Source organism: Kribbella ginsengisoli, from assembly GCF_039537185.1.
GTDB classification, from domain to species: Bacteria; Actinomycetota; Actinomycetes; order Propionibacteriales; family Kribbellaceae; genus Kribbella; species Kribbella koreensis.
The window spans coordinates 227355-581056 of sequence record NZ_BAABAA010000003.1 but is presented as its reverse complement, the minus strand read 5'-3'; the positions used below and the strand labels follow the sequence as shown (position 1 = coordinate 581056).

Annotated in this window: 328 protein-coding genes, 4 tRNA genes and 2 pseudogenes (1 of these 334 only partly in view); 193 read left to right on the top strand and 141 right to left on the bottom strand. The window is 67.8% G+C overall.

The features are described 5' to 3' along the window. Nucleotides 1–87: 87 nt before the first annotated feature. The 6 genes from ABD768_RS16400 to ABD768_RS16375 all read right to left on the bottom strand — a co-directional run bounded on the left by ABD768_RS16400 (nucleotide 88) and on the right by ABD768_RS16375 (nucleotide 5002). Nucleotides 88–837 (bottom strand): GntR family transcriptional regulator, encoded by a 750-nt coding sequence (locus ABD768_RS16400; RefSeq protein WP_344841406.1) that lies wholly within the window; start codon nucleotides 835–837, stop codon nucleotides 88–90. 175 nt (nucleotides 838–1012) lie between these two features. Continuing rightward, nucleotides 1013–1168 (bottom strand): hypothetical protein, encoded by a 156-nt coding sequence (locus ABD768_RS16395; RefSeq protein ID WP_343971126.1) that lies wholly within the window; start codon nucleotides 1166–1168, stop codon nucleotides 1013–1015. Nucleotides 1169–1286: 118 nt separating this feature from the next. Beyond that, complete coding sequence (locus tag ABD768_RS16390; protein ID WP_344841404.1) at nucleotides 1287–2447, bottom strand: NAD-dependent formate dehydrogenase; 1161 nt, start codon at nucleotides 2445–2447, stop codon at nucleotides 1287–1289. Nucleotides 2448–2551: 104 nt separating this feature from the next. Beyond that, the gene (locus ABD768_RS16385) at nucleotides 2552–3493 is read right to left on the bottom strand and encodes a LysR family transcriptional regulator (protein WP_343971131.1); all 942 of its coding nucleotides are present in this window, start codon (nucleotides 3491–3493) and stop codon (nucleotides 2552–2554) included. Between the two features lie 112 nt (nucleotides 3494–3605). Further along, complete coding sequence (locus tag ABD768_RS16380) at nucleotides 3606–4562, bottom strand: hypothetical protein (protein WP_344841402.1); 957 nt, start codon at nucleotides 4560–4562, stop codon at nucleotides 3606–3608. Nucleotides 4563–4618: 56 nt separating this feature from the next. Continuing rightward, complete coding sequence (locus tag ABD768_RS16375) at nucleotides 4619–5002, bottom strand: winged helix-turn-helix transcriptional regulator (protein ID WP_343971136.1); 384 nt, start codon at nucleotides 5000–5002, stop codon at nucleotides 4619–4621. An 87-nt stretch (nucleotides 5003–5089) separates the two neighbouring features. On the opposite strand from ABD768_RS16375, the gene ABD768_RS16370 reads away from it, so the two are divergent. Further along, nucleotides 5090–5479: a nuclear transport factor 2 family protein gene (locus ABD768_RS16370; protein WP_344841400.1), complete on the top strand. Its 390-nt coding sequence runs from the start codon at nucleotides 5090–5092 to the stop codon at nucleotides 5477–5479. 4 nt (nucleotides 5480–5483) lie between these two features. Here the strand turns inward: ABD768_RS16370 and ABD768_RS16365 are convergent, their stop codons facing one another. Together ABD768_RS16365 and ABD768_RS16360 are read right to left on the bottom strand one after the other, a co-directional pair. Continuing rightward, nucleotides 5484–6197: a YdcF family protein gene (locus tag ABD768_RS16365; RefSeq protein WP_344841398.1), complete on the bottom strand. Its 714-nt coding sequence runs from the start codon at nucleotides 6195–6197 to the stop codon at nucleotides 5484–5486. Between the two features lie 15 nt (nucleotides 6198–6212). Next, entirely contained in the window at nucleotides 6213–7139 is a 927-nt protein-coding gene (locus ABD768_RS16360; RefSeq protein WP_344841396.1) for an aldo/keto reductase, read from the bottom strand. A gap of 123 nt (nucleotides 7140–7262) precedes the next feature. Here ABD768_RS16360 and ABD768_RS16355 point away from each other — a divergent pair, with 123 nt between their 5' ends. The 5 genes from ABD768_RS16355 to ABD768_RS16335 are packed head-to-tail and all read left to right on the top strand — an operon-like array spanning nucleotide 7263 to nucleotide 12347. Continuing rightward, nucleotides 7263–7607: a hypothetical protein gene (locus ABD768_RS16355; protein WP_343971147.1), complete on the top strand. Its 345-nt coding sequence runs from the start codon at nucleotides 7263–7265 to the stop codon at nucleotides 7605–7607. A gap of 27 nt (nucleotides 7608–7634) precedes the next feature. Continuing rightward, nucleotides 7635–8969 carry a glycosyltransferase gene (locus ABD768_RS16350; protein WP_343971150.1) on the top strand — a complete coding sequence of 445 codons (1335 nt, stop codon included), beginning with the start codon at nucleotides 7635–7637 and terminating at the stop codon, nucleotides 8967–8969. After that, nucleotides 8969–10333, top strand: a complete 1365-nt coding sequence (locus ABD768_RS16345) for a hypothetical protein (RefSeq protein ID WP_344841395.1) — start codon at nucleotides 8969–8971, stop codon at nucleotides 10331–10333. The genes ABD768_RS16350 and ABD768_RS16345 overlap by 1 nt, the downstream gene beginning before the upstream one ends. Continuing rightward, a complete protein-coding gene (locus ABD768_RS16340; RefSeq protein ID WP_344841393.1) occupies nucleotides 10330–11043 on the top strand; it encodes a hypothetical protein in 714 nt (237 codons plus the stop codon). Before ABD768_RS16345 ends, ABD768_RS16340 begins: the two co-directional genes overlap by 4 nt. A 2-nt stretch (nucleotides 11044–11045) precedes the next feature. Continuing rightward, entirely contained in the window at nucleotides 11046–12347 is a 1302-nt protein-coding gene (locus ABD768_RS16335; RefSeq protein ID WP_344841391.1) for a hypothetical protein, read from the top strand. A 215-nt stretch (nucleotides 12348–12562) separates the two neighbouring features. On the opposite strand, the gene ABD768_RS16330 is transcribed toward ABD768_RS16335, so the two are convergent. Next, nucleotides 12563–13393 carry an alpha/beta fold hydrolase gene (locus ABD768_RS16330; RefSeq protein ID WP_344841389.1) on the bottom strand — a complete coding sequence of 277 codons (831 nt, stop codon included), beginning with the start codon at nucleotides 13391–13393 and terminating at the stop codon, nucleotides 12563–12565. Nucleotides 13394–13583: 190 nt separating this feature from the next. Here ABD768_RS16330 and ABD768_RS16325 point away from each other — a divergent pair, with 190 nt between their 5' ends. Further along, nucleotides 13584–13682: a DUF3418 domain-containing protein gene (locus ABD768_RS16325; RefSeq protein WP_344841387.1), complete on the top strand. Its 99-nt coding sequence runs from the start codon at nucleotides 13584–13586 to the stop codon at nucleotides 13680–13682. 10 nt (nucleotides 13683–13692) lie between these two features. Here ABD768_RS16325 and ABD768_RS16320 read toward each other — a convergent pair whose 3' ends face one another. Next, nucleotides 13693–14301: a TetR/AcrR family transcriptional regulator gene (locus tag ABD768_RS16320; protein WP_343971167.1), complete on the bottom strand. Its 609-nt coding sequence runs from the start codon at nucleotides 14299–14301 to the stop codon at nucleotides 13693–13695. Nucleotides 14302–14400: 99 nt separating this feature from the next. After that, nucleotides 14401–15216 carry an alpha/beta fold hydrolase gene (locus ABD768_RS16315; protein ID WP_344841386.1) on the bottom strand — a complete coding sequence of 272 codons (816 nt, stop codon included), beginning with the start codon at nucleotides 15214–15216 and terminating at the stop codon, nucleotides 14401–14403. A gap of 228 nt (nucleotides 15217–15444) precedes the next feature. Between ABD768_RS16315 and ABD768_RS16310 the strand changes: the two genes are divergently transcribed. After that, nucleotides 15445–18654 (top strand): ATP-binding protein, encoded by a 3210-nt coding sequence (locus ABD768_RS16310; protein ID WP_344841384.1) that lies wholly within the window; start codon nucleotides 15445–15447, stop codon nucleotides 18652–18654. Here the strand turns inward: ABD768_RS16310 and ABD768_RS43270 are convergent. The 3 genes from ABD768_RS43270 to ABD768_RS16300 all read right to left on the bottom strand — a co-directional run bounded on the left by ABD768_RS43270 (nucleotide 18640) and on the right by ABD768_RS16300 (nucleotide 19568). Further along, nucleotides 18640–18834: a hypothetical protein gene (locus ABD768_RS43270; protein ID WP_486327392.1), complete on the bottom strand. Its 195-nt coding sequence runs from the start codon at nucleotides 18832–18834 to the stop codon at nucleotides 18640–18642. The genes ABD768_RS16310 and ABD768_RS43270 overlap by 15 nt on opposite strands. Further along, nucleotides 18831–19145 (bottom strand): helix-turn-helix transcriptional regulator, encoded by a 315-nt coding sequence (locus tag ABD768_RS43265; RefSeq protein WP_486327391.1) that lies wholly within the window; start codon nucleotides 19143–19145, stop codon nucleotides 18831–18833. The genes ABD768_RS43270 and ABD768_RS43265 overlap by 4 nt, the downstream gene beginning before the upstream one ends. Before the next feature lie 346 nt (nucleotides 19146–19491). Further along, a tRNA-Arg gene (locus ABD768_RS16300) sits at nucleotides 19492–19568 on the bottom strand. Between the two features lie 194 nt (nucleotides 19569–19762). Here ABD768_RS16300 and ABD768_RS16295 point away from each other — a divergent pair. From ABD768_RS16295 to ABD768_RS16285, 3 genes are all read left to right on the top strand, one after another. After that, on the top strand, nucleotides 19763–21511 hold the full coding sequence (locus ABD768_RS16295; RefSeq protein ID WP_344841382.1) for a PrsW family intramembrane metalloprotease: 1749 nt from the start codon (nucleotides 19763–19765) through the stop codon (nucleotides 21509–21511). 90 nt (nucleotides 21512–21601) lie between these two features. Continuing rightward, nucleotides 21602–25729: a dynamin family protein gene (locus ABD768_RS16290; protein ID WP_344841380.1), complete on the top strand. Its 4128-nt coding sequence runs from the start codon at nucleotides 21602–21604 to the stop codon at nucleotides 25727–25729. Next, nucleotides 25726–27390, top strand: coding sequence for a GTPase (locus ABD768_RS16285; protein WP_343971184.1), 1665 nt, complete (start codon nucleotides 25726–25728; stop codon nucleotides 27388–27390). Before ABD768_RS16290 ends, ABD768_RS16285 begins: the two co-directional genes overlap by 4 nt. Nucleotides 27391–27505: 115 nt before the next feature. Here the strand turns inward: ABD768_RS16285 and ABD768_RS16280 are convergent, their stop codons facing one another. Further along, nucleotides 27506–28129 (bottom strand): SRPBCC family protein, encoded by a 624-nt coding sequence (locus ABD768_RS16280; RefSeq protein ID WP_344841378.1) that lies wholly within the window; start codon nucleotides 28127–28129, stop codon nucleotides 27506–27508. A gap of 177 nt (nucleotides 28130–28306) precedes the next feature. Here ABD768_RS16280 and ABD768_RS16275 point away from each other — a divergent pair, with 177 nt between their 5' ends. The 4 genes from ABD768_RS16275 to ettA all read left to right on the top strand — a co-directional run bounded on the left by ABD768_RS16275 (nucleotide 28307) and on the right by ettA (nucleotide 31839). Further along, the gene (locus tag ABD768_RS16275; RefSeq protein WP_343971190.1) at nucleotides 28307–28738 is read left to right on the top strand and encodes a single-stranded DNA-binding protein; all 432 of its coding nucleotides are present in this window, start codon (nucleotides 28307–28309) and stop codon (nucleotides 28736–28738) included. 53 nt (nucleotides 28739–28791) lie between these two features. After that, nucleotides 28792–29508 carry a Type 1 glutamine amidotransferase-like domain-containing protein gene (locus ABD768_RS16270; protein ID WP_344841375.1) on the top strand — a complete coding sequence of 239 codons (717 nt, stop codon included), beginning with the start codon at nucleotides 28792–28794 and terminating at the stop codon, nucleotides 29506–29508. Between the two features lie 72 nt (nucleotides 29509–29580). Continuing rightward, nucleotides 29581–29715: a hypothetical protein gene (locus ABD768_RS16265; protein WP_344841373.1), complete on the top strand. Its 135-nt coding sequence runs from the start codon at nucleotides 29581–29583 to the stop codon at nucleotides 29713–29715. Between the two features lie 441 nt (nucleotides 29716–30156). Continuing rightward, on the top strand, nucleotides 30157–31839 hold the full coding sequence (gene ettA, locus ABD768_RS16260) for an energy-dependent translational throttle protein EttA (RefSeq protein WP_343971197.1): 1683 nt from the start codon (nucleotides 30157–30159) through the stop codon (nucleotides 31837–31839). Nucleotides 31840–31995: 156 nt separating this feature from the next. Here the strand turns inward: ettA and ABD768_RS16255 are convergent, their stop codons facing one another. Continuing rightward, nucleotides 31996–32445 (bottom strand): MarR family winged helix-turn-helix transcriptional regulator, encoded by a 450-nt coding sequence (locus ABD768_RS16255; RefSeq protein WP_344841371.1) that lies wholly within the window; start codon nucleotides 32443–32445, stop codon nucleotides 31996–31998. A gap of 122 nt (nucleotides 32446–32567) precedes the next feature. On the opposite strand from ABD768_RS16255, the gene ABD768_RS16250 reads away from it, so the two are divergent. After that, on the top strand, nucleotides 32568–33929 hold the full coding sequence (locus tag ABD768_RS16250) for an FAD-dependent oxidoreductase (protein WP_344841370.1): 1362 nt from the start codon (nucleotides 32568–32570) through the stop codon (nucleotides 33927–33929). On the opposite strand, the gene ABD768_RS16245 is transcribed toward ABD768_RS16250, so the two are convergent. Both ABD768_RS16245 and ABD768_RS16240 read right to left on the bottom strand, forming a co-directional pair. Next, a complete protein-coding gene (locus ABD768_RS16245; RefSeq protein WP_344841419.1) occupies nucleotides 33910–34539 on the bottom strand; it encodes an SGNH/GDSL hydrolase family protein in 630 nt (209 codons plus the stop codon). The genes ABD768_RS16250 and ABD768_RS16245 overlap by 20 nt on opposite strands. Before the next feature lie 32 nt (nucleotides 34540–34571). Further along, nucleotides 34572–35030: a MarR family winged helix-turn-helix transcriptional regulator gene (locus ABD768_RS16240; protein ID WP_344841417.1), complete on the bottom strand. Its 459-nt coding sequence runs from the start codon at nucleotides 35028–35030 to the stop codon at nucleotides 34572–34574. Between the two features lie 139 nt (nucleotides 35031–35169). On the opposite strand from ABD768_RS16240, the gene ABD768_RS16235 reads away from it, so the two are divergent. After that, complete coding sequence (locus ABD768_RS16235; RefSeq protein WP_343971205.1) at nucleotides 35170–35724, top strand: YceI family protein; 555 nt, start codon at nucleotides 35170–35172, stop codon at nucleotides 35722–35724. 47 nt (nucleotides 35725–35771) lie between these two features. Here ABD768_RS16235 and ABD768_RS16230 read toward each other — a convergent pair whose 3' ends face one another. Further along, nucleotides 35772–36374, bottom strand: a complete 603-nt coding sequence (locus ABD768_RS16230) for a TetR/AcrR family transcriptional regulator (protein ID WP_343971208.1) — start codon at nucleotides 36372–36374, stop codon at nucleotides 35772–35774. Between the two features lie 104 nt (nucleotides 36375–36478). Between ABD768_RS16230 and ABD768_RS16225 the strand changes: the two genes are divergently transcribed. From ABD768_RS16225 to ABD768_RS16215, 3 genes are read left to right on the top strand one after another with little or no spacing between them, the layout of a single operon-like run. After that, a complete protein-coding gene (locus ABD768_RS16225) occupies nucleotides 36479–37624 on the top strand; it encodes an acyl-CoA dehydrogenase family protein (RefSeq protein WP_344841368.1) in 1146 nt (381 codons plus the stop codon). An 11-nt stretch (nucleotides 37625–37635) separates the two neighbouring features. Then, a complete protein-coding gene (locus ABD768_RS16220) occupies nucleotides 37636–38856 on the top strand; it encodes an acetyl-CoA C-acetyltransferase (protein ID WP_344841366.1) in 1221 nt (406 codons plus the stop codon). After that, nucleotides 38856–39611, top strand: a complete 756-nt coding sequence (locus ABD768_RS16215; RefSeq protein WP_343971217.1) for an SDR family oxidoreductase — start codon at nucleotides 38856–38858, stop codon at nucleotides 39609–39611. Before ABD768_RS16220 ends, ABD768_RS16215 begins: the two co-directional genes overlap by 1 nt. A gap of 6 nt (nucleotides 39612–39617) precedes the next feature. On the opposite strand, the gene ABD768_RS16210 is transcribed toward ABD768_RS16215, so the two are convergent. Next, entirely contained in the window at nucleotides 39618–40016 is a 399-nt protein-coding gene (locus ABD768_RS16210) for a (R)-mandelonitrile lyase (RefSeq protein ID WP_344841364.1), read from the bottom strand. A 3-nt stretch (nucleotides 40017–40019) separates the two neighbouring features. After that, nucleotides 40020–40886 (bottom strand): helix-turn-helix domain-containing protein, encoded by an 867-nt coding sequence (locus ABD768_RS16205; protein ID WP_344841362.1) that lies wholly within the window; start codon nucleotides 40884–40886, stop codon nucleotides 40020–40022. A gap of 124 nt (nucleotides 40887–41010) precedes the next feature. On the opposite strand from ABD768_RS16205, the gene ABD768_RS16200 reads away from it, so the two are divergent. Next, nucleotides 41011–42048, top strand: a complete 1038-nt coding sequence (locus ABD768_RS16200; protein WP_344841361.1) for a zinc-binding dehydrogenase — start codon at nucleotides 41011–41013, stop codon at nucleotides 42046–42048. Between the two features lie 101 nt (nucleotides 42049–42149). On the opposite strand, the gene ABD768_RS16195 is transcribed toward ABD768_RS16200, so the two are convergent. Beyond that, nucleotides 42150–42713, bottom strand: a complete 564-nt coding sequence (locus tag ABD768_RS16195) for a TIGR03086 family metal-binding protein (protein ID WP_344841359.1) — start codon at nucleotides 42711–42713, stop codon at nucleotides 42150–42152. Nucleotides 42714–42788: 75 nt separating this feature from the next. On the opposite strand from ABD768_RS16195, the gene ABD768_RS16190 reads away from it, so the two are divergent. Continuing rightward, the gene (locus tag ABD768_RS16190) at nucleotides 42789–43778 is read left to right on the top strand and encodes a helix-turn-helix transcriptional regulator (RefSeq protein ID WP_343971233.1); all 990 of its coding nucleotides are present in this window, start codon (nucleotides 42789–42791) and stop codon (nucleotides 43776–43778) included. On the opposite strand, the gene ABD768_RS16185 is transcribed toward ABD768_RS16190, so the two are convergent. The 6 genes from ABD768_RS16185 to ABD768_RS16160 form a co-directional block, all read right to left on the bottom strand. After that, entirely contained in the window at nucleotides 43731–44288 is a 558-nt protein-coding gene (locus ABD768_RS16185) for a hypothetical protein (RefSeq protein ID WP_344841358.1), read from the bottom strand. The two genes, ABD768_RS16190 and ABD768_RS16185, sit on opposite strands and share 48 nt — an antisense overlap. A 23-nt stretch (nucleotides 44289–44311) precedes the next feature. Next, nucleotides 44312–44719, bottom strand: a complete 408-nt coding sequence (locus ABD768_RS16180) for a hypothetical protein (RefSeq protein ID WP_344841357.1) — start codon at nucleotides 44717–44719, stop codon at nucleotides 44312–44314. A 156-nt stretch (nucleotides 44720–44875) separates the two neighbouring features. Next, nucleotides 44876–45592, bottom strand: a complete 717-nt coding sequence (locus tag ABD768_RS16175) for an ABC transporter permease (protein WP_343971241.1) — start codon at nucleotides 45590–45592, stop codon at nucleotides 44876–44878. Nucleotide 45593: 1 nt separating this feature from the next. Beyond that, on the bottom strand, nucleotides 45594–46508 hold the full coding sequence (locus tag ABD768_RS16170) for an ABC transporter ATP-binding protein (protein ID WP_344841356.1): 915 nt from the start codon (nucleotides 46506–46508) through the stop codon (nucleotides 45594–45596). Next, nucleotides 46505–47404 carry an ABC transporter permease gene (locus tag ABD768_RS16165; protein WP_343971247.1) on the bottom strand — a complete coding sequence of 300 codons (900 nt, stop codon included), beginning with the start codon at nucleotides 47402–47404 and terminating at the stop codon, nucleotides 46505–46507. The genes ABD768_RS16170 and ABD768_RS16165 overlap by 4 nt, the downstream gene beginning before the upstream one ends. Beyond that, on the bottom strand, nucleotides 47397–48296 hold the full coding sequence (locus ABD768_RS16160) for an ABC transporter ATP-binding protein (protein ID WP_344841354.1): 900 nt from the start codon (nucleotides 48294–48296) through the stop codon (nucleotides 47397–47399). The genes ABD768_RS16165 and ABD768_RS16160 overlap by 8 nt, the downstream gene beginning before the upstream one ends. A 129-nt stretch (nucleotides 48297–48425) precedes the next feature. Between ABD768_RS16160 and ABD768_RS16155 the strand changes: the two genes are divergently transcribed. Beyond that, complete coding sequence (locus tag ABD768_RS16155) at nucleotides 48426–49325, top strand: GNAT family N-acetyltransferase (protein ID WP_344841353.1); 900 nt, start codon at nucleotides 48426–48428, stop codon at nucleotides 49323–49325. Nucleotides 49326–49403: 78 nt separating this feature from the next. Further along, nucleotides 49404–50291: a GNAT family N-acetyltransferase gene (locus tag ABD768_RS16150; RefSeq protein ID WP_344841352.1), complete on the top strand. Its 888-nt coding sequence runs from the start codon at nucleotides 49404–49406 to the stop codon at nucleotides 50289–50291. Here ABD768_RS16150 and ABD768_RS16145 read toward each other — a convergent pair. Then, nucleotides 50288–50740, bottom strand: coding sequence for a MaoC family dehydratase (locus tag ABD768_RS16145; protein ID WP_344841351.1), 453 nt, complete (start codon nucleotides 50738–50740; stop codon nucleotides 50288–50290). The two genes, ABD768_RS16150 and ABD768_RS16145, sit on opposite strands and share 4 nt — an antisense overlap. Before the next feature lie 12 nt (nucleotides 50741–50752). Beyond that, nucleotides 50753–51508 carry a 3-oxoacyl-ACP reductase FabG gene (gene fabG / locus ABD768_RS16140; protein WP_344841349.1) on the bottom strand — a complete coding sequence of 252 codons (756 nt, stop codon included), beginning with the start codon at nucleotides 51506–51508 and terminating at the stop codon, nucleotides 50753–50755. Nucleotides 51509–51573: 65 nt separating this feature from the next. On the opposite strand from fabG, the gene ABD768_RS16135 reads away from it, so the two are divergent. The 5 genes from ABD768_RS16135 to ABD768_RS16115 all read left to right on the top strand — a co-directional run bounded on the left by ABD768_RS16135 (nucleotide 51574) and on the right by ABD768_RS16115 (nucleotide 54303). Beyond that, nucleotides 51574–52029, top strand: a complete 456-nt coding sequence (locus ABD768_RS16135) for an acyl-CoA thioesterase (protein WP_344841347.1) — start codon at nucleotides 51574–51576, stop codon at nucleotides 52027–52029. Beyond that, complete coding sequence (locus ABD768_RS16130; RefSeq protein WP_343971267.1) at nucleotides 52026–52445, top strand: acyl-CoA thioesterase; 420 nt, start codon at nucleotides 52026–52028, stop codon at nucleotides 52443–52445. The genes ABD768_RS16135 and ABD768_RS16130 overlap by 4 nt, the downstream gene beginning before the upstream one ends. Before the next feature lie 13 nt (nucleotides 52446–52458). Then, nucleotides 52459–52878: a globin gene (locus ABD768_RS16125; protein ID WP_343971270.1), complete on the top strand. Its 420-nt coding sequence runs from the start codon at nucleotides 52459–52461 to the stop codon at nucleotides 52876–52878. A 22-nt stretch (nucleotides 52879–52900) separates the two neighbouring features. Further along, entirely contained in the window at nucleotides 52901–53332 is a 432-nt protein-coding gene (locus tag ABD768_RS16120) for an OsmC family peroxiredoxin (RefSeq protein ID WP_328321092.1), read from the top strand. A 128-nt stretch (nucleotides 53333–53460) separates the two neighbouring features. Then, a complete protein-coding gene (locus ABD768_RS16115) occupies nucleotides 53461–54303 on the top strand; it encodes a hypothetical protein (protein ID WP_344841344.1) in 843 nt (280 codons plus the stop codon). A 54-nt stretch (nucleotides 54304–54357) separates the two neighbouring features. Here the strand turns inward: ABD768_RS16115 and ABD768_RS16110 are convergent, their stop codons facing one another. The 4 genes from ABD768_RS16110 to ABD768_RS16095 form a co-directional block, all read right to left on the bottom strand. After that, complete coding sequence (locus tag ABD768_RS16110) at nucleotides 54358–58395, bottom strand: glycoside hydrolase family 88 protein (RefSeq protein WP_344841342.1); 4038 nt, start codon at nucleotides 58393–58395, stop codon at nucleotides 54358–54360. Continuing rightward, the gene (locus tag ABD768_RS16105; RefSeq protein ID WP_344841340.1) at nucleotides 58392–61781 is read right to left on the bottom strand and encodes a CBM35 domain-containing protein; all 3390 of its coding nucleotides are present in this window, start codon (nucleotides 61779–61781) and stop codon (nucleotides 58392–58394) included. Before ABD768_RS16105 ends, ABD768_RS16110 begins: the two co-directional genes overlap by 4 nt. Nucleotides 61782–61916: 135 nt before the next feature. Next, nucleotides 61917–64082 (bottom strand): discoidin domain-containing protein, encoded by a 2166-nt coding sequence (locus tag ABD768_RS16100; RefSeq protein WP_344841338.1) that lies wholly within the window; start codon nucleotides 64080–64082, stop codon nucleotides 61917–61919. Between the two features lie 261 nt (nucleotides 64083–64343). Next, on the bottom strand, nucleotides 64344–65138 hold the full coding sequence (locus ABD768_RS16095) for a mechanosensitive ion channel family protein (protein ID WP_344841336.1): 795 nt from the start codon (nucleotides 65136–65138) through the stop codon (nucleotides 64344–64346). 104 nt (nucleotides 65139–65242) lie between these two features. Between ABD768_RS16095 and ABD768_RS16090 the strand changes: the two genes are divergently transcribed. Then, the gene (locus ABD768_RS16090) at nucleotides 65243–66370 is read left to right on the top strand and encodes a hypothetical protein (RefSeq protein ID WP_344841334.1); all 1128 of its coding nucleotides are present in this window, start codon (nucleotides 65243–65245) and stop codon (nucleotides 66368–66370) included. Next, nucleotides 66367–67305 carry an FAD-dependent oxidoreductase gene (locus tag ABD768_RS16085; protein WP_344841332.1) on the top strand — a complete coding sequence of 313 codons (939 nt, stop codon included), beginning with the start codon at nucleotides 66367–66369 and terminating at the stop codon, nucleotides 67303–67305. Before ABD768_RS16090 ends, ABD768_RS16085 begins: the two co-directional genes overlap by 4 nt. Here the strand turns inward: ABD768_RS16085 and ABD768_RS16080 are convergent. Next, complete coding sequence (locus ABD768_RS16080; RefSeq protein WP_344841329.1) at nucleotides 67289–68782, bottom strand: glycerophosphodiester phosphodiesterase; 1494 nt, start codon at nucleotides 68780–68782, stop codon at nucleotides 67289–67291. The two genes, ABD768_RS16085 and ABD768_RS16080, sit on opposite strands and share 17 nt — an antisense overlap. Nucleotides 68783–69027: 245 nt before the next feature. Here ABD768_RS16080 and malQ point away from each other — a divergent pair, with 245 nt between their 5' ends. From malQ to ABD768_RS16055, 5 genes are all read left to right on the top strand, one after another. Then, entirely contained in the window at nucleotides 69028–71145 is a 2118-nt protein-coding gene (gene malQ / locus ABD768_RS16075; RefSeq protein WP_343971301.1) for a 4-alpha-glucanotransferase, read from the top strand. Nucleotides 71146–71282: 137 nt separating this feature from the next. After that, nucleotides 71283–71924, top strand: a complete 642-nt coding sequence (locus tag ABD768_RS16070; RefSeq protein WP_343971304.1) for a lytic polysaccharide monooxygenase auxiliary activity family 9 protein — start codon at nucleotides 71283–71285, stop codon at nucleotides 71922–71924. A 155-nt stretch (nucleotides 71925–72079) separates the two neighbouring features. Beyond that, complete coding sequence (locus ABD768_RS16065; protein ID WP_343971307.1) at nucleotides 72080–72580, top strand: hypothetical protein; 501 nt, start codon at nucleotides 72080–72082, stop codon at nucleotides 72578–72580. A gap of 70 nt (nucleotides 72581–72650) precedes the next feature. Further along, nucleotides 72651–72929 (top strand): aa3-type cytochrome oxidase subunit CtaJ, encoded by a 279-nt coding sequence (ctaJ, locus tag ABD768_RS16060; RefSeq protein ID WP_344841326.1) that lies wholly within the window; start codon nucleotides 72651–72653, stop codon nucleotides 72927–72929. After that, nucleotides 72916–73314 carry a DUF5130 family protein gene (locus ABD768_RS16055; RefSeq protein WP_343971313.1) on the top strand — a complete coding sequence of 133 codons (399 nt, stop codon included), beginning with the start codon at nucleotides 72916–72918 and terminating at the stop codon, nucleotides 73312–73314. The genes ctaJ and ABD768_RS16055 overlap by 14 nt, the downstream gene beginning before the upstream one ends. Before the next feature lie 48 nt (nucleotides 73315–73362). On the opposite strand, the gene ABD768_RS16050 is transcribed toward ABD768_RS16055, so the two are convergent. The 3 genes from ABD768_RS16050 to pepN form a co-directional block, all read right to left on the bottom strand. Next, nucleotides 73363–74220: a hypothetical protein gene (locus ABD768_RS16050; RefSeq protein WP_344841324.1), complete on the bottom strand. Its 858-nt coding sequence runs from the start codon at nucleotides 74218–74220 to the stop codon at nucleotides 73363–73365. Nucleotides 74221–74421: 201 nt separating this feature from the next. Then, a complete protein-coding gene (locus ABD768_RS16045; protein WP_343971319.1) occupies nucleotides 74422–74964 on the bottom strand; it encodes a hypothetical protein in 543 nt (180 codons plus the stop codon). Next, nucleotides 74964–77537, bottom strand: coding sequence for an aminopeptidase N (pepN, locus tag ABD768_RS16040; protein ID WP_344841322.1), 2574 nt, complete (start codon nucleotides 77535–77537; stop codon nucleotides 74964–74966). Before pepN ends, ABD768_RS16045 begins: the two co-directional genes overlap by 1 nt. Before the next feature lie 225 nt (nucleotides 77538–77762). Here pepN and ABD768_RS16035 point away from each other — a divergent pair, with 225 nt between their 5' ends. The 5 genes from ABD768_RS16035 (at nucleotide 77763) to ABD768_RS16015 (ending at nucleotide 82248) form a co-directional block, all read left to right on the top strand. After that, the gene (locus ABD768_RS16035) at nucleotides 77763–78359 is read left to right on the top strand and encodes a mycothiol-dependent nitroreductase Rv2466c family protein (protein ID WP_343971324.1); all 597 of its coding nucleotides are present in this window, start codon (nucleotides 77763–77765) and stop codon (nucleotides 78357–78359) included. 94 nt (nucleotides 78360–78453) lie between these two features. Further along, nucleotides 78454–79488, top strand: a complete 1035-nt coding sequence (locus ABD768_RS16030; protein WP_344841320.1) for an SH3 domain-containing protein — start codon at nucleotides 78454–78456, stop codon at nucleotides 79486–79488. Nucleotides 79489–79508: 20 nt separating this feature from the next. Continuing rightward, complete coding sequence (locus ABD768_RS16025) at nucleotides 79509–79985, top strand: ribose-5-phosphate isomerase (RefSeq protein WP_343971330.1); 477 nt, start codon at nucleotides 79509–79511, stop codon at nucleotides 79983–79985. Nucleotides 79986–80129: 144 nt separating this feature from the next. Further along, on the top strand, nucleotides 80130–80969 hold the full coding sequence (locus ABD768_RS16020) for an Fpg/Nei family DNA glycosylase (RefSeq protein WP_344841317.1): 840 nt from the start codon (nucleotides 80130–80132) through the stop codon (nucleotides 80967–80969). A 91-nt stretch (nucleotides 80970–81060) separates the two neighbouring features. Further along, on the top strand, nucleotides 81061–82248 hold the full coding sequence (locus ABD768_RS16015; protein ID WP_343971336.1) for a PP2C family protein-serine/threonine phosphatase: 1188 nt from the start codon (nucleotides 81061–81063) through the stop codon (nucleotides 82246–82248). Here the strand turns inward: ABD768_RS16015 and ABD768_RS16010 are convergent. Next, the gene (locus tag ABD768_RS16010; protein WP_343971338.1) at nucleotides 82236–82652 is read right to left on the bottom strand and encodes a hypothetical protein; all 417 of its coding nucleotides are present in this window, start codon (nucleotides 82650–82652) and stop codon (nucleotides 82236–82238) included. The two genes, ABD768_RS16015 and ABD768_RS16010, sit on opposite strands and share 13 nt — an antisense overlap. A gap of 217 nt (nucleotides 82653–82869) precedes the next feature. On the opposite strand from ABD768_RS16010, the gene ABD768_RS16005 reads away from it, so the two are divergent. Together ABD768_RS16005 and ABD768_RS16000 are read left to right on the top strand one after the other, a co-directional pair. After that, nucleotides 82870–83046: a hypothetical protein gene (locus tag ABD768_RS16005; protein ID WP_343971341.1), complete on the top strand. Its 177-nt coding sequence runs from the start codon at nucleotides 82870–82872 to the stop codon at nucleotides 83044–83046. Between the two features lie 46 nt (nucleotides 83047–83092). Continuing rightward, nucleotides 83093–83545 carry a hypothetical protein gene (locus tag ABD768_RS16000; RefSeq protein ID WP_343971344.1) on the top strand — a complete coding sequence of 151 codons (453 nt, stop codon included), beginning with the start codon at nucleotides 83093–83095 and terminating at the stop codon, nucleotides 83543–83545. Here ABD768_RS16000 and ABD768_RS15995 read toward each other — a convergent pair. Further along, nucleotides 83542–84249 carry a carbon-nitrogen hydrolase family protein gene (locus tag ABD768_RS15995; RefSeq protein ID WP_344841315.1) on the bottom strand — a complete coding sequence of 236 codons (708 nt, stop codon included), beginning with the start codon at nucleotides 84247–84249 and terminating at the stop codon, nucleotides 83542–83544. The genes ABD768_RS16000 and ABD768_RS15995 overlap by 4 nt on opposite strands. Continuing rightward, on the bottom strand, nucleotides 84249–84695 hold the full coding sequence (locus ABD768_RS15990) for a MarR family winged helix-turn-helix transcriptional regulator (protein ID WP_344841314.1): 447 nt from the start codon (nucleotides 84693–84695) through the stop codon (nucleotides 84249–84251). The genes ABD768_RS15995 and ABD768_RS15990 overlap by 1 nt, the downstream gene beginning before the upstream one ends. A gap of 78 nt (nucleotides 84696–84773) precedes the next feature. Between ABD768_RS15990 and ABD768_RS15985 the strand changes: the two genes are divergently transcribed. The 4 genes from ABD768_RS15985 to ABD768_RS15970 all read left to right on the top strand — a co-directional run bounded on the left by ABD768_RS15985 (nucleotide 84774) and on the right by ABD768_RS15970 (nucleotide 87220). Continuing rightward, a complete protein-coding gene (locus ABD768_RS15985; protein WP_203591232.1) occupies nucleotides 84774–84950 on the top strand; it encodes a hypothetical protein in 177 nt (58 codons plus the stop codon). Between the two features lie 38 nt (nucleotides 84951–84988). Beyond that, nucleotides 84989–85435, top strand: coding sequence for a nitroreductase family deazaflavin-dependent oxidoreductase (locus ABD768_RS15980; protein WP_343971357.1), 447 nt, complete (start codon nucleotides 84989–84991; stop codon nucleotides 85433–85435). A 158-nt stretch (nucleotides 85436–85593) separates the two neighbouring features. Further along, entirely contained in the window at nucleotides 85594–86322 is a 729-nt protein-coding gene (locus ABD768_RS15975; RefSeq protein ID WP_328321152.1) for a CDP-alcohol phosphatidyltransferase family protein, read from the top strand. Nucleotide 86323: 1 nt separating this feature from the next. Then, nucleotides 86324–87220 (top strand): DMT family protein, encoded by an 897-nt coding sequence (locus ABD768_RS15970; protein WP_344841311.1) that lies wholly within the window; start codon nucleotides 86324–86326, stop codon nucleotides 87218–87220. On the opposite strand, the gene ABD768_RS15965 is transcribed toward ABD768_RS15970, so the two are convergent. Beyond that, nucleotides 87165–88361, bottom strand: a complete 1197-nt coding sequence (locus ABD768_RS15965) for an AAA family ATPase (protein WP_344841309.1) — start codon at nucleotides 88359–88361, stop codon at nucleotides 87165–87167. The genes ABD768_RS15970 and ABD768_RS15965 overlap by 56 nt on opposite strands. Before the next feature lie 144 nt (nucleotides 88362–88505). Between ABD768_RS15965 and ABD768_RS15960 the strand changes: the two genes are divergently transcribed. Beyond that, entirely contained in the window at nucleotides 88506–89450 is a 945-nt protein-coding gene (locus ABD768_RS15960; protein ID WP_344841307.1) for a Gfo/Idh/MocA family protein, read from the top strand. A gap of 9 nt (nucleotides 89451–89459) precedes the next feature. On the opposite strand, the gene ABD768_RS15955 is transcribed toward ABD768_RS15960, so the two are convergent. The 5 genes from ABD768_RS15955 to ABD768_RS15935 form a co-directional block, all read right to left on the bottom strand. After that, entirely contained in the window at nucleotides 89460–91502 is a 2043-nt protein-coding gene (locus ABD768_RS15955) for a golvesin C-terminal-like domain-containing protein (protein ID WP_344841305.1), read from the bottom strand. 155 nt (nucleotides 91503–91657) lie between these two features. Beyond that, nucleotides 91658–93526, bottom strand: coding sequence for an ABC transporter ATP-binding protein (locus ABD768_RS15950; protein WP_344841303.1), 1869 nt, complete (start codon nucleotides 93524–93526; stop codon nucleotides 91658–91660). Then, a complete protein-coding gene (locus ABD768_RS15945; RefSeq protein WP_343971874.1) occupies nucleotides 93523–95187 on the bottom strand; it encodes an ABC transporter ATP-binding protein in 1665 nt (554 codons plus the stop codon). The genes ABD768_RS15950 and ABD768_RS15945 overlap by 4 nt, the downstream gene beginning before the upstream one ends. Nucleotides 95188–95516: 329 nt before the next feature. Then, nucleotides 95517–98363, bottom strand: coding sequence for a hypothetical protein (locus tag ABD768_RS15940; protein WP_344841301.1), 2847 nt, complete (start codon nucleotides 98361–98363; stop codon nucleotides 95517–95519). A gap of 105 nt (nucleotides 98364–98468) precedes the next feature. Further along, nucleotides 98469–101249, bottom strand: coding sequence for a phage tail protein (locus ABD768_RS15935; RefSeq protein WP_344841299.1), 2781 nt, complete (start codon nucleotides 101247–101249; stop codon nucleotides 98469–98471). A 167-nt stretch (nucleotides 101250–101416) separates the two neighbouring features. Here ABD768_RS15935 and ABD768_RS15930 point away from each other — a divergent pair, with 167 nt between their 5' ends. The 7 genes from ABD768_RS15930 to ABD768_RS15900 all read left to right on the top strand — a co-directional run bounded on the left by ABD768_RS15930 (nucleotide 101417) and on the right by ABD768_RS15900 (nucleotide 108147). Further along, the gene (locus ABD768_RS15930; protein ID WP_343971381.1) at nucleotides 101417–102478 is read left to right on the top strand and encodes an AAA family ATPase; all 1062 of its coding nucleotides are present in this window, start codon (nucleotides 101417–101419) and stop codon (nucleotides 102476–102478) included. A 187-nt stretch (nucleotides 102479–102665) separates the two neighbouring features. Further along, entirely contained in the window at nucleotides 102666–104453 is a 1788-nt protein-coding gene (locus ABD768_RS15925; RefSeq protein WP_344841297.1) for a vWA domain-containing protein, read from the top strand. Between the two features lie 63 nt (nucleotides 104454–104516). Continuing rightward, nucleotides 104517–105695 (top strand): MFS transporter, encoded by a 1179-nt coding sequence (locus ABD768_RS15920; RefSeq protein ID WP_344841296.1) that lies wholly within the window; start codon nucleotides 104517–104519, stop codon nucleotides 105693–105695. Between the two features lie 8 nt (nucleotides 105696–105703). Next, the gene (locus tag ABD768_RS15915; protein WP_344841294.1) at nucleotides 105704–106009 is read left to right on the top strand and encodes a hypothetical protein; all 306 of its coding nucleotides are present in this window, start codon (nucleotides 105704–105706) and stop codon (nucleotides 106007–106009) included. A 91-nt stretch (nucleotides 106010–106100) separates the two neighbouring features. Continuing rightward, nucleotides 106101–106871: an MBL fold metallo-hydrolase gene (locus tag ABD768_RS15910; protein ID WP_344841292.1), complete on the top strand. Its 771-nt coding sequence runs from the start codon at nucleotides 106101–106103 to the stop codon at nucleotides 106869–106871. A gap of 42 nt (nucleotides 106872–106913) precedes the next feature. Continuing rightward, the gene (locus tag ABD768_RS15905) at nucleotides 106914–107315 is read left to right on the top strand and encodes an NUDIX domain-containing protein (protein ID WP_344841290.1); all 402 of its coding nucleotides are present in this window, start codon (nucleotides 106914–106916) and stop codon (nucleotides 107313–107315) included. A gap of 73 nt (nucleotides 107316–107388) precedes the next feature. Next, complete coding sequence (locus ABD768_RS15900) at nucleotides 107389–108147, top strand: hypothetical protein (RefSeq protein WP_344841288.1); 759 nt, start codon at nucleotides 107389–107391, stop codon at nucleotides 108145–108147. On the opposite strand, the gene ABD768_RS15895 is transcribed toward ABD768_RS15900, so the two are convergent. Continuing rightward, nucleotides 108147–108217, bottom strand: a tRNA-Gly gene (locus ABD768_RS15895). The two genes, ABD768_RS15900 and ABD768_RS15895, sit on opposite strands and share 1 nt — an antisense overlap. A gap of 134 nt (nucleotides 108218–108351) precedes the next feature. Between ABD768_RS15895 and ABD768_RS15890 the strand changes: the two genes are divergently transcribed. Both ABD768_RS15890 and tig read left to right on the top strand, forming a co-directional pair. Next, nucleotides 108352–108424: transfer RNA gene (locus ABD768_RS15890), tRNA-Pro, on the top strand. A 77-nt stretch (nucleotides 108425–108501) separates the two neighbouring features. Then, nucleotides 108502–109899: a trigger factor gene (gene tig / locus ABD768_RS15885; RefSeq protein ID WP_344841286.1), complete on the top strand. Its 1398-nt coding sequence runs from the start codon at nucleotides 108502–108504 to the stop codon at nucleotides 109897–109899. A gap of 117 nt (nucleotides 109900–110016) precedes the next feature. Here tig and ABD768_RS15880 read toward each other — a convergent pair whose 3' ends face one another. Then, complete coding sequence (locus tag ABD768_RS15880) at nucleotides 110017–110976, bottom strand: hypothetical protein (protein WP_344841285.1); 960 nt, start codon at nucleotides 110974–110976, stop codon at nucleotides 110017–110019. Between the two features lie 220 nt (nucleotides 110977–111196). Between ABD768_RS15880 and ABD768_RS15875 the strand changes: the two genes are divergently transcribed. The 6 genes and pseudogenes from ABD768_RS15875 to ABD768_RS15850 all read left to right on the top strand — a co-directional run bounded on the left by ABD768_RS15875 (nucleotide 111197) and on the right by ABD768_RS15850 (nucleotide 118698). Further along, nucleotides 111197–111820 (top strand): ATP-dependent Clp protease proteolytic subunit, encoded by a 624-nt coding sequence (locus ABD768_RS15875; protein WP_343971407.1) that lies wholly within the window; start codon nucleotides 111197–111199, stop codon nucleotides 111818–111820. A gap of 22 nt (nucleotides 111821–111842) precedes the next feature. Continuing rightward, nucleotides 111843–112460, top strand: a pseudogene (locus ABD768_RS15870) (ATP-dependent Clp protease proteolytic subunit); the annotation flags it as partial. 213 nt (nucleotides 112461–112673) lie between these two features. After that, nucleotides 112674–113969, top strand: coding sequence for an ATP-dependent Clp protease ATP-binding subunit ClpX (gene clpX, locus ABD768_RS15865; protein ID WP_343971410.1), 1296 nt, complete (start codon nucleotides 112674–112676; stop codon nucleotides 113967–113969). A 374-nt stretch (nucleotides 113970–114343) separates the two neighbouring features. Next, the gene (locus ABD768_RS15860; RefSeq protein ID WP_344841282.1) at nucleotides 114344–115771 is read left to right on the top strand and encodes an alpha/beta hydrolase; all 1428 of its coding nucleotides are present in this window, start codon (nucleotides 114344–114346) and stop codon (nucleotides 115769–115771) included. Between the two features lie 137 nt (nucleotides 115772–115908). Beyond that, nucleotides 115909–117447 carry an alkaline phosphatase D family protein gene (locus ABD768_RS15855; RefSeq protein ID WP_344841280.1) on the top strand — a complete coding sequence of 513 codons (1539 nt, stop codon included), beginning with the start codon at nucleotides 115909–115911 and terminating at the stop codon, nucleotides 117445–117447. Between the two features lie 12 nt (nucleotides 117448–117459). Continuing rightward, nucleotides 117460–118698: a hypothetical protein gene (locus tag ABD768_RS15850; RefSeq protein WP_344841278.1), complete on the top strand. Its 1239-nt coding sequence runs from the start codon at nucleotides 117460–117462 to the stop codon at nucleotides 118696–118698. A 49-nt stretch (nucleotides 118699–118747) separates the two neighbouring features. Here ABD768_RS15850 and ABD768_RS15845 read toward each other — a convergent pair whose 3' ends face one another. Next, nucleotides 118748–120049, bottom strand: coding sequence for a phosphodiester glycosidase family protein (locus tag ABD768_RS15845; RefSeq protein ID WP_344841277.1), 1302 nt, complete (start codon nucleotides 120047–120049; stop codon nucleotides 118748–118750). Between the two features lie 127 nt (nucleotides 120050–120176). Here ABD768_RS15845 and ABD768_RS15840 point away from each other — a divergent pair, with 127 nt between their 5' ends. Continuing rightward, a complete protein-coding gene (locus tag ABD768_RS15840; RefSeq protein ID WP_344841276.1) occupies nucleotides 120177–121100 on the top strand; it encodes an AEC family transporter in 924 nt (307 codons plus the stop codon). A 29-nt stretch (nucleotides 121101–121129) separates the two neighbouring features. On the opposite strand, the gene ABD768_RS15835 is transcribed toward ABD768_RS15840, so the two are convergent. Then, entirely contained in the window at nucleotides 121130–121654 is a 525-nt protein-coding gene (locus ABD768_RS15835; RefSeq protein WP_344841274.1) for a hypothetical protein, read from the bottom strand. Nucleotides 121655–122045: 391 nt separating this feature from the next. Between ABD768_RS15835 and ABD768_RS15830 the strand changes: the two genes are divergently transcribed. Next, on the top strand, nucleotides 122046–122489 hold the full coding sequence (locus ABD768_RS15830; protein WP_344841273.1) for a hypothetical protein: 444 nt from the start codon (nucleotides 122046–122048) through the stop codon (nucleotides 122487–122489). Between the two features lie 287 nt (nucleotides 122490–122776). Here the strand turns inward: ABD768_RS15830 and valS are convergent, their stop codons facing one another. Continuing rightward, on the bottom strand, nucleotides 122777–125317 hold the full coding sequence (valS, locus tag ABD768_RS15825; protein ID WP_344841271.1) for a valine--tRNA ligase: 2541 nt from the start codon (nucleotides 125315–125317) through the stop codon (nucleotides 122777–122779). A gap of 71 nt (nucleotides 125318–125388) precedes the next feature. Here valS and ABD768_RS15820 point away from each other — a divergent pair, with 71 nt between their 5' ends. The 9 genes from ABD768_RS15820 to ABD768_RS15780 all read left to right on the top strand — a co-directional run bounded on the left by ABD768_RS15820 (nucleotide 125389) and on the right by ABD768_RS15780 (nucleotide 134277). Then, nucleotides 125389–126750, top strand: a complete 1362-nt coding sequence (locus ABD768_RS15820; protein WP_344841269.1) for a bifunctional folylpolyglutamate synthase/dihydrofolate synthase — start codon at nucleotides 125389–125391, stop codon at nucleotides 126748–126750. Continuing rightward, nucleotides 126747–127079 carry a DUF4233 domain-containing protein gene (locus ABD768_RS15815; RefSeq protein ID WP_344841267.1) on the top strand — a complete coding sequence of 111 codons (333 nt, stop codon included), beginning with the start codon at nucleotides 126747–126749 and terminating at the stop codon, nucleotides 127077–127079. Before ABD768_RS15820 ends, ABD768_RS15815 begins: the two co-directional genes overlap by 4 nt. A 58-nt stretch (nucleotides 127080–127137) precedes the next feature. Beyond that, nucleotides 127138–127548, top strand: a complete 411-nt coding sequence (gene ndk / locus ABD768_RS15810) for a nucleoside-diphosphate kinase (RefSeq protein ID WP_343971440.1) — start codon at nucleotides 127138–127140, stop codon at nucleotides 127546–127548. A gap of 151 nt (nucleotides 127549–127699) precedes the next feature. Further along, nucleotides 127700–128725 carry a rod shape-determining protein gene (locus tag ABD768_RS15805; protein ID WP_164603246.1) on the top strand — a complete coding sequence of 342 codons (1026 nt, stop codon included), beginning with the start codon at nucleotides 127700–127702 and terminating at the stop codon, nucleotides 128723–128725. A 4-nt stretch (nucleotides 128726–128729) separates the two neighbouring features. Beyond that, on the top strand, nucleotides 128730–129656 hold the full coding sequence (gene mreC, locus ABD768_RS15800; protein ID WP_343971444.1) for a rod shape-determining protein MreC: 927 nt from the start codon (nucleotides 128730–128732) through the stop codon (nucleotides 129654–129656). Nucleotides 129657–129701: 45 nt separating this feature from the next. Continuing rightward, complete coding sequence (gene mreD, locus ABD768_RS15795) at nucleotides 129702–130235, top strand: rod shape-determining protein MreD (protein WP_344841265.1); 534 nt, start codon at nucleotides 129702–129704, stop codon at nucleotides 130233–130235. After that, the gene (gene mrdA / locus ABD768_RS15790) at nucleotides 130232–132289 is read left to right on the top strand and encodes a penicillin-binding protein 2 (protein WP_343971450.1); all 2058 of its coding nucleotides are present in this window, start codon (nucleotides 130232–130234) and stop codon (nucleotides 132287–132289) included. The genes mreD and mrdA overlap by 4 nt, the downstream gene beginning before the upstream one ends. Next, nucleotides 132286–133452 (top strand): rod shape-determining protein RodA, encoded by a 1167-nt coding sequence (gene rodA, locus ABD768_RS15785; RefSeq protein WP_344841262.1) that lies wholly within the window; start codon nucleotides 132286–132288, stop codon nucleotides 133450–133452. Before mrdA ends, rodA begins: the two co-directional genes overlap by 4 nt. 72 nt (nucleotides 133453–133524) lie before the next feature. Further along, the gene (locus ABD768_RS15780; protein WP_344841261.1) at nucleotides 133525–134277 is read left to right on the top strand and encodes a hypothetical protein; all 753 of its coding nucleotides are present in this window, start codon (nucleotides 133525–133527) and stop codon (nucleotides 134275–134277) included. Nucleotides 134278–134323: 46 nt separating this feature from the next. Here the strand turns inward: ABD768_RS15780 and ABD768_RS15775 are convergent, their stop codons facing one another. Together ABD768_RS15775 and ABD768_RS15770 are read right to left on the bottom strand one after the other, a co-directional pair. After that, nucleotides 134324–136702 carry a helix-turn-helix transcriptional regulator gene (locus tag ABD768_RS15775; RefSeq protein WP_344841260.1) on the bottom strand — a complete coding sequence of 793 codons (2379 nt, stop codon included), beginning with the start codon at nucleotides 136700–136702 and terminating at the stop codon, nucleotides 134324–134326. Nucleotides 136703–136955: 253 nt separating this feature from the next. Then, entirely contained in the window at nucleotides 136956–137414 is a 459-nt protein-coding gene (locus tag ABD768_RS15770; protein WP_344841258.1) for an Lrp/AsnC family transcriptional regulator, read from the bottom strand. A 79-nt stretch (nucleotides 137415–137493) separates the two neighbouring features. On the opposite strand from ABD768_RS15770, the gene ABD768_RS15765 reads away from it, so the two are divergent. Continuing rightward, nucleotides 137494–137904 carry a DUF2000 domain-containing protein gene (locus ABD768_RS15765; protein WP_344841257.1) on the top strand — a complete coding sequence of 137 codons (411 nt, stop codon included), beginning with the start codon at nucleotides 137494–137496 and terminating at the stop codon, nucleotides 137902–137904. A gap of 6 nt (nucleotides 137905–137910) precedes the next feature. On the opposite strand, the gene ABD768_RS15760 is transcribed toward ABD768_RS15765, so the two are convergent. Continuing rightward, nucleotides 137911–138876: an asparaginase gene (locus tag ABD768_RS15760; RefSeq protein WP_344841255.1), complete on the bottom strand. Its 966-nt coding sequence runs from the start codon at nucleotides 138874–138876 to the stop codon at nucleotides 137911–137913. Nucleotides 138877–138911: 35 nt separating this feature from the next. Here ABD768_RS15760 and pcaD point away from each other — a divergent pair, with 35 nt between their 5' ends. From pcaD to ABD768_RS15745, 3 genes are all read left to right on the top strand, one after another. Beyond that, nucleotides 138912–139670, top strand: coding sequence for a 3-oxoadipate enol-lactonase (pcaD, locus tag ABD768_RS15755; RefSeq protein ID WP_344841253.1), 759 nt, complete (start codon nucleotides 138912–138914; stop codon nucleotides 139668–139670). Between the two features lie 51 nt (nucleotides 139671–139721). Continuing rightward, the gene (locus ABD768_RS15750) at nucleotides 139722–141989 is read left to right on the top strand and encodes a KAP family P-loop NTPase fold protein (RefSeq protein WP_344841251.1); all 2268 of its coding nucleotides are present in this window, start codon (nucleotides 139722–139724) and stop codon (nucleotides 141987–141989) included. A gap of 120 nt (nucleotides 141990–142109) precedes the next feature. Continuing rightward, nucleotides 142110–144041: a TIGR03960 family B12-binding radical SAM protein gene (locus ABD768_RS15745; RefSeq protein ID WP_343971480.1), complete on the top strand. Its 1932-nt coding sequence runs from the start codon at nucleotides 142110–142112 to the stop codon at nucleotides 144039–144041. A gap of 21 nt (nucleotides 144042–144062) precedes the next feature. Here ABD768_RS15745 and ABD768_RS15740 read toward each other — a convergent pair whose 3' ends face one another. The 5 genes from ABD768_RS15740 to ABD768_RS15720 all read right to left on the bottom strand — a co-directional run bounded on the left by ABD768_RS15740 (nucleotide 144063) and on the right by ABD768_RS15720 (nucleotide 149729). Continuing rightward, a complete protein-coding gene (locus tag ABD768_RS15740) occupies nucleotides 144063–144491 on the bottom strand; it encodes an SEL1-like repeat protein (RefSeq protein ID WP_343971483.1) in 429 nt (142 codons plus the stop codon). A 121-nt stretch (nucleotides 144492–144612) separates the two neighbouring features. Next, a complete protein-coding gene (locus ABD768_RS15735) occupies nucleotides 144613–145992 on the bottom strand; it encodes an HAD-IA family hydrolase (RefSeq protein ID WP_344841248.1) in 1380 nt (459 codons plus the stop codon). After that, the gene (locus ABD768_RS15730) at nucleotides 145989–147335 is read right to left on the bottom strand and encodes a M28 family metallopeptidase (RefSeq protein ID WP_344841246.1); all 1347 of its coding nucleotides are present in this window, start codon (nucleotides 147333–147335) and stop codon (nucleotides 145989–145991) included. Before ABD768_RS15730 ends, ABD768_RS15735 begins: the two co-directional genes overlap by 4 nt. A 1-nt stretch (nucleotide 147336) precedes the next feature. Continuing rightward, on the bottom strand, nucleotides 147337–147567 hold the full coding sequence (locus ABD768_RS15725) for a hypothetical protein (RefSeq protein ID WP_343971492.1): 231 nt from the start codon (nucleotides 147565–147567) through the stop codon (nucleotides 147337–147339). 56 nt (nucleotides 147568–147623) lie between these two features. Further along, complete coding sequence (locus ABD768_RS15720; protein ID WP_344841244.1) at nucleotides 147624–149729, bottom strand: DUF8189 domain-containing protein; 2106 nt, start codon at nucleotides 149727–149729, stop codon at nucleotides 147624–147626. Nucleotides 149730–149902: 173 nt separating this feature from the next. On the opposite strand from ABD768_RS15720, the gene ABD768_RS15715 reads away from it, so the two are divergent. After that, nucleotides 149903–150442, top strand: coding sequence for a hypothetical protein (locus ABD768_RS15715; RefSeq protein ID WP_343971498.1), 540 nt, complete (start codon nucleotides 149903–149905; stop codon nucleotides 150440–150442). Here the strand turns inward: ABD768_RS15715 and ABD768_RS15710 are convergent. The 3 genes from ABD768_RS15710 to ABD768_RS15700 form a co-directional block, all read right to left on the bottom strand. After that, nucleotides 150439–151422, bottom strand: a complete 984-nt coding sequence (locus ABD768_RS15710) for a GNAT family N-acetyltransferase (RefSeq protein ID WP_344841242.1) — start codon at nucleotides 151420–151422, stop codon at nucleotides 150439–150441. The genes ABD768_RS15715 and ABD768_RS15710 overlap by 4 nt on opposite strands. Before the next feature lie 123 nt (nucleotides 151423–151545). Further along, nucleotides 151546–152424: a prephenate dehydratase gene (locus ABD768_RS15705; protein WP_343971502.1), complete on the bottom strand. Its 879-nt coding sequence runs from the start codon at nucleotides 152422–152424 to the stop codon at nucleotides 151546–151548. Between the two features lie 39 nt (nucleotides 152425–152463). Beyond that, entirely contained in the window at nucleotides 152464–153267 is an 804-nt protein-coding gene (locus ABD768_RS15700; RefSeq protein WP_343971504.1) for a lysophospholipid acyltransferase family protein, read from the bottom strand. 175 nt (nucleotides 153268–153442) lie between these two features. Between ABD768_RS15700 and ABD768_RS15695 the strand changes: the two genes are divergently transcribed. Next, on the top strand, nucleotides 153443–155794 hold the full coding sequence (locus ABD768_RS15695; protein WP_344841238.1) for a M64 family metallopeptidase: 2352 nt from the start codon (nucleotides 153443–153445) through the stop codon (nucleotides 155792–155794). Nucleotides 155795–155831: 37 nt separating this feature from the next. Beyond that, nucleotides 155832–156332, top strand: a complete 501-nt coding sequence (locus tag ABD768_RS15690; protein WP_344841236.1) for an anthrone oxygenase family protein — start codon at nucleotides 155832–155834, stop codon at nucleotides 156330–156332. A 6-nt stretch (nucleotides 156333–156338) separates the two neighbouring features. Here ABD768_RS15690 and ABD768_RS15685 read toward each other — a convergent pair whose 3' ends face one another. Beyond that, complete coding sequence (locus ABD768_RS15685) at nucleotides 156339–157232, bottom strand: quinone oxidoreductase family protein (protein WP_344841234.1); 894 nt, start codon at nucleotides 157230–157232, stop codon at nucleotides 156339–156341. Between the two features lie 167 nt (nucleotides 157233–157399). Here ABD768_RS15685 and ABD768_RS15680 point away from each other — a divergent pair, with 167 nt between their 5' ends. The 8 genes from ABD768_RS15680 (at nucleotide 157400) to ABD768_RS15645 (ending at nucleotide 167046) form a co-directional block, all read left to right on the top strand. Further along, nucleotides 157400–157723 carry an ArsR/SmtB family transcription factor gene (locus ABD768_RS15680; RefSeq protein WP_343971516.1) on the top strand — a complete coding sequence of 108 codons (324 nt, stop codon included), beginning with the start codon at nucleotides 157400–157402 and terminating at the stop codon, nucleotides 157721–157723. Between the two features lie 47 nt (nucleotides 157724–157770). Beyond that, nucleotides 157771–158598 carry a TIGR03936 family radical SAM-associated protein gene (locus ABD768_RS15675; protein WP_344841416.1) on the top strand — a complete coding sequence of 276 codons (828 nt, stop codon included), beginning with the start codon at nucleotides 157771–157773 and terminating at the stop codon, nucleotides 158596–158598. 146 nt (nucleotides 158599–158744) lie between these two features. Next, nucleotides 158745–161954: an Rne/Rng family ribonuclease gene (locus ABD768_RS15670; protein ID WP_344841233.1), complete on the top strand. Its 3210-nt coding sequence runs from the start codon at nucleotides 158745–158747 to the stop codon at nucleotides 161952–161954. 136 nt (nucleotides 161955–162090) lie between these two features. Continuing rightward, entirely contained in the window at nucleotides 162091–162408 is a 318-nt protein-coding gene (gene rplU / locus ABD768_RS15665) for a 50S ribosomal protein L21 (protein WP_328335202.1), read from the top strand. Nucleotides 162409–162420: 12 nt separating this feature from the next. Next, nucleotides 162421–162681 carry a 50S ribosomal protein L27 gene (gene rpmA, locus ABD768_RS15660; RefSeq protein WP_020388387.1) on the top strand — a complete coding sequence of 87 codons (261 nt, stop codon included), beginning with the start codon at nucleotides 162421–162423 and terminating at the stop codon, nucleotides 162679–162681. 122 nt (nucleotides 162682–162803) lie between these two features. After that, a complete protein-coding gene (gene obgE, locus ABD768_RS15655) occupies nucleotides 162804–164438 on the top strand; it encodes a GTPase ObgE (protein WP_425552098.1) in 1635 nt (544 codons plus the stop codon). Between the two features lie 50 nt (nucleotides 164439–164488). Further along, nucleotides 164489–165601 (top strand): glutamate 5-kinase, encoded by a 1113-nt coding sequence (gene proB / locus ABD768_RS15650; protein WP_344841232.1) that lies wholly within the window; start codon nucleotides 164489–164491, stop codon nucleotides 165599–165601. Between the two features lie 200 nt (nucleotides 165602–165801). Further along, on the top strand, nucleotides 165802–167046 hold the full coding sequence (locus ABD768_RS15645; RefSeq protein WP_344841231.1) for a glutamate-5-semialdehyde dehydrogenase: 1245 nt from the start codon (nucleotides 165802–165804) through the stop codon (nucleotides 167044–167046). On the opposite strand, the gene ABD768_RS15640 is transcribed toward ABD768_RS15645, so the two are convergent. Together ABD768_RS15640 and ABD768_RS15635 are read right to left on the bottom strand one after the other, a co-directional pair. Further along, nucleotides 167036–167722: a 4'-phosphopantetheinyl transferase family protein gene (locus ABD768_RS15640; RefSeq protein ID WP_343971529.1), complete on the bottom strand. Its 687-nt coding sequence runs from the start codon at nucleotides 167720–167722 to the stop codon at nucleotides 167036–167038. The two genes, ABD768_RS15645 and ABD768_RS15640, sit on opposite strands and share 11 nt — an antisense overlap. Beyond that, nucleotides 167719–168336: a PadR family transcriptional regulator gene (locus ABD768_RS15635; RefSeq protein WP_343971532.1), complete on the bottom strand. Its 618-nt coding sequence runs from the start codon at nucleotides 168334–168336 to the stop codon at nucleotides 167719–167721. The genes ABD768_RS15640 and ABD768_RS15635 overlap by 4 nt, the downstream gene beginning before the upstream one ends. A 66-nt stretch (nucleotides 168337–168402) precedes the next feature. Here ABD768_RS15635 and ABD768_RS15630 point away from each other — a divergent pair, with 66 nt between their 5' ends. Next, nucleotides 168403–169290, top strand: coding sequence for an alpha/beta fold hydrolase (locus ABD768_RS15630; RefSeq protein WP_344841229.1), 888 nt, complete (start codon nucleotides 168403–168405; stop codon nucleotides 169288–169290). On the opposite strand, the gene ABD768_RS15625 is transcribed toward ABD768_RS15630, so the two are convergent. Then, nucleotides 169283–170149, bottom strand: coding sequence for a winged helix-turn-helix transcriptional regulator (locus ABD768_RS15625; RefSeq protein ID WP_344841227.1), 867 nt, complete (start codon nucleotides 170147–170149; stop codon nucleotides 169283–169285). The genes ABD768_RS15630 and ABD768_RS15625 overlap by 8 nt on opposite strands. An 80-nt stretch (nucleotides 170150–170229) precedes the next feature. On the opposite strand from ABD768_RS15625, the gene ABD768_RS15620 reads away from it, so the two are divergent. After that, nucleotides 170230–171435 carry an MFS transporter gene (locus ABD768_RS15620; protein ID WP_344841225.1) on the top strand — a complete coding sequence of 402 codons (1206 nt, stop codon included), beginning with the start codon at nucleotides 170230–170232 and terminating at the stop codon, nucleotides 171433–171435. Here the strand turns inward: ABD768_RS15620 and ABD768_RS15615 are convergent. Then, a complete protein-coding gene (locus ABD768_RS15615; RefSeq protein WP_343971544.1) occupies nucleotides 171392–171844 on the bottom strand; it encodes an Lrp/AsnC family transcriptional regulator in 453 nt (150 codons plus the stop codon). The genes ABD768_RS15620 and ABD768_RS15615 overlap by 44 nt on opposite strands. A gap of 128 nt (nucleotides 171845–171972) precedes the next feature. Here ABD768_RS15615 and ABD768_RS15610 point away from each other — a divergent pair, with 128 nt between their 5' ends. The 6 genes from ABD768_RS15610 (at nucleotide 171973) to ABD768_RS15585 (ending at nucleotide 174600) form a co-directional block, all read left to right on the top strand. After that, nucleotides 171973–172101: a hypothetical protein gene (locus tag ABD768_RS15610; RefSeq protein ID WP_343971547.1), complete on the top strand. Its 129-nt coding sequence runs from the start codon at nucleotides 171973–171975 to the stop codon at nucleotides 172099–172101. Between the two features lie 79 nt (nucleotides 172102–172180). Next, entirely contained in the window at nucleotides 172181–172339 is a 159-nt protein-coding gene (locus ABD768_RS15605) for a hypothetical protein (protein ID WP_343971550.1), read from the top strand. 18 nt (nucleotides 172340–172357) lie between these two features. Next, nucleotides 172358–172975 (top strand): nicotinate-nucleotide adenylyltransferase, encoded by a 618-nt coding sequence (gene nadD / locus ABD768_RS15600; protein WP_343971553.1) that lies wholly within the window; start codon nucleotides 172358–172360, stop codon nucleotides 172973–172975. Between the two features lie 40 nt (nucleotides 172976–173015). Further along, complete coding sequence (rsfS, locus tag ABD768_RS15595; RefSeq protein ID WP_344841222.1) at nucleotides 173016–173456, top strand: ribosome silencing factor; 441 nt, start codon at nucleotides 173016–173018, stop codon at nucleotides 173454–173456. Beyond that, nucleotides 173453–174097, top strand: coding sequence for a histidine phosphatase family protein (locus ABD768_RS15590; RefSeq protein ID WP_344841221.1), 645 nt, complete (start codon nucleotides 173453–173455; stop codon nucleotides 174095–174097). Before rsfS ends, ABD768_RS15590 begins: the two co-directional genes overlap by 4 nt. 430 nt (nucleotides 174098–174527) lie before the next feature. Then, a tRNA-Ala gene (locus ABD768_RS15585) sits at nucleotides 174528–174600 on the top strand. Between the two features lie 71 nt (nucleotides 174601–174671). Here ABD768_RS15585 and ABD768_RS15580 read toward each other — a convergent pair. The 13 genes from ABD768_RS15580 to ABD768_RS15520 all read right to left on the bottom strand — a co-directional run bounded on the left by ABD768_RS15580 (nucleotide 174672) and on the right by ABD768_RS15520 (nucleotide 185517). Beyond that, nucleotides 174672–175859 (bottom strand): tyrosine-type recombinase/integrase, encoded by a 1188-nt coding sequence (locus ABD768_RS15580; protein ID WP_344841220.1) that lies wholly within the window; start codon nucleotides 175857–175859, stop codon nucleotides 174672–174674. Further along, nucleotides 175843–176076, bottom strand: a complete 234-nt coding sequence (locus tag ABD768_RS15575) for a helix-turn-helix domain-containing protein (RefSeq protein WP_344841218.1) — start codon at nucleotides 176074–176076, stop codon at nucleotides 175843–175845. Before ABD768_RS15575 ends, ABD768_RS15580 begins: the two co-directional genes overlap by 17 nt. Nucleotides 176077–176143: 67 nt before the next feature. After that, on the bottom strand, nucleotides 176144–177829 hold the full coding sequence (locus ABD768_RS15570; RefSeq protein WP_344841217.1) for a YfjI family protein: 1686 nt from the start codon (nucleotides 177827–177829) through the stop codon (nucleotides 176144–176146). Then, nucleotides 177826–178698 carry a bifunctional DNA primase/polymerase gene (locus ABD768_RS15565; RefSeq protein ID WP_344841215.1) on the bottom strand — a complete coding sequence of 291 codons (873 nt, stop codon included), beginning with the start codon at nucleotides 178696–178698 and terminating at the stop codon, nucleotides 177826–177828. The genes ABD768_RS15570 and ABD768_RS15565 overlap by 4 nt, the downstream gene beginning before the upstream one ends. 26 nt (nucleotides 178699–178724) lie before the next feature. Next, nucleotides 178725–179144, bottom strand: coding sequence for an RRQRL motif-containing zinc-binding protein (locus ABD768_RS15560; RefSeq protein WP_344841214.1), 420 nt, complete (start codon nucleotides 179142–179144; stop codon nucleotides 178725–178727). Between the two features lie 14 nt (nucleotides 179145–179158). Further along, complete coding sequence (locus tag ABD768_RS15555) at nucleotides 179159–179335, bottom strand: hypothetical protein (protein WP_344841212.1); 177 nt, start codon at nucleotides 179333–179335, stop codon at nucleotides 179159–179161. A 39-nt stretch (nucleotides 179336–179374) separates the two neighbouring features. Beyond that, complete coding sequence (locus ABD768_RS15550; RefSeq protein ID WP_344841211.1) at nucleotides 179375–179689, bottom strand: hypothetical protein; 315 nt, start codon at nucleotides 179687–179689, stop codon at nucleotides 179375–179377. Nucleotides 179690–179939: 250 nt separating this feature from the next. Beyond that, a complete protein-coding gene (locus tag ABD768_RS15545) occupies nucleotides 179940–182231 on the bottom strand; it encodes a cell division protein FtsK (RefSeq protein WP_344841210.1) in 2292 nt (763 codons plus the stop codon). 2 nt (nucleotides 182232–182233) lie between these two features. Then, entirely contained in the window at nucleotides 182234–182470 is a 237-nt protein-coding gene (locus ABD768_RS15540; RefSeq protein WP_344841208.1) for a hypothetical protein, read from the bottom strand. Nucleotides 182471–182517: 47 nt separating this feature from the next. Beyond that, nucleotides 182518–184071 (bottom strand): DNA cytosine methyltransferase, encoded by a 1554-nt coding sequence (locus ABD768_RS15535; RefSeq protein WP_344841206.1) that lies wholly within the window; start codon nucleotides 184069–184071, stop codon nucleotides 182518–182520. A gap of 11 nt (nucleotides 184072–184082) precedes the next feature. Beyond that, complete coding sequence (locus ABD768_RS15530) at nucleotides 184083–185030, bottom strand: hypothetical protein (protein ID WP_344841204.1); 948 nt, start codon at nucleotides 185028–185030, stop codon at nucleotides 184083–184085. Then, entirely contained in the window at nucleotides 185027–185272 is a 246-nt protein-coding gene (locus tag ABD768_RS15525) for a hypothetical protein (RefSeq protein WP_343971595.1), read from the bottom strand. The genes ABD768_RS15530 and ABD768_RS15525 overlap by 4 nt, the downstream gene beginning before the upstream one ends. Then, the gene (locus ABD768_RS15520) at nucleotides 185269–185517 is read right to left on the bottom strand and encodes a DUF6284 family protein (RefSeq protein WP_344841201.1); all 249 of its coding nucleotides are present in this window, start codon (nucleotides 185515–185517) and stop codon (nucleotides 185269–185271) included. Before ABD768_RS15520 ends, ABD768_RS15525 begins: the two co-directional genes overlap by 4 nt. Nucleotides 185518–186063: 546 nt before the next feature. Here ABD768_RS15520 and ABD768_RS15515 point away from each other — a divergent pair. The 5 genes from ABD768_RS15515 (at nucleotide 186064) to ABD768_RS15495 (ending at nucleotide 190851) form a co-directional block, all read left to right on the top strand. Further along, entirely contained in the window at nucleotides 186064–187257 is a 1194-nt protein-coding gene (locus ABD768_RS15515; protein ID WP_344841414.1) for a helix-turn-helix domain-containing protein, read from the top strand. After that, nucleotides 187254–187814 (top strand): flavoprotein, encoded by a 561-nt coding sequence (locus ABD768_RS15510; RefSeq protein WP_344841199.1) that lies wholly within the window; start codon nucleotides 187254–187256, stop codon nucleotides 187812–187814. The genes ABD768_RS15515 and ABD768_RS15510 overlap by 4 nt, the downstream gene beginning before the upstream one ends. Beyond that, nucleotides 187811–188545 (top strand): magnesium transporter CorA family protein, encoded by a 735-nt coding sequence (locus ABD768_RS15505; protein ID WP_344841198.1) that lies wholly within the window; start codon nucleotides 187811–187813, stop codon nucleotides 188543–188545. Before ABD768_RS15510 ends, ABD768_RS15505 begins: the two co-directional genes overlap by 4 nt. 364 nt (nucleotides 188546–188909) lie before the next feature. Further along, a complete protein-coding gene (locus ABD768_RS15500; protein ID WP_344841196.1) occupies nucleotides 188910–189380 on the top strand; it encodes a hypothetical protein in 471 nt (156 codons plus the stop codon). Nucleotides 189381–189429: 49 nt separating this feature from the next. Beyond that, nucleotides 189430–190851: a Fic family protein gene (locus ABD768_RS15495; RefSeq protein ID WP_344841194.1), complete on the top strand. Its 1422-nt coding sequence runs from the start codon at nucleotides 189430–189432 to the stop codon at nucleotides 190849–190851. Nucleotides 190852–191359: 508 nt separating this feature from the next. On the opposite strand, the gene ABD768_RS15490 is transcribed toward ABD768_RS15495, so the two are convergent. Both ABD768_RS15490 and ABD768_RS15485 read right to left on the bottom strand, forming a co-directional pair. Next, nucleotides 191360–191917 carry a hypothetical protein gene (locus ABD768_RS15490; RefSeq protein WP_344841192.1) on the bottom strand — a complete coding sequence of 186 codons (558 nt, stop codon included), beginning with the start codon at nucleotides 191915–191917 and terminating at the stop codon, nucleotides 191360–191362. 35 nt (nucleotides 191918–191952) lie between these two features. Beyond that, nucleotides 191953–192510, bottom strand: a complete 558-nt coding sequence (locus ABD768_RS15485; protein WP_344841190.1) for a hypothetical protein — start codon at nucleotides 192508–192510, stop codon at nucleotides 191953–191955. Nucleotides 192511–192773: 263 nt separating this feature from the next. On the opposite strand from ABD768_RS15485, the gene ABD768_RS15480 reads away from it, so the two are divergent. Beyond that, nucleotides 192774–192974: a hypothetical protein gene (locus tag ABD768_RS15480; protein WP_344841188.1), complete on the top strand. Its 201-nt coding sequence runs from the start codon at nucleotides 192774–192776 to the stop codon at nucleotides 192972–192974. Nucleotides 192975–193005: 31 nt separating this feature from the next. After that, complete coding sequence (locus tag ABD768_RS15475) at nucleotides 193006–193542, top strand: flavoprotein (RefSeq protein ID WP_344841187.1); 537 nt, start codon at nucleotides 193006–193008, stop codon at nucleotides 193540–193542. 35 nt (nucleotides 193543–193577) lie between these two features. On the opposite strand, the gene ABD768_RS15470 is transcribed toward ABD768_RS15475, so the two are convergent. Continuing rightward, nucleotides 193578–194453, bottom strand: a complete 876-nt coding sequence (locus ABD768_RS15470; protein ID WP_344841186.1) for an alpha/beta fold hydrolase — start codon at nucleotides 194451–194453, stop codon at nucleotides 193578–193580. Between the two features lie 259 nt (nucleotides 194454–194712). Between ABD768_RS15470 and ABD768_RS15465 the strand changes: the two genes are divergently transcribed. Continuing rightward, nucleotides 194713–195492 carry an SDR family NAD(P)-dependent oxidoreductase gene (locus ABD768_RS15465; RefSeq protein WP_344841185.1) on the top strand — a complete coding sequence of 260 codons (780 nt, stop codon included), beginning with the start codon at nucleotides 194713–194715 and terminating at the stop codon, nucleotides 195490–195492. A gap of 32 nt (nucleotides 195493–195524) precedes the next feature. On the opposite strand, the gene ABD768_RS15460 is transcribed toward ABD768_RS15465, so the two are convergent. Next, entirely contained in the window at nucleotides 195525–198305 is a 2781-nt protein-coding gene (locus tag ABD768_RS15460) for a helix-turn-helix transcriptional regulator (protein ID WP_344841183.1), read from the bottom strand. A 145-nt stretch (nucleotides 198306–198450) separates the two neighbouring features. On the opposite strand from ABD768_RS15460, the gene ABD768_RS15455 reads away from it, so the two are divergent. Next, nucleotides 198451–199353, top strand: coding sequence for an AraC family transcriptional regulator (locus ABD768_RS15455; protein WP_344841181.1), 903 nt, complete (start codon nucleotides 198451–198453; stop codon nucleotides 199351–199353). A gap of 85 nt (nucleotides 199354–199438) precedes the next feature. Here ABD768_RS15455 and ABD768_RS15450 read toward each other — a convergent pair whose 3' ends face one another. The 3 genes from ABD768_RS15450 to ABD768_RS15440 form a co-directional block, all read right to left on the bottom strand. Beyond that, entirely contained in the window at nucleotides 199439–200326 is an 888-nt protein-coding gene (locus ABD768_RS15450; RefSeq protein WP_344841179.1) for an alpha/beta fold hydrolase, read from the bottom strand. Nucleotides 200327–200371: 45 nt separating this feature from the next. Continuing rightward, nucleotides 200372–201190 (bottom strand): alpha/beta hydrolase, encoded by an 819-nt coding sequence (locus ABD768_RS15445; RefSeq protein WP_343971671.1) that lies wholly within the window; start codon nucleotides 201188–201190, stop codon nucleotides 200372–200374. Nucleotides 201191–201414: 224 nt separating this feature from the next. Next, a complete protein-coding gene (locus ABD768_RS15440; RefSeq protein WP_344841177.1) occupies nucleotides 201415–201960 on the bottom strand; it encodes a P-loop nucleotide/nucleoside kinase family protein in 546 nt (181 codons plus the stop codon). Nucleotides 201961–201988: 28 nt separating this feature from the next. Here ABD768_RS15440 and ABD768_RS15435 point away from each other — a divergent pair, with 28 nt between their 5' ends. Genes ABD768_RS15435 through ABD768_RS15425 form a run of 3 tightly spaced genes read left to right on the top strand, consistent with a single transcriptional unit; the run spans nucleotide 201989 to nucleotide 202886 of the window. Further along, nucleotides 201989–202372, top strand: a complete 384-nt coding sequence (locus tag ABD768_RS15435) for a limonene-1,2-epoxide hydrolase family protein (protein WP_344841176.1) — start codon at nucleotides 201989–201991, stop codon at nucleotides 202370–202372. Nucleotides 202373–202405: 33 nt separating this feature from the next. Next, nucleotides 202406–202570, top strand: coding sequence for a hypothetical protein (locus tag ABD768_RS15430; RefSeq protein ID WP_344841175.1), 165 nt, complete (start codon nucleotides 202406–202408; stop codon nucleotides 202568–202570). Next, nucleotides 202563–202886: an NUDIX hydrolase gene (locus tag ABD768_RS15425; protein ID WP_344841173.1), complete on the top strand. Its 324-nt coding sequence runs from the start codon at nucleotides 202563–202565 to the stop codon at nucleotides 202884–202886. The genes ABD768_RS15430 and ABD768_RS15425 overlap by 8 nt, the downstream gene beginning before the upstream one ends. On the opposite strand, the gene ABD768_RS15420 is transcribed toward ABD768_RS15425, so the two are convergent. Further along, nucleotides 202883–203272, bottom strand: a complete 390-nt coding sequence (locus tag ABD768_RS15420) for a hypothetical protein (protein ID WP_344841171.1) — start codon at nucleotides 203270–203272, stop codon at nucleotides 202883–202885. The genes ABD768_RS15425 and ABD768_RS15420 overlap by 4 nt on opposite strands. 151 nt (nucleotides 203273–203423) lie before the next feature. Here ABD768_RS15420 and ABD768_RS15415 point away from each other — a divergent pair, with 151 nt between their 5' ends. From ABD768_RS15415 to ABD768_RS15400, 4 genes are all read left to right on the top strand, one after another. Further along, nucleotides 203424–203897, top strand: coding sequence for a DUF402 domain-containing protein (locus tag ABD768_RS15415; protein WP_344841170.1), 474 nt, complete (start codon nucleotides 203424–203426; stop codon nucleotides 203895–203897). Then, a complete protein-coding gene (locus ABD768_RS15410; protein WP_344841168.1) occupies nucleotides 203894–204244 on the top strand; it encodes a DUF2200 domain-containing protein in 351 nt (116 codons plus the stop codon). The genes ABD768_RS15415 and ABD768_RS15410 overlap by 4 nt, the downstream gene beginning before the upstream one ends. Before the next feature lie 107 nt (nucleotides 204245–204351). Then, a complete protein-coding gene (locus tag ABD768_RS15405) occupies nucleotides 204352–205851 on the top strand; it encodes an FAD-dependent oxidoreductase (RefSeq protein ID WP_344841166.1) in 1500 nt (499 codons plus the stop codon). Next, the gene (locus tag ABD768_RS15400) at nucleotides 205848–206069 is read left to right on the top strand and encodes a hypothetical protein (RefSeq protein WP_344841164.1); all 222 of its coding nucleotides are present in this window, start codon (nucleotides 205848–205850) and stop codon (nucleotides 206067–206069) included. The genes ABD768_RS15405 and ABD768_RS15400 overlap by 4 nt, the downstream gene beginning before the upstream one ends. Nucleotides 206070–206118: 49 nt before the next feature. Here ABD768_RS15400 and ABD768_RS15395 read toward each other — a convergent pair whose 3' ends face one another. Continuing rightward, a complete protein-coding gene (locus tag ABD768_RS15395) occupies nucleotides 206119–209247 on the bottom strand; it encodes an ATP-binding protein (RefSeq protein WP_344841162.1) in 3129 nt (1042 codons plus the stop codon). Nucleotides 209248–209316: 69 nt separating this feature from the next. Next, nucleotides 209317–212016 (bottom strand): ATP-binding protein, encoded by a 2700-nt coding sequence (locus tag ABD768_RS15390; RefSeq protein ID WP_344841160.1) that lies wholly within the window; start codon nucleotides 212014–212016, stop codon nucleotides 209317–209319. A 172-nt stretch (nucleotides 212017–212188) separates the two neighbouring features. Between ABD768_RS15390 and ABD768_RS15385 the strand changes: the two genes are divergently transcribed. After that, nucleotides 212189–213205 carry a medium chain dehydrogenase/reductase family protein gene (locus ABD768_RS15385; protein WP_344841159.1) on the top strand — a complete coding sequence of 339 codons (1017 nt, stop codon included), beginning with the start codon at nucleotides 212189–212191 and terminating at the stop codon, nucleotides 213203–213205. 284 nt (nucleotides 213206–213489) lie between these two features. After that, nucleotides 213490–214194, top strand: coding sequence for a class I SAM-dependent methyltransferase (locus ABD768_RS15380; RefSeq protein ID WP_425558429.1), 705 nt, complete (start codon nucleotides 213490–213492; stop codon nucleotides 214192–214194). Between the two features lie 9 nt (nucleotides 214195–214203). Here ABD768_RS15380 and ABD768_RS15375 read toward each other — a convergent pair whose 3' ends face one another. Then, a complete protein-coding gene (locus ABD768_RS15375; protein WP_344841155.1) occupies nucleotides 214204–214656 on the bottom strand; it encodes an iron chaperone in 453 nt (150 codons plus the stop codon). A 140-nt stretch (nucleotides 214657–214796) separates the two neighbouring features. On the opposite strand from ABD768_RS15375, the gene ABD768_RS15370 reads away from it, so the two are divergent. The 8 genes from ABD768_RS15370 to ABD768_RS15335 all read left to right on the top strand — a co-directional run bounded on the left by ABD768_RS15370 (nucleotide 214797) and on the right by ABD768_RS15335 (nucleotide 221998). Next, complete coding sequence (locus tag ABD768_RS15370; protein ID WP_344841154.1) at nucleotides 214797–215240, top strand: SRPBCC family protein; 444 nt, start codon at nucleotides 214797–214799, stop codon at nucleotides 215238–215240. A 29-nt stretch (nucleotides 215241–215269) separates the two neighbouring features. Next, the gene (locus tag ABD768_RS15365) at nucleotides 215270–215776 is read left to right on the top strand and encodes an HAD domain-containing protein (RefSeq protein ID WP_344841152.1); all 507 of its coding nucleotides are present in this window, start codon (nucleotides 215270–215272) and stop codon (nucleotides 215774–215776) included. Nucleotides 215777–215804: 28 nt separating this feature from the next. Beyond that, entirely contained in the window at nucleotides 215805–216146 is a 342-nt protein-coding gene (locus ABD768_RS15360) for a VOC family protein (protein ID WP_344841150.1), read from the top strand. Nucleotides 216147–216252: 106 nt separating this feature from the next. Then, complete coding sequence (locus tag ABD768_RS15355; protein WP_344841148.1) at nucleotides 216253–218712, top strand: winged helix-turn-helix domain-containing protein; 2460 nt, start codon at nucleotides 216253–216255, stop codon at nucleotides 218710–218712. Nucleotides 218713–218777: 65 nt separating this feature from the next. After that, nucleotides 218778–218993, top strand: coding sequence for a hypothetical protein (locus ABD768_RS15350; protein ID WP_344841146.1), 216 nt, complete (start codon nucleotides 218778–218780; stop codon nucleotides 218991–218993). After that, nucleotides 218990–219697, top strand: coding sequence for a DUF4386 domain-containing protein (locus ABD768_RS15345; protein ID WP_344841144.1), 708 nt, complete (start codon nucleotides 218990–218992; stop codon nucleotides 219695–219697). The genes ABD768_RS15350 and ABD768_RS15345 overlap by 4 nt, the downstream gene beginning before the upstream one ends. 64 nt (nucleotides 219698–219761) lie before the next feature. Beyond that, entirely contained in the window at nucleotides 219762–221198 is a 1437-nt protein-coding gene (locus ABD768_RS15340; protein WP_344841141.1) for a GuaB1 family IMP dehydrogenase-related protein, read from the top strand. Between the two features lie 14 nt (nucleotides 221199–221212). Further along, nucleotides 221213–221998: an SGNH/GDSL hydrolase family protein gene (locus tag ABD768_RS15335; protein ID WP_344841139.1), complete on the top strand. Its 786-nt coding sequence runs from the start codon at nucleotides 221213–221215 to the stop codon at nucleotides 221996–221998. On the opposite strand, the gene ABD768_RS15330 is transcribed toward ABD768_RS15335, so the two are convergent. Then, on the bottom strand, nucleotides 221995–222621 hold the full coding sequence (locus ABD768_RS15330; RefSeq protein WP_344841137.1) for a formylglycine-generating enzyme family protein: 627 nt from the start codon (nucleotides 222619–222621) through the stop codon (nucleotides 221995–221997). The two genes, ABD768_RS15335 and ABD768_RS15330, sit on opposite strands and share 4 nt — an antisense overlap. Nucleotides 222622–222809: 188 nt before the next feature. On the opposite strand from ABD768_RS15330, the gene ABD768_RS15325 reads away from it, so the two are divergent. Beyond that, entirely contained in the window at nucleotides 222810–223217 is a 408-nt protein-coding gene (locus tag ABD768_RS15325; protein WP_344841135.1) for an NUDIX domain-containing protein, read from the top strand. A 42-nt stretch (nucleotides 223218–223259) separates the two neighbouring features. Here the strand turns inward: ABD768_RS15325 and ABD768_RS15320 are convergent, their stop codons facing one another. From ABD768_RS15320 to ABD768_RS15310, 3 genes are all read right to left on the bottom strand, one after another. Then, nucleotides 223260–225323 carry a PQQ-dependent sugar dehydrogenase gene (locus ABD768_RS15320; RefSeq protein WP_344841134.1) on the bottom strand — a complete coding sequence of 688 codons (2064 nt, stop codon included), beginning with the start codon at nucleotides 225321–225323 and terminating at the stop codon, nucleotides 223260–223262. A 152-nt stretch (nucleotides 225324–225475) separates the two neighbouring features. Beyond that, complete coding sequence (locus ABD768_RS15315; RefSeq protein ID WP_344841133.1) at nucleotides 225476–226498, bottom strand: NADPH:quinone reductase; 1023 nt, start codon at nucleotides 226496–226498, stop codon at nucleotides 225476–225478. 205 nt (nucleotides 226499–226703) lie between these two features. Further along, the gene (locus tag ABD768_RS15310; protein ID WP_344841131.1) at nucleotides 226704–226937 is read right to left on the bottom strand and encodes a DUF6458 family protein; all 234 of its coding nucleotides are present in this window, start codon (nucleotides 226935–226937) and stop codon (nucleotides 226704–226706) included. 341 nt (nucleotides 226938–227278) lie between these two features. Here ABD768_RS15310 and ABD768_RS15305 point away from each other — a divergent pair, with 341 nt between their 5' ends. After that, the gene (locus ABD768_RS15305) at nucleotides 227279–228262 is read left to right on the top strand and encodes a TerC/Alx family metal homeostasis membrane protein (RefSeq protein WP_343971745.1); all 984 of its coding nucleotides are present in this window, start codon (nucleotides 227279–227281) and stop codon (nucleotides 228260–228262) included. Here the strand turns inward: ABD768_RS15305 and ABD768_RS15300 are convergent. After that, nucleotides 228259–229539, bottom strand: a complete 1281-nt coding sequence (locus ABD768_RS15300; protein WP_344841128.1) for an MFS transporter — start codon at nucleotides 229537–229539, stop codon at nucleotides 228259–228261. The two genes, ABD768_RS15305 and ABD768_RS15300, sit on opposite strands and share 4 nt — an antisense overlap. A gap of 369 nt (nucleotides 229540–229908) precedes the next feature. Here ABD768_RS15300 and ABD768_RS15295 point away from each other — a divergent pair, with 369 nt between their 5' ends. The 7 genes from ABD768_RS15295 to ABD768_RS15265 all read left to right on the top strand — a co-directional run bounded on the left by ABD768_RS15295 (nucleotide 229909) and on the right by ABD768_RS15265 (nucleotide 239095). Beyond that, the gene (locus ABD768_RS15295) at nucleotides 229909–230817 is read left to right on the top strand and encodes a phosphotransferase enzyme family protein (RefSeq protein ID WP_344841127.1); all 909 of its coding nucleotides are present in this window, start codon (nucleotides 229909–229911) and stop codon (nucleotides 230815–230817) included. Between the two features lie 9 nt (nucleotides 230818–230826). Further along, the gene (locus ABD768_RS15290) at nucleotides 230827–231405 is read left to right on the top strand and encodes a GNAT family N-acetyltransferase (protein ID WP_344841124.1); all 579 of its coding nucleotides are present in this window, start codon (nucleotides 230827–230829) and stop codon (nucleotides 231403–231405) included. 224 nt (nucleotides 231406–231629) lie between these two features. Further along, nucleotides 231630–232625: a Gfo/Idh/MocA family protein gene (locus ABD768_RS15285; protein ID WP_344841122.1), complete on the top strand. Its 996-nt coding sequence runs from the start codon at nucleotides 231630–231632 to the stop codon at nucleotides 232623–232625. Nucleotides 232626–233022: 397 nt separating this feature from the next. After that, nucleotides 233023–234024: an ABC transporter permease gene (locus ABD768_RS15280; RefSeq protein WP_343971757.1), complete on the top strand. Its 1002-nt coding sequence runs from the start codon at nucleotides 233023–233025 to the stop codon at nucleotides 234022–234024. After that, complete coding sequence (locus ABD768_RS15275; RefSeq protein WP_343971760.1) at nucleotides 234021–234977, top strand: carbohydrate ABC transporter permease; 957 nt, start codon at nucleotides 234021–234023, stop codon at nucleotides 234975–234977. Before ABD768_RS15280 ends, ABD768_RS15275 begins: the two co-directional genes overlap by 4 nt. 28 nt (nucleotides 234978–235005) lie before the next feature. Further along, nucleotides 235006–236667 carry a type 2 periplasmic-binding domain-containing protein gene (locus tag ABD768_RS15270; RefSeq protein ID WP_343971763.1) on the top strand — a complete coding sequence of 554 codons (1662 nt, stop codon included), beginning with the start codon at nucleotides 235006–235008 and terminating at the stop codon, nucleotides 236665–236667. A 109-nt stretch (nucleotides 236668–236776) separates the two neighbouring features. Continuing rightward, a complete protein-coding gene (locus ABD768_RS15265; RefSeq protein WP_344841120.1) occupies nucleotides 236777–239095 on the top strand; it encodes a glycoside hydrolase family 95 protein in 2319 nt (772 codons plus the stop codon). Here ABD768_RS15265 and ABD768_RS15260 read toward each other — a convergent pair. Beyond that, entirely contained in the window at nucleotides 239085–239654 is a 570-nt protein-coding gene (locus tag ABD768_RS15260; protein ID WP_344841117.1) for a hypothetical protein, read from the bottom strand. The genes ABD768_RS15265 and ABD768_RS15260 overlap by 11 nt on opposite strands. A gap of 16 nt (nucleotides 239655–239670) precedes the next feature. Then, nucleotides 239671–240303: a hypothetical protein gene (locus ABD768_RS15255; RefSeq protein ID WP_344841116.1), complete on the bottom strand. Its 633-nt coding sequence runs from the start codon at nucleotides 240301–240303 to the stop codon at nucleotides 239671–239673. A 187-nt stretch (nucleotides 240304–240490) separates the two neighbouring features. Here ABD768_RS15255 and ABD768_RS15250 point away from each other — a divergent pair, with 187 nt between their 5' ends. The 3 genes from ABD768_RS15250 (at nucleotide 240491) to ABD768_RS15240 (ending at nucleotide 244136) form a co-directional block, all read left to right on the top strand. Continuing rightward, complete coding sequence (locus ABD768_RS15250) at nucleotides 240491–242419, top strand: sensor histidine kinase (RefSeq protein ID WP_344841115.1); 1929 nt, start codon at nucleotides 240491–240493, stop codon at nucleotides 242417–242419. Further along, nucleotides 242407–243045, top strand: coding sequence for a response regulator transcription factor (locus tag ABD768_RS15245; RefSeq protein WP_343971776.1), 639 nt, complete (start codon nucleotides 242407–242409; stop codon nucleotides 243043–243045). Before ABD768_RS15250 ends, ABD768_RS15245 begins: the two co-directional genes overlap by 13 nt. A gap of 68 nt (nucleotides 243046–243113) precedes the next feature. Then, the gene (locus tag ABD768_RS15240; RefSeq protein WP_344841113.1) at nucleotides 243114–244136 is read left to right on the top strand and encodes an ABC transporter substrate-binding protein; all 1023 of its coding nucleotides are present in this window, start codon (nucleotides 243114–243116) and stop codon (nucleotides 244134–244136) included. On the opposite strand, the gene ABD768_RS15235 is transcribed toward ABD768_RS15240, so the two are convergent. Then, on the bottom strand, nucleotides 244133–244582 hold the full coding sequence (locus ABD768_RS15235) for a carboxymuconolactone decarboxylase family protein (RefSeq protein WP_343971782.1): 450 nt from the start codon (nucleotides 244580–244582) through the stop codon (nucleotides 244133–244135). The genes ABD768_RS15240 and ABD768_RS15235 overlap by 4 nt on opposite strands. Before the next feature lie 26 nt (nucleotides 244583–244608). Beyond that, the gene (locus ABD768_RS15230; protein WP_343971809.1) at nucleotides 244609–245214 is read right to left on the bottom strand and encodes a hypothetical protein; all 606 of its coding nucleotides are present in this window, start codon (nucleotides 245212–245214) and stop codon (nucleotides 244609–244611) included. Between the two features lie 117 nt (nucleotides 245215–245331). On the opposite strand from ABD768_RS15230, the gene ABD768_RS15225 reads away from it, so the two are divergent. Continuing rightward, nucleotides 245332–245511: a DUF1508 domain-containing protein gene (locus tag ABD768_RS15225; protein ID WP_164600903.1), complete on the top strand. Its 180-nt coding sequence runs from the start codon at nucleotides 245332–245334 to the stop codon at nucleotides 245509–245511. Nucleotides 245512–245679: 168 nt separating this feature from the next. Next, the gene (locus ABD768_RS15220; RefSeq protein ID WP_344841110.1) at nucleotides 245680–246705 is read left to right on the top strand and encodes an endonuclease/exonuclease/phosphatase family protein; all 1026 of its coding nucleotides are present in this window, start codon (nucleotides 245680–245682) and stop codon (nucleotides 246703–246705) included. A gap of 153 nt (nucleotides 246706–246858) precedes the next feature. Here the strand turns inward: ABD768_RS15220 and ABD768_RS15215 are convergent, their stop codons facing one another. From ABD768_RS15215 to ABD768_RS15205, 3 genes are read right to left on the bottom strand one after another with little or no spacing between them, the layout of a single operon-like run. Continuing rightward, complete coding sequence (locus ABD768_RS15215; protein WP_344841108.1) at nucleotides 246859–247500, bottom strand: response regulator; 642 nt, start codon at nucleotides 247498–247500, stop codon at nucleotides 246859–246861. Further along, complete coding sequence (locus ABD768_RS15210; protein ID WP_344841106.1) at nucleotides 247493–248620, bottom strand: sensor histidine kinase; 1128 nt, start codon at nucleotides 248618–248620, stop codon at nucleotides 247493–247495. The genes ABD768_RS15215 and ABD768_RS15210 overlap by 8 nt, the downstream gene beginning before the upstream one ends. After that, nucleotides 248617–249111 carry a hypothetical protein gene (locus tag ABD768_RS15205; protein ID WP_344841104.1) on the bottom strand — a complete coding sequence of 165 codons (495 nt, stop codon included), beginning with the start codon at nucleotides 249109–249111 and terminating at the stop codon, nucleotides 248617–248619. Before ABD768_RS15205 ends, ABD768_RS15210 begins: the two co-directional genes overlap by 4 nt. A 168-nt stretch (nucleotides 249112–249279) precedes the next feature. On the opposite strand from ABD768_RS15205, the gene ABD768_RS15200 reads away from it, so the two are divergent. From ABD768_RS15200 to ABD768_RS15165, 8 genes are all read left to right on the top strand, one after another. After that, complete coding sequence (locus tag ABD768_RS15200) at nucleotides 249280–250962, top strand: sodium:solute symporter family protein (RefSeq protein WP_343971838.1); 1683 nt, start codon at nucleotides 249280–249282, stop codon at nucleotides 250960–250962. A 13-nt stretch (nucleotides 250963–250975) separates the two neighbouring features. Then, nucleotides 250976–251227: a hypothetical protein gene (locus ABD768_RS15195; RefSeq protein ID WP_343971840.1), complete on the top strand. Its 252-nt coding sequence runs from the start codon at nucleotides 250976–250978 to the stop codon at nucleotides 251225–251227. Nucleotides 251228–251328: 101 nt separating this feature from the next. After that, nucleotides 251329–252222 carry a hypothetical protein gene (locus tag ABD768_RS15190; RefSeq protein ID WP_344841103.1) on the top strand — a complete coding sequence of 298 codons (894 nt, stop codon included), beginning with the start codon at nucleotides 251329–251331 and terminating at the stop codon, nucleotides 252220–252222. Next, entirely contained in the window at nucleotides 252222–253997 is a 1776-nt protein-coding gene (locus ABD768_RS15185; RefSeq protein WP_344841102.1) for a GMC oxidoreductase, read from the top strand. Before ABD768_RS15190 ends, ABD768_RS15185 begins: the two co-directional genes overlap by 1 nt. 80 nt (nucleotides 253998–254077) lie before the next feature. Beyond that, the gene (locus ABD768_RS15180) at nucleotides 254078–255484 is read left to right on the top strand and encodes a CHRD domain-containing protein (protein ID WP_344841101.1); all 1407 of its coding nucleotides are present in this window, start codon (nucleotides 254078–254080) and stop codon (nucleotides 255482–255484) included. Between the two features lie 98 nt (nucleotides 255485–255582). Further along, nucleotides 255583–256350, top strand: coding sequence for a phytanoyl-CoA dioxygenase family protein (locus tag ABD768_RS15175; protein WP_344841100.1), 768 nt, complete (start codon nucleotides 255583–255585; stop codon nucleotides 256348–256350). Between the two features lie 37 nt (nucleotides 256351–256387). Beyond that, nucleotides 256388–256849, top strand: coding sequence for a DUF3592 domain-containing protein (locus ABD768_RS15170; RefSeq protein ID WP_343971850.1), 462 nt, complete (start codon nucleotides 256388–256390; stop codon nucleotides 256847–256849). Further along, nucleotides 256840–257748, top strand: coding sequence for an AraC family transcriptional regulator (locus tag ABD768_RS15165; protein ID WP_343971852.1), 909 nt, complete (start codon nucleotides 256840–256842; stop codon nucleotides 257746–257748). Before ABD768_RS15170 ends, ABD768_RS15165 begins: the two co-directional genes overlap by 10 nt. Nucleotides 257749–257754: 6 nt before the next feature. Here ABD768_RS15165 and ABD768_RS15160 read toward each other — a convergent pair whose 3' ends face one another. Continuing rightward, nucleotides 257755–258207 (bottom strand): DUF3574 domain-containing protein, encoded by a 453-nt coding sequence (locus ABD768_RS15160; protein WP_344841098.1) that lies wholly within the window; start codon nucleotides 258205–258207, stop codon nucleotides 257755–257757. Between the two features lie 225 nt (nucleotides 258208–258432). Here ABD768_RS15160 and leuS point away from each other — a divergent pair, with 225 nt between their 5' ends. The 4 genes from leuS (at nucleotide 258433) to ABD768_RS15140 (ending at nucleotide 264418) form a co-directional block, all read left to right on the top strand. After that, on the top strand, nucleotides 258433–260964 hold the full coding sequence (gene leuS, locus ABD768_RS15155) for a leucine--tRNA ligase (protein ID WP_425558425.1): 2532 nt from the start codon (nucleotides 258433–258435) through the stop codon (nucleotides 260962–260964). A 12-nt stretch (nucleotides 260965–260976) separates the two neighbouring features. Next, on the top strand, nucleotides 260977–261396 hold the full coding sequence (locus ABD768_RS15150; RefSeq protein ID WP_343971858.1) for a YjbQ family protein: 420 nt from the start codon (nucleotides 260977–260979) through the stop codon (nucleotides 261394–261396). A 96-nt stretch (nucleotides 261397–261492) separates the two neighbouring features. After that, complete coding sequence (locus ABD768_RS15145) at nucleotides 261493–261699, top strand: hypothetical protein (protein ID WP_343971860.1); 207 nt, start codon at nucleotides 261493–261495, stop codon at nucleotides 261697–261699. Nucleotides 261700–261907: 208 nt separating this feature from the next. Continuing rightward, entirely contained in the window at nucleotides 261908–264418 is a 2511-nt protein-coding gene (locus ABD768_RS15140) for an ATP-binding protein (protein ID WP_344841094.1), read from the top strand. Between the two features lie 798 nt (nucleotides 264419–265216). Here the strand turns inward: ABD768_RS15140 and ABD768_RS15135 are convergent. Then, complete coding sequence (locus tag ABD768_RS15135; RefSeq protein WP_344841093.1) at nucleotides 265217–265726, bottom strand: pyridoxamine 5'-phosphate oxidase family protein; 510 nt, start codon at nucleotides 265724–265726, stop codon at nucleotides 265217–265219. Nucleotides 265727–265778: 52 nt separating this feature from the next. Between ABD768_RS15135 and ABD768_RS15130 the strand changes: the two genes are divergently transcribed. The 6 genes from ABD768_RS15130 to holA all read left to right on the top strand — a co-directional run bounded on the left by ABD768_RS15130 (nucleotide 265779) and on the right by holA (nucleotide 275137). Next, nucleotides 265779–266621 carry a DegV family protein gene (locus ABD768_RS15130; protein ID WP_344841092.1) on the top strand — a complete coding sequence of 281 codons (843 nt, stop codon included), beginning with the start codon at nucleotides 265779–265781 and terminating at the stop codon, nucleotides 266619–266621. An 846-nt stretch (nucleotides 266622–267467) separates the two neighbouring features. Continuing rightward, on the top strand, nucleotides 267468–268736 hold the full coding sequence (locus ABD768_RS15125; RefSeq protein WP_344841090.1) for a VOC family protein: 1269 nt from the start codon (nucleotides 267468–267470) through the stop codon (nucleotides 268734–268736). Nucleotides 268737–268875: 139 nt separating this feature from the next. Next, nucleotides 268876–270597: an ICP22 family protein gene (locus ABD768_RS15120; RefSeq protein WP_344841089.1), complete on the top strand. Its 1722-nt coding sequence runs from the start codon at nucleotides 268876–268878 to the stop codon at nucleotides 270595–270597. Between the two features lie 65 nt (nucleotides 270598–270662). Next, complete coding sequence (locus ABD768_RS15115; protein WP_344841088.1) at nucleotides 270663–271577, top strand: ComEA family DNA-binding protein; 915 nt, start codon at nucleotides 270663–270665, stop codon at nucleotides 271575–271577. A gap of 385 nt (nucleotides 271578–271962) precedes the next feature. Then, entirely contained in the window at nucleotides 271963–274104 is a 2142-nt protein-coding gene (locus tag ABD768_RS15110) for a ComEC/Rec2 family competence protein (RefSeq protein WP_344841087.1), read from the top strand. A 40-nt stretch (nucleotides 274105–274144) separates the two neighbouring features. Next, on the top strand, nucleotides 274145–275137 hold the full coding sequence (holA, locus tag ABD768_RS15105) for a DNA polymerase III subunit delta (protein ID WP_343984180.1): 993 nt from the start codon (nucleotides 274145–274147) through the stop codon (nucleotides 275135–275137). Nucleotides 275138–275213: 76 nt separating this feature from the next. On the opposite strand, the gene rpsT is transcribed toward holA, so the two are convergent. From rpsT to ABD768_RS15075, 6 genes are all read right to left on the bottom strand, one after another. Beyond that, the gene (gene rpsT / locus ABD768_RS15100; RefSeq protein ID WP_328321396.1) at nucleotides 275214–275474 is read right to left on the bottom strand and encodes a 30S ribosomal protein S20; all 261 of its coding nucleotides are present in this window, start codon (nucleotides 275472–275474) and stop codon (nucleotides 275214–275216) included. A 158-nt stretch (nucleotides 275475–275632) separates the two neighbouring features. Beyond that, entirely contained in the window at nucleotides 275633–276085 is a 453-nt protein-coding gene (locus ABD768_RS15095) for an SRPBCC family protein (RefSeq protein ID WP_343984177.1), read from the bottom strand. A gap of 17 nt (nucleotides 276086–276102) precedes the next feature. Beyond that, nucleotides 276103–277350, bottom strand: a complete 1248-nt coding sequence (locus ABD768_RS15090; RefSeq protein WP_344841086.1) for a hypothetical protein — start codon at nucleotides 277348–277350, stop codon at nucleotides 276103–276105. Continuing rightward, on the bottom strand, nucleotides 277347–277886 hold the full coding sequence (locus ABD768_RS15085; RefSeq protein WP_343984173.1) for a SigE family RNA polymerase sigma factor: 540 nt from the start codon (nucleotides 277884–277886) through the stop codon (nucleotides 277347–277349). The genes ABD768_RS15090 and ABD768_RS15085 overlap by 4 nt, the downstream gene beginning before the upstream one ends. Nucleotides 277887–277959: 73 nt before the next feature. Beyond that, a complete protein-coding gene (locus ABD768_RS15080) occupies nucleotides 277960–279144 on the bottom strand; it encodes a WD40 repeat domain-containing protein (RefSeq protein WP_344841085.1) in 1185 nt (394 codons plus the stop codon). Further along, complete coding sequence (locus ABD768_RS15075) at nucleotides 279141–279680, bottom strand: RNA polymerase sigma factor (protein ID WP_344841084.1); 540 nt, start codon at nucleotides 279678–279680, stop codon at nucleotides 279141–279143. Before ABD768_RS15075 ends, ABD768_RS15080 begins: the two co-directional genes overlap by 4 nt. Before the next feature lie 156 nt (nucleotides 279681–279836). On the opposite strand from ABD768_RS15075, the gene lepA reads away from it, so the two are divergent. The 4 genes from lepA to ABD768_RS15055 are packed head-to-tail and all read left to right on the top strand — an operon-like array spanning nucleotide 279837 to nucleotide 284553. Continuing rightward, the gene (gene lepA / locus ABD768_RS15070; RefSeq protein ID WP_344841412.1) at nucleotides 279837–281723 is read left to right on the top strand and encodes a translation elongation factor 4; all 1887 of its coding nucleotides are present in this window, start codon (nucleotides 279837–279839) and stop codon (nucleotides 281721–281723) included. Next, a complete protein-coding gene (locus tag ABD768_RS15065; protein ID WP_344841083.1) occupies nucleotides 281723–282634 on the top strand; it encodes an aminoglycoside phosphotransferase family protein in 912 nt (303 codons plus the stop codon). The genes lepA and ABD768_RS15065 overlap by 1 nt, the downstream gene beginning before the upstream one ends. 42 nt (nucleotides 282635–282676) lie before the next feature. After that, the gene (locus ABD768_RS15060) at nucleotides 282677–283336 is read left to right on the top strand and encodes an MOSC domain-containing protein (RefSeq protein WP_344841082.1); all 660 of its coding nucleotides are present in this window, start codon (nucleotides 282677–282679) and stop codon (nucleotides 283334–283336) included. Continuing rightward, complete coding sequence (locus tag ABD768_RS15055) at nucleotides 283333–284553, top strand: MFS transporter (RefSeq protein WP_344841081.1); 1221 nt, start codon at nucleotides 283333–283335, stop codon at nucleotides 284551–284553. The genes ABD768_RS15060 and ABD768_RS15055 overlap by 4 nt, the downstream gene beginning before the upstream one ends. Here the strand turns inward: ABD768_RS15055 and ABD768_RS15050 are convergent. From ABD768_RS15050 to kduI, 4 genes are all read right to left on the bottom strand, one after another. After that, nucleotides 284550–287600, bottom strand: a complete 3051-nt coding sequence (locus ABD768_RS15050) for a glycosyl hydrolase 2 galactose-binding domain-containing protein (protein ID WP_344841080.1) — start codon at nucleotides 287598–287600, stop codon at nucleotides 284550–284552. The genes ABD768_RS15055 and ABD768_RS15050 overlap by 4 nt on opposite strands. Nucleotides 287601–287718: 118 nt before the next feature. Further along, nucleotides 287719–288483 (bottom strand): IclR family transcriptional regulator, encoded by a 765-nt coding sequence (locus tag ABD768_RS15045; protein WP_343984160.1) that lies wholly within the window; start codon nucleotides 288481–288483, stop codon nucleotides 287719–287721. A gap of 11 nt (nucleotides 288484–288494) precedes the next feature. Beyond that, entirely contained in the window at nucleotides 288495–289271 is a 777-nt protein-coding gene (locus ABD768_RS15040; RefSeq protein WP_343984158.1) for an SDR family oxidoreductase, read from the bottom strand. Further along, nucleotides 289268–290107: a 5-dehydro-4-deoxy-D-glucuronate isomerase gene (gene kduI, locus ABD768_RS15035; protein ID WP_344841079.1), complete on the bottom strand. Its 840-nt coding sequence runs from the start codon at nucleotides 290105–290107 to the stop codon at nucleotides 289268–289270. Before kduI ends, ABD768_RS15040 begins: the two co-directional genes overlap by 4 nt. A 169-nt stretch (nucleotides 290108–290276) precedes the next feature. Here kduI and ABD768_RS15030 point away from each other — a divergent pair, with 169 nt between their 5' ends. Next, nucleotides 290277–291791, top strand: a complete 1515-nt coding sequence (locus tag ABD768_RS15030; RefSeq protein WP_344841078.1) for a sodium:solute symporter family protein — start codon at nucleotides 290277–290279, stop codon at nucleotides 291789–291791. Nucleotides 291792–291858: 67 nt separating this feature from the next. Then, on the top strand, nucleotides 291859–292044 hold the full coding sequence (locus ABD768_RS15025; protein WP_132194310.1) for a tautomerase family protein: 186 nt from the start codon (nucleotides 291859–291861) through the stop codon (nucleotides 292042–292044). A gap of 152 nt (nucleotides 292045–292196) precedes the next feature. On the opposite strand, the gene add is transcribed toward ABD768_RS15025, so the two are convergent. After that, complete coding sequence (gene add / locus ABD768_RS15020; RefSeq protein WP_344841077.1) at nucleotides 292197–293168, bottom strand: adenosine deaminase; 972 nt, start codon at nucleotides 293166–293168, stop codon at nucleotides 292197–292199. Continuing rightward, on the bottom strand, nucleotides 293165–294328 hold the full coding sequence (locus tag ABD768_RS15015; RefSeq protein ID WP_344841076.1) for an adenosylhomocysteinase: 1164 nt from the start codon (nucleotides 294326–294328) through the stop codon (nucleotides 293165–293167). The genes add and ABD768_RS15015 overlap by 4 nt, the downstream gene beginning before the upstream one ends. 187 nt (nucleotides 294329–294515) lie before the next feature. On the opposite strand from ABD768_RS15015, the gene ABD768_RS15010 reads away from it, so the two are divergent. After that, nucleotides 294516–295544, top strand: coding sequence for an aspartate-semialdehyde dehydrogenase (locus ABD768_RS15010; protein WP_344841075.1), 1029 nt, complete (start codon nucleotides 294516–294518; stop codon nucleotides 295542–295544). Here the strand turns inward: ABD768_RS15010 and ABD768_RS15005 are convergent. Next, nucleotides 295541–296035, bottom strand: a complete 495-nt coding sequence (locus tag ABD768_RS15005) for a T6SS immunity protein Tdi1 domain-containing protein (protein WP_343984141.1) — start codon at nucleotides 296033–296035, stop codon at nucleotides 295541–295543. The genes ABD768_RS15010 and ABD768_RS15005 overlap by 4 nt on opposite strands. A 26-nt stretch (nucleotides 296036–296061) precedes the next feature. Further along, complete coding sequence (locus tag ABD768_RS15000; RefSeq protein WP_344841074.1) at nucleotides 296062–297687, bottom strand: peptide-N4-asparagine amidase; 1626 nt, start codon at nucleotides 297685–297687, stop codon at nucleotides 296062–296064. Between the two features lie 107 nt (nucleotides 297688–297794). Between ABD768_RS15000 and ABD768_RS14995 the strand changes: the two genes are divergently transcribed. Continuing rightward, nucleotides 297795–299633, top strand: coding sequence for an AMP-dependent synthetase/ligase (locus ABD768_RS14995; RefSeq protein WP_344841073.1), 1839 nt, complete (start codon nucleotides 297795–297797; stop codon nucleotides 299631–299633). Nucleotides 299634–300284: 651 nt separating this feature from the next. On the opposite strand, the gene ABD768_RS14990 is transcribed toward ABD768_RS14995, so the two are convergent. Then, a complete protein-coding gene (locus ABD768_RS14990; RefSeq protein ID WP_344841072.1) occupies nucleotides 300285–300836 on the bottom strand; it encodes an ImmA/IrrE family metallo-endopeptidase in 552 nt (183 codons plus the stop codon). Beyond that, complete coding sequence (locus ABD768_RS14985) at nucleotides 300833–301333, bottom strand: helix-turn-helix domain-containing protein (RefSeq protein ID WP_344841071.1); 501 nt, start codon at nucleotides 301331–301333, stop codon at nucleotides 300833–300835. Before ABD768_RS14985 ends, ABD768_RS14990 begins: the two co-directional genes overlap by 4 nt. 170 nt (nucleotides 301334–301503) lie before the next feature. On the opposite strand from ABD768_RS14985, the gene ABD768_RS14980 reads away from it, so the two are divergent. Genes ABD768_RS14980 through ABD768_RS14970 form a run of 3 tightly spaced genes read left to right on the top strand, consistent with a single transcriptional unit; the run spans nucleotide 301504 to nucleotide 303339 of the window. Next, entirely contained in the window at nucleotides 301504–301779 is a 276-nt protein-coding gene (locus ABD768_RS14980; RefSeq protein ID WP_344841070.1) for a multiubiquitin domain-containing protein, read from the top strand. Further along, on the top strand, nucleotides 301754–302950 hold the full coding sequence (locus ABD768_RS14975) for a ThiF family adenylyltransferase (RefSeq protein ID WP_344841069.1): 1197 nt from the start codon (nucleotides 301754–301756) through the stop codon (nucleotides 302948–302950). The genes ABD768_RS14980 and ABD768_RS14975 overlap by 26 nt, the downstream gene beginning before the upstream one ends. Beyond that, nucleotides 302947–303339 (top strand): ubiquitination-like system serine protease family protein, encoded by a 393-nt coding sequence (locus ABD768_RS14970; RefSeq protein WP_344841068.1) that lies wholly within the window; start codon nucleotides 302947–302949, stop codon nucleotides 303337–303339. The genes ABD768_RS14975 and ABD768_RS14970 overlap by 4 nt, the downstream gene beginning before the upstream one ends. A 309-nt stretch (nucleotides 303340–303648) precedes the next feature. Here ABD768_RS14970 and ABD768_RS14965 read toward each other — a convergent pair whose 3' ends face one another. Both ABD768_RS14965 and ABD768_RS14960 read right to left on the bottom strand, forming a co-directional pair. Further along, entirely contained in the window at nucleotides 303649–304182 is a 534-nt protein-coding gene (locus tag ABD768_RS14965; protein ID WP_344841067.1) for a flavoprotein, read from the bottom strand. Then, nucleotides 304179–305402 carry a helix-turn-helix domain-containing protein gene (locus ABD768_RS14960; protein ID WP_344841066.1) on the bottom strand — a complete coding sequence of 408 codons (1224 nt, stop codon included), beginning with the start codon at nucleotides 305400–305402 and terminating at the stop codon, nucleotides 304179–304181. Before ABD768_RS14960 ends, ABD768_RS14965 begins: the two co-directional genes overlap by 4 nt. A gap of 1286 nt (nucleotides 305403–306688) precedes the next feature. Here ABD768_RS14960 and ABD768_RS14955 point away from each other — a divergent pair. Beyond that, complete coding sequence (locus ABD768_RS14955) at nucleotides 306689–307042, top strand: cupin domain-containing protein (RefSeq protein ID WP_344841065.1); 354 nt, start codon at nucleotides 306689–306691, stop codon at nucleotides 307040–307042. A 65-nt stretch (nucleotides 307043–307107) separates the two neighbouring features. On the opposite strand, the gene ABD768_RS14950 is transcribed toward ABD768_RS14955, so the two are convergent. Further along, on the bottom strand, nucleotides 307108–310011 hold the full coding sequence (locus ABD768_RS14950; protein WP_344841064.1) for a M36 family metallopeptidase: 2904 nt from the start codon (nucleotides 310009–310011) through the stop codon (nucleotides 307108–307110). A gap of 582 nt (nucleotides 310012–310593) precedes the next feature. On the opposite strand from ABD768_RS14950, the gene ABD768_RS14945 reads away from it, so the two are divergent. After that, nucleotides 310594–311907 carry a helix-turn-helix transcriptional regulator gene (locus tag ABD768_RS14945; RefSeq protein ID WP_344841063.1) on the top strand — a complete coding sequence of 438 codons (1314 nt, stop codon included), beginning with the start codon at nucleotides 310594–310596 and terminating at the stop codon, nucleotides 311905–311907. A gap of 26 nt (nucleotides 311908–311933) precedes the next feature. Here the strand turns inward: ABD768_RS14945 and ABD768_RS14940 are convergent, their stop codons facing one another. Then, nucleotides 311934–313121: a chymotrypsin family serine protease gene (locus ABD768_RS14940; RefSeq protein WP_344841062.1), complete on the bottom strand. Its 1188-nt coding sequence runs from the start codon at nucleotides 313119–313121 to the stop codon at nucleotides 311934–311936. Nucleotides 313122–313420: 299 nt separating this feature from the next. Between ABD768_RS14940 and ABD768_RS14935 the strand changes: the two genes are divergently transcribed. Then, nucleotides 313421–314182 carry an isocitrate lyase/PEP mutase family protein gene (locus tag ABD768_RS14935; protein ID WP_343984129.1) on the top strand — a complete coding sequence of 254 codons (762 nt, stop codon included), beginning with the start codon at nucleotides 313421–313423 and terminating at the stop codon, nucleotides 314180–314182. A 5-nt stretch (nucleotides 314183–314187) separates the two neighbouring features. Here the strand turns inward: ABD768_RS14935 and ABD768_RS14930 are convergent, their stop codons facing one another. Further along, a complete protein-coding gene (locus ABD768_RS14930) occupies nucleotides 314188–315963 on the bottom strand; it encodes a cytochrome c biogenesis protein CcdA (RefSeq protein WP_343984127.1) in 1776 nt (591 codons plus the stop codon). Between the two features lie 203 nt (nucleotides 315964–316166). On the opposite strand from ABD768_RS14930, the gene ABD768_RS14925 reads away from it, so the two are divergent. Beyond that, nucleotides 316167–316835: a fasciclin domain-containing protein gene (locus ABD768_RS14925; protein ID WP_344841060.1), complete on the top strand. Its 669-nt coding sequence runs from the start codon at nucleotides 316167–316169 to the stop codon at nucleotides 316833–316835. Nucleotides 316836–317039: 204 nt separating this feature from the next. Beyond that, on the top strand, nucleotides 317040–317885 hold the full coding sequence (locus ABD768_RS14920) for an anti-sigma factor (protein WP_344841058.1): 846 nt from the start codon (nucleotides 317040–317042) through the stop codon (nucleotides 317883–317885). On the opposite strand, the gene ABD768_RS14915 is transcribed toward ABD768_RS14920, so the two are convergent. Beyond that, nucleotides 317856–318296, bottom strand: coding sequence for a MarR family winged helix-turn-helix transcriptional regulator (locus ABD768_RS14915; protein WP_344841056.1), 441 nt, complete (start codon nucleotides 318294–318296; stop codon nucleotides 317856–317858). The two genes, ABD768_RS14920 and ABD768_RS14915, sit on opposite strands and share 30 nt — an antisense overlap. Before the next feature lie 60 nt (nucleotides 318297–318356). On the opposite strand from ABD768_RS14915, the gene ABD768_RS14910 reads away from it, so the two are divergent. The 5 genes from ABD768_RS14910 to ABD768_RS14890 all read left to right on the top strand — a co-directional run bounded on the left by ABD768_RS14910 (nucleotide 318357) and on the right by ABD768_RS14890 (nucleotide 322919). Then, complete coding sequence (locus ABD768_RS14910) at nucleotides 318357–318728, top strand: VOC family protein (RefSeq protein ID WP_344841054.1); 372 nt, start codon at nucleotides 318357–318359, stop codon at nucleotides 318726–318728. Beyond that, entirely contained in the window at nucleotides 318728–319603 is an 876-nt protein-coding gene (locus ABD768_RS14905) for a DNA-3-methyladenine glycosylase family protein (RefSeq protein WP_344841052.1), read from the top strand. Before ABD768_RS14910 ends, ABD768_RS14905 begins: the two co-directional genes overlap by 1 nt. A 204-nt stretch (nucleotides 319604–319807) precedes the next feature. Further along, nucleotides 319808–321964: a CehA/McbA family metallohydrolase gene (locus ABD768_RS14900; RefSeq protein WP_344841050.1), complete on the top strand. Its 2157-nt coding sequence runs from the start codon at nucleotides 319808–319810 to the stop codon at nucleotides 321962–321964. Next, nucleotides 321964–322377 (top strand): hypothetical protein, encoded by a 414-nt coding sequence (locus ABD768_RS14895; RefSeq protein ID WP_344841048.1) that lies wholly within the window; start codon nucleotides 321964–321966, stop codon nucleotides 322375–322377. The genes ABD768_RS14900 and ABD768_RS14895 overlap by 1 nt, the downstream gene beginning before the upstream one ends. A gap of 101 nt (nucleotides 322378–322478) precedes the next feature. Next, nucleotides 322479–322919: a VOC family protein gene (locus ABD768_RS14890; protein WP_344841046.1), complete on the top strand. Its 441-nt coding sequence runs from the start codon at nucleotides 322479–322481 to the stop codon at nucleotides 322917–322919. Between the two features lies 1 nt (nucleotide 322920). Here ABD768_RS14890 and ABD768_RS14885 read toward each other — a convergent pair whose 3' ends face one another. After that, a complete protein-coding gene (locus ABD768_RS14885) occupies nucleotides 322921–323343 on the bottom strand; it encodes a PPOX class F420-dependent oxidoreductase (RefSeq protein ID WP_344841045.1) in 423 nt (140 codons plus the stop codon). A 116-nt stretch (nucleotides 323344–323459) separates the two neighbouring features. Between ABD768_RS14885 and ABD768_RS14880 the strand changes: the two genes are divergently transcribed. Beyond that, complete coding sequence (locus ABD768_RS14880; RefSeq protein WP_344841044.1) at nucleotides 323460–324353, top strand: LysR family transcriptional regulator; 894 nt, start codon at nucleotides 323460–323462, stop codon at nucleotides 324351–324353. 70 nt (nucleotides 324354–324423) lie between these two features. Here the strand turns inward: ABD768_RS14880 and ABD768_RS14875 are convergent, their stop codons facing one another. Further along, nucleotides 324424–324855, bottom strand: a complete 432-nt coding sequence (locus ABD768_RS14875) for a MarR family winged helix-turn-helix transcriptional regulator (RefSeq protein WP_344841043.1) — start codon at nucleotides 324853–324855, stop codon at nucleotides 324424–324426. A gap of 92 nt (nucleotides 324856–324947) precedes the next feature. Here ABD768_RS14875 and ABD768_RS14870 point away from each other — a divergent pair, with 92 nt between their 5' ends. Continuing rightward, complete coding sequence (locus tag ABD768_RS14870; RefSeq protein WP_344841042.1) at nucleotides 324948–325832, top strand: LLM class flavin-dependent oxidoreductase; 885 nt, start codon at nucleotides 324948–324950, stop codon at nucleotides 325830–325832. A gap of 257 nt (nucleotides 325833–326089) precedes the next feature. On the opposite strand, the gene ABD768_RS14865 is transcribed toward ABD768_RS14870, so the two are convergent. Next, on the bottom strand, nucleotides 326090–327439 hold the full coding sequence (locus tag ABD768_RS14865) for an NAD-dependent succinate-semialdehyde dehydrogenase (protein WP_344841041.1): 1350 nt from the start codon (nucleotides 327437–327439) through the stop codon (nucleotides 326090–326092). Further along, a complete protein-coding gene (gabT, locus tag ABD768_RS14860; RefSeq protein WP_344841039.1) occupies nucleotides 327436–328782 on the bottom strand; it encodes a 4-aminobutyrate--2-oxoglutarate transaminase in 1347 nt (448 codons plus the stop codon). The genes ABD768_RS14865 and gabT overlap by 4 nt, the downstream gene beginning before the upstream one ends. A gap of 85 nt (nucleotides 328783–328867) precedes the next feature. Here gabT and ABD768_RS14855 point away from each other — a divergent pair, with 85 nt between their 5' ends. Further along, nucleotides 328868–330340, top strand: a complete 1473-nt coding sequence (locus ABD768_RS14855; protein WP_344841037.1) for a PucR family transcriptional regulator — start codon at nucleotides 328868–328870, stop codon at nucleotides 330338–330340. Here the strand turns inward: ABD768_RS14855 and ABD768_RS14850 are convergent. Then, nucleotides 330322–331365, bottom strand: coding sequence for a hypothetical protein (locus tag ABD768_RS14850; RefSeq protein ID WP_344841035.1), 1044 nt, complete (start codon nucleotides 331363–331365; stop codon nucleotides 330322–330324). The two genes, ABD768_RS14855 and ABD768_RS14850, sit on opposite strands and share 19 nt — an antisense overlap. Before the next feature lie 182 nt (nucleotides 331366–331547). On the opposite strand from ABD768_RS14850, the pseudogene ABD768_RS14845 reads away from it, so the two are divergent. After that, nucleotides 331548–333218, top strand: a pseudogene (locus tag ABD768_RS14845) (cation:proton antiporter). On the opposite strand, the gene ABD768_RS14840 reads toward ABD768_RS14845, so the two are convergent. The 3 genes from ABD768_RS14840 to ABD768_RS14830 form a co-directional block, all read right to left on the bottom strand. Further along, a complete protein-coding gene (locus tag ABD768_RS14840) occupies nucleotides 333215–334075 on the bottom strand; it encodes an ABC transporter substrate-binding protein (protein ID WP_344841034.1) in 861 nt (286 codons plus the stop codon). The pseudogene ABD768_RS14845 and the gene ABD768_RS14840 sit on opposite strands and share 4 nt — an antisense overlap. A 79-nt stretch (nucleotides 334076–334154) precedes the next feature. After that, complete coding sequence (locus tag ABD768_RS14835) at nucleotides 334155–335408, bottom strand: ferredoxin reductase domain-containing protein (RefSeq protein WP_344841032.1); 1254 nt, start codon at nucleotides 335406–335408, stop codon at nucleotides 334155–334157. A 258-nt stretch (nucleotides 335409–335666) separates the two neighbouring features. Then, on the bottom strand, nucleotides 335667–337205 hold the full coding sequence (locus ABD768_RS14830) for a glycosyl hydrolase family 28 protein (RefSeq protein ID WP_344841031.1): 1539 nt from the start codon (nucleotides 337203–337205) through the stop codon (nucleotides 335667–335669). Nucleotides 337206–337480: 275 nt separating this feature from the next. Here ABD768_RS14830 and sigJ point away from each other — a divergent pair, with 275 nt between their 5' ends. The 6 genes from sigJ to ABD768_RS14800 all read left to right on the top strand — a co-directional run bounded on the left by sigJ (nucleotide 337481) and on the right by ABD768_RS14800 (nucleotide 343583). Beyond that, complete coding sequence (gene sigJ, locus ABD768_RS14825; RefSeq protein ID WP_344841029.1) at nucleotides 337481–338362, top strand: RNA polymerase sigma factor SigJ; 882 nt, start codon at nucleotides 337481–337483, stop codon at nucleotides 338360–338362. A 33-nt stretch (nucleotides 338363–338395) separates the two neighbouring features. Then, a complete protein-coding gene (locus ABD768_RS14820; protein WP_344841027.1) occupies nucleotides 338396–340342 on the top strand; it encodes a CYTH domain-containing protein in 1947 nt (648 codons plus the stop codon). Nucleotides 340343–340431: 89 nt separating this feature from the next. Then, nucleotides 340432–340836 carry an NAD(P)-binding protein gene (locus ABD768_RS14815; RefSeq protein WP_344841026.1) on the top strand — a complete coding sequence of 135 codons (405 nt, stop codon included), beginning with the start codon at nucleotides 340432–340434 and terminating at the stop codon, nucleotides 340834–340836. Beyond that, nucleotides 340799–341443 (top strand): hypothetical protein, encoded by a 645-nt coding sequence (locus ABD768_RS14810; RefSeq protein WP_344841024.1) that lies wholly within the window; start codon nucleotides 340799–340801, stop codon nucleotides 341441–341443. Before ABD768_RS14815 ends, ABD768_RS14810 begins: the two co-directional genes overlap by 38 nt. Before the next feature lie 152 nt (nucleotides 341444–341595). After that, a complete protein-coding gene (locus ABD768_RS14805; RefSeq protein ID WP_344841022.1) occupies nucleotides 341596–342591 on the top strand; it encodes a Gfo/Idh/MocA family protein in 996 nt (331 codons plus the stop codon). Next, the gene (locus tag ABD768_RS14800; RefSeq protein ID WP_344841021.1) at nucleotides 342591–343583 is read left to right on the top strand and encodes a Gfo/Idh/MocA family protein; all 993 of its coding nucleotides are present in this window, start codon (nucleotides 342591–342593) and stop codon (nucleotides 343581–343583) included. Before ABD768_RS14805 ends, ABD768_RS14800 begins: the two co-directional genes overlap by 1 nt. A gap of 52 nt (nucleotides 343584–343635) precedes the next feature. On the opposite strand, the gene ABD768_RS14795 is transcribed toward ABD768_RS14800, so the two are convergent. Genes ABD768_RS14795 through ABD768_RS14785 form a run of 3 tightly spaced genes read right to left on the bottom strand, consistent with a single transcriptional unit; the run spans nucleotide 343636 to nucleotide 345943 of the window. Next, on the bottom strand, nucleotides 343636–344034 hold the full coding sequence (locus ABD768_RS14795; protein WP_343984074.1) for an MAPEG family protein: 399 nt from the start codon (nucleotides 344032–344034) through the stop codon (nucleotides 343636–343638). Continuing rightward, nucleotides 344031–345002 (bottom strand): ATP-grasp domain-containing protein, encoded by a 972-nt coding sequence (locus ABD768_RS14790; protein ID WP_344841020.1) that lies wholly within the window; start codon nucleotides 345000–345002, stop codon nucleotides 344031–344033. The genes ABD768_RS14795 and ABD768_RS14790 overlap by 4 nt, the downstream gene beginning before the upstream one ends. Beyond that, nucleotides 344999–345943, bottom strand: coding sequence for a glutamate-cysteine ligase family protein (locus ABD768_RS14785; RefSeq protein WP_344841019.1), 945 nt, complete (start codon nucleotides 345941–345943; stop codon nucleotides 344999–345001). Before ABD768_RS14785 ends, ABD768_RS14790 begins: the two co-directional genes overlap by 4 nt. 56 nt (nucleotides 345944–345999) lie before the next feature. Here ABD768_RS14785 and ABD768_RS14780 point away from each other — a divergent pair, with 56 nt between their 5' ends. The 5 genes from ABD768_RS14780 to ABD768_RS14760 all read left to right on the top strand — a co-directional run bounded on the left by ABD768_RS14780 (nucleotide 346000) and on the right by ABD768_RS14760 (nucleotide 350757). Beyond that, nucleotides 346000–346488, top strand: coding sequence for a MarR family winged helix-turn-helix transcriptional regulator (locus ABD768_RS14780; RefSeq protein WP_343984068.1), 489 nt, complete (start codon nucleotides 346000–346002; stop codon nucleotides 346486–346488). A 96-nt stretch (nucleotides 346489–346584) separates the two neighbouring features. After that, complete coding sequence (locus tag ABD768_RS14775) at nucleotides 346585–347166, top strand: NAD-dependent epimerase/dehydratase family protein (protein WP_343984066.1); 582 nt, start codon at nucleotides 346585–346587, stop codon at nucleotides 347164–347166. Nucleotides 347167–347175: 9 nt separating this feature from the next. Beyond that, nucleotides 347176–348423: an MFS transporter gene (locus tag ABD768_RS14770; protein ID WP_344841017.1), complete on the top strand. Its 1248-nt coding sequence runs from the start codon at nucleotides 347176–347178 to the stop codon at nucleotides 348421–348423. A 91-nt stretch (nucleotides 348424–348514) separates the two neighbouring features. Then, on the top strand, nucleotides 348515–350434 hold the full coding sequence (locus tag ABD768_RS14765; protein WP_344841015.1) for a beta propeller lectin: 1920 nt from the start codon (nucleotides 348515–348517) through the stop codon (nucleotides 350432–350434). Nucleotides 350435–350460: 26 nt separating this feature from the next. Beyond that, complete coding sequence (locus ABD768_RS14760; RefSeq protein ID WP_343984060.1) at nucleotides 350461–350757, top strand: protease inhibitor I42 family protein; 297 nt, start codon at nucleotides 350461–350463, stop codon at nucleotides 350755–350757. Here ABD768_RS14760 and ABD768_RS14755 read toward each other — a convergent pair. Both ABD768_RS14755 and ABD768_RS14750 read right to left on the bottom strand, forming a co-directional pair. Continuing rightward, nucleotides 350746–351573 (bottom strand): PHP domain-containing protein, encoded by an 828-nt coding sequence (locus ABD768_RS14755; RefSeq protein WP_344841012.1) that lies wholly within the window; start codon nucleotides 351571–351573, stop codon nucleotides 350746–350748. The two genes, ABD768_RS14760 and ABD768_RS14755, sit on opposite strands and share 12 nt — an antisense overlap. A gap of 6 nt (nucleotides 351574–351579) precedes the next feature. Next, nucleotides 351580–351987, bottom strand: coding sequence for a MarR family winged helix-turn-helix transcriptional regulator (locus ABD768_RS14750; protein ID WP_343984056.1), 408 nt, complete (start codon nucleotides 351985–351987; stop codon nucleotides 351580–351582). Nucleotides 351988–352063: 76 nt separating this feature from the next. Here ABD768_RS14750 and ABD768_RS14745 point away from each other — a divergent pair, with 76 nt between their 5' ends. Together ABD768_RS14745 and ABD768_RS14740 are read left to right on the top strand one after the other, a co-directional pair. After that, on the top strand, nucleotides 352064–352990 hold the full coding sequence (locus ABD768_RS14745; RefSeq protein WP_344841010.1) for a zinc-binding alcohol dehydrogenase family protein: 927 nt from the start codon (nucleotides 352064–352066) through the stop codon (nucleotides 352988–352990). 10 nt (nucleotides 352991–353000) lie between these two features. After that, nucleotides 353001–353702, top strand: partial view of a GMC oxidoreductase gene (locus ABD768_RS14740; RefSeq protein ID WP_344841008.1) — the 5' portion only. Its footprint extends 1311 nt past the window's final position; 702 of the gene's 2013 nt are visible here — the first part of the coding sequence; its start codon is at nucleotides 353001–353003; its stop codon lies off the right edge, out of view.

Sequence of the window (353702 nt, the reverse complement as noted above, 5' to 3'; positions counted from 1 at the left end):
GCCGGGTGGGGGGAGCCGGGTGGGGTGGGCCGAGGGGCCCGGGTGGGGCGTCGGGTGGGGCGGGGTGGGGGGAGTCGGGTGGGGTGGTTAGGTGGTGCGGCGGCGGGGCTTTTTGTCGGGGGTGGGGGAGTCTTCGGCGGGGGTGCCGGTTTGGAGGTCGTGGTAGGCCTTGCGGGTGTGTTCGGTGTGTTCTCGCATGATCTGGGCGGCTTTGTCTTCGTCGCCGTCGGCGATTGCTTTGACCAGGCGGGTGTGTTCACGCCAGGAGGCCGCGCCGCGGACGGGGGCTACGGGGGTGTAGTACCAGCGGACCCGGCGGTCGACCTGGCCGGCGAAGTCGACCAGGAAGCGGTTGCCGGACATTTCGGTGATCAGGCTGTGGAGCTCGGCGTTGGTGCGGACGGTGCCGTCGATGTCGCCGGTCTCCTGCAGTTGGGCGCCGATCTTGCAGAGCTCTTTGAGCTTGGCGACGGCGTCCTTGTCGGGGTTGCGCGCGGCCAGTCGCGCGGACTCGGACTCGAGCGCGGCGCGGGCGGCCAGCAACTGGTCCACCTCGTCCTCAGCAGGTACATGCACCATCGCGCCGAAGCCAGGCCGCAGATCGACCCAACCCTCGTTGTTCAGCCGCTGCAGCGCCTCGCGGACTGGCTGGCGGGAGACGCCGAGCATGCCGGCCAGCTCCACCTCGACCAGGTGCCGGCCACGCTCCAGCGTGCCGTCGATGATCATCTCGGTGAGGGCCTCGTAGACCGACTCCCGCAGTGGCGTCGGCCGCTTGACGTGCCGGACGCCAGGGGAGTCGGAGTTGGCTTCCGGGCCCGCGCTGGTTGTCGTCATGAGGTCCTTCCCCGCCGGTGATGATGGAGATACAAGTGGCACTTGGTAGACAGTCTACCAAGTGCCACGGTCGATCGTCCTGCTCCCGGTGCTCCGGATCCTTGCATTCTGCCCCGCGGGGAGTCCGCCGCCGCGGTGGTGACGCGTGTGTCCGGAGCACCGATCGGGCTGGTCCTCAGGCGGCAGTGGTGACGCGCTCCTGCTCGCCGCTCTCGGTGTGCTGGTTGTGCTGGATTTCGACGTCGACGTCCAGCTCCTGCTGCTGCAGCTCCGGTGCATCCGGGAACTGCGGCCGGGCCGCCAGAGCGCCGAACCTACGGGTGAAGATCATGGTGCCCTCTCATCTGGGTTGGAATTCTGCCTTCTGTATACATTCAACCAGGTGTACCCGACGGTTATGCCCGCGTCTCACGTGATCCCGGTTACGTGCGACGTGATCCCGGTTACGTTCAGGACCTGGTGGAGTACGAGTGCGCGCCGGTACCGGCCAGCCGGCCGCCGTCGACGATCAGGTACTCGTCGCGGATCGGCGTACCGGCGAAGAAGGACTCGAGGATCTCGCGAGTGCCGGCGGCGTACCTGGTCTGAGCGGACAGGGACGAGCCGGAGATGTGCGGGGTCATTCCGTGGTGCGGCATGGTCCGCCACGGGTGGCCGGCCGGGGCGGGCTGCGGGTACCAGACGTCACCGGCGTACCCAGCGAGCCGACCGCTCTCCAAGGCGCGGACGATGGCGTCGCGGTCGGCGATCTTCGCGCGGGCGGTGTTGATCAGGTAGGTGCCGCGCTTCATCGTGCCGATCAGCTTGTCGTTGAACAGGCCCTCGGTCTCGGGGTGCAGCGGCGCGTTGACGGTGACGACGTCGCAGTACGGCACCATGCTGGCGGCGTCGGGGTGGAAGGTCAGGTTGAGTTCGCGCTCGATCGACTCGGGCAGACGGTGGCGGTCGGTGTAGTGCAGCTTGACGTCGAAGGGTGCGAGGCGGCGCAGTACCGCCGTACCGATGCGGCCGGCGGCGACCGTACCGACATGCATGCCTTCGAGATCGTACGAGCGGGCTACGCAGTCGGCGATGTCCCAGCCGCCGTCGAGGACGACCTGGTGGGACGGGAGGTAGTTGCGGACCAGGCCGAGGATCATCATCACCACGTGCTCGGCGACGCTGATGCTGTTGCAATAGGTGACCTCGGCAACGGTGATCTTGCCGGCGATCGCGGCGTCCAGGTCGACGTGGTCGGAGCCGATGCCGGCGGTGATCGCGAGTTTGAGGTTCGGCGCCTTGGCGATCCGCTCGGCGGTCAGGTACGCGGGCCAGAACGGCTGTGAGATGACCGCGTCGGCGTCGGGCAGTTCTTGGTCGAGTACCGAGTTCTCGCCTTCCTTGTCGGACGTGACGACGAGGGTGTGGCCCTGGCTCTCCAGGTACTCGCGAAGGCCGAGCTCGCCGGAGACGCTGCCGAGCAGGGCGCCCGGGGTGAAGTCGATCGCCTTCGGGGTCGGCGCGGTCTGGCCGCCCGGGTACGACGCGATGGCCGGGATGTCGTCGCGCGCGTAGGTGGTCGGATAGCCGTCCTTCGGGTCGTCGTACAGCACACACAAGACCTTGGCCATGATGGGCAACTCCTCAACGTCTGAAGGGGATTCGGTCCTTCAACAGTGCTTCTCGAGGGTGGCCGCGGTCCAAGACTTGCTTGCTATCCCGGGATAGGCGCGCGCTATCGGGTGAGCTGGCCACCCATCAGGTGGACGTCGAGGAGTTCGTCCAGTGCGGTGTGTACGCCGGCTTGGCGGGCGACGTCGAGGAGGGCGCGGGCGAGGACGGGTTCGGGGCTTCGTGCGGCGATCACCAGGCCGACGCGTGGGCCGTGGGCGGGGGATTTGAGCGGTACGACCTTCATGCCGGCGGGTACGCCGAACATGTGGAGCCAGGCGTGGGAGATGACGGTGCTCCAGTGGTTGCCGCGCAAGTGACTGTAGAGGCCGGAGACGGTGTCGCTCTCGATCGCGGGGGTGGCGGTGACGCCGTCGTCGGTGAAGTAGCCGTTCATGATCCGGCGGTTGCGCATCTGGGGTGAGAGCAGGCAGAGGGGTTGTTCGGAGACTTGGGCCCAGGTGGCGACGGGGAGTTCGGCGAGGTCGCTGGTTTCGGGGGTGAGGAGGAGGTAGCGCTCTTCGTACAGAGGTGTTTTGCGGACTTGGCCGAGGGTGTCGTCGTCGAGGTAGGTCATGGCGACGTCGAGTTCGAACTCGGCGAGTTTCTGGGTGATGTCGCGGGACGAGAGCGACTCGAGGGTGACGCGGGCCTGGGTGTGGCGGGCGCAGAACGGGGTGGTCAGGAGCGAGACGACGGGCATGGCGGTGGGGATGGCGCCGAGCCTGAGGGTGCCGGTGAGGCCGCCGCGCATGACGGACAGTTCGTGTCGCAGGGCGTCGCGTTCGGCCAGGATGCGCTGGGCCCAGAGCAGGACGCGTTCGCCTTCGGGGGTGAGGCCTTCGAAGCGGCGGCCGCGGCGGACGATCGGTACGTCGAGTTCTTGCTCGAGTTTGCGGATCGCGGCGGACAGCGACGGCTGCGAGACGTAGCAAGTGTCAGCCGCGCGGGCGAAGTGCCGCTCCCGGGCGAGCGCGACGAGGTACTCGAGCTGACGCAGCAACATCGTGCCTCAGCCCCGCTTCCGGCCGTAGGCAGCATACCGTTCGTCTGTATACATAATCCAACACTACGTGCTCAGTCGTGCCCCGGGAAGACGCGGCCGTCGCCGAATTCCTTCAGCTGAACGGCACCCAGCGGGCGCGCAGTACGCCGTCGGCATCGGGAAGCACGGCTTGGGCCAGCGGGCAGTAGCCGTCAGAGGTCGACGAGACGACAAGCGCCCCGACCGCCTCGCCGGGTATCACCAGGCCGGCGGCTTCCTCGACGCGTTCGGTGTGGATGGCTCCGGTGCGGTCTACCCAGATCAGTTCGCAGCCGAGTTCCATCAACGCCGCCTGCGCACGGACGGTGTCGAAATCAGTCGAGCAGTCCGGCCAGATCTCGACGATCGCCCGCGGCGCCAACTGCCGGCGTACGGCGTGGAGGTGGCCGGGTTCGACCCGATGCCACCGGACGCCGTTCCGAACGAAATGCTCCGCCAGCAGCACGGCTCCATGCCCCTCGGCGAGCGAGGCGACCTCGGCCCAGAAGGCGTCGTCGGCGGGCTGGGCCGGACCATCGTCGTCCAGGTCGTCGTAGGGAGACCGGTCGATCCGAACCGGGAACAGGCCGGCTTGCATGGTGACTTCCAGGGCGCGTTCGCAGTACGTCGTGCTGCCGATGTACAGGTATTGGTCATAGCCGACCTGGACGCAGAAGCGGTCCTCCACCTCGAGTTGGCACCACGCGCCATGATCGCGAAGCATCGCGCGAACCAAGGCGAGTCCCACCTCGATCGACACGACGGCGCCGTCGAAATAGTCACTCAGGTCGGGCGCGAACAGCCCCGCCAGACCGTGTCCCTCGATCGGAGGCTCGAGCCCGAAGGAGACGAAGGCGGGGATGTGTGGATCGCGGACGGTCAGTTCGGTGACACCGCTCTCGGCGGCGAACGAGGTGACTGCCGACAGATAGGCGCTTTCCTGGGGTCCGTGGTCGCTGGTCGTCACCTCGGCGCCGACGTACCGGCCCTGGTCGTCGCGGTCGGCTGGGTCGTACTTGGTGACCTGGTAGACGTACGGCAGATTCGGCATTTGCCGATGGTTGCAGGGCTTGTGAGTCGCCGCCTCTGGTTTTGCCGTCCGTTTCGTCAGCGGTCGTCGTAGGCGTCGCGGGCTGCCAGGACCTCGGGGATGTGTTCTTCGGCCCAGCGGCAGAGGGCGGTCAGGGGGCCTTGGAGGGTGCGGCCGAGGGGGGTCAGTTCGTATTCGACCCGCGGCGGGACTTCGGAGTACGAGCGCCTGGTCACCATGCCGTCGCGTTCGAGGTCGCGCAGGGTGTCGGTGAGGACCTTGCCGCTGATCCCGTCGAGGGCGGTGCGGATGTCGCCGAACCGCAGCGGGCCGTCGTCGAGCACGACCACGGTCATCGCGGTCCACTTGTTGGCGATCCGGGCCAGTGAGGTCCGCGACGGGCACTGGCTGGACAGCACGTCCCAGTTGCGTCCCGCCGGTGGAGCGTAAGTCTTCGGCATCAGGCCCCATTGGTTACGTTGAAGTTAATGGTCACCAATAGTAAGTATTGGCCACTGCAAGGGCAAACAACCGATCTGGAGGATCTCATGAGTGACCCGGTGGCAGTGGTCCAGCAGTACTTCGACGCGCTCGCGGCGAAGGATTTCGCGACGGTGGCGGGCTTCCTCGCCGACGACATCGTCTGGCACCAGCCCGGCGCCAACCAGTTCTCCGGCGTACGGAGCGGCGCGGGCGCCGTGAACGCGATGATCGGCGGGATGATGGAGATCAGCGAGGGCACCTTCGAGCTGTCCCTGACCGCACCCCCGATGCTCAACGGCGATCTCGTCGCCGCGCCCATCCACTTCACCGCCAAGCGCGCGGGCGCCGACCTGGCCCAGGACGGCGTCGACCTACTGAAGGTCACCAACGGCAAGATCGTCGAGGCCTGGCTCTTCTCCGCAGACCAACCAGCCGAAGACACCTTCTGGGGCTGACCCTTCAGCCACCCGCGGGCCGGATCAGTGCGGGGTACTGATCCGAAACCCTGCGGTATGCCTCTTCTACTGCGGCCGGCACGTCCACGTGGTCGATGAAGTCCCGACCGCGTGGACCGTACCCGTCCTCGTCGTCGCGGAGCCGCCGGATCTCGCCCAGAACCAACGACGCGAACCGCTCACGCTCCCAGATGACCGGCCCGCCGGCCGCGGCCGCGACGCCGTACGGGGTGATCGCCGGGATCACCGGGGCGAAGCTGATCAGCTGGGTGCCGGGGAGGTCGCGGAACGAGCGGACGAACGACGCGTGCGTCCGCCGCTGCATGGTCGGGTCCTGCACCAGCAGGATCCGCTGCGCCCGGTCGACGAACGGCCGGGTGAACTCCGCGTTCTCCCCACAGTTCGTCGACCGCTCCTCGACCTCGATCACGTCGGCCGGTACGCCGTACGCGCCCGTCAGCAGATCGCTGAAGATGTGTGATTCGGGCCGCAACACCTCCTGGCCGACTTTCGCCAGCAGATGCTGCGTCGAGTGCCCGATCCCACCGCTGACCACGATCCGCGGCACCAACCCATCCAGCCAAACCCGCGCAGCCACCTCCACCGACTCCAACACGGCGCTGCCCATCAGTACCAGCAGATCCGCGTCAACCGGCTCAGCAACATCCCGCCGGGCCAGGTAGCCGGCAATCAAGGTCAGCTCCGCGTCGAGGTCCACGGCGTCAAGTCTGGGCTAGTCGGAGGGGATGGCGTCGAGGGTGGCTAGGTCGGCGGGGGTGAGGTGGATGCGGCCGGCGGCGATGTTCTCGGCCAGGTGGATGGGGTTGCCGGTGCCGGGGATGGCCAGGACGTGGGGGCCTTTGGCCAGGGTCCAGGCGATCCGGATCTGGGCGGGGGTGGCGTCGTGGGCGCGGGCGATGGTGGCGACCGGGTCGGAGTGGGCTACTCCGCCTTGTTCGCGGCCGGTGGCGGTGACGGCGAAGAAGGGGACGAAGGCGATGCCCTGTGTGCCACAGACCTCCAGCATGGTGTCGTTGACGCGACCGAAGCCGACGCCGTAGCGGTTCTGTACTGCGACCACGGGCGCGATCTCCTGCGCCTGGGCAAGGTGCTCGAGCCGGACGTTGGACAGCCCGAGGTGCTTGATCAGACCAGCTGTCTGCAACTCGGCCAGTACGCCGTAATGCTCCGCGACCGAATCGAGCCCGGTCTGGCGGAGGTACACCAGGTCGAGCGTCTCGAGCCCGAGTTGGCGGAGATCGTGCTCGACCAGCGCGCGCAGCTGGTCCGGCCGGGCCAGTCCGTGCTCCGTCGGGCCGACCTTGGTGGCGATCGTGAGCTCGCCGGAGTACGGCGCGAGCGCCCGCCGGACCGCGTCGTTGGCCCACTCGAGGCTGTCGAAGCCGTGCTGCTCGCCGGCCCGGCCGACCGACGGATAGAAGCCGGCCGTGTCGAGGTGATCGACGCCGAGGGCAACGGCCTGGCGCAGCAGCTCGATCGCCTGCTCGGGGCTGCTGCCGAGGCGTTTGGTGCCGAAGCCGATCCGGTTGACGGCTTGCCCGCCGAGCCGCCAGACTCCGGCCTCGTTCGGGGACTTGCGCTCTGCTTCATCAGATGCTACGGTTGAGACGAGATCTGTGTTCACATCTGTTCTATGCATGTGGACAGAATAAGGCCCCGCTCGCTTCCGGTCTAGTGCCGTTTGCTTGCCAGGGCATATTTTTTTGGGCCGAGCGCCGGAAACCATGGTCTCGATCGCCCCTCTGCATGGGATTCTTCGGCAATGAATTCGGAGATGGTCGCGGCCGACCCGGGCCGCCACATGCTCAGTACTTATCGGCACGGCTGGGACGAGCAGGGGCAAGCCGTCCAGGCGCCGGTCGAGTTCCGGGAGCAGGCCGCTGGCTCGCGTGAGTCGCTACGGCCGCCGCAAGACGAGGACGCAGCTCGTACGGTCGAGTTGGGCGGTACCGAAGTACTGGTTGCCGCATCCCTGCTCCGGGAGCTCTCCGCGCGTCTGCGCGATGAGGCTGCCCGTGGCCTGATCAGCCCGGACGCCGAGCAGTTGGCGGCTGTGTCCGACGAGCTGGTCGAGCGCTTCTACACCGCCGCCGGCCTGCGCGGCTGATCGAGAACACCGGAGGAACGAAACAGCATGTCCGATCCCTTCGAGGGTCTACCGAACACCGGCCGTCCGTTGCGAGTACTGGCTCTCGCTGACAAGTGGTACGGCGGTGGGCCGTTCGCGGTGAACCGTGAGGTCGCCCAGTCGCTTGCCCGGATGGGCCACCAGGTCACCGCCCGCGTCACCACCCCGACCGACCTGCACCGGCTGGTCGACATCCAGGTGCTCAAGCCTGTCCCCGGTATCACCGACACCCGGGCGCAGTTGCTGCGCGCCGACGGTCTGCCGCCGGACATCGACGTGATCCTCGGCCACGGGCGGTTCTCCGGTGGCGCGGCGGGCTACCTGCGGGACAACTTCTACCCGAACGCCAAAGTCATCCACTTCATGCACGTCACGGCTGACCAGATGGACCGTGGCCGCGGCAACCCGCAGCAGTCCAACGAGCACACCATCACCGAGCGGGCGCTGGTCGAGCGGGCCGACCTGGTGGTCGGCGTCGGGCCGCTGCTGACAGAGGAGGGTCGCCGGCTGGCGCGGATGTGCGAGAAGCCGCCGCCGGTCGTCGAGCTGAAGCCCGGCATGGTGATGGAGTCCCCGGCCTTCCACGACCCGAACCAGCGGATCAAGAACCTGCTGGTGTTCACCCGGACCGACGACCCCCTGAAGGGCGCGGACATCGCGGCGCGGGCAGCGGCCGAGTTGCGGGCCCGGGGCCTGCAGGTCCAGCTGACGATGCTCGGCGCGCGGTCGGCTGAAGTAGCGGAGCAGGAACGGATGCTGTCCGACATCGCCGGGTTCCCGGTCCGGGTGCGCGCCTACACCAAGGATCTCGAGATCATGCGGGGCGAGATCCGGAGCGCGGACCTCGTCATGCACACGGCTCGCTGGGGCGACTACGAACTGGCCCCGCTGGAGGTGGCCGGCTACCGGGTGCCAGTGATCGTCGGCAACCACACAGGCGTCGGTATGGACCTCAGTGACCCGAACAGTGTGCCGCAGGGCATCGGCGACCCGGCAGTGGTCGACACCACCGGCCTGTCGCAGGACAAGTACCACCTCGCCTTCGCGGACAAGGCGGAGTGGCACCTGCGCAACCCGGAGGAGTCCAAGGCGTCGGCCGTCCGGCTGGGCGACTACTTCGAGCAGAACCGGAGCTGGGACCACGGCACCGCCGGGCTGGTGAGGGAGATGGACAAGCTCGGCATGATGCCGGAGCCGGAGCCCGGCCAGCCGATCAAGGGCCCGGCCGATATGAGCCGCTTCCTTGGTACCGGCGGTGCGGTCGACTTGTCGAAGGGTGATGGCGCTCGCGAGAAGCCGGCGACTGTCACCTCCATCAGCCGGCCGACCGTGGAGCGTTGATGGCGGGCAGACCCTGGGTGCTGGTCGACATCGACGGGGTGCTGAACCCGGAGAAGAACCAGGCCGAGCGGGGCTTCACGCCGTACCGGCTGAAGGGTGAGGAGTACCTGGTCTGGCTGCATCCCGAGCACGGGCGGATGCTGAACGAGCTGGATCGCGAAGGGCTGGTCGACCTGCGCTGGGGGACCACCTGGAACGACGCCGCCAACCGGATGGTCGGTCCGGCGATCGGGCTCGACCGGCGCTGGGAGTTCGTCAACATCGACCGGGCCGCGGCCGGGCCGGTGCGGTTCGGCCACAACTGGAAGGCGGTCAGCGTTCGGGAGGGGGTCGGCGATCAGGCCTTTGCCTGGTTGGACGACGCGATCACCGAGCCGGACCGGTTGTGGGCCGAGGACCGGGTGCTCGACGAGGGCATCCCGACGCTGCTGATGCCGATCGACCGGAATGTCGGGCTGCAGCCTGCGCATCTGGAGGAGGTGCGGCATTGGGCTCAGAGTGTCTCTGAGCCGTCGCCGGTGAGCGCCGGGCAGTTGCTGCGGCGTACGCCGGACCTGGCGGCGGACCCGGTGGCGGCGGGTCGGGCGGAGTGGCTGGCGCGGACGGTGGCGGCTCTGCCGGATACGGTTGCTGCTGGCAACGGTGTGGTGAGTCGTAGCGAGTTGGCGTTGTCCGTGTGGGATCGGACGGGGCATGCGGTCACTGCGGAGTACAAGGCGTCTCGCGGCGGTAGGCCCGTGGATGACTTTGTGCGGCAGTCTCTGCGCCGGTATGGCCGGGGCCAGGGGGATGCGGCGGTGGCATGGGCGGATAGGGCGGCCTTGCGGGCGTCTGCTCCGCATGCTGGGCATGTCCGGCCGGTGGGACCGCATGAGCACCGGCTGGTGTTGCCGGCTCAGCCGAGTCGGGAGCACGGGTACCAGGTGCAGGCATTGATCGACTCGGCTGCTGCGGTGATCGGGACGAATCCTGAGTGGCAGCGGGTGCAGAAGTCCGTCCAGGTCGGTGCGGACGGGCCGACGATGCTGGTCAATCTGCGGGCGGATCGGAAGACCACGTCGACCGGGTTGACCCTTGCCTTCGGCAACGCTGGGGCCGTCGAGCGACCGTACGAGGAGTTGCTGCGCGGTGGGCCGGAGGCTGCGCTGGAGGCTGTGCGGACGGCCACCGACTACGAGATCGAGCCGCTTCAGCAGGTCGTACGGGGCGCGCAGGCAGATGCGCAGGGGTTGCGGCTGTCGCCGTTGACTGACCCGGCGCTGCTGCCGCCTGGAGCCGCCCGGCCTGGAACTACAGTGCGAGCCGAGAACAGCCGCTGGACCGGTACGACCGGCCAGCAGAACACGACGAGGACGATGGAATGACTTTCGACCAGCCTGAGCGCAAGAGCCTGGCGCAGCAGTCCGTGGACGACTGGGAGGCGCTGCGCAGCGTGGGGGAGCTGTTCCCCGGAACCCCTCTGGCGGACAGCGCCTCGGAGCTGCCCGCCTGGCCGGAGAACCTGCAGGGCACGCCTGTGGTGCTCGCTGTTGGTGCCGCTGACTTGGTACTGCGTATCGCGGCGTCCACCGCGCGGGACCTCGCCCTGGTCGTCACCGAGGACGTCGCGGCGGCGCGCGCGGTACTGGACTCGCTGGGACGCGAGGACGTGAATGTGACTGCGGAGGCCTCAGCGGTTGCTGAAGTACCGGGTGAAGGCCAGGTGCGCTGGATCGGCGCGGGGCGGGACACCAGTGCACTCGCAAGTCTCATCGACTCGGAGGTCGTCGGCCGGCTGCGAGTTACGCAGCTGCAGGTTGACGGGGGAGCGGGACCGGTACTGGAGGCCGCGGCGGCTGGACGGTTGAAACTCGATCTTGTAAGCCCGAACCCGGACGATGGCGAGCTGGGGCCGGCAGTGGTCGTCGCTGGTGGGCTGGCGCTGCCGTTCGTCGACTTCAGGCAGGTACCGGTCGGGGTGGACGCGCTGGGACGGTTCCAGCCGCAGCAGGGCGGTGTCGTCCTGTGGTGGGGCGTGAGCACCGAGTCTGGGGCGTTGCAGGCCTGGCTCGACCGCGTCGACGGCGGTAGGTGACCGTGGCGATCGAACGAGAGCTCCCGCCGCTGGCGGCGATCAGCGATGCGTACGGGCTGAAGGACCAGGCCGACCGGGATGCGGTGGAGCGGATCTACAACGCGTTCCGGGCCCACCACGCGCGCTTCGTCACGTCGATCGCGCGGGACATGCTGCGCGACCTGCGCCGAGAGGTGGCGGCCAACCCGCACACCAGGGTGGTGTTCCTCGGCCGGGACGGCTACAGCCTGTCCGTGGCGACTCGGACGCTGGACCCCGAGTTCTTCTCGGCGCACTGCCATGACGCTGTCCTGTCCCGGGCGGTGGCGGAGGCCGCAGTACAGGACCTGGAACAGAACGGCGGCAAGTCCTTCCCGGAGATCAGCGGGTACCGGGAGAACACCGCCAGTGTGTCCGCAGAGGACGTTGCTGGGTCGTACCAGCAGCTCACCCGCTACCTGCGCGGTGCAGGCGTCCCGGTCGGTACGCCGGGCAGCCGGGTCGTGCTGATGGACAGCTGTCTCAAGGGGACCGTGCAGGAGTTGCTGTCGTCGGCGTACCCGGAGACGCACTTCGAGGGCCGGTACATGTTCTACGACGGCATCGCGTCGGATCCACACCCCGGGACGAAGCGGGGGTACGTGCTGCACCGTGACGAGGGCATCGGAGGCGGTATGAAGGAGCTGCCGCGTGATCCCGGGCTGACGTTCGGCAGCCTCGCCGCGATCCGCACGATCGAGAACTCCCTCCAGGGCCCGCTGAGCAGCCCCAAAGCCCTGGACGAGTCAGGGCCGGTCCAGCGTCGCCTCACCGAGGAGCAGGACCGCACCTTCGGCGTCAACCCGATCCTGGTCGACCCGCCGTACTTGAACCCGGTGGTCCGCGAGGCCTGCAAGGTAGCTGGCCTCCGAGCCGTCATGGACGCCGCAGCCGAAGTCCGCGACGGCGCTCCCCTCGACACCGCCGCCGTGCAGCAACAGTTCACCAACGACGTCCGAGCCTGGCTCACCCACGCCCCAGCCCAGGACCCCGAACTCAAGCTCCTCCTGGACAGCTTCGTCCACCGCGACGACCACCGAATGATCCGCCAGGTCGACAAAATGCTCCACGAAAGCACCCTGACCCCAGAAGCCCACCACCAGGTCTGGCAAAGCTTCGAGGTAGCCCAAACCCTCCAGGAAAAACAGGCCGTACTAGCCAACGTCCAAGCCATAACCCAACAAACCAAGCCGCCAACCGCTCAGACCGCCGCCACCGACACCTCAGCAGCCCAACACCCCGGCCGCACCACCCGCCACCCCAACCAGTCCTTCGAAGTCGGCTGACAGCCGGTGCCGGGCCGCCAGATCGATGCCTGACCAGCGGGTCCAGGAGGCGCGCCCGGCAGGATTCGAACCTGCGACCAACTTCAGTTCGCACCACGAATAGCCCCACGTCCGTGGCCCAGCCGGCCACGCCCGGCGCTAAGGCGGGGGTGGGAGCGCGCGTAGCGACGGCGGCTCGGACTCGGCACCTTCTCCCACCCGTGAGTTATCAGCGCTCATCGAGTGGTTTCACGTACCGCCCGCTCGATGAAGGAGACGGTCGTGTCCGGGTGTGAGACGAACACCATGTGGGAGGCGCCTTTGACCGTCTGTACCGTCGATCCCGCGCGCTTGGACATGTACCGCTGGGCCGCGGGCGGGATGATCTTGTCGGCGCCGCTGATCAGGGCATAGCTCCGGATCGTGTGCCACGCCTGCTCCCCCAGGATCGGCTCGGTGAGTGCCACGTTGGTGGCGGGGCGCTGGGTAATCGAGTAGAGCGCGGCGTCCTTGGCCGGCAGGTCGGGCGCGAAATTCGCACGGAACACAGCGGGATCGATGTAGAGATCGACCACTCCGTCCGGCAGCGGCACCGCCTTGAGGGACGCGTCCACCGTGCTGCCGGGGAACTTGTCGGTCAGCTGCGCCACAGTCTCTCCGGTCTCGGGGATGTACGCCGCCACGTAGACCAGCGCCTTGACGTTCTTGTTCCCGGTGGCGGCCGTGGACATGACGACCCCACCGTAGGAGTGGCCGACCAGCACGATCGGACCCTTGATGCTGTCGAGCAGGGCAGAGAGTTGCGCGGCGTCGGACGGGACCGCTCGCAGCGGGTTGGCCGCGGCGACGACCGGGTAACCGTCCTTCGTCAGCCGCTGGATCACCGCGTTGAAGCCGCTGCTGTCGGCGAACGCGCCGTGGACCAGGACGATCGTGGGCTTGTCCGCCGGAGCGTGGCCTCGGCCGCCCGGGCGGGCGTCGGCCGTCGTGACGGCGAGCATGCTGACGCACGCGGCAACAACTGCTACCGAGGCCCCGACGAGGGCCGTGAGTCTCTTGCTGATCATGATTGCGCTCCCTCTGGTCTAGTCCTGCATCCGGAGCCCGCTGGAGCCCCGGGGACGACGCTAGGGATCGCCAGTGGACGGGTTGTGGACGGACGCGGCGCGGTCGGTGTTCCCGATGGAGCCGTACTGGAGGAACGCCGGCGAGCCGATCAACTAGCTGTCCACTGGAACTGATCCGTCGCGCCGCTGGATGCTCGAGGAACTCCGGATCAGCCTGTTCGCGCAGACCCTCGGCACGCCGTACCCGGTCTCGGAGAAGCGGATCCGGAAGGCGCTGGCCGAGAGCTAGGCCTTCAGGATCACCGAAGGATCACCGACGCGACCCGCTCGGTGAGCCAGCGGGTCGTGCGTTCGGCACCCCAGCCGAACTCGTCCGCGGCGAGCGCGAACTGCGGGTACCGGAAGTGGAAGAAGATGACCTGGACGGCCTCGTCCACCGTGATCCCGTCGGCGAGGCCGCCGGCGTCCCGCATGCCGGTGACGATGTCCCGGAGCGCGTTCTGCTGGCGTTCGTCGGCCACCTCTAGGTACGCCTCCGCGACGGGCGAGGCGGCCGCGGCCCGGGTCACGATCTGGATGATGTCGCCGAACTCCGCGTAGATCGCGACGTACCCCCTCGCCAGCGCGTCCAGTTTGGCGTGTGCCGACTCGGCGGCCAGGCATTCGGCGATGGTGCTCGGTACCAGGTCGCTCGTGGTCCACAAGTCCATCAGCGCTCGGAGGAGGCCCTCCTTTCCGCCGCACTGCGCGTAGATCGTCGCCGGGGACACCCCGGCATCCCGGGCGATGCTCTCGACAGTGGTCTGCGAGTACCCGATCTGGCCGAACAACTTCCGTGCCGAGCGCAGGACCTCTCGCTTGGTCATGTCCGCGTACAGATCGCGCCGGGTCTGTCCGTTCTCTGGCACCCGCACCCACCTTCGATCTCCGACGATCCCGGCACCGCGCGAGCGCGGCCGGTTCCGCGGCGAATCTATCCGAGCGGGACCGGCGGCGCCGTGCTGCCCTCAGGACTCGACGAACTCGAGGATGTCCGCGTTGACGACGTCGGCGTTCGTGGTCGGGATGCCGTGCGGCCAGCCGGGGTAGGTCTTGAGCGTGCCGTTCGCGAGGATCTCGACGGCCCGCGGCGCGGTGCTGCGGTAGGGAACGATCTGGTCGTCGTCGCCTTGCATGACCAGGACCGGCACGCTGATCTTCTTCAGGTCGTCGGTGTAGTCCTCCTGGGCGAACGCGTCGACGCAGTCGAACTGGGCCTTCGCCGAGCCCATCATGCCCTGGCGCCACCAGTTCTCGATGACTGCCTCGTTCGGTTCGGCACCCGGCCGGTTGTACCCGTAGAAGGGCCCGGCGGCCACCTCACGGTAGAACGCCGACCGGTTCGTCGCGATGCCTTGCTTCAGACCCGCGAAGACCTCCGGCGGCTGGCCGTCAGGATTCGCATCGGTCAACTGCTGGGACGGTACGACGGAGCTGATCAGCACGAGCTTCGCCACGCGGCTCTCGCCGTGCCGCCCGAGGTAGCGCACCAGTTCGCCGCCGCCGGCCGAGTGCCCCACGAGCACGGCGTCGCGGAGATCGAGGTGGTCGAGGAGCGCCGCGAGGTCGTCGGCGTAGTGGTTCATGTCGTGGCCGTCGGACACCTGGGCGGACCGTCCGTGTCCCCGGCGGTCGTGCGCGATCACCCGGAAGCCATGGCCGAGGAAGAACAGCATCTGGTTGTCCCAGTCGTCGGCCGACAGCGGCCAGCCGTGACTGAACACGATCGGGCGGCCGGATCCCCAGTCCTTGTAGAACAGCTCCACCCCGTCGGGGGTCGTCATCGTTGCCATGGTGTTCTCGCCTTTCTCGTTCGAGGTGGTCCGCGGGCAGTCGCTCCGGGGCCGGGAGCGTGCACGCCACCGTCGACGGTAGGGAGCCGCAGTTGACGGTCAGTGGATTTGCAGTGGAATCGCTGGCTGGAGCGGGACTCCAGCCTCTAGAGTGCAACTTGACCGAAGCGCGTGAGGACAGATGCCGCGGCGGCCGGACCATCGACGAGGGGGCCGGACATGACGGAGACGCTCGTACCTCGAAGCGTCGACGGACAGCCTTGGGGTGACGTCGGCTCGCTGAGGCTGCAGGTGCTCGGGCCGCTGCGGGTCTGGCACGGCGGTGTCGAGGTCGATCCCGGTCCACGCCAGCAGACCTATCTGCTCGCGCTGTTGCTTGCGCACGTCGGGAGACCGATCGGCCCCGGCGAGCTGATCGAGCTGATCTGGGGCGGGAACGAGCCGGCCAGTGCACTGAACGTCATCCACAAGTACGTCGGTGCACTCCGCCGCCTCCTCGAGCCCGCCCTGCCACCGCGGCAACCAGGTGCCTACCTCGCGCGGAGCACCAACGGATATCTGTGTACCGCCGGCCCGGACGTCCTGGACCTCGCGCGCTTCCGGCAACTCGTCACCGCGGCTCGGGCGGCTGTCGACAACAGCCGCGAAGCAGCCGCGCTCGACCAGTACGCCGCCGCGCTGGAGCTGTGGAGCGGCCCGGCCGGAGGCGGCGCCGCGCACAACCCCGCCGCTGTCGCGATCTTCGCCGGACTCGACGACGAGTTCTTCGTTGCTTGTGTCGAGGCTGCGGAGCTCGCGATCTCGCTGAACCGGCCCCATCGGGTGCTGCCGGCCCTGCACCTCGCCTCAACCATGGCCGCTCTGAACGAACCGGTGCACGCCGGCCTGATCCGCTCATTGTGCGCCGCCGGGCAGCAGGCGGAGGCGCTGACGGCGTACGACGTGATCCGGCGCCGGCTCGCGGACGACCTCGGGATCGACCCCGGCGCGGCATTGCGTTCCGCCCAGCGGCAGGTACTCGAACAGACTGCCGGGCCCGCGCCGCCTTCTCCCCGGACCGCGCCGGCCGCCACCCTCAACGGCGAGTTGGTGGGCCGAGCCGAGGAGTTCGGCCTGCTCCGCAGCGCCGTCGAGCCGGCGCTCGCGGCCGGGACGGCTGTCGTCCTGCTCGAAGGCGAGCCCGGCATCGGCAAGACCCGTCTCCTTCAGGAGACCGCCCGGCACGCCCAGGATCGGGCCGCGCGCGTTGTCTGGGGGCATGGTCTCCAGGGCGGCGGCGCTCCCGCGATGTGGCCGTGGGTGGAGGTCGTCCGGAGTCTGCTCCAGAGCCGGTCGGCGACTCGTCGCGCGGAGTGGCTCAGCGGCGATCTGAGCCGCCTCACCGAGACTCGGGACCCCGCCGGATCAGCACCGGCCGTCCCGGATGACGGCGCCCAGTTCCGGCTGTTCGAAGAGGTCGTCGGGGTGATCTCCGAATCCGCAGCCGAGCATCCCCTGGTGATCGTCCTCGACGACCTCCACTGGGCGGATCCCGCGTCGTTGCACCTGTTCGACCATGTCGTCGCCCGGCTTCCCGCCGGTACTGCCGTGGTCGCGGCGCTGCGGAACCGGGACCCGTCGCTCGGCCTCGAGCTGGCCCGGACTCTTGCCGCCACGAGCCGGATCCGTGGCCATCGCCGGCTCCTCGTCGGACCGCTCGCCCAGTCGGGCGTTGCCGAGCTGATGCGCCGCGAGACGGGCGAGCTGCCCGCTGCGGAGGTCTCCCGTGCGGTGCATGCGCGAACCGCCGGCAATCCGTTCTTCGTCCAAGAGGTGGCGCGGCTCCTCGCCGACGGCAAGGCCGTCACCGAGGAGTCTGTGCTGCGCAGTGGTGTCCCGCTGACCGTCCGGGACGTGGTTCGCGACCGCATGGCCGCGCTGGACCCCGGCGCTCAGGAGCTTCTGCAGGCGGCCGCGCTCGCCGGCCGGAGTGTTGACCTGGTGCTGCTTGCACGGATCGCGACCGCGGACGTGGCGACCTGTCTCGAGCAGCTGGAACCGGTCCGCGACCTCGGTCTCGCCGGTCCCGCGCCGGGAGATCCCTTCAGTTACTGCTTCGCCCACGATCTCGTCCGCGAGGCAGTCTGCGAGACCGTCCCGCCCGGACGCGCCGCGTCGCTGCACCGAGCGATCGCCGACGCGATCGAGGCCGTCGGCTCGACGGACGACTCGCTCGCAGAGCGGGCGGCGCACCATCTGTGGGAGGCCGGTCCGTTCATCGACCCGGCCCGCACTGTCTCGGCCCTGCTTCGCGCCGGGGCGCGGGCGACCGCGAAGACCGCACTCCGGGACGCCGAGCGTCACCTCGTCCGCGCCGTCGAGCGCGCCCGCGGAGCGGCCCTGCCCGAGCTCGAACTGGAGGCGCTGTCCCGCTTGATCGCGGTCGCCGGGATGCGCTCCATGTACGGCACCGCGTCCGTCGACCTGCTGGAACGAGCGGAAACAGTGGCGAAGACACTCGGCCGGGAGCGTCAGGCCGCGAGCTTTCTGTTCTCCCGGTGGACCGCGCACGTGCAAGGCCTTGAGCACGAACGCAGCGGCATCCTGGCGGACCGCCTGCTGGAGCAGGGATCGACCTCCAGCGATCCGGTCGTCCGCAGCTACGGGGACGCCGCGTGGGGAATTCAGCAGTGGCACCTCGGGCGTCTCGGAGCGTCGTACCGCCACCTGACCGCGACGGCCTCCCAAGGGCTGCCTGGCGATCACGGCCCCGACCCGGTGTGGGACGGGCTCCGGCTGCTGATCGTGGCAACGCTGGCCGAGATCTCCGCGTACCACGGGAAGACCGCTCGCGCCCGGGCGGCCCTGGACGAGCTCGTCGCGGGCGCCGGGGACGATGCCTACGCGACCGCCGTCGCGACGTGCATGGCTGCCCGGGCCGCCTCGGTCGTCGGCGACCCGGACTGGGCGCTGCAGGTCGCGGACCGTGGGATCGCGGCGGATCCGCAGTTCTCGTTCGTCTTTCTCGGCACCTACCTCCGCCTGGCGCGATACTGGGCGCTGGCGATGACCGGTCGCGATCCTGGTACGGCCGCGGATGCGGCGGAGCGGCTGATCGTGGCCAACCTGACGAACCCCGTCCGATCCAGCGTCTCCACCTGGTACGCGCTCCTCGCGGAGATGCGGCTGGCAGCCGGTGACCCGGACGCCGCCGCCGTTGCGCTCGACCAGGCCGACACCTTCCGCGACCGCTACGGGCAGCGGTCCGCGGATGGCCTGCACCTGCTCGTCCGGGCTCAGCTGGCGAACAAGCTCGGCGACCGGGGCAGCGCCGTACGTCTGGCCGAGCAGGCACGGGTTGTGGCTGAGCGGCAGGAGGCGTACCTGTTCGTGCAGCGCGCCGAGCTGCTCCTCGGCGACCTCATCGATCGAGAGCTAGGAGTTCAGTAGGCGGCGGGCGTGCTCGTGGACGGCGGCTCGGAGTTCGGGTGGGTCGAGGATTTCGAACGGCCAGTAGATCCGGACCACACCGGAGACGAGCGGTCCCAGGTTGGCGGCGAAGCGGACCTCGCAGGTGGTGGCGTCGACTGCTTCGACCACGCCCTGGCTCGGCGGGATCAGCTTCTTCACCGTCTCAGCCGGGGCCTGGACGCGGACTCGGCCGACGATGTCCCACGGAGCGACTCCGGTGCCTTCGGCAACCAGCTCGACCGGGTCCGGGGGTTCTCGTAGCGGGAACCGGTCAGCTCCGGGAGGGTGATGCGGTCGACGCGGAACGTCCGCCAGGCCTGACGGTTGCTGGCGACCAGGTACCAGCGGCGGCCGGTGTGGACGATCCGCAACGGTTCGACGCTGCGCTCGGACTCGGTGCCGTCGTGGGTGCGGTACCGGAACCGGATGCCTTCGGTGTGCCGGCACCCCGCTGCGAGCGTGACGAGCACGCCGCCGTCGACCTGCGGCAGCTCGCCCTGCGGTAGCTGCGTGGTGTGGGCGCTGATCGCGTCGACCTACTGCGGATGCACCACCCGCGAAGGCATGGCGATCGCCCGCGCCAAAGGACAGCTCAAGGGCCGAGCGCCGAAGCTGTCAGCCGCCCGGCAGGCCCACCTGCTGAACTGCACACCGCCGGCGCCTAAGAGGGTCTCAACGAAGGATACGAACTGCTACAGACCTCGCTGACTCCAGACGACGGGAGTAGCTTCTAGTTCGCACCATGAATGGCCCCACGCGGGCGTTGTCATCACGGTCTGCATGTCGGCCAACTGCCGCCTGATCAGCGGGTTCAGGTGGCGCGCCCGGCAGGATTCGAACCTGCGACCAACGGATTAGAAGTCCGACGCTCTATCCAGCTGAGCTACGGGCGCTCGGCCGGATCGGTGTCCGGCACGGATCAGAGTCTCTCAGATGGTGGGCCGATCATGCTCGTGGGTTCCTCCGGCGGGGCGGGGACGGGTTACGGCCGCCGGGGCTACTGCGAAGTACAGGGTTGTCGTTCCATCCCGGTAACGCCGAGTGGCCGGTCCTGCCGTGTGGATGGCTCTACAACTAGGCTGCGTGCATGAGTTACCCCTCAGGAGGCCCGCCCGAGTCGCCGCAACCCGCGGTGGCGGCGGTCGGCGTGCCCGGCCCACCCGGCTCGCAGCAACCGGAGCCCAACCGGCTCGGGACCCACCCGGTGCCCGGCCAGCGGCGCAACCAGAGCATCCTGATCGGGGTCGTCGTCGCGGTCGCCTTCGCGATCGCCGGGCTGGGCATCTTCGCGATCGTGGCGAAGTCGACCGGCGCCAGCGGGTTCATGTGGGGTCTGGTCTTCGCGTTCATCCCGGTGGTACCGGTGATCGCCCTGTACCTGTGGCTGGACCGTTACGAGCCGGAGCCGGCCAAGTACATCCTGACCGCGCTGTGCTGGGGCGCCTTCATCGCGACCCTGGCCGCCATCTTCATCAACACCCAGGCGTCCGAGTGGCTGCACGAGACCGGCAGCGGTGGCAGCCGGGCCGCGGTCTTCGTGGCGCCGCCGGTGGAGGAGTTCGCCAAGGGCTCGATCATCGCGTTGCTGGCGCTGCTGCGGCGCAAGGAGTTCGACGGGATCATCGACGCGCTCGTCTACGCCGGCATGGTCGGCGTCGGCTTCGCCTTCACCGAGAACATCCTGTACTACGGCCGGCTGTTCCATCAGCTGTCCGAGGAGTCCGGCAGCGACGCCGGCCTGCGCGGGACCTTCTTCCTGTTCGTGTTCCGCGGTGGGATCTCGCCGTTCGCGCATCCACTCTTCACGTCGTTCACCGCGATCGGGATCGGGATCGCCGTGCGGCACCGCAGTACCGTCGTGCGGTATCTGGCGCCGATCGTCGGGTATCTAGCCGCGGTGCTGGCACACGCGTCCTGGAACGGTGGGGCGAGCCTGTCCGGTGGTGGCGGGTTCCTGATCGTGTACCTGTTCCTGATGTTCCCGATCTTCATCGCGATGTTCATCTTCGCGCTGGTGATGCGGTCGCGGGAGGGGCAGATGATCGCGTCCCGGCTGTACGACTACGTGCGGTTCGGCTGGCTGGCGCCGCAGGATGTGCCGCTGATCGCGACGCTGCGGGGGCGCAAGGCGCTCCGGCAGAACGCGAAGCGGTACGGACCGCAGGCGGCCGCCGCGGCCAAGGCGTTCCAGCAGACGGCGACGGAGCTGGCCTACCTGCGAGACAAGATCGTCCGCCAGGTGATCGGCCCGGACGCGCTGGTGACGGAGAAGGAGTTGCTGGACGAGCTCAGGGCCCGTCGGCCTAGCGTGCCGTTCCCGCCGATGCCGGCCTTTGCCCAGGCTGTCGTGCCGCAGTACCCGGTTGGAGCGCCGCAGGGGATGGCCGGTGGGCCGCAGTTCCCTGGGGGTGGGCCGCAGGGTCAGCCGTACCCGGGGAGTGGGCCGCAGGGCCAGCCGATGCCGGCAGGCGGGTCGCCGTACCCGGGTTCGCCGGGGCAGCCGTATCCGGCCGGTGGGGCGCAGTACCCGGGTGGCGGGCCGCAGAGCCCGGCGGGTGGGTCCCAGGGGGCGCCGTATCCGGGTGGTGGTCCGCAGGACCCGCAGTACCAGGGGAGTGCCCCGCAGGGGGCGCAGTACCCGGGTGGCGGGGCACAGGGGGCGCCGTACCCGGGAGGGCCTGGATATCCACCGGGACAGGCGGGTTATCCGCCGCCTCAGCCGGGGTATCCCTCCGGGCAACCCGGCTACTCAGCGGGCCAGCCCGGTTACCCACCGGGACCCCCTGGACCGTCCGGAACGCCGGGAGGATACGGTCCGTATCCACCGTCGCAGTGACTGCCACCCGTCCACGCCGCCAAACGGGGATGAAGATGACTTTGCTTCTGCGCTGTCCGACCGGGCACTCTGTGCTCGTGGGCGGTAGCCGTGGCTGACACCAGGCCAGCTGGTGAGGGTTCGGAGCGTTCGGGAGAGCCGAAGGTTCCGGCCCAGGATCAGCCTGTCTCCGAACTGGCCCGGCTGATCGCCGAATCCGATGCCAAAGGCAAAGGTTTCTGGCGCCGCCGCAAACGCAAGTCAGCCAGTACGCCGACCGCTGTGCCGACCCTCCAGACGGAGCCGGCCGCACCCTCTGTGGCGACCAAGCCCGCCGCTACGCCGACAGCCGGCCAGGCGACGGATGGCCAGGCGATGGGCGGCAAGCTGACGGGCGACGACGCATCCGAGGCCGAGAAGTCGACGGTCGAGAAGGCGACGAGCGCCGATCCTGTGGTGGCGACATCGACCGGGCAGCCTGCCGTCGAGACTTCCGCTGAGCCGGCAGCCGACCAGTCCGAGGCCGAGAAGCCTGCCGAGTCCGCCGCCGAGGCGACCGACGTGACTGCTGACGCGACCGCCGCCGACGCTGCTTCTCCCGCCGACGTGGACACCGCAGACAAGAACAAGGCAACGGAAGCCGAAGCGACGACCGATCCCACGGGTATCGACTCAACCGACGCCGAGGCAACTGACACCCAGGCAGCTGAGGTAGCTGACGCCCAGGCAGCAGGCGATCAGGTCGCCGATGCCCAGCCGGCCGACGGCGAGCAGCCGACCGATGCCGAGAAGGCGGGCGACGAGCAGGCTGCAGAGCAGTCGCCTACCGAGGTACCGGCCGCTGATGCGTCCAGCGCCTCGACCACCGAGGAATCAACCGATGGACACCCCGAGCCCGAATCCGTCACCCCGGCCAGCGCGGTGACCCTGACGGCAGAGGAAGAGGCGGCGCGCCCGAAGGTCGGCGTCGTCTACGAGCCGGACGAGTCGGCCGAGGGCTTCCCCCTCGAGTACGGCGACATCATCATCGGCCTCCCCAAGCAACCGGGCGCCTCTGAAGAGCCCACAGCCCTCCGCGACGAAGCAGACGCCGAACTAGAAGCCGTCTCCGCCGCTGAAGCCGAGGCCGAAGCCCAGGCAACAACCGAAGCCGCCACAACCCAGGCAACGGAACCAACAACCGAAGCTCCTGCCGACTCCGACTCCGAGCCGGCTACACCGCACGATGCGGAGCCGACTGCCGAGGCTTCACCTGGCTCCGACCCCGAGACGGCCGCACCGCAGGACGCCGACCCAACCGACGAGTCGGCGGCTGGGTCCGAGATCGAAGCTCCCACAGACTCCGATGCCGGCGCCGAGCACGATGCCACCGGCAACGCCGAAACAACTCCCGACGCCAGCGCCGAGGCCAACGCCGACGCCAGCGCCAGCGCCAGCGCTGAGCAGGGTGCTGACGGCAACGCCGAAACAGTTGCCGAAGCGGAGGCGGACGCCGAATCTGGCGCCGATGCTGGGTCGGCTGCTGCAGCTGCGGACTCCGATCCCGCCGGTGATGCTGAAGCGACGGCGGACGCGGAGGACGGCCCGGCCCCGGCCGCTGACGCCGAACAGACTGCAGAGACCGACTCGGCTGCACCTGCCGAGTCGGGCGAAGCGCAGGACGACGCACCCGGCCCAGGTGAAGTGCAGGGCGAGGCGCAGGACGACGCACCCGGCTCAGGTGAAGTACAGAGTGACGCATCGGGCGGGGCGCAGGATGGCGCATCGGTCGAGGCGGGTGGGGAGCAGGACGGCGTGGCTGCCGAGGAGGTGGCTGGAGGGGGAGAGGCAGCCGCAGCCGCAGCGGCGGAGGGTGGGTTGAGCGCGCCTGCGGAAGGCGAGTTGGCCCCGGACGCGGATGGCGAGAGTGCTGAAGCCGGCTCCGGTGACAGTGCAGCTGGGGCAGAGACAGACGTTGACGCCTCCGCGCCTGCGGAGGGTGAACCGACCGCAGTCACGGACGGCGAGAGTGCCGAGGGCGGCACCGACTCCGACGCGGACGCAGAGCCAGACACAGAGCCGGACTCCGACGTCAGCGAAGCGGACGCGGCGGATTCCTCGGCGGAGGGCGTGGAGCCTGCTGGGGATGCAGAGGCGGCGTCTGATGCCGAGCAGAGCGCTGAGGTCGAGTCGGCTGTGACCGCCGAAGACGGTGGCGTGCAGGCAGAGGATGCAGCGGGTGCTGAGGCGCCCACAGGTGCGGAGGCTGAGGCATCCGCGGCTGCGGTAGGTGGACTGACTGCGGTCGCGGACGACGGGAGTGCCGAGCGCGACTCCGACGGCAGTGCGCAGGGTGGTACCGACTCTGAGGCAAACGACTCCGCCGCGGGTGCTGTCGCCGACTCCGGTGCGGATGGCGCCGACTCCGGTGCGGATGGCGCCGACTCCGGTGCGGACAGCGCCGACCCCGGTGCGGATGCTGTCGACGGTGGCTCCGGTGCTGATGCTCCTGCGGAGGTTGTGCGGGAGAAGTCTGCTGAGGAGGTGGCTACTGAGCAGGCGGCTATGGCGTTGATTACGGCGTTGATGAAGCTGCGGGGCGCATTGGCCGCCAGTCGGTTGCCTATTGATGTGGTGGGGGCTGATGAGGCCCGCCAGCAGCAGAAGGCGATGTTGGATCAGCTGGACGACTACGTGCTGCCGCGCCTGGTGCAGCTCGAGGCGCCGGTGCTGGCGGTGGTTGGCGGGTCGACCGGGGCGGGCAAGTCGACGCTCGTCAACAGCATCATCGGGCAGGTCGTCAGCGAGCCCGGCGTACTGCGCCCAACAACCCGTTCCCCAGTACTGATCCACAACCCGGCCGACGCCGACTGGTTCACCAATGACCGCGTACTGCCCGATATGGCGCGCTCCAGCGGTGACAGCCCGGGCGGGATGGAGGACCCCGGGCAGATCCGCCTGGTCGCCGCCGACACCATCCCGCAGGGCCTGGCCATTCTCGACGCCCCCGACATCGACTCGGTCGTCGAGGCCAACCGTGACCTCGCCACCCAGTTGCTGGCGGCCGCCGACCTCTGGCTGTTCGTCACCACTGCTGCCCGGTACGCCGACGCGGTCCCGTGGGAGTTCCTGCAGAGCGCGTCAGACCGCAGTACTGCGGTAGCCGTCGTCCTCGACCGAGCCCCGTCCGACACGATCGACGACATCACCGGCCACCTGGCCCAGATGCTGCTCGAGCGTGGACTCGGCGACTCGCCGCTGTTCAGCATCAAGGAGACCGTTGTCGATGGCAACGGAATGCTGGCCAGCGAGGTCGTTGCCTCGATCAAGGACTGGCTGATCGACCTGGCCGCCGATGCCGAGGCGCGTTCAGGTGTTGTACGGCGTACGCTCCAAGGCGCCGTTACTGCGATGACCAAGAAGACCCCGGCCTTCGCCAAGGCGGTCAGGGCCCAGGCGGACACAGTCGTCGAGCTGCGGTCGACTGCGGAATCGGCGTACGACCAGGCTGTCCAGGACATCGCCAAGGCGACCACGGACGGCACCATGCTGCGCGGCGAGGTGCTGGCCCGCTGGCAGGAGTTCGTCGGCACGGGCGAGCTGCTCAAGGGCCTGCAGACCAACGTCGGCCGCCTGCGCGACAAGGTCCGTACTGCGGTAGTCGGCAACCCGCCGCCGACGCGTGACCTCAAGGACGCCATCGAGTCCGGCCTGGAGTCGTTGCTGCGTGAGCACGCCGCCGCCGGTGCTGAGCGCGCCGAGGCGGCCTGGCAGTCGTCGGCGCCTGGTCGCCAGTTGCTCGCGGCCGGCGACCCCGCGATGGGTGGGATGTCCGAGGAGTTCCCGGACGCGGCGGGTCGCGCGGTGCGGGAGTGGCAGGAGGGCGTGTTCGAGCTGATTCGCCAGGAGGGCGCCGACAAGCGCAGTACGGCGAAGATCCTTGCCTACGGCGAGAACGGCCTCGGCCTGGCCCTGATGATCTCCATCTTCGCCAGTACCGCGAGCGTCCCGACCGGCTCGAAGGCCGCGACGGGAGTCGGTACGGCCGTGGTCGGACAGCGGCTGCTGGATGCCGTCTTCGGCGAAGAGGCGGTTCGCGGGCTGGCCGCCAAGGCCCGGGACGATCTTGACGCTAGAGTTCATGCTTTGATGGATGCCGAATTCGCCCGCTACCTGGCTGTGCTCGACCAGCATCCGGTCGATCCCGATGCACCCAGGCAACTGACGGAGGCCGCGCGCGCGGTGGAGGACTGCACGTGACGGGAACTGTGGATACGGTCAAGGGCCTGACGCGAGGCGCTACCGATGTCCTGACGAAGATCGAGGCCGTCGAGGACGCTGCCGAGGCCGGCCGGGGACGGCTGGACCAGGTGGTCCTGAGTGAGGCGTCGCAGATCGTGGACCGGGCCAGCCAACGGCTCAGGATGTCCGGCGATCTGACAGTCGTGGCGCTGGCCGGTGCGACCGGTTCGGGCAAGTCGTCGCTGTTCAACGCGCTGACCGGGCTGGACCTGGCCGCGATCGGCACCCGGCGGCCGACCAGCTCGATGCCGCTGGCCTGTGTGTGGGGCGAGGAGCCGGCCGGCGAGCTGTTGAACTGGCTGGGCATCCCGCGCCGGCACCAGGTGCAGCACCGCAGCTCGCTCGAGGACGCGCACTCCGAGGACCTCGACGGGCTGGTCCTGCTCGACCTGCCTGACCACGATTCCACCGAGGTCGAGCACCGGCTCATCGTCGACCGGCTGGTCGAGCTGGTCGACGTACTGGTCTGGGTGGTCGATCCGCAGAAGTACGCCGATGCGGCGCTGCACAACCGGTACATCAAGCCGTTCGCGTCGCACTCGTCGGTGATGGTGTTCGCGCTGAACCACGCCGACAAGCTCACCGACGAGCAACGCGAGAGCTGCCTCGCCGACCTGACCCGGCTGCTCAAGTCGGACGGTCTGAAGAACCCGCAGCTTGTGGCGACATCTGCCATGAGCGGCGACGGGCTGGACGACCTGCGGGACCTGCTGGTCAAGCGAGTCAGCGCGAAGCGGGCTGCCCGCGAGCGACTCGCTGCCGACGTGGATCGCGTCGCAGACCGGATGGCCAGCCAGTGCGGCACGGCGAAGACCCCGGAGATCGCCCAAGCGGACATCACCGAGCTAGTGGATGCATTGTCGGACGCTAGCGGGCTACCTGTCGTTGTAGAGGCCGTGCGCCGGTCCTACTTGCAGCGGGCAACTGCTGCGACTGGATGGCCGGTCACCAAGTGGCTTGCTCGCTTCCGGCCGGATCCGTTGCGGCGTTTGCATCTGGACCAGGTTCCCCGCCAGCAAGGGAAGGCGCTGCGCAAGTCGGCCTCCAACGAGGTATCGATCGCACGGTCTACGTTGCCTGCGGCAACTCCAGTGCAGCGCGCCCGGATGGACACTGCCGTCCGGACGATCACCAACAAGGCCGCAGCCGGGTTGTCCCGCCCCTGGGCCGATTCAGTCCGTACTGCGATCCGCAAGCGCGAGGAGTCCCTCGGAGACGAGCTGGACCAGGCAGTGGCTCGTACGGACCTGGGCACCAACAACAATCCGGGCTGGTGGGCCGCGGCCCGGTTCCTGCAGTGGTTGCTGTTCCTGGTAGCGCTGGGTGGAGCTGTCTGGCTCGTACTGGCCGCCTTCCTCGATGGTGTGACGCTGCCGGAGTGGGAGGGCATCCCGTACGCGACGATGATGCTGGTCGGCGGAGCTGTCCTCGGAGTGGCTCTCTCGATCGCCTGCCGCCTCTTCGCGACCAGCGGCGCCAACCGCCGGGCTCGCCTGGTGGCCAAGGCGCTTCGTACGGAGCTGGAGAAGGTTGCCGACAGCCATGTCGTCGCACCGGCCCGCGAGGAGCTTGACGCCTACACCGTCTGCCGCGACAAGCTGGCCATCGCTCGCGGTTAGTCGGTGGTCTTGGGCTCGCAGCTGTCTGCTGCGGATGGCCTGGGCCGCCAAGACGGCGGCCAAGCGCGCTCTGGGTAGCTAGCTTGTGCGGTTGGCCGGCGTCTCGTAGTACGGGTCAGAGGTAGTCGTCTGCTGAGGAACCTGGGGCGAATTGGGCGGCTGAGGCCTCGGTGGCGGCGCGCAGTTCTTCCTCGGAGACCAGGCCGGAGTCGCGGAGTGCCTTGACCCAGGCGTGGATCGACGCCGTGTTGAACTCGATCACCTCGGGGGAGTTGGCCATCTCCTGCGGGTCGTGGTGCTCCTCGAGCTTGCCCTCGACGTACAGGGCGAGTCCGAGCAGGGCGCCGTCCCAGCCGGGGCCGACGTAGAGCGCTCCGCTGGCGCCGCCGAAGTCGGCGGGGACCGAGTGGTCCATCTGGAGCTCGGTGGAGTCACCGTCCTGGCTCAGGCTGATCTCGACCAGGCTGGCCGGGCCGCCGAAGCTGACCTTGAACCGCTTCGGTGGTTCGCATTCGAGGATCTCGCCGCCGGCGTTGCCTTCCAGCTGGAAGCTGCCGCCGACCTTCAGCTCGCCGGTGATCGGCATCATCCAGCGGCGGATCCGGTCCGGGTCGGTCAGCGCGTCCCAGACGTCCTCGACCTCTGCCTGATAGCTACGCCGCAGCGTCACGCGGACCTCTTCGCCGGTCTGGCTCACCTGGCGCTGGATCGCGGCGATGTGCTCGAGGATGTCGATCACGGGGGTTCCCTCTCGGTGGTTGTCGTCTTCGGCTGCACCAGAGTGCCGGGTTCGGCTTATATAAGTCAAGACTGAAATATAGTTTTCCCCAGGCTGGAAAGTCGTTCCCGGAATCGGGGCGTGGGCGGGCACCTTCTCTGGTGACAGCACAGATGCGACCTCAGGAAGGCGGAGGACATGAGCTTCAGCGAGACCTATGTGGCGGTGCAGGGGTGGATCGGCAGCGACATCCGGTACCGGGAGGTGTCGGAGGGGGTGCCGGTGGTGACGTTCCGGCTGGCCACCACGCCGCGCCAGTTCGATCGGGGTACTGGTGGCTGGGTCGACCGGCCGACGAACTGGTTCACCGTCGAGTGCTGGCGCGCACTCGCGACGAACGTCAAGCAGTCGATGGAGCGCGGTCATCCGGTGGTGGTGAGCGGCCGCTTCCGCACGAACGAGTGGCAGGACGAGGAAGGTGCGCCGAGATCGAAACTGGTCCTCGAAGCCTTCGGCGTCGGCCACGACCTCTCCAGGGGCACGGCCACCTTCGTCAAAACCCCACCACGGGCCCAACTCCAGGAGCCGCCTCTCCTCGACGAGGAAATGCCCGAGCCCCAAGCCGCCTAGTAGACAAAGATGTGGTGACGTCGTAGTCGCTCTGGAACCCGAGGGGAATCTCGATGGTGGATGCACAGATCCTGGCGATGGGTGGTGGCGGCTTCTCGATGGAGCCCGACAACCCCTTGCTCGACGACTACTTGCTCTCGCTCGCGCCGGCGGGCCGCAAGCCACGGGTCTGTTTCGTGCCGACGGCCAGCGGTGATTCCGACGGCTACAGCGAGAAGTTCCTCGCCGCCTTCGGCCCGGACCGGGCCGAAGCGACCGTGCTGTCCCTCTTCAATCGCACCGTCACCGACCTCGACGCGTTCGTCCTGGAGCAGGACATCATCTACGTCGGCGGCGGGAACACCGCGAACCTCCTGGCGGTCTGGCGGGTCCACGGCCTCGACGTCGCCCTCACGAAGGCCTACCGAGAAGGCGTGATCCTCGCCGGAATCAGCGCCGGCATGAACTGCTGGTTCGAAGCCTCCGTGACCGACTCCTTCAACTCAAACGGCCTAGCCCCACTACCCGACGGACTAGGCCTGCTCCCCGGCAGCGCCTGCCCCCACTACGACGGCGAGCCCCTCCGCCGCGGCACTTACCGAGCCCTCATCCAATCCGGCTTCCCCACCGGCTACGCAGCCGAAGACGGCGCAGCCCTCCACTTCACCAACGGCGACCTGACGGCCGTAGTAACCTCCCGCCCCCAAGCCACCGCCTACAAACTCACCCCAGGCCCCACGACCCCCACAGAACAACCCCTACCAACCACCTACCTGGGCACTCCTGAGTAGCCCACCCATCCCACCACCAACTCGCGAGGCGAACGCTCCGAGTACCAGCGGTTTCGGCGGATCGGAGTAGTCATGAGCCCGACGCACCCCAAGTCGCCCCTACCCGGCGTACCGGCGTACCGGCGTACCGGCGTACGGGCGAATCCGAGCACCCGCATGCCGGAGTTGCTGTTGTGCCTAGCGTGCCCGTGGGACCGAAATGCCTGAGTTTGCGGTGGCGGGCCGCGAATCACCTGAACCGGGCGCCGCTCACCCGCGATCGATCGATGCTGCTGAATCGCGTGCGTTTGGGCGGCACCTGCTCGGCGGTCGTCTCAAACCGCAGCAACCTGCAGTCCATCTCCGGCAAACGCCAGTGAGTCCGCTCCTCCGGCGTGCGTCGCTGCCGCGCCAATCGTCGTATCGGTGGGGGAGATCCAGCTCACAGTCCACCCGCCGTTCTCCAATCCTCACTGACTCCTTCACTGCGGCGCATGTGAGCACCCGACCGTCCGAGCACCTGACCGTTCGAGCATGCGAGCAGGCGAGCACGCGGCGTTCGAGCACGCGGGCAGCGAAGTACCTGCGAACGCCGGAGTGCCTCGTGCTGGTGCGGGGTGGGTGGTGGCGATTGGGGGTGGGTGGGGGTTGGGACATAGGCTCTGGGGTATGGCGGAATTCATCTATACCCTTCGCAACGTCCGGAAGGCGCATGGGGACAAGGTCGTGCTCGACGATGTCACCCTGAACTTTCTGACCGGGGCGAAGATCGGCGTGGTCGGGCCGAACGGTACCGGCAAGTCCTCGTTGTTCAAGATCATGGCGGGGCTGGATCAGCCCAACAACGGTGAGGGGCGGCTGGCCGAGGGCGCGACGGTGGGGATCCTGTTGCAGGAGCCGCCGTTGACCGAGGGCAAGACCGTGCTCGAGAACGTCGAGGAAGGGGTCGGCGACACCAAGAAGAAGCTCGACCGCTTCAACGAGATCTCCGCGGAGCTGGCCGACCCGGACGCCGACTACGACACGCTGCTGACCGAGATGGGCGACCTGCAGACCGAGCTCGACCACCGCAACGCGTGGGACGTCGACGCTCAGCTGGAGCAGGCGATGGACGCGCTGCGCTGTCCGCCACCGGACGCGCTCGTCGACAACCTGTCCGGTGGTGAGCGCCGCCGGGTAGCGCTGTGCAAGCTGCTGCTGCAGGCGCCCGACCTGCTGCTGCTCGACGAGCCCACCAACCACCTGGACGCCGAGTCGGTGCTGTGGCTCGAGCAGCACCTGCAGAAGTACGCGGGCGCCGTCCTGGCGATCACCCACGACCGGTACTTCCTGGACAACGTGGCCGAGTGGATCCTCGAGCTCGACCGCGGCAAGACCTACGGGTACGAGGGCAACTACTCGAAGTACCTGGAGACCAAGCAGCAGCGGCTGGTCGTCGAGGGCCAGAAGGACGCGAAGCGGGCGAAGATCCTGGAGCGCGAGCTCGAGTGGGTCCGGTCGAACGCGAAGGCCCGGCAGACCAAGAGCAAGTCCCGGCTGGCTCGGTACGAGGAGCTCGCGGCCGAGGCCGAGCGCTCCAAGCCGCGCGACATCGACGAGATCAACATCCCGGCGGGTCCGCGCCTGGGCAGCACGGTGCTGGAGGCCGACAAGCTGGTGAAGGGGTTCGGCGATCGCGTTCTGATCAACGGGCTGAGCTTCTCGCTGCCCCGGGCCGGCATCGTCGGCGTCGTCGGCCCGAACGGTGTCGGCAAGTCGACGCTGTTCCGGATGATCGTCGGCGAGGAAACGCCCGACAACGGCAGCCTCAAGCTCGGTGAGACGGTCCGGATCTCGTACGTCGACCAGTCGCGCGGCGGTCTGGACCCGAAGAAGACGGTCTGGCAGCAGGTCTCCGACGAGCTCGACTACATCAAGGTCGCGAACTTCGAGATGCCGAGCCGCGCGTACGTCGCGTCGTTCGGGTTCAAGGGGCCGGACCAGCAGAAGCCGACCGGCGTACTGTCCGGCGGTGAGCGCAACCGGCTGAACCTGGCGCTGACGCTGAAGATGGGCGGCAACCTGCTGCTGCTCGACGAGCCGACCAACGACCTGGACGTCGAGACGCTGCAGTCGCTCGAGGACGCGCTGCTCGAGTTCCCGGGTTGTGCCGTGGTGATCTCCCACGACCGGTGGTTCCTCGACCGCGTCGCGACCCACATCCTCGCCTGGGAAGGTACTGACGAGGACCCGTCGAAGTGGTTCTGGTTCGAGGGCAACTTCGCGGCCTACGAGGCGAACAAGGTCGACCGCCTCGGCGCGGAGGCGGCTCGCCCGCACCGCGTCACCTACCGCAAGCTCACCCGCGACTGACAGCAGAAGACACAGAAAGGCTCGTCCGGCAGGCGCCGGGCGGGCCTTTCTCTTTGTCAGTGGGTGTTGGGGCGGGCCAGTTCCAGGGCGGCGGTGCGAACCGTAGTACCGGAGCCTGATTTCCTGGCGGGCCGTGGTGCCAGGTACTACCCGCGGCTAGGCGATGTCGATCGGCTGCTGGTTGGCGATCGAGTCGCGGAAGAAGTCGGAGATCACCCGCAGGTCGGCGTCGGAGCGGCTGGCCAGGACCTCGTGCATGCGGCGGCCCTGTTCGGCGTACAGGGGAGCGAGCTTTTCCTGGATCGCGTCGAAGGACGGGGTGACCAGGACCTTGCGGCGGTCGTTGGGGTCGGGCTCGCGGGTGATCAGGCCGATGCCCTCCAAGCGGTCGATCACGCCGGTGACCGTACCGGAGGTGAGGCCGGTGTGTTCGGACAGTTGCCGTGGGGTCAGCGGGCCGTACGACTGCAGCAGAGTCATGAACTGGGAGTCGCTGCCGCCCAGGCCGACCTTGGCCGACACGGCGTGGTTGAACAGGATCACGTCCGCGATGAAGCGGACCATCCGCTCCTGCAGCTCGGCGGCCAGCTCTTCCCGGGTACTCATCACAGACCTCCACGACGACGGGCTTGCATTTCTCTCGGATCTCCAAGATACTCGGCTTATCGAGATACTTGAAGAGCCGAGATACTTGTAGATCCGAGACAATCGTAGTGGAGGCGGGACCGATGAAGGTGTTGGTGATCGGTGGCGGGACCGGCGGGCTGGCGCTCGCCCACGGGCTGAAGCGGGCCGGCATCGAGGTGCGCGTGTTCGAGCGGGACGTCCTGCGGACCGACGGGCTGCACGGCTACCGGGTCGGGATCGACCCCGACGGCAGCCGGGCGCTCAGCGTGTTGCTGCCCAAGGAACTGTTCGCCACGTTCGTCGCGACGAAGGCGCGCGATCCCAGGTACTTCAACATGGTCACCGAGGACCTCAAGGAGGTTCTCTCGATGGAGCTGCCGCCGGCCACCGACCCGATCGAGAGCGAGAAGTCGATCAGCCGGATGACGCTGCGGCAGGTGCTGCTGACCGGGCTGGACGACGTGGTCGAGTTCGGCAAGGAGTTCGTCCGGTTCGAGCAGCAGGGTGAGGCTGTCACGGCGTACTTCGCCGACGGCTCGTCCGAGACCGGTGACCTGCTGGTCGCCGCCGACGGTTCGGGCTCCCGGGTACGCCGGCAGTACCTGCCGCAGGCGAAGACCGAGCCGACCGGGATCATCGCGCTGGCCGGCAAGCTGCCGATCACCGAGGAGAGCGCGAAACTCGTCTCGCCCAAGGTGTTCGAGGGCATCACGATGCTGCAGGCGCCGCACGGATTCGGCTGCATCCTGCACGTGATGGAGTTCCAGTGGGACCGTGACGGCAACGTCAAGGAGGGGATCGGCGGCAACACCGAGGATCTGATCCGCCGCTGGCCGGGACTGCAGTTCGACAACACCCGCGACTACATCAACTGGGGTCTGTGGGCAGCCGCCGACAAGCTGCCGGCCACCGTCATGGACCTTCGCGGCCAGGAGTTGGTCGACGTCGCGCTGGCGGTGACGCCGGGCTGGAGTCCGAAGCTGCGGCGGCTGTTCGAGCTGACCGATCCGGGGACGTGCTTCCCGGTGAACATCTGGACGTCGGTCCCGCTGGATGCCTGGCCGACGACCAACGTGACGCTGCTGGGTGACGCGATCCACACGATGACGCCGGGGCGTGGGGTCGGCGCCAACACCGCGCTTCGCGATGCGCTGCAGCTGTGCAAGAAGCTCATTGACGTCAGGGACGGACGAAGCGGGCTGATCGAGGCGGTCGCGGACTACGAGAAGGCGATGATCGAGTACGGCTTCGACGCGGTACTGAAGTCACGGGCTCAGATGACGTCGGCCGACCCGATGCACAAGCCGGTGATCGGCCGGGTGGCGCTGGCGGGCATGCGGACGGTGATGCGCGTCATCAACCACCTACCGCCGCTGAAGCGCCGGATGCAGCAGTCGATGATGGCCTACCGCGGCGCCGACCGCGATGAGGCCGCCTTCGAGATCACGCCGCCGGTGAAGTGATCGCGGCGATCCAGGCGTCGGCGAGCACTCGCTGGCCGGCGTACGTCGGATGGATGCCGTCCCAGATCCAGTGCTCGGCGGGCGCACGCAGTACTGCGCTGTCGAAGGCGGCCTGGTTGGGCACGAGGACGGCGTCGAAGGAGGCGGCCAGCTCTCGTACGATCTCGGCTCGTTGCCTCACAGCAGACGCCCAATCGGCGTGGAGCCCGGGATCCGGGCTGGTCGGCAGGTAGAACGGCTCGCCCAGCACCAAGCGCACGTCCGGCAGCGCGACGCGGGTCCGGTCCAGCAACAACCGGTACTCCGCTGCGAAAGCGGAACCGTCGACGTCGTCCGACTTGCCGCCGAGCAGCGCGTCGACGTCGTTGACCCCGACGAGGATGCTGAGCACGTCCGGGCGCAGGTCGATCGCGTCCTGCTGCCAGCGGGCGGCGAGATCGGCCAGTGTGTCTCCGCTCACGCCCCGGTTGACGAAACGCCAGCCGCGCTCGGGCAGCGCGGCGGCCGCTGCCGAGGCGATCAGGAACGGGTACGAGTGGCCGAGGATGTGGTTCGGGTCCTCGGTGGATCCGCGGCCCCCGTGGGTGATCGAGTCGCCCTGGAAGACGATCTGAGCACCCGTCGGGAAGCCGAGATCAGCGGTCAGCGCTGGCCGATGTGTTCGGAGACGGCGTCGAAGACGCGGCCGAGGGCGGCGAAGTCCTCGGGGGAGACGAGGTCGACGAGGTTCTCCCGGACGCCCTCCACGTGGTACGGCGCGGCGTGCTCCAGGAGGGAGAAGCCGGCGTCGGTCAGCTCGGCCCAGACGCCGCGCTTGTCGCTCTTGCACGAGGTGCGGCGGACCAGTTCGGCTGCCTCCAGGCGGCCGACCGTGTGGGTCAGGCGGGAGCGGCTCTGGTGCAGCCGGTCGGCCAGTTCGGCCATCCGGAGGCGGCGCTCTGGCGCCTCGGAGAGCCGGACCAGAATCTCGTAGTCGTTGATGCCCAGGCCGAACTGTCGGAGATCGTCGTCGAGTTTGGCCATCAGGCGTGCAGTGCCCAGCAGGTAGGCGCGCCACGCCACCTGCTGCTCGGAGTCAAGCCACCGGGTCCCAGTCGTCATCGTCACCGGATCAGTGTACCGGGAATGTAGTTGACTTTTAAATAGTTCATATCTACTGTCGACGTCGTTGGTTGAAGTTTTAACGAACCTCGACTGCGACGCCCCCATAGCTCCCCGGTTTGTGAAAGGACCCCCACAGATGAGCACCGCCACCACCACGATTCCCGGCCTCGTGTCCGGAACCTACGCCCTCGACGTCGCGCACTCCGAGATCGGCTTCACCGTCCGGCACCTGATGACCAAGGTCCGCGGCACCTTCCAGGAGTTCTCCGGCGACATCATCGTCAAGGACTCGATCGAGGAGTCGACGACCACCGTCGCCGTCGAGCTGGCCTCGGTGCACACCCGGAGCGAGCAGCGCGACGGTCACCTGCGCTCCGGTGACTTCTTCGACGCCGAGAACAGCCCGAAGATGACCTTCGTCAGCACCGGCATCAAGCCCGAGGGCGACGACTACATCCTGGCCGGCGAGCTGACCATCAAGGACGTCACCAAGCCGATCGAGTTCGCCGTCGAGTTCCTCGGCGTGGACCAGAACGCCTACGGTCAGACCATCATCGGCTTCGAGGGCTCGACCTCGATCAGCCGCAAGGACTGGGGTATCGACTTCAACGTCCCGCTGGAGGGCGGCAAGCTCCTCATCGGCGACAAGGTCGACATCCACCTCGACGTACAGGCCGCTCTGCAGGTCTGATCTTCGTAGACGAAGCCCCGCACCTCTTCTGAGGGAGCGGGGCTTTTCTATGCCTGGACCATGCGGAGGGCGAGGTCGGCGTACGTTGCGCCGAGAGCCTCCGGTGAAGGGCGGCGGGTGGGGTCGTACCAGCGGGCTACGTCTATGGAGAGGGAGAGGACTGCCAGCGTGGTGCCGGGGAGGTCGGGGACCGTGAAGGTGCCGTTGCTCACGCCGTCGGCGAGGACCTTTTCGATCAGGGACGAGATGGCTCGGCGGATGGTGGCTACCTCGGTGAAGTGTTCGGGGGAGAGGGCCGCCAACTCGTACTGGACCACGCGGGCGATGGTGTGGTGTTCGGCGTGCCAGGCGGTGAAGGCGGCCACCATGGCGCGGAGGCGGTCCGCGGGGGTGTCGGCGGTGTCGGCCGCGGTCAGGATCTCCAGCGCGGCGCGGTGACCGTACAGGCTGATCTCGAAGAGCAGGCGTTCCTTCGAGGGGTAGTGCACGTAGAGCGCTGCCGGTGACATGTCGGCCCGGGAGGCGATGTCGCGGGTGGTGGTGGCCTGGAAGCCACGCTCGGCGAACGCCTCGATGGCGCCGGTGAGCAGGCGGCGGGCGGCGGCGGGCTGGACGTGCTCCCACGCGAGGGGGCTGGTGACTGCGGACACGTTGACACCATGCCCTAAGTTCGCGAAGCTAAGCAAGCGCTTAGCCATCAGGTGGCGACAGCGCCGACGCAGCGTGATCACGCGGACATCTCGGGAGGACAGCGATGGAACGGATCATCTTCAACGAGGACCACCACGCCTTCCGGGCCAGTGCCAAGGAGTACTGCGACCGCTCGCTGGTGCCGCGGATGGAGCAGTTCCTCGAGGAGAAGACGATCGAGCGGGCCGCCTGGCTGGAGGCCGGCAAGCAGGGCTTCCTCGGCCTCGACGTACCGGAGGAGTACGGCGGCTCGTCAGTCGGCGACTACCGGTTCAACCAGGTGTTCGCCGAGGAGGTCTCGAAGGTCTCCGCCTCGCTGTCGAGCTGTTTCGGCATCCACTACGACTGTGCCGCGCCGTACTTCGTCGACCTCGGCACCGAGGAGCAGAAGCAGCGCTGGCTGCCGAAGTTCTGCTCCGGCGAGTACATCGCCGCGATCGGGATGACCGAGCCGTCCGGCGGCTCCGACCTGGCCGCGCTGAAGACGACCGCGAAGAAGGCCGACGGCGGCTGGGTGCTGAACGGGTCGAAGACCTTCATCACCAACGGCGACATGGCCGACCTCGTCATCGTCGCCGCCCGGACCACCCCCGAGAAGGGCGCGAAGGGCATCACGCTGTTCGTGGTCGAGGAGGGCATGACGGGGTTCGCCCGCGGCCGCAAGCTCGACAAGGTCGGGCAGACCGAGTCCGGCACGTCGGAGCTGTTCTTCGAGGACCTGTTCGTCCCGGACGAGAACGTGCTCGGCGAGCTCGACCGTGGCTTCATCCACATGATGGAGCGGCTGGCCCAGGAGCGGATCGGCGCCGCGGTGTCCAACATCGCGCACGCGACCCAGATCCTGGACGAGACGATCGAGTACGTGAAGCAGCGCAAGGCGTTCGGCCAGCCGGTCGGCTCGTTCCAGTACAACAAGTTCCTGATCGCCGAGCTCGTCACCAAGGCCGAGGTGACCCAGGCCTACGTCGACAACGCGGTGGTCGCGCACGACGAGGACCGGCTGTCGGCTGTGGACGCAGCCAAGGCGAAGTGGTGGAGTGCACAGGTACAGAACGAGATCCTCGACGCCTGCGTCCAGCTGCACGGCGGCTACGGCTACATGAACGAGTACCGGGTCGCCCGCGCCTGGCGGGACGCGCGCGTCACCAAGATCTGGGCCGGCTCGAACGAGATCATGAAGGAACTCATCGGCCGCGATCTGGGCCTCTGAAAGGAATCGGTATGCCTGAAGCAGTCATCGTCTCCACCGCGCGGTCGCCGATCGGCCGGGCCAACAAGGGGTCGCTGACCTCGATCCGGCCGGACGATCTGGCCGTCCAGATGATCAAGGCGGCCGTCGACAAGGCCGGCCTGACCGGGGACCAGATCGAGGACCTGATGCTCGGGTGCGCCGAGCCGCACGACGAGCACGGCGGCAACATGGCCCGCCGGGTCGCCGTCCAGCTGGGCTGGGACAACACGCCCGCGACGACGATCAACCGGTTCTGCGCGTCGTCGACGCAGACCGCGCGGATGGCCTTCCACGCGATCAAGTCCGGCGAGGGCGACATCTTCGTCAGCGCCGGGGTCGAGTGCGTCTCGCGGTACAAGAACTTCGGCTCGGCCGGGGTCGGCGACCCGAGCTCGTTCAACGAGGTCTTCGCGGACGCCGTCCAGCGCACGGTCAAGTACGCCGAGACCAACGAGACCTGGCACGACCCGCGCGAGGACGGGCTGATCCCGGACGTCTACATCTCGATGGGGCAGACCGCGGAGAACGTCGCGACGCTGCGCGGGATCAGCCGGGAAGACCAGGACGCGTTCGGCGTACGGTCGCAGAACCTGGCCGAGAAGGCGATCAACAACGGCTTCTTCGAGCGCGAGATCGTCCCGGTGACGCTGCCCGACGGCACGGTGGTCAGTGCGGACGACGGTCCGCGGGCCGGTACGACGCTGGAGAAGGTCAGCCAGCTCAAGCCGGTGTTCCGTCCGGACGGTACGGTCACCGCCGGCAACTGCTGCCCGCTGAACGACGGCGCCGCGGCCGTGGTGATCATGAGCGACACCAAGGCGCGCGAGCTCGGCCTGACCCCGCTGGCCCGGATCGTCTCGACCGGCGTGAGCGGCTTGTCGCCGGAGATCATGGGCCTCGGCCCGGTCGACGCGACCAAGCAGGCGCTGGCCCGGGCCGGGATGAGCATCGGCGACATCGATCTGGTCGAGATCAACGAGGCGTTCGCCGTCCAGGTGATCGGCTCGGCGCGTGAGCTCGGTATCGACGAGGACCGGCTGAACGTGCACGGCGGCGCGATCGCGCTCGGCCACCCGTTCGGCTCGACCGGCGCGCGGATCATGACCACGCTGGTCAACGGCCTGCAGTTCGAGGACAAGCAGTTCGGCCTGGAGACGATGTGCGTCGGCGGCGGGCAGGGCATGGCTGTGATCCTGGAGCGCCTGAGCTGATGACGCTGAAAGGCAAGACGGCGATCGTCACCGGTGCCTCCCGCGGCATCGGGCTGGCGATCGCCAAGCGGCTGGTGGCCGACGGTGCCCATGTGATCATCACGGGGCGCAAGCAGGAGGCGCTGGACGAGGCGATCGCCGGCCTGGGCGGTCGCGACAACGCGATGGCGGTCGCCGGCAACGCGGCCGATCCGGCTCACCGCGCGAGTGTGGTGGCGGCGGCGGTCGCGACGTACGGATCGGTCGATCTGCTGGTCAACAACACCGGTATCAACCCGATCTACGGCTCGCTGCTCGACGTGGACAGCGCGGTCGCGGCCAAGATGGTCGACACCAACGTGCTGGCGACCATCGCCTGGGTCAAGGCGTGCAGCGATGCGTGGATGCGCGCTCACGGCGGCTCGGTCGTCAACCTGTCCTCGGTGGCCGGCTTGTCGCCGTCACCGGGCATCGGCTGGTACGGCGCCACGAAGGCGATGCTGTCGCGCGTGACGGCAGAGCTGGCGGTGGAGCTCGCCCCGGCGATCCGGGTCAACGCGGTCGCCCCCGCCGTGGTGAAGACCCGATTCGCCGGCGCTCTCTACGAAGGCCGCGAGGAGAAGGTCGCCGCGGCGTACCCGCTGAAGCGCCTGGGCACGCCCGAGGACGTCGCGTCCCTGGTGTGGTTCCTGCTCTCCGACGAAGCCTCCTGGATCACCGGCCAGACCATCACCATCGACGGCGGCCTGACCCTCAACGGCGGCATCACCGGCTGACCGGTACTACGAGACGCCGTACTCCGCGTCCGTGACGTGCTCGCCCCACTCGGACTCGGGCACGTCCGGCTCGCCGGCCTCCCAGATGGCCGTATGGACCATGAAGTTGTCCGGTGATCCACCGTGCCAGTGCCACTCGCCGGGCGGCGTGTAGATCACGTCGCCCGGGCGGATCGTGGTGACCTCGCCACCGCGGGCCTGGATGAGCCCGACCCCGTCGGTGACGTGCAGCGTCTGGCCCTGCGCGTGCCTGTGCCAGGCCGTCCGGGCGCCCGGAGCGAAGCGGACGGTGTTGACCCGCACGCGGGACGGCTCCTCGCCGCGGATGATCACGTCGAACCAGACATCGCCGGTGAACATCTCGGCCGGTCCCTTGGTGCTCGGCGTGCTGGGTAGCAGGTGCACTGACTACTCCTTGCTGTGGGCAACTGATTCGGTGGCGGCCCAGCTCGCGAGCAGCGTCAGGGCATCCGCGGTGGGGGTGCCCGGTGCGGCTGTGTAGACGAGCATGGTCAGGCCGGGGGAGGAGGGGAACTCCATGGCCTCGAAGTCGAGGTCCAGGAGGCCTACGACGGGGTGATGGAGTTGCTTCTTGCCGGTGCGGTGGAAGCGGACGTTGTGGGTCGCCCAGCGGGTGCGGAAGTCCTCGCTGCGGGTGGAGAGTTCGCCGATCAGCTCGGTGAGCGCCTTGTCGTGTGGGTTGCTGCCGGCGTGGCTGCGCAGGATCGCGGCGATGTCGTCGGCTGTTCTGTCCCAGTGCGGGAAGAAGTCCTTGGATGCGGGGTCCAGGTAGACGAAGCGGGCGGTGTTCGCCGGGCGGTGCGGGTCGGCGAGCATCGGGGCGTACAAGGCCGACGCCATCTGGTTGGCGGCCAGCATGTCGTGGCGGTCGTTGCGGACCCAGGCCGGTGCGTCGGTGATCGCGTCGAGGATCTGTTGGATGGCCGGCTTCACGGCTTGCGTAGTACTGCGGCGGCGCCGGGCCGGGGTTGCTGTGCTCTGCCGGGCCAAGGCGAACAGGTGGGACTGTTCGGCCTCGTCGAGTTGCAGTGCCCGGGCTACTGACTCCAGCACGCTCTCGGAGGCTCCGCTGAGGTTCCCGCGTTCCAGGCGGATGTAGTAGTCCACGGACACTCCGGCGAGCAGGGCGACCTCCTCCCGGCGCAGTCCCTTCACCCGGCGGTTGCCTCCGTACGCGGGTAGCCCGGCGCGCTCAGGGGTGATCCGCGCACGCCGGGAGCTGAGAAACTCGCGGATCTCGGCTCTGTGGTCCATGCCTCCACGCTACGTCGCTGTTCGGGTCTGAAGGAGGTACTGCCGTTACCTGGAACGACAGACACTGCCGGGTCGGAGTGCGAGCGCCTTCACTGGGGACATCCAAGCCAGTTGAGAGGAAGCTATGCGAGCGACATACCTGTACGGCGCCGGCGACGTCCGAGTGATCGACGTACCGGACCCGGTCATCCAGCAGCCCACCGACGCGGTACTGCGGGTCATCCGCTCCTGCGTTTGCGGGAGCGATCTCCACCCGTACCACGGTGCGCCCGTCCCGCCTGGCGGCAAGCCGATGGGCCACGAGTTCATCGGAGTCGTCGAGGAGATCGGTAGTGAGGTGGCGACCGTCAAGCGCGGTGATGTGGTCATCACCCCGTTCGCCTGGTCGGACGGGACCTGCGACTTCTGCCGCGAAGGACTCCAGACATCCTGCCGGCATGGCGGGTTCTGGGGCAGCAACGGCATCGGTGGCGGCCAGGCCGAGGCGGTCCGCGTACCGCTGGCGGACGGAACGCTGGTGAAGGTACCGGTTGGCGAGGACTCCGAGTTGCTGCCGTCGCTGCTCACGCTGTCGGATGTCTACGGCACGGGCTACCACGCGGCGGTGAAGGGTGGCGTCAGCGAGCGCACGGCGGTGACCGTGATCGGCGACGGCGCAGTCGGTCTGCTGGCAGTGCTTTCGGCCAAGCAGTTGGGAGCGTCGAGGATTGTGTTGATGGGGCGGCACAAGGAGCGTACGGAGCTTGGGGTCGAGTTCGGCGCTACGGATGTTGTTGCCGAGCGGGGTGACGAGGGTGTCGCGAAGGTCCGCGAGCTGACCGGCGGCGACGGCACCCACGTGGTGATCGACGCGGTCGGCTTCCGCGAGGCCTACGACCAGGCGCTCGGCATCGTCAGGCCAGGCGGCGTGATCAGCCGGGTCGGCGTTCCGCAGTACGCCGACGCGCCCGCGAGCTTCGCCGGCTTCTTCGTCCCCAACATCACCCTCACCGGCGGCGCCGCCCCCGCTCGCGCCTACATCGAACGGCTGCTCCCGGACGTACTGGCCGGCAAAGTTGCCCCCGGCAAGGTCTTCGATAAGACCGTCACCCTGGAAGACATCCCGGCCGGCTACCGCGCGATGCACGAGCGGACGGCACTGAAGGTACTCGTCCGCCCGTGATCGCCAGGCTGGTCCGGCCAGGCTGGTCCGGCCACGCTGGTCCGGCCACGCCGGTTCGGTCAGGCCGGTTCGGTCAGGCCGGTTTGATCAGGCCGGTTTGATCAGGGCTGGCGGCCTTGCCAGGCGGCTAGGCGGTCGTAGGGGGAGGCGTCTTCGGGGACCTCGACCACCGGGCCGAACGGGATGTGGCCGCCTCGGGGTGTGGCGGGGAGGAACTGCTGGGAGAGGGGGAGGCAGTAGGTGGCGATGGTGTCGTCCAGTAGGTCGGTGCGGCCGGTGGCCTTGGCGAGGTCCCAGGCGTGGGTGGCCAGTTCGCTTGTGTAGGAGGCGATTGCGGCGGCGCCGGGGATGGTTCCCCACGGCACTGTGCAGGTCATGGTGAGGACAGCGGGGTTGGAGAGCGTTTCGTCGGCGGCGGTGCGGCGCTCCTTCCAGGTGGCGGGGAAGTCCTTCACACCGGGTGTCACGGTCGGGATCGACAGCGGGTTGTTGCCGGTCAGCGCGAGGTCGATCCGGGCGATGACGGTCATCAGGTGGCCGAGCAGCGTCTCGACGTCGTACTCCGGGCAGGGCGTCGGCAGGGCCAGGTCGTCGGCGCCGATGGTGTCGATCATCGCCTGGGTCTGGTCCAGAGCGCGGGCGAGCATCGGGCGTGGGTCGGTCACGGTTCCTCCAGTGATTGCGTTGTCGGAACCACTCTCGCCGGGTAAGTACGACATCTTCTGTCGTATATTCGAGAAGTGCGAGCTGACCGGTTGCTGCAGATCATCCTGCTGCTGCAGCGCCATCCCCGGTTGAGCGCGCGGGAGCTGTCCGAGCGGCTGGAGGTGTCGACCCGGACGGTGATGCGCGACATGGAGGCGTTGTCGGCTGCCGGCGTACCGGTCTACACGGAGCGCGGGCGCAACGGCGGTTGTGTGTTGCTGCCGGGCTATCGGGCCGATGTGAGCGGGCTGACTCCGCGGGAGGCGCAGGCGTTGTTTGCCTGGAGCGGTAGGGCGTCTCTGTCGCAGGAGCTCGGCCTGCATGACGCACTGCAGTCTGCGATGGGCAAGCTGTCCTCCACGCTTCCGCTGCAGTTGCAGGACGACGCAGAGGCTCTGTCCGACGCCATAGTCGTCGACCGGCGCCGGTGGTTCGCCGATGCCGAGGACACCGGTGCACTGCCTGTACTACGCCAGGCCGTGGTCACCCGTCGTCGGGTAGCCATCCGCTACGCCTCAGCCAGCGAGGGCCGGTCGGTACGCCGTACCGTCGACCCCTGGGGCCTCGTCGAACAGGCGGGACGCTGGTACTTGGTGGCAGCCCATCGCGGGGTCGCGCGGATGTACAGGGTGTCGCGGGTCGAGCAGGTGGACGTACTGGACGTAGCAGCGGTTAGGCCGGAAAACCTCGACCTGCAAGAGGAATGGGACCGCCTGCGGTCAGGCCTGGAGCGGACGCTGCCGGCCAAAGGAGTGTATGTACTACTCCGGGTGCGGCCGGATCGGGCGGAGCAGGTCAGACGGATCTCCGCGCCGATGCTGGCCCGGGGTGAGCGCGTGCACGACGTACCAGCCGAGGATGACGAGTGGCCGCGACTGTCGATGCGCTTCCGCATCCGCGAGGCCGCCTGCGGCATCCTGCTCGGCTTCGGTGATGTCGTGGAGGTACTCGAACCAAGCGACCTCCGCGACGAACTCCTACGCCTGGCGGAAGCCGTCGTCGAGGTCTACAGCGCGGGTACCTGAGAAGCGTTGCCGTACGAAGATCCTGCCGTCGGCGTCCTCGTCCTCGTTGCGCCACTGGAAGCTCGTCGCGGTGATGTCGGTGAAGATCCACCGAGTCTTGGCCAGGTCCGAGTCGCGGGCCTCGAGCGTGATGCTGCCCGGCCCGGCATGCCCGATGAAGGTCTTCACCAGCGCAGCGCGAGGCCCCATCCAGGTCGACCGGAATGCGTCCAGCTCAGGATCGTAGATCCGGATGCTGAGCCCCCATTCACCGTCCTCCGGCGAGGTGCGAACCGCTCGGCTCGGCGTGATCCAGATGTCAGCTACCGCGCTGCCATCCAGAGCCCATGCGAAATGCCATTCACCCTTGGTCTCGCGGGTCAGCTGCCCCTCGTCGTCGTACCAGCTGACATCCAGATCCCAGCTACCGATCAACGGCGCGTACGGCCGGAAGGCCTGCTCGAACTCCGGTCGCGGTGACTCGGAGACGAACAGGCCGGCCAGCATCGAAGCCGGTGACACTGCCGTCATGCCCGGCACGTTACAACATCAGATCAGGAGGGGAAGACCCGCTGCGAGACGAGGAACTTCTCGACACCGCTGTGCAGGTCAACGGCCATCAGGCTCACTCGGACCGAGGCCGCGCCGCCGATGACGTCGGCAGGCAGGTTGGTGGTCGCCAGGACGTTACCGTCACAGGCAATGTTGGAATCATCGACCGAATCGGGGCTGAGCTGGTGGCCGGCCGGATTGAGTGCCTGAACCCGGATGAAGCGACAGTCGGTCAAGCTCACCGACTTGACCGTACCGTCGGTTGCCACTCCGCGATTGAAGAAGGTCACGGTGCCCACCGCGTAAGTGTTTCCGTACCTCACGTCGAACGGAGCCGTCGGATACGCGGTGGTTGCCGCCTGGCTGGCAAGCGGGGCGGCCAGGCAGGCCAACCCGGCCGCGACAGCCACTCCAGCGGAAACAGACCTTCTGATCATTGTTGAAACCCTTCGTCGTCGCACTCGGATGTCCAGCGGTCACAGCCTGCAGCAGCGAAAGGCCAGGACAGAAGCCTTTTGCAGCAACGTGCAACGAGGATCCGGCGAAGCGGGGAAAGGGTTACGGTTTCACTCGGCGGTCGAGAGGATCAGGCTGCGGAGGCGGGTGATCGCGAGGGTTAGGCCGATGACGGTGACGGCCAGCAGGAGGATGGTGGCGAGGGGGAGTTTGACGGCGGAGTCGACGTCGGGGTGGTCGGTGAGTTTGTTGATGACGGCCAGGGACCACTGCTGGACGCTCAGGGTTTTGGCGCCGTCGACGTACTGGCCCATCACGCCTTCCCAGAGCAGGGCGTAGATCAGGCCGATGGTGACCGCGTTGCCCGAGATCACCGACAGGGCGAGGAAGATGGCGGTGTAGGCGATTCCGGCGACCAGGGAACCGATGCCGAAGGCAACGGCTGTCTGGATGTCGTGGACGTCCAGGATCAGGCCGGCGACGAACATCGGCACGGCACCGAGCACGAAGATCACCGCGATCGCGACCAGGGCCTTGGTCAGGATGATCGTGGAGCGCTTGATCGGCTTGCTCAGCAGGTAGACGATCGAGCCGTCGTCGATCTCCGACGACAGCGCGCCGGTCGCCGCGATCAGTGAGACCAGCGGCACGATCACCGCGAGGCCGAACAGCTGCAGCAGGCTGATGCTGAAGTCGGACGAATCGTCCAGCGTCAGCGCCAACAGCACGCACAGGGCCAGCAGAACGCCGGGCAGGATGAACAGCAGCAGGCCGCGCCGGTGGCCGAACAGCGTGGCCATTGTCAGCCGGGCGATCGTCATGTTCATCTCAGCGCCTCCCGACGAGGTAGGAGAAGACGCTCTCGAGGGACTCGTCGGTCGGAGCGACTTCCAGCAGGCGGATGCCGAGGTCGCGCGCCAGCGACGGCACGATCCGGCTGAACCGCTCGAAGTCGACGACCTGCACCTGCAGCGCGCCACCATCGAGATCCGCGCCGGACGTACAGGCATCGCCGATCAGCGCGGACGCGAGCCGGCGATCATCCGAGGAGCGCAGCCGGTACAGCACCGGCCGGTCCGTCATCAGCGTGCGGATCGCGCGATAGTCACCTGAGGCCGCGTGCCGCCCGGACACGACGACCTCGATGTGCGTCGCGACCTGCTGCACCTCTTCGAGGATGTGCGAGCTGAAGAGCACCGTACGTCCGTCCGCGCCCATCTTGCGGAGCAGGTCCATCAGATGGAGCCGTTGCCGCGGATCCATCCCGTTGAACGGCTCGTCGAGCAGCAGTACCGACGGATCGTGGACGAGTGCCGCGGCCATCTTGATCCGCTGCTTCATGCCCTTCGAGTACGTCGAGATGCGCCGCCCGGCCGCTTCCTCCATCGCCACCGTCGCGATCGCGGCGGCCCCGGCCGCGCCCGGATTCGGCAGGCCTTGCAACTCCGCATTCGCGACAACGAAAGCCGAGCCGGTCAACGTGTCGTACACAGCCTCGGTCTCGGGCACCAGCCCGATGTGCCGGTAGGAGCTCTCGTTCCGCCAGACCGGTACGCCGTCCAGCGTGACCGCACCCGTCGACGGCGGCAGGAAGCCCGCCATCATCGTGATGAGCGTCGACTTGCCCGCACCGTTCGGCCCGAGCAACCCGGTCACGCCAGGACCGATCGTCATCGTCACGTCGTTGACCGCGACGACGTTGCCGTACCAGCGGGAGACCTTCTGGATCTCGATCACGCTCATCCGCGGGCCACCTTCGCGTAGCGCGAGTTGACGCCCCAGACGCAGAGCGCGACGAGGGCGACGTAGACGGCTGTGAAGACCAGACCCTCGGCCAGCGTCGGTTCGAAGTCGCCGCCGCCGCGGAGGATGAAGCTCTGCAACACCTGGACGAGCGTGAAAGGCGAACCCAGGTTGGTGTAGTGGGCCGCCGTGCTGTCCTGGTCGGCCTGCGAGTTGAGGATCGCGGTCGTGGTGACGACGGCGGTGAAGGAGACGATCAGGACCGCGATGATCGCCGCGACGGCGAAGCCCCGGCGCGGGGTCGCGGCGGAGATGAGTCCGCCGATCGCGGCCAGCAGGATCGAGAGCAGCAGGGCCGCGACGAGTCCGCTGAGGAACTGCTTGGTCATGTCGGTGAAGTCGAACTTGGCCAGTAGCGCACCGGCGTACAGGATCACCAGCGGCAGGCCGGTGAGGATCATCAGCGCGAGGGTGAGTGCCGTCAGCTTGGCCAGCGCGTAGTCGGTCCGCCGCAACGGCCGGGCGAGGTAGAGCACGATCGAGCGGTACCGGAGGTCCCGCGAGAACAGCTGCGGCGCCTGCGAGGCCAGGTAGAGCGCGATGACGGCCTGGAGCAAGAAGATGTAGTCCACCTGGTTCACCGGTGGCTTGTCGAACTGCAGTGCGCTCTCGATGCCGACGATGATCGCCACCGGGACCACCATCACGGCGAGCAGCAGGATCGGCATCACCTTCGACTTGCCGGACCGGCCGAGCCCGTACGCATGCCGCAGGCTCGACACCACCAGCGCCTGCCAGATCGCGAACCGGCCGAGCCGCGGACCGTCGTAGTGCCGGTAACCGATGTCATGGATGACACCAGCCCTCTGCTGCAACCCGGGCTGCTGGTCAGACACTGAAAACCTCTTCCAGCCGATGGCGGTGCTGCTCGACTCTCACCAGTCCGAGGCCGAGCTCGGCGATCGAGTCGCGGACCAGGTCGTACGTCTCCTCGCCGCTGATCTCGACGAGAACCAGAGGACCGTCGGTCCGCGCGCGTCCGCCGGCTCGCTCCAGCGCGGCGGCCAGTCGGTCGCGTCCGCTGAGATCCCGTACTTCGACCGCCAGTACTCCGGTCTCGCCGGTCAGCGCGGCCTTCGACTCCGAGCGGAGCAGCCGGCCTCCGTCGAGTACGACGATGTGGTCGCAGACGTGTTCGAGCTCGCCGAGCAGGTGCGACGTGATCAGTACGGGGATGCCGAACTCGGTGCCGATCCGGCGTACCAGCTCGAGCATCTCGTCGCGGCCGGCCGGGTCGAGCCCGTTGGTCGGTTCGTCGAGCAGGACGAGCTTGGGGTCGTGCACGAGGGCCTGGGCCAGCTTGACCCGTTGCTTCATGCCGGTGGAGTAGCCGCCCATCGGGCGGTAGCGCGCTTCGTCGAGGCCGACGTGGCGCAGCACGTCGGCGGCGCGTTCCCGGGCGGCGGTCGCAGGCAGGCCGGATATCTGGGCGAGGTGCACCGCGAACTCGGTCGCGGAGACGTCGGGAGGCAGGCAGTCGTGCTCCGGCATGTAGCCGACGAGAGCACGGACCGCCTCGCCGCCGGTGACCACGTCGTGTCCCAGCACGATGGCGCTTCCGGCGGTCGGGGCGATCAGTCCGAGCAGAATTTTCAGCAGGGTCGACTTGCCGGCACCGTTGGCTCCGACCAGTCCGGTCACGCCGGACCCCACCTCGACAGTCAGCTCGTCCAGGGCCGTCACACGCGGGTATCGCTTGGTCAACGATGTGGTCGCGATAACGGGCACCGGCCAACCCTAATGCCCACCAGGCCCACGGCAGAATCACAGCCGCCGCACAGCTGTTGCGATCGCGTCCCAACTAAGAGGGCGGCTAATCCGCTGGCGGCCTGGAGACGCCCTGGTTAGGGTCCGGAGATGCGAATCAGGGTGATGACGGCCGACGACGCCGAGGTGGTTTCGCGGTTGCGGCGGGAGGTCTATTCGTACTCCGTGATGTCGCCGGCCTACATCGCGCACCAGTTCGCGACGCGGTCGGCGGCGGAGCGGCAGCTCGGGCTGATCGCGGAGGACGGCGGTCAGGTCGTCGGGATGGGAACCGCTGGGCTGAACGTCTGGACCAGTGAGCCGGGTCAGAGCGAGGTGGCGATCCAGGTCCATCCGTCGTATCGCCGTCGTGGCATCGGTGGCGCGCTGGCCGAGCGGTTGCATGGTCATCTGGGTGCGGTCGGCGCGTTGCGGATCCGTACCTTCGCAACGCCGGCCGGGCTGTCTTTTGCAGTCGCGCTCGGGTATGAGCCGTCGCGCGAGATGCATTACTCGGGCGTCGATCCACGGGTACTTCCGGAGCAGCCTGCCGTGCCCGACGGGATCCGGATCGCGACGCTGGACACTTTGGAGCCACGGCAGATCTTCCTCGCCGACACGATCGCCACCCTGGACGAGCCGAGCGATTCGCCGATGGATTCGGTGGACTACGACGACTGGGTCAAGGAGATCTGGGAGTCGCCGGCTTCGGACAAGACGTTGAGCGTCGCCGCGCTCGCCGGCGATGAGGTGGTTTGCTTCACGGCGGTCGCGGCCGACGGCGACCGGGCCTGGTCGGACATGACGGGGACCGTTCCGGGGTACCGGGGCCGAGGACTCGCGAAGCTGGTGAAGTCCGTCGCTCTCCGGCGCTGCGCCGAGGCAGGCATCACCGGCGCGTTCACCTCGAACGACGACGCGAACTCGCCGATGCTCGCCATCAACGACTGGCTCGGCTATCGCCGGATCGAGACCCAGACAAGCCTGCTCAGGACGCTTGGAGTTCGATAACTATTGCAGCAGTCCAGACCAGTTCGGTCCTGACCGCGGGTATGTTCCCGTTGACTCTTCGCCCCTGAAGGAGTTCCGATGGATATCAGGCCAGCTGTACCGGATGATGCCGCGGGCGCCGCGGCGCTCTACGAGATCGTCGAGCCGTGGTCGGTGACCACTGCCGAGTCGATGCGGGCCGGGCTCGAGGAGGGCAGTGGGTCGCGGGCTCGGGCCGCCTTTGCCGCGTTCGAGGGCGACCAGCTGATCGGCTGGGGGAGTTGTGCGGTGATTCCGGGGTCCAACCCGCTCAGTAGTCAGTTGCGGGTGCTGGTGCATCCGGAGTACCGCAGCCGTGGTGCGGGGACCGGGCTGGTGGAGTGGACGCATGCGCATCTGAAGGCGGCGGGGGCGGTGAACGTTCGCGTGTTCGCCGACCCGGCGTCGCGGGAGTGGGCGTCGCAGTGGGGGTATCAGCAGACGCGGCAGGTGCATTACGCGGGGATCGATCCGCGAGAGGCGCCGGCGCTTCCCGTAGTACCGGCTGGGGTTCGGCTGGCGCCGTTGGCCGAGGTGGATCCGCGGCTGGTCTATGCGGCCGATGAAGTTGCCCAGCGCATCAAACCGGGCGACGCGAAGATCGAGAGCCGGCCGTACGAGGACTGGCTGGCCGATGTGTGGCAGTCCCGGGGCATGATGCTCGACCTGAGCGTCGCGGCGCTGCAGGACGACGCGGTCATCGGGTTCACGCTCGGTACCGGGAGCTATCACAAGATCTGGTCGCAGATGACGGCGACGATGCCCGGGCACCAAGGGCGTGGGCTGGCGAAGCTGGTGAAGTGCGCGGCGCTGCACAGGGCTGCCGACGCTGGGGTAGTCGGTGCGTACACCGCCAACTACGACGGCAACGAGCCGATGCTTGCCGTCAACAACTGGTTGGGCTACCGCCGGGCGGCAACCCACTCAGTCCTGGTCTGCCCGCTCTAGGGAACGAGCAGTACTACGGTCTCGGCGACGCAGGCCGGCTTGGTGGAGTCCTCGAGCTCGATGACCCACTGCAGCGAGACCTGTACGCCGGCCGGTGTCTCCTGCGCGCCCGCGATCGAGGCGCTCGCGCGGACCCGGCGGCCGACCGGGACCGGGCTGGGGAAGCGGACCTTGTTGACGCCGTAGTTCAGCTTGGCCGTGACGCCCTCGACCGAGAACAGCTCTTCGCCGAACCGGGCGATCAGGCTCAGCGTCAGGTAGCCGTGCGCGATCGTGCCGCCGTACGGGCCCTTCGCCGCGCGGTCGACGTCGACGTGGATCCACTGGTGGTCACCGGTCGCCTCGGCGAACTGGTTCACCTGCTCCTGGGTGATCTCCAGCCACGCGGTCTCGCCCAGCTGGGTACCGACAGCGTGGACGACCTCGTCGACGCCGGTGAAGGTCTGCATTCTGTCCGACTCCTAGTTGCGGGGTCCGCCGGCGACGTACAGGACCTGACCGGAGACGAAGCCGGCCTCCTCGCTGCAGAAGAACGACGCGGCGGCGGCGATGTCCTCCGGCTTGCCCGTCCGGTTCACCGGGATGGTGGCCGCGGTGGCCTTCTTGAACTCCTCGAAGTCGACGCCGACCCGGGCCGCGGTGGCCGCCGTCATGTCGGTCTCGATGAAGCCCGGCGCGATCGCGTTCGCGGTGATGCCGAACTTGCCCAGCTCGATCGCGAGCGTCTTGGCCAGGCCCTGCAGACCGGCCTTCGCGGAGGCGTAGTTCGCCTGGCCGCGGTTACCCAGCGCGGAGGTGGAGGAGAGGAAGACCATCCGGCCGTAGCCGGCCTCGACCATGTGAGCCTGGCAGGCCTTCGACATCAGGAAGCTGCCGCGCAGGTGCACCGACATGACGGTGTCCCAGTCGTCCTCGGACATCTTGAAGAGCAGGTTGTCGCGCAGGACGCCGGCGTTGTTCACCAGGATCGTCGGCGCGCCGAGCTCGGCGAGCACCCGCCCGACGGCCGCGGTCACCTGGTCGGCCTTGCTCACGTCACAGCCGATCGCGACGGCCTTGCCGCCGGCCTCGGTGATCGCCTCGACGGTCGCGGCGCAGGCCGCCTCGTCCAGGTCGAGTACGGCGACGGCGTTGCCGTCGGCGGCGAGCCGCTGCGCCACGGCGGCGCCGATTCCCCGGGCCGACCCGGTCACGATCGCCACGCGCTGCTCGCTCATACCGCCTGCTCCCTACTGATCGGTTCGTATCCGGGGATGACATTACCCACGTTCGGTGATTGCCGGTGCGGTCAGGATGCGATGATCGCCGTGTGGATCATCACAACCGGCACGTTTACCACTGTCCGCTCCGCTGGGGGGACATGGACGCGCTGGGCCACGTCAACAACGGCCGGTACGTCGACTACCTGCAGGACGCGCGTGTCGACTTCCTGTTCCGGACCGCCAAGGAGCTGGGCGCCGACGACCTGGAGACCGGGCTGCTGGTCGCCCGGCACGAGGTGGAGTACCGGCGGCCGCTGGTCTTCCGGCCCGAACCGGTCCGGATCGAGCTGTGGATCAGCGAGATCAAGGCGGCGTCGTTCGTGGTCGACTACGAGATCCTGGACGCTGCTCCCGAGGGCCGGATCACCTATGTCGAGGCGCGGACCCGGCTCGTCCCGTTCGATTTCGCCGCCAATCGGTTGCGCCGGATCACTCCGGTGGAGCGGGCGGCGCTGGAGAAGCTGGTGGGCTCGTGACGTTCAGTCATCCCGTACTGGTCCGCTGGTCCGACATCGACTCCTACGACCACGTGAACAACGTCCGGTACTTCGACTACTTCCAGGAGGCCCGGATCCTGTTCCTGGCCCAGCTGGTGGGGGTCGAGGGCGACTACTTCGCGCACTATCCGGTCGTACTGGTGAGTCAGACCGTCGATTACCTGCGGCCGATCCTGCTGCGGCATCCGCCCTACGACGTGGACGTCTGGGTCGAGGCGGTCGGGCGTACGTCGTACACGCTGGGCTCCCGGATCGTCGACCGGGCGGGTGAGACGGAGGACCTCTACGCGCGGGCGACGTCGGTTCTGGTCGCCGTGGACGGCGAGACGCACGCCAAGCGGGAGCTCACGGACGCCGAACGGGACGCCCTCGTGCGGCACGTTTCGGTGGCTTGAGACACTGATGACGATGAGCGAGCCGATGAGTTTCTACGACGCCGTGGGCGGGGCCGACACCTTCCACCGCTTGGTGGCCGCCTTCTACCGCGGGGTCGCCGCCGACCCGGAGCTGCGCGCGCTGTACCCGGAGGAGGATCTCGGCCCGGCCGAGGTGCGCTTCCGGATGTTCCTCGAGCAGTACTGGGGCGGGCCGCGGACGTACTCCGAGCAGCGCGGGCATCCCCGGCTGCGGATGCGGCACAACCCGTTCGCCGTCACTCCGAGCGCCCGGGACAGCTGGCTGCGGCACATGCGGGCAGCGCTCGACGAGATCAAACTCGAGCCGGAGCGCGACGACGAGATCTGGAAGTACATGGTGATGGCCGCGCACAGCATGGTGAACACCGACGAACCGCACTATCCGGGCGCGATCGACGTGGCCGGGAACTGACTTCTTAGGAGTGACAAAGAGCATGGCTGCTATTCGCACCGCCAAGGCCCACTGGGAAGGTTCGCTGCTGGAGGGGGCCGGCAAGGTCAACCTCGAGTCGTCGAAGCTCGGCTCCTTCGACGTGACCTGGGCCGCCCGGTCCAACGACAAGGCCGAAGGCATCACCAGCCCCGAAGAGCTGATCGCCGCCGCCCACTCGACCTGCTTCTCGATGGCGCTGTCCCACGCCCTGGCCGGCGCCGGCAACGCGCCGGAGTCGATCGACACCACCGCCGACGTCACCTTCGTCCCCGGTGAGGGCATCACCGGCATCAAGCTCTCCGTCAACGGCAAGGTCCCCGGCCTGACCGCCGACGAGTTCGCCCAGTTCGCCGAAGAAGCGAAGAAGAACTGCCCGGTCTCCCAGGCCCTCTCCGGTACCACCATCACTCTGGACGTCACCTTCACCGCCTGACCTTCTTCAACACCTCCCGGCGCCGCTCTCCCTCCACGGAGACCGGCGCCGGAGCTGTTCACGCCGCCTGGGTCGGCGCATGGTCGCCGCCCGGATCTCGACCTAAGCTGCGGTCGGAGGTGGGGGCGATGTCTCCTGAGGACGTCACCGAGACCTGGGACTTCGACGAGCGGGCCGTTCAGATCTCTGCGCTGGTACGACGTAGGCCGACCCTGGATGGCGGGATCTCGGTGGATGCCGCCACGCGCTCCGTGGTGGTTCGTCTGGTCGGGTCGGTCGACGAGCCGTCGCGTTCGGTACGGCGGCTGATGGAGTCCGTGCTCGCGGCAGCCGGCGACCTGACCGTGGAGTTCAGGTCGGTGCGGTACTCGCGGACCAAACTGTCGCGGTTGGCCGACAAGCTCTTCCACGACCCGGAACTCCGCGGCATCAGCGGTGGCTGGAACACCGACGCGAACCAGATCGAGGTCATGGTCCGGCTCGACCTGGACAATTCGCAGTACCTGCTCGATCGGCTCCGCGGGCTCGAGGACGACCGGATCCGGATCGTCGCCTTCACACCGACCCCGCACGACTGGGGGCGGCGTCCGCGAGCCCGGCCCGCGGCCGATCGCGTCGATGAGGCAACCGCGCCGGTGGAGTTGCCGGGCCTGTCGGTGCAGCGCTTGATCGCCGTCGAGGCGATGCAGGCGCTGCTGACCGGGACTCTGGAGATCGACGAGGCGACGAACTGCTTGATGCTCCGGCGTGGCGGGACCTTGGTGGAGGTCGCCTGGCCGTGGCGATGGAGCGTGGAGATCCGCTCGGGTGAGGTCGCTCTCCTCGACGAGCGGGGGGAGACGGTCTGCTGGGTGGGGGAGGAGATCGCCATCGGCGGAGGCACCGTGGACGCCGGCCCTGCAGACATCGAGTCCTGCGCTGGGTACCAGTGGGTGTTTCTGGCGAGCGGTTCGGTCGAGGTCGTGGAGTGAACGAGGAAGGCGCCGCGATCCCGCCCCCGGGGTCTCGGCGCCTTCCGGTCGGGGTCAGCGGAGTTGTTCGTTCATGATCAGGAAGGCGCCCAGGCCGTGGCGGTCGTTGGTGGCTCGGTCCCGGGCGATGTAGTACGCGTAGTCGCCTACGTTGGTGCCGATGGAGATGTCCTTGAGGTTGGTACGGCCGTCACTTCCTAGAGAGAGTTTGGCGAGGACGCCTTGATACCCGCGTTGGGCGACCGTGCTGTAGGAGGCGTCCACGTAGCCGCGCTGGACGGCTCGGGAGATGACGAAGGTGTACATGCTGGAGCAGGAGGTCTCGGTCCAGTTGTCGGAGCGGCCGCCTTTGTCGACCACCTGGAACCAGCGGCCGGTGGCGGGGTCCTGGTAGGTCTTGTAGGCCGCGATGAGCTTCTGCAGCACTTGGAGTAGTTCGGCCCGGCGGGGTTGGCTGGCGGGGATCACCTCCAGTACGTCGATCGCGGCCATCCCGTACCAGCCCTCAGCCCGGCACCAGACCTCGGGGGACTGGCCGGTGCTGGGGTCGGCCCAGGACTGGGTGTGCGATTCGTCGTACGCGTGCCGCAGCAACCCCGTGGACCGCTGCAGGTGACTCGCATACGTCAGGAGCTGGTCGACCGTCTCCTTGTTCGTGTACGCCGAATCGCCGAACTCCCGCCCGTACTCCGCCAGGAACGGGTTCACCATGAAGACCCCGTCGCCCCACAGCTGGTGCTGCCGGCTGGTCGCGTGCCAGAAGCCGCCGTCGGCCGTGCGGGGATAGGTCTTCAACCGGTTGCGGATCTTCGTCGCGGCGATCTTGTACCGGTCCTGCCCGGTCTCGTGATGCAGGATCACCAGCAGCCGCCCCGACAGCATGCTGTCCAGGTTGCCGAAGCTGTTGTCGATGTTCCCGCTGCTGTCGACGAACCGGTCGACCCAGGACTTGATGTACGCCAGGTACTTCGGGTTGTGCGTCCGCTGATAGACCAGGTACTGCCCGTACAGATAGAGCCCGTTCGTGTACGACCAGCCGCCGAGCGAACCGGGCGTGTACCGGGCCATCGTCGAGTCCACCATTGCCACCGACCAGTCGGTACTCCGAGCGGCCGGCGCGCTAAAACCCGCCGGCAACCTGTACTGAGCGATGACCTTCGTGAAGTCGTACGCCTTCTGCGAAACCCCACTGCAGTCGTCACCGGCGCCACCACCCGAGCAGGCCCGATCCCGGTTGACCGACCAGAACGTGAAGCGGGCCAGGTGATGCTGCTGCGCGTACGCGAGCAACGTCTTGAAATCAGCCAGCCGAACCGTCTCACTGGAGTCGTCGGTCTTGCCGTTCATCGACGAGATGCCCATCCGCCGGTACGCCTGGTCGTCGCTGTAGCCGTAGGCGCTCTTCAGCTTCGCCTTCAGCCCCTCGGACGCCTTCATCGACAGCGTTGCCATGTTGGTGCTGCCACCACCGAAGTCGAACGGCATCAGGACCCAGCCGTCGTTCGCCAACCCCGCCGCGGCGCCCTTGCTGATCAGCCCGCTGCCCCACGAGTCCGGGCCGCCCTGGTCGGTGCCCATCGTGATGTAGGTCTTGAGACCGGGGTTGTTCGTCTTGATGATCTTCAGCGCGTCGATCACCCGCTTCTGCACGGTGTTGTTCTGGAACTCGGTGTTCTCGATGTCGATGTCGATCGCCTTCAGCGCATAGGCGTTGATCACCTTCTGGTAGGCGCCGGCCAGCGCCGAGGCGCTGGTGCACGCCTGGCCGAGTTTCTTGCCGGACCAGCCGCCGAAGGACGGGATGACGTCGCCGCCGGCCGCGCGGATGCTGTTGATCGCGGCCTGGTCGCTGCCGCCGGTGAGGGCGCGGCTGCCGTCCCACTTCGGGTTGCAGCCGCCGTCGGACAGGATGAAGGCGAGCGTGAACCACTTGTTGCCGGCCGCCTTCATCACGTCGGTGGGCTTCTGCGGATTGCCCCAACCCAGGTACAGGTAGGGCGCCGCCGGCATCGCTGCTGGGTCCGCCGCGACAGCTTTCAGAGTGCTGGCGGCTTTCCCGGTGGTGAGGTTGGAGCGGAGGATCTTGTCGGAGCCGTCCGGCTGGCCGCCGTTGTTGTCGGCGTTCGTGGTGGTGAACCAGATCGCGTTCTCACCCGGCACCTTCGCGACCGCGCGCAGCCGTCCGTACGTCCCGCTCCAGTGCGACGTGACCGTCCCGACGTTCTCGCCGTTGAGCGGGATCCGCCACATCCGCTGACCCCGCAACGCCGCCATGAACAGCGCGCCGTTGGCATAAGCGAGCCCACTCGGCGAGGCCGACGACACCGACCACGTCTTCTTCGGGTTCGTCATACCGGCCGTGCTGCAACTGCCTTCGCAGGTCGGCCAGCCGTAGTTCTTGCCCGGCTGGATCAGGTTGAGCTCGTCCGACGTCGAGTCGCCGAGTTCGGACGACCAGAGCCGTCCGGCCGAGTCCCAGGCCAGCCCCTGCGGATTGCGGTGACCGTAGCTGTAGACCGCAGTACCGAACGGGTTGCCCGGAGCAGCCGCGCCCGTCTTGGTGATGCGCAGGATCTTGCCGTTGAGCGCGTTCTTGTCCTGGGCCAGGTTGCCCTGCTGCGAGTCGCCGATCGCGACGTACAGGTAGCCGTCCGGACCGAACCGGATCCGGCCGCCGTTGTGGTAGCGGCTCTTCCGCATCCCGCTCAGGATCGTGCCGTAGCTGGACAGCGCCGTCCCGTTGAAGTTCATCTTCGCGACGCGGTTGCCCTCGGACGCCGTGTGCATGAAGAACACCTGCTGGTCCGAGCCGCCGTTCCAGGTCGGCGAGAACGCGACGCCCATCAGGCCGCCTTCGCCGTCGGTGGTGACAGCGTTCGGTACGGTCCCGACCTGCGTCTTGCCCGAGCCGTTCTTGTTGATCTTGAAGACCTTGAACGAGTCCCGCTCGGTCACCAGCGCGAAGCTGCCGTCCGGCGCCCAGGCGATGTCCCACGGGATCGACCAGCCGGTGGAGACCTGCGTCGGCGTCGCCGGGTTGTTGCCGCCTTCGCAAGCCCCTGTCGTGAAGGTCGCCGTCGGGCTCTTCGCAGAGGTGTTGCCCGCGGCATCCTTCGCCACGACATGGATCGTGTACGCCGTATTGCAAGCGAGCGTGCTCAACGTCTTCGACGTCGCGGGCGGCGTACCGGTCACGGAGTCGAGTACTGCGTTGCTGGCATTCCTGACGTCGTACTGCGTAACGCCCCGATTATCCGTAGACGCGCCCCACGACACGGTGGCCCCAGTCTGGTTGACCCCGGTAACCGTGGGCTGCCCCGGAGCGGATGGCGGCGTCGGGTCACCCGGATCAGCCGTCGTCGTGCAGATCGCCTCCGGGCTGGTCGCCGACACATTGCCGGCCGCATCCCGCCCGAACACCGACAACTCGTACTGTGCGTTCGGCCGCAACCCGGTCAACCGATACGGCGACCCCGGCGGATTCGGGGCCTCCGCGATCTTCTGCCCCTGGTTGTAGATGTCGTACGCGACGACCCCCACGTTGTCCGTCGACGCCGGGAAGCTCAGGGTCAGCGCGTTGAAGGTGATGTCGCTGCAGACCGGTTGCCCCGGCGCTGTCGGGTGCTCGGTGTCCGACGGCGCACCGACCTGCAGCCGATCCAGGTTCGGACCGCCGTTCGCGGTGGTCGCGGTGGCCCGGATCGTGTTGCTTCCGGCAACCAAAGTGGTGTTGACGACCGCGTCCTGCCAGGTCGTCCAAGCACCCGTCCCCGGGAACGATCGCGCGGTCGCGACGGTCGTTCCGTTCACCGTGATCGTCATCGGCCGGTCGGTGGTCGTCCCGTTGGCGAACCGGAAGGTGAGGCCCGCAGGCCCCGCCGAAGCCGCGGACACGGTGAACTGCACGTAGCTACCGGTGACGTTGTCGTAGTTGACGAACCCGGTCCCCGTGTAGCCGGTGTGGTTGGACTCCACCACGCCCTTGGAGATCGTCGCGTTCTCTGCTTGGTAGTCGGTTGCCGCTGGAGCAGCGGACGCGGGTGTCGGTATCAGTAGCAGCGCGGAGAGCACTGCCAGCCAGCGAGCCTTCATCGAGCGACCTCCAGGTAGTCGAGGTTGGGCGTGCCGCCGGTGCTGGTGGCGGTCGCGCGGATCACGTTCTGGCCGGCGGCGAGATTCACCGTCGTCACGTTGTCGCGCCACAGCGTCCAGGCCCCGGTGTTCGGGAAACTGACGTTCTTCTTGACCACGACGCCGTTGACGGAGATGTCCATCGGGCGGTCGGTGGTGGTGCCGTTGGCGTGGTCGAACACGAGAGTTGCGGCGCCGGCCTGCGGCTGCGCGACCGTCCACTCGACATAGCTGCCGACGGCGTTGGGCGTGTTGACGAAGCCAGTACCGGAGTACCCGGAGTGGTCCTTGTCCACTGTGCTTCCGGGGGTGGAGCTGGCCAGCTCGGCTTCGTAGCGGGTCGTAGTACCGACCCGGGAGACGCGGTAGATGACAGTGCCGTGCGCTGGGACGGATGCGCTGATACTGCCGCTGGTACTACGGGTTGTCTTGCTCCACAGGTCCTTCAGCTCGTACGACGAGGAGCCGCCGAGCCCTAGCGCAGCGGCCGTAGTACTGATCGTGGCTGCAGCCGTGGTCTCGTTGGAGAGGGCTACTGCGCGGTCGCCGTTGGCCAGGGTCTTGCCGTAGACGACCAGGCCGCCGCTGGAGCTGACTACTGTCGCCTGGCGGCCGAGCCGGTCCTGGTCGACAGCGATGACGTCCTGGTTGGTGAGGATGCTGTACGTCTCGTCAGAGGCCTTGCGGAGGTCAGTACCGATCAGCAGCGGGGCAGACATCATCGCCCAGAGACTGAGGTGCGTCTTGTACTCCGCAGCGGTCATCCCGCCGTTGCCGACCTCGAGCATGTCCGGGTCGTTCCAGTGCCCAGGACCCGCGTACTGCGCCAGGACTCGGTTGGCCTGGGCCTTGCTGATCATGCTCGACCAGTTGTCGCTGATGTCGCCCGTGGTACGCCAGAGGTTGCCGACGTCGCCGCCCCACTCCCACACGCGCGGCGGGCCTGTCCGGCCCCACTCGCAGATCGAGTAGGTGATCGGGCGACCGGTGTCGCGCAGGGCGTCCCGCATGGCCTTGTAGCGCTGCTGGGCGTCGACGTTCTGGTTGTTGCAGTTGTCGTACTTGAGGTAGTCGACACCCCAGGAGGCGAACAGGTTCGCGTCCTGCTTCTCATGCCCGAGCCCACCAGGGAACCCGGCCTTGTCGCAGGTCTTGGTGCCGGCGCTCGTGTAGAGGCCGAACTTGAGCCCTTTGCCCTGCACGTAGTCGGCCAGCGCCTTGATGCCGTTGGGGAAGCGGGCGGGGTCGGGTACGAGGTTGCCCTGGGCGTTGCGCTGGGGGAGTGCCCAGCAGTCGTCGATGTTGACGTACTGGTATCCGGCCGCCTTCAGGCCCTTGCTGACGAACAGGTCCGCGATGCCCTTGATCATCGCCTCGTTGAACTCCGCCCGGCACTTGGTCGAGTTCCAGTTGTTGAACCCCATCGGTGGCGTCCGCGCCAGGCCGTTCTCGAGCGCAACCGCCATCGCTGGCCGGGCCGTCGTCTCCAGGTAGTCGATGTTCGGTCCACCGAGTGCTGTGGTCGCACTGAGCCGCACGGTGTTCGTGCCGGCCTGCAGGGCGGCAGTGACCGGCACTGTCTGCCAGGTGGTCCAGGCGCCGGTACCAGGGAACGCCTGAGCGGCTGCGACGACTGTGCCGTTGACTGCCACGCTCATCGGCCGGTTGACCGTGGTGCCGTTGGCATGGCGGATGCCCAGCGTGTAGCTGCCTGCGGTGGGCGCATTGACCGTCCACTCGACGCTGGCGCCGACTGCGTTGGTGGTGTTGCAGAAGCCGGTACCGGAGTACCCGGCGTGGTCGCTGTCGACAGTGCCTTGGCACACGGCGTTCTCGGCCTCTAGCCGGGTGCTGCTGGGAGGTGTGCAGTTGCCGCTGGATCCCGTGGCGTTGACTCGCAGTGCGCCGCCGGTGGTGTTCTGGCCTGTTGCGCAGTACCCGGTGACGGTCTGGAACCCGATGTCATGTGGGCTGTTGGTGCCGCGCTCGGCGGTGAAGCCGTCCAGCCGGACGTTGTTGCTCTCGTTCGCGATCACGGCCGGCCGGCCGTCGTTGGACGCGAACTCGACCGAGCTGTTGGTGAACTTCACGCCGTCGACCCGGCGGAGGTACCAGCCGTAGGCGGGCCGGGTGCCGATGCTGTTCGGGTTGTAGTTGGTCGGATCGTTACTCGGTACGCCCGTGCTCATCGTGCCGTTGCCGCCGGGGACGGTGAGCTTGACGTTGTCGAAGCTGACGTTGCGGATCCGGTTGGCGGCGGCCGCTTCGCCCCAGAGCGTCGAGCTGTAGGCGGTACCGGCTGAGCCGTTGTAGGTACCGGTGACGTTCTGGTAGGTGATGTCGCTGATGCCACCGATCCCCGGGCTGTCGCCGCAGCGCCGGCGGGTGCCGATCTTCTGCATGATGTGGCCGCGGGTGCCGGACATCGTGATGTCGCGGTAGTGCACGTCGGAGATCTTGCTGCCGTCCATCGAGACCAGGCCGAGCCCGGACTTGCCGGCGCCGGTGATGGTGATCCGCTCGAAGACGTAGTCGGTGAAGTCGCCGCAGGTCTCCGAGCCGAACATCAGCGCGTTGCAGCAGCCGGCGGACAGCTTGGAGTCGCTCACCCGGACGTGGCCGTTGTCGATCGTCTGGCCGAGGGCCCAGTCGCTCTTGAAGACCAGGGCGTCGTCGTTGGCCGCGATGTTCGCGTTGGTGACGGTGACGTTCTTGGCGTTGATCACGTTCCAGCCGTCGCGGTCGCCGGCGGTCTCGACCCTCAGGTTGTTGGAGGTGATGTTGTCGCAGCCGTTGCTGAGGATCGCGAAGTGGCCGCCCTGGCGGAGCCTGATGCCGTCGATCTTCAGGCCGTTGCAGCGGGTCAGCGAGATGATCTTGTCGGCCTGGCCGGCCTTGGGGTTGCCGGTGATCAGGTGGTCGTCGCCGTCGATCGTGCCGGTGCCGGTGAAGGTGACGTTGGTCAGCCGGTCGCCGTACATCATCGCGTTGTGGAAGTGGCTGTGGCCGTAGTCCTGGTACTCGTCGTTCGGGTTCGGCTCGGCGGCGTCGTAGGTGTCGTTGCCGGCGCCGAGGATGGTGGAGCCGGCGTCGAGCTGGATGGTGAGGTTGCTCTTCAGGTGGATCGTGTTGGCTGAGCGGTAGTTGCCGGCGGTGAACCGGACGGTGCCGCCGCCGGCCGCGCTGGCGGCGTTGATCGCCTTGTTGATGGCCGCTGTGTCATTGGTGGTGCCGTCGCCTTTGGCGCCGTAGTCACGGACGTCGAAGGTGGCGGCGTGGGCTGGTGAGGTTGGCAGGATGAACAAGGTCAGCACTGCAAGGACCATGAAGATCCATCGAGTTCGCACAACTGCCTCCTGGGGCGGGCGGAGAGATGTGACGGACTAGCTGGTGCGGCGAGCACGCCGGTCGGGGGCGCTCGCGGTCGGGATGGTCGCCCGGGCTAGGGCGGTGGCGGTCGAGGCTGTCGCCGGGGTGCGGCGTCAGCGGTCGAGGTAGTCGAGGTTGGGGCCGCCGGTGGCTGTGGTCGCCGTGAGGGTGATGGTGTTGGGGCCGGACTGGAGGGTGGCGGCGACCGGGGCGGTCTGCCAGGTGGTCCAGGCGCCGGTCGGGGCGAATTGCTGGGTACCTGCCGCTACGCCGTTGACGGTGACGGTCATGGGGCGGGCGGCCGTGGTGCCGTTGGCATAGTCGATGGAGAGGTTCGCTGGGCCGGCAGTGGTCGCGTTGACCGTCCACTGGAGGCTGGCGCCGATGGCGTTGTCGGTGTTGCAGAAGCCGGTACCGGAGTACCCGGCGTGGTCGCTGTCGACGGTGCCTTGGCAGGTGGCGTTCTCGGCCTCGTACCGGGTCGAGGGGGTGCCTGCGCCCGCGTACGACGTACCGACCCAGGCCTCGTCGATGCGGAGGCGCTTGTAGCGGATGGTGTCGCTGGACGCCGCGTAGGTGTTGAGCACCTCGAGCCGTACGTGCCGCGCGGTCTGTGCGGGGAGGTCGATGAACGCTACCGCTCTGTGGCTCGGCAGGGTGCCGGTCTTGATCGGGTTGCCCCAGTTGGTGCCGTCGCTGCTGACGTAGACCTTGTAGTCGCGGATGCGGGCGGATTGCTCGGTTGCCGAGCGGGCGTAGCTGACCGAGTCCTCGCGCTGGTTGATACCGAGGTACTGGATCCGCTTCGGTGCTTTGAGGTCGAAGCGCAGGGAGACGGGGGTGGTCTTGTTGCTGTCCCAGTACGTCAGGTAGCTACCGTCCGTGGCGTTGCCGGGATTGCTGCCGGCCGAGGCGGTCGTCGTATACGTGGTGGGCGGGATGATCCCCTCGCGGCCGTCGGTCTCGACGCGGAAGACCGTGTCGTACGGGTCCCAGGTGGTGAGGCCGGTCAGGGTGAGGGTGCCGTTGGCCTGGCTGCTGGCGATGGTGGCGCCGGTGCGGAGGTTGGTGACTCTGGTGACGCGGTAGCCGTTGTCGCGGATCTTGAGGGTGCTGCCCGAGGGCTTGGTGAGGACGTGGACGTAGTGCAGGTCCGGGTTGGTGGAGCTCACGGTGGTGACGCCGTGGGCGCCGTCGTTCCAGTCGCCGGGTTGCAGGCCGCCGCGGTCGTAGCCGCCTCCCGTCGTACCGGTGACGGACGGCCAGATCGGGTCGAGATATTTGTCAAGAAGGTTGTTGAATTGCTCCTGCTTGGCCGGGAAGCGGCCGTTGACCATCGCCGTCTCGGCCATCAGCGACTTCACCGAGGAGCCGGTGTTGCTGATCAGCCGGCCGATGTTGAGCCCGGTGTCGACGGCGGGGTCGCCACCGCCGTACCACCAGGAACCGGTGCTCGGGAGCTTGAAGTCGGCCTCGATCAGGCGGGGTGCCGCGGTGTAGATCGCCTGCGGGTAGTCGTAGGCGGGGGACATGCCGGTCTTCTGCTCGTTGCTGATCATGTCCATGATCGGCGTGTCCTCGTTGTTGTTGCTGAGGGTGAAGCTGGGCCGGTCCTGGCGGATCTTCTCGTACAGCCCGTGGGTCTCCCAGTAGGCGTTGTCGTTGTCGATCCAGAAGCCGCCGAGCGCCGGGTACCGCTGCATCACCTCGACGAAGTTGTCGTAGCTGAACTCGCCGAATCCGTCGCGGGTGGTCAGGTCGACGGACTTGCCCTTGTACTGCGAGTAGGCAGCCGAGTCGAGCCAGCTTTTCCCTGCCGGCAGGCCTTCCGCGTGCCATTGCGGGTCGTCGGTCATGTAGAGGATGACCTTCAGGCCCTTGGCGGTCGCCGCGTCGATGGTCTCCTTGAGGATGTCGCGCTTGGAGTGGCAACTGCCGGGGATGGCTGACGGCCAGGGTCGTGCGTAGCCGAGGCGGCTGTGGAAGGTGGCGAGTACGAGGTACTGGGTGTGGAGCTTCTGCGCCTCGCGGACCCAGTACGCCGGATCCCAGTTGCCCGACGTGACCGCGCTCTCCCAGGCGCTGCAGCTGGTGTAGCCGGGGGAGGTGCGCATCCCCCAGTGCAGGAAGAGCCCGCCGGTCGCCTGGCGGAGAAACTCCTGTCTGGGATGCTGCAACTCGGCGTTGGCCGGTGTCGCTGGGGTGGCGGTGAGAAGCGCGGCGAACAGAGCGCTGGCAAGCAGCACTCCCAGAGCGCGCAGCCGGGACGGACTCAGCATGACAAGCTCCAACCTGGGGGCGAACAGGTTTTGGTTAGGAAGGTTTCCTAATCAATGGCTCGTCCGATCATGACCCCGAGTACCAACCCGGTCAAGATCTGTGACGGTGAATTTTGGGGCGCGGCCCTGAGTGGCGGGTTTTTGTGTTGCCGGCGGCCTGCATCACGCCAGTGCTATGAAAACCTGCTAGCGCCGAGTCAGTGGAGCTGGGGTGGGCAGGGCGGTGGGGCGGCAGGCGCCAGCTGAGGTCGAAGGGGGCGGCTAGGCGGTGGGCTCGTGGCCGCCGCTGGTGTGGTGGGCGGGGGTGGAGCGGGGCGGGGGCTCGTCGGCGGGGGCTTCTAGGGGTGCTAGGCCGTCGGCGGCTTCGGCGGCGCTGCCTACGCCGGTGGTGGAGGTGGCGGGGGCGTCTGGGTCTCGGGTGGTCAGGTTGCCTACGCGGAGGACCTCGCCGTTGCGGACGTACCAGGTGGTGCCGTCTTCGCCGCGGAGGCGGGTGACCCGGAGGCCTACCGCCTCTACTACGCCGGTGGCTTTCTCCATGTCGACCAGGTCGCCTACGCCGTACTGGTCCTCGAAGATCATGAAGATGCCGGCCAGGAAGTCCTTGACCAGGGTCTGGGCGCCGAAGCCGAGTGCTACGCCGATGATGCTTGCGGAGGCGACGACCGGGAGGATGTTGAAGCCGAGTTCGGCCAGGACCATGACGACCAGGACGGCGGTCAGGATGATCGTCACCGAGCTGCACAGGAGCGACGCGATGGTCTCGGCGCGCTGGGTCCGGCGTTCGCTCATCAGGGTCTGTTCGACGAACTCCTGGCCGCGCTTGGAGCGGGCCAGCACGCCGGCCACGGCGCCGTTGCCGGTACGCCGCGCGAAGCGGCGGATCGCCTTGTGCAGCAGCCAGCGGACGATGAAGAACGCGAGGATCAGGCCGACGATCCGGGCCGGGACGGTGATGATCTGGTCGGTCACCTCCAGCTTGCCGTCGTTGCCTCGCCGGAAGAACGTCGGGAAGGTGTCCGGTACGGAAAACAGGGGGTGACTGAGCAGGGACACGGGGTAACTGAGCAGAATAGGCATCTCGCCGCCCTACTGTAGTGATCGCCGCCAGGATCTCTGCAATCCCCGACCGGAGATTTCGCGAGGAGGAACGAACGGATATGCCGAGCCGGCTGCAGGACGAGCTGACCAGGCTGGTGTCTGCGGGCGTCCTGCGCCCCCACCAGGCCGAGGCCCTCCGCGCAGCCGCCGAAGCAGACGCCGCCGCGCCTCGCGCCGCCTCCAGTGCCGCTCGCTCGGGCGAGGGGTTGGAGGGCGGCCGCCCCGGCGACCCGCCTCGCGTCGTCTCCGGCGCTGCTCGCTCCGCAGACGGGCGGGGCAGCCCAGCAGGTTCCGGGGATGGGCGCAGCGGTGCAGCAGGTCAGTCCGGTAGTGCCCGGGGCTGGGAGCGGCGACCGCCTCCCACGGCTGTGCATTCGTCTGCGCTGACTGAGGTCTTGGGGTATATCGGGGGTGCGTTGCTGCTGGGGGCGGTGGCGCTTCTTACGCTGGCCAACTGGGGCGAGATGGGGCGGGCGGCCCGGATCAGTACTGGGGCCAGTGCGGCGATCATCTTGCTGGGCACGGCGGGGGTGCTGGCCCTGTTGCGGCGCCGGGAGCAGTTGAGTTCGGCGTTGGCGTCGCTGGGGTGTTGTGTGGCGGGCTTCGCCACCTATGTCGCGATCGAAGGGGAGACCGGCCGGGTCGTCGGAGTCGCCGTGGCGCTTGCGCTGGCGGTCCTCGGGGTGTGGTGGCTGGCCGGGTCTTCGTTGCTGGTGGCAACTTTCGGGATCCTGGCCGTCGGTGTGTTGGTGATCACCGCGGACGTCCTCACTCCGGACACTTCGACGACCACCAACTCCGCCGGCATCGCTGGTACCGGTTTCATCCTCGTCGCCTTCGTGATGGCGATGATCGGTCTAGTCCGCGACCAGGTGACCGCGTGGTCACTCGCCGGCGCAGCGATGTTCAGTTCCTCCATCTGCTGGCTGGTCCAAGAGCGAGGCGAGGTGATGGCCCTCGCCGTCGGTACTGCGGGCCCGGCCGCACTCCTGGTCGCCTACGGCCGCCGCCACGCATCGGCGTACGCCGTAGTCGGCTGCTCGATCCTCCTGGTCATCTGGCCGATCTCCCTCTACCAGCTGACCAACAACGTCGCCGGTGTCGCCATCGGCCTGGTAGTCGCCAGTACTGCGCTCCTGCTGGCCGTCTTGCTCCTCACCCGCCGCCAACGAAGACTGGTCGAGTGAGAGTCGTAGTACTCGGCGCCGGCATCTCCGGTCTGTCCACCGCAACCCTCCTCAGGCAGCGCGGCGACGAGGTGATCGTGGTCAGCGCTCATCCCACCGAAGCGACCACCTCCCACCTGGCAGCAGCTGTCTGGTTCCCAACCGCAGCAGCCCCCGCAGACAAGGTCGCCAGCTGGGGCACCACCACGTACGACGTACTAGCCGCCGAAGCCGCCCGTGGAGTCCCAGGCGTAGTCATGCGCGAGTCACTCGTCCTCTACCGCGACGAGCCGCAACCCCAACCCTGGGCCGAGGCTGTAGGCGACATCCGCCCAGCCCGACCCGACGAGCTCCCACCCGGCTACAGCCACGGCCTGCGCTTCGCCGTACCGCTCGTCGAGATGCCCACGTACCTGCCCTGGCTCTACCGCCAGTACCTCGACGGAGGCGGCCAGCAGGAGACCCGCCGGATAGACCGTCTCGACGATCTGGAAGATCTCCAGCCAGACGTCATCGTCAACTGCGCGGGACTAGCCGCCGGAGTACTGGTCGGCGACACCAGCACCTACCCGATCCGCGGTCAGATCGTAAGAGTCACCAACCCAGGCCTGACCCTGTCCGTCCGCGACGAGCACCACCCGGCCGGCCGCGCCTACGTCCACCCGAGGACGAACGACTGCATCCTCGGCGGCAGCCTCGATGCGGGCGCCTGGGACACCAGGGTCAACGACGAGCTCACCGAGTCGATCGTGGACCGCTGCACCGGCCTGGTCCCGGCGCTGGCCGAGGCGGAGGTCATCGAGGCGCTCGTCGGGCTACGGCCCGGCCGACCCGAGGTGAGGCTCGAGCGGGACGAAGGGCACGGAGTACCGGTGGTGCACAACTACGGGCATGGCGGCAGTGGCATCACCCTGGCGTGGGGGTGCGCAGCGGATGCGGTCAGGGCGTGCGGGTGACCTTCAGACCGCGCAGTGCGAGGCTGCCGTCGGTAGAGGCGCGGCCTAGGTGCAGGTAGCCGCCCCGGTAGGTCTTGTCCTCGACCGTCACCTTCGTCGGGTGGTCGAGGCGGCTCCAGGTGAGCGTGGTCGGCGTGACGTCGAGGCGGAACCGCATCCACTCGCCCGCGAACACCGGCGCGGACTTCCGGACGGCCAGCTTGACCCCCGGCCGCTGCCCGCTCCGATGCGCCCACAGGCCCAGTTCCCCATTGGCCTGCAGGATCGCGTGATAGCCGCTGACGGTCCCGATCCGGTTCTCGTAGTACGAGTCGTCCTCATGGCCGAAGGCCAGCGAGAGGCTCGCGAGCGGGTCGGCCGGCAAGGCGGCGAACGACGCCTGGAACTCGACCGAGTAGACCGGTGAGGTGATCGGGCCGAGATTGCCCAGCGTCAGGAAGTGCTGCGTGCCCTTCGCCGCGAGCCCGATGCTGCCGCCGCGCCCCCAGCTGACGGCGAACCGGTCGTCATAGGGATCCCGCGTGAGCTCGCCCGACACGACCGCTCCGGCCGCCCACTGATCGGTCGTCACCTGCTCGGTCTTACCGAGGATGTAGCCGAGGTTCGAGGTGACCGAGCCCTGCATGCCGAGCGCGGTGTAGTGCGCGACGTCCGCCCGACGGTGCAGCGGATACGGCCAGATCGGGATGCCGGTCGCCACAGCCGCCTCGACCAGCGACGCGTCGAGGTAGCCGCCGGGACCGGCGTTCGGTACGACGATCGCGTCCGTCCGCGGCGACAACTGCGCGGCGACCGACTGGATCGTCTCCGGGGTCATCTCGTCCGGCGTGGTGAAGTACGCGAACACGCCCAGCCCGAGCGACTTCACGTCGGCGATCAGCTTGCTCTTGAAGTAGGTCTTGATCATCACGGCCGATTCCAGCCGGTACTTCGCCACCATCGCCATCATCGGCGCGTAGGCCCGCTCGTCCTTCGCCTCGATCGCGAGGATCACCCGGCCGCCGTACTTGCGCAGGACGTCCTCGAACAGCGGCACCTTGAGCTTCTTCTCCGCCCATTGCGGGCCCAGCCGCGGGATCTGCAGCCAGCCCTTCTCCAGCTGGGAGTACTTGACCGCCCGCAGGTTGCCGGTGAGGTTGGTGGTCCGGTCGAGGGTCGTGTCGTGCATGCAGACCAGCACACTGTCCGCAGTGATGCCGACACTGACCTCCATCGCCTGTACGCCCCAGCCGACCGCAGCGTCGTACGACTCCATGCTGTGCTCGGGGAACACGTCACCGACGCCCCGGTGCGCGACCAGGTAGCGGTCGCCCCGGTCCGCGACCCAGTCGGTGAGGCTGTAGTCGCCGGTGATGCCGATACTGCCGCCGGTCGTCGTCTCGCGACAACCAGTGACCAGCGAGCCGGTTGCGACGGCGCCGAGCAGTCCCAGCGTTGTACGGCGGCTGATCCGGGTCCGCGGCAGCAACTCATCCATCGGGTGCCCTCTCCAACGCACCGCGCAAGTCCCCCCTGCGCGGCATGAATACCTTCCCCGCCCCACCACCCCGGTCAGGCTTAGCCGAAGAGTAAGGGCACCAGCCCGTCCTGCGGCAGTGCTCGATGCACTGTCGTGACGCACGAGAACGCGTAGTGCCGATCCGCCTGCGCGCGGTGACGTACAAGACCCTCCCGGCGCGCGCCGTTGGGTCCCATGGCCCGTGATGCGGCAGACTCGCACGCGTGACTGCTCCCACTCCAGCCCTTGTCGAGCTTGCCGTCGCGCACGGAGTGGCGACCGAGTACTGGAACTGGCAGGGCGAACACGTTCTGGTGTCGTCCGAGGTTGTCTCCACAGTGCTGGCCGCACTCGGTGTCGACGCGTCTACCCCCGAGCAAGCCACCGATGCGCTGGCAGAGCACCAGTTGGCGCGCTGGCGCCGTGTGCTGCCCGCCACGCTGGTGATGCGGGAGGGCTGGACGCCCTGGTTCGCAGTACACCTGCCGCACGGCTCCACTGCCGAGGTGTGGGTCGATCTGGAGGACGGTGGCCAGCGCCGGGACATCCCGCAGCAGGAGCACTGGGTAGAGCCCGAGTGGGTCGACGGCGTGCAGATCGGCGAAGCGACGTACCAGCTGCCGGGGGACCTGCCACTCGGCTACCACCGGCTGTGCGCGCGCATCGGGACCAACCCGGAGATCTCGGTCGGCTCCCTGATCGTCACCCCGCAACGACTCGAGCCGCAGCGACTGCAGCGGACCTGGGGCTGGGTACTCCAGCTGTACTCCGTACGCTCCCGCAGGTCCTGGGGTATCGGCGATCTCCACGACCTGGCCGACCTGGCTGCGTGGTCCGCCAATGACCTCGGCGCCGGCTTCGTACTGGTCAACCCGCTGCACGCAGCCGAGACAGCTGGTCGGATGGAGCCGTCGCCGTACCTGCCGGCCTCCCGCCGGTTCGCGAACCCGCTGTACCTCCGCATCGAGGACATCGACGAGTACGGCGACCTAGCACCCGCCGAGCGCGACCGTGTCCGCACACTGGCCCTCCAGGCCCGAGCATTGAGCGAGGACCCGGACGCGCTGGACCGCGACACCGTCTGGGCCGCCAAGCGCGAGGCGCTGCAGCTCCTGTTCGGCGTCCGCCCGTCCATCGGCCGCATCGCGGAGTACGGCGCGTACTGCGACCGTGAAGGCCAAGGCCTGATCGACTTCGCCACCTGGGCCGCCATCTCGGACGTACACGGTCCCGAGTGGAGCAAGTGGCCCGAGGAGCTGCAGGACCCGAACGCACCCGCAGTCATTGCCTTCCGCAACGACAACCCGGACGCGGTCGAGTTCCACTGCTGGCTGCAGTGGCAGCTCGACGATCAGCTGGCCCGGACCCAGGCGCGAGCCAAGTCGGCCGGCATGTCGCTCGGCATCCTGCATGACCTCGCAGTCGGCGTACACCCTGATGGCGCCGACGCGTGGGCGCTCAAGCGCGTACTGGCCGCGGGCATCCATGTAGGCGCCCCGCCGGACGCGTTCAACCAGCAGGGACAGGACTGGTCGCAACCTCCGTGGCGGCCGGACGCCCTCGCTGCCACCGGCTACGCGCCCTGGCGGGACCTCGTCCGCGCAGTGATCCGGCACGGCGGCGGGCTGCGGATCGACCACATCCTCGGTCTGTTCCGGCTCTGGTGGGTCACCTCGCCGGAGCGGCCGACCGAGGGCACCTACGTGCGCTACGACCACGAGGCGCTGATCGGCATCCTCGTCCTCGAGGCGTCCCGCGCCGGCGTCGTCGTCGTGGGGGAGGACCTGGGCACGGTCGAGCCGTGGGTGCGCGACTACCTCACCGAACGCGGAGTCCTCGGTACGTCGGTGCTGTGGTTCGAGCGCGACGCGAACGGCAACCCGCTCCCGCCCGAGCGCTGGCGTGAACTCTGCCTGGCCACGGTGACGACCCACGACCTGCCGCCGACGGCCGGCTACCTGGCCGGCGACCACGTCGAGCTGCGCGACCGCCTCGGCCTGCTGACCCGCCCGTACGCCGAAGAGCTCGCCGTCGACGAGGCCGAGCGCGACTCCTGGCTGAACGCGTTGCGCGAACGGCACCTGCTGGGCAACGCGGACGGCGACGTCGAGCGCATCGTCGAGGCGCTGCACCGGTACGTCGCGCACACCCCGGCGAAGCTGGTCGGAGTCGCCCTGACCGACGCGGTCGGCGAACGGCGTACCCAGAATCAGCCCGGCACCACGGACGAGTACCCGAACTGGCGGGTCCCGCTCGGCGGCCCCGACGGCATGCCCGTCCTGATCGAGGACCTGCCCAACAACCAACGGCTGCGCCGGCTCATCGGAGTACTGCACTCCTAGGCAGTATGAGCGGAAAGTAAACAGCCGCCTACGAGCTGTTGACAATAGATTTGAACGGTTGTTATCTATTGTCAACGAAGGCGCCTTCCTTCATTCCCCGACCGCCCCCACAACCGGGAATCCGAAGGAGTGTCCGCATGCCGCGAACACGCAAACTCAGCCTGGCCGCAGTAGCCGCCGGAGCCTTGGCTCTGACGGCCTCGACAACCCTGTCCGTACCCGTGGCCTACGGGCACGGGTACACCAACTCGCCGATCAGTCGCGCCAAGCTGTGCGCGAACACGACGGTCAAGAACTGCGGCGCGATCCAGTGGGAGCCGCAGAGCACCGAGGGTCCGAAGGGCTTCCCCGGCGCGGGTCCCGCCGACGGGAAACTCTGCTCGGCAGGCCTGCAGCAGTTCGACGAACTGAACGACCAGCGCGGTGGCGCCTGGCCGGCCACCCAGCTCACCTCGGGCGCGAACTACGCGTTCAAGTGGCACCTGACCGCGCAGCACGCGACGACGGACTTCAAGTACTACGTCACCAAGCAGGGCTGGAACCAGGGTGCCGCGCTGAGCCGTTCGGCGCTCGACCTGACCCCGTTCCTGACGGTGCCGATGGGTGGTGCCCGGCCCGCCGCCGACATCACCCACAACGGCCGGCTGCCGAGCCGGTCCGGGCGGCACATGATTCTCGCCGTCTGGACCATCGCGGACACCGGCAACGCGTTCTATCAGTGCTCGGACGTCCAATTCGCCAGCTCCATTTCGAAGACCGGGACCGATTTCGGGTTCTGACCACATTCGGCGCCCCCCGGCGTGGAGCCGAGCCGACTGCCCTCGGTTCGGTTCCACGCAGCCGTCTGGCCGGTGAGTGTTCACGTTTGGTTAATAACTTTCCTGGGAATGGCACTCCTTGAAACCTTCCGCCCCGAGTTTCAAGGAGAGTCCCCATGAAATCCTTTCTCCGTCGCGTGACCGTGCCCTTGGTCGCCCTGATGGTCGGGCTGCTGCCCGGCCTGCTGGTGATCGAGAACGCCTCGGCACTCACCAAGCTGACCCACGCCCAGGCCGCGGCGATCTTCAGCGCCGCCGGCATCACCTGGTCGTCCAGTGGCAACTGCTCCGACTGGAACAACTCCACCTGTACGTCGTTCACCAACATCAACGACAGCACCGTGTACGGCGTCCGGACGCTGCACACGGCCAGCGGCTGCGCGGTGAACATCACCGGGGGTACCGAGACCGGCCACGCCAGCGGGACCTACAGCCACCGCAACGGCTACAAGGTCGACATCTCGAAGTACACGTGTGTCGGCAACTACATCAAGAACACCTTCACCCGGATCGCCAACCGCGGTGACGGCTACCCGCAGTGGAAGGCCGCCTCCGGCAACATCTACTGCGACGAGGGCAGCCACTGGGACATCACGTACTACACCTGTGGCTGCTGATTAGTTTCGTGCCCGCCCCGGTCGAGGCCCCAGGGCGGGTACGGCTGTCAGTGGGACTAGTCTTCTCACCGTGATCACTCTGCTCTCCGGCCACACCGTGCTGGTGTTCGTCGGTATTCCGGTGCTGGTCGTGGCGGTGCTGGCCTTGCTCGTCTTCGCCTCCTCGATCGCACAGGGTCCGCGCTATCGCCCGGGCCTGTCCTGGTGGGCTCCGCCGGTCTGGATCGGCGGCCCGCCGGCCACCCGGCCGGACCCGGCCAACCTGCCCGAGCTCCCCGCCGGCACCACTACCGCGACCGCCGGCACCGGCGTCGCCCGGACGACCGGAGGCGCAAGTGCCAGCTGGTGACGCATTCACCCCGGACCAGCTCTACGACATCGAGCGCGCCGTCCGGCACGCCGAGGACGCGTCGGGCCTGCACTTCTCCGTGTACGTCGGGGGAGCGGACTCCGAGACGCGCCCGTTCGCCCTGGAGCTGCTGAACGAGCTGGACGACCCGGACAACAGCGTCCTGGTGTACGTCGATCCGGCCGGGCGCCGGCTCGAGGTCGTCACCGGCGCGAACGCGCGGCGGCAGCTCTCGGATCACGCGGCCGGTCTGGCAGCGCTGACCATGCAGACGTCCTTCGCCACCGGCGACCTGACCGGCGGCCTCGTCACCGGCGTACAGCAGCTGGGCACGCACGCGCACCAGCCGCCGCTGCTGCACGCGAACGAGCCCCACAAGCAGTAGACAGAGCCCGCGAGCCCGGCTGATCGATCAGCCGGGCTGCTGGTTCGCCTAGCCGGGCTTGGCGGCCGGTTCGTACGTCGGGCAGGCGATGTTCGAGTGGATCGCCTGCGTTTTCGGCGCTTGGCACAGGTTGAGTGCTGCCTGGGCGTTGGACAGCGCGGAGAGGTACACGACCCACTGGCCGGTCTCCGGCTCGAGGCTGCTGTTCGCGATGCCCGGGTACTGCCCGTTGAGGAACATCGCCCGGCCCGGGATGCCGGCGGCGATCAGCTTGCCGGCCAGTTCCTTGGCGATCTGCTCGGCGTCCATACCGGCGTCCGTCGGGTAGGAGTCGAGCACTGCGATCCACTGGCCGCGCCGGAAGACCGGGGTGGCCGGGCCGGTGTTCGGCGTCGCGGACGCCCTCGTGGTGGTCGTCTTGGCCACGGTCGGCTTGGGTGCCGTCGGCTTGGCCGCCGGAGGCTTGCGGTCGGCCTTCACCGTGCTGACCGCGGCAGGCGCCGCGTCGCTCTTCGTCTTCGGTGGCGCGGAGGTGGCCGGTCCCGGCAGCGGCGGATTACTTCCGCTCTGCGGCGCGGAGCCGCCATTCGTCAGGATAAAAGCAGAAGTCGCGACCACTGCGGCAATCGCAATGATCGCGGCTCCGACCGCGGCAGTGGATCGCTTCGATTTCTTCCGGCCGGAATGGCCCGCGCCGCGGCCCGCGGAGCGCTTGCCGGCGGCCAGCCGCTCGGCGCGATCGGCTTCGCTCTCCAGCTGGGAGCCGGCTACATCCTTCGTCGGTACCGCACGTCCGGCGCGGGCGGCCACCCGGCTGTCGCCGCCGTGGTTGAGCGCACGCGCATTGGCCCGGCCGGTCGGGCGTTTCGCCCGGGTCGGTCCTTTCCGGTCATCCACGTGTGTCACGACAAAGGTCCTCCCCAGAATCCCTTGAGTGAATATTGTGGGTCAGCTTAGACCGGGAAACCGGAAAAGTGAGGCCCCTTCACGTGGTGAGAATCTCCTTCTGGACAAGGAGATCGCGGCCCGCGACCGAGCCGCGACGATGCGCCGACAAGCAATTGTTTGAATATCACCGAAAGCGCACGGGCAGGCACTGTCCGGAATTCAGGTCCCGGACGGGATGCCGCCCTGTTTCGGGGCGGGCCGGGTGTCCAGGCAGTCGTCGAGCCAGGTCTCGACGTCCACCTCGGCGTTCAGGATGTGGTTCACGTACGCGGCCCGCTCGTGGCTGAGGACCTCCTGCTCCCAGACGCAGGGCGCGACGCCGATCGGCGCCGGGCGGAGATCGTCGACGTCCAGGCCGCGGAAGATGCTCAGCCGGGACTGGAACTCCCTCGCCCAGCTCTGCACGACCAGGTACGTGGCGTCATCACTCAGATGGAGGATCACCACGCCGAGTCCGACGGCGCCCATCGCGTCGTCGAACTCCAGCTGCTTGGCGGCGGCCACTCGCGCCACCGCGACCATCTGGTCGTCCCAGGAGCGGCCGCGGGCGGTGATCACGTACGGCTTGACCAGCCGTCCGGTGAACCGCCAGGGCATCAGCGGGGTGACCGGACGCGGCCGGTAGGCCTCGGCCAGGCCGGTGAGGGCCACGGCCGAGGCGCCGGCTAACGAGGGGTCGCCTTGCGCACCCTGGTCAGGCATCAGCCGACCGCGTCGCGACGCTGGGCCTCCAGCGCACGCTCCAGGTCGGCACGGGCCTCTCCGACGTAGCGGAGGGTCGGTGCGTCGACAGACTCGGCCTCGGTGTCCAGCCAACCGCTCAGGGCGTCCAGCGTGGCCTGCTCGGCCAGACCGCGCGGCGACAGGTAGACCAGCACGTTCTCGCCCATGGAGGAGCCGAGCCGGGTGTAGACGTCCTTGGCCGCGCTCAGGTACTTGCCGACGTACGGCCGGAGCAACTCCTCCTGGCCCGGCTGCTGGAAGCCCAGGATGGTCCGGAACTGCGTCTCGTTCGGGGTGTCCTCCGACTCGACCGCGATCTGCCATGCGTCGGCCTTGGCCTCGGCGGTCGGCCGGGCGGCACGTGCCTGGGCCGCCCGCTCCTGGCCAGTGATCGTGGTGTCGTGGGTCAGCTCTTCGTCGATGGCGTCCGCGTCGACCCGGCCGAGCCTGGCCAGCGCGACGATCAGAGTCCAGCGCAGGTCCGTGTCGATGACCAGGCCGTCCGGCAGGTCCGTACCGGCGACCCAGGCGGCCAAGCGGTCCGCACCGGCGTCGGAGAACACGCCGCCGATGTAGGCACGGGCGAATGCGAGCTGGTGGTCGCTCCCCGGCTCTGCCCCGGCCAGCAGGTCAGCCAGGGTTTCCTCGTACTGCGCCCGCAGCTGCGCGCGGTGCTCCGGTGCCGCGTAGCTGTTGATCGCCGAGGTGGCCTGCGAGAGCAGCGACCGTACGCCGGTGAGGTCCGTCTCGGCGCGAACGCCCTTGAGCACGATCCCGACGTACTGACTGGCGGGCATCTCCGCGTCGCGGGTCATGTCCCAGGCGGCACCCCAAGCGAGGGCCCGGGCCAGCGACTGGTCGAGGTTGTCGATCGACTCGACCAGGGTCTGCCGGGACCGCTCGTCCAGCCGGATCTTGGCGTAGGTCAGGTCGTCGTCGTTGAGCAGCACCAGGTCCGGCTGCGTCGCGCCGACCAGCTCGGCCAGCTCGGTCCGCGGGCCGTCGATGTCGACCTCGAACCGCTCGGTCCGGACCAGGCCGGCGTCGGTCAGCCGGTACAGGCCGACCGCGAGCCGGTGCGGCCGCAGGGTCGGGTGGCCGGCGGCCGCGGTCTGCTCGATCGCGAAGGTCTGGAACTTGCCGTCGGCGTCCACGGTGAAGTCGGCGCGCAGGGTGTTCACCCCGGCGGTCCGCAGCCAGCGCTCGGTCCAGTCGTCCAGGTCGCGGCCGGACGCCTTCTCCAGCGGCTTGAGCAGGTCGGCCAGCTCGGTGTTGCCGAACGCGTGGTCGGCGAAGTACTCCTTCAGCGCGATGATGAAGGTCTCCTCACCGACGAACGCGACCAGCTGGCGCAGCGTGGAGGCGCCCTTGGCGTAGGTGATGCCGTCGAAGTTCACCTCGACCGCGTGCAGGTCGATCATGTCCGCGGCGATCGGGTGCGTCGAGGGCAGCTGGTCCTGCCGGTAGGCCCAGTTCTTCCGGGCGTTGCAGAAGGTCGTCCAGGCGCCGGCGTACTTCGTCGTCGCGGTCGCCTGGGCCCAGTGGCTGGCCCACTCGGCGAACGACTCGTTCAGCCACAGGTCGTCCCACCAGGTCATCGTGACCAGGTCGCCGAACCACATGTGCGCGAGCTCGTGCAGCACCGTGTTCGCGCGGCTCTCCAGCTCGGCGTGCGTGGTGCGGCTGCGGTAGATGTACTCGTCGCGGATCGTCACGCAGCCGGCGTTCTCCATCGCGCCCATGTTGTACTCCGGCACGAACGCCTGGTCGTACTTGTGGAACGGGTACGGAACGCCGAAGGCGCGCTCGAACAGCTCGAAGCCCTGCTTGGTCACCTCGAACAGGTCCTCGACGTCGAGCGAGTCGGCCAGCGACGGGCGGCACAGCAGCGACATCGGGTACGTGCCGTTCGGGCCCTCGTAGGCGTCGGTGACGACGTGGTACGGACCGGCCACGACGGCGGTGATGTAGGTCGAGATCGGCTCGGTCGGCGCGAAGCTCCAGGTCGCCAGGTCCTCGCCGTTCTCGCCCTTGTACGGCGTCGGCTCGGGGGTCGGCGCGTTCGAGATGACGACCCAGCGGGCCGGCGCGGAGACGGTGAAGGTGAACGGCGCCTTCAGGTCCGGCTGCTCGAAGGTGGTGAACACCCGGCGGGCGTCCGGCACCTCGAACTGGGTGTAGAGGTAGGTCTCCTTGTCGGCCGGGTCGACCGAGCGGTGCAGCCCTTCACCGGTACGCGAGTAGATGCAGTCCGCGACCACGACGAGCTCGTTGCGCTCGGCCAGACCGTCGAGCTGCAGCCGGGCGCCGTCGTACACGCTGTCCGGGTCGAGCGCGCGTCCGTTCAGCGTCACCTCCCGCACCGTCGCGGCGATCAGATCGGCGAAGGTGCTCGCGCCGGCTTCGGCGGTGAAGGTGAGGGTGGTCGTCGACGCGAACGTCGCGGCGCCACTGGCGGCGGTGGTCAGGTCGAGCTCGATCGCGTAGCTCACGTCACTGACCAGGCCGGCGCGGGTGCGCGCTTCATTGCGCGTCAGGTTGGTTCCAGGCATGTCGGCATCCTATGCACCTGGATGCGTGCGGCGCCGAGGGATTCCCCGCGACTTGCGCAAGCTGTGGGAAACCGTTGTCAGAGCTTGATCCGGCGTTGCCCGAGGGTGACCGGCCGGTATCGCGGGGTGACCGGTCTGGTCCGCTGTTCTCGCGTTCGTCGTCCGGTGGGCGAGACGCCACGCGCGCCGGAGTACGAAGTGGTTTCAGTTTGTACGATCGATCGCATGACCCCCACCGCTGATTTCTGGTTCGACCCGGCCTGCCCCTGGGCCTGGATGACGTCTCGCTGGATGCTCGAGGTCGAGCAGGTCCGGGACGTGAAGACCGCCTGGCATGTGATGAGCCTCGCGATCCTGAACGAGGAGCGCGACGAACACGACGCGAACTGGCTGCGCAAGCTCGGTCTGGTCCGGGTGCTGATCGCCGCCGAGCAGGCGCACGGCAACGAGGCGCTGCTGCCGCTCTACACCGCACTCGGCAATCGAATCCACGTCCAGGGCCGCGGCATCAACGGCGAAGGCGTGCTCGAGGAGTCGCTGGCCGAAGCCGGGTTGCCCGCCTCGCTGGCGGAGGCCGCTGACAACGACCGGTACGACGACGCGGTCCGCAAGTCCCACCTGGCCGGGATCGAACTGGTCGGGATGGAGGTCGGCACGCCGGTCATCTCCGTCGAGGGCAGCGCGTTCTTCGGTCCGGTGGTCACGCCGGCACCCAAGGGCGAGGCGGCCGGCAAGCTCTGGGACGGGGTCCGGCTGGTCGCCGCGACCGACGGATTCTTCGAGCTGAAGCGGACCCGGGACCGGAGTCCCAGCTTCGATTGATTCCTTCGAACTTGCTGAGAAGGGGTTGAACGTTCCAACAGTCTCGGCGAAGGTTACTCACCAAGTTAATCGTTCAATGGTGAGTAGGTTGCTTGTGAAGCTTCTGCGTAGTGACGAGTCGGTCGTCGTGCCGGTGGGTGTGACGGCCGGTGTCGCGGTCTTCGACCGGCAGGCCGGGCAGTTCACCGACCTGGTCAACCCGGATCTGCGGTTCCGCTCGGCGTCGGTGGTGAAGCTGCTGCTGGTGCTCGACTTCCTGTGGGACCGCGGTCCGGCGTACGAGATCCCGGCGGCCGACCAGGCCAGGCTCGAGGTGATGCTGCGCAGCAGTGACGACGACGCGGCCAGCTACTACTGGGACCATCTCGGTGGCTCGGCGATCATCGGCCGGATGGTGCCGCGGCTCGGCCTGACCCACACGGCCGGGCCGCCGCCCACCCACCCGGGCTTCTGGGGGTACGCGGCCTTCACTGCCGCCGACACCGTCCGGATCTACCGCTACCTCCTCGACCAGGCTCCTGCGCCGGTGCGGGACTTCGTGATGGGCAACCTGCACCAGGCCACCCGCTACGGCACCGACGGCTTCGACCAGTACTTCGGGATCGCGTCGGTCTTCGACTCGTCCTTCGCCATCAAGCAGGGCTGGTCGGGCTTCCCCAACTCCAGTGGCTTCGGGCGGGACAAGAGCAAGCCCAAGGAGTCGGTCGTGGACCTTGCCAACGAGGCACTGCACACCACCGGGACGGTGGGGCCGGACGACCGGACCGTCGTCGCGGTCTACACGCTGCACCCCGACGGCACGGGGTACGGGAAGGCCTACTCCGACGTGACCCGGCTGATCCGGGCGCTGAACGTACCGGGCGCGGTGAAGACGCCAGGGAGCTGGGTGACGAGCACTGGGAGTGGAGTACGGGTTCGGTCGGCGCCGAACACCTCTGCCGGGGTGCTCGGGACGCTGCCGTCCGGGGTCGAGGTACTGGTCAGTTGTCAGAAGAAGGGCCAGCTGATCGACACTCCGCCCCGTAGTAGCGAGTGGTGGGCGTACTTGCCGAAGTACGACGGGTACGTGACCAACGTGTACGTCGGTAGCGGGGGGCCGAAGCTGCCCGGCGTACCGGACTGTCAGTAGGACCTGTAAGACTTCTGGTCATGCGAGTGCACATCGGCTCTGATCACGCCGGCTTCGACCTGAAGAACCATCTGGTCCAGCACCTCAAGGGTGCCGGGCACGACGTCGTCGACCACGGCCCGGCCGTGTTCGACGCGGTGGACGACTATCCGCCGTTCTGCCTGCGCGCTGCGGAGGGGACCGTCGGTGACGAGGGCAGCCTCGGCATCGTGATCGGCGGCTCGGGCAACGGCGAGCAGATCGCCGCGAACAAGGTGAAGGGCGTCCGGGCCGCGCTGGCCTGGAGCGTCGAGACCGCCGAGCTCGGCCGGCTGCACAACAACGCGAACGTCGTCAGCGTCGGTGCGCGGATGCACACCGAGGAGGAGGCGACCTCGTTCGTGGAGAAGTTCCTCGCCACGGCGTACTCCGGCGAGGAGCGGCACACCCGGCGGATCGAGATGCTGTCCGACTACGAGGAGACCGGCGAGCTTCCGCCGTTGCCCTCCTCTTCCTGATCTTCCTTTTGCTTGCGGGCCGGCCGGTCCGGAGTACGAGGCCTGGAGACGTCCCGGGCCCGCATGGAACGGCCGGTCCCGACCACTGCCGGGGTCGGCGCGCCGCCGCGGCCTTTACCTGATGTCAGACCCATAAGAGGAATCATGCCCGAAGGTCACACCCTGCACCGGCTCGCGAACGACGTCTGGGCCGGCTTCGGCGGCCGGGTGGTCCGCGCGTCGAGTCCTCAGGGCCGGTTCGTCGAGGGCGCCGCGCTGCTCGACGGACACGTGCTCCGCGGGACCGAGGCGCACGGCAAGCACTTCCTGGCCGACTTCGAGGGTGCCGGCTGGCTGCACATCCACCTCGGGCTGATCGGCAAGATGGACTTCGGCACGATCGAGGCCGGGGACGCCGCGCCGCAGCCCGTGGGGCAGGTCCGGCTCAGGTTGCAGAACGCAACGGCGTACGCCGATCTGCGCGGCGCGACCGTCTGCGAAGTACTGACCGACGGCGAGCGTGAGGCGCTGATCAAGCGGCTCGGCCCCGACCCGCTGCGCGACGACGCCGACCCGGAGCTGGCCTGGAAACGGATCCACCGCAGCAAGCTGCCGATCGGCCAGCTGCTGATGGACCAGGAAGTGTTGAGCGGCGTCGGCAACGTGTATCGCGCCGAGGTGCTGTTCCGCGCGAAGCTGCACCCGAAGACGCCCGGCCACCTGGTCAAGAAGAAGGAATGGCAGGGGATGTGGACCGACCTGGTCGAGCTGATGAAGTACGGCGTGGAGACCGGCCGGATCGATACCGTTGCCGATGACCACACTCCGGAGGCGATGGGCCGCGACGCGCGCCAGGACGATCACGGCGGCGAGGTCTACGTGTATCGGCGCCAGGGCCAGCACTGTCATGTCTGCGACTCGGTGATCCGGACCGAGATCCTGGCCGGGCGCAACCTTTTCTGGTGCCCGAAGTGCCAGCGGACCGGCTTGACCAGGCGTGGCTGAGTGCTCAACCGGTATCGATTGTGAAAAGGCTGCAATCAACTTGTGACAATGTGATGCGCGGACCGGATGGTGCCGTTATCTTCATTTCACCATGAGTAGCGGCGGTGGCGGCAACGCTGTTCTGCGACGGGTCGGCAACCGGGCCGAGTCGTTGCTTCGGCGCGCGCAGAAGTCACACCAGCTGGCCTTCGTCGGTCTGCTGGCGCTGACGGTCACGGTCAGTTCCGCCGCACTGGCGATGCCGTCCTTCATACCCACTTCCATCCTGGTCATACCTCTGTTGCTCGGCGGATTGCTGCTGCGCTTCCGGCCGCTGGTGCTGCTGACGGTGATCGCCGTCGCCGCCGGCGCCTACGTGGTGTCCGAACGGGTGGCCGGGTTGCCGAAGACCGGGTTCGTGGTGGTGCTCGGGCTGATCGCGTGGATCATCCTGGCCGGGGCGAAGGTGCGCAGCCGGCTCGGCGTACAGGGCACCCGCGGCGAGACGATGCTGATGGAGCTGCGCGACACGTTGACGGCGCAGGGCGAACTGCCGGAGTTGCCGGCCGGGTGGCGGGCCGAGCAGGCGATCCGGTCGGCGGGCGGGGCGTCCTTCTCCGGCGACTTCGTGGTGTCGACGACGCGGTCGGACAAGGTACTGGAGATCGCGCTTGTCGATGTGTCAGGCAAGGGAATCGATGCCGGTACGCGGGCGCTGCTGTTGTCCGGGGCCTTCGGCGGGTTGCTGGGGGTGGTACCGGTGGAGGAGTTCCTGCCGGCGGCCAACCACTACCTGCGGCGGCAGGACTGGAACGACGACTTCGCGACCGTGGTGCACGTGGCGGTCGATCTGGGGACGGGCGAGTTCGAGGTGCGGACCGCCGGGCATCCGCCGGCGATCCAGTTCGACGCGTGGTCGGGGCGGTGGCAGACGCGGGACGCCGACGGGCCGCTGCTCGGGCTGGTCGAGACGCCGGACTTCGTGGTCAACCGCGGCCAGCTGAAGATGGGCGACGCGCTGTTCCTCTACAGCGACGGCATGGTCGAGACGCCCCGGCGCGACATCGAGCGGGGGACCGACCGGCTGGCTGGTCACGCCGAGCGGCTGATCGCTACCGGGTTCAAGGGCGCGGCGCTCGAACTGGTCGACGAGATCGGCGGACCGGGCGACGACTCGGCGATCGTGGTCATCCACCGCAAGACGAACCCGTCCGAATCACCGGACTGCGCGACCGCGCGCCCGGGGTTCACCACGAAGATGCAGCGCCGCAAGGCAGCAATGCTTCGCTACGCCCGCTGAAATGCTTCGCTACGCCCCCTGACCGCGCGCATACTGCTGAGGAAGACACCTTCACTTCCCAGTGTCTGCGAACGGGGCAGTGCCGTGATCGCTAACTCGGCCAGGATGTTGCCGCTACTGCTGATCGCCTTCGCCACGCTCGCGTTCGGGCCGCAACCCGCTGCCGCTGAGGAACTGCCGGGGACTGTTCCGGTGGCGTCGAGTGAGCGGCCGCCGACCGTCCCGGTCGCGACAGTGTCGACCCCGGTGGCGTCTGAGTCGCCTCCGGAGACGCCACCCAGTACGCCACCGGCCACGCCGCCCACCACGTCTCCGTCGACTCCACCGGTCACACCGCCTTCGACTCCACCCACCAGCCAGCCGCCGAGCAGTCCGCCGGCGACGCCACCCGGTACGCCGGCCACCTGTCAGCCTTCGAGGGCGTTCGCGGTGGGGTGCTCGGCAGGGCGTCCGACCTTTCCCGTCCGGCCAGTGCCGCCCGTGCCGTCGACCGACTCCCCGTCGTCCACCCCGTCGGTGACGACGTCTGAGCCGGCTGCACCGGTTTGGCGGGGTGGGCCGAGCGAGGGGCCTCGGCGCCAGTCGACTACGGGTGCGCCGCCTACGGTCCCGCCCAGCGGGGTGACTCTGCCACCGCCGACGGCGGGCGGAGTACAGGTTGAGGGGGTTGCGCTAGCCCGGAATGCGGCGCCGGTGTTGCCGTTCGACGTACTGGGCGGCATCTTCCTGTCGTCCGGCGGCCTACTGCTGGCAGCGGCCGTCCTGCTGCTCCGCCGCCGGGGCAAGCACTCCTACTGACGCACTCCTGCCGGGCTGACCGCGGCATGGCGTACCGTGCTCGGTCGTGACGATAGATGGGGTGGACAGCGGCGCGGACCGAAGCGCGCCGGACGTCTCGTTCGACGAACTACTGGCGATGACTCCGCCGTCGATGCGCGAAGTCTTCCCCCAGACTCACTGGCAACTGGGCAAACTCTGGGCCCTAGACCTGCGCGTAGAGCCGGTCGAGGTGGCCGACCTCCTCTGGATGTTCGACCTCCCCCTCTGGCAACTCAACGGCGAACGCTTCAAAGTCACCCCCAATCAAGTAGCCGCTACCCCCATGAACTACCGCCCCCACTACGAACGCGTAATGGACGCAGACCTCGACTTCCCCATCCATCTGGTCGCCTACCGAGGCCGCCTGGTCGTCCTGGACGGCGTCCACCGCCTCCTGAAGGCCCACTTCCTCCGCCGCCGCTGGATAGAAGCCAAAATCGCCACCGCAGCCCAACTCCAGGAATGCACCCCCAGCTAGACCTCCACCACGATCCGGCCTTCGGCCAGCAGCGGGACCTGGGCCACAACTGCTCCATTCGGGTCTATTGCTGAGGTCGGCCCGTAGCTGACCCGCTCTGCGTCGAGCGGACCGGTGACATCGGCGGAGATGATCCAAACCACACCTTCTCGTGCGCGCTGCTGCCGGACCGGGTGATGAAGTTGCTTGTACTTCGCCGCTGCCGCGGGTCGCATCATGTTGCTGCACGGAGCGAGCACCACCGACGCACCTTGCTCGGACAGCGCGGCGACCCCGTCGGCGAACTGGAGGTCGTAGCAGATGTTGACGCCGAGCAACGTGCCATCGAGCTCGAAGACCGGGGTGCCGTCCCCCGGGGTGAAGCACTGCTCGCCGGCCAGCAGATGCCGCTTGCGATAGCTGCCGATCAGCCGCCCGCCGCGGACCAGGACCGCCGTGTTGTAGATCCGGTGGTCTTCCCGCTCGATCAACCCGAAGACCAGTGCGGGGCGAACCGGCGCCAGGCGGTCCAGTACCCGGCTGAAACTGTCCGATCGCAGATCGATGGCGTGCTGGGCGGCAAGCTCGCAATCCGTCAGATAGCCCTGCAGGTAGCACTCCGGAAAGAGCGCGAGGTCGACGTCGGGGGTTGCTGACTCCAGGTGCTGGAGGGCTGCTTCGAGGTCGAGCCGGTGCTCCGCGGACTGGTGGGCGGCGATGCGCATTACGTGGTGGCGGCCGCGATGACTCTGGTGAGGGATTTGTGGAGGGCTTCCAGTTCTTCGAGGGTCATGCCCAGGCGATCGATGATTGCCGGTGGGATTGCCAGGGCTTGGCCGCGGAGAGCCTGGCCGGAGTCGGTGAGGGTTACTGCCAGGGCGCGTTCGTCGCGGGGGTCTCTGGCTCGGGTGATGAAGCCGCTGGACTCGAGGCGTTTGAGCAAGGGGGAGAGGGTGCCGGGGTCCAGGGCTAGCAGGTTGCTCAGTTGCTTGACGGAGAGCGGGGACTCCTCCCACAGGGCGAGCATGACCAGGTACTGCGGGTGGGTCAGGCCCATGGGGTCGAGCAGCGGGCGGTAGAGGGCGATCACGCTGCGGGAGGCGACGGCTAGCGCGAAGCAGACCTGGCGGTCCAGGGCCAGTAGGTCGACCTCTTCGGATGTCCCGGGCATATCTCTCCTTCGATCTGTGTTGACTAGAGTATCAGTTGGTGTACAAACTATTGCCACACCAAGCAATTGGAGAGATCGATGAGCAAGAAGACCGACGGCCTGAGCCTCCCGTACAAGATCCGCTGGCGCCTGACCTGGCTCCTGCTCCACATCGCCGGCCCCGCGACCCTCCCGGACCACCTGGACCCGCGCCGCCGGATGGAACGCGAACGCGCCGCCCGGGTCGCCCGCTTCCAAGCGGCCCACCACGCCTGAACAGGCGCTGACCTGCCCGATAGGGCAGGGTGGGTGACATGTCATCCAACGAAGAAGAATATGCCCCCAGTACGACCGGCTGGGTTCGCGCCGCGGTCGAGAAGATGGTGGCGGCCGGCGACACCAGCGTCGGCGGGTTCAACGGTATGCACGTGGTGCTGATGACCATGCGCGGCGCCAAGTCCGGCAAGCTCCGCAAGGTGCCGGTGATGCGCGTGGAGCACGACGGCGTGTACGCCGCGGTCGCCTCGCTCGGCGGCGCTCCGAAGAACCCGGTCTGGTACTACAACCTCCAGGCCGATCCCAAGATCCAGTTGCAGGACGGCGAGCGCACCGGCGAGTACGTGGCCCGTGAGATCGACGGCGAGGAGTACAAGCTGTGGTGGAAGCGCTCGGTCGAGGCCTTCCCGAACTATGCCGAGTACCAGACCAAGACCGACCGGATCATCCCGGTCTTCCTGCTGGAGCCGGTCCCCGGTAGCTGATCGAACCAGGCGGCGATCGTAAGGTCGCCGCCAGTTCCGGCGCCCGAACGGTATGCGGTCTCCGGTTCGGCACCCGCCTCATGAGACCCTGACTCTCTGAAGTCCGGGGCATTGCGCCCGGCCGAGTTCTGGGAGTTCTCCTGACCACACACGACGCGGTGCGGGAACCGTTCGTCGGGTCGACGCGGTTGCGTCTGGCCGGACTTGCACTGCATGCCTATACCGCGAGCGGAACGGTGCTCGCGTTGCTGATCGTGATCGCGGCGATCGACGGGGACGCGGTCCGCGCGCTCTGGCTCGGCCTGGCCGCGCTCTGGATCGACGGCACCGACGGGATGATCGCGCGGCGGCTCCGGGTGAAGGAGACGATCCCGTGGTTCGACGGCGCGATGCTGGACAACATCGTCGACTACCTGACGTACGCGTTCGCGCCGATCGTGTTGCTGTGGACCGGCGGCTACCTGCCGCACGGCTTCATCGGCGCCGCGCTGGCCGCGCTGCCGCTGCTTGCCTCCAGCTACCAGTTCTGCCGGACCGACGCGAAGACCGACGACCACTTCTTCCTGGGCTTCCCGAGCTACTGGAACGTGGTCGCCTTCTACGTCGTCGTGCTCGACCTCGGCCAGACCGCGACCGGCATCATCCTGCTGACCTGCTCGATCCTGGTCTTCATCCCGATCAAGTACGTCTACCCCTCGCGGACCAAGGCGTTCCGGACCACCAACCTGGTCACCACGCTGATCTGGCTCGGCTCGTACGCCGTCCTGCTCACCCAGATGCCGAACCCGAGCGCGATCGTGGTCGCGATCTCGCTGGCCTATCTCGTGTACTACGGGGTGCTCAGCCTGTACCTGACCTTCTGGGCTCCCAGACGCAAGGCAGCCTGACTTGATCCTCGGTCTGAGCGCGGCCCTGGGAGCCGCAGTCGTCTTCGGCATCGCGTCGATCCTCCAGGCGGTCGGTTCCCGCAAGGTGCCGACCGGCTCGGAGCTCGACCCGCGGCGCTTCGGCGGCTTCGTCATCGCCCTGCTCAAGCAACCCGCGTGGCTCGGCGCCCTCGTGCTCCAGCTGGCCGGCTTCGGCCTGCACTTCGTCGCACTACGACTACTACCTCTGTACCTCGCCCAGGCAGGTATCGCAGTCAGTCTCGTAGTCACCGCCTTGCTGGCGACTCGCTTGATGGCCGACCGGCTGTCGGCGATCGAGTGGTCGGCCGTCGTCGCGGTCTGCGGCGGACTCGGACTGCTCGCGGTCTCATCCGGCGACGCGGGCGAGGCGGCCGTCCATCACGGCCTGACGATCGGCGTCATCGGCGGCCTGATCGCCATCGCGGTGCTCGGTGGCGTAGCGAGCCGCTCGCAACACGCGAGCGCGACGGCAGTACTCGGCGTACTCGCAGGCTTCGGGTACGCCGGCGTGGCGATCTCGGCGCGCATGCTCGACGACAGCTCGATCGGCGCCCTCTTCTCCAGCCCGACGACCTACACGCTGCCCGTCTCGGCCGCGCTCGCGTTCATCCTCTACTCGCTAGCCCTGCAACGCGGTTCGGTCACCCTCGCAACCACCCCGATGATCGCCCTCCAGACGATCACCCCGGCCGCGGTCGGCGTCTTCCTCCTGGACGACAAGATCCGCGACGGCTGGTACGCCGGAGCCATCGCCGGCTTCGCCATCACCGCTGTCGGCGCCCTGATCCTGGTCCGCTTCGAAAGCGTCAAGGACGAGGCGGCTACCGACTCGGCCACTTCCACGCCGGCTCATCCAGAGGGCGCTGACCCTCGATAGTCGTCTGGCCGAATTCCTTCACCAACTCGATGGTGCGGAGGTCGAGGCCGGTCTCGTCGGCGCCGGCCTGGAGCGCGGACTGGAAGGGGCGGGAGTGGGTCACGACGATCACCTGGGTGTTGCGTGCGGCGGTGACGACGAGGTTCGCCAGCGCCGGCAGTAGATCCGGATGGAGACTCGTCTCGGGCTCGTTGAGAACCAGCAGCGCGGGCGGTCTCGGCGTCAGCAACGCGGCGACCCACAGCAGGTATCTGAGCGTGCCGTCGGAGAGTTCGGCGCCGGACAGCGGTCGCAACAGACCGTGCTGGTGGAAGGCGATCTCGAACCGCCCGGCGTTGTTGCGGATCTCGACCTTGCTGCCCGGGAAAGCCTGCTCGATCGCCAGATCGAGTCCGCCCCGCGGCCCGATCTCGCGGATCGTCTGCAGGGCCGCCGCCACGTCGGCGCCTTCCGGACCGAGGATCGTCGTCCGGGTGCCGATCTGTACCTGCCGGGCCGGCGCGTCCGCGTCGGTCCGGAGATGGTCGTAGAACCGCCACGACCGCATCCGCTCCCGCAGGGTCAGCAGCTCCGGTGCCCGCTCGGGATCGGCGAGCTCGCTCAGGATGCTGTCGAACGGCTGCAGCGCGTGCCCACCGTCGTGCCACTGCCCGTCGCCACCCCGGATCCGGACGCCGCCGCCCCCGCGCTCGACCAGCAACGCGGCAGGTCTGAGGAAGGGTCCTGCCCAGAGCGCCTCGCGCTTGATCTCCGGATCCAGGCTGAACGCCGACGGCTCGTTGAACTCGCCCTTCAGCGGCGGCGGCAACCCGAAGTCCATCGCATACCCGTAGTCCTCCGAGGCGAAGCCCATCCGCAGACTGACCGCCTTGCTCCGCACGGTCCCCTGCAGCGGGTGCTCGCCCCGCCGGACAGCCTTCGAAATACCCTCCGGCCCCGCCCACAACGTCGAAGGCAGCCCGCCCTCGCGTGCCAGCGCTGCCACGGCTCCGTTGCGCGAGGCATCGGCCAGCAAGCGCAGAGCCCTGTACAGACTCGACTTCCCGGTCCCGTTCGCCCCGCTCACCACGTTCAACCGCCCCAGCGGCACCACCAGCCGCAGCAACGACCGGTAGTTCTCGATTGCCAACGTGGTCAACATGCCAACCAACGTAGCCGCCGCCGGGGACATTTCCCGAGCGACAGGACATAGTCCGGTTTCAGCCCCGCTGGAGTGCATCGCCAGGCGTGGCATCGCGTTGGACAGCCGACTATGTCCTGTCGCTCGGGACGGCAGACTGTCGCCATGACCACACCGATCCGCCTCGGCATCGTCGGCCTCGGAGCGATGGGCCGCCATCTGCTCGCCGAAGCCCTCGACCACCCGGACTTCACCGTCACCCACGCCGTCGACCTCGCCCCGGCCACCGTCGCCGCGCTCCAGGACGAGCACCCCGCCGTTCAGTTCAGTACCTCGATCGCCGACGTGATCAGTGCCGCCGACGTCGACGCCGTCTATGTCGCCACGCCGCCGGCCACGCACGCGGCGCTGGTCGTACCGGCGTTGGAGGCTGGGCAGGCGGTGTTCTGCGAGAAGCCGCTGGCCGTATCAGCCGACGATGCGGCAGCCATGCTCAAGGCGGCTGAGGGTAAAGCAGCCGGCGTGAACTTCTCGTTGTCCGACCGGCAGTCCACCCGCTACGTCGAGCAGGCGATCGCCGACGGCCGGGTCGGTGACGTGCTCGGCGTCGAGATCCGGCTCTCGTTCCCGGTCTGGCCGCGGGGGTTCCAGGCGGAGGCGACCTGGGTGGGGGAGCGTGCGCAGGGCGGGTTCGTCCGTGAGGTGTTCTCGCACTTCGCGTACCTCACCGATCGGCTCGTCGGTCCGCTGCGGGCGGTCCACACGGAGTTGGAGCACCGGACACCGGCGAGTGAGACGGCGGCGTACGGGCTGATGAAGGCGGGGGAGATCCCGGTCCAGTTGAGCGGGCTCGTCGGTGCCGCCGGTCCGGAGAGTTACGAGTGGGAACTGCGCGGGACCAGGCAGTCCTACCGGCTGACCGGCTGGCGTGACCTGTTTGTTGCCGAGGACAACGAATGGCGTCCGGTCGAGCTGACCGGTGAGCTCGGCTCGGAGGGGACCCGGCTGACGCTGTTCGCGCAGGCCGTGCGCGGCGAGCATCCTCGGGATCTGGCGGACTTCGCGGCGGGCGAGCGGGTGCGCAGCGTCGTCGAAGCCTTTCACCACTGAGCAGTGGTTCTAGGGCTGGCGGCGGAAGCGGACCGCGTCGGCGATGACGAAGCCGTCGGCGGCGTCGGTGAGTTGGACGTAGCCGGCGAGCCCTGCCTTGAAGGTGAATATGCCGAGAGGGAGCCACTCGCCGGTGCGGTTGTCGGGGGTGGCTCGGACTCGCTGATTGACGGTGACCGTGGTGGTGCCGGTTGCATGGCGGACGGCGTACTTGGCGTTGCTGGCTCGGTTGGGGTCTGCGGTGTAGGAGACCAGTACTTCGTACCGACCGTCGCCTGGGATGGCCGGACGGTAGCGGACCAGGTTCGTACCGGTGCCCTTGGCGTGGGTGAGGTAGTTGAAGCCGTAGTAGCCGGGGATGCTGCGACCGCTGTTCCAGGTGCCGACTGTTTCGAAGCCGAGCGTGTCGTTGTCGACCGTGAGCTCCTCGCGGACGTCGGGCTTGGCAGGGGCGGTGATTAGGCTCAGTCGGTCGAGGGCCAGCGCAGTACCGCCACCACGGCCCGCACCGGTCGTGGTGAATCGGATGGTATGCCGGCCGGGTAGGAGTCGGCGCTGGTCGAGCAGTAGTACGTCGTACCCGTCGCCGCGGAAGGAGGTGAGGTCGATGGTGCTGTTGCGCGGCGCCAAGCCGTCCACTGCCACAGTGACCAGCCCGCCGTCCGCCGACCGGAAGTACCGCAACCACAGCTCGTACTGTCCGTCAGCACCGACCATGAACGGGTACTCGACGACGTCACCGACCGCCTGCACTGGCAACCGTGGATGGCCGAGGTCAAGGTCGCGCCGGGTCAGCCCCGGACCGGTGGCGAGGCTGTCGCGCCCCTGCGTGAGCCACTCGAGGTTGAACCGGGCAACGCTCACCCGTCGGGGGCTACCGTCGAGCTCGCCGTCGCAGCCGTACAGCAACACGATCGTGCCGTCCGACAGCCGGGCCAGGTCGGAGTAGAACGACCGCCCCGGGTAGACCGTCCGGCTGTATCGGTACGACTCCTTCTCGTCGTAGCTGACCGCCACCGTCATGTTCCAGCGCATGGGAGAGTCCGGCCGGCTGAGCAGTACCCGATTGACGTCTGTCGAGCCGGGACCACCGGTGTACCGCGTAAGCCCCATGTCGACGCCGTTGAAGAGTCCGGCGCCGAAGTCCATCACCGGCAACGACCAGCTGAGGCCGTCGTCCGTACTGACCGCGTACCCGTGCGGCCAGTCGCCACCCGAGCCGACCCGGGTGTTCAAGACGACCGTGCCGTCGTCCCGCTGCAGCAGGCGGGACTCACCCACCTGCGGAAGGGCCGGACCCAGCGGTACCTCGCCACCGGACTTCCAGGTACGCCCGTGGTCGTCGCTGTAGATGCTGGAGGCCCCGTACTTCCGATCCTCCGCCGGAACGCTGGTGATGATGGTCCGGTGTCCGACGGTGAGCAGTAGCCGCCCGGACTCGAGCTGGATGCCATGACCCGGCCCTGGACCGTGCATGGCCCAGTTGTAGGGGAAGTGGTCGAACAGACCGGCCAGACTCGAGCGTGGGCTCCAGGTGACGCCGCCGTCGGTGCTGGAGCGGTAGTAGACCGTGCCGGAGTCGGACGAGCAACTGGTGTTCTCCGGGAGCCGCTCGCAGAGGTTGTAGAAGAGGAACACCTCGCTGGTGGACTTGTCGACGACGAAGGCGGGGTTGGCCCAGCTCTGGCCGCCTACTGACGGCTCTACCGCTTGGGTCGGGGTCCAGGTCAGTCCGCCGTCGGTACTGCGGCGAATGAGGAGGTCGTGCGGGCCGGCGTCGCAGACCTCGTGACGGCCTTCTGTGCAAGCAATGATCGTGTCGTCGGGCAGGACAGCGAGGCCGTAGACGAAATAGCTGGCCAGCGGGTCGACGGCGTTGTCCCACAGCGTTGTCTCTGAAAAGAACGGAGTGGCGGCAGCCGGCGCCTGACCGGAAGACGCGGGCAACGCGGATGTGGACAATGCGGACGCGGGGGTGGTGGGGAGCGCGGTGGCCGCGGCTCCTCCGGCGAGCCCGATGGTGAAGGCACGACGGCTGATGGGCAGGCTCATGGAGCACTCCTCGTGAACCGGGGCGGGCGGTCGTCAGGAAGCCTGCCGGGAGCCCGGACGCAGAGCCAGCGCAATCAACGGCCAGTACTGGACATTGACCAGAACTGGCCCCCGCACCCCGTAGTACAGGGTCCGGAGGCCAGCCAGCCAAAGCGTCAGGCCAGGGAGTCTTCCCAGGCTTGGTGGAGGTCGGCGTAGTTGCCACCGGTGGTGACCAGCTGCGAAGGAGCACCGTCCTCGATGATGCGGCCGTGCTCGAGCACGATCACGCGATCTGCCGTCTCCACGGTGGAGAGGCGGTGCGCGATGACGATCGCCGTCCGGTCGTCGAGGATCGTCCGCAGCGCGCGCTGGATCAGCCGCTCGCTGGGGATGTCGAGGCTCGACGTCGCCTCGTCCAGGATCAGCACCGCCGGATCCGCCAGGAACGCCCGGGCGAAGGCGACCAGCTGCCGCTGACCGGCCGACAACCGGCTACCGCGCTTGGCAACGGCGGTCTCGTACCCGTCCGGCAGCGCCATGATGAAGTCGTGCGCGCCGATCACCTTGGCCGCCTCGACGATCTCGTCCATCGTCGCGTCCGGCTTGCCGAACCGGATGTTGTCGGCGACCGAGCCGGTGAACAGGAAGTTCTCCTGGGTCACCATCACCACCCGCTCGCGCAGGTCGTCCTCGGTCAGGTCGCGCAGATCGATCCCGTCCAGCAGCACATGGCCGCCGGTCGGGTCGTAGAAACGCGCGACCAGCTTGGCGATCGTCGTCTTGCCGGCTCCCGTCGTACCGACGAGGGCAAGGGTCTGCCCGGCCGGCACATCCAGGTCGAGCCCGGGTAGTACCGGCACTCCGTCGACGTACCGGAACTGCACGTTGCGCAGCTCCAGATGCCCACGTGCATGCGGCGAGGGCTTCGCCGGCTTGACCGGCTCAGGCACGTCCGGCTTCTCGTTCAGTACGCCGGACAGCTTCTCCAGCGCGGCACTCGCCGACAGGAAGGTGTTGTAGAACTGCGAGATGTCCTGCAGCGGCTCGAAGAACTGCCGCAGATACAGCAGGAACGCTGTCAGCACCCCGACGGTCACGTGCCCGTGGTACGCCTGCCAGCCGCCGTAGGCCAGGATCGCGACGATCGTGATGTTGCCGACGCCCTTGATCGACGGCATGAAGATCGCATTGATCCGGAACGACTCGAGGTTCGCCTCGCGGTACTTGTCGTTGACCCCGTAGAAGATCTCCTCGTTGCGCGGCTCCCGCCGGAACGCCTGGACCGCGCGGATCCCGTGCATCGACTCGACGAAGTGCACGATCACCAGGACGACGGCCTCGCGCGTCCGCCGGTACACGATCGCCGACCGCTTCCGGAACCACGCGGTCAGCACGAACAGCACCGGGAACGACAGCAGCGCCAGCAGCCCGAGCTTCACGTCCAGCGTGAGCAGCAGGATCGCCGTACCGACCAGGGTCAGCAGCGCCGTCACCAGCCCGTCGAAGCCGGTCTCCAGCATCTCGTCGATGACGTCCACGTCCGAGGTCAGCCGCGAGATCACCCGCCCCGACGTGTACTTGTCGTGGAACGACGGGCTGAGCCGCTGGAAGTGGTCGAACACCCGCCGGCGCAGGCCGAGCAGGATGGTCTGCCCGAGCCGGCCGGACCGCATCAGGAAGATCTGCCGGGCGCCGGCCTGGATCAGCGCCGACGCGAGCACGATCAGCACGATGTCGATCAGCGTCGAGCTGCCCTGACCCGCCAGGATCGGCGGGATGCCCTTGTCGATGCCGAGGTGGACCAGGTACGGCACCGCCAGCCGGGCCGCGTTCTCCACCACGACGATCGCGACCAGCAGCCAGATCATCTTCTTGTACGGCCGGAGCAGCTCGCCGAGCAGTTTGCGCGACTGCTCCTTGAGCCGCAGGGTCGTTGCCTTCGACAACTCCCGGTCCGGGTCCTCGGCGTACCCGCGCCAGGTCTCCTCGGTGCTGGGCTGATCGGCCGGCTGGGGCTGAGGTGTTTGCTGAGTGGTCGTCATGCGTGCACCTCCTCCTCTTCCGCCGCGAGCAGGGTCCGGTACGCCGGTACCGTCGCCAGCAACTCCTGATGCGTCCCGACGTGGGTGATGGTGCCGCCCTCGAGCAACGCCACCTGGTCGGCCAGCATCACCGTCGACGCCCGGTGCGCGACCACGATGCCGGTCGTGGCGGCGAGCACGTTGCGCAACGCCTCCTCGACCAGTGCCTCGGTGTGCACGTCCAGTGCCGACAACGTGTCGTCCAGGACCAGTACTGCCGGCCTGGCCAGTACTGCGCGCGCCAGTGCGAGCCGTTGCCGCTGGCCACCCGACAGGGACATGCCCTGTTCGCCGACCCGGGTCTCCAGACCCCAGGGCAGCTCGTTGGCGAAGGTCGCCTGCGCGATCTCCAGTGCTTGCTGGACCTCGGCGTCGGTCGCGTCCGGCCGGCCGAGGGTGATGTTCTCCCGGGCGCTCATCGAGAACAGCGTCGGGTCGTCGAACGCGGACGCGACCGCGCTGCGCAGCGACTTCAGGGTGAGGTCGCGGACGTCGTGCCCGTCGATCGTGATCCGGCCGCCGGTGACGTCGTACAGCCGGGGGACCAGCGACGTCAGGGTGGTCTTGCCCGAGCCGGTGGCGCCGACCAGGGCGAGCGTCGTACCGGGGGCGAGGTCGAGGTTGATGTCGTGCAGGACGTCGGCCGAGTCCGGGCCGAACCGGAAGCTGACGTTCTCGAAGACCAGGTGACCACGGGGGTCGACCAGCTCGTCCGGACCGTCGGTGATGGTGGACTCGGTGTCCAGGATCTCGCTGATCCGGTCCGCCGACGTCATCGCCTCCTGCGCCATCGCGAGGATGGTGCCGAGCGACTCGACCGGCCAGATCAGCGACAGCATCAAGGTGATGAAGGCGACCAGGGTGCCCAGCGTGATCGAGTGCCGGCCGACGGCGAGCGCGCCGAGCAGCAGCACGATCACCAGGGTCAGGTTCGGGATCACCTCCAGGAAGGTCCAGAACCGCGACGCCAGCCGGACCTTGTCGACCGAGGTCTCGTACAGCTTCACCGCGCCGTCGTCGAACTGCTTCTTGACGTGCTCGCGGCGGCCGAACGCCTTGATCACCCGGAAGCCGACCGCCGACTCCTCGATCCGAGTGGCCAGGTCGCCCTGCTGGTCCTGCACCCGGCGGGAGATCGCCAGGTACTTCTTCTCGAACTTCAGCGACACGATGATGATCGGCGCGGCGGCCACCAGGACCACGACGCCGAGCGGCCAGTACAGCCGCAGCAGCAGGAAGGTGACGACCACCAGTTGCAGGATGTTGATCACCAGGAACAACAGGCCGAAGCCCATGAACCGGCGGATGGTGGACAGGTCGGCGGTGACCCGGGAGAGCAGCTGACCGCTCTGCCAGCGGCTGTGGAACTCCATCGGGAGGGCCTGCAGCCGGATGTAGAGGTCGTTGCGGAGATTGGCCTCGAGGTCGCTGACCGTGCGCGACTGGGCCCACCGGCGGACCCAGACCAGCAGTACTTCGCTGATGCTCAGGCCGAGGGCCAGCAGGCCGAGGGGGAGCAGGAGGTCGATCTCGCGCCGGGTGACCGGCCCGTCGATGATGGCCCGGGTGACGAGCGGGACGGTGAGGCTGACACCTACGCCGAGGATCGCCGTGGTGAACATCGTCACCAGGCGCCACTTGTGGGGGCGGAGGTAGGGGCGGAGTCGCCAGAGATTCTGGCTCCGCCGGGGGGTCGTGCGGTTGGAGGGGGCAGCGATAGAGGGCGCTTGGACAGGGTGCTCAGAGGGCATCTGGAGGGGCGCACTTCCCAACATGACTCGGCGCGGGATTGGCTGGCGACCGGAAACGGCGCACTTTCCATTGTCGCTCAGTGGTAAGCGCTTGTCCTGCGAATTCCATTCCCTGGAGCTGAATTACCGCTTGTTGCAATAGCCGAGCCCCGTCACCCTGCGGTGACGGGGCTCACACTGATCACGAATCGTGATGAGTCTCAGCTGCGCAAGAAGGCGACGCCATCGATCACGGCCTGGGCCGCGCCGGCCGAGACGATCTTGAGCTCGCCGGTCCGGTACGGGGTGACCGGGAGCAAGGTGACCGTCACCTTGCTGCTCGGCGCGAGCAGGGAGACCCGGCCGATCTTCACGCCTGCGTGGTAAACGTCCACGCTGCCCTGACCGGGCCCGTTGACGGTCACCAGCGCGATCCGCAGCCCGGCCTCACCGGCCTTGGTGAGCGTCGCGCCGGTCGCCTTCAACTGCGAGATCGTTCCCTTGTACGTGATCGAGCTGGTCGCCCGGGTGACAGTCCCGGTGGCCGTCAGCGCCCGGTCGTCCTGCGGCGCGACCGCACAGGCAGGTGCAGACCAGCCGGACAGGTGCCCGGTGGCGTCCCGGGCCCTGACCATGAAGCACCGATCGACCCCTGCCACCGGCGTCCACGTGACCGAGGTGGCGGTCGTCGCCTGCCAGGTGGCGGGGTACTGCCACTTGCCGTAGGCCTGACCGGCGATCGCGTCCCGGTAGACCACGTCGTACGACGCGACCTTGCCGCTGTTGTCGGTGAAGGCGTAGCTGTACTTGCCGGTGGCCGCCGTGATCACCCGCTCACCCACACTGCTGCTGGTCAGTGTCGGCGGCGTCCCGTCGACCTCTGTGCAGAAGCCATGGCTCCACTCGGTCTGGTTGCCGGCCCGGTCTCGGGCCCTGACCTGGAAACAGGTGGTGGTGCCTGGAGCCGCCTCGAGGCTGACGTTGGTGATGTGCTTGGGCAGCCTCTGCCAGGCGGCCGGTGTGACCACGTCCCCGAACGGCGCAGTAGGCGATGGCCGCTGCTGGTACCTGACGTCGTACTCCGCGATGCCGCTGGCCCGGTCGTCCGGGCCCGCCGGGTTGTCGGTGAACGAGTAGCGGAAGAGCAGGGTCGACCCGCTCTGGACATCCGGACCGGAGCTCGCGTTGTCCAGCACCGGAGCGAGGTGGTCGGTGTCGACCGTGGGCTGCGGGGCCAGCCAGTCGAGCGTGACGATCCGGGGCTGCCGGTTCCGGTCGTTGTAGACGAGCCGGGCGGCGTCCGCGTCGTCCGGCTGGTAGCGGGGGCTGGTCCAGAAGTACGCGGCGACCGGGCCGTACCGGCGTTCGGCCAGGTTGAGGGTGTTCAGGTCGGTGACCACGAGATCGATCGGCTTCGACGGTGAGATGACGGTGCCGGCGGTGTCCTGGACCAGGAAGTCGTAGCCGAGCTTCCAGCGCGGGCCGAGCGTGATCGTCCGCGTCGGCACCTGGCCCTGGACGTCGATGATCCGGTCGTCGGTGCCCGCGCAGTCGACCACGACCCAGCGGCCGGCCGCCTGGATGCCCTGCGCCGGTCCGCAGCCGGGTCCGGCGGGATAGGTGGTGGAGAACCCGTTGGTCGTCGCGGTCAGGTTGTCGCGCCAGTCCGGCCCGGTCCAGATCGTCTGGCCGTTCAAGCCGACCGGCAGCGGGAAGGGGTCGATCATCTTCCGGGCGGCCAGGTCGTAGACCTGCACGAACTCGCTGCTGTTCGGCATGCCCACCGCAACCAGCTTGCCGCCCCGGCCGAGGTGCACCACCGGGCCGTCGAACTGGATGGTTCCCTTCCCGTCGGTCACCAACCCGTACTCGGTCCCGTCGTAGCGGACGCGGGTGGTCGCCAGCGCGTTGCCGGCGAACTGTGGCGGGTGCCTGAACTGATCTTCGGTGACCGCCGCGTCGGTCCAGGTCAGCCCGAGGTCCGACGTCTGGTGAACGGTGGTGAGTTTGTCATCGCGCACCCCGGTCTGCGGCGGCACCGCCGCATCGGTGACCACCTTGCTGCCGGACAGCATCACGAACTCGGACTGACCGTGGAACGGCGGTGTCTGGGCGATGGTCTGCAGCACGCCGTCCGCCCCGACGCTTGCCACCTGTGCCTGAGCAGTGACGAGCAATCGCCCGTTGCCCTGGTCCTCCGCGTCGTGCACCCCGGTGGCGAGGTTCCTGGTCACCGCGCCGTCCTGGAGGCTGACCTTGACCAGTTCCTTGGTGTCCGGCACCCGCACGGCGACGTCGTCGCCCAGCGGCAGCAACGGCTGCTTGAACGGTACGACGACTGTGCCGTCGTCCGAGCCGGTCCGTTGCTTCCAGGCCAGGGTCGTCGTCGTGTCGCTGCTAGCGGTTTGCCAGATGACTCGGCCAGGGGTGAGCTGCGCCCAGGTGGTCTCCGCGGTCAGAGTCGCCGCCTGCGTCGCAGTACCGGTGGCTACGTCGAGGACGTACAGGCCGGTCGCTGTGCCGAGCAGGAAGTCGTCGTCGGTGCGGTCCAGCACCTTCGCGGTGGCGGTGACTCCGGTGACGGGCGTCTCGGCGCCTGCGTAGGTACGGAGAGCGAAGGCGTCTCCGCGGGCCAGCAGCACGCCACCGGGGTAGACGTTGCGAACCGTGGTACCGGCAGGAGCGTTGATGACTTGGAGGTCGTCGGTACCCAGCCGGCGGGCTGCGGCGTCGCCGTCGCTCCACTTGACCGCGTACTCGCCGACGATGTCGGGGGTCGCGTTCATGTCGATGTTCTGGCGCGGGAAATCACCCTTGACGGTTCCGTCGAGGACGCTCTTGATGCTCCACGGGGCGGGGGTGAAGTCCGTCGGCCACCCGTAGTCGGTCAGGTAGTACTTGCTCGTCGCCGCCACGATCTGGATCGGCGGATCGGCCTCGAGACGCGGCGCGAGCAGCGTGCCCTCGCCGAGGTGGATCGGTGGCTCGGCGGCGTTGGCCGCCGTACTGGAGCCGACGGGTAGCAGTGCCAGGAGACAGGCGGCGGCGACCGCGCTACGCAACTTCAAGAGGACCCCTCCCACAGGACCGGCCAAGCCGGATCAGCGGGCGCAGCCTAGAGGCCGGGAGAGCTCAATGTCGCCGCCTGCCGGTGTTTCTGCAGGAAGTTGCAGTCAGTACCTCAAGAAGGCGACCCCGTCGATCGCGGCCGGGGCTGTCGAGGTCGAGACGACCTTGACTACTCCGCTGCGGTAGACAGTGGTCGGCAAGTAGGTGACCGTGCGCGCGGTGGTCGTCGCGGCCAGGTTGACGGTGCCGATCTTGACTCCTGCGTGGTAGACGTCGACCTTGCCCTGCCCTGGTCCGCTGATGCCGACCACTGCGATCCGCAGGGCGCCTTCGCCGGTCTTGGTCAGGTACGCGCCGTTGGCCTTCAGGATCGAGGTGGTGCCCTGGTAGGCGATCGTGTTGGTCGCCCGGGTCACTGTGCCGGACGACGTGAACGCCCGGTCGTCCTGCGGCGCCACCGAGCAGAGCGGCACCGACCACGCCGACAGGTTTCCGACGACGTCGCGGGCGCGGACCATGAAGCACTCGTCCATGCCCAGTCGTGGCGTCCAGGAGATCGACTGGATCTGGGTGTTCTGCCATGCGGCGGGGTAGACCCAGCTACCGAAGGCTGCGCCGGCTGCGGCGGTCTTGTAGACGATGTCGTACGTCGCGACGGCGGTCTCGTCGGTGTAGGCCCAGCGGACGGTGGCCGGTGTCGCCAGGTTGGTACGGTCACCGATCCGCAGCGTGACGGCGGTCGGCGCGATGCCGTCGACCTCACTGCAGTACGACGTGCTCCAGTTGCTCACGTTGCCGGCGTAGTCACGCGCCCGGACCTGCCAACACGTGTCGGTGCCCGGTACCGCGCTGTAGCTCGCCGCTGTCGTCGTGAGGCCCTGCCAGTTCGCCGGCAGGTTCCAGGCCCCGTACGGCGAGGTGCGGTTGGGTCGCTGCTGGATGCGGAGGTCGTAGGACTTGACCCCGGTCGCCGGGGCGTTCGGGTCTTGCGGGTCGGTGTAGGCCCAGTTGAACGACAGGCTCGTGTTGTCCCGCAGCCGGTCGCCCGCGGTGGCACTGGTCAGCACGGGAGCAGTGGTGTCGGGGCGTTGCTGCGGGTCGGCCGCCAGCCAGGTGAGGCTGATGATCCGGGGCCGGGCGTCGGGATCCGCGTAGATGAGCTTCGCGCCGCCACTGCCGTCAGTGCGGAAGCTGGGCGGCTGGAGGAGCCGACCGTTGATCGGGCCGTAGCGGCGCTGGCCGAGACCCTGGTCGTTGAGGTCGGTGACCAGCAACTCCTTGGTGGACAGGCCACCCGCGTCCTGACCGACAGCGGTCTGTACTACGAACCCGTTGCCCAGCTGGGAGTCTGCCGCGACTGTGAGGTTGCGCGGCGCCTCCGGACCCTTGATGTCGATGACCTGCTTGCAGCCACTGAGCAGTGCCCAGCGACCGTTGACCCCGTCCGCGCCGACGATGCAGCTACTGGCCACTGCGATCGTCTTGGTCGCCTGCGTGGTGAGGTCCTTGCCGGTCAGTACTCCGGTCGCGGTGACCTTCCAGACCGAGCTGTCAGCCATGGCGAAGGGCACTGCGTAGTCCGCGACCTTCGTCTTGGTCGCGACGTCGTAGACCTCGGCAGTCGCCGCATCCGGTGCACGGTGCGAGACCAGCTTGCCGCCCTTGCCCAGTACGACCTCGTCGGCCGCAGGGAAGGTCAGGTCGCCGCCAGAGCCACGCACGCGGGCGATATCGGCCTGGTACGTGACCAGGGTGGTCCCCTCAAGCTGCAGCGGCTTGGAGGAGTTGCTGGTGCTCAGCGACGACCAAGTGGTGCCGTTGGTCGTCGTCTCGTACACACCATGGTCTGGCTGGTAGTCAGCCGTCACCACGCGCGCGCCGGACATCGCAACTCCGCTGACCTGAGCAGCAAAGGCGGGAGTCGCCTTGACGGTCGTCAGTACGCCGTCTGCTCCGACACTGGCCACCTTGCTCTGGGCACTGACCAGCAGCCGACCGTTGTCGAGGTCTGCCGCGTCGTGGACTCCAGTGACGAAGGCTGGTGTGACAGTCCCGCCGTTGGCCGCGATCTTCGCCAGTTGCTTGGTCTCAGGCACCAGTACCGCGAGGTCGTCGCCAACCGTCAGCAGTGGCAGCCCGAAGGGCACGTCTACCGAGCCAGTGGTCGTGCCTTGCTTCCAGCCGACCGTCTTGGAGCTTGCGGTCGCAGCGGTCTGCCAGAGGACCCTGTTGGGAGTCAGCGCCGCCCAGGCCGGGTTGGCGGGGAGGGTCGTGACGGCGGTCGCAGTACCGGTTGTTGTGTCTACTACTGAGAGGTGGCCGGCTACGGTGATCAGGATCGACGTGGCGGTCGTATCGAGGATGACGGGGTCACCGAAGGCTGCACCGGTGACTGGCTTCTCGGTGTTGTCCAGTGCGCGCAGGGCGAACGAGCTGTCGGCTGCGCGGGACAGCAGGATGCCGCCGGGGTAGGCGCCCTGGTACGTCGCTCCGGCCGGTACCGAGACGTCGCTGACCGCGTCGGTGGCGATGTCGCGGAAGGTCGTTTGAGCGGCGGTCGGCGTGACGACGTACTTGCCGAGCAGGGTCGGGGGCTTGTCCGGGTCGTCACGGAGTCGCGGGGCGGTACGGACCAGGGCTCCGTTGGTGGTGCTGAGGATCTCCCACGGCTCGGGTGAATGGTCGTCGGGCTGGCCGTAGGACGTCACGTAGTACGAGCTGGTGGCCTGCCTGATCTGGAGCGCGGGGTCGGCCACGGACCGGCTGCCGACCGGTGTGCCCTCGCCGAGGTGCGGCGGCGGATCGGCGGCCATCACCTTCACGGCGGCCAGCGGCAGCAGGACGACCGCGCAGGCGGCGGCGACCAGTTTCGAACGCAGCATCATCAGAACGCAAACCCCCTCGGTGGCTGAGCCACCGTGTCTTCTCCTGATTCGCGGCACCTTAGCCGGTAACCCGGAGTAACGGAAGCGCTTGCCGGGAAATCCGATGGACACGCGCAGTGACGCGGAGGACCATCGAAGGTGTCTCCCGAAACCGCTGAAAGGACCCGATGCAGGCCGCCATCACCGTGACGCCGGCGCAGTTGCCGGACGTGTTGCTGAACGTAGCCGTGGTTCGGCCTGTCTTCGTCTGGGGCGCTCCGGGGATCGGCAAGAGCAGCCTGGTTCGCTCGTTCGCGGACTCGCTCGGCTTGGACTGTGTGACGTTGCTGGGGACGCAGTTGGCGCCGGAGGACCTGATCGGCGTACCGCAGATCGTGGACGGCCGGAGCCGGTTCGCGCCGCCGGTGAGCATCGCGCGGGAGACGCCGTACTGCTTGTTCCTGGACGAGCTGAACGCGTCGTCGCCGGAGGTGCAGAAGGCGTTCTACTCGCTGATCCTGGACCGCCGGATCGGTGAGTACGAGCTGCCCGCGGGATCGGTGGTGATCGGTGCGGGGAACCGGGCGACCGACAACGCGCTGGCTCGGCCGATGGCTTCGGCGCTGCTCAACCGGCTGGTGCATGTTCATCTGAGCGCGTCGGCGCGGGACTGGCTGGCGTGGGCCGCGGGGGCGGGGATCCACCCATGGGTGCTGGACTACCTGCTCAACCGGCCCGATCACTTGTGGACCGCGCCGCCGAAGACGGAGGAGCCGTTCTCGACGCCGCGTAGCTGGCACATGCTGTCCGACGCGCTGCACTCCTACGGCGACGAGGTGGACGACGAGACCGTCCGGATCCTTGCCTTCGGCACCTTGACTGCTTCGCATGCTTCGACGTTCCGGGCGTTCGTGAAGACGGTCCGGAATGCTTTCGGGCTGGAGGCGGTGCTGAAGGGTGAGGCGAACTGGCCGGCGGCGCCGCAGGATCGCGATCTTCTGTACTTCCTGGCCGAGACGTTCCGCGCGCGGCTGGTGAAGGAGTTGTCGGCCGACAAGGCGTCGGCGAGTCCGGCGGCGCGGCAGTTGGCCTATCGCGGCAAGGCGTTGCTGGTGGAGCTGGCCGAAATCTCATTGGAGGTAGCCCAGATCGTGATCGCATCCGACGACGACGGACGTCCGGTACTCCCGTCCTGGTTCCTGGTCGAGGTCACCCGCGACCTGCCCCGGCTCGTGGCTGCCCGGTCCTGACATGGGGTGGGCGAGCAGGCCGGGGTGGTGGGCCAAGAAGCCGGCTCGGTGGGAGCCTCGGCTGACCCGGTGGGAGAAGCGAGCAGCCAGGCGCGAGCAGAAGCCGCCCCGCCGGGAGAACGGCCCCGCCCGCTGGGCCGCCCGAGCCAGGCGAGGACTCGGCTGATGCCTCGGTGGGGACTGGCTGATGGCTCGGCGCGGGCCTAAGAAAGATCCGGCGCTCGAAGCGATCCGCGCCGGGTGGGGCGTGGTTGCGGCGCATCCGCTCTTCCGGGCGATGGTCAGCTACCGGAGCGAGCCCCGGCGGGTGCAGAACGGTCCGTGTCCTGCCGACGGCTGGGCGGTCGTCGACTCGGACGGGACCTTCTACGCCCACCCGACGCGGTTGGCTGATGCGGATCAGTGGGCTTGGGTGTTCGCGCATTTGCTGATCCACCTGGGGCTGGGACACGCGACGCCCGGCCGGCCTGTCGCGGATCATGCTTCGGCAGCGGCTTGTGATGTGGCGGTCAATCGGTTCCTGGCGTCGTTGGGGATCGGGCGGGCGGTGGTGCGGTTGCCTGACGAGTTGCCGGGGACGGACGAGGAAGCGCTGGCGCGCGAGTGGCGGCGTACCGGCGTACCGGTTGAGTTCGGGCAGTTGGGTGTGGCTGGGCATGTGAACGACGTAGTCGTGAAGCCCTGGACTGGGTGGGGTGATCCGCCCGCCTGGGAGGACTGGTTTGCAGTTGGGCTCTCGGACGCGGCTGCGGCGGCTGTAGACGTCGCTGGTGGGGTGCGGTCGTCGCTGTCGGACGCGGGTGGTCGTCTGGATGAGTGGGACCGGGCGCTGGCGTGGTTTGTGTCGTCGTACCCGTTGCTGGGCGCGCTGGCGGCGAGCATGAAGGTAGTGGCCGAGGCGGAGCTCGCCCGCGGGTGGGACATCCACGTGGCGGCGGTGAATGCCGAGGCGGGGGAGATCTACATCAACCCGCTGCACAAGCTGACTCAGAACGAGTGGCGCTTCGTGATGGCCCACGAGATGCTGCACGCTGCTCTGCGCCACGGTGCTCGCGTAGGAGGGCGTGATGCGTACCTGTGGAACGTGGCGGCCGACCTGGTCATCAACGGCTGGCTGATCGAGATGGGCGTCGGCACGATGCCGGAGGGAGCCCTGTACGACGCGTCGCTGCGCGGACTGTCCGTGGAGGCCGTGTACGACCGGATCACGACTGATCTGCGCAGGTACCGCAAGCTGGCGACTCTGCGGGGTGTGGGACTAGGGGACGTGCTCGGGCAGCCGCTGCCCCGGGTGGGCGAGGCTGCGCGGGCTGCTGACCTCGACGACATCTACCGGCGCTCGCTGACGACCGGGCTGGCGTACCACGACAGCAGCCGGGGTCTACTGCCTGCAGGGCTTGTGGAGGAGATCAAGGCGCTCGACCATCCACCGCTGGCTTGGGATGCGCAGTTGGCGCGCTGGTTCGAGGAGCATGTGCCGTCGGTGTCGAAGGTACGGACGTACGCTCGCGCCTCGCGTCGCCAGGCGAGTACGCCGGACATCCCGCGGCCGGGGTGGATCCGGCCGACCAGTGTCGAGCGACTGCCGACGTACGGGGTGGTCCTGGATACGTCCGGGTCGATGTATCGGCCGCTGCTGGGGAAGGCGTTGGGCGCGATCGCGTCGTACTCGATGGCACGGGATGTCCCGGCGGCTCGAGTGGTCTTCTGCGATGCGGCGGCGTACGACGCTGGGTATGTGCCGGTCGACGAGATCGCTGGGCGGGTGAAGGTGCGTGGGCGGGGTGGGACGGTGCTGCAGCCGGGGGTGGATCTGCTGGAGCGCGCGGACGACTTCCCGGTGGACGGGCCGATCCTGATCATCACGGACGGCCAGTGCGACGTAGTACGGGTCCGGCGTGAGCACGCGTGGCTGGTGCCTGCGGGAGCGACGTTGCCGTTCACGCCGCGGGGTCCTGTCTTCCGCGTGCAGTGAACAGGCTTCGCTGTCGGTGCACCGAGCTGTTGCTTGAACCCGTCGCATTGCGAGGGTCTGGGCATGTGGCGCAACCGGGAGTTCCTGAAGCTGTGGTCAGGGCAGGCGATCTCCTGGACCGGCAGTGCGATCACCACTGTCGCCATGCCGCTGGTAGCCGTCGTCACTCTGCATGCGTCGGCTGTGGAGATGGGTGTGCTCGCGGCCCTCAATGTCCTTCCACACTTGGTGTTTGGGCTCCCAGCGGGCCTATGGGCCAGTCGCTTCTCGCTGCGCCGCGTACTGATTGGCGCTGACCTGGGCAGAGCGCTACTGCTCGGCGCGATCCCTTTGCTGGCAAGCATCGGGCACCTACAGATGCTTCATCTCTACCTGGTCGCGGCTGGCGCCGGCACCCTCACACTGCTGTCCGACACCGCCTCACAGTCGCTGCTGCCGGTACTCATCCCGCGCAAGGACCTGATGTCCGCCAACAGCGCAACCCTCTTCACCCAGACCGTCGCCGGCACCGCCGGCCCATCCCTGGCCGGCGCCCTGATCGCGGCCGCCAGCGCCCCCTTCGCTATCACCTTCGACGCTCTGTCCTACGCCGCATCCGCAGTTACCTCCGTACTCCTCAAGAAACCACCGCCCCTCCCTACCTCTCGCGGACCCGCGTTATCCCTCACGGGCGGCCTACGACACCTCTTCGGCGACCCGCTGCTCAGACCACTGGTCATCTCCGCAACAGCAGCCGCAGCCTTTGGAGCCCTCCAGGCCCCGCTGGCGGTCCTCTACCTGGTCCGGGAACTCCACTGGTCCCCAGTGCTCGTCGGCGCCGCCATCACCGTCGCAGGAGTCGCCTCCGCACTCGGCGCACTCGCAGCCCCGGCGTACGGGCGTCTCCTAGGCCTAGGCCGCGCCTACATCACCGGCCAGCTCCTCGCATCCCTCTCAGGCCTAGCCCTAGCCGCAGCCCTAACCCCACTGGCCTTCCTGAGCCAGCTCCTAACCGGTCTAGGCATGCCCCTGTACGGCGTCCCCCAACGCACCCTCCGCCAATCCCTCGTCCCTCCCGCCCTACTTCCACAAACCACAGCCACCTGGCGCACCCTGGTAACCGGCGGCCAAACCCTCGGCGCCCTAACCTCCGGTGTCCTGGCCACCACCGTCGGTCTTCGCCCCACCTTCATCCTCACCACCCTCGGCATGCTCACCGCCACCCTCTACTCCGCCCTATCCGCCCTCCGCCACGCGCGATGATGGCTCCCATGACCCCAGTCCACTCCGCACTGGTACTGCTGCTCGCTGCGGTGGTCAGCGCCCAGGTCCTGATGCTGATGGAAGGCGAGCGCTCACTACGCCAACGCCTGCGCGACCTGAGCTGGGGCGGCGACGCATCCTCGCTACTACTCGCCACCGCCTTGATCGCCGGAGCCCTCGGCCTACTCCTCGGCAGCCTCTGGCACAGCGCCGGCGTAGGCGCGGGAGCTGGCCTAGGGCTCAGCGTCATGGGCTGGGCAGCCGCTGTCGCCTGGGCCCATCGACGACTGGCGGAGGGCGACACCGAGGTCTGACGTTGCGGACGTCGGCGCTGGCGCCGAGCTGAGTCAGCCGACGGGGGATGCCGGCGCTCGCGCTGGGGTGGGCAGCTGGCAAGGTGGGCGGATGCTGACGCAGGTGGCTGATGGGGTGTGGGTGCGGCAGAGCGAGTGGGTGTGGAGCAATGCCGTGGTGGTGCGTGGGGACGCTGGGTTGGTGCTGGTCGATCCGGGGATCGATGGGGACGACCTGAGCCAGCTGGCGGATGATGTCGAGCGGTTGGGGATTCCTGTGGTTGCTGGGTTCTCCACTCATCCGCACTGGGATCACCTGCTGTGGCACTCCCGATTCGGTGACGTGCCGCGGTACGGGACCGCAGGCTGCGTACAGGTCGCCAGTGAGGCGCGAGAGCGGGCGCAGGCGATGGCGGCCGAGTCAGCGTCGGGCATCCCGCTCGAACTGATCGGGCTCCTCACCCCGCTACCCGCGGACGGGGGAGGCGTACCGGGCAAGCTCATCGAGCACCAGGCACATGCCGTCGGCCATGCAGCGATCCTGCTCGCGGACCGCGGCGTACTGATCGCCGGCGACATGCTCTCCGACGTCCTCATCCCACTCCTCGACCCCCGCCGCCCCGGCCAACTGGACACCTACGAAGCAGCCCTCGACCAACTGGACGAAGCAGCCCGGCACGCCGAGGTCCTGGTACCCGGCCACGGGGCCGTAGCCAAAGGCCCCGAGCTGGCCGCCCGCCTGGCCACCGACCGCGCCTACCTCGCCGCACTCCGCCAAGGAACCAACCCCGCCGACCCACGCCTGGCCCAGCCCTGGCTCGCCGGCCCCCACCAGTCGAACGTAGACCAGGCCTCCGGGGCAGCCGACGAAGAGCACCCATAGCCGTCCGCCCCAAAGGCGTTCGTTTGCGCCTAGGGTGACCCGATGGCCGCCCGGATCCAGATCGCAGTCGCCGTCCTCGTCCGCGACGGCCTCGTACTCCTGGTGCACCGCCACCCCGCGCGCCAGCACTACCCCGACGCCTGGAGCTTCTCCGCCGGCGGCCACGTCGACCCAGGCGAGTCGCACCACCAAGCCGTCACCCGGGAATGCCGCGAAGAACTCGCGATCCAGATCCACGCCCCCGTACCCGTCCCCATGACGATCAGCGACCCCACCCTCGACATGCGCGCGTTCCTAGTCACCAGCTGGGACGGGGACCCGGTCAACGCGGCCCCGGAGGAGCACGACGACCTCCGCTGGTTCCGCCCCGCCGACCTCCCAGCCCTGAACCTGGCCCACCCCGAGAGCCTCCCGACCCTCCTGAGCGCCATCCGGACCGCCTGAGCGCGGTACAGAATCGAAGCCAAGGCCCGCGCCGCGGTTCTGTACTGCTCCCTCGAAGCGTTTATGGTTCGACGTGCCTGGAATCTATGAGCAGCGCTGGCGATGGGCGGTCGATTTCATCGATCCGGACCCGTCCCGGCGCCGGGCCGCGAAGGTGCGAAACGATCGGTACCGCGCCGAGCACAGTGAGTCGATCCGGCGCGAGAACGCCCTGTGGTGGTCGAACGGCCAGAGCTACGACTTCTCGGCGGAGCCTGCCCTGGAAGCGGAGTTCTACCGGCAGGTCGCGATCGGGCGGACCGCGGGCGACCACACGATCTACGGTGCGCTGTCCAGGTTCGTCGACGCTTCGTGGTACCCGGACCGCTGGGCGACCTTCGAGCAGCTCACGCCGTACGCGGTGCTCTTCCTGCGCTGGGAGGCCACCTATCCCGAGGAGTGGGAGGCCGCCGGCGACGGAGCTCCCTGGGGTCTGAAGAAGCGGATCCTTCGGAGCTTCGCACGAGCCGGTGTACCTGACTCGGCTCGTGCTCAGCTGGTAGAGCTCGTCACCCAGGCCGTGTCGAGAACGTACCGCTGCGAGGACCGCTGGTACGCCGCACTGGCGCGACGCGTCGACGGCCCAGACCTGAGAGCAGCCCTCGACGAGCGCCGGAAGTCACCCGATGACTTGGTGCGCGTCAAGGCGGACTACGTCGAAGCTGTCCTGGCCGACGCGGAAATGCCCGTCACCCGGGCAAGCTGGCGCCGGTACCTCGCCCGCTCGGGTACGAACGTGACAGAAGGCCCCTGGTCACCGGATCCCGGTGGCCAGAGGCCTTCTGCTTCCTGAGCGGGTGACGAGAATCGAACTCGCGTAGTCAGTTTGGAAGACTGGGGCTCTACCATTGAGCTACACCCGCATGCGCCCTGTTGGGGGCACGCGCACATGATTCCACATGGCCGGGCCAGGTCTCAAACCGGTTCCCGTCGGCGGTCCCGATGGGGGTGGTGGCGCGAGCACTGGTCCGCGTCCACTAGACTCGTGCGGTCACTGCGGGGCGTAGCGTAGTGGCTAGCGCGCCTGCTTTGGGAGCAGGAGACCGCAGGTTCGAGTCCTGTCGCCCCGACAAACCCCAGCAGCACCGTGCAGCGTGGCCTGTCCGGCCACGGCTGTGAACGTCATCGACCAAGGAGAACCGCCACCGTGAAGAGCACCGTCGAGTCCTTGAGCCCGACCAAGGTCAAGCTCATCGTCGAGGTGCCGTTCGAGGAGCTCAAGCCGAGCCTCGACGCGGCGTACAAGAGCATCGGAAGCCAGATCGTCGTCCCCGGCTTCCGCAAGGGCAAGATCCCGCCGCAGGTCATCGACCAGCGGGTCGGTCGCGGTCCGGTGCTCGAAGAGGCGATCAACGACGCGCTGCCGAAGCTGTACTCGCAGGCCGTCCAGGACAACCAGGTCAAGGCGATCGGCCGGCCTGAGGTCGATGTGACCGAGTTCAACGACAAGGAGAGCCTGCAGTTCTCCGCCGAGGTCGAGGTCCGTCCCGAGATCACCCTGCCGGACCTGGAGGGCCTCGAGGCCGGCGTCGAGGACATCGCGATCAGCGACGACGAGGTGACCGAGCAGATCGAGGCGCTGCGCCAGCGGTTCGGCGCGCTGAACCCGGTCGAGCGCGCGGTCGCCGACAAGGACTTCATCACGATCGACCTGTCGGCCACCAAGGACGGCGAGAAGATCGAAGAGGCGCAGGCGACCGGCCTGTCGTACCAGGTCGGCAGCGGTCAGCTGCTCGACGGCCTGGACGAGGCCGTCCTCGGCCTGAACGCGGGCGAGTCGAAGACCTTCGTGACCCAGCTGGTCGGTGGTGAGCTCAAGGGCGAGGACGTCGACGTCGAGGTCACCGTGACCGCGGTCAAGGAGCAGGAGCTGCCGGAGTTCGACGACGACTTCGCGCAGACCGCGTCGGAGTTCGACACCGCCGAGGAGCTGACCGCTGACGTCCGTACCCGGCTGGAGCGCGGCAAGCGCCTCGAGCAGGCCGGCGACGCGCGCGACGCCGTACTGGAGAAGATCCTCACCCTGGTCGAGGTGCCGGTCCCCGAGGGCCTGCTGACCGACGAGCTGGCCGCCCGCCGGGAGAACCTGGAGCAGCAGCTCGGGTACTCCGGAATGACGTTCGCGCAGTTCCTCGAGGGCGAGGAGCAGACCGAGGAAGAGTTCGACGAGGACCTGAAGAAGCGTTCCGAGGACGCGATCAAGGCCCAGTTCGTGCTCGACCTGGTCGCCGAGCAGCAGGAACTGAGCGTCAACGACCAGGAGCTGACCGAGCACATCGTCCGGCACGCCCAGCGTTCCGGTGTCAGCCCCGACCAGTTCGCCCAGCACGCCGTCGAGAACAACCTGGTCCCGAGCCTGGTCTCCGAGGTAGTCCGCGGCAAGGCGCTGGCCCACCTGGTCGAGAACGCCAAGATCACCGACGCCTCCGGCAACACCGTCGAGCTCAAGACCCTCCAGCCCGACGGCACCTACGCAGACCCGGCCGACGACACCGACGCCGAAGCCCCCGTCGCCCCGGCCGAGGAAGAGCCCGCCAAGGCCTGAACCACCTGAACACCAAGCCGACGGGCCCGATCCCCAACGGATCGGGGCCGTCGGCTGTTTCGGCCCATCCCGACCTAGCTGGTAACTAACTTGCACCTGGCGACGAAAAGTTTCCGCCTAATCACGTACGGGGCATTGGCGACTACAGGGATCGGCCGGGAGGCCGGGAGCCCGGCGGCGAAGGACATCGAGGACCTGTACGGCGGCATCACAGGGGCGGTTGGTGATGTCGAACCAGCCGTAGCGCAAGGTGGCCTCGGCTCGTAGGGTGGCGCGATTGTCGCGGTCGAGGTCACGCCACCGGCGCTGGGGCGCGAGGTGGAAGCGCCCGTCGAGTTCGACCACCAGGCCGTACCGGGGATAGGCGACGTCCGTGAATTCCTGATCCACCTGGCGTTGCCGTACGCCGGTCGGCAACCTGTGCCGCCGTTCGACGTCGCGTAGGTATCGCAGTTCGAGCAGGGAATGCGAGCCGGATGCGACGTCGGCCAGGATCGGTCGCAGTACGGACCGGTGACGCAGGCGGCCTCTCGTGTCGAGGGCTCGGACGATGTCGGCGGGGCTGACCTGCCCGCTCTGGCAGGCTTCGGCGATCGTGGCTGCGGCCTCGTCCGGGGTCGCAGAGACTCCGACGATGTCCAGTACGGCCTGGGGCGCCTGCCGTCTCGGCGGGATGACGGTTGCCAGGCGGTTGGCCCAGTGCTCGTCGCGGTGGATCCGGAGGTTCGGGCGGCTCCTGACTCGCCGCTCGGCAGGGATGGTCACGTGGACCGGCCGGCGGTCGTCGCGTTTGATCAGCCCGTGCTGTTCGGCGGCGGTGTGGTGGCTCCAGGCTGCATCCGGACCGGCGTACAGGAGTGCTGCGAGGAGGCGTTCGTCGTACCCGATCGGGCCGGTGTGAGTCGCATAGACGCCGGGGTGGACCGTCTGCCAGGACCGGCGGCGCAACCGGCGGCGGATGTCGGCGTCCGACCAGCCCGCGGCCAGGAGCTGGCTGCGCGCGATGATCCGGTCCTGGGTATGGATCAGCACGTCGAGGCCTTCGTCCGCAAGCTCTTGCCGCCACCACCAGTCCATCTGTACGAGAGTGCCTGAACCAGCCGGAACGGCGCTGATGCGGCTGTGGACAGCCGCTATCTGGTAACTGACTTGCACCAGGCGACGAAAAGTTTCCCGAGTCGGGGTGGAGCGTAAACGGCTGTTCGGGGAGTTCGCTGAGGGCAGATGGCGTGCGCCGTGAGCGAACAGGTGGCTACCAGCCTTAGGTCTGTGGGTGGGGACCAGTAATGTCGGCTTTGTGAACGAGACATTTGCAGCCAGCCCCACCGCCGCGGGCGGTGCCGGATCCGGCGGACTAGACGACCACATCTACCAGCGCCTGCTGAGCAACCGGATCATCTTCCTGGGGTCCGAGGTTCGCGACGACAACGCGAACGCCATCTGCGCTCAGATGTTGCTCCTCAACGCCGAAGACCCCAACAAGGACATCTGGCTGTACATCAACTCGCCGGGTGGCTCGGTGGACTCCGGGATGGCGATCTACGACACCATGCAGTGGATCTCCAACGACGTCGCCACGGTCGGGATGGGCCTGGCCGCCTCGATGGGCCAGTTCCTGCTCTGCGCCGGCGCGAAGGACAAGCGCTTCGCCCTGCCGCACGCGCGGATCATGATGCACCAGCCGTCGGGCGGCATGGGTGGTACGGCCTCCGACATCAAGATCCAGGCCCAGCAGTCGCTGCACATCAAGGCGCAGCTGTTCAAGCTGATCGCCGAGCACACCGGCCAGCCGCTGGAGCAGGTCGAGACCGACGCCGACCGCGACCGTTGGTTCACCGCGGACCAGGCGAAGGAATACGGCTTCATCGACCACGTCGTGGCCAGTGCTGCTCAGCTGAGCAGCGGCAGCCCGAACTCCTGACCTCTCCTGCGAAACTAAGGACACCAGCATGAACTACTTCATCCCGCAGTGGGAGGAGCGCACGTCGTACGGCATGCGCCGGATCGACCCCTACACGAAGCTGTTCGAGGACCGGATCATCTTCCTCGGCACCCCGATCACCGACGAGATCGCCAACGCCGTGATGGCGCAGCTGCTCTGCCTGCAGGCGATGGACTCCGACCGGGACATCAGCATCTACATCAACTCGCCCGGTGGCTCGTTCACCGCGCTGACCGCGATCTACGACACGATCCGGTACATCAAGCCGGACGTGCAGACGGTCTGCCTGGGCCAGGCGGCCTCCGCCGCCGCGGTGCTGCTCGCAGCCGGTACGCCGGGCAAGCGCCTCGCCCTGCCGAACAGCCGGATCATCATCCACCAGCCGGCCACCGAAGGCACCTACGGGCAGTCCAGCGACATCGAGATCCAGGCCAACGAGATCCTGCGTCTGCGGGCCCTGCTGGAGACCATGCTCGCCGAGGCCAGCGGCAAGCCGCACGAAGAGGTCTCCCGCGACATCGAGCGGGACAAGTTCCTGACCGCCGACCAGGCGATCGAGTACGGCCTGATCGACGACATCCTGCAGACCCTCAAGACCCCGGTCCCGGCCGGCGTCTGAGAACGACCGTTCCGCTTCCGGCGGTACCGAGTCAGGGGAACGCACTGTCAAGTGACAGTGCGTTCGCCACCGGCGTAGTCACAACGCGTCGGTGGGCGCGGCGTTTCGGCCCCGGGCGCGGTACCGTCGAAGCGAGTTCCGGGTGGGGATCAACTCCGATGGTTCAGGTTCGAGTCCGCCCGGTTCGACTGCTCAGAGAAGGGATCTGTCCCGGTGGCACGCATAGGTGACGGCGGTGACCTGCTCAAATGCTCGTTCTGCGGCAAGAGCCAGAAGCAGGTCAAGAAGCTCATCGCCGGTCCCGGCGTCTACATCTGCGACGAGTGCATCGATCTCTGTAACGAGATCATCGAGGAGGAGCTGAACGAGGGCTCCGAGGTCGGTCTGACGGAGCTGCCCAAGCCCCGGGAGATCTACGACTTCCTCAATGCCTACGTCGTCGGACAGGACGTGGCGAAGAAGGCGCTCGCGGTAGCGGTCTACAACCACTACAAGCGGGTCCGCGACGGTCAGGGCTCGTCGAGCGCCGGCCGGCACGCGAAGGACGAGGCCGTCGAGCTGGCCAAGTCGAATATTCTGCTGATCGGCCCCACGGGCTGCGGCAAGACGTACCTGGCCCAGACGCTCGCCCGGATGCTGAACGTGCCGTTCGCGATCGCCGACGCCACCGCGCTGACCGAGGCGGGCTACGTCGGCGAGGACGTCGAGAACATCCTGCTGAAGCTGATCCAGGCGGCCGACTACGACGTCAAGAAGGCCGAGACCGGGATCATCTACATCGACGAGGTCGACAAGATCGCCCGCAAGAGCGAGAACCCGTCGATCACCCGCGATGTCTCCGGCGAGGGTGTCCAGCAGGCGCTGCTGAAGATCCTGGAAGGCACCACGGCCAGCGTTCCGCCGCAGGGCGGCCGCAAGCACCCGCATCAGGAGTTCATCCAGATCGACACCACCAACGTGTTGTTCATCGTCGGCGGCGCGTTCGCCGGGCTGGACCACATGGTGGAGCAGCGGGTCGGCAAGAAGACGCTCGGCTTCAACGCCAAGCGCGAGCCGGAGAAGCCCAAGGAGCTCAGCGGCTACTCCGACGTGATGCCGGAGGACCTGCTCAAGTTCGGTCTGATCCCCGAGTTCATCGGCCGGCTCCCGGTGATCACCACCGTCTCCCCGCTGGACCGGGACGCGCTGATCAAGATCCTGTCCGAGCCGAAGAACGCGCTGGTCAAGCAGTACCGGCGGCTGTTCGAGATCGACAACGTCGAGTTGGAGTTCAGCGACGACGCGGTCGAGGCGATCGCGGACCAGGCGCTGCTGCGCGGCACCGGCGCCCGCGGGCTGCGCGCGATCATGGAAGAAGTCCTGCTCAACGTGATGTACGAGGTGCCGAGCCGCGAAGACGTCGCCAAGGTCGTCGTCACCGGCGAGGTCGTCCTGGAGAACGTCAACCCGACGCTGATCCCGCGCGACCAGATGGTCAGCAAGCGCGAGCGCCGCGAGAAGACCGCCTGACAAAAGCAAGAAGAGGTACGGGGTGCGGTCGGTCGGCAATCCGTACTACGGGTGAGCTCCGCTCACCAGGTTCACTCCTGCGAGGGGCCGGCATCCGCTGAGAGGCGGACTGCCGGCCTCCTTCCGTTGACGGACTCGGACCGACAGCTCCCGGCAATAGCGTCGATGACGTCCACTCATCGACTCGCTGGGGGAGAACCGTGTACGTCCGACCCGCTCGACGGATAGCGGCGGTACTAGCCGCGGCCGCACTCGTAGTGCCAACTACGGCGACAGCTGCACCAACCACAAGCACCAAGCAACCAGTAGTCCCCAAGCTCAACTGGGGGAGCTGTGGCAGCGCCCCGGAGCTGAAACCGTTCCAGTGCGCCACAGTGGAGGTCCCCGCCGACTACGACCACCCCCGTGGCCCGACAACCACTATCGCGCTGACCCGGCTGCCCGCCAGCGACCCGGCTCATCGCATCGGCACGCTGTTCACCAACCCGGGCGGCCCTGGCGGCCCAGGTGTCGACTTCATCCAGCAGGTCGCCCAGATCGCCTACACCCCGCAGGTACGGGCGCAGTTCGACATCCTGGGCTTCGACCCGCGCGGCGTCGGCAAGTCCGACCCGGCGACCTGCTACCGCACAGAAGCCGAGGAGCAGAAGGTACTGGCCAGCCAGCCGGCCTTCCCTGTCACCCATGCCGAGGAGCGCGCCTACACCACTTGGGGCATCAAGGTCGGCCTGCATTGCACCGCATTCGCCGGTGACAAGCTGGCCCACATGTCGACGGCGAACGTTGCCCGTGACATGGATCTGCTCCGCCAGGCAGTCGGTGACGACAAGCTGAGCTACGTCGGCTACTCCTACGGCACGTACCTCGGTGCCACCTACGCCAAGCTGTTCCCCACAAGGGTTCGCGCACTGGTTCTCGACGGGACGCTCAGCCCGACCGGGTACTCCGGGTCGGACGGCGATCGGCGCCCGTTCGGCGTACGGGTTGCGCAGGGCGACGGCGCTGCAGCGACCTTCGCTCAGTTCAAGGCAGAGTGCAGGAAGGCCGGGCCGGACAGGTGCTCGCTGGCCAAGCTCGGTGACCCGTCCACGGTCATCGAGAAGCTCTTCAAGCGGCTGAAGACCAACCCGGTCGTCGTGACGCTGCCTGACGGGACCACAACGACCGTGACCTACCAGGTCGCTGTGGTGGTCGGCTTCCAGCACATGTACGACCCCGCAGGTTGGCCGGAGCTCGCCGACCTCTACAGCCAACTGGCGGCCCCCGCGAAGAGGTCGAAGGCGCCGGCTGCGCTGGCCGAGTGGACCAAGCACAGGGAGGTGTATCCCTCGCTGGCACAGGCCATGCAGCCCTGCATCGAGACCGCGAAGGCCGGCCGGCCTCTGGCCTACCCGGAGTACGCCGATGCCGCCGACAAGACCGGTTCGCACTTCGGCCGTTTCCGCGCCTGGATCAGTCAGCCGTGCGAGTCCATGCCGGTCAAGGACACCGACGCGTTCAAGGGCCCCTGGCCGAACAAGGTGAAGGCGCCGGTACTGGTCATCGGCACCCGGTACGACCCAGCGACGCCGTATCAGGCCACCCGCCCGTACGCCGACCTCTTCCCGGCCGCCCGGATGCTCACGGTCGAGGGCTACGGCCATACGACGCTCTTCAAGAGCAGTTGCGCCGACGCCCGCATCACGGCGTACCTGACAACCCTGCAGGCACCAGCCGACGGCAGTACGTGTCAGCAGGACCGCAAGCCCTTCGATCCGATCCCGGCAGGCAAAAAGTTGGTCCAGGGAGCCGTTGTCCAGTAGGACAACGTGTAGGAAAGTTACCAAATTTTGGGGAGTATGGGCACGAACCGCCCCAATCGTGAGGTTCTCCGGACGGATCCGTCGTATTCATCCGTCCGGAGGGCCCTGCGCCATGTGCACCTCGGAAGGTGACGCCCATGAAACCCATCAGTCGTCGAACCCTTGTTCTCGGCGGACTGGCGGCGGCCGGTGCTACCGCGCTGCCCGCCCGCTCCAGCATCATCACCGCCACTGCTGCTGTCCCCTATCCGTTCCAGCTAGGGGTCGCCTCGGGTGAGCCGGACGCGAGCAGCGTCGTGCTCTGGACCCGCCTGGCCCCGTCCCCGCTCAATGCCGACGGCCAGGGCGGCATGGCCAACGCCAATGTCGCCGTGGACTGGCAGGTGTCCACTACCGAGTCCTTCAGCACCCTCGTCACCTCAGGGACCGTCACTGCTACCTACGGAGCCGCTCACTCCGTCCATGCGATCGCCAACGGCCTCAACCCCGACTCGGACTACTTCTACCGCTTCCGCGCCCAGGGCCACGTCTCACCCGTCGGCCGCACCCGTACTGCGCCCGCGGCGGGCACGAACGGCCGCGACCTCGTCATGGCCTTCACGTCCTGCGCGCACTACGAGGAGGGCTACTACACGGCGTACCGGCGAATGGCTGAGGACAATCCGGGCCTCATCCTGTTCCTGGGCGACTACATCTACGAGTACCCCGCTACTAGCGGCCGGACCCGTCTCCACCTGGGTGCTACCGAGATCACGACACTGGCCGACTACCGCCGTCGCTATGCGCAGTACAAGTCGGACCCGGATCTGCAGGCGGCCCATGCGGTCGCGCCGTGGATCGTCGTACCGGACGACCATGAGGTGGAGAACAACTACGCCAACATGACTCGTGCGGACAGTACTCCGGCGCTGACGACGGCGCAGTGGACAGCGCGCCGTACTGCGGCGTACCAGGCGTACTACGAGAACATGCCGCTGCGGCCGGCCCAGGCCAGCAACGGCAACTCCATCCAGTTGTACCGGCGCCTGCCGTGGGGCCAGCTCGCCACGTTCCACATGCTCGACACCAGGCAGTACCGCAACGACCAGGCGTGCGGCGACGGCTGGAAGATCTGCTCGGACGCAGACCTGGCCACCCGGAGCCTGCCCGGCAACGCTCAGGAGACCTGGCTGCTCAACGGTCTTGCCGAGAAGGCGGCCACCTGGGACATCATCGGGCAGCAGGTGTTCTTCGCCCGGCGCTTCAACTCGACCGGGGCCAGCATGGACTCGTGGGACGGGTACCGCGCATCGCGGGCCCGGATCCAGCAGGGCTGGATCGACCGCGGCAACCGCAACCCGGTCGTGCTCACCGGCGACGTGCACCGCGCCTGGGGCAACAACCTGATGGCCGACTACGACAACGCGAACTCGGCCGTGATCGGCACCGAGCTCGTCACCAGCTCGGCCACCTCGACCGGCGACGGCGACGCCACCACGGCGATCCCGGACGTCGGGACCAACCCGTGGCTGAAGTTCTACAGCAACCGCCGCGGCTACATCCGGACGACGGTCACGCCGACGCAGATGCAGGCGGACTTCCGTGGCGTGGCGAAGGTTTCGGAGCACGACGCGCCGGTGTCGACGCTCAAGTCGTTCGTGATCGAAGAAGGCCAGCCCGGCCTTCAGGCCGTCTGAGGGGACCCAGCGATGAAGAAGAAGCTACTCGCCTTGGCCGTTGCCGTTCCCTCGCTACTGTTCACAATCCCTGCACAGGCAGCGATTGCGGCGCCTGTCTGGAGTACTGCGAACAGCGTGTCGACCGGCGACCAGGACACCGCCTCGATCGCGACCAACCGCAACGGGTACGTCGCCGTCGTCTGGGAGGACGACCGCGACACGACCGATGCGACCGACAACGCGCACAGCGAGATCTTCCTGCGGTTGTATCGCAACGGCACGGCGCTCTACGAGGTCAAGCTGTCCGCGGCCGGCAGCAGTGGCGTCACCAACTGGCGCCACCTGCACCCGGATGTCGGGCTGGACGACAAGGGCAATGCGGTTGTCGTGTGGGCCGACGACCCGGACGGCAACGGGTACTACAACATCCCTTACCGGGTGGTGAATACGGCCGGTACCGTGACAGCCTCGGCCAACGCGAACACGTCGGCCGATGGCCAGCAGATCAACCCGCGGGTGGCGGTCGACCCGGACGGCGCTCCGTCGACAGCGGCGGTCGCGTTCACCGTGGTGTGGGAGGACATCCAGACGGGCACTCCGGCGACGGTGAAGGCGGCTGGATTCACCGGGCCGACGACTCGCGGCTACGAGGTGACCGCCTCGACGACGACGGGCCAGCACCACAACCCGGACGTGGCGGTGTCGGCCTCGGGCGACGCGGTCGTGGTGTGGGACGACGGGTCGACCGATACGGCGTACAACGTCGGACTGGTTGGGCTGGCCCGTACGAATGGCGCGGTCACGCTGTCCCGGCGTACGGCGAACGGCACTACTGCCGGCGCGCAGGCGCATGCCTCGGTGGCCGCCAACTTCAACGGCGACTTCGCGGTCGCTTGGGAGTCGGGTGGTGGAGTGTGGACGCGAGGCTTCACCGGCACGGGTGGCGCGCGCACTGCTGAGGTGGAAGTTGTTGCCAATGGCAAGAATCCGTCGATCGGGATCGATGACCAGGCCGGCAGCGTCGTCGGCTGGACCGCTACAGCCACGGACTCCGACGTGTGGGTCCGCGGCTTCAACTCAGCCGGTACTACGGACGCGCCGCGGCTGTCGGCTCAGCAGTTGAGTCAGTTGCCCGCGGGGCGGCAGGAGCAGCTGGTGGTCGCCGTGTCGCCTTGGTCGGAGGTGGCGGTCGCCTACACGGACGACAACGACGGGAACACCTATGACCAGGTGATCCTGGGCCAGGGCATTTCGAACAACAACTTCTGACAACTGTGCAGGGCCCGGGCAGCCTGCCCGGGCCCTGCCTTTTGAGGTACTACTTCTTGGCGACCCAGATGAGGGCATCGCCGACGGCCCGCTCGGCCCCGTTGGTGCCGCTGGGGTGGCTGACGAGCGCACCGTTGACGGCCATCGCGGTCGAGCCGCCGCCGTCGAGGTTGATCGCATCGGTCAGGTCGAGGGCGTTGGCCACGGCGGCCGTCTCGTCCATCGTCGTACCGACGCTGGTGGTCTGCCGGCCGTCGAGCGCAGCCAGGGTGAGCTTGCCGTCGCTGGTGGTGCCGACGATCGAACGCGGGTTGCGGTCGAAGAAGCTGCCGGTACCTGCAGGGACGACGACCTGGCCGTTGGCGGTGAGACGGTAGCGGCCGGTTACGGCGTACAGGTCCTTGCGCAGTTTGAGGTTGGTGCCGTGCTCGTCGGCGATCGCGATGTCGGTCTTCAGGCAGGTGTGCGAGACCATCGCGAGCAATGCGTTCGAGTCGCTGCCGGTGGCCTGCAGCGAGGTCTGGTTCTTCGTCAGGGTCGTACCGCGGGTGGCGGCGACCCGCTCGACGCAGCCGTCCCGGTCGAGGACGACCTCGATGCCCGCGCCGGCCGGGGTGCTGGCCGCGAACTCGGGGGTGAAGAGCGTGACGTCGCCGGGGACGGTGCAGGCGGTCTGGGCCGGGAGAGTCGCGCAGGCGGTCGGGATGACCGGCGGATGGTTGACGAATTCGAGGGGCAGCGTCGCGCCGGTCTTCGGGTTCTTGACCGCGCCGGTCCAGCGGAGATGGCCCATCACGGCCTTGTTGGTCTTGGCGTCGACGATGAAGTTGGCCTCGGCGGGATCGGTGAGCGGCTCGCTGAGCAGCTTGCCGTCGGAGATGCCGAGACCGACCGGGTCGCCGGGGTAGAGGGCGCTGGCGGTGAAGGTGAAGAAGGACGCGTTGATACCGGCGAGGGCGCCGGACGTACGGACCAGGTCGCTGGTCTTCTCGACCTTGGCGAGGTCGGGGCCGTACGTCGTCCGCAGCTCGCCCCTCGCCTTGCGCGGGTCGATGGTGAGGACGTTGACGATCCACGGGCCGCGGGTCGTGGTGTTGATCTGGTCGGCCGGCGCGGGGTCGGTACCGCGGACGATGCGGGTGAGGGTGACGCCCTCGGCGAGGGTCGTGACGGTGCGGGTCTCGGCGAGGTCCGCGTCGCCGAGGGGGAGGTCGCCGGCGGCGTACTGGATCGGGGCCGGTTGCTGTTCGGGGTTGGGCTCGGCGGCGGTGGCGGACGGGGCGACGAGCAGGGTCGCGAGCGCGGCCAGCATCGTGGTGGCGGCGGCGCGAGACCTGGCGGGAGAAGTCATGGTGGCCATCCTTCGGGGTTTTGGTGGAATCTTTCCACTCGGATGGCTGGCTGGTCAGTAACTTGCAGGTGAAACGTTTCGTCTACGATCGCTGGCGTGATGACGAAGCCGCCGGGTCGCTGATCTTGTGTCTGCCGTTGTCGCTGCCTTCGTCGCGCTCGTTTCGGTCGCGGTGCTCGGGTACCTGGTGGGGCTGGCCGGCGTACTGCGGGCCGAGGACGAGCTGGTGTTGTCGCGGCTGGCGTTCTACGTCGCGACGCCGGCGTTGCTGTTCACCACGGTGGCGCGGGCTGACCTCCATGCGATCTTCTCGCCGGTGCTGCTGACGAATCTGGCGGGGCTGTTCGTCGTACAGGTGCTGTATCTCGGCGTGGCCGTGCTGATCTGGCGGCGGAATCGAGCGCAGGCGACGATCGGGGTGCTGGCTGCGTCGTACGTGAACGCGGGGAATCTGGGGGTGCCGGTCGCCGCTTACGTGCTGGGCGACGGGGCCTTGGTGGCGCCGATTGTGTTGTTCCAGTTGCTGGTGATGGCGCCGGTGGCGTTCGCCGTACTGGATGGGGATCGGCATGGCGCGGGGCGGCGGGTGCCGGTGCGGGTGCTGTTGACGCGGCCGTTGCGAAATCCGCTGACGGTGGCGTCGCTGCTCGGGTTGCTGGTCGCGGCGGCGGGCATCTCGCTGCCGTCGTTGCTGATGCGGCCGATCGATCTGGTGGCGGCGGCTGCGGTGCCGGTCGCGTTGGTGGCTTATGGGTTGAGCCTTGGCGGCGCGAAGGATTCGATCAGCCTCGACCGGGACGCAGTACTGGCCGTCCTGCTGAAGACGCTGGTCCAGCCGCTCGTCGCGTACTCAGTCGGCCGCTGGCTCCTCGACCTCGAGGGTCCTGCCTTGCTGGCCCCGGTGCTGTTGGCGGCGTTGCCGACCGCTCAGAACGTCTACGTGTACGCCGTGCAGTACCGCGCCGCGCGGAGACTCGCCCGCAGCGCGGTACTGCTCAGCACCTTGCTCTCGATCCCGGTGATGATCGCCTTGAGCGGCCTACTCGCCTGACTACCGGTCTGCTCGCCTGACTGCTTCGGCTACTTCATGGCCTTGAAGGCCTCGTCGGCGAGCGGGCCGACGTCGTTCACACTGACACCGTCGTTGGCCGCCTGGGCGATCACGGTCAGCGTGTTGGATCCTCGGTAGCACTGCGTCGGCAGATTATCGGTCGACTCCACACAGGTCGCCTGCCCGACCTTCTTCACCTGCTCGGGCCTCGCGCCGGAATCCTTGATCGTCTTGTCGATGTCGACCTTGCCGCGCAACGCGATCACCACGAACAACCGCTGCCCGTCGAGATTCCCGTACGCCTCGACAGTCGCCTGCTTGCCGTCGTTGATCCGGCTCAACGCATCCCGCGTCTCCTCGAGCTTCAACTGCTGCCGGATCTGCGCATCAGTAACCCGATCCAGCCCACCCAACTTCGCCGGCGGCGTGATACCCCTCGCGGTGTTCAGCCGACTCATCGGCCCCAGCCCAGCGAAGTACCCAAACGCCGCCACCACCAGCAACGCCAGCACAACCCCACCCACAGTCACCCACGGGTTCCGCCGCCATTTCACCTTCTTAAGCGCCCGCCAAGGCGCCTTCCACCAAGCCCCCTTCCCATCACCCTCACCCGGCCCCGCCTGCGCAGACGCATCCGTCCCAGTCCCACCACCACCCGCGGCACCCGCCCCAACCGCACGCCCCTCAGCCGCACCCGCCCCAACCGCACGCCCCTCAGCCGCACCCGCCCCGGCCGCACCCACTCCGGCTGCACCCGCTCCAGCCGCACTCGCTCCAGCAACATCCGCCCCGGACGACGAGCCGCCGCCCACGCTCGCTCCACCGGCGCCCACCCCAGCGCCGCTAGCGCCCGCCGCACCGCCCCCAGCGGGGCTACTCATTTCCGCCGCCCCGGCTCCGGCGCCGCCGCTTGCGCCCGCCGCGCCAGCTCCGGCGGAGGTGTTCGTGCTGGTGGTGCTGGCTCCGGCGGAGGTGCTCGTGCCGGTCGCGCTGGTTCCGGTGGGGCTGCTCGTGCCGGTCGCACCGGTTCCGGCGGAGGTGTTCGTGCCCGGCGCGCTGGTTCGGGTGGGGGTGCTCGTGCCCGTGGCGCTGGCACCGGCGGGGCTGCTCGTGCCCGCCGCATCGGCACCAGTGGGGCTGCTTGTGCTGGTGGTGCTGGCTCCGGCGGAGGTGCTCGTGCTGGTGGTGCTGGCGGGTGGGGTGGTGTCCGTGGTCGGGGTGTTTGTGGGGGTGGGTGGGTTGGATGGGGTGGGGAGGGGTGTCTGCTTCGGGTGGTCGTCCGGGCCGGGGGTGGTGGGGGTGCTCATGAGTGCTCCTCGGGGCGCGCGGACGGGGTCGCCGGGGGTCGGGCTGGGGTTGTCCCGATCGTTTCATATCTGGACAAGGTGATCTCGCAGCGGTCGGCGGACCGGCTGAACCCGCAGGGTAGTCGCTCGGGTGAAACCAGTAGCGCCCGCCTCCGAAGAAGCGGGCGCTACCGGACGGCGAATCCGCCAGGGTGCTGCGACGAGTCAGCCCGGTGTCGCGGGTGACCCGGGTACTGCCGGTGACTCGGGTACTGCGGGTGACTCGGGTACTGCGGGTGCCCCGGGTACTGCCGGTGCTCGGGTACTGCGGGTGCCCCGGGTACTGCCGGTGCTCGGGTACTGCGGGTTGCCTGGGTACCGCGGGTGAGCTCAGAGAGCGGCGATGACTGAGACCTCGGTGGATTCGTCGGGGCTCCAGAGGATTTCGCCGGTGATTCGGCCGGCGGCGCGGAGGTCGACTTCGGCCTGGGCGGCGAGGGTGAGGCGGGCGGCGGGGCCGCTGACCTCGACCTTCGAGACCTCGGTCTTCATCGAGACCTGAGCCGTCGACTTGGCGCCGCGGATACCCGCGAGGACCTCGGCGACCGCGTCGAGGACGGCCGGGTCGTGCTCGGCAGCAGCGACGTCGACCGACGGGACCGGCCAGGAGGTGGTGTGGATCGAACCTTCCTGCCACCACGACCAGACCTCTTCGGTCGCGAACGGCAGGTACGGCGCGAGCAGCCGCAACTGAACCGACAAGGCGACAGCGAGCGCCGCCTTCGCCGACACAGCACCCTCCTCGCCGTGTCCGCCGTACGCCCGCTCCTTGACCAGCTCGACGTAGTCGTCGCAGAAGCTCCAGAAGAACCGCTCGGCGATCTCCAGCGCACCCGTGTAGTCGTACCGCTCGAAGGCAGCCGTCGCCTCGTCGATGACGTGCCGCAACTGCGCCAGCATCGCCAGGTCGACCGGCTGCGTGACGGCACCCGCGTCGACCGACGTCGCGCCGAACGACAAGACGAACTTCGACGCGTTCAGAACCTTGATCGCCAGCCGTCGCCCGACCTTCATCTGCGACTCGTCGAACGGGGAGTCCATCCCCGGCCGGGCCATCGCGGCCCGCCAGCGAACCGCGTCCGAGCCGAACTTCTCCAGGATCTCCGACGGGACGATCGCGTTGCCCTTGGACTTCGACATCTTCTTGCGGTCGGGGTCGACGACGAAGCCCGAGATCATCGACCGCGCCCACGGCAGCGTGCCGTTCTCGTAGTGCGCGCGGACGACGCGGGAGAACAGCCAGGTGCGGATGATCTCGTGCGCGTGCGTGTTCAGGTCCATCGGGAAGGTGCGCTGGAACAGGTCGTCGTCGCGCTCCCAGCCGCAGACGATGTGCGGGCTCAGCGACGACGTCGCCCAGGTGTCCATCACATCGGGATCCGCGACGAAACCGCCCGGCTTGCCGCGCTGGGACTCGTCGTACCCACCCGGGACCTGGGAGGTCGGGTCGATCGGCAGGTCGGCCTCGCTCGGCATCAGCGGGTGCGCGTAGTCCGGCTCGCCGTCGTGGCCGAGCGGGTACCAGACCGGGAACGGGACGCCGAAGTAGCGCTGCCGGGAGACCAGCCAGTCCCCGTTCAGCCCCTCGACCCAGTTCTGGTAGCGGTGGTGCATGAACTCGGGAACCCAGGCCAGCTCGTCGCCGCGCTCGAGGAACTCGGCCTTCAGCGCGTCGTCCCGGCCGCCGTTGCGGATGTACCACTGCCGGGTGGAGACGATCTCGAGCGGCTTGTCGCCGTTCTCGTAGAAGTTCGCCTTGCGCTGGGTCGGCTTCGGCTCGCCGTCCAGGTCGCCGCTGTCCCGCAGCTTGCCGACGATCAGCTCACGCGCGCTGAAGGCCGTCTTGCCCGCGATCTCCGCATACAGCTCGGAACCCTCGAGCCACGCCGGGGTGTCGCGCAGGATCCGGCCGTCGCGGCCGATGACGGTGCGGACCGGGAGCTGCAGCTCGCGCCACCAGATCACGTCGGTGAGGTCACCGAAGGTGCAGCACATGGCGATACCGGCGCCCTTGTCGGGCTCGGCCGCCTCGTGCGCCAGGACCGGGATCTCGACGTCGAACAGCGGCGAGCGGACCGTGGTACCGAACAAGTGCTTGTAGCGCTCGTCGGACGGGTGGGCGATCAGCGCGACACAGGCCGGCAGCAGCTCGGGCCGGGTGGTCTCGATGTAGATCGGCCCGTCGGCGCCGTGGAAGGCGATCTTGTGGAACGCGCCCGGGTAGTCGCGGGCCTCCAGCTCCGCCTGCGCGACCGCCGTCTGGAACGTGACGTCCCACAGCGTCGGCGCCTCGGACAGGTACGCCTCGCCGCGCGCGAAGTTGCGCAGGAAGGCGCGCTGCGAGGTCCGCCGGGAGTCGTCGGAGATCGTCGTGTAGAGGTAGTTCCAGTCGACGCTCAGCCCGACCTGGCGCCACATCGCCTCGAACGCCTGCTCGTCGATGTGGGTCAGCTCGCCGCACAGGTCGACGAAGTTCTGCCGCGAGATTCCGACCTGCTTCTTCGGGTCCGGCTTCTCCGGCGGGGTGAAGTCGGGGTCGTAGGGCAGCGACGGGTCGCACTTGACGCCGTAGTAGTTCTGGACCCGGCGCTCGGTCGGCAGCCCGTTGTCGTCCCAGCCGATCGGGTAGAAGACCTTCTTGCCGCGCATCCGCTGGAAGCGCGCGACCAGGTCGGTGTGGGTGTAGCTGAAGATGTGCCCGACGTGCAGCGACCCGGAGACGGTCGGCGGCGGGGTGTCGATCGAGTAGACGTCCGCGCGCTCCGCAGTACGGTCGAACGCGTAGGTCTGCTGTTCCTTCCATACGGCAGCCCACTTCTCCTCGAGACCGTCGAGGGTGGGCTTGTCAGGAACACGGGACGCTTCGCTCATACGGCAATCCTAGTGGTTGTCAAGGGGTGCTCACGACGGGTTATCCACAGCCCTCCTACACTGGCCGTCTGATGAGCGCACTCTCTTATGCCGAGGTATCGGCGAAGCTTCAGGCCCGTTGGCCGGAGAACAAGATCGATCCCACGCTGGACCGGGTCCGGCGGCTCGTCGAGCTGCTCGGCGATCCGCAGAAGAGCTATCCCGTCGTCCATCTGACCGGGACCAACGGCAAGACCTCGACCGCGCGGATGGTCGACGCGCTCCTGCGCGAGGCCGGGCTGCGGACCGGGCGGTTCACCAGCCCGCATCTGGAGTCGGTGCGCGAGCGGATCACGCTGAACGGTGAGCCGATCGACGAGCAGCGGTTCGTCGAGGTCTACACCGAGATCGAGCCGTACGTCGATGTCGTCGACTCCGAGAACGAGCACCCGCTGTCCTTCTTCGAGGTGATGACCGGGATGGCGTTCGCCGCCTTCGCGGACGCGCCGGTCGACGTCGCGGTGGTCGAGGTCGGCCTCGGCGGCACCTGGGACTCGACCAACGTCGCCGACGGCACGGTCGCGGTGATCACGCCGGTCGCCGTCGACCACGCGCACATCCTCGGCGCCGATCCGGTCACCATCGCCAGGGACAAGTCCGGGATCATCAAGTCCGGCAGCACCGCGGTGATCTCGCAGCAGAGCCTCGACGTGGCCGAGGTGCTGGTACGCCGGGCCGCCGAGGTCGGTGCCCAGGTCGCCCGCGAGGGACTCGAGTTCGGGGTCGTCAGCCGCTCGGTCGCGGTCGGCGGCCAGCTGATCTCCTTCAAGGGTCTCGGCGGCGAGTACGACGACATCTACCTCCCGCTGCACGGTGAGTACCAGGCCCACAACGCCTCCACCGCACTCGCGGCCGTCGAGGCGCTGCTCGGGGCGAGCGGGCAGAACGAGGGCCAGCGGATGACCCGCGAGCTGGTCGAGGCAGCCTTCGCCGAGGTGACCAGCCCCGGCCGGATGGAGGTCGTCCGGACCAGTCCCACCGTCATCGTCGACGCCGCGCACAATCCGCACGGTGCCCAGGCGACCGCCGAGACGGTGTCGGAGGCGTTCGCGTTCCAGCCGCTGATCGGCGTACTGGGCTGCATGAAGGACAAGGACGTGTACGGCGTGCTCGAGGCGTACGAGCCGATCATGGAGACCGTCGTCTGCACCCGGAACTCGTTCGACCGGTCGATGCCGGCCGAGGAGCTGGGGGAGCTGGCGATCGAGATCTTCGGCGAGGACCGGGTCCTGGTCCGGCCCAAGCTGCTCGACGCGATCGACGACGCGATCCGGCTGGCCGAGGAGAACGCGCTGGCGATGGGCACCGGCGGCGTACTGATCACCGGCTCGGTGATCACCGCGGGCGAGGCCCGGACGCTGCTGGTCCGCAGACCGGCAGGCGAGAAGCGATGAGGTCGCTGGCCGGCATCGTGCTCGGCTTCGAGTTCATCGTCCTGGCGCTCGTGACGCCGGTGATGATCTCGGTCGCCGACGTGAAACCCGGTACCGCGCTCCCGGTGTGCCTGGGGCTGGCCGTGCTCGCGCTCGTCGCGGCCGGACTGTTGCGCAACCAGGCCGGCTACGTCCTGGGCTCGATCATCCAGGTCGCCGCGGTCGGTCTCGGGTTCGTCGTACCGGTGATGTTCGTGCTCGGCCTGGCCTTCGCCGCGTTCTGGGTGATGGCGATCGTGCTCGGCCGCCGGATCGACGAGGCCAAGGCCGCCCAAGCCGCCCACGGGTGACAACCACTAGGCTCGGCCGCAGCAAGCCCGCCTGAACAGCATCGGAGAGAGAACAGACATGTCGCAGCGCACCCTCGTCCTGCTCAAGCCCGACACGGTACGCCGTGGCCTGGTCGGGGAGGTCCTCGGACGGTTCGAGGCGAAGGGCCTCACCGTCGTCGCGATGGACCTGCGCACGATCGACGGCGAGCTGGCCGACCAGCACTACGCCGAGCACGTCGAGCGGGACTTCTATCCGCCGCTGCGCGAGTTCGTCACCAGCGGCCCGCTGGTCGCGCTGGTGCTCGAGGGCGACGAGGCGGTCGAGGTCGTCCGCGCGCTGAACGGCGCCACCGACGGCCGCAAGGCCGCTCCGGGCACGATCCGCGGCGACCTGTCGCTGTCGAACCGGGAGAACCTCGTGCACGGCTCGGACTCGCCGGAGTCGGCCGATCGCGAGATCAAGATCTGGTTCCCCGACCTGCCGTAGTACTCCGCAGTTGTGGAGGGCGGCGCGAACACCTGGTGAATGGACCGATACGATGCGTCGCGGGCGGACGAGTCGTGTCGGTCCCCGGGTGGCGATGGGTCCGCGCTTAGCCTGAGAACCCCGGGACCCGAGCAGCGGGAGGCCGCCGAAAATGGCGAACAGCATGCTCGGCCGCGATATGGCGGTCGACCTCGGTACGGCCAACACACTCGTGTACGTACGCGGACGTGGCGTCGTACTGAACGAGCCGTCGGTGGTCGCGATCCGGACCGACGAACCGCGCGAGGCGGTCGCGTTCGGCGCCGAGGCGAAGAAGATGATCGGCCGGACACCCGGCAACATCACCGCCATCCGGCCGCTCAAGGACGGCGTGATCGCCGACTTCGACGCCGCCGAGCAGATGCTGCGGTACTTCATCCAGCGCGTCCACCGCCGCCGGTACTTCGCCAAGCCGCGGATCGTCGTCTGCGTACCGTCCGGCATCACCGCCGTCGAGCAGCGCGCCGTCCGCGACGCCGGCTACATGGCCGGCGCCCGCAAGGTCTACATCATCGAGGAGCCGATGGCCGCTGCCCTCGGCTCGAACCTCGAGGTCCGCGACGCGACCGGCAACATGGTGGTCGACATCGGCGGCGGGACGACCGAGGTGGCGGTGATCTCGTTCGGCGGGATCGTCACGTCGCAGTCCATCCGGGTGGCCGGCGACGCGATCGACAAGGCGGTCGTGAACTACTGCAAGAAGGAGTACTCGCTGATGCTCGGCGAGGCCACCTCCGAGCAGATCAAGATGACGATCGGCTCGGCCTTCCCGACCTCCGACGGGCCGGACTCCGAGATCCGCGGCCGGGACATGGTCTCCGGGCTGCCGCGCACCGTGAAGGTGTCCTCGGCGAGCATCCGGCAGGCGATCGAGGAGCCGATCACCGCGATCGTCGACGCGGTCAAGGCCACCCTGGACAAGACGCCGCCCGAGCTGGCCGGCGACATCGTCGACCGCGGCATCGTGCTGACCGGCGGCGGCGCGCTGCTGAAGGGCATGGACGAGCGGCTGCGGCACGAGACGGGGATCCCGATCCACGTCGCGGAGAATCCGCTGGACGCCGTCGTGCTGGGCGCCGGCAAGTGTGTCGACAACATCGAGACACTGAACCGCATCCTCGTCACCGACCGCCGCTGAACCGATGCTGAAAGATCTCGGTACGCCGGCACGCGGGCTGGTCCGTTCGGCCGGGTTGCCCCGGGAGATCCGCCGTCGCCGGACCATCCTGGTGCTCGTCATCCTGGCCTCCTTCACCCTGATCGTGCTGGACGCGCGACGCTCGGCGGGCTCTCCCGTCGAGCCGCTGCGGCATGCGGCGGCGGCCGTCTTCGGCCCGCTGGAGTCGACCGCGACCAACGCCCGGCAGCCTGTGGACAACCTCCGGGACCGGTTCGCGGAACTGGATACCTTGAAGGCAGAGAACGAAAAACTCCAAGCAGACAACGAGAAGCTCACCAGCGAGCTGCGCACGACCGACTACGCCCGCAACCGCGCCGGGGAACTGGACCGGCTGCTGAAGGTGGCGCCGACCTACACGGTGACACCGGCCCGGGTGATCGGTCTGGGCAGCGCGCAGAGCTTCAACCACACAGTGACCATCGATGCCGGAACGGCGGACGGGGTGCGACCGGACATGACAGTACTGAATGGCGACGGGCTGGTGGGCCGCGTCGTGCGGACCACCGAGGCCACCGCCACGGTGCTGCTGATCGGCGACCGCAACTCGACCGTCGGCGGCCGGCTGAACTCGACGATGGCGCTCGGATTCGTCTCCGGCCGGGGCGAGATCGGCTCGTCGGCCGCGCTCGACTACAAGCTGGTGGACCTGAAGGCCCGGCCGAAGGTGGGCGACCGGATCGTCACCTGGGGCTCGAGCGGCAACGCGCCGTATGTCCCGGGCGTGCCGATCGGCGAGGTCACCTCGGTGACATCGGTCCAGGGCGCGCTCGGTTCGACCGCGCTGGTGAAGCCGTTCGTCGACCCGACGCGGATCGACCTGGTCGGCGTCGTCACCGGTCCGCCCGCGCGGGCACCCCGCGGAACTGTCCCGGCAAGCGGTGCCCGATGACTGCCCCGCGCGGCGGCAGTTCGGCGTTGGCGGAGGGATGCTGAGATGACGGCCGTTCGGGTTGGGCTGGGGGTTCTGTTCCTGATGATCGCCGTGACGGTGCAGACCTCGTTGCTGCCGCACATCGCGGTCGCCGGGGTGACCTGCGACCTCGTGATGATCGTGGTCATCGCGCTCGCGCTCTCCCGCGGGGCCGAGTGGGGTGCGATCGCGGGCTTCCTCGGCGGACTGCTCCTCGACGTCGCGCCTCCTGCCGACCACACCGCCGGCCGCTGGGCCCTCGCCCTCGCGCTGTCCGGATACGTCGCGGGCCTGATCCGGCGCGAAACGTCAGCCGCACCGGTCGGTCCAGTGGCCGTCGCGCTGACTGTCGTACTGGGCGCGGGCCTCTCCCTGACCGTGTACTCCGCGACGGGGTCGTTGCTGCATGATCCGGCGGTCGACTGGGGTCAGTTCGGGGTGCGGCTCGGTATCGCTGCTGGGTACGACGTGGTCGCGGCGATCCTGGTCATCCCGCTGGTGATGTGGGTGATGGGACGCGTCGTGCCGGCGCGGGAGCGGCGGCGGGTGCTGCCATGAGCTTCGACAGCTTCAACCCGGCGCCGCTGAAGCCGCGGTTGCGCCTGTTCGTGATCCAGGTGCTCGTCTTCTCGCTGATGTTCACCTTGCTCGCCCGGCTCTGGTACATGCAGGTGATGTCGTCCGACGACTACTCCCAGGCCGCCACTCAGAACCACACCCGCGAGGTGCTCGTCCCGGCGCCGCGCGGCACGATCGTCGACGCGGCCGGCCGGACCCTGGTCGGCAACCGGGTGTCCCTGGTGATCACCGTCGACCGCTCGGTGCTCGCGAAGCTGCCCGACGGCCAGCAGCAGGTGGTGCTGGCCCGGCTGGCGAAGGTGCTCGGCCAGAAGCCGAAGGACCTGACCGCGCGGACCATGCTCTGCGGCGAGCCCGGCGCGTCCAAACCACCGGCCTGCTGGAACGGCACGCCGTACCAGCCGATCCCGGTCGCCAAGGACGTCAGCGAGCAGGTCGCGATCGAGGTGATGGAGCGCCGCGAGGACTTCCCGGGCGTCGCCGCGGAGTCGCAGACGCTGCGCGCGTACCCAGCGCCGTACAAGGTGAACGCGGCCCACATCCTCGGCTACCTGTCGCCGATCACCACCAGCGAGCTGGACGAGCTCGACAAGGCCGGGCAGGACTCGGTGCCGCACCGCTCGGACCTGGTCGGCCGGGCCGGCGTCGAGCGCACCTACGACCAGCTGCTGCGCGGGACGCCCGGCGTGAAGAACGTCATCGTCGACGCGGTCGGCTACACCACCGGCCTCAAGAGCCAGACCGCGCCGGTGCCGGGATCGACCCTGATGACGAGCATCGACGCGCGGATCCAGGCGTCGGTCGAGGCCCAGCTGCGCGGCGCGATCATGACGGCCCGCAAGCAGTACGACAAGATCACCCATCGCAACTACGTCGCCGACTCCGGCGCGGCCGTGGTGATGGACACCAAGACCGGCCAGATCGTCGCGATGGCGAGCTACCCGAGCTACGACCCGGGCGTCTGGGTCGGCGGCATCTCGCAGCGCGAGCTCGACGCGCTCTACTCCACCAAGGCCGGCACGCCGCTGGTGTCGCGGGCGATCCAGGGCCAGCTCGCGCCCGGTTCGACCTTCAAGCCGATCACCACCGCGGCCTCCTTCGCCAACGGCTACGGGCCGAAGACCCGGCTGGACTGCTCGTCGTACTTCGAGGTCGGGGACCGCCGGTTCAAGAACTACGAGTCCGCCTCCTACGGGATGATCGGCTTCGACCAGGCGCTCGCGATCTCCTGCGACACCTTCTTCTACCGGATCGCCTACGCGCTGTGGCTCAAGGAGGGTGGCAACTCCGGTGACATCACCGCCGCCGACCCGATGGTCCAGATGGCGAAGAGCTTCGGCCTCGGCCGGCCGACCGGGATCGACCTGCCCGGCGAGGTGTCCGGCCGGATCGCGGACCGGAAGTGGAAGAAGGAGTACTACGACGCGCAGAAGGACTACTACTGCAAGCTCGCCGACAACCCGCCGGCCGGCACGTCGGCGTTCCTGAAGCAGTTCTCGCGTGAGTTCTGCGAGGACGGCTATCGCTACCGGGCCGGTGACGCGGTCAACTTCGCGATCGGCCAGGGCGACACCACCGTCACTCCGTTGCAGATGGCAACGGCCTACTCGGCGCTGTCGAACGGCGGCAAGCTCTGGGAGCCGCGGGTGGCGAAGGCGGTGATCGGCCCGAACGGCAAGGTCAGGCCGGTGCCGTCCAAGCTCGCGGGGCGGCTCCCGGTGCCGGCCTCGACGCTGCGTTACATCGACCGGTCGCTCAAGGAGACCGCCAAGACCGGTACGGCGGCCTGGAAGTTCAACGGGTTCCCGCTCGACCAGGTCCCGGTCCGGGTGAAGACCGGAACGGCCGAGGTCTACGGCAAGCAGACGACGTCCTGGATGGCGAGCTACACCGATCGCTACGCCGTGGTGATGATGATCAGCCAGGCCGGTACCGGATCGGGCGCCTCCGGCACGGCGGTCCGGCACATCTACGAAACCCTCTACAACGTCAAGCCCCCGGTCGCCCCCACCGAAAAGAAGGTCGACCGATGAGCTTGCTGACGCCGATCCGGCAGTCCCGGCCGCGGGCTGATCGGCGGTCGACGTTGTGGCAGGTCGACTGGGTGCTGGTGATCGGCGTGCTCGCGTTGTCGGCGATCGGGTCGTTGCTGATCTGGTCGGCGACGTACAACCGGACCGCGCTCACCGACGGCAACCAGCACGCGTTCCTGCTCCGGCACGCGCTCAACTTCGCCATCGGTCTGGTTCTCGCGGTGCTCGCCGCCGTCAGCGACCACCGCCGTCTCCGCATCCTCGCCCCAGTCCTGTACGCCGCGTCCGTGGTCGGCCTGATCCTCGTCCTGGTGCCCGGCGTCGGCGCGGTGATCAACGGGTCGCGATCCTGGATCCAGGTGCCCGGGATGTCGATCCAGCCGAGCGAGTTCGCGAAGCTCGCGGTGATCGTCGGGATGGCGCTGCTGATCGCCGAGAAGGGCGAGACCAACCACCGCGAGGCCCGGACGATTGACATCGCCCAGGCGATCGCGGTCGCCGCGATCCCGGTGCTGCTGGTGATGCTGCAACCCGACCTCGGCACGGTGATGGTGCTCGGCTCGATCGTCTTCGGCATCGTCGCGGTGTCCGGCGTGCCGAAGCGCTGGATGCTCGGCATCGTCACCGCGGCGACGGTGATCGCGGTGCTCGCGATCCAGTTCAACGTGCTGAAGAAGTACCAGCTGGCCCGGTTCACGGCGTTCGCGGATCCGGCGTCGGACCCGCAGGGCATCGGCTACAACGTGAACCAGGCGCGGATCGCGATCGGCAACGGCGGTGTCTTCGGGCAGGGCCTGTTCCACGGTTCGCAGACGCAGAACGGGTTCGTGCCCGAGCAACACACCGACTTCGTCTTCACCGTCGCGGGGGAGGAGCTCGGCCTGGTCGGCGCGGGCGCGATCATCTGCCTGTTCGTGCTGATTCTGTGGCGCGGACTGCGGATCGCGGTCAACGCCCGGGACGCGTTCGGCCGGCTGATCGCCACCGGCGTGGTGTGCTGGTTCGCCTTCCAGGCCTTCGAGAACATCGGTATGACGCTGGGAATCATGCCGGTCACCGGTCTGCCATTGCCGTTCGTCTCCTACGGTGGTTCGTCGATGCTCGCCGGTCTGCTCGCGGTCGGGCTGTTGCAGAACATCCACCTGCGATCGCACCAGGTCTAGTCCGCGTCAGGCGGCCCGGCCTGGTCAGGTACGCTTCAGCTTCCCTGCGCCCTCGACGGTTCTGGATGGGTCATGAAGCTCGCGTCGTCGTTCCCGCTCGCCGTTGCCGCTGCTGTCTCGTTGTCGCTCGCCGCCTGTGGTGAGGACAAGCCCAACGGGTCGTCCGGCCCCACCTCGGCACCCTCGGTCACCGCGACTCCCACGCAGAGTGCGCCGACCGATCAGCCGACCGAGACCGGTCCGGTCAAACGCTCGAAAACCGAACTCACCAAGGCGCTTCTCGAGCTGAAGGAGCTGCCGAGCGGCTTCTCCGAGGAGAAGGACGACCCGGCCGACGACGGCAGCAACCCGTTCTCCGCGCCGACCAGCAAGTGCAAGCCGCTGGTCAAGTTGCTGAACGCGGACGAGGCGCCCGGCTCCAAGCGGAGCGTGCATCGCTCGTTCTCGGGCAGCCAGGAAGGGCCGTACATCGACTTCTCGCTGGACTCGATGAGCACGTCGAAGGCGGTCCGCGAACTGCAGACGTCGTACCAGGATGCCGTTGCGTCCTGCAAGAAGGTGACGATGCGGATGGACGGCGCGGGCTCCACACAGATGGAGGTCGTCGAGATCCCCGCGCCGCAGTTCGGCGACGAGCCCTTCGCCTTCAAACTGACCGGCGTCAGTGGGCCGAAGGAAGGCCTCGAGTTCGACGCGGCCGTCACCGGCATCGGCGATGTCGTCCTCGCCGTCGGCGTCCTGGCCGGCCAACCAGGCGAACTCGACGGCGCCACCGAGGCGGCCGTCGAGAAGGCCCGCACCACCCTCAGCAAAGCCGGCAGCTGACCCATCCCGACCCGGCAGTTGCGCGACCAGCCGACCGGCTTCGGTCTTACGGGTTCAGGAGTTCGGGTGGGACCCAGCGAGAAATCTCTGTCCTCGACTCGATCAGCAGTTTGCGGCGGACGTTTTCGAGGTGCTTCTCGACGGTTCGTACCGAGCAGACCCGCCGGCGGGCGATCTGGGCGTCGGACAATCCCTGCGCGGCCAGCTGGGCAACGTGCTTCTCGGCCGACGTCAGATCGGACCAGGGCGTCGGCGCCGCACAGCCGTTGTCGTGCCCGTCCGGCGAGCCGACTACCTCGTTCGTCGCGAGGGCGTCGATCTCGTCGTAGTGCAGCGCGTTGCCGAACCGGTACGCCGTCCTGAAGCCGTCGTCGCCGAGCACACCGGTCGCCACCCGCTCGGCCTCGGCGTTGGCATCCCGAAACGGTGGCAGGGTGGCGATCGCCACCCGATAGCGCTCCCGGAGCCGGCTCGCGCCACCGAGCGCACGAGCTGCCCGGATCGCGTCGGCGTGGTCGGCGTCGGCGCTCGGCTCGGGGCGCTGCTTGATCACCTCGGCCGCCGCCCAGGCGACGAGATGGGTCAGGTACATCAGGCCCCAGTGATCGCCCGATTGCTGCCGCGCTCGCTTGATCGGGGGCAGGCTGAGCGCGTCGACGTGCCAGATCAGCGCGAGCCCGGACACCAGCAGGGACCAGCCATGAGCCCATTCGGCGCCGTCCGCCAGCGTCTCGTCGGCGTACTGCTGGGAGAGTTCGACGGCTTCGCTGGCCGGCCCGTACCAGTCGGCGGCCATCCCCGCGAACATGAGCGCCATCGCACGCTCACCCCGGTACTGCGCTCCGGCGCTCTCGAAGCCGGTGGCAGCGGCGCGCAGTACCGCGATCGAGGCCGGATCTCCGAGCGCGAAAAACGCATGCAGACCCAGCAGGAGAGCCATCAGCGCCACACTGAGCCCATCGTCGCCGGCCTCGTCCCGTCCCTGGGCGACCATCGCCTCCGCAGTGCTCAGATCGCCTTGGCACAGCGCGGTCAGACCGGTCATCACCACTGCCCACAGGCGGAGCTCGGGTGCTTCCGCCGCCTTCGTCGCAGCCAGGCCGGTCCGCAGCCAGTCGATCGTCTCGCCCGAGTTGCCGAGGTAGAACTGCAGTCGCAGCCGGGCCAGGCCGACCGCGATCTCCAGTCCGGCGGCCTCCTCGCCGGCGATCGAGCTGCTCCAGGCGAGGGCAGCGCGGAAGTTCGCCAGGTCGCGACTGGTGCGCGAGAGCCACTCGACCTCGCGAGGCCCGTACCAATCGACAGCCGCCTGCCGGGAGACCTCGAGGAAGTGATCGCGATGCCGACGGCGCAAGCTCTCGGTCTCGCCGCTCTCCTCGGCCCGCGCCACGCCGTACTGCCGCAGTGTCTCCAGCATCCGGTACCGGGTCGACGGACCACTGGTGTCGGCAGTCACGACCGACTTGCCGACCAACTCGGTGAGGACGTCGAGCACCTGCGCCGCGGGCAGATCCGGCCCGGCGCCGACCGCTTGGGCGGCTGCCAGGTCCCAGCCGTTCTCGAAGACGGAAAGCCTTGCCCACAAGCTCTTCTCGGCGTCGTCGCAGAGCCGGTAGCTCCAGTCCACCGCGGCCTGCATGCTGTGGTGCATCGGATGCGCCCCATGCCGTGGCCCGCGGGTGAGCAGGCTGAACCGCTCGTCACCCGGCCCGCCGTCCAATCGGGCGAGGATCTCGCGCAGTGACTGGCTACGCAGCCCCGCGGCCGCCAGCTCGATCGCGAGCGGCAAGCCGTCGAGGCGCTGGCAAAGCAACGCAGCGGTCGTGTGGTCAGCAGGGCCGATGCTGATGCCCACTGCTGCGGCCCGCTCGGTCAGCAGGTCGAGCGCCTCGTACCGCGACCCTTCCGGCGCATCGGACAGACAGGTCAGCGGAGGTACCGCGAAGAGTTGCTCACCGGCGCACCCGAGCGCCTCGCGACTGGTGGCGAGCACCTGTACGCCGGGGACCTCCGCGAGGATCGCACTGACCAGTGACCCCACCGGTGCGGCCACGTGCTCGCAGTTGTCGAGCACCAGCAGCACCGGTCCCGAGCCGGCCTCCTCACCGAGGTGGTCGAGCAGCATGCTCCGCGCCGACCGTTCGGTGACGATCTCGACGCCGAGCGACTTGGCCACCGTTCGCTCGACCGTCACCGCGTCGGCGCCATCCGGCACGCCGATCAACGTGCACCAGTGCACCCGCAGCCGGGGATCTGCCTTCTGCGCGGCCTGCGCGAGCCGCCCGGCCAGCCGGGTCTTGCCGACCCCACCCGGGCCGACCAGAGTCAGCGGGTTGGCAGCCTCCAGGCGGACCAGCCCAGCCCGGATCTGCTCCTCGCGGCCGACGAACGAGGTGAGTTCGACCGGTACCTCCCCAGTGCTCACCCTCAGGTTCTACACGCTCGACGGCCGGTAATCGAATCCCGTCTACGTACCGATCTAAGTACTACTACGGTCGCCTCCCGGCCGTCCGATCCGCGAGTCTGAACGGGCCATCTGACGAAGGGAGACCCCATGAACACCAGGACCACCCGAGTCACCTGAGGCGGCTCTACCCGCCTGGCGATGTGGATCCGTGCGTCGCCCGCTGACCGATCGGGGGAGCGTCACTCTGGCTGGGAGCCTGGGGTGGCGCTCTTCAGCGCTCAGGCAGTGGCAGGACCGTCGTCCGGCGGTGGTGTTCGAAGACGACGGAGCTGCGGATGTCGGCGATCTCCTGGCGCTTGGCGAGGTCGAGGACGAGGTCGCGGAGCGCCTGGGTGTCCTTGACGGCCACGTGGGCGAGGAAGTCGGAGGCGCCGGAGACCATGAACATCGCCAGCGTCTGCGGAAGGTTCTGGACGTAGGTCTGGAAGGTGGTGGCCGTCGCCATCGCCTGCGGGCGGAGTTTGATCGAGATGATCGCCTGGGTGGAGCGGTCGATCGCCTGCAGGTCGACCTCCGCGTGGAACCCGCTGATCACGCCGCGGTCGCGCAACCCTCTGATCCGCTCCAGACAGGTCGACGGCGCGATCCCCAGCTCGGCCGCCATCTCCCGGTTGGTCCGGCGCGCGTCGTTCTGCAGCATCCGCAGCAGCGCCGTATCAAGTTCGTCCATAGCCGCCATTTTCGCAGACCTGCCGAACATCGTTCGGTACCACCGTCAGCCAGCCGTTCAAGCGGCTAACGTCGGTCGGGTGCTGGCGAACAAGTTAGTCGTCGTGATCGACGCAGACGCACCCATCGGAGTAGCACTCAACGCGGCGGCCCTGGTCGGAGTCGGTGTCGGCTCGCACATACCCGACCTGGTCGGCCCGGAGGCGCAAGACGCCGCAGGTAACCCGCATCCCGGTATGTGCGCCTACCCGATCCCCGTCCTCAAGGCGGACCCCGCGCGCCTGACCGAACTCCGCGCCGCAGCGGCCGCTCACCCCGAGGTAGCGGTCCACGACGTCAACCAGGTAGCCCAAGGATCCCGGACCTACGACCAGTACGCAGCCACGATGTCCGGCACCAAGCCCGACGACCTGCACTACACGGCCCTGGCAATCCACGGCCCCCGCCCCGCAGTCGACTCGCTGACAGGCGCTCTACCCCTCTACCGCTAGTCGCCGCTACAAGGTTGGGCGGATCTCGCCGACCGGTTGGCCTCCGCCCAGTACGGGCAGGCTGATCAGGTTGGCAGCTGGGGTGGTGTCGACGCCGCACTTGGACAGCAGGGCCAGGGCCAGGGCCGTGGTGGCTCGGGGGTTGCCGTCGATGACTTTGACGGCTACTGCGTGGCCGTCGGGGGTGGCCATGGCTATTACGCCTTCGGCGCCGCCCTTGGCGATGATGCCGGGCAGTAGGCGCATCACCTCGGTGTTCTGGTGGCCTGTGCCGCCGACGAAGTCTGGGTGCTGGCGCATGGCGGCCGCGACCTGGCCTTCCGGCGTACCGGGTGGGGCTGTTGCCAGGCGGCTGAAGGCGAGGGCCAGGCCGGACAACGGCATACCGAGCAGGGGAGTGCCGCAGCCGTCGGTGGTGAGGATGCCGGTGGAGGAGTCGGTGAGGCGTTCGATCTCGGCGGTGATCGTGCGCTGCACCGGCGTCTGCGGATCGAGGTAGCTGGCGGGGTCGTTGCCTTGGGCGACGGTCGCCAGCAGCATCGCGGCGTGTTTGCCGGAGCAGTTCATCCGGACCGGCGACGGTTCGATGCCTTCGGCAATCAACCGGAAGCGGGTCGGCTCGTCTTCGGGCCGGTCCGGCGGACAACGCAGCGCGTCGCGATCAAGGCCGGCCGACGCCAGCAGGCGATCCACCACCGCGACATGACGGTCCTCGCCGGTATGGCTGCCGGCTCCGATCGCCACCTCCTCGCCAACCAGCTCCGCGCCGGCGACGATGCAGCCGACTGCTTGCAGCGGCTTCGCGGTCGACCGCGGGAGTACAAGACCGTCGACGTCCCCGGCCGCATACAGAGCCTTCCCGTCCGGATCCAGCGCTACCGTCAGCCCGAAGTGCCGGCTTTCCACGAACCCGCTCCGCACCACCTCGGCCAGCTCGACCACATTTCCCAGCCCGGGAACACCCTTGATCATGGCCCGACGCTAGCAACGTTCGTAATGTGGACTCCATGCGACTCAACTACGAGACGACCGGTCCTGATGACGCGCCTGTGCTGTTGCTCGGCTCGTCGCTCGGTACTACGCACGCGATGTGGGCGCCGCAGCTCGACGCCCTGTCGCAGCGGTTCCGGGTGATCGCGTTCGACCATCGCGGGCACGGGGACTCCGAGGCGCCCGACGGTCCGTACACGATCGAGGACCTCGGTGGCGACGTGGTCGAGTTGCTCAACGAGTTGCTGATCGAGCGGGCGTCGTACGTCGGCATCTCGCTCGGCGGCGCGGTCGGCCTCTGGCTCGCCGAGAACGCGCCCGACCGGTTCCACCGATTCGCGCTGCTGTGCCCACCGGCGTACCCGGCCGCGGGCGCCCAGATGTGGACCGACCGCGCCGCGCAGGTCCGCGCCGAAGGCACCAAGGCGATCACCGAGGCGACGCTCAGCCGCTGGTTCCTTCCCGAGTACGCCGATGCGCAACCGGCAGCCGTCGATGCGATCCGCCAGCAACTCCTCACCACCTCGCCCGAGGGCTATGCCTCCTGCTGCGAAGCGCTCGGCGCCATGGACCTCCGCCCGGGACTCGGAGACATCACCGCCCCCGTCCTCCTGGTCACCGCCGAGTCCGACGCCTCCATCCCGCCCGAGACGGTGATCCCGCTGGCCATGCAGATCCCCGGCGCCCACCTGGAGATCCTCGAGTCCGCCGCCCACCTGGTCACCTACTCCCACCCCGATCAGATCAACCAACTCCTCCTCACCCACCTCACCTGACCACTGTCCGTAGCCGCCGCACCCCACTAACCTGCTGACCGGGAGGGGTGCATGGCTGACGAGCAGCAAGAGCTGGTGGTGACCGTCGAGGGGCATCGCGTAGAGGTCTTTCTCCGCAATCTCTTCGACAGCGACGCGCGGCTCCTGGTCGTGCCCTGCAGCATCAGCGGCAGCATCGCGCCGGACTTCGCGGTGCGGCTGGACGCTCTCGGGATCGTGCGGCCGAACCGCGAGTTCGAGCCGGGTGAGGTCGTCGAGTTGCCGTCAGCCGACCGGCGCCAGACGATCCTGCTCGCGGCGGTGGTCGCGGCGGACGGTCCGACCGAACAGCTCGTTCTGCAAGCCGCGCGCCGGGTGGGCGAGCTCGCTGTCCGCATCGGCGATGCCGCCATCCGGCCCGGTGGCACTGTCTTCCCGTTGCTCGGCAGCGGTGCCGGTCTGCTGTCGCCGGAGAACTCGCTGCGTGCGATCGCGGTCGGCTTCGGCGACGGCCGCCCCGAGATGGCTCCACGCATCCACGTGCTCGACAAGGCGATCTTCGACCGTCTCCGCAAGCTGAGCAGCACCATCACCCCGGAGCCACCCAGCAGTAGCAGCACGGCCGACCCGGAGATGCAGGCCGCAACGAGCGGCCACGCCGAGACGGCGTCGGCAACCGGCTCCGCAAGCAGCGCCTCCCCGGCAACTACCTCTACGGGGACCGCCCATGAGGGGCGTCGGGAGGAGTTGGTGCCGACTCATACGGATGGGCCGGCGCGGATCGACGAGCTTGGACGGCAGGGGTTTGCTCGGGTGCTGGCTCGGCGGATTCGGGATGCCCGGAAGGAAGAGGCCAGGAACAGCGAGCAGGCGGACGTACCGCGCGGTGGTGCCTTCATCGTCCATCTGCATGCGCCCTGGGGTGCGGGCAAGACGTCTGTGCTCAACTTCCTCGCCGACGAGCTGCGGAAGGTCGACAAGCGGGCCGGCGAGAAGCGTTGTGTCGTGGTCGAGTTCAACGCCTGGCGGCATCAGCGGATCGAGCCGCCCTGGTGGTGGCTGATGACCGCCCTGTACGCCGGTGCCGTCCGCGAACTCTGGAAATTCGACAAGCCGAGGGCCGCGTGGCTCTGGCTCCGGGAGCGACTCTGGCGCTCGAAGGGTGGCTGGCCGGGCTACCTCGCCCTGCTGCTCGTCGCGGGAGCCGTCACCTGGGCCTGGCGGGCCGGCTGGTTCGGTGCTGCCGGCAACGAGAAGCTGTTCTCGCCTGACACGGTCAAGGACTACGTGGTCACCGCCGCCGCCATCATCACCCCGGCGCTCACCGTCTGGGGCCTCCTGCACACGATGGGCCGCTGGGTCTTCACCACCTCCGCGCGGGGCGCCAGACGCTTCATGGCCAACACCAGCGACCCGATGCGGACGGTGCAGGATCACCTGGCCGACCTCACCAAGTGGATCCACCACGACGTCGTGGTGATGATCGACGACCTCGACCGCTGCAAGGGCCCGTACGTCGTCGAGTTGCTCGAGGGCATCCAGACGCTGTTCCGCGACGTACCGGTGACGTACGTGATCGCCGCGGACCGGGACTGGCTCGCGGACAGTTACGCCAAGGAGTACGCCGAGTTCGTCAGCGCCGGGGGAGGGCCTGGCCGGCCGGTCGGCTATCTCTTCCTGGAGAAGACGTTCCAGATCTCCACCGGACTGCCGCAGGCGGGCAAGCGGCTGAACGACTTCTGGGGCCGGATCCTCCGGTCGGCGAACGTGCCCGGCGAGCAGGAGCTGAAGCGGGCGCGCGCCGATGCCGGCCGCGAGCTCGCCGGCAAGACGAGCGAGGAGGTGCGGGCGGAAGTACTGGCGAACCCGGGCCGGACGCCCGCCGACGAGCAGGCCCGGCTGGAGACCCTCGCCATCGAGATGGTCGGCGAACGCGCCCAGCAACAGAACCAGCACACCCTGGAACCGTTCCAGCGGCTCCTCGGCCGCGACCCGAACCCGCGCGCCATGAAGCGCCTGGTCAACGCCTACGGCATCGCCCGGGGCATCGAGACGCTCCAAGAGGTGAACCTGGCCGACAACCACCTCCAGGAGCAGCAAACCGCTCTCTGGACCATCCTCACCCTCCGCTGGCCCAAACTCGCGGGCCACCTCGCCCGGTACCCCGAACACCTCCAGTACGTCGGTACGCCCGACCCACCCACCACCATCCCGCCCGACCTCCGCCCCCTCTTCGCCGACCCGGAACTCCACGACGTCGTCCACGGAAACGCCGGCGAAGAAAACAAGGTCGAAGCAGCCCTCACCCCCGAGTTCCTGACCGAAACCCCCCTCCGCTGACCGACCCGCCGAGCCTGCCGGACCCTGCCCCATAGCAGAGGTTTGCAGATCGATGCGGGCCGGGAAGGGGGTCGGCGCTAGGCTGGTAGGTGCTCTGGCCGCTGATCTGGAAGTTCTGTGATGACTGTTGAGTCCTTGTTTCCCCGCCTGGAAGCGTTGCTGCCTACCGTGCAGAAGCCGATCCAGTACGTCGGCGGTGAGCTGAACTCCGTCAGCAAGGACTGGGAGTCGGCCAGTGTGCGCTGGGCGTTGATGTATCCGGACGCCTACGAGGTCGGCCTGCCGAACCAGGGCGTCCAGATCCTGTACGAGGTGCTGAACGAGCGCGAGCACACCCTCGCGGAGCGGACCTACTCGGTCTGGCCGGACATGGAGCAGGTGATGCGGGACAACGCGATCCCGCAGTTCACGCTCGACAGCCACCGCCCGGTCCGGGCCTTCGACGTGTTCGGGATCTCGTTCTCCACCGAGCTCGGCTACACCAACATGCTGACCGCGCTCGACCTGGCCGGGATCCCGCTGTACGCCGTGGACCGCACCGACGAGGACCCGATCGTGCTGGCCGGTGGGCACGCGGCGTTCAACCCGGAGCCGATCGGCGACTTCATCGACGCGGCGGTGCTCGGCGACGGCGAGGAGATCGTGCTCGCCATCTCCGACGTGATCCGGGAGTGGAAGGACGAGGGCAGCCCGGGCGGTCGCGACGAGGTGCTGCACCGGCTCGCCTCCACCGGCGGCGTCTACATCCCCAAGTTCTTCACCGTCGACTACCTCGACGACGGGCGGATCAAGCGGATCGCCCCGAACCGTCCCGGCGTCCCGTACCGGACCGCCAAGCACACCGTGATGGACCTGGACGCCTGGCCGTACCCGAAGAAGCCGCTGGTACCGCTCGCCGAGACCGTCCACGAGCGCTTCTCGGTGGAGATCTTCCGCGGCTGCACCCGGGGCTGCCGGTTCTGTCAGGCCGGGATGATCACCCGCCCGGTCCGCGAGCGCAGCATCACCACGATCGGCGACATGGTCGAGAACGGCCTGAAGCAGACCGGCTTCGAGGAGGTCGGGCTGCTCAGCCTGTCGTCGGCCGACCACACCGAGATCGCCGAGGTCGCGAAGGGCCTGGGCGACCGGTACGAGGGCAGCAACGTCTCGCTGTCGTTGCCCTCGACAAGGGTCGACGCCTTCAACATCACGCTGGCCAACGAGTTCTCCCGCAACGGCCGGCGCAGCGGTCTGACCTTCGCCCCCGAGGGCGGATCGGAGCGGCTGCGCAAGGTGATCAACAAGATGGTCACCGAGGACGACCTGATCCGGACCGTCGCGGCGGCGTACAGCCACGGCTGGCGGCAGGTGAAGCTGTACTTCATGTGCGGCCTGCCGACCGAGACCGACGAGGACGTGCTGGCGATCGCCGACCTGGCCAAGCGGGTGATCGCGACCGGCCGGCAGGTGTCCGGCCGCAACGACATCCGCTGCACGGTGTCGATCGGCGGGTTCGTGCCGAAGCCGCACACCCCGTTCCAGTGGGCCGCGCAGCTCGGCGTCGAGGAGACCGACGCCCGGCTGGCCAAGCTGAACGCGGCGATCCGCTCGGACAAGAAGTACGCCAAGGCGATCGGTTTCCGGTACCACGACGGCAAGCCGGGCATCATCGAGGGCCTGCTCTCGCGCGGCGACCGCCGGGTCGGCCGGATCATCGAGCAGGTCTGGCGCGACGGCGGCCGGTTCGACGGCTGGAGCGAACACTTCTCGTACGAGCGCTGGATCGCCGCCACCGAGAAGGCGCTGGCCGGCACCCCGGTCGACCTCGCCTGGTACACCACGCGTGAGCGCGAGTACGCCGAGGTGCTGCCGTGGGACCACCTGGACTCCGGGCTGGACCGCGACTGGCTGTGGGAGGACTGGCAGGACGCGCTCGAGGAGGACGGCGCGATCGAGGTCGAGGACTGCCGCTGGACGCCGTGCTTCGACTGCGGCGTCTGCCCGCAGATGAACACCGAGATCCAGATCGGCCCCACCGGCAAGAAACTGTTGCCGCTCTCGGTGGTCTGAGAGCTGTCTGTGGTCTGACGGTTACGCGGGGTCGCGGCGCTTGAGATAGCGCCGGGCCGCGAAGTGGCCGTTGTCCGCGGCCATCCGGTACCACGGTTCGCTGGCATCGATTCCATCGCGCTGCTCGATGAGCCGGCCCAGCTCCCACATCGAGTCGACGTCGCCGTGGTCGATCGCGACCAGCAGCAACCGCTCGGCCCGGGCGTCGTCACCAATGCTCAAGGCATCCATCGCCAAGGCCCGGATCGCGCGCGGGTTGCCCGCCTCGGCGGCGGCGCGGGCGGCTTCCGGCGTACGGAATCCCTTGCGGCGCGGCCAGAACCACAACCAGAGCGCGGAGAAGGCCCCGACAACCCAGATCCCGATGCCGACATAGAGCATCGCCAAGTTGTCGGTGATGACCGCGGCCAGGGTGAAGCCCGCAGCGGCGGCGAACAGAAACAGCGTCATCGCAGGTCCCCTCTCCCCAGCCCCGCGCCGCCCCCCAGCGGTCCTACCTAGGCCCAAGGTAACCGACCCGCAGGTCCAGCACCTCTCCTTCCGCGCGCCGCGAACCCTTCAAACGAAGGGTTCAAACGCCCGCATTCCGCCGCGATGCGGCAAGCAACGCGTCGCTGAGGGTCAGCTCGCCGGCACTGCCCAGGGTCAGGTCGGCGGCACTCAGCGCGGCGGCCCGCACGTACGGGTTGGGGATTGCGATCGTTGCCATGCCCGCGGCGGCGGCCGCCTCGACGCCGTGCGGAGTGTCCTCGACCGCTGCGGTCGCGCTACCGGACAGACCCAGTCGTTCCAGGGCGAGGAAGTAGACCGCTGGGTCCGGCTTGTGGCCGTCCACCTCGTCGCCTGCGGCAATGACATCGAAGAGGTCGAGGGCGCCGACCCGCTCCAGGTGCCCGATCACCCACGAGCGCTCCGAACTGCTGGCGATCGCGGGCCTCAGCCCGAGCTCACGGGCCTCCAGCAACCAGTCGCGGATGCCCGGCCGGAAGTCGAGGTCCTCGTGCAGGCTGTCCCGGTACGCCGTACGCCGCGCCTGACTCACCTCGCGATCGAAGTCCGGCACCAGGGCAGCCAGCTGCGCGTACCGGGCGTCCTTCGTATCCCCGCCGTGCCCCGGCCAGAAGTCGTCGGCCAGTTCGAGCTCGAGACCGTGCTGGGCCCATTCGAACTGCCAGCTCTTCACCAGCGTCGTCTCGGTGTCCATCAGCAGTCCGTCGAAGTCGAACACCACCGCCTCGACAGGCGACCCCACCAGCCGCATCGCCAGCCGATGAAGCTCCCCAGCGGTCAGCCCGCACAGCTCCAGGTAGCTCCGCACCCCGCCGTACCGCTCGTCCACATGATCAAGAGCGGCGGTGATCGTCTCGGGCAACGTCCGCGACAGCAACAGCGCACGCTCCCGCTCCTCAGCCGGCAGTCCAGCGGCCCGTTCGAGCACCCCGAGCCGCACCTCACTGACCACGTAGTCGGCCACGATCTGGTCCCGCGGCACACCGATCAGGTCGAGCAGCAACGCGACCAACAACCCGGTCCGGTCCTTGCCCGACTTGCAGTGCACGACGACCGGCCGATCCTCCGGCGCCGAAGCAACAGCCCGCAAAGCAGCACCGATCTGCCCCTGGTTGCGATCGAGACTGCCGCGATAGATGTCGCCCAGCAGCGGCTCATCCTCCGGCACGCGTTCCTTGTCCCGGACCGGATCGATCCACGGAATCCGCCGGTACTCCGCTACGCCCTCCAGCGGATGTGTCCGCGTCATCTCCCAGTCCGAGCGCAGGTCGAGCACCAAGCCGGCCCCGACGCCACGCAACGCGACCCGCCCGGCGGCGTCGAGCTTGTCGGGGGAGTCGGTCCGGATCATCGTCCCGCCCCGCGTCACCCCGCCGTACCGGGTCGAGAACCCAGCCAGATCACGAGTGTTCAGGCAACCGTTCCAGTCAAGGTCCGTCACCCTGAAGACCCTATGACACCTCCCAACGACTCGAAGTCGTGCCAGGTGCCGCCGTCCCAGTAGAGGTGGTGGAGGGCCGAATCCGTCCCCCGCACGAAGATGTCGAGCCGGCCAGGACCCCAGGACACGGCTGACCCGGCCGGTTGCGGGCGGGGCGCCTCAGCCGCTCCGACCAGGCCGAGCCAGCCGGCCAGCGCCGCGATGTTCATCCGCAGGATCTCGCTCGCCAGCGCCCAGTCGAGGAACTCGAGCTTGTCGTTCGCCGAATGGATGTGCCCGTTCGCACTGTCCGCGCCCTCGATCGTCAGCACCGCAGGCACCCCGGCGTTGATGAACGGCACATGATCACTGGCGAACGGATTCAGCGACGTCTCGACCTTCAGCCCCGTGTACGTCGCAGCCGCCGCGGCCAGGTCGTCCATCTGCCCCGACGACACCGGCGCGCCCTCGAGCAGGACGGTCGGCGCAGCTGTGTTCTTCGACGCGATCATGTCCATGTTGAGCACCGCGCGAATCCGCGACCGCTCGGCCGGCGGCAGCGCAGCGACGTACTGCTTGCTCCCGAACAGCCCCTCTTCCTCGCCACCGAAGAGGATCAGCCGGACGTCGTGCTCCCACTTCCGGCTCGCGATCAGCCGCCCGAGCTCCAGTACGCCGGCCGACCCGCTCCCGTTGTCGTCGGCCCCGGGCGCACTACCGCCCGGGCCGCCCGCGAGGTTGATCGAATCGAGGTGCGCGGTGATCACGACCAGCCCGCGCGTGCCGGCTCCCGACCCGGCGCGATCACCGATCAGGTTCTCCGAATGCCCAGCTCCCACAGTGATCGGCACCCGCGTGACGCTGTAGCCGAGGGCAACCATCCGGGCCGCCGCGAACTCCACCGCGGTCGTGAAGGACGCACTCAGCGAATGCCGGGTCGGCAGCGAGGCCAGCCAGGTCAGATCAGCCTGGTACGACGCCGGCGCCACCTCACCGACCAGCCCCGCAACCACCGGGTCAGCGCGCCGGGCCATCCGCGCCGGGACGTCGACAACCGTCGTACCGGCCTTCAACGCCTCCACTCGCCAGCAATGGTTGGAGCGCCGTCGCCGGGGCTTGTCGGCGGCCGAGATCACCAGGTGGCGACCGTGATCGAGCAGCGGAGTGACGTCGGGAAACTCGTCCTGGAAGCTCCGGCCGACCTGCGTCACGAGGACCAGGCCGGGCGCGGTACGAGAGGCCCGGCCGAGCTTCTGATCAGCGGGTCCCCACAGGATCGTCTTGTCGCCGAACCGGGCCGACTTGGCGCCGTCGGCCGCGTCCTCGGTCGGCACCACCAGGTACCGAACAGGCGAACCGGTCATCTCACTCCTTCCAGCGAATCTCCAGCCGATCCGGTGTCGCGGCGACGATCGACCCGGCGGAGCCTGTACTACGGCTGATCTCGCCGCCCGCCGACCAGCGCCCGGCATGCCCCTCCGGAGCGTCGCCACGGCCGATCAGCCAGTCGGTGAAACTGCCGTCGGCATGGAACTCCACCCCCCGCCGGCCGCGAGCCGGCGGGAAGGCGAAGTCGTCGCGGCGGTAGACGGTCACTCCGTCGTGGTCCTCCTCGAAGGAGTGCGTCCACCGCCCGACCAACCGCGAGGTGTTCAGTTCAGCACCGCCTGCTCGGCAGAGGCGCCGTTGGGCAACTGGTCCGGCGCCGGCTGATCCAGCTTGAAGTCGCTGATCACGCCGCCGAGCGCTTCGTACCCGGTGATGGACGGTCCCCAGGCGGTTCCGTCCCACCACTTGTGGTACATCCCGCCGTCCGTGCCGACGACGAAGACGTCCAGTCGATCCGGTCCCCACGACGTCACCCGCGGCTCCTCGGTGCAGATGCCGCCGAGCGACTCGAACCCGGACCACGACGTACCGTCCCACCACTGGTGGTACAGCGCGGAGTCGGTCCCGAGGACGAATACGTCGAGCCGGTTCGCGGCCCAGGAGACGACGGTCGGCGCGCTCGTGCAGATGCCGCCGAGGTTCTCCCAGTCCGCCGACCACGACGTACCGTCGTACCACTTGTGGTAGAGCGCGGAGTCGGTGCCGATGACGAACAGGTCGAGCCGGTTCGGGCCCCAGGCCACCGCGGTCGGGGGAGAGGCGCAGACGCCACCGAGTGACTCGAAGCCACCCCACGCGGTGCCGTCCCACCACTTGTGCCAGACCGCGTTGTCCGTGCCGAGCACGAAGACGTCCAGCCGATCGGGGCCCCAGGCAACTACTTCGGGCGGGCTCATGCAGATCCCGCCGAGGTACTCGTAGTCGTTCCACTGAGCGCCGTCCCACCACTTGTGGTAGAGCGCGCGGTCGGTCCCGAGCACGAAGACGTCGAGCCGGTTCTCCGCCCAGGTGGCCACTCGCGGCGGGCTCATGCAGACGCCGCCGAGCGCCTCGTAGCCCGTCTCCGACGGTCCCCAGGCGGTCCCGTCCCACCACTTGTGGTAGAGCCCGTGGTCGGTTCCGAGGACGAAGGCGTCGAGCCGGTTCGGCCCCCAGGACGCCACTTCAGGAGCACTCATGCACACACCACCCAGGTACTCGTAGCCGTTCACGGACGGTCCCCAGGCGGCCCCGTCCCACCACTTGTGGTACGTCGCCCGGTCGGTGCCGAGCACGAACGCGTCGATCCGGTTGTCGTCCCACGACACGACCGGCCCGGCGGGAGTCGGCAGTGCGCTGGTGGAGCTCGAACCCTGGCTGAGATCCGTCCGTACGGTGTCCAGGCAGGCCGCCATCCGGGCGACCTGGTCGTTGGTGAACATCACCATGCCGCGGTCGTCGGTGTAGTCCATGTAGTTCACGAACAGGTCGCCGTTCGGCCCGTTGCTGCAGGACAGCTTCGGGAACGTCGGTACGCCGAAGTTCGGGCCGCCCTGGTTGGGGGTGTCGGCCACCTCGTCGCTGCCGCTGCAGCCGGTGCCGTCGTCGCCCCAGATGTGGAACAGGTTGAGGTAGTGGCCGATCTCGTGGGTCGTCGTCCGGCCGAGATCGAACGGCGCTGCCGCCGTACCGTTCGTGCCGAACCCGCTGTGCAGGATGACCACGCCGTCGGTCTCGGCCGGGCCGCCCGGGAACTGGGCGTAGCCGAGCAGGCCGCCACCGAGCTGGCCGACCCAGATGTTCAGGTACTTGTCGGCCGGCCAGGGATCGATGCCACCGGTCGCCGACGACCTGATCGCGTCGTCGGTCGTGAAGCCGGTGCGCGTCGTCTGGGTCCGGGTGACACCCGTCGTCGGGTTGCCGTTCGGGTCCGTCGTGGCCAGCGCGAACTCGATCCGGGCGTCGGCGACCAGCCCGGTGAACGGGGCCGGCACGATGCCGATATCGGTGTTGGTCGCCCGGAAGTCCCGGTTCAGGACCTCGATCTGGCTGTCGATCTGGGCCTGCGAGATGTTCTGCGCGGCCGTGTTCCAGACGACATGCACCACCACGGGGATGTGCGCGACCCCGCTGAACCGCTGCTGCGACGCGACGTACTGCGTGGTCGCGTTCTCCAGGTAGGAACGCGCCGCGACGTACTCCGCCGACGTCGACAGCAACCGCCGGTGCACATCCATCACGCCACACTGCCGCCGGCTCGGCGTCTGAGCATCGCGCCCCATCCCAGGCGCGGCACCAGCACCGCCGACGGTCTCCATCATTCCACCGGGCATCTGATTCCCGGCGCCCCGTTCGTTCTTGTCCGCTCTCCCGTTGGCCTTTCTCGGCATCTCTCCCCCTAGTACGTGCGGGGGCAAGGAAAGAAGAACGAACAGGCTGCCCCCCAAGACGCTGCTCTTTTTCAGCGTGCTCCCGCTACCGCAGGTGCACAAGAGCATGAGCCCCGGTAGTCAATTTCACCTTTTCCCTTGCGCGCGTTGGAGAATGGCGTCAGGAGGGGTGAATGAGACGAGAGCTGTCCGTTCCGTTCGAGGTCCGCGGCCAACGCGGACTGATCAACATCCGCGTGCTGGCCAACGACGACCCTTACGCCTCGGGTCACCAACTCGTCGTACCGGGCCTGGACGCGGAGTCCTACCGCAACTTCCCGATCTGTACCGCGACCCTGCGCTACCACGGCCAGGGCATCAACGCGATCATGGGCTGGATCCAGCTCGTCACGCGGTCCGGCGTCGTCACGGTGGATGCGCCGGCCTTCACCGCCGACGCCAGTCCACTGTCCGCGTACGGTTTCCTGCCGACCTTCTTCGACGCCCCCGCGCACCCGGAGGACCCCGACGGCGTCTGGCGAGCGGACACCTTCCTGGTGATCGTGCCCGACGTGATCCATACCCGCGCCGTCGAGCCGGTCGCCGCCTTCACCTGGGGCTACCGCCTCCACGGTGGCTACGCCGACCCACTCGATCCAGCCCGCCGCTCAGCCGACTGGCAGGACCACCGCGCCACGCTCGCCGCGCGCTACCCGTACTGGATGTTCCTCTAGATCTCCAGCTCCCAGTCGGTCCGCTGAGCGACCGGCCGGAAGCCGAGATGCACGTTGACGGCGATCATCGGGGCGTTCGTGATCGCGTTCCAGGTGTGCAGCACGGCCGGACGGTCCAGTCCGGCCTGCAGCGACCGGAAGTTGGGGACCTTCACGGCCAGCCCCAGCCGTCGGCCGCGATGTTCTGGTCGGACGAACGTGTCCCACTGGTAGAGGCGCCCGGGATCGCCGGTCCCGCCACCCATCTGCGTGTACGCCGCCAGCTGACCGTCCTTGTCGACGGCGACGGTGGTGTGGCAGAAGCGCCCTTGCTTGAGCCTGCGCGCCTCGGCCTCCCGCAGCCGCTCCGGCGTCCACCGGGCCGGCTCCTGATCGAGCTCTCCGGTCGGGACGTCGACAGACATCGCGCTCAGCGCTTCGGCGAACTGCTCGACCCACTCGTCCGGCGTGTGCTCACGCCACTGCACGATCTCGTACCCGTCGACCGGCTGGTCGAGGTCGGCCAGCCGCTCCTCCGAGAGCGGCAACTCGAGCACCTGGTGCAACTCAACGAGCTTGCGGACGAACCCGTGCTTGGCGGCGAACGCAGTACCGGCGCTCTCGCCGGTCTCCGCATCGCCCAGGATCATGCCGGAGAGCAGTCGGCGGCCGTCCTGCGTGGCCCGCTCGATCACGGCCTCCAGCAGGCGGCTTCCGACACCTGTACGCCGGTACGCCGCGGCGACCGCGATCTCCACCTCGACGAGATGCGTGTTCTCCTGCAGCCACCAGTCGAGCCAGGCGATCCCCAGCCACTGGTCGCCGTCGACCAGGGCAAGCCCGTCGGCGCGCATGTCGGAGTGCTGGTCGGCCATCAGGACCCGGGCCTCTTCCAGTCCGAGACCTGACGGGAACTCGGCTTCCCGGCGTACGGCGTCCCGGAGGTTGTAGAACCGCTCGAAAACCTCAGCGTCCTGGCCATCCACCTCAACAAGTTCCACCCAGCGACCTTAGGCGTCCCGAGCGACAGGACATAGTCGATTAAATCGACCGTCGAGCTCGACCCTCAGGCGGGACGCCGATCCCTCACAGCGACTATGTCCTGTCGCTCGGGACACGGAAGCTCAGTGGTGCGGGCGGAGGGTGCGGTTGGCGGCCGGCTCGGCGATCTGCTCGCGGAAGGGGTGGGCGGGGTAGACGCCCAGGATCCGGACCTCGACCGAGAAGAAGGCGAGCTCCTCCAGCGCGAGGGCGACGTGCGGGTCCTCGGGGTGGCCCTCGACGTCGGCGTAGAACTGGGTGGCGAAGAACGAGCCGCCGAGCTGGTAGCTCTCCAGCTTGGTCATGTTGACGCCGTTGGTCGCGAAGCCGCCCATCGCCTTGTAGAGGGCGGCGGGCACGTTGCGGACCCGGTAGACGAAGCTCGTGATCGTCGGTCCGGAGCCGACTGCCGGGACGTGCGGCTCGCGGGACAGGACCAGGAAGCGGGTCGTGTTGTGGTGCTCGTCCTCTACGTCCTCGGCCAGGATGTCCAGCCCGTAGAGTCCGGCCGCGGCGACCGGTGACAGGGCGGCGACGCCTCTGTCGTTCAGCTCGGAGACCTCGCGGGCCGCGCCGGCGGTGTCGTCGGCGACGACGGTCGACCAGCCGTGCTCGCGGATGATCTTGCGGCACTGGCCGAGCGCGTGGACGTGGCTGCGGACGGTCTTGATCGACTCCAGCGTGGCCCCCGGGACGGCCATCAGCTGGAAGTGGATCGGCAGGAAGAACTCGCCGATGATGTGCAGCCCGGAGTCCGGCAGCAGGTGGTGGATGTCGGCCACCCGGCCGGCGATCGAGTTGTCGACCGGGATCATCGCGAGTCCGGCGCGGCCGGTGTTCACCGCCTCGAGGGCGTCCTCGAAGGTCGTACAGGGCAGCTGTTCGCGGCCGGGAAACATCTCGGTGCACGCCATCGCCGAATTGGCTCCTGGCTCACCCTGGTACGCGATCGGTCCGTCCACGGTTTCCCAGCCTAGTGCCACCCTGTCTCACCCCTTGACTCAGGTGTCCGACTTGCGGACTTTCTTGGGGGCGCCGGTGGTCGCCCGGCCCTCCAGCGACTTGGCCTTGGTGGCGTACATGTCGACGTACTCCTGGCCGGACAGCTCCATGATCTTGTACATGATCTCGTCGGTGACGGCGCGCAGGATCAGCCGGTCGCCCTCCATCCCGTCGTACCGGGAGAAGTCCAGCGGCTCGCCGAACTTGACCGTCGGGGAGGCGAACGAAGCGACCACCTTGCCGGGCGGGGCGACCACGTCGGTGCCGATCACGCCGCACGGGATCACCGGGACCTTCGCCTCGAGCGCGAGCCGGGCGACTCCGGTGCGGCCCTTGTAGAGCTTGCCGTCGTGGGAGCGGGTGCCCTCGGGGTAGATGCCGAACAGGTCGCCGCGCTCCAGCACCTTCAGGCCGGCCTTGATCGCGCCCTCGGACGCCGAGCCGCCGGACCGGTCGATGGGGACCTGGCCGGTGCCCTTGAAGAAGCCGCGCTGGAACCGGCCCTTGATCCCGGCGCCGGTGAAGTAGTCGGACTTGGCGACGAAGGTGACCCGGCGGCGCAGTACCAGCGGCATGAAGATCCAGTCCGCGTAGGACAGGTGGTTGCTCGCGATGATCGCCGGACCGACGTCCGGGATGTTCTCGGCGCCCTCCACCTTCGGGCGGAAGATGCGCTTGACCGGCGGGCCGACCACGACGTTCTTCAGCACCCAGTAGATGCCCTTGCCATCGCCGTCACCGGCGTCGTCGACCGGGCGCTCAGGCTCCGGCTCGAACCGCGGCGACTGTGCCGGTTCCGTCATCGATGTCCTTTCCTCACGTTTCCCCGAGCCCTCATGATGCCGTACCGGGCCCCGGGCCGCTCCTGCCTACTGGCAAGTTCGGCGCGCGGAAGCCGCTGACAACTCCGCCGTCGCCTTCGTAGGCTTCTCACGGCGGCCTCGCCCAGGAGCCGCCACACCTGGGGAGGACCGCCTCGTGAGGACTGGTTTCAGTAAGTCGCGCCTGACCGCAGTACTGGCAGTAGCTGCGACAGCGATGGCCGGTGTGCCACTGGCCGCATCAGCCGGTACTACGTCCGCCGCGGCCGATGCCGTGCCGGCGCCGAGGGTGGTGCCCCTTCAGGTGACCGGGCCGGCGTCGTCGCGGTTCAACCTGGTGGTGATGGGGGACGGGTACACGGCAGCGGACCTGCCGAAGTTCCGGGAGCAGGTGGACAAGCACCTGAACGTGCTCTGGAGCATCGAGCCGTTCAAGACGTACCGCAACTACGTGAACGTGTACGCCGTCGAGATCGCCTCACCCGAGAGCGGCGTCGACTGCGACCCCGGCCTCGACTCACCCAAGGTCGACACCCCGCTCCAGATGGGCTTCTGGGGCGGCTGCAACCCCGGCTCGGTCCAGCGGCTGCTCACGGTCAGCGCGACCGCGGCTGCGCAGTACGCCGACCTGGTCCCCGGGACCACGCCCGCCAACCGCCAAATCCTTGCCATCGGCAACAGCAACACCTACGGCGGCGCAGGCGGCACCTATGCGACCGCCTCCGGCGGCAACGCACTCTCCGCCCTCATCACCCCGCATGAACTGGGCCACTCCCTGGGCGGCCTCCAAGACGAATACGACTACTACGCGAGAGGCGACCGAGGCGCACCCTACGAAGGCCCCGAACCGTCCTCGATCCACCACACCCTGCTCACCGAACAACAAATGCTCACCCAGCAGAAGAAATGGTTCCGCTGGCTGGGCGAACCGTCCGAGTCAGGCGGCCCCATCGCCCGCTACGAAGCCGGCATGTACGCCGGAAGCGGCATCTGGCGCCCCTCGAAACACTCCATGATGAAGGTCCTCGGCTACTACTTCGACCAGGTCTCCCGAGAACGAATGACCCAGCGAATCTCCTCCAGAGCCACCCTCATCCAGTCCAGCACTCCACCCGGCCCACTAACCCCCACCCAGTCCGTCTGGCTACAAACCCTCCACCCCGCCACCCACGAGTTGACAGTCACCTGGACCCTCGACAACACAACCCTCCCCACCAACAACCGACGCTACATAGACCTGAGCTCCCTCGCCCTGACCCCCGGCTCCCACACCCTCACCGCAAAAATCGTCGACCCCACCGATTTCGTCCGAGACCCAGCAGTAAGAGCCTCCACCGCCCTCACAGCAACCCGAACCTGGACCATCACCCCCACCAACGAGGCAGGCTTCGGCCTACCGCCGGCGGCTCAGGCCGACCCGGCCACCGCCGAGGTGCCCGCCGCCCCTCAGCCAACCTTCACCACCTCCACCTCCACCGAGCACCCGGTGAATGCGGATGAGGTGGTTTATGTGGAGACGACCCAGTCAGACACCGAGCAACCAGCGGTGGAGTGGCGGGTTGACGGCCAAGTGGTAGCCAACCCGGGCAACGACCGTGACTTCGAGCTGGCGCCGCTCAGCCTGACCGGCACCCACACCCTCACCGCCCGTGTAGGCGCCAGCGAACTGACCTGGCAGATCGACGGAGTAGAGCCGACAGTGACCCCCACCCTGTCGAAGCCCCTCCTCAAGATCACCAAACCCACCGGCCCGGAGTACATCTACAACGACGCCTTCACCATGGCCCTGAAGGCGACAGACGACACCGACGGCTACGTAGTACCGGAGTTCCGCACCGACGGCGACGGTTGGTACAACTACTACGGCTGGCCGACCGACGCCAACGCCCCGTTCAAGTTCACCGCCGAAGGCACCGAGATCGACCAACTCGTCTACGGCAAACTCGGCGCCCCGCGAGTAGTCCCCTGGGACGACGTCCCGTCCGGCTACGGCCGCCACCGGATCGAGTACCGCGCGATCGATGCCCCCGGCAACATCGCCACCCCGCAAAGCTTCGCGGTCACCCTCCTCCGCCCCACGCCGGCCTGTACGACGACCATCACCGGCACCCGCAACGGCCCCCTGACGGTCACCTCCGGCGTCATCTGCCTCACCAACGCCACCATCAACGGCCCGGTCGCCATCCGCCCCGGTGCGTCCCTCGTCGCCACCGACACCAAGATCTCCGGCCCGGTAAACGCCACCAGCGCAGCAGACCTCCACCTGCTCCGTACGACGGTCAGCGGCCCGGTCACCTCAACCGGCACCACCCGCTCCGAAGTGCTCGTAGCCACCACCGTCAGCGGCCCGACGACGGTACGCAACTCGAGCACCGCCGACCCCGTAGTACTGGCCGGCAACACCATCAATGGCCCGCTCACCTGCTCCGCCAACACAGCAGCCCCGTCGAACCTCCAAGCTCCCAACCACGTCACCGGCCCCCGCAGCGGCCAATGCAGCGGCCTCTGACAGGCCGATGAAAGACCAGGCCGGGTAGCTTGCCGTCATGAACGGACTGCGAGTGGGGTCGCTGCTGGTCGCGACGATGCTGACCGGCCTGGTCGCGGGGGTGTTCGGCATCTACGCGAACGCCTTCATGCCCGGTCTGGCCAAGACCGATGACAAGACGTTCGTCGGCGCCTTCCAAGCAGTCGACCGGGCGATCATCAACCCGGTGTTCCTCGGCATCGGCTTCTTCGGCGCGCTGTTCTTCACGCTACTGGCCGGCCTCGTCAACCTGAAGGAGAAGGCGCTCCCGTGGATCGCGGTCGCCTTTGTCCTCTACCTGATCGTCGTGATCATCACGATGAGTGTCAACGTCCCGCTGAACGACGCGATCAAGGCCGCCGGCGACCCGAACGCGATCGATGTCACCGCCGTCCGCGCCGCCTTCGACGAGTCCAGGTGGCGCGCCTTCAACCTGGTCCGCGTCGTCCTCAACACCGTCGCCTTCGCCCTGCTCGCCTGGGCGCTGTACCTGACCGGCAAGTCCAGCGCCCAGCCCTAACCGTTCTCACACCCGTACTACGTACTTCCCCTCGCCCCGCCCATCCGCCAACGCCTGCTGGGCTTCCGGAGCATTCTCGAGCCCGTCGACGACAGTCGGCTCGACCTGCAACTCACCACGGCCGAGCCGCTGCAGTACTTCGGTCAGCGCCTCAGCCACCATCCACGGCGCCTTGGCCGCGTACCCCCGGATGCTGAACCCACCGATCGCCGCATTCCCACCGAACAGCCTCCCGGCCGCGGGCAGCGAGGCCAGGGGAGTCCCACCAGCATTGCCGAACAGCACGATCCGCCCACCGGCCGCGACCAGTTCCAGGTCCGTCTCGATCCAGTCCGTCCCCTGCGGATCCAGGATGAGGTCGACACCCCGCCCACCCGTCAATTCTCTAACCCTGTCGACGATTCCGTCACCACGGACGACCACTGCGTCGTACCCAGCCTTCTCCGCCGCCGCGGCTCGCCCTGCGCCACCAACTGTCCCCAGCAACAGTCCAGCGCCGTGCAGCCGAGCAAGCGAAGCCAGTGCCTGCCCAACCCCGCCAGCGGCCGAGTGGACGAGCACACTGTCGCCCTCCCGCAACCGCCCGGTCGGCCCAAGCAGCAACGCCGCAGTAGTCAGCGTCCCCGGAGCAACAGCCGCCTGCTCGAACGACAACCCAGCGGGGAGCTCCACAACAAGCTCACCCCGTACTACGGCAACGTCAGCCAACCCACCCGTCGCAGTGAAGGCCGCCACCGGCGTACCGACCGCCGGCCCACTCACCCCCGCACCAAGCGACCGCACCGTCCCCGCAACCTCCAGCCCGGGTACGAACGGCCAGCCAGTCGCATACCCGGCGTCCCCACGTCGAGCCATCACGTCGATGAAGTTCACCCCAGCCGCCCGGACGTCGATCGCCACCTCACCAGGCCCCGGCTCCGGGTCGCAACCTCACCCACCCGGGTCGTACTCGTGTCGGCAGCAGGCTGATCGAAGAGCAGAGCGCGCATCATCGGATTCCTTTCGACGTTCGTCGTACATCGAAACCAAGCTACGCTCCCTTTCGACGATCGTCGAAAGGAAATTGGATGGCGCACGCACGCCGGCCGGCCCTGGTCCACCCCGAGGCAGCCGACCTGAACCTGTACGCCGTCCTGCACGCTCTGGCGGACCCGACCCGGCTGACCATCGTCCGCACGCTCCGGGAGGACCTCGAGCGCGCCTGCGGCACCTTCCCGGTCTCCGTCGCGCCCTCGACCCTCACCCACCACTTCCGCGTACTCCGGGAAGCCGGCGTGATCCACCAGCGTGAGGACGGCAACCGCCGCTGGACCACCCTCCGCTACGACGACCTGCAGTCGCGCTTCCCGGGCGTCGTCGACACCGTCCTCCAGGCCGAAACCGGTCCTTGAAGCCGCGGAGGTGAGTCGGTGGCGGGGAAGCTGCGAGAATGGCGTTCGTGGCACCAGTACAGGCTCCGCCGTCCCAGCAGCTTCCCGCGGTCCAGAAGTTGCGGATCCGCTTCGCCAAGCGCGGGCGGCTGCGATTCACCTCGCACCGCGACTTCCAGCGCGCTTTCGAGCGTGCGGTCCGCCGCGCCGGGCTGCCGGTGGCGTTCTCGCACGGCTTCAGCCCGCACCCCAAGATCTCGTACGCCGGTGCCGCGCCGACCGGCGCCGCCTCCGAGGCGGAGTACTTGGAGATCTCGCTCACACACGAGCGGGACCCCGAGCAGGTCCGGGCCGCCCTCGACGAGGCGCTCCCGCCTGGGCTGGACGTGATCGAGGTGGTCGTCGCCGGACCGGGCTCCCTGGCCGACCAGCTGGAGGCCAGTGAGTGGCTGATCGCGCTGCCTGGCGTGGATCCGGCCGACGCCGAGCCGGCGGTCGCCGCGTTCCTCGCCCGGGACGAAATTCTGGTCAAGCGCATGACCAAACGGGGTCTTCGCTCGTTTGACTGCCGGGAAGCCGTCCTCCGACTCACCGTCGGTAGTGACCCGGCGACGGTTGAGACGTGTGCGATACTGCAAGTGGTGTTACGGCTCGGAACCCCGGCCGTGAGACCCGACGACGTTCTCGCCGGCGTGCTAGAGGTAGCGACGCTTGAGGTGACGGGCCCGGCTCTTCTGACCAGGCTCGCCCAAGGCCCGCTCATCGCGGCAACCGGCACTGTGGACGATCCGCTCGCTCGTGACCGCGACGCCACCCAGGCGACCGCGACCGGCCAGGCGGTCGACCACCAGACGCATGTAGCGGAGGGCGACGCCGCCGCTCCAGCTGTGCCCTGACGGCATTGCAGGGAGCGGATCCAGAAGGCTTCCGCCGCACCGGATTAGCACCCGGGAGTGGCGAACCGTGACCGCCAGCTGGCAGCGCCGGACCTGTGACAGAGGCCCGCAGGGTGCGCCGGATGGCTTGAGGAGACCCGCACCGCATGCTCGACAACGAGCCCAACGACACCCAGGCAGCCGACGTGGCCGCCACCGCCCCCGCAGCCAAGCGTGCTGCCAGACAACCGGCCGCCAAGAAGGCGACCACGACGCGCAAGCGCACGGCCAAGAAGGCCGCCGCCGTGCCCGCCGAGGCCGCCGCCGTCAGCACCCAGGACGATGGCGAGAGCGCCGACCCGGCCCCCGCGCCGGTCAAGAAGACCGCCGCGAAGCGCACGGTCAAGAAGACGGCCGCCAAGCGCCCGGCGAAGAAGGCCGCCGCCCGCGGCACCACCCAGGACAGCCTCCTGGACACCGACGCGGACAGCGCCGACGCCACCGCGGGCGCTACTGCTGACGCGACCGCCGACGCGGCCTCCGTCGAGGCCGCCGCCCCGGCGCGCGCCGCGAAGAAGACCACCACCCGCAAGCGCACCACCAAGAAGGCCGCGGCCCCCCAGCCCGACCTCCTCTCCGAGGACACCCCGCTCACCGACGGCCCGGTAGCGGCCGCCGAGCTCCCCGAAGAGCAGCTGACCGAGGAGGAGCTGGCCGCCGCCGAGGCAGCAGCCGCCGAGCTCGCCGCGAAGGAAGCGGCCCTCCTGGCTGCCGCCGAGGCTCCCGCCCGCCGTTCACGCCGACGCGCGCCGCCCGCTGCGGCCGTACTGTTCCAGGCTCCGACCGAGGTGCCCGCCCAGGCTGCGGCCACCAGTGCGGTGGAAGCCACGCCGGAAGCAGCCCCGGAGGAGGCGCCGGCCACCGGTCGTCGTACCCGCCGTCGTTCGACCGCAGCTGAGCGTGCGGCCGAGGCTGCCGCGACCGCTCAGGCCGCCGAGGCCGAGGTCGCCGAAGAGCAGACCCCCGAGGTCGCCGAAGAGCAGACCACCACGACCCGCCGTCGCCGGAGCCGTCGCAGCCGCGACGCCGAAGAGGTCGCCGCCGACCGTGCCGAGCCCGTGCTCGAGCAGGCCCGTGGCACCAACGCGGACACCGACGACGACGAGACCGACGAGGGTCACGACGCCGAGGCCGACGAGAACGACGACGACCAGCCCAGCACCACCCGCCGGCGCCGTCGCCGCGGTGGCCGTCGCCGCCGCAAGGCCGGGGACGCCGACTCCGAGGACAGCGCCGACGAGGGCGACGAGTCCGACGAGGACCAGCAGGACGAGGACGCCGAGGACCACGACCAGTCGGCCGAGTCCGACGACGAGGCCGAGGGCGCCGGTACGTCGTCGCGCCGCCGCCGTCGCCGTCGCCGCCGCAAGGGCGAGGACACCGGCATCGCGGCCGACGACCCGGACGAGACCGTCGTCCGCGTCCGTGAGCCGCGCAGCAAGACCGTCAACAACGAGATCACCGCGGTCGAGGGCTCGACCCGGCTGGAGGCGAAGAAGCAGCGCCGCCGCGAGGGCCGCGCCGCCGGCCGCCGCCGCGCGCCGATCGTCACCGAGGCCGAGTTCCTGGCCCGGCGCGAGTCGGTCGAGCGGACGATGGTGATCCGGGCCCGCGACGACCTGACCCAGATCGCGGTCTCCGAGGACAACGTCCTGGTCGAGCACTACGTGACGACGGCCGAGCAGAGCTCGCTGATCGGCAACGTGTACCTCGGCCGCGTGCAGAACGTGCTGCCCAGCATGGAGGCCGCGTTCATCGACATCGGCAAGGGCCGCAACGCGGTCCTGTACGCCGGTGAGGTGGACTGGGCGACCCTGGGTGGCGCCAACGGCCCGCGCAAGATCGAGCAGGTGCTGAAGTCCGGTCAGGCCGTCCTGGTCCAGGTGACCAAGGACCCGATCGGCCACAAGGGCGCCCGCCTGACCAACCAGATCAGCCTGCCCGGCCGGTACGTCGTCTACGTACCGCGCGGCGGCAACGGCGGGATCAGCCGCAAGCTGCCCGACACCGAGCGGAACCGGCTCAAGGGCATCCTCAAGGACATCGTCCCGGACGAGGCGGGCGTGATCGTCCGTACCGCCGCCGAGGGCGCGACCGAGGAGGAGCTGACCTCGGACGTCAGCCGGCTGCAGTCGTACTGGACCGAAATCGACAAGAAGTCGAAGTCGGGCCAGGCGCCCGCGCTGCTGCACGGCGAGCCCGACCTGCTGATCCGGGTCGTCCGCGACCTGTTCACCGAGGACTTCTCCAAGCTCGTCATCTCCGGTGACGACGCCTACGACCAGGTCAAGGAGTACGTCTCGTACGTCGCTCCGCACCTGGCCGACCGGGTGGAGAAGTGGGACTACAACGCCTCCGGCGACGTGTTCTCGAACTACCGGATCGACGAGCAGATCAAGAAGGCGCTGGACCGCAAGGTCTGGCTGCCGTCGGGTGGTTCGCTGATCATCGACCGGACCGAGGCGATGACGGTCGTCGACGTCAACACCGGCAAGTTCACCGGCTCCGGGGGCAACCTCGAGGAGACGGTCACCAAGAACAACCTGGAAGCGGCCGAGGAGATCGTCCGCCAGCTCCGGCTGCGCGACATCGGCGGCATCATCGTGATCGACTTCATCGACATGGTGCTGGAGCTCAACCGCGACCTGGTACTGCGCCGGCTGGTCGAGTGCCTGGGCCGTGACCGGACCAAGCATCAGGTGGCGGAGGTGACGTCGCTCGGGTTGGTCCAGATGACCCGGAAGCGGATCGGCACCGGCCTGCTGGAGGCGTTCAGCGAGAACTGCGACCACTGCGGTGGCCGCGGGCTGGTCCTGCACGACGAGCCGAAGGAGTCGCGTCGCCGCGACAACGACGGCCGTAGCCGCGGGGGGCAGCAACAGCAGCACTCGCACGAGCAGAAGCCCGAGGGTGAAGCCGCCAAGAAGACCACGACCCGCAGCCGCAACCGCGGCAAGGGCCGTCGCGACGACGAGCAGGCCGAGCAGGCGGAGCACCACACGAATGGTGACGCTGCCCAGCGCCTGGCTCAGATCGCGGCCGCCTCGGCCGCCGCCAACGGCGAGCAGGCTGCTCCCCACCACGAGACTCCCGCCCAGGACGACCACTCACAGGTCGAGCAGAGCCACGAGGAGCCGTCGCAGGCCGACGACGCCGCCGTGGCCCAGCAGAACGGTTCCGGGCGGAACGGCAGTACCAGGCGCCGGCGCAGCAGCCGGAGCCGGAGCAAGGCCGCGGACAGCGGTGACAGTGATGCAGGTAACAACGGATCCGACACCGGAGTGAGCACTCCGGAGCTGGCGTCCACCCCAGTTTGACCCGCTCGTGGCGCGCGCCGTATTCTTGTCATTCGGCGCGCGTCATGCGTGCCTCCTTTGTGTGGGCCGCGGTAGGCAGTACACATGCAGGCCCCGCAGTTCTAAGACTTCCGAACAATAGAGAGTGAGATCCACGGTGTACGCGATCGTGCGCAGTGGCGGCACCCAGCAGAAGGTCGCCGTCGGCGATGTCATCGAGATCGACAGCCTGACGGACCAGGTCGGCGACACGGTTTCGCTGACCGCAGTCCTCGTCGTCGATGGCGACACCGTGACGACCGATGCCGCCGCTTTGTCCAAGGTGGCCGTCTCGGCTGAGGTTCTGGGCCGTACCAAGGGCCCGAAGATCCACATCCTCAAGTACAAGAACAAGACCGGTTACCGCAAGCGCCAGGGGCACCGTCAGCACTACACCCAGGTCAAGGTCACCGCGATCGACGCCAAGAAGAAGTGAGCTGAATAAAACATGGCACACAAAAAGGGAGCAGCGTCGACCCGTAACGGTCGCGACTCCAACGCGCAGCGGCTCGGCGTGAAGCGCTTCGGCGGCCAGCTGGTCAACGCCGGCGAGATCATCGTTCGCCAGCGGGGCACCCACTTCCACCCGGGCACCCTGGTCGGCCGTGGCGGCGACGACACCCTGTTCGCGCTGGCCGAGGGCAAGGTCGAGTTCGGTGTCCGTCGCGGACGCCGCGTCGTCAACATCGTCCCGGCCCCGGCGGAGTAACACCGCCACCCGGTTCGAAGTAACACAGCCTTTTCGAAGGGCGGGTCCGCGGAATAGCGCGGCCCGCCCTTCGGCTATGTATCGAGAAGACGTCTTTTCCCAGCAGGAAGTTGAGTACTCCGATGGCGATCCCCAGCTTTGTCGACCGGGTCACGGTGCACGTCACCGGTGGCAACGGCGGAAACGGCTGCGCCTCGGTGCACAGCGAGAAGTTCAAGCCCCTCGGCGGACCCGACGGCGGTAACGGCGGCGACGGCGGCAGCATCATCCTGCGCGTCGACCTCGACCAGACCACGCTCGTCGACTACCACCGCTCCTCGCACCGCTCGGCCACGAACGGCCAGCAGGGCAAGGGCGATCACCAGGCCGGCAGCAAGGGCGGCGACATCATCCTGCCCGTCCCGGACGGCACGGTCGTCAGCACTCCGGAAGGCGAGGTGCTGGCCGACCTGGTCGGCGCCGGCTCGGAGTACGTCGCGGCCGCCGGCGGCAAGGGCGGTCTGGGCAACGCGGCCCTGGCCAGCTCCAGCCGCAAGGCGCCCGGCTTCGCCCTGCTCGGCGAGGACGGCGAAGAGCGCACCATCGTGCTCGAGCTCAAGGTCGTCGCCGACATCGGTCTGGTCGGCTTCCCGAGCGCCGGCAAGTCCTCGCTGATCGCCTCGATCAGCCGGGCCCGCCCGAAGATCGCGGACTACCCGTTCACCACGCTGATCCCCAACCTGGGCGTCGTCGTCGCCGGTGAGCACATCTTCACCGTGGCCGACGTGCCGGGCCTGATCGAGGGTGCGAGCGAGGGCCGCGGTCTCGGCCATGACTTCCTCCGCCACGTCGAGCGCTGTGCGGCGCTGGTGCACGTGATCGACTGCGCGACGTACGAGCCGGGCCGCGACCCGCTGAGCGACCTCGACACGATCGAGGCCGAGCTGAAGGCCCATGGCGGGCTGGAGGACCGGCCGCGGCTGATCGCGCTGAACAAGATCGACGTGCCGGACGCCAAGGAGATCGCCGAGATGGTGACGGCCGAGCTCGAGCAGCGCGGCTACAAGGTGTTCCCGATCTCGACCGCCAGCCACGAAGGCCTGGACGCGCTGAAGTTCGCGATGGCCGAGATCGTCGAGAAGCGGCGCGCCGAGGAGGAGAAGCCGGACACCACCCGGATCATCCTGCGGCCGCGCGCGACCGGTGGACCGGAGTTCAAGGTCAAGAAGACCCCGGACGGCGGCTGGCTGATCCAGGGCGAGAAGCCCGAGCGCTGGATCCGGCAGACCGACTTCACCAACGCCGAGGCGACCGGGTACCTGGCCGACCGGCTGAACCGGCTCGGGGTCGAGCGGCAACTGCTCGAGCTGGGCGCGGTGGCCGGCGACGAGGTGACGATCGGCGATGCTCCCAACTCGGTCGTCTTCGACTTCGCTCCCGAAGTACAGGCTGGCGCCGAGCTGCTGTCCCGCCGTGGCGAGGACCAGCGACTGGACGAGGACCGTCCGGCCGCGCAGCGCCGCAAGGACAAGGACTACCAGTACCACGCCCTGCGGGAGGGCGAGATCGAGCGCCCGAAGGACCTGTCGGAGTACGGTCAGGGCTGGGTCGAGGACGAGGTCGACCTGACCCCGGCGGAGGCGAAGGCGGCTCAGAAGGCCGCCGAGAAGCTCGCGCGCAAACAAGCCCGCGAGCTGGCCGCTGCCCAGGAGCTGGAGGCCGAGCGGCTCTACGCGCTGGGTGAGACCATCGACATAGATGCCGAGAGCAACAACTAGCCGTCGACGACGCCGGCTCTTCGATTGCTCGTACTGAGTCAGGAAAACTCATGACGCAACGGGTTGAAGTCGTCAAGGCCGGGCGGATCGTCGTGAAGGTCGGTTCGTCGTCGCTGACCCAGCGCGGCCGGATCGACCTGGAACGGCTGCGGCTGCTGGTCGACGCGATCGCCGCGCGCCGGGTCGAAGGTACCGAGGTCGTGCTGGTCTCCTCCGGCGCGATCGCGGCCGGCCTGGCGCCGATGGGGTTGCGCTCGCGTCCGCGCGATCTCGCCACCCAGCAGGCGGCCGCGTCGGTCGGCCAAGGGCTGCTGATGGCGCGGTACTCCGATGCCTTCGCCGCGCACGGACTCCGCGTCGGCCAGGTGCTGCTGACCGTCGACGACGTCACCCGGCGAAGCCACTACCGCAATGCCTATCGGACTTTCGCGCGGTTGCTGGAGCTCGGCGTCGTCCCGATCGTCAACGAGAACGACACCGTCGCGACCACCGAGATCCGCTTCGGCGACAACGACCGGCTGGCCGCGCTGACCAGCCACCTCGTCCACACCGACCTGCTCGTCCTGCTCTCCGACGTCGACGGCCTGTACGACGGCGACCCGCGCAAACCCGGTACGACGATGCTCACCGACGTCCGCGGTCCCGCTGACCTGCTGCCACTCCAGATCGGCCGGACGGGCAGCTCCGGCGTCGGCACCGGTGGCATGCAAACGAAGGTCGAAGCGGCCGCAATCGCCACCGAGGCAGGGATCCCGGTCGTCCTCACCTCAGCCGCCCGAGTCGGCGAAGCCCTCCGCGGCGACCGGGTGGGCACCCTCTTCCACCCCACCGGCCGCCGCCGCAAAACCCGCCTCCTCTGGCTGGCCCACGCCACCTCAGGCCTAGGTCGCCTAGTACTCGACGAAGGCGCCATCCGAGCCGTCACCGAACGCCGCAGCTCCCTCCTCCCAGCCGGCATCACCGCTGTGGAAGGCACCTTCTCCGCAGGCGATCCGGTTGACCTGGTTTCAGCCACCGGGGTGGTTGTCGCCCGCGGGCTGGTGAACTACGACGCCGTCGAGCTACCTGGGCTGCTTGGCCGCTCGACCCGAGACCTGGCCCGAGACCTCGGCCCCACCTACGAACGCGAGGTAGTCCACCGCGACGACCTCGTCCTGCTGTGATCGTCCCGAGCGACAGGACATAGTCGGCTACTCGGTCAGCCGCCACGCTCAGAGAGGCGGCGGCTGCGCGTCGTACCTGCACTATGTCCTGTCGCTCGGGACACATCTCCCCTGCTCGCCGCAGCGGTGCCCGTGGCGCATGGTGTTGCCCGGCTGAGACGGTTGGGCAGGGGGGTGGGGGGTCGTCCTACGATGTAGGGGTGAGCGAGATCATCGAGTTGTGCCGGAACGCGCGTGAGGCTTCCTACGCGTTGGCTGCGGCGTCGCGGGCGACCAAGGATGCCGCGCTGAAGGCGATGGCGGCGGCATTGCGGGCGGGTACTGACGAGATCGTGGCGGCCAACGCCAAGGACGTGGCGGCCGCCCGGGAGTCCGGTACGCCGGAATCGACCGTCGACCGTCTTGCGCTGGACCCGCAGCGGGTCGACGCGATGGCTGCGGGACTCGAGCAGCTGGCCGGACTGGTCGACCCGGTCGGCGAGGTCGTCCGCGGGTACACGCTGCCCAACGGACTCGAGCTGCGTCAGGTGCGGGTGCCGTTCGGTGTCGTCGGGATCATCTACGAGGCCCGGCCCAACGTCACGGCCGATGCCGCCGGGATCTGCCTCAAGTCCGGCAACGCGGTGCTGCTGCGCGGCTCGTCGTCGGCAGCCGCGTCGAACGAAGCGATCATCGCCGTACTCCGCTCCGCCGTCGTCGAAGCGGGGTTGCCGGCTGACGTGATCCAAGGCGTGCCCGGCGACCGCGCGGCCGTGAAGGAGCTCATGCAGGCGCGCGGGCTGGTCGACGTACTGATTCCGCGTGGGGGAGCCGGCCTGATCCAGACCGTCGTCACCGAGTCGACCGTGCCGGTGATCGAGACGGGCGTCGGCAATTGCCACGTGTATGTCGATGCCGAGGCGGATCTCGACCTCGCATTGACGATCCTGCTCAACTCCAAGACGCAGCGCCCGAGCGTGTGCAACGCGGCCGAGTCGCTGCTGGTGCACGCGGATGTCGCGGACGAGTTCCTGGCCAAGGCGTTGCCGGCGTTGGCCGAGGCCGGCGTGACCGTCCACGGTGACCCGGCGGTTGTTGCTGCTGGCAAGGATGTTGTCGCGGCGACGGATGAGGACTACGGCACGGAGTACAGCTCGCTGGATCTTTCGGCGGCTGTGGTGGCTGACCTGGAGGCGGCGGTTCAGCACATCCGGAAGTACAGCTCGGCACATACCGACGCGATCGTCACCAGGTCACAGGCTGCGGCGCGGCGGTTCGTGCAGGCCGTCGACTCGGCCGCCGTGGTGGTCAACGCGAGCACCCGATTCACCGACGGTGGGGAGTACGGGTTCGGTGCCGAGATCGGGATCTCGACGCAGAAGCTGCACGCGCGGGGACCGATGGGACTGCCGGAGATGACGTCCACGAAGTACGTGGTGATCGGCGAGGGCCAGATCAGGACCTGAGCAGCGGGGCAGCGTCGAACGAACGGACCTCGAGGTCTTCATCCGACAGCATTGCCAGCGCTGCCGCGTACTCGACGCCGGCCGGCAGATCCACCAGTCGCACCGGCCCGTCGTACCCGGCCCACTCCCGCAGCGCGGCCGGCTGATCCGGCGCGCTGACGACCACCTTGCGCAGATCCGCGGCGATCCCGTCCCCGGTCGCCTTCACCACGGCTTCCTTGCGAGTCCAGTACTGCGTGAAGGCCCGCGCGCGAGCATCGGCCGGAAACGCGGCAAGCTCGTCAGCCTCCAGATCGGAAAGGCTCACCGTAGCGAGCGACGCCGTGTCGATCGACGGGTTGATCAACTCGACATCCACGCCCACCGCCGCCACCGGATGGAACGCGACGACGATCCGGTCACCCGAGTGCGACACCGAGATTTGCATGCCGTCGGCAACAACCTTCCCGTGCTGGCGACCGCAGTCCGGGCAGGTCCGGTCGATCACGACATCGGCGGGGGAGCGGCCCAGCTTGCCCGCCAGCACCCGCCGCACGATCGTGGCGCCGACCACGAACCGGCTCTTGTCCTCGTCGCGCGCGTAGGCGGCCATCCGGTCCCGCTCGGCCGCGTTCAGCTCCGCCACCAGGCCAGGCCGCGCGTCCGCAGTACGGCCCCACCAGATCTCCACCGTCACGCCATCGCCTGATCGATCGTGGTCTGGCTCGGCCGGAGCGCGGCCTCCCAGCTCAGGGCGCCGCTGCGCAGGTCATCGAGCAGCCCATCGATCCAGTGCAGTTCGGCGACGGTGATCGCCTTCTGGTACTCCGTCTCGACGAGCACTACGCGCGGTACCGGAGCGCCTTCGTACTCCGAAGCGAGGTCGGCGTCGAGCGAGTCGATCCGCCGGGTGAGCTGCTCACGCCGCTCCTCGAACAGCCCGGCCGCCGCCTCCGGAGTCAGCAACATGATGAACGACAGCGCGGCCGGGAACTCGGGGAACTCGTTGCGTGGGGTGGACACGATCTCCGCGAGCCACGCCCGCGATGCAGCCCGGCCGCGGTCGGTCAGCTGATAGGTGGTGCGCTCGGGGTAGCGCTCGTCGCGCTCGGTGTCGCCGACGGCGATCAGCCCGGCCTCCTCGAGGCGGACGATCATCCGGTACAGGCTGGTGCGCTGGCCGACGTTGACCACCTGGTCCTTGCCCCACTGCTTGATCAGCCGCTGGATGCCGTACGGATGCAGCGGCCCGTTCTCCAGCAGGCCGAGGATCGCGAGCGCCAGCGGCGAACGGCGGAAGATCGGCTCCATGGGCAGCAGTCTAGAGGTCAGAGAAACTAGTTGCAATGCAACTAGGGTAGATGTAACTATTGGGCCATGACTACAGACCTCGAAGGATTGACGCAGGGATCCGTGACGTCGCGGGACGGCACCCGGATCGGCTACTGGAAGACCGGCAGCGGTCCGGCGGTCGTGCTGCTGCACGGCAGCATGGAGTCCGCTCGCAGCCACACGCTGCTCGCCAAGGCGCTGGCCGGCGACTTCACCGTCTACCTCCCGGATCGCCGCGGTCGCGGCCTGTCCGGGCCGCATCGTCCGGACCACTCGGTGCAGACCGAGATCGAGGATCTCGAGGCGGTACTACGTGACGCCGGGGCCACTCGCGCCTTCGGGGTCAGCGCAAGCGGCGCGATCGTGCTGGCCGCGGCTCGCGCGCTGCCGACGCTGACCAAAGTCGCCGTCTACGAACCGGCCCTGGTCGCCGACCCGGCTCCGCACGCTGCCTGGCTGGCCCGCTTCGACCGTGAAGTTGCCGAAGGCAACATTGCGGCGGCGATGATCACCAGCATGTACGGCCTGGAGCTGGCGCCGGCGGCCTTCAAGGTGATGCCCCGGCGACTGCTCGCCGCGATCACCGAGAAGCTGCTGAAGAAGGAGGACCGGGCGGCCGGGCCGGACGACATCACATTGCGGAAGCTGGCGCCGACGGTGCACTACGAGGGCGCGCTGATCGTCGAGTTGGCCGGGCGGTTCGAGGAGTTCGGCGATGTTGCTGCCGAGGTGCTGTTGATGGGTGGCAGCAAGGGGCTGCCGTTCCTGGCGCCGGGGCGCGACGCGCTGGCTGAGGTGCTTGCGTCGTGCCGGCGGGTGGAGTTCGACGGTCTTGATCATGGTTCGTCGAGCGATCCGAGTGAGATCAACTCGACCGGTAGCGCCGAGGCTGTCGGGAGGATCGCGGCCGAAGTACGGGCTGCCTTCAGGTAGCCGTCGTGTAGGCCCAGTCGATCGCGGCCGGGATGTCGGTGATCGGGTAGAGGACCGCCTTGATCTCGCGGGTCGGGGCGACGATCAGGATGTGGCGCTTGAGGCGCTCGTAGCCGCCCGCCCGGAAGGTGGGCAGGCGGAGGGCGGCGGTCAGGGTCAGCTCGGTGTCGGAGAGCAGGATGTGCGGGATGTTCTCCAGCTCGGCAAAGGTCTGCTGCTCGTCGGGGCGCTGGGTGCTGACGCCGTGGACGGCGATCCCGGCTGATGTGAAGTCTGTGGCGCGCTCAGCGAACAGCTTGTTCTCCAGCGTGCAGCCGGTTGTCCCGGCGATGTCCTCCCAGCCTTCCGGCAGCTTGCTCGGCCTGCCCGTAGCCGGATAGCCGAAGATGATCGTCGCTTGCGCGGTTTCGTCGACCACATCTCTGAGCTGCTGGCCTGCCGGTAGGAGGAGGTCGGCGGGGATGCGGGTGCCGACCAGTTCGTGGATGCGGTGGGCCGGGGCCTCCTCGGGTGCGTTGGTGCCGGTGAGCTCGCCGTCACCGAGCAGCCAGCGGTCGCCCCAGTCCTGGAGGGCGACCAGCACGGGGAGCAGGGCGCGGCCGCGAGGGGTGAGCTTGTAGGCGTACCGGGGCGGGCGCTCCTGGTAGGCCACGCGCTCGACCACGCCGCTGTCGAGCAGGCTGTTGAGCCGCTCGGTCAGCACCTTCCGCGAGATCCGCAGCGACTCGGCCAGCAGGTCGAACCGGTCCAGCCCGCGGGCCAGGTCCCGGATGATCAGCAACTCCCAGCCGTCTCCGACCACCCCGAGGGACTGGGCGATCGCACAGTCGGGCTCGGGGGAGTAGCTACTACGCCGCACGACAGCCTCCTCCGCTTGCTCCCACGCTATCCGGCCTTGTAAGTTCCCTTTAGGAACTCACTCTACTTCGGGGGTGCTGGATGTACTGGCAACGAGTGGCCGGGCTCCCGGGGTGGCTCAAGGCGGTGATGGTCGGGCAGTTGGTTAGCTCGGCCGGGTCGCTCGCGTGGATCTACTTCACCCTGTACCTGGTCGAGGATCGCGGGATGTCGCCGCAGGAGGCCGGCTTTGCGGCAGCGGCGTACGGGGTGGGGTTGCTACTCGGGAACCTGTCCGGTGGCTGGTTCGGCGACCGGTTCGGGCTGCGGGGCGCGGCTGTCGCCAGTCAGCTGTCGTGGGCTGTTGCCTGCCTCGCGATGCCGTTTGTGCCTCTCGGTGGGCTAGCGCCGCTAGCGGCAGTTGCCGGCCTCTGTGGTGGCGCGACCCGTCCCAATCTGAGTGCTCTCGTCGCGCTGGCGCTGCCTGCCGAGCGTCGACGGGAGGGGATCGCGCTGTCGCGTTCGGCCAGCAATGCCGGCTTTGCCATCGGTCCGCCGCTTGGCGGTCTGCTGGCTGCGTACAACTTCTCGCTGGTCTTCGTGCTGGACGCGGTCTCCAGTCTGGTGCTCGCAGCCGTCATCTGGTGGTACGTCCCCAGCGCTACCCGAGTGGCGGCCGCTGAGCGGGTGTCGGGCGTGTGGCGTGCCCTCCGCGCCGACAAGTCGGTCCTGGTGCTGCTCGCGTCGATCGTCGTCATCGACACCGTCTACCGGCAGCTCTTCGCGACTCTGCCGCTGGTGCTGCACGATGCGGGGTCGCCTGCTGTTGCGTACGGCGTACTGATCGGCCTGAGCTCGGTAGTCATCGTGCTGCTCGAGGCACCGCTGGCCATCCGCCTCCGGTCCCACCATGCGTCGCGCGTCATCGCTGTCGGCTTCGCCTTGGTCGCTGCTGGCCTAGCGGTTCTAGGCGCCTGGCCTGTTTTGGTGGGGGCCGCTGTGGCCGTAGGCCTCATCACTGCCGGGGAGATGCTCTACAAGCCCACTGCCACCGCCCAGGCAGTCGACGCGGCCCCTGCGGGCATGACCGGCCGCTTCTCCAGTCTGTACGCCGCTGCGTCGATCTCCGGCATGACACTGGCCCCTGCACTGGGTGGCACCACCTATCAGCACCACCCGCATCTCCTGTACCCGCTGGCGGCTGCTCTGGCACTAGCGGCCGCGGCAACCACCTACCTGGCCGGTCGGCGGCCCGTAGTACCGGCTAGGCCTCCGGTAGAGGCGCTGGACGGGCCTCCCAGCGGGTAGAGAGCACCACGGTCGTCCTAGTCCGCACCACCCCGTTGACCCGGCGCAGGCTGCCCACTACGGCCTCCAGCTGAGTCACGTCCGCCACTCGGACCTTCACGACCAGCTCCTGGTCGCCGGCGACGAACCAGCAGTCCTCCACCGCGGCGATCTCCCGGACGCCAGCGACGATCTCATCCGTCTCCACGTCGTCCCGCTGGAACAACCCCACCAGGGCGCTGGTCCCCAGGCCGACCTGATCAGGGGCCACCACTGCGCGGTACCCGAGCAGCACTCCGCGCTCCTCGAGCCGCTTCACCCGCTCCTGGACACTCGGCCCCGACAGACCCACCACCCGGCCGAGTTCGGCCCAGCTCGACCGCCCGTTGGCTCGCAGCGCCTCGACCAGCTGCCGATCGATCGCGTCCATGCCATCCTCCGTTTACCGCAGATTCGTAGGGAGATCGACTGATCTACCTTCAATTCGTTTGAGTCCTAGCAGTCCCTGGCGTACAATTCAACTATCGAAGCCCGTTGGAACAACCTTGTGAAGGAATCATGATCACCCCCGAAGTCGCCCGTGCCCACATCGACGAGATGCGCCGTGTCGCCGCGATCCACCAGCGCGACTACACCGGTCCGTCCGCCTGGCGCCGGCTGCTGACCCGCTACATCCGGCACAGCTGACCCACCTCCCGCGCGACCGGCAGGGCTTGCCGCCCACCGGTCGCGCTCGCGTAGGTGGGCAAGAGATAGGCTTCGCCTCATGCATGCCCTCCTCCTGCCGCTGTCCGCGGCCGCCGAAGAAGCCTCCACCGAGGCCTCGCACATCTCGCCTTGGTGGTACGGCGGGTTCGCCCTGTTCGTCCTGGTCGTGATGCTGCTCGTCACCGTGATCATGGGCAAGGGCCGGCCGCACAGCTGAGCGGCCTGGTGAGCTGACGTGGATTCGGAGAGGGTGCGCCCCGGGCGCCGCCTGGGCGTGATGGGCGGTACGTTCGACCCGATCCACCACGGTCACCTGGTGGCGGCGAGCGAAGTACAGGCGTACTTCGACCTCGACGAGGTCATCTTCGTGCCGACCGGGCAGCCCTGGCAGAAGCTCGACCGCGAGGTCTCGCCGCCCGAGGACCGGTACCTGATGACGGTCATCGCGACCGCCTCCAACCCACGGTTCTCGGTCAGCCGGGTCGACATCGACCGGCCCGGTCCGACGTACACGATCGACACGCTGCGGGACCTGGCCAGGCTCTACCCCGACGCAGAGCTGTTCTTCATCACCGGTGCCGACGCGCTGGCCCAGATCCTCACCTGGCGCGACGTCGACGAGATGTTCAAACTGGCCCAGTTCGTCGGCTGTACCCGGCCGGGGTACTCGTCGCAGGAACTGCCGCTGGACAAGCTCCCGATGGACCGGATCACGCTGCTCGAAGTACCGGCGCTGGCGATCTCGTCGACCGAGTGCCGCCAGCGCGTCGCGAAGGGCAACCCGACCTGGTACCTGGTGCCCGACGGGATCGTCCAGTACATCGCCAAGCGCGACCTCTACACCAACCACTAAGCCCGCACCACCAAGCCTGTACCGCTAGCAAAGGACCGCAATGCCTGCCACCGAACGCGCCATCGAGCTGCTCACCGCGGCCGCCGAGGCGGCCCACGACAAGAAGGCCGAGAACGTTCTCGCGTTCGACGTCTCCGAGCAGCTCGCCATCACCGACGCGTTCCTGGTCGCCTCCGCCTCCAACGACCGCCAGGTCCGCGCGATCGTCGACGCGATCGAGGAGAAGCTCCGTGTCGACTTCGACGCCAAGCCGGTCCGCCGCGAGGGCGCCCGCGAGGGCCGCTGGGTGCTGCTCGACTACCTGGAGATCGTCGTCCACGTCCAGCACGACGAGGAGCGCAACTTCTACTCCCTCGAGCGGCTGTGGCGCGACTGCCCGATCATCCCGCTGCCCGGTGCGGACGGCACCATCGCAGTACCGGTGATCGCCGACCGTACCGCCGACGAGGACCCGGCCCCGTCCCCCTCCTCAGTCGAATGACAGCGGGCAGGCTGATCGTCTGGCGCCACGGCCGGACCGAGTGGAACCTGCAAGACAAGATCCAGGGCCAAGCAGACATTCCCCTCGATGAAGTAGGCGTCGCCCAGGCGCGCGCAGCCGCCGCGCGCCTGGCCTCCCTGGCCCCCACCCGCCTCTTCTCCAGCGACCTCCAGCGCGCCGCCGCCACCGCCGGTGAACTCGCGGCCCTGACCGGCCTCAAGGTCGAGTACGACGAAGCCCTCCGCGAAATCAACGTGGACGACTGGGCCGGCATGACCATGGACGAACTGGCCGCCATCCACCCGGAAGCCGCCGCCCGCATCCGCTCCGGCGAACCCCAACGCCGAGGCACCGCCGGCGAAACGGTCGAAGAGGTCGCCGAACGCTTCGCCCCCGCCCTCGCGCGCGCCATCGAACACGGCGAGCCCTCCGACACTGTCGTCGTCGCCACCCACGGCCTGGCCGCCCGAGTAGGCATCTGCCTCTTCCTAGGCATCCCCAAAGCCCACTGGCCCGCCTTCGGAGGCCTCTCCAACTGCAACTGGGTCTCCCTACTCCCCGGCCGCCACGGCTGGCGAATAGAAGAATGGAACGCCGGCTCCCTCCCCGAACCAGTCATGAGCGACGACCAGCAACGCTAGACAAGCCCCCACGCCCCCTCCGCTCGGCCGCTCCTACGTCGCGCCCCTGCTCCGGGCGCTCCCGCCCGCCCTTCCTTGCGCCTCTGCGGCGCTCCTGCGTCGCGCGGTGCCGCTCCTGCGTCGCGGTGAGTGCCGTCGCGCTCGCGGCTGCCTTCCGGGGGAACCTCGTCGCACCCTGTCGGTGTGTCCGCACGCTGCCCTGGACCCTTCGACCAGTCGCCGGACCCTCCTTCCGGCGGCTGTCAGGCATGCCCCAGGCCACCCGTTCTTCGCCGGCCGGGAAGCTTGCCCAACTATCACCACCAGCCCTCCCCAACCCGCCGCAAACCGCCCTCGCCCACCGTGCTCTTCCTCACCTCCCCGTCCGCTCCACCCGATTTTTCTTTGCGGCCTCCCATCCGCTAAACTTCCGGAGTCCGCAAGACACCGCGGGGCTTTGGCGCAGTTGGTAGCGCGCTTCCATGGCATGGAAGAGGTCAGGGGTTCGAATCCCCTAAGCTCCACCGCAGGTCAGAGGCCCTTTCCCCTCGGGGAAAGGGCCTCTGATTTTTGACCCGGGAGGCTAATCGGGAGGCTACGGCCTCTCTTTCTCCTCGTTGCCGCCCTGACCGGGGAAGATTTCGTCCATCTTCGTAGCGCCTTCGGTGAGTACTGGTCGCAGCTCGTGCCGGTAGACCTTCTCTGTCACGTTCGTGCTGGCGTGCCCGACCAGCCGCGAGATGTCTTCGATCCGTACGCCCTTGCTCGATAGCAGCGAGACGAAGCTGTGCCGCAGTTCGCGAGGCGTCCACATCGCTGGGTCGAGTCCGGCTGCCTTGACGACCTTCCGGAAGGCGCGGCGCACGTTGGCGGCGTCGAGCTGCGTGCCGATCTCGGAGGCAAAGACCAGGTCGAGGTTCTGCCAGCGGCGTCCTGCTGCCTTCCTCCGAACCTGCTGGCGCTCCTGGTGATCCGTCAGTGCCTCCACACAGCGCAGTGCCAACTCAAGTGTTCGCCGGGACTTGAGCGTCTTGGTATCGCCTCCCTCCCGCACGGAGCGCCAGACCTGGATCGACGGCGGTACGGGAGGTTCCGCCTTCGGCCTGCCAGCAAGGTCTAGGTTCGACCAAGTCAGCGCCCGCAGCTCCTCCGTTCGCGCTCCGGTCAGCAGCGACACCACGATGTATGCGTGCATCACCGAAGATTCGGCAGCTTGCAGGAGCGCTTCTGCCTGATGCAGCGTGAGCGATTTCGACGGCCGACCACCCTTGCCGGTCGGGATCTCACAGAGCATCACCACGTTGCGGTGCACCTTCTCCCTCGCCTGCGCCCGCATGATCGATCGACGCAAAATCGAATGGAGCCGGCGGAGGGTGTCTGTGCTGAGCACTTTGGCTTTCGCAGCAAGCCAGTCGTCCACCTCGTCGGCAGTCAGCGCCTGGAGTTTCTGAGCACCGAGAGCTGGGATGACGTGGGTGTTCGCCAGGCTGCGCAGATTCTTGACGGTCGTCGCTTGACGCTTGTGCAGGCCGAAATCGAACCAGTCGTTGACGGCTTCCTCGATTGTGTAGTCCTTGGCTGCGAGGGCGGCGCGGTCCTCCGCTTGCTTCAGCTTCTCCTTCAGCTTCGCTTTAGCAGCGGTCTTGGTCGTGGCGCTAGCCGTGATCCGAGGCCGCCGCGTTTTGCCCGCCGGGGCGGGTCCTAGGTACACGACTGCGATGTACCGACTCTTGCTGGCATCCCAATGAATGCCACCGTCGCCCTGGCTACGCCGCTGCGGCACTACCGACCTCCTTCGCTTCCATCTTCAGCAGGTTCACGTACTCGGTGATGGCGTCGGCCGGAACACGGCGGCTTCGGCCTTCGGACACGGTTCCGAGGCGGCCCAGGCGGATCAGCTCGTAGACCTGGCTGCGGCTGTAGTTCAGCAGGACGACTGCCTCGGCAACGGTGTACAGAGCGCGAGTCGGTACCAGCGGCGTCACGGTGGAGTCGGTCACGCGAGAGTCTCCTTCGGAGTAGCGAGATGGCCTGACAGAACTGACAAAACTGACAAAACCTCCATGGTCATCGGTCCTCCGCAGGGGCGGTCATGACGTGCGGGTGTACCTCGTAGGAGTGGGACGGACGGCCGCCCTTGCTGCTCTTTTCGGTTGGCTTGGGCCTGATGTGGCCGTGTTCGGCGAGGAGCCTGAGAGCGGGTTCGAGGCCTTCGGCGGTCGGGAATCTGTTGCTCTGGAGGCCGCGTAGTGCGTCGCGGCGGGCGAAGGTGTCGCGGCCGGTTCGGTCGCAGTGTTTGGTGATCCAGGCGAGTACGTCGCGGGCGTCGTCTAGGTCGGGGTGGGAGCGGCCCATCAGGTCGTAGACGGCTAGGGCGTGGTCGAGGTAGTAGCGGCCGACGCGTTCGGCGGCGTGCATGGTGTCGGCGGTGATGGGGCCGGCGTAGCCGGTGGTGAAGCTGTGGGCCAGGTGGAGCAGGGCGGCGATCCGGACGACGTGTCCGGCGAGCTTGGAGGCCCAGTCGGTGATGGGTGCGAGTTGTCCGGTGCGGGGGTGGAGTCGGGGTTCGATCCAGTCTTGGAAGTCGAGGAGGGTCTGTCGGGCGTCGGGGGTGAGTTCGAGGTGGTGCGGGGTGTGGCGGTCGGCGAGGAGCAGGACGAGGGTTTGCAGGGCGTCGCGGTAGGTGGTTTCGACGGCTTCGGGGACGGGGGTTGGTGTGTTGTTGCGCTGACCGACGGTGTTGACGGGAAGGCTGTAGAGGATGCGGCCCAGGACGCCTCGGTCACGAAATCCGGGTTGTGCGGCGAGGCCTTGGAGGGTGGAGGGTTGGGTGGTGACGCCGAGCGTCATGGCGGGGCGCTCGATGGCTTCGGACTCGCGGCCTTTGCGGTCGACTTGGATGGGGTCGCCGACGTGGGCTTTGAGGAACACGGCGAGGTTTGGGGCGGCTGAGTAGCGGGTGCCGGTGAGGGTGGCGAACACGTCGCCTTCGGCCGACAGCACCGCGATCCGGCCGCCTTGTGCGGCCATCAGCGACACGCACGCTTCGGGGGTGACGTCGTCGGTCATCAGCCGGGGCACGGCCGGTACGACGATGGCTGCGGCTTCTTTGGCGGCGGCGGTCGCGTCGGCGAGTGCCTCTTGTGGGTTGACGGTGGCGCGTTCGGCCTTCTTGGCCAGGTCTTCGGCTTTCGCGTGGGCGATCCGGGCGGCCAGGTCGGCTTCGGTGCGCTGGTCGGCGGTCGCTTCTTGCAGCGCGGCTTCGGCGGCGTTGAGGGCGCCGGTCATGGCCCGGAACACCGGCGACTTCCGTGAGCCGGGTGGCAGGGCGATCGTGGTGTAGAGGTTGACCTGTTCGAGCCAGGACCGGTCGACCTTGACCAGGACCTTTCCGCCGGCGGCTGTGGACAGGCACGCGAGCGCGACGCAACCGGCCAGGTCGGTCGGTGTCTGGGTCGCTTCGGCGACGGCGCTGACCTGGTCGGCCAGCCAGTCGGGGAACACATCGACGGGGAACGGACGCAGCATCCGATCGGTCTTCAGCGGCACGGGTTCGCCGTCCCAGGGCGGCGTTTCGTTGCCCAATGCATCAGTGCCCGCGGTGACGCCGGCGACGCCCATTTGGTCGTGATGCCTGGGTGTGCGCTGAAGATTTTGGGTTGGCCTGATCGGTGTCGGTGGCGTGATCGGCTCGGGGTCGAAGGGGTCTTCGGGGGGCTCGATCAGGTGCCAGTCGATGTGTTCGGTGCTCATGCTGCGGCGATCCCTTCGGCACGGAATCCGCCGGTGATGGCGGCTCGGATGTCTCGGTCGCTTTGCTCTGCTGCGTGTCCTGCGTCGGTGAGTACGGCGATGGCGTCGTGCTGCTCGATCGCTCCGAGCAGGACAAGCCGTGCGACGCCCCGTGCGGCCCCGTAGAGGGTCGTGCGGCGCTTGCCCTCCGGGGCGTTGCGTACGGCGCTCAGGTGGGCGGCCAGGAGCTTCTCCGGATGGGAGATGCCCCCTCCGCCGGGCATGGTTGCCGGGAGGCCGGCGGGCGCGGTCCGGATCGGCTCGGGCGGTTCGCAGGCGGCCAGGAGAGCGGGCGGGGGCATCTCCACGTCAGTGGCGGTCTGGCCCCACTGGTAGCGCCGGTGGGTGCGGTGGTGGATCGAAGGCGGCAAGACGACGTATCCGCCGTCTGCTTTGACGTCGATCCCCGGTCGTTCGGGCATCGGGCGCGACCCGATGTAGTGGCCGGGGTGGCGGTAGTAGAGGTGGAGTCCGCCGGACCCGCTGTGGACGTGCAGGGTCCGTGGCACGAGCCGTTCGGTCATCAGGGCGGACAGGCTGTGGTCGCCGCCGTGTGCGGGGTCGACGTCGATGACGAGCAGTCCGGACGCGGTGCCGGTGCGGACGGCGAGCTGACCTTGCGGGACGGCGGCGACGATCGCGGCGACGCGGGCGGGGTCGGTAGTGGCGGCATAGAAGCCGTGGCAGGTCAGGTGACCACAGCTCGCGGGATCGTGCGCGTCTTTGGGGCAGGCCTCGCAGTTGGCTACGGGACGCTTAGAGCGTCCAAGCACGAACACGGGCCAGCCACGTTCGGCGGCGTCCAGGGCGGCGGTCAGCAGGTCTGTCACAGCAGGAATCCCTTACTCGAGGAGGGTCAGGCGGCAGTCGCGTAGCTGTCGGCGTAGGCCGGCGTCTGGCAGTCGACGCAGCGGCCATCTGAGGTGGGGATGCAGTAGTCGGCGACCTGGTAGCACTGCCCGCAGGTCCGGCGAGCCTGCATGGCTTTGTCGAGGGCGTTGAGTTGGGCCGGGGACGCGGTCCGCGACGGCTTGGCGAGGTCGAGGCGGTAGAGCCAGGCCCACCGCTGCCCGTTGCGCCACACCAGCAGCGCGTAGGGCTCCTGGCCGCCGGGACACATCCGCATCGCGCGGAGCTGGCGGCGGGTGGCCAGGCCGCCGGGTGCCCACCGGTACCGGAACACCGGCGTTCCGTGGTGGTCCCAGCCGAGTGCGTACTTGCCGTTCCACAGCTCGATCCACTGCGACCGAGCCGGGTGCAGCGATGCGCGTTCCATCAGCGTCCCGGCCATTAGAAGTGCCACCAGCGGCGGCGCGTTTCGGCCTGGTCGAGCCGGTCGCGGGCGGCCAGCGCTTCGGGCGTCTCGTTGTCGCTGGAGTAGGAGGTGAAGTCGGCCAGCGCGGCGCGGTACTCCTCAGCCGGACTCAGCGCCTGCTCGTCGTCGGTCTTGCGGGGTTTGCGGGCCATGGTGGTTCGGGTCTCCTGAGGATCGTGGTGCGGGGCTGGTCAGCGGTTGCGGCGGTTGCGGTGGTGATCGATGAGGCGGCTACCGATGCGGGTCCGGCGGCCTGTGCCTTTGCAGCGGCGGCAGTTGCGGAACGCCTTGCCGCGCGGGGCGCGGGACTTGCCCGAGCCTGCGCACTTGGTGCAGTTGGTGTAGGGGAAGATCAGGCAGCCGAGCAGGTAGAGCGCGACGGCGGCGATCCCGGCACCGATCCAGATCGCGAGACGCTCGGTGTGGGTGAGTGGCTGGGTGTTGGTGACGACGCTGGCGGGCAGGACGGTCGAGGCGTAGAGCCAGAACAGATGGTTGGCGGGCACCACAGTCAGTCACCTTCTGTAGTCGAGTTGGGGCGTGGGAGGTGGAGGCGATGACCTTGTGCGGGGCGTCGCCGGAAGATTCGGGGTTGAGTTAGCTGCCGGGAATTGGGTTAGGTTCCTCACTCGGCGAGTGAGATCGGGCCAATGTGGCTCTGACCTGCGGTTAGTTATCGAGTTAGCCGGGTTAACCGGCGCCGGATGCGGCCTGGTCAGGGCGCTGAGAGCAGCGTTTCCGGCGCCGGCCTCGGGGTTAACTGGCGATCGTGTCGGTGTCTTCGTCGGTGTCGTCAGTCGCGCCGGCGTCGCGCTGCCGGAGGACAATCACGTCACGGACGGTAGCGGGATTGAGGGGGAACTTGTTGCCGGTCGAGGGGACCTTGATGCCGTGCTCCGCGGCGAGGATCTCCCGCAGCGTCTTGCCGGACAGGGACTGGTACGGCTGCCAGGTCGGGGCGAGATCCCGCAGCAGGGCGGGCACGTCGGCGATCGGCACCAGCTCGTTGTTGAGGACCTCGTCCAGGTCGGCGAGCAGGTCGCGGGTCTCGATCTCCGGTCGCCGCGAGTCGCCGGGTGCGGGCAGCTCGCGCTTGCTGATCGCGGCCAGAGCGCGGTCGATGATGGGCGTTATCTGGTCGTTGCCCTCGGCACCATCGAGGAAGTACCACTGCAACGTCTCGAACTTGGCGGCGGTGAAGCCCTTCACGATCGCCGTACCACGGTTCTCGCCGGGGATCAGATCGGTTGCCCGCACCCCCTGCTTGAACGCGCCTTGGCCGAGCAGGCCGTCGTTGGCGACATAGTCCTGCACGTAGAACGCGACGTTGTTCGTGCAGTTGCGGGTAACGTCCTTGGGCAGCGACGTCGCCGTCGGAGCCTGCGTCGAGACCCGGAAGTGCATCCCCCGCTTGCGGCCCAGCTTGACCAGCGCCACGGCGTACTTGGCGATCTCCGCGCCGTACTCCTCGTGCTGGAAGGCCACGTGTGCCTCTTCCAGCAGGCCGACCAGCGGGTGCATACCGACGTTCTTGTCCGCGAGTTCACGGGTGACCTGCTCGACCTGGTAGGCCTTGAGCAGCTCGCCGCGCTTCTCCATCTCCTCGAACATCTCTTTGAGGTCGTCGCGGATCTGACGAATCGACTCGTCGTCGGCACCCATGGTGTAGCGCGAGCAGCGGCGCTTGAACCGCTCGAAGTCGAAGTTCTGGTCGGGCACCCAGATCCGCATCTCCACGGTCGGGTCCAATGCGCATCCGGCCATGAACGTCTTCGACGCCGACGACTTGCCCTGACCCGGTGCGCCGCCCACGACCGAGTTGCGGCCCATCACCGGTTCACGCAGCTCGTCACCGCGCAGGGACTTGCCCGCCGGGACGCCCTTGAACACGTCCACCAGGCCCTCGGTCAGCAGCGGGTACGGGCCGGGGCCACCGGCCAGCGCGCCCTTGTCGGCAATCCAGAGGTCCAAGATCCCGGCTTCGTCGCCGGTGTTGGGCCAGACCTCGGAGCCGGCGCGGTGCAGGCTGGTCGCCAGAGCAACTCGGCGCTTGGAGATCTCCGCTGCGGGAACGCCGCCGGGCAGCCGGATCAGCGCGTGCGTGCCCCGGCCCTGCTGGCGTGCCGGGGTGATGAACTGGAGCTTGTAGCCCTCCTTCAGGTAGCGGGTGATGTTCGGGATGCGCAGCGAGTCCAGCGCGCGGGCGATCGTTGTTTCATCGATGGCCAGATCCCACTGGGTCTCGCCGGTGGTGACGAGCCAGCTCGGCGGTTCAGCGCGGCGCTTGCCTTCGCGGTAGCACGACAGCACGAACAGGAACGGCGCTGCGAACAGCAACACGCCCCACACGAACGACACAGCGGCGATCACGAACCCGATCACGGCGAAGAACCCCAACCAGACACCCGTGAACGACCCGTTGCCGGTGAGCTTGGTGAGCACGGCGATCACGAACACCGCCAGCGGGATACCAAGCAGCGTCGCGGCCAGCACCTTGACCAGGCCGATGAACAGCCGGGGCAGGTCCATCAGGCGCTTGTGGCGGCGCTCGGTGGCCATCTCCTTGCGATCGGCCCACTCCTTCAGAGCCTCCCGGTCACCGGCCGCCTCAGCGGCCTTCATCTGCCGCCGGTACATGCCGAACGTCGAGGCGTCGTAGGCGCGCTTGGCGTACGACTCCGCGCCCTGGACCACCGTCCACGTGTGGCGCAGCGTCGGCTTGACGACCTTCATCGTCGGTTCGTGGCCCTTGACCGCGACCGCTGCCGACCGCACCACCCGCACCGGCGCGGTCGCCCGCCGCACGACCAGCGCACCACGCGACTCGAGACGGCGGTCCAGCTCGGCCGACTCCTCCTCGGACAGGACCTCGCCCTCGATCACGTCCGCTTCGTGAACCTCGGTGGCCTCGTCCATGGCGATCCGTTCGGCGTCGCCGTGAAGGATCCCGTGAACGTCCTCGTGAACGCTGTCCTGAACGGCCTCGTGGTCGCTCGTGTGGTCGGTGTCGTAGAGCCGGTGAACGTTGCTCTGCTCGTCATCGGGCATGCTCATGCTCCTTTCACGTCGACCAGCAGGACGCGGGGCGTGATGCCCTCGGCGGCGGTGCCGATCAGGTCACAGGTGGAGTGGTTCGGCGAGGCCCACACGGCACCGGACTCTCGGCCGTGCGACGCGGCGGCGATCCCGCGCGCCGGCCACAGCTCGACCGCCGCGACGACCATGACCGCCACCTCGTCGTAGTCCACATCGTCGGTACGGGTGAGCAGCCAGAGCTTGAGCGTCATCGGGCTTTCTCCTGCCAGGGTTGAGAACTGAGCGCCGAAGTTGAAGTTCATGCCGCCACCGCCTGCGAGCCAGCCAGGTCACCGACGCTGTGACCGAGCGATTCGGCGACAGCGGCGACCAGGTCGCGGGCGGCGGGTGGGGTGACGGCGTTACCGAGCTGGCGGACCTTCTCGCGCTTGTTGCCGAGCACGACGTAGCCGGGCGTGAACGCCATGCCGGCGCCGATCTCGTGCGGCTCCAGCATCCGGAACAGGCAGTCGTCCACGGTCGGGGTCGAGTACTCCAGCAGTGACTGATGCCCGGCGGTCGTGAGAGTCCGCAGCGATTCACCAACAGGGGTGGACATCTCGGCACCGTCGCCGGTGCTGGTGTTGTTGCGCATCACGAGCGCAAACCGGTCGTGCGCGGTGAACGTGCCGTGCGGGTCGTCGGTCGTGTGGGTGGTTGCGTTGCCGTAGTAGGGCATCAACAGGCCGTGGTGGTTGCCAGCGGCGGCGAACGTGTCGAAGACCTGCCCGACCCCCTTGGCGGTGTTGTTGGCCCGCAGCGGCACAACCAGCGCTTCGGACTCGTTCGCGGTCCGGGTCCGCATCACGTCGGCGACGCTGGTCGCGGCGTCGTTCCAGGTGCCGCCCGCGGGGACCAGCAGAGCGGATTCGTTGCGGGTTGTCTGGGTCCGCAGTACCGCCGTCACCGGTGTTGCCTGCTTGCCGTCGCGGCCTTCCATCGGCACGACCAGCGGCGCACCCAAGTGGGCTTGGCGTTCCAGCGCGGCACCGATCCGGGCCATGGTCTTGTCGGCCAGCGGACGGGCCTTGTCGCCGATCCGCTGACCGGGAATCGTCCAGTCGATCGCCGAAGATGCAGGAAGCCACCCCGGCTCAACCACGCTGTTGCGGCACGAGACGCGGGGGCAGCGCCACACGTACTGAGCGCGGTAGCGGCCCCACGCCCTGTCGGGCTTCTTCCACGCCTGCATGGAGCGCACCACCTCGTCACAGCCGGGGCAGTAGGCCAGTGGGCGGGTCCACTGGTCCAGGTCCGGGCAGCGCGTCGTCTTCAGGTGCGCCACCGCGTAGAGCCGGTCGCGTGACTGCGGCGCGGGCCGCCCGCCGGCCTGGGCGTGCATCGAGTTCAGGTAGACCACGTGCAGGCAGTAGCCCAGCGCGGCCCAGCCCGCGCGCCACGCGGGCCACATGACCCACTTGGCCGCGTCAACGACGTTCTCGATCACGACGGCGGCGTAACGGTGGTACTCGGCGAACCGCAGCGGGTCGAACATCGACACCCGCGACCGCTCCGCCGACTCCAGCGGCAGCACCTGCCCGTACAGATCGGGCGTGGAATCGACGTTGCGCTTGCGGCCCTTGGCCTGGGAGTGGTTCGTGCACTCAGGCGAAGCCCACAGCAGATCGGTGCGCGGGTAGCGCGACGGGTCGACCTGCGACAGGTCAGCACAGTCGTGGTCCGCGCCGGGGTGGTTGGTGTTGTGGCTGTCCACGGCCAGCCGCCAGTGATTCGCGGCCATCCGCACCGTCACGCCCGGCACCATCGTCGCGCCCGTCGAGGAGCCACCGGCACCGCAAAACAGGTCAGTCATCGTGAGCGTCATCAGGCAGCCGCCTTCTCGATCGAGGTCACCGCAGAGGCGACGGGGGCGAGCTGGTCGCGGACACCGGCGGCGACCTTGGCCGACAGGCCCGCAGAGCAGCCGGTCGTCTTGCGCGCCCAGGCCGGGGTGACCTGGTCGGCGGTGGTCTCGGGGTCGGCCTTGGCCAGACCCAGCGCGACGTAGTCAGCCAGCAGCATCCGGCCTGTCTTGGCCGTCTTCTTCCGTGGCGACGGCTTGCGGGTCGACCGGCGCGGCTGGGTCTTGGTGGTCACCTCGGGAGATGCCCCGCCCGCCTCTGCAGGAGCCGATTCCAGCGCCACCGGAGGCGGGGGCATCTCCTGCGTTACTACGGGCACGGCCAGCGGCTCAGCGGCCTTGTGCGGGTCGGCCAGCACGGCGGCCTGCTCGGCGCGCAGTACCGCTTCGGTCAGCCTGTCCCGCAGTACCGGGGCGGTCTCGGCAGCGCAGAACACCAGCAGCGGCGGGACCGAGTGCAGCACGATCCCGGCAGCGTCGCCGTGCCCGAACGAAGACCAGGTGTTCATCACATAGGTCGCGGCGAACGCGAACCGCTTCGTCCGGCGAATCCACGGCCCGGCGTCGGTCACCTGGTACCGCGCGGTGATCTGCTCTGCCCGCAACACCGCGATCAGGACCAGGGACACCATCGGGTCCAGCAGCCACGCAGCGATCCACGGCAACGATCCCACCGTAGCGCCAGCGGCGGCGAACGCCTGGACGTTGACCATCGTGAACGCCAACCCCAGAACGATTCCCAGCCACATGCACCGGTCAACCTGCGTGCGGATCGACTCCACCCGCAGCGCCACAACGTCGGGGTGAGTCGACAGCGCCCGGACCTGCGACGCCTCAGCCGCCTGAGTCCGCAACTTGTCCACGCTCGTTGCCTTTGCCGGGGCCGGCGGGGCCTGTACGAGTGCGCTCATCGGGCCACCTCCTGGCCGTTGATGATCTGGCGGGCATCGGTCAGGAACCCCGACAGAATCCACAGATCGCCGTACGCGGTCGCCTCCTCGGCCGAACCGGCCGGGGGCATCTCGTTCCCCAGCACGAACTGCACGAGGTAGGCGAAACGGGCGGCCAGCTCGCCACTTACAGCGGCTCCGGCGGTCTCAAGACCGAGCTTCTCGGCCCACACCTCTTCGAGGCTTAGCGTCCGGCGGCTCATGCCGCGTCCTCCGTCTCCGGGACGCGGTGGCCCAACTCGCGGGCGGCCTTCAAAACCACGTGCTCCGCACGGCGGACCCGACGTCGGTCGAGCTCCGACACCGCAGGACCGATGCTGAGCCTTGCGATCTCCGCGTCCAGCTCCGCCAGGTCGGCTGCGATCACCGGCCACTCACGCTCGATCCCGGCCAAATCGGCCGGGGTCGGGTCCTCGCCGCTGACGGATGCAAGGTGGATGATGCTCATTGGGTTTGCTCCTGTTCGTGAAGGGACTGGCGCGGCCCAGACGCCTCGGCGGTTGCCTCCGCCGGGGCGTCGCTGCGAGCTGTACCAATTGACGAAGCGAAACTAAGTTGCGCAACACAGTATCGCTTGAGTCTGAGTTGCGCAAGCGAGGCGCGATACACTGGTTGGGTGAGTGACCAACGCGAAGACCTGGCGACCGCGACACGTCGGTACCGGCGAACTGAGTCCGCCCACGAAGAAGCGCGGCAGGAGGTGCTCTCTGCTGTGCTGGCGGCGCTGAAGTCCGGCGTGCCGCCGACAGAGGTCGAGCGGCTATCGCCGTTCACGGCTGCGTACATCCGAAAGATTGCGCGGGCTGAGGGCGTGCCTCCCGCCGCCCCGGGCCCCAAGAGGGTGAGTTCCTGAGTGTTCAGTTCGGTCATGGCCCCAGCGTCGATGCGGATTGGGCTCCCGCTGTGCACTCGGCAGGCTGCGCACTTTTTTGCGCATTCACCGGGCAAGGCCGCGGTTCACTAGGGGAGACCACAGCAACGAGGGGAAGTGCAGATGCACGTAGGAGAGCGCATCGGGGCCTACCGCAAGCGACGCGGCATGTCCCAAGATGCCCTGGCCGGCCTCATCGGAATGTCCCGATCCTGGCTGTCCCAGGTCGAACGCGGCATCCGGGGCGTCGACCGCCTGTCCACCCTGAATGACCTAGCCGCCGTCCTGCGTATCGATGTCGCCGATCTCATCGATCGCGACTGGGTTCTCGCCCCCGACGCCTCGGAGCAGGTGACTGCTGTTGACGCGGTCCGCAGCCAGCTCGCGGGCTACCATCACCTGCTCGGAGAACAGACGGCCCCTTGGCCTCTGCCGCAGCTGCGCAACGGCGCTGTGCAGGTGCACCAGGCATACCAGGCTGCGAGATATCAGACCGCGACTGCGATGCTTCCAGATCTCATTCAGGCCGCCGATGCCTACGACGGATATCAGGGCCGCGATGGCAGAGAGACGCACCTTGCCCGGTGCTCGGTCTACTCGGCTGCGGCAAAGCTCCTGACCAAGGTTGGTGAGCATCAGCTCGGCTGGCTGGCCGCCGACCGCGCCACACACGCCGCGATGGCTGCCGAATCGAAGACGGCCCAAGGCATGGCTGCGTATCAGGTGGTGTGCGCCTTGCTCCGCAGTCAGCGCACGGATGACGCCGAGCGGGTGGCGATCAGATCTGCTGAAGGTCTGATGCGCCTAACTAGCTCTGACGCTCCGGATGCGGTGTCGCTCGCCGGTTCTCTCTGGCTGATCTCGTCGGTCATAGCTGCCCGCAGGTCTGACCGAGCTACCTCTACCGAGCGCCTGGCGACAGCCGAACAGCTCGGTGGCCTACTCGCCCACGATGGTAACCATTGGTGGACTGCCTTCGGGCCAACCAATGTCCTGATCCACAAGGCATCTGTAGCAGCTGAGTTCGGCGACCCGGCGGGCGTGCTGCGAGTCGCCACCGAGGTTGATCCCGACGCCATGCCTGCCGGCCTGCAAGGCCGTCGCTCCCGCCTTCACATCGACCTTGCATGGGCACAGGCTCAGGCCAAAAACGACATGGAGGCGATCCTCCACCTCCAGCGGGCCGAGCGGGTCGCTCCCGAGTCGATCCGCTACCACACCATCGCCCGCGAGTTGGTACGCGAACTTCTCAAGCGCTCCCGCAAGTCGACCCCGGCACTAACCGCCATCGCAACCCGCGCAGGAGTCCTCACGTGACCGACCGCACCCTCTACATCGTCACATGTGGTGCCCCGCTCGCGTCGCGGGTGGCCGACGGCGTTAGTGCCGCCCGCTTACGCGGCTGGACTCCGTACGTCCTCCCTACGGACGCAGCTCGCCCGTGGCTTGAAGGCCAAGACCTCGCCGACGTACCGATCCTGACTGGCAACCGCAAGCCCACGGAAGCAAGGCGCGCGCCAAAAGCTGACGCCCTAGCCGTGGTTCCAGCCACCTTCAACACACTCAACGCCTGGGCAAACGGCAACGCCAACACCTATCCGCTCACGACACTGTGCGCTGCCCTCGGCTCGAGAACGCGGACTGTCGCCGTCCCCTTCGCCAAACATGACCTCGCAGGCCACCCGGCTTGGCTCGCCTCACTTGCCGTACTTCGATATGCGGGAGTGCGGATTGTCGATCCGCACGACGGCTCAACGGCGTCGCTGGAGCCAATCGAGTCCGGTACGGGAGACCGCGTTGCCGAGAACTTTCGATGGGATTGGGTTCTTGGCGAGCTCGAATCATCCGGAGAGATTCGAGGAGTCAGTCAGTGACAGACGAACCCGCAGCCGATGGCACGGCAAGCGACAAGCCAACACCACGGGCCCGGCTGGATCGCCATCAGCTACCCGAGGAATTCACGGTTGAAGCCCTGAGGCAGATCGATATCAGGGACCTTATCTGGCTGCAAGAGGAAGCTGAGCTGACAGAGCGGCAGCGCGAGTCGCTCGACGCTGGTGTCGAGGAGATCTACGGCCCGGTCACCGAGAAGATGCGCAAGGCGACAGCTCAGTTGGCCGAAAAGTTGGCAGGTGCGGTCAAGTTCGACCTCCCGAAGATCCCGAAGATCGGAATTGAAATCGATCCGATCGGTAAGGATTTACGGGAGAGTTTTGCTCGCATACAGGCGCGATCCGAGCTGTGGCAACGAGAAGACGACCATCGCGCTGAGCTGCGCCACCTCACTAGCGAAAACGTTAGGAGGTCGAGTCCGCAGGCAATGCATGCCGAGCAGCAGCGGAGCTTAAGCGAGTTGCACGGTACTTTCCAAGAGGTTGCGCTCATGATGGCAAAGCTGGTCGAACGGACCGAACAGCAGCACGAGGCGGCCGTTCGCCAGGAACGGGCTGCTGAGCGCCAGAAGACCACAAACTGGGCCCTAGCGGTGGTAGCAGCCGTGTCCATGGCGGGAACTCTGGCGACAGTAGACAGCCTGCTGATGTTCTGGCTCGCTCTGATCGGTGCCCTTGTGGTCGCCGGTGTGCTGTGGGTCATCATGCACTGAATGTTGCGGACCAGATGCCACATCGGGCCGTATGGATACTTAGGGGATCGCACGCGGGGCCTGCTAGAGGACTGCACGGCAAGCCGCGGTAACTGCCTTCGATCTGCGGCAGTCAGCTTGGCGTCCGCACCAAGCGAGCCGCGCTGAGTGGCCCTGACAAAACTGACAAAACCTTCCGGGTTGGGAGGTTTTGTCGGTTTTGTCGGTTTTGTCAGGGCCTCTCGGTGCTTGGGAGGGCGCGCGCAGTCCGCCCCGTGCGCCTGCGTGCATCGGGCCGGACGTCCGGTCCCGTGTGGGTCGAGCCGCATGGACTGATTGTCGGTCTGACCAGTCATGATGGCAGCACGAACCAGCAGGAGGCGTCATGAATGATCAAGCGGACCCGACGGCAGTAATCTTTAGAGCAGGCCTCGACCACTACGCCGAGAAGCGCGATCCGGTCGACCACGCACTCGACAAGGCACTCCCCGAAGATCCAGCTCCTGTACACGCGGTCGTCAGTTTCAACGAGGGGCAGCAGACCAACCCGTTCAAGGGCCCAAGACGCCTGCTAGTTGCAGAGAAGTCTGGCCATGAGCCGATCTTCTTGGAGCGGTTCTACTATCAGGACAGCCTGTGTGGTCGGGCCATCAAGGTTGTCCTCGGCATACCTTTTGATTCATCAGACCCTGACGCATGTGAACGGTGCGCCGAAGCTCAACGGCGCGGAGCCACCGGCCCACCAGTTGGCCGATCGCTTGAAGAGCGCTCGACGGCCGATCACGAAGCCTCGGACCGCGCAGCGCAGGAGCATGCAGACTCCTTCGACAAATTGCATCCCGACGATGATCGATAATGGCCCCGGTTTGGATGTGAACTGGTGAACATCATTGTGGAGGTGGCCTGTGGCTGAGGTGGCGATCCTGAAGGGAACTCCCTACTCGTTGCCGTCCGAAGCTAGCGGATCACTAGACGAACTGCGGTCCCGCCTTCACATCGTCCGGACGGACCTACAAAAGGCGCTCGAAAGTGCGCGCCGAATGGGTCTTGTGCGTGAGATGGACCGAGCACACGGCTACTCGTCAGTCTTCGAGAGCAATAGCATCGAGTTCGAGGGTCCTGACCTCGCAGGGACTGTTGAGGTCATCGAGTCTGACACCGGACAACGCGTGCTGCGTGATCTGAACATCAACTTGCTCCCTGAAGTCCTTCAGAAGGACAGGCGGGCGTTTGCGGCGATCGGCCTCGAAACTGCCCGCGTGCTCGCCCTGCGATACATCGGAGGCGATGTTAGAGGTCTTTGCCAATCGGACGTGCGGTCGCTGCACGGCGTCCTGATGGCCGGCGAGTGGTTTGCAGGTCGATACCGGCAGTTCGATGCCGCCATCTCTGGGTCCGACCACGCGCCATATCCGACCTATGAAATCCCGTTTGCGATGGCGGAGCTTTGTGATTGGAGTCAGGGGCCTGTAGAAGGTGATCTGGCAGTGCTGCGAGCGGCGGTCGGCCACGCGTGGTTCACTCACGTGCATCCCTTCCAAGACGGGAACGGGCGTGTTGGTCGGCTGATCGCAAACGTGTTGCTCGGCCAGGACGGCCTGCCGCCCGCGATTGTAAAGGCGCGGTCGCAGCGGAGCCGGTATATCGCTGCCTTGGCCCACAGCGATGAGGGCGGGGACATCATGCCTCTTGTTGGGCTGTTCTTGAAAACGATTGAGCGGTACGTATCAGAGCTCCAGCGACCGAAGGCGTTCAAGCGCCTGTTCGATCAGCTCGTTGCGCGTCGTGGTAGCAGCTACTTCGACTGGTACCGGAACAGCCTCAGCGACTTTATGAGCCGACTCAGCTCCGAACTTGAGCTGTTCGGGCTTCGGCTGACATTGCTGGACGAACTCTCCCAGGAGGTGTTCGCGGATCTAAGGGGAGGTCAGCGTCAGACTGTCATGACGGCACTAATTACCGATGGTGACGGTCAGGACCTGGTTCTCTATCAACGACCGCCGTCGACTGCGGCACGCAATCGATTCAGTGCAGACGAGCGAGTGCCCACAGTTGCCTTCGCTCTGCCGAACGAGCAGTGGAAACTCGAGCCATACCGCCGAACCAAGAGGGCAGACCTCGATGGGTTGGCGGACTTCTGGGTCCAGCCGGATCAGCCCACCAGCGTCTTCATCGATGGGCGCGCGGTTCGGTCGCATTCGGTCGCGGACGGTGCCTCTCTGCTGGCAGAGCAGATCAGGCGGGGATTCGCTAGGCGCTTCGAACTGCCGCCGCGCTACTTCGACTCCGCTCGTTGGCTACCCAAGATCCACGGCGGACCTGGGTAGCCAAAGCGGTCGGATGGCGTGCGCCGATCTGCAGAGTAGTGGTTTTGTCAGTTCTGTCAGGACCACTCGCTCGCGATGTCGGTCTGTGGAGAGTGGCGTTGTCCGCCGCGCACGGGAGATGCCCCGCCTGGAGTTCCTCTCCTTTGCCGCCAGCCAGTCGCAGCAGCGCTCACTCCGCCCGCCGGCCCAACGCCTGGGCGGTCAAGCGGCGGGGGCATCTCTTCGTAATCGCTGGGAGGCTAACGGGGAGGCTACGGCCCTGCATCGGCCTGGACGACACCGGACGTCGGTGGACTCAGGAGGGTGTGGGCTTAGGCTCCCGCAGCGGAGGGGAAATCCATGGCATGGAAGAGGTCAGGGGTTCGAATCCCCTAAGCTCCACCGCAGGTCAGAGGCCCTTTCCCACTTTGGGAAAGGGCCTCTTTTCATGACCTGAGTGTCTGACTGAGTGACTATCGGTTCTGAGGCAACAGTCCGTCCATCGCCTCGGCCGCCGGGTCGGGCGTGGTCAGCGCGCGGCGGCTGCTTCTGCGACGCCCGCCTGCACAGACGTCGGAAGCTTCTGTGGCTCGCCGGGGGCCAGATCGCGTCCACGGAACTGGTACTGGTTGCCCTGGAGTTCGTAGAGACCGGACTCGCCGGCGATCAGGTAGCGGTTGGGGGCGGCGTCGTCCGCGCCGGTGCTCGGTACGAGGAAGACGAGGTACTCGTGGCCAGGCTGCATGAGCTTCGAGATGTTCCCGGTGACTTCGGAAGTACCGAGCTGCCGGATCTCGATGCTGGACCCGGGGTTGGTCCCAGAGATGGTCCTGGTGACCTTGACGGTGGTGACAGTGGTTGGTACTCCGCCGAGCTGTTCGGACCTCTGGCTCTCGGCCACCACCTTCACTGCCGCCGAGCTTGCGGCTCGCAACTCGGTCAGGGTCCGGTAGTTCTTGGCGTAGCTCACTTGAAGCTCACTGTGGGTGGCCTCCGGCGCGGCCGCACCGGAGCCGGCCGTCGCGATCACGATCAGGCCGGCCGCGAGTACCGTCGACGCGGCGAGGAGAATCCGGGGATATCGCATTTGCCTACTCCTTCGACTCATGAATTGCACGCCGGTCAGTACATCGTGTTAATGCCGGTAATATCTCCGGGCCGAGGATCGCTGTACCCGCAGACGTCGATCGCGGTCGGCATGTACATCATTTCGATATTCGGGCAACTTGCCGCCGAAGTCGGCGCCAGCCCGAGTGCATAGCCGATCTGGAAAACGAAGTAGGCCTTCTTCTTCGTGGATGAGTACCCGTCGTTGTAGGCGCGATTCAGGGTGGAGTCGGTCGCTGTTGCGTTGAAGCCGTTCGAGCAGGTCTTGTTGGTGACGACGATCGGGCCGTTGGTTCCCAGGTTCGCGTCCGTGAGCTTGACGTTCGTCCCCGAGGTCACCTTTGTGAAGTACACATTGGTCGGCGTCGCGTTCCAGGCGGCGATCGCGTTGGCGGCCGCGTTGGAATAGGTGGTCCGGGTGGTCAGGTCCTGCCACTTCAGGCTGCCGGTGGTGAATTGGCAATGGTCTGATGCCCAGGCCGACGCGGTCTGGGCCTGGGTGGACAGGAAGGTAGCGAGGAGGGCGGTGGTGGAAATGAATACCAGTGACAATCGTGGTTTTTTCATCTTCATCCTCTCTTTGTGAAGAGAGTAGAACCGCCGGACCGAGGCAGGGAAGCAGAAGGAATTGCAACTTCGTGCAATGTGCCGGTCCCGATGGGTCAGCAGTCCCAGACCGGGCCGACGCGTGGGCGGTGAGGATCTCGTCGTACCGACCCGGACCTCCTCGGACTCTGCCGGTCATAGTCTGGCTGCGCCGCGGATTGGCCTGGTGCGAATCGCACGTGAGAGGCCAGCGGAGATCCGTGCGCATACCAAGCAATCCCAACATTCCAGTGGCCGCACGCGTTACCCCGCCGACCGGCCTCGAGCAGTCCCCAGAAGAAGCCCACGAAGACTTCGTACGAAGGAACTGGCAGCGCCCCGGCGTAGTCGTCAACGGCGTCATCCTGGTCGACCTCTACAACCGAATCCGCGCGCTCGAAGAGCGTTTGGCGGTAGCCGAACAGCAGCCGCCCACACCACCCCGGCCCTGACCGCCATCGCCGCCCGCGCAGGAGTTCTCGCGTGACCGACCGAACCCTGTATCTCGTGACCTGCGGAGCCCCTCTCGCATCGCGGGTTGAAGACGGTGTGCGGGCTGCTCGGGAGCGAGGCTGGAATCCTTATGTACTGCCGACAGATGCTGCGCTTCCGTGGCTCGCGGAACAGGACTTGGTAGGTGTCCCGGTTCTCGTTGGCAACCGCGCGCCAGGCGAGCCCAGAAGAACGCCGAAGGCTGACGCAGTAGCTGTCGTCCCGACGACCTTCAACACGCTGAACGCCTGGGCGAACGGCACTGCCAACACCTATCCACTCACCGTCCTGTGTGCAGCGTTAGGCTCCCGGATCCCTATCGCCGCCGTCCCCTTCGCCAAGCACGACCTGGCCGGCCACCCCGCTTGGACCGCATCGCTCGCCGTACTTCGGTACATGGGCGTACACATCGTCGATCCGCATGACGGTTCGACCTCATCTCTTGAACCGCTGTCCTCGGGTACCGGAGAGTGTGTCGCTGAGAACTTGCGGTGGGACTGGGTGCTCAATCTGCTGAACGTTGCCTAGGGCAACCTAGAGCGTGCATTGGTCGTGGCGGCCTATCAGGAGCGGAGGAACTCCAGTACCTGGTCGACGAACAGGTTGTGGTGTTGGAAGAGCGCGCCGTGGCCGGCGTCTGGGTAGATGCTCAGGGTGGCGTTGGGGAGCAGTTGGGCTAGGTGGAAGGAGCTGATCGTCGGGACCAGGGTGTCGTTGTCGCCGTTGACGATGAGGGTGGGGTTTTGTACGTCGGACAGGGCGGCGGGTGAGGTGGCCCGTTCCCATTTGGTGGCTGCGGTTAGCTGGGCGGTGATCGTCTCTTGCGTTACGGGGTGGTCGTGGTTCTCGGTGCGTTCGGTTAGGCGGGTTAGGAAGGCGTCCGCGGCGGACTGGCTGCGGGGCGTTGGGGTGAAGAAGAGGAAGTGTTTGGGGTGTTTGCCTTCGGTGTCTGCTTTCCCGAAGGCGCTTTGCAGGCCGGCGGCCCAGGTGGCTGGGCCTTCGTCGGCGGCGGGCGAGGTGCCGACCAGGACGAGTCGGCGGATCAGGTCGGGGCGTTGTTGGGCGACTGTCTGGGCGACCATGCCGCCTAGGGAGAATCCGAGTAGGTCGGCGGTTTCCACGCCGAGTGCCTCCAGGAAGGACGCGGTGTCGGCGGCCATTGCCTCGATGGTGTCGGGGGTGGTGCCGCCGGAGGCGCCGACGCCTCGGAGGTCGACTGCGATGACGCGTCGGTCAGCCGCTAGGCCGTCGACCACGGCGGGGTCCCAGTCGTCCAGCACCGCGGTGATGTGGTTCAGCAACACCAGCGGCACGTCGGCGGTCGGACCCTCCTCGCGGTACGCGAGCGGCGTACCGGCGACACCCACCTCGCGGTAAGCGAACGGCGTACCGGCGATGTCCACCGTCTCGGTCGGTGCTTGTGCGAAACTCGCTGTCATTTCTTGCCCTTCCCGCGCGGTGACTGCGCCTCCTGGCGCTGATCGACAGCCTGGCCGGGATCGGCGGGGGACCGCTTCCGTCGGAAGACCATCGCCAGGCGGCGCGACACTCCGCACCCGGCAGTCATTTCTCCATGCCACCGCTTTGCACACAGGCCGGCAGGACCACAGTCTCGCTGACAGTCATCCGACCTATGCGAAGCGTTTCCGGCCTACCGACACTGATGGGACAGCCCGCCGAACAGTAGCGAGGAGCAGCATGTCCCAGATCGTCCTTGTTACCGGGGCTTCCAGTGACCTCGGAGCCGCCATCGCCAACGCGCTGGCCGGTTCAGGTCACACCGTGTACGCCGGGATCGGCCCGGCTGCCGTTGATCCAACCGGCCGGATCGCCGAGCCGAGTGGCCATGCCCTGCGCCGCATCTCGTTGGACGTCGCCGACCAGCGCTCGGTCTCGACGGCCGTCGATGCGATCGTGGCGGAAGCCGGAAGAATCGACGTAGTGGTCCACGCGGTCGGTCCGGTCCCTCGAGGACCGCTCGAATCCTTCACCCCGTACCAGCTGGCACAGCTCTACGACGCGCATGTGCTGTCCACCCAGCGCGTCAACCGTTGCGTGCTGCCGCAGATGCGCGAGCGGCGAGATGGCCTGCTGGTCTGGATGGTGCCGGCGAACCACGACGCCGAGGGCACTCCCTACCTCGCGCTGCACTCCGAAGTGGTGACGATGATCGACCATCTCGCAGCGAGCTACGGCCGGGAGCTGAAAGGATTCGGGGTCGAGACCACGATCGTCGTCCCCGGCTTCCTGGTCCCCGAAGAGGGCACACGCGTTCGTACTGTCGGTCCGGACGACGTCGAGACGGCCCAGGCCTATGAAGGCCGATATCCCGGCCTGGTTGACCAGGTGGACTCGAAGCTTGCCGAGCAGGTGCTCACGGAAGCGGAGGTCGTCCTCGCGGCCCAGGCCATCGCGGCCGTCGTCGACAGCCCCAAAGGCACCCGTCCACAGCGGATCGCTCCAGGACGGCCAGGTTGACGAGAGGCTCACCGGGCGTCATACAGCCCTGATCATTTCTCCAAGCCGGCAAGCGCGTCGCGAAGGGCTGCTCTGGAGGTGATCCCGAGCTTCGGGAAGATCTGGTACAGATGTGCGCCGATGGTCCGGTGCGAGAGGTACAGCCGCTCGGCGATCTGTTTGTTGCTCAAGCCGGACGCCGCCAGATCCGCGATCTCCCGCTCCTGGGGCGTGAGTACCTCTCCGCCCGCCGTGGTTTTGGGTGTGCCCCATCCGGTGGCGCGGAGTTCTTTGGCGGCCCGGTCGGCCCAGGGCCTGGCGCCGAGCAGTGTGAAGGCGTCGTACGCCAGCCGCAGCGGCTCTCGGGAGTCGGCATTCGCCCGGAAGCGTCGCAGCCGTTCCCCGTACGCCAGCCGAACACGGGCCAGATCGAACGGCCACCTTTCGACGCCCGGTCTCGCCAGCGCCTGCTCGAACAGGCGCACAGCCTCGTTGTCGTCTGTCGCGCACAACGCCGCCGAACCCGCTGCAAGAAGGCCGAGCCGCGGGGACAGCCCAGCGATGTCGGCCTCCCGCATGGCACGCACGTGAGCGGCGGCGGCGGAGTGCCGATCGGTCCGCACGGCGGCCTCGACGACGTCGAACGCCACCCACAACGCGTGCGGCACGTGGGAGGCGAACGTACCCGCCGGACTCAGGGCCGTCGCGTGTCGATAGGCGCTTTCGAAGTCGCCGCGGCCGGATTCGGCGACTGTGCGGACGTGCCGGGTGTAGTGCAGCGCCACTCCCACGCCTCGGGGTGTCGCCCAGCGAATGATCTGGTCAGTCAGGCGGTCGGCCGCTTCGTCGTCGCCGCGGGCTGCAGCGACGACGGCTCGGCAGTACCAGAAGTACCAAGTAAAGAAGGGGTATCCGGAGTCCTGGCAGACCTGGATTCCCTCATCGGCCAGCTCCAGGCACTCGTCCCATCTGCCGGTGAGGTAGTCGTCCAGGCACAGGTGCATGAGCGCTCCGATGTGCCGCCGCGGCGGACCGCCGTCGCGCCCTTGGAAGACAACTCGCCACGAGGGCTCGCGGACCTCTGCCAGCCGATCGAGGTAGAGCGCGCCGGTGCCCGCGCGAACGATCCAGCCGGGATCGGTTTCCTTCTGCAGGTCGCCAAGAACCGACTCCAGTTGGTTCACGGCTCCAGCACCGGTACGGACCGGGTCGGAGAAGGTCTTCGCAGCCACCGAGAGCAGGGCGGGCGGCTCCGGCCGCAGCCGTCGGAGCGTTGCGTACAAAGGGTTCCAAAGCTCCGCGCGACCACTGAAGAAGCAGAGGAGCAGCAGTAGGTGGAGCGCGTCGATGAGGGCGCCGTCCTGGGCGTCGTACTGGTGCGTGCCGGCCTCGACGGCACCGGCCAGCAGCCGGTGGGCGGTGTCGATGTCCCCGTCGCCGTTGATGATCAGGAAGACAGCGGCAGCGGCGAAGTGGAGGGAGTCCATCAGCTCCGGATCGGCCTGCCGAGCGCCTTCGAGCAGTTCCGAGGCGTTGCGGAGTTGCCCGGTCGCGTCGGCGCCGATATAGGCGGCCTCAGCGAGCCGGCGTGCGCGGTGCGATCCTTGAGGACTCAGATCGGCAGCCCTCACCAGGGCCGCCACCGCACCGACCGCGTCGCCGCGGGCCGCGATCCGCCGTGCCGCATGTTCGAGCAGTCCGGCCACCTGTTCGTCCGGTTCGACGCAAGCTTCACCGAGGTGCCAGGCCCGCCGCTCGGGGTGGCTCACCAGTACCTCGGCCAGTGCCCGATGAGCCGCTCGGCGTTCGGCGCTCGTGCAGGCGCTCACGACCGCCGAGCGGATCAAGGGATGCCGGAAAACGAGCCGGCGCGTGCCGTCGTCGAAAGCCACCAGCCGATCCTGCTCGGCCGGGGCGAGGTCTTCGAGGTCGGATTCGTAGCCGGCCTGCCGCGCCGACGCCTGCAGGACCGCGACGTCGCCGGTTCCCTCCAGCGTGGCGAGCAACAGCAGCCGCCGTGCGGCGACAGAGAGAGCAGACACCCGGGAGACGAACAGTGCCTGGAGGCGTTCGCTGAGCGGGAGTACCGCGGGAAGGGTCTCCAGCGCCGAACGCTGCTCCCCGCTCAGCGCGGTGGGCAACTCGAGCAACGCCAGCGGGTTCCCCTCGGCTACCGACAGGAGCCGCTGACGCACTTGAGCGGCCAGGGCCGGAAATCGGGTGTTCAGCAGGAGTTGCGAGGACTCTCCGTCCAGCGGCGGCACCTCGTACTCGGGCAGGCCGCCGCCGTGGAAGAAGGTCTCGCTTCCCGAGCGCATGGCGCCGAGGAAGGTGACGCGCGTGCCGTTGAGCCTGCGGGCGACGAAACCCAGTACGGCGGCGCTGGCCCGATCGAGCCACGGCAGGTCGTCGACGATCAGCAGCAAGGGGCTGGCCTTGGCCACGTGGCACAGGAGCATGAGCGTCGCGTTCGACACGACAAGCCGTTCCGGCGGGGATCCGCTCCCGAAGCCCAGAGCGACTTGCAGCGCCTCGGCATGCGGCGTCTCCAGTTCCCCGAAGACCTCGTACAGCGGGAAAAGAACCTGGTTCAGGCCCGAATAGCTCACGTCGGCCTCGAACTCGACGCCGGCGGCACGCAGTACCCGCGACCCGTTCGCGACCGCCGCTTCCGCCACCGCATCGAGCAGGACGGTCTTGCCTACTCCCGCCGCTCCTGACAACACCAGCGCTCCACCACGGTCTGTGGCGTCGAGAAAGCCACGGATTCGCTCGAGCGCCACGCCGCGTCCCACGAGCAGATCGACGCCGGCGTGCTCGAACAGGTCGCCCACTGGAACACCCTCTCCCGCCCACGCGGGGATGGAATGATCCGATGTCATAGGGTCCTGGCTCCTCGGTCCGGAGCGCGGCGGCCGCTCGTGCAGAACAAACTCGCGCATCCTGTGTCGGAGCCTAGAAGGAGGTTGAACCGGAAACATGGCCGATGATCCGGAAGACTTTGCCGATTCGCCACAGCCACCGGCGTACGGCGAACCCGATGTGCTCTCGGACGTGCTGCAGGCGATTCACCTGCAGGGTGGCGAGGTGCTCCGCCGGTCGAGCGCGGGTGAGCGGCACCCGGTCGGCGCCAGGGTGCTGCATCTGGTCGAGGAGGGCGGGCTCAGCATCGAGATCACTGGCGAAGCCACCGTGGAACTGGGTGCTGGGGACCTGGTACTGCTCGCGCGCGGTGATGCCCACCTCGTCCGCGCGGCGCCGCTCTCGTGCTGGGTGACCGGGGAGTTCCTGGTCGAGACGGTTGTCGCTGCGCCGCTGCTCGGGGTACTGCCGCCGGCGATCGTGATCCGCGGCGACGCGGGATCGGCGGCTTGGCTCCGGCCGATCAGCGAGTTGCTCGTGTCCGAGGTGATCCGCTCGGCACCCGGCGCTCGGGTGATGGTGTCGCGGGCGCTCGATCTGCTCTTCATCTGGACGCTGCGGTCGTACGCCGCGTCAGGAGATGTGCGCGAGGCCGGCTGGCTCACGGCAGCGATGGATCCAATGCTCGCACCGGTCCTAGCCGCCATCCACCGGGACCCTGGTCGCGACTGGGCCGTCGACGAGCTCGCGCGGCTTTCCGCGCTGTCGCGTTCGGCGTTCGCGACGCGGTTCGCCGAGTCGGTCGGGGAAACCCCCGGTTCGTACGTACTGCGGTGCCGGCTGGGCCACGCGGCGCACCTGCTCCGCGGTACCGCCGACCCGGTCGGCCGGATCGCGGCCCGCGTGGGCTACATCTCCGAAGCCGCCTTCAGCCGGGCGTTCTCCCGTGCCTATGGCAGCTCGCCCAGGGCGTGGCGCGGCGGACCTGACGTTGATTCCTCCGAAAGAACACTGCGATGACCGGACTGTTCGTGACCTCGTAGGTAGTCGCGGGGAAGGGCCGGACGACACCGCCGGGTTGACCGGTGGCGTCGTCCGGCTGGCGTCAGCGGGTGGCCGCGACGGCCCGTTCGATCAGGCTGGTGACAATCCCCGGGTTGGTCACTTGTGCCGCGTGGGGAGTGTCGGCCTCGACGATGTGGGAGTGGGCGCGGGTCGCCATGAAGCGCGCGGCGGACGGCGGGATCAGGTGGTCGTCGTCGGAGACGAGGTACCACGAGGGGATCTTCTTCCAGGCCGGTACGCCGGCGCTGGGCTCGCCCAGGGCCGTCGATGCGACGGGGCTCTGCGTGGCGGCGAGTTCTGCGGCGACGGCCGCGGTGACACGGTTGCTCAGGAACAAATCCCGGTACTGATCCGCCTTGGCGTACAGGTCGATCTCGGGCTTGTTGTCGGGGGTGAGGAAGGGGACCGGGACGGGGCTGAGGGCGGTGGGAATGGGCGCATTGGGATCGTTGCTGATGTGGCTGCCCGGGAAACGCCCGGTCAGGGTCGCGACGTTCTCACCCGTGTCCGGCGCGAAGGCCGAGATGTAGACCAGGGCCTTGACGTTGGGGTTGTCCGTGGCGGCACTGGTGATGACGGCGCCGCCGTAGGACTGCCCGACCAGGACGATGGGGCCCTGGACGGTCTTGAGGAACGAAGCCAGGAAGGCGGAGTCGCCGGAAAGGCTGCGCAGGGCGGTCGGCGGAGCGACGACCGGGTAGTCGTCGGCCTGCAGGCGCTTGACCACGCGGCCCCAGCTGGCCGCGTCCGACCAGGCTCCGTTGACGAGGACGATCGTCGGTTTCGGACCCTTGACCACCGGGTGCGAGAGGGCGACAGGCGCGGTCTGGTGGGACGGTTCGGCTGACGCCAGCGTGGTGATGCCGGCGGCGAGGACGATTCCGGTCACGCCGAGGACGGCGGAGTACAGAAGACGACGGTTACGCACGATTTCTCCTTTGTTCGAAACGGGTTTTCATTACAGGCGTCGGCGTCACACCCGGGCGGGAGCGTGCTCCTCGGCCCAGTTCAGCGCGTAGTCGGCGACGTCCTGCCAGCCGTCCTGGCCGATGATGAAGTGCGAGCGCCCGGGGAACTCCTGGTAAGCGCTGACGGCCTTGGACTTGCGGGAGAGCCGCCAGTTGGCTTTGTTGACCTTGGGCGGCACGAGGTGGTCGGCCTCGCCTGCGATGAACAGCAGCGGGGCCGTGCGCTTGCGGAAGTCGACCCGGGTCACGGCGCGCGGGTTGAAGTTGGCGAACGCCCCCTGGAAGAGGACGCGGGCCGAGCCGGGGACGGCGTACCGCTCGTAGCGGGCAGCGGACTCGCTTTCGGACAGCGTGTTGGTGACGGCGTAGTGGAACTGCTCCGGCGTCAGCGAGACCGCTTTGTTCTTGTTGGCCGGGTTTCCGAGGACCGGGAAGGTCGACTTGAGGGTCGACAGCGGCAACGGGAGGACGCCCTTGACGGCCGCCGAGTCGATGGCGACGCCGACGCTGCCCAGTCCGCGATCGAGCAGGAGCTGGACGACGGTGCCGCCGAACGAGTGGCCCATGATGATCGGCGGCCGATCCAGCGCCTGGATGATGCTCTGGTAGTGGTCGACCACCTCCCGAAGCCCGACTCCCGCGATCCCCGCGGGGTCACGGCGAAGGTCCTCGACCTCGCGGTCGAGCCCCGGCCAGGCCGGGGTGAGCACCCGGTATCCCCGCCCTTCGTAATGGTGTTTCCACCCCTCCCAGCTGCGTGGATTCACCCAGAGCCCGTGGACGAGCACGATGGTGCCGGCCTCACCGGCGGAGAATTCATTCATGCGGACCTTCCCTTGAGCAAGACGCTTCGTTGCCTGGAGCACGCCTGACCGGCGCTCCCCGAAAGTCGCCTCGGTGCGCGTCGAGCACGCATCCGGCGGATGCTCATCAGGATCGGTCGCCACTCCACCCGCCCGCTTCCGTCGGATGACCACAGGAATCCGACGCCGTCCCGCCACCTCGGACAGTCGTTCGACAGTCGGATGACGGTGACCCTGCTCCTGAGTTACTGCCGCAGGTAAGCGTCGACCTCAGGCAGTACCTCGGACAGCGGGCGGTGCATGTCCAGCTGGAGGTAGTTGCCCGGAGGCCGTTGGACGCGGTCTGCCGCGCCGCGGAAGAAGGCCTCGCCATCGACTGGTTCGTCGCCGAGGTCCACCGGCGGATGATCCACACCGCGACGATGGCTCCTCAGCCGCGGGCGTTGGTGGAGTCGCTCGTCGATGAGTTTCAGATCGTCGACCTGGCATTCGACGTACCGGTAGTTCGCGTTGTGCTGCCGGGCGATTCCCATCCCCTCGGTGACGACCCGTGGCCAGAAGCACGGGCTGTCCATGATGACGGGATGGCCTTGAGTCAGCACGTGAAGCGCCTGGGCGTACATCACCTCGTACGCCGCCTTGGTGCTGCTTGTCAGGTCGAAGCCCGCGTCGAGAATGGCGGACTTGATGACGTCGTAGTCGACGGCGACGGCGTTGAACGTCTTGACGACGTGGGCGGCCACGGTGGACTTTCCGGAGCCGGGAACGCCTGACATCTGGAGCAGGAACATCCTGTGCCGACCTTCCGTTGTTCCCGGTATGAATGAGCCTATCGAGGTTGTACGCCGGTTCTGTGCGGCTTGGTCTGACAATGTCGCTACCGCTGAGCTGGTCGCGTTCTTCGCCGAGGACGCCGTCTACCACAACATCCCGCTGGAGCCGGTGGCCGGACGGGAGGCGATTGCCGGCTACATCGACTCGTTCATCCGTCCTGGGGCACCGGGAATCGAGCGGATCGAGTTCAAGGTCCGCAACATCGCGGCCGATGGTCCGGTCGTGATGACCGAGCGGGTGGATGTGTTCACGCTGCCCGACAGGTCGTTCGAGGTACCGGTGATGGGGGCCTTCGAGGTTGCCGACGGCAAGCTCACGGCGTGGCGCGACTACTTCGACATCAACCAGTTCACCACCCGAATGGGATAGAAGCCCGCGGATTCTCGGCGGTAGCCTGTTGAGATGGGGCTTGGGCGGGGGAAGACGGAGCATGGCGGCGCTCGCGACATGACACGCAAGCACGGCCATTGGGGTCATGCCGAGGAGGCCAAGGCCTGGGCGTCCCGCGCCCGCCGGCGCGACGAGAAGCTCGAGCTTGATGAAGTACGGCATCAGCTCGGTGAGTGATGCCATTCGCAAGGACGACCTTGCGGCTGAGGGTGAGCCGGAGGTGGAGTTCAACGTCGGGATTGCGGGGCGTTTGCCGCGGAAGACGGCTGCTGCGGGTGCGTTGATTCGCGATGACGCTGGGCGGATCTTGTTTCTGAGCCAGATGGTTGTTGATCCTGGCGAGGCGCGCGGCTATGAGTTCCTGTCGCTGGATGAGGCTGCCGGGCGGTTGCGGCCGTCGCTTGCTCGGAGGATCGCGGTAGCGGTGGAGGCGGGGGATCGGGGAGTGCCGGTCTATGCGGAGTTCGGGCGTTCCGTGAGTTCTGCGGATTAGGCGCGGGCACGCTTGCGGGTTAGGACGGCTACCGCGATCAGGGGTAGGGCTGAGATGGCTTGCATTGTCGTGTACCAGGTGGGGCAGAGGTTGGGGATCAGGTCTACGGCGATGATGGCGATGGGCATGATCGTGGTGAGGGTTTGTAGGCGGGTGAGGCTGGAGTGGGTGCCGGTGGCGGCTTGGGTTGCCAGGCGGTGGAGGAGTGGGGAGATCGCCAGCAGGATGGTGGAGCGGATCCACTCGAAGAGGGTTGTCTGGTGGTTCGTGAAGGTCAGCGTCGCGACTGTGCCTAGGGTGATGGCGCTGACCATGGCGTAGAGCTTGATGCACTTCTTGACGGTGTCGAAGGATTCTTGGGTGCGGGGCGCGTCGGTTGTCGTCATGTCGTCGACGCTACGGAGGTCGGAACAGGTCCGGTATGGAGCTGGGCGTCGGGCGGGGTGGGGCTGGCCACACCCTTGGTCCGGCGATACTGGGTTGGTGATTCTTGAGGGTGTGCGGGTTCTTCATCGGACTGGGCAGTGGTGTGCGGGGGTGCGGACTGCTGACAATGTGGTGGCTTATGACGTGCCGATCCTTCCGGAGTGGCAGGCGGTGGGGCGGCCGACCGTGGATCGTGGGTTTGTCATTGCCGATGAAGGTGTGCAGATCATGAAGCCGAACACCTTCTCGGGATGGCTTGAGGGTGGTTGGTACATCGATCTGGTGGATGTGGAGGAGACCGAGCCGGGGCGGTTGGTCGTTCATGATCGGCAGGTGGATATTTTGTTGCCGCCGACAAGCATTCGGTACGAGATGCTTGATCTGGACGACTTCGCGGATGTGATCGAGAACGGGTCGCTTGATGCGGCTACCGCGGTTCGGGTGTTGCGGAACACTCAGCGGTTCATCGACAAGTACCTGCGCAACACGGACCAGGACGTTCTCGAGTCCTGGCCGGACTTCCCGCCGGCGGCCGTACGGAAACTGGCGGAGCTGCCGCCTTTTGAGAAGGGGGAACAGTGGTGAGGCCTCGGATCTTCGGTACCAGCTTCGCGGACGTCTATCCGTTGTACGTCGCCAAGGCGGGGCGGAAAGGGCGGACCAGGGCGGAGGTCGACGAGATCATCCGGTGGCTGACGGGGTACAGCCGGCAGGACCTGGAAGAGCAGTTGGCGAAGCAGGCGGACTTCGAGACTTTCATCGCGGAGGCGCCGGAGCCGAACCCGGCGCGGGCGCTGGTCAAGGGCGTCGTCTGTGGCGTCCGGGTGGAGGAGATCGAGGATCCGGTCATGCGCGAGATCCGGTACCTGGACAAGCTGATCGACGAGCTGGCGCGCGGTAAGGCGATGGAGAAGATCCTCCGCAAGGGGTGAGCCCGCAGCGCTGGCTTGGCTGAGACAGCGGGGTGACAGCGCCGTGGGCGGGTGCTGTCAGGGGGTGTCGTCAGGGTCGTGGTGTGACTCGACGACAGGAGCTTCCGATGTATGACGTGGTGATAGTGGGTGCGGGGCCGGTTGGGCTGTTCCTTGCTTGTGAGCTGGGGCTGGCGGGGTGCTCCGTGCTGGTGCTCGAGCGGGAGGCAGACGAGGCGTCGCCTTGGCGGGCGATGCCGTTGGGGATGCGGGGGATGTCGGCGGCCTCGGTCGAGGCGTTCTACCGGCGAGGGTTGCTGGGGGAGTTGCTCGCGGCGTCCGGGCGGTTGAAGGATCTCGAGGAAGACGAGCCGCTCGTTCCTCAGCGGGTAGGGCACTTCGCGGGGATGATGCTCGACCCGAGCAAGGTTGATCTCGACGCGTTCCCGGAAAGGTTGCCGACGCCGGCGCCGGGTGGCGCGATGACCAGCCTGGAGGCGGTCGAAGGGTTGCTGGCCGAGCGGGCGGCCAAGCTTGGCGTCGAGGTCAGGTACGGCGTGACAGTTGATGCGCTTACGCAGTACGAGGAGAAAGTAGTCATCAACCAGGAGTACGAAGCGCGGTGGGTGGTCGGGTGTGACGGCGGGCGGAGTACGGTGCGCGGTCTGGCGGGCTTCGAGTTCGCCGGTACGAAGCCGGAGTTCACCGGCTATGTCATGGACGCCACGGTCGCCGATCCCGAGAAGCTCGAGCCCTGGTTCAATCCGACGCCGACCGGGATGTACGTCCGGATGCCGATCGAGGGGCATCTCGGGATGATGGACTTCGACGGTGGCGCCTTCGATCGCTCGCAGGAGCTGACTCGCGAACACCTGCAGGAGGTACTGCGCAGGGTCTCAGGCACTGATGTGACCTTGAGCGAGGTACGCCGGGCGTCGAGCTTCACCGATCGGGCGATGCAGGCGACGACGTACCGGCAAGGGCGGGTGCTGCTGGCCGGCGACGCCGCGCACATCCACTCGCCGCTGGGCGGGCAGGGGCTCAACCTCGGCCTCGGCGACGCGATGAACCTGGGCTGGAAGCTCGCGGCGACCATCCAACGGATCGCTCCGGATGGTCTGCTCGATACCTACGCGGCTGAGCGTCAGCCGATCGCCGCGCGGGTGCTCGACTGGTCGCGTGCGCAGGTGGCGACGATGGCGCCGGGATCGCAGGCGCTGCAGGGGTTGCTGCACGAGCTGTTCGAGACCCGCGACGGTACGACGTACGCGTTCGAAAGGTTGTCGGGGGCATCGATCCGGTACGACCTCGGCAGCGAGCATCCGCTGGTCGGCCGGGTCGCGCCGGAGTTCCGGCTCGAGGACGGCCGCCGGCTCGCGGACCTGATGCGCGACGGCGAAGGCGTCCTCCTCGATTTCAGCGGGCGCCTGGCCAGCAGGGCGACGGGGTGGGAGGGAAGGATCCGGTACTCCGCTCAGCCCGCCCACGACGATCTCGGACTGGCCGCCGCGCTGATCCGGCCGGACGGTGTCGTGGCCTGGGCGGCGTACCAGGCCGCTCCTGATGGCGAAGCTGCCGCAGCCGGGTTCGACCAGGCGGCGACGCGTTGGTTCGGTGGTCGCGCGTGACGATCACCCTGCGACCGGGCAGCACCGTGATGTTCACCGGCGACTCGATCACCGACAGCTTCCGATTCCAGAGCGAGGAGGCGCTCGGGTACGGCTACCCGCTGCGCGTCGCCGGAGAACGGGGCTACCGCCATCCGGACCGGCCGATCACCTGGCACTACGTCCGCCCGCTGGCGATTCTGCAGGTAGTTGCCAAGGGCACCTTGTGCTCCGTCTGAGCATCCGCACGCCGCGGATCTGCTCAGGCGGAGCACAAGGTCGGTCCGCTCAGTCAGCTGACACCAAGGGAGCGATCAGTTCGTGCCAGTCGGTTTCTGCGGCTTTGCGGGTCACCTCGGCGAATCGTGGTTCGCCGAGGTGATGTCGGGCGTCCTGCTCGATTCTGGTGGCGTCCAGTTGGGAGAGGCTCGCCAGACCGCGGACGTCGGTGGTGGCTGCCAGGAGGAGCGCTGCCTGGTCGTAGTCGCCGAGGCGGGCAGCGAGGTCCGCGAAGCCGACCAGGAGTGGGCCGAGCAGGAAGGCGAATCCCAGTTCGGAGGCCGCCTGCCAGGCGGCGATACGGTGACGGCGGGACTCCTCGAGATCGTTGGTCAGGTAGCCGCGCACGTCGTGGATCTGGGCGCGAACACTCGCCTGCTCCGCGGCGTCGCCCAGGAGCGTGGTTGCGAGGTCCAGCTGACGGCGGGCCTCCGCCAGGTCGCCGGCCAGCCGCGCGAGGCCGGCCTTGGCAAGTGCCAGGGAGACCAGGGCGTACGGCCAGGTGACGCCCTCGGCGAGCCGCTCGGCATCGGCGATGGCGGCCGCGCTGGCGTCGCGATCGCCGATCACCCAGTACAGCATGGCCTGCTGGGTCCGTGTCTCGATGACGTCCTCGACGGCGCCGAGCTCGGTGAGGACGGTGATCGCCTCCTCGTAGCACTCGCAGGCGCCGTCGAACTCACCGCGGGTGGCGAGCTGGACCGCCAGCTCGCCCAGTGCCAGGTAGATCCCGAACCGGTCGCCGAGCGTCCGGAACTCCGCGAGCGCCAGCGCCACCTGAGCCTCCGCCTCCGCGCCGCCCTGGCCGAGGAGGGCTCGCATCTTGCCGACCTGCCAGCGGGCCAAGGCCCCGACCCACGGGTCGTCGCTGTCCAGCTGATCCTCGAACGCGGCCAACGCCTGCTCAGGCGAATCGAGCAGGCGTTCCATCGGGATCACCAGGCCGAGCATGGGGTGGTTGCTGTCGCTGAGCTGGCTGAACCGGTACGCCTTCCGGATCCATTCCTCGCCCAGGTGCTCATCGCCCTGTCCCGACGTCACGTACAGCACCACCAGCCCGTAGACCAGGGCACGGATGTCGTCCGGCACCTCGCCCGGGAGGTCGACGGCCGCGAGTGCCAGTTCAAGCCCTTCGGTACGACGTCCGCCCAGCCACCAGTACCACCCGGTGGCCGCCGCGAGCTGCATCGCCGTCCGCGCGTTACCGGCCGCGATCGCTCCCCGCAGCGCGGCGCTGAGGTTGTCGTGGTCGGCCCGGAGCAGGGCGAGCCACTCCAGTTGCTCGGCGCGACGCAGATGCGGCTCCGCGATCTCCGCGAACTCGGTGAAGTACGCGAGATGCGCCTGCCGGGTCTGATCGGATTCGCCCGCCTCCGCGAGCCGATCGGCGGCGTACTCCTTGATCGTGGTCAGCATCCGGTAGCGCGGAGCGCCATCGCCCACAGGGACCAGCAGCGACTTCTCGGCCAGCGAGGTGAGCAACTCGAGCACCTGATCCCGCTCGACGGCGTCACCGAGGCAGACGTGCTCGGCCGCCTCCAGGCTCGCTCCACCAGAGAACACCGACAGCTTGCGTAGTACCGTCCGCTCGGCGTCGGTGAGCAGCTCCCAGCTCCAGTCGACCACCGCGCGCAACGTCTTGTGGCGCGGCAACGCGGTACGGCTCCCGCTGGTCAGCAGCCGGAACCGGTCGTCGAGCCGGTTGGCGAGCTGCTCGATGCTCATCGTGCGCAACCGGGCGGCGGCCAGCTCGATCGCCAGCGGCATCCCGTCCAGCGCCAGGCAGATCCGCACCATCAGCGCCTTGGTGTGTTCGTCGGTCCCAAGAGCCTTCCGTACTGCGCCCGCCCGGTCCCGCAGCAACCGCAGCGCCGGCGAGCTGTCATCGACGAGACCGCCGGTCGGGAGGGCAAGCGGCTCGACCTGCCACAACGCCTCGCCGGTGATCCCGAGCGGCTCCCGGCTGGTCGCCAGGATCCGCAGCCGCCGGCACTCTCCGAGCAATCGCTCGGCCAGCTTCGCCACCGACTCGATCACGTGCTCGCAGTTGTCGAGGATCAGCAGCATCTCCCGGTCGTTGATCGCGGCAATCAGCCCGTCCATCGGGTCCGATGGCGACGGACCGAGCAGAGCGTCCCGAAGACCGAGCCCAGCGAGCGCCGTCTGCGCGACATCGCTTCCCGCGCCGATCGGGGCGAACTCGATCAGCCAGATCCCGTCCGCCATCCCACCGAGCACTGTCCGCGCGGTCTCCGTCGCCAGCCTGGTCTTCCCCGAACCGCCCGACCCGATGAGAGTGGTCAGCCGATGCTCCGCGATCAGCTCCCGGACTGCCGCGACGTCCGCGTCACGGCCGACGAAACTCGTCAGCTCGGCCCGTACGTTGGTCTTGCGGGTCTCCTCGCGCTGTCCCAGCTCCCCACGCAGCAGCGCAACATGCAAGGCCGCCAACTCCGGCGAGGGGTCGACGCCGAGTGCGTTGGCCAAGGCTTGTCGTGTTCGCTCGTACAGGACCAACGCCTCGCTGTCGCGACCGGTTGCCACGAGGGCGCGGATCAGCGCCGCGACCAGCCGTTCCCGCAGCGGATGGGCAGTCACCGCGTCGGTCAGCTCCGGGAGCACCTCGGCGCCCTGGCCGAGGCTGACCTCTCCCTCGAACCGATCCTCCATCGCGGTGAGCCGCAGCCCCTCGAGCCGGGTCGCCGCCGCGTTGAACGCGGCGCTTTCGTCCAGGCCGACGTCCTGCAACGCCGCCCCACGCCACAAGGCAAGAGCCTCGCGCAGCAGCCGCACCTGCCGGGGACCCTTCTCAGTGCGGGCCTGCCCGACGAGGGCTTCGAACCGCAGCGCATCGACCGCGTCGGGATCCACCGTCAACCGGTAACCGCTCGGCTGCCCCTCGACCGACCCCTCCGGCAAGGCCTTCCGCAACCGCGAAACCAACCGCTGCAAGGCATTCGCCGCCTCGGCCGGTGGCTGCTCACCCCAGATCCAGTCGACCAGCGTCGCCTTCGGCACGGTACGACCCGCCTCCAGCGCCAGCGCGATCAGCAACCCCCGCAGCCGGGCACCCGGAACGTCGGCCAGGCGCCCATCGCCCGCCCGAACCTCGAATGACCCCAGTATCCCGATCTGCACCCGACAGATCTTGCCATCCATCCGGAGCCCCGAACGCCCAGGCTGCCCGCCGCCCCCGCTGTCACCGACTCAGCGGGACAGGTCTCGTAGTTGGCGGCGGGAGGTGATCTCCAGTTTGCGGTAGATGTTGCGGAGGTGGGCGTCGATGGTGCGGGGGCTGAGGAAGAGGGTTGCGGCGACTTCCTTGGAGCTTGCGCCGGCGGCGACCTTGGTGGCGATCAGGCGTTCCTGCGACGTGAGCTGGTCGAGGGGGTTCGTGCCTTCGCGGCGCGGGCGCTGGCCGGTGGCGGCGAGTTCGCGGGCTGCTCGTTCGGCGAAGGCGGCGGCGCCCATCGCGGCGAGGGCTTCGTGCGCGGCTTGGAGCTCGACTCGTGCCTCGGAGCGACGGGACTCGCGCCGCAGCCATTCGCCGTAAAGGAGCCGCGCACGCGCGTACAGAGCCCGTACGTCGGTCTGCCCGAGCAGGTCGATCGCCTCCCGGTACCGCGCGTCCGTGCTCGCTGACGCCGGATCGAGCAAGGCCTGCGCGAGAAGGTGCGATGCGACGGCCCACGGTGTCGGGTTGGTGCGGGCCAGCGCCTCGATCCGGTCCACTGCGAGGGCCGCGTCCTCAGGGCGGCCGGCTCGGGCGGCGGCTTCGACGAGTTCCGCGTCGAGGCTCCAGACGACGTACGAACCGCGTTGCTGTTGTTGCTGGGCGGTGAGTCCGGCCTTGACTGCGGCCGGGTAGTCGCCAAGGCCGTTGCGGAGTACGGCGGTGGCGTAGAGCTCGGCGACGATCTCGTCCCGGCCGACGCGCTCGTGCATGCCGGCCAGCAGCTCCTGGAACTCGTCCGTGTCGCCCCGCCAGGCCGCGAAGATGAACTCGGCGAAGGCCAGGTCGAGGGTGCCGGCCGCCTCGTCGACCGCGCGTGCCTCCTCCAGAGCAGCGGCCGCGTCGCCGAACCGGCCGAGCATCATCCGCCCGATGGCATGGAACTTCAGCGCCTGCGGCAGTACTGCGAACGCCGACTGCCGGCGAGCCAGTTCGACCTGATGGGTGGAGACCTCGTCCACCGCCTCGGCGTCGCACAGGTCGATCGCCATCATGCAGGCGAGCTCCATCCACCAAGGGCTGGTGAGCTCGGAGGTCCTGAACGCCTCCACCGCGGCGCGCATCGCCGGTACCGCCTTCTCGGCCGGCAGCATTGCCTGGTCGAGCAACGCATCCAGTAGCAGGTCGGCAGGTCGTGGGTTCTCCGGCGGCGGTACTTGAGCACGGATCCGGGTGCCGAGCTGGCGCAGGCGTCCCGGCAGCCGGTCGATGAACATCGCGGAACTGAATGCCTCGATGTAGGTCTCCCGGGCCTCGTCGGGCGGGAGGTCCGGGGCGACGCTGACCAGGGCTGCGGTCGCCTCGGGACTGCGCTCGAGGTGGAGGTCGATCAGAGCGCGCTGGAGGCGGGCCTCGGCATGCTGATCAGGGTCGAGCTGGCGGCGTTCGGCCTGGGTGACCAGCTCGCGGGCCTCGCGGAACGAGCCCAGTCGCATCCGCAGCCGGGCCGCGGCGAGGAGTCGGGCGGATTGGCCGGCGGGCTCTGCGCTCAGTTGTGCGGCGCGTTCGAGGAAGGCCGAGGCGGCTGCGAGGTCGCCGCGCCGCTCGGTGCGTTCGGCCGACTCGGTCAGCTCGGTCGCGACGTCCTCGTCGGTGTCGATGACGGCGTGCGCTCGGTGCCAGGCGCGACGGTCGGGGTCGATAGCTCGGTCCGTCGCCTCGGCGAGCGCGGCGTGCAGGCTGCGGCGCATCGCGGGGGTCGCTGCCCGGTACGCCGCTGAGCGCACGAGCGGGTGGCGGAAACGCAGCCGTGGACCGAGCACCACCAGGCCGTCGTCTTCAGCGTCGGCGAGGGTGGCTGGGTTGAGGTCGAGGAGATTCGCTGCGCGTCGGAGTAGGCCTAGGTCTCCGACCGGCTCGGCGGCGGCCAGGGCGACGAGGGATTGCGTTGCCGGTGGCAACCGTAGTACGCGTCGGGTGAACTCGTTCTGCAGAGCCTCGACGACGCTGCCGCGCTGAGGGCTCTGGTGATCGGCGGGCAAGGCCATCGGGCCGTCGATGTGCCCGAACTCCAGCAGGGCAAGGGGATTGCCGTGCGCTTCGGCCAGGATGCGGTCGAGTACTTCGCTGTCGACGCCCGCTCGCGTCGAGGACTGCAGGAGGGTCAGCGCGTCGGCTTCGGCGAGGCCGGAGAGTTGCAGACGGGGGAGCTCGGGGAAGTCGACGCCGGGTCCGCTGTCGTCGCGCGCCGCGAGGACCATGGCGATCTGCTCGGAGGCGATCCGGCGGGCGACGAAGGTGAGCACTTGGCGGGTACCGGCGTCGATCCACTGGACGTCGTCGACGACGCAGCAGACGGGGTGGCGGCGGGTGAGTTCGCAGAGCAGGCCGAGTACGGCGACGCTGATCATCAGTGAGCTTGGTGTCGTGGCGTCGCCGAGGCCGAAGACCGATTCGAGCGCTCGCTGCTGGACGGCGGGGAGTTCGGTGCGGTGCTCGATCACGGGGGCGCAGAGTTGGTGCAGGGCGGCGTACGGGAGGTCGCGCTCGAACTCGCTGCCGTCTGCGCGTAGTACCAGCCAATCGTCGAGCTGTCCGGCCACGGTCTCGACGAGTGTCGACTTGCCGATCCCCGCCTCGCCGGCGACCACGATCGCGCCGCCTCGGCCGTCCGCGGCCCCGCGTGTCACCTCGCCGATCGCGTGCAGCTCAGCCTGCCGGGCCACGAACTGCATCGGGTCGACTCTCCTCGGTAGTCGATGGAACGCGCTTCGCGGCCATCGTAGGTGAGGGCCGGTGACTACGTAGGCAGCCGATCTACGTAGTTTTCGCCGACGCGCCGCCTGCCTTCGTCACGGCATCGTCTATCTCGTCAGCACGACACACCGAGAACGAAGCGAGGACGAGATGATCACCGAGGTAGAGCTCCCAGGCATCGTCGAACCGGAGGGACTGCGCCTGCGCCGGCGGGAGATCCCCGAGCTCGAAGCAGGCCAGGCGCTGATCCGGATGGAGGCGACGGGAGTCTCGTTCGCCGAACAACAGATGCGCCGCGGCCGGTACTACGACCAGCCGCCCTTCCCGTTCGTACCCGGCTACGACGTGGTCGGCGTAATCGAGTCCCTCGGCCCCGACTCGGGCGCCGGGTTCGTGGTCGGGCAGCGGGTTGCCTCGTTGACCAAGGTCGGTGGCTGGGCGGACCGGCTGGTGCTGAACACCGCGGACCTCGTGCCGGTGCCGGACGGGGTGGGGGCCGAAGAGGCGGAAGCGTTGATCGTCAACGGCGTGACCGCCTGGCGGATGCTGCGGATCGCGAAGGTCAAGCGCGGCGACACCATCGTCGTACTGGGCGCCAACGGCGGCGTCGGATCACTCCTCGTGCAGTTCGCCCGGTACCTCGGCGCGCAGGTCATCGGAACCGCTTCCAAGCGTCACCTCCCGTACGTCCGTGAGCTCGGCGCGATCCCGGTCGACCGCGAACAGGACACCGTCGCCGCAGTCAAGGCGATCGCCCCGGACGGAGTCGCCGCGGTCTTCGATCACGTCGGCGGTACCGGCATCCGCCACTCCTGGTCGATGCTCGGCCGCGGCGGATACCTCGTCTCCTACGGAACCGCCTCCACCCGCGACGACCAAGGCAACGCCAAACTCCCCGTTCTCGCCCTCTTCGGCCGCCTGTTCCTGTGGAACCTGCTCCCCAACGGAAAGTCCGCGACCTTCTTCAACCTATGGGCCGGCAAGGCCCGCCGCCCCGAGCGCTACCAGACCGAACTCCGCACCGACCTGGAAGCCGTCCTCGCCCTCCTCGCCGCCGGCGAGATCACCGCCCGCATCGCCCGGGCCTTCCCCCTGGCCGACATAGCCGACGCCCTCCACTACGCCGAATCCGGCACCGCCGCCGGAAAAGTAATCCTCGTCCCCTGATCCCCGCCCCGACCACCCGCCGCGGACCCCCCCGGCCCCGACCACCCGCCGCGAACCCCCTGCCTAGCAGCTTCCTCGTGTACCCGCTTCCAGCGGCCCAGGCCGACTTGAGCACAGCGTCTGCCTCGGCCGCCGACAGCCAACCGGACCACCTCCATTGCGGCGCCCTTCACCCCGCCCGGTCTTATGTTGGACAAGTGACTGATGACAGCTGGGCCGGGTTGGCGGATTCGTTTGCCGAGGGCGCGTATGCCTCGCCGAAGGGCCGGGTGCGGACGTACGTGATGCACCACCAACTGCTCGAGCACCTGGCCGGGCCGCCAGGCGCAGTGCTCGATGTCGGTGGGGGAGCGGGGCATCAGTCGTTCCCACTGGCGCAGGCCGGCTACGCGGTGACGCTGCTCGATCCGTCCGCGGCGATGCTGGACAAGGCGCGAGAGCGACTCGATCGCCTGCCTGCTGAGGTACAGAAGCGGGTGACGTTGTTGCAAGGCGACGGCTTGAAGGCTGTCGAGCTGGTGGGTGGGCGGCTGTTCGATGCGGTGTTGTGCCACGGCGTACTCGGATATCTCGATCAGCCGGACGAACTGGTATCGCAGTTGTGTCAGTGCGCCGTCGCGGGCGGTCTGGTGTCGATCATGACGGGCAATGCCAACACGATGGCGATACGTCCCGCGCTCGAGCGCCGCTGGGAGGATGCGCTGGCGGCCTTCGACTCCACCGAGGAGATCGGGGTGCTGGGCGTGCCGACGCGGGCCGACACGGTGGAGCATCTCAGCGAGTTGATGAAGAGCCATGGGGTCGCCGCGCTGGAGTGGTACGGCGTCTGGCTCTTCACGGACTGGCTTGATTTCAGCGGCGTCGACGTGGATCTGACCGACTCGGCGCAGGTCGCCGCGATGGCCGCGGTCGAGCTGGAGGCCAGCAAGCGAGACCCGTATCGGCAACTCAGCCGGCCCTTCCACCTCGTGGGGCGCAAGCTCACGTAGTACCGGATCTCAGCTTGCGGCCTTCTTGATCAACGCGGTGAGCTGCTTCTCGACGGCCGGGGTCAGCTTGGTCAGCGCGAAGGACGTCGCCCACATGTCGCCGTCGTCGAGGTTGGCCGGGTCGTTGAAGCCGAGCGTGCTGTAGCGAGCCTTGAACTTGTCGGCCGGCTGGAAGAAGCAGACGATCTTGCCGTTCTTGGCGTAGGCGGGCATGCCGTACCAGGTCTTCGGCGAGAGCTCCGGGGCGTGCTCCTTGACGATCGCGTGGATCCGCTCGGCCATCGCCCGGTCGCCCTCGTCGGCGATCTCCGCGATCTTCTCCAGTACCGCTGCCTCGGCCTCCGCCTTGCCGGACGCCGCCTTCAACTCCCGGGCCCGCTCCTTCATGGCCCCGCGCTCCTCGTCGGTGAACCCGTCGTAGGACTTGGACTTCGCTGCCGTGGACTTCTTCGTTGTGGTCATGGCTTCACCCTACGAACCCGCCTACCACCCGCGCTTCTCGAAAACTGATCGATATCCCCACCTGCAACCATGGGTTGCGTATCAATCCAGGTTGGGCTACTTTCATATGCAACAAAAGGTTGCACCTGAAAGGAATCGACATGGTAGACATCCTGCACAGAGTCGGAGTGAAGTCGTCGGTGGCCGAGGTCTACACCGCCCTCACCACGATCGAGGGCCTGTCCGGCTGGTGGACCACGAACACCAAGGGCGAGCCCGGCGCCGTCGACGGCGTCACCACATTCACCTTCGGCCCCGGCGGCTTCGACATGAAGGTCCTCGAACTCGACCCCGGCAAACGCGTCCTCTGGGAGGTCGTCGAAGGCCCCGAGGAGTGGCTGACCACCCACGTCATCTGGGACCTGGAACAGGTCGACGACTGGGCCATCATCCACTTCAAGCACGAAGGCTGGAAGGACCCCGTCGAGTTCATGTCCCACTGCAGTACCAAGTGGGCAGTCTTCCTCCTAAGCCTCAAATCCCTCCTCGAATCCGGCCAAGGCGCCCCCGACCCCAACGACACCACCATCAGCAACTGGCACTAGTTCTCTCCGGCCGTCGCTATCGTGCACCCGTGCCAGATCCCGTACTACGCCCGCTGCTTTTCCTAGATGTCGACGGCCCGCTCATCCCGTTCGGATCGACACCTCAGCCCCACCCGACCTACGAGCCATCCACCGACGACTCGAACCCCCTCCTAGCCCGGATCGATCCAGCCCAAGGCCCCCGGCTCGCGGCGCTGGGTTGCGAGTTGGTCTGGGCGACCACCTGGATGACCGACGCGAACGACAGCATCTCCCCGCGCCTGGGCCTACCGGAGCTACCAGTGGTGATCTGGCCGGACCCGACCGAGATCGACGAGCAGTACGAGCGGTCCGGCCTCCACTGGAAGACCCACCCTCTGGTCGAATGGGCAGCCGGCCGCTCGTTCGTCTGGGTCGACGACGAACTCACCGACCTCGACCGCGCCTGGGTGGAGTCCAGCCATCGAGGTCGGGCCCTGCTCCACGCGGTCGATCCGCGGATCGGCCTCGCCGAGTCCGACTACTTGGCAATCCGGAGTTGGCTCGAACTCGGATGACCGGTGGGGCCGGGCTGTAATGGTGGGTATGACTGTTGACTTGTTTGCTGGGGTTGCGGTTCGGGACATTGGGGCGGCTTCGGGGTGGTACGAGCGGTTCTTCGGTGGGGAGCCGGCGTTTCTGCCCAATGAGGTCGAGGCGGTTTGGGAGGTGGGGGAGCATCAGTACGTGTACATCGTGGAGGCGGCGGAGCGGGCTGGTCACGCGCTGGTGACCTTGTTCGTGAGCGATCTCGACGCGGTGGTCGACGGGCTCAGCGCGCGTGGGATCGAGCCGGTCAAGCGCGAGACGTATGAGAACGGCGTACGGAAGATCACCTACAACGACCCGGACGGCAACGAGATCGGCTACGGCGGTGGCCCGGGCTGATCACGCTGGGAACGGCTGAGCGGTTACGGGCCGCGGTCGGATGAGGTGAAAGTTGGCTCTGGTGTTGCGGCCGCCTGATCCTCACTATGGTCCAGGGGAGGTGGGGGTGTTGCTGGAGGGGAAGGTCCGGCTGCCCAGGCGGCGGCGGGCGGTGGTGTCGCGTGGGCGGCTGGGGGAGCGGCTGAGTGCGGGTACCGGGTTGACGTTGGTGTCGGCGCCGGCTGGGTTCGGGAAGACGGCGCTGCTCACCGAGTGGCTGGGTGAGGACGGGCGGAAGGCTGCCTGGCTTTCGCTTGACGAGCGGGACAACGAGCCGGCGTCGTACTGGTCCTATCTGGTTGCCGCGCTGAGGACCGCGGTGCCCGACGTCGGAGCCGCCGCGCTGTCGTTGTTGCAGGCTTCGCGGCCGCCGGTCGAGGCGGTACTTTCGACGTTGCTCAACGACCTGGAAGCGGTCGAGTACGACGTTGTGCTGGTGCTGGACGACTATCACGTGATCGAGCGGCGTGAGATCCACGACGGGATGGCGTTCCTGGTGGAGCATCTGCCGCCGCAGATCCGGTTGGTGATCGCGAGCCGGGTCGACCCGCCGCTGCCGTTGGCGCGGATGCGGGCGCGGGGCGAGCTGGTCGAGATCCGGTCGGCGGAGCTGCGGTTCACGGCCGACGAAGTCGCGGAGTACCTCAACGGCGTGATGGGGCTGGCATTGACGACGCACGACGTCGCGGTGCTGGAAGGGCGTACGGAGGGCTGGATCGCCGCGCTGCAGCTGGCCGCGCTCTCGATGCAAGGGCGCGACGACGTCAGCGGCTTCATCGCCGGCTTCGCGGGGGATGACCGGTACATCGTCGACTACCTGGCCGAGGAGGTGCTGCAACGCCAGCCCGAGGAGGTCCAACACTTCCTGCTACAAACCTCCATCCTCGATCGCCTACACGGCCCACTGTGCGACGCGGTCACCGGCCAGGTCGGCGGAAAGGACCGGCTCGCCGCGATCGAGCGAGGCAACCTCTTCCTCTTCCCGCTCGACGATCAGCGCCGGTGGTACCGGTATCACCAGCTCTTCGCCGACGTCCTCCAGGCGCACCTCCTCGACGAGCAGCCGGACGCCGTCGCAAGCCTCCACCAACGCGCCGGCGCGTGGTACGAAGAGAACGGCGACCGCGCCGAAGCGATCCGCCATTCCCTGGCAGCAAAGGATTTCGGGCAAGCCGCGACCCTGATCGAGCTCGCGATCCCGGCCTTGCGCAGGAACAGGCAGGAGGCGACCGCGCTGGCCTGGCTGCAGGCATTGCCCGACGAAGTGATCCGCGTCCGCCCGGTCCTCAGTGTCTCGTACGCCGGTACGCTCCTCATCACCCATGACCCAACCGACGTAAACCGCAGACTCGAAGACGCCCAGCGCCACCTCCACCCCACCGACGAAACGATCATCGTCGACCACGACGAGTACGGACGCCTGAACGAGGCGATCGAGACCTACCGAGCCGCCCAATCCATTGCCCAGGGCAACCTAGAAGCAACCGTCGCCCACGCCCGCCAAGCCCTCGCCATCGCAGCCGAAGACAGCCACCTCTGGCGCGCCGCCGCCGCCGGACTGCTCGGCCTCGCCCACTGGTCCGCCGGCGACCTCGAAGCAGCCCACGAAGCCTGGACTGCTTGTACGACGGGACTCCAAGCCTCCGGCCACACCGCAGACGCACTCGGCTGCGCGATCGCCCTGGCAGACATCCGCAGCGCGCAAGGCCGCCCGGCAGACGCGATGCGCACCTTCGAACAAGCCCTCCTCCTCAAACCACCCCCAGGCGAACCCGTACTCCGCGGCACCGCCGACATGTACGTCGGCCTGAGCGAACTCCACCTGGACCGCAACGACCCGCAAACCGCGACCCAGTACCTGGCAAAGGCCCAAGCCCTAGGCGACCACCTAGGCCTGCCGCAGTACTCCTATCGCCGCCGCGTCGCCCTGGCTCGCATCCGCGAAGCAGAAGGCGACTACCAAGCCGCACTCCAACTGCTAGACGAGGCGGAGACCGTCTACGTCAGCGACTACTTCCCCAACGTGCGCCCGATCCACGCACTGCGCGCGAGGGTATGGCTCGCGGCCGGCGAGCTGGACAAGGCAATCGACTGGGTCCGCGACCACAACCTGACCGTCGACGACGACCTCAGCTATCTGCGCGAGTACGAGCACCTCACCCTGGCCCGCGTGCTCGCAGCCCAAGGCATCCCGGTCGACGCGTTCCTCGACCGCCTCCTGCAAGCCGCGCAAGCCGGCCACCGGGCCCGAAGCGTCAACGAGATCCGCACCCTGCGAGCCGACCCGCAAGCAGCCACCACCAACAACGCACGCAAGCAGGGCCTGATCGAGCCACTGAGCGCCAGGGAGTTCGATGTACTGCGCCTGCTCGGCACCGACCTCGACGGCCCCGGCATCGCTCGCGAACTCATCGTCTCGCTGAACACCGTCCGCACCCACACCAAGCACATCTACGCCAAACTCGGGGTCACCAGCCGCCGCGCCGCCGTCCGCCGCGCCACCGAACTGGAGCTCTTCTCCCGCTGAATCACCACCCCGATCACCAGTTGTGGTGATGCCGGCTCACCAGCTCGCCGCCTAGCTTGCGAGTCATGGACGAACCGTACGAAATCCGCCTCCAAGGGCATCTCGACGCCCGCTGGTCGGCGTGGTTCGACGGGCTCGACCTGACCACCGAGAGCGACGGCACCACCGTCATCAGCGGACCCCTGGCCGACCAGGCCGCCCTGCACGGTCTGTTGCAGAAGGTCCGCGACACCGGCCTGCCGTTGCTCTCGATCCACCAGAGCCATGGAAAGGCGACATGACCACCATCACCCGCACCCCGGCACCACCGACGGTCACCCTGCGCAGGACGGCGCTAGTCGCCGGCATCCTCTACCTGACCACCTTCGCCGCGTCGATCCCGGCCCTCCCGCTCTACAGCTCCCTGGTCGACGACCCGCAGTACATCCTCGGCAACGGCTCCAGCGCACCGATCCTCCTCGGCGGACTGCTCGAAGTCATCACCGCACTCACAGCAATCGGTACTGCGGTAGCGCTCTACCCGGTCGTCAAGCGCCAGAGCGAAGGCCTCGCCCTCGGTTTCGTCACCGCGCGCGTCATCGAAGCGGCGTACATCGTGGTCGGCGTAGTCACGATCCTCTCGGTGGTGACGCTCCGCGACAACCCCGTCGCAGGCACCGATCCAGCAACCCTCGTCACCGCCCAGCAGTCCCTGGTCGCGATCCACGACTGGACCTTCCTGCTCGGCCCCGGCGTGATGCCCGGCGTGAACGCCCTCCTCCTGGGTACCCTCCTCTACCGCTCCGGCCTCGTCCCGCGCATCATCCCGACGATCGGCCTGGTCGGCGCCCCGTTCTTCCTCGTCTCCGCCGTCGCCCTGATCTTCGGCGCCTACGACCAACTCTCGCTCTGGTCGGGCATCGCCACCGCGCCCATCTTCGTCTGGGAACTCTCCCTGGGCCTCTGGCTCACCATCAAGGGCTTCAAGCAGGCGCCGAATGCATAGGTTCGTGGGTGAGTGGTGACGTAGTCTCCGAAGGATCTGACGTCTGGGTAGTGAGGTGAGTGGTTTGCGGTTCATTCGGGGGCAGCAGCCGGAGCAGGATCTGACGTTCAACGACGTGTTCCTGGTACCGAACCGGTCGGCCGTGCAGTCGCGGCTGGATGTGGATCTCGCGACGACGGACGGGAGCGGGGCGTCGATCCCGATCGTCGCGGCCAACATGACCGCGGTGTCGGGGCGGCGGATGGCCGAGACGATCGCGCGGTGTGGCGGGCTGGCGGTGATTCCGCAGGACATTCCGGTCGAGGTGGTGGCCGACGTCGTCTCCTGGATCAAGCAACGGCACCCGATCTACGACACCCCGCTGGTGATGGCGCCGAGCGGTACCGTCGGCGAGGCGCTCAACCTGCTGCCGAAGCGCGGCCACGGCGCGGTGATCGTGGTCGAGAACGGCCGCGCCATCGGCGTGGTCACCGAAGCCGACTGCGAAGGCGTCGACCGCTACGCCCAGCTCGAAGGCATCATGTCGCGCGAGCCGCTCAGACTGCCGGCCGGGATCGCGGCGGAGGAAGCGTTCAACCAGCTGTACGACGGGCACCACCGGCTGGCGCCCGTGACGGACGAGGACGGCCACATCGTCGGCATCCTCACCCGCCAGCGTGCCCTCCGCGCCACTCTGTACGACCCCGCGGTCGATGCCCAGGGCAAGCTTCGGGTGGCGGCCGCGATCGGTATCAACGGCGACGCCGAGCAGAAGGCGAAGTCGCTGCTCGACGCCGGTATCGACCTGCTCGTGATCGACACCGCTCACGGTCATCAGGAACGCATGCTCGACGTACTCCGGACAGTCCGCGCCCTCGACCCCGAGGTGCCCGTCGTCGCGGGCAACGTCGTCACCGCCGAAGGCGTCGAGGACCTGGTCGAGGCAGGCGCCGACATCATCAAGGTCGGAGTCGGCCCCGGCGCGATGTGCACGACTCGCATGCAGACGGCTGTCGGCCGGCCGCAGTTCTCCGCCGTACTGGAGTGCGCGACCCGAGCCCGCGAGCTGGGCAAGCATGTCTGGGCGGACGGCGGCGTACGGCATCCGCGGGACGTCGCGCTCGCGCTGGCCGCCGGAGCGTCGAGCGTGATGATCGGCTCGTGGTTCGCCGGAACGTACGAATCGCCCGGCGATCCGCACCGCGACAGCGACGGCCGGATCTACAAGGAGAGCTTCGGGATGGCGTCGGCCCGCGCGGTGCGGCTCCGTACCGCCGACGACAGCCCCTTCGAACGGGCCCGTAAGGGCTTCTTCGGCGAAGGCATCTCGACCGCCCGGATGTACCTCGACCCCGAACGCCCGAGCGTCGAGGACCTGCTCGACTCGATCGTCTCCGGCGTCCGCAGCTCGTGCACCTACGTCGGCGCCACCAACCTGGAGGAGTTCCACGACCGCGCCGTCATCGGCATCCAAAGCGCCGCCGGCTACAGCGAGGGCAAGCCGCTCAACACCAGCTGGTGAGGCAGACTAGGCCCGTGAAGGCTCGACACCTGCTGGCCGGTGGCGTCGCGCTGCTGCTGTGCGCAGCCGGGCTGACGCTCATGGGCGCCGACGAAGCTCCAGCCGCCCGTGAGCAGGCCGACCTCACCATCGTTGCCCTGGGCGACTCGGTGACATCCGGCGTCGGCTGCCGATGTACCGCCTTCCCAGGGCTCTACGGCCGTCTGATCGCCGACCGCACCGGCCAATCGGTTGCCGTCGACAACCAAGGTGTCAGCGGCATGAACTCCGGCGGCCTGCTGACCCAGCTGAAGCACAAACACTCATCCATCAGCGAAGCCGTCCAGACCGCGAACATCATCCTGATCACCATCGGCGCCAACGACTACCTCGGCCACGAGGACGCCGTCACCCGAGCATCCTGTACGCCGATAGTCCCCAACAGCTGCGTCGCCAAAGAGCTCAGCCGCCTACCCGCCAACCTGCATCAGATCCTGACCCGCGTCCGCGCCCTCCGCCCCGGCGCGACCGTGCTGATGACCGGCTACTGGAACGTCTTCCGAGACGGGCAAGTAGCCCGCGACCGCTACACGCCCGACGGCATCGAAGCATCCTTCGCCCTCACCCGCGCGACAAACGCAGCGACTGCCGACGCGGCCCGAAGCGACGGCGCGACCTACGTCGACATCTTCACCGCGTTCGAAAAGCCAGGCCAGGACGTCACCACCCTGCTGGCCCCCGACGGCGACCACCCCAACGCCGCCGGGCACGCCCTGATCGCCCAAAGCCTCGCCTCGGCAACAGTCCTTCTAGCGCACTAGTGCCCGCTCCGCGCGAGCCGGAAGCCGAGGTCGTCGATGTGGAACGTCGGGTGACTCTTCCGGCGACTCGAGGCTCGGCAAGCGTTCGGCGGATCGTACGCACCCCCACCGCGGAACACCCGGTACGGTCCGTACGCCGCCGAGTGGAGGTCCCAGGTCCACTCCCACACGTTGCCGAGCAGATCGTGGAACCCCCACCGATTGGCCGCCTTGCCGCCGACCTCGTGCACGCGCCCACCCGAGTTGTCCCGGTACCACGCGATCTCGTCGAGTGGACCGTATCGTTGCTCAGGGCCCCCAGTACGGCAGGCATACTCCCACTCCGCCTCCGACGGCAGCCGATACCCGCCGGCCGCCCAATCGCAGGCGACCTGCTCCCCGTCCCGATCCCCATCAACGATCGCGTACGCCGGTACCAGTCCCTCCCGCACTGACAACGCGTTGCAGAACCGGACCGCATCCAGCCACGACACATCGGTAGCAGGCAGGGCACTTGAACCACCGTCGTACTCCGCCCGCGTCACCGCGCAAGCAGCCAGCCTGAACGGCGCCACCTCCACGACCCACGAGGCGCCCAGCCCCTCGTCGCGCAACGCGACCTTGCCCCCCGGAAGCTCAATCATCAGACCCGGACGCTAACACCGATCCACGAGCTCAACTGATCGCGTCCAGAACGTCGTTGAAGGCCTCCGTCGAGCTCGGGCGGGTGTAGATGGAGTCGCGGACTCAGGACGCGCTGATGCCGACTCACTGACAGCCACTAGGTCTTCTAGAGTGCGTCCGGGGTCTACAGGAGGAGTGACTGTTGCGGGTGCGGCGGAGTGTTGAGTGTTGGATGACGGGGGAGCAGGGGCGGGTTCTGCTGCTGCATGTGTCCGCGGAGGAGGTGCCGCCGGAGGGGTTTTGGCAGCCGTTGACCGGGGGGATCAAGGGGGACGAGACGGCTGCACAGGCGGTGGCTCGGGAGGTGTTCGAGGAGACCGGGCAGGTGGTTGGGGAGGGTGAGTTCCGGTTTGTGGCGGACGGGATCCGGGTGAAGGTCTCTGCGGACTTCGAGGTGGTGAAGAGCCTCTTCGTGGTGCGGCTGCCTTCGCAGGTGGTGACGGTGGAGCCTAGCGAGCACGACGACTTTCGGTGGGTGGAGCCGGGTGAGGTGAGTGGGTTGCTGCACTGGGAGAGCAATCGGGAGACCTGGGAGCAGGTTCAGAAGGTGCTCTGAGCAGAGGCGGTGCTGCCGTTGCCGGCAGCACCGCTTTCGCTGCTAGGGGAACTTCAGGCGGATGATGAAGTTGTCGATGCCGCTGGGGGAGCCGCCGTTCATGTCGTCGTTGGTGGAGGTGATCCAGAGGGCGCCGTCGGGGGTTTTGGTGACGCTGCGGAGGCGGCCCCAGGTGCCGGAGAAGACGGCTTGGGGGGTGCCTACGCCGGTGCCGGCGGAGTTGATCTGGGTGACCCAGAGCTGGCGGCCGGTGACGCCGGCGATGTAGATCCAGTCGTTGACGATCTCAACGCCGCTCGGTCCGGCCTGCGAGGTGGACCAGGTGCGCTTCGGGGCGATGTAGCCGCCGCAGTCGCCGATGGTTCCTTCACAGGCGGGCCAGCCGTAGTTGCCGCCCTTCTGGATCAGGTTGAGTTCGTCCTGGCTGTTCTCGCCGAACTCGGCGGCCCACAGCTGCCCGCGCGAGTCCCACGCGAGACCCTGCGGGTTGCGGTGACCGAGGCTGTACACGTACCGCGCGTTGCCGCCCTCGCTGAAGAACGGGTTGTCGCTCGGCGGCGTACCGTCCGGGTTGATCCGCAGGATCTTGCCGTTCAGCGAGCCGCGGTTCTGCGAGTTACCGCTGTTCTTCGCGTCGCCGACGGTCGCGTACAGCTTGCCGTCCGGACCGAACCGCAGCCGGCCGCCGTTGTGGTACCGGTTCTTCGCCAGCCCGGTCAGGACCGGCTCCGACGTCGTGGCCAGCACGCCGTTCTCGTACTTCATCCGCACGATCCGGTTGTCGTTCGCGGCCGTGTGGTAGAAGTACACCCAGTGGTCGGTGCTGAAGTTCGGCGACAACGCCAGCCCCAGCAGGCCACCCTCACCCGTCGTGGTGACAGCGCCAGGGACCTTGCCCAGCGTGGTCTTCTGCCCGGTCGACGTCACCAGCAGTACTTCGAAGCGGTCCCGCTCGGTGACGAGCGCCGACCCTGATCCATCGGGCAGGAACGCGACGCTCCAGCCCAGGTCGACCTTCGCGATGTCCCGGTCGTACGCCGGAATGCCACCGGTCCCGGTGCTCGCCGTCCGCACGCTCACCGCGTTGCTCGCGGCCGACGCGTTGCCGTCAGGGTCGCGCGCCTTGACCGTGAACGAGTACTGCGTGTTGGGCGTCAGGTTCGTGACCGTCGCCGTCAGCGAGCTCGTCGTCGACACCTTCGTCGCGCCCTGGTACACGTCGTACCCGGCGATGCTCCCGCTGTTGTCGGTCGACGCGTTCCACGCCAGGCCGACACTGTTCGCGGTGATCGACGTCGTGCGCAGGTTGCCCGGCGCGGTCGGGGGCTGCGTGTCGCCGCTCGGCGGGGTGGTGAAAGCGACCACGTTGCTCTGCTGCGACGCGTTGCCCGCGGCATCGAACGCGCCGACGGAGACGTCGTAGGCCGTATTGGAGGTCAACGTGTCGACCGTCGCCGACAGTGTGCTCGCGTCGACCACCTTGAGCACATTGCCGCCGCGGTTGATCTCGTACCGGACCACGCCGACGTTGTCGGAAGCCGCCGTCCAGGTGAAGGTGGCCGCGTTCGACTTGATGTTGCTGACGGCAAGGTTCGACGGAGCCGACGGTGGCGTGACGTCGTCGCTGGTCGGCGTCACGGTGAGCTTGTCCGCGTTCGGACCGCCGTCGGCCGTGGTCGCGCGGGCGCGGATCTTGTTCGTGCCCGCGGCCAGGGTCAGCCGGACCGTCTTGGTCTGCCAGCTGGTCCAGTCGCCGGTACCGGGGAAGGTGATGCCGACCGCGCCGGCCACGCCGTTGACGGTGAAGTCCATCGGCCGCTGAGCGGTCGTCCCGTTGGCGTAGCGAAGCGTCACGTCGGCCGGCCCGGCGGGCGCCGTCACCGTCCACTCGACGTAGCTGCCGACGAGGTTGTCGTAGTTGACGAAGCCGGTCCCGGTGTAGCCGGCGTGGTTCGACTCGACCACGCCTTGGGAGATGGTGGCGTTCTCGGCCTGGTAGTCGGTCGAGGCCGCGGTCGCGGACTGGGTGAGGGGTGCGAGGGCCAGCGTGACGGCCACGGCCGACAGACCGCTGAGCAGCGCACGCCGAAATGATCGACGGGTCATGGAGGTCTCCTGATGTTCCGGGGCGGAAAGGAGCTGCAGGAACCACAATTAATAGTTAGGAAAGTTTCCTTTCCTAACTCGTAGTTCGCATCACACCACTGTCCGTCAAGGCCTGTCAACCCTTCGGGAATGCGCTTGCCCAGCGAACCGGTTCAGCTTTCCGAGACCGTGATCAGCACCTTGCCGGTCGCGCCCGCCTCGACGGCCTGGTGAGCCTCGGCGGTCCGAGCCAGGTCGAAAGTGTGCAGCGGCAGGCCCGCGTCCTCGCCGACGGGCAGCACGCCGGCGGCGATCGCGGCGCTGACGTCCTCGGCCGCGGCCGAGATGAGCTTCGGGCCCACGCCGTAGAGCAGCAGGAACTGGTACCGGGCGTTCAGGCCCATGTTCGCGCGAATGTCGAGGGCGAGCGGCTGGTTGCCGTCGTTGGCGTAGATCGCGATGGTGCCGAGCGGGCGTAGTACCGCGAGGTTGAGCTCGTTGTTGGCGCCGGCGGCGACCTCGACGATCACGTCGACCCCGTCCGGAGCGAAGGAACGGATCTGCGCGGCCGCATCCTCTTCCCGGTAGTTCACGACGTGATGTGCACCGGCGGACTCCGCGTAGGCGGTCTTGCCCGGGCTCGTCGTAGCGATCACCGTGGCGCCCGCCCACCGAGCGAGCTGGATCGCCGCGTGCCCGACTGCGCCGGCGCCGCCCGCGACCAGAATCACCTTGCCCTCAAGAGCTCCTGGCGAAAGCCGGGTCGGGCCGTCCTCGGCGACCGTCAGCGCGCGATGTGCCGTGATCGCCGGTACGCCGACACTCGCACCGATCTCGAACGACGCGCTGTCGGCCAGCGGGAACACCCGCTCGACCGGAAGCGTCGTGTACTCCTGGGCGGACCCGCTCATCGGCCGCTGGAACGCCGCAAGCGTGAACCAGACCCGATCGCCGACCGCAACCTGGTCCACCCCCGCGCCGACCGCGTCGATGACACCTGATCCGTCCTGGTTCGGCACGGACTCGACCGCCTCACCGCCGTACAGGCCGGTCCGGGCCTTCCAGTCGGTCGGATTCACGCCCGACACCACGACCCGGACCCGCACTTCTCCCGCGGCGGGCTCCGGCACCTCGCGATCGACAAGCCGAAGGACGGAGTCGGCCGCACCGAGTTGGTCAAAGACAATTGATCTCATACCGCCTACAGCCCCCCAGCGCCCACACCTATTCCGCTGACGCCGGGTACGGCTCGCACCGCCACGCATGCACAACCCTCGCGAACCACCCCGACACGCCGCAGTAAACGATTGCCCACCCGAGTTAGGTATGCACCCAGGGCCAGCCGGCGCCAGCCGGCGACCCAAATCCGGGTCGGCACTCAGTCTCCTGGCGCTTGGTGGGTCAGATACGGGGGTCCCGGGGGTCGCGGAGGTCGCGGTGCTCTTCGACGACGGTGGTATGGGACGCCCGGGTGCGCTGGCCGTTCAGGAGCAGGACCAAGGCGATGCCGAGGGCGCCGGCGCCCATCAGGATGTAGCCGACCATGGTCAGGTCGACGCCGCTGATCCGGTCCGAGACGGCGAACGCGAGTACGCCGCCGACGGCGAGCAGAAAGATTCCTGCGCCGATACCCATCAGATACCTCCAGTAGTTGTGCAGCCCACGGGCGGTGGGCGGCGCCACCTCCGCGTACCCGGCCGGCCGGATGGGCAAACGGTGACGGGGCTGGCACTGGAGTCTGTATGCGGTATACGATATCGAGCAGGACAGGCCGGTTGTGACCTGGTGCACGGCGGTCAGCCGGGGTACCAGGTAAGCTCGGTCTGTTTGTGGAGGGGAGTATTCCTTCGCGGCAGCGTCGTCATCACGGTGAGCCCTGGAGCCCACCCGGTGCTGTCGGTCCGAGAAACCAGCGGGCGGAAGAGACCTCCGGACCCGCCCTTGTCGACGTCCGGAGGAAACTCATGGTCTCTGCCGTGCCTGCTCACGTGTGGATCCTCACGATCATCGGTCTGCTGGCGATCGTCGCCTTCGACCTGATCGTGATCGCCCGGCGCAACCACACCGTCACCATCAAGGACGCGACCCGCTGGGTGCTCTTCTACGTCGGTCTGGCCGGCCTGTTCGCCGTGCTGCTGTTCGTCTTCAAACCCGGTGACGCGTCCGGCTCGGAGTTCGTCGCCGGCTACATCACGGAGTACAGCCTCAGCGTCGACAACCTGTTCGTCTTCGTCATCATCATGGCCAGGTTCGCGGTCCCGTCGCTGGCCCAGGACAAGGTGCTCTACATCGGCATCGTCGTGTCGATGCTGCTCCGGGCAGTCTTCATCCTGGCCGGCGCCGCCGCGATCGCCGCGGCCAGCTGGGTGTTCTACTTCTTCGGCGCGTTCCTGGTCTACACGGCGGTCAGACTCGCGCTCGAGGGCGAGAACGACGAGACCGACTTCCAGGAGAACGCCGTCATCCGCGGCCTGCGCAAGATCCTGCCGCTGCAGCACGACTACGACGGCGCCAAGCTGGCGACGAGGAACCCGGCCGGCAAGCGGATGTTCACCCCGCTGGTGATCGTGATCTCCGCGATCGGGATGGCGAACGTGATCTTCGCGCTCGACTCGATCCCGGCGATCTTCGGCCTCACCCAGGACGCGTACGTCGTACTGACCGCGAACGCCTTCGCCCTGATGGGTCTGCGCCAGCTGTACTTCCTGATCGGCGGCCTGCTCGAGCGCGTCATCTACCTCAACGTCGGCCTGTCGGTGATCCTCGCCTTCATCGGCGTGAAGCTGATCATCGAGGCGCTGCACGGCTCGCACATCGACGACATCGGCGCGATCCACCTGCCGCACATCGGGATCGCCACCTCGCTCGGCTTCATCGCCGGCACCCTCCTCGTGACGACGGTCGCCAGCCTGATCAAGACCGGCTACGACCGCCGCCGCGTGGAGGCCGAGGTCGACTAGCTCTCCGCCTCCTCAGAGGAAGCTGCGGCCGGTACTACGTGACGCGTATCCGGCCGCAGTCGCAAGTACAGCAAGGGGATCGGCGACAGGATCAGCCCCGACACCGTCAGCGCAGTACGGATCGAAGTGGCCCCCGCCAGCGCGCCGAGCGGGGGACCGCCGGCCACCTGACCGATCGCGTTCGCCTGGCCGACCATCGAGATCACCGTCGCCCGCGACCTCGAGTCGAGGTTGCGGTTCAGCCAGGCCGACTCGACCGGGTAGCTGATGGTGGCCGCGATCGCGCCGAACCACATCGCCGCCAGCGCGATCCACAGCTGCCCGGCCAGCGCGAAGCCGATCACACCCAGCAGCTGGAACCCGGCCAGCAGCGCGAGCAGCCCGTTCGGGTGCAGGGCGTTGACCCGGTCGGCCGACACCTTGCTGACCACCAGTGAGGCGCCGAGCGCGAGGAACGTACCGGTCAGCGAGAACACGGTGAACCAGACGGCCGGATCGGTGGTACCGAACAGGTCGGGGAAGTGGAAGTCGGACAGGATCTTCACCGACCACAACCGGTCGAAGGCCTCGCTGGACAGCCCGGAGATCAAGCTGATCAGCACCAGTGCACGGACCACCGGGCGGCGCCTTGCCACTGCCAGGCCGTGCTTGAACGTGTCGGCCATCTGCTGGAAGGTGTCGCGCTCGGCGGCCGGGGCCGGATGGAAGTTCTGCTCGCGCATGAAGACGAACAAGACCAGCGCCAGCAGGATCATCCCGGCACCCGACACCTTCAGCGGCAGGCTCAGGCTGATCAGCCCGATCGCGCCCGCCGAGACGATGCCGGCGATCTGCGCGCCGAGCCGGACCTGCTGGCTGCGGACGAAGATCGGCCCGACGTCGTCCTCACCGAGCTCGTCGGTGATCCAGGCCTGGTCGGCGCCGGAGGTGAAGGTGTAGCCGAGCCCCCAGATCACCTGGCCCACCAGGATCGCGAGGAACGCGGGGACGAAGCCCTGGAGCAGGAACGAGACCCCGATCAGGGCGAAACCGATCAGCACCGACAGCCGCCGGCTGCGCAGGTCGGCGACGATCCCGGTCGGGATCTCGAACAGGAAGCAGGCGATCTCCATCGTCGTCCCGACCAGGACGAGCTGGAGCGGGCTGAGCCCGACTTCCTTGATCTGGTAAACGAGGTTGAGGGTGAAGGTCAGCGCGGACAGATAGGCCCAGACGCCGTGGAAGGCGTAGTAGGTCCGGGCCGGGTCCGCGCGCCGGTAGGCAGGCAAGAACGACATGATGAGTGAACTCCTGAAAGCCGCACGTCAGTTGGGCATGACAAGCACGACCGTTCGTAGGCGACGGTCACAGCGCCGGACGTGACGCACAACGGCACAGCTCGGCCGACCGGCTCGGAACCCCGGTGTCAGCCGCTGGCGGACGTGCGCTTTCAGGAAGAGGCTTGCATAGCCGGGATGCTAGACCAGAACCCCTGTCACCCGCTGCTGATTTTCGTCACTCGCGGGCGCCGAATACCCGATTGGGCAGCCCTTCCAGGGGTACGATCGAAGAAGCCCGGCCCGGCCGTTCCCCCGTGATGGTCGGGTCGGGTCCAACACGGCGCGGCCCGTACGCCGTGATGCCACCGGCGCGCGGATAATGGCCCGATGCTCCCGACGCTGCGTGATGTGACGGCAGGACTCGGACTGGTCATCGACCGCTTCGAGGAGACCCGGGCGACCGACGCGGAGTCGATCGGCAACGGCAACTGGCTCGGCTGGACCGCGACCGGGGAGTGCCTGGTCATCAGGCGCTATCACGTGTTGCGGACCGAGGCGGATCTTGCCTACGAGAGCGCGGTGTTGCAGCATCTCGCTGCCAAGGGCTGGACGGTCCCGGTGCCGGTCGCGGGACCGATCCGGTACGACGGCCGGCTGTGGGCGGCGACCCGGTTCGTGCCGGGCAAGCCGCATGCCGCGGAGACCGCCGGGCAGATCGAGGAGCGGGGCTCGATCCTCGCGCGCCTGCACGCGGATCTGCGGGAGCTGGAGCTGGGCCAACGGCAAGGATTCTTCCAGGCCTGTGATCTGGACGCGATGGGCGCCTTCCAGGACTGGGATTCCGGAGTTGTCGCCCTGCGCATCGAACGGCCCGATCTGGCCGGCTGGGCCGAGGCGGCGATGGTCGAGGCCAAGCAGCTTGTTGCTGAGAGCAACTTGTCGGCATTGCCACAATCCATCGTGCACGGCGACTTCGCCGAGTGGAACCTGCATTTCACCGACGGCCGGCCGGCCGGGATCATCGACTTCGACCTGGTGCATGCCGACAGTCGCGCGTGGGAGTTCGTGATCGCCCGGGTCCACCGGTCACCCGGTCTGCTCACCGGTTACCAGCGGACCGCGACGGAGCTCGGCATCCCGTTGACCGAGCAGGAGCTGGCCGCGATCGACCCCCTGCAACGGGTCTTCCGCGTCAACATGGTGATGGCCGAGCTGTGGTCAGGACCTCGCACCGGGCGTTTCGACGTACCGATGATCGAACGGCAGCTGGCCCGCACTGGCACCCCCAAGCCTTAGGCTCGCCGCATGCCCATCCTCGTTGAACCGGCCCTGCCCGCGGGAATCCTGAGCGACAAACAGCAGCCTCGGTTGAAGGCTGACGACCTGGTACTCCGGCCGTGGCGGGCCGCGGACGCGCCGATCGTGAAGGCTGCCTTCGACTGCCCGGACATCCAGCGCTGGCACGTGCGCCGGCTGGACACGCTCGAGGAAGCCGTCGAGTGGACCGGGCAATGGCCGTTGCGGTGGGCTGCCGAGGAAGCCGTGAGCTGGGCCATCGTCGACGACACCGACGAGCCGCTCGGACAGGTCGGCCTGCGCAGCATCTCGCTGGCGGAGGGCGCGGCCGGCGTCTCGTACTGGGTGCTGCCCGACGCACGCGGACGAGGTCTGGCCGCGCGGGCCGTGGCGGCCATGTGTGGCTGGGCCTTCGGCGAGGTCGGCCTCAACCGGTTGGAGAACCATCACTCGACGCTGAACCAAGCCTCTTGCAGAGTCGCCGAGATGACAGGGTTCCCGCATGAGGGAACGCTACGGCGAGCGATCAAGCATGCAGATGGCTGGCATGACTGGCATGTCCATGGTCGTCTGAGCACCGACGCCTAAAGCTGGGTGGCCGAGCCTCCGGGCTCCAGGGTGTAGGGGTGGAGTTGGGGTGCGGGGAGCGGGCCGGGGGTTTCGCAGAGTCCTCGGACTAAGTCTTGACATGAGCGCCGCCCGCGCGGCTAGGCTCCAAGTTAACCGTTTCACCGCCACTCACGAACGTGGCGGCCACCGACCGCCCACTCCGCAAGGCCTCACACTGGAACGCCACGAAGTAGGAGACATCAGTGTCTGAACCCCTCCGCGTCATCCAGGTCGGCGCCGGCGCGATGGGTCGCGCCTGGCTGCACAATCTGTCCGGCAATCCCGGCGTCGAGCTGGTCGGCCTCGTCGACATCGATCTCGAGCATGCCCAGCGGGTGAGTGAGGACGAGCTCGCCGCCCTGGTGCCGGTGGCCACCTCCCTGACGGAGCTGAAGGACGTCACGGGAGCGGAAGCCGTCATCAACGTGACCGTGCCGGCCGCGCACAACCAGGTCAACGAGGAGGCGCTGCGCGCCGGGTTGCCGGTGCTCTGCGAGAAGCCGATCGCGCCGACGGTCGCCGAAGCGCAGTACATCGCCAAGGTCGCCGAGGAGACCGGGCAGTTGCTGATGATCAGTCAGTCGCGCCGGTACCTCAACCAGTTCACCGCGCTCTGCGAGACGGCCGCCAAGCTCGGGCCGATCTCCGTCGTGTCCTGCGAGTTCGCCAAGGCCCCGCATTTCGGCGGCTTCCGCGAGGAGATGGCGTTCCCGCTGTTGCTCGACATGGCGATCCACCAGTTCGACTCCGCCCGGGCCCTGCTAGGCGAGGATCCGGTCGCCGTGTACTGCGAGTCGTTCAACCCGTCCTGGAGCTGGTTCGCCGGCGACGCGGCGGCGACCGCGATCTTCGAGTTCCCCAGCGGCGCCCGGTTCGTCTTCAACGGCAGCTGGGTCAGCCCGGGGCTGGAGACCGCCTGGCACAGCCGCTGGCGGGTCGGCGCCGAACGCGGCACGGTGCTCTGGGACGGCGAGAACGCCCCGGAGACAGGCGATCCCCGGCAATCGATTGCGGTCGGCAACGCTCCGGAGGAGATCGCCGGCTCGCTGGCCGAATTCATCCACTGCGTGCGAACCGGTGCGGCGTCCAGTACGCCGGCGAGCAGTAACGTGCAGAGTCTGGCGATGGTCGAGGCGGCCGTCAGTTCCGGAACCGGGAAACGCCGCGTCGCGCTTGCCGAAGTACTCGGAAACGATTGAGACTTCAAGTCTTGACATAAGCGGCAGACCGCGATTGACTGCGATATAGTTCACTAAGGAAATAAAGTCAGGTACCAGGTCCCGGGTCGCAGCTCAGAGTGACTCCACCTGGCGCGCTGCCGACCGCCCAGGTCCCGTGGAATCCGCGGGACCTTGCGGCGTTTGTTGCTGGGGGCAACGAATCTGTCCGGCTTATGGAGTAGGCCGGAATCCTTTGTGTGCAAGGCCGGAACCGTCATGGTCAAGGTCCGGTATCGAGAGTGAATGTTGCTCTTCCACTCATCCGGGTTCTGTGTCATTCTCCCGGTGGAAGCCGACATCCTATCGGATATCGGTTTGGCTCCGAGAAGTCAGCGGGCCGTCACGGTAAGTGCAGCGACACCGAAGGGACGCAGGTGTGAGCGGAACGATCGAGGTGAAACCGGCGCCGACGGCGCCGGCGCTCAAGCAGGCGGTGAGGACGCCACGGAAGATCCCACGGCCGAGCCGCTGGACAGAGGCACGGCGCAGTCTCCGCCGGCACTGGCAGCTCTACCTGCTGATCATCGTTCCACTCGCGTACTTCGTGATCTTCAAGTACATCCCGATCTCGAACGCGGTGATCGCGTTCAAGGACTACAGCCCGATCAAGGGTCCGTGGGGCAGCCCGTGGATCGGCTTCAGGAACTTCGAACTGTTCTTCCAGAACCCGGTGTTCTGGACCCTGGTGAAGAACACGTTCTTCCTTGCCGCCTACACCGTGCTGGCCAGCTTCCCGATCCCGATCATCCTGGCGATCGCGCTGAACGAGATCCGGGTCGGCGTCTTCAAGAAGACGGTGCAGCTGGTCACCTACGCGCCGTACTTCATCTCGACCGTGGTCGTGGTCTCGATGACGATCCTGGTGCTCTCGCCGCAGCTCGGCTTCGTGAACGACGCGATCGGCCTGTTCGGCGTGCCGAAGGTCGACTTCCTCGGCAAGCCGGACTACTTCCGGCACATCTACGTCTGGTCCGACGTCTGGCAGACCACCGGGTACTCCGCGGTGATCTACCTGGCCGCGCTGGCCGGGATCGACCCGGCGCTGCACGAGTCGGCCCGGATCGACGGCGCCAGCCGGCTGCAGCGGATCCGCAACGTCGACCTGCCCGGCATCATGCCGACCGCGGTGATCATCTTGATCCTCGGCGTCGGCAACATCATGTCGATCGGGTTCGAGAAGGCGTACCTGCTGCAGAACCCGCTGAACGCGTCGCAGTCGGAGATCATCGCGACCTACGTCTACAAGACCGGCCTGCTGAACGCCGACTTCTCGATGGCGACCGCGATCGGGCTGTTCAACTCCGTCATCAACCTCGTCCTGCTGGTGATCGTGAACTTCGTCGCCAAGCGGATCACCGGGAACGGACTGTGGTCATGAGCGTCACTCTGGAAGGAATCCGGCGGACCGGCCGGCGGCAGAGCCCGCAGGGATCGCAGCGGACCGCGATCGAGGAGACCCGCACCGACAAGATCTTCCTGGTCGGCGTCAAGATCATGCTCTGGATCGCGCTGATCGTGGTCGCGGTGCCGCTGATCTACATCGTCGCCAACTCGTTCAGCAGCGCCTCGGCGGTCAGCGGCGGCCGGGTGCTGTTGTGGCCGATCGAGCCCAGCATCAAGGCGTACCAGGAGGCCTTCAGCGATCCGCTCATCATGAAGGGCTACCTGAACTCCTTCATCTACGCGATCGGCGGCACGCTGATCAGCGTCACGCTGACGATCGCGATCGCCTATCCGTTGTCGCGCCGGACCTTCTACGGGCGCAACGTGATCATGAGCGCGCTGATCTTCACCATGCTGTTCTCCGGCGGCCTGATCCCCACCTACCTGGTGGTCCAGGACCTCGGCATGCTGAACACCCGCTGGGCGATGGTGATCCCGAGTGCGATCGGGGTCTGGCAGGTCATCATCGCCCGCACCTTCTTCCGCTCGACGATTCCCGACGAGCTCTACGAGGCCGCCACCATCGACGGCGCGAGCGACCTGCGCTTCCTGTGGTCGATCGTGCTGCCGTTGTCCAAGCCGGTGATCGCCGTCATCGCCTTGATGTACGCGATCTTCCAGTGGAACAGCTACTTCGACGCCCTGATCTACCTGAAGGACCCAGGTCTCTACCCGTTGCAGATCGTGCTGCGCAACGTGCTGATCCTGAACACTCTCTCCGGGTCGACCACTACCACCAACCTGGCGCAGCAGCTCGAACAGCAACAGCTGGCCAACGTTTTGAAGTACGCGCTCATCGTCATCTCGAGCCTGCCCGTACTGGTCATCTATCCCTTCGTCGCCCGCCACTTCACCAAGGGCGTCATGGTCGGCGCAGTCAAGGGCTGAAAAGCCCATCCAGAAAGGAAACACCGTAATGCGCTCATCCGTGCGCACGGCCACCGCGCTCCTCGCGGCCGGCCTGCTCGCCACCCTGGCGGCGTGCAGCTCCGACAAATCCGACGGAGCTGCCAACGAGACGTCGGCCGACGGCAAGACGATCATCGACGTCTTCACCCCGGCCGACCAGACGATGAACCTGGACACCAACTCGGTGACCAAGATCATGAGTGACAAGTTCAAGCTCCAGTTCCGCTGGCAGACCACCACCTTCGACGCCGGCCCGGCCAAGGAGAAGCGGCAGATCTCGCTGGCCAGCGGTGACTACCCGGACCTGTACTTCCTGATCCCGTGGGTCGACGGCTTCAGCAAGGCCGAGGTGATGAAGCTCGGTCAGCAGGGTGTCGCGGTACCGCTGGAGCAGCTGATCAAGGACAACGCGCCGAACATCCAGAAGTTCCTGGACGAGAACAAGTCCTACAAGGAGGAGTCGACCACTCCGGACGGGCACATCTACGCGCTGCCGCAGTGGGCCGACTGCTACCACTGCAGCTTCCCGAACAAGCTGTGGATGAACTCGACCTGGCTGAAGAAGCTGGGCCTGCAGCAGCCGAAGACGCCTGAGGAGCTGCGCACGGTCCTCAAGGCCTTCAAGACCCAGGACCCGAACGGCAACGGCAAGGCCGACGAGATCCCGCTGACCGCGGACACCCAGGACGGCACCCTGATCTCGTACCTGATGGGCGCCTACGCCTACCCGCCGGTCGGCGCGAACAACGGCGTCCAGGGCCTGATCACGCTGAACGGCGACAAGGTGGTCACCCCGGTGACGACGCCGGAGTGGCGCGAGGGCCTGAAGTACATCGCCTCCCTCTACAAGGACGGCCTGATCGACCAGGGCGCGTTCACCCAGAACGCGGCCGCGCTGCAGGCCCAGGGCAACGACCCGAAGGCGGTCCGGATCGGCTCCGCGTCGATGCTGCACCCGTACATCTTCGTCCAGTCCGACTCCAAGGACGGCCGGGACAAGCAGTACGACGCGGTCCCGCCGCTGACCGGCCCGAACGGCAAGAGCTACGCCGGTGAGCAGTACCTGCCGACGCTCAACTACACCTTCATGCTGACCAACAAGGCCAGCAAGGAGGCCCAGGTCGCGGCGATCAAGATGCTGGACTGGATCTTCTCCGACGAGGGCCAGATCATCACCAACAACGGCCCGGAGGGCGTCGGCTGGACCAAGCCGGCACCGGGCGAGGTCGCGCTCGACAAGAACACCAAGCCGCTCTACAAGCCGGTCCAGAACGCCCCGAAGAACATCAGCTGGGGCGCGCTGGCGCAGTACCACAACGTGCTCGCCTTCCGGAACGCCCAGGTCACGCCGCTGGACATCTACACCGGTGCGGGCTACGAGCGCCGGCTGTTCCAGGCGACCCAGGAGTACGACAAGCACGGTGACCGGGCGCAGGTGTTCCCGCAGGCCGTGGTCTGGCCGGACCCGAGCCTGAGTGGCGAGCTGGCCACGCTGCAGACCAACCTGAACAACTACGTGACCCAGAACCAGCTGGCGTTCATCACCGGTTCGAAGAACCTGGACACCGACTGGGACGCGTACGTGAAGGGTCTGGACAGCACCGGCATGCCGCGCTTCCTGGAGATCAACCAGCAGGCGTACGACAAGTACAAGTCCGGTTCCAAGTAAGTAGCCAGAACGCCGGCCGAACCCCTGCGGCCGCGCCCCTCTGGCCGTACCGGGAGCTCCGTCCAGCTCCCGGTACGGCCGTCCCTCTGCGCTGAAGGAAGCTTTCTGTATGTCGCTCGAACTGTGGTTCCGTACCCCCGCGCCGGACTGGTTCGAGGCACTGCCGGTCGGCAACGGGCATCTCGGCGCGAAGGTGTTCGGCCGGGTCGCTGACGAGCGGATCGCACTGAACCTCGACGACGTCTGGTCCGGGGCGGGCGCCCGCAAACTGGCGGTGACCGACGGGCCGGAGGTGGTGGCCGACATCCGCCGGCTGCTGCTCGAGGAGGGCGACCGGTACGCCGCATCGGAACGATCCCGTGCACTACAAGGCCCGCTCGTCGAGTCGTACCAGCCGCTAGGCGACCTGCTCATCACGTCGCCAGGCGGCGCCGGGAGTGCGGGCGACCCCGCCGACGGGACGGAGTATCGGCGGTCGTTGGATCTGCGGACCGGGATCGTGGGGATCGACTACACCCGCGGGGGAGTGCGGTTCCATCGCGAGACCTATGTGTCGACGCCGGATCAGGTGATGGTCTGGACGATCGAAGCCAGTGCGCCGGGAGCGATCGACGTCGATCTCGCGCTGACGAGTCAGCATCCGATCAGCCTCGACGCATCCGGCGAGACGGCGACGATGGTCGGGCACGCGCCGTCGGACCTCACCATCGAGTACCGGACCAGCCCTGACCCGATCCGTTACGAGGAAGGGAAAGGGATCGGCTTCGGCGTCGCCCTGCGTGTCTTCGCCACCGGCGGAACGGTGACTGCGGATGACACCGGGCTGAAGGTTCGTGGCGCCGGCAACCTGACCGTTCTGTTGTCGGCAGCTAGTACTTTTCGAGGCTGGTCCGTTGCTCCCGGCAATGACCCGGCCGTCGCGTTGCAGGAGGCGATGAACCTGCTCGACGCCGTCGACCTCGGCGAGCTCAAGCAGCGGCATCTCGACGACCACATCACCCTGTACGACCGGGCCAGCCTGACCCTCGGCGAGCCGGTCGACCTGCCGACCGACGAACGCGTCAGCGCGGTCGCTGCCGGTGGTACGGACCCTGGACTCAGCGCGCTCATCTTCAGCTTCGGGCGCTACCTGTTGATGGCGTCCTCCCGGCCCGGTACGCAGGCCGCCAACCTGCAAGGCATCTGGAACGAGGACCGCCGCCCGATGTGGGCGAGCGACTGGACCAACAACATCAACACCCAGATGAACTACTGGCCCGCCGACGTCACCGGCCTGCGCGAGTGCTTCGGCCCGCTGACCGATCTCCTCACCGGCCTGGCCGAGTCCGGCTCCGAGACCGCCCGCATCCTGTACGACGCGCCCGGCTGGGTCTCGCACCACAACTCCGACATCTGGATGGCGAGCTGGCCGGTCGGCGACGGCGGCGACGATCCCGTCTGGTCGATGGCCGCCACCTGTGGCGTCTGGCTCTCGGCGCATCTGATGGAGCACCACCGCTTCCACCCGGACCTCGACTTCCTGCGCGACAAGGCGTATCCGGTGCTGCTCGGAGCGGCGGAGTTCGTGCTCTCGATGCTCGTCGAGGACGGCGAGGGGCGGCTGCAGTTCATCCCGTCGACCGCGCCCGAACACCACTTCTACGTGCCGACGGGCGAGAAGGCGTCGGTCGACCTGACCACGACGTACGACAACTGGCTGATCCGTGAGTTGGTCGCCAACGTCGTCGAGGCCGAGGCGGCCTTGGGGTTGTCGAGCGAGATCGCCGCCCGCGGGCAGGCCGCAGTACTGCGACTGCCCTCGATCGCGATCGCGGACGACGGCCGGATGATGGAGTGGCAGACCGACTGGCCGCCGTCCGAGTTCGACCACCGGCACCAGTCACACCTCTACGGGCTCTACCCAGGCGCACAGATCGACCCGGCCGGTACGCCGGAATGGGCATCGGCTGTTCGGGCTTCACTCGCGGTACGGACCTCAGGCCGGCCAGCTGGTGGGTGGACGAGCGCGTGGCTGATCGCCTTGTGGGGAAGGCTGTACGACGCCGAGAAGGCCGCGGCCGTACTGCGCGACTACACGAGCCGCCTCGTCTCGGACAACCTGCTGCACCGCGACGGCGACATCTTCCAGATCGACGCCAACTTCGGGCTCACGGCCGCCATCGCCGAGCTGCTGATCCAGAGCCATACCGATGTGATCCATCTCCTACCCGCGCTGCCGGCCGAGTGGCCGGACGGTTCGTACACCGGCTTGAGGGCCCGCGGCGGGCTCGCCTTCGACGTGACCTGGGCGGGTGGGCAGGTGCAGAAGGTGGTGGCGACGGCGGAGGTCGCAGGCACCTTCACGATCCGTGTCGCGGGCGGCGAAGCCACCGAGATCACCATGTCAGCAGGAGAGACGAGGGGTTGGGAACCGAAGCTCAGCGAGTAGCTGCAGGGCTCCTGACAGTGCTGCGGAAGGGGATGGAGGCGGCGAGCGTCAGTACTGCCTGGAGGGACCAGAAGTAGACGGCGATCCAGGTTTCGCGAGGGCCGATGGCTGTGGACTGGGCGAGGGTGGCGATCACCCAGCCCGGGATCGGCCCGAGAGCGAGCACACCGCACAAGACCCGCAGTCGGCGCTGACCGCGGCCGGCCAAGGCGTACCCGCCCGCTATGGCGAAGACGGGGAGGGCGAGTGCTCCGCCGCCGATGCCGTCGGCCAGGATATTCGCCGGGTCGGTCAGACCAGGGAGCAGGACGCTCGCGAAGAGTAGTGGTGAGAGCGTCAGCCACCGCCTGCGCTCGCCGCCCGTCCGGCGGATGTGTTCGGACCACCCGAGGAGTACGCCGATCAGCGCGCCGGGCAGGAGGATCCAGCCGAACGTGCCCGACCACGAAACCGACGAGTCTGGGCCGGCGACCTGAGCCATGAAGCCGCGCAGCCCCGAGGCCCAGGCCAGCCCACACACGCCGCCCCAGGCCGGCAAGCGCACGATCGACCGGATCATCCTGCCCACCCCTGGCCTACTGCTCGATCCGGGCACGGAGGCGCTCGGATCGGTCACCGGTCGGGCTGAGGTATTGCGTGTACACGGCCAGGTACAGGACGCAGAGGGTGAGGCCGTAGATCGCGACGCCGATGGGCAGCGCGCTGGTGAAGCTCAACCCGATCATGAGCAGCGACCAGATGCCGGCAACGATCGGTGCGAACCGTTGCCACCCTTGCCACTCACCCGATCGCAGTACGGCGATGCCCGCGATGAGCAGGCCGAGCGCGGTGACGGCGACCCCGAGGCCGAACAAGCCGCCGACCACCTGCGGTCCGGTCTCGTCCATCCGCTGGTCGGCGAACGGGATGCTCGCGAACTCCGCCAGGAAGAGGACCAAGGTCCCGGCCACCGCGAGTCCCGCGCCGGCCCGCCCGCGACGAAGGCTGCGCGCGAACGCGAGCATGCCGACGAGGACGAGGAGATGCATCCCGGCGAACACGATGGAGACCGGCGTCAGGGCGTCCGCGCTCCACGGGTAGCTCCACATGTCGTCGGGCACGTCGGACGCCGGCTTGACGATCGTCTCGATGACGACGCCCGACCCGACGGTCGTGATACCGCCGGCGAGTCCGGCGCCGGCGAGCCGGCGGATCGAGAGGTTGTTCATGATGGTCCCGCCTTTCGGAGGATGCTGATGCCGTTCACGCTAGGAACGCGTGGTCGCCCGGCGCATCGGCGCCAGTACGACAGCTGGATCAGCGATCACCCGCGGATCGCCGTAAGTGCCAGCACTGTTGGCCGCCACCGTCGCGCGCTGTCACGATGGATGGGTGGGCCGACGGACATTACCGGCAGTGCTCTTCGGAGCGACCGTGGTCGTGGAGATCGCCGCGGTCGTCTTGTCGTGGCGCTTGGAGCCCGAGTACGACACCCTCGTGTACGCCGTGGCGGGGCTGACCACCGTCGGCGCCGGAGCGGTGATCGCGCAGCACCGGCCGGAGAATCCGATCGGCTGGCTGTTCTGCGGCTTCGGCCTGTACAACGCGACCGCTGCGGACCTCCTGCAGGGCTGGGGACTGCGGGCCGCCGCGGAGGCGTGGCCGGGCGGTCCGCTCGCTGAATGGATCACCTCGAGTAGTTGGCTGATCAGCGGCTACGGCTGGACACTGACCTTCCTGCTCTTCCCGACCGGCCGCCTGCCCGGGCCGCGGTGGCGGCCGGTGCCCTGGGTCGGCGCTCTCGGGCTGATGCTCGGTACGGCAGGATGGTCGCTGAGCCCTGGCCGCGGTCGCGACTTCAGCAGCGGCCGCAATCCGTGGGCGGTCGAGTCCCTGCCGACGGGCCTCTTGCTGGCCGTCGGCATGCCGCTGTTCCTCGGCGCGCTGATCGCTGCCGTACTGTCCCTCGCCGTCCGTTTCCGCAACACCAGCGGCCTCGAACGTCAGCAGCTCAAATGGTTCGTCCTCGCGGCCTCGGTCGCAGGCGTGGTCCTCCCCATCACCTTCGCGCTCTGGTACGTCACCCCGGCCGTCGGCGTGCTCGCGGCCCTCGCCCTCTCCGCGCTGCCACTGGCGGCGGGAGCGGCGATCCTGCGCTACCGGCTCTACGACATCGACCTGTTCATCAGCCGCACGGTCGCCTACGCCACGCTGAGCGTTGCGCTGGCGGCGGCGTACGGCGTCCTGATCATCTGCCTCGGCACCTTGCTCGGCCGGAGTTCGGGCTGGGCGACGGCCGCGGCCACGGTGGTGTGCGCGATCCTGTTCCACCCGTTGCGCCATCGGATCCAGGACGCCGTCGACCGCCGCTTCAACAGGTCGAGGTACGACGCCCTGCGCCGGATGACGCTGTTCCTCGACGAGGTCCGCGGTGGCCGACGCGCGCCGGAGGACGTGCAGCCCGTGCTCCGGGAGATCTTCGCCGACCCGGATCTGGAGCTCCTCGTCTTCCTGCCGGAGAGTCAGCGGTACGTCGACCTGGCCGGCCACCCCCGAGACGAGGACGATCGGCACCGGATCGTGATCGAGCGCGGTGGCGACCCGATCGGCGTGGTGCTGCACGACAGCCCGGCCGCGTTCAGCCCCGAGCTGCTGCGTCGCGTGGTCGAGCAGGGCGGGCTGGCGGTCGAGATCGCCCGGCTGCGCGCGGAGGTGCGGTTGCAGCTGAGCGAGGTCGAGGCTTCCCGGGCCCGCATTGTTGCCGCCGGCAACGCCGAGCGCCGGCGGATCGAGCGGGATCTGCACGACGGGGCGCAACAGCGGCTGGTGTCCATCGGGCTGGCGCTCCGGCACGCGCAGCACCAGTTGGGTCCGGCGCGCGATGCCGTCGGCGCGACGCTGGATCGCGCGGTCGCCGAGGTCGGTGTCGCGATCGGCGAGTTGCGTGAACTCGCCCACGGTCTTCCGCCGGCGCTGCTCGACGCCGGCCTGGGACCGGCCTTCCACGATCTCGCCCGGCGGGCGCCGTTGCCTGTCTCGGTGCAGGTTCCGGGTGAGCGGTTCGACCCGGGCGTGGAGACGGCGGCGTACTTCATCTGCTGTGAAGGCATCACCAACGCGGTCAAGCATGCGAACGCAAGCCAGGTCGCGCTTGCCGTCCGCTGTCAGCAGCAGCGATTGCTGGTCACCGTGACCGACGACGGCATCGGCGGCGCGGACGCCCGCCGAGGCACCGGGCTGACGGGCCTGGCGGACCGGATCGCCGTCCTCGGCGGGACCTTCCACATACACAGCCGCCCTGGCAACGGGACGACCCTCACCGCGGAGCTGCCATGCGGATCGTGATCGCCGAGGACCAGGTGCTGTTGCGCGAGGGGCTGGCGATGCTGTTCGTCGATGGCGGTCATGAGGTCGTTGCGACGCTCGGCGACGCGGACGGGTTGCTCGCCGCGGTGACGTCGTACCGGCCGGATCTGGTGGTCGCGGACATCCGGATGCCGCCGACGTTCGCCGACGAGGGAGCCCGGGCTGCTCAGGCGGTGAAGCGTGCGCATCCCGAAGTCGGGGTGCTGCTGCTGTCGCAGCACATCGAGACCCAGCATGTGGTCGACCTGGTCGCACTCGGCGGGTTCGGGTATCTGCTGAAGGACCGGGTACTCGACGTGGGCGAGTTCCTGACCGCCGCCGAGCGGGTCGCGCGGGGTGGGTCGGCGCTGGATCCGCAGGTGGTGGCCGGCTTGGTGGCCCGCAACGACCCGCTGGCTGCGTTGACCGACCGGGAACGGGAAGTGCTCGAGTTGATGGCGCAGGGGCTGACCAACGGCGGGATCGCCAAGCGTCTGTTCCTCAGCGAACGCACCGTGGAGGCGCATGTCCGCCACGTCTTCACCAAGATGGCGCTGCCCGAAACCGAGGACGGCCATCGCCGTGTCCTCGCCGTACTGACCCACCTCAGCGCAGGCACCCGCTGATTAGGGTTGCCTATCCAAAGTTGTAGTCTCAACCAGGCCCCAACTGGTGAGAAGAGATAGGACAGCTTGTGAGTGGATCGGCTCGGCGGTTGGTCGCCGGCGCGGTGATGATGGCGGTGCTGCTGGCGGGATGTGGCAGCAACGACAAGAAGTCGGCGGACACCGGCGTCGGTGACACGGACGTGGCGACTGGTGGACGGCTGTTCTCCACGGCCGACGCGGAGACCGCCAAGCTCGGCTCGGACGCGCAGCCGGGAGCCTTCCCGCGGACGGTCAAGCACGCGCTCGGCGAGACCAAGATCGAGAAGAGGCCCGAGCGGGTCGTCGTACTGGACAGCGGCGAGCTGGACGACGTGCTGGCCCTCGGCATCACGCCGGTGGGGATGGCGACCAACTCGGGGCAGACCGGCGTACCGAGCTATCTGGCCGGCAAGGCGCAGGGCATCACGACGGTCGGCAACGTCAGCGAGCTGAACCTCGAGGCGATCGCCGCGCTGAAGCCGGATCTGATCCTCGGCAGCAAACTGCGAGCGAACGACCTGTACGACAAGCTCAGCGCTGTCGCCCCGACGGTCTTCAGCATCCGGCCCGGGTTCCCGTGGAAGGAGGACTTCCTGCTGGTCTCCGAGGCCGTCGGCGAGGAGACCAAGGCGGTCCAGGTGCTGAACGACTACCAGAAGCGCGCCACCGAGGTGAAGGGCAAGATCTCCGGCTCGCCGACGATCTCGCTGGTCCGGTTCCGGCCGGGCGAGATCCGGCTCTACGGCAACCTGTCGTTCATCGGCGTGATCCTGAAGGACATCGGGCTGCCGCGGCCGACGGTGCAGAACGTCCAGGACCTGGCCGTCGAGGTCTCCGAGGAGAACATCGGCAAGGCCGACGGCGACTGGATCTTCTACTCCAGCTTCGGGCCGGCGACCGGTACCAAGGAGAACCAGGTCGTCGGCGGGGCGATCTGGAAGGCGTTGCCTGCGGTCAAGGCCGGCAAAGTGGCCCGGGTCAACGACGAGGTCTGGTTCCTCGGCCTCGGCCCGATCGGCGCGATGGCGACGCTGGACGATCTCGAGAAGCTGCTCGGCGGTAAGAGTTAGTCAGTTCTGGTTTCGCCGCCCACGGGCAGCAGGCCGCGGGCGGCGAAGACCTTCTTGGCGGTGAAGATCGCGTTCAGCGCCTTGGGGAAGCCGCAGTAGCCGGCCGCGTGCGTGAGGGCCTCGACGATCTCGGTCGGGGTCAGGCCGACGTTGAGCGAAGTCCTGACGTGCACCTCCAGTTGCGGCTCGCACCCGCCGAGCGCGGTGAGGATGCCCAGCGTCACGAGTTGTCGCTGCTTGGGGTCGAGGCCGGCGCGCGCGTAGATGTCGCCGAACCCGAACGCGACGATGTGGTGGGCCAGATCCGGCGCGATGTCGGCCAGGGCCTCCATCACGGCCGGGGCGGAGCCGCCGTCGACCGCGTTCAAGACGGCCGCGCCACGGTCGTACCGGGCCTTTTCTTCAGGGCTGTCGAGGCTGGGAGCCGGCTCGAAGGGTTCAGTCATGCTTCGCACGGTAGGCCGTCGATGGTCTACTCCGGGACGCGGCCTCGGTCGGTGACCGGGATGTGTGGCGCATATCGCTTCACGGCCTCGCGGAGCGCGTCGAAGTCGAGCGGTTTGCCCATCACCGCGTGGGTGCCGGGCCATTGTCGCGACGGGCCCCAGGACTTCGGGCCGGCAGCGTCGGGATGGGTGATGACGATCAGGTGCGGCTCCCAGCCCTCGCCGTCCTCGCCGTGGTCCCAGTGCCGCTCGACCCGGCAGATCTCGTGGACCTCGCCCCAGTGCAGCGTCTGCGGCTGGTCGCCGCCGAGGTAGACGCGGTTGCTGTCGAGGCACAGCAGGACGTCGTCGGAGTCGGATTCGTGCCGCGACTCGGCGGTGGTGATCGCGCCGACCAGGATCAGGATCGGCAGCCCGATCGCGAAGATCAGCGGGGCGCCGCCCCAGGCCAGCCAGATGGCCTCCAGCGGTGTGCGCATCGGGGAGTCGTTGAGGACGGCCCACAGGACGGCGCCGACGGTGAGCAGGATCTCGAGGGCGACGAGCAGCGCACCGAAGTACAGGATGGACAGCGTCGTGCCGAGCCCGGTACGCCGTACGACGAACGGCTCTGTAGTCGGGTCCTCACGCATATCCGCATTCTGGGTGCGCCGAGGGTCCCGCGCCAGGGTCCCGGCGATTCTCGGTAACACCCGGGCGTCGTCGGCGATAGTCAGGCGTAGGACGACCCGTGACCAGAGAGGTGGATCGTGGCGGCCAAGTTCGAGGTCTACAAGGACGCGCGAGGTGAGTACCGGTTCCGGCTGAAAGCGCCGAACGGGCAGATCATCGCGAGTTCCGAGGGGTACAAGAGCAAGGATTCCGCACTGAACGGGGTCGCGTCGGTGAAGAAGAACGCCGCCGACGCGATCGTCGACGACCAGAGCTGACGGCGGTCCCGCGCCCAGATCCGTTGCTGTGGGCAACGGATCTGGGCGCGGTGTGGGCCGGTACCTTCGGACGGCGCGCTGGTACCAACGGATGAAATAGCTCCGCCGTCGGGATGATCGGGGTCGCCCGGGCTTTGGTCCGGAACCGGCGTGGGCAAGAATCGACCCATGTCCGACCGCCAGACACTGCCCAACCGCCGCAAGCCCGGAACCGGCCGCCGCAAACCGGGCGCCGGCTCTTCCCGTGTCGCCTCCAGACGGCAGCGCAAGGGCGGTAAGTGGCGTCGCGGCTGGTTCATCGCGGTCCTGGCGCTCCTGGTGGCGCTGCCGCTGCTGTTCCATCGCCGGATCCCGAACTCGTTCGGCAACCTCGGCAGTCTGGTCGACACCTTCCTGCCGTGGGTGGGTGTCGCCATCCCGGTGCTCGCGATTGCGGCGATCGTGCGTCGCTCGGCTACTGCTGGGGTCGCGCTGCTGGTGCCGGCGCTGATCTGGGGAATGATGTTCGGGAACGCGCTGGTTCCGGGCAAGGGTGGCGGCGCGTACGACGTACGGGTGCTGTCGCACAACGTGGACGCTGCGAACAAGGATCCGGAGCAGACAGCCAAGGACCTGCTCGCCGCCGATGCCGACATCGTGGCGCTGGAGGAGATCACCTCCGCGGACCTGAAGGTCTACAAGGCGGCGTTCGCGAAGACGTATCCGCATGTCGTCGCGCGCGGCACGGTCGCTCTCTGGTCGAAGTTCCCGGTCGAGGAGAGCGAGTCGGTCGACGTCGGCTTCGCCTGGACCCGCGCACTGCGCGCCGAGGTCGCCACTCCGGAGGGCAAGGTTGCCGTCTACGTCGCGCACCTGGCGTCCGTCCGGGTAGGCACCAGCGGCTTCACGTCAGATCAGCGCAACAACACCATCAAGCAACTGGGCCAGCAGATCGCCCAGGAGAAGGTCGCCGGCGTGATCGTGATGGGCGACTTCAACGGCACAGCCAACGACCGCAGCCTCGCGCCGCTCACCTACGGCCTCCGCTCAGCCCAGGGAGCCGCAGGCTTCGGCTTCGGCTTCACCTGGCCCGCCAACTTCCCCATGGCCCGAATCGACCACATCCTCGTCCGAGGCGTCACGCCGACGAAGGCCTGGGTAATGGACTCCACCGGCAGCGACCACCGCCCAGTCGTCGCCGAACTCCGCATCTGACGCCCGCCGGGCGCTCGCGGCTCGGCCCACCGGTCCCGCTGCCAGGTTGTTCGCCCGCTGACCACCTACAGACCACCAGCCCCCGAAGAAACACCGTTCGCCAGCTGGTTTTGGGCTGGGACGGAGGAGCGGACGGCGGGGCAGCATGGGGGTTCAGTCGGCTAAGCCGTGGCGGTAGGCGTAGCGGACTGCTTCGGCTCGGTGGCGGGCGCCTATTTTGGCGAAGGTGTTGTTGATGTGGGTCTTGACTGTGGTTTCGCCGATGAAGAGTCGTTGGGCGATTTCGGGGTTGCTCAGGCCTTGGGCGATCAGTTTCAGGACCTCGCTTTCCCGGGCGGTGAGGCCGTCGGTGCGAGGGGCTGGTGTGGGGTTGAGGCCTGCGATCAGTTTGCGGGAGACCTCTGGGTCGAAGGTGGACTGGCCGGCGGCGGTTGCGTGTAGGGCGGCTCCGATTTCTACCCGGCCGGCATCCTTGGTCAGGTAGCCGCGCGCGCCGGCCCGGAGTGCCAGGGCGATCGACTCGTCGTCGGCGTAGGTCGTCAGGACCAGGACGGCAACCTTTGGGTACTCCGCGGTGATCCGGGCCGTCGCTTTCACGCCGTCGAGTACCGGCATTCGCAGGTCCATCAGCACGACGTCTACGTTGCCCTCAGCAACGAGCTCGATCGCCTGAACGCCGTTGCCTGCCGCGCCGACCACCTCAACCCCATCGATCAACCCGAGCAAAGCCACCAACCCTTCCCGCACCACCTGCTGATCGTCAGCAACCACCACCCGCACCAACTGCTCAGGCATCTGCCACCTCCGCAATGACCAGCCAGCCGTCGCCATCCGGTCCGGCCTCAAGGCTGCCACCGACCAGGGCCAGGCGCTCGCGCATCCCAGCCAGCCCGAAGCCCTGGCCGGTCGGGCCGGGCAGTTGGCCCGCAGCAATTGGGTTGTGGATGGTTAGGCGGAGCGCGTCGGTGTAGGTGAGCTGGATGTCGATGGGTTGGTTGGGAGCGTGTTTGCCGGCGTTGGTCAGTGCCTCTCGAGCAGCGCCCAGGAGCGCGACGGTGATACCGGAGGCGATCGGCCGAGGGGTACCGGACGTCGTCACGGTCACCTTTGTCTGGTGGTCTTTTTCGTGTTGATCGGCTTGGGCGGTCAGGGCTTCGGGGAGGGCAGGGGCTTCGTCGGAGCGGAGGGCGGCGACGGCGGAGCGGGCTTCGACCAGGCCCTGGACGGCTAGGCGGCGGGAGCGGCGTACCCGGTCCAGAGCACCTGCAGTGTCGTTGCGGTCGGCCAGGAGGGCTTCGGCTAGTTCGAGTTGGACGGTCAGTGCGCCGAGGGAGTGGGCGAGTACGTCGTGGAGGTCGCGCGCGATTCGGCCGCGTTCGTCCAGGGCAGCGGCTCGGGCGTGTTCGTGTTGGGCCAGCTGGGTCTGCTCGAGCAGTTGCGCCGTCTGACGAGCCTGTACTTCGTACTGCCGCCGGTTGAGCCCGAACGCGACCAGGATCGCGATCCACATCAGCTGAGTCAGGTACCAGCTCGTCGAGCGATCCCACCACCATGCGGAGACCGCGACCGCGCCGGCGCAGCTGAGGCCAACGGCGATGATCGGCCGATTGCGCCAGGGATGCGCCATCACGGCGACGTCGGTGAGCGGGACGAGCACCAGTACGAGCGCATTGGATCCGGAGACGCCAGTGACGAAGGCCGCGCTGATCGAGGCATACGCGAGGAACCCGAGCGCCCAGTACGGCCGCCAGTTCATCAGGAAGGTACCGGCGAGGAAGGCGACCAACCCGGCTGCGAGCACCACCCAGACCCACTGGCGTTCAGGCCGCGCGGTGGCCAGCACCCCGATCGACACGGCCGACGTCATCGCCCGCCCGAGCCAGCCGGTCTCCCCGAAGATCGCCCTCGTGTTCACCTGCTCGAGTACTCCTCAGCCTGTCGATGTGCCTTGGACTGGACGACCACCGACTGGACCAGCAGGTTCGCGCCCATGGTCAGCAGGAGCGACCCGCCGCCAGAGGTGATCGTCGCACCCAAGAGGTGCCCGAGCCCGGCAAGAGCCAGCCGGAGGACGAGATAACAGACCATGATCCCCAGCCCCGGAAGGCCGAGGCGGTAGAACACCTTCGTACCGCGGTGCTCGACCTGGGCGACCCGTCCACTCGCCAGCCCTGCGACGAGCGCGAGCCCGACGCCGAGGACCAGCAGGACGACGTCGATCGGGCCCAGCGTGGTACCGGTGAGCTTGTCGTGCATCTGGTAGAGGCCGATGCCGGCCATCACGAGCGGGCCGCGCCAGACGTCGGTGTCGGAGTTCTCCAGTTCGGACCAGGACAGTCGGCGGGCGAGGACGGCGATCACGATCACGACGACGATCGCGGCGTTGCCAAGGGTCGGAAGGGACATGGTCCCGAAGGTAGGGAAACGGCTCGACGTTTCGGACCATCCGTGGGTGGAGATCGGGATGGAGATCTCCGCCCGGCGCGGCCGGGTGGGGTTGTGTCGGTACGGCGAGGTAACGTTCCTCACCGGTAGCGTCACTAAGCGTCAGGACGACGATGCGGAGGCCGGCTTGTGTTAGCGCAAGACTCGATCCTGCGGCTGGATGCCACAGCGATCGACTACATCATCATCGCGTTGTACTTCACCTTCGTCCTCGGCATCGGATACCTCGCCAAACGCGCGGTCTCGAACAGCCTCGACTTCTTCCTCTCCGGGCGATCGCTGCCCGCCTGGGTGACCGGCCTGGCGTTCATCTCGGCCAACCTGGGCGCGATCGAGATCATGGGCATGTCGGCCAACGGCGCGCAGTACGGGATGCCGACCGTGCACTACTTCTGGATCGGCGCGATCCCGGCGATGCTGTTCCTCGGCGTCGTGATGATGCCGTTCTACTACGGCTCCAAGGTCCGCAGCGTGCCGGAGTTCATGCTGCGCCGGTTCGGCAAGACGGCGCATCTGGTGAATGCGATCAGCTTCGCCGTCGCCCAGGTGCTGATCGCCGGCGTCAACCTGTTCCTGCTGGCCACCATCGTCAACGTGCTGCTCGGCTGGCCGATCTGGCTGTCGCTGATCATCGCGGCGGCGATCGTGCTGAGCTACATCACCCTCGGCGGTCTGTCGGCGGCGATCTACAACGAGGTGCTGCAGTTCTTCGTGATCGTGGCGGCGCTGCTGCCGCTGACCATCATCGGCCTGCACAAGGTCGGCGGCTGGCAAGGCCTGGTCGACAAGATCACCGCCGATCCCAAGGGCGGCAGCCAGCAGCTGCACGCCTGGCCGGGAGAGCAGCTGAGCGGGTTCACCAGCAGTTGGCTGTCCGTGATCGGCCTGGTCTTCGGTCTCGGCTTCGTGCTGTCCTTCGGCTACTGGACGACGAACTTCGTCGAGGTGCAGCGGGCGCTGGCGAGCAAGAACATGTCGGCCGCCCGGCGGACGCCGATCATCGGCTCGTTCCCGAAGATGTTCGTCCCGTTCATCGTGATCATCCCCGGCATGATCGCCGCGGTGGCCGTCCCTGAGCTGCAACAGCTCAAGCAGACCGGCAACGGCTCGGTGACCTACAACGACGCGCTGCTGCTGCTGATGCGCGATCTCCTGCCGAACGGCATGCTCGGCCTCGCGATCACCGGGCTGCTGGCCTCGTTCATGGCCGGTATGGCGGCGAACCTGAGCTCGTTCAACACGGTCTTCACCTACGACCTGGTCGAGCGGTACATCCTGAAGGACCGCGACGACGCGTTCTACCTGCGGCTCGGCCGCTGGGCGACCGTCGGCGGCACGATCGTCGCGATCGGCACGGCGGCGATCGCCTCCGGCTACAGCAACCTGATGGACTACCTGCAGCAGCTGTTCTCGTTCTTCAACGCCCCGCTGTTCGCCACCTTCATCCTCGGTATGTTCTGGAAGCGGATGACGGCGGCGGCCGGCTGGGTCGGCCTGGTCAGCGGTACGTCGACTGCGATCCTGGTCTTCGTCCTGTCCGAGACCGAGGTGATCAAGCTGCCCGGGCAGGGCGCCAGCTTCGTCGGCGCCGGCGCGGCCTTCGTGGTCGACATCGCGGTGAGCGTCCTGGTCAGCATGGCGACCAGACCGAAGACGGACGAGGAGCTCAAGGGGCTGGTCTATTCGCTGACCCCGAAGGAGGACCGGACCGAGGTCGCGCAGGAAGGCGACCACGGCTGGTACCGCAAGCCGACCGTGCTGGCCGGCATATCGCTGGCGATGGTCGTCGTGCTGAACATCGTCTTCGGCTGAGAGGGGCGGACAGATGACGGAGAAGAAGAAGGCCGGAGCGTTCGACATCCGGGTGGTGATCGCGTTGCTGATCGCGATCTACGGGGTGGTGCTGACGATCCTCGGGATCATCGCCGACCCCAAGGAGGTCGACAAGGCGGCCGGCATCAACATCAACCTGTGGGGCGGCCTCGCGATGCTCGTCTTCGCGGCGATCTTCACCCTCTGGGCGAGACTGCGGCCGATCGTCGTACCAGTGGAGAAAGTGGACGAAACAAGCGAGTGACCCTTCGGCACCACTGGTCGTTGTAGGACCAGTGGTGCCGGTGGTCCTTCCCCCTGACCTGGGATCCCGGCGTGGCCCCATTTCACTGCGAAGGACCCCGTATGCCTGCTGCAGTTCCTCTTGCCCGAAGGGTCTTCCTGGCCCGGATCGGCGTTCTCGGCGCAGCACTGGGCGGGGGCGGGCTGCTGACACGCAGCCTGCTCAACCCCGCCGACGCCGCGACGAACCCGCTCCTTCCGCCCGCGGTCGACCTCGTCCGCCCTGTCCTCGCGGCACTGGCCCGCGACACCCTCAACGGTCTGACCGCCTTCTGCCTGCCCGGCCCGGACCAGTACTCCCGGACCCAGCGTGCCTCCAGCAGTACGCCGGGTGCGATGGAGGCCGGCGCGACCGACTTCATGATCGCCGCGCTCGACAACTTCGTGCCGTTCCCCGACGCGCTCGCCCAGCCGATCAGTGCCGCTCTGGTGACGGGACTGGCCGACACGGGCATCAGCCTGCCGGGCCTCGAAGTACTGCCGGCCGAGCTGCGCAGTCTCGACCGGGCGTTCGCGGCGATCCTGCACAGCGACGAGGCGATTCCGTTGTCGTTCCCGATCGCCGGCCTGCTCAACCTGATGGCGACCCAGGTCAACCCGGCCGCCGTCAACGGCCCGCACCTGTCGCCGTTCGCGCGCCTCACGTACGCCGAGAAGGCGAAGGCGTTCGAGCTGATCGAGAAGACCGACTCGGATCTGGTCGCGTTGCTGGACGTGCAGTTCCCCGAGCCGTTGAAGGAGTCCGTGTCCGGGCTGCTCAAGTTCGTCGGCGGCGCGCTGATCGAGTTCGGCACCTTCGGCGCGTACGGCGAGTTCGCGGTACTGGACCGGGAGACCAAGACGCTGCGCAAGCGGCCGGTCGGCTGGACCCTCACCGGTTACCAGCCGCACGGGCCCGTCGAGGGCTGGGACGACTTCATCGGCTACTACCAGGGGCGTAAAGAGGTGCACGACTGATGCGCGACGTGATCGTGATCGGAGCCGGCGGTGGTGGACCCGTGGTCGCCAAGGAGCTGGCCGCGAAGGGGCTCGACGTCCTGCTGCTCGAGGCCGGTCCGCGGCACGCGAAGCCGCGGGAGGAGTGGTCGACGTTCGAGGAGGATGCGAACAACCCACTCACCGGGTACTTCCGCCTCGGCCCGACGGACCGGTCCAAGCCCGCGTGGTACCGGGAATGGCCGCAGAACTCGTTCGTCTGGCAGCTGTCCGGTGTCGGCGGCACGACCCAGCACTTCTACGGCAACTACCCGCGTGCCTACCCGGGTGTCTTCAAGGGGTACGACGGCGCCGACCGCAACGAGTACGACGTGAACCACCGGTTCCCGTTCACGTACTCCGAAATGGTCCCGTACTTCGAATGGGTCGAGGCGATCATGCCCGTCCAGACGGCCGCGATGGGACACAAGGAGCAACTGTTCTTCAAGGGCGCGGAGACCCTCGGGCTGCCCGTCCAGACCACCAAGACGACGCTCAGGCAGTCGTACCGTCCGCAGGAGAACGCGATCCTGCAACCCGGCGGGACGGCCGGCAAGACCTCGGACAAGAACCTGCTCAACTACCCGCAGGCGACCGGTTGCACCTTCTGCGGCTACTGCTTCCAGGGCTGCATGCGGCCGAATGGTGCCCCACGCAACCAATTCGCCAAGCGCTCGACGGACAACAGCTACGTGCCGATGGCGTTGACGGCCGAGGTCTGGTCGCGTGGCGGCAAGCCGGTGGAGCTGATCGCCGACGCGTACGTGACCAGGGTGCACACGGAGTTGCGGCATGGAGTACTGACCGCGTCCGGTGCGACGTGGCGGGACAACGTGTCAGGTGACGAGCACCGCGAGGATGCCCGGGTCGTGGTGATGTCCGGTGGGTGCACGGAGAATCCGCGGCTGTGGTTCAACAGCGGGCTGCCGAACCAGAACGGCTGGGTCGGGCGCGGGTACACCGATCACTTCTTCGACTGGATGATCGGGTCGTTCGACGACTACACCGGCAACCCCAAGGGCGTCGGGTCGAGCGCCCGGCTGGACTACCCGCCGTACGGGGGACTGGAGAACGTCGGCCTGCCGCCGGCGCTGAACGCGTTCGCCGGCACGCTGTCGGACAGCGGGATCCGCGGCCAGTACAAGAACGGCCGCGGTCAGACCGGGCCGTGGGACGGACCGGCCGGGCGGCTGATGGGGCCGGAGCTCAAGGAGCTGCTGGCCGGTGGCATCGACAAGCTGCTCACCGTGCTGGTGATCACCGACGACGACGTCGAGGCGCAGAACCGGGTCACCACGTCGGCGCTGCCGGCCGACGAGAACGGGCCGATCCCGAAGGTCACCTTCCAGCAGCGCAAGCGCACCAAGCGGACCCTGAACAACCGCGAGGTGATGGCGCGAAAGGCCGCCGAGCTGCTGCGGGGTGCCGGTGCGAAGAAGGTCTACCGGATCGACTGGGCGCCGCTCATCCTGCACGTCCAGTCGTCGATGCGGATGGGCGAATCCGAACAGAACTCGGTCCTCGACCCCCGCGGCGAGACGCGTGCGGTCAAGCGTCTCTTCATCGCCGACAACTCGGCGCTGTCCAACGGCCTCGGCGGCCCCAACCCGACCCTCACCAGCCAGGCCCTGGCCACCCGCACCGCCGAGAAGATCTTCGAGACGTACTTCGACGGCGACCCCTGGGTCCGCACGGAGAGCCCGGTGGTCTCCACCGACCCGCGGATCAGTGTGCGGCTGGGCCAGCTGGGGCTGTAGAAAGTTGATTTGAACCGATCCAGAAAACCTTACGTGCTGTTGGTCGAGGGCACTGAAGACCAACTACGAAAGGCTTTCCGATGTCTGTTCGCAAGTATGTCCTGCCAGCTGTCGTCACGGGCGTGGCGGCGTCGGTCGTCGTCGCCGGCGTCGCCTTCGCCCACGATGATCACTCCGCGCAGGACGCCGTCGTCACCCACAACAGTCACCAGGCAGCCGATGCGGGACCGCCTGTCGCCGCTGCTGCCGGGAACAGCAAAGCTCCGGCGGTCTACCTCGCCGCCGGGCTGAGCGGGCGCAACGAGGTACCGGTCGCCGGCGGTCCGGCCGTCGGCGATCCGGACGGCCGCGCCACCGCCGTGGTCCGGATCAAGGGCGACCTGGTCTCGTACGCCGTGCGCTGGCAGAACATCACTGCCCCGAAGGCGTTCCACATCCATCAGGGCGCGGCCGGGACGAACGGTGGCGTCAAGATCGACTTCCTCGGCTCGGACATCCCGGCCGGAGCCTCGGCCGTGACCGGCACCGTCAAGGTGACCGACCAGGCGCTGCTCGACTCGATCCGGGCCAACCCGGCCGGCTTCTACCTGAACCTGCACACGGCCGAGTTCCCAGGTGGGGCGGTCCGCGGCCAGACGCACGCGTTGAGCCGCGCGGTCGACCTCAACGGCGTACTGAACGGCTCGGTCGCGGACAACCTGCAAGCTGTTGCTGATGGCAAGCAGGAGGTACCCGGCCCGAAGCCCTCCGGCGACAAGGACGGCCGCGCCGAGTGGTTGTTGCAGGCAAGTGGTGACAAGGTCTCGTACGCGGCGGTCTGGAGCGGTATCGGCGCACCGACCAACGGGCACATCCACGCCGGCGCCAGGGGCATCAACGGCGCGGTCGCGGCCGACCTGTTCGCCGACGCGGACGGCCTGCCTGCCTCGGTGACGGGCATCGCCGGTACGGCGACCGTCGGCGCCGAACTGGCCGGTCAGCTGGCGAAGAATCCGGCCGGGTTCTACACCAACCTGCACACCGCCGAGTTCAGCGGCGGCGCCGTCCGCGGCCAGCTGGCGAGGAACACCCACGGTCAGCCGCGCGCGGCGCAGGCGGCAGTCGTCGGCGGATCGCAGATCTACCGGTGCGTCGCGCAGCCCGGCGGCGGGTTCGCGTTCGGTCAGTTCGGTGTCGCGGCCGTCCTGCGGGAAGGCATCCTGCACTCGTTCTCGAAGCCGGTCGACGGCCCGCCGCAGTGGATCGCGCCGGACGGCACCGCGGTCACCGGCAAGCTGATCACCAAGTCGGCCAACGGCCAGGGCAACATCCCGGAGCTGCTGCTGGACGCCAAGCAGGTCGGTGGCCGGTCCGGCATCCTCGCCGACAGCACCCAGATCCTGCGGCTGAACACGGTCGGCGGTGTCGCCCCGGCCGGTAGCTGCGACCCGGAGAAGGACGCCATCGCGACGGTTCCGTACCAGGCGGACTACCTCTTCCTCGGGTAAACCGTGTCCGTTTCGCGAACATCGGTGTCCGGGTAGATCCTGCTGCCCGGGCACCGCTGTTCGTAGGCTCGGTAGTACCCGATCAGGAGGAATCCGAGATGACGATCACGCAGAGCCGGACGGATCTGCCGGCGCTGGCCACGCAGTACGCCGAACAGGGCTTCGTACTGGTGAAAGGCCTGCTCAGCAAGGAAGAAGCGGCCGCCTACCGGGAGACCAGCCATGCGTTGCTGGCCCGGTTGAACCGGGACGACGACCCGACCTGGCAGTCGGCGATGGGGATGTCGGACGCGAAGACGAGGCTGCAGCACCTGCACGACGCGCAGTTCTACGACGCGGCGTTCTCGAAGCTGCTGGTGGATCCGCGGTTCACGGATGTGGCCGCTGCGGTGATGGGTGTCGAGGACGTCCAGCTGCATCACACCAAGCTGTTCGTGAAGCCGCCGGAGAACGGGTCGCCGTTCCCGTTGCACCAGGACTATCCGTTCTTCCCGCACAAGTACCACCGGGTCGGCGCCGCCATCTTCCACTTCGACGACGCGCCGGAGGAGAAGGGATGCGTGCGGGTGATCCCGGGCAGCCACCTCGCGGGGCCCCGTGAGCACGACCCGGAGGGGTCGTTCCACCTTCCCGACGTACCGTTCGAAGACGCCGTACCGCAGCCTGCCGAGGCCGGCGACGTGCTGTTCTTCACCTACCTGACCGTCCACGGCTCCGGCGTGAACGTCAGCAGCGAACCCCGGACGACCTGGCTGGTCCAGTACCGCGACCCGTCCGACCCGCCGACCGTGAAGACCCACGACCACTCACTCGGGCAGGGCATGATCCTGCGTGGAATCGACCCGACCGGCCGAGGATCGGTCTGACCGCTGTGTGGACCGGACCGGATCTAGGCTGCGGCCCATGCAATCCAGCTGGACTCCAGCCGACCCCGCCACCCGCCCCGCTCCGCTCTGGGTGATGTTGTTGCCTCTGATCATCGGGGGGCTCTTCGTCGGGTACCTCGGTGTCAGTTCGGTCGTGGACACCTACCACTTGCAGGTCCGTGGCGTGTCCGTGACAACGGATCTGGTGACAGTGACCGACCCGGTGGGCAAAGGCTCCACGAGAGTCGATGTCTGGTTCAAGACGGCCGACGGACACTTGGCCGAGGCGCGGTTGGAGCGGTATCGCAACGTGGAATCGCACCAGGAGATTCAGGTGGAGTACGACCCTGAGCACCCGGAGAACGCTCAGCAGCTCGGGATGGGCTACGCCTACCGCTACCTGGGCAGTGTCGGTCTGCTCCTGCTGTCCGCGCTGACTCTGTGGGGGACCGGGTTCCTCATCGTCTCCAGCCGTAGGAGGTATGGGCGTTGGCGTTGAGTCTCGCGGCTGTCGCGGATGCGGAGCGGTTCGTTGATCTCTCGGGGCTGTTGGAGTCCTGTGAGGTCGGCGAGTTCCGTGCGGACTTTGTGAGCTGGGGGCACTACCGGCCGGAGTACTGGCGGAACTACTGGCACAGCCACTCCTTCTATGAGGTGTGTTTGGCCTACGAAGGGGAGGGGCGGTTCAACTGCGGGGCGGCGGAGTACGACGTCAGCGCGGGTGACCTGTTCCTGGCGCGGCCGGGGGATGTGCATGAGATCGAGTCCAGCCGGTCGGCGCCGCTGGGGATCGCCTTCTGGGGGTTCACCTTCCGCCCGACGACGGTTGTCTCCGGTACCGGGTGGTGGTCGGGGCTGAATCGGCCTGACGGGCCAGTGATGTCGCGAGAGCTGGGTGGGCTGCCTGCCGTCGTCACTGCTCTGGCAGCGGAGGCTTCTGAGCCGCGATCCGGGTATGGCGAGGCAGTGGCGGCTCTGGGGGCTGCGCTGGTGCTGGACACGGCGCGGGCGTTCGCGCTCGACCAGGATCTCTCGGTGGCTCCCGTAGTACGGGAGAGAGGGCTGGTGGTGGTTGAGGCGATGCAGCGGCACCTGCTGGACAACCTGGCTCGCCCGGTGACGGTGCGGGAGGTGGCGGCCGCAGTACACCTCTCGGAGCGGCATGCGGAGCGGCTCTTCCGGCAGGTGGTCGGGGCGTCGATGATGTCGACGCTGCGGCGGATGCGGCTGGAGCTCGCCGCGCAGCTGCTGTTCGACCCTGCGTACACGGTGACCGAGGTGGCGCGGGCCTGCGGGTACTCCGACGTACGGCCGTTCTCCACTGCGTTCAAGCGGCACTACGGCCGTACGCCGGGGGAGTACCGCCGTACGGGCGGTACCTCCTTCGTATCCGGCTAGTTCGGGCTAGAAGGAGACCTGCTCGGTGCTGTCGGTCCGGAGTACAGACTCCTGCAGGAACTGCTTCTCGTACTTGCTGCGGATCTCCTCGATCTTCTTGCTGCTCTCGTCCTGCCCGTCGAGCGGGTAGAGCAGCACGACGACCTTGGAGCGCTCCTTGACGATCTTGCCGTCCTCGCCCCTCCACTGCCCGTTGCCGGCCAGCACGGTGAGGCCGTCGGGGAAGCGCGGCGTGACGACGTCGTTCACGAACCGGCTGAACTGGTGCTCGGTCACGTCCGGGCCCGGCTTGTCGGTCCCGAAGAACAGCTCGGTCCGGACCCAGGTGTCCCCGACGAGCTTGACCGTCGCCGGCTGCTTGTCGTCGCCGTGGGCCTGGTTGAGGGCGACAGCGGTCGGGGTGGCCAGCGCGGTCACCACCAGGGCGGCGGTAGCGGTCTTCTTGGCGATATGCATCATGGCGACGACGCTAAAAGCGTCCACGGCCCGCTGGGGCCAGATCCGTCGGATGCTGGCCCGGTGGCCCTGGGAGTGTGCCCGTTCGGCCTGCCCGCGGGGATGCGCTAATCTGGTGGTATGCGAGTGACCCTGCTCCTTAGTTAGCCGTACTGGCGCCTTCTGAGCGCTGACCAGTACGGCGTCCCCTCCTGCGTGAGGGGCTTTTTCATTTCTGGCAGGGTTCCCATGACATCTCTAGGACGCAGGAGTACGACGGTGAGCGAGCAGGTGGAGCACGAGGCGGACGACGCGATCGACCGCGGCGGCTATGACTTCAATGCCATGCAGGCCAAGTGGCGGCCGGTGTGGGAGAAGCTCGACCCGTTCAAGGCGCGTGACGACGGCAAGTCCGAGCGCCGGTACGCGCTGACGATGTTCTCCTACCCGTCCGGCGACCTGCACATGGGCCACGGCGAGGTGTTCGCGCTGCACGACGTGCTGTCCCGGTTCTGGTTCCAGCAGGGCTACGACGTGCTGAACCCGATCGGCTGGGACTCCTTCGGGCTGCCCGCTGAGAACGCGGCGATCAAGCGCAACGAGCACCCGGCGACGTACACGTACGCCAACATCGAGACCCAGGCGGAGTCGATCCGGCGGTACGCGCTGAGCTTCGACTGGTCGCGCCGGCTGCACACGTCCGACCCGGAGTACTACCGGTGGACCCAGTGGCTGTTCCTGCGGTTCTTCGAGAAGGGGCTGGCGTACCGCAAGGCGTCGTACGTGAACTGGTGCCCCAACGACCAGACCGTGCTGGCCAACGAGCAGGTCGTCCAGGGCCGCTGCGAGCGCTGCGGCTTCGAGGTGACCAAGCGCGAGCTGACCCAGTGGTACTTCAAGACGACCGACTACGCCCAGCGGCTGCTGGACGACATGGACCAGCTGCAGTGGCCGGAAGAGATCCTGCTGCAGCAGCGGAACTGGATCGGCCGCTCCGAGGGCGCCTTCACCGCCTTCGAAGTTGACAGTCAGGTGGAGGGTCGCGAAGAGCCGATCAAGGTCTTCACGACTCGTCCCGACACGCTGTTCGGCGCCACCTTCCTGGTCGTCGCGCCGGACTCCAAGCTGGCCGCCGACCTGGTCACGCCGGATCAGCAGGAGGCCTTCGACGAGTACCTGAAGGCCGTCAAGGCGTCGACCGAGATCGAGCGGCTGAGCACCGACCGGGAGAAGACCGGCGTCTTCCTGGGTTCCTACGCGACCAACCCGGTGACCGGCGAGCGGATCCCGATCTGGGCCGCGGACTATGTGCTGTCCGACTACGGCACCGGCGCGATCATGGCCGTCCCCGGCCAGGACTCGCGCGACTGGGAGTTCGCCGAGAAGTTCGGCCTGCCGATCGTCCGGACCGTCCAGCCGGAAGAGGGCTTCGACGGCAAGGCGTTCACCGGCGACGGCCCGGCGATCAACAGCTCCAACGCGGAGATCAGCCTGGACGGGCTGGGCGTCACCGAGGCCAAGTCGGCGATCATCGACTGGCTGGAGGACAAGGGCCTGGGCGAGCGGACGATCAACTACCGGCTGCGCGACTGGCTGCTGAGCCGGCAGCGCTACTGGGGTGCGCCGATCCCGATCATCCACTGCCCGGTCGACGGGGAAGTGCCGGTACCTGACGACCAGCTGCCCGTCGAGCTGCCGGACCTGCGGGGTGCGGCTCTCGCTCCCCGGGGTGTCTCTCCCCTGGCGTCGGCCCGCGACTGGGTCGAGGTCAGCTGCCCGAAGTGTGGTGGGCCCGCCGAGCGGGACACCGACACGATGGACACCTTCGTCGACTCGTCCTGGTACTTCCTGCGCTACATCTCGCCGGACTACACCGAGGGCCCGTTCGACCGGGCCGCGGCGGACCGCTGGATGCCGACGTACCAGTACGTCGGTGGCAAGGAGCATGCCGTACTGCACCTGCTGTACGCGCGGTTCTTCGTCAAGGCGCTGCACGACATGGGCATGCTGGACGCCACCGAGCCCTTCACCCGGCTGCTGAACCAGGGCCAGGTGATCAACGAGGGCAAGGCGATGAGCAAGTCGCTGGGCAACGGCGTGAACCTGGGTGACCAGCTGGACGCCTTCGGGGTCGACGCGGTCCGGCTGACGATGGTCTTCGCCGGTCCGCCGGACGACGACATCGACTGGGCCGACATGTCTCCGGGCGGGTCGCTGAAGTTCCTGCAGCGGGCCTGGCGGCTGAGCGGGTCGGTCGAGTCTCCGGTCGGCGTCGACTTCTCGACGGGTGACCTGGCGCTGCGCAAGCTGACCCACAAGGCGGTGCACGACGCGACCGAGCTGATCGAGTCGTACCGGTTCAACGTGATGGTCGCCCGGACGATGGAGCTGGTGAACGCCACCCGCAAGGCGATCGACTCCGGTCCGGGGGCGGCCGACCCGGCCGTCCGCGAGGCGGTCGAGGCGGTGGCGGTCCTGCTGAGCCTGGTCGCGCCGTACACGGCCGAGGACATGTGGGAGAACCTGGGTCACGAGCCCACGGTCGCCAAGGCCGGCTGGCCGAAGGTCGACCCGGCGCTGCTGGTCGAGGACTCGGTCATCGCGATCGTCCAGATCGCCGGCAAGGTGAAGGACCGGCTGGAGGTGTCGCCCGACATCTCCGATGCCGACCTGGAGCAGCTGGCGCTGGCGTCCGAGGCGGTCCAGAAGGCTCTGGACGGCCGGGGAACCCGCAAGGTCATCGTCCGCGCGCCGAAGCTGGTCAACATCGTCCCTGCCTGAGACGCTGCACGGATGCGTTCAGAGCTGATCGACATCTCAACCGGCGGCCGCGAGGTCGTGTTCGATCTGACCAGCCGGTGTGAGCAGTTCGTCGCCGCTGAGGCCCACCAGGCCCAGGGCGACGGACTGCTCCATCTGTTCGTCCCGCACGCGACTGCCGGGATCGCGATCCTCGAGACCGGTGCGGGGAGCGATACGGATCTGCTCGCAGTACTGGAGGAGCTGCTGCCCCGCGACTTCCGCTGGCAGCACCGGCACGGTACGCCGGGGCACGGGCGCGATCACGTGCTGCCCGCGCTGATCCCGCCGTACGCGTCGATCCCGGTGATCGGCGGGCGGCTCGCGCTCGGCACCTGGCAGTCGATCTGTCTGGTCGACACCAATGTGGACAATCCCCAACGCCAGGTCCGGCTTTCCTGGTTGCCGAGTTAGCTGTCTTTTCAATTGACTCGCGGATTGTTCGTTACTTATTGCGATGTTGCCGAATGCGTTACGTATGCGAAACACGTCTCCGCTTGAATACTCGGCATGGCGGCCCTGGAGAACCTGCGTGAGCACTGGCTCGTGGTTGGTACCGAGCTCCTGGTCCGCGCGACCCGGAGTATTTGCGACGGCAGTCTGCTGAATGCGGAAACGGGCCGTGCCGATACCCGGGCGCGGATCGAGGAATGGTCCTCGGTGCTGTCTTTGTATACACCGGTGAATGAAGCGGATTCAGTGCGCGTCAGCGCCTGACGCGGCAATCAATCGCTTGTCTTCGACGCGTCCCTCCGCCCCATCGCCTTCGTTTTTCTGCTTGTCCGCACTCTGGTCACTGGGTGCATACGGCGCCGACGCCCCTGTCACGCTATGTTGTGGGGGGACTGTGAGGCTCTGAATGGGGTGACGGGCTTTGTCGGACGCGGATGGCCGGGCTGAGGGAAGGCGTGGTTTTGCCGATCTCTTGCTTGACCTGAGGGTCCAGGCAGGACTGTCGCAGGAGGAGCTGGCCGACAAGGCCGGGCTCAGCGTGAGGACCATCCGCGAGCTCGAAGCCGGCCGGGTCGCCCGGCCTCGCAAGGATTCCGTCCGCCTGCTGGCCGAGGGTCTCGGGCTGCGTGACGGCGACGCGCTGCAGTTCTTGGCGGCGGCTGGGCATGCGACGGTACGGCCGGTCATCGCGGTCGCTGACGCGGCGCCTTCGGGGTTGCGGTGGCGAGGTACGCGGCCGATCCCGGATGGTCTCGTCGGGCGCGATGACGAGCTGGCGGAGATCGAGACGCTGCTGCGGCAGAACCGGCTGGTGACGCTGGTCGGGCCGGGCGGCGTCGGCAAGACGGAGCTCGCGCTGGCCGCTGCCGATCGGGTCTCGTCGGTGGACACGGCCGTGGTGGTCGTCGACCTGACGACGGTGCAGCGCGATGCCGCCGTACCGTCGGCGATTCTCGACGCGTTCGGGACGGCGCCGGGGACTTCGGATCTCGATGACGTGCTGTCCGGGCGCAAGCCGGGTGACCTGGTGATCGTCGAGGACAACGCCGAGCACGTGCTCGACGGGGTCGCGACCGTGGCGAACCGGATGGTGCGGAGCTTCCCGGGGATCGGCGTACTGGTGACTTCGCGGATTCCGCTCGGGTTGCCGGACGAGGTCGTCCGCCGGGTGCAGGTGCTCGGCGTACCGGCCAACGACAAGGATCTGGACGAGATCGCGTCGTCGCCGGCGGTGGAGATGTTCTGCCGGCGGGCGGCGCGGGTGCGGCCCGACTTCGCGCTGACCGCTGAGAATGCGGCCACGGTGGCTCGGCTTTGCCAGCGGCTGGATGGGTTGCCGTTGGCTTTGGAGCTGGCGGCGGCGCGGGCCGGGTCGTTGTCGGTGGAGACGATTCTGGCGGCGCTGGACGATCGGTTCCGGTTGCTCTCTGGGCCGCGGCGGTTCGGGGCACCGCATCAGCGGACGCTGGCGGACACGATCGCGTGGAGCGTCGACGCGCTGTCGGATCCCGCGCGGCAGTTGCTGTATCGCGCGTCGATGCTGGGGTCGCCGTTCACCTTGGACGCTGTGGTGGGGGTGTGTACCGGGGAGCCGATCGACGCGCTGGACGTGCCGATGCTGCTCGCCGAGTTGGTGGACAAGTCGCTGCTGCAGCCGGTGCACGAGTTCGAGGCGTTGTACGGCGCTCGGTACAAGATGCTCGAGACGATCCGCGAGCATGCCTATGCGGGGTTGTCGTCGCAGGGGTCCGACCTGGTCGAGTTCAAGGATCGGACGGTCACGTGGTGCTCGACGTACGTCGAGGGGCTGGACGGCGCCTGGTCGAGTCCGGACCGCGAACGGCGGTACCGGGCGGCCAACGCGAACTCGGCGACCTTCGAGGTGGCGCTGGAGCGTGCCTCGGCGCTGGGGGACTGGGACACGGCTGCTGCGATCGTGCTCGGCTTCCGGATCGCGTGGCAGTACCAGGCGAGTCTGGCCGAGAGCGGGATCCAGTGGGCGAGCGTCTGCGCGGAGAACGTCCAGGACAAGGAGGTCAGCGGCCGGCTGCTCGCTATCGCGGGGCGGCTGTCCAACCTGACCGGTGACGTCCGCGCTGCCCGCCGGTACTACGGGGAGGCGCGCAACCTCATCTCGCCGTCCTCGGAGATGGGCCTGATGGCTCGTGGCGGGTGGGTGTCCTCCGGGTCGCTGCTCCTCGACACGGTGAGCCTCGCGGAGATCCCGACGCTGGTGGAGGACGCGATCAAGCACGGGGACGTGCAGCGCTCTGCGACGGTACAGGCGATCTGTGGGCTGGCGCTGGCCCGCTGGGGGCGGCTACCCGAGGCCAAGGAGCTGCTGCTCGCCTGGGAGGCTGCGCTGGTCAATCCCGGGGTGTATCCGGATGAGATCGCGTACATGGCTTTGAGCCGGGTCGAGCTGGAGCTGGGGAACCTGGCGGAGGCCCGGCGGTGGGCTGAGCTGGCGCGGGACAGCCAGGCGTCGGATGACCCGGAGCGGACCAAAGTGGCCGGGTGCCTGGCGATGGTGGAGTTCCAGGCCGGGCGGTTCGAGTTGGCGCAGGCGCTGATCGATGAGGCCGATGCTGACATCCGGGGGCACCGGGGGTACTTCGACTACCTGGTGATGCTCTACCGGAGTCGGCTGGCCCGGCGTACGGGGGATCTGGAGCAGGCCAGGTCGTCCATCCGGGACGCCGTTAACCGGTTGCTGCTCGAAGGCCGGGTTGTGTACCTGCTGGACGTGATGCCCGAGGCTGTGGCTGTGCTGCATGGGTTGGGGCAGCATGAGCAGGCTGATGCGCTCTGTGGGCAGCTACTGGCCTGGCAGCGGACGATGGACCCGCCGATGCTGCCTACGGCGTGGGCAGTGCTCCAGGAGTCCTGCGAGAGCGCTCCGGTGGCGCAGGGCTGGCCATTGCCCGACCCTGCCGAGGCTGCCCGCCATATGGCCGACGATCTGCTCGCGGCGCTCTCCTAACCTGCCTCGCTGCGCCCTCTCGACCGCTGCGGTAGCCGCGTACGTAGTACCGGCTGGCTCTTGCTGTGCGCTGGCGCCTGACGAGCATCGGCGTGTTTCGTGACGCCGATCGGCGGAAGCTGCCGGGGAACTGCCGGTATTTCTGCCTCGTCCGGACATGCTCGCCGGAACCAGAATTACAGCCGTAGGACAGGTTCCACGAGACAGAGTTCCGAGACCGGGATTCGAGCGATACGGGAGGGAGGCGATGACCATGAAGAGGCAATCATGGCTCGCCGGACTGCCGGGCAGCTCTTCGGACCCGGAGCAGGCGACGCGGAGGACATCCGGCAGTCGGACGGTGGGGGCGCCGAACAACTGCCGAGATCTCCGGAGTGCTGGCTCGTGTGGAGCTGTCCTACCTCACACCGGGGGCCGTGCACCGTCAGGGCACGTGACCCGGGGCGGGGTCCCAGCAGTGACCAGGCACACGACACAGGGGACGAGTGCCGGTCCGGTCGACACGGGGAAGCCGGCGGGTTTGGTCACCTGCGGGTGGGTCGACCGCTGGGGCTCCCCGGGGGGATTGCGGTGAGACGCACAGGGGACGGCTCACCGCGCTGCCGGTACCACGCCAAGTGAGCTGACACCGAGGGGGAGTCAGCTCAACCGCGAGGTGGAGGACCACACAGGGGATGGTCCCTCCACCTCGCCACGGCGTCCAGAAGCACCCAGCCGGCCACCACCAGCCGACTGGGCTCGTGACGCTCGGCGTCACACCCAGGCGGGTTGGCCGGTGCAACGGCCAACCCGCTGGTGTTATTTGCCGAGCACTGCCGCTTTGTCGAAGGCGTAGCCGACCATCCAGTGGGGTTGGAGACGGCAGTAGGCGATCTCGTCGGCCCAGGTCGAGGGTGAGCTGCCGTAGTGGGCCACCAGGTGCGCCTCGATCTCGGCGAAGTCGGGGTGGTCGGTGGTGAGGAACTCGACCTGGCCGTGGCTGAAGACGCCGAGTCGTTCGCCATCGACGTACGAGATGCTTGCGGCCGGTCTGGCTCTCATTTGACGCGCCTTGGCCGCCTGGGCCGACGTCGTGAACACCCACCGAGCGTGCAGGAAGTGCCCGTCGACGGCGCTGATCCTCGGCTCGCCCTTCGCCGTCACGGTGGCCAGGTTGAGCACGCACATGCCTTGCAGGAGCTGGACCAGCTCGTCGGCAGTCAGGCGGCGCTCGTCGTTGATGATCTCGCGCAGATGCTCCGTGGAGCGTCCGTAGGCCGCCTCGAGCAGCCGTTGCAGTTCGGCGACTTCCTCGCTCGTCTCCTTCATTGACCGAGTCTGACACCAGGCGCCGACGAAAACTGTCCGGTAACCTCGCTGCATGTCAGCCCACGTCCACGTCGTCACCGACTCCACTGCGGGTCTGTCGGCGCACGAGGTGCTCCGGCTCCCGCTGACCGTCGTACCGCTGCAGGTGGTGATCGGCGGGACGGCGTACGACGACGGCGCGACCAGCTCGGACGCGGTCGCCGAGGCGCTCAAGACGTTCACGCCGGTGTCGACCAGCCGGCCGGCTCCGCAGTCGTTCGCGGACACGTACGCCGAATGTGCCGCGGCCGGTGCCGAGTCGATCGTGTCGATCCACCTGTCGGGCGACATGTCGGGGACGTTCGAAGCGGCGATGATCGGGGCCAAGGAGTCGCCGATCCCGGTGCGGGTGGTCGATTCGCGGTCGCTGGGGATGGGGTTGGGGTTCCCGGTGCTTGCCGCTGCTTTGGCTGCTGCCGACGGCGCTGATCAGGCGGGGGTCGAGGCGGCTGCTCGGGAGCGGATGGCGGCTGTTTCGTCGTACTTCTATGTCGACACGCTCGAGTACCTGCGCCGCGGCGGGCGGATCGGGGCGGCGCAGGCGCTGCTCGGTACTGCGCTCGCGGTCAAGCCGCTGCTGACCATCAGCGGCGGGCGGATCGTACCGCTGGAGAAGGTCCGTACTTCGAGTCGCGCGATCGCTCGACTGGCTGACATCGCGGTCCAACGGGCCGGCGACGGGCCGGTGCAGGTCGCGGTCCATCACCTCGCCAACCTGGACAAGGCCCATACGTTGGCGGATGGCCTTGCGGAGCGCCTTCCGCAAGCGGATGAGATCGTGCTGCGCGAGGTCGGAGCAGTAATCGGCGCCCACGTGGGGCCCGGCATGCTCGCCGTCGTAATAGCCCCCCGCTGACTGCTGACTGCTGACTGCTGACTGCTGCCCATTGACCCCCTACCCACTGACTGGTGCGCGTCTGGCGGGCACACGTCGGCCGGGCCACATGTCGCACCGCCAGACGCACCCTGCTTCACCTCCACGCTGACTCCCGCCGGCTTCCCCGCACTTCCGCCCCAAGCTCCCGCAATCGGCACGGCTCGCTGCGCCGCCCCTCACGCGGGGCGGGAGAGCGTCGCTCGTCGTCACGCCCCCGCTGACACCGCCCCCGCTGCCGCTGCCGCACCGCTGCCCCCACCGGACCGCTGCCCCCTCATCGCTGCTGGCGCCGCTGCTGCCGCGCCGCTGCCCCGACCGCCCCGAACCGGACCGCTGCGCCCACGGCGGCCCCCACCGCTGCTGCCGCTGCTGCCGCGCCGCTGCCCCGACCGCCCCGAACCGGACCGCTGCGCCCACGGCGGCCCCCACCGCTGCTGCCGCGCCGCTGCCCCGACCGCCCCGAACCGGACCGCTGCGCCCACGGCGGCCCCCACCGCTGCTGCCGCGCCGCTGCCCCGACCGGACCGCTGCCCCCTCGTCGCTGCTGGCGCCGCTGCTGCCGCGCCGCTGCCCCGACCGCCCGAACCGGACCGCTGCGCCCACGGCGGCCCCCACCCGCTGCTGCCGCGCCGCTGCCCCGACCGCCCCCCGGACCGCTGCGCGTACCGCTCCCACCGCTGCTTCTGCCGCACCGCTGCCGCGTTGCCGTCGGAGTGGTTTGGTGCGGCACGGCCGCTGCGCAGATCGGGAGGGGGCGCTCGCCGGTGTGAGCGCTCGGGGGTTATTCCGGACGGGGATCGTCCGCGGACGGTCATACGCTGAGGCATGGCTGAGCTGGATGGTGTTGATGGGTGGCGGGCTTTTGATGGCGGTTTGAGCGCCTGGTTCGATGCGCCGTCGCCGTCGCCGTCGCCGTCGCGGTCGCCGTCGTTGGGGGTGGGGGCGGCGTTGGTTGCGCGCGTTGTGGAGTTGGTGGGCGGGCGGGAGTTTCCCGACTTTGACCTGCGGGCTGGTGGGGTTCGGGTGCGCATCGGCGTACCGGGAGGTGAACCGGGTCAGGCGGAGATGACGCTGGCTGGTGGGATCTCGGCGGCGGCGCAGGAGCTTGGGATGGTTGCGGATCCGGCGGGGTTGCAAGTCTTGCGGGTGGCGGTTTCGTCGGGTGAGTTGGCTTCGGTGGCGTCGTTCTGGAGTACTGCGTTCGCTTATGAGCCGGTCGGGGATCTTCGCTTCGAGGATCCGTTGCGGCGGGATCCGGCGATCTCGTTCTACCGGCTGGATGAGCCGCGGCCGTTGCGCAATCGGATTCACGTCGATGTGAGCCGGCCGTCGGAAGCTGTGGAGGCATTCAGGGCGGCTGTGGGGCAGGAGCCGTTCGGCCCGTGGGGAGTCGCGCTCGCCGACCCGGATGGGAACGAGATCGACCTCGTACCGGGCGGTGAACTCCCGACCGAGATCTCGGACGCGAGGGCGCGGACTGATGAGGTGGGGACGGCTGATTGGCGCGTGCTGTTCGGCGCGATGACCTTCTACCCGACGACTTCTCCCGCGCAGGCCGGCCGCCTCGCCACAGCCGTCGCGGCTCTCACTGACGAGGCGGGGCGGCCTTTGCTAGTGGATCTGCGCCCGGACGGGGTCACGATCGACAGCGGGAAGGATCAGTGGGAGGAAGACACCGCCGGGTTCGTGACGCTAGCGGCTCGAATCCAATCGGCGGCGCGGGAGCTTGGGCTGTCGGCGGATCCGGCGCGCCTGCGCTTCGTACAGTTCGGCATCGATGCCGTGGACGTGGCCGCGGTAAAGGACTTCTGGACGACCGTGCTCGGCTATCAGGAAACTCCTCGCGGCTATGACCTGTACGACCCACGCCGGCTCAACCCGACCTTCATCCTCCAGGAGATGGACGCCGCGGAATCGGAACGCCGCCGTCAGCGCAACCGCACCCACTTCGAACTCCTCGTACCAGCCGATCTTGTGGAGTCTCGCCTCGCCACGGCCGTCGCCGCCTGCGGGACGATCCTGCCTGCCGACCGTCCAGGCACCCGCACCGCCGCCGACCCAGAAGGCAATGAGCTCACCCTCATCACGTCCTGAGCCCTGCAGGGACCGCGACCACGCAACGTGTTCTATCACTTCTGGTTCAGCTCGGCGGCTCGCTGATTGCCCTTGTGGATAACGAGAAATCGGGTACTGCGTTTGCGTGCGATGCGTTACACAGCGTATTATCGAACACATGTTCCCACAGGATCTGGATGACTACGGCGCCCGCGAGACTCTCGCCGCGCTGGCGGAGGTCCATGATCTGCAGGGCCAGGCCGACCTCGCCGAGCTGCGTCTAGCTCTGCATTTCGCGGACCTGCATCCTGACCCCGCGACGCTCTCCGGACAGGTCGCGATGCCTGGTGGCGAGCGCGGCGTCGTGTACGGCGGCGTGGGGTGTCCGGCGGTCGCCGAGTTCGCCCCGGCGGAGTTCGGTGCCGTGACCGCTCGGTCTACGGGCGCCGCGGCGACCTTCATTGGTCAGGCGCTGGCGCTGCGGCACCGGTTGCCGCTGACCTGGGCGCAGGTGCTGTCTGGACACGCGACGGCCTGGAAAGCCCGCAAGGTCGCCAGCGCCTGCATGGAACTGTCGGAGGAAGGCGCCGCGATCGTCGACGCGAGAGTTGCCGCCATCGTCGACACGGTCACTCCGCTGCGGTTGGCGAACATCGTCAAGGCAGCGATGTGGCAGGCCGACCCGGAGGCGGCCAAGGCTCGGGCGGAGGAGAGGGCCCGGAAGCGAGGAGTGTGGGCCGGGCGATCCGATGAGTACGGCACGACGATGTTGTTCGTACGTGCCAGCTCGGGTGACGTGATCCGGTTCAAAGCCACCATCGACCAGTGCGCCGAAGCGCTTGCTGCGCTCGGCGACACCGATTCCGTGCAGCAGCGCCGCGCGAGAGCGTTCGGCATACTCGCCGACCCGGCGCAGGCTGACCAGCTCCTCCAGGTCGCCCACCACCTCACTGCATCAGGGATGGCCAGCCGTACCGACAACGATCCACCGGCTGACGCAGCGGCCGGCCCGATCGCCGGTACAGAGCGCAGCGCGACCGCCGGTGCCTCGGGCAGCGCGACTGACGATGTATCCGGCAGCCTCGACCCCGTCGACCCCGTCGACCCCGTCGAGCCCGGGGATCTCGATGTCGAGTGGGACATCGACTCTGGCCAGCGGGCCGACGATCTGAACAGGTTCGCCACCGACCACCCTCACGACGGCGCCTACGCGGAAGACACTCCGCATCCCAGTGATCCTGCGTACGACGACTACCTTCCCGACTCTTCGGATCCAATCGATGAGCCCTGGTCCTCAAGCCAGGCGGACGAGGCGCCGGAGTCCGATCGCGGTATGGACTGGGCAGCGCGCCGAGAGCTGGCCAAGAAACTCGAGGCCATCCGGCAGACCGCCTACACCGGGCGCAGACCCAGACAGACGGTCCTCTACGCCCACATCACCGACGAGGTTCTCCTCGCCGGGCAGGGCGTCGCGCGCGTCGAGGGCTATGGCCCAGTTTTCGTCGACCGGCTGCACGAGCTCCTCGGTCACGACCAGGTGGTCATCCAGCCGGTGATCGATCTCAGCGTCGGTGTCAGCGTCGACGCCTACGAGATCCCTCGCCGGATCCGCGAGCGGGTGAAGCTGACCTACCCGGTCGAACAGTTCCCGTACGGGACGGCCATGACCACCGAAAGCATCGATCTCGACCACATCGAACCCTTCGATCCGCACGGGCCGCCGGGGCAGACCAGTACGGCGAACCTCGTACCCCTGCGGCGATTCAGCCACCGGGTGAAGACCCATGGCGGCTGGACGTCCCGGCGCCTCGACGAACGCACCGTGGAGTGGACCACCCGCAACGGATTCGTCTTCCGCGTCGATCACCTGGGAACCCACCGAGTCGACGACGGCGACTGAGGTGGTTGTCCCCAGCCTGAGAAGTCCCTCCGCCGGATGCCGGAAAGGCTCGTACTTTCCCTGATGTGAAGCTCTCCCGCCAACCCCCACAGCAAGACCCGGAGCCCCGCCGGCAACCCCTCTCCCGCCTCCACAGCAACGTCCACCAGCGCCACACCGCAGAAGCCGCCGCCACAACCAACGACCACGACGGAGCGCAGGCCTCCCGCAGCGCCCCCAACCCCGATACTTCCGCCTCGCGTAGAGGACCCGACTCCGGAGCACTGGCCCCGCGGGGAGGACTCGACCCCGACGAGATCAGAGGCGGTTGGACCCCGCCGGTACCACTGCCCGACCGCCTGAAAGGACCGCTATGGACCCTCTCGCCCCGCCACGTCGTCGTCCTCGCCCTGATCCTGCTCGCCGGCCTGCTATGGGCGGGCTACGCACTGTTCCGCACCAACCCTGAGCCGATCCCCAACCCACCGGGCAGCTTCACCTCCGGTACGCCGGTCGCAACCCCGTCTTCGGCCCACCAGCCGTCGACTACGCCGAAGTCGCCCGTCACAGTCGTGGTCGACGTCGCAGGCAAAGTACGCCGCCCCGGGCTGGTCCACGCCCGGGCCGGCTCACGCGTCGCCGACGTACTAGCCGCCGCGGGCGGAGCCCTGCCCGGAGTAGACCTGACAACCCTCAACCTCGCCCGCCAAGTCACCGACGGCGAACAGATCGTCGTCGGCGCCCCTGCCACCGCCTCTACCGGCACTCCCAATCCGACCCACCCGGCCGGTACTCCGGCAACCTCCACCACCCCAGTCGACCTCAACACAGCAACCCTCGCCCAACTCGACTCCCTCCCCGGAGTAGGCCCCGTCCTAGCCCAACGCATCCTCGACTGGCGCACCGAACACGGCCGCTTCACCACCACCGACGAACTCCAGGAGATCCCAGGAGTAGGCCCCAAGAAATTCGAATCCCTAAAACCCCATGTCCGAACCTGACCCCACCCCCACACCCGAGCCCACCCCTGACCCGACGCCGACGCCGACGCCCGCCCCCGACCTCACGCTCAAGCCCGGGGCCACATCCGTGCCCGAGCCCGCGCCCGTGGCTGACTCCGAGGGTGAGGAGGTGGAGGAGCCTGGTGTTGATTTGCGGCTGCTTGTTCCGGCGGGCGTCGGTTGGTTGACGGCTGTGGTCTTGCTGGGGGCGAGTGCTTCAACCGCCTACTGGGCGGCTGCGGGAGCAGCAGTGGTTACTGCGCTTGTAGTTGCGGGCGGCCTTCTGTGGGCGCGATCGCGAAGGTGGGCGGGACCGCGATCGGGCAGTGGGCGGTTGTGGCAGCTAGTGACAACCGCAGCTGGGGTGGGCGTGGTTGTGGTGGGGATGGCGCTAGCGGCGGGCCTGCAGGTGGAGCGGTTGCAGGCAGGGCCGGTGATGGACTTGGCGCAGTCGGGGGCCGCGGTGAAGGTTCGGCTGAAGGTGGTGGGCGACCCGGCAGTGAGGAGTACGCCGGGGAGCAGGCGGCCGCCGTATGTGGTGGTTCGGGCAACGGTGGAGGAGGTGAGCGGCAGGGGAGCGGCGACGCGAGTTCGTACGCCGGTGCTGGTGATCGGCTCCGTGCAATGGAAGGCGGTGATGTTCGGGCAGCATGTCGAGGCGACCGGGCGGCTCGGGTCGGTCGACAAAGGCGGTGAGGTGGCGGCGATGTTGTCGTCACGGGTCGCGCCGCGAGTGCTTGACGAACCCGCCTGGTGGTTGAAGGCAGCCGAGCGAGTACGGGCCGGGCTGAGGCAAGCAGTCGCCGGCGAACCAGAGGCAGTGCGCGGCCTCGTACCAGCACTGGTCATGGGTGACGAGTCAGCTCTGCCACCCGAGCTGGCCGACGATTTCAAAACGACTGGCCTGACGCATTTGTCAGCAGTCTCCGGTACCAATCTCACGCTCCTGTTGGCGTTTGTGCTCCCAGTCGCCCGACTGCTCGGCGTACGGGCGCGCGGCCTGACCGTCGTCGGGCTCGCCATGGTCGTGGTCTTCGTCGTACTCGCCCGACCACAACCCAGCGTCCTCAGAGCAGCAGTGATGGGCCTCGTCGCCCTGGCCGCGATGGCGGGAAGCGGCGGCACCCGGCGTGCGGCGAGGAGCCTCTCGGTGGCAGTCATCGCCTTGCTCCTGATCGACACCTCGCTCGCCAGATCCGCCGGATTCGCCCTGTCCGTACTGGCGACCGCAGGCATCGTCCTCCTCGGCCCAACCTGGCGCAACGCACTCGCCCACTGGATGCCCGTGCGCTTCGCCGAGGCAGTCGCCTGCCCACTAGCCGCCCAACTAGCCTGTACGCCGGTAGTCGCATGGCTCTCAGGCCAGGTATCAATGGTCGCCGTCGCAGCCAACCTGCTAGCCGGACCCGCAGTCGGCCCCGCAACGATCCTCGGCTTCGGCACCGCCGGAGTCGCCCTACTGAGCGCCGATCTGGCCCGCCTACTCGGTTGGCTAGCGGGCTGGCCGGCCCGATGGATCATTCTCGTCGCGCAGAAGGGCGCCGACCTGCCCGGCGCTTCGAGCAGTTGGCCAGCGACGGTCATCGGCATCGCCGTGCTGACTGCGCTCTGCCTCGCCCTGGTGATCGGCCTGCACCGGATACTCGCCCGCCCGATCGCAATGCTGCTCGCCCTCGTCCTGCTCGCCGTAGTCATCCTGCGCCCGATCCGCTCCTTGGGCTGGCCACCAGCGGGCTGGCTCATGGTCGCCTGCGATGTCGGCCAGGGCGACGGACTCGTGCTGCACGCGGGCCGCAGCACCGCAGTAGTCGTCGACACCGGCCCCGACCCGACGGCCATCGACCGCTGCCTGAGACAGCTCGACGTGAAGTACGTGCCCGTCGTCGTACTCACTCACTTCCACGCAGACCATGCAGGCGGACTGGCTGGTGTGCTGCGAGGGAGGACAGTCGGCGAGATCGAGGTGACGCCGTTCTTCTCCCCACCCGCCGAGTACAAGCGCGTTCTCCAGCTGGCCGCTCAGCACGGAATCCCCGTCCGGACGGTCACCTACCAAGAGAAACGCACAGTCGGTCCAGTCAGCTGGACCTCACTCTGGCCGGCCCGAGTCCCAGCACTCACCGGCAAGTCATCCAAGACCTCAACCGACGAAGGCTCACCCGAGAACAACGCCAGTATCGCCCTGATGACCGAGGTAGCCGGCCTCCGCCTCCTGCTCACCGGCGACCTCGAACCCGAATCCCAACGCGCCGTCCTCGCCACCGGCGCCGACCTTCGAGCCGACGTCCTGAAGGTCCCGCACCACGGCTCCGGCCAACAGGACCCCACCTTCATCGCCGCCACCAGGGCCAGACTCGCGATCATCTCCGCCGGCCTCAACAACGACTACGGCCACCCCGCACCCCGAACCCTCGACCTCCTGACCCACCAAGGCATGAAGATCGCCCGCACCGACACCTCCGGCTCGATCGCGGTGCTGGCCCCCGACCACCAACTAGCAATCACCACAAGCCGAACCACCCCATGAGGCCACGGTTGTCGGTGGGGCGTGGGATGCTTGCGGGGTTATGGCTGCTCGACGAAGTTCCGCGCCCAAGCTTGGGGATGTCCTGCTCGTTACCGGTCCGGAGGCGTTCCTCGCCGACCGGGCTGTTCGGTCTGCGATCGCTGCCGTGTCCAAGGGCGGGGCGGAGATCGAGGTCACCGAGCTTGGCGGTGCGGAGCTCGATGTCGGGGTGTTCGCCGAGCTGACCGGCCCGTCGTTGTTCGCCGCCGAGCGGGTGATGGTGCTCCGGACGTTGGAGAACCTCCCCGCCGAGATGGTCCCGCACCTGCTCGAGTACGCGGGCGCGCCATCCGAGGACGTGCTTGTCGTGCTGGTCCACTCAGGTGGCCAGAAGGGCAAAGGCGTCCTCGACAAGTTGCGGAAGGCCTCGGTCAACGAGGTCGTCGCGACCGCGCCGAAGACCTGGGAGCTGCCGCAGTTTGTCCTGGGCGAGATCCGGCTGCTAGGCGGGAGCATCGACGAGCGCGCGGCGACTGCGTTGGTCGATGCGGTCGGGCATGACTTGCGGGCGCTGGCGGGAGCCTGTTCCCAGCTCGTGTCGGACTCGGACGGTCAGGCGGTGAGCACCGAGCTCATCAGCCAGTACTTCGGTGGTCGCGCCGAGGTCACGAGTTTCGCCGTCGCGGACGCGGCGATCGCCGGCCGGACCGAGCCGGCCCTCGAGCAGTTGCGCTGGGCCCTGGACTGTGGCGTCGCCGCCGTGCTGGTGACGAGCGCGATGGCCGGTGGGCTGCGTGGACTCGCGAAGTACACGAGTGCGCCGAGTGGTCTGCGCGAGGCGGATCTGGCACGCGAGGTCGGCGTACCGCCGTGGAAGCTGAAGACACTGAAGCAGCAAGCGCGTGGCTGGACCGCGGGCGGTCTGGCGGCGGCGATCAAGGCGGTCGCCCAGGCCGACGCGGACGTCAAAGGCGCGTCAGGCGATGCCGGCTACGCGCTGGAGCGGATGGTCATCACGGTCAGCCGCGCCCACGGCCGCCGCCAGCCTGCCTGATCCCGCACGAATCCGGGCACGCAAAAACGACCGGCCTCGCTCCACAGTGGAGGGGAGGCCGATCGTCAGGCGTGAATCAGAGGGAAGCGGCCTTCTTGAAGATGGACGACTTCCGGTTGGCAGCCTGGTTGGCGTGGATGACGCCCTTGCTGGCTGCCTTGTCGAGCAGGCGGGCGGCAACGCGGGCCTGCTCCTGCGCCTTCGCGGTGTCGCCGGTGTCAGCAGCCTCACGGAAGCGGCGAACAGCCGTCTTCAGGGTCGACTTCACCGACTTGTTGCGAAGCCGCGCCGCCTCGTTCTGGCGGTTGCGCTTGATCTGGGACTTGATGTTCGCCACGGATGCAGAGCCTCGATCAGTGTTTGGGATCAGTACAGGAAAAGTTTGGTGCCGTGCACGGGTGAGTACCAACGCACACGCGCGAATGAACAGATTACCAACAAGCCGCCGTCAGCACCAAACCGAGTGATCACCGGCACAGCCTCGAGCTCCGGACCTCAGGACACGGACTCCAGGCTCGCCTTCAGATTACCCAGCGTCTTGTGGATCCCGTACCGGTTGATCCTGACCCGATCCCCGAACATCCGCCCGAAAACAGCCCGCATCGCCGCCGGCCGCCGATCGGTCCACGACTCGGTCACCGTGCACCCGGAGCCAGTAGCGGCGAACTCATACGTCCACAGCGCGATCGGCACGGCCCCAAAAGCAATCCGGAACGAGAACCGCTCACCCGGCACCGCCTCGAGCACCTCGCCCTGCGTGAACCACCGGACCATCCCGGACCGATTCAGCCCGATGAACCGCGACCCCACGCCCGGCACCCCGCCTGTACTCCACCGAACCCCGGTGCACTCCGGGCTCCACTCCGCCATCCGCGACAGCTCGCTCACCTGCGCATAGACCTCCAGCGGCGACGCAGCGACCTCGATCGACTCACTGACATCCGCCACGTCGAATCCTCCAGCGCCTAGGGATAGCCGAGCTCGGGACCGGCCGGTACACCCGTCTGCGGCCCGTCCTGGATTCTCTCGCATGCCCCGCTGATCACGTCACAGCGCAGTGTCATCTGGCGGTCCGTGCCCAGCCCGGCCGAGTTCAGCAGGTGGGTCGAGTCCTCCCAGACCGCCTCATGGTCCGCGGTGACGAGCATCGAGGTGGCGTGGAAGCTGGTCTTCGAGCCGCCGTCGACCAGATAGGCCTGGACGTCGCCTCCCTGGTCAGCCACCAGTACCTGGCCGTCGGGGGACAGGGTCGCTCCGGCGCCGCCGCACACCTGCAGTGTCGTGATCAGCTTGTTCGCAGGCCCGAGGGTGGCTACCCGCACGCACAGATCCGCAGTGGTGGTGCTGTCGGCCGCCTGGGCCTGGTCACTGAGCAGCATCCGGTCGGTTCCCCGGTACGCCGTGAGCAGGCGCCCGTCCGTGTCCACCGTGACCGGCTTCCCGCCACCGCCCGGCTCCCACACCTGGGTCACCGACTTGTCCCGGTCGCGCATGAACCAGACCCCGTCACTGTTCCAGCCGACGACCTCCGCGTTGCTGGTCGCAGGAGTAGCCGCCAGCCGCTTGCCGCTGGCAACCGAGACGGTGACGACCGACGCCGTCCCCTTGCCGGTGGGCGCGACGTACGCCAGCTCACTGCCGTCCCGCGACAACGAGGCGCCATCCCCGGTCACCGGCCCGAATGACCGGTACTTCCCGTCAGTACCGAGTACGCCGACCTCAGCCGCGTCACCGCTCCGACCCGACTGCCGATAAGCCACCCACCCGCAGTCGATCCGCCCGATGCTGAACAGCTCCTGCCCGTCCGGCAGCGGCACGCGGACACCCCGGTCCTCGAGATAGCCGCCATGACGATCGATATCGCGAGCCATGGTGAACGGCACCGACGGCGGCGGCCCGAACGGCAGCTTGTCCAGATCCGGATAGTCCGAGCCGCTGTACTGCTGCTGCGGGAGCTTGAGTGCCTCAACAGCGGGCGCGGCAGGGCACAGGATCCCAGCAGGCGCCGAGTGCTCACGCGAGATCGCCAGCGGCACAACCACCGCCGCGATCACCGCGGCCATCGCCAGCCCACCCACCAGCACTGGTACCCATCGCCGCTCGGACGACGGCTCCTCGCCAGGGAACAGCTCCGGCGGTGCTGCGTTGTCCGGCACCGTCCGGGCGGCGGCGTCGAGGGCTTCCGACAACCGTTCTTCTAGATGCTTGGTCATCGGTCCTCCTTCAGCTTGTGGCCCAGACTCTTCAAGGCGCGGGACGCGGTCGATCGCACGGAGACCTCGCTGATGCCGAGGGTCTGGGCGATGTCCGCGTCGGACAGATGCAGATAGAACCGCATCACCAGTACTTCGCGCCGCCGGGCGGGCAGCGTCGCGAGTGCCGCGAGCACCTCCCGGCGGTCCTCGCCGATCATTGCCGCGCTCTCGGCGGACCAAACCGCCGGTTCGGGCTGCCCCCGGTGCAGCAGCGCGAGCTTGCGGCGCCGGAGTACGGATCGGCTGGTGTTCAGCACCGCGGAGCGCAGGTAGGCCTCGACCCGGGTGCCGTCCTTGATGCTGTCCCAGCGCCGGTACATCGCCGCGAAGGACTCCTGTACGGCGTCCTCGGCCGAGGGCCGGTCCCCGAGCATCAGCAGCGAGAGCCGCACCATCCCGGCCCACTGCTCCCGGTAGAGCCGGGTGATCGCAGCCTCCCGGTCCTGCGAGGGCCCCGGCGGCGCCTCCGACGCGCGTCCCCCGCCAAGCATCATGTCGCTCACAGTAAAGAGACACCGGCTCAGCGCATTTGTTGCACGCTGAGCCGGTGGGAGATCTGCGATGTGGTCAGCGTTGGCCGAGCCCGAACACCTCGCCGGGCTTCTCGGTCACGAGCGCCTTGCACTCGCCGGTGGTGACCCGGCACCGGTAGATCGTCTGGGCCGTCGGCTTGGCCAGCGTCTTGCCGGGGACGAGGCCGAGTACGAGCAGGTCGGTGGCGTTCTCGAAGGCGACCGGACTGGTGCCGACCAGTCCGGCCGGCAGGTTCAGCTTGGTCTGCTTCCCGCCGGCGACGTCGACGGCGACCCAGGGACCGCCGACCACCATGGTTCCACCGTCCGGCGAGAGGCTGACAGTGTGCAGTGCAGGCTTGTCGCTGCAGTACTGCCGTTTCACCTCGGGCCCGCTCGAACCCAGGGTGGCAGCCTTGGCGCAATACCCAGCGCCCTCGGCAGTCGAGTAGCCGAAGGTGTCGCTGCCCGACGCGAGCGCGATCTCGGCCCCCAGGGCAGGTAGCTTCCGGGCCTCAGCAGTTCCGGGCTGCCACAGGTACATCGGCGTACGGTCCGCATTGTTCGCGTACAGCCAGATCCCGGCCTTGTTCCAGCCGAACGAGGACAGCATCGGCGTCGGGATCCGGAGCCGCGAAACCTCGCGACCGTCGGCGACGTTCACCACGACCACCTGGCTGTCCTTGGCCCCGTGCGGCGCGACCGGGATGGCCAGTTGCTTGCCATCGGGTGAGATGGCCGGGGTATCGGCTTCCAGCGGTCCGATCGGCCGGAGCTTGCCGTTCTTGCTGACGATGGCGGCCTGGGACTTGAGTGGATCGGGGTAGCCGGTCGTCACGAGCCAGCCCTCACCGAGCCGGGCCACGAGTTCGCCCTTCACGCCAGGGTTCCGCACGGTCGTCTTGCCGTCGCGGATCGTGGCCCACCAGGTGTCCAGCGGGTTACCCGGGTTGTTCGCGACGGTGATCGAGTAGGGGAGCCGCGGCGCCTCGGCCGAGACCGGCCCGCTCGCCGGCGACCCCGCCGTACCGGGCTGGTTGCCGCCGAGGCTGTTGAGGAAGGGGACGGCCAGGATGAGCACTGCGCCGATGCTGGCAGCGGCCAAGGCCATGGGAGCCCAGTGGCGGCGGGTGGAGGTGCTGGTCGCGTCCAGTTCGAGCCCTGGGCCGTGGGCGGAGTCAGGTACGTCGGCGGCCTTGGTGTGCAGGTAGTCGCGCAGGCGGGTCTCGGTGTCGTTCATCGGGCTTCCTTCAGCTGCTTGGTGAGGGCCGTGAGGCCGCGAGACGCGGTCGACCGCGCGGTGGAGGCGCTGATCCCGAGGATCTGCGCGATCTCGTCGAAGGGGAGGTCGAGGTAGTAGCGCAGCACCAGGACCTCTCGGGGGCGGGTCGGGAGGGTCTGGAGCGCCCGTTGTACTTCGAGCCGCTGCTCCCCGAGTACCGCGGCGTTCTCGGCGGAGTCCTGGGGCGCCTGATGCGGCGGGGTGTAGAGGCGAGCGACCTTGCGCCGGCGCAGCGTCGACCGGCTCGCGTTGAGCACGATCGTCCGCAGGTACCCGAGCGCTTTGTCGGAGTCCTTCAGCGGCCATCGCCGGTACAGCTGGGCGAAGGCTTCCTGGACTATGTCTTCGGCTGTCTGTCGGTCATCGATCACCAGGACGGCCAGGCGCACGAGGCCGCGCCACTGCCGGTCGTACAGCTCCGAGACGGCAGCGTGCGCGTCGTCCGGAGCCGTCGCCTGGTGAGGATGCCTGATGCTCACCACTAGGTTCGTCACACCCTTAGAGACGTCCAGGCTCCGGAAACGCTGTGATGTCACCGCAGCGGGTCAGGCTGTCACCAGGAGTGATCAACACCTGGTCGGAAATGGTTGGCCTCTCATGGGATGATTGATCAGTTGCCCGACCTCTCAGACGACGAACTGGAAATCTCCGTGCCCGCTGGCCCCACGTCCGTTCCGCAGCCCGGTCGCACCGACCCGACGCTGATCCGGAACTTCTGCATCATCGCCCACATCGACCACGGCAAGTCGACGCTGGCCGACCGGATGCTGCAGATCACCGGCGTCGTCGACGGCCGGGCGATGCGCGCGCAGTACCTGGACCGGATGGACATCGAGCGCGAGCGCGGCATCACGATCAAGTCGCAGGCCGTGCGGCTGCCGTACGCGCCGCAGCCGGACTCCCCGGGCGGGCTGCTCGCCCCGGACGGCACGACGTACATCCTGAACATGATCGACACCCCCGGCCACGTGGACTTCACCTACGAGGTGTCCCGGTCGCTGGAGGCGTGTGAGGGCGCGGTGCTGCTGGTCGACGCGGCGCAGGGCATCGAGGCGCAGACACTGGCCAACCTGTACCTCGCGCTGAACGCGGACCTGCACATCATCCCGGTCCTCAACAAGATCGACCTGCCGGGCGCCCAGCCGGAGAAGTACGCGGCCGAACTGGCGCACATCATCGGCTGCAAGGAGTCCGACGTACTGCGGGTCTCGGCGAAGACCGGCGAGGGCGTCGAGGCGCTGCTGAGCGAGATCGTCGCCCAGGTGGAGCCGCCCAAGGGCGTGAAGGACGCGCCGCCGCGGGCGCTGATCTTCGACTCGGTCTACGACACCTACCGTGGCGTGGTCACCTACGTCCGGGTGGTCGACGGCGAGCTGAACCACCGCGACAAGATCAAGATGATGTCGTCCGGCGCGGTGCACGAGATGCTCGAGGTCGGTGTCATCTCCCCGGAGCCGATGAAGTCGCCGAGCATCGGCGTCGGCGAGGTCGGCTATCTGATCACCGGTGTGAAGGATGTCCGCCAGTCCCGGGTCGGTGACACCGTCACCGCGGCCATCCGTGGCGCGACCGAGGCGCTCGGCGGGTACAAGCACCCGCAGCCGATGGTGTACTCCGGTCTGTTCCCGATCGACGGCGACGACTACCCGACCCTGCGCGACGCGCTGGAGCGGCTGCAGCTCAACGACGCTGCCTTGCAGTACGAGCCGGAGAGCTCGGGCGCGCTCGGGTTCGGGTTCCGCTGCGGCTTCCTCGGCCTGCTGCACATGGAGATCGTCCGCGAGCGGCTCGAGCGTGAGTTCGACCTGGACCTGATCTCGACCGCGCCGAACGTGGTCTACCGGGTGACGATGGAGGACGGCAAGGAGCACGTCGTCACCAACCCGAGCGAGTTCCCCGACGGCAAGATCGACGAGATCTTCGAGCCGGTCGTCCGGGCGACGATCCTCAGCCCGAAGGACTTCATCGGCGTCATCATGGAGCTGTGCCAGACCAAGCGGGGCAACCTGCTCGGGATGGAGTACCTGTCCGAGGACCGGGTCGAGCTGCGGTACACGCTGCCGCTGGCCGAGATCGTCTTCGACTTCTTCGACCAGCTGAAGTCGAAGACCAAGGGCTACGCGTCGCTGGACTACGAACCGACCGGCGAGCAGGCCGCCAACCTGGTCAAGGTCGACATCCTGCTGCAAGGCGAGACGGTCGACGCGTTCTCCGCGATCGTGCACCGCGACAACGCCTACGGGTACGGCGTGGCGCTGGCCGGCAAGCTCAAGGAGCTGATCCCGCGGCAGCAGTTCGAGGTGCCGATCCAGGCCGCGATCGGGTCCCGGATCATCGCCCGCGAGTCGATCCGGGCGATCCGCAAGGACGTCCTCGCGAAGTGCTACGGCGGTGACATCACCCGGAAGCGCAAGCTGCTCGAGAAGCAGAAGGAGGGCAAGAAGCGGATGAAGATGGTGGGCCGGGTCGAGGTCCCCCAGGAAGCCTTCATCGCAGCCCTCAAGACCAACGAGCCGTCGGAGAAGGCCAAGAAGTAGTGCCGGTCGAGATCCCCGCTGAGTTCCTCAAGGTCGGTACGCGCGGTCCGGACTGGGCCGATTGGCTCGACCGGCTGCCGAAGCTGGTGGCCGAGTTGCTGGGTCAGTGGGAGCTGCGGGTCGACGGCGGTTCGGCGTACGGGGAATGTGCGCTGGTGGTGCCGGTGCTGGCCAAGGACGGTACGCCGGCGGTGCTCAAGGTCCAGTTTCCGCATGTGGAGGCAGAGACCGAGCATCTCGCGTTGCGGGCCTGGGACGGGAATGGTGCGGTCAAACTGCTCCGGGCCGATCCGCGGCGGTTCGCTTTGCTGCTGGAGCGTCTGCAGCCGCGCGACCTGACGACGGTGGGCGATCTCGAGGCCTGCGAGATCGTTGCCTCCAGCTACAAACGGCTGCACGTCGCGGCGGGGCCGCAGTACCGGCCCTTGTCGGGCGAGGTGAAGCGATGGATCGAGGGCTTCCGCCAACTCCCCGCGTCGGCGCCGGTGCCACACCGGTACGTCGAACAGGCGATCTCGCTGGCCACCGATTTCGCCTCCGACCCGGCCTGCGACGGCAAGCTGATCCACAGCGACCTCCACTACGAGAACGTCATGGCCGCCGACCGCGAGCCGTGGCTGGTGATCGACCCCAAACCCCTGTCCGGCGACCCGTACTTCGAAGTCGCGCCGCTGATCTGGAACCGCTGGGACGAGGTCGTCGCCACCGGCGACATCCGCTTCCGGGTCCGCCAGCGCTTCTACGCCGCCATCGACACCGCCGAACTGGACGAAGACCGCGCCCGCGACTGGATCATCGTCCGCCAGATGGTCAACGTCCTCAACGTCCTCCGCTCCACCACCCCCGACGCCTTCCTCCCCCAAGACTGGCTGACCCGCAACATCGCCATCGTGAAGGCCATCCAGGACTAATTCGGTGGCCGTCCGCACCCCGCACGGGAGAGCATGGCTGGTATGCGCGTGCTGACGGTGAATGTGGTCGAAGAGTTGATTCCGGGGCCCAAGGAGACGGGGTTCACGGCGATCGACAAGCGGCCGCAGAGCCGGCGGGTGCCGGTGGGGGAGCTGGGGCTGGAGGGTGACCGGGTCTGCGACATCGACAGCCACGGCGGGCCGGACCAGGCGCTCTACGCGTACGCCGAGGAGGACGCGCTCTGGTGGAGCGAGCAGCTTGGGCGGGAGATCCCGACCGGGCTGTTCGGGGAGAACCTGCGGACCGAAGGGTTGGACATCAACAACGCGCTGATCGGTGAGGTCTGGCGGATCGGCGACGAGGTCGAGGTGATGGTGCGCGCGCCGCGCGTCCCGTGCATCACCTTCCAGCACCGGATGCAGCTCAAGGGCTGGGTCAAGCGGTTCCATCAGGCCGGCCGGGCGGGCGCCTATCTGAAGGTGCTCAGGACCGGGACGATCGGCGCGGGCGACGGCATCACCGTGCTGAGCAGGCCGGACCATGAGGTCACCGTCGCGGTCATGTTCGCCGCTCAGGACAGTGCGAAGATGCAGGGCATGCTCGACTCCGACGCCGACCTGGTGGACGAGCTTCGGGAGATCGCCCGACGGGTGGCCGCGCGACAGACGGCCGGTCTCGGCGCGGAGTACAGGGAGCTGTGAAGGGCCTGATCCCAGAGCCGGGGCCGCTGCGGCCGCTGGCGTTGGCGACGCTGCTCAGCCGGGTCGGCAACGGCCTGCTGATGACGGTCAGCGTGCTGTACTTCAACCGCATCGTCGGCCTGTCCATCGCGCAGATCGGCCTCGGACTGACCATCGCCGGCCTCTTCGGCCTGCTGGCCGGCATCCCGCTCGGGCATCTGGCCGATCGCCGCGGACCGCGGACGTTGTTCGTACTCCTGGGTGGCTCCGTCGCGGTGCTGTCGCTGGCCTACCTGCTGGTGCAGACCTTCTGGCAGTTCCTCGCCGTCGCCATCGTCCTGACCATCCTCGATCGCGGTGCCGGCTCGGTCCGGGCGGCCCTGATCGGAGCCGTGACGACCGGCACCGGGCGAGTCGCCGCCCGCGCCTATCTGCGGGCGATCACCAACATCGGCATCACGGTCGGCGCGGGAGTCGGCGCGCTGGCGCTGCACTTCGACACCGCCGCGGCCTACCGGACGATGTTCGTGCTCGACTCCGTCCTCACCCTCAGCTCGGCCTTCATCATCCTGGCCATCCCGAGGGTGGCGCCGCAGCCGAAGAGCGAGGACGGTCCGGTATGGATCGCGCTCCGCGATCGCGGTTACCTCGCCGTCGCCGCGCTCAACGCCGGGATGTCCATCCACTACGCGGTGCTCGATGTCGCGATCCCGCTCTGGGTGGTCGATCACACCGAGGCTCCGCGCTGGACGATCGCGTTGCTGCTCGTCGTCAACACCATCGTGGTGTCGCTGTTCCAAGTGAGGTCGAGCCGGGGGATCGCTGATCCGACGAGCGCCGCCAGGGCCACCCGCCAGGCAGGATGGTTGCTGCTGGCATCGATGGCGCTGTTCGCCGGCGCGTCAGGCGGCGGGGTAGCCGTCGCGGTCGCGCTGCTCGTGCTGGGTGCGTTCGTCCAGGTGATCGGAGAGCTGCTGCAGTCGTCGGGCTCGTTCCTGCTCAGCTACGACCTCGCCCCGAATCACGCTCAAGGGCAGTACCAGGGCGTCTGGGGCACCAGCATGTCGATCAGCACGATGGTGGCGCCGACGGTGCTCGCCTTGTTGCCGCTCGGACTCGGCGTACCGGGCTGGATCATTCTGGGCGTCTGGTTCGCCGTGATCGGAGTCCTATTCGTACCAGTGGTGCGCTGGGCCGCCACCCGCCAGCATCAGCAGGTGACGACCCAGGCCGGTTAGGAGACGGTCAGACTGTCCGCGTTCGGACCGCCGTTGGAAGTTGTCGCCACCGTCTTGATCTTGTTGCTCCCGGCCACCAAGTTGACCGTGAGCGTCTTGGTCTGCCAGGTGTCCCAGTTGCCGGTACCAGCGAACGCCAGCCCGCTCGACACAACCGTCCCGTTGACCGTCACGTTCATCGGCCGGTTGGTCGTCGTGCCGTTGGCGTACCGGAGTACGACGGTGGCAGGCCCCGCGGTGGCGGCGTTGACCGTCCACTCGACCGCACTGCCGACCGCGTTGTCGTAGTTCACGAATCCGCGACCCGTGAAGCCCGCGTGGTTCGACTCGACCACCCCGGCCGTGATCGTCGCGTCCTCGGCCTCGTAGAGGACCGGCTGCGGATCAGTCGGTCCACCGCCGTTTCCGGGGATCGTCTGCGTCGCCGTGTTCCACCCGGTCACCCGCACCGAAGGCGCCGCGCCATGGAGGTCCGAAGTACGGTACGACGCCCGCAGGACAACCGACTCACCCGGCCAGAGTGAGACCGCGTTGTCGTTCCACTGCACCGGCAGTACCGGCTTGCCGGCGACGACGATATGCGCGTCGAGGTAGAACGCCGGCGTCTTCGCCGTCGACGTGTTCTTCAACGTCACCGTGGTCGTCGTGGTGTCGCCACTCGCGGACGTCGTCGCGTTGGCCGAGACAGGTGTCTGGGCCAGACTCGACAGACCGGTCAGGTCGGCGTAGCTGGTGGTCGGTGTGTAATACCAGTCGGTGTTGTTCCAGTCCAGCGTGTCCGCCTTGGTGGACAGCCAGTAGACGTTGCGGCTGACCTCGGCCCCGGATGAGTTCGTCAGGACGAGCTTCGCCAGGTACGTCGTCGACAACCCGCTCACAGCCGGGATCGTCAGCGCCGTCGTCTTCCCGCCGTCGCCCGGCACCGACACCGAAGCGGTCTGGCTGAACTTCTCCGTTCCGTCGATGTTGTACAGCTTCACCGAAGCCGTCAGCCCCGACGCGGCCGCGTGGTTCTGGTTGATCACGGCAACGGACTTGTTGTCGTAGGAGTACTGGATGTGCAGCGGCTCGTTCGCCTTCTTGGCGCCGTAGTACGCGCCGTTCTGGTCGAGGTAGGTGTCGAACAGCTGCCAGTGCAGCGACGTCCAGCCGCTGTTGAGCATCCAGTAGATCAACCCGGTCGAGGGGTTCGACGAGTCGGTGAAGTTCCGGTTGTGCGACTCGAACTCGGACCGGACGTTCTCGTACGCCGCCAGCTGCGCCTTCTTGACGTAATCCGCCAGGCTGGAAGGAGCGCCGTACCGGCCGGACAGCGCGTTGCCGAACAGCTTCAGGTTGCCGAAGGTCGACGACGAGGACCGGTGGTACTGGGTGGCCGCCGGGTTCTTCCACAACACGTCGAGCTCGGCCGGTGTGAGCATCCGGTTCAGCGTGTCCAGCGTCGGGATGTCCGGTCCGGCCGAGGTCTCCGAGTTGAAGCCCCACGCGCCGCCGGAGTCGGTGTGCGCCTTGTCGTACCAGTAGTTCGGCGGGATCCAGTCGTACGGCCCGTTCATCTTCATCCCGGAGCTGCCGAGCTGCGGCGACGACTTCGCCGACGCGGCCGGGATCACCGGGGTCTTCCAGTCCGCGGCGTTCAGCGCGTCCAGGTAGTTCTTCTCGATCGTCGCGTTCGGCGCGAAGTCGCTGCCGATCAGGAAGGTCAGCACGCTCGGATGGTTCCGCAGCCGCTCGGCCTCGGCCGTCATCGACGACTTGGCGGTCACGTAGTCCTCGGCGGTCCAGGTGTTGCCCTGCTCGCCGCCGTTGACCTGGCCTTCCCACTTGTCGCAGCACTCCCAGCCGGGCATGGTCAGCACGCCCATCTGGTCGGCCATCTCGAAGAACTCGTCGGGCTCGATGTGTCCTTCGAGCCGGACCGTGTTGAGGCCCAGATCCTTGACGTACTTGAGCTTGTCGGCTGCGTACGTCGCGTCCCAGCGCAGGAACAGATCCGGCGACCAGCCACCACCCCTGACCAGCAACGGCCGGCCATTGATCGAGTACGCCCGCCCGCCACTGCTGTTGAGGGGTGCCTTCACATCCCGTACGCCGAACTTCTCCGACGCCGTGTCGGACGTCGTACCGGCGACCGCGGCCGTCACGTCGAAGGAGTAGAGCGGCTGTCCGCCCATCCCCGCCGGCCACCACACGTTCGGGTTGTCCAGCCCGACGTTGGCGAACGTGACGGTCTTCTTCTCCTTGGCCGCAAGGGAGACCGACTGACTGACCGGTACGCCGGCCACGGTACCGCTGACGATCGTCGTCACCGCGGCCGCCGAGTCGTTGCGGACATCGACCTTCGGCGTCAGGTCGACGTGGTCGAGCGCGGGCACGGTCAGCTTGGTGACCACGTGAGCGCCGCGCAGCGCGACGGGGCCGCTGTGCCGGACGACGACATCGCGGACGATACCCATGTTCTGGTCGGGTGGCGTCTGAGCCCAGTCGATCCAGCCCATCGTGAGGTCGTTGTTCGGGTCGTTCGGGTAGACCTTGAACGCGACCGCGTTGCTGCCGGCATGGACCTGCGCGGTGATGTCGAGGTCGTGCCGGGTGTAGGCGCCGGCTGTCTGGGTCTTGTCGGCGACCCGGACACCGTTGACCCAGACGTCGGTGCGGGACAGCACGCCGCTGAAGTCGAGGTACGTGCGCTGGGTGGTATCGGTGACCTGGATCTCCGAGCGGTACCACCAGGGAACGGTGAACTGGGCCTTGTCGACGTTCTTCATGTTCGTCGACACGAACGGGTCCGGGTACTTGTTGTTCTGCAGCAACCCGGCGAACACGGTCGAGCGCGACGACACCGGCAGCCAGCCGCTGGTCGGGAAGCCCGGCTTGGTGACGGCGGAGTCGTCGGAGACCTGGGCAGAGGTCTGCAACAGGAAACTCGGGATGGCAGCGGCAGACGGAGCTGCCTCTGCTCTGGGCAAGGCGCCGGCGGCGGGGATCGCCGTACAGACGCCGGCGACCAAGGCGGTCGCCAGTAACCAATGGGGGACGCGTTTCATGGGATGGGCCTCCTGGGGCGGGAGCGGGCCGCTGATCGTTAAGAAAGTTTCCTAATAATCAAAGCCGATGCTAACGCCGCGGAGACCCGGTGACAACGGACCGCGCAGGATTGAGAACTCAGTGTGTGGGTTCCATGTAGCCCAGCGCGGCCGAGATCTTCCGGGCCGCCTCGATCGCGGCCGGTGCCATCAGGGCGACCTGGGCGATCGACTGCTCCAGCGACAGCGTCGAGATGCTGACCGCGGCGATCGCCGTACCGGTGTGGTCGTGGATGACGGCCGCGACGCAGCGGATGCCGGGCTCGTTCTCCTCGTCGTCCAGCGCGTACCCGCGGGCCCGGACCTGGGTGAGATCCGCCTTCAGCGAGGCGGCGGTCGTGTGGGTCAGGGGAGTGCGGGCCGGCAGGCCGGTACGGGTGACGAGTGCGTCGAGCGCCTCGTCGTCCTTCTCGGCGAGCAGTGCCTTGCCGATGCCGGTGCAGTGCAGCCAGAAGGCCTTGCCTACGCGCGACGGCATCCGATACGGCTTGGGGCCGTCCAGGCGGGCGACGTAGATCGCCTCGTCGCCGTTGAGCAGCCCGACGTGGACCGTGCAGCGGGTCTGGGCGACCAGGTCGGCCAGTACCGGCCGGGCGACCGTGGCCAGGTCGACGTTGGTCAGCGCGTGGCCGGCCAGCCGGAGCGCCTTGGGGCCTGGATGGTACGAACCGTCTTCCGACTGCGCGACGAAGTCGTGCTCGACGAGCGAGGCCATGATCCGGTGCACGGTCGATTTGGCCAGGCCGGTGGCCGTCACCACGTCGGTGAACCGGGAGTGCTCGAGGACGGCGTCGAGCACCATCAGCGTCTTGTCGATGGCCGAGGGCGAACTCATGTCGCTCATCCTGTCACCTCTTATCTGGCTAGCCAGCCACCGTCGACGGCCAGTACGTGTCCGTTGACGTAGCCGGACGCCGCCGAGGCCAGAAAGACCGCGGCGCCGATCAGGTCTTCGGGCCGGCCCCAGCGACCGGCCGGGATGCGGTCGCGGATGGCCGCTTCCCGCTCCACGTCGGCCCGCAGGTCGGTCGTGTTGTCGGTACTGATGTACCCCGGGGCGATCGCGTTCACCTGGACGCCGGCCGCGCCCCACTCGTTGGCCAGCGCCTTCGTGAGGCCGGCGACCGCGTGCTTGCTCGCCGTGTACGCCGGAACGTTGATCCCACCCTGAAAGCTCAGCAGGGAAGCGATCGTGATGATCTTGCCACTGCCGCGCGCCACCATCGCGGCACCGATCGGACGGGTCACCGCCCAGGTGGAGTTGAGGTTCACGTCGATCACGTGCTGCCAGTCGGCCGCCCCCGTGGCTGCCGCGGGCGCCCGGCGGATGGTGCCGGCGTTGTTGACCAGGATGTCGATCTGGCGGCCCGCCGCAGCAGCTCCCTCCACTGCTGCGATCGCCGCCTGCTCGACGGCGGCCGGGTCGGCGAAGTCGGCGGTCACGATGGTCGCCGCGCCGCCGCCGTTCTCCTTGATCGCTTCGAGCGTGTCTTCCAGCGCCGCGTCGCGCGCCATCAGGATCAGGTCGGCGCCGGCCGCTGCCAGTCCGGCCGCGATCGCGGCGCCGATGCCCCGGCGGGCACCCGTGACGAGCGCTGTTTTCCCCGTGAGTGAGAAGGACGCTTGCGTCACCGCAGGTCCTTCACGTCGACGCCGTCCATGTCGGTGAAGGCCTGGTTCTCGCCGGCCATCGCCCAGACGAAGCTGTACGCCGCGGTGCCGACGCCGGAGTGCAGCGACCAGCTCGGGGAGATGACGGCCTGGCGGTCGGCGACGATCAAGTGCCGGGTCTCCTCGGGCTCGCCCAGCAGGTGCACGATCCGGTCCGACTCGGGCAGCCCGAAGTACAGGTAGCACTCGGTCCGCCGGTCGTGGGTGTGCGCCGGCATCGTGTTCCAGGTGGAGCCCGCGTGCAGGGTCGTCACGCCGAGCACGATCTGGCAGCTCTTCACCCCGTCGGCATGGATGTACTGGTCGATGGTGCGGCGGTTCGCGGTCTGCTGGTCGCCGAGCTCGAGCCGGTTGCCCTCGCCGGGCTGGACGAGCGTCGTCGGGAAGTCGGTGTGTGCTGCCGCGGAGAACAGGTAGAACGCGGCGTCGGTCCCTTCGAAGACCACCTCGCGGGCGCCGCGGCCGGCGTACAGGCAGGCGCCGGTGACGAGCTCGAACTTGGTGCCGTCGACCGTCACCGTGCCGGGGCCGCCGACGTTCACGATGCCGGCCTCGCGGCGCTCGAGGAAGAACTCGCTGCGCAGCTCCGGCCAGGTGCCCAGGGTGAGCGGGCCGCTGACGGGCAGGGCGCCGGCCAGCACGATCCGGTCGTGGTGGGTGAGCACCGCGGTGATCGTGTCAGGGGTGAACAGGTCGTCGACCAGGTAGGTCCGGCGCAGCGCGGCGGTGTCGAACCCGGGCACCTGGTCGGGATGGGTGGCGTGCCTGACCTGGAGAGCTTTCTGCGGCGAATTCACAGAACAAGGTTCTATCTCATGGAACAGTCTGTCAAACGATGTCCGTGTCGTGGGCTGAACAGCTCCCTTTGGTGTCGGTGTTTGTTCCACCTCTTGACACCTGGTTCTGGCAGATGGAACCTTCCTCACATCCCGCCCTCGCAGGACAAGGCATCTTGGAGGACCCCCGATGACAGCGCTCGACTGGACGGTGCTGGCCGGCTATTTCGTGCTGATGGTGCTGATCGGCCTCTGGTCGCGCACCAAGATCAAGACGGTGGTGGACTACTTCACCACCGGCGGCCGGATTCCCTGGTGGCTGTCCGGCATCTCGCACCACATGTCCGGCTACAGCGCGGTCATGTTCGTCGCCTTCGCGGCGGTCGCCTACACCTACGGCATCACCGTGTACGTCTGGTGGGCCGTGTCGATCGGGGTCGGTGTCGGCATCGGCGCGTTCATCTTCGCCGCCCGCTGGAACCGGCTCCGCGCGAAACATGGGGTCGTGTCGCCGCTGGAGTACTTGGCCAAGCGGTACAACCTGCCGACACAGCAGGTGCTTGCGTACTCCGGTGCCGCGCTCAAGGTGGTCGACATCGCCGCGAAGTGGGTCGCGATCGCGGTGTTGCTGAACGGCTTCACCGGCGTACCGATGCGCTGGGGCATCCTGCTCACCGGTGTGGTGACGATGCTGTACGCGACGCTGGGCGGACTGTGGGCCGACGTGCTCACCGACTTCGGCCAGTTCATCATCCAGGCCGCGGCCGGGATCGCGATGTTCGTCGGCGTGCTCTCGCACCTGGACGGCATCCCGACGCTGTGGAAGATGTGGGACCAACTGCCCGAGGGGCACGGTGACGCGCTGAACGGGCCGTACACACCGGTCTTCCTGATCGCGTTCCTGTTCATCAAGACCTTCGAGTACAACGGCGGGATGTGGAACCTGGCGCAGCGCTACATGGCCGCGCCGTCCGGTTCCGAGGCGAAGCGGTCCGCGCTGTTGTCGTCGATCCTGTGGCTGGTCTGGCCGCTGGTGCTCTTCATCCCGATGTGCGCGGCGCCGCTGCTCGTGCCCGATCTGGCCAAGCCGGAGCAGTCGTACGTCCAGCTGGCGCAGCTGTTGCTGCCGAGCGGGCTGATCGGGCTGGTGCTGGCCGGATTCTTCTCGCACACGATGGCGATGGTCGCCTCGGACGCGAACGTGATCTCGTCGGTGATCACCCGCGACATCGGCCCGGTGCTGGTCCCGAAGCTGCGCAAGCTGTCCGACGTCGCGACGCTGAAGTTCGCCCGGATCACCACCTTCACCTTCGTCACGCTGAGCATGCTGATCGCGATCATCACCAACGGTCAGGGTGTGGTCCTGAAGATCGTCGTCGACCTGGTGGCCGCGACGATGGGCCCGATCTCGATCCCGCTGATGCTCGGCCTGCTGCCGTGGTTCCGGCGCTCCGGATCGCGGGCGGCGATCGCCTCCTGGGCGGCCGGCCTGATCGTCTGGGCGATCGTCAAGTGGGGCGTGGGCTCCACCGACACCACCCTGGTGGTCGCGTTGCCGCTGGCAACCTCTCTGGTCGTCTACGTAGGCCTAGGCCTCCTGTTGCCCGAACGCCGCGACTCCGTAGACGCCCTCCTCGACTCCCTCAACTCCGACCCCGACGAGTCGGACGAGGTTCTCGCCAGACGAGCGGCCGCCGTCAGCTGACCACTCCTCTGGAACAATGTTCCACACCGCAGAACCACTCAACTGATCGCTTCAAGGAGCTACTTCTATGCCGAACATCACCGTCGAACTGCTCTCCGGCCGCACCCTCGACCAGCGCCGCGAGTTCGTCGCCGCCGTCACCGACTCCGCCATCGCCATCCTCGGCGCCAAGCGCGAAGCGGTCCGCATCGTCTTCCAGGAGATCGAAAAGTCCGACGTAGCCAACGGCGGAGTACTCGTCTCCGACAGCTGACCCCCTCCAGTGCGCCCGCCCGGCGCACGCCGCCGGCCCGGTCTCCCTCCCGCCCCTAGGGAAGCCTGGGCCGGCTCGGGTTCAACACCCCGAGCCCGGCTCAACCCGCCCGGCCCCCGCGCGCCCACCCAGCCCCGGCCCCCGCCCCGGCTTTAGCGCTCGTCGGCGAGCGCGCCTATTTCGCCGAAGGCGGCTGCCGCTGACTGACTTGCGACCAGCGCAAGCTGCTCGGCAGTCAGGCCGACCTCGACCACCGCCGTGTGGTGCTCCTGTGAGAGCTTGACGTCACTCACCCGTGGGTTGTCGGTGTTGAGTGTGACCGGCACCCCAGCGGCGAGCAGCTTGTGGATCTGGTGTTCGGCGTAGCTCGGAGCCGCTCCAGTCTGCGTATTACTCGTCAGCGACACCTCCAGCGTGACCCCATGCTCAGCCAGCCACTCCATCAACTGCGGATCCTCAGCAGCCCTCACCCCATGCCCGATCCGTTCCGCGCCGAGGTGCCGCACCGCATCCCACACGCTCTGCGGGCCGGCCGCCTCGCCTGCGTGGATGGTGATATGCAACCCGGCGTCCCGCGCCTTGCCGAAGGCATCCGCAAACATCTCCGCCGGGAAGTTCGCCTCGTCGCCGGCCAGATCGACCGCGCAGAAGGTCTCCCGGTGCGACAGCAGCGTCGCCATCTGTTGCTCGGCCGAGTCGGCACCGAGATGCCGGACGACGATCCCTATCAACCCGACCGGCAACCCCCACTTGGCCGACCGCTCCGCCACCGCCCCCGACACCGCGTCGATCACCGCTTCAGGCGCCAGACCGGTGTCATGGGCAATGATCCCCGGGCAGTACCGCAGCTCGAGATAGTCCAGCCCATCATCGAAGGCGTCGTCGACAGCCTCCGCCGCCGCGCGACTCCAGTCATCCACCCCAGACAGCACGCCGATCGCGACATCCACCTTGTCCAGGTACGGAAGCAACCCGCCCTCGGACCCATCGGCGACGAGCGCAGTACGTGGTTTCACGCGCCCAGCGAGCTCATGCCCCGTGCGGGCAGCGATGTCGAGCACCGTGCTCGTCCGGATCGACCCTTCGAGATGCCGGTGCAGGTCGACGAGTGGCAGCTTGGTCATGAGCGCTCCAGCGTTGCGGCGAAGGTTCCGGCGATTTCCCGATCGAGTTCCTGCGGCACAGCCTGTACTCCGGGCAGCGCGCCCCCGGTCGCCACGAGCGCGAGCGACCGCGCCTGCAGCGTAAGCCCGAGATCCATCGCCTCGATCGGATTGCCACCCGCACTGACCAGATTGATCATCCGGGTCTGCGCAAGCACCGTGATCCGCCGCCCGTCCGGCTGGACATAAGTCTCGTGCTCGGCAGTCTGCCGGGCAGACCCATCGGCAATCTGGCGGGCGGATCCATCGACAGCCTTGACGAGCGACCCGAGGCGTCCCAGATCCAGCTCCCAGGGAAAGTGCCCGACCCCGGCGATCACCGCATTGTCGGGCAGCGCCGCGATGCCCTCGTCGCTGACCACATCCGGCTGCCCGGTGGCGAGGAACAGCAGGTCGGTGCTGCCGAGCAGAGTGTCGAGCGGACCAACCCGGTGACCATCCAACGCGGCCTCGAGCCGCCGGTACGGATCAAGGTCGGCAACTTGCACCCGCGCGCCCAACTGCCGCAACGTCTGCGCCACGCCACGACCGCAAGGCCCGTAGCCCGCCACCGTCGCCCGGGTGCCGGGGAGCATCCGGTTCGTCGCGTTCATGAAGCCCTGAACAACCGACTGCCCGACTCCCCACCGGTTCTCGACGAGCAGCTTGAGATAGCTGTCGTTGATCACGATGACTGGAAACTGTGGCTGGTCTTCGCGCTCCCGCAGGAGCAGCGCACCGGTCGTCGTCTCCTCAGTCCCGCCGAGGAAGTTTGCTGGCAGCCCCTGGTCGAGCAAGGTCCGGACGAGGTCGGCGCCGTTGTCGAGAACCAGATGCGGGTCGCAGGCCAGGACGTCGTCGATGCGTGGAGCGTCGTCGTCGGCCGCGGCGTGGACCTGTACGCCCAATATGGCCAGCCAATCGGCGACGTCCTGTCGCGTAGTACCGGGTGAGCCAGTTAGCCAGACTTCAGCGCCGGCTTCGATCAGCAGAGTGCAGAGGACGGCTGTTTTGGGCTCGATGTGCAGACAGATGGCGATCCGGAGGCCCTTGAGCGGCGTCAGATCGGTATCGAGGAGCAGCGGCATGTTCTGGGCAGCCCACCGCACGTCGGCATGCGTGAACAGAGAAAGGTCGTGCATGAGTGATCCTTCGCAGCGAAGAAAAGAAGGTAGGGGTTGGCTCGGTGGAACGGCCGGTCCTACTGGTAGAGATCGCTGCGGTACGAGTGGTCGCCGAAGATCACCGCGGCACGCACGGCGGATCGATTCGTCTCACTCAACACATATTGAGGGTAGCCCACTCGGCTGGTCACTTAGGCTTGGCCTCATGCGAGTAGGCGTATTCGGAGCAACTGGTCAGGTCGGCGGCGTGATGCGGCAACTGCTGGTGGAGCGGAAGTTCCCGGTCGAGGAGATCCGGTACTTCGCGTCCGCCCGCTCAGCCGGTAGCCAGCTGGCGTTCGGCGACGAGAAGATCACCGTCGAGGACTCGGCGACGGCCGACTTCACGGGACTCGACCTGGCGCTGTTCTCCAACGGGAAGACGGCGTCCAAGGAGTTCGCCCCGAAGGTCGCCGCGGCGGGCGCCGTCGTCGTCGACAACTCCTCCGGCTGGCGGATGGACCCCGACGTACCGCTGGTCGTTGCCGAGGTCAACCCGGGCGATCTCGACCATCTCCCCAAGGGCATCGTCGCCAACCCCAACTGCACCACGATGGCCGCGATGCCGGTCCTCGCACCGCTGCACCGCGAGGCCCGGCTCACCCGCCTGATCGTCTCGACCTACCAGGCCGTGTCCGGGTCGGGCGGCGTCGGCGTACGCGAGCTCGAGGACCAGACCCACGCTCTCGCCGACGGTGCTGGACGTCTCGCTCTCGGCACGGACGGCGTCGTACTCCCTGAGCCCTCTGTCTATGCGGGGCCGATCGCCTTCAACGTGCTCCCGCTGGCCGGGTCGATCGTTGCCGACGGCACCGGTGAGACCGACGAGGAGCAGAAGCTCCGCAACGAGAGCCGCAAGATCCTGCACATCCCGGATCTCCTGGTCGCCGGCACCTGCGTCCGCGTTCCCGTCTTCACCGGCCACTCGCTGAGCATCCACGCCGAGTTCGCCGACCCCATCACCCCCGACCGGGCCACCGAACTCCTCGCCACCGCCCCGGGCGTAGAACTGTCAGACCTGCCGACTCCGTTGCAGGCAGCCGGCAACGACCCGTCCTACGTAGGCAGAATCCGCCAGGACCAGTCCGTCCCCGGCAACCGGGGCCTGGTCCTGTTCATCTCCAACGACAACCTCCGCAAGGGCGCCGCTCTCAACGCGGTCCAGATCGCCGAACTCCTCCAGCAACGCGCCTAGCCCTTGCGGCGTCCGAAGAGACCTCGCCGTTTCGGCTCCTCCTGAACGGCGACGGTCACCGGCGTACCGTCGGCGAGCCCAGTGGTCTGCGCATGGATCTGCCCGGCCAGATTGATCGCGACCACGAAGTCCATCACCTGCAGATTCCCCGGCTCGACCGCTCCACCGAGAACCGGCGGCGTGGCGAAGTCGACGATCTCGTCCGCCCCCGGCGCCAGCCCGCGCTGCAACGCGGCATCAGCCAGATCGATCAGCAGCTCATCCTGAACCTCCGGCCGATCGAGATCGGTCTGCAGGTGCTCCTGATCGGTCCACCGATGCGTCAGCGTGCCCGCGATCGGGTCGAGCAGCCAGAAGCCGTCGTCCGCGGCCAGGAACACATGACCGAACATCGTCGCCAGGATCGGCTTCTTGCCGGCCAGATCCAGCCACGCCCATGTCTCCAGCGCACCGGCGTACTGCTCGTCGGTGAAGCTCTTGATGAAGTCCATGGGCGCAGGCTAGGACTGGCTCGGGGTCAGCAGCGGTAAAAGTCCTTCGTGTAGATGCCGTTGACCGCCGACAACGTGTGGTCGTAGCAGCCGTCGGTGCCGGTGATGCGGTAGCGGACGGTTTGGGTGCCGGTGGCGTGGCGCTGGTCGCGGGGGACGTTGTAGATCCAGGCGGCGCGCCCGTCGTAGGTCTCCTCGGTACGCCGATCCGCCACCGTCACCGGACCGACCCGACTCGTGGTGTGGCTGCGATCGGCGACGTCGAGGTCGGTGATGACGTCGTACCCGCCCGGGATGGTTGCGTTGGGCAAGAAGCTGATGTAGCCGTTCTTGCCGTACGTGAGATCGGTCCGCTCGACCCGAGCCCCCGTCGTCACGGTCGACAGATCACGCCAGGACGCGTCGAGGGTGTCGCGGGATTCGCCGGCCTCCCAGACGTGCTTGCTGTCATTGGTGAGTGAGCGTTCGACGGTCGTGCGGACGCGGCCGGCCGACGTATCGACGTACCCGCTGATCTTGAGCGACCGGGAGGCCGACGTGTCGACGGATCCAGCCGCGTTGGGCGAGCCGGTGACGTTGTCCGTCTTGGTCAGCGGCGATACGGCGTACGAGGTGAGCTTGCCGCTGATCTGCTTCGAGTGCGCGTCGGTCCAGACGTGCAGGTTGGGGACCGTGAACCAGCCGCTCTGCCCGGCCGGGACGCCGATCACGTGGACGCGGAATTCGTGCGGCTTGCCGTCGCTGACCAGCCCGGCGAAGGGCGTCAGGTCGTACGTCAGCGGCTTGATGTCGAACGCGCGCGGTGCGGGGGAGGGGCGCCAGGAGTACGGGTTCGACCAGCCGCCGGTGTAGATGTACGGGTACGGCAGGGCGATACCGGCCGTCTTGCCATCGATCTGTACTTCGACCTCTCGGTACGGCGACCCGTCCGGGCAGGAGTAGCCCGTCTCGACCGGCGCTGACGTGTCCCAGAACTCCTCGCAGCCACCGCCTGAGCCGGTCACGTAGACCTCGCCGAGTAGGCGGGACGTGTTGCGGGGGAGCGTCGCGGTGCCAACCAGGTCGGAGTCTTCGCGGCGCTGGTCCTGCAGGGGGAGGACGGTGTTCGCAGTACGGGCTGCTGGGGCGCCGTGGCCGGTTGTGTAGAAGTCGAGGGTGACGACGATGTCGAGGACGCCGGTGTAGGTCTGGTCGACGACGTTCCCGAGCTCCATCACGACCGGTTGCGGGGTGCGGAGGAGCGGGCTGTACGACGTGACGTCCTTCTCGACCTGCCAGCTGATGCCGTCCGTGCTCGGCTCGGGCGTCGAGGTGCGGAACACGCCCACGCCGCCGATCGTGATGTGGCCGAGGCGGTCGTACTGGACGCCCTTGACCGAGCCCTGCATCCGCAGGACCACCTTCGACCACGGCCCACGACAGGCGGCCGGGGGCGTGTAGGTGGAGGTGTACGGGTCGAAGTTCTTGAAGCCGTTCCGGACGATCTCCACCGAGCAGTGCCGGGTGTGCGGCACCGCGACGGGCGGGGCCGGGGTCCGGGGATCGGAATAGTCGCTGCCGAACTCGGGCGGCGGTGGGGCCGCCGTCGCCGGGGCCAGGATTCCGAGGAATAGGACGGACAGTGAGACGAGTGCCACAGACCGTGCGCGCATGTTGCGGAAACGTAATCGAGATGGTGCGCCCGGGCAAGCGATCAGCATGGCCAGCGCTGCGCTGGCCTATTACTGTTCGGTTACTTGACCCCCCGTGGAGGCCAGACATGAAGCCCGTTGCCGACGGTCCCCAGCTCGCGTTGCTCAGCAACCGCAAGGAACACCTCGCGCAGATGTTCCTCGATCGCGTCGCCGCGACGCCCGGCCGGGAGGCGTTCAGAGCCCCCTCCGGCGACGGCGGCTGGCGCTCCGTGACCTGGCAGGAGACCGAAGCCCTGGTACGCCGGCGCGCGGCCGGCCTGGTCGCGCTGGGCGTCGAGCCCGAGCAGCGGGTCGGCATCGCGGCCAGCACCCGGCTCGAATGGGTCCAGTGCTACCTCGCGTCGATCCTCGCGGCCGCCGCGACCACGACGATCTACCCGACGACGATGGCTGCCGACGTGTCGTACATCGTGGCGGACGCCGAAGTACAGGTCGTCTTCGCCGAGGACGCCAGCCAGGTCGACAAGCTGCGCGCGCATCGGTCCGACACCCCGTCGCTGCGCAAGATCGTGCTGCTCGACGGCGAGCCGGACGAGCGCGACGGCGACTGGGTGATCACGCTGGCGGCGCTGGATGAGCTGGGCGCGAAGCTTTTGGAGTCCTCGCCCCCAGCGGTTGACGAGCGGATCGCTCAGGTCCAGCCCGATCACCTGTGCACTTTGGTCTACACGTCGGGCACGACCGGCCGGCCCAAGGGTGTGCGGTTGCCGCACTCTGTCTGGACCTACGAGGGCGCCGCGGTGGAGGGGATCCGGGTGCTGAGCCCGGACGACCTGCAGTTGCTGTGGCTGCCGCTGTCGCATGTTTTCGGTCAGGTGCTGCTGGCCGTGCAGTTCCAGATCGGCTTCGCGACGGCGATCGACGGGCGGGTCGACAAGATCGTCGAGAACGCGGCCGCTGTCCAGCCGACGTTCATGGCTGCCGCGCCGCGCGTCTTCGAGAAGGCGCACGGGCGGATCGTGACGATGATGGAGTCCGAGGGCGGGATCAAGGCCAAGCTGTTCCACTGGGCCTTCGGGGTCGGCGCTCAGGTGTCGGCTCTTCGCCAGCAGGGGAAGGAGCCGGGCGGCGTACTGGCTGCTCAGTTCACCCTCGCCGACAAGCTCGTCCTGTCGAAGATCCGGGCGCGGTTCGGTGGGCGGATCCGGTTCTTCGTCTCCGGCTCGGCCGCACTGGACAAGAAGCTGGCCGAGTGGTTCCACGCTGCCGGCCTGCTGATCCTCGAAGGCTACGGGCTCTCGGAGACGGCTGCCGGCTCTACTTTGAACCGGCCGGACCAGTACCGCCTGGGCAGCGTCGGGCCGATCTTCCCGGCGGCCGAGTTCAAGATCGCCGAGGACGGCGAGATCCTGATCAAGGGCCCTGGCGTGATGAGCGGCTACCACAACCTGCCGGAGCAGACGGCCGAGGTCATCGACGCCGACGGCTGGTTCCACACCGGCGACATCGGGCACTTCGAGGACGAGTTCCTCTTCATCACCGACCGGAAGAAAGACCTCTTCAAAACCTCCGGCGGCAAGTACGTCGCCCCGCAGGTGATCGAGGGCCGCTTCAAGATGATCTGCCCGTACGCCAGCCAGTTCCTTGTCCACGGCAACCAACGCAACTTCGTCTCCGCCCTGGTCACCCTCGACCCCGAAGCCATCCAGCCCTGGGCCGAAGCCAACGGACTGTCCGGCAAGTCGTACGCCGAGATCGTCACCTCCCCCGAAGCCCAGAAACTGGTCCAGGGCTACGTCGACGAGCTGAACGCCGGCCTCAACCGCTGGGAAACCATCAAGAAATTCACCATCCTCGACCGCGACCTGACGGTAGAGGGCGGCGAAATGACCCCGAGCCTGAAGCTGAAGCGCAAATACGTAGAAACCACCTACGGCGACCTCCTGGACAAGATGTACGACTGAATTGGCCAGGGGCAACTCCCCACGCCTGCTCCGCCGTCCGCTCCTACGTCGCGTCCCGCGTCGCTAGCTCCCACCCACCCTGGGCGCGGGTTCCTCCGTCACCCGCTTGGCGAGGACGTTGCACGGGAGCCCGGCGTTGCCGGGTGCTGTGCGTGATGGTGGCTGCGCCGAACCCCATTGCGAACAGCCGGCGTGGTCGGGGTCAATCCCCACGCAGGCTCCGCCGTCCGCTCCTACGTCGCGTCCGCTCCACCGGCTCCCACCCACCCTGGGCGCGGGTTCCTCCGTCACCCGCTTAGCGAGAGCGTTGCGGGGGAGCCCGGCGTCGTGGGCTAGCTGTGGTTGTCGCCCGCTGCTGCCGCGCCCTGATCGCCCCGGCCGGCGTGGAGGAGTTGAGCCCACGCCGGCTCCGCAGACCGCTCTGCCGGTTCCCGCCCACCCCTTGGTGCTCGGGTTCTTCCGTCACCGATTGGTGAAAGGCGTTGCGCGGGGCGTATTGCGGGTTGCTGTTGGTTGAGGATTGTTTACGGCGAGTCGGGCATGGCCGCCGGTGTGGGGATCTCATCCCAGATGACGGCTGGCGTAGCGTCGGTAGCAGGTTTATGAGGCTGTCGTGCCTGCATTCTCGATCGCGTGAGGCAATTCTGGCTGCTATCGACTTGCGGTCTGCTTCGCGACGCCCGTCGTGTTGTACCTGAATCGCGCCATCTCAACCGTCACGTCATATTGGACCGCGATCTGTTCGATCGAGGCACGTCGTCTGACCGCACTCAGCAGCAAAGGTCTGGGGAGAAGGAGCGTGCCGCCGAATGCTGTAGCCTCCTCCTCCTCGTCAGGCTTGCAAGTGCGGAAGGGCATGTTGCCGATCTCACGGATCTCCGACAGCTCGTGCTGCAGCATGACGTGTGCCAGCTCGTGAGCGATGTCGCTGTTCTGGCGACCAACGTTCCGTAGCGGGTTGACAACGATGATCTTGCGGCTCTCGATCATGAAGGTTGCGGCGGAGAAGGCAAAAGCTTGGAGGCGCTCCAGTTCCTCGAGTTCTGCGATGTCCACCAGATCGCCCGCGTCGACCACCGAGATGTCAAGGTGCTTCGCGAGATCGCGCGGGTCGAGGTGATCGTGTGGAGCGAGGCCGAGCTCTTTTCGGATTCGTACAGCCTCGCGTTCGGTCTGAGCTTTGAATCCGCGCCGCAGCGTCACAGTTCCCCACTGGCTAGGCGGGCTTCCAGCTGATCGTGCATCTGCCCCAGGAGTGAGTTGAGCCGCTCGGGAACCCCAGGGCGCAGTACGGAGGCAGCGCGGAGATGACAGGCGACGACCTGTCGTTGAGCTGGTGCCTTAGCGAGTACGTCGTACATGTTGCGCAGAACGCCCGCAATCTTCGACGCTGCCTCCGGTTCCAACCGCGGATCGGCTGTGAGATGTGCGATCGCTTCTTCGATCGGGGCGACCTGTCGTTCCGCAACTGGCCGGAAGAACCCTCCGGGCGAAACGCCAAGCCAGGCGGATAACAGGGTGAAGGAGGTGAGGTCCGGTTGGGCACCGGCCTCGACCCTGGTGAAGGTACTGAAACTGACGCCGGCTTCTGCCGCGGCCTGCCGCAGCGAGAGACTCCCACGACGCTCGCGCAGCATCGCGCCCAGATGCGCGAGGTCGAGTCGCTCGACGCCGTCGGCGCTGCCAGTTGCACCGGTCACGCCAACCGTGCCTGGGAGGTCGTCGTTACGCGGGTAGGTCGCATAAGGCGAGCTTAGCGCGGAGTCACCTCTCCAGTGAGACGACTCGATGTGTCACTGGACAGGCGATGATTCTTTGCTGATACAGTCTTGGCAGACTCCAAGGCGGGGTCTATCTGAAGGGAGGGGCCATGAGTCCCAACGGCACCAACGAATCTGGCCATGGCAAGCCCACCGTGACGATCTATGTCAATACCCGCGAGTTCGGGTGGGAGCAGCGCGCTATTTCCTACGAGCAGGTCTACGAGTTGGCTTTCCCGGACCAGCCGCTCAACGACGGAGACGTCGCGCGGATCGAGTACTCACGTGGCCACAGCGGTCGCGGAGCCGGAACGCTTCATCCCGGAGACACCGTTAACGTCAAGCCGAAGATGGTGTTCGATGTCTACGTCACCGTTCGGTCTTGATCCATCGACTCGTCGACTGCTCGACGAGGACTACTGTCTGTCGTTCGAGGGCAACCATCTGATCGTCGAGCACGTCCCGTACGCCACCACGGGTGGAGCTGTGGCGTACGGGCGACTCGCGCTGCCGGTCGTGTTCAGCGGGGATGCAGTTCATGACGGTTCGGGCGATCACCGCATTTGGTTCGTTGGTGAGCAGCCCTGCGATCAACATGGCCGTCCACTGCCGGGGCCATCACCTGAGGCGCACGCGATCACAGCGGAGCTCAGTGCGGACTTCATGATCTCCAGCAAGCCCAAGGACGGCGGCTCCTACGCCAACACCTACGACAAGATCACCTCCTATGTGCGGATCCTGAGCCATCCTGCGATCGCACTTGACCCGGCGGCGAACCCGCGGCCGGGAGCCGGTTGGACTGAAGTGCCTGACGACCTGCCGTTCGTCTACCCGGACACGGGGACGGCACGCGCAGGTCTGGCCGCGGTGAACGCAAAGTTCAGGGGCCATCGCATCGGAATCGTCGGGCTTGGCGGCACCGGCAGCTTCATCCTCGACCAGGTTTCCAAAACTTGGGTCGATGCTATCGACCTCTTCGACGGAGACGTATTCGACAATCACAACGCCTATCGCGCTCCAGGAGCCGCTGACATCGAGGACCTGAAGCGACGCCCGAACAAGGCCGAATACTTCGCCAGCGTCTATGGGCACATGCATACCGGAATCACCGCGCACCCGGTCTTCATCACCGCAGACAATGTCAGCCGTCTCGGTGACTGCACCTTCGTCTTCATGGCCGCAGCCGATGCTGAGGACAAGCCAGCGATCATCACGTGGCTCCGCGAACGACGAATCCCGATGGTCGAGGTCGGCATGGGGATCCGTGATGAGGGTGGGTGCCTCTCTGGACTCCTGGCGGTCGTCAACCATTTCCCGGAGGCTCCCGAGGGAACAGTGGCAGGCGCAGCCGCCGCGCCCGACGAGTACGACCGCAACATTCAGACGGCTGACCTGAACAGCCTCAACGCGATGCTCGCAGTCATCAACTGGAAGAAGTATCTCGGCTACTACGCCGAGTTTGAGCCTGTCGATGAAACCGTATACCGCATCTTCACGGGGACAATCCGCAACGGCGCCGAACGCGGCGCCGAGCGTGCCGGGGCGGATGCTGAATGAAAATCGACTACATGAGGGCCGAGTTCGTCAGATCTTTTCCAAGCGAACTGGAGCCAGGGCGCCTGTACATCTCCAGCCATTTTTCGACAGCGTCCCACCTGTGTGCCTGCGGGTGCGGCCATGAAGTGGTTACTCCGCTCTCGCCGAAACAGTGGGTGCTCACGTTCGACGGCAACGTCTCTCTGAGGCCCTCGATCGGGAACTGGGCCCTGCCTTGCCAGTCGCATTACGTGATCGAGCGCGGCGAGGTCCGATGGGCCTATCGCTTTACCCGTGAAGAAGTTCAGCGCAACCGTGAATCGGACCACCGGCTGCTGGATACGGCACGCGCCGATGTCGATGGCCTGTGGACACGAGTGCTGCGGCGTATGACGCGACGGCGGACCTAGTTCCGGCATGGTTTGCCTGGTCGCTTGCTGGCGTACAAGCAGCCTGGGGTGTCCCGCATGGAACGACCCGGCAATGCTTCAGCTCACTTGCGGCTCCGCGCGCTAGGACGGTGAGTGGGCGAGGCCGCGTTGATCACGCAGAACCCTCTGCACGCGACCATATGCCGGACGGCGGCCTCCACATGGACCGCGATCGCATGGAACGGCCCAGGCTGAGTGGTCCTCGATCATCGCGGCATACAGCGATGCTCGACAAGGGAGGTGTGTTCACGTGGCCACGCCTCCGTCCCACTCAGGCCCACAGTGGGTTCAGTCGCGTGCTGACTCGATGGCGAGCTTCCAGGGGTAGGTCTTCAGGGCGGTGTGGCCTGTGCGGGGTGGGTGGGGTTCGAATTCGCCTGGGCCGAAGAGGACTCGGATGCCTTCGTGGCGGAGGGTTTCGATGCTTTGGGTGAAGGCTTGGTTGTGGGCCAGGGCCTGGTTGACGAAGGGGAGTACGACGATCCGTACTCCTAGGCCGGTGAGTTCTGCCAGTTGGGTTAGGACGTAGTTGTCTGCGATGCCTGCGGCCCATTTGTTGATCGTGTTGTAGGTGGCGGGGGCGACGATGACAGCGTCAGGTGTGGGTGTGGGTGTGGCGCCGGCGGTCCGGTACGTCGTCCGGACAGGGTGGCCGACCAGCTTTGCGATTGAGTCGGTGTCTAGGAAGTGCTCGACCGCGCTCTCGGTTGCGATGCAGTGGACGTCCCATCCGTCATCGTGGGCGAGGGCTATCAGGTCTTGAATCTGCTCGGCGGGTCCTGCGCCGCAGATGAACAGGTGGAGTACCCGATCGGTTGTCATGCGGGGATCCCTGCTCGTGTCGCCATGTTTCGGACTGTTTGGCTCAGCGATCCATTGGTGCTGTTCAGGAGAGCTCGGAGCAGCCCGTGGGCCAACGGGCGGCAGCGCACCTCTTGGGGTGCGAGTCGCTCTGCCTCGGTCAACGACCGTACGGCGTTCTGGTAGCTGCCGGTGTAGGTGTATGAGGCGGTCAGATCGAGTAAGTAGTTCGCCCGGCGCTCGGTTGGCAGCGAGGCCATGATCGCCGGATCGATGCTCGCGACGTACTCGAGCGCGCGCCCGCCCTGCCGAAGACGGGTCAGTGCGGCCACGCGATGAGCAGCGACGTTTGCCGGTCCGAAGACTGTGTAGTGCGTCCGGTGTTTGTCGCTCAGGCGTGCAACGACAGCGTCGGCCTCTTCGTGCATCATCAGCGCTACCGCATCATCGTCGATCTTCGCGGCCGCCATAGACGCTGCCAGAAAGAGCATGCCGAACAATGGCAGCAAGTCTCCGTCAGATTGGGGGAGATGAGGGCGCATCCGATCCGCCATTCCGCCCAGCACCACAATTGCGTCGGACTCCTGGCCGGCGCTGGTCATTGCCCTGGCCACGCTCCGAGTGGCACGCGCCAACGCGACGGTGTCGTCGGTCGGCAGCGCTGTTTGCATGGCTCGATCGGCGGCAAGCCAGGCGACGTCGTTGGCTTCGAACTTGAGCAGCATCGACGAAGCAAGCCTGTAAGCCATCACCAGGGAGCGTCGTGTGGCTAGTTGCTCATCGTCAGTTGATGCGATCTCGACTGCGACCTGAGCGTCTTCAATCAACTTCGGAAGATGCTGAGCCACGGCCGTGAAGTTCGATGACAGCCAAGAATGCCCCAGGTACTCCAGTTGCCGCTTGATCTGATCGGGTGTTGCCGGCTTCGTGTGGGACGCGTTGACGGACAACGCGGGATATCGGCCTAACGCGGACCGGATGGCTTGTACTTCGGTTGCGTCGACGCAGTCTGCCGCGAGTCTTGCGGTTGGGTCGTCAGTCAGTGCTTCGGGTGCCACGCCGAGGGCATCTGCCACGCGTTCCAGCATCGGCAAGCGCAGGAGGTTGCGCTCGCCCTTCTCAACCTTGTCCAGCCAGGACGTCGACCGGCCCACCATGTCGGCGAAGCGCTGCCGGTCGATGTCGCGGCGCTTGCGCCAGTACCGCACTCGGCTACCGATCGCCTGCGCCTGGTCGTCCATTCCCGCTCGACTTCCTACTGGGTGGTCGTCAAAGGATAGCTAGCTCTAAGTCACACATTTTGTACAGCCAGTGTCGCTCGTCACCTCATAGCTTCCCCATAAGAGGCCGAGCAAGCCGGTGAAGACGAGGGTGATCTGACAGTGATTGCGCAGATGTGGGTCTTGATCATAGGCACCTCGATCGTGACCGGTGCGATGGTGATTGATGTCCTGAGGGGTCTGAATGACGACTGACTGGTCGTCTGGTGGCCACCTTCCGGACGTGCCGGTTCCCGGGTACTACAGCGTTCAGCTGTGGTTAGGCGACCACCTGGTCGAAGAGCACATCGCTCCAGCCGAACTGGCTCAGGAATTCGCCAACGTCATCCAGCTTCGCATCGCCGGACTGCCAGGTCGCCGGCTGCGCTGTTTCCCTGCCGGACCTCCTGCGTCTTCAGCCTAGGACCGGCAAGAACGGCTTCTTCTCGAACCAGTGGGCGGGCGCACAGCGAACAGAGCGGACGCCCGCCCACTGTTCCATTTCAATGACTAGGCGTCGCACATGTCGGCGGCGGTCGTGGCGGGAGCGGTCCAATGGGTGGGCTGGGGGTTTCGGGGTGGTGGGGGTGGGTGTCACGATGCGGGGGTTGATATACCAGGAGGCGCTGGCAGTCGATGAGCCTTGCAAGTTATCCGGCAGTGACGGTTACTGCGATCGCTATGTCGCAGGAGCGGGATGACTTGCGCGGTATTGCTCGCGTTCAGTGGTCGGACCCTCACGGAGGGTTGGAAGACAGCTCGATCGAAGATGTCATCCGCTGGCTTGATCACAGTGGTGGCATCGCCTACGTCGCTGAGCCGGATGGGCGTCGGGGGCCGCGGATCCGGGCCGTCGGGGTGAACCAGCAGCGGTACATCCGGAGCAACCCGGACGACGAGACGGCCGACGCGCTGCTGAAACTGCCACGGCTCGACCAAGTCGTCATCCCCGATCGACGGTCGAGATCCCGCCGGGCCGCCCGCCAATCAGCATGGCTTTGGACCCCCGGAAGGCGAGCCAGACCAGCCGTCTAGCGCGAGGTGGATCGCGGGCGCCTGGATCGTCTTCCTCGCCTCCGGGGCTGGTCCGTCAGCGGTTCGTAAGGCGCCAGGATCAAGGATTCCTTGACATGCCGACGCTCTCGGCGTCCTATTCGAAGTAGAGCTGGATGGGGAGATGACGGTGCTGGGGGTACTGAAGGGCTTGGATGCCAAGGGCAATGACCTCACCGGCTGACTGAGCAGCACAACGGGAGAGGGGAGACACCATGTCCGACAAGCAGAACATCGCCAGCCCGCACGAGCGACGCCCCTTCAAGGATCATGGGCACGTGGACGTCGTCACCCTGGGCGGCTTTACTCTCGGCCGCGGGGTGTTCGAGCCGGGCTGGCGCTGGTCCGACGATGTCAAGCCGATCGCCGGCACCGACTCCTGCCAGGTTCACCACACCGGCATGGTCCTTTCGGGGCAGATGACCGTCCGGTTCGACGACGGCCACGAGCTCAACGTCGGCCCAGGCGACGTCGTGGACCTCGATCCCGGACACGACGCCTGGACTGTCGGCGACGAGGCATGCGTTGTGCTGGACACCGGTATCGCGGCCTACGCCAAGCCCGCGTGACCGCGAGGGTCCTCAGGTCAAGTGGGGGCCCGGAACCCGACGAGGTTCCGGGCCCCAATGGCTGGTTACTGGGTGCCGAAGACCTGTAGTTCCATCATGTCCATGAACTGGCAGCCGGCGAAGGGGCCGGGGCAGTTGGTGGTGATGTCGGGGACTTGGGGGCTGAGCATCCAGAACTTGACGTACTTGATGCCGGTGGTGTTGCCGGTGGGGGTGACTTCGTTGTAGCGGAGGCGGTTGGCGGCGCCGAAGGTGCCTTCGGCGGCGGTCGCCCAGGTGGTGCCGTCGGCGGAGGTCTCGATGCGGTAGCCGCCGGTGGCTGCGCTGCCGGGGTCGCCGCAGGTTTGTGACGGGTCGACCGAGAAGGTGGTGATGTTCACCGTCGCGGGCAGTGCCACCACGATGAACTTGGGGATCGGAGTGTTGGTCGGGGTGCCTGCGTCGTCGCCGGTGGTGCTGCCCCAACCGGTGCCTTGGGACAGGTCGATCGCGTACGGCGGCGTACAGGCCGGGGCGAAGTCTGGGCCGTTGAAGTCCGTGACGGCGCCTCCGCCGGCAGCGGCGGCCCAGTCGCGGCGTGGGGTGAAGTTGACCGTCGAGCCTCCGGCCGCGATCGTCACGGCCTGGTTCAGGATCTCGTACGGACCGCCGGCGACGACCAGTTTCGGGTACGTCCCGGGCAGCACCCCGTCGATCGAGTACTTGCCCTGGGCATCGGTCACGTCGGCGTAGTCGCCGGAGTAGCCGGAGTCGTGGCCGGCGATGAACACCAGCGCGTTCGGTACCGGCGCGCCGGTGAGCTTGTCGGTCACCGTGCCTTGCAGGGTGGCACCAGCTCCGGTCGGCGGTACGTGGAAGTCCTCCGCCGGGGCCGTGTCACCAGCGTCGACGACGCCGGCGAACCAGCCCATGCCGCGGGTCGCGAAGATCTGCCAGAGCGCGGCGACATCCTTGCCGCGGTTGACGACCTGGTCGGCCTGCAGGATCGCGTTGCGCATGTCCAGCAGCGACGGGTCGGACGGAGACAGCTCCATCGCCCGGGTCACCAGCGAGATCGTCTTGGTGTGACCGAAGCGTTCGCGGACGTCCCACAGCACCTGCGCCCAGTACTCGCCGATGTCGTGGACCTCTGGCCCGCGCAGCCCGAGGTTCGGGAAGTCGGCGAAGGTGTAGCCGCCCTGGGTGCCGTCGAGCGCCTTACAGGTGGGAGCGGTCGAGCCGACCCGGCAGTCCATCGCTTCCTTGCGGAACAGCCCGCCTGCGACCGTGTACGTCCCTTCCTTGACCTCGCCGTCGAGCCCGCCGCTGTTCGGCTGGAAACCGTTGGCGACCAGGTAGTCCATCGCGTAGAAGTCGCTCCAGCCCTCGCCCATGCCGCCTGCCTGCACGCTGTTCAGGGTGGAGTTGCCGGAGGCATCGACCACGAGCCGGTTGGACAGGCCGTGGGTATACTCGTGGTACAGGATGCTGGCGTCGTTCGCCGAACTGGTCGGCACGAACCGGTCGGCCGGGTTGGCCGGGTTGTGGAACAGGTACATCTGCATGGTCGGCGAGGTGCCGTCCGGTGGCGTGTTCATGTTCGCGTTGTTGACGTGGCCGCCGTCGGGCAGGCCGTTCCCGGTGTTGGCGCCGTCGATCGCGTTCAGCAGTACCGGGTCGCTGCCCTTGGCCTCGAAGTTCCCCGCCGCCGCGGTGAACCCGATCGGCGACTTCTTCAGGTAGTCGTGGAAGTTGCTGGCCAGGTAGAACGCCTGCGTGACGTCCTGGTTCAGGTTCGTCCGCCAGGAGTTCGCCGTCGCCGGATCCCAGGTACAGACGAAGGAGACCGAGCACTTCGGGTTGCTGGCGAACGGCACCAGCCGGTACTCCGCGGTGGTCCTCGTACCGGGGATCTTGACGGTCTCACCGGCTCCTGCCAGGTCATCGTCGTTGATGTCGGCGAAGGCGTAGACCGACGTACCGTCCTGGAGCGTTTGGGCGCCCTTCTGGAGGTAGCCGGCCTTGAAGAAGTTGACCTTCCGCTGAGTGCCGCCCTTGGTTGCGCCGGGGTAGTAGTCCGTCACCAGGCCGTCGCCGTTGGCATGGTCGACCAACGGCCGGCGGTACAGGACGCTGCCGGTCGACGCGTCGATCACGTGACTGTAGATCAGGGTGCCGCCGGCTTGGGTGTACGTCGCCCAGCCCGCGCGCAGCCCGGCGGGGGTGTAGAACCAGACCCGTTTGGCGTAGTCACCGTTGCCCCACGTCCTGCCGTCCGCGACGGTCTTCACACTGGTCGTCGCTGTCTTGCCACCGACATCCTTGGCGGCGATCACCCGGGCGCCGTCCGCGCTCACCGAGGGTGTGGCGGCGCCGGCGGCGAGCCCAGCCAGACCAGGCACGGGCGAGCCCATGATGGCGATCAGTTCTCCGCGCTTGGTGACGTGCCCGACGATGCCGTTGCCGAAGAGCGGAGTGCCGTTCACCACCTGCTCCCAGGACAGGTGATGTGATCCCTCGACGTCGCGGTAGTTCTTGCGGAGCCGCAGCGTCCGCAGGTCGTTCTCGGACAGCCGGAAGATCTCTGGGTGCGCCCGGATGTAGTCGAGCACGATCCGGGCCGGTGGTTTGCTGCTGGGACCGGTGAGGAACCCGTTCAGCTTGGCCACCTGCTTCGGCGTACCGGTCGCAGGGTCCACCGAGACGATGCCCTGCGGGCCCAGCGAGTCGCGGAATTTCTCCGCGGCCGCGCCCTCCTTGGCCATCGTCTTGGCGGCCTGCGCGTAGGTCGTCCGTGCACTGGGTGTGCGCACGTCGTAGAACCCCTTGGCTTCTCGCTGGCCCGGCTCAGCCTGGACCGCGGGCGCGTCCGGGTCGGCCTTGGGCTGCGGGCCGGCGGCGTTCGCGCCTGAGCTCATGGTCATCGCGAGCACGGTGGTCGTCACCGCACCGATGGCCAGGAGCCCCCTCCCTGTACGTACTGTTCTCATGGCTACGCTCCGTCGAGATTGTCGCGGGCGGGCACAAAGACCCCTCGGCCGGACGATATGCCCGCATCCATCGGCAGTGAAGAGATCGCGCCGGCCGAAGAGATGCCGCCGGCTGGCGGGCGCGGTCTGCTTCTGGGACGGCGCTACCGGCGTACTCGGGGAGGGCTGCGACCAGCCGGCCGATCTCGGGGATGGTGTCGTAGCGGCGTTGGTGGAGGGCTGCGAGCTTTTCGGCCATCGTGGGGTCGAGGTCGTCGGTGATGTCGAAGGAGCACATCACCCGGCCCTGGTTGCGGAGGCTTTCCAGGGCTTCTTCGAGCTGTTCGGGGGCGGTTCCGGGCTTCAGGGTCAGGCATGGCCACCTCTGACCTCGTCACCAATGCAGGCGTCAGCATCGTCACCGCGCTGATCCTCTTCGCCGTCGCCTACCTCGATCGCGACCCCGTTGCCTCCGTGGCAAGCTGACTGATAGGACCCGGAGGGTGCTGGCCGGATTCGGTCAGGAAACGTTTCCGGTCAGGGTTCCCGGGGCAGAGTGAGGGGGATTTCGGGCGATCGTCTTCTGGGGAGATGGTGGTCGAGATGCCGGTCGGGATTGCGCGTTCGGGGTGGGACGAGTCCGCTGCGATCGATCTGCGGGTAGTGGATCGATGGTTTCGGGCCGGTGGCTCGCTGGTGCGAGATGCGCGGCGGTTCGGGGAACCGGCTCCGCGGTCGGATCTGGCTTCGCGGGCCGGGCGGTCCGCCTCGGGGGCGCTGACCGGTGGCGATGCGAGAGCGGCGTTGCGCGATGCGGACGCCGTACTGGCCGCAGCGGATCCGCTGGGGGAGTTCGGGTGCTGCTGGAACGCCTTGTTCACGCTCTCGGTGGTGGGAGCGCCGGTACGGGCCGAATCGGCTGTACTGGCGGCGCGGAGCAAGATTGTGGCCCAAGGCAACGAGTCGGCGTTGGTCGAGCTGGAGCTGCTCAAGGTCCGGATTCTGCACAGAAAGGGCGATCTGCGGTCGGTGACGAGCCTGCTCCGGGCGCTGTTGCGGAAGGCGTTGGTACAGCGGGACCGGGCGTTGGTGCTGCGGATCGTCTGGAGTCTGGCGGAGGCGACGAGAGTCGCCGGGGGTACGCCGAGGGTGGTCAAGGGGCGTGGGTGTCGGCTGCTAGGCGACGGTGGACAGGTGACGCCGGGTGGGTTGATGGCTCGGGGTGGGGCACAGGTGGAGGCGAGGCAGTTCGGGGCGGCGGTACGGACGTACTTGGACTGTGGTGAGCTACTGGCCGAGGCCGGGGTGGACAGTCCGGAGGTGGTTCGCTGGCGGCCGGCTGCTGTTGAGACGCTGCTGCGGTTGGGTCGGGCAGCGCAGGCTGAGCGACTCGCGGAGGAGAATCTCGAGCGGGCGCGGCTCGTTGGAACCGACGGCGCGATCGGCTTCGCGCAATACGTGCTGGCGTCGACGCGGCCCGGGTGCGAGAGGGCGTCGCTGCTCGTCGAGGCCGTCGGCAGGTTGCAGGACGCTGGCCAACTCCTGGACGAGGCGCTCGCTCGGTACGAACTGGGAAAGGCTCTGCGCAAGGGCAGCAAGGGCAGCATGGGCAGCGAGGACGGCGCCGCCGATCGTCAGCTGCTCCGGGCGATCCAGCTTGCCGACGACTGCGGTGCCTGGCGGTTGGCGGAGCGGGCGCGGGCAGTCGCAGGGCCGGCGATGGGTGCCCTCCGCGGCCTGACGACGCAGGAGCGGAAGGTCGCGCGGTTGGTGGCGGCCGGCTTGTCGAACCCGGAGATTGCGAACCAGCTCTTCCTGGCCCGCCGGACGGTGGAGTTCCACCTGTCCGGCGTCTATCGCAAACTCGGGCTCACCGGCCGCCACGACCTGATCCAGCTGCTCAGCGAAGGCGCTTAGGACCTGCGCTGCTCAGCGAAAGATGCTCAGGACATGCTGACGCCGAAATCGCGGTTGGCGGTGGCGAAGTCCTGGAAGCCGATCCGGGGGCCGGCGCCGCGGGTGACGGTTCCGTTGGCGATCAGGCCGGCGTCGCCGCGCGAGTAGACCGGACCGCCGGAGTCGCCGCCGCGGGCCGCGTCCTGGCCGTTCATCTGCTCGCCCTCGACCAGGTCCTCCCGATCGTTGTAGAAGAACAGGACCTTGATGTTGCAGACCGGTCCGCCGGTGACCGCCGCGCTGGTGATGCCGCTCTGGCACAGGTACTGGCCGACGAAGACGTGCCCCCAGTACGGGACGTTCTCGACGAGGCCGCTGTTGCCGTCGCCGACGTACAGTTGCGGGTCGACGTTGTTGGTCGGGATCAGCGCGATGTCATGGTCCTGGTTGCGCGCGCCCATGTTCCCGATGTACTCACCCTGCCCGTCGGCGAACTGCTGACCCGACTGGCCGCAATGCGCGGCGGTGAGGATGTACGGCCGATGCTGGCCGTCCCGTACGCCGAAGCCGGTGGTGCAGATCGCGCCGGCGGACTGGTTCCAGAGCCGCGCTCCGCCGATCCAGGGCGACCAGTCGTCCCCACGCGACAGCGGCTTCAGCGGCTCCTCCGCAACCACACGAACCGGTACGCCGGTACGCTCCCGCAAAGTCTGGCCGAGCTCGGCCGCCGCGCGACGCGTCGGGCTGGCGCTCAGCACGAGACCGCTGCCGTCGCCAGGATTCTTCACCGCATGGACCCCGGCGCCCGGGTTCTGCTGCTGCCAGGTCGCGATGGACCGGGCGGCCTGGTCGAGTTCCTTCTTGGAATGGACGGCGCCGGCGATCCGTACCGGTGCGAGCTTGGCCGCAGACGAGACGGCCTGCCGAACCCGCGCCGGCGGTGCACCCTTCCACCAGAGCACAACGGCGTCGTCGGCGAGAGTGATACCGGCGAACCCTTGCAGAGCAGGCGATTCCGCGACCACCGCCAAACGTTCGGCGGCCTCGATCAACGGACGCTGAGCCAGCATCTGCCGATCCGCGGCGGTGGCTGACTTGGCGCTGACCCTCGGCTCGGCTGGACTGTTCACGGCTGGCTCGGAAGCCTGCGACGGTACTGCGGTGAAGGCGGCCAGCAAGGCGACGGCGACAACGCCGGCACCGGCTAAACGTGCACGATCAGGTGACTTGCGCATGAGCGGTCCTCACTTTTGGGGGCGGTCCGCCCACCATGAAGACCCCCGCGCAAAGGTGTCAACGAAACCCCCCAAACCCTACGGAGGCGCCCCCGTGAACTCCCGCCGCCGGGGCTGTAACGAACAACCCGCGGCCCGCGATGTAGCGGACGGCCGGGGCCCAGTCCCTGGCTCCAAGACCCACCAGCCTCACCCCCCGGAGCGCTGGTGGGTCTTTCCATGCCGCCGTGAGGTAGCGGTCGGTACCGTTGACCCGGAATCCGCGACGAGCATCACCCTTCGACCTCTCGGGAGTAGAAATGACCGATATCGCAGCCAAGGCCAGCGAGCTGCTTCGGCTCCACCACACCGGGGAGACTCTGGTGCTGCCGACGGTCTGGGATGCCTGGTCGGCCCGCGCGGTCGTCGAGGCCGGTTTCCCGGCGCTGAGCATCGGCAGCCACCCGTTGGCCAACTCCCGCGGGCAGGAGGACAACGAGGGGATGACGCTGGCGGATGCGCTCGACGGGATCCGCCGGATCACGGCGGCTGTCGACGTACCGGTGACTGCCGATGTGGAGTCGGGCTACGACACTCCGGCGGCCGAGCTGGTGGAGCGCGTGCTCGAGGCCGGCGCCGTCGGCATCAACGTCGAGGACACCGTGCACAGCGAGGGCAGGCTGCGGGATGTGCAGGAGCACGCCGACTACATCGGTGCAATCCGCGCCGCCGCCGACCAGGCCGGTGTCGAGCTGGTCATCAACGCTCGGACGGACGCGTTCCTGGGTAAGGTGGCCAAGTTCGACGACCCGCTGGCCGAGGCGGTACGCCGCTCGCAAGCGTGCGAGGCCGCCGGCGCCCGCTGCGTCTACCCGGTGCGGATCCCCGACGCCGAAAGCCTCGGCGTTCTGCTGGCTGAGCTGTCCGGCCCGCTCAATGTGACCGCCCACCCGATCGACGGCGCGGCGTCGGGATCGTTCGAGGACCTCAAGAAGGCCGGCGTCCAGCGGATCACCTTCGGTCCGCTGCTGCAGGTCGCACTGACCAAGAACCTCACCGACCTGGTCAACCCCTGGCGCTGATCGGTTCAGCCGAAGCTGAAGGTGAAGGCGGAGATGCCCGGGCTGTAGGTCAGCGTCATCGTCTTGCGTTCCTGGGTGGGCTTGTCGACCAGTTGGTAGGCGTTCGGCGTACCGGAGACCGTGATGGTCTTGTCGGGTTCGCCAGGGATGGAGACGGTGACGGTGCCCTCGCCGGACAGGACATGGAAGACCTTCGCGGCCTGGAAGTTGAGGCGCGCTTGGGAGCCCTTGGTGGAGGTGACGCTCTGCGTGCCCACGGCCCAGGAACCACCGAGGCTGAAGGTGTCGTCGGGCTGAGCCTGGTTGAGGCCGAAGGCAACGGTCTTGTTGGGGGTCAGCTTGCCGACAGGGCCATTGAGGTTGGCCGAGCGGGAGTAGCCGAGGTAGGTCTCGGGCGTGGTTCCGTCGGCGCCGATCGTGTCGGCCTTGACCGTGCCGTCGACCGGCGCGGGTAGCTGGACCGAGGGATTGGCCGCCTTGAGCAGCTCGCGGATCTGGTTCTCGGTCTGGCCGTAGTCGCCTTCACCGAACTTGATCGACCGTACGGTGCCGCCGGCGTCGACGAGATACTTGGCCGGCCAGTACTGATTCCGGTACGCCGTCCAGGTGGCGAGGTTGTTGTCCTGACCCACCGGATACCCGATGCCCTCCTTGCTGATCGCCGACTGCAGGTTTCCCGCCGACTTCTCGAAGGCGAACTCCGGCGAGTGGATCCCGACGATCTGCAACCCGAGCGACTTGTACGCCTTGTCCCAGGCGAGCAGATGCGGCGTCGCCCGCTGGCAGTTGATGCACGAGTACGCCCAGAAGTCGACCAGCACGACCTTGCCCTTCAACCCGCTGAGTGTGGCGGGCTGCCCGCCAGGCGTGTTGAACCACTTCTGCGTACCGCGGAACTCCGGTGCGGCGCCGCAGGAGGCGAGCTCGGCGGCACCCGGTGTGCACTTGGCGAGGTCGGCGCTCGCGTCGTTGCCGATCGCGGGAGCGAGCGCACCCTGCACGGTCTTGTTCTCGGCGACCTTCTTCTCCAGCCCGCTGGTGTAGCTGGGCAGCGACCGCTGGATCACGTCGGTGACGTTGAAGGCGAGTGCGACGGCAAGTGCGATCATCACCGCACCTCCGGCGACCCGGAACCCCTTCTGGTGATCGCGGTACGCCTTCACCCGCTGCGAAATCCGCGACCCGGCGGAGGCGAAGATCAGCAACGGCAATGCGGCACCCATGGCGAAGGAGACGGTCAGTACGACCGTCCGCCAGCCGACGTTACCGGTGGCGCCGGCGACTGTGATCGCGGCGAGTACCGGGCCAGCGCACGGGACGTACAGGGTGCCGAGACCCAGTCCGAGGACGAAGGCGCCGTTGTTGTTGCGGTTGATCTTGGGGAGCCGGTAGAAGGGCTTCTCGATCCAGTGCCCCAGCGCCGGGAAGATCAGGCCGAGGCCGACGATGCTGAGGATGATCAGCCCGCCCCAGCGCAGGAAGTCGTCCGGCAGGCCGAGCGCCGACAAGATGACGGAGCCGGCCAGCGTGAAGACGCTGAAGCTGACCACGATCCCGGCGATGATCTTCAACGGCCGCCAGTCCCGGGCCGGCTTCCCGGCCTCGACCTCCTCGACCAGCACATCACCGGCCGAACCGTCGGCGCGGGCGGTGGTTTTCTTCTGTGGTTCGGTTCTGCCGGTCGTACCGGCGAAGAAGATGATGGGCAGCATCGGCAGGACACACGGCGAGACACCGGTGATCAACCCACCCAGCAGTCCGATCAAAGCCAAGGTGATCATGGGGTTCGCTCCAGGTGAGAAGGGTTCGAGTGTCACCCCGAGTTCGCTGCGGACCGGCCGGGTGGATAGGTGAAGGGCGCCGGCGAAAGCCGTGACAGAAAAGTTCCGGACCCGACCCATCCGCCCCAGGGGGTGGCCCCGAATCAGTGGTGTCAGCAGCTGAGCCGCTGGCTCAGCCACTTCACCCAAGGAGCAGGATCGTCATGTCCCACACCATCAAGCGGGTCGCCCTCGCAGCCTCTGCCGTTTCGTTGCTCTTCGCAACCGTTGCCTGTGGCAGCGACGACGACAAGTCGAGCAGCAGCCCGTCGACCACCAGCTCGGCCTCCACGTCGACGTCGGACACCCCGTCGGCGATGCCGTCGGTGGACAACGCTGCGGGCCTGGTCGGCCCCGGCTGCGCCGACTACGCCAAGGCGAACCCGACCGGTGCAGGTTCGGTCGACGGTATGGCCGCCGCGCCGGTCGCCACCGCGGCCTCCGGCAACCCGCTGCTCAAGACGCTGGTTGCCGCCGTCTCGGGCAAGCTGAACCCGAAGGTGGACCTGGTCTCGACCCTCAACGGCGGTGAGTTCACCGTCTTCGCCCCGGTCGACTCCGCGTTCGCGAAGATCCCGGCCGCGACGATCAACACCCTGAAGACCGACTCGGCCTTGCTGAGCAAGATCCTGACGTACCACGTGGTCGCCGGCCAGCTCGACCCGGCCGCGGTCGTCGGCAAGCAGACCACCGTCGAGAAGGGGTCCGTCACCGTCACCGGTTCGGGCGGCAGCCTGATGGTCAACAACGCGAAGGTCATCTGCGGCGGCGTGAAGACCGCCAACGCGACCGTGTACCTGATCGACACCGTACTGATGCCGCCGGCGAGCTGACGATCCCGCCGACCCGGCATCACCGGGTCGATGTCACCAGGCCAGGACACCAGATGACGGTGACACCGACCCAGCAGTAAGCGGTGGTGCCTCCCTACTCCTGGGAGGCGCCACCGCCCGCATCACGCCCCGCCCCGAACCACAGACGAGGACGCGAGACGGCCTGACCCATTCACCAGTCCGACGCCAGGAAAGCGGCACCACGTGACAACGACAGACGTTCATGCCCTGACCGGTCCGTACGTCCTGGACGCGGTGTCCGACGAAGAGCGAGCCGACTTCGATCAGCACCTCGCCACCTGCGCCGACTGCAGCACCGAGGTCAGCGACCTCCGCGAGACCGCCACCAAACTCGGCGCGTACGTCGCAACACCGCCGCCGGCCGGCCTCAAACCCAAGGTGATGAACTCGGTCCACACGACCCGTCAGCAACCACCCCTGCTCCACACCCCACCCACGTCATCGAGCGGCGCGACTGCATCGAGCCGCGCGCGACCTCCAGGACGGCCGGTACGCCGGAGCGCGACGCGACCAGGGATCGCCCGCCGACCGTTCGCCCGCCGGTCGCTTACCCGCCGGTCCCTCGCACTGGCAGCGGCGTTTCTGGCGATCGCCGCCAGTGGGGCGATTGCTCTGGACCAGTACCGCGACAAGACAGCTCTTACTGCCGTCAGCACACGGGCCGCAACGATCCTGACCCAGCCTGACGCGCGAACCCTCCACGGCGCCGTCACCGGCGGAGGCCAGGCCACCGTGGTGCTCTCCAGCCGCCAAGACGCCGCAGTTGTCCTCATCCGCGACCTGAAACCCCTGCCAGGACACCAGACCTACCAACTGTGGCTCATCGACGCCGCTCACCACGCACGCTCCATCGGCCTGTCCACTGCGGGTACTACGCTCCGCCCCACCGTCGTCAACGGTGGTGTATCCGGGCAGACAGACCTGGCTGTCACGGTCGAACCCGACGGCGGATCCGCGATCCCCACCGTCCCGTCGGGCGGTCTCCAGCCGGTCGTACCGCTAGTCCAGGGCCCCGACGCAGGCGAGTAGGTCGTTCAGCAGGCGGGTCTGCTGGGACTTGGTGAACGGTGTGAGCATGCGCGCTTCGACCGCGCGTACGGCGGTACTGGCTGCTTTGAGTTGGTGGCGGCCGGCTGGGGTGAGTTCGGTGGGGAGGGCGCGGCCGTGGGGGGCTGTCGCCGGGCGGGTGATCAGGCCGCGGTCCTGGAGGCCGCGGAGTACCAGGTTCATCGATTGGCGGGTGACGAAGACGGCCCGGGCGAGCTCCGCGTTGGAGAGGCCGGGCTGTTGGGACAGGACCTCGAGGCAGGAGTACTGCGGGACGGTCAGATCCAGTGGTCGCAGGGCCGCGTCCATGGCTGTCCGCAGGGCAGTGGCTGCTCGTTTCAGCACGTAGCCCACCGCCTCGTCCAGAGGGCCGACCTGTTCGCCTTGACTCATGTCAACATCCTGACATACATTCTGGATGTCAACACACTGACATACAAGACGGAGATCGACATGACTGTGACCGGACCGGACTTCCTCGCTCTGCAGGTGCGCGACCTCGAGCGGGCGGCTGCCTTCTACGAGACGCGGCTCGGGCTGCGCCGGGTGCCGGCCTCGCCGCCTGGTGCGGTGGTTTTCGATACCTCGCCGATCTCGTTCGCGGTACGTGAGCCGCTGCCCGGCGTCGACCTCGATGCCGCGTCGCCGCGGCCGGGCCTGGGGGTCGCGCTGTGGCTGCACGCTGATGACGCGCAGGTGGTGCATGACGAGTTGGCGGCTGCCGGCGTACCGATCGTTGCGGCTCCGGTCGACGGGCCGTTCGGTCGCATGTTCACCTTCACGGATCCGGACGGATATGCGATCACCATCCACGACAAGGCCTGATGATGGCGCGTCATGACGTGACCGTCGAGGTGCTCGGGCCGTGGTCGCTTGCCACGAGCAAGCAGTTTTGGGAAGGGTTCGCGCCGGGGGCGTTGCCGTCGCAGGGTGAGCAGCAGGAGATGCGGACGGTGTTCCGGGTCGAGGGTGACTGGAGCAGGGCTGAGGTGTGGGTGACTCAGCACGACAGCGCGGCGCGGATCGTCGTCGAGGGGTCCGGCGATCTGGAGTTGGCGGCTGCTCAGGCCGGCCGGTTCTTGTCGCTGGATGTCGACGGGCGCGGGTGGGTCGAGGTGGGCTCGCGTGACGCGGTGATCGCTGATGCGCAGGAGCAGTTGCCGGGGTTGCGGCCTTGCGGGTTCCATTCGCCGTACGAGGCTGCTGCCTGGGCCGTGTTGTCGCAGCGGATTCGGATCGTCCAGGCGGCATCGCTTCGCGATGAGCTGGTCCGTGAGTATGGCGAGAATGGTGCTTTTCCTGCACCGGAGCGGTTGCGAGCGCTCGACCTCGAGCTGCCCGGGCGGAAGACCGAGTATCTGCAGGCGGTTGCGGAGGCCGCGTTGGATGGTCGGCTGGATGGTTTGGCTCTTCGGGCGATGCCGGTTGAGGACGCGATCAGTGCGGTGCGGGAGGTGAAGGGGCTTGGTCCGTTCGCCGCTGAGTTGGTGGTGCTACGTGGGGCCAACGCGCCGGACGCGATCCCGCAGAACGAGCGGCGGCTCGACAAGGAGATCACCTTCCGGTACGGCGCCGGCCGGACGCTCGCGGAGGTGTCGGAGAACTGGCGTCCGTACCGGACCTGGGCCGCCGTTCATCTGCGCTGCCTGCGCGAAGCACGGACCCACGAGATCAGCCGTGGTCGTCTCGGCCTCGGCTAAAACCGGGAGCCAGGTTGGGCCGGGGTGGCTAAGGTCGGAGGTGGTCTGCGACTGGGAGGTCCTGTGTTCCAACCACTGCTGGCATCCGCGACTCGAGCCGTTGAGAAACTTCGTGACATCGGTGAACCGCTACCCGATGAACTGATCGGTCAACTGGCGAAGCTGGTTGACGACGCGCAGAGCGAGGCCGTCAAGTCTGCCGCGGTGGAAGAACTGCTACGGCCCTATGTCCTTGTCGAGGCGCTGATCGATGAGCAAGGGCTGACCGCGGCCACGCCGGGGGCTGCGGTGCCGCGGCTGGTTCAGCATGGATGGCGGAGTTTTCTGGTTCGGGTGGTGAATCCGCAGCGGCTGCTGGGGGATCTGTCCGCGCCGTCGAATCATGTGCTCGGGCTGGTGGATCACCACAGCCACGCGGCGCGGATCGCGTTGGCCGACACGTTGACGGTGGTGCCGCGGATCGAGCGCAGTTGGCTGCAGGTGAAGCTTGTGGGGCCGACCGATGTGGCTGGGTTGGATGTCGAGTACAAGGTGATCAGCTTGTACAGCCGCGATGGTGGGACTCGCAGTGGTGAGTTGAGTTTCCTGCTGGCGGTGGAGGAGGCGACGGAGAGTCTGACCCGGCCGCCGTCGTCGAAGGCCTGGCAGCGGATGGGGTTCGAGAGCCGGCCGTATGGGGCGAAGATCGACTTCGAGTGTCTGCCTGCTCGCGACATCCGGTTCGACCTCCGGGAGCCGGATGGGAGTAGCACGGTGGCGGCGGTGACCGTGCGGGATTCGCAGCGTAGGGCTTATCCGTCGAAGGCGATGCGGTTGGCGCCGGACATGTTCTTTCACGAGCACGTGTACCGGGCGACCGGTGAGGTGATCGCGCTGCCGGCGGGGTCGTACGAGATCACGGCGCGGCGCGGTCCGGAGTACCGGGAAGTCCGGGTCGAGGTTTCACTGTCGGAGGACAGTGAAGCTGTGTCGATCGAGCTTGATCGGTGGGCTGATCCGGCTGCGCGGGGGTATTACTCGGGGGATCCGCATATTCATGCGGGTGGGTGCTCGCATTACAGCGTTCCGTCTGAGGGGGTTACGCCGGAGACGATGATCCGGCATGTTCGGGGCGAGGGGCTCTGGATGGGGAGCGTGCTCACCTGGGGGCCGTGTTACTACCACCAGAAGCAGTTCTTCAGTGGGGTGTCGATCAGTCCGCGTGCAGAGCTGGAGCATCCGGCTATGCAGCTGGCGCAGGGGATGACCTGGGAGCCGCAGGACACTGATCGCGACGGGCAGAGTGTGCTCCGGTACGACCTGGAGGTGTCGGGGTTCCCGTCCAGTCATTCGGGGCACGTCATCTTGCTCGGGCTGACTGATCAGGACTATCCGGGTACGTCGGTGATCGAGGACTGGCCGTCGTGGAATCTGCCGGTGATGCGGTGGGGGCATGAGCAGAACGCGCTGGTCGGGTATGCGCATTGCGGGCTCGGGCTGTCGGTCGGGACCGATGAGTTGCCGAACTATGTGATCCCTGGCTTTCAGTCGATCGGGTCCAACGAGATCATCGTCGATGTGCCGCTCGGTGCTGCGGACTTCCAGTGTGGGGCTGAGTTCGCGCCTGCTGCTGAGCTCAACATCTGGTACCACTTGCTGAATGTCGGGTATCGGACGCTGATGCTCGGGGAGACCGACTATCCCTGTATTTACGACGATGGGCCGGGGGTCGGGCGGACATATGTGCGGCTGCCTGAGCCGCCGCAAGGTCCGCAGGCTCTGGAGGCGTGGCTTCTTGGGTTGAAGGACGGTGCGTCGTACTTCGGTGATGGGCGCAGCCATGTCTACGACTTCGCGGTCGATGGGGATGTCTCTCGGGAGCATGCGGTTGACGCTCCGGGGGTGGTGCGGGTGAGCGCTACTGTCACTGCCTGGTTGCCTGAGGAGCCGCCGGCGTTGCCTGCTGCCGGTCAGCCGGTGTACTCCGCGCCGGTTGGGTGGCATCTTGAGCGGTCGCGGATCGGGCGGTCGCGGAACGTGCTGGTCGAGGTACTGGTGAACGGAGTGCCGGTCGGCACACAGGAACTGCTTGCTGACGGCAACGAGCAGGCTCTGGACTTCTCGGTGGAGCTCGAGCGCTCGTCGTGGGTCGCTTTGCGGATCCTGCGCAGTGTGCACACGCAGCCGATCTTCGTGGAGGTCGGCGGGCTGCCGATCCGGGCGTCGCGTCGGAGCGCACAGTGGTTGCACGACTCGGTCGATGCGCTGTGGAAGGCGAAGTCCGGCTTCATCCGCGAGACCGAGCGGCCGGCGGCACGGGACGGATACGACGCTGCGCAGGCTACGTATCGGGAGCGGCTCGCCGAATGCGAGGTCGACTGATGGTTCACGGGGAGGCGGCCGGTTGTTGTGGGCCGGTTGAGACGACGGCGCCGATCTCGGTGACGATCAATCCGGAGGCCAGGGTCAACGCGGCGCGGACCGGGAACCGGGTAGCCAGCCTGTCGAGCGGTGAGTGGCACACGATCGGGTTCCCGATCGTCAACACCGGGTACGTGACCGGGCGGCTGGTGATCGACGCCGGCCCGGTGCCGGGGCTCGAGTTGGATCTTCCGATGCATGAGTTGAGCGGCTTACCTCGGCAGGATGGTGAGTTCCGGGTGCGCTTCGGCGTACCGACGACCGTAGACCTCACCCTCACCTTCCGAGCCCTCGACTCCCTGGGCGGCCTAGCCCTCCACAGCACCCTCCACCTGATCCTCCGCTCCCACCTCACCCCCATCCCAACCCCCTGAACAACTCCCCACGCCTGCTCCGCCGTCCGCCTGTCACAGCTGTGGGTGCTGTGCTGTCTTGGATTGACGGGTATGACTCGACGAGGAATCGGAGATGGACAGTGGCGGAGCAAGGTGGGTTTCCGGTGCCGGAGGCCGGGTTGGTTGTTGCGCAGTTTCTGACTGTGCGGGATGTGCGGGTTTCCCGGGAGTTCTATGCGGATGTCTTCGGTGGGCGGGTGGTGTTGGCGGAGAATCCGGCGGTGGTTCAGGTGGCCAATACGTGGATCATCATGAATCCGGGGGGTGGGCCTACGCCGGACAAGCCAGGGGTGACGTTGAGTGCGCCTGAGGCTGGGGATCCGGTGTCGGCGTTTCTCAATGTGCGGGTGGCCGATATCGCGGCGTTCTATGCCGATGCCCGGGCGAAAGGGGCGCAGTTTCTTACCGAGCCGTTGGATCGGGGGTCGGAGGTGCGGTGTTATCTGCGGGATCCGGATGGCTACCTGATCGAGATCGGGCAGACCACCGGACTGCTGCGCGGGATCACTGCCGAGCAGTAGGTCAGCCGAGATCGGAGTGGGCGATGACCTTGGTGATGGTGATGTGGACTGCGGTGAAGCCTTGTTCTGTGAAAGTTTCGGCCAGGGCGTCCGCGGGATGGGTGGGGTAGTAGCGGTCGGCGATGGCTGAGGCGACGGACTTGATGTGGGTGGGGTCGGCGGAGATTCTTGCCTGGCCTTCGAGGGTGACGAAACTGTAGGGCTGCTGGTCGTCGCTGATGCAGGCTGCGATGCGGGGGTCGCCGGCCAGCAGGTCGCCTTTAACGCTGCCGGGGGAGAGGGCGAAGGCCAGTTCGTCGCCGTCGAGGACGAAGCAGATCGGGGTGACGTGGGGCCGGCCGTCGGGGCGGGCCAGGGCCACGTGGGCGAGCTTGGTTCCGGTGGTGACGAAGGATCGCCATTCGGTGTCGGTCATCGCGGTCATCGGTGTGCTCCCATTCGCTGAGTCGGCGTCTCTTGGGTACGACGCTAGGCGCGGTGGGTGATCGTGAAAAGCGATGATCAGCGATCAAGGTGATCGCCAGGGGTTATGGTTGGTCGGTGATCGACGTCGAGTTGCGGCATTTGCGGGCGATGGCTGCCATCGCCGAGGAGGGGACGTTCGGGCGGGCGGCGGTCCGGCTCGGGTATACCCAGTCGTCGGTGAGTCAGCAGATCGCGGCGCTGGAGCGGGCGCTGGGTGGGGCTGTTTTCGATCGGCCGGGTGGGCCCCGGGCGGTGCGACTCACCCCGCTCGGTGAGGTGGTGCTGAGTCATGGGCGCGAGTTGCTGACGAGGTCGGAGGCGCTGGCTGATGCGGTCGATCGGTTCCGGGCGGGGAGTGGGCGGATCGACATCGGCACCTTCCAGAGCGTGTCCAATCTGATCCTGCCGGCGGTGGTACGGCAGTTACTGGATGAGCATCCGGGCTGCGACATCAGGTTGTCCGAGGTCGAGCCCGAGGATCCGAAGCTCGGGGATCTCGATCTGCTCTTCCACGACGGCCGGATCGAAGGCGACGTCGAACACGTGAAGCTGCTCGACGAGCCGTATCTGTTGGTGGCCGGCGTCGGTGTGTTTCCTGACGGGCCTGTACGCGCGGAGCTGCTCGACGGAGCGCCGATGGTCGCGTGGCCGCTCACCTTCCACCAGCGCTGGTTGGAGCGGACGCTTGCGGAGTATGGCGCCCGGCCGCGGGTCGTGTTCCGTACTAGCGGCCACGAAACCATCCTGTCGATGGTGCGGGCGGGGATCGGCTCAGCGGTGCTGCCGTGGCTTGCCCTGCACGGATCCGACGCCACATCCGACGACCGCCTCAGCATCCATCAGCTAGAGCCGGCGCCATCCCGCGAGATGTTCCTCCACTGGCCGGCCGAACGCACCCATTCACCCCTCGCCACCCGAGCCATCGAAATCGCCATCGAAGCCGCAGGCAACCTCGCCGCCCAGATCTGATCCCAGGGGCTGGCCGACCTGCTCCGGCTCCAGGAGCTGGACAATCACCTCCGGGCGGGAGCTCGAGCTGTCAGCTCAGTTCGGGTGCCGTGATGTGGGTGACGGCCGCGGTCAGGGTTTCGCGGGTTCGAGGGGAGAGGCCGGTGGTGAGGGCTTCTACCCGGTCGGTGAAGGCGGTGTGGGCTTTGGCGGCGAGGGTGTGGCCGGCGGGGGTGAGGGTGATCTGGCTGGCGCGACGGTCGGTGGGGTGCGGGTTGCGGGCTAGGAGGGAGCGGCGTTCCAGGCGGTCGACCATGCTGGTGAGGCTGGAGCGTTCGATGGACATGATGCGGCTCAGGTCGGTCATGCCCTGGGGGCCGGCGAGCAGGACGCACAGTAGGTGGGCCTGCTGTGGAGTGAGGCCCAGTGGGCGGCTCGTTTCGGCGTACAGGTCCTGGAGGACGTGCATCAGTTGCACCAGGGAGCCGACCAGCTCTGTGTGCCTCGTTGTCGTCGTCGCCACGCCACCACTGTAGTCCGACCTGCGGACAGTTTGGGGTTCTGATAGTTAGGAGGCCTAGTATTTAGGTGTTCGAACTATTTAGGAGGCAGACGATGAACGTGCGCTTCGGCTACGGCTCGCCCGACCACATCCGCGAGGTGCCGGAGATTCTCCGGCTGGCCGAGCAAGCGGATCGGGACGGGCTCGACCTTTTCTCGCTCTCGGACCACCCCTACCTGCCCAATCTGCTCGACCCCTACGCGACGCTCGCCTTCATACTCGGCCGCACGACCCGAATCTCCGGGCTGGCCAATGTCACCAACCTCCCGCTGCGTCCGGCGCCGGTGCTCGCCCGTACGGCGTCCTCGCTGACCGCGATCTCCGGTGGACGGTTCGTACTCGGTCTCGGTGCGGGCGGCGCGTGGGACAAGATCGCGACGATGGGCGTGCCCAAGGTCAGCCCGGCCGAGGCTGTGGAGGCGTTCGAGCAGGCGATGATCCTGGTCCGCAAGCTCTCCGGCGGCGGTCCCGCGATCACCGACCCTTACTACGGCGTTACAGCACTCGCGCCTTCCCAAGTGCCGGCGCCACCGATCTGGACCGGCTCCAACGGACCCAAGTCCTTGGCCGCGACCGGCCGCCAGGCGGACGGCTGGATCCCTGGCCACGCAGCCGATTGGCTCAGCGAGCGGTACCGCCAGGCCCGCCCGATCATCGACGACGCGGCCCTGTCGGTCGGCCGCAAACCCTCCGACGTGGCGACGATCTACAACTTCCCCGGCCAGATCACCGCGCAGCCGCTGGACCGCGTCCGCGACGAGGACGGCCGCTGGATCGGAGGCTCGCCGTCCCAATGGGTCGAAGAACTCACCGAAGCCGTACTCGACCACGGCGCGGCCGGCTTCATCCTCTTCCCGCGAGGCACCGACCCCATCGAAACCACCCTCAACCGCTGGTCCCAAGAAGTCGTCCCCGCCGTCCGAGCGGCCATCGGCTAGCCATCTAGGAGGAGAGGGGGAGGTCTACCGGACATACAAGGCCCGGAATCGAGCCTTGTCGTTATCCCCGCCGACGCGCCATGCAGGCACAACTCCCGGAGGACGCTCCGACACGCCGAGGGCAACCGCTTTCCAACCGAGTTAGGTATGCACGGACGCCCACGCCCACGCCCACGCCCACGCCCGCGCCCACGCCCGCGCCCGCGCCGACTGCCGTGCGACCGGCAGCCTGCCCGTCTCCCAAGCAGCCATCGGCGCTAGGTCCAGTCGACGGAGAAGAACTGCGTTTCCTGGAATTCGCGCAATCCGTCGCGGGCTCCTTCGCGCCCCAGCCCGCTCTGTTTGAAGCCGCCGAACGGGGCGGCTGGGTCGGAGACGACGCCACGGTTGACGCCGACCATGCCGGCCTCGATCGACTCCGCGATCCGCAGTGCGTCCTGGAGCCGGCCGGCGTAGACGTAGGCGGCCAGTCCGTACTCCGAATCGTTGACCTGGGCAAGCATCTCCTGCTCGTCGCGCCAGCTGATGATCGGCGCGACCGGGCCGAAGATCTCCTCACGGACGATCCGGAAGCCGGGCTCGACGTCGACGAGCAGGGTCGCGGGGTAGTACCAGCCGTCGGCCGGTACCGGGCCGGTGTTGGTGATCCGGGCACCGTCGGCGACGGCATCGTCGACGAGGCCGCTGACTCCGGTGACGGCCTTCGCGCTGATCAGCGGGGCGACCTCGAGCTTGTCGATCGCCGCGCCGAAGCGAGCCACGAAATCGTCGAGGACGTCCGCGTGGACGAAGAAGCGGTTCGCCGCGGTGCAGGCCTGGCCGCCGTTGCGGAACTTCGCGATCATCGCGCCGGCGACGGCGGAGTCGAGATCGGCGTCGGCGGTGACGATGAAGGGTGCGTTGCCGCCGAGTTCCATGCTGGTGTTGAGAACGCGATCGGCCGACTGCCTGAGCAGGGTGTGGCCGACCCGGGTCGAGCCGGTGAAGGAGAGCTTGCGGACGCGGTCGTCCGCCAACCAGGTGGTGACCACCTCGGCGGGGGAGTCGGTCGTCACGACGTTCACCACACCTTCGGGTACGCCGGCCGCGGTGAGCAGGTCGGCGATCGCCAGGGCGGTCAGCGGGGTTTCGGAGGCCGGCTTCAGTACGACGGTGCAGCCGGCGGCCAGGGCAGGGGCGATCTTGCGGGTTGCCATCGCGGCCGGGAAGTTCCAGGGGGTGACGAGGGCCGCGATGCCGACCGGCTGGTGGGTCACGATCGTGCGGGTGCCGCCGGCGGGGGACGAGCCGTATTCGCCGTCGGTGCGGACGGCTTCCTCGGAGAACCAGCGGAAGAACTCGGCGGAGTAGGCGACCTCGGCTCTTGCGTCCGCTTCGGATTTGCCGTTCTCGGCGGTGATCAGGGCGGCCAGGTTCTCGGTGCCGGCGATGATGAGTTCGTAGGCTTTCCGGAGTACCTCGGCCCTCGCTCTGGGAGCGGTGGTGGCCCAGTCCGGGAAGGCCTTCGCGGCGGCGTCGACGGCTGCGGTCGCGTCGGCGGCGGTACCGTTCGGGACCTCGGCGATGACTGCCTCGGTGGCCGGGTTGTAGACGGCGAAGGACGTCACCGGGACTCCTCCAGCACGGTGTCGAGGAGGTCGAGGCCTTCGATCAGCAGGTGATCGGGGATCGACAGCGGCGGCAGGAAGCGCAGTACGTTGCCGAACGTGCCGCAGGTCAGCACGATCAGACCCTTGGCGTGAGCGGCCGTCGCGACGCGGCGAGTCAGGTCGGCGTCGGGCTCGGTCGTTCCCGGTACGACGAGTTCGACCGCGAGCATCGCGCCACGGCCGCGGACGTCGCCGATCCGCTCGTCGGCCGCCTGGGTCTTCCTCAGGCGCTCGGTCATCAGGTCGCCGATGGCGCGGGCGCGGTCGACCAGCCCGTCGGTCTCGATCATTTCGATCACTGCGAGGGCGGCCGCGCAGGCGAGCGGGTTGCCGCCGTAGGTCCCGCCGAGGCCACCGACGTGAGGAGCGTCCATGATCTCGGCGCGACCGGTCACGGCCGACAACGGCAGCCCGCCCGCGATGCCCTTCGCGGTCACGATCAGGTCGGGTACGACGCCTTCGTGCTCACAGGCGAACAGGTCGCCGGTCCGGGCGAACCCGGTCTGTACCTCGTCGGCGACGAACACCACGTCGTGATCGCGGCACCATGCCGCCAGCGCGGGAAGGAAACCGTCAGCCGGTACGACGAAGCCGCCCTCGCCCTGGATCGGTTCGATCACCACGGCCGCGAGGTTCTCGCTGCCGACCTGCTTCTCGATCACCTCGATCGCACGTCGCGCCGCTGCCGGACCGTCGATGCCTTGATCACGGAAGGGGTAGGACATGGGCGCGCGGTAGACCTCGCCGGCGAAGGGACCGAAGCCGCTCTTGTACGGGTGGTTCTTCGCGGTCATCGCCATCGTCAGGTTGGTGCGGCCGTGGTAGGCGTGGTCGAAGGCGACGACGGCCTGCTTGCCGGTGTACGCGCGGGCGATCTTCACCGCGTTCTCGACGGCTTCGGCACCTGAGTTGAAGAGGGCCGTGCGCTTGGGGTGGTCGCCGGGGGTGATCCGGTTGAGAGCTTCGGCGACGCGGACGTAGCCGTCGTACGGGGTGACCATGAAGCAGGTGTGCGTGAAGGAGGCCAGCTGGTCCTGGACCGCTTGGACCAGGGCAGGAGCGCTGTTGCCGACGGTGGTGACGGCGATGCCAGAGCCGAAGTCAATCAGGGAGTTGCCGTCCACGTCGACGACTACACCGCCACCTGCCGCGGCGGCGTAGACGGGCATGATCGTCCCGACGCCCTGGGCTACGGCGGCGGACTTCCGGCTCTGCAGGTCGCGAGAGCGAGGACCGGGGATGGCCGTGAGCAGTCGACGTTCCTGGGGGAGCGCTGGGCCCCCGGTGGGTAGGTTCGGCATGGTCACCACGGTGCGGGTTGGACTGCCTCGGAGGCGATGGCTTATCTGCACAATCTGACGCGGCTGATTGTGCAAAACTGTCAGGGTGATCCCGCTGACTGCCGTACTGGCCGAGCCGGGGCTGGACCTGAAGGCGGTCCACGTTCCCCAGCCGAACGCTCCGGTGCGCTGGGTAGCGACCAGCGAGCTGGTCGATCCCACTCCTTTCCTTGAGGGTGGGGAGCTGCTGCTGACCACGGGTCTGGCCACGGCGGGCTGGCGGCGTGAGTGGACGTCGTACGTCATCCGGCTCCGAGATGCCGGGGTCGCCGGGCTCGGGATCGGCACCGGGTTGACTCATCGGACGCCGCCCCGGGGGTTGGTACGGGCCTGCGAGGAGTTGGGGGTCAACCTTGTCGAGGTCCCACGGCTGACGGCGTTCGTGGCAATCAGCCGGCGTACCGCCGACCTACTGGAGCAAGCCGAAGAACGCGCGGCCCGCACCGCCCTCGACCTCCAGCGCCGCCTCACTGCCGCAGCCGCAGGCCGTGACCCCTCATCAGCAATCCTGCGCCAACTGGCCAAGGTCACCACCGGCGTCGCCTGCCTCTTCACCCCCGCCGGCCAACTCCAATCCGGCTCACCCGGCGACCTGGACCTTCTCGAGATCCGCGAGCAACTAAAGGTGATCCGTTCCCAAGGCATGCTCGCCGCCCTCACGCTGAGCTCACCCCAGCAGGTGATCACCATCCAGCCAATCGGCCTCAACCAACGCCCCGACAGCTACTTGGTCACAGCCACCCCTACCCGCCCTACCGAACCTCAACGCCGCTCCGTCACCACCGCCGCAGCCCTCCTGGCCCTGGTCTCCGAACAACAACGAGAAAAGCTCGAGGACCGCCGCCGCGTCACAAGCCGAGCCTTCGACCTGCTGATGGCCGGCGACCACCGCACCGCACAGCTACTACTGGACCGCAAGGCCTTCCCGACCAAGCTCCAACTCCTAGCCGCCCAAGGACCCCCAGAAGCAATCGAAGACGCCCTGACCCTCGCCGAGGTAGCAGGCGCCAACGGTGCGGCCGGCCGTCGCGGGACGCTGGCGGTCCGCGTGGACGGCGACCTCTTCGTTGTCGCTGCGGATGCGGTCGCCGGGCGTATCGCCTCCGAGCTGGCCGGCTTGGGTTTGTTTGTGGGGGTTGGCGACATCGCGGCCCCCGACAGCCTCGCCGGGAGTCGCAGCACCGCGGTACAGGCTCTTGCGCGTACGTCTGCGGCCCGACCTGTCGTCCGGTGGAACCGCATCGTCCACGAAGGTCTCGCTGCACTCATCGACCAGCCCACAGCGGCAGCCTTCTCTGCTTCGTATCTGGGGACCTTGACCGCAGAGCAGCTGGAAACTCTGCGGTCCTACCTCCGTCACCACGGCTCCCACCTCAAGACCGCCGAAGAGCTCGGCCTCCACCGGAACACGGTCCGCAACCGCCTGACCCAGATCGAGCACCAGCTGGGCGACTCCCTCGACGACCCCGACGTCAGAATGACCGCCTGGTTCGCCTCCAGTCAGCTGCCGCATTTGTAGACGACCGCCGCCCAATAGCCTGAGTTGGTCTCGTAGCCGCCCGCCGTCCACGGCGCGTTGCGGTTGAAGGCGTGCGTCAGCATCGTGCCTTCGGGGAAGGTGTACCTGGTGCCGTCGCTCCTGACCAGGATCGACGGGTAGTGGTCGATGAAGTCATCGCCTGCCGTGACGGCGTCGCCTGAGCTGTTGACGTCGGCCACGGCATCCTCGACCTGCGCGACGAGGGCGCCGCGGGTGTTCCAGATGTACCCGGTGGAGTAGATGCCGTTGCCCACCTGACCGCCGATCCGGCTGCCCTCGATGTCCCAGACGAAGACGTTCTCGTGGTGCCGGCCCCGGAGCGGGATCGGCCGGCTGTTCCAGGACTCCCACAGGTAGCTGATCGGGCTGTTCGGGTCTTCCGGGTTACCGGCCCGCCCGATGATCCGGCCCTCGTCGGAGATGTCCTCAGCAGAGGATCCCTGCGATCCCCGCGGCGTGCGGAGCAGCCGCGGTTGCCCGCCCGCCGGCCAGATGAAGGCGTGAGTGGTGTTGGGGTCCGTCTCGTCGGAGACGCTACCGACGATGTCCTGGCGGGCGTTCATCCCGCTGAGCGTGTAGATCTGCTGGCCTTCGGGCACCTGCAGGATCCGGTACGAGTCGGTCTTGACCGAGTAGACCCAGTAGTCGGTACCGGCCTGGTTGCCGCTGTAGCCGAGGACGAAGCCGCCCTTGACCACCGCATAGCCGTACGACTCGCTGTCGGGCTTCGACGCGAGCCAGCGCGGTACGCCGTCGACCCAGAGCACTCCCTGGGAGCCGGCTCGTTCCTGCCGCGGGGCGTGCCCGAGGATGTACCGCCCGGACGGATCCGCGCTTCTGACCATGCTGAGGCCGGGCTCGGTGTCGGCAGGCAGCGGGAGAACGGTCTTGGCACAGGCGGTCGGCTCGGCTGCGGCAGCCGGCGTGGCGACGGACTGTGTGGCCGGGAGTGCGGCGGCGAGGAGTGCGGTGGTGGCGCAGAGTGCGGCCAGCTGTCGGATCATGTGAGCCCCCCAGACGGAATGACGAACGACCGCCAGAGGCTCCCATCCGGTGGGGGCGACCTGCCAGGCCTTCGGTGAAGGTTGCAGGTTGCTGCAATGCGGGGATCGGCGAGTGCCGGGACCTAGACTCCCGTCGCGTGGACCATCAGTTTCTGCTAGTGGCCGGGGCCGGGCTGGCGATCATGATCACCGCGTCGGTGTTCGCTCGGCGTACGGGTGTGGCCGCGCCGTTGTTGTTGGTGGGGCTGGGGATCGGGGCCAGTTATCTGCCCGGTACGCCGGTCATCCACGTCGAGCCGGAGCTCATCCTGGCGGGAGTGCTGCCGCCGCTCCTGTACTCGTCAGCGGTTCAGTTGCCGGTGCTCGACGTACGGCGGAACGTGTCGCTGATCGCCTGGCAGTCGGTGGTGATGGTGATCGTGTCGGCGCTGGCCATCGGGGCGCTGGTGCATGCGTTGTTTCCGGAGATCTCCTTTGCACTGGGCACGGCGCTCGGCGCTGTGGTGAGTCCGACCGATGCGGTCGCGGCGACGGCGATCGGGCACCGGATCGGGCTGCCGCCGCGGCTGATGACGGTGCTGGAGGGGGAGAGCCTGGTCAACGACGCGTCCGCTCTCGTCGTACTCCGGACAGCCATCGCCGCGATCGCCGCGTCGTCCGGGTTCAGCTTCGGGCATACGGTCCTCGACTTCGGCTAGGCGGTGCTCGGAGCCGTGCTGATCGGGTTGCTGGTCGGCTGGCTGACCGCATTGCTGCGCCAGCGCCTCGACGATCCGGTGCTCAACACGACGATCTCGTTCGCGGTCCCTTTCCTCGCGTACTTCCCGGCTGAGGAGGTCCACGCTTCCGGCGTACTGGCCGTGGTGATGGCGGGGCTGCTGACCGGCGCCCTGGGCAGCAAGCGGTTCAGCGCTCGCGATCGGCAGACCCAGGCCACCACTTGGACGACGATCAGCTTCATCCTCGAGAGCGCTGTCTTCCTTGCCATGGGCTACCAACTCCCCGAACTCGTGGACGCAGCCCGGGCCGAGACCACCACGGCTGAGATCACCGGCCTTGTACTACTGGTAGTTGGACTGTTGATCGTCCTCAGGTTCGCCGGGCTGGCCTGGCCGGCGTTGCGGGAGCGGTTCGGGCGGAATGATCGCAACGAGCAGACCCGGGCGAAGCTCGGTCAATTCGAAGAGCAGCTGGACTCGATGACGCCGGCAGGGCAGCGGGAGGAGAACCGGCTGGCGTGGGCCCGTCGGCGGCTCGCTCGTGGCCGGGCGGATGTGGAGTTCGAGGAGCGGGAGCCGATCACCGGACGCGGATACGTCGTCGTCGGCTGGGCTGGGATGCGCGGCGTCGTCACAGTCGCCGCTGTCCAGACGATCCCAGGTGGTACGCCGCACGTCGACACCGTCGTGCTCGCGGCGTTCCTGGTCGCGCTGATCACGCTGGTGCTGTTCGGGCTGACGCTGCCGATGGTGATCAATCGGATGAGCTTCGCGGCTGAGAGTGCGGAGGAGAAGCGCGACTCCGTCCAGTCGCTGCTGCGGCGGGTCGGCGAAGGGGCGATCGACACGCTCGGTCCGCTGGAGGAGCAGACCATCGGTGGCGAGCGGCTCGACCCGGAGCTGGTCACGACGATGAAGGACCGGATCGTTCCGGGTCTCGTCTCCGGGAGCAGTCAGCTGCGGAACGCCAAACCTGACTCCTTCGAGCAGATGATGATCGTTCAGCGCCGCTACCTCGACGCGATGCGCGACGCCCTCGGCGCCGAACGCAGCATCGGCGCCTACAGCTCCGCGACGTACCGCCAGGTCGAGTCCCTACTCGATGCAATAGAGCAACGCTTCGGCACCCGCTAGCTGTCGGCCTGGATCGCTGCGGTCAGGGCGTCGACGGATGCTGCGGTTGCTGCGAAGGTCAGCGGCGGCTCGGGGTTCCACGGCAACACGTGACCGCTGCGTACGGCCGACTGCTCCGACCACGCCGGGATCTCCGCCAGCTGATCAGCGCCGAGCGAATTGGGCCGTTGGTCGTACAACAGGATGTCAGCAGGATGGCTACTGGCGAGCTCGGTCCACTTCACCACTTCCCAGCCGCCCTGCGCCGGAGTCGGCGTGAACGGCAGACCCGCGTCGGCCAGGAGTCGCAGCCCCGGCCAGTACGCCGGATTGGCCACATACGCGTCCGCCGGAGTACCACCGGACAAAGCAGTGACGCGTACGTCGGGCCGCTCGCCGACAGCCGCACTCAACCGCCCGAGCGCCTCAGTCAGTACCGCCTCGTCGTCCGCAACGTCAGAGCCCGTCAACGCCTCAGCCAGCTGATGAAAGCGCCCGATGATCGTCTCGAGCCCCGGCTCGCCGGCGATCCGGATCAGCAGGATCGGCGCGAGCTCACCCAGCTTGGCCGCGACACCTTCCGACAGCCCGTACACCTCGCCCGCATAGCTGACCCCGACCACGAGATCAGGTTGCAGCGTCGCGATCAGCTCGTCGTCGACGGCATCACCGGAGCCGATACTCGGCACGTCCAGGCCCAGCGCGGGTTGCGCCCCGGCATCGGCGTGATGCTGCGACCCGAAGTACCCGACAACCGGTACTCCCAACGCCGCCAGCGTCTGCGCGGCCTGCGCATAGGCCAGCACACGCGCCGGCCGCGCAGCCACCTCGACCTGATCTCCACGATCATCCTCGAACAACCAGCTGTCGGACGCCATGCCGTCCCCCTCCTAGGTGTGCCGAACACCCATCATGCCCGCAGCCCATCCACTTCGCGGCATTCTTCGTCAGTTCCGGTCAGGAGTCCCAGATCGGTCCTAGCGCGGGGATTCCCAGCCGCTCCATCCCGTGGACGACCCTCCAGGTCACCTTCTTGTTGGAGACGCAGATGACGGCTTCGGCGCCGGAGGACTCGTACTGCGAATACGCCAGCTTCACCATGTCCGGCTTGCCGTAGGCGTCGGTGTCCCAGATGAGGGTGTCCGGCTGAGCCGTGAGGATCTCGTCGACGAGCGCCTGCCCATACGTCTTCACCGGATCACGCGTCACCCACACCAGCTTCATCGGAACCCGATTCGCCAGTACATGTGCCAGCACCGGCCCGATCCCGCTGCCCGTCACGACGTACACAACTCGCCTGAAAACCGTTCCGTAGTTGGCCATCCCGGCCGTGGCGACGCCGCGGACCCAGACGTGGGACGGGGGATTGTCGATGAAGTCCCCGGTCCAGTCGCCGGCCCGGGAGACCGCCATCCGGAATCCCGGCGCGCCCGGCGTCGGGATCACCGCGAAGCTGTGCCACTGCCGCAGCGGATGCCGCGAGATGGATCGCGTCGAGCCGGCCATCGGGCGGCTGCGCCCGCCGCTCACCAGCGCGACATGCGACGACGGCCGGATGACGTCGATCGGGATCCGCCGGAGCAACATCCACGGAACCAGCGTGCTGGTCGTGGTCAAAGCGAGCACCCACACGGTCGGCGTACCGGCGAGCGCCGCCAGCAACGACTCCGAGCCGGCCGGCGACGACCCGGCCGATGACGCGCCGTGCCGTTCGTTCACCAGCAGCAGGGCGCCGATCCAGAACAGCGTCGACAGCGCCCACCCGCCGAATCGGTGAACCCGCTCGAACAGATCATGCCGCTTCGCCCGCATCGAGGGCCGCGACGTCATCACGATCGCCAGCAGCAGGAGCGACTGCACGTAGTACACGACAAGCAGCCCCAACCCCACCTGCCCGGTCGCGACGACGGTCAAAGCGAAGAACCACAGCGTCCCGCAGACAGCGCCACCCACATGCAGCCCACCCAGGTGATACCCCTTCGCGAGCGCCCACCGGACCCGAAGCGGCCACGACTTCGGCACCCGCATCACCAACTGGGACAGGAAGTTCACGAAGAACTGCTGCCGCACAACCACACCCAGTGCGAAGTTCACCTGAGCGACCAAGGCGAGATTCACCACCGAGTCCCACCAGTGACCGCTCAACCCCCAGCCGAGCACCAGCACGTTCGACATCACCACGAAGAGCGTGAGCCGATGGCTCTGCATCATCCGCGGATGCTTCATCACCCGCCGCCCTACCGGAAGTGGCTCTGGAAGGCGCACTTCCGGCAGGTGGACAGGCGTCAGCAACTCTTGTACCGCAGTCATGAAATTCCCCCAGAATTTCCGAATCACCCCGTTGTGCAAGGTAAGACGCCTCGACCGGGGATTCGGTTGATTCCCACTTCTGTGGCGCAACCCACTGCAACCGAACCGCCGCGAACTCGTCCGGGGTGCGAGCTCGCGGCGCGGGATCTCGCGGCCTGCTTACTGGCTGATGGTGACCGGGCCGGCTTCGGAGACGTTGGTGATGTTCATCTGGTTGAGGGTGGTCGCGTACGCCGACGAGCCCGGCATCAGGATCCGGCGCAGCTCGACGCCGGTGATCTGGGCGCCTGGCTGACCGTTGATGCGGGCGGCGGTGGTACCGGCGTTGCGGACTCTCACATCGGTGATCGTCACGCCGGTGATCGGGCCGACGCCGTTCGCGCCGGCGCCGGTCCACAACGCCAGCCAGGTGCGGTTGTTGTCGTTGGTGAAGGACAGCCGCTCGATGTCGATGTTCTCGAACCGGATCGTGCCGGCCGTACCGGTGCCGTACTTGTGATGGACGCCGATCGCGACGGCCGCGTCGTACACGACCGCGTTGCGGAAGGTGACGTTGGACTGGTTCTGCAGGACGCCCTGGCCGACCTTGAGTCCGTAGCAGAAGGTCCAGGTGATGATGTCGTCGAACAGCACGTTGTCCAGCGGCCGGGGGTTGCCGGGGATGTTCTTGGTGATGTCGGTGTTCGCTGCCCAGGTCTTGGTGCTGAACGGGTCGTCGAGGCCGATGCCGATCGCGTTGCGGACCGTCACCGCTGTCGACTCCATCACGTCGATGCCGTCGTTCTCGCCGAGTTCGAGATCGAGGCGGTTGAAGAGCTTGAGGTTGGTGAAGCTGAGATCCTCGGACCGGATCGGCATCACCATCCAGCTGCTGGCCTCCTTGAAGGTGATCCCGTCGACGCGGAAGTTGGTCGTGTAGACGGGGGTCAGCAGGTTGACGCCGAGGTTGCTCGGGGCAAGGGATGCCTTGCCGTTACCGTCGATGGTGCCGCGGCCGTAGATCGAGATGTTGGTCGACGAGTACCGGGTCGAGATGAACCAGGTGATGTCGCGGCCCTGCGAATCCTTGTGCCAGTGGACGTCGTAGTTGGCGCGCTCGCCGGTGTAGCGCAGGACGGCACCGGGGGCGAGGTACAGGGCGAGGTTGCTGCGGAGGTAGATGGTGCCGAGGGTCCAGACGCCGGCGGGGACGTAGACGGTGCCTTGCCTGCCGTTGGCTGTGCCCCAGGCGGCGGCGTCGTTCAGGGCGTTCTGGAAGGCGGTGGTGGAGTAGCCACTTCCCGGCTGCGCGTTGTACGGCGCGTTGCGGACGTTGAAGATGCCGGCGCCGTTGTCGGCGGGACGGTTGGTCTCGAGCGGGTCGATCGCGATCACCAGGCCCGGCCGACCATCGAGTTTGACGATCAGGTACTCGTCGCGGGTCACCGTGAAGGTCAGACTCGCGCCGCTGACCGACCCGCTGAGATTGAGCTTGGCCGGACTGATCGAGTAGGACCCGATGGCGGTGTTGTTGACCTTCGTCACCGTGATCGTCGCATCGCCGCCGCCCATGGCGAGCTGAGCGATGTCGTACCCGGGGAAGTCACTGACCGGCACGCTCTGCCCGTTGACGGTCAGCCGGTAGTCGGGCGAGGCGGCATAGATCGACTGCACCGGATAGATCTGCAACGGCGCCGGCGCCGCCTGTGCGTATTGCACCCCCAACCCAGCCAGCAAACACCCCAGCAAAAACACTGCCAACACACGAACACGGATCCCAACAGGTGGCGACATGAACAACTCCTTAGGGCGGGAGGATTCGACATCTCTTCGCCCGAAGGTAGACCACCGATAGCACAGGTGTGAACTATATTCACATATGTGAACAGGTTTGACCGAAACCGGCCAGATCGAGAAGGGTCGAGCGAGGACCTCACAATCCGGGAGGCTGGGGCGTCGGTGCTTCGAGAGACGGCGAACCTGAGGAGGCGGCAGTGAGTGGTGGCGATCCGAAGCTGAGTGTGATCATGAGTGAGCGGCGGCAGCTGATCAACCTCGCGTACCGGCTGCTCGGGTCGCTGGCGGACGCGGAGGACGTCGTCCAGGAGACGTACGCGCGCTGGTACGCGATGTCGCGGGAGAAGCAGGATGCGATCGAGTCGCCGGGCGCCTGGCTGACGACCGTGGCGAGCCGGATCTGCCTCGACCTGCTCGGTTCAGCGCGGGTACGCCGGGAGCGCTACGTCGGCGAATGGATCCCCGAGCCCGTCCCCGACCAGACGCAGACCGATCCCGCCGACCGCGTCACCCTCGACGAGTCGGTCAACATGGCGTTCCTCGTCGTGCTCGAATCGATGACCCCGGCCGAGCGCGTCGCGTTCATCCTGCACGACGTGTTCCGCTACCCGTTCCCCGAAGTCGCCGAGATCGTCGGCCGTACGCCGGCAGCCTGCCGCCAACTCGCCACCTCGGCCCGCCGCCGCATCCGCACCTCGCAGACCCCGCCGGCTCCCGAGGCCGAACGCACCGCGATCGTCCGCGACTTCATGCAGGCCTGGAAAGCGAAGGACATCCAGACCCTCGTCGGCCTGCTCGATCCCGAGGCCGTCTCGATCGGCGACGGTGGCGGGCTGGTCAGCGCCGCGCTTCACCCGGTCGAGGGTGCCGAGACGATCGCCCGGTACTTCGTCGACCTCGCCGAACGCCGAGGCTCCCTCACCGTCGAGGAACGCACCGTCAACGGCCAGCCCGGCCTGGTCGTCCTCGACGAGGGCGTCACCGCCGCCGTCCTCGCCTTCGACCTGGAAGGCGACAAGATCAAACACATCTGGGCCATCCGCAACCCCGAAAAACTCCGCCCCTGGACGACGAACTGACTATTCTTGGAACCTTCGCCAGAAGGAGCCGGAATGGTCAACGAGATCGAATCACGGCTGGAGCTCGATCTCGCCAGGGTCGAGGCCGTCCGGACGGCCGTCGACACGACAGCCGAGCTGAGTGGCATCGCGCTGCGCCCGGGTTCGCGCAAGATCCACACCGACACGTATTTCGACAACCGCGACCAGCTGCTGTACCGGCGCGGCTGGTCGCTACGGATCCGGGAGTCTGCCGGTGACTTCCGGCTGACTTTGAAGGGACCCGCGAAACAATCCGGCGGGGTCGCGGAGCGTCAAGAGATCGAGAGCCCGCGGGACGGGGCGATGGGCGACGTCCTCGGCCAGGTCACCGCGACGATGATCGCCGAAGGTCTGCTGGAGACGATTCCCCCAGACCTGCAACGCCAACTGGTGCGCGACGGCCTGGCCGTGACGCTCGGAGCTCTCGGGCTACGCCGGATCTTCGACGTCGAGACCGATCGGCAGACCTGGATCGCCGTCCGGACCGGCGAGCCGGAGCTGGCCGAGGTCGCGCTCGACAAGTCCCGCTACAAGACCGCGCTGGGCGAGGCCATCGACGAGGCCCGGCTCGAGATCGAACTGATCGACAGCAGCCGGCGGCTCGAGCTCCTGCAGATGACCCGGTCACTGGAGAACGACTTCGGCGGTCGTGAGGTGACTGAGTCGAAGTTCGAGCGAGGTGTCATCCATGCCCGGTCGCAGGGGCTGCAGGAGAAGATGGAGGCGAAGGTGATGCTCGCCTCCAACGAGAAGTACGAGGAGGTCGCGCGCAGCCTGGACACCACCAGTGACCTGATCCGGGGATACCGCTTCAACCGGGTCGACGACAACGCCACCATCGTCGACCGGTACTTCGACACGGCGAAGCACTCGCTGTTCGAGCGCGGCTGGTACCTCAGGCACCGTAAGCAGGGCGGGGTCGACAAGCTCACCTTCCGGCGGCTGACCGAGGAAGCACGTCAGGGCCAGGTGCTCCAGAACGAGATCGTCGTGGACTGGAGTCATCCGGACACGGCGGGAGCCTGGGAGGCGATGTGGCCTTGGCTGCAGCAGGCGGCGCCTCATCGATCGAACGCTCCCACCCTCGGATCGCCCGATACTCTCGACGCCCTGCTCGAGGCCGCGGGCTTCGTCCCGGCGCTCGACATCGAGGTCGTCCGGACCTCCTGGGTGGTCGAGAAGATCCCTGTCGACAGCGTCAGTACGCTGCGGCCGATCGGTGAGCGGGTGACGAAGCTCAAGTACGACCGGGTGAAGTACTCCATCCCCGGCAAGCCGCAGAGCGCGATCAACGCCCGTGAGTTCGAGGTCACCGGGGTCGAGCAGCACGATGCCTCGCCGACTTCGCTGCTGCGGGACTCGTACCAGACCTTCCTTGCCTTGTTCGTCGAACAATGCGCTCACCTGACCGGCGAAGACGTCGAGCAGCGGATCAACGCGAAGTACTTCTCCGGCCTGCTGGTACTCGGCCTGGTGAAGTCGGCACCGAAATGGCTGACCGATGGTCGGCTCGCGCTCCGGGTCAGCGCGTTGCGGGAAAGCGACACCGGTACGCCGCCCGCCTCCGGCGGTTGGAGCGCCGCACGATTCTGGATCGCCCTGGCGACGTTGGTGGCCGGCCTGTTCGCCCTGAGCAGCGGCAGCGGCGAGGGGGTGTTCGGCCAGGTCGCCGGCGCGGGTGTGTTCTCGTCGATCGTGCAGGTCGCCGGATTCCTCGGGATCCTGCTGGCGTCCTACTACCTGTTCCGGCGACCGTACGGGAGCTACTCCGTCAAGCTGCGGGGAGCGATCGTCCTGGTCTCGCTGCTGATGGCGGGCGCGATCCTGCTCCCGTGGGCGGGCCGCGATCGCTTCGCCGACGTGGTGTCGCTGCTCGGCCTCGTTCCGCTGATCGTCACGATGCTGCGCGATGGTCTCGGTCTGGGTGGGGATCCGGCCCAGCAGAAGTCCAGGTACTGACAGCTCTTACTTCTGCCCTTCCGGGAATCGTCTTAGCGGGCCGGGCTCCTTGGGGTTGGTCGGCACCTACCGTTGGTGTTGGAGGTGGGATGTCGGAATCGGCTGTGGCGGTGTTCGAGCGGCTTACCGGGGTGGGGGTGCCGGAGCGGCTGTCGGTGTTGTTTGAGACGGCCTGCGTGATGGGTGGGAGTGTGGCTGGGTTGCTGGCTGCGCGGGTGCTTGCTGATCATGCGCGGCGGGTGGTGGTCGTCGAGCGTGACGAGGTCGACCTGGCGGGGCGGTGGCGTTCCGGCGTACCGCAGGATCGGCATGGGCATGTGTTGTTGCCGGGTGGATTGCAGCAGTTGGAGCGATGGCTGCCTGGGCTTGCTGCTGAGGCGGAGGCGTTGGGTGGGTACCTCGCGGGCAGCGATCAGCAGGTCGTCTATCACGATCTGGAGGAGCAGGCGCCGATCGGTGATGCGCACCAAGCTGTCGGGCTGGGTCGAGAATGACCAGTGGCTGGTGATGCTGATGTCGTACGAGCACCACCCGGCGGCGGAGTCGATCGATTCCTTCCGCGCCGCCTGCACCGACCTCCCACCGATCTTCGCCAAAGCCTCCAGCGGTTCAGCTACCTCGGAGGTCCAGACCTACCATCAAGCCGACAGTCGCCGCCGCGACTTCATCGGCCTAGCTAACTTCCCCGCTCGCCTGATTGCTGTCGGCGACGCGGTCGCCTCTTTCAACCCCATCTACGGCCAGGGCCTCAGCTCAGCCGCCCTCCACGCCTCCTGCCTCTCCGAGTACCTGAACAGCAACCCCGACCTGACAACCCAGGCAACGTCGTACTTCACCAGCCTGCAAGTAGTCGTCGACGCCGCCTGGACCATCTCAGCCGGCAGCGACGCAGCCCGCCAAGACCTACTCACCGGCGCCGAAGTCCCCGAACCGGTCCAACATCAACGCTGGGCCATGAACCAAATCCTCCAAGCAACCCTCAAAGACCGGTCGATCGCCGAGGCTTTCGTCGCAGTAACCCGCATGCAAGCCCACCCCAACACCCTCCAAGACCCAGCTCTCCTCGAACGAGCGGTAGCCCTCAACCGCCCCACCCCCTGACCCCGCACCAACCGAGTCCACGCCATCCGCTCGACGGGGGCGGGCGGGGGTGTGTCCGAGGGGTGGGAGGGGGACTCGCGGTGTCTGTCGGGAGTCAGTTCATCGTTGTAATGTGGCGGGGATCGCGGAATCTATTTCGCTAGGAGGAGCTGGTGGGTACACCGCTCAAGGTTGCTGTTCTGGGGTTCTGGCACGTTCATGCGAGGGATTACGCCCGGCAGGCGCAGGAGCATCCGGGGACGGAGTTGGTGGCCGTCTGGGATGACGAAGTCGAGTTGGGGCGGGCGGGGGCGGAGCAGTTCGGGGTGCCGTTCACGGAGGATCTGGACGGGCTGCTGCAGCGGGACGATCTCGACGGGGTCATCGTCACCACCGCGACCGACGTGCACCGCGACATCATGGTCAAGGCGGCCAACGCGGGGAAGCACATTTTCACCGAGAAGGTGCTGGCGCCGACGGTTGCCGAGGCGACCGAGATCATCGAGGCGGCGGATGCCAACGGAGTGAAACTGGTGGTTTCACTACCGCGGCTTGCGCATGGGTACACGCAGGCGATCCGCGAAGTGATCGCCAGCGGAGTCCTCGGTCAACTCACCTACGGCAGGGTGCGCCTGTCCCACGACGGAGCCATCCCGCGTAACGGCAACGAAGGCTGGCTGCCGCAGCGGTTCTTCGATCCGAAGGCGGCCATCGGGGGAGCACTGACCGACCTCGGCTGCCACCCGATCTATCTGCTGCAGTTGTTCCTCGGAGCCGACCCCGAGACCGTCAGCGCGATCTATCGGTCGGTGGCCGGCCGCGGCCTGGAGGACAACGCCGTCGTCACCGTCGGCTACGCGGACCAGAAGCTCGGCGTGATCGAGGCGGGGTTCGCCAGCCCGAACCCGTTCACGATCGAGATCTTCGGTACCGACGGCAGCCTCAGCTACACCGACGAAGGCAACGTACTCCGGGTAAAGGGCAACCAATTGCCGGTACCTGAGCACAGCCCGGACCCGTTCGCCCAATGGGTTTCCCACATCACCGACGGCACCCGCGCGGACGACAACCTCGCCCGCGCCGTCGAGCTGACCCGCCTCGTCGTCGCCGCCAACGAGGCTGCCACGAAAGGCGATTCCATCGCGTACGACGGGAAGGTGATCAGCTGATGACGCAACTCAAGGTCGGCCTCATCGGTGGTGGCGGGATCGCCTCCGCCCACATCAAGGGCTACCACGAGCACGCCGCCAAGATCCGCATCACCGCCGTCGCCGACGCGGTCGAGCAGACGGCCAAGGCGCGTGGCGAGGAGCTGGGCGCAACGGCGTACACGGACTATCTGCAGATGCTCGAAGCCGAGGAACTCGACGCCGTCGACATCTGCCTCCCGCATCACCTGCACCGCGACGCGATCGTGGCCGCGGCCCAAGCAGGCAAGCACATTCTCTGCGAGAAGCCGTTGTGCCTGTCGGCGGACGAGGCCGCCGACGTGCGCAAGGCGGTCACCGAGAACAACGTCACGCTGATGTGCGCGCACAACCAGTTGTTCATGCCGGCGGTGGCGAAGGCGAAGGAGTTGCTGGAGGCCGGCACGATCGGCACCGTGTACGAAGTACGGACCACGGACAGCTTCTACAACAACTTCGATCCGGCCAACATGGGCTGGCGGGCAAGCGCGAAGACGAGTGGTGGTGGCGAGCTGATCGACACCGGGTACCACCCGACGTACCTGATGTTGCACCTGGCCGGCGGGCTGCCGGTCGAGGCGACGGCGATGCTGTCGACGCATCGGCTGAAGTTCATGGAGGGCGAGGATTCGGCGCAGGTGCTGATCCGGTTCGACAACGGCGTCGTCGGGCAACTGGTGACGAGCTGGGCCTACCAGCCGGCGCCTGGCACCGAGCGGTTCTCCGTCGTCGGGGAGCTGGGATCGCTGCGCAGCGACGGTGAATCGCTCACCACTCAGCTCCGAACCGGTGAGACCGAGACCGTGGACCTGGGATCCGTCGACACCTTCGTCGCGGAGATCGGGCACTTCGCCGACTCGTTGCTCGGCAAGACCCGCCCGCTGCACACCGAGGAGGAAGGCATCGCCGTCCTCGGCATCCTGCTCGCCGCCTACGAAGGAGCCCGAGCGAAGACGATCGCCCCGATCGGCTGACGCCGCGCCGGCTGACGCCGCGCCGGCTGACGGCCAGTCAGCCGGCGTCCGGTCAGATGACGGCGATCGCGGTGATTCCGAGGGTGATGCCGACCAGATAGGTGCCGAGGGCACCGATATCACGGAGCGGGCCGTGCTCGGCGAGGGTTTTCGACGTCAGCATGCCAACGGCGTGCACGGTCCGTACTACGAGCGCCGCGACCGACAGGGCGTCGACCCACCAGCTGTCGGACAGTGCCGAGCAGACCAGCAGCAGCACGATCATGGTCGGGATGTACTCCGCGGCGTTGCCGTGCGCCCGGACCGCGATGAGCAGCCGGTCGGCGGGGTCGGTCGACGCTTGCGGGCCGCCGTTCTTGCCACGGATCACCCGCCACCGGGTGACGTTGGCGCCGAGCCCGAACAGCAGGACGCCCATCAGGGCGATGCAGACGATCGTGATGGTGGTCATGTGAGTACTCCTTCGAAGTGACGGGCCGAGTCAGCGAGGTGGCTGACGATCGTGTGACTGAGCTGGGTGCCGAGCAGGGCGTCGGTCTTGTGCATGCCGCCGGGGCAGGTGACGTTGACCTCGATCAGCCGGCCGCCGATCACGTCCAGGCCGGCGATGGCGATTCCGTGCTGGAGCAGCTGCGGGCGGAGCGCGTCGACGATCGCCCGGTCGGCGTCGTCGATGTCGGCGGGCGCGACCGGCGGGCCGATCCGGAAGTCGTCGGCGCACGGCCTGCGGAGTACGGCGCCGACGATCTCGCCGTCCAGCAGGAAGAGGCGTTTGTTGCCGTGTTCAACGGCCGGTAGGTACTGCTGGGCGATCACCTGGCGACGGCCGCCGTGCGTGGCCGACTCCAGGAGCGACAGCGCGGCGTGGTCATTGCTGACCAGCCACACATCGAGACCGGCGAATCCGTCGACGGGCTTGACGACCGCGGTGCCGGTGCCGGCGACGAACTCGCGGAGGCCTGCGACGTCGGCGCCGACGAACGTCGGTGGGCAGAGGCCGGGGAAGCGCAGGGCGATCAGCTTCTCGTGCATCGCGCGGACTCCGTCGGGGCGGTTGACCACCGGCGTACCGGCCAGATCGAGCAGGTAGGTGGTGTGGAGGTAGCGCTCGTCGACGGGTGGATCGATGCGCAGTTGCACGAGGTCGAAGGTGGCGACCTCGACGACGGCGGTCGCCAGTTCGTCGTACCAGCGACGATCGACGATCCAGCGGTGGTCGCCGCCGGCCGGATGCCGTGGCCGGAGCCTGATCCGGTGGGCCCTGGCGTGAAGCTTGCCGTTGGCAACGATGAGGCCGGCGGGCTGGCAGGACCAGACGTCGAGGCCGAGGTCCTGGGTCGCGCTCATCATGCCGATGGTGGCGTCGATGTCGGCCTGCAGGCCGTCGAGCGGGTCGGTGATGAAGAGGACGCTGTTCATGCGGCCGGCTCCAATTCGGGTAGTAGCCGATCTGCGGTGCTGAGGGTTCCCATCGCTGCCGCGTGCCAGTGGTCGGCCAGCTGAGGCGCCTGCGTTTGAAGGAGGCGAAGGGTCCGGCGGCGGAGGGCGTCGTCGTACATGAGACTGGCCAGAGCCGTGATCACGGGACCCACCTCAGCTGGTTGCTGGGCGTCGAGGAAGCGAACCTCGAGGTACGTTCCGCGCGGCCGGACTGGTGGGAACAGCGTGCTGAGGTGGTCGGCGGCGCCGCCGGTGACGAAGACCTTGGCTGCGGCTGCGAATTCGGCGTACGCCGTGACTGGGTCCGCATGCAGTAGGCGGTCGTCGAAGCCGGTGCGGGCTGGGTCGGTGCGGAGCCAGGTGGTGAGGCGGCTGCCGAGGCCTGAGCTTCGAGCGAATCTGGCGGCCAGCAAGGGGCCCGCGAGGTTGAGGACTCGCCATTGCTCGATGCCGGCCTCGCCCGGCCACCAGTCCAGACAGACCTGGGTGGATGCGGTTCGGCGCATCATGCGGCGGCCGGCGGGACCGATCGTGTCGAAGTGGCGGTGCATGGCGACGTACCGCGGGGTTGTCAGCTGAAGCGGGACCTCGTGTTCGGGACGCGGGTCGCAGGGCTGGGCGTCGAGCTGGATTCCCGCTGCGGTGAGGTGGCGTTGGAGGTCCTCGGTGTAGGCGCAGAGGCTGCCGGCCGGGTCGTCGGTGCAGGGGAGGCTGAGCTCGAGTTGGCCGCCGGGTTCGAAGCTGACGTACGGCGCGGCGTGCGCGGTACGGGCTGCTCGGCGTACTCGCTCGATCGGTACGGCGGCGCCGGTCGCGGTGTCGGCGACGAGAAACTCCTGCTCGACGGCGATCCGGGTGGTCCGCCGGCGGCCCCGGGCGAACAGGCCGGCCACGAGGGGGCGTAGCTCCTTGGTGTCCATCGTCGCTCCTGATACTGTAAGGATTCCTGTCGAAATATTGGAAGGAATCCTTACGGATGTCAAGGGTTGATCGTCCTCGGCTCGACCGGAAGCCGCTGATCGCGCTGATCGACCGGGCCAACCGGGCGATGCAGGCCGACATGGTGCGGATCGCTCATCTGCGCGGTCATCCGGAGGTCAAGCCGGCCCACAACTCCGTCTTCGCGACGCTGGCCGAGGGTGGTTCGCGGGCCATCGACATGGCCGAGCGGGCCGGGATCACCCGTCAGTCGATGGGTGAGGTGGTCCGCGACATGGTCGCCCTCGGCATCCTGGAGATGCGCCCGGATCCGGCGGATCGGCGGGCCAAGCTGGTGACGTACACCGAGCACGGGCGGGAGGTGTCCGCCGACGGCCACGGTCATCTGATCGAGCTCGAGCGGCGATTCGCGGCCGAGTTCGGGGTGGTGGAGTACGAGATCGCGCGCGACATCCTCGGCCGGATCGCCGGCCTGCTGGACGACTGGGCCGCCGAGGAGGCCGGTCCGGAAGCCGTCGGCGAGTAGCTGACTTGACTCCGATGTAGTCAGTGCCTACAGTCATGAGCACAATCTGGATATCAAATATCCAGAATCAATCGAGAGAAGAGAACGACGATGGCGATGAGGATCTTTCTGGCGGGCGCATCGGGGCAGATCGGGCAGCGGTTGATCCCGCTGCTGGTCGAGGACGGGCACGTGGTCGGCGGCATGACCCGGTCGGCGGCCAAGACGGAGCTGCTCGAGCGGCTCGGCGCCGAGGCGATCCTGTGCGACGTCTTCGACCGCGACGCGCTGATCCAGGCGGTGACCGACTTCAAACCCGACCTGATCCTGAACGAGCTGACCGACCTGCCGGACGACCTGGCGCAGATCGGCGCGCACGCCGAGCTGAACGCCCGGATCCGGACCGAAGGCAACCAGAACCTGATCGAGGCCGCCCGGCAGGTCGGCTCGCCGAAGCTGCTGGTGCAGAGCGTCGCGTGGCAGTTGCCGGACGGGCCTGACGCGGTGGCCGTCGCGTCGCTCGAGAAGTCGGTGCTGGCCGAGGGCGGCGTCGTCCTGAGCTACGGGCAGTTCTACGGCCCGGGCACCTACAACGAGGAGCAGATCCCCGCCGAGCCGCGGGTGCAGATCGATCGCGCCGCCTCGCTCACGGTGGCGGCTCTGGATGCGCCTTCGGGCGTCGTCGTCATCACTGACTGAGGAGTACTGGTGTCAACATCACGGACCCGCACCCTGCCGGCGGGAGTCGCGCTGGCGGGGGCGGCGATCACGTTCACGAGCATGTACCTGGCGGCGGGCGCTTTGACGCCGTTGCTCGTTGTTTACAAGGAGCGGTTCGACTTCGCTCCCTCGATGCTGACGTTGGCGTTCGCCGTCTATGCGATCGGGTTTCTCGCGGCCGTACTGACGGTGGGCTCGCTGTCCGACTACGTCGGCCGGCGGCCGGTACTGATCGGCGCGCTGGTCGTCCAGCTCGCGTCGAATCTGCTCTTTCTGTTCGCCGCCGATGTCGGGTGGGTGATCGGCGGGCGGATCGTGCAGGGGGTGGCGAGCGGTGCGGCGACGAGTGCTTTCACGGCGATGCTCGTCGAGGTCGCGCCGGCTGACCGCAAGCGGCTCGGTACGATCCTCGGCAGCGTCGGGCTGACCGGCGGGCTTGGTGGCGGGTCGTTGCTCGCCGGGTTCGCGATCCAGTTCACGTCGTCGGCGAACACGATCATCTTCGTCGTACTGACGGTCGCGACTGTGCTGGGGATCGGCGTGGTCGCGTTCTCGCCGGAGAGCGTGGTCCGTACGTCAGGGGCGGCGCGGTCGTTGATTCCGCGGATCTCGTTCCCGGCGGCGACCCGGCGGGAGTTCGTGGCCGCTGCTCCGGTGGTGGCCGCGGTCTGGATGCTTGCGGGGCTGTCGGGCGGGCTGGCGCCGAGCATGGTGCGGAGCGTCTTCCATTCGGACAGCAGTCTGCTCGGTGGCTTCGCGGGGTTCGTCGCACCGGCCGTGTCGGCGGTGATCGGGCTGGCGTTTGCTGGGGTCGCGCCGCGGCGGGCGATGACGATCGGGATCTACGCGTCGATCATCGGGGCTGCCGGCATCATCACCGGCGTACTGGTCGGCAGCTTGGCGGTCATGATCGTCGGGCAGGCTGTTGCCGGGGTTGGGTTCGGCGCTTCGTTCACTGCTTCGTTGCGGCTGATCTTCCCGTTGGCGGCGGCGCACCAGCGGGCGGGCGTGGTGGCGGGGATCTACCTCGTCTCGTACCTCGCGCTGGGCGTGCCGATCGTGATCGAGGGGCAGCTGGTGGGTCCGCTTGGTGAGGTACCGGCTGTGTTCTGGTACACCGCGTTCACGATTCTGCTGGCCCTGATCAGCCTCATCGCGCAGCGCCGGATTACCCGGGCGGCGCTTCGTCCTCCCGTTCGGATGCCCTTGCGTGCAAAGGTCGGAAAGAGCGGTTGACCGGCTTTCTGGCGGAGAGGAGGGTGATAGCAATCATGACCGGAAGTAGCCGGATGATTGCAAATTGAAAAACCCTTGGGGAGGGAATTCGATGTCATCGATCGACGATTTGGCAGAACTTCAGGCATTGATCGGCCCGGCCGCGCCGGGCCGGGCGGCGGCCGGGGCGGATCAGCCGTCGGAGCGCCGGGCGGAGCTCTACGCCCGGCTGCTCGGCGTCACGGTTCCACGCGACCTGGTGGCCGAGATCAACCAGCGGCCGCGCGCCGCGGTGTCGATCGGGAACCTGCCGGCCGCCGTGGACTGGCGCGATGTCGGAGGACGCAATCACGTGTCTCCGGTCAAGGATCAGGGGGGATGCGGCTCGTGCGTGTCGTTCTGTACCTGCGCGACGATCGAGTCGACGGTGTCGATCGCGACCGGGGACGTCGTCGACCTGAGCGAAGCGGATCTGCATTTCTGCTCGGCCCACGGACCCGGCTGCGGCGGCTGGTGGCCGAGCAGCGCGCTGGACGAGTGCATCCGGCGCGGCGTGCCACTGGAGGAGATGTTTCCGTACTCCAGTGCCTTCGACGCCAGTGGAAATCCCAGTTGCAAGCTGGATCCGAACCGCGATGCCCGCCTTTACACACCGACCGGGTATTCCACCTTGGTGTCGACGGCGGAACGTAAACAATGGCTCGCCAATCGCGGCCCGGTGTGCGCTGTTTTCCAGGTCTATGACGATTTCTTCAGCCACACCGGCGTTTACCGGCACAGCACCGGGAACAGCGCCGGATATCACTGCGTCGAGATCGTCGGGTACTCCGATGCCGACCGGTGCTGGATCGCGAAGAACTCGTGGAGCGCGGCCTGGGGTGACAACGGATTCTTCCGGATCGGGTACGGCGAGTGCGGGATCGACGACACCAGTAACGACCGCGACGGCAGCGGATCGCTGAACCGGTTCCCGATGTACGGCGTCGAGGGTGTCAAGGTGCCGGGCGGCTGGCGTGGCTTCGAGCTGGCCCAGCCGCGGAGTGCGTCCGAAGGCGGCGGGGTGGCGGCCGTCTCCCGGATCCCGAACAGCATGGAGGTCTGGTGGGTCGGCGCTGACGGCTCCTTGCGCGACTCGTACTGGTACGAAGGCAATCCCTGGCAAGGCTTCGAACTGGCCCCGGCGGGAAGTGCGGCGCAAGGCGGCGGGGTGGCGGCGGTGTCCCGGATCCCCAGCAGCATGGAGGTTTGGTGGGTCGGCGGTAACGGTTCCGTGCAGGGGGCCTATTGGTACGAGGGCAGCAACTGGGGACGGTACGAGCTGGCCCCCGGCGGCAGCGCTTCACTGAACGGCGGGATCGCGGCCGTGTCACGCATCGCCAACAGCATGGAGCTTTGGTGGATCGGCGGCGACGGTTCCGTGCAGGGGGCCTATTGGTATGAGGGCGGCAACTGGGGACGGTACGAGCTGGCGCCGGCCGGTAGCGCTTCGCCGGGCGGCGGGGTGGCGGCGGTGTCGCGGATACCCAACAGCATGGAGGTTTGGTGGGTCGGCGCGAACGGTTCGCTGCAGGGTGCCTATTGGTATGAGGGCAACAACTGGGCACGGTACGAGCTGGCGCCGGCCGGTAGCGCTTCGCCGGGCGGCGGGGTGGCGGCGGTGTCGCGGATACCCAACAGCATGGAGGTTTGGTGGGTCGGCGCGAACGGTTCGCTGCACGATTCGTACTGGTATGACGGCGGTACCTGGCAGGGCTTCGAGTTGGCCCCGGCGGGGAGTGCCTCGCTGACTGCCGGGATCGCGGCGGTCTCGCGGATCCCGAACAGCATGGAGCTGTGGTGGACCGGCGCGAACGGTTCACTGCGCGACTCGTACTGGTACGACGGAGCCAACTGGCAAACGTTCGAGCTGACACCCGGCGGGGGTGTCTCGCCGAACGGTGGCATCGCGGCGGTCTCCCGGATCCCCAACAGCATGGAGGTCTGGTCGATCGGCTCGGCCGGATCTGTCCAGGACAATTACTGGTACCCGTAAACCAACAGTCGAGGCTGGTCAGGCCGATGAAAGAACGCTCACTACTCCGGATCGCCGTCGCCGGTGGACCCGTGGAGATCGCGCTGCCGGAGAGCCCGGCGACGGGCTACCGCTGGCATCTCGACCACGACCCGTCCGAAGTGGTGGTTGTGGGCACGACGTACCAGCCGGTCCCTGATCAGCAAGGCCTGGCCGGCGGAGGTGGAACGAGGACCTTCCAGCTGGAAGTCCTCACCCGGCACAGCATCACGCTGGACTTCTACCTCCGCCGGTCACCAGCCTCCGAGCCCCTCGAGCACCAACCTGTCGAGCTAGCGTTTTAGCCGCCAGGGCAGTTCGGGCCGTCGATCAGGAGTGAACTTGTACGCCTCGGCAACCGCGACCGCCTCGGCGAGACCCGTCGCCAGGGCTTCCGGCAGGTGAGCGTCGCTGCCGAAGGTGACGCGCTCACCGCCTTCCTCTGGCCACCACTTGAGGATCGTCGGGTGCAAGGGGATCCGGGTGTTGATCTCCAGGGCGCGCTCACCATCGGCCAGCGACCGCAGCGCCTGCCTCAGCTCGTCTTCGAAGTCTTCCGGTGCGAAGGGCTTGGCGGTGTCGGGCCAGGAGCGGATGGGGTAGTCGATGTGGGCGAACACCTCGAAGAGCTCCGAGCCGGCGACCATCCGGGGGATGTCGGCGAGGTACTCGCGGAAGACCTCGTCGGCAGGACGATGCGGATAGAGCTCCCACGGCTCGGCGTACACATCGCCGTCGAGCAGGCAGTGCAACGACCCGAGCAATCGGTCGAAGGTGCCTTGGGCAAGCAGTTTCCTGAGCTCCGCATCGTGCAGATGCGGCTGCCCGATCTCCATCCCACTGAGGATCCGCAGCTCCGGGTACTTCGCCCTGCACCTCTCGATCGACTCCAGGTAGCCCTCGGCGTCGAGCTCGGTGGCACGCAGGATGCCGTCGGTGACGAGGCCGGGCACCTTCTCCACGAGGAAGCCGGCCCGGAACGGCGTGTAGTCGACGTGCTCGGTGAAGGCGACCGAGGGGACGCCGAGATCGACGGCTCGCGCGCAGGTGAGGTCCATCGATCCCTGGTCGGCGTCCCAGGAGTACTCGGTGTGCACATGTCCGTCGCCTGGTAGCTGCATCTCGCCTCAGTCCAGAAGTTTGGTCAGCAGGGCGCCGAGCTTCCGCTGCTCGGCGAGGGTCAGCTTGCTGGTCAGCGGGGTCAGGGCGGCGCCGATCTCCGCGGTCAGCGTCGGCGCGAGGCGGTGACCGGCCGGGCTGAGGCTGACGCGGACGGCTCTGGCGTCGTCCTCGCTGGTGGTCCGCAGTACCAGGTCGCGTTTGACCGCGCGGTCGATCAGGCCGCTCACCGACGAGCGGTCGAGGCCCAGGTAGGCGGCGAGTTCGGCGATCTTCGGCTCGTGGTCGCGGAGGATCGCGAGCACCCGCAACTGGGTCAGCGACAGGTCGTGCGCGGCCGCCGCCTGGCTCAGCACCGCCATCACGGTGAAGGAGGTCTGTACCAGGCGATCCAGTGCTTCGGGGTCGGCGTCCATGCCGGAAGTCTAGCTTGCAATAGGTTGGATTGCCATCTACTTTAGATGGTATTACCACCTATTCTCAGGAGTTGTCATGCGTGCTGCGGTCGTCACTTCGTTCGGTACTCCGCCGTCCTGCCAGGACTTTCCGGATCCTGTCGCAGGGGCGCCGGAGGAGGTAGTGGCCGAGGTGGTCGCGGCGGGGTTGCATCCGCGGGTGCGGTCGCAGGCGGCGGGGTCGCACTACACGAGCTCCGCCGACCTTCCGTTGGTGCCGGGCATCGACGGGGTCGGACGGTTTCCGGACGGCACCTTGCGGTACTTCGTACTGCCCGACACGACGCTGGGCGCGATGGCTGAGCGGACACTGGTCGACGTACGGCGGAGTGTCGTGCTGCCGGCGGGGACTGATCCGGTGGTGATCGCGGCCGCGATGAATCCGGCGATGTCGTCGTGGGTCGCGTTGCGGCGGCGGGTCGGCTTCGAAGCGGGGCAGAGCGTTCTGGTGCTTGGGGCGACTGGCAACGCGGGGCGATTGGCCGTCGAGATCGCCAAGCATCTCGGTGCGGGACGGGTGATCGCGGCCGGGCGTCGTGCTGATCGGCTTGCGGCGCTCTCGGGTGCCGATGTGACGGCTTCGCTGGGTGAGGTCGGGGAGGTGGCGGCGGACGTCGATGTCGTCATCGACTACCTCTGGGGCGAGCCGACCGCCGATGCGATGCGAGCCATCGTGACGGGTCGCCGTGACAAGGATCGGCCGTTGACCTGGATCGAGGTGGGTTCGATCGCCGGGCCGACTGCGGCTCTTCCGTCGGCGGCTCTGCGTGCTGCGCGGTTGCAGATCGTCGGGAGTGGGCAAGGGTCCGTGCCGACGCGGGACATCTTGGCAGAACTGCCGGCGCTCGCCGAGGTGATCACGGCGGGGGCGCTACAGATCGACGCGCGGGCGGTGCCGTTGGCCGAGGTCGAGACAGCCTGGAAGGAGCTCGACTCCGAGCAGCGGCTCGTCATCACGCCCTAACGTTTGGGTCATGCAGCTCACCGACCACCAGCGTTCGCTTCTCGCGCAACTGGCAGACCTGGCGATCCCGCGTGATGGTTATCCTTCGGCCGCCGACACAGGCGCTGTCGCCTTCATCGAGGGCGTGCTCGAGCAAGACCGCCCCGACTGGCGGTCACGCGTCGACCGCGCCCTGAATGCGGTCGCCACCGCTCGGCCTCCCGTCCTCGGGGCTGCTCCGGCCGGTGATCGGCTGGAGCGCATGCTCGCCGACCCGGACATTGCGTGGCTGGTTCGGCTGCTGGCGCAGGGGTACTACTCCTCGCCGGTGAGCTGGCCGATGGTTGGGTGGCGGCCCGATGCGGGCGGTGCCTGGGAGGCGACGGAGACGGAGCTTGCGGTGACGCCGCGGGCGGCGCTCGCTGATCGGTACGACTGTGTGGTCATCGGGTCCGGAGCTGGTGGGGGTACTGCGGCGCAGGTGATCGCGGAGTCGGGCCGGTCGGTGCTTGTGGTGGAGACGGGGAGCTATCCGTCGACCGCCGGGTTGGCTTCGGATCACCTTCGCAATCCCCGTTCGGTGGCAGGGCTTCCGGCGCCGACTGATCCTGACCCGATGGGGCGGCCGCGGGTGTCGGTTGTCGACGGCACGGCGAGGGTGGTGCTGCCGCCTGATGGTGGCTGGGGGAACAACGCCTTCACGGTCGGTGGCGGTACGAGGGTGTACGGCGCG

Bases quoted from the DNA above. Each gene is read 5' to 3' on its own strand.
- ABD768_RS16315 (WP_344841386.1), bottom strand. From the start codon at position 15,216: ATGACGACCCCCGACGGGGTGGAGCTGTTCTACAAGGACTGGGGATCC.
- ABD768_RS15315 (WP_344841133.1), bottom strand. From the start codon at position 226,498: ATGAGATCAATTGTCTTTGACCAACTCGGTGCGGCCGACTCCGTCCTT.
- ABD768_RS14850 (WP_344841035.1), bottom strand. From the start codon at position 331,365: ATGATCCGACAGCTGGCCGCACTCTGCGCCACCACCGCACTCCTCGCC.
- ABD768_RS15715 (WP_343971498.1), top strand. From the start codon at position 149,903: ATGAGACGAGAGCTGTCCGTTCCGTTCGAGGTCCGCGGCCAACGCGGA.
- ABD768_RS16345 (WP_344841395.1), top strand. From the start codon at position 8,969: ATGGCGGGCAGACCCTGGGTGCTGGTCGACATCGACGGGGTGCTGAAC.
- ABD768_RS14930 (WP_343984127.1), bottom strand. From the start codon at position 315,963: ATGATCACCTTGGCTTTGATCGGACTGCTGGGTGGGTTGATCACCGGT.
- ABD768_RS14785 (WP_344841019.1), bottom strand. From the start codon at position 345,943: ATGGACACCAAGGAGCTACGCCCCCTCGTGGCCGGCCTGTTCGCCCGG.
- ettA (WP_343971197.1), top strand. From the start codon at position 30,157: ATGGCGGAATTCATCTATACCCTTCGCAACGTCCGGAAGGCGCATGGG.
- ABD768_RS15215 (WP_344841108.1), bottom strand. From the start codon at position 247,500: ATGCCTGAGCAGTTGGTGCGGGTGGTGGTTGCTGACGATCAGCAGGTG.
- ABD768_RS15760 (WP_344841255.1), bottom strand. From the start codon at position 138,876: ATGATCAAGGGTGTTCCCGGGCTGGGAAATGTGGTCGAGCTGGCCGAG.
- ABD768_RS15085 (WP_343984173.1), bottom strand. From the start codon at position 277,886: ATGATGCTTGGCGGGGGACGCGCGTCGGAGGCGCCGCCGGGGCCCTCG.
- ABD768_RS15690 (WP_344841236.1), top strand. From the start codon at position 155,832: ATGAACGGACTGCGAGTGGGGTCGCTGCTGGTCGCGACGATGCTGACC.
- ABD768_RS16120 (WP_328321092.1), top strand. From the start codon at position 52,901: ATGGCTGCTATTCGCACCGCCAAGGCCCACTGGGAAGGTTCGCTGCTG.
- ABD768_RS15150 (WP_343971858.1), top strand. From the start codon at position 260,977: ATGCGTTCAGAGCTGATCGACATCTCAACCGGCGGCCGCGAGGTCGTG.
- ABD768_RS15005 (WP_343984141.1), bottom strand. From the start codon at position 296,035: ATGGACTTCATCAAGAGCTTCACCGACGAGCAGTACGCCGGTGCGCTG.
- mreC (WP_343971444.1), top strand. From the start codon at position 128,730: ATGCTGAAAGATCTCGGTACGCCGGCACGCGGGCTGGTCCGTTCGGCC.
- ABD768_RS15955 (WP_344841305.1), bottom strand. From the start codon at position 91,502: ATGAGCCTGCCCATCAGCCGTCGTGCCTTCACCATCGGGCTCGCCGGA.
- ABD768_RS15025 (WP_132194310.1), top strand. From the start codon at position 291,859: ATGCCGAACATCACCGTCGAACTGCTCTCCGGCCGCACCCTCGACCAG.
- ABD768_RS15635 (WP_343971532.1), bottom strand. From the start codon at position 168,336: ATGGAGCCGATCTTCCGCCGTTCGCCGCTGGCGCTCGCGATCCTCGGC.
- ABD768_RS15445 (WP_343971671.1), bottom strand. From the start codon at position 201,190: ATGAATGAATTCTCCGCCGGTGAGGCCGGCACCATCGTGCTCGTCCAC.
- ABD768_RS15570 (WP_344841217.1), bottom strand. From the start codon at position 177,829: ATGAGCACCGAACACATCGACTGGCACCTGATCGAGCCCCCCGAAGAC.
- ABD768_RS16015 (WP_343971336.1), top strand. From the start codon at position 81,061: ATGAGTAGCGGCGGTGGCGGCAACGCTGTTCTGCGACGGGTCGGCAAC.
- ABD768_RS15175 (WP_344841100.1), top strand. From the start codon at position 255,583: ATGACGATCACGCAGAGCCGGACGGATCTGCCGGCGCTGGCCACGCAG.
- ABD768_RS14755 (WP_344841012.1), bottom strand. From the start codon at position 351,573: ATGCAGCTACCAGGCGACGGACATGTGCACACCGAGTACTCCTGGGAC.
- ABD768_RS15520 (WP_344841201.1), bottom strand. From the start codon at position 185,517: ATGAGCATCATCCACCTTGCATCCGTCAGCGGCGAGGACCCGACCCCG.
- ABD768_RS15560 (WP_344841214.1), bottom strand. From the start codon at position 179,144: ATGGAACGCGCATCGCTGCACCCGGCTCGGTCGCAGTGGATCGAGCTG.
- ABD768_RS15050 (WP_344841080.1), bottom strand. From the start codon at position 287,600: ATGAAACGCGTCCCCCATTGGTTACTGGCGACCGCCTTGGTCGCCGGC.
- ABD768_RS15925 (WP_344841297.1), top strand. From the start codon at position 102,666: ATGGCTCGGCGCGGGCCTAAGAAAGATCCGGCGCTCGAAGCGATCCGC.
- add (WP_344841077.1), bottom strand. From the start codon at position 293,168: ATGACCAAGCTGCCACTCGTCGACCTGCACCGGCATCTCGAAGGGTCG.
- ABD768_RS15370 (WP_344841154.1), top strand. From the start codon at position 214,797: ATGGTAGACATCCTGCACAGAGTCGGAGTGAAGTCGTCGGTGGCCGAG.
- valS (WP_344841271.1), bottom strand. From the start codon at position 125,317: ATGAGCGAAGCGTCCCGTGTTCCTGACAAGCCCACCCTCGACGGTCTC.
- ABD768_RS14970 (WP_344841068.1), top strand. From the start codon at position 302,947: ATGAAAATCGACTACATGAGGGCCGAGTTCGTCAGATCTTTTCCAAGC.
- ABD768_RS15680 (WP_343971516.1), top strand. From the start codon at position 157,400: ATGGCGCACGCACGCCGGCCGGCCCTGGTCCACCCCGAGGCAGCCGAC.
- ABD768_RS14950 (WP_344841064.1), bottom strand. From the start codon at position 310,011: ATGAGAACAGTACGTACAGGGAGGGGGCTCCTGGCCATCGGTGCGGTG.
- ABD768_RS15385 (WP_344841159.1), top strand. From the start codon at position 212,189: ATGATCACCGAGGTAGAGCTCCCAGGCATCGTCGAACCGGAGGGACTG.
- ABD768_RS15440 (WP_344841177.1), bottom strand. From the start codon at position 201,960: ATGTTCCTGCTCCAGATGTCAGGCGTTCCCGGCTCCGGAAAGTCCACC.
- ABD768_RS15435 (WP_344841176.1), top strand. From the start codon at position 201,989: ATGAATGAGCCTATCGAGGTTGTACGCCGGTTCTGTGCGGCTTGGTCT.
- ABD768_RS15185 (WP_344841102.1), top strand. From the start codon at position 252,222: ATGCGCGACGTGATCGTGATCGGAGCCGGCGGTGGTGGACCCGTGGTC.
- ABD768_RS16235 (WP_343971205.1), top strand. From the start codon at position 35,170: ATGAGCACCGCCACCACCACGATTCCCGGCCTCGTGTCCGGAACCTAC.
- ABD768_RS15345 (WP_344841144.1), top strand. From the start codon at position 218,990: ATGACCACCATCACCCGCACCCCGGCACCACCGACGGTCACCCTGCGC.
- ABD768_RS15590 (WP_344841221.1), top strand. From the start codon at position 173,453: ATGACAGCGGGCAGGCTGATCGTCTGGCGCCACGGCCGGACCGAGTGG.
- ABD768_RS14800 (WP_344841021.1), top strand. From the start codon at position 342,591: ATGACGCAACTCAAGGTCGGCCTCATCGGTGGTGGCGGGATCGCCTCC.
- ABD768_RS16370 (WP_344841400.1), top strand. From the start codon at position 5,090: ATGAGTGACCCGGTGGCAGTGGTCCAGCAGTACTTCGACGCGCTCGCG.
- ABD768_RS16275 (WP_343971190.1), top strand. From the start codon at position 28,307: ATGAGCTTCAGCGAGACCTATGTGGCGGTGCAGGGGTGGATCGGCAGC.
- ABD768_RS15490 (WP_344841192.1), bottom strand. From the start codon at position 191,917: ATGCGATATCCCCGGATTCTCCTCGCCGCGTCGACGGTACTCGCGGCC.
- mrdA (WP_343971450.1), top strand. From the start codon at position 130,232: ATGAGCTTCGACAGCTTCAACCCGGCGCCGCTGAAGCCGCGGTTGCGC.
- ABD768_RS14935 (WP_343984129.1), top strand. From the start codon at position 313,421: ATGACCGATATCGCAGCCAAGGCCAGCGAGCTGCTTCGGCTCCACCAC.
- ABD768_RS14940 (WP_344841062.1), bottom strand. From the start codon at position 313,121: ATGCGCAAGTCACCTGATCGTGCACGTTTAGCCGGTGCCGGCGTTGTC.
- ABD768_RS14960 (WP_344841066.1), bottom strand. From the start codon at position 305,402: ATGGACGACCAGGCGCAGGCGATCGGTAGCCGAGTGCGGTACTGGCGC.
- ABD768_RS15915 (WP_344841294.1), top strand. From the start codon at position 105,704: ATGACCCCAGTCCACTCCGCACTGGTACTGCTGCTCGCTGCGGTGGTC.
- gabT (WP_344841039.1), bottom strand. From the start codon at position 328,782: ATGCCGAACCTACCCACCGGGGGCCCAGCGCTCCCCCAGGAACGTCGA.
- ABD768_RS15090 (WP_344841086.1), bottom strand. From the start codon at position 277,350: ATGACCAAGCATCTAGAAGAACGGTTGTCGGAAGCCCTCGACGCCGCC.
- ABD768_RS15030 (WP_344841078.1), top strand. From the start codon at position 290,277: ATGACAGCGCTCGACTGGACGGTGCTGGCCGGCTATTTCGTGCTGATG.
- ABD768_RS16360 (WP_344841396.1), bottom strand. From the start codon at position 7,139: ATGCATAGAACAGATGTGAACACAGATCTCGTCTCAACCGTAGCATCT.
- ABD768_RS15135 (WP_344841093.1), bottom strand. From the start codon at position 265,726: ATGAAGGAGACGAGCGAGGAAGTCGCCGAACTGCAACGGCTGCTCGAG.
- ABD768_RS15220 (WP_344841110.1), top strand. From the start codon at position 245,680: ATGTCCGACCGCCAGACACTGCCCAACCGCCGCAAGCCCGGAACCGGC.
- ABD768_RS15300 (WP_344841128.1), bottom strand. From the start codon at position 229,539: ATGTCGTTCTTGCCTGCCTACCGGCGCGCGGACCCGGCCCGGACCTAC.
- ABD768_RS14945 (WP_344841063.1), top strand. From the start codon at position 310,594: ATGCCGGTCGGGATTGCGCGTTCGGGGTGGGACGAGTCCGCTGCGATC.
- ABD768_RS16250 (WP_344841370.1), top strand. From the start codon at position 32,568: ATGAAGGTGTTGGTGATCGGTGGCGGGACCGGCGGGCTGGCGCTCGCC.
- ABD768_RS15960 (WP_344841307.1), top strand. From the start codon at position 88,506: ATGACCACACCGATCCGCCTCGGCATCGTCGGCCTCGGAGCGATGGGC.
- ABD768_RS16065 (WP_343971307.1), top strand. From the start codon at position 72,080: ATGAAATCCTTTCTCCGTCGCGTGACCGTGCCCTTGGTCGCCCTGATG.
- ABD768_RS14765 (WP_344841015.1), top strand. From the start codon at position 348,515: ATGTCATCGATCGACGATTTGGCAGAACTTCAGGCATTGATCGGCCCG.
- ABD768_RS15845 (WP_344841277.1), bottom strand. From the start codon at position 120,049: ATGACTTCTCCCGCCAGGTCTCGCGCCGCCGCCACCACGATGCTGGCC.
- ABD768_RS15820 (WP_344841269.1), top strand. From the start codon at position 125,389: ATGAGCGCACTCTCTTATGCCGAGGTATCGGCGAAGCTTCAGGCCCGT.
- ABD768_RS14780 (WP_343984068.1), top strand. From the start codon at position 346,000: ATGTCAAGGGTTGATCGTCCTCGGCTCGACCGGAAGCCGCTGATCGCG.
- ABD768_RS15255 (WP_344841116.1), bottom strand. From the start codon at position 240,303: ATGAACAACCTCTCGATCCGCCGGCTCGCCGGCGCCGGACTCGCCGGC.
- fabG (WP_344841349.1), bottom strand. From the start codon at position 51,508: ATGAGCGAGCAGCGCGTGGCGATCGTGACCGGGTCGGCCCGGGGAATC.
- ABD768_RS15270 (WP_343971763.1), top strand. From the start codon at position 235,006: ATGCGCTCATCCGTGCGCACGGCCACCGCGCTCCTCGCGGCCGGCCTG.
- ABD768_RS16205 (WP_344841362.1), bottom strand. From the start codon at position 40,886: ATGGACCACAGAGCCGAGATCCGCGAGTTTCTCAGCTCCCGGCGTGCG.
- ABD768_RS15465 (WP_344841185.1), top strand. From the start codon at position 194,713: ATGTCCCAGATCGTCCTTGTTACCGGGGCTTCCAGTGACCTCGGAGCC.
- ABD768_RS15745 (WP_343971480.1), top strand. From the start codon at position 142,110: ATGACTGTTGAGTCCTTGTTTCCCCGCCTGGAAGCGTTGCTGCCTACC.
- ABD768_RS14760 (WP_343984060.1), top strand. From the start codon at position 350,461: ATGAAAGAACGCTCACTACTCCGGATCGCCGTCGCCGGTGGACCCGTG.
- holA (WP_343984180.1), top strand. From the start codon at position 274,145: ATGGCTGCTCGACGAAGTTCCGCGCCCAAGCTTGGGGATGTCCTGCTC.
- ABD768_RS15815 (WP_344841267.1), top strand. From the start codon at position 126,747: ATGAGGTCGCTGGCCGGCATCGTGCTCGGCTTCGAGTTCATCGTCCTG.
- ABD768_RS15730 (WP_344841246.1), bottom strand. From the start codon at position 147,335: ATGACCGGTTCGCCTGTTCGGTACCTGGTGGTGCCGACCGAGGACGCG.
- ABD768_RS14975 (WP_344841069.1), top strand. From the start codon at position 301,754: ATGTCTACGTCACCGTTCGGTCTTGATCCATCGACTCGTCGACTGCTC.
- ABD768_RS15750 (WP_344841251.1), top strand. From the start codon at position 139,722: ATGGCTGACGAGCAGCAAGAGCTGGTGGTGACCGTCGAGGGGCATCGC.
- ABD768_RS15060 (WP_344841082.1), top strand. From the start codon at position 282,677: ATGCGCGTGCTGACGGTGAATGTGGTCGAAGAGTTGATTCCGGGGCCC.
- ABD768_RS14795 (WP_343984074.1), bottom strand. From the start codon at position 344,034: ATGACCACCATCACGATCGTCTGCATCGCCCTGATGGGCGTCCTGCTG.
- ABD768_RS16035 (WP_343971324.1), top strand. From the start codon at position 77,763: ATGACCCCCACCGCTGATTTCTGGTTCGACCCGGCCTGCCCCTGGGCC.
- ABD768_RS15855 (WP_344841280.1), top strand. From the start codon at position 115,909: ATGAAACCCATCAGTCGTCGAACCCTTGTTCTCGGCGGACTGGCGGCG.
- proB (WP_344841232.1), top strand. From the start codon at position 164,489: ATGACGCAACGGGTTGAAGTCGTCAAGGCCGGGCGGATCGTCGTGAAG.
- ABD768_RS16220 (WP_344841366.1), top strand. From the start codon at position 37,636: ATGCCTGAAGCAGTCATCGTCTCCACCGCGCGGTCGCCGATCGGCCGG.
- ABD768_RS14980 (WP_344841070.1), top strand. From the start codon at position 301,504: ATGAGTCCCAACGGCACCAACGAATCTGGCCATGGCAAGCCCACCGTG.
- rpmA (WP_020388387.1), top strand. From the start codon at position 162,421: ATGGCACACAAAAAGGGAGCAGCGTCGACCCGTAACGGTCGCGACTCC.
- ABD768_RS15010 (WP_344841075.1), top strand. From the start codon at position 294,516: ATGCGAGTAGGCGTATTCGGAGCAACTGGTCAGGTCGGCGGCGTGATG.
- ABD768_RS15540 (WP_344841208.1), bottom strand. From the start codon at position 182,470: ATGACGCTCAAGCTCTGGCTGCTCACCCGTACCGACGATGTGGACTAC.
- ABD768_RS15995 (WP_344841315.1), bottom strand. From the start codon at position 84,249: ATGCGCATCGCCGCCCACCAGTCCGCGGAGCACCGGCTCGACCTCGAA.
- ABD768_RS15910 (WP_344841292.1), top strand. From the start codon at position 106,101: ATGCTGACGCAGGTGGCTGATGGGGTGTGGGTGCGGCAGAGCGAGTGG.
- ABD768_RS15935 (WP_344841299.1), bottom strand. From the start codon at position 101,249: ATGATGCTGCGTTCGAAACTGGTCGCCGCCGCCTGCGCGGTCGTCCTG.
- ABD768_RS16225 (WP_344841368.1), top strand. From the start codon at position 36,479: ATGGAACGGATCATCTTCAACGAGGACCACCACGCCTTCCGGGCCAGT.
- ABD768_RS15275 (WP_343971760.1), top strand. From the start codon at position 234,021: ATGAGCGTCACTCTGGAAGGAATCCGGCGGACCGGCCGGCGGCAGAGC.
- ABD768_RS16385 (WP_343971131.1), bottom strand. From the start codon at position 3,493: ATGTTGCTGCGTCAGCTCGAGTACCTCGTCGCGCTCGCCCGGGAGCGG.
- ABD768_RS15620 (WP_344841225.1), top strand. From the start codon at position 170,230: ATGTACTGGCAACGAGTGGCCGGGCTCCCGGGGTGGCTCAAGGCGGTG.
- ABD768_RS15455 (WP_344841181.1), top strand. From the start codon at position 198,451: ATGGCCGATGATCCGGAAGACTTTGCCGATTCGCCACAGCCACCGGCG.
- ABD768_RS15265 (WP_344841120.1), top strand. From the start codon at position 236,777: ATGTCGCTCGAACTGTGGTTCCGTACCCCCGCGCCGGACTGGTTCGAG.
- ABD768_RS15615 (WP_343971544.1), bottom strand. From the start codon at position 171,844: ATGGACGCGATCGATCGGCAGCTGGTCGAGGCGCTGCGAGCCAACGGG.
- ABD768_RS15980 (WP_343971357.1), top strand. From the start codon at position 84,989: ATGTCATCCAACGAAGAAGAATATGCCCCCAGTACGACCGGCTGGGTT.
- ABD768_RS15170 (WP_343971850.1), top strand. From the start codon at position 256,388: ATGCAATCCAGCTGGACTCCAGCCGACCCCGCCACCCGCCCCGCTCCG.
- ABD768_RS16325 (WP_344841387.1), top strand. From the start codon at position 13,584: ATGCTCGAGGAACTCCGGATCAGCCTGTTCGCGCAGACCCTCGGCACG.
- ABD768_RS15920 (WP_344841296.1), top strand. From the start codon at position 104,517: ATGTGGCGCAACCGGGAGTTCCTGAAGCTGTGGTCAGGGCAGGCGATC.
- ABD768_RS15545 (WP_344841210.1), bottom strand. From the start codon at position 182,231: ATGCCCGATGACGAGCAGAGCAACGTTCACCGGCTCTACGACACCGAC.
- ABD768_RS15805 (WP_164603246.1), top strand. From the start codon at position 127,700: ATGGCGAACAGCATGCTCGGCCGCGATATGGCGGTCGACCTCGGTACG.
- ABD768_RS15405 (WP_344841166.1), top strand. From the start codon at position 204,352: ATGTATGACGTGGTGATAGTGGGTGCGGGGCCGGTTGGGCTGTTCCTT.
- ABD768_RS15880 (WP_344841285.1), bottom strand. From the start codon at position 110,976: ATGGACTGGTGGTGGCGGCAAGAGCTTGCGGACGAAGGCCTCGACGTG.
- ABD768_RS15205 (WP_344841104.1), bottom strand. From the start codon at position 249,111: ATGTCCCTTCCGACCCTTGGCAACGCCGCGATCGTCGTCGTGATCGTG.
- ABD768_RS15130 (WP_344841092.1), top strand. From the start codon at position 265,779: ATGTCAGCCCACGTCCACGTCGTCACCGACTCCACTGCGGGTCTGTCG.
- ABD768_RS14915 (WP_344841056.1), bottom strand. From the start codon at position 318,296: ATGAGTCAAGGCGAACAGGTCGGCCCTCTGGACGAGGCGGTGGGCTAC.
- ABD768_RS15530 (WP_344841204.1), bottom strand. From the start codon at position 185,030: ATGAGCGCACTCGTACAGGCCCCGCCGGCCCCGGCAAAGGCAACGAGC.
- ABD768_RS15770 (WP_344841258.1), bottom strand. From the start codon at position 137,414: ATGGACGAACTTGATACGGCGCTGCTGCGGATGCTGCAGAACGACGCG.
- ABD768_RS15375 (WP_344841155.1), bottom strand. From the start codon at position 214,656: ATGACCACAACGAAGAAGTCCACGGCAGCGAAGTCCAAGTCCTACGAC.
- ABD768_RS16100 (WP_344841338.1), bottom strand. From the start codon at position 64,082: ATGCTGAGTCCGTCCCGGCTGCGCGCTCTGGGAGTGCTGCTTGCCAGC.
- ABD768_RS15905 (WP_344841290.1), top strand. From the start codon at position 106,914: ATGGCCGCCCGGATCCAGATCGCAGTCGCCGTCCTCGTCCGCGACGGC.
- ABD768_RS15320 (WP_344841134.1), bottom strand. From the start codon at position 225,323: ATGACCCGTCGATCATTTCGGCGTGCGCTGCTCAGCGGTCTGTCGGCC.
- ABD768_RS15120 (WP_344841089.1), top strand. From the start codon at position 268,876: ATGTTCCCACAGGATCTGGATGACTACGGCGCCCGCGAGACTCTCGCC.
- ABD768_RS16200 (WP_344841361.1), top strand. From the start codon at position 41,011: ATGCGAGCGACATACCTGTACGGCGCCGGCGACGTCCGAGTGATCGAC.
- ABD768_RS16070 (WP_343971304.1), top strand. From the start codon at position 71,283: ATGCCGCGAACACGCAAACTCAGCCTGGCCGCAGTAGCCGCCGGAGCC.
- ABD768_RS16295 (WP_344841382.1), top strand. From the start codon at position 19,763: ATGAGTTACCCCTCAGGAGGCCCGCCCGAGTCGCCGCAACCCGCGGTG.
- ABD768_RS15290 (WP_344841124.1), top strand. From the start codon at position 230,827: ATGCCCATCCTCGTTGAACCGGCCCTGCCCGCGGGAATCCTGAGCGAC.
- ABD768_RS16080 (WP_344841329.1), bottom strand. From the start codon at position 68,782: ATGGATGAGTTGCTGCCGCGGACCCGGATCAGCCGCCGTACAACGCTG.
- ABD768_RS16400 (WP_344841406.1), bottom strand. From the start codon at position 837: ATGACGACAACCAGCGCGGGCCCGGAAGCCAACTCCGACTCCCCTGGC.
- ABD768_RS16170 (WP_344841356.1), bottom strand. From the start codon at position 46,508: ATGAGCGTGATCGAGATCCAGAAGGTCTCCCGCTGGTACGGCAACGTC.
- ABD768_RS16350 (WP_343971150.1), top strand. From the start codon at position 7,635: ATGTCCGATCCCTTCGAGGGTCTACCGAACACCGGCCGTCCGTTGCGA.
- ABD768_RS14870 (WP_344841042.1), top strand. From the start codon at position 324,948: ATGAACGTGCGCTTCGGCTACGGCTCGCCCGACCACATCCGCGAGGTG.
- ABD768_RS14995 (WP_344841073.1), top strand. From the start codon at position 297,795: ATGAAGCCCGTTGCCGACGGTCCCCAGCTCGCGTTGCTCAGCAACCGC.
- rodA (WP_344841262.1), top strand. From the start codon at position 132,286: ATGAGCTTGCTGACGCCGATCCGGCAGTCCCGGCCGCGGGCTGATCGG.
- ABD768_RS14750 (WP_343984056.1), bottom strand. From the start codon at position 351,987: ATGGACGCCGACCCCGAAGCACTGGATCGCCTGGTACAGACCTCCTTC.
- ABD768_RS16240 (WP_344841417.1), bottom strand. From the start codon at position 35,030: ATGACGACTGGGACCCGGTGGCTTGACTCCGAGCAGCAGGTGGCGTGG.
- ABD768_RS15515 (WP_344841414.1), top strand. From the start codon at position 186,064: ATGCACGTAGGAGAGCGCATCGGGGCCTACCGCAAGCGACGCGGCATG.
- ndk (WP_343971440.1), top strand. From the start codon at position 127,138: ATGTCGCAGCGCACCCTCGTCCTGCTCAAGCCCGACACGGTACGCCGT.
- ABD768_RS15985 (WP_203591232.1), top strand. From the start codon at position 84,774: ATGAGCAAGAAGACCGACGGCCTGAGCCTCCCGTACAAGATCCGCTGG.
- ABD768_RS15740 (WP_343971483.1), bottom strand. From the start codon at position 144,491: ATGACGCTGTTTCTGTTCGCCGCCGCTGCGGGCTTCACCCTGGCCGCG.
- ABD768_RS14905 (WP_344841052.1), top strand. From the start codon at position 318,728: ATGATGGCGCGTCATGACGTGACCGTCGAGGTGCTCGGGCCGTGGTCG.
- ABD768_RS15390 (WP_344841160.1), bottom strand. From the start codon at position 212,016: ATGCAGTTCGTGGCCCGGCAGGCTGAGCTGCACGCGATCGGCGAGGTG.
- ABD768_RS16340 (WP_344841393.1), top strand. From the start codon at position 10,330: ATGACTTTCGACCAGCCTGAGCGCAAGAGCCTGGCGCAGCAGTCCGTG.
- ABD768_RS16155 (WP_344841353.1), top strand. From the start codon at position 48,426: ATGCGAATCAGGGTGATGACGGCCGACGACGCCGAGGTGGTTTCGCGG.
- leuS (WP_425558425.1), top strand. From the start codon at position 258,433: ATGACATCTCTAGGACGCAGGAGTACGACGGTGAGCGAGCAGGTGGAG.
- ABD768_RS14815 (WP_344841026.1), top strand. From the start codon at position 340,432: ATGTCGGAATCGGCTGTGGCGGTGTTCGAGCGGCTTACCGGGGTGGGG.
- pcaD (WP_344841253.1), top strand. From the start codon at position 138,912: ATGCGACTCAACTACGAGACGACCGGTCCTGATGACGCGCCTGTGCTG.
- ABD768_RS15145 (WP_343971860.1), top strand. From the start codon at position 261,493: ATGGCGGCCCTGGAGAACCTGCGTGAGCACTGGCTCGTGGTTGGTACC.
- ABD768_RS16150 (WP_344841352.1), top strand. From the start codon at position 49,404: ATGGATATCAGGCCAGCTGTACCGGATGATGCCGCGGGCGCCGCGGCG.
- ABD768_RS16390 (WP_344841404.1), bottom strand. From the start codon at position 2,447: ATGGCCAAGGTCTTGTGTGTGCTGTACGACGACCCGAAGGACGGCTAT.
- ABD768_RS16110 (WP_344841342.1), bottom strand. From the start codon at position 58,395: ATGAAGGCTCGCTGGCTGGCAGTGCTCTCCGCGCTGCTACTGATACCG.
- ABD768_RS15125 (WP_344841090.1), top strand. From the start codon at position 267,468: ATGGCTGAGCTGGATGGTGTTGATGGGTGGCGGGCTTTTGATGGCGGT.
- ABD768_RS15610 (WP_343971547.1), top strand. From the start codon at position 171,973: ATGATCACCCCCGAAGTCGCCCGTGCCCACATCGACGAGATGCGCCGT.
- ABD768_RS16145 (WP_344841351.1), bottom strand. From the start codon at position 50,740: ATGCAGACCTTCACCGGCGTCGACGAGGTCGTCCACGCTGTCGGTACC.
- ABD768_RS15630 (WP_344841229.1), top strand. From the start codon at position 168,403: ATGACTACAGACCTCGAAGGATTGACGCAGGGATCCGTGACGTCGCGG.
- ABD768_RS15525 (WP_343971595.1), bottom strand. From the start codon at position 185,272: ATGAGCCGCCGGACGCTAAGCCTCGAAGAGGTGTGGGCCGAGAAGCTC.
- ABD768_RS16395 (WP_343971126.1), bottom strand. From the start codon at position 1,168: ATGATCTTCACCCGTAGGTTCGGCGCTCTGGCGGCCCGGCCGCAGTTC.
- ABD768_RS15190 (WP_344841103.1), top strand. From the start codon at position 251,329: ATGCCTGCTGCAGTTCCTCTTGCCCGAAGGGTCTTCCTGGCCCGGATC.
- ABD768_RS15000 (WP_344841074.1), bottom strand. From the start codon at position 297,687: ATGCGCGCACGGTCTGTGGCACTCGTCTCACTGTCCGTCCTATTCCTC.
- ABD768_RS14965 (WP_344841067.1), bottom strand. From the start codon at position 304,182: ATGACAACCGATCGGGTACTCCACCTGTTCATCTGCGGCGCAGGACCC.
- ABD768_RS16020 (WP_344841317.1), top strand. From the start codon at position 80,130: ATGCCCGAAGGTCACACCCTGCACCGGCTCGCGAACGACGTCTGGGCC.
- ABD768_RS14840 (WP_344841034.1), bottom strand. From the start codon at position 334,075: ATGGCGTCCGACAGCTGGTTGTTCGAGGATGATCGTGGAGATCAGGTC.
- ABD768_RS16025 (WP_343971330.1), top strand. From the start codon at position 79,509: ATGCGAGTGCACATCGGCTCTGATCACGCCGGCTTCGACCTGAAGAAC.
- ABD768_RS16355 (WP_343971147.1), top strand. From the start codon at position 7,263: ATGAATTCGGAGATGGTCGCGGCCGACCCGGGCCGCCACATGCTCAGT.
- ABD768_RS15930 (WP_343971381.1), top strand. From the start codon at position 101,417: ATGCAGGCCGCCATCACCGTGACGCCGGCGCAGTTGCCGGACGTGTTG.
- ABD768_RS16175 (WP_343971241.1), bottom strand. From the start codon at position 45,592: ATGAACATGACGATCGCCCGGCTGACAATGGCCACGCTGTTCGGCCAC.
- ABD768_RS15330 (WP_344841137.1), bottom strand. From the start codon at position 222,621: ATGATTGAGCTTCCGGGGGGCAAGGTCGCGTTGCGCGACGAGGGGCTG.
- ABD768_RS14895 (WP_344841048.1), top strand. From the start codon at position 321,964: ATGGTTCACGGGGAGGCGGCCGGTTGTTGTGGGCCGGTTGAGACGACG.
- ABD768_RS15990 (WP_344841314.1), bottom strand. From the start codon at position 84,695: ATGCCCGGGACATCCGAAGAGGTCGACCTACTGGCCCTGGACCGCCAG.
- ABD768_RS15380 (WP_425558429.1), top strand. From the start codon at position 213,490: ATGCACCACCAACTGCTCGAGCACCTGGCCGGGCCGCCAGGCGCAGTG.
- ABD768_RS14925 (WP_344841060.1), top strand. From the start codon at position 316,167: ATGTCCCACACCATCAAGCGGGTCGCCCTCGCAGCCTCTGCCGTTTCG.
- ABD768_RS14820 (WP_344841027.1), top strand. From the start codon at position 338,396: ATGGTCAACGAGATCGAATCACGGCTGGAGCTCGATCTCGCCAGGGTC.
- ABD768_RS15555 (WP_344841212.1), bottom strand. From the start codon at position 179,335: ATGGCCCGCAAACCCCGCAAGACCGACGACGAGCAGGCGCTGAGTCCG.
- ABD768_RS16045 (WP_343971319.1), bottom strand. From the start codon at position 74,964: ATGCCTGACCAGGGTGCGCAAGGCGACCCCTCGTTAGCCGGCGCCTCG.
- ABD768_RS14955 (WP_344841065.1), top strand. From the start codon at position 306,689: ATGTCCGACAAGCAGAACATCGCCAGCCCGCACGAGCGACGCCCCTTC.
- ABD768_RS14745 (WP_344841010.1), top strand. From the start codon at position 352,064: ATGCGTGCTGCGGTCGTCACTTCGTTCGGTACTCCGCCGTCCTGCCAG.
- ABD768_RS15945 (WP_343971874.1), bottom strand. From the start codon at position 95,187: ATGTTCACCACGGCGATCCTCGGCGTAGGTGTCAGCCTCACCGTCCCG.
- ABD768_RS14835 (WP_344841032.1), bottom strand. From the start codon at position 335,408: ATGATGCAGAGCCATCGGCTCACGCTCTTCGTGGTGATGTCGAACGTG.
- ABD768_RS15110 (WP_344841087.1), top strand. From the start codon at position 271,963: ATGGCGCTAGCGGCGGGCCTGCAGGTGGAGCGGTTGCAGGCAGGGCCG.
- pepN (WP_344841322.1), bottom strand. From the start codon at position 77,537: ATGCCTGGAACCAACCTGACGCGCAATGAAGCGCGCACCCGCGCCGGC.
- ABD768_RS15015 (WP_344841076.1), bottom strand. From the start codon at position 294,328: ATGCACGACCTTTCTCTGTTCACGCATGCCGACGTGCGGTGGGCTGCC.
- ABD768_RS16090 (WP_344841334.1), top strand. From the start codon at position 65,243: ATGCCGAGCCGGCTGCAGGACGAGCTGACCAGGCTGGTGTCTGCGGGC.
- ABD768_RS15260 (WP_344841117.1), bottom strand. From the start codon at position 239,654: ATGATCCGGTCGATCGTGCGCTTGCCGGCCTGGGGCGGCGTGTGTGGG.
- ABD768_RS15180 (WP_344841101.1), top strand. From the start codon at position 254,078: ATGTCTGTTCGCAAGTATGTCCTGCCAGCTGTCGTCACGGGCGTGGCG.
- ABD768_RS15850 (WP_344841278.1), top strand. From the start codon at position 117,460: ATGAAGAAGAAGCTACTCGCCTTGGCCGTTGCCGTTCCCTCGCTACTG.
- obgE (WP_425552098.1), top strand. From the start codon at position 162,804: ATGGCGATCCCCAGCTTTGTCGACCGGGTCACGGTGCACGTCACCGGT.
- ABD768_RS15045 (WP_343984160.1), bottom strand. From the start codon at position 288,483: ATGAGCGACATGAGTTCGCCCTCGGCCATCGACAAGACGCTGATGGTG.
- ABD768_RS15350 (WP_344841146.1), top strand. From the start codon at position 218,778: ATGGACGAACCGTACGAAATCCGCCTCCAAGGGCATCTCGACGCCCGC.
- ABD768_RS15535 (WP_344841206.1), bottom strand. From the start codon at position 184,071: ATGACTGACCTGTTTTGCGGTGCCGGTGGCTCCTCGACGGGCGCGACG.
- ABD768_RS15780 (WP_344841261.1), top strand. From the start codon at position 133,525: ATGAAGCTCGCGTCGTCGTTCCCGCTCGCCGTTGCCGCTGCTGTCTCG.
- ABD768_RS15950 (WP_344841303.1), bottom strand. From the start codon at position 93,526: ATGACGACCACTCAGCAAACACCTCAGCCCCAGCCGGCCGATCAGCCC.
- ABD768_RS16255 (WP_344841371.1), bottom strand. From the start codon at position 32,445: ATGAGTACCCGGGAAGAGCTGGCCGCCGAGCTGCAGGAGCGGATGGTC.
- ABD768_RS16185 (WP_344841358.1), bottom strand. From the start codon at position 44,288: ATGACGGCAGTGTCACCGGCTTCGATGCTGGCCGGCCTGTTCGTCTCC.
- ABD768_RS15430 (WP_344841175.1), top strand. From the start codon at position 202,406: ATGGGGCTTGGGCGGGGGAAGACGGAGCATGGCGGCGCTCGCGACATG.
- ABD768_RS15195 (WP_343971840.1), top strand. From the start codon at position 250,976: ATGACGGAGAAGAAGAAGGCCGGAGCGTTCGACATCCGGGTGGTGATC.
- ABD768_RS16270 (WP_344841375.1), top strand. From the start codon at position 28,792: ATGGTGGATGCACAGATCCTGGCGATGGGTGGTGGCGGCTTCTCGATG.
- ABD768_RS15310 (WP_344841131.1), bottom strand. From the start codon at position 226,937: ATGGGTATCGGCGCAGGAATCTTTCTGCTCGCCGTCGGCGGCGTACTC.
- ABD768_RS15485 (WP_344841190.1), bottom strand. From the start codon at position 192,510: ATGAAGATGAAAAAACCACGATTGTCACTGGTATTCATTTCCACCACC.
- ABD768_RS15160 (WP_344841098.1), bottom strand. From the start codon at position 258,207: ATGATGCATATCGCCAAGAAGACCGCTACCGCCGCCCTGGTGGTGACC.
- ABD768_RS16380 (WP_344841402.1), bottom strand. From the start codon at position 4,562: ATGCCGAATCTGCCGTACGTCTACCAGGTCACCAAGTACGACCCAGCC.
- mreD (WP_344841265.1), top strand. From the start codon at position 129,702: ATGACGGCCGTTCGGGTTGGGCTGGGGGTTCTGTTCCTGATGATCGCC.
- ABD768_RS15235 (WP_343971782.1), bottom strand. From the start codon at position 244,582: ATGACTGAACCCTTCGAGCCGGCTCCCAGCCTCGACAGCCCTGAAGAA.
- ABD768_RS15605 (WP_343971550.1), top strand. From the start codon at position 172,181: ATGCATGCCCTCCTCCTGCCGCTGTCCGCGGCCGCCGAAGAAGCCTCC.
- ABD768_RS15670 (WP_344841233.1), top strand. From the start codon at position 158,745: ATGCTCGACAACGAGCCCAACGACACCCAGGCAGCCGACGTGGCCGCC.
- ABD768_RS16375 (WP_343971136.1), bottom strand. From the start codon at position 5,002: ATGCCGAAGACTTACGCTCCACCGGCGGGACGCAACTGGGACGTGCTG.
- ABD768_RS15420 (WP_344841171.1), bottom strand. From the start codon at position 203,272: ATGACGACAACCGACGCGCCCCGCACCCAAGAATCCTTCGACACCGTC.
- ABD768_RS15080 (WP_344841085.1), bottom strand. From the start codon at position 279,144: ATGAACGACACCGAGACCCGCCTGCGCGACTACCTGCACACCAAGGCC.
- ABD768_RS15360 (WP_344841150.1), top strand. From the start codon at position 215,805: ATGACTGTTGACTTGTTTGCTGGGGTTGCGGTTCGGGACATTGGGGCG.
- ABD768_RS15965 (WP_344841309.1), bottom strand. From the start codon at position 88,361: ATGTTGACCACGTTGGCAATCGAGAACTACCGGTCGTTGCTGCGGCTG.
- ABD768_RS16125 (WP_343971270.1), top strand. From the start codon at position 52,459: ATGAGCGAGCCGATGAGTTTCTACGACGCCGTGGGCGGGGCCGACACC.
- ABD768_RS14910 (WP_344841054.1), top strand. From the start codon at position 318,357: ATGACTGTGACCGGACCGGACTTCCTCGCTCTGCAGGTGCGCGACCTC.
- ABD768_RS16115 (WP_344841344.1), top strand. From the start codon at position 53,461: ATGTCTCCTGAGGACGTCACCGAGACCTGGGACTTCGACGAGCGGGCC.
- ABD768_RS15295 (WP_344841127.1), top strand. From the start codon at position 229,909: ATGCTCCCGACGCTGCGTGATGTGACGGCAGGACTCGGACTGGTCATC.
- ABD768_RS14790 (WP_344841020.1), bottom strand. From the start codon at position 345,002: ATGAACAGCGTCCTCTTCATCACCGACCCGCTCGACGGCCTGCAGGCC.
- ABD768_RS15470 (WP_344841186.1), bottom strand. From the start codon at position 194,453: ATGACAGCGAGTTTCGCACAAGCACCGACCGAGACGGTGGACATCGCC.
- ABD768_RS15500 (WP_344841196.1), top strand. From the start codon at position 188,910: ATGAATGATCAAGCGGACCCGACGGCAGTAATCTTTAGAGCAGGCCTC.
- ABD768_RS15245 (WP_343971776.1), top strand. From the start codon at position 242,407: ATGCGGATCGTGATCGCCGAGGACCAGGTGCTGTTGCGCGAGGGGCTG.
- ABD768_RS14885 (WP_344841045.1), bottom strand. From the start codon at position 323,343: ATGACCGCGATGACCGACACCGAATGGCGATCCTTCGTCACCACCGGA.
- ABD768_RS15720 (WP_344841244.1), bottom strand. From the start codon at position 149,729: ATGCCGAGAAAGGCCAACGGGAGAGCGGACAAGAACGAACGGGGCGCC.
- ABD768_RS14775 (WP_343984066.1), top strand. From the start codon at position 346,585: ATGAGGATCTTTCTGGCGGGCGCATCGGGGCAGATCGGGCAGCGGTTG.
- ABD768_RS16330 (WP_344841389.1), bottom strand. From the start codon at position 13,393: ATGATCAGCAAGAGACTCACGGCCCTCGTCGGGGCCTCGGTAGCAGTT.
- ABD768_RS15230 (WP_343971809.1), bottom strand. From the start codon at position 245,214: ATGCGTGAGGACCCGACTACAGAGCCGTTCGTCGTACGGCGTACCGGG.
- ABD768_RS16265 (WP_344841373.1), top strand. From the start codon at position 29,581: ATGAGCCCGACGCACCCCAAGTCGCCCCTACCCGGCGTACCGGCGTAC.
- rsfS (WP_344841222.1), top strand. From the start codon at position 173,016: ATGCCTGCCACCGAACGCGCCATCGAGCTGCTCACCGCGGCCGCCGAG.
- ABD768_RS15700 (WP_343971504.1), bottom strand. From the start codon at position 153,267: ATGACGGAACCGGCACAGTCGCCGCGGTTCGAGCCGGAGCCTGAGCGC.
- ABD768_RS16215 (WP_343971217.1), top strand. From the start codon at position 38,856: ATGACGCTGAAAGGCAAGACGGCGATCGTCACCGGTGCCTCCCGCGGC.
- ABD768_RS16310 (WP_344841384.1), top strand. From the start codon at position 15,445: ATGACGGAGACGCTCGTACCTCGAAGCGTCGACGGACAGCCTTGGGGT.